We start from the raw sequence: 406,750 nt of genomic DNA, 5'->3' as shown, positions 1-406,750 counted from the left end.
CACGGCACGCCGGAGAAAGAACGTCGATCGGGCTCAGACGTCGGCGCCGCCGGGAGAACATAGCGCGGGGCGGCAAGGCCTCCGGCAGGGAGTCGGCGTCAGTGCGTGTGCTCGGCGGCTCGCCTCGGGCCGTAGCTCCGCAGGAAGATGAGGCCGACGAGGATGACCAGGGCGGCGATCCGGAGCGCAACCGGGATCTGCTGTACCCACTCCTCCTCATCGATCCCGGTCGTCGCGAGAACCAGACCGAGCAGGCCGCCCATGGCCTCGCCCGCTCGGCCCACGGACGTCGCGGGGCCGCTGGCGATCGCCTCGTGCGAGAGCGCGTGCAGGAGAAGGCCCGCCACCGCGGAGAGCACCCAGGGCTCGACCGCCTCGAAGCGCTCCGCGTCGACGAGGCGCGTCGCGAAGGCGCCGATCACCGTGGCGAGCGCGATGCCGGCGAGGGCCGCGCTCATGGCGCGCTTGCCGCCGGTCCCGGCCCTCACCTCGAGGACCTGGAGCGCCACCACCATCGCGAGCGGCACCGTGTGCGCCGCGAGCGCCAGCACGATGGGCAAGGAGAGCTGCCCGACCCGCGAGAGCGAGGCGACGGCCGCGCCCTCGCCGAACTGATGCGCGAGCACCGCGGCGTACCCCATCGCGAGCGCCGTCGTCGGCGTCCGGTGGACGCCGGCCTCTCCGAGCACGAGGCGCTCGAGCACCGCCGGCGCCAGGAAGCCAGCCGCCGCCGCGGCCAGCCCGAGCCAGCCGATCTCACCGAGCGCCTCCGGCAGCAGATGCAGCAGCGCGATCGACGCCGCTCCGACGAGCGCGAAGGTCCGAAGCGCCGACATCGCGCCCTCGTTCCGGTGACGGAACAACGCCGCGAGGCCGCCGAGCATGACGGCCAGCGCGAGCAACGAAACGCCGAGCGCCAGCGACACAGGCGCCCTCCTAGCACGAATTCACGAGAACCGGCGCTGCACCGAACGACCTGTGTGGCGAACTACGAATGGGGGAGGCTGTGCCGCCCGGCGCGGAGGATCAGATCGCCCACGAGCGCGGTCCAGCCGGTCTGGTGAGAAGCGCCGAGCCCCGCGCCGGTGTCGCCGTGGAAGTACTCGAAGAAGAACAGGCGATCTCGGAAGCCGGGATCGCGCTGGAAGACGGGGTGCTCGCCATAGACCGGGCGGTGACCGTCGCGGTCGCGCTCGAAGATCGCGATCAGCCGGCGCGCGAGCTCGTGCGCTCCGTCGCGGAGCGTGCGAGGGCCACGGCCGCCGACCGGCGGGATCGCGAGCACGTCGCCGAAGCCGTGATCGAGCCGCAGGAGCGAACGGTAGAGGAGGTATCCGAGCGGGAACCAGATCGGGCCGCGCCAGTTCGAGTTGCCGCCCTTCATGCGCGTGATCGACTCGCCGGGCTCGTAACCGACGGTGTACTGCGCATCGCAGCGCTCCAGCCCGAGCGAGACGGGTGAGGCCGCGTGCTCCTTCGAGAGCGAGCGCGGGCCGAAGGGCGAGAGGAACTTGTCCTCGTCGAAGAGGTGCGCGAGCACCCGCTCGAGGCGCCCGGGCGTCACCGCGGAGAGCACCTGCCGCCCGTCCGGACGCACCGTGATCGCCTCGGCCAGCGCCGGGTTCTTGCGGAGGAACCACTCGGTTCGGCGCCGGAAGTTCGCGAGCTTGCCGTAGATCTCCGGCGTGATCACGTGCACGGCGCAGAGCGGGATGAGGCCGACGGCCGAGCGGGTCTTCACGTGCCGCGGCTTCCCGCCCTCGATCAGGATGTCGAAGTAGAAGCCATCCTCCTCGGACCAGAGCGGTAGCCGACCGTCCGCGGTGTGGTGGAGCGCGTGCGCGATCCGCAGGAAGTGCTCGAAGAACTTGCTGGCGAGATCCTCGTACGCGGAGTTCTCGAGCGCGAGCTCCAGCGCGATGCGCATGAGGTCGAGGCAGTACATCGCCATCCACGCGGTGGCGTCCGCCTGCTCCAGCCGAACCCCGGGCGCGATCCGCTCGCTGCGGTCGAAGAGCGAGATGTTGTCGAGGCCGAGAAACCCGCCTTCGAAGACGTTGTGCCCCTCGGCGTCGCGCTTGTTGACCCACCAGGCGAAGTTGATGAGCAGCTTGTGGAACACCCGCTCGAGGAAGACCCGATCGCCCTCGCCCCGCTGCTTCCGCTCGATCTTGTAGATCTGGTACGTCGCCCAGGCGTGCACCGGAGGGTTCAGGTCCGAGAACTCCCACTCGTAGGCAGGGAGCTGCCCGTTCGGGTGCTGGTACCACTCCTTGACCATCATCTTGAGCTGGGCCTTCGCGAGATCGATGTCGAGCGGGGCCAGCGCGAGCGCATGGAAGGCGAGATCCCACGCCGCGAACCAGGGGTACTCCCACTTGTCGGGCATCGAGATGACGTCGGCGACCGAGACGTGTCGCCACTGGCTGTTGCGGCCCTTCTGGCGCTCCGGCGGCGGCGCCTGCGCGTCGCCGCGGAGCCAGGTGTCGACGTCGTAGTGGTAGAACTGCATCGTCCAGAACAACCCCGCCGCCGCTTGCCGCTGGATGGCGCGGCGATCGTCGGAGAGGTCAGGGCCCTGGACGGCGAGGTAGTACTCGTCCGCTTCCCTGCGCCGCGTCTGCAGGAGCTCGTCCGCGCCGTCAAAGGGCCTCTCCACCGGCTCCGGCGCGAGGCGGAGCAGGAGCCGCCGGCGCTCGCCGGCCGGCACCTCGAGGCGATGCCAGCTCGCGGCCTTGGTGCCGCGCAGCTCGGCGTTCACCCGCTCCTTGTCGCCGTGGATGACCCGGTGATGGAACGCGTCCTTGACGTACGGCGTCCGCGACGGGGTGCCATAGAGCCGCTCGCGGTTCGTCTCGTTGTTGGTGAAGAGCAGCTCCGGGCTGCCCTCGACGTACAGGTACTGCGCGCCGTGCTCGGGGTGCGCCGCGCGCAGCATCACGTGTCCGGCGCTGGGTTCCATGGCCCGGATCTCCGGGATCTCGCCGAGAGGCTCGCTCCAGGACCAGGTGTTGCGAAACCAGAGGTGCGGCAGCACGTGGATCGGCGCGGCCTCCGGGCCGCGGTTCACCACCGTGATCACCATGAGGATGTCGTTCGGGCTCCGCTTCGCGTACTCGACGAACACATCGAAGTAACGGTCGCCGTCGAAGGCGCCGAGATCGGGGAGATCCACCTCGCTGTCCGAGAGGCCGCCCCGGCGTCCGGCGGCGACGAGCTCCTCGTAAGGAAACGGCCGCTGCGGGTAGCGGTAGAGGTAACGCAGGTAGCTGGAGGTCGGCGTCGCGTCCTCGTAGTAGTAGATCTCCTTGACGTCCTCGCCGTGGTTGCCCTCCGGGCCGGTCAGGCCGAAGGCCCGCTCCTTCAGGATCGGATCCCGCTCGTTCCAGACGGCGACGGCGAGACACACGATCTGGTGTCGGTCGCAGATGCCGCCGAGCCCGTCCTCGTTCCATCGATAGGCGCGGCTCCGGGCGTGATCGTGGGGGAAGTGCGCCCAGGCATCCCCGCTCGCGCTGTAGTCCTCGCGCACCGTCCCCCAGGCCCGCTCCGAGAGGTAAGGGCCCCAGTGCTTCCAGCGGAGGAGGCGCTCGCGCTCCTCCTCGAGGCGGCGGTGCTCGGCGGTCTGCGCGGCGCGGGCGGTCCTCGTCATGCGCGAACGCTAGGCGACTCGGGCCGACGCGTCGAGCCCGCGGCCAGCGCGCGGCGGGCCGCGGCCGGCGCTACTCGGTGCGCTTGATGATGTGAAACCCGAACGGCGTCTCGACGATCTCGCTCACCTCGCCGACCTTCAGGGCGAAGGCGACGTCGGAGAAGCCCTTGACCATCACGCCGCGCTCGAACACCCCGAGGTCTCCGCCGCGCTCCGCGGCGCCCGGCTCGTCGCTGTACTCGGTGACCGCCTGCTCGAAGCTCGCCCCGCCGCGGATCTTGAGGAGCGCCTCCTGGGCCCGCGCGCGCGCCTGCTCGCGCGTGCGCTGGACGCCCTCGGGCCTGCTCTTCGAGCCGTCGTGCATGACGAGGATGTGCCGCGCGCCGATCTGCTTCGGCTGGCTCGCGACGAGCGCGCGCTCCCGCTCGAGCGCCGCGTCCTCCTCGGCCGCCCGGATCGGCGCGGCGACGGCGAGGCCGCCGCCGACCCAGGACGGCGAGGTGGCCAGCGTCCCGCAGGCGGTCGCGAAGAGGAGCGCGAGGGGAGAGCACGCCGAGAGCGCACGGACAAGCACGGCGCGAACGTCAGGGCTACGCATCGGCGCGGAGACTGCCGCGGGAGGAATGCGCCCGCAACCCCCCGCGCCCGCGGCGCTCAGCGGAGCACCATCACCGGGACGAACGCCCACCCGCCGGCGGCCACGCTCACCCGCGCGCGCCGCACCTCGCCCCGGGCGCCCACGACGACGTCGTGCGTGCCCGCGGGGACGCGGAGCCGCGCGATGGCGATGCGCGCGGGGAGCGTCGACCAGCCGCGCGTGTCCGGCGTGTCGAGCACGGTCAGCGTCGCGCTCGTGAGCAGGCCGACGAGCAAGCCCAGCGGCCCGGAGTCCTCCGCGGCGGCCTCCGTCGCGCCCTGCGCGGCCTCGCCCGCCGCGATGCGGGCGACGGTCCTCGTGATGGCCGACAGGATGAGCGTCCCCTCGTTCTTCTTCCAGGCCGAGCGCACCTGCGCCTCGACGTCGAGCGCCTGCTCCAGGGGCCGGACGCGCCCGTCGATCTTCAGGGTCGGGATCGAGTAGCCGCCCTTGCCGCGGGCGAGCGTCGGGTAGTTGACCCACGTCACGAGTCCCTTCGCCGCGAGCTCGTCGGCCCGCGCGCGATCCGTGGGGCTGATGTCGCTGGCCACGAGGGTCAGCGCGAGGCCGATCGGCAGGCGCTGCGGCACCTTTTGCGGCACGCGCCCGAACCCGACGACGACGACGAGCTCCGCCTCGCCGGCCTCGGCGAGGGGCGGCGGCGGCTCCACGCCCTCGAGCAGGGCGGCGATGCGGGGCGATCGCGGCTCGCCGCGCGTGAGCGCGCGGAGCGGGAGGCGGAGCGACGGATACGGGCCATAGCGGAGCGCGTCGTCGTAGTGGAGGAGCGCCTCCTCGGGCTGGCCGCTCTTCTCGAACGCGAAGCCGGCGAGGTAGCTCCCGAGGCCGAGGAGCGCCGTCTCGCCCTCGTGATCGCGCAGGTATTTCTGCATGACCGCGAGGCGTCGGGCCTCGACCTTGGCCCCGTCGAGATCGCGCTGGGCCAGGTAGTTCATCATGTTGACGGTGTTGATGAGCAGCTTCTCGTGAGCAGGGGCCTTGTACGGGCCCGCGTCGTCCGAGAAGAGGTACTTCCCGAGCTCGTCGGCGGCGCCGCGGGACATGTCGAGCAGGTCGATCGACTTGTCCGCGGTCCCGAGATCGCGCGCCGACAGCTTGTAGCGGTCCATGCTGAGGAGGACGTTGCCGCGGTCGAGCAGGAGGAGCGCGTTGTCGCCCTGGAGCGCCGGGAGCTCGTCCGCGGTCTCGACCTCGAGCTCGTCGTTCAGCGCGGCGACCGCCTCGGCGGGGGCTCCCCGATCGAGCGCGTCGAGCGCGGTGCGCACGCGATCCTCGTGGCCGCCGCAGGCCGCCTGTCCGAGGCCGAGCAGCACCGCGAGGGGCGCCAGGACCGCGCGCCCGCGCCCCCAGAGGCTCGCGTGCCGCGAGAGCATCACTCCTGGATGAGCGCCTTGGTGAAGGCGGCCCTGTTCTGCCAGACCACCGCGCTCGTCGCGACCTCGATGACCTGCATGAACATGAAGTACTGGACGCGGCGCTCGTCCTCGGTGCGCTCGTCGGAGGTGAAGACCTTGCCGGTGATGTAGTACTTCGCGCCGAGCTGGCGGTTGTACTCGGCGATGTGGTTCGGGTCGAAGCCGCCGCCGTGCTGCTTCTCGACCTCCGCGATCATCTGCTGCTGGCGCTCGACGCTCACCACGGTGACGAGGCCCGTGTTGACCATGTACGTCTCGATATCGGACAGGAGGGCCTGGAGCTGGCTATCGATGTGCTCGCTCGTCTGGTTCGACAGCGGGTAGATGGCGAGCGTGGGCCGAGAGCCGTCGTTCGCCCACGCCTTGGCGATCGGAGACGCCATGAGCGACTTCAGGTTCTCGTGAAGGAGCTGCTCGATGTCGCGCTTGTCGATCCCCGTGCTCATCGCCGCGTCGTCGAGCCCCTCGACCTGATTGCCGCGCACATAGGTCGGTCCGCAGCCGACGGACATCGATGCGAGCGCGAGCGCCGCGAGCAGCGCGGCCGGACGGATGGTGGGCGAACTGAACATGGACACTCCGCAGGGTCAGGACGGCCGCATCCTAGCAGGCGAGGTGTGCGCTGGAGCGGTGATCCGGCGGAAATCGTGCTCCGCCACGCGTGCTACGTGGGTGGCGTGGCCTTCCTGGCGCGCTTCAGCGCGAGCATCGCGAGCAGCGTGAGCAGCGCGGGAGCGGCCTCGACACCGCCCGTGATGGGGCCCTGCGCGCACGAGAGCCAGCGCTCGTCGAGCGGTCGTCGCGAAGGCAAGCGCTCCGCCGCGCCGGCGCCGGTGGCCCACCAGGGCGCATCGTAATCGCCGACCTCCGCGGCGCGCCTCGCCTCGGCGACGAGCCAGTCGCGATGGGCGATCAGCCCTCCGTAGATGGGGTCGGAGCAGCCGGCCGGCCCGCGCGACGTGACGCCGATGATCCGCCCCGCGACGTCGAGCGCGGGCCCGCCCGAGTCGCCGCTGCAGATGCCGCTCTCTCCGCGCCACTCGCTCCCCGTGACGCGCTCCTGCGTTCCGCACCCGTACCCCACGCACTCGACGTGGAGGCCATCGCGGCGCCGGCGGGCGCCGCCGTCGCGCGCTCGGCCCTCGGTGTCGCCGAAGCCCACCGCCGAGTAAACCTCGCCTTCCTCCGGCGGCCGGCCGAGGCGGGGCGCGAGGGGGGTGACCTCGCTGCCGCGGACCGGAGAGGAAAGAACCACCAGCGCGAGATCGCGCCCGCATACGGCGTTGCCGTCAGGCGGGCTGAGCAGCGCGCGGGCGGCGATCCACGGCGCATCCGCGGCCCACAGGGCGCTGCCGAGGGTGGCGAAGACCTGCGAGGCATCGACCGGCTCACCGAACGTCGCCGTCTTGCAGGCGATGAGCTTCGGGGCCTCAGCGATGCAGTGCTGCGCCGTGAGCACCAGGTTGGGCGCGATCAGCGTGCTCGAGCAGGTCCGCGAGACCCGCCCGCGTCGATCCGTGATGAGCAGCCCGGCGACCGCGCGATCTCCAGCGTCGGGGTACCCTCCCTTGATCTCCAGCGCGATCTCCGCCGCCTCTTCCTCGTCCAGACCAGGCTCCCACGCGTCCCCCGCGCAGCCGGCCAGCGCGGCGGCGGCGGCGAGGAGGCCTCCAGCTCGGATGCTCCGCGCGGTGTTGTTCCGGCACACCGCCAGCCGCCATTGCACGCCACCTGCCAGCCTGGGCTGTGCACTGCCGTGTTCCTCGAGGGGAGGAGAGAGCCGCTTCGGAGGAAGCTCACGCGCTCGCGGAGCAACGCCGCTGCGCTGCGGTGACGCATGCGGGCAGCGCGCCGGGCGGGCTCACGCGCACGGCGAGCGCCCGACCTCGGCGACCGCACGGCACAGCGCGCTCCTCGGTGAGGGGGCAGCGGGAGAGCGCGCCCTCGTCGCGCTCCGGGAGAAAGCCCCCGCGCCGCCTGTGCCGAGCATCCGCTCGGGACGTCGCCGCGCAGCGGATGCTCGTTGTCGCCCGGCGGCGCCGGAGCGTCGCCAGGGCGGTCAGCCGACCACGATGTTCACGATCTTCCCGGCGACGTAGATGAACTTCTTCACCTGCTTGCCCGCGGAGAAGGTGGCCACGCTCTCCAGGCCGAGCGCGGCGGCGCGGGCGTCCTCCTCCGATGCCGCCTTCGCCAGCATCACCCGGCCGCGGACCTTGCCGTTCACCTGCACCGGGATCTCCAGGACGTCATCGACGCAGAGCGCCTCGTCGTACGTGGGCCACGGCTCATGGCTCAGCGAACGCTCGTGGCCGGTGAGCCGCCACAGCTCCTCCGCGAGGTGCGGCGCGAAGGGCGACACGAGGAGGATCAGGCGGAGGACCGCCTCGCGCGGCGGCGAGGGCAGCGAGCTCAGGTGGTTCACGAAGACCATCATCGCGGAGATCGCGGTGTTGAACGCCATCGCCTCGATATCGCCGGTCACCTTCTTGATCGTCCGGTGGAGCTGCCGGCTCGTCGCGTCGTCCATCGCGTCCGAGAGCGGCCGCGTGCACGTCGCGAACACGCGATCCCGGAACCGGACCACCCCCTGGATCTGCCCTGATTGCCAGGGCTTCACCGCCTCGAGCGGGCCCATGAACATCTCGTACAGCCGCAGCACGTCGGCGCCGTAGGACCGCACGATGTCGTCGGGGTTGATCACGTTACCCCGCGACTTCGACATCTTCTCGTTGTCTTCGCCGAGGATCATCCCCTGATGCACGAGCTTCACGAACGGCTCGGGGTGCTTCACGCGGCCGAGATCGTAGAGCACCTTGTGCCAGAAGCGCGCGTAGAGGAGGTGCAGCACGGCGTGCTCCGCCCCGCCGACGTAGAGGTCGACGGGCATCCACGCGTCGTAGGAGGCCTCCGAGAACGGCTCGGCGTCGTTGTGCGGGTCGAGGAAGCGCAGGTAGTACCAGCACGAGCCCGCCCACTGCGGCATCGTGTTCGTCTCGCGCGCGTACCACGTGCCGTCCTTCTGGAAGAAGCGCCAGTCCACCGCGCGCGCCAGCGGGCCCGCCGGGTCGTCGCCGGGACGGAAGTCGGCGAGCGGCGGCAGATCGAGCGGCAGGTCGGCCTCGTCGACCGCGATCGGCTGATCGTAGCGGATGGTGTGCGCGTCGCCCTTCCTGGGGTCGCCGTCCGGAGCGGCGAGATCGACGGGGAAGTAGATGGGGATCGGCTCGCCCCAGTAGCGCTGGCGCGAGAAGACCCAGTCGCGCAGCTTGTAGTTCACCTCGCGCCGGCCGCGACCGAGCGCCTCGAGGCGGGCGATGACCGCGCGCTTGCAGTCCTCGGTCTTGAGCCCGTCGAACTCGCCGCTGCGGACCGCGACGCCCGGGTCGACGTGGGCGGCCTCGAGCTGGTCGCGCAGGGCGCCGTCGGGGCTCACGACCTCGACGATCGGCAGCCCGTAGGTCCTGGCGAAGGAGAAGTCGCGCTCGTCATGACCGGGCACCGCCATCACCGCGCCCGTGCCGTAGCCGCCGAGCACGTAGTCCGCGACCCAGACCGGCACCTCGGCGCCGGTGATCGGGTGGACGGCGACGAGGCCCGTGTCGACGCCGGTCTTCTCCTTCGCGGCCCCGGCGACCCGCTCGCGATCGCTCTTGCTCGCCGCGGCGGCGACGTAGGCGCGCACCGCCTCGCGGCGCGCCTCGGACGCGCCGCCCTCGGCGCCCATGAGCCAGGCAGTGAGCGGGTGCTCGGGCGCGAGCACGACGTAGGTGACGCCCATCAGCGTGTCGGGGCGGGTCGTGAACACGCTGAGCGACCCCTTGCTCCACCCCTTGACCTCGAACGTAATGAGCGCGCCCTCCGAGCGGCCGATCCAGGCGCGCTGCATGGCCAGCGTCCCTTCGGGCCAGTCGACGAGGCGGAGATCGTCCGCCAGGCGGTCGGCGTAGGCGGTGATGCGCAGCATCCACTGGCGGAGCGGCGTCCGGTAGACGGGGTGCGAGCCGCGCTCGCTCTTGCCGTCGATCACCTCCTCGTTCGCGAGGACGGTGCCGAGCGCCGGGCACCAGTTGACGCTCACCTCGTCCTGGTAAGCGAGGCCCTTCTTGAAGAGCTGGAGGAAGATCCACTGCGTCCAGCGCACGTAGCGCGGATCGGTCGTGGACAGCTCGCGAGACCAGTCGTAGCTGAAGCCCAGCATCTTGAGCTGGCGCTTGAAGGTCGCGATGTTCCGCGCCGTCGTGTCGGCCGGGTGCGTGCCGGTCTCGATGGCGTGCTGCTCCGCCGGCAGGCCGAAGGCGTCCCAGCCCATGACATGCAGCACGTCGATGCCGCGCATGCGGTGGTAGCGGGACACGATGTCGGTCGCCGTGTACCCCTCGGGGTGTCCGACGTGTAGCCCCGCCCCGGAGGGGTAGGGGAACATGTCGAGCACGTAACGCTTCCCGCGGGCGTTGCCCGCGCTGCGGACGGCGCGGAACGTCTCGCCCTGCTCCCAGGCGCGCTGCCAGCGCGGCTCGACCTCGGCGTGATCGTAGCGCGCGGGCTCGCGCGGCTCGTTGGAGGAAGGTTCGGTGGTACGGGGGCCCATCGTCTCGGCGGCCATATCGCGACGAGCCATAGCACTGTGCTGCCGCGGTCGACAGCCGCCCCGCGGCGGGAGGAGCCCGCGTCCCCGCGGGAGCGCCGTCGCCCGTCCACGGCGCGCGCCCTGGTCATGTCGAGAGTTCCCGGCAAGCGTGGACAGCGCCTCGGTGCGAGCTCTGCCGTCCGATGTTCCCGCGCGCGCTCACCCGCGGCGGCGCGCGCGCCGTCTCGCGCGTTCGCTGGCGGGCACTCGCGTGCCGTCTCGCGCGTTCGCTGGCCCGCGCGCGGCTCGCGCGTCGTCCACGCTCGCGCACGCCGCGGGGGACCGCGCGCGGCGCGGCGGCGGTCCGAGCTCGCGGCGCTGCGAGGCGAGCGCGGGGCTCGCTGCGCCTTCGTCCGCAACGGGCGGCTGGGTCGTCGCCGTGCTGAGCGCCCCGGCGCAGCGGAGCCTCACGGGGCGGGGCGACGCGTCAGAAGGATGGCCGGACACCAAGACTTGGAGGTAGATTGAAACCGCTGTTCCGCTTCAGTGTGAGGCAGGGGGTCCGCTGGGCGGTTCCTCCGAGGCGCGCGGATGACCGACAAACACGTTCCATGGGGAGCCCCGGAGAGTGAGATGGCGGCGCAGCCAGGCCGGCCGATCTTGTCCGCGCAAGGCGCGGGGATCCCGTTCCGGCCGCTGCCCGTACCGCCGCTCATGGCGCCCGGGGCCTTGCGCCCGCTCGCCGCGCAGTACGCGCTGAGCCCTCACGTTCAGCAGCACAGCCCGGCCGGATACTCCGCGCTGGCGCCGTCGGCGCCCGGTTTCGCCGGGGCGGCGCCGGGGTTCGCCGGGTCAGCCCCAACCGGGACGCCGCTTCCGGGGCCGGCGCCGCCAGCGCCGGCGTTCCCGGGAGCGGCGCCGTCAGCGCCGGCGTTCCCGGGAGCAGCGCCGTCAGCGCCGGCGTTCTCTGCGCCAGCGCCGTCCGGGACTGCTTTCCCCGCACACACGCAGCCGCCGACCGCGAACCTCTCCGCGCGCGGCGGGACCCTCCCGCCCGGGCTCGTCTCGCAGCAGGACGTGCTGTCTGCCAGCGGCGTCTTCTCTCCGAGCGCGCTCCCGTTCGTCTCGGCGCCGCCGCCGTCGGATCCTGCGCCCCCGAGCCAGATGTCCTTCATGCCGGCGCCGACCACGGAGCGGATGGGCGCGAACGCGGCGCAGCCGCCTCCACCGGCACCTCCGCCAGCGTTCGGAGGTCCCGGCTACGGCTCCGCTGGCGGTCCCCCTCTGTCAGAGCCTGCGCGTCCGCCCATGGCGTCGATGCACGCCGGCGTGCCGGAACAGGCAGGCCCGCCATCCGCCGTTGCGCCTGCGTCCACCATGGGCGCAGCGCCCAGCGCTGCGGCTCACAGCTCGCCGCAGATGGGTGGCAGGTGGGACAACGCTGCGGCGCCCGGCGCGCCGCAGGCGGGTGGCAGATGGGACGGCGCGGCGTCGCACAGCGCGCCCCAGGCGGCCGCCGGCGGATGGGACGGCGCGGCGTCGCACAGCGCGCCCCAGGCGGCTGCCGGCGGGTGGGACGGCGCAGCCATGGCCGCCGAGAGCCCCTGGGCCACCACGTCCGCGCGGCTCGAGATGCCGGTGCTCCCGTCGAACTTCGTACAGGAGCGCCCGGAGCCGCAGAAGCCCGCGGCCGTCACGGCGCCGCGGCGCGAGGGCGGCAGGACGCTCATCATCGCGCTCAGCGTGCTCCTGGCCGTCGCCCTGCTGGCGCTCGTCGGCATCACCCTGTGGCAGAGCATGGGCGGCGGAGGGCCGATCTCGATCGACTACACCGAGCCTCCTCCGTCGACCGCCGAGACGGCGTCCGCGCCGGTCGTGAGCGAGCCGGCAGCCCCCAGCGCGACCGCCGCGCCGCGCCCGGCCGCGCGCCCGCGGCCGAAGACCGAGGACATCTACGACGAGGTCGAGAAGGAGAAGCCGCGGCGCTGACAGCGCGCGCCGCAGGCGATTCGTTGGCCCTGCGCCCTGTTCCATGCTGGTGATCGCCCGCCATGGCGACGCCCATCCCGCAGAACCTCGCCCCCTTCACCCTCGACGAGCTGGCGCGCGCGACCGGCGGGCGCGTGCTGCGGGCCGGGCCGGACGCGCGGGGTATCTCGACCGACAGCCGCACGATCGCGCCCGGAGCCGCGTTCGTCGCGCTCGCCGGTGAGAGCTTCGACGGCCACCGGTTCCTCGACGTCGCGGCGCGGCGAGGGGCGGCTGCGTTCGTCGTCTCCCGCGAGGTGGACCTGCCGTCAGAAGGAGGCGTGGTGCTCGTGGAGGACGGGCTCGCTGCCCTCGGGGCGCTGGCCAGGGCGCACCGCGAGCGGTGGCGGAGGGGCGCCCACCCCGATGGGCCGCGCGCGGTCGTCGCGATCGGCGGCTCTGCCGGCAAGACGACCACGACGCGGGCCATCGCGGCGCTGCTCGCGGGCGTGGGCCGCGGCGACGTGCACGCGACCGCGGGCAACCTCAACAACGCCATCGGCCTGCCGATGACGTTGCTCGGGCTCGAGGAGCGCCACCGCTTCGGCGTCGTCGAGATCGGCACGAACCAGCGCGGCGAGGTCGCGGCCCTCGCGCGGATCGCGGGGCCGGACCTCGCCGTGCTCACGTCGATCGGCGTCGAGCACACCGAGGGGCTCGGCACCCTGGAGGACGTCGCTGCAGAGGAGGGCGATCTGCTCGCCGCCCTGCCGACCGAGGGGACCGCCCTCGGGAACGGCGACGACGCAATGGTGGTCGAGCAGCTCGCCCGCGCCGGCGCCGCGCGGCGGATCACCTACGGCTTCGGCGGGCGCGCGCAGATCCGGATCGCGGCGCGACGGCCGGTCGGGGTCCGTGGCACCGCGGTGAGGCTCGAGCGGGGAGGCGAGCCGCTGGAGATCGTCGTCCCGCTGCTCGGAGAGGCGGGCGCACTCGCCGCGGCGGCCGCGGTCGCCGCGGTGGAAGAGGCGCTCGGCGAGCGGCTCTCGACGGAGCGGGCGGCCCAGGCCGCCGCGGGGCTCATGCCGCCGGGGGACGGGCGCCTGTCCGTCCGCGAGCTGCCGGACGGCACCGTGATCATCGACGACAGCTACAACGCCAACCCGCTGTCGATGCGATCGTCGCTCAAGACAGCCGTGGAGCTGGCCGGCGCGCTCGGGAAGCGGCTGGTCCTGCTGCTCGGCGAGATGCGCGAGCTCGGCGCGCTCGCGGCGGCGGAGCACGACGCGCTCGGCGCGCAGGTCGGGGCCGCGCGCCCCGCCGCGCTGATCGCCGTCGGCGGCGAGGCGTCGCGGATCGCGCGCGCCGCAGAGGCGGCCGGCGTACCGGCGTGGTTCGCCGGCGACGCGGGCGCCGCCGCGGCCCGCGCGATCGAGGTCGTCGAGCGAGGCGATCTGGTGCTCGTGAAGGGCTCGCGCGGGATCAGGATGGAGCGGATCGTGGAAGCGCTCGCCGGGCGGGGCGCAGGCAGCGGCGGCTCGCCCGCTCCGTGAGCGCGCTTCCGCAGGTCGAGCGCGATCGCCCGTCGCCGCGCCGCGCCTCCGTCACGCGCCGAGCGCGGCCCGCACCGCGGCGACGGACTGGCTGAGCAGCGCCGGCGCCTCCTCGTTGCTGCAGAAGGAGCGCGCGATCATGCGATCGACGTACAGCGTGCCGCGGAGGTGATCCACCTCATGCTGGAGGATCCGGGCGGGCCAGCCGGTCGCCTCCCAGCGAACCTCCTTGCCCTCCTCGTCCACGCCGCTCACCTCGACCGAGAGATCGCGCTCGACCAGCGCCATGTAGCCGGGGACGCTGAGGCAGCCCTCGAAGAACGTCGCCCACCCCGCGCCGGCCGCGCCCGGGGGCGGCGGCGCGAGGACCTTCAGCGTCGGGTTGATGATCACCTTGAGCGGGAAGGGCACGCGGCCGCGCTCGGCGCGCTGGCCCGGCGTGAGGCGCGACATCAGCTCCTCGCTGTCCTCGAGCACGATGATCTGCTGGCCGACGCCGATCTGCGGCGCCGCGAGCCCCACGCCGGGCGCCTTGCGCATGACGGAGACCATCGTCGAGATGAGGTGCTTGAGCTGCCTCGTCCCGATCTCCTCGGGCGGGACGGGCGCGGCGGGCTTCCGCAGGACGGCTCTGCCTGCGAGGACGATCGGGGGGAGCTCCATGCCGCCGGGGATGAACCAGCGCCCCCGCGGGCGCAAGGGCGGCCGGCCCGGGACCGCGGCCCGCGTGGAGGCCCTCGCGGCGAGGCGGGGGTGAGGGTAGAGGTGCGGCGCCGGTCCCGCCCGGCCTCGCCATGGCAGCGCCCCCTCCGCCTCCGCCGGCCCGCGCAGACGCTCCGCGCCGGCCGCTCCGTCTCGTCGTCGCGCTCGCCCTCGCGGCGCTGACGATCGCCGCCTTCGCCGCCGTGACGCTGCGGCTGAAGCTCGAGCCGAACGTCGCCTCGCTGCTGCCCGAGCGCGGGGACGCCGCGGCGCTGCGCCGGTACGTGCGCGGGTTCGGGGGCGGCGACCTCGGCGTCGTGATGGTCAAGGGCGACGACCCCGACGAGAACGCCGCCGTGGCCGCGGAGATCGCGCGGGCCCTCGCGGCGCGCCCGACCGTGCAGCGCGCCGCTGACCGGATCGACGTCTCGCGCGCGCTCGATCCGTGGCTCGCCTTCCGGCACGCGGACGCGCGCGTGCGAGAGCGGCTCGCCGCGGCGCTCTCGCCCGAAGGCATGCGGGAGCGCCTCGCCGAGACGCGCGCGATGTTGCTCGCGCCGGGCGGCGGCGCCGCCGCCGAGACGATCGCGGCCGATCCGCTGCGGCTCTCACAGCTCGTCTTCGCGTCCGCGGACATCGGCTCCGGGGTGCGCACGCAGGCGGACGGCGCCTTCGCGACGGACGACGGCAAGGTGCACCTCGTCCTCGTGCAGCCGGCCGGGCAGGCGCTCCGCGGCGCCGACGCGCGCGCGTTCGTCGCCGACGCGAACGCCGCGCTCGCCCCCATCCGCGCGGCGCACCCGGGCATCACGCTCGGGCTCACCGGCGGGCACGCCATCGCCGCGGCCACCGAGGAGATGCTCACGCGCGACCTCGCCGTCTCGGGCTCGCTCTCGATGCTGCTCGCCTCCGTCGTGTTCGCGCTGCTCTTCCGCCGCCTGCGCGCGCTCGCCGCGGTGATGCCGCCGCTGGTGCTCGGCACCGTCTGGACCGCCGGGCTCGCGACGGCGCTCCCGGGCGGGCTCAGCGCGATCGCGGTCGCCTTCATGTCGGTGGTCGTCGGCGTCGGCGTCGACACCGGCGTCCATGTCTACGCCGCGCTGCTGGAGGCGCGGCGCGAGGGCCTCGATCCCGAGGCGGCCGCGCGCGCCGCGCGGGCGCGGACCTCGCGCGCGGTGCTCGTCGCCGCGGTCACCGCGGCCGCGGCGTTCGGCGCCCTCGCGCTGTCGGACATCAACGCGCTCCGGCAGCTCGGGCTCCTGTGCGCCGCGGGCGAGGTGCTCACGGCGATCGCGATCGTCCTCGTGACGCCCGCCGTCGGCGCCTGGCTCGAGCGGGGCGCGCCGCCGCCCGAGGCGCCGGCGCGCTGGCCCGACGGCCTCTACCGGCTCACCCGGACGCGGGGCCGCGCGCTCGCGGCCGCGGCGGTCGCGGCGCTCCCCGTCGCGGCCGTGGCGCTCGGCGCGGCGCCGCCGCTCGCCGAGGCGATCGTCGCGATCCGGCCCGCCGAGCTCGAGCCGCTCAAGGTCCAGCAGGCGATCTTCGACGCCTTCGGCGGGCGGCGCGGGCAATGGGTGGTGCTCCTCGCGGACGGCGAGCAGGAGCGCGCCCGCGCGAGGGCCGACCGGATCGCGGAGCGCCTCGCGTCGATGAAGGCCGACGTGGAGGCCGTCGACGCGCTCACCGCGCTCGCGCCCGCCGCCGCGACCCAGGCCGCGAGGTTCGCCGCGCGCGACGCGCTCGACCTGCCCGGGAAGGCCGACGAGCTCGCGCGGGCGCTCCGCGACACGGGCTTCGCCCCCGAGCGCTTCTCGGCGGTGCTCGACGGGATGCGCGCGCCGCCGCGGCAGGAGGTGACGCTCGCCGATCTCGAGCGCGGCCCCGCGTCCATCCTGCTCTCGCGCTACCTCGGGCAGGACGCGGGCGAGGCGCTCGTCGCGCTGTACGTTCGGCCGCGCGACACCGGGTCGGTCGAGCGGATCGAGCGCGCCATCCGCGAGGAGGATCCGAGGGCCATGCTCACCGGCTACACCCGGCTCGAGGCGTCGCTCCGCGAGACGCTCGCGCACGACCTGCCGCGGATCGCGATCGTCGCCGGTGGGCTCGTGCTGCTGGCGCTCTCGGCCTCGCTCCGGAGCGCGCGCGACATCGCGCTGGCCGCGCTCGTCGTCGCGTCCGAGATCTCCCTCGTCCTCCTGCTGATCCGGGCGCTCGGCATCCCCCTGCACGCGTACGACGCGCTCGTCATCCCGGTGCTGCTCGGGATCACCGTGGACGAGGGCATGTTCCTGCTCCACCGCGCCCGCGACATCGAGGCGGCGGGCGGCGGCGACGCGGTGATCCGCGAGACGCTGCGCCACGAGGGGCCGGCCATCGCCGCCACCGCCCTGACCACGGCCGCGGGCTTCTCCGCGCTCGCGTTCTGCAGGTTCGACGGCCTCCGCGATCTCGGCCGCGTCGGCGCGCTCGGCAGCGCGGTCGGCCTCGTGGTCGCGCTCCTCGTGGTGCCGGCGGGGCTGCGGCTCTGGCCTCGGGGCCACCGACGCGCGTAACATCACGGCGTTGTCGCCCCGGCGCATCCTCCTCCTCGCTCTCCTCGCGCTCGCGCGCCCGGCCGCGGCGCAGCCGTCGCCCGCCGCGCCGCAGCGCCCCGCGGCTGCGCAGGCGCGCCCTGCCGCGCCGCCGCGCCCGGCCGTCGCCCGCGTCGTGGACGCGCTCGCGCGCTCGCTCGGCCCCGTGTCCGGCCGCGCGCTCGTCGCCGCCGCGCCGCTCGTCTCCGACGCGCCGGCGCCGCGCGGCGCCCAGCTCGCGGCGTCGCTCGCCGCGCAGCTCGCGGGCAAGCTCGGCGAGGGCGCGCGGGCGCAGAAGGACCCGATCCCGCTGCCGCTCGCGCGCGAGGCCGCGCGCGACGGCGCGGCGCTCGTCCACCTCGCCGTCGAGATCGGGGCGGGGCGGCTGCGCGTCACCGCCGACGTGTACCCGGTGCCGCGCACCGTCTGGGCGCGCATCCGCGATCCGGAGCCGGGGCCCATCGCCCACGCCTACGCCGAGGCGCCCCTCGACGCGGAGATCCGCAGCTTCCTCGCGCCGGTCCCGCTCGTCGCCGCCAGGGTCGACCGCGCGAAGAACTTCGAGGGCGACGTGGTCGCGCTCGCGTGCGGCGATCTCGACGCCGACGGCTCGCTCGAGATCGTGAGCGTGAGCCGCCGGCGCGTGACGACGCTCCGCCTGCGCGGCGGCCGCGTCGTGCCGCTCTCGTCGCGCTCGTGGCCGGACGTCGTCGCCGTGCACCCGTCGCCGCTGCGCGAGCCGCTCGCGTTCGCCACGCTCGTCGAGCGCGAGCGCGACGGCGAGCTCCTGCCGCCGTTCGCCGACGTCGGGCTCACCGATCGCGCGCGCAGCGTCCGCTTCGACGGCAAGCTCCAGGCGGTCGCCGAGCTCCCCGGGCTCGCGGTCCCGGACGCGGGCGGCTCGGCCTGCACGACCACGTGGGGCCCGCTCCTCACCGGCCCGCTCGGGCCGTGCGCCCCGGCGGATCCGCCGCCGGCGACCTCGGCGCTCGAAGGCCGGTACGACGCGCTCGCGTCGGCGCGGCTGCTGTCCGCGCGGGGCGAGCCCTTCACGGTCTGGGCGACGCGCGAGCGCGGCGCGGTCGAGCTCCGGGACAGCGCGGGCCGCCGCAAGGTCGTGGGCAGCGCCGGGGCGCAGCTCGCGCTCGGCGATCTCGATCAGGACGGCGAGCCCGAGCTGCTCGCCGCCCTCGATGTGCTCGATCCGCTCGAGGACGCTGTCGTGGTCTGGTCGTGGCGGCGCCGCGAGGGCGGTCCGGATCGCGCGGCGCTCCAGGAGATCCTGCGCCTGCCGGCGCCGGCGGGGGTGCGCGCGCTCGCGGTGTGCCCGCCCGACGGCCCCGGGCGCGCCGCGTTCGCCGTCGCGACGGCCGACGAGATCTGGGTGGTGCGGTGAGCCGGTCGCTCCCGCGCCGCGCCTTCCTCGGCGGCGCCGGCGCGCTGCTGGGCGCGGCGGCCCTCCCGGACCGCGCCCTCGCCATGGGGCGCACGCCGCTCGGCGGCCGCATCTCGATGCACCTGCCGTGGCCGACGAGCTCGCTCGACCCGCACGACCTGAGCGACCCGGCCGCTGCGCTGTTCGCGTCGGCGATCGCCGACAGCCTCTACGGGGCCGACGCGTCCTGGAACCCGTACCCGACGCTCGCGTCCGCGCTGCCGTCCCGCGAGGGGGACGCCGCGATCGTGCGCCTGCGCGAGGGCCTGCGCACCGCGCGGCTGCTCAAGCTCGACGGCCGCGACATCGTGAGCTCCGTCGAGCGCGCCCGCGCTCGCGGCGCGGCCGCGGCGCTCGCCGACGTCCCGAGGCCCGAGCGCCACCCGAAAGACCCGCTCGCCGCCGTGTTCCCGCGCGCCGACCCCGGCCGCGTCGCCCGCGCGCTCGCGTCGCCGATGGTCGCGCTCCTGCCGCGCAGCTTCGACCCCGCGGCCCCGGACGGCACCGGCGCGTTCCGCGCCGACCTCGGCCCGCGGCAGATCACGCTCACGCGCAACGACGTCGCCGCGCGCGGCGCCGCCTTCCTCGACGCCATCGAGGTGATCCGCTCCGAGGATCTCACGACCTCGCTGCGCGCGTTCGAGGCCGAGCGCGACGACCTCGGCTGGCTCGGCGCCGGGCTTCACACGAACCGCCGCGGCGCCGTCCGCTTCGATCTGGGCGTCGCCGGGTGGATCGTGCTCACCACGGGCCCCGACGCCGGGCTCTTCGGCCAGCCCGGCGTCGCGCAGCGGCTCGTCGACGCGCTGCCGCCCGAGCGCCTCGCGCACCTCGGCCTGGTCGGCCTCCCGAAGGCGCACGGCGATCCCGCGTGGGGCGGTCCTCCGGCGGAGCTCCTCGTGGATGAGTCTGCCGCGCACCTCGTCGAGGTCGCCGAGGCGGTCGCGCCGATCCTCTCCCGGCCCGGGCATGAGGTCACGGCCGAGCCCGTCTCGCGGACGGAGCTCGGGCGCCGCCGCGCCCGGGGCAAGGCGACGCTCGCGATCGAGCTGGTGCGCCCGCTCGGCCCGGGTCCCCTCAACGCGCTGCTCGCGCTCGCGACCGCCGACAACCGTGGCCGCGCCCTCGACCTCGCCCGCCACCCGCCCCGGCTCGCGCCCAGCGCCGCGCCGCGCTCGCTCACCGCGACGCTTCGCCTCGGCGTGGTCGCCGAGGTCCGGATCGCGGGCGGCGTGATGCCGGAAATCGCGCTCGCGCGCGGCGTGAGCGGCGAGGGCTGGGATCTCGGCGCCACGTTCCGCCGCTCTCCCAGGCGCTGACGCGAGCCTACGTGGAACCCGGGGCGACGGACAGGGCGGACGCGGCGGCCATGACGGACGCGACCGCATCGCGCTGTTCCGGACGTCCGGGCGGGCGGCGCGACGATGGGGCCTGCTTCGAGCGCTTGCGCCGAGGGGACATTTGGTTACTATCGGCTGGTCACGAACGTCACTGGCACTCGACACGACGCTTCTCTTCTCGGGGATCGCGGATTGATCGCGGACTGGACGACGCAACGTGTGGCGCATCGGGGGCTCCTCCCCAGCGCCGCCCTCCCTCGATCCCCCACGGCTCCATCGGGGCGGCAGGGCAATTGTTCGGCACCGAAGCTGACATCTCGCAGAGCCGTGAAGTGAATCAGTGTCATGGGTACTCGCCTCTACGTTGGTAATCTCCCCTTCTCCGCCACCAAGGCCTCCGTGCAGGCTGCGTTCGCCCAGAGCGGCGAGGTGACGGACGTGCACATCGTGACCGACCGCGAGAGCGGGCAGTCGCGGGGTTTCGGGTTCGTCACGATGGGCACGCCTGAGCAGGCCCAGCAGGCGATCGAGCAGATGAACGGCGCCATGATGGACGGCCGTCCGCTTCGCGTGAACGAGGCGGAGGAGCGGGTCCAGCGCGGCGGCGGTGGTGGCGGCGGCGGTTACGGCGGCGGCGGCGGCGGCGGTTACGGCGGCGGCGGCGGCGGCGGTGGTCGCGGCGGCCGCGGCGGTGGCGGCGGCGGTTACGGCGGCGGCGGCGGCGGTGGTCGCGGCGGCGGCCGTGGCGGTCGCGGCGGCGATCGGTACTGAGCTCAGCCAGGTAGGTCGATGTTGATGCGGCGGCGCCTCTCCCCAGAGGCGCCGCCGTTTTCATTGGTGCGCCGCCGCTCCGCGGCGCGCTTCGCCGCGCGTCTCGTGGTCCTCCGTACCGGTTGACCCCTCCGCCCTGTCGGCCGTCGCCTTGATGCGACGATGATCCCGAGCGGCTTGCCGATCATCGGGCCGCGCCGCGCCTGCCCGAGCAGCGCGGGCGGCCCGGCTCCGTGAGCGGGGGAGCTTGCCTGTGCGTCGCGCGAGGGTCAGAGACCGTCACGCTGGCCGGACCTCGCGCTCGGGCCGCGTCAGCCCACCGCCGATGCCATCGTCTCTTCCTTTGCAGCTCAAACCATCTCCGCGGGCGATCTCGCTCTACTACTTCGGCATCTTTGCCGTCCTCGGCGTGTACCTGCCGCTCTTCCCGAGCTGGCTACAGGCGCAGGAGGTCCGGGGCCTCGCCATGGGGGCGATCGCGGCGACGCTCCCCGCGATGGGCCTCATCGCCCCGCCGGTGTTCGGCTTCATCGCCGACTCGCTCGGCGTGCGGGTATGGCTGATCCGCGCGGCCTGCGCCGGCGCTCTCGTCGCGTTCGCGCTGCTCGCCCTCTCGTCGGCGCTGGGCGTCGCGCTCGGCTTTGGCGGCCTCTTCGTCGCGGCGCTCGCGTTCGCGTTCTTCCGAGCGCCGATGTTCACGATGGCCGACGTGGTCGCCATCGAGACGTCGCTGAGCTCCGGGATCGCCTACGGCAGGCTCAGGCTCTGGGGGTCGATCAGCTTCGCGCTGATGGCGATCGTCGGCGGGGCGCTCATCGACACGGCGCGGCCGGCGGCGTTCCCCGCCACGATGACCGCCGCGCTGCTCGCCGCGTTCGCCGTCTCATGGACGCTGCCGGCGGGCGACGAGGCCCCCTTCCAGCGGCCCCGCCAGCAGCGCGGCGCGCGCGACGCCGCGGACGCGGCGAGCGCGCCGGCCGCTGAGGATTCCGTGCAGCAGCGCGCCCGCGCCCTCCTCCGGAGCCGCGACTTCCGCCTCTTCCTCGCGGCATCGTTCCTGGCCCAGAGCGCGAACTCTTCCTATGACCTCTGCTACACGCTGCACCTGCGCGACGTCGGCTTCCCCGAGTCCCTGGTGGGGGTCGCGTGGGCCGTGGGTGTCTCCGGCGAGATCGCGCTGATGGCGTTCTCCGGCCCCCTGCTCCGGCGCTTCGCGCCGCCGACGCTGCTCGCGGTCGCCTTCGCCGGCGCCGCGCTCCGGTGGGCGCTGCTCTCGAGTGTGCAGTGGTGGCCCGCTCTGCTCGCCATCCAGCCGCTCCACGCCATCTCGTTCGCGATGATGTGGGTCGCCTCGCTCGCGTACACGAGAGATCGCGCCCACCCGCAGATCCTCGCCACGGCGCAGGGGCTCTTCTCCGCGAGCGCCGGGGCGGGATCCGTCATCGGGATGCTCGTATGGGGCGAGCTCTACAAGCGCGGGGGCGGCTCCCTGACGTTCGGCGTCGCCTCGATCACGGCATCGAGCGCATTCGTCCTCGCTGTGACCTTCGCGCGGTCGACGCGACGTTCCTTGTCAGGGAGCTCAGTTTTTTCTGTCAGCTCTCGGTACCAGGAGTAACGTTAGCTGTTCCGCAGCACGCGGTGGCGCGCGCGGGCATTACCTGAACGAGGCGAGCATGTGCGGGATCGTCGGATACGTTGGGTCAAAAAAGGCGGCGCCGATCATCGTCGAAGGGCTGCGCAAGCTGGAGTACCGGGGCTACGACTCGGCCGGCATCGCCATTCATGACGGCAAGGGCATCGAGATCGTCCGGACGCTCGGCAAGCTGGTCAAGCTCAGCGAGGCGCTCGAGAAGCGGACGCTCGACGGCACCACCGGCATCGGCCACACGCGATGGGCGACGCACGGCCGCCCCAGCGAGGTGAACGCACACCCGCACTCCGCGGGCCCGGTGGCCGTCGTTCACAACGGCATCATCGAGAACCACGTCGCCATCCGGCAGCAGCTCGAGGGCCAAGGGGTCAAGTTCCTCTCCGACACGGACACCGAGATCGTCGCTCACCTCGTCCACCGCGAGCTCCAGAAGGGCGCGAAGTCGCTCTTCGAGGCGGTGCGCGGGTCGCTCCGGCAGGTCCACGGCGCCTACGCGATCGCGGTCGTCTCGCGCGACGAGCCCGGCGTCATCGTCGTCGCCCGCTACGGCTCGCCGCTCGTCGTCGGTACCGGCGAGGACGAGATGCTGTGCGGCAGCGACATCCCGGCGCTCCTCTCGCACACCCGCGACATGATCTTCCTCGAGGACGGCGACATCGCCGAGCTGCGCGCGAGCGGCGTCCGCATCGAGACCGTGGCCAGCAGCGACAAGGTCGAGCGGCGCGTGAAGCGCATCGACTGGAGCCCCGTCCAGGCGGAGCGCGGCGGTTACAAGCACTTCATGCTGAAGGAGATCCACGAGCAGCCTGACGTCGTCGAGGCGACGCTGCGCGGCAGGATCGATCTCGCCGCCGGCGACGTGCACGCGACCGAGATCGGGGTCACGCCCGAGTTCGCGAAGGAGCTGCGCCGCGTCTACATCGTCGCCTGCGGCACGAGCCACCACGCCGGGATCGCCGGGCGCTACTGGATCGAGCAGCTCTCCCGCGTCCCCACGGTGGTCGAGCTCGCGAGCGAGGTGCGCTACCGCGAGCCGATCTTCTTCCCCGACGACCTCGTGATCGCCATCAGCCAGTCGGGCGAGACCGCCGACACGATCGCGGCCCTCAAGGCGGCGAAGGCGCAGGGCGCCAAGGTGCTGGCGCTCTGCAACGTGCTCGACAGCGCGATCCCGCGCCTCTCCGACGGCGCCCTCTACACGCACGCGGGCCCCGAGATCGGCGTCGCCTCGACCAAGGCGTTCACCACGCAGCTCGCCGCGCTGCTCCTGCTCGCGGTCTACCTCGGCCGCCGCCGCGACGCGCTCTCGGCGGATCGCGGGCGCGAGATCCTCCAGGCCCTCTGGGAGATCCCGAGCCACATGCGCGAGGTGCTCGGCGACGCCGACTACGTGCACGCGATCGCGAAGCGCCTCGTGCACGCGAAGGACGTCCTCTTCCTCGGGCGCGGCCTCGGCTTCCCCATCGCGCTCGAGGGCGCGCTCAAGCTCAAGGAGATCTCGTACGCCCACGCCGAGGGCTACGCGGCCGGCGAGATGAAGCACGGGCCGATCGCCCTCATCGACGAGAACCTCCCCGTGATCGTCGTCTGCCCGCGCGACGCGCACTACGACAAGACCTTCTCCAACCTGCAGGAGGTCCGGGCGCGCGAGGGGCAGGTCGTCGCGATCGCCACGAAGGGCGACGAGTCGATCCTGGAGATCGCGCAGCACCACGTCTGGATCCCCAAGGTGCCGGACGAGGTGGGGCCGCTCCTCACGGTGCTCCCGCTCCAGCTCATCGCCTATTACGTCGCGAACCTGAAGGGCAACGACGTCGACCAGCCGCGCAACCTCGCGAAGACGGTCACGGTCGAGTAACGGCGCCTCCCGTGGGGGCTGCTCCGGCGTGGAGAGCGGCCCTCCTGACCTTCACGGGCGCGCCCGGATCCGCGGGCGAGCCCGCGCCGCGCGCCCGATCCGGGCCGCGGCTATGCTGCGCGCATGCGCATCCCCGGCAGAACAGAGCGGCGGGTCGTCGCGGCCATCCTCGTGACCGCGCTGATCCCGCTGGTCGCGAGCATCGTCGTCGCCAGGACGGTGATCGCGCGGGTGTCGGCGACCGCGTTCCAGCCCGAGTTCGGCGTCCACCTCGATCGGGCGCTCGGCGTGTACGCGGAGCTCGCCGCCGCCATCAAGCAGGGCATGCGCTTCGAGGCCGAGGCGATCGCCGCGGCGGACCCGCTGCGCCAGAGCGCCTTCGCCGGCGACCCGCTGCGCCTCGACGCCGAGCTCGCGCGCGTCGTCGCGGCCCACCCCGCGCTGGTCTCCCTGCGCGTCGAGCGCTGCGGGGGAGAGGTCGCCGGCGCGCGCGAGCGCGGCCGTCCGGTCGATCCGACGCGCGAGAAGACGCTCACGGTCCGCAAGCCGATCGAGCGCGCGCCCGGCGCCCCCGTCGCGCCCGCCGAGCCCGCGCCCGACGACGGCGCGTGCGACGGCGACGTCGACGCGCGTACCCTCGTCGCGACGTTCGCCACGCCGAGCGCCCGCTTCGACGAGCTCCAGGAGGCGCAGGCGTTCGCGCAGGCGTACCGCGCGATCGAGCGGGAGCACCGGAAGGAGTACCTGGACGAGAGCTACGGCGACGCCTTCGCCGCGCTGCTCGGCGCGACGATCGTCCTCGCCGTCCTCGCCGGCGTGCTCGTGGCCCGCCCCGTGGTCGATCGCATCGCGCGCCTCGCCGCGGCGACCCGGCCCGTCGCGGAGGGCGATCTCTCGGTGCGCGTGGCGCTGCAGGGCAACGACGAGGTAGCCGATCTCGGCCGCGCCTTCGATCGCATGCTCGAGGAGCTCGAGGGCAGCCGCGCGCGCATCGAGTTCCTCAAGCGGATGGGCGAGTGGCAGAAGATGGCGCGGCACCTCGCGCACGAGATCAAGAACCCGCTGACCCCCATCCAGCTCGCCGTCGAGGAGTGCCACCGCCGGTACTCGGGCAGCGACCCGGCCTACCAGCGCCTGCTCCAGACGACGCTCGAGGTCGTCGAGGAGGAGGTCGGCACGCTGCGCCGCCTCGTCGGCGAGTTCTCGAGCTTCGCGCGGCTGCCGCAGGCAGAGCTCGAGCCCTCGGATCTCGCGGAGTTCCTGCGCGAGCAGGGCGAGCGCTTCGCGGCGGTCGAGGAGGCGGGGCGCGAGCACGCGTCGGACGAGGCCCTGCTCGGCCGTGTCGATCTCGAGTTCGACGTGCCGGACGCCCCGATGCCGGCCGCGCTCGATCGGGAGATGCTCCGGCGCGCGCTCGGCAACATCGTGCGCAACGCGGCGCAGGCGCTGCGCGACGCGCAGCGGGCCGCGCCGGGCGGCGCAGCGGCGGAGCGCGCGGGCGCTGGCCTGTGGGGCAGGGTCCGCGTCTCGGCGCGGAGCGAGGGGCAGAGCTACCTCATCGCGGTCGACGACGACGGCCCCGGCATCGATCCCGCCGTGCGCGACTCGGTGTTCGATCCGTACGTCACGACGCGCTACGACGGCACCGGGCTCGGTCTGAGCATCGTGAAGAAGATCGTCGTCGACCACGGCGGCACCATCGACGTGCTCGAGTCGCCGCTCGGGGGCGCGCGCTTCGTCATCCGGCTCCCGCGCGCGGGCACGCCGGCGGCGCGCGCCGCGCTCACGGCCGAGGGCGAGGGCGCACCGCGCGAGCCCCCGCCCGCCGCGGGAGCGCCGGAAAGCCCGGCATCACGCGGGCGCGAGCCCCTCTCCGTCGCCGGTCGCGCCGATCGCGAGGCGGGGGCGGGGGAGGCCCCGACAGCGAAAGCGCACCTCCGGAGCGGTCGATGGTCAGGAGATGCTTGACCGACCGCCCCCACTTTGACATGTTCGCCCGCGGAGAGGTGACCGAGAGGCCGAAGGTGCCTGATTCGAAATCAGGTGTACCCGCAAGGGTACCGCGGGTTCGAATCCCGCTCTCTCCGCTACGCTTGGCTGCTTGCCCCAGGTGAACCCGATGGGCTCTGACCGCCCGCTCCCACGTGAGCGGCTCGGGTCCAGCAGAAGCGAGGCGCGCGTCGAAGAAGTATCGGGAGAGGTGACCGAGTGGTCGAAGGTGCACGACTGGAAATCGTGTGTACGGCAACGTACCGCGGGTTCGAATCCCGCCCTCTCCGCTGGACCGAAGAGTCCGTCGATTCCTGATCGTGAGCTCCTCGAGGGGAGCCCGCAGGACATCTTCGCTTGATGAGCCCGCCTGCCAGCGACGTTCGCGCCCTGCAGCAGGTGGCCCGGATCGATGCCGGACCTCTGGGAGCGTCGCTTCGGCCCGACGTCCACGCGAATCGCCCTTCCTCGGCCGGCGATGCGGCTGAGGCTGCGGTATGCCCCGAGCGGCGAGCAGAGCGGCACAGCGCTGCGAAACGACGCGAACCAAGCGAACGAGACCGGCGCCAGGTTGCGGACCGGCGCGCTTGACCAACCTCCCCGACGGGACGATGGTCCATCAGAAACCAGAGACGCTTGACAGGCGGAGGGCCGCCTTGTAGAAGTGGCGCCCCTTTTTGGCAGGCGCCCTTCCGGAGTTTTTCGCCCAATGAATCCTCAGCCCAAGTCCTTTTCCGCCAAGCCTGCGGAGGCCCGCAACGAGCGCACGTGGTGGGTGATCGACGCGGAAGGCAAGCCCCTCGGCCGCCTTGCCAGCCGCATCGCCATGGTGCTGCGCGGCAAGACCAAGCCCACGTTCACGCCGCACGTCGACACCGGCGACTTCGTGATCGTCGTGAACGCCAAGAAGGTCCTTCTGACGGGTCGCAAGCTCCAGCAGAAGAACTACGTGCGGCACAGCGGTGAGCCGGGCGGCTTCCGTTCCGAGTCGTACGGTCACCTGCTTGAGCGCAAGCCGGAGCTCCCCATCCAGAAGGCCGTGAAGGGCATGCTCCCGAAGAACGTGCTCGGGCGCGAGCTCCTCACCAAGCTCAAGGTCTACGCCGGTCCCGATCACCCCCACGCGGCGCAGAAGCCGCAGCCTCTTAGCTACAGCTGAGCAAAGCCATGACGGAAACGAGAACGTACGCCACTGGGAAGCGTAAGACCGCGGTCGCGCGCGTCTTCCTCTCGCCGGGCACCGGCAACATCAAGGTGAACAAGAGGCCCGCTGACGAGTACTTCGTCCGCGAGACCTCGCGGATGGTGATGAGGCAGTCGCTGGAGCTGCTCGAGCTGCTCGAGCAGTTCGACGTCAACGCGACCGTGGTCGGTGGCGGCCACAGCGCGCAGGCCGAGGCGATGCGGCACGGCATCGCGCGCGCCCTGTGCGAGCTCGATCCGGAGCGCAGGTCGTCGCTCAAGCGCGCTGGCTTCCTCACGCGCGACGCGCGCAAGAAGGAGCGCAAGAAGTACGGCCAGCCCGGCGCCCGCAAGCGCTTCCAGTACTCGAAGCGCTAGCCGTCGCGGCTGCTGCCCCCCGGGGCGGACGCCATGGCAAGGACACCGAGGACGCGAGGGGTCATCCCCTGGCGTCCTCGATGTTTTTGTTCCTCTGGTGTCTGCACACAGACCGGAGGCGCGAAGGCTGATGTCTCGACGCCTTCGACGTGCCTGGCGTCCGCAGGCAGGCCGGCGACGCAAAGGCTGGTGCCTCGGCGTTCTCGCGCCCCCGACTCCTTCGAGCGGACCTCGCGGACCGCTCGGTGTCACATCGTTTCCGGTGGGTTCTTGAGATCGGGGCCTTCGATGAGCTCGCCCTCATCGTCCCCGGCGCCCTGGGGCGGCTGCGCTTCGGGCTCGGTCGGTCCGCTCGGGCCGACCGAGGGCGCGGCAGACACCGTGGCGTCGCTGCCGGCGGCCGCGGGCGGCGGCGCGCTCGGCTCCGCGGCCTCGGGCTTCACCGGCTCGGGCGGCGGCTCGGGCAGCGGGATCGCGTCGAGCCGCTTGTCGAGCGCCTCCTTGGTCGCGGCGAACGCCGCGCGATCGACGCCGGGCATCACGCGCTCTCCGTCGAGCTGGAGCGTCTCGGCGTCGAAGTACTTGCCGTCCTTCTTCGCGCTGAAGTGAAGGTGCGGGCCCGTCGAGCGGCCTGTCGATCCCACGTAGCCGACGAGCTGGTGGGTGCCCACCTTCATGCCGGCCTTGATGCCGGGGGCATACCTCGACAGGTGGGCGTAGCCGGTGCTGATGCCGTTCGGGTGCAAGACCGTGACGAGGTTGCCGCTCGGACCCGCAGGGCCGACCCACTCGACCACCCCGCGGTACGCCGCGTACACCGGCGTCCCGGTCGGCGCGCCGAGGTCCGTCCCGTTGTGGGGCATCCTCTTCTTCAGCACCGGGTGCATCCGCTGCGGGTTGAACTTCGACGTCACGGGCGCGCCCGGGACCGGCGAGCGCCAGCCGCCCGCGTAGGGTTGCCGACCGCGCTCATCGAAGTAGCCGCGGGCCTCCTGCCCCTTGAAATCGTAGATGCGCACCGGCTTCTCGGCCGGATCCGCGGGCCGGTACTCGAGCGCGATGATCTTCTTGTACCGGGAGAACATCCCGAGCGCCGTCTCCTCCACGGCGATCAGCCGGACGGTGCTCCCTTCCTCGAACGTCTCTGTCGACATGCGCCCGCTGAGCGCCTCGTCAATCACGTCGAGCACGCCGGGCTCCAGGCCGCCGGCCTGGTACGCGCTGGTCAGGTCCTTGCCGACGTAGAAGGCCGCGACGACCTCCTCCTCGGCGATCTTCATGTCGAGCGTGGTGCCCGCGAGCAGCCCGGCCCCGTCCTCCCTCGCCTGATAGATCTCGCTCGCCGAGACCTCGTACTCGAAGGCGCGTACGCGGCGCGTGGAGCGGTCCATCGCCACCGTGTACCGGTCCTTGCGGCCGCACTTGTCGAACTTCCGCAGCCCGTCAAAGGCCTTCATGATCCGGTAGATCTGCGCCTTCGGGACGCCCTTGTCGGCGAGGGCCGTGATGAACGAGCGGCGGTCCATCACGTCGCTCGCCATGATCACGGACGGATCCTTCGCGAGCTCGGAGACGCGCCAAGGTCCAGGCACCGGGGTGCGCTTCTTGGCCTTCACCTCGGGCGACGAGGGGAGCTTTTCGGCCTCCTCGGCGGCCGAGCTCGCCGGGCTGGTCGCGACCAGCGCGCGCTCGTCGCGCACCGGGACGCCCTGGATCAGCAGGGCGATCAGCGAGGTGAGCGTCGCGAGGCCGAAGATGCCGCCGAAGACCGCGGTCATGCGCGGCGAGAGGTGCGGCCCCGCCGGGGGCCGGCCGAGGCCAGGGGGCAGGCGCGGACCGTCGACCGAGCCGGGGCCCGCGTAGGAACCATCGACGAGCGACGGCGTCCGCGGGGGCTGCGCGCGCGGATCGCCGCCGCGCAGCCAGGGCGCCGACGCGCGCCCGTGAGAAGAAGGAGGAGGGAGCTGCGCCCGGGTCAGCGCCGCGCGCCCGCGCGGATCGCCGCTCCGCGCCCAGGGGGCGGCCGGCGACCTCTCGCCGCGGCGAGGGCTCGGCACCGGCGCGGCGAGCGGCGGCGTGGCGGGACGGCTGGACGCGTCGGGCGCGTCGTCCGTCACGTCCTCGACGGCGTTGCTGCGCTCGATGTCCGCGCGCGGCGCGTCCTGCGAGGCGGCGGCGCCGGGCTCGGCCGCGCTCCTGTCGGCTCCGTCACGCTCCTCGGAGCGCTCCGCGGCGTCCGGTGCCCCGGATGCCTCGAGCGGGTTCTGGGGTACTGCACTCGGCACGCCGACGTGCGTACCAAGGCATCGTCGGGGTTGCAACCGCGCGAACCCGGAACCCCGCAAGAGTTGCGCGGAAGACGGACCGCGTCGTACGCCGGTCGCGTAAGCTGACGGTCCTCATGGACGACCGGCTGAAGCAGCTTCTGGTTCTCGGCAGGGAGCACTACGAACGGCGCGAGTACGATCTCGCCGAGCATGCTCTGCGGCAGATCCTCGAGAAGACCGACCGATTCGCCGACGTCTTTAACATGCTCGGTGTCGTCCTCCACGAGCGAGGGGACTTCCTCGCGGCCGAGGCCCACTTCGAACGCGCGGTGCAGTTGAACGAGCACTACACGGAAGCGCTGCTGAACCTCGCCGTCACCTACAACGACCTCGGTAAATACGAGGCCGCGCGACAGGTCTATTCCCGCATCCGCCGCGGGGAAGGGGAGGGCGGCGTCCTCGATCCATTCGCGCGCGGCAAGATCGCCAACATGCACGCCGACCTCGCCCAGGCCTATGCCGACGTGGGATGCGTGCAGGAGGCGATCGCCGAGCTCAAGCGGGCCGTGGCGCTGTGCCCGACGTTCACGGATCTCCAGCTGCGCCTCGGGACGATGTACCGCGACGCTGGCAATCTGGCGCTCGCCCGCGAGCACTACGTGGCGGCGCGCGACGCGAACCCGAAGTACGCGCCTGCCCGCGTGCTCCTCGGCGTCGCGCTGCACTCCCTCGGCGCGTCCGATCAGGCGATCGCCGAGTGGCGCGAGGCGCTCGCGATCGATCCCGACAACATGACGGCGAAGATGTACCTTCGCATGGTGGAGGCGCGGCGGAACGCGCGCGCCAAGGACGCCGCTCCGCGCGAGTCGACGCCGCCGTCCACGGAGAGGGGCGCGACATGGCAAGCGCTCGACGAGGCGACGCCCACGGAGGTGACCGACCTGCTGTCCACGACGACAGCCGACGCAGCCGATGATACGGAGCACGCTTCACGGGAAGGCAGATCCTGAACGTTGGCGAAATACTCTCCGCTCCGGGAGGAGGCGCGCCGCGCGTGGCGTGAGCTCCGTGGCAGCGAGCTGTCCGCCGGGCGGACGGCCGTGGCCGTGGCGATCGGGCTGTTCATCGGCTCGCAGCCGATCTTTGGTTGCCACACGCCGCTCGTGCTCCTCCTCTGCCTGTGGTTCCGTCTGGATGCAGCGATTGCCTGGGTCGCTGCGAACATCTCCAACCCCTTGTTCGCGCCAGCGCTGCTCACGGCCGAGGTCCAGGTCGGTGCGTACCTCCGCACGGGGAGCTGGCTGCGCCTCCACGAGAAGATGAGCTGGGCGCAAGCACTGTCCGATTTCCCCGAGTACATGTTCCTCGGCGCGCCCGTGGTCGGGCTCGCGCTCGCCGCGCTCGGCGGCGGCCTGATCTTCGCCGTGGTCGCGCTGAAGCGGCGCCGCGCCCCCTCGCTGCAGGGCAGCAAGATCGAGCCCTATCGGCTCCCCGAGAGCGCGCCGCCGTGGGTCCACGCGGTCGAGCGGGTCGCCGCGAGGTACAGCCCGCCTGACGCCGCCACGCCGGCGCAGCGCACCCGGTTTCACTATGTTCGCTTCAAGCTCCTCGGCGATCCGGTCGCGCGGCTGATTGCTGACATCGCCGGCGACCGCCCCCGCGCGCTGGGCGAGGTCCTCGACATCGGGACCGGGGCTGGCCAGCTCCCGATTCTCCTGCTCGAGCTGGACAGGGCCGCGCGCGTGCGCGGGTTCGACTGGGACCGAGCCAAGATAGAGGACGCCGTCCGCGCGAGCGGCGCAGCGCCGCCGCGGTCATCCGGCTCGCCCGACCACGCGCGCGCTGTCCACGCAGCGCCCGCGTTGCCCGCGGAGTTCTGGTGTGCCGACGCGCGCGACGCGGAGCTGGGAGAGGCAGACACGGTGCTGCTCATCGACCTGCTCCACTACTTCCGCGTGGAGGAGCAGGACGCGATCCTGCGGCGGGCGGCGATCGCGGTTCGCCCGGGAGGGCGCCTGCTCGTCCGCGAGGCGGACACCGAGCGCGGCTTGAGGAGCTCGATCACCCTCCTCGAGGAGCGCATCTTCACCGCGCTCCGGTTCAACCGGGGCGAGCGCGTGCGCTTCCGCCCTGCCCGGGAGATCGTGGCGCTCCTCGAGCAGCTCGGCTTCTCCTGCGAAACCAGGCCGGCCTGGGGGAAAACGCCGTTCTCGAATGTCCTCATCGTCGGGACCCGCGCCCAGCCCTGAACCCAAGTCGCGCTTCCTCGAGATCGGACCCTCCAGCGCGAAGCCCTCGGCGGCCGTCGTCCGGACCGCAAACCCAGCGTGCGGGCTCTACCGAGGGTGTTGCCCTGTCGGTCGAGCAGCACGGATGGTCAGAACCTGTCCAGCGCAGCAACGGTCCGGTCTCGCGGGGCCTCATGCGTCGACAAGCCGCGCTATCGGCGGAGCGAATCGATGATGGCATGCACCGTGCTTGGCCCACGGGGGCTCTGGCGACGGACCCGGCTGTCTGCGCTCCCCACTTCATGAAGAGGCTGAGTGCCCTCGAGGATCTCGTTGGAGACTCCCCTGGGGCACCTCGGAGATGTCCGGCTCGCCGACATTCAGACCAGCAATATCCGCCTGGGGCGGCCTGGCGCGATGTCCGCGGAGGTGCGTTGGACGCCAGGCCGGACTGAGCGCGCAGCCTCGAGCGCCCACTCGCTCTGAGGATACGCCGGGTGGACATGGCGCGAGCCAGGCGCTCACGGCAGCCACACTCGCTCAGCGTCGAACGTGCTCTGCCGAGTTGGCGTACCCGCCCCCGCCACGGCACGACGAGACTAGATGTGGTGGTTCCTGGACGTCAGCCCACGAGATGTTGGGGGCTATGGGGTACATGACGCCGCTCGTCCTGCCGATCCGAGGACGACAGGAGCACGGGCGAGCGGCTAGGTGAGGCAGCGTCCTGGGCGCCGGAGCAGACCTGTATGCCCAGAGACCCTCAGGAGCAGACGGCGCCCTGTCGTCGGGATCGAGTCGCTCAGCAGCGAACGGGAAGAGGCCAACGGGCCGCACGAGCTGATGTCTCCACCGCGTTACGCGGAGGAGACATTGCTGGAGAAGTCTGCCTGAGGGGTATCCTGAGGCGTGTACGGCAGCGGAGCTTGCTCCGCTCCGATGTGCGACGTATCCGCGCCTGCCTGGAAGGCGCCTGGCGCGCCTCGCTCTCCCCTGCTGGGCGGGAGGGGCTGGACGTCGACCTCGGTTGGCGCGGCCGCACCCGCCGGGGGGGAGACGGCGCCGGCTCTAGCGGGAAAAGTACTTGGTAGCCCGCTTCTCTCCTTTCGACGTGATCTTCTTCTCGACGAGCAGCTTCCGGATCGGGAGGGTCAGCTCCTTGGTGGTGGTGCCCAGATCCTTGGCGATCTGCTCCACGCCCTGGCCGCTGTTGGCCCGGATGTGCTCCAGGACCTTCTGCGTCATGGCGGCGAGCTCTTCCTTCGAGCGCTTCTCGCCCTTCTTGCGGGTCGGCTTCGCGGCGCGCGCAGGGCGACCCGCGGCCTTCTTGACCTCCACAGGCTGCTGAGGAGCCGCCTTGGCCCGACCTGCTTTGCGCGGCGCGGCAGCGGCGGCGGCCGGCTGGCCCTCCCCCCGCAGCGCGTCGGCGACAGCCTCGAGAGCCGCTTTGCGGACAAGTCCGCTCAGCTGGGAGACAAATGCATCAACGTGGCTTTTGATTTCTTGTTCGACGTTGCTCATTGGATCTCGCGTCCCATGAATAGCTAGAGTTGTCAACTGCTGATCAGCGTCTTGCTTGAAAATAATTCGAGAGGTGTCCTCTCACCATGCGTCGGGAACCCGCTCGTGAGCTCCCGTCGGGTCATGGTCTGCTGGGGCGACCGGTCGAGCCGGACTCGAGCCACCACGTGCCTGTGGCTCCGCTCCGCGAAGCCAGGCCCGCGGCCACACCCGGCCCAGCCAGGCGCGGTGGTTAAGCTCGGCGCCGTCAGGCCAGGTAGCTTCGCGCCGCGAAGCCAGGCTCTGCCCAACCCAGGAGGGGTGCGATGGACAGCGCCGTGCTCCGCTCTGCGCGGCTCTGCGGCCCCTTGATGCCGCGCGCCGCGGCCAGCCCCGTAACCGAGGGAAGCCAGCGACATTCCCACGAAGATTTGCTTTCCTGTGCTCCGGACACAAGCGCCGCAGCGCGCCCCGGCCGAGCCGCGCGCCTGACCCGGGGGCGCGTGGAGGAGCCTGGCTCCCCCGGCGAGTCGGCCCCCATGAGGAAAGGTGTCATGGCCGAGGTCGTCGTTCCGGTCCACCCCCCGTGGGCTGGGCCGGCGGCGCGAACCTTTCACTTCTGCATTCCGCCATGCCCCGGCGGTGTATCCGTATGCCCGAGCTTTCGTCTCCTGGCCGAGGTGCTCTCCGGGATCGACCGCAACGTGTCGGCCGCCGCTCCGCCCTCCGGCGCAGTTCGGATCATGAGGGCTGCCGCACCCACCTGCCAGGACATCCGCTTGGCTGATCGGCGCGACGGACCGAGGCGTCCGCGCGCAGTCCATCCGCGCGCAGTCCTTCCACGCCGAGACACATTGCACCCCGCAGGCCACATCGCCTTGGGCCTGGCTGCATCTTTTTGCGGCTGTGCTGGAGCTGCCCAGCCTCCGGGGGTGTCTCCCAAACCCTTCGTCGCGCCCGAGCTCCGGCCGCCGCCCTGCCAGGCCGGAAGCAGGCCGGGAGGTCGCGAGGCCGCCGTTCCTGCTCAGCCGCCGATCCTGATTCGGGCGGTGACACTCCTGCTGGGCACGAGGGTGACGCTCGTCCGCGGCTCGCACCCACGGGCGAAGCTCGCCGCGGCCGCCGGAGGCGACATCGATCCCCCGAGCGGGGCGGTGGTGGTGGACGCTGCTGGACAGTTCGTCACTCCTCGGCTGTTCGACGCGCACTCCCACCTCGGGGTCTACCCGACACCAGGCGCGGTGGCCCACCTGGACGGCAGCGAACGGCAGCGAACGGGAACCAGATACGGGGCCGGTGCGCCGCAGGCTCAGTTCGCCGATGCCTTCTGGCCACAGGACCCGGGTATCGAACGGGCAGTCGCTGGTGGTGTTACGACCATACAAGTCCTTTCGGGTTCAGGCAACCTGATTAGAGGGTGCGAGGTAACGATGGAGGTCCGGCCGGTTCCCAGCCAGATGCTCGTCACCGTGGCGCCCGGCGGGCTGAAAGTGGCTAGCGGGGAGAACCCGAACCGCAGCTACGGCGAGGACAAGCGGGGCACCGGCGGCCGGCATGGGCAGCGTCGCTCTCCAGCGGGCGACCTTTCTCATGGCCAAGAAGCTCCAGACGGACTGGGCGCGATGCCGCGACGAGGAGTCGGCGCCGGATTGCGACCGAGGCGAAGAAGCGGTCGCTCACGAGACCACGACGCGGGGCCGCGCGACACCGCAGCCCCGGTCTCGCTCCTCTCGGAGAAAACCGCGCTGCGCCTCGCGGGCGCGCGCGGCCAGTGGAGCTCGATGATCTCGGCGGCGCGCCCCTCGCGCTGCCCACCGCTGCTTCGGGCGCTCGCGCGCTCGCACGTTGACGCGTTGGCGCGTCCGCACCGTTCTCGCCACACCTCGATGTCGTGACGAGCGCTGGTCACGAGCGCAGCGCGGCTCACGAGCGCAGCGCCTCCGCGCTCCGCGTGGTGGGACGAGTCCAACCTGCGTCCGGTGATCGCCTCGGACGCCGCGGCGGCGGGCGAGCTCGCCAGGGGTGAGTCCCGCTCGTCGTGTCTCCGCGTCGGGCGACCTGCCCGAGATCTCGACCTGGGCGTTCCGCCCCTGCCCTGGCGGCGAGCGGCGCCGCCACATCCGTGAAGGAGCGCCGGCGCCGGCCGCGTCTGCCCTCTGCGTCGACGGGCCGTGATCGGGGCGCTTGCTGCCGGCGCGCGCGACTTCTAGATCGTTCCGGCCGTGGTCAACCCGAGCGCCAAGCAGGATCCCGAAGCCCTCGTCGCAGCCAAGCTCGCGTCGCTCCCGACGAAGCCGGGCTGCTACCTGTTCATCGACAAGACCGGCGCCGTCGTCTACGTCGGCAAGGCGAAGAGCCTGCGCTCCCGCGTCCGCAGCTACTTTCAGGAGAGCGGGAGCGACGCCCGCTACTTCATCCCGATACTCCGGAAAATCGTGGCCGATCTGGAGACGGTGGTGACGGCCACCGAGAAGGAAGCGGCCGTACTCGAGAACGAGCTCGTCAAGCAGCACAAGCCCCGCTTCAACGTCAAGCTGCGCGACGACAAGGACTTCCTCTGCCTCAAGCTCGACCCCCAGAAGGAGTGGCCGATGCTCGAGACGGTCCGCCGTCCCGCCCCGGACAAGGCCCGGTATTTCGGTCCGTACCACTCGGCGACGAGCGCGCGGCGGACGCTCCACCTGGTCAACAAGCACTTCCAGCTCCGCACCTGCTCCGATGCCGAGATGGCGTCGCGCCGTCGCCCCTGCCTGCAGTACCAGATCAAGCGTTGCCTCGCGCCCTGCGTGATGGATGTGGACCGGGAGCTCTATACGGAGATGGTCCGCTCGGTCGCGCTCTTCCTCGAAGGCCGCCACGACGAGCTCACGGGCGAGCTCACCGCGCGAATGCGGGACGCGTCGCGGGAGCTCGAGTTCGAGCGCGCCGCCATCTACCGCGATCAGCTCCGTGCAGTCGAGGCGGTGCGGGAGGCCCAGCGCGTCGTCTATGTGAAGGACGTCGATCAAGACGTCGTGGGCATCTACCGCGAGGGGACGCTGGTGGAGGTCGAGGTGATCCTCGTGCGCCAGGGGCGCGTGACAGACACGCTGTCCTTCTCGCTCCGCAACATGGAGCTGCCGGACGACGAGGTGCTCGGCGGTTTTCTGAACGAGTACTATGGCGTCGCGTCCACCACGATCCCCGATGAGGTCCTCGTGCCGGTGTTGCCCGACGGCGCAGAGGGCGTCGCGGAGTGGCTCAGCGATCGGCGCGGCCGCAAGGTGGCGCTCTTCGTGCCTCAGCGCGGGCCCCGCGTCGATCTGCTCAAGATGGCGAGCGAGAACGCAGCTCACGCGTTCCGGGAAAAGCAGAGGAGCTCCGACGATCTCGAGGCCCGTCTCGAGGAGCTCAGGGAGCGCCTCCGCCTCCCGACGCTCCCGCGTCGCATCGAGTGCTGCGACATCTCTCATCTCGGCGGGGGCGACACCGTGGGATCGATCGTGGCGCTCCTCGACGGCCAGCCGGACAAGAAGCGCTACCGCAGCTTCAACGTGAAGAGCGTGGCCGACGGCGACGACTACGCCGCCATGTACGAGGTGCTCGCGCGCCGGTTCCGCCGCGGCAAGGCCGCTCGGCCGGCGAGCCCGCAGCCCGCCGCAGACAGCGAGGCGGCCGCGCTCGGCACCTCCGAGGCGGCCGCGGGCGACGAGGGAGAGCGCGTGCAGGCAGAGCGCGGCGCGACAGAGAGTGACGCGGCAGAGCGCGACACGACAGCGCGCGAGGTGCCCGAGCTCGACGAGGCCGAGAGCGATCTCGCAGGGAGCGACGAGGCCGAGAGCGATCTCGCAGGGAGCGACGAGGCCGAGAGCGATCTCGCAGGGAGCGACGAGGCCGAGAGCGATCTCGCAGAGATCGACGAGGCCGAGAGCGACGTGGCTGACGAGGAAATTGGCCTGGTTGCTGCGAGCGACGCTCCGGTGGAGGCGGAGACTGCCGAGGTGCCCGCGACCGCGGAGCGGCAGGCCGCAGGCTCGGCAGAGGACGCGCCGAAGAGCGCGCAGTCCGGCGGAGCCGAGTGGGATCTGCCCGATCTGCTCGTGGTCGATGGCGGCCGCGGGCAGCTCCAGGTCGCGCTGTCGGCGGCGCGCGATCTCGGCCTCCACGGCCTCCCGATCGTGGGCCTCGCCAAGGAGCGGGAGACGCAGGCCGGCGAGAAGCTCGTCGACCGCGTCTATCTGCCTGGCCAGAAGAACGGTATCCCGCTCCGCTCCACGAGCTCCGCCCTCTTCTTCCTCGCGCGCGCCCGAGATGAAGCGCACCGCTTCGCAAACCACGCACGCAAGCGGCTCGGCAAGGCGCGGCGCCTTCGCTCCGAGATCGAGGACATCCCGGGCCTCGGCGGCGCCGTGAGGACGGCGCTCCTCCGGGAGCTCGGCTCGCTGGAGGCAGTGCGTCGCGCGACCGACGCGCAGATCCTGGCGGTGACAGGCGTCACCAAGCGCCACCTGTCCGCGCTGCGCAAGGTCATCCCGTCTCCCGAGGTCCCGCAGCCCGATGCGCCGGCCGAGGGAGGCGGCGCGCCCTCCAGGCCCCGGGGCTCGCGCGGTGAGCGCGAGCGGTCCCGCCGATCCGGGGCGGACCGGTGAATTATCACGCTCTTGCTGAATAACGTTCCCGGTTGAGCGCCAGGTCGTTCTCTGCGACGATCCGGAGAGCGGGCGCCCGGCCGCGAGCTTGGCGCCCGCTGTCGATCGTCGATCAAGAGCATCACCCGGCACACCGAGCGCTTCTTGCGGACCCGATCTCATGGAGGCCGCGCTCGGCGGGCCCGATTCCCGGGGGGGATTGCCGCCTTCGCCGGGGTTAGCGGCACGTGAGCACCATGGGAGAAGTACGCGCTGGCCACACGCTCGGTCGCTATGAGCTCCTCGTCCCGATCGCGCTCGGGGGCATGGCCTCGGTGTGGGCCGCTCGGACGAGCGGCCAGCTGCCGAGGATCGTCGCCGTCAAGCTGCTGCGCGCCGAGCTGAGCGACGACCCGGACTTCGAGGCGATGTTCCTGGATGAGGCCACCCTGGTCTCGCAGATCCACCACCCGAACGTCGCCGAGACCATCGATGTGGGCGAGGAGGACGGCGTCCTTTATCAGGTGATGGAGCTCATCGACGGTGAGCCGCTCAACCTGGTTCTGCGGGAGAGCAAGGCGCGCGGCGGCGTGCCGCTCCCCGTCGCGCTGCGCATCGTGGGCGAGGCGGCCCTCGGCCTGCACGCGGCGCACGAGCTGCGCGGCCGCGACGGCAAGCTCGTCGGCCTCGTCCACCGCGACGTCTCGCCGCAAAACATCCTGGTCGGCTACGACGGGACGGTGAAGATCCTCGACTTCGGCGTCGCCAAGGCCGCCTCGAACCTGCAGCGCACCCAGGTCGGGCAGGTGAAGGGCAAGTTCGCGTACATGTCGCCGGAGCAGGCGGGCAGCGAGCCGATCGATCGGCGCACCGACGTGTTCACGCTCGGGATCGTCTTCTACCAGCTCGTCACGGGCAAGCACCCCTTCCTCGCCGAGAACGAGCCCGCGACGGTGCGCCGCATCTGTGACAAGGCCGCGGCCGAGCCGGCGCGGACCCTCGTCCCCTCGCTCCCCGAGAGCGTCGACCGCATCATCATGAGGGCGCTCGCGAAGCCGAGGGACGAGCGCTTCGCCACGATGGCCGACCTGCGTCGCGCCATCGAGCAGGTGTCGCCGGCGACGCCGCTCGCCACGACCGATGAGCTCGCCACGCTGATGCAGCAGATGCTCGGCCCGCGCGGCGAGCGGCGGCGCGTCGCGATCCAGGAGGCCATGCAGATCGCGCGCGAGCGCTCGATCGACCACGACGAGCCGCCTCCCCAGCCGAGCTCGCCGCAGGCGGCCGCCCGTCCCGGGCGCGCGATCGTCGAGCGCGACGCGAGCCCGCCGCAGGTCTCGTCGCCGCCCGTGGGCCGGGCGCGGCGCTGGGTCGTCCCCGTCGCCGCGGTCTGCCTGGCGGTCCTCGCGGCGCTCGCGGGCGCGTACCTGCTCGGGTCGTCGGTGCGCCGGGGCGCGCCGCACCCGCGGGGCCCGGAGCTCGCGCCGAGGGCGGGCTCGATCAAGGAGCCGCTCCTCAGGGCCGCGCGCGCAGCGTCGGCCGCTGCGAAGGCGCCGCGCCGTCCCGGCAGCGCCGGCCCGTAGCCGCCTCGCGCGCTCGCAGCCGCTCGCCCGCGCCGCCCTCCGCGGCGGCGTTTGCTTGACGGTTCGGGGAAGGCTTTTCAAGATGGCCGCCCTCCCATGGATCTTCGCCGCTCGCCGGAGCTCTGGCGGTTCGCCGCGCTGGTGGCGATCTTCGTCACGAGCGGCCTGGTCATCACGTACCTCGTGCTGCCGCCGCCGCCGGACGACGGCCCCAAGCCGCCGCCGGTGCTCCGCGTGGCGCAGGTGCCGGTGCCGACGGGCGGCGACGTCGTGGCGAACGCGCTCGACCTCGTGCGCCGCTACGCTACCGGGGAGATCCGGATCGTGCTCCCCGACGGCTCTGCGCGCGCGCTCCGCCGCAACGACCTCGGCGTCGAGATCAACCGGGTCCGACTCGCCGAGTTCATCCGCGAGGCGCTCCGCCCCGAGAGCGCGCTCCGCCGCGCGCACGAGCGGAAGGACGAGGATGCCCCGCTCGACATCCCGATCCCGCTCCTGCTCGACTCCGAGCGGGCGATCAGCATGCTGCTCGATCTGAAGGTCGAGCTCGACGCGCCGGCGGTCGACGCCTATGTCGATCTCGAGGCGCGGCAGCTCAAGCCCGAGAAGATCGGGTATCGGCTGGACGTCTACGGCACGCTCGCGCGCATCGACGCTGCCCTGAGGGCCGGCGAGGACACGGCGCTGGCGAGCGTCGAGACGATCGCGCCGAAGCTCGTCGCCGAGCAGCTCGGCAACGTCAAGTTCGATCAGGTGCTCGGCTATTTCGAGACGCGCTACGCGACCGGGGCGAAGTCCAAGGAGAGGACGTACAACCTCAGGCTCGCCGCCTCGAAGCTCGACGGCGTCGTCGTCATGCCGGGGGAGATATTCGACTTCAACGAGACGGTCGGCCCGCGCGACGAGGCGCACGGGTACCGCGTCGCGCCCGTCATCGCGCAAGGAGAGCTCGTCGACGGGCTCGGCGGCGGGACGTGCCAGATCTCGGGCACGCTCCACGGCGCCGCGTTCTTCGCGGGGCTCGAGATCGTCGAGCGTTACCCGCACTCCCGCCCGAGCTACTACATCAAGCTCGGCCTCGACGCGACCGTCGTCTATCCGACGATCAACTACCGCTTCAGGAACCCGTTCGACTTCCCGATCGTGCTCCACGAGACGGTGTCGGGCGGCGTCGTGCGCGCCGAGATCCTCGGGCCCTCACGCAAGCTCACGGTCACGTACTTTCGCCGCGTCGACGCGGTCATCCCGTTCGAGGAGCTCGAGCGCCCGACGCCGAAGCTGCCTGACGGTACACGGGTGCTGGCTCAGCGCGGCATCCCCGGCTTCAGGACGACGAGCTCGCGGGTCGTGCGCGACGGCGCCTATGCGGTGCGGGAGAAGTGGAGCGACAGCTACCCGCCGACCACGCAGATCGTCCATGTCGGGAGCGGCCCGCGCGACCCGGAGTTCAAGGCGGCCGACGACAATCACCCCGAGTACGTGGCGGACGAGTACCTCGTCGTCACGCAGGGCCCGGACGTCCGCACGCCCGGCGCGACCGGCCCCGAGCCGGGCGGCGGCACGGTCGAGAGCCGGGAGCCGGGTCTCACCGGCGAGCGCGGCTGGACCGACCGCGCGGGGTTCGGCACCTTCCGCGCCAAGGACGAGAAGAAGGACGCGCGCGGGGAATCGGAGAGGGACAGGGAAGGCGGCCGCCCGCGCGGCGAGGACGCCCTGCCCGCCGAGGGCGCCGACATCGTGCAGCGCGCGAGCGAGCCTGCGCCCGACGGCAAGGCGCGGCGAGAGTCCCGTGGCCAGAAAGGCCCCGCGGCCGACGAGACGAAGGACGACGGCAAGAGCAAGAAGCGGCGCCGGAACAAGGGCGAGGACAAGGCCGAGGACGGCTGATGAGCGGGCGAAGATCGCCCGTCGCCGGTCCCTTCAGCGCGCCTCTGGCCGCCGTCTCCGCGCGTCAGCGCCGGAGGCGCCGCGCGAGCGGCGTTAGCTCTTCGCCCGCAGCGCCGTCCCGCGCGGCGCCCGGTAGGGGTTCCCGGCCCTCGGCGCGGCCGGCGCCGGCGCCCAGTAGGCGTCGCACTTGCGGCAGTGCCATCGCTTCTTCAGCACGAGGAGCGGCAACCCGAGCAGCGCGATGATGACGAGGACCTGGCCGGGCGTCCACTCGCGGTAAGCGTAGCGCGCCTCGCACGCCGGGCACTTCGGCCCGTCGAGCTCGGCCGCGTCGTCGTCGTCGAGCTCGCGATCGTCGTCGACGGCCGGCGGCCTCAGGATCTCGGCCGCCCGCTCCAGGTCCGCGCGCGGCACCTGGAGCCGGATCCCGAGGGAGCTGCCGATGTAATGAGGGGTCAGCGTCGCCACGTGCTCATCGGCGATGAAGGCGCGGACGCCGTGAGCGTTCAGCGCCGAGCGCCCCATCTGCGCCTCGACGGACTCGCTGTAGGTCGCCACGGTGACGAGCTGCTCGGAGCCCGCCTGGGAGCGGCCGCGAAGCCGATCGGAGGAGCGCACCTCCCGAGGCTAGCATCCGGCCGCGGCGCAGCGTGTACGGCTGCCCGTTTTCGTGCCAGGGTGGGCGCCGGATCCCCGACCCACGTTGGCTCCCGGATCCCCGACCCACGCTGGCTCCTGCGCCATGTCCGGCCGAACGCCGTCCTCTCCCGCGCCCTCTCCGGGCCGTGCGTCTCCCCCGAGCGCCCCCGCTCCGCCGGCCGCCGGCCGCGCCGCCGCAGGCGCGCGGCCGACCGTCGCGCTCGCCGTCTCCGGCAGCATCGCCGCCTACAAGGCCGCCGAGGTCGCCCGCCTCCTGATCCAGGGCGGCGCGCGCGTGCTGCCGCTCATGACCCGCGCCGCGCAGCAGTTCCTGGGGCCGATGACGCTGAGCGGGCTCTGCGGCGAGCCGGTGCGCGACACGATGTGGGACCCGGGCTTCGCGGGCGAGCTGCACGTCGCGCTCGCCGCCGAGGCGGATCTCGTGCTCCTCGTGCCCGCGACCGCCGACCTGCTCGCCCGCCTCGCCGCGGGGCGCGCCGACGACCTCGTGACGGCGGTCGCCCTGTGCGCGAAGGGGCCGGTGCTCGCCGCGCCGGCCATGCACCCCCGCATGTGGGCTCACCCCGCGACGGCGCGGAACGTCGCCGCGCTCGCGGCCGACGGCCGCGTCGAGCTCGTGGGCCCCGTCTTCGGCGAGGTCGCCTCCGGTGAGCGCGGCCTCGGTCGCATGGCCGATCCCGCGGCGATCGCGGCCGCGGCCTTCGCGCAGCTCGCCCCGCGCGATCTCGCGGGGCTCCGCGTCGTCGTCACCGCGGGCCCGACGCTCGAGGACCTCGATCCCGTGCGCTTCCTCGGCAACCGGTCGACCGGCAAGATGGGCTTCGCCGTCGCCGAGCGCGCCGCAGCCCGCGGCGCGGAGGTCACGCTCATCGCCGGCCCCGTGTCGCTCTCCACGCCGCCGGGCGCGCGGCGCGTCGACGTGCGCGGCGCGCTCTCGATGCGCGCCGCGCTCTGGGAGGCGCTCGGCGAGGATCTGCGCGGCGCGGACGCGCTGATCATGACGGCCGCGGTGTCCGACTACCGGCCCGCCGAGCAGCACGCGACCAAGCTGAAGCGCACCCCCGATCTCGCCGCGCTGCCGCTCGTGCCGAACCCCGATCTGCTCGCCGAGGTCGGCGCCGCGCGCGCCGGCCTCGCCGGCGCGGCGCCGCCCGACGGATCGCGGCCGCCGGTGCTCGTCGGGTTCGCCGTCGAGACCGCCGCGGACGAGGGGGTGATCGCCTATGCCCGGCACAAGCTCGCGAGCAAGCGCGTCGACATGATCGTCGCCAACCACGCGGCGGACTCGTTCGGCCGGGACGACAACCGCGCGACGCTCGTGACCCGCGACGCCGCCGACGCCCTCGGCGTCTTGCCCAAGCCCGTGCTCGCGGACCGCATCCTCGACCGCGTCTCCCGGATGTGCGCGCGATGATCCCCGTCGACGCCGCCGCCCCTCCCTCGGCCGCTCCTCCGTCCGCGGCCCCGCCGCCTGCCCCGGCCTCTTCGCAAGATCCGCGGTCGACCGATCCGCGCGAGCCGCCGCGCGCCTCGCGCCGCGAGGCCGCGCTCGTCGCCGCCACGGTCACCGCCGTCGTCGCGGTCGCCGTCTCGATCGCGTTCGACCCGGAGCGCGCGGGCGCGGCCAGCATGCTCGCGGCGGTCGGCGCGCCCTACGCTGTCCTCGGCGCGGCCACGGTGATGTGGCTCCGCCGCCGCGGCGAGCTCCGCGCCGCCCTCCGCCCGCTGTCGGGCGACCTCGCGCGCGGCGCGCTCGTCGCGGCGGTGCTCTACGGCGTCGCCATGGCGGTGCAGATGGCGATCTCCCCGCGGGGCTCGCCGCGTGAGGCGTGGCTCCTCCGCCTGTACCTCCAGCTCGGCGACCCGTCGGCCGACGCGCGCGTGTTCGTCGGCGCGCTGGTGTTCGTCGTGGCCGCGCTCGAGGAGCTCGTCTGGCGCGGCCTCGTGATGCGCGCGCTCGAGGGGCCGCTCGGCCAGGGGGCCGCCTGGCTGCTGTCGAGCGCGCTCTTCGCCGTCGCGCACCTCCCCACGCTCTTCCTGCTCGGCGATCCGGTCGCCGGGCCGAACCCGCTGCTCGTCGCGGCGGGCTTCGGCTGCTCGATCGTGTGGGGGCGCGTGGTGCACCGGACCGGGCGGCTGCCCCCGGCGCTCTTCGCCCACGCGTTCTTCTCGTGGGCGATCGTGAGCTTCCCGATCTGGCGCCCCTGACGGCGGCGCCGGGCGGCCTTCGGCGGCGACGCGCGGGGGCCTGCCCCGGCGCCGCGCGTCAGCCCTCGAGCTTCGCGAGCTCCTCGTCGGGGACGTCGAAGTCGGCGTAGACGTTCTGCACGTCGTCGTGGTCGTCGAGCGAGTCGACGAGGTTGAGGCAGACCTCGGCGTCGCGGCCCGCGACCTCTTTCTTGTTCTTGGGGACGTAGCCCGCGGAGTTCGACTTCACCGCGATCTTCGCGTCCTCGAGGGCCTTCACGACCGTGTCCATCACGTCGACGCTGGAGAGCACCTGCCAGTCCTCTCCCTGGTCGCTGTAGTCATCGGCGCCCGCGCCGACGGCGATGTCCATGAGCTGATCCTCGGTCGCCCCGTCCTTCGCGATGAGGATGATCCCCTTGCGCTCGAAGGCCCACTGCGCGGAGCCGCCGGCGCCGAGCTGCCCGTTGTTCTTCTCGAAGATCTTCCGGATCTCGGCGACGGTGCGGTTCCGGTTGTCGGTCATCGCCTCGCAGAGGAAGAGCGTGCCGCCGGGGCCCGTGCCTTCGTAGAGGATCTCCTCGTAGTTCGCGCCCTCGATCTCGCCGGTGCCGCGCTGGATGGCGCGCTTGATCGTGTCGGCGGGCATCGCCTGGCCCTTGGCGTCGTTGATCGCCTTGCGGAGGCGCGGGTTGCCGTTCGGGTCCCCGCCGCCCATGCGCGACGCGACGGTGATCTCCTTGATGAGCTTCGTGAAGAGCTTGCCGCGCTTCGCGTCGAGCGCGCCCTTCTTCCGCTTGATGGTGGCCCACTTAGAATGGCCGCTCATGCCTGTCTGCTCCGTGATGACGGGGCGCTCGCGCGCGGCGCGCGCCCAGGGGAAAGGTTCGGCGCAAGCTGGAGCACCGATCGGTTCGAAGAGAGAAACCGCCAGGACGCCGAGAGCGCCAAGAGATGTTCGACGTCTCTTGGCGCTTTTGGCGCCCTGGCGGTTCGAACCGTCTGTCGCTCTAGCGGTGCGCCCGGGTGGAGGCAACTACGACGGCGCCCCGGACCGCGCTTGCCCCTCCTGACCAGGAGGGCGAACGCGGCCGGAGCCCTGATCGACCTGGGGGATCCGGGGCTGCCCGCCGTGTCGCTACAGCGCGTAGCCGGTCTCGCCGTGCTCGGTGGCGTCGAGGCCCTCGCGCTCGTCGCTCTCGGCCACGCGGAGGCCGATCAGCTTGTCGACCAGCTTGAGGAGCAGGAAGGTCGCGATCGCGGCGTACAGCCCGACCGCGATGATGCCGGCGAGCTGCGGGACCATCTGGCCGGGGTTGCCGGCGATCACGCCGTCGCGGCCGCCCTCGTTCAGGGCCTTCTCGGCGAAGACGCCGGTGAGGACCGCGCCGAGGAGCCCGCCCACGCCGTGCACGCCGAACGCGTCGAGCGAGTCGTCGTAGCGGAGGCGCTCCTTCGAGACGACCGCGAAGTAGCAGACCACGCCCGCGAGCAGGCCGATCACGACGGCGGCCCACGGCGCCACGAACCCGGCCGCCGGCGTGATGCCGACGAGCCCGGCCACGATGCCGGAGGCGACGCCGAGCGCGGTCGGCTTGCCCCGCTGCGCCCACTCCACGAAGAGCCACGCCGCGCCGCCCGCCGCCGCCGCGAGGTGCGTGTCGAGCATCGCCAGCGCGGCGAGCCCGCCCGAGGTGAGCGCGCTGCCGGCGTTGAAGCCGAACCAGCCGAACCAGAGGATGCCCGTGCCCGTCAGGGTCATCGTCAGGTTGTGCGGCACGTGCCGCTCGTGCGGGTACCCCGAGCGCCGGCCCAGCACGACCGCGCACACGAGCGCCGAGATGCCCGCCGCGAGGTGCACCACGGTGCCGCCCGCGAAGTCGAGCGCCCCCATCTCGAAGAGCCAGCCCTTCTCGGCCCACACCCAGTGGGCGACAGGATCATAGACGAGCGTCGACCAGAGCAGGATGAAGACCAGGTACGCCGGGAACCGCATGCGCTCCGCGAACGCCCCCGCGATGAGCGCGGGCGTGATCACCGCGAACATCATCTGGAACGCCGCGAACGCGAGGTGCGGCACGGTGCCCCGCTCAACCCCCGCGAGCCCGCGCATGCCGACATAATCGAGCCCGCCGATGAGCCCGCCCTGCGACGTGCCGAACGCGAGCGAGTACCCGATCGCCACCCACTGCACCGAGATCACCGCGAGCGCGGCGAACGAGTGCATGAGCGTCGCGAGCACGTTCTTGCGGCGCACCATGCCGCCGTAGAACAGGGCAAGGCCCGGCGTCATGAAAAGGACGAGGGCTGTTGATGCGAGGAGCCAGGCCGTATCCCCAGTGTCGATCTTCATGGCACGGGGGTAACGTGCCCGAAGTTTCAACGAGGTTTCGTCTCCGCGGCTGGACGCATTTGGCAGCGGATCAGGAAATTTCCAGGGTATCCCAGGGAATTCCTGGTGATGCGGACAACGTGCCGGCGGCGCCGCGTCAGCCCTCGGGCTTCGGGCCGCGGACCGTCAGGACGGGGACGGTCGCCGCGCGCACCACCCGCTGCGCGACGCTGCCGATCAGGACCCGTGCGAAGGCCCCGCGCGCGTGCGTCCCGATCACGATCATCTCGGCGCCGATCTCGCCCGCGAGGCGGCAGATCTCCTCGTCGGGGACGCCGGCGCGGAGCACGCCCGAGATCTCGACGTCGGGCGTGGCGCGGCGGCGCTCGAGCACCTGATCGAGGCTCCGCTGCGCCGCCTCGGCGAGGCGCGCGGCGTCCTCCGCCGAGGGGATCAGCGACGAGCCTTCCGGGAAGCTGTAGACGGGCACGCTGTACACGTGCGCCACGACGACCTTCGCGGAGAGCTTGCGGGCGAGCTCGATCGCCGTGTCGAGGGCGAGCTCGGAGGTCTCGTCGAAGTCATGGGCCAGGAGGAGGGTCTTCATCTTGCTCCGCGGTGCTGGTGGTGCCGGGCGGCGGGCTGCCCGGCTTGTTCTTCAGCTTTCGTAGCTCCGGGCGCGGCTCGCGGGTAGTGGGCTCGTCGGGCTCTTCTGGCGACTGCGGCGGCTGCGGCGGCTCCTTCGTCGCCGGCTTCACGCGCTTGAACAGCGCCATCTTCTTCAGCCGGCCGAGCTCCATGAGCTCGCCGCGCTTCACCGCCGCGTTGTGGCGATCGAGGTCCTTGGCCTTGAGCTCCCCCTCGTCGAGCAGCACGTACTGGACGAGCGCGGCGCGGTCCCCTGGATAGAAATAGGCTTCCTTCCGGTTCGAGATGTGCGGCCCCATCTTGCTCGTCGCGCCGACGACCGCGCCGGGCGGGATCGCCTCGACCTGCTGCCGCACCCACGCGTAGGTCGCCTCCTGGTCGGGCGTCAACCTGCGCGCGACGCGGGAGAAGCCGCCCCGGAACGAGGCGTTCTCGACGAGGCCGCCGAACTTCCACGACACGAGCGCGCTCGCCACGAGCGTCGCCGCGAGCAGCGCGCGCGACAGGCGCCGCCCGTCGAGCCCGAAGTAGGCGGCCGGCGCGGAGTCCGCGGCCCGCTTGAGCCCGATCGGCGCCAGCGCGAAGGCGATCGGGAAGAGGACCGCCGAGTACTGGAAGTGGATCGAGAAGACCGCGTCGCGCGAGGCGAGGAGGCAGAACATGAGCCCGTAGGCGAGCATCCACCGCCCGGGCTTCGCGAGGAAGGGCAGGAAGCAGAGGGGGACGAAGAGCTGGAGCAGGAAGAGGATCTTCGGCTCCTCCAGCATGACCTTGAGGGCGAAGACGGGGTTCGTGAGGAGCGAGACGACGAGGCCGCCGAGCCCGCTCCGGTTCGGCATGAGCTCCTGGTAGTAGTAGGCGAACGAGTACGCGTCCTTGCCCGACATGATGATGCCGGCCGACGTCATGAAGAACAGCTTGACGACGACGAAGTAGACGAGGCTCGTCGCGATGGTCACCCAGCCGAGGCGCGTCCTGCCCGGGCGCCGGTCGAGGATGGCGTAGAGCCCGATGAAGCACATCAGGAGGGAGACGTCCTCCCGGCAGAGCAGCAGCGCGGCGAGGGCGACCCAGTACAGCCTGTCCCTGCCGGTCTCGTAGAAGTAGAGCAGCCAGACGACCAGCGGCGAGATCAGCGTGAGCGAGTGGAACTCGTACATGTTCGTGCCGTGCAGGGCCGGGTAGATGGCCCACACGGCGGCGAGCAGGATCGCCTTGCCGCGGTGCTCGAGCTTCTCGCGCGCGAGCAGGTACACGGGGATGACGCCGGCGCCGAGCCACACGGACTGGAGCACGAGGAGGAACTCCGCCCTCGGATAGATGAGGTAGAGCGGCGAGAGCAGGACGAGGATCGGGTCGAAGTGCGCAGAGCCGTGGTAGCCGGCCTTGATCCAGGAGCAGCCGAGCGGCCGGCCGTGGATCGACTGGTAGAAGATGTTGTCGTAGTACCCGAGGTCGGGCGTCCGCGTGTGCAGCGCGTGGTGGTTGGTGATCGCGAGCCGGGAGAAGAAGAAGGCGTAGCCCGCCCACAGCGCGGCCACGGCGAGCGGCGCGAGCCATCGCCCGGCCTTCGCGAGCGCGCCGGCGCGGTCGCCGTCGAGCTCGCGGTCGCCGTCGAGCTCGCGGGCGTCGCCGCGCGCGCCGCGGCCCCAGGCGTAGAGGCCCACGCCGACCGCCGCCGCGGCGAGGGCGGCGAAGAAGATCGCCGTCTTCGGGCTGTCCTTCTCGATGTTCGGGACCTTGAGCGCGGCGACGAACGGGAGCGCGAGCAGCGGGACCAGGGCCCGGTTGAGGCGGCCCACCGTGTTCACGAACGCCCACGAGGGGGTCAGCGCCCGCCGCGCCAGCATCACCAGGAAGTAGGCGAGCCCGACCCCGATGATCGCCACGACGGCGCCGCCGGCCATCCAGCGGCGCTCCAGCTCGGTCAGCTTGTTCGTGTCGAGCTGGGCCAGGCGGCTCGGGTGGGTGAGGACCCAGGCCGTCACGGCGATGCTCATGCCGTAGAGGATCGGCCACGGCGCCAGGGTCAAGGCGGCGCGCGCGAGCCGCGCGATGGCGCCGTCGAGCTTCGCGAGCGCGCTGTTCAGCCTGGTGCGGTGGTCGTCTAGCATGGATGAGGCGGTGTCTCGGCTACTTGACCCTACCCCCCGCTGTCAAGGAACGGCGCGGGGGGCGCGGGAAGGGCAGGGCGGAGCGCGCGGGGCGCGGTAGAATGGCGGCATGTCGCACTACCGGGATCATCTCGATGCGGCTCGCGCGCGCATCGAAACCCTCGAAGCCAAGCTGAAGGAGCGGGACGCGGCGCTGGCCGCCCGGGACGCGGAGATCGCCGAGATCCGCGCGGAGGTCGAGCGCCTGCGCGGCGGGCCGGGCGACGACGGCCCGCTCGACGGGCCGCACGGACGGAGCGGAGGGCAGCGCGCGCTCCTGGTGGCCCTCGCGGTGTGCGGCTTCGCCACCGCGACCGGCTACGCGATGGTGCGCCCCGCGCACTGCCCCAGCCGCAGCGCCTCGTACCCGGCCTTCGTCGAGGTGTCGTCGCTCTCCCACGACGGGATCGAGCCCGGGGGGAGCCGGCTCCTCTCGGAGCACCTCCGCCTGTCCACGGACGCGGCCGCGGCGCTCGAGCGCGGCGGCCGCCGCGCGCAGCGCTGCTGGCAGCCGGACGGCCCGACCGGCGAGGCGACCGTGACCGTGACCTTCCTGCGGAGCGGCAACGCCGCGGTGCAGCTGGACGGCGCGCCCTACGAGGGGACCGAGGTCGGCGCGTGCGTGGCCGACGCCTTCCGCGCGGCCGCCGCGCGGGTTCGTCCCTTCGAGCCCATGACGATGAAGACGCAGTTCTCGATGAGCGCCGGCCGGTGATCCGCGCGCGCGTCGGGGGGGCAGGGGGAGCACCCTAGGGCTGCGCGGTGCCCGCCGGCGCGGCCTCGGGGGCGCTCGGCGGGGGGGCGATCTGCCAGCTCACGAAGCCGAGCGCGACGACGACGAGGTAGACGACGGCGAAGACGAGCAGGCCGAAGCTCACGCCGTGCTCGGCGCTGAAGCCGAGCGAGGGGAACACGAGGGCGAAGAAGAACTCGCGCACGCCGACGCCGGCGATCGAGATCGGCAGGAGGCCGAGCAGGTTCGCGATGGCGAGCAGGCAGGTGACGTCGAACAGCGAGAGCGACAGCCCGAGCGCCCGCGCGATCAGGTAGCCCTGCAGGAAGTTGACGATGAACGTCGCCACCGTGACGGGCAGCGTGAAGAGGAGCCCCCGCCCGACGTGGGCCCGCAGCGCCACGAGGAAGCGGCTCGCCGCGCCCGGCTCCGCGCCCGCCGCCGGCGCCTTCGCGAGCTTGCGGGACAGCGCGAGCATCAGCCGCTCGGCGAGCCCGGGGATGAGCAGCACGAGCGGCGCGAAGACCGTGATTGCGATGCCGCCCCACGTCACCCAGGCCAGGCGGCCGGCGATGACCGCGCTGTAGTGCGCGACGCCGACGGCGACGAACGCGGCCAGCACGTAGAGGTCGCACAGCCGGTCCATCACGACGGAGGCCAGCCCCTCCGCGTAGGGCACGCCGAGATCGTGGCGCAGGTAGCGGATCCGCAGGAGGTCGCCGACGCGCCCCGGGGTCAGCATGCCGACGTAGAGCGACGTCATGAACGACGCCCACGCACGCCCGAGGGGGTAACGGATGCCCCGGGCGCGGAGCAGCGCGTCCCAGCGCACCACCTTGAGGTGGATGTTGAGGAGGTTCAGCGCCGCCGCGAGCGCGAGCGGGCCGGCCGACGCCGAGGCGAGCGCGGCGAGCACCGCGTCGCGGTCGTCGATGCGCAGGATCACGGCCGCGAGCAGGAGCGGCCCGACGAGGCGGACGATCGCGCGGACGACCGTGCGGCGCATGCTCAGCGCGGGGCTGCGAGGCAGAGGATCCAGGGGTAAGAGGTCGTCATCCGCAGGACGTCGAAGCGCGGCTCGATGAGCCGGCGGAACGACGCCGGGTTCCAGTGGTTGACGTGATCGCTGTCGTTGCCGAGGCGGAGCACGTTGTTCCCTGCGAGCAGGTTCGACAGCTTGAAGAACGGCTCGTGCGGCACGGAGAGGATGACGCGCCGGGGCGAGAGCCGCTGGATCTCGGCCAGCGCCCGGTCGGGCGTGTCGAGGTGCTCGAGCACCTCGGCGCAGATCACGAGATCGAAGCTGGGCGAGATCTCGCAGAGGTCGCCGAGATCGTAAGCGCTCCCGACGCGCGCCTGGATCCGGGGGAAGAGCCGCTGCAGCCGCTCGATATCGGCGGGGTTGAGGTCCACGCCGGTGAACTGCTTCTCGGGGAACTTCTCGGAGAGGTAGCCGGAGAGGAACCCCTCCCCGACGCCGACCTCGAGCACGCGCTCGACCGGATTCGCCTCGATGAAGAGATCGTGGATCGCGGACGCGAAGCGCTGGATGAGCTTCCGCTTCAGCGCCCCTGCTTTCCGGTATTTGACGGTCTCGAAGCGGCCGAAGTAAGCGTCAGATATCACTCGAACTCCTCGCGGACGGGCGGGTCGTCGGTCAGGTGTCGCTGCTGCATCTGGAAGGTGAGGAACTCGCCGATGAAGCCCATCGAGAAGAACTGGATGCCGAGGAGGATCATCAGCACGCCGAGGAGGAGCAGCGGGCGATCGCCGATCTTGTGCCCGAGGAACCAGAGCAGCGTCAGGTACGCGTTGATGGTCACCCCGATCGCCGCGAACACGAGGCCGATGAGGCCGAAGAGGTGCATCGGCTTCTTCGAGTAGCGGGTCAGGAACATGACGCTGAGGAGGTCGAAGAAGCCACGCAGGATGCGCTCCAGGCCGTAGCGGGAGCTGCCGTACTTGCGGGCGTGGTGGCGCACCGGGATCTCGGCGACGCGGAAGCCCTGCCACGCGGCGAGCGCTGGGATGAACCGGAAGAGATCGCCGTAGATCGGGATGGTGCGCAGCACCTCGCTCCGGTACGCCTTGAAGCCGCAGTTCATGTCGTGGAGCTTCACGCCCGTGACCCTGCGGACCGTCCCGTTGAAGATGCGGGACAGGACGAGGCGGTTCTTGGGGTCGAGCCGGTTGACCTTCCAGCCGACCACGACGTCGAGCCCCTCCTCGACCTTGGCGATGAAGCTCGGCAGATCGGCCGGATCGTCCTGGAGATCGGCGTCCATGGTGACGACCACGGCGCCCCTCGCCTTGCGGAAGCCGGCCGTCAGCGCCGTCGCCTTGCCGAAGTTCTTCCGCAGCTGGATGCCCTTCACGACCGGGTTCTCCGCGCGGATCCTGGAGATGACGTTCCAGGTGTCGTCGGTGCTCCCGTCGTCGACGAAGATGAGCTCGTAGGTGAAGCGCCCTTTCAGGGCCTGATCCACGCGCTGCGCGAGCTCGGCCAGGCTGTCTGCCTCGTTCAGCCCCGGGACGACCACGGAGACGTGCGGCGCCGGCTGGGGGGCCGGGGCGATGGAGGGCGCCATCAGGCTCGGGCGAGGCTCGAAGGCGGAGAGCCCGAACGTCACCCGGTCCTCCGGAGCCTCGTTGGGGGCAGGTGTGGGGGGCTGGTCCACAATCACGGCGGCGGAGGATAGCAGATCGTTCCGGGAGCGCGCGGTTCCGTGCCGTCGTTCGACGATCGCGCGGCGCGGGCGCGAGGTGACGGCGGATACGTGGAAGCGGAATCGCGCGATCCTCCAGGGATCGTCGCCGCTGCGGCAGACGGCTGTCGGCGCGCGCCGCGCTCCCGCGTCGTCGCGCCGCGCGAGGGCGCGGCGCTCCGCTACCGGGAGAGCCCGAGCATCCTCGTTTGCCAGGTCACCTGGGCCGCGAGCCCCTCGCGCAGCGGCACCCGGGGCGCGTACCCGAGCGCCGCGCGCGCCGCCGCGGTGTCGGCCAGGGTGTGCCGCACGTCCCCGGCCTGCGGCTCTCCCCGGTCCACGCGCACGGGCCCCGCGAGCTCCCCGAGGAGCCTGAGCGCGTCGTTGAGGCTCACCCGCGAGCCGCCGCCGATGTTGAACACGCCGACCGCGGTGCCCTCCATGGCCTCGACGTTGGCCTGCACCGCGTCGCCCACGTAGGTGAAATCGCGCGTCTGCTCGCCGTCGCCATGCACGCGGACCGGCTCGCCCTTCAGCACCGCCGAGATGAACCGGTGAAACGCCATGTCGGGGCGCTGCCTCGGGCCGTACACCGTGAAGTACCGGAGCGAGATCGTCGGCAGGCCGAAGTTGCGCCGGTACAGCTCGCAGAGCTGCTCGGCGGCGAGCTTGGTCACCCCGTAAGGCGAGTGCGGTGCAGTCCGGCTGGATTCGTGCATGGGTACATTCTCGGCGTCGCCGTAGACGGAGGAGGACGAGGCGTAGACGAGCTTGCGCACCTGGCCGTGCGTCCTCGCCGCCTCCAGCAGCCGCTGCGTCGCGAGCACGTTGTCGTGCAGGTAGCCCTCGAAGCTCTGCCCCCAGCTCGGGCGCACGCCGGCCTGCGCCGCCTGGTGGAAGATCACCTCGCGACCCGCGAGCAGCGGGCGCAGGTCGGCGGTCGCGAGATCGAGCGTCGCCAGCGAAAAGCGGGGCTCGCCGCGCAGCCGGCCCAGGTTCCCCTCCTTGATCTCGCGGGCGTAGTACTCGGTGAAGCGGTCCACCCCGAGCACCTCATGCCCGAGCTCGATCAGCCGCTCCGCGAGGTGCGAGCCGATGAACCCGGCCACCCCAGTCACCAGACAACGCATCCGCCTCCCGTCCTGGTCCCGCCGCGCCGCGGCCCGGCGCCCTCGTCCTGCCGCCCTGCGGCCTCCCGTCCCGGTCCCGCCGCGTCGCGGCGCGGCGATGCTAGCACCTCGAGCCGTCCATGGGTCGGGCAGCGGCCGGCGGCGCGAGGCGGGCGCTCGCCCTCGCGCCCGAGCGGAGGCGGACGATGAAGCGCGAGAAGCGCGCTTCTTGCAACTTGCAAATTGACCCACCTTTCCGATGTGTCTTTCTGAATCTGGTTGCGCCTCCCCGTCCGGCGGGCGACTCTGGGGCACGCTTGAGCGCCTTGGTTTCTTCTGTCCGGGGCGCGCGCGGGACGGGCAGAAGGCTAGCTGTCGCTTATGGGAATTGTTGTCCAGCAGCTCACGAAGCGGTTCGGTCCGAACAAGGTGGTCGACGACGTCTCGTTCGAGATCGAGAGCGGCGCCCTGGTTGCGCTGCTGGGGCCGAGCGGGGGCGGCAAGAGCACCGTCCTCCGGATCATCGCCGGGCTCGAGAGCCCCGACGCCGGCGACGTGATCTTGAACGGCAAGGTCTCGACGCACACGCGGGTGCAGGACCGGAACATCGGCTTCGTGTTCCAGAGCTACGCCCTGTTCAGGCACATGACCGTGCGCGACAACATCGGCTTCGGCCTCTCCATCCGGAAGCGGCCCCGGAAGGAGATCGCGGCCACCGTCGAGGAGCTCCTCAGCCTCGTGCAGCTCGACGGGCTCGGGGGCAGGTACCCGCACGAGCTGTCCGGCGGCCAGCGGCAGCGCGTCGCGCTGGCACGCGCGCTCGCCCCGGGCTCGTCGCTGCTGCTGCTCGACGAGCCGTTCGGGGCGCTCGACGCCAAGGTGCGCCTCGAGCTGCGCGAGTGGATCCGGCGGCTGCACAAGGAGCGGGGGATCACGAGCGTCTTCGTGACCCACGACCAGGAAGAGGCGATGGACCTCGCCGACCGGGTCATCGTGCTGCACAAGGGGCGGGTCGAGCAGATCGGCACGCCCGAGGAGATCTACGACCGGCCGGCGACCGAGTTCGTGGCGAGCTTCGTCGGGTCGATCAACGTGCTCAAGGGGGAGGTGCGCGACGGCCAGGCGGCGCTCGGGACGCTCGCGGTGCACGCGCCCCCCGGGACCGGCGACGGCGCGAGCGTGCGCGCCTTCGTGCGGCCGCACGACATCGAGCTCCACGCCCGGGTCGACTCGTCGGACCCCCCCGGATCGGACGACGCCAGCATGGCGCGCGTCGAGCGCCTGTCGCGGGTCGGGTGGATGGTGAAGGCGGAGCTCCGCCTCTCCGACGGCCAGCCGCTCTCCGTCGAGATGACCAAGGACCGCGTCGCCGAGCTCGGGCTGTCCGAGGGGGACAGGGTTCTTGTAAATCTGCGCGACGCGAAGATCTTCGTGCAAGACTACTCCATCTAGCCACCGGGCCGGCGCTCCGTCTGGCCGGGTGCCATCACGGAGGGCGGCCAGGTGGGTGCAATCTTCGACAACATCGCGGCGACGATCGGGCGCACGCCCCTCGTTCGCCTGAGCTCTGCGGGCAAGGGGCTGCGCGCCACGCTCCTCGGCAAGGTCGAGAGCCGGAACCCTGGCGGCAGCGTCAAGGATCGCATCGGCCTCGCGATGATCGAGGACGCCGAGCGGCGGGGGAAGCTGAGCCGCGGGAGCGTCCTCGTCGAGCCGACGAGCGGCAACACGGGCCTCGCGCTGGCGATGATCGCCGCGGCCAAGGGCTACCGGCTGATCCTCACGATGCCCGAGACGATGAGCCCCGAGCGGGTCGCGCTGCTCCGGGCGTTCGGGGTGGAGGTGCTGCAGACGCCCGGGTCGTTGATGGTGCAGGCGGTCGCGCGGGCGCGGCAGATCGTCGAGGAGACGCCCGGCGCGGTGATGCTGCAGCAGTTCGAGAACCCGGCGAACCCGGCCGCGCACCGCGCGACGACCGCGCGCGAGATCTGGGACGACACGGACGGCGCGGTCGACGTCGTGATCGCCGGCGTGGGGACGGGCGGGACGATCACCGGCGTGGGCGAGGTGCTCAAGGAGAAGAAGCCCGGCGTGAAGATGATCGCGGTCGAGCCGCGGAACGCCGCCGTGCTGAGCGGCGGGCGCGCTGGGGCGCACCTCATCCAGGGCATCGGCGCGGGCTTCGTCCCGAAGATCCTGCGGCGCGAGCTCATCGACGAGGTGGTGCCCGTGTCCGAGGACGAGTCGTTCGAGGCCGCGCGCCGGCTCGCGAAGGCCGAGGGGATCCTCGTCGGCATCTCCGGCGGCGCGGCCATGGCGGCGGCGCTCTCGGTCGCGGCGCGCGACGAGATGCAGGGCAAGAACATCGTGGTGATCCTGCCCGACGGCGGGGAGCGGTACGTCACCTCGCCGCTCTTCAAGGAGCTCGTCGGCTGCGCGCGGGGGCCCGCTTCCCGCTAGTCGTCAGGGCAGAGGAAGGGCGTCGCGGTGGTCAGGTCACTCGATGCTCACCGAGACGATGACCTTCATCCACACGCCTTCCGGCGGGATCGTCTTCGTCAGATCGATCTCGCCCTTCCAGTCGACGTGCACCGTGTAGCCGCCGTTCTCGTCGTCCTTGTAGAAGAATTTCCGGATGTCGTCGTGATAGACCCGATCCAGCGGGACGATGCGCTCCCCGGTGGGCATCTTCGCCTTCCTGGCGACCACGGTCGGGACGTCGTCGACCACGGCCGAGGCGGTGATGCTCTTGATGAACGTCAGGTCGGGCACGTTGTTGTCGCGCGCCTCGAGCCGGATGAACCTGAGCTTGGCCCCGTCGACGGAGTTCGGATCCTGCGAGACAGAGACCTCGCTCCATCCTGAAAAGGTCGACTGCGAGGTCGGCTTGACGAGGAACTTCGTCTCGGCCTCATGGTCGCCGACCACCGAGGCGCAGGCGCTCGCGCCGAGCGCGAGAGACGCGGTGAGCGCCGCACGGGCGTGCGCGGAAACGAGGAGCGAACCGAGCACGCTGCGACAGGTCCGGATAAGCACGTTCATCCGCGAAAGATAGCATGGTGATGTGCGCCGCCGAGCAGATTGGACGGGATGTCTCGCTGTGCGTCCGCGGTGTGTCCGGCGACGCGTCGGGATCCGGCGGCCCGTCGATCTCGAGTCTCGACTCGAGATGTCGAGTCCTCGCGGCGGCGCCGGCGCTGAAGGCCGCCGCGCCTCGCGGCGCGGGCGCGAACGACGCGCCGCGGCCGTGATCGACGCGCGGCGCGCGGCCGGCTATGGTCGTCGCCCGAGGGCGACCAGATGGCGGCGGAATCAGGCGCGGGTATTGACGGAGGCCAGGGCGATGCCCCTGCCTCCTTCGAGGCGAGGCTCGAGCTCGCGCAGCAGACGAGCGCTCGGCTGCGCGAGGCGATCGGGCAGGCCGTCGTCGGCCAAGGCGACGTCATCGAGCAGACGCTCTGGGGCATCATCGCCGGAGGGCACGTCCTGCTCGAGGGGGCGCCCGGGCTGGGCAAGACGCTCCTCGTCAGGACCATCGCGAGCTGCCTCGATCTCAGGTTCTCGCGCATCCAGTTCACCCCGGATCTCATGCCGAGCGACGTGACCGGGACCAACGTGCTCGTCTCGGCCGCGGACGGCTCGCGCCACTTCTCGCTGCACAGGGGGCCGATCTTCGGGCAGGTGATCCTGGCCGACGAGATCAACCGGGCGACGCCGAAGACGCAGAGCGCGCTGCTCGAGGCGATGCAGGAGCACGCGTGCACCATCGCGGGCACGCGGTACGCGATGGAGGAGCCGTTCTTCGTGCTGGCCACCGAGAACCCGATCGAGATGGAGGGGACCTACCCGCTGCCGGAGGCGCAGCTCGATCGGTTCCTGCTCAAGGTGCTCGTGCCGAGCCCGACCGAGGACGAGCTGACCGAGATCCTCGCGCGGACCACGGGCCACGATCGCGGGCCGCCGCCGCGGGTGCTCACCCGCGACGACGTGCTGTCGCTCCGCTCGCTCTGCCGCGACGTCGCGGTCGCCGAGCCGGTCATGCGGTACGCGTCGCGGCTCACGCGGGCGAGCGATCCTTCCGCCGAGGGGGCGCCCGAGATCGTGCGCAGGGCGCTCCGGTTCGGCGCCGGGGTGCGCGGCGCGCAGTCGCTGGTGCTGGCCGCGAAGGCCGTGGCGCTGCTCCAGGGCAGGGCGCACGTCGCCTTCGCCGACGTGCAGCGGGTCGCGAAGCCGGTGCTCCGCCATCGCATGATCCGTTCCTTCGAGGGCGAGGCGGAGGGGATCACGACCGATCAGGTGATCTCCGCGCTCCTCGCGGCGGTCGAGGCGCGGCCCGAGGCCGTGGCGCAGGCGATCCGCCGATGAGGCGCGGCGCTGACGCGCGGGGGAGGGCGCGCCGGGTCGCTCGCGCGGCGCGGACCGCGGCCGGCGCGGCGTGGCTCGCGGCGCTCTCGGCGGCGGGGCCCGCGCTCGCGCAGGCGCCGGCGCCGGGCGCGCCGGAGCTCGCCGTCGACGCCGCGCCCGTGTTCGGGACGAGCGGCGCGGTGCCCTGGGGGTGGAACCAGGTCGTCGTGCGCATCCAGAACAACGGCGGCAAGGCGGCTCGAGGGGACGTCGAGGTCTCGTCGACGCGCTACGGCGAGCACCGCGTCTTCGTCGCGACGGCGCCGTACACCGTGGCGGCGGGCGCGTCGGTCAACGTGCGCGTGCCGTTGCAGGTGTCGCCCTTCGCCGACGTGCAGGTGCGGGCGCTCGACGAGCGCGGCGCGCAGGTCTCGTCGCACGCGCTCTCGTCGACCATGCAGCACGGCGTGGTGCTGTTCGACGTCAGCGAGACGTCGCTCGTCCGGGGCGGCCTCCACGAGGCGCCGGTCGCGCCGCTGTACCTTCCGACCGGCCGCGGCTCCGGGTCGTCGAGCCCTGTCCTGTGGGTCGGGCAGCCGCGCTACGACAGCGCGACGGGCGATCCGCTGCTGCCCGACCGGGCGGCCCTGTACAGCGCGGCGGACGCCGTGCTCATGCGCACCGACACGCTCTCGAGGTTGCACGGCGCCGAGCTCGAGGCGCTCGCCGGCTACGTGCTCTCCGGCGGCACGCTGGCGCTGGCCGTGGCGCGCCCCGAGGATCTGCGGCACCCGACGCTCGCGGCGCTCGTCGGCGGCCAGGTGGCGAAGGCGGGCGTCGCGCCGCCCACGCTCGTGGAGCTCGCGCCGCCGGCCGCGCCGAGCGGCCTCGGCAAGCAGGGCAACGTGCTCCTGCCCGCGCCGAGCGCGAGCCCCGCGTTGACCGAGGCGCTCTCCGGCTGGTCGGGCGGCAACCTGCGCGCGAGCGCGTACGGCAGCTCGGCGTCCTACGGCCTCGGCGAGGTGCACCTGCTCGCGTTCGACCCGACGCGCCCGCCCGCGTCCAACGACCCGTGGGCGAAGATCCGGGTGGCCGATCTCGCGCGCCGCGCCCACGATCGTCGCTCCACGATCGCCTTCCGCCCGGGGGAGGAGGCGATGGGGCTCGATCTGGATCCGGTGCGGCGGGAGCTCGATCCGAACGAGAGCTCGCGCTGGGCGATCGGGGTCTCCGCGGTGCTGCTCTGCATCTACGCGGTGCTCGCCGGCCCGATCAACTTCGCGCGCGCCGCGCGGCAGGGGAGGCCGCTGCGCGCGCTCCGGCGCCTGCCCGTGTACGCGGCGGTCGCGTTCGCGACGATCGTCGGCGTGGGCCTGATCGCGAAGGGGGTGCGCGGCAGGGCGCGCCACCTCACGCTGATCGAGGCGGGGGCGGGCATCTCGAAGGGCGCGGTGCGGCGGTTCCGCGGCTTCTTCGTCCCGCGCGCGGAGGAGCTCACCGTCCGCACGACCGACGCGAGCGGCGTCATCAGCACGGCGGTGCTGGCCGAGCTCTCGGAGCGGCGCGATCGGCTCCTCGTGGACCGCGACGGGGCCCGTCTGACGAAGGTCGCTGCGCTCCCGTGGCAGACGGTGATCGTCCGCGAGGACGGCGTCGCGCCGCTCGGCGACGGCATCGCGATCGTCGAGGAGCCGAGCGGGGACGTCGTCGTGACCAACCGGAGCGGCCGCGATCTCCGCGGCGGCGTCCTGTGGATCTCGACGGGGGTGGCCCGCTACTTCGCCCGCATCCGGGACGGCGAGCAGGTCTCGTCGCGCGCCGGGCTCGACCTCGGGGCGCACAGCAAGGCGCAGTACTGGCTGTCGCACGTGAGCCTCGGGCGGCGGGTCGGCGGGCTGGATGTCCACGACCTCGGCGGCAGCCTGCTCGGCCCCCTCCTCGAGCCCGACGCCCCGGGGCTCGGCGCCGCGTGGCTGGCGGTCGAGGAGGCGGCCGGGACCGCCGTCGACTGGTTCCCGGCCGGCGTGCCCGTCCTGCTCGGCCAGCTCGACGGCGGCGAGGGGCGCGCGAGCGACTCGGGGCTGCGGATCGAGAGCGACCGCGTGCTCGTGCGGATCGTCGGCTACGGAGGTCGGCCGTGAGCGCCGCGCCGCCCCTCGCGCCGCGGATCGAGCGGCCCGCGCCGACGATCCGCGTCCGTCACCTCTCGCACCGCTTCGGCTCGCTCGACGTGCTCCGGGACGTCACCTTCGACGTGGGCCCCGGCGAGATCTTCGGCTTCATCGGGCCGAACGGCGCGGGCAAGACGACGACGATCCGGGTCATGGCGACCCTGCTCGAGCCGATGGCGGGGCGGGTCGAGATCGACGGCGTCGACGTCACGATCGACCCGGCGGCGGTCCGCCGCAGCATCGGGTACATGCCGGATCACGCCGGCGTCTACGACCGGATCACGGTGCGCGAGTACCTCGAGTTCTTCGCGGACGCGTTCCGGGTGCCGTCGCTCGAGGTGGTCGACGCCGTCCTGGAGCTGACCGATCTCGGCAAGATCCAGGACCGGATCGTCGCCACCATGTCGAAGGGGATGAAGCAGCGCCTCCAGCTCGGGAGGATCCTGCTGCACGACCCCAAGGTCCTCATCCTGGACGAGCCGGCGAGCGATCTCGATCCGCGCGCGCGCATCGAGATCCGCGACCTCTTGCTCGAGCTCCGGAGCCTGGGGAAGACGATCTTCCTCTCCTCGCATATCCTCACGGAGCTCTCCGACGTGTGCACGTCGATCGGGATCCTCGAGAAGGGCCGCCTCGTCGTCGCCGGTCCGATCGGGGAGATCGCGGCGCGCCTCGAGGCGCTGCGCGCCGCGCAGGCGCACGGGCACGCGCCGCCCCGCCACGCCGGCGCGCCCGCGGCGCACGCGTACCCCGCGCCGCCGCCGCCGTACGGCCTCGAGGCAGCTCCGCCTGCGGGCGCGCCGGGGGCTCCGGCCGCGGGCGATCTTGCGCCGGCGGCCGGTCCGCCGCCCGGGTACGGCCCGCACCCGCCCCACGGCGCGGCGCCGGGGGGCGCGGCGCAGGCGGCGGCGTACGCCGGGCTGTCGCCGCTGTCGCGGCGCAAGCTCAAGGTGCGCGTCCTCGGCGAGCCCGAGGCCGCGGCCTACCTGCTCCGGGGCGGGCCGGGGATCACCGACGTCGACATCATCGCGGGCGCCGTGCACGTCGGCTACGTGGGCAACGACGTGAAGATCGCCGAGATCGTGCACCACCTCGTCCGGAGCGGGATCGGCGTGATCGGGGTCGAGCCGGAGCGCAACGAGCTCGAGCGGATCTTCCTCGAGGTCACGCAAGGAGAGGTGCAGTGAGCGTGCAGACTGGCTCCGTGTCGCCCGGCGGTCCGGCGTCGCAGCGGCTCGTCGATCGGGCGAGGCACCGCGCCGCGCGCCTCGTCGGCGAGCCGAACCCGATCTGGATCCGCGAGCTCAAGCAGGCGGCGCGCCTCGCCCGCACGCCGGTGATCCTCCTCGTGTTCGCCGTGCTGATGACGCTGCTCATCGCGTCGATCGGCGGTATCGCCTCGAGGGACGTCGCGCCCGCGAAGACGGGGGTGATCCTGTTCCAGGTCTTCTTCTCGGTGGCGTACTTCGTGGTCGCGCTGGTTGGGCCGGCGGTCGCCGCGAACAGCATCGCCTCGGAGCGCGAGGGCCGCACCTGGGAGGCGGTGCTCCTGACGGGCATCCCGCCCGGCGAGATCGCGCGCGGCAAATTCCTCGCGGCCTACACGGCGATCTCGATGTACGTGGTGATGCTCGCGCCGGTCGGGGCGATGCCGTTCCTGTTCGGCGGGATCACCGCGACCGAGGTGGTGATCGCGTTCGCGTTCCTCTTCCTGCTCGCGCTGCTCAGCGTCGCGTTCGGGCTCGCGATCAGCTCGACCATGGCGAGCCTCCGCGCGGCGATCCTCGTCACGCTGCTGCTCGCGTTCCCCCTGTCGATCTGCCTGTTCATGGCGGGCGGCGCCGGGCTCTCGTACGCGGCGCACCTGGCCTGGCCGGAGGTGCCCGAGGGCCCTCCGATCTGGCTCCCCGTCGCCTACCAGCGCGCGCCCTTCGGCCTCGATTACGCGCTGTTCCTCGTCCTCCTGCCGGTCGCGGCGATCGCCGTCCCGGCCTGGTTCCTGTACCAGGTGACCGTCGCGAACCTCACGAGCGAGAGCGACGATCGCTCCTCCGGCCTGAAGACGTGGTTCGCGGTCTGCACGCCCGTGGTCGCCGCCGCCGCGTCGGTGCCAGCGTTCTCGGTGGATCCGACCGACCGCCTGCCCGCGATCATCGCGGGCATGTGCGCGATGTTCGCGCACCTGACGTTCTGCGTGTTCCTCTTCGCCGGCGAGCCGATCGGCCCGTCGCGCCGCGTCGAGGTGCACTGGGCCCGCAGCCGCGTAAGCCCGCTGCGCCGGTTCCTCGGCCCCGGCGTGGCGCGCTCGGCGTACCTCCTGCTCGCGGTGGGCGTCCCGGCGGTCGTCGCGCTCTGGGCCGTCGGCCACCGGCTCGTCGCCGGCGTGGCCATCGCGTCGCCGGAGATCCAGACGCGGCAGCTCGAGTACTTCGCCGTCTACGCGCTCGCCTTCTACGTGTTCCTCGTCGGGCTCGGCGCCTTCCTCCGCGCGCGGACCGCCTCGCCCATGATCGCGCGCGTGCTGCTGCTGACGCTGCTCTTCGCGATCGCGGTCGGCCCGTGGATCATCGCGGCCATCGCCGGCCTCGTCGCGGAGCTCAGCACCAGCGACAGGGCTCTCCTCGTCGCGGCGCCCTCGCCGTTCTACGCGTTCGCGATGATCTCCAAGGCCACCGAGGGCGATCCGGGGCCCGTCGTGATCGCCGGGTACGCGGCCTCCGTCGGCTGGGTCGCCGCCGGCCTCGGCCTGCTCGCCTCGGCGCGCTCGCGGTGCGCCGCCGTCATCGCGCGGCGCGAGGCAGCCTTCGCCGAGACGAGCGCGCTCCTCGCCCAGGAGGACGAGGCGGCCCTCGCGGCCGAGCAGGCGACTCTGGAGCGCGCCGCCGCGCAAGGGAGCGACGAACCCGCGAGCGCCGCGGGCACCGTCGCTTGAGCACCGGATCTCCCGCGCGCCGTGATTTGAAATCGGACGTGTTCGTGATGTTGTGTGGAAATTTGGATCTCGTCGCGGGAATGCTTCAGGATGCGCTCGCGCGCGGATCTGTCGAAATCTTGAGCGCTCCGGGAGGGCGTGTGAAAAGAGCGCTCGCGCGCTCGAGGTCCGGGAGCGAGAGGGGAATTCGATCCTCGCGTCGCGTCACGACGGCGGCACCACCTCGGCCCGCGGAGGATCGCCTTGCCTTCGCACGAAGACCGCCGATGCGTGGCGCCAGAGCTGAGCGATACCCTGCTGTACGGCACGCCGTACCGGCCTGTGCGCTGGCTCGGGCGAGGCGGGATGGGGGAGGTGATCGAGGCCGCGCACGTGGGCCTCGACAAGCCGGTGGTGGTGAAGCTGCTGCACCGCGATCTCAACCGCGAGCCGCGGCTGGTGGAGCGGATGCGCGTCGAGGCGCAGTCGCTGGCGCGGCTCGCTCACCCCAACCTGGTGACGGTCACCGATTTCGGGCGGACGGCCGAGGGGCGGACGTTCCTCGTCATGGAGCGGCTCCACGGCCGGACGATGCGCGAGGAACTGGGGGCGCGCGGCGCGCTGCCGGCGCTGGAGGCGCTCGACCTGGTGACGCAGACGCTCGCCGGCCTGGCCGCGGCGCATGGCGCGGGCATCGTGCACCGCGACGTGAAGCTCGAGAACCTGTTCGTGTGCGACGCGGACGCGCAGGGGCGGCGTGTGGTGAAGGTGCTCGATTTCGGCATCGCCAAGGTGGTGGCCCCGGGCGGCGACGGTCGCGCGCCGGCGCCGTCGCTCTACCAGACCGAGGAGGGGGTGCTCGTCGGTACGCCGCGCTACCTCTCGCCCGAGCAGGCCTGCGGGCTCGCCGTCGACGCCCGCACCGACGTGTATGCGGCGGGCGTGGTGCTCTACACGCTGCTCGCTGGCCGCGGGCCGTTCGAGCATGTGAGGCCCGTTCACGAGCTGGTGCGCGCGCACGCCAGCGAGGTCCCGGCGCCGCCGTCGTGCTACGCGCCGCGGCCGGTGCCGCCGGAGCTCGACCGCGCCGTGATGCGGGCGCTGGAGAAGCGCCCGGAGCTCCGCTTCCCGGATGCCCCGGCGTTCGCGGCGGAGCTGTCGCGCATCGCCGCGGCGCTGGGCAGCGGGGCGGGGATGGCGTCAGCGGTGGCGCCGGTCGTGCCACCGGGGTTGGGCTGGCAGAGCACGGCGCCGCTGACGGTGCCGCCGGTGCGCGCGGTCGTCGCACCGACGTTGAGCGCGACCGTGGAGGCGTTCGGCCTCACGGCGCCGGGTGGTACGGGGCAGCCCACAGCGCGACCTGCGCAGCTACAGCCCCTGGCGGCGTACGGGGCCGGGGCGAGGCGCGCGCGGCGGCGGGCGGAGCCGAGCCGCGCGGTCATGGCGATGCTGGTGGTGAGCGTGGTGCTGTTTGGCTTCGCCCTGGCGTTCCTGGTGAGCGTCCTGGGTTCACGGCGGCCTTGACGTCGCCGCCGCGTTCGCGGGGAATCTCACCGGGCGCGACGAAGTCGTTACCCTGCGGGCTGTGGGTGGACGGGCAGCGCTGGGTGGAGCGCTCAACCTGGGTGCTGGCGGCCCGGTGGGGTGGAGCGCTCAACCTGGGTGCTGGCGGCCCGGGGAGGTCCCCAACTTGGCGCGGACGGCGGCCGGCTCAACCTGGGTGCGGCGTGGCGCGGACGGCGGCCGGCTCAACCTGGGTCGGCGTGGCGCGGACGGCGGCCGGCTCAACCTGGGTGCGGGTACAGATGCAGGGCGGATGCAAAAGATCGCAACCGCTGCATCCATCCAGAGCCGACGGCGTAGCCATGGACATCACCCGCTTCTTCCAGGAACGCGGCACGATGGCGGGCAGGGTCGATTTCATGCCGGGTCGGCCCGCCGGGCCACGCCGCGCTCGCGGCCATGGTCCGGGCCGCCGGCGCGTGCAGGCATCGCCAGGTCCCGTCACGCCCCTGACGGCAGAGGGACCCGATGTCGGTGATTCCTGGCGCCCGCCGTTGTATCGCTGCGGAGGGGTCGTGATGCTTGGGTGCGTGGTGGCGACGGCTGGGTGGGGTATCTTCGGGGCTATGCCGTGGCCCCGCCCCCGAGTGAGCTCCGAGGTGCCGCGCGCCCGCCAGCGCGCCTTCAACGCTGGGCCGCGGCGCGCTCGCCGGAGCGCTGCCACGGCGTCCGCCGCGCCGTCTTCACAGCAGCGGTCGAGGCAGGTCGCCTCGGGAGCGCGCCCATGACAATGCGGAGCCTTGGACCGGGTGCTCGATGCGCTCCTGCCCACGCGGGGCAGCAGCGCGGCTTTTGCGCGTGGCGAGAGGGGCAGGCATGACCAACAGGAACGCGAACAAGAGCTCGCCAGGGCAGCCGGCGGGTCAGGGCGCTGCGGGCGACGCCGCTCCGCAGCAGCATCCGCCGCCGCTGCCGCAGCAGCCGTCGCGCGGGTACGACGCGCCGAACTTCGCACCGCAGGAGCACCCTCTGCTCGCGCAGCAACGCGCGCTCTCGCAGGATCCACGCCGCAGGCCTGACGAGGGGGTGCCTGGCCCCGCCGCAGCGCCGCCCGCCGAGCGAGCGATGCCGTGGGGCGATCCCAGGCCGCGTCGCCGGCAGGATCGCGAGGCGGGGCCGAGCGACAAGCAGGTGTACGTCCCTCCGGTCACCCTGCCCCCGAACCGAGAGCACCAGGCCATGGATCTGCAAAAGATCCAGGTGGCGCCGTCGCTGTTGAAGGGCGTTGACGAACGGAACCGCCCGACGATGCGCCGGATCCCGGTGCATGGCATGCCCCCCCCGCCCGGCGCTCCCGATGGGCAGGGCGGCGTGCGCCCCGGCGGCGTGCGCACGGCGCGCGTCGGCGTGGGTAGCGGCGTCTGGCCACCGCCCGAGGAGCCCCGGAAGCAGCGACCGCTCGCGGCGCCGGCCCCCCAGCCCGTCGCCGCCGCGCCTCGGCCGGGGGTGCCTCCGAACGCGGGGGTGCCTCCGAACGCCGCGCGGCCCGATCCCGCCACCGCTGCCGCCGCCGCTGCCCTCGCGGTGCGCCGCCGCGGCGCGCCGCTCGGCCTGTTCGCGCTGCTCGTGTTCCTGGGGAGCGCGACCGTCGCGGGCTTCTGGGTGCTGTGGCGCGCCGCCAATCCGCCGAGCGGCCAAGACGCGGCGCGGGTCGACGAGGTCCGCGGGCCGGCGCCCGAGCCAGGCGTCGCGACGCCCGCGCCGAGCGCGTTGCCCGAGCAGCAGCCGCCCGCGACGGCGCCGCCTCCGGTGGCGACCGTCGAGCAGCCGCCGCCGGTCGCGGAGCCGCCGCCTCCCGCCGCGACGGAGGCGCCATCGGCCGTGCCGTCGCCCAGCGCGTCGCCCGCGCCCCCCAGGCCGGTGGCCGCCGCCCGTCCGCCTTCGACGCGTCCCGCGGTGCAGGCGAAGCGCCCCCCCAAGGCTCCCCCGACGCCGGAAGACGTCTACGAACCGACCGTGAGCACGCCGAACCCACCACAGGCCCTGCCGTCCGCGCCCGCTGCGTTGCCCTCAGCGCCCCCGGGGACAACCGCTCCCCCGCGTCCATTCCCCTGAGGAATCGCCTCTCCGGATCGCAATCCCGCGGCAGCCATCATGCGAAAGTCATTCTTGAAATTCCCTCCTCTGTTCCTGATGTGCGCCGCGGTCCTCCTGGGGTCCAGCGCCGCGAGCGCGACCGGCAAGGTGCGGCTGATGCCCAGCTCTCCGACCGATGGCGTGCCTGCGACCTCGCCCGCGGGCGAGCGCGCCGCGCAGCTCTACCGGGAGGGGAACCAGTTCTACGACGAGGGGAGGTTCGCCGAGGCCGAGGCGCGGTATCAGGCGGCGTGGGATCTCCAGCAGAGCTTCGATGTCGCGGGCAATCTCGGGAACGTCGAGCTGGAGGTGAATCAGCCTCGCGAGGCGGCCGAGCACCTCCTGTACGCCCTCGACACGTTTCCGCTCGGCGAGAAGCTAGAGAAGAGGAGCTTTCTCCAGAAGCGGCTCGCCGAGGCCAAGTCGCAGGTCGGTACGCTCCGGATCAGCGTGAACGTCGATGACGCCGAGGTGCTCATCGACGGCAAGCTCATCGGGCACTCGCCCCTGGATACCCAGGTGTTCGTCGACCCTGGCAAGCGCACCCTCGAGGCGCGCCGCGCCGGCGCGAGGACGTCGACGTCGCTGTTCGTGGCGCGGGGCTCGGACCAGCGCATCGCGCTGAGCCTCGACACGGGCCCGAACATCCCGCTGGTGGTCGCGGGCGGAGCGGTCGGGCTGCTCGGGGTCGCCTCAGGCGTGACCTTCGCGATCCTCTCCACGGCGAAGGCCAGGTCCGCGGACGGGGAGCCATCCGGCAGCGCGAGTCGCCTCGACCTGCGCGACTCCCAGACCACGCTCGCCAACGTCTCCTTCTGGAGCTTCATCGGCGGCGGCGTGGTTCTCGCCGGGACCGCCGTGTACGCGCTCACCACCTCGAGCCGCACGGCGAGCCCGAACACGGGGCTCGCCCGCTTTCACGCCGCGCCCCTCGTGACCTCCGAGGCGAAGGGCTTGCTGCTCGGCGCGAGCTTCTAGACGGCGCCGCGCGCGCCGGAGATCGCGCTGACCTCCACGGCGCTGTCGGCTACAGCCCGGTCATCGGAGCGCGTGGCACGCTCCGCCACGCGCTTCCCGCTCGTCGCCTCACCGTGGTTGAAAGTAGCGTCCTACCTGCTCGCGGTACTCCTCGGGGACATCGCTTCGTTCGACACCGCCGATCTCCTGAGGACCCACGACGCCGAGCGCGCCCTCGCCCTGCACGTTGGCGGTGTCCCCGGCGCGCCCTGCGGTCCGGCCCATCACGATCCCCGGCATCGGTCGTCCCGGGTTGAGCCTCGCGCTGGCGCGTGAGCGCAGCTCGCCCCCGGCGATCGCGCCGGTCTGCCCGTCGTGGCTGCCCGGCCCACCCCCCTCCGAGTGGCCTGGCTGCGCGGGCCCTCGGTTGCCGGAGCCGCCAGCCGGCGAGCCCTGCTGCCCGCCCTGGCCGGGACCTCCGCTGCCGCGGCCCGAGGGGCTCGATCCGCCCGCGACCGGCATCGGAAGAGGCGTCCCCCCGAGCTGCCCCTCGGCCTCGTCCGCGCCGCGCTGCGCATCGTCGAGGGCGCGCTGGCGCTCCGACTCCTCGCTCCTCGGGCCTCCTTCCTGGGCCATCCGGCGCAGATGCTCCTCGAGCAGCCGCTGGCCCTCGGGCGTCGCGAGCTGCCGCGCGAGCTGGCGCATCTGCTCGTCCGACGTGGGCTCCCCCGGCGCGCCGTCAGGGGACCTCGCGATCTGCTGCTTCAAGCGGTCGGCGAGCTGCTTGCGCTCCTCGGGGCTCAGCTTCTCCAGCGCCTTCTCGAGGCTGTCTGCGAGCCGCCGCGCGTCCCTGTCGCTCCCGGTCCGGCCGAGGTCGCCGAGCGCCTCGCGCCCCTCGTCGCCGAGGGACTCGCCGAGCGCCTCGGCCAGCTCCCGCAGCTTGTCGGCCTGCTCCCCGCGCTGATCCAGCAGCTTGCGTTGCTCCTCGAGCGCCTTCGCCACGCCGGGGGCGCCGGCCCTCTTCGCGGCCTCGGCGGCCTCCTCGAGCGTCTTCCTGGCGCGCGCGCGGTCGTCTTTTTCGAGCCTGTTCGCGAGCCGCTCCATCTCCTCGTCGAACGCCACGAGGTCGCGGTCGCCGAGCGCCTTCGCGGCGCGCCTCAGCTCGGGATCCTCTCCGAGCTTGCCGAGCGCCGATTCCATTCCCTGGCGCTGCTCGCCCTCGCCGAGCGACAGGCGCTCGGCCGTGATCGCGTCGCGGAGCCTGCCGATGTCGGCCTGCGCCTCGCGGCGCTCGACGCCGCTCCGGAGCTTTTGCCGGAGCGCGTTCGCGTCCTCGGCGAGCTTCTTGAGCCGCTCGCGCTGCGCTGCGTCCCGGGCGTCGATCTCGGCGAGCTGGATCACCCGTTCCAGCCCGGCGATCTCGGCGAGGCGCACCTGCTCGGCCCCCGGAGGGGGCGCGGCTGCCGCTGGGGCAGGCGGCAGCGGCAGCCAGCTGAGGTAACCGATGACGGCCGCGGCGAGCGGCGCGCCGGCGTGCCAGGGGCGCCACAGGGGCGCGCGGACCTGCTGCGCGGTCGCGCCCTCGAGCGCCGCTGCGGCGTGGGCGAGCACGACCTCCTGCGCCGCCGAGGCGCTGCCCCGGGGCGCGCCAACCTGGGTGCGCTCCGCCGCCGCGCCCCGGGGCGCGCCAACCTGGGTGCGCTCCGCCGCCGTGAGCTCCACGGCCGTCGAGATCGACTCGGAGGAGCCGAGCTTGCCATCCAGGAACAACGCCACGTTCGGGTCAGACCACCGCCGCCGCCGCGCCGCTGCTGCGCCGGCCGCCGCACCGAGCAGCCCGCCCGCCGCCATCCAGGGGCGAAGCGCGCCGTGCCGCGCCTGCCACGCCGCCGCTGCCCCTGCCGCGCCGAGCACCATTCCGGCGGCGGCGCCGGTGAGGATCAGCTCCAGCGCGAGGCGCCGCCGGACGCGCCGAGACCAGCGAGCGAACGCGGCGCTGAACCTTCGCCGGGGAGACGTATCCGCCATGCTCTCGATGTGTACCCGTGGGCCGACGCGCCGGCCAGCGCCGCCTCGGGATCGATCCCCGCGTCGTCGTCGCGCCCAGGCCTGGCCCGGCGCCCGCAGTGAGCGCCTCGCGCCGTGGCGGGCAACCCGCGCGCGCGGGGCGGCGTCGCTCGGGCGAGCGGCGCCGCCCTGCCAGCGGAGCTCACCTCGCGCACATCGCGAGCGAGCCACTCACTGGACGAAGCACCATTTCAAGTGAAATGACGCGAGCTCGAGGCGCGCCGGGACAACGTCCTGGGCACTCCCGAGCAGATGCAATCCGCAGTCGGAGAAAGAGAAATCGCATTCGTGGGGCTCTTGCTGAGACGTCCGGAGCGTGGCCGGACAAGAGCCATAGAAAAGATCATCGTCGACGTACATTCGCATGTTCACGACAGCAGCGTCGCCGCCTTTGCGCTTGCTGCCGAGCAGGTGGAGATCGAGGTAGTAGAAGCCCCTCCTGCCCTTCGAGTGGTCGACCAGCTCCAGATTGGTTTCTCCATTGAGGAGAGAGCAGTCGACGTCCCAGCCGTCGTCGAATCTGGGCACAGGCTGCTTGCCGTCATCGCCCGTGTCAAGGACCAACGCCTCGCCGTCCACGGTCACGACCGCCTTGCCGTAGGCCTCGGGGAGCTTCGGGCTGGTGGAGCACCCGAACGGCGAGAGCGAGAGCACAAGGCCTTGGGCGAGGAGGGTTCGGTGCATGGAAGGTCTCCAGCAGCATGGCGGGCGAGAGCATCGCACGAGATCGACAACCATGAACGCGCGCAATGTGGTTGATCCATGTGCCGTGCCAGATGTCAACCGGAAACGGCGGGCCCACGGTGAGGGCCTTGTTGGACCTGACCCAGGTTGCCTGAAGACCTGACCTACGTTGCGTACAAATCGGTCGCTCCCGTGGGGACGCCACCGCCCTTCGCGGTGTCACTCGACCGGGGGAGACTGCCGTCCTGCCGTCCCGGTGCGCCTGCCTGCCCCACAACCCTTCTCAGCAGCGGGCGGCGAGCGCACCGTCGAGACGTTGCTCGCTCTCCACCCGCTCTGCGGGGGGGCTCACTGGCGGAAGTGGCGGAAAGGGGTGGCGGCCGCCAGATCCTCTCAGCGCCAACCATGCGAAATGATTCGCGCGAGACCCCGGCACGCCCTTGGCACTATGGGCGGCCATGAGCCAGCCTCGCCCTGTTGTCGCCGGTGCCACGTATCTCCTCACGCGACGCGCGCTGCGTCGGCATCTGCTCTTCCGACCTGACGCGGCGATGACTCAGTTGATCGTCTATGCGCTCGCGGTTTCGGCCAAGCGTTATGGCATTCGCGTGCACGCGTTATGCGCCATGTCCACGCACCTGCACATCGTCGTCACAGACGTAGATGGCGTGCTCCCGCGTTTCCTGCAGTTTTTTCACCGCCTCGTGGCGCTGGGAACCAAGGCGATCCGAGCATGGGAGGGCCCGGTATGGGGGCACGAAGCGACGAGCGCGGTCCGGCTTATAACACGAGCGGCCCTCGTGGAGAAGATCTCCTATACCCTGGCGAATCCGGTGGGGGCGGGACTCGTGCGACGTGCGCGGGAGTGGCCGGGGGCGAAGGTCCTCGTCGGCGAGCTCGGTCGCGGCGTGCTGCGGGCGAAGCGACCCGACGTCTACTTCGACCCGAGCAACCCAGCATGGCCCGAGGACGCTGCCATCGCGCTCACGCTTCCGCCTTCCGTAGCGGAGGATGACGCGGACGTCTTCCGCCGCGAGGTGGGTGCAGAGCTCGGGCGGCAGGAAGCGGAGGCACGCGCCGCGATGCACCGCAAGGGGCATCGATTCCTCGGACCGGACCGCGTATGCATGATCTCGCCTGACGATCGAGCTGCGTCCTTCGAGCCGTCACGCGGCTTCAATCCCACGTTCGCGGTGGGAAGAGGACATGCCGACGTACGAAGAATCGCGTCTGCTGCTGTACGAGCGTTTCGCACGGCGTATCGCGAAGCGCTCGAGCGATGGCGCGCCGGTCTGCGTGGCGCGGTATTCCCGGCAGAGACGTGGTGGATGCGCGTATTCCACGGCGCGACCGTCGGCGACGCCGTGCTTGTTCTCTAAATCGGTCGAGCTGGCACGCCGCGAGGCGAGCGAATGCCGATCTGAACACTGGAGCGCGATTCGAGTGCGAGCGTCGCGGCGCGCTGCGTTCGTGTGCACGGTTGTGACCTGAGAATGGCGTGCAGCCGCCTCGGTTGCGCGTCATGCAGCTGCCTGGCTGCGTGTGCGCGATGTGCCGGAGAATGAGCGTCGCCCTCCCGGCTCCTCGCGCGTCTCTGTTGTGCTCGATCAGGGCTTGAGCACGACCTTCACGCAACCTTCCTTCTTCGCATTGAAGAGGTCGTACCCCCGGGCTGCCTCCGCGAGCGGCAGCCGATGCGTTATGATGTTGTCGGCGCGGAGCTTGCCCTCCTTGATCCATCCGAGGAGCTTATCCACGTGCTTGTGGACAGGAGCCTGGCCGAAGCGCAGGGTCACGCCTTTGTCAAAGAGCTGCCCGCGTGGAAAGTTGTCATATGGCATGCCGTACACGCCGACGACGCTGACGATCCCGCCCCGGCGGACCGCGCTCACGGCCAGCTTGAGCGCGACAAATGAGCCGATCTGACCGTGAACGACGTTGGAGATCTTCTCGAGCGGCGTCCGGTGTGCCTCCATCGCCACAGCATCGATGCAGATGTCCGCGCCGCGACCGTTCGTCGCCGTCCGGATGAACTCGAGCGCGACGCGCGATTCCACGTTGACCGTCTGGGCCGAGGCGACGTCGCGCGCCTTCTCCAGCCCGTACTCCTCCCGATCGACACCGATCACGCGCGCCGCGCCGCGGAGCCAGGCGCACTTCATCGCCATGATGCCCGCCGGTCCGCAGCCGATCACGGCCACCGTCTCTCCGCCCTGCATTCCAGCCCAATCCACGGCCGTGTAGCCGGTAGGGAGGATATCGGTCAGGAACAGGACCTGCTCGTCCGTCACGTTGGCGTCGATCTTGCGCGGCCCCACGTCCGCGAACGGCACACGGACATACTCTGCCTGACCGCCGGCGTATCCGCCATAAAGCTCGGTATAGCCGAAGAGCCCGCCCCCTTTCGAGTCCTGCGGAAAGACCCCATTGTAATATGCAGATCCGAGCCGCAGATGGCCGTGCTCGTCACCCGCACGATCGCATCGGTCGCCCGCACGAGGACCGGGTTGTCGACGGTGTCCACGCTGACACGCTTCGGGCTGTGAAATACCAGCGCCTTCATTCGCCCTCCTGACCTACGCCGTGGGACCGGGGCGAGGTGTCTGCAACCGGTATGCCTCTATGCGGCATCGGCCCACGTAATCGCTCGCAACGCGCCGAGCCGCAGGACCTGGAAGCCCATAACCGGGGCGAACGCCTGGCTGACGGGGGAGCCTCGTGCTCGGTGCCGGGGCGCGTGCCCCGGTTCGGTGGATTCAGGAGAGGCCCGCGCGCGAGATGCGCCGCGCCGCCGAGCAGGGCTGCCCGCCGCAGCGGGCGGGCGCATTCACGGGAACAGCGGCGTGCAGAGCGGATAGAAGGCGGAGAAATCAGGCCGCTGCAGAAAGACCGTGACGACCTCGTCGTAGCGGGTCATCCCGGACTTGCCCGCCATGACGGTCGTCGGGGCCTGACAGCCCCCGTAACCCTCGAGGGAGACGTCCTTGCACACGCTGGTCTTCAAGTTCGTCAGGTCGCGACACGGGCCGAGGAAGCTGAGGCTGCAGTCGGCCTTCGACGCGCACGTCCGCTCCGGTGCGAAGGCGCTCGCGTCGTCAGCGCACGAAAGCTGGAGCAAGGAGCCGCCGCACGAATACATCCGCGAGCCGATGTCGCCAAGCTCGTCGCGCTTGCCGAGCGGCTGGAACACGTTGCCGAAGAAGGAGATCTCTTCCTGCTGATAGGCGCGCCGCTCCGCGCTGTCCGTGGCCAGCGCTGGATTCCTTCCGCGCAATGAGATGGCCACCTCGACGCCGTACCCGTTCACGTGCGCGAGCAGGCACGCCGTCACCCAGCGCTGCGCCTTCTCGGGGAGCGGGCCGCGCAACCAGTCGGGCGCGAGGCCGATCCTCCCGTCGAAACGATACGTCGTCGAGTTCACCGTGCCGACCAGCGACTGCCCCTCGGGAAGCGCGCAGCCGATGGTGTAGCGAAGGAGCTCACGACCATCCTCGTCCAGCAGCAGGTCTGTCGTGGCCAGCTTCCTGCCGTCGGCCGAGAGGCGGTTCATCGAGAGGCCGTTCATCGAGAGGCGGTTCATCGAGAGGCGGTTCATCGAGAGGCGGTTCGTCGAGACAATCGCCTCCTCCGAGGTGCCCACGGCCTCCTCGGAGCTTGGATCGGCGCTGGACGCACAGCCGAACAAGGCAAGGCAGGGAATCGCAAGGACAGCTCGTCGCGCGCTGAAGTTCATGGGGTCGCCTCTCTTTTCGAGTGCCGAGGGGTTTTCCGCGATTCCTGCAATCGTCGGGCCACGCCTGACGACGCCCGCCCCTTCCCACCCGACCGAGGTTGAACGCCGCCGGCCCAGAACTGCCGGTCCGCCGCCAGGCTCGGCGCACCCAGGTTGCGCCCGCTCCGCACCCAGGTTGCGCCCGCTGGACCGAGGCCGATCCGGGTACACCCAGGTTGAGCTCGGCAACCTCGGCAAGGCTGAGCTCGGTTCAGCGCCGCAGAGGCATCTCCCCCGCCCTCCTCCCCAGCATTGAGGCGAAATGCCTCAGCCTGAACGCCGGCCGATCCACCCCCCGTCCCATTGCGTGATTTCGCCGCGCATTCTCCCCCTGGATCACCCAAACGGAACTTTTACGCCGCGACACGCTCCCGCCACGCTGAGGCGATTTGCACCGTCCTCCAGACGCTCACCCGCGCGCAGCTTTCGTCACTCGCTCTGCGTCAGCGCGCCGTCCTGCGCATCGCCGTCCGCCGGCTCAGGCAATCGCGGCAGCAGCGCCGCCACCGCCTCGAAGCGCGGCTGCCACATGCGGCACGCGACCAGCACGGGCCTGGCCTTGCCGAGCGCCGCCGACGCCTCCTGGTGGCGCCCGGCCGAGGCGGCCGTGCGCGCGTGGAAGTACAGCACCTCGAGCAGCTCCTCCACCGGCAAGGTGCGCTCCGCGAAGCCCGTGAGCGCGTCCCAGCCGTCCTCCAGGTCCTCCTCCGCCACGCCCCAGCGCGCCTCCGCCGCGAGCACCAGCTTCAGCATGCGGAACAGCGCATACGGCGCCGGCGCCGACGCGTCGGGGCTGCACCGGTCGGCGACCCAGGCGACGAGGCGCGCCGCCTCCCCGAGCTCGCCGCGCGCCGCCTGGATGCGCGCGATGAGCAGCGCGTCGTCCGGGGCCGCGCGCTCCCCGAAGCGCTCGTCGAGCACGCGCGAGCGGCGCGCCAGCGCCAGCGCCTCGTCCTCGCGCCCGCACCAGTGCAGCAGCTCGGCGAGGTTGTGCGTCGCCACGTGCTCCGGCCCAGGGTTGCCGATCTCGCGCGCGAGCTCCACGGCGCGGCTCAGGTCCTGGAGCCCGCGCTCCGGCGCGCTCAGGGCGGCCCACAGGTACGCGCGGTTCGCGTACGCCGAGCAGAGGTGCAGCCGGTCCTTCATCTCCTTGGACAGCGCGATCACCTCGCAGAAGCGCGCCTCCGCGTCGCCGAGCCGGCCCGCGATCACCAGCGCCATCGCCAGCAGCAAGAGCGCGATGACCCGCGTCTCCTGGTCGCCCTCCGCCGCGGCCCCGGCCGAGGCGCGGTCCAGGAGCTCGATCGCCTCCGCCACCCGCTGCTGCCGCCAGCACGAGCGCCCGAGCGCCATGAGCAGGCGGTTCTCCAGCGTCCGATCGCCGAGGCGCTCGACGATCGCCTGGGCCTCCGACGCGCGCGCCGCCGACGTCGCGTAGTCGGTCGCGTGATCGAGCGCCGTCGCCTCCTCGAACAGGAGCTCCGCGGTGAGCCGCCCGTCGCCGAGCTCCCGCGCGAGCTCCCGCGCCAGCGCGAGATCCGCGAGCGCCTCGGGGATCCGGTGCAGGCAGTAGCGCGCCTTGCCGCGGCCGGCGAGCGCGTGCGCGCGCCGTCGCGCGTCGCCCTCCTCGAGCAGCGCGAGCGCGGCCGTGTAGCGCTGGTCGGCCTCGACGTTGTCGTGGCTCGCCGTCGCCCGATCGCCGAGCGCCAGGTGGGCCGCGGCCGCCGGCGCGCGCTCGCCGCACGCCGCCGCGTGCCGCGCCAGGTGCGCGAGCCCCCGCCGGTCCGGCGCGCGGGGATCCACGCGCGCCCGCCACCACGCGAACGCGTGCGCGTGGATCGCCTGGCGCTGCGCGGGCGCGAGCCCGTCGTAGACCGCATCCCGGAACGTCGCGCTCTCGAACGCGTGGATGCCGCGCTCGCCGCGCACGAGCAGGCCCAGCCCGCACAGCGCGCCCAGGCCGACCCCGGCGTCCATCGGCGTGCTCGCCCCGCCCGCCTGGTCGATCGCGTCCTGGATCTCCTCCACCTCCTCGCGCGTGAAGTCGGGCCCGAGCGCGGAGCAGAGCCGTACGCACGCCGAGAGCTCGGGCGAGAGCGCGTCGAGCCGGCGCGCGGCGAGCCACTGCCACACCGGCAGCGGCGGGAGCTGATCGAGCGCGGCGGTCGCCACGTAGAAGGCCCCGGTCGGGCGCTGCTGGACCACGCCCGCGCGCTTCAGCGCGCGGACGAGCTCCGTCAGGCTGGAGGGGTTGTACCCGGACCAGCGCGCGAGCTGCCGGAGCGCGGCCTCGGGCGGGTACTCGGCGGGCAAGAGGAGCGCGGCGGCGAGCCTCATCGCGTCCTGCTCCGAGAGCCGCCCGAGCGCCGCGCGATCGTGCCGCTCGGCGCGCGCGCCCCAGCTCCGGCGCATGTCCTCGAACCTCGGGTGCGCCGCCACGACCACCCAGAGAGGGCAGCCCGGCGCGTCGAGCGTCGCGAACTCGAGCGCGTCGAGCGCCGCGTCGTCGGCCCAGTGCGCGTCGTCGAGGAGGACCGCGACCGGCGCCTCGCGCGCGCGGCGCCGGAGCCCCTCGGCGATCGCCCGCATCGTGCTCTGCCGCAGCGACCAGGAGGACGCGCCGGTCTGCTCCGGCGGCATCCACCCGAGCGCCGCGGCCACCGCCTTCCACGCCTCCTCGGCGAGCTCCTCGCCGAGCCGCTCCGCGCAGAACGCCCGCGGATCCGCGGGCGGCGCGCCCACGTCCGCCTCGAGCACGCGGGCGAGCAGCTCGCTCGACGCGCGCACGCCCGCGAGCGGCTGCGCCGCGCGCAGCGCGATGACCTGCGCCCGCTCCTGCATGCGCAGGACGAGCAGCGCCGCCTCGTCCGTGAGGCGCGATTTGCCGAGGCCCGCCTCGCCGATCAGCGTGAACAGGCCAGGGCTCGCGCTGGACATGCTCGCCTCCATGCTCACCGCCAGCGCGCCGACGATCTCGTCGCGGCCGATGAGCGGCGCGGCGCTCGTCGGGGTCGGCGGGTGCTGCGACCGCGCGGCGAGCCGGTAAAACCCAGCGCCCGTCGCGTGCGAGAGCGCCGGGTCGCGCGAGGCGCCGCGGAGCTCGCCCTCGGGCAGCGCCCGCACGAGATCCGCGGTGAGCACGACACCGCCCCATCCGCCGGGAGGCATCCAGGCGTCCGGCTGCTCGACCGGCGCGCCGTAGACCGCCGGCGGCCCCTGCTCCTTGCGGCGCACGATCAGCCCGGCGATGTGCACGGCCGCGCGCCCCGCGTGCCGCTCCTCGATCTCACGGGCGACCGCGATCGCGGCGCTCACCGGATCGTCCGCGTCGACGCCCGAGAACACGCACACGAGCCGGCCCCCGCGCTGCCGCGCCACGAAGCCCTTGCGCGCCGCGACGGCGCCCATCACGACGGCGGACGCGCTCTTCGCCTCCGCCACGAGCACGACCGCGGGCTGCCGCCCCTCGGTGAGCAGCGCGCCGCGCGCGGGCGGCGCGTTCGGCGCGGGCTGCGCGTCGGCCGGGCAAGCCCGCGCGAGCGCGCCCCGCAGCGCGACGACGTCGCGCGGGCGGCGCTCGGGCTCCTTCGCGAGGCAGGAGAGGACGAGCCTCTCGAGCTCCTCGGGCACCGCCGCGAACTCGTGGGGGCGAGGGGGGCGCAGCGTGAGGTGCCCGTGCTCGATCTCGCCCCGGTCGCCGGCGAACGGGAGCCGCAGCGTCAGCAGCTCGTAGAGGATCACGCCGAACGCGTAGATGTCCGTGCGCTCGTCCTGGACCGGATCGCCGCGGATCTGCTCCGGGGCCATGTACTCCGGGGTGCCGACGATCGTCCCGCGGGCCGTGAGGCCGTCTTCACCGCGCGGCTCCTGCGCGCGCGCGTGCTTCGTCAGGCCGAAGTCGAGGAGCGCGAGGCGCCGTCCGCCCTCGGCGACGAGGAGGTTCTCCGGCTTCAGGTCGCGGTGGATCACGCTCTTCGCGTGCGCCGCCTCGAGCGCCTCGAGGATGGCCGCGGCCGTGGCCACGACGTCGGCGGCGGCCGGCGGGGCCTCGAGGTCCGCGAGCACGTCGGCGAGCGTCCTGCCGCGGACGAGCTCCATCGCGATGAACGGCCGCCCGTCGGCGAGCGCCCCGTGCTCGTGCATCCGGGGCACGTGCGGCGGCCCCACCCGCTCGAGCGCCTCGGCGTCCCGCCGGAACCGCTCCGCCATGGTCGGGCTTGCCCACCGCCCCACCTTGAGCGCCACCGGCTCGCCGCCGCCCGCCCGCGCCGCCTCCCACACCGTCGCGAAGCCGCCGGCGCCGAGGACCCTCAGCGGCGTCAGGCCGGGCAGCGACGGCGCGGGATCCTGCGCCGGGTCGGGGGTGCGGCTCGGCGGGAGCCAGGCGTCGCGCGGGCAGGGCTTCGCGCCGGCAACGCGGCGATGGCAGAGCGGACAGCGGGGCAAGCTGCCTCCTTGGGCAAGAGCTTACCCCGTCCGACGCGCTGGACGAGCACCTCATCCACCCGGACCACCTCGATGGAACGAGGTGTGCTTATTCCGCGAGGGTGTGGCAAGAGACCGTTCGCTCTTTGGTCCTGACGCAGGGCGGTGCGCCTCCGCAAGCCTCGTCGGACGGGAGCGCCGGGCTCAGCAGGGCGTGTGACGACACCGCCGGCGGGCCGTTGTTCTGCGTCGAGACCTGCGGAGCGCCCGCCTCGTCGGGGCGCCCGCAGATGCTCCCCCCCGGCAGCCGGGTAGGCGACTATCTCGTCGAGCAGAGCATCGCTCACGGCAGCTTCGGCGTCGTTTACCGGGCAGCGCACGCGGAGAGCGGCCAGCGCGCGGCGGTCAAGGTGCTCCACCCGGAGCTCGTGTTCACCCGCGAGGCGGTCATGCGCTTCGAGCGCGAGATCCAGGCGATCCGGCGCATCGATCATCCCAACGTGATCCGGATCCTCGATTGCGGCGAGCTCGACGGGGGCCGGCCGTTCTTCGCGATGGAGCTCCTCAGCGGGGTCGATCTCCAGTCGTACATCGTCTCTCGCGGGAGGCTCTCCCCGGAGGACGCTCTCGAGATCCTCGAGCCCGTCTGCGAGGCGCTGTCGGCGGTCCACAAGAGCGCGATCGTTCACCGCGATCTCAAGGCATCGAACGTCTTCATCGCCGAGGAAGGCGGGGCGCCTCGCGTGGTCCTGCTCGACTTCGGCGTGGCCAAGGTCCTCGACGACGCGGGGCCGGGCATCACGACGCCGACCCACCTGCTCGGCACGCCCGCGTGCATGGCGCCGGAGCAGATCCGGGGGCAGCTCGCGGATGCGAGGACGGACGTGTACGCGCTCGGCGCGCTCGCCTATTACATGCTGACAGGCAAGCTCCCGTTCCTCGACTCCACGCTCGCGACGCTCCTGCACATGCACCTCTGGGTGCACCCGCCGAGCCCGAGCCGCGAGGCGCCCGTGGGCCCCGAGCTCGACGCGGTGGTGCTCCGCGCGATGGCGAAGGATCCCGCCATGAGGTACCGGACAGCGGCGGAGTTCATCGAGGGGCTCCGCGACGCCGTGGCCGCGGGGCGGAAGAGCGTCCTGCCGCTGCCCGGGAGCCAGGAGGAGCGGCGGATCGGCGCGATCCACGTCGAGGTGTTCGCCGATCGCGGCGCGATGGAGGACCCCGACGACGCGCTGCTCGCCGACATGGATGACGTCCTGCCGCTCGCGTCGCGCTTCCTCTCCGCGAGGGGCTTTCATGCGGCGCTGGAGACGGGCAATACCCTGCTGTGCTTCCGGGAGCTTGACGCCCCGGAGCTCCCGGACCGGGCGTCGCGGCGGGAGATCGTCGAGGCCGCCTTGCTGCTGGAGCGCGAGCTCTGCCACCGCAAGGGGCGCGACGCGAGGGTGCACGTCAACCTCTGTCTGCACGCGGGCCAGGCGCTGATGCGCTCGTCGGAGGTCGTCGGCGGAGAGCTCATGGACGTCACGGCGTGGGCGCCGGAGAGCAAGCTGCCCGGCGTCACCGCGACGAACGCGATGCTCGATGGCCTGGAGCTCGACGCGGATCTGCTGGAGTGCACGCCGGCGCTCCGCCGCGTGACGCGCCGCGCGGACGCGTCGCGCGCGCGTTGAGGCGGCGCCGGGGCGCGATCGACGGAATCGCCAGGACGCCCGGGGCGATGAGCCAGGAGAGGCGGTTGGCGCTCCTCGCGCCCTGGCGGTCTCCTCGACGCGAGGCAGCGCTCGCCGCTACTCCGGCAAGGGGAGCGCGATATACGGCTCGGTGACCCTGCCGATGACGATATCGCGCACCTGCTTCGCGTAGTACGTCGAGCCCGATTGAGCGCTCCAGGAATATCCCACGATCGAGCCGTTGAGATTCGCATAGAGGCGCATGACGCCCCTCCCGACGCCAGCGTGCCAGGAGCCGTCGGCCTTTCGCCGGGTGTCCGTGAACCCGTGGCCCGTGGTGCTCGAGTCGAGGACGGCAAGATCGTGCTGGATCGTCCCGGCGATGAGCGGATAGGTCGCCGGGCGCGGCACCGCGGCGCCCGCCGCGATGGCGACGTGCCCGGTGGCCGAGCTCCCCGCCGGATATTCGATCGCGATGACATCGCCCGCCTCGATCTGGCCCACCGTCAGGACCTGCTCGAAGCCGACCTCCTCGATGATCCTGTCGTGGTACAGGATGGCGTTGGGGCTCATGCTGCCGAACCACGTATTGATCTGGTACGTGGAGAGCCCATAGGCCTGCCTGAGGACGTGCGTCACGAAGGACGCGCAGAGGCTGCGGCTCCGGTACGCCGTGGCTCCTCCGATGCCTGCCCAGCTCACGTACGTCGTGCCGCCTCCGTATTCGTTGTCCTCTGGTGCGATGTTGTCCACGAGCGTGTCGGCCCAGTAGAAATGGCTGGGCTCCTCGTACGACTGGCCCTGCGCCGGGCGCGGCGCGAGCAGGGCGAGCGCCGCCCCGATGACGGCCGGGAGCGCGTGAACAACGGATCGTGAGCTCATGCGCTTCATTGCATTCATGTTTTCCTCCCGTGTGGAGTCGATGGTTCCGCGAGGGATGGTCACACCGTCAGCCGATGGCTCCGCGGGCGTCGCGGCGGAGCTCCGGCGAAGCGAAGTCGCGCACCAAGCTGCCGAACATACGCCGGTCGTACGAGCTCTACAATCGCTCTCTGACAGCGATACTCGATTTTTACACGGCTCTATTCGAACATGATTCCCTCCATTTCCTCAGCCTGTCTCCTCCGGGCGACATGCGATCACGCCGTCATAGAGCCGCACGCCCGCGCCCACCGCGGGCGCATGGCCCGGCGGCGACCGAGGTGAGCTCGGACGGCGCGGCGGTGGGCGGGGCGGTGTGGTACGGTCGCCGGATGTCGGAAGAACGCGGTCGGCAAAAGCTCCAGGCGCTCGCGAAGACACTTCAGGAGAAGATCTCCCCCTCGGGGGAGGCGCTCTTGAACCGCCAGGGCCTGAAGATGGTCGAGCGGCTGGCCCGCGATCTCACCGGCGAGAACGCGATGCCCGGCCTCCGCGTGTGGCGCGACAGCGCCGGCAAGTTCCGTCTGCAGCGCCCGCCCCGCAACGCCGAGATCGCGGTCGAGTGGCAGCGCGATATCGGCGCGATGGTGATGACGGCAGAGAAGCACGGCCAGCCCCGCACGATCGTGCGCTACGTGTACGACCAGGCGGCAGAACACTTCCGGCGGATGGAGGGAGAGGGCGAGCTCTATGACGACCTCACAGAGGCCCTCGTCGAGCACCTCTACCCGGAGGGCAGGGGGTGAGGCTCGCGCGCGCCTGCCGCGCCGACCGGCGCCGGCTCGCCGGGGCGGAGCTCCGCCGTTTTGTTGACAGATCCGCGCAATTCGATTGGATGGCCGCGTGCCCCCCACGAAGCGCGCATCGACCGACCTCCACCCCGTCCTGACGCTCGGCGACTCGCTGGAGCACTATGCCTCCTGGCCGAGGCCCACGGTCATCGTCTCCGACGGCGCCTACGGCGTCTCCGGGTTTCCCGGCGATCCGCCGACGCACGAGGGGCTGGCCGCGTGGTACGCGCCCCACGTCGCCGCCTGGTCGGAGCGCGCCTTGCCGTCGGCCACCCTCTGGTTCTGGGGGACGGAGATCGGCTGGGCGACGGTGCACCCGCTGCTGGAACAGCACGGCTGGGACTACCGGAGCTGCCATGTCTGGGACAAGGGCATCGCCCACGTGGCGGGCAACGCGAACACGCGGACCCTGCGCAAGTTCCCGGTGGTGAGCGAGGTGTGCGTGCAGTACGTGCGCAAGGTCCTCCTGGAGTCCGGCGGCGCGCGGCTGCCCCTCAAGGCCTGGTTGCGGCGCGAGTGGGAGCGCTCGGGCCTCCCGCTGCGCCACACGAACGAGGCGTGCGGCGTGAAGAACGCCGCCACGAGGAAGTACTTCACGCAGTGCCACCTCTGGTATTACCCGCCGGCCTCGGCGTTCGAGGGGCTCGTCGCGTTCGCCAACGCGCACGGCCGCCCCGAGGGGCGACCCTACTTCTCGATCGACGGCAAGCGGCCGCTGACCGGCCATGAATGGGCGAGCTTGCGCGCGAAGTTCCATTGCGATGTCGGGGTGACCAACGTGTGGCACGAGCCGGCGGTCCGCGGGCCGGAGCGCTTCAAGGAAGAGACCCGATCGGTGCATGGCAACCAGAAGCCGCTCAAGCTGCTCGATCGCATCATCCGCGCGTCCTCCGATCCAGGCGACGTGGTCTGGGAGCCGTTCGGCGGGCTGTGCTCGGTCGCGGTGGCCGCCTTCGGCGCGGGGAGGCGCTGCTACAGCGCCGAGATCGCGCCCCGCTACCACGCGGTCGCGTCGAGCCGCCTCGCGAAGTGCGCGCCGCGCCCGCCTGCCGAGATCTCGGCCGCGTGACGGCCGGTGTCGGCGCCGCTGCTCCGCATGGTAGCCTGCTCCACCATGGCGACGCCGAAGATCGTGACCGTGGGAGGGGGGACGGGCCATTACACGCTCCTCACGGGCCTGCGCGACCTGAGCGCCCGGATCACCGCGATCGTGACCATGATGGACTCGGGCGGGAGCTCCGGCAGGCTCCGGGACGAGTACGGGCTGCTGCCCCCCGGTGACTTCACGCGTTGCCTCGTCGCCCTGTCCGAGCACCCGGACGCGCTGAAGGAGCTGCTCAGCCACCGCTTCCGCTCGGGGAGCCTCGGGGGGCACACGCTGCGGAACCTGATCTTCACCGCGGTGCAGGAGCTCACCGGCTCGCTCCCGCTCACCGTCGAGCGGCTGCACGAGATCTTCTCGGTCAAGAACCGCGTCCTCCCGGTCACGATGGACCAGGTCGATCTCGTGATGCACCTCGAGAACGACCGGACCATCCGCGGGGAAGCGTCGATTGACAACCTCTCCGACATGCTCGATGCGCCCGTGCTCTCGGTCTATCTGGATCCGGAGGCGGCGGCGTATCCAGCGGCGCTCGAGGCGATCGCGGACGCCGATCTCATCATCGTGGGGCCGGGCGATCTCTACACGAGCCTCGTGCCGAACCTCCTCGTCAAAGGGGTGCGCGAGGCGATCGCGGCGAGCCGCGCGCGCGCGCTGTACGTATGCAACCTGATGACGAAGGCCAACGAGACGCCCGGCTACACGGTCGAGGACTTCGTGGGGACGATCGCGATGTACCTCGGCGAGGCCCGCCTCGACGCGGTGCTGTTCAACGACGTCTGGCCCTCCGCGAGCCTCCGGGAGTACGCGTCGACCGGCTCCGAGCCGGTCGTGACCTCGCCGGACAGGCCGCTGCCGTCCGACCTCCTTGTCCCGGCCGATCTGCTGTCGGGCGGGAAGCTGATCCGCCACGATCCGCACAAGCTCTCGGCGGCGATCGTGTCGCTCGCCCGGGAAAGGTCGTGGTGGTGAGGCCCTGAGGGGGCAGGCGCTCGTGAACGAGCCCCGCATCTTCTTCCTCGACCGCGCGCGCCCCGACGCCGGGGAGAGCCCTCGCTACCCTGCTCGATGCTCAGGCCGCCTTCGGCGAATCGTCCAGATGGAAGGGGGTGTTGACGATCACGACACCTTTCCCGCCCCGGAACAGCAGTAGCCACTTGAGGATCGACGCCGTGTGGTTGTGGAGCAGGTAATGGTACCAGCGTGGCTCGACCACCTCCGGCACGACCACCGCCACCTGCCGGTCGGGGTGAGCGCGCGCGATGGTGGTGACGAAGCGGAGCAGCGGCCTGAAGAGCCGTCGGTAGCGGGATCGGACCACCACCAGCCGTGGCGCCGCGACTCCCTTCTTGGCGGCAGGCTCCTCCACGAGGTCGTGCCATTCGCCGCTCAGGTCCTCGATGCGAGGATCGTCGAGGAGCACCTGGAGCGCGTAGACCTCGGGCGAGAGCTGGAGCGCGAAGCGGAGACCCTTCTGCGAGACGAGGTCCCAGCGCCGGATCGGGACCACCACGATCGGCGGCGGAGGCGGGGTGAGGTCGATCGGCTCGTGGACGCCGACCGCCCGGTCGAGCTGCTCGTAGTGCCTCCGCACGCCGCGGAAGATGAGGAAGGCCGCGATCACGAGCAGGGCCGAGACCCACGCTCCCTCGGTGAACTTCGAGACGATGATGACGACGAGCGTGACGGCCGTGGCCGTGGCGCCCGTGGCGTTGACGGCGAGGTGGAGCCGGAAGTGCTTGCCGCGGACCCTGTACCAGTGCGCGATCATCCCCGACTGCGACATCGTGAAGGCGAGGAAGGCTCCGACCGCGAAGAGCGGGATGAGCGCGTCGGTGATCCCCTGGAAGACGACGAGCAGGATCGCCGAGAGCCCGGCGAGCACGCCGATGCCGTAGGAGAAGGCGAGGCGCCGGCCACGGTGGATGAAGGGCTCAGGCAGGAAGCGATCGATCGCGAGGAGCTGACACAAGCGGGGGAAGTCGGCGAAGCTCGTGTTCGCCGAGAGCATCAGCACCGCGACGACGGCCGTCAGGGTCACGTAGTAGAACGGGCCGCGCCCCACGACCGCGCCCACCACCTGCGAGAGGATGCTCTGATAGCCCGTCTTGCCGGGCTCGGTGGCGGTGATGCCATAGGCCTTCGCGAGGATCGCGATCCCGGCGAGCAGGATGCCGAGCGAGGCAACGATGTACGACAGCGTCCGGCGCGCTTGCGCGCTGCTCGGCTTGCGAAAGGCAGGGACGCCGTTGCTCACCGCCTCCACGCCGGTCATCGCGGTGCACCCACTCGCGAAGGCATGGCAGAGCAGCCCGAGGCTCGCGATGCCCAGCGAGTGCGGGAGCGAGGGCGGCGGGACCACGGGCGCCGGGTGACCTCCTTGCAAGATCGTCTTCCCGACGCCGATCGCGATCACCGCGAACAGGCAGCCGAGAAACGCGTACGTCGGCGCCATGAACACGAGGCCCGCGGTGCGGAGCCCGCGAAGGTTGGCCGCGGTGAGCAGGACGAGGACGCCGAGGCAGAGGCCCAGCGTATGGGGCAGGAGCGAGGGCACCGCGGAGACGAGCGCGCCCACGCCCGCGGAGATAGCGACCGCCACGTTGAGCACGTAATCGAGGAGCAGCGCCGCCGCCGCGACGAGGCCCGCGGTGGTGCCGAGGTTCTCCTTCGCGACGATGTACGAGCCGCCTCCGTTCGGGTACGCCTCGATCGTCTGGCGGTACGAGACGTAGACGATCACGAGCAGCGCGATGACGAGGGCGCTGAGCGGCACGATGTAGCGGAGGCCGAACGCGCCGAGCGGGAGAAGAACCGTCAGCGCGGCCTCGGGCCCGTACGACGCGGAGGCGAGCGCATCGAGGCCGAGGACCGGGATTCCGGAGAACGGTCCTATTTGTTCCTTCTCCTCCTCATCCGAAGCCAGCCGCCGACCGAACAGGATCGTCGTGAGGGACATGCGCCCCGCGGTTCAGCAATGCGTGTGCCGTGGCGAGCTCCCCTGCGTGCATGGAACGGAGGCACGGCATGCACACCGCGCCGGCATCGCGCGAGGAAATTTGTTCGACGTCGAAGCAAAGTGGATCGAGCAGCGCGCTACCGCAGGCGAGCGGGCGGCACCGACCGAAAGCGCGGCAACCCCGACGACAGCTTCTCCTGCGCTCCGAGGGGATCGATGCGCGTAGATCGCGCTCGTCCGCGCGTGCGGCGCGTGCACCAGCGCGATCCGCGCGCAGCACCGACACGCGCGGTCGTGCGCGCGGTGTCACGAGTCCACCGACGCGGGAGAGATTCGCTTGCAACCCTCGTCCACCTCGCGGCCTGTCCCTCTCGCCTCCTCGCCGACATCGCGCCCTGTCTCTCCGGCGCTGGCCGACCGCCACGTCCATCTCACGGACTCCGGTCTCCTCACTCTCACGGACGCGGCCTCCAGCTCTCGCGGACACCCGTGTCCACCTCTCACCGACTCCGGCGCCCCAGGAGTATCAAAATGTAATGTTAATTACGTTTTTTGTGTGCGTCCCTTGGGCGCGGCCGCGCCGTCTCAGGCTCCGCATTGTCCGCCCCCGCGCCCGCGGTGACGTCCCCTCCGTCGCCTGTCCGTTGTGCTCGTCGAGCGCAGCAAGGGCGGGCCGGGCGCCTTGAGGCGGGATCATTTGCCACGTATAACCAAGTTGCCCCATCGTCGATGTCGCGGCCGGGCACGCGGTTGCCCTGCTGTCGGAGCGAGCGGCGCGGGATGAGGCCGCTACCGGGCGCCAGCCGGTGCGATCTTCCAGATTGGTATGTGCTTCGCATGAGGCCGGGAGCTATCGCCATCTCAGAGGCCGATCACTTCAGGACGAGGTAGAGCGCTATGACCACCATCGGTAACGACCAGTACACTTCGGGCGAGTACAGGAACGGGATCTACGAGGGCGGCTCGCAGCCGTCCGGCTCGCAGGAGTCCGGCTCGCAGCAGGCGCAGGGCGGTGACGGCGGCATGAGCCTCGACTCGCTGCTCAAGTTCGCCAAGGACATCCAGGGCAAGGTCAAGGACGTCCCGTACATCGTCCCGATCGCGATCGGCGGAGCGGCGTTTGCGATCGGCGTGCTCGCGAGCTCGAGGATCCTGCGCCAGCTCACCCTCCTCGCCGGCGGCTACGTGGTCAAGTACGCGATCCAGAACGCGCCCAAGGATCAGATCATCGACTTCGCGAAGAAGGTCGTGACCGATTCGTTCCGGGCGTCGTCGAGGGCCTGAGCACGCGGGGAACGGCGCGCACGCAGGGTCGATTGCCGGGAGTCGAGGGGCTTCCGGCGGGGCAGCCTGACCCGACCATGCCCTGACCCGGCCTCCGCCGCGCCGACGGCGCACGCGTCTCCGTCCTCTGGTACAGAGACGGGGGTGCGCGCGCCGCCAGCGCACGGGTCAGGAGGGCGCCATGATCATCGGGGAAAGCATCGAAGTCCGCTGGTTCCTGCCCGCCGACGACGCGCGGGCGCAGCGGCTCACGTCGTGGTTCGCGCGCGCGTCCTCCGAGCCGCCGCGGACCGACCGCTACCTGCGCCTCCAGCGCGCCGACCTCGGGGTCAAGGAGCGCGGCGCCAGCGGGGCGACGAGCCTGGAGACCAAGTTCCGGGTGTGCGCCTTCGGCCCCGTCCACTTCTCTCCCACCATCCTCGGCGAGCTGGAGCGGTGGACGAAGGTGTCGCACGGGTCCACGGACGCCGACGACGGCGGGCGCGGGTGGACGCTCCTCAGGAAAGAGCGCCGGGTACGGGTGTTCGAGCTGTCCGGCGGCCGCGTCGCCGAGGTGACGCACGGGACGCGCGCCAGGGCCGGGTGTGCCGTGGAGCTGACCCGCGTCGAGGTCGTGGACGGCAACGGGCGCGCGGCGCCGGCCGCGTGGACGCTGGGGCTCGAGGCGTTCGGTCCGCCCGAGACGCTCCTCGAGGCGCTCTACGGCGTGGGCCGGGCGGTATTCGCGGAGCAGCCCGATCTCCGGCTGGAGGCCTCCATCTCGAAGGGATACCCGGCGTGGCTCGCCGAGCGGGCGGAGGCGGTGTGAGCGCCGCGCCGCAGCTCACCCGGCCGCCCCGGCAGAGACCGGCGCGGGGGTGAGCCGCCGGGCCGCCGCGCCCGCCGCCCACGAGGCCGCTGCGCAGGCCACCATGACGGCCGCCATCGGCCGCATGGTGCCGTCGTTCAGGAGGCCGACCAGCGACGACGCGCCGGCCGCGATCGCGAACTGGGTGGACCCGAGGGCCGCCGAGGCGAGCCCCGCCCGCGCGCCCTGGCCCTCCATCGCCAGCGCCGTCGCGTTGGAGCCGACGAACCCGAGGCTCGCGATGAACGCGAACAGCGACGCGATCACGGCCGCGAGCCCTCCCCAGCCGCTGACCGCGACCGCGAGGAGCACCGCGCCCACCGCGGTCGTCGCGGCCGTCGCCCGCGCGAGCAGCCACGCCGGCGACCAGCGCCCGAGCAGCCGGTGGTTCACCTGGGCGCCGGCGATGAGGCCGAACGCGTTCGCGCCGAAGATCCAGCCGTAGTGCTGCGGCGAGACGTGGAACAGCTCGATGAGCACGAACGGCGACCCCGAGATGTACGCGAACATGCCCGCCTGACCGAAGGCGCCGGCGAGCGTGTACGCGACGAAGCCGTGATCCCGCGCGAGCTCGCGCAGGTGCGCGCCGATCACCCGGAGCTCGAGTCGCGGCGTCCGCGCGACCGCCGTCTCGGGGAGCGCGACGGCCATGAGCGCCAGGCAGCCGAGGCCGAGCGCGGCGAGCAGCGCGAAGATGGCCCGCCAGCCCGCGACGAGGAGCATCCAGCCGCCGAGGGTCGGCGCCAGGATGGGCGCGGCCCCCATGACCAGCATGAGCAGCGACAGCAGCCGCGCGGCCGCGGCCCCGCCGTAGAGATCGCGGACCACGGCGCGCGTCACGACCTGCCCCGCGGCGCCGCCCACGGCCTGCAGGAAGCGAAGCGCGATGAGCGACTGCACGTCCGGCGCGAGCGCGCACCCGATCGACGCGACGACGTAGAGCGCGAGGCCGACGTACAGCGGGCGCTTGCGGCCGAACCGGTCGGTCAGCGGGCCGTAGGCGAGCTGCCCCAGACCGAGCCCCGCGAAGTAGACCGCGAGCGTGAGCTGCACCGCGGACGCGGTGGTGCCGAGCTCCCGCTGCAGCGTCGGCAGGCTCGGCAGGTACATGTCGATCGAGAGCGGGCCCAGCGCCGTGAGCGCGCCGAGGATGAGGGCGAGGAAACCGGGGCTCTTGCGCGTGGAGGGCGGGCTCAACGTCATGGTCGGAGCGGGTGATCTGGGGCCGGCAGCGTCCCTCGGCCAGTGACGCTTCGTCGAGCGCGCCGGCGCCTCACGACCTGCGCAGGAGGCGCCCCTGCCGCGTCCTGCTCGTCAGCGCCCCGTCCTGCGCCTCCACCTCGCCCGTGATCAGGACGGTGCGGATCCCCGAAGGCGGCGCGTCGGCGCGCCCGGGCGTGGTGTTGTCGGCGACCGTGGCCGGATCGAACACGACGAAATCTGCCCTCCAGCGCGCTCAGGAATTCGCCCATCGAGCGCCACGGATAGGCGAGATCTCCGTCCTTCAAGATCTCCGCGGCGTGCTCCACCAGCGGGATCGACGCGTCGGTGACCGGGGCAGGGGAGTGGCCGCAGTTGCCTGCCACGACGGTCGTGATGCCCTGCGCGACCATCGGCGCGAGGATGTCCTCGTGGTACGGCAAGGGAAGGTGCCAGTCGATGTGCGAATGAACATCGATGAAGCCGGGCGCGACGGCGAGCCCGCCGGCGTCGAGCGTCGGACGTCCCCTGAGCGCGCCTGGCCCTGCAATGGCCTCGACCTTGCCATTCTGGATTCCCAGGTCCGCCACGTAACGGGGTTGACCGCTGCCGTCGATAAACGTCCCGCGGGCAATGACGAGATCGAATTCTATCTGGCCCCTGCGGAGGAGAGGATCAAACCATCCTGGATGAGCGCGGGCGCACGGTGAGCGCGGGTACGGGCGCGCCAAGGCGGCTGTTCGCGCCGGAAACTCTGCCTTCGGCGGGTCGGCGGCGGCCTGACCGTCGTCGTTTCAAAATTTTTGCCACAGCGGCACCAGGCGGCGCACGGGCCGGGCGCGGCCTTCGTCATGCGAGGTCGTCCCCGCCGCAGAGCAGCGCGGCGATCTCGCCGGCCCGCTCCGGCGTCGCCAGGTCCTCGGCGGCGAGCGTGATCGCGCGGATCTCCCCCGCCCGCCAGCCGCGCTGGTCGCGCCCGCGCCCCGGGCCGGCCTCGATCCGGACGCGCAGGAGCTCCCCGGACGCGACGACGGCGAGCTCCACGCCACCGCCCGCGCCCCCCTCGCCGCGAGAGACGGGCACCACCACGGCGCCGCGCGCCTCGAGCGCCCGCGCGAGCCGCGCCTCCGGCGCCCCGGCCGCGCCGAGCGAGCCCGGCGCCGCGCCCGGTGTACCCGGCGCCCCGCCGTTCGGGTAGAGCGCCGTCGCGAGCTCCACCGACGCGACCGCCTCGGCGGCGCGCGTGCCGGCGCTGCGCACCGCGCGCCGCAGCCGATCGGCGCGCTCGCCGTCGCGGTCGAGCGCGGCGAGATCCGCCGGGTCGAGCCGCACCACGCAGCGGACCAGCGCGACCCCGCCGCTGCTCGGCACCTGCGCCGCCTCGAGCCGGCCGCGGCGGAGCATCGCCGCGCCGCGCGCGTCGCCCGAGGCCTCGACCAGCGCCGCCGCGCCGCCGAGGACCGCGTCGGGGTGCGGCCGCTCCGGCGCGGCCGGGAGCGCCGCCTCCCGGTACACCTGGTTCCACCCGCGCCCCGCGCCCGGCAGGCGCAGCAGCACCGTCAGATCGGCGAGCTCCGTGTCCGGCGTGCGCACCGCGCTCGCGAACGCCTCCCGCACCGCCGCGAGGCGGGCCGCGTCCGCCGTGAGCGCGGCGAACGCGGGGGCGTCGACGGCGAGCGAGAGGCGCGACGCGCTCACCTCGCGCGCCCCCAGGGTCCACCGCTCCGGCGGCCCCGCCAGCGCGAGCTCGGCGCCGCCGACCAGGGACGACAGCCCGCGCTCGCCGCGCGCCTCGAGCAGCGCCGCGACCGCCGCCTTCAGCGCGGTCAGCGCCGGGACCGGGATCACGCCCCGCCCATGCGCCCGCGCCGCGCGGTCCGCTGCTCCTCGAGCGCGGCGTCCGCCTCGAGCGCCGCCTCGGCCTCGCGCTGCGCCTCGGCGTCGACCGCGCGGTGCCCCTCCTGGACGCGCACTGGCTTCGCCTCGACGGTGGCGGCCGCCTCCGCCATCGCCGCCGCCGTGTGCCGCACGTCGTCGTAGGGCTTCGCGAGGTCGAAGATCACCTTGGTGTTGCCCTGGCTCAGGTTCGCCAGCGCCTCGAAGCGCCGGAGCTCCATCGCCCCGGGCGAGCGCGCGAGGATGCTGGCCGCCTCGGCGAAGTTCTTCGCGCTCTCCACGTCGGCCTCGCTCTTGATGACCACGTAGCGCCGGTCGCGCTCGGCGATCGCCCCCTTCGCGAGCACCTCCTGCATCTGCGGCGGCAGCGCGATGTCCTGGAGGCCGATCATCTCCACGTGCAGGCCCCACGCCGCCGCCACCGCCTCGACCTGCGCGCGCACCTTGGCGGCGACCTCCTCGCGATGCGACAGGAGCTCGTCGAGCCGCGTCTCGCCCACCACGTCGCGCAGCACCACCTTCGCGCGGTCCTTCATCGCCGTCTCGTAGTTCTCGACGGCCAGCGTGGCCTTCTCCGGATCGACGACGCGGTAGTAGACGACCGCGTCGACCATCGTGGTCACGTTGTCGCGCGTGATCACCATCTGCTGGAGCAGATCGCGGTTCTTCATCCGCGTGTCGATGCGCCGGAGCTCCTGGATCCCCGGCAGGTACATCGTCACGCCGGGGGACGCGCGGCCGGTCAGCTTGCCGAACGTGAAGCGCAGCGCGGCCTCCCACTGGTTGATCTGCCGGAGCCCCGACAGGAGGTAGGCGACAGCGAACACGGCGAGCAGGACGAGCACCAGGGACATGGCTGCGACTCTAGCAGAGCGCTTCACGGCGGCCGTGCGGCCGCGCGGGGGCCGTCCTCCGGCTTTGCGCTGGTGCCGCTTCCCGGGCGGTGTACCCTCGCTGCCGCCATGAGTGCCGAGCCGAGCCAGGCGTTGCGCGACGGGCGCTACGTGATCACGCGGGTCCTGGGCGAAGGGGCTCAGGGGCACACCCTCGAGGCCGTCGACAAGCGGGTTGGCAAGCTCGTCGCGATCAAGCGCTTCCAGATCCGCGGCGCCTCGAGCTGGAAGGGCGTGGAGCTCGCGGAGCGCGAGGCGCGGGTGCTCGCGTCGCTCTCGCACCCCAGCCTGCCAGCCTACATCGACCATTTCGAGGAGGACGGCGCGCTCTACCTCGTGATGGAAAAGATCGACGGCGAGAGCCTGGGCGCGGTGCGCCGCCGCCGCGCGGTGCTCGGCCGGGACGAGATCGTCCGTTTCCTGCGGGACGCCTCGGGCGTGCTCGATTACCTGCACGGCCGCGCGCCGCCGGTGATCCACCGCGACATCAAGCCGAACAACGTGATCCGCCGGCCCGACGGCTCGTTCGCGATCGTCGATTTCGGGGCCGTCCGCGATCGCCTGCGCCCCGAGGGCGGGAGCACCGTGGTCGGCACGTTCGGGTACATGGCGCCGGAGCAGTTCCAGGGCCGCGCGCTGCCCGCGTCGGACGTCTACGCCGTCGGCGCGACCGCGCTTTGCCTGCTGACCGGCGAGGAGCCGGAGAACCTGCCGCACCGGGGGCTCGCGATCGACGTGCCCGCGGCCCTAGGCGGCCGCGCGGACCCGCGGCTCGTGCGGGCCCTGTCCGCGATGCTGGAGCCCGATCCGGAGCGCCGCGCCGCGCGCATCGCGCCGCTCCTCGCAGAGCTCGACGCGGGCGGGGCGCCCCCCGAGCGCCCGCGGGCCGGCCATGCCGCCGCGGGCGCCACGGAGCGCGAGGCGCGCAAGGCGTACCGCGACGCGCGCCAGGTGTACCGCGACGCGCGCAAGGCCGAGCGGCGCGCGCGCAAGGAGGAGCAGCGCGCGCGCCGGCAGGAGGGGCGCTCGACGCCCTGGCGCGGCCTCGACGGGCTGCCGCTCGTGGGCGCGATGTTCGGGCTCACCGTCGCGCGCATCGCGGTCGGCCTCGCGCTCGGGGTGATCGTCCCGACGGTGCTCACGCTGCTCTCGCTGGTGTTCGGCCGGGTGCTGCGCGAGGAGGCCGCGCCGAACGTGCGCAGGGCCGGCCGCGTGGCCGAGCTCGCCCTGCTCCGGGCCATGCGCGCGGTCCGCGGGCGCCCCGCGCCGCCCGACGCCGCCGAGCAGGGCCACGGCGCCGGGGCGCGCGTGCGCGTCGACGAGCAGGAGCCCGCCGGGCGCTCGCGCTTCCACGACGACCTGGACGAGGAGTTCGACGAGCTCGACGACGTGCACGCCGACGAGCGGGCCCGGTCGGACGCCGCGTCGCGGCCGTCTCGCACGGCGAAGCGCTGAGCGCCGCCCGCGCCCGCCGCAGCCGTGCGGGGGCGCGAGCGCTCAGATGCGCCCGAGCGCGGCGTCGAGCCGCAGGCGGAAGACCTCGACGATCGCCTCGGCGAAGATCCGCCGGCTCATCTTGGAGTGGCCCGCGCGCCGGTCGACGAACACGATCGGCACCTCGACCACGCGGAGCCCCTTGCGGAGCGCGCGGTAGGTCGTCTCGATCTGGAAGGCGTAGCCGTTCGAGCGCACGCTCCCGAGATCGAGCGCGAGGAGCGCGCGCCGCGTGAACGCCTTGTAGCCGGTCGTGAGGTCGCGGACGCCGACGCCCAGGATCGTGCGCGCGTAGAGCGAGCCGCCCTTCGAGAGCACGTGCCGCCCGAGGCCCCAGCCCTCCACGCCGCCGCCCGGCATGTTGCGCGAGCCGAGGACCACGTCGGCGCCCCGGGCGATCGCGTCGAGGAAGGCGGGCAGGTGGCCCGGGTCGTGCGAGAGGTCGGCGTCCATCTCGAACGCGACGTCGTAGCCGCCGTCCAGCGCGCGCTGGAAGCCCTCCAGGTAGGCCGTGCCGAGGCCGAGCTTCGCCCGGCGGTGGAGCACGCGGACGCGCCCGTCGCGCGCGGCGAGCTCGTCGCCGAGCGCGCCCGTCCCGTCCGGCGACGCGTCGTCCACGACGAGCACGTGCGCGTCCGGGACCGCCGCGAGCACGGAGCTCACGAACTCGGCGAGGTTGTCTCGCTCGTTGTACGTCGGCGTGATGATGAGGGTTCGGGGGGCCATCGTGGCTCGGCGCGGCGCGGGCGGACGCTCGCGCGCGTGATCTACGCCTGGTTCTACGCCTCGTTGCGCCTCGCGCAGCGCCGCGGGCGTCCGTCTGCGCTCAGGCCTCCGCTTCGTCGGCCGGCATCGGCACCGGATCCATCGAGAGCACCGCCGGCACGTAGACCGTGACGGCGAGAGGCTCGCCGGGCGTGCGCGCCTGGCCGTCGGCGAGGCGGCGCGCCCGGTGGAGGAGGTACGGCCGCACGAGGCGCTGCTTCCTGGCGGGGAGGAGGCTCCCGAGCAAGTGGCCGTACAGGCGCGCCAGGTCGTCGAGGCCGCGCGGCGTGGTCGCGGCGAGGTGCATCCCGCCCTCGATGCGCGCGACCGTCACGTCGCCCTCCGAGCTGGCCGCGCCCCGGATCGGGAGCACGGCCTCGTAGGCCCACCGGTGCGGCGGATCCGCGCCGGGATCGCCCTTCAGGCCGAACAGCGGCTCCTCGACGACCGCGAGCCCCTGCCGCTCGGCCACCTCGGACAGCCGCGCGTGCGCGGCGCGCAGCGCGGAGAGCGTGAGGGCGCGATCGAGCGGCACGACGAGCGCTCTGCCCGTCTGCCGCCACGTCTCCTCGACGTCGTAGCCGTCGGTCATCGTCGTGGCCGCCGCCGCGGTAGCGCCGCGGGCCCGCGGGCGCCGGAGGTGCTTCGGGGTGGTCTCGTCCGACGACATCCGCGCCGGGCGATCATCTATCAGAGCGATCGCGCGGGCGGAAGGCTCCGCGCGGCGCGCATCCGGTCGCTTGCCGGAGGCAAGCGCGCCAGTTACTTTCCTTTCCCGACAGGGCGTTCGCTCTGCATCGGGCCGACTGGCTGGAGCAGCCTCGGTCGACGGTGGGGGGGCGGGTTGCGCGCCCGGCGCGCGAGCGCGCGGCCCCGAACCTGAACAGCGCGGCACTGACGGAGACAACCATGGCGAGCCAGAACGTCCACACCTTCACCTCGGAGAACTTCGAGTCCGAGGTCCTCCAATCCCCCATCCCCGTGCTCGTCGATTTCACGGCCACCTGGTGCGGACCCTGCAAGGCGCTCGCGCCGTTCGTCGAGAAGCTCGCGAACGAATTCCAGGGCAAGGTGAAGGTCGGCAAGCTCGACATCGACGCGGCGCCCAAGCTGGCTCAGGACTACGGCGTGCGCTCCGTCCCGACCTGCATCCTGTTCCAGGGCGGCAACAAGGTGAAGCAGCAGGTCGGGCTCACGACCTACGAGAAGCTCGCCCAGCTCGTGAGCGCTCAGTAGTCACGAAGCCGGGGCGCTGCCCCGCCCCGAGGCGCGCGACCATCCGCCAGCGCCTCCTTGCTCGGCCGCGCGCCGCACCCTACCGAACACCTGGCTCGACCGGACGCTTCGCCGCCCGATCGAGCGCCACGCCCAACCAGCCGAATCGCGATGCGCCGGCGCACGACGCCCCCGGCGAGAGGCCCCTCTCATCGCCCGCGGCGCGCGCGCTGAGGCTTTGCTTGACCGTCGCGCGCGAGGTGACTACGTATCGCGCCCGGCCACTTTCCCAGGAGTTCGTGATGGCGACGAAGATCGCAATTAACGGTTTTGGACGCATCGGACGCTGCATTGTCCGCGCGCTCGTCGAGCGCGGCGTGAAGGATCTCGAGCTGGTCGCCATCAACGACCTGACGGATCCGAAGACCCTCGCTCACCTCTTCCAGTACGACTCGATCCACCGCGAGTTCAAGGCGGCGAAGGTCGGCGCCGGCGACAAGTACATCAGCATCGGCGATCAGAAGATCGAGGTCCTCGCGCTGAAGGATCCGGCCGAGCTGCCGTGGAAGAGCCTCGGCGTCGACATCGTCCTCGAGTGCACGGGCCTCTTCACGGACAAGGCGAAGGCCGCCGGCCACCTGAACGCGGGCGCCAAGCGCGTGATCATCAGCGCGCCGGCCAAGGGCCACGACCTCACGGTCGTCATGGGCGTGAACGACGAGCTCTACGACGCGCAGAAGCACACGGTGATCTCGTGCGGCTCCTGCACGACGAACTGCCTCGCCCCCATCGCCAAGGTGATGCTCGACAACTTCGGCATCGTCCGCGGCCTGATGACGACGGTCCACTCGTACACGAACGACCAGCACCTGCTCGACATCCCGCACCGCAAGGGCGACCTGCGCCGCGCCCGCGCCGCCGCGGTCAACATGATCCCCTCGAGCACCGGCGCCGCGAAGGCGCTCTCCGAGGTCATCCCGGCCCTCAAGGGCAAGTTCGACGGGCTCGCGATCCGCGTCCCCACGGTCGACGTCTCGCTCGTGGACCTCACCCTCGAGACCGAGAAGCCGATCACGAAGGAGAGCATCCACGCCGCGATGAAGCAGGCCGCCGACCAGGGCCCGATGAAGGACGTCCTCAACTACACGGAGCGGGAGCTCGTCTCCGGCGACTTCATCGGCTCGCCCGCGTCCAGCACGTTCGACGCCACCATGACGTCGGTCCTGGGCGATCGCTTCGCGAAGATCTTCTCGTGGTACGACAACGAGTGGGGCTTCTCGAACCGCATGATCGACCTCGCGCAGCTCGTGGCGAAGAAGGGCGTGTAGCGCCGTGAAGCTCACCGGAATCCGCTCCGTCGAGGACCTTGCCCAGGCCGGCGACGCCGCCGGCCTCAGCGGCAAGCGCGTCTTCATCCGCGTCGACTTCAACGTCCCGCTCGACAAGAAGACGGGCAAGATCACGGACGACTCGCGCATCCGCGAGGCGATCCCGACGATCAAGCTCGTCATGGAAGCGGGCGCGAAGGTGATCCTCGCGTCGCACCTCGGCCGCCCGAAGCCGGGCAAGACCGAGGGGCTCTCGCTGGAGCCGTGCGGGGGGCGGCTCAGTGAGCTCACCGGCTACGAGGTCCACCTGCCGGACGACTGTGTCGGCGACTCGCCCAAGAAGGTCATCTACGACCTCCGGGCGGGCCAGATCTGCCTGCTCGAGAACCTCCGCTTCCACCCGGAGGAGGAGCAGGACGACGAGATCTTCGCGCGCCAGCTCGCCGAGCTCTGCGACGTCTACGTCGACGACGCCTTCGGCGCCGTGCACCGCGCCCACGCGTCGGTGCACGCGCTGCCGCGCCTCATGCGCGAGCGCGCCGCCGGCCTCCTCCTGCAGAAGGAGCTGAAGGCGCTGAGCCGGCTCGTCGATCGCCCGGAGAAGCCGTACGTCGCCGTCCTCGGCGGCGCCAAGGTCTCCGACAAGATCGACGTCGTTGAGGCGCTCCTCAACGTGGTCGACACCCTGTGCATCGGCGGCGCGATGGCGAACACCTTCCTCGCCGCGCAGGGCAAGAACGTGCAGAAGAGCCGCATCGAGGAGGACAAGCTCCCGCTCGCGCGCACGATCATGAGCAAGGCGCGCGACCGGGGCATCCAGCTCCTCCTGCCGGTCGACGTGGTCGTCGCCTCGGGCATCGACGCGACGCAGGGCGACTCCGCGTCGGTCGACGCGATCCCCGCGGGCACGATGGCGCTCGACATCGGGCCGCGCTCGGTCGAGCTCTTCGGCAAGGCGATCGAGAAGGCGAAGACGGTGTTCTGGAACGGCCCCATGGGCCTCTTCGAGACGCCGGCCTTCTCCAAGGGCACGTTCGACGTCGCGCGCATCATGAGCAACGCGCCCGGCTTCACCGTGGTCGGCGGCGGCGACAGCGCGGCGGCCGTCAAGGTGGCCGGCGAGGAGATCGCCCGCGGCTTCAACCACATCTCGACCGGCGGCGGCGCTTCGCTCGAGCTCATCGAGGGCAAGCGGCTGCCGGGTGTCGAGGCGCTCCGGTTGGCCGAGGTGAGCGAGTGAAGCCCGTGAACGACGGGGGCACGCCCGAAGACACGGGCGCCGCCCCGCGGGCGGCCTCGCGTCGTCCGCTCATCGCCGGCAACTGGAAGATGAACGCCGGGGGGCAGGACGCCTGTCCCCTGGCGGCGGCCGTCGCCAAGGCGACCCGCGAGCTCACCCGGGCCGAGGTGGTGGTCGCCCCGCCGTTCACGGCGATCGCCGCCGTGGCGCACGAGCTCGCGGAGGCGAAGAGCGAGGTCGGCATCGCGGCGCAGAACATGAGCCCGGAGCTCTCCGGGGCGTTCACCGGGGAGATCTCCTCGGGCATGCTCAAGGACGCCGGCGCGACCTGGGTCATCCTCGGCCACAGCGAGCGGCGGCAGCTCTTCGCCGAGACGGACGAGTCGGTCGCCCGGAAGGTCGCCTCGGCGATCGCCGCCGAGCTGCGGCCCATCGTCTGCGTCGGCGAGACGCTCGAGGAGCGCGAGGCGGGCGACACGCTCGCCGTGGTCGAGCGCCAGGTCCGCGCCTTCCTCGACGAGCTCGCGAAGCAGCCCGGCTTCGGCGTCATCGCCTACGAGCCGGTCTGGGCGATCGGCACGGGCAAGGTCGCGCGCGCCGAGGACGCCCAGGAGGTGCACGCGTTCATCCGCGGCCTCCTCGCGAAGGCCTCGGAGGACCTCGCTTCCGTCACGCGCATCCTCTACGGCGGCAGCGTCAAGGCCGACAACGCCGAGGGGCTGCTCGCCCAGGACGACATCGACGGCGCGCTCGTCGGCGGGGCCTCGCTCGACGCCGCCGGCTTCGCCAAGATCGTCGACGCTGCGCACCGACTGGCGGAGCGCGCGGAACAGGGGTAGATCGCGGGCCGCTCCCGCCTCACCGCGGGAGCGCCGGCCTGCTCTCCAGCCGAGGTTGCCCCCCGGGCCCGCCGCGCGGGCCGGAATTTCCCAGCAGAAAGACGCCGATGCTTCACACGCTCCTCAACATCGTGCACGTGTTCGTCTGCCTGTTCCTGATCCTCGTCGTGCTGCTCCAGCAAGGGCGCGGGGGCGGGATGGGCTCGGCCATGGGCGGCGCCACGGCGCAGGTGTTCGGCGGCCGCGGCGCGGGCAACTTCATGACCCGCCTCACGGCCGTCTGCGCCGCCGTCTTCATGGCGACGAGCGTGTCGCTCGCCTACCTCTCCTCGGCGGGCGATCGCGAGCTGCGCGAGTTCGAGCGATCCCAGGAGAAGTAGGCGCGCGTGCTACGGCCCGCTCCCGCGCCGGGGAGGGAAGCGGGCGGGGCGCGCGACGCGGGGTCGTCCATGGGGGGGGCACCGGCCTCCGCCGCCCCCTTCGCGCGCGACCTGGCCCTCGTCGTCCTCGCCAAGGCTGCTGTCTCCGCGCTGGTCCTCGCGCTCGGCTTCCGGGCCGTCAGCGACGACGACTTCGCGCGCGTGGTCCTCGCGCAGGCGTGGGCCCACGCGCCTCAGCTCGACCCGACCGGGACGAGCTGGCTCCCTGTCCCTTTCTGGCTCAACGGCGCGCTCTTCCTCCTCCTCGCGCCGACCCTGGACGTGGCCCGCGCCGTCGCGTTCGCGCTCGGCCTCGCGTCGGCCGCGCTCGTCTACGTCTCCGCGCGCTGGATCACCGGCGACCGCCGCGCCGCGCTCGCCGGCGCGCTGCTCGCCGGCGCGTTCCCCTGGAGCGCGTGCCTCGGCGTGGCGACGGTCCCCGAGCTGCCGGCCGCGGCCCTCTCGCTGTTCGCGGTGGCCTCGCTCGTCACGCCGCCGGCCGGGCCCGCGCCGCCGGCCGGGCGCGCCCTCCTCGGCGCGCTCGCGCTCGTGCTCGCCACGCTGTCCCGGTACGAGCCATGGCCCGTCGCCGTCGCCTTCGCGGCGCTGGCGCTGCTCGCGGCCGCCCGCCTCGGCCAGGGCCGCGCCGCGCAGGCGAAGCTCGCGCTCGCGGCGCTCGTCGCCCTCGCCGGGCCCGCGGCGTGGATCGCGTGGAACCGCGTCGCCCACGGCGAGGCGCTGCACTTCCTGGCCCGCGTCGCTGCCTACCGCAACGCGGTCAGCCCGGGCGGGGATGGCAGCCTGCTGCGGCTCTTCGCGTACCCCGCCGCGATGGTCCGCGAGGAGCCGGAGCTCTTCCTGAGCCCCATCGCCCTCGCCCTCGTCGCCTGGCGCGCCCGCCGCGGCGCCGCGCGCGGGGCGCGGGCGCCCCGCCCATGTCCGCCGCTCCTCCATGCGGCGCTCCCCTACGCGCTCCCCGGCGCGGTCGCCGCCTTCCAGATCGCGGCGCTCTCGCTCGCCCTCGTGCGCGACGGCGCCCCCACGCATCACCCCGAGCGCGCCACCCTCCTCGCGCTGCTCCTGCTCGCGCTCGCCGTCGGGGATCTCACCGCGCGCGCCTTCCGCGGCGCCTCGAGCGGGGCGCGGCGCGCGCTCGGCGGCGCGCTGCTGGTGGTGCTCTTCATCGGGGTCGTTTTCCGGCCCCACCTGCGGCGCGAGCATTTCAACCCGCGCGCCGACGAGGTCGCCATCGGCCGCGCCGCCGCGGAGCTCACGCCCCCCGCCGCGCCGGTCCTCGTCGAGGTCGTCGACTATGGCCACCTCGCCACGCTCGCCGCGCTGGGCCGCCCCGGGGGCGCGCACCCGGATCGCTCGGTCGACCCGCGCGATCCGCCGGTCCGTTCGAGCTTCGACGACCCCGCGTCGCTCGCGCGCCGCGCCGCCGACGTGGGCGCGGCCTACCTCATCGGGCGCGTCAGGCCGTCCGTGAGCGCGTTCGCCGGCCCGCCGCTCGAGACGCGCGGCGCCTGGGGGCTCTGGGCCGCGCCCGCGTCCCCGACGCGGGCCGCGCCGCCGGCCGGGCCGGGAGATGGCGCCCCGGGCCGCGCGCCGTCCGCGGAGGCGGCGCCATGAGCCAGCCCGGGAGGCCGTTCTTCGCGCACGCGTCGGCGTGCATCGACGAGCCGTGCGACATCGGCGAGGGGACGAAGATCTGGCACTTCTGCCATGTCTCCGCGGGCGCGCGGATCGGCCGTGCCTGCGTCCTCGGGCAGAACGTCTTTGTCGCGGGCAGCGCCGTCATCGGGGACGGCGTCCGGATCCAGAACAACGTGTCGGTCTACGATGGCACCCTCGTCGAGGACGATGTGTTCCTCGGCCCGTCCGCCGTGCTCACCAACGTCATCAACCCGCGCGCGCAGATCGACCGCCGTGCCTTCCTCGACACGACGCGCATCCGCCGCGGCGCCACGGTGGGCGCCAACGCCACCGTCGTCTGCGGCGTCACGATCGGGCGCCACGCCTTCATCGGCGCCGGCGCCGTGGTCACCCGCGACGTCCCCGATTACGCGCTCGTCTCCGGCGTACCGGCCCGGCGCACCGGGTGGATGAGCCGCCACGGCCACAAGCTCGTCGCCTCGAGCGACGGCCTGATGCGCTGCCCCGAGAGCGGCTACCGCTACGAGCGCCGCGGCGACGTCGTCCGCTGCCTCGACCTCGACGAGGACGCGCCGCTCCCGGCGCCGCGCGCCGCGGCTTCGCGTCGCTACCGCGACGTCCCCGCGGCGGAGGACATCGACGAATGACGCTGCCGCCCGTCCCCTTCTTCGACCGCGCCCGCGGCGATCTCGCCATGCAGGACGAGCTCTCCGCCGTGTTCCAGTCGGTCATCCGCAGCGGCCAGTACATCCTCGGGGCGGAGGTCGAGGCGTTCGAGTCGGCGTGCGCCGCGTACCTCGGCGTCCGGCACGCCATCGGCGTCTCGTCCGGCACCGACGCGCTGCTGGTCGCGCTGATGGCGCTCGGCATCGGAGCGGGCGACGAGGTGGTGTGCCCCGCGTACACGTTCTTCGCGACCGCGGGCGCCGTCCACCGCACCGGCGCGCGGCCGGTCTTCGCGGACGTGCTCCCCGGCTCGTTCAACGTGGATCCCGCCTCCGTGGCGCGCGCCCTGACCGAACGCACCCGGGCCGTCATCGCGGTCCACCTCTTCGGCGATTGCGCCCCGATGGACGAGCTCCTCGCGGTCGCGCGCGGCCGCGGGCTGCCGGTCATCGAGGACGCGGCCCAGGCCTTCGGCGCCGAGCGCGCGGGCCGCCGCGCGGGCGCGCTCGGGCTCATGGGGTGCTTCTCGTTCTTCCCGACCAAGAACCTCGGCGGCTTCGGCGACGGCGGGCTCGTGACCACCGACCGCGACGACCTGGCCGAGCGCGTCCGGTCGCTGCGCGCCCAGGGGGCTCCGAGGAAGCATCACCACACGCTGGTCGGCGGCAACTTCCGGCTCGACGCGCTCCAGGCGGCGCTCCTCCGGCGCAAGCTCCCGCGGCTCGGCGCGCTCCTCGGGCGGCGGCGCGGCCACGCCGCGCGGTACGCGGCGCTCCTCGGCGGGGCGGGCCTGCCCGTCGTGTTGCCCGGCGCCGGCTCCGCCCGGCACACGTTCAACCAGTACGTCATCCGCCTCGAGGACGGCTCCCGGCGCGACCCGCTGCGCAGCTTCCTCGCCGAGCGGGGCATCGGCGCCGAGGTCTACTACCCGGCGCCGCTGCACCTCCAGCCCTGCTTCGCGCCGCTCGGCCCCCCGGCCGGCTCGCTCCCGGTCGCCGAGGCCGCAGCGCGCGAGACGCTCGCGCTCCCCATCTTCCCCGAGCTCACGGACGAGGAGATCGGACGTGTGGCGGCCGCCGTCCGCTCGTTCTTCGGCTGACCGGCGGCGACTACGCGCGCTTCGGCGGGATGGGGTACAGCTCGGCGAGGTCGTCGTTGCGCCGGAACCCGAGCGCCTCCCGGTGCACGCGCAGCTCCCAGAGCGCCTGCTTCGCCGCCTCCCGCTGCCGGTTGAAGGCCGCGACCCGCGCCGCACGTTCTCCCGGGTCCGCGCCTTCGCTCCGGGCGAGCTCGTCGAGCGCCTTGCCCTGCAGCTCGAGCTCCAGCAGCGCGACGTTGATCTTGTCCTCGGATCTTCCGAGCGCCGAGGCCATCTCCCGGAGGATCTCGCCGGCGAGATCCGCGGGGCCGGAGGCGGGCAGGCGCTGCCGGAGGCGGTCGAGGTAAGGGCTCCTGTGCCCCTCGCTCTTGAGCTGGTCGACGAGCTTCTTCCACGTGGGCTCGGCCATGTACATCGCAAGCGTAGCAGCGCCTCCCGAACGCACAGCCCTCGCCCTCGACGCATCAGGCGCTGCCGGGCGCGATGGGAGGGCGCGGCCGGCGGCGCCTGATGCGCGCCCCCGCTTCGCGGACGCCGCCGCAGACCTCGCGGTCAGCCCCACCCCTCCAGCACGACCTTGCCCACCGCCTGCCCCGACTCGATGCGCGCGTGCGCGGCGCGCAGGTTCGCCGCGTTGATCGGGCCGAGGTGCTCGCGGCGCGTCGTGCGAAGCCGTCCCTCGTCCACCCAGGCGGCCACGCGCGCGAGGATCTCCCGCTGCGCGGCCATGTCCGGCGTCTCGTAGAGGGCTCGCGTGAACATCAGCTCCCACGCGAAGCTCGCGCTCTTCGACTTGAGCTTCCCGAGATCGAGCGGCCCGGACGTCTCGACGATCCCCACGATGCGCCCGAGCGGCGCCACGAGGTCCGCCATCGTGTCCCACCACGCCTCGGTGCTCTGCGTGTTGAAGATCAGCTCCACGTGCTGCAGCCCCGCGGCCTCGAGCTGCGGGCGGAGCGGCGCGCGGTGGTCGACGAGGAGGTCTGCGCCGAGGTCGCGCGCCCACGCCCGGCTCTCCTCGCGCGACGCGGTGGCGACGACGCGCAGCCCTGCGGCCTTCGCGAGCTGCACCACCATCGAGCCCACGCCGCCGGCGCCGCCGATGACGAGCACCGCGCGCCCTGCGTCGCGCCCGTCACGGTCGACGCCGAGGCGCTCGAAGAGCCCTTCCCATGCGGTCAGCGAGGTGAGGGGCAGCGCCGCCGCGTCGGCGAAGCCGAGGGATTGCGGCATCCGCGCCGCCAGCCGCTCGTCGACGAGGTGCACCTCGGCGTTGCTGCCCGGCCGCGCGATGCTCCCCGCGTAGAAGACCTGGTCCCCCGGTCGAAACGCGCTGACGTCCGCGCCCACCGCCTCGACGACGCCGGCGGCGTCCCAGCCGAGCACGCGCGGCGGGTCCTCGACCTTGGGTTTCGGGGCGCGGACCTTCACGTCCACCGGGTTCACGGCCACCGCGCGCACCCGCACGCGCAGGTCGCGCGGCCCCGGCGTCGGCTCCGGGAGCTCGAGGTCGAGCAGGCTCTCGGGGTGGTTGATCGGGAGATAACGGTGGAGTCCTACGGCACGCATGGCGTTCTCCTCTCCGGGACCGGCAGGAGGTCCCGTTGCGCGTCCAGAAGTGCATCCTGTCGTGGCTGGGCACAATCGACGCTGGAAGACGAGGATCTGTGAGTGGTGGTCATCAATTGACCCGACCGAGGTTGAGAGCCCAATCGACCCGACCGAGGTCGGCGGCACCCGACCGAGGTTGAGCTTGAGCTACCGGCGGCCCGACCCGCCGACCGAGGTTGAGCCCGGCACCCGACCGAGGTTGAGCCAGCCCGGCACCCGACCGAGGTTGAGCCAGCCCGGCAGCCCGGCACCCGACCGAGGTTGAGCCAGCCCGGCAGCCCGGCACCCGACCGAGGTTGAGCCAGCCAAGGAAGCCGACCGACGTTGCGCGTACGGGCGGTCGAGTGGCGTGAGCCACGTCCCAGATCGCCGCGCTCACGCCGCCGCGTCTGTCGGGGATGTCCTTAAGGCCGCTCTACCAGGGAGCCGGGCCGCGCGACCCGGCCTGTGCTAGACGTGCGCGCCATGAGCGTCGAGGTCGGCATCGTCGGACTGCCCAACGTGGGCAAGAGCACCCTGTTCAACGCGCTGACGGCCGCCAAGGCCGAGGCGCAGAACTACCCGTTCTGCACGATCGAGCCCAACGTCGGCGCCGTCCCTGTCCCCGACGACCGGCTCACCACGCTCGCGAAGTACATCAAGACCGAGAAGATCATCCCCGCCATGGTGCGGGTGGTCGACATCGCCGGGCTCGTCCGCGGCGCGAGCACGGGCGAGGGCTTGGGAAACAAATTCCTCAGTCATATCCGCGAGGTGGACGCGATTCTCCACGTGGTCCGCTGCTTCACGGTCGCCGACGTCGTGCACGTCGATGGCGGCGTCGACCCGCTTCGCGATATCGACACGATCGAGACCGAGCTCATGCTGGCCGACCTCGCTTCTCTCGAGGGGATGCTGGAGCGCACGCGGAAGCAAGCGAAGGGCGACAAGGAGCTCCTGCCCAAGATCGCGCTCATGGAGCGTTGCCTCGAGGCGCTCCAGGCCGGCAAGCCCGTCCGCGGGCTCTCCTTCGACGACGAGCAGCGGAAGGTCGTGAAGACGTTCGGCCTGATCACGGCGAAGAAGGTCCTCTACGTGGCGAACGTCGACGAGTCCGACGTCTCCGGCACGGGCCCGCTCGCGTCGAAGGTGCGCGAGCGCGCGGCCTCCGAGGGCAGCGGCGTCGTGCCGGTCTGCAGCAAGCTCGAGTCGGAGCTCAACGAGCTCGCGCCCGACGAGCGCAAGGAGATGCTCGAGAGCCTCGGCATGAAGGAGCCGGCGTTGGCGACGCTTGCGCGCGAGGCCTATCGGCTCCTCGGCCTCCAGAGCTACTACACGGCGGGTCCCAAGGAGATCCGCGCCTGGACGATCCCGGTGGGGTCCACGGCGCCGCAGGCGGCGGGGGTCATCCACAGCGACTTCGAGAAGGGCTTCATCCGGGCGGAGGTCTACAAGGTGGACGACCTCGTCGAGCACCGCACCGAGGCCGCCATCCGCGCTGCCGGCAAGCTGCGCGTCGAGGGCAAGACCTACGTCTTCCAGGACGGCGACGTCACGCACTTCCTCTTCAACGTCTGATCAGCCTCCGAGAGCCGGCCGTCCGAGCTGTCCGCCGGGGCGCCCCACCGCGCCGCAATTGCGCGGGCATGGCGGCATCGCGGTTGCTCCTCCCAGGCCGGCGCGCTGGCGATGACCGCCGGCGCCTAGTTACCGTGTGGACGGAGTGTTGCGGTGTCCAGGGCGAGCGGGGGCGCGCTGTCGGGGCTGGTTCTTTTCTGCGCGGTGCAGGTCGCGGCGGGCTGCGACGCGGCCCCGACCGACGTTGCGCCCGGGGAAGCCTCGTCCGCGCCGACCGACGTTGAGGCCAGGGAGGCCTCGTCCGCCCCGACCGACATTGAGGCCACGGAGGCCTCGTCCGCGCCGACCGACGTTGAGGCCACGGAGGCCTCCGACGTTGAGGCCACGGAGGCCTCCGCTCCGGACCCCGGCAGCGCCACGTCCAGACCGCGTCACGCCTTGCCCGCGCCGTGCGCGCTGCCGCGCGGGTTCTCGGCGGGCGCGCCCGCGCTCTTCCCCGTGACATCCAGCCCAGCCATCGGCCACAAGCTCTTCACGGCGTCCGACACCGACGCCTTCGGCCGCTTCTTGCGGTCCACCGTCATGTTCTGCGGGCCCGACGAGCACCCCTATTTCCTCCGCTACCGCTACTACCTCACGGGCCCGCTCTCGGGCCGCTGGCTACGTCCGCCCCTGGCCGAGCCGCTCTGACAGCCCGAACCCCGATCCCGATCGCGCCTCGCCGCGGCCTCTCCAAGGCCCTCCCGGAACCCCGGTCCGCTTTTTTTGACCCCCCGGATCCGCTCGGCTACCTCCGTGCCCTCACGAGACGAAAGGACGATCGTTTGGGCGCACTCAAAGGATCCATCTCATTCTCGAAGTTCTACGTCCGCGGCGACCTGCCGGACGGGTTCCGGGACAGGTTCGTCGAGCGCATCCAGCTCCGCGCGTTCCGGCCGCTCACGGTCGAGGAGGACGCCGAGCAGCGCGCCGGGTGGTGCTCCATCGAGAACCCGCTCGATTGCGAGCTCGATCACGGCAAGATCTTCTTCAACTCCTACCTGAACCTCGGCCTCAGGACCGATCGCTGGCAGGTGCCCTCGGCCCTCTTCAAGGCGCATTTCGCCGAGGCCGAGCGCGAGCACCTCGCCAAGCGCGGGCGCGAGAAGCTCGGGCGGCGCGAGAAGGAAGAGCTCCGCGCGGTCGTGTCGCGCAAGCTCCGCGCGCAGCTCATGCCGGTGATGAAGGTCGTCGACCTCTCCTGGAACCTCGAGGCCGGCGTCGTCCGGTTCTGGAACCAGTCGCCGCGCGCGCACGAGGGGCTCGCCGAGCTCTTCGAGGACACCTTCGAGCTCGATCTCGTACCCGAGAGCCCCTACACGGCCGCCCGGGAGCTCGGCCTCACGAGCGAGCAGCAGACCGCCTTCGAGCTCCTCAAGCCCACCGTCTTTCACGCAGATTCCACCGCTGGAGGTGCCCTGTGGGCCTCGCCGAGCTGATCGAGCAGCGCCGCTTCGTCGGCCGTGAATTCCTGGTCTGGCTCTGGTTCGAGAGCGAGCTCTTCGAGGGCCGCTTCTCCCTGGACGCCCTCGGCGCGTGCGAGCTCTGGCTCGAGGGTCAGATCACGCTCGTCCAGGAGAAGGAGCAGAGCCGGCTCAAGGGCGCGGCGCCGAGCAACGCCCCCGAGGCCCACGAGGCCCTGCGCCAGGGCAAGCTCCCCTCGCAGGCGCGCGTCCGCGTCACCCGCGGCGAGCTCGAGTATGCCTTCCTCTTCAACGCCGACGCGTTCGCGCTCTCCGGCGTCAAGATCCCGAGCGTCGTCAAGGACGCCGCCGACGAGCAGTTCTACGAGCGCATGTACCTCATCGAGGAGCTCGAGACGCTCTTCACCGCGCTGTATGGCGAGTTCCTCGCCCTGCGCCTCTCGACCTCGTGGGAGCCCGCGGTGGCGCCGTTCCTCCGCACCTGGGTCCGGGGCGAGCCGGTCGACGTCGCCGCCTACCAGAAGCTCAAGGCCAGGCTCGCGCCCGTCCGCGGCGCGGCGAGGTCGAGGACGACCCCGCCGCCCGCGGAGGCGCCCCAGCGCGCGGCGCGCGGCGTCGCCTGAGCCCGTCGGCGCCGCGCGCGGCGAAGCCGACGGGCGGCCGGCTCGCCGCGCGCCGCCGGCGCCCTCGCGCCGCTATTTCCCCTTCGCCTTGTCGTGGATCTGCCTCGCCTGCGCGAGGTGCTCCCGGAGCTTCGGGAGCGTCCCGGCGGCGAAGCTCTTCAGGTCGGCGTCCTTCGCCTCCTTCGACGCCTTCTCGAACGCCTTGATGTCATGCTCGTGGTCGTCGACCATCGCGCTCATGTACGCGCGGTCGAAATCGGCCCCTGCCTTCTTGGACAGCTCGTCGACCTTCTCGCGGTGCTTCTGATCGAGCTCCTTGGGCACGAGCACGCCCTTGCGCTGCGCGAGCTCCGCGAGCCGCTTGTTCACGGCCGAGTGGTCGTCGATCATCCGCTGTCCGAAGCTCTTCACGTCCGGGCTCGCGGCCCGCTGCTGCGCGAGCTGCCCGAGCCGCACCTCCACGAGCCCTCCCAGCGCCGCCTCCTCGACGAACTCCCGATCCGCCTTGCTGAGCGTGGCCTTGCCGGCCTGGGTGGTTTGCCCTCCCGTCGCGTCCTGCCCCTGCGCCGCCGTCGCGGCCGACAGGAACGCTGCGAGCATCGTCGTCAATAGAACAGGCTTGACCATGTCACTCCCCTCCTTGTCTCGAGCGGGCGATCACGCCGATCCTGCGGCGGAGTCGGGGCGATCGGCCTCTGCGGCCCGGCGCCTCCAGCCGAACCGCGCGCATCGTTTGTCGTGAGCCCCCGGCGCGCCGGCAAGGGGTGAAGAGCATGGGGCGGTCCGGCCGCGCAGGCGCGCTTGCGGTCCAGCGCGCGCGCTTGAATACCAAGAACTGGGCCCCGGCCGCGCGCACCCTCTACCCTCGGCGGCTGTGGTCGGCGATTTCTTCAAGCGCCTCACGAACGGCGTCGTGTTCCTCCTCGCCGCCCTGACCTTCTTCCTCGTCCCCATCGGCAGGAAGACGGCCGCGCAGCACCTCGTCGCGATCTTCTCGACGCCGCCGGCCAGGGAGGCCGCCTCCGCCTTCGCCCACATCGCCCGCCGCATCACCACGGAGGCGCGCTCCGAGCTCGACAAGCTCCGCAATCCGCCGCCCGCGCCGCGCGAGCCGAAGCCGCCGACGGCGAAGGTGAGGCCGCCGTCCTAGGCCGGCGCGCCCGGCCCGCTCGGCCGGGCGCGCGCACGGCTCAGGCCTTGCGCGGATCCTTCACGTTCGGGTGCTCGTTGTAGAACGCGTCGAGGCTCTCCCGCGAGATCTCCGCCTCGATGTCGCCGTCTCTCAGGATCTTCGCCTGACAGCCGAGGCGGCTGGTCGATCGCACGTCGAAGGCCTTGTCGAGGATGTCCTCCTCGTCCTCCTCGGCCTCGCTGAGGAGCTCGCGCCCCTTGGTGACGTAGACGTGGCACGTGGAGCACGCGCAGACGCCGCCGCACGCGTCGCCCTCGGGGGCGCCCACCGCCTTCGAGGCCTGGAGGACGGTCGAGCCCACCGGGACCTCGCTCTCCCACGCGCGGCCATGCGCCAGAAAACGGACCTTGGCCATCAGCTCCTCCTCGCCTCCACGCCCGCCGATGGCTGGCTCACGCCGCCCGCCTCGGCCGGCGCGCGGCTCGCGTCGTTCCCTGCGTGCTCGGCCAGGTGCGCGTCCACGCCCCTCGCCGCGGCGACCGTCGCCTCGACGTCCTCGACCTGCTTGCCCGCGATCGCCCGTGCCACGGCGCGGTCCATCCGCCGCCCCGCCCACGCGCGCGTCGCCTCGTCGAGCGCCTCCGTGCGCGCCTGGATCAGCCCCGGCCTGTCCCCGCGGATCGCCGCGTCGAGCGCGCTCAGCGCGCCCTCGATCGCCTCGCGCTCGCCCGGCCCGAGCAGGTCGGCGTCGGCGGAGAGCGCCTTGCGCGTCGCCATCGACACGCGCTCGCCCTCGACCCGCGCCTCGACGAGCCGCCGCTTGAGCAGGTCCTCCTCCCCGTGATCCAGCGCCGCGAGGAGCATGTTCTCCACCTCCTCGTCGGTCAGCCCGTAGCTCGGCTTGACCTCGACCTTCTGCTCGACCCCGGTCGTCAGCTCGCGCGCGGTCACCCCGAGCAGGCCGTCGGCGTCGACGCGGAACGTCACCTCGAGCCGCGCCATGCCCGCCGGCATCGGCGGGATCCCCTTCAGCACGAAGCGCGCGAGCGACCGGCAGTCGACGGCGAGCTCCCGCTCGCCCTGCACGATGTGCAGGTCGAACCCGGTCTGGTTGTCCGCGTAGGTCGTGAAGACCTGCCGCGCCCCCGCCGGGATCGTCGTGTTCCGCGGCAAGATCTTCTCGGCGACGCCGCCCATCGTCTCGATGCCGAGCGACAGCGGCAGCACGTCGAGCAGCAGCACCTCGTCCGCGCGCTCCATCGAGCCGGCCAGGATGTCGGCCTGGATGGCCGCGCCCAGCGCGACGACCTCCTCCGGATCGATGTCCTTGAGCGGCTCCTTGCCGAACAGCTTCGCCACGTACTCGCGCACGTACGGCACGCGCGTCGCGCCGCCCACGAGGATCACGCCGTCGACGTCCCGCGCCTCCACGCCCGCGTCGCGCAGCGCGCGGCGGCAGGCGACGCCGGTGCGCTCCAGGAGCGGCGCGATCAGCGCGTTGAGCTCGTCGCGCGTGACGGTGACGACCTTCGACGCCGCGCCGCCCGTCGCCCCGGCCTCGCCATCGCCGCCTGATTGCACCGGCAGCTCGATCTCCACCCGCTCCGCGTCGGTCAGCGCGTGCTTGATGCTGCGGGCCGTGTCGAGCGCGAGCCGCACCACCTCGGGCGTGCGCCGGGTCGCCCCCATCTCCGCGAGCAGCCGCTCCGCGAGCGCCCGGTCCATGTCGTCGCCGCCGAGCGCGCTGTCGCCCCCGGTCGACTTCACCTGGAACACCCCGTTGTCGAGCAGGAGGACGGTGATGTCGAACGTCCCGCCGCCGAGGTCGTACACCGTGAACAGCCCGTTCTGCTGCTTGTCGAGCCCGTACGCGAGCGCCGCGGCCGTCGGCTCGTTGAGCAGGCGCAGCACCTCCAGCCCGGCCAGCCGGCCGGCGTCCTTCGTCGCCTGCCGCTGCGCGTCGTCGAAGTAGGCCGGCACCGTGATCACCGCGCCGCCCACGGACCGGAGCTCGCGCTCGGCCGACGTCCGGAGCTCTCTCAAGATCTCCGCGGACACCTCGACGGGCGTCACGACCTGCTCGCGCACCTTGAAGCGCACGCTCTTCGCGTCCTCGGGGCCCTTCGGCTCCACGAACTCGTACGGCCCGAGCCGCCGCGTCTCCGGGTCGTTCGCGCCGCGGCCCATGAAGCGCTTCACGCTGACGATCGTCTCGCGGGGGTGGCCCTGCGCGAGCCGCCGCGCGCTGTGGCCCACGATGGCGTTGCCGCGCTCGTCGTAGTGCACCACCGAGGGCACGAGGCGCTCTCCGTTGCAGTCGTCGATGACCATCGGGCGGCCGTCACGCACGCGGGCGACGAGCGAGTTCGTCGTCCCGAGATCGATGCCGATCGGGCTTGGCCTGGCCTTGGGGTCGAAAATCTCGAGGAGGGTCATGTCTGAACCGTGAGTTCTTCTTCGATTGCGCTCACTTCGTCGAGGAAGCGCCGGATGTAGCGGAGCTCGCTCAGCGAGGCGAGCACGCCCTTCAGCTTGTCGGGATCGCCCCCTGCGGCCGCGAAGGCGCCCTGGATCGCGGCGAGGCTCGCCTGCTCGCGCGCCCGCATCGCCTCGCCGAGGCGCGCGATCCGCGCGCGGTCGCTCCCCTTCGCCGCCTCCGAGAGCTCCTCGCGCGACTCCATCATCTCCATGAGCAGGGCGGGGGAGGCCTTCTGCCCGGCCTCCTCGCCCCGCGCGAGCCCTGCGCGCTGGAGCAGCGCCTCGGCCCGGCGGATCGGATCCCTGAGCACGCGCAGCGCGTCGTTCGCCTCGATCGCGCGCCCCAGCGCGAGCCGCCGCTCGGCCGCGGGCGCGCCCGCGTAGCGATCCGGGTGGAGCGCGCGCGAGAGATCGCGGTGGCGCTGCTCCAGCGCGCGCAGGTCGAGGTCGAACCGAGGCTCGACGCCCAGGGTATCGAAGGGATCGGTCATGACGTGCTCGAAAGGAGGCGCCTCGGCGGCGGGGGCGGGCGCGAGCGGCGGCCGGCTCAGGCCACCGTGAACGAGTGCCCGCAGCCGCAGCGCGTCGCCTCTTGCGGGTTCTTGAACTTGAAGCCCTGGTACATGAGCGTCTTCTCCCAGTCGAGCACCGAGCCGCTCAGGTAGATGATGCTCTTCTTATCGCAGAGGACGCGCACCGTGGCCTTGCCCGGCTCCGCGAACTCCAGCACGAGGTCGCCGGACCGGGGCGGCCGGTCCTCGAACTCGATGACGTAGGAGAACCCGGAGCAGCCGCCGCCGCGGATGCCGACCCGGATGGCGCCCTCGGGCGTGCCGCGCTTGGCGAGCTGGGCCCGGATGGCCTCGACCGCGGCGTCGCTCACCGCGAGCGTCCGCTTCGCCTTGGCCTCTGCCCCGCCCGGCGCGCCGCCGTCGTGCGCGTGCCCGGCGTCCGCCGTCGCGACCGGCGCGGGGTAGCTCCCGCTGTCCGCCGCCGTGGTCGTGGTCGTCTCCTCGTTGCTCTGCATGGCGTTGCTCCTCTCCGGTGCCGTGGGCGGCCTCCGCCCGGAGGACCGGCGCTGTTACTCCGCGCTCGCCGTCGCGGCGCTCTCCGGGCTCCCCGTGGTCGCCGTCGCGCCGGAGATCGCCTTCTTCGCCTGCTGCTTGGCCCGGAAGTCGGCGATCGCGCTCTTGATGGCGTCCTCGGCGAGGACCGAGCAGTGGATCTTCACCGGCGGCAGGTGGAGCTCCTCGGCGATCATGCTGTTCTTGATCGTCTCCGCCTCATCGATCGTCTTGCCCTTCAGCCACTCCGTGGCGAGCGACGACGACGCGATGGCCGAGCCGCAGCCGAACGTCTTGAACTTCGCGTCCTCGATGACGCCGCCCTCGCCGACCTTGATCTGCAAGCGCATGACGTCGCCGCAGGCCGGAGCGCCGACGAGCCCGGTGCCGACGTGGTCGTCGTTCTTGTCGAGCGTCCCGACGTTCTGCGGGTTCTCGTAGTGCTCGATGACCTTGTTGCTGTATGCCATGGCTCTCTCCTCGACCGTTCCCTTCTTCTCTTGAAACCTTGACCTGACGGAGGGGCGCCTGCGCGCCGCTCGTCAGTGGGCCGCCCACTGCACGCTGTTGAGGTCGATCCCCTCTTTGTGCATCTCGTAGAGCGGCGACATGTCGCGCAGCTTGTTCACCTTCCGGATCACGAGGTCGGCGACGTAGTCGACCTCCTCCTCGGTGGTGAAGCGCCCGAGCCCGAAGCGGATGGAGGAGTGGGCGAGGTCGTCGCCGATCCCCATCGCATGGAGGACGTACGAGGGCTCCAGGCTGGCGCTCGTGCACGCCGAGCCGCTGGAGACCGCCACGTCCTTGATCGCCATCATCATGGCCTCGCCCTCGACGAAGCTGAAGGACACGTTGAGGTTGCCCGGCAGCCGTCGATCGGGCGAGCCGTTGAGCTGGATGGCGTCGAGCTCGCTCCAGAGCCGATTCCGGAGCCGCTCGCGCAGCGAGAGGATGCGCGCCGACTCGGCCTCGCCCTCCTGGAGGAGGATCTCGGCCGCCCTGGCGAACCCGACGATGCCGGGCACGTTGAGCGTCCCGGAGCGCATGCCGAACTCGTGTCCCCCGCCGTCCATCTGCGAGGTGATGCGGACGCGCGGCTTCGACCGGCGCACGTACAGGCAGCCGATGCCCTTCGGGCCGTAGATCTTGTGGGCCGTCACCGACGCGAGGTCGACCCCCATCTGCTCGACGTTGAACGGGATCTTGCCGACCCCCTGCACCGCGTCGCTGTGGAGGAGGATGCCCTTCGATTTCGTGATCTTGCCGATCTCCGCGATGGGCTGGATCGTGCCGACCTCGTTGTTGGCGAGCATGATCGAGACGAGGATCGTCTTGTCGGTGATCGCCCGGGCGACGTCGTCCGGATCGACCATCCCGTACTTGTCGACCTTGAGGTAGGTGATCTCGTAGCCCTGCTTCTCGAGCCGCTTGCAGGTGTCGAGCACCGCCTTGTGCTCGATGACGCTCGTGATGATGTGGTTGCCCTTGTCCTTGTAGAACTCGGCGACCCCCTTGATCGCGATGTTGTCGCTCTCGGTCGCGCCCGACGTGAAGATGATCTCCTTGGGGTTCGAGGCGCCGATGAACCTGGCGAGCGTCTCGCGCGCGTGGGTCACCGCCTCCTCGGCCGTCCACCCGAAGACGTGGCTCCGGCTCGCGGCGTTGCCGAACTTGCTGTTGAAGTACGGCAGCATGGCGTCGAGGACACGCGGATCGACCGGCGTCGTCGCGTGATAATCCATGTAGATCGGAAGTTGGATACCCATGGTGTTCTCGTTCAGCGGTGATTCGAGCCCTGGCGGCAATGCCCATTGCCGCCGCGGATCCCGGCGACGAGCTCAGGCTCGGCCTGGCTCTTGTCGTGGAGGTTACAGTGCGTGCAGGCGGCGACGAGCTCTGCCGGGTCGCACGTCTCGCAGGTGTCGAGGTAGGCCAGGCTCGCGATGAGCTCGTGCTCGAGGGTCTCGAGGTGCGCGATCTGCTCTCGCACCTCCTCGAGCTTCTGCTGGTAGACGTCCCGGATCCGCGACATCGCGCCGGGGGCTGACGAGGACGACTCCCACGTCGAGACGATCTGCTGGATCTGGCTCAGCGACAGGCCGAGGTCGTGGAGCTTGCCGATCCACCGGACCCGGGTGAGGGCCGCGTTGTCGTAGAGGCGGTAGCGCCCCTTGGAGCGGGCGTGCGGCCTGAGCAGCCCGACCTCCTCGTAGTGGTGGATGGCCCGCACCGTCTTCCCGGTCGCCTTCGCGATGTCCCCCACCTGGAGGAGGCGGTCCTCCTCTTCGGCGGGGTCGGGCGCCCCCAGCGGTGCGTCCGCTCGGGACGTGCTGGACGTGCTGGACGCGAAGGGCCCACCGATGCTTTGCTCGCGAGCCTCGTGGGCGACGGGGAGATGGTGCCGGATTGTCATCGCGGGGACCCTGACCCTTACGTATGCGTTAGGGTTGGGGACCTTGTAGGGCGCCGGGCCAAGCCTGTCAACCAGGTTGTACGGGGGCCTGCGTGACACAGCGGAAGGAGGCGGAATCGGACGCGGCTCGACATGCTGGAGGTTCGTCCCGCGACGAGCTCTGCAGTTATCGGGAGCGCTCCCTCCGTCGAGGTGTCATCCAGGTGTCGATGGCGCCGGCCGCGGGTTCCGCAAGCGCTCCGACGTCCGCGGCGACCGGTCGAGCTCGCGTGTCAAGGGCTCGCGTAGGAAGGGGCGCAGCGGTGGGCGCCGGGGGCCCAAGCTTGCTAAAGAGAACTGCGTACACGTATGTTATTGCTTGGAAATGACGGATAAGAAGCGAATCCTGTTCGTCGGCTCGTTCACCCCCCCGGCGGAGGGGAGGATCGGTGGGCAGCACGTGGCTTGTCGCTCTCTGATCGAGGGCGATCCGAGGCACGACTTCGACTTCCTGCCCGTCGACTCCTCGCTCCACGCTGTGGCTCCGGGAGTCCTCGCGCCGCTCGGTCGAGCGGGTGAAGCAGGCCAACCGGCGCTGGACGGCGCGATCACCAGGTTCAGACCGCTGCTGTCGATGCCATGAAGAACCCGTCTGTCTTGCTGTACCGGATCGGTAATTTCTTCTACCGGAACAAGCTGTCCTTCGTGGCCACGCTGATCACGTGGCTGAACCGCTTCCTGTTCTCGGTCTACATCCCGTCGTCGGCCACGATCGGGGCGAATTTCAGGCTGGGTTACTGGGGGCTGGGGGTGGTGATCCATGCCCGGGCGGTCATCGGCGACAACTGCCTCGTCGGACAGAACGTCACGATAGGCAGGAACTTTGGGAGCCGGGGTGTCCCGCGGCTGGGCAGCGACGTCTATGTGGGGGCGGGGAGCGCCGTCTTCGGCGACATCACCATCGGGGACAACGTGATCATCGGCGCGAACAGCGTCGTGAACAAGGACGTGCCCTCCAACACCGTGGTCGCAGGCAATCCGTTCAGGATCCTCGCATCCGGCAGGACGCAGAAGTACTACGAGCTGGATGACCCGACCGCCTGACCCGGACGCGGCCGCGCTCGCGCCGACCCGGCCCCCTCGCGCCCTCGGATCCCGCGCGCTGCCCCGTCCCACCCGAGATGCGCGCGGGCCGGTCCGCCCCCACTGCCTTGCTGTGGGTGCTCGACGCACGCGGTCTGGTCCCCGCGCCGAACCCGTCACGCCCCCCTACATCTTCTGCGTCGCCGAAACAATGGATGTCGCGGACTCGTCACACATGGAATCGACCGTCGGGGGATGTCGCGTCAGGAACAGCATGACTGCTTGAGGAAACTCACTACGTGCGCCACTCGAAGCGCCGGTAGTGACGCTCGGAGGACCGGCGAGGCAGGCCAGATCCCCATGGCTGAGCAGATGAAGCCCACGCCGGTCTCGCGATAGGCCCGCAGGTCCGGATCGGCGGAGTTTGGCAGCCAACGTCCTCGCGTCGGCTTACTGCACTCTCCTAGCAGTGTAATTCTTACAGCTGTGCTGTAAATTGATGGGGACGATGGCGCCGCGCGCGGGTTACAGAGCGGTTTTCCGGCCCGTCCTCAGGTTGTCCGGGGCGCTGACTTGGGGTAGTAGGGACGCACCAACGACGGGCTTGCCTGCATGTTGACGAGCTATGAATGTCGCGCGCCGCGCCGCATCTTAGCCAGGGTGCGGGAGTCCCCGAGGAGGACGAGGAACGAGCGATGGTAAGTACGCTCACGGCGGTAATTCTTGCGCTGGTGATTTCGTGGGCGGCGACGCCATTCGTGCGCCGTCTCGCGGTCACCATCGGCGCGGTCGACGAGCCGACCGCGCGGCGCGTGCACACCCGGCGCATCCCGCGCCTGGGCGGGCTCGCGATCGTGGTCGGCTTCATGCTGCCGCTGTTCATCCTGGTCGCGATGGGGACCCAGATCGGGCTGTTGTGGTTCTCGCAGCACGCGCTCGTGGTGGGGCTGCTCCTGGGCGGGCTGGTCATCGCGGCGGCGGGCGCCTGGGACGACACCCGGGGAATGCGCGCGCGACACAAGCTGCTTGCGCAGATCCTCGCCGCGTCGATCGCCTGGGGCTTCGGGCTTCGCCTCGAGTGCGTGACGCTGCCGTACTTCGGGCACGTGTCGTTCTGGCCGCTCTCGTTCCTGGTCACGATTCCGTGGTTCGTCGCGATCATCAACGCGGTCAACCTGATCGACGGCCTCGACGGGCTCGCCGCGGGCGTGGGCTTCTTCGCCTGCGTCGCCAACTTCATCACCGCGTACCTCGGCGGCTACCCCGGCAACCTGGTGATCTGCCTTCTCGCGGCGACGCTCGCGGGCGCCATCGTGGGGTTCCTGTTCCACAACTTCCACCCCGCGACGATCTTCATGGGCGACACCGGGAGCATGTTCCTCGGGTTCATGCTGGCCGCGATCCCGCTCTTCGGCGTGGGCACGCACAAGGGCGGCACCGCGCTCGCCGTCCTCGTGCCGCTGCTCGCGCTCGGCCTGCCGATCTTCGACATGATCTCGGCGATGGTCCGGCGCTACGTCGCTCGCCGGCCGATCTTCTCGGCCGATCGCTCGCACATCCATCACAAGCTGCTCGACAAGGGCCACTCGCATCGCAGCGCGGTGCTGATCCTGTACGGGCTCAGCCTCGTGTTCACCGTGGTCGCGCTGGTGGCCTATGTCGGCCGCTCGCACGAGATCGGCCTTGCGCTCGTGGCCTGCAGCCTGGTGCTGTTCATCGTGGTGCGCACGGCGGGCTCCTTCCCGTTCTTCGGGGCGCAGCGGAGCGACGCTCGTCGCGTGCGCGAGGCCACGGTGGAGGCGCTGCGCCGCGCCGTGCCGCGAGCGCTGCTCGAGCTCGAGACCGCGAGCGGGACGGAGAGGCTGCGCGTGGTCCTCGAGCGCTTCGCCGAGGAGGCGAAGCTCATCGCCCTCGAGGTGAGCTCCGCGGGCGCCAACGGCAGCGCGCGCGTGAAGCCCTGGAGCTGGATGCACGAGACGGCGACGCCGCAGCGGCTCCGCGAGTCGGTGATCGCGGTGTTCACGTTCCAGCAAGCGAGCGAGACGGTGGAGCTGCGCTTCCGGTGGGACAGCGAGGAGTGCGCGGTCAACCCGCAGGCGGAGATGCTGCTCCAGCTCATCGTGGACTCCGCCGAGCGCCTGCTGCTGCGCCGGCCGCCGGCGCTCACGCTCGAGCGGCGCTCGCAGAGTAGCCTCTCGGTGATGTGAGGCCCTCCTCCCGCCGCTGACGTTCTCGCGCCGCCGGGGGTCACCAAGGAGACATCGTGGGACTTGCCCGCCGGATCGTTGGCTTCAACAAGAAGACAAACGAGTTGTATTCCCGCTTCAGCGGCCACGCGCATTACTGGGAGATCTACCAGGGCATCGTGGACGAGGCGGTCACACCGGCGAAGGTCATCATCCACCTCGGCTGTGGGGCGCTGTGGTTCGGCCAGGTCGCGACGGTGTCGCTCGAGGGCAAGACCATCTACGCGGTGGATCCGGACGAGGAGGCGCTCTCGCGCAACCCGGCGCCGCACCGGCTCTGCGCGTATGGCGAGTCGATCCCGCTGCCGGACGGCTGCGCCGATGTGATCGTCGCGGACCATCTCTTCGAGCACCTGGAGAAGCCCGAGGCGCTGCTGCACGAGGCGCACCGGCTCCTGCGCCCGGGGGGGAGACTCGTGTTCACGTCGCTGAACCTCCTCTCGTATTCGGGGCTCGCGACGCACCTGACGCCCCGTTGGCTTCACACGTTCACCATGGGCCTGCTGCGCGCCTCGTCGGGTAGCAGCGACGCCAGGCCGTGCCCGATCTACTTCCGCATGAACACGCTGTGGACCGTGGAGCGCATCGCCAAGGAGACCGGCTTCCGCGTGGACAGGATCCACACCGGGATGGATCACCCGCGCTCGACGGCGCTCTTGCCGGGGTTGCACCAGGCGTTCATGGCGCTGCACCTGGTGCTCGAGAAGGTCGAGGCGCTCGCGCCCTTCCGCATCACGCTCACCGGCACCCTCGTGCGCGAGTGAGCCGGTCTGGCGAGCGCCGCGCGGGCCGACCGCGCCCGGCGCGGCGACCGGCTACCACCGCAGGCGAAAGCCGCCGCGCCAGCCGTCGCGCACCTCGCCGCGGCCCGAGAACACGACGGCCGCGCGCGGCTGCCGGAAGCAGGGGTGCCAACCGCCCGCGCTCCGCTCCGGCGCGAGCTGGATGCCGTCGATCGAGATCGACCGGCGCTGCGAGGCCGCCTCGTCGAGCCTGAGCCGCGAGCACGCGCTCGTCCTGCCGCCCACGATCTCGTCGCGGATCACGAGCTCCCGCTCGGAGAGCTCGAGCGACCGTCGATGGTGGGGGGCTCCCGGGAGAAAGCGGTATCCATCGTGCTCGGCCTCCACCGCGAGGTGCGAGGGAGCCCGGTCGAGCCGGCGCACCTGGGCGCGAGCTCGGCGGCCGACGCGGAAGGCGCTCCAGACCTCGCTGGAGTCCACGCCGCCGAGCTCGACCGTGTTGTGCGCGCGCGTGGCCCGCGTCTCCTCCCGGTCCCGGTCCGCGATGTAGCTGGATACGCCGTAATCGACGACAGCGCGCTCGCCCTCGATCCACAGCTCGAACGTGAGCGCGTCCGCGTGCACGTGCCCGGGCTGGTACGCGGCGCCGTCCATCCCCGCGTCGAACGCGAGCCACGCGCGCTCGCCGGATCGGAGGATCACCCAGCCGGTCGCGGCGAGGTGCAGGAGCGCCTGCGGGCCGTCCGGCGTCGATCCAGGCGTCTCGCCGGCGTCGTGGAGGCCGAGCGCGGCGCCGAGGGCGAGGACCTGATCGATCTCGGGCGCTGCGTCGAGGGCAGCATCGTTGAAGAGGGGATAGGTCCCGTCCGGCGCGCGGACGGCGGCGGCCCAGGCCAGCGCCTTCTGCGCCGTGACCCGCCAGAGCTCGGGCACCTCGCGCCCCGCCGCCTGCGCGAGCTCGATGGCCTCGAGCAGCCCGGCGGCGAGCGCGAGGTGGTACGAGGCGGAGAGCTCGAAGTGGCCGCCATCCTCGAGGAACTGCTCCGGGAGCTGCCATGACAGGAGCCTCGATCCGAGCCGCCACCAGGCCTCGGCCTCGAGCCCGCGCGCCACCGCGCCGCCGCACACGAGGCCGATCGCGTTCTCGAGCAGGTGGTTGCCGAGGAGGTGCAGCTCGAGCCCGAGCGCGATCGCCCGGCACGCGCGCGCCAGTTCGGCCGCGAGGGCCGGGCGGCCGAGCCGCGCCGCGACCGCGAGCCTGCGGGCGCGCACCGAGGCAGGAAACGGGTGCGACGCGACAGGGCCCTCCCACGCGCCCGGGACGGCGACGGTCGGATCGGCCCCGAGCTCGTAGCCATAGGCGCTCTCGTACGCGTGGAGCAGCGAGCCCTCGGGGATGGCGGCCAGGCGCGCGCGCCCGCGCGCCCGCTCGGCGTCGGCGAAGGCCACGAACGCCGCGCGCGGCGGGGCGAAGTCGGAGTGGACGCGCGGAGGCTGCGCCGCGGTCGGCCCCCGGCCGAGCGCGCGCCCCCCCAGCGCGATCGGCCGGGCGAGCACCTGCAGCGGGTGAAGCTGCGCCAGCGTGCGAGCGACCCGCGGCAGGTTCATCTCGCGCCCCCGCCGCCGTCCCCGCGGGGCGCCGCGCGGCGCAGCACGCGCTCCAGCACCTCGAGATACTCGTGCGCGAGCGTATCGCGGTCGAACGAGCGGATAGCATGGGCACGCCCCGCCTCCCCCATTCGCCTTCGCCTGTCCGGATCGGCGGCGAGATCGAGGATGGCCCGCGTCATGGACGGTACGTCCTCGGGGGGAGCGAACAGGCCGGCGTTCGCCTCCTCGACGATCGACCGCGCCTCGCCGTCGACCGAGATCACGATCGGCCGTTCCATGGCGAGGATCTCGAAGATCTTGGAGGGGATGACCGTCTGGAAGAGCTCTGTCTTGCGCAAGGGAACGAGGCAGATGTCGGCGGTGGCGTAGACCTCGTTCATCGCGTCGCGCGGGCGCGCGCCGAGGAACGTCACGTTGGACAGCCCGAGCTCCCGCGCGCGCGCCTCCAGGCTCGCCCGCTCGGCCCCCTCGCCGACGAACAGGAAGCGGATGTCGTCGCGAGAGAGGAGCCCATGCGCCACGTCGAGCACCGCGGAGAGGCCGTGCGCCATGCCGTGCGTGCCGACGTAGGCCACGACAAGGCGATCCCCGAAGCCGAGCTCCGCCCGCAGCGGCGTGTCGCGCGAGGACGGCTTGAAACGGCCGAGGTCGACGCCGTTGCGGATGACGTCGATCTTGCCTTCGGGCACGCCCCGCTCGACGAGCCGCTCGCGGAAGCTCCGCGTGACGACGACGATCTCGTCGGCCGCACGGTAGAGGTGCTCCTCGACGACCGTGAGCCCTCGTACGACCGCGTGCCCCTCGGGGAGGGCGCCCACCGCCACGATCGACTCGGGCCAGAGATCGCGCACCTCGAACACGAACGGCGTCCCGCGGAGCCTGGCGATGCCGTAGCCGGCGACCGCCGTGAGGAACTGGGGGCTCGTCGCGATGAGCACGTCGGCGGCCGGCAGATCGCGCTGCGCCAGCGTGAGCGCGGACAGGGCGAACGACCCGTACGCGAGCGAGCGGCGCACCTTGCCCCGGTTGGCGGCGGCGTAGATCCAGGTGCGTAGGACGCGCACGCCGTGAAAGTCCTCCTCGATGCGGAGCCGACCCCGGTATTCGGGCGGGATTACCCCCGTCGGGTGGTTCGGCATGCCCGTGAGGACCGTGACCTCGTGTCCGGCGCGCCGCCAGGCTCGGGCGAGCTCGGACACGCGCGCGGCCGGGGCCCCTGGCTCCGGCGGGAAATAAGGAGAGACGTAGAGGATGCGCATGGCCGCGTGGCTCGGGGGGAGTCGCTTGGGCCGGCACAATGGCTGGCTGGCGCGCGACGTCAACTCCTTTCGCCCACCGGGGATCATGGCATTCCCGTCAAGCACCATGCGCTTCCTGGCGAAACACGGGGCGTGTTGCTCCGGGAGCTCGCAGCGATAGGCAACGATCTGCGGGCCTGGGGGCTGCTCGTGCTCTGTGCGGCGCTGGTCCTGGAGCAGCCCCGTGTGTCAAAAGGCCTGCTCGTCGCGCTCACCGCGCTCCTCGAGTGCCTGGCCACCGCGCGGATCGCCTTTTCTTATGTGCCCCTGCTGATCGGCTTCAGCGTGCTCCTCGTGAAGCCGCGACGCGCCCTGGTCGTGGCCGTCGGAGGGACGGCGATGGCCTCGCTCCTTCATGCCGTCTTCTGGGGGATGAACCCGCCATGGTATCCGCCACTTCACCTGATGGGCCAGGCGCGGTGGCTGCTGTCCGGCTCGTCACCGGCCGACCGTGGTTGACCGGTGCTCGTGTGATGTAAGTGGCAAATAACAGCAGCACTGGATCCCGTCGCCGCGGCTCCGCCAGGCGAGCTCAGCCTCAGCGCGGGTGCTCGACCGTCCTCCCACCCCGTCCCGCCCCCGCGCGTGGACCGGTCATGCACGCCGGACGGGAACGACCGACGGTGCGCCGCGCCGGGTTCGGGCCCCGGTGGAGTGACGATCACGCGAGCGCCGCCAAGCGCTCTGCCTCATCATCGAGCGCGCCGCAGCGCAGTCTGGGCGAGGCGCCGGACCGCACGGGGAGGGATAGCTACCCAGCGCGGCGCGAGAGTGGTACGGTCGCCGCGCGCGGAAGTGGACAACATGGCGGAAAAGAAGCGAATTCTGTTCGTGGGCTCATTCAAGCCCCCGGCCGACGGGAGGATAGGCGGCCAGTACTTTGCCTGCCGCTCTCTGATCGACAGTGGCCTGGGAGATGAGTTCGACTTCCTGCTCGTCGACTCCACCATCGACTCGATCCGGGTCCGAACGGCGCTCCACAGGATGCACACCGCCGTGCCGAGGGTGCTCCGGTGCGTCAAGGACCTCCTGTTCTCGCGGGTAGATGCCGTCCTGCTGTTCTCGAGCTCCGGGATGAGCTTCGTGGAGAAGGGCTCGGTCGGGCTCCTGGGCAAGCTGCTCGGGAAGAAGGTCATCATCTTCCCGCGCTCGGGGCCCATCGTCGATAACGTGGCCAGGAACAAACTCTATCGAGAGTATCTGAGCCTCGTCGTCAGGTCCTGCGATGTGGTGATATGCCAGAGCGAGCACTGGCGGAGCTTCTTCTCGAGCTTCGTGCCCGAGGAGAGCGGCGTCGAGCTGCGCGTCATAGAGAACTGGCTGCCCGATTCGTATTTCGCCAGAGGTGCGGCGAAGAGCTATCCCCAGAACATGGATAGGCCCCTGAGGGTCCTCTACTACAACCGTATCGAGAGAGGAAAGGGCATCTATGATTTTCTGGAAGCCATGCTCCTCTTGCAGAGCGAGAATGCTTCGGTCGAGGCCAGGATCTACGGGGACGGGAGCGAGCTGGACAACGTCAAGGCGTTCATCCGTGAGCGCGGCCTCAGGAACACCGAGTACGCGGGCTGGCTCTCCACGGACAAGATAGATGTGATCCCTTCCTTTGACCTGTGCGTGTTCGCCTCCCACAGCGAAGGATTCCCGAACGCGCTGCTGGAGGTCATGGCGCTGGGCGTCCCTGCCGTGGCCAGCAGGGTTGGCGCCGTCAACGACCTGATCGCCTCCGGCGTCAACGGTATCCTGGTGGACGTCGGCCGCCCGGCACAGATCGCCGAGGCCGTCCGTACAGTGCTCCGCGAGCCAGCGTTGCTGGAGCAGTTCTCGCGTCGCTCGCTCGAACGGACCAGCCAGAACAGCGTCAACAATGCTGTGAGCAAATTCATGTCGATGCTGTCGGAGCTATGAAGAGCCCGCCCGTGCTGATGTACGGGATAGAAGGTTCTTCTTGGCGGCGGATTCAGCAGCTCAGGACGAGCGGTCGGATCTCCGTTCCACCATGGATGCTGTCGATGTGCCGGAAGCCGCTCTCCGTGCGCGCGAACAGCGAGGCTTTCTCGATGTCGCGGTTGTCGATCACGAGGAGCAGCCCGTCGGGCGCGAGGGCGCGCCAGAAGTTGCTGATGGCCTGGCGGAGCTGGTCGTCGGAGAAGTAGGCGCGATTCAGCAGGTTCGCCGCCTTGATGACCGTCGGAGCAGGGCCGTCCCATGGCTGGAAGATGTCGTGGGTCCTCAGGACCACGCGCGCGTCGCGGCGCGCGAGCTCCTGGAGGCGCGGCTGGACGAGGGACACCTCCGGGTACGCGGGGTCGTACGGCGGGATGCCGCTCTGCAGCCAGGGGGACGCCCAGCGCGGCAGCCTTCGCAGGCCTTCCGCTGCCGGATAGAACAGCAGTCGCGGGGTGGCCGCGAGGACGCAGGCGCCGTCGGCGTCGTAGAAGAAAGCGCGCCCGCGGTCGTCGGTGCGCACGCGGAGCGAGAGCGCCCTGTCGGTGACGAAGTAGGACGCGAAGGCGTCGCCGAGCGTGGTCAGGAGATCGAGCGCCGTGCTGCCGTCGGAGGCCCCGACGTCGAGGATGACGGGGCGCTGCTGCCCGAGCGCCTTCACGAGGAGAGCATCGCTCTGCCGGTGCCTGCCGGGCCGCGTCGTCTTGCGGGTGCCGCTGAGCAAGAGGATGGAGACCCGCTCCGAGAAGATCTCGGGCGCGGCGATCTGCTCGGGCCGGAGCAGGTCCCGCGGGTCCGGGAAGCAGATCCTGCGCGGCAGCCCCAGCGCGGGCCAGCCTGCTCGGTTCAGACGAAGGGGGATTCTCATGGTGAGGGGGGTCTAGCCTTTCCCGTGGTTGATGGCCTTTTAACGCCGCGCCGCGCCGCGCGGTACATCCTCGACGTCGCTCGGGGGGCTCGGGGCGCCCATCCTCGTGCTGGCGGCGGCGGATCTGCTCCAACGCGGGAGCCTGCCGCGCTGGAAGGGGGTGACGTACCTGGCGACGGGCCTGCCGGTCGTGGCGCATGCGCTCTGCTGGCCCGCATCCGGCGCGACGACCCACACGCAGCTACGGCCGGCGCGACGCCTGCAGGGCCGATCTCGCCGGCGGCCGGCCGAGATGCGCCGCGTGCAGGCTCCGGGCAGGCCGCCCCGGCGCTGGCTGCCGGGCGATGACCCACTGGCGGAGGAGCTTCACCACCGAGGTGAGCAGGACGATCCCGACCACGCCGATCCCCAGGGAGACCGCGATCTTGAGCAGCGCGGTGAGCTCGCCCCGAAACTGGTTGTAGGCAAATGCGGAGAGGGTCGCGCCGGACGCGCGGACGAGGGGGGTCGCGTCGCGCGCGCCCGCCACGAGGAGCGGCAGCATGAAGAAGAGCCCGCTCATGGCCCCGACCTGGATCGCCGCGCCGAGGAGGCCGAGGTTGGCGTAGCCCTCGGCTGCGGCGCTCATCGCGAAGCCGGCGCCGTGGCGCGCCAGATCGGGTGCCTGCCACCACACATACCGCTGTCCAAGGCTGAGCGGCCGCTCGTTCCAGAGCGGCTTGGGAATCAGGATGAGGAACGCGTTGATCCAGCTCTCTCCGGCGTAGCTGACGATGGGCGGCCGCTCGTTCACGACGCTGACGAGGTTGGAGTGAATCCTCCTGAGCTCGCCGATCTCCAGCGGGTTCTCGATCGTCTCGAGGTGGCTCATCGCCGACGTGATCTGCGCGTCGAACCCGCGGCCCTGGCGGGCCCGGGCACCCTCGACGGCGATGCCGTAGAAGAGAACGCACACCATGCCGGCAGCCAGCCACAGGCGCCGGATCTGGATCCCGTAGGCGTGCAGGGTGAGCCCGATGGCGAGGATGGTCCAGACGAGCGGCCCACGCCGCCCCATGACCGTGGTGAGGAGGAGGGTCGCGAGGAAGCATGACCCGGCGATGAGGAGCGTCTTCGGGACGGGAAGGCCTGCCTTGCGGACCGAAGCGAACCTGAGAAAGAGGTACGCGACCACGAGCTTGACCAGATACCACCCGGAGGTCAGCAGGCCCTTGCCGTCCTCCATGAGGTGGTTCGAGGCGTAGTCCATCGTGAAGAACTGCCCCACGCCGATCGAGGCGATCCACGCGATGACGAGCGCGAGCCCGAACAGCCCGACGAGGATCGCCGCCCAGTCCCGGTCCAGCATCGCCTTTGGCCGGTGCACCGGGACCACCCGCTCCACGTTCGGGCTCTCCGGCAGGCGGCTCATCGCGGTGCACACGATGGCGCAGCCGGTCGCGCCGGCATAGCCCACCTCCATGGCTGCCGCATCGTAGCTCGGCAGGTGGAACCCGTAGGACGTCAGCAGCTTCAGGATGGGCGTGTAGCCGACAGTGAGGAAGTAAGTCGCCGGGATGTAGGTCTCCGGATCCAGCGGATGGAAGCGGGGACCGCCGGCGCGCGCGAGCGACGGCGCGACGAGCAGCAGCAGGAGACCGATCGTCCACCCGCGCCCGTCGCCCATCGTGCTCTCCAGGATGGGGCCGACCGTGGCCAGCGTCGCGACGAGGAGCACCGCCACGAGCCGGCCCTGGGGCAACGCCTTCCTCCTCCACGGCGCCGGCTCGGCGGCGCGGCGGGCGCCGCTCGCGCGCGGGAATCTCGGGGACAGCAACGGCGGGGCTCCTCAGTTCGGCAGGGGAGGCGGTGGGGCGTCCGCGTCGTCGGGCGGCGCGACCTCGCTCGTCGCGCGGTAGTACCCGTCCGTCTTGTCGCCGTAATAGCGGTACGCGCCGTACTCACGGCGGTTCAGGTTGGCGGCGTTCAGCACGACGCCCACGGTCTTGCCGCCGACGTCGAGCAGCGCCCGGATCCCATGGCGCGCGAAGTCATGCGTCGTGGCCGAGGCGCGCACGACGAGCACGGTGCCGTCCACCAGCGTGGACAGCACGGCGCCGTCGGTGACGGCGCCGATGGGCGGGCTGTCGATGATCACCCGGTCGAATCGGCCCTGGAGCTTGCGGAGCAGCGCCTTGAAGCGATCGCTGTGCAAGAGCTCCGCCGGGTTCGGCGGGATGGGGCCGGCGGGGATGACATAGAGGTTCTCCACCTCGGTCTTCAGCGCGTTCTCGTCGTCGATCGCGGAGTCGTCGAGCAGCGCGCTCGTCACGCCGACCTCCGGTCCCTTGTCGAAGATGGCGTGGAGGCGCGGCCTGCGGAGGTCGCAATCGATGAGGACGACCCGCTGCCCGGCCTGCGCCATGGCGACGGCGATGCAGCAGCCCACGGTCGTCTTGCCCTCGGCGGGGCCGGCGCTCGCGATGAGGAGCGTCTTGTAGGGCTGGTCGGGCGACATGAAGAGCAGGTTCGTCCGGATCGCCCGGGCCGCCTCCGCGATCCCGCTCTTCGGCTGATCGTGGACGATGAGCTCGGGCCGGACCGACGAGGCCGCGAGCTTGCCCCGGTGGCGCGCCTTGCGCGGGAGGGCCTCGGCCCTCTCCTTCCGGTCGAACTCGGGGAGGAGGCCCAGGATGGGCAGGCCGAGCTCCCGCTCGACCTCGTCCGGCGTCCTCAGCGTGCGATCGAGCATCGCCCGCGCCATCGCCGCGCCGATCCCGAGGAGCAACCCGGCGAGGATGCCGATCGTGATGTTGACCGGGACGCGGGGTCGGATCGCCTCGATCGGGAGGTTCGGCCTGTCGAGGACACGGATGTTGTTCACCCGCATCATCCGCTGGAGATCGCTCTCCTTCGTGCGCTCCAGGACGATCTGATAGAGCTTCTCCGTGTTCTCTTTCGTCCTCCGGAGCCGATCGTACTCGATCTTGAGGGAGTTCAGCTCGAAGGCCTGCTTCTTGGCGCCCTCGAGCAGCCCCGCGAGGCCCGCCTCCTGGCGTCTCACGATGGCGAGATCGCGGTTCACGGCGCCCTGAACATTCTTGATCTCGGCGATCAGCGAGTTCCTGTTGGCGGCCACCCGCTCGGTCGCGGCGCGGACGTCGGGGTGGTTCTCCCCCTTGCCGGAGCCGATGAGCGCGTCGCGCTCACGGACGCACTCCTCATGGCGAGCGCGCAACGTCTGGAGCACCGGGCTCTGGATGAGCTCGGAGGCGGGGAGATCGAGCGGGTTGTTCGGATCGACCTTCGCCAGCTCCTGGCTGCGCGCGGCGAACTCCTCGCGCCGCGTGCGCACGGTGGTGAGGGCGTCGTTGATCTGCTTCATCTCCTCGCGGAGGAGGTTCGTCTTGTCCTCGAAATCGATGTCGAGGATGTTGTTGCTCTTCTTGTATTCGTGGAGCGACGTCTCGCTGGTCTCGAGATCGTTCTTCAGCTTGTCGAGCTGCGTCCGGAGCCAGTCGACGGCAGAGTTCGTCGAGGTGAGCGCGTCGTCGAGGTTCTGCTCGATGTAGACGTCCATCAGCATGGAGAGGACGCGCTGCGCCCGCTCGCGATCGGCGTCGTTGTAGCGGACGATGGCGAGGCGGCTGTCCTTCACCGGCTCGACCACGAGCCGCTCGCGGAGCTCCTCGGCGGCCTCCTCCGGGCTCACGCTCATCGGCGGGGGCGCGGCCGCGTCCCTCGGCAGATCCTTCAGAAAGTACGCGTCGTTATGGAGGTTGAGCTGGGCGACGACCGCCAGCGCCACCCGCATCGACCGCATGACCTTGTACTGGGTCTCGTAGTACTCGCGGTTGTTCCAGTACGAGCCGGCGCCCATGTCGACGACGGTGTCGACGCCGCGGCCGAGGGGCCGCGGGGGGTTCGGGTCGAACTGCAATGTCGACGTCGACTGGTAAATCTTCTTCTGCCCGAGCGTGTAGAACGTGACGCTGAGGGCGACGAAGATCATCGTCGTCAACGCGATGGCCCAGTGCTTGCTGACCGTTCGCCAGGCGGCGACGAGGTCGATGGTGCGCTCGCCAGGAGCGTCGGTGCGGGCGGCGGTCGTGGGAGGAGCTCTCAGTTCGTCAGCCATAAGTCATGCGCTCGAGGCGCTACCATCCAGATAGGGGTGCGGCGGAGGGCTAAGGTGCCCGCCGAGCCCCCAAAATTCAAGCTGCCCCGCCGAACGAGGCGACGGTGTGGTGCGGTGTGGGCTTGCGGTATGGCTGCTCACGGTCCAGGACGCGGTGCGGCCAGGTGCAGCGGGCTGTGCGCGATGCTACCTCGGTGGCGATCGCGTACGCTGCCGCCGAGCGGCTGACCGCGCGCGTCGAGGAGAGCAGCATGGAACGATCGTCCTCCGTAACGCGCCGTGCGGTAGCGAGCGCGGTTTGCTCCGCGCTCCTGCTCCACGGAACCCTGGCTGCCGGCGACTGGGCTTCTGCGCGCCACGATCCGCAGCGCACGGGCGCCACGCAGTCCACGAGCAATATCGTGAAGCCTGCGCCCTACTGGCGGGCATACCTCGGCGGCGTGCTCTCGCCGAACAAGATGCTCGCCGACGACGTGAACCAGGATGGCGAGCTCGACCTTCTCTTCGTGTCCGGCGGCCGCCTTGTGCTGTCCGATCCGCAGGATTTCATCCACTGGAGCACCCCTTCCCTGGGGTTCCAGACGCTGCACGCGCTCGATGATCTCGACGGCGACGGGCGGCTCGAGGCGGTCGTGCTCAGCGGGGCGGGAGCGGCCGTCGTGGCCGGCGACAGCGGGGCCGTCCTCTGGCGCGAGGAGGCCTCGGAGCTCGGGTCGCTCGGCTCCGCGCGCCTCGCCGATCTCGACGGCGACGGCCACCTCGATCTCTTCCTCGACGAGTGCGGCTGCTGCGGCGTGCGCACGGACAGCCCCGGCGTGGTCTACAGCTTCGCGCGCGGGTTCGACGCGGTGGAGAGGCTGCCCGCGCCCCCGCAGCGCTCCCACTGTGGCGCCACGGTCAACACGGTGGGCGACTGGGATGGCAACGGCATCGCGGACCTCATGGTCTCCTCGCACGATCGGCTGTTCTTCGTCTCGGGAACGGGGACCGTGTTCGCGGAGTCGGCGAGCATCGCCGCGCACATCGGCGGCGCGCTGTGCGAGGCGGTGAGCCTGGGCGACCCTTCCACACCCGGTCAGCACGCGCTCTGCTTCCAGAACCGCGTCATCTCCCAGCAGGGCGCGCGCGAGGTCACCCTGCTCGCGTACAGGCCGGGCGAGAGCCCCTCGCTCGCCGTCGTGTGGCGCAAGAGGCTCGCCCCCAACGAGGGCGGAGACGCCCGCGCCCCGACGCAGCTCGCGTGGGATCTCGACGGCGACGGCGCGCTCGAGGTGGTGGTGAGCAGCGGCGTCGGGGACACGTGGACGTCCTTCGTGCTCGACGCGGCCACGGGCGACGAGCTCGCCGTCATCCCCGGCGAGATCGCGCGGGGCGCGGTCGCGGGGAGCTCCGGCGCCGAGCGGTGGATCCTCACGTCGCGCGAGGAGCGCGTGTCGGCCTTCCGGTTCAGCCGCGAGGGCGGCGGAGGGGTCGAGCTGCTCTGGTCGCTCGACGGAGAGCGGATCCGCACGCGCACCGACTGGGCGAGGTCGCGCAGGACGGGCCTCATCTTCTCGCTGGTCACCCCGGATCTCACCGGGGACGGGCGCGACGATCTCGTGCTCGAGTCGACCTCGGAGCCCATGGCGGTCACCGCCTACGAGCTGTTCGAGGGGGGGCCGTCGTCGGCCGCCATCCATCCCATCGAGCGCGGCGTCGACATCGCGGCGTTCGATGTCCTGCCAGAGACGTCTCCGGGGTCGCCGCGGCTCGTCGTCTCCCGCGACGACGGGTTCGTCACGCTGCTCGACGCCTCGCTCGCGCCCACGAACCTCGTGCAGGAGGGGCGCGACATCCTGCCCGGGTTGCGGGTCGGCGGCTACAGCACCGGTCCGGGCGCTTACGTCGACTTCGGCCGGGCTCCGCTCGCGGCGAGGCTCGCCCCCGGCGACACGGCCGACAGCATCGTCGTGGTCGACAGCCGGGGTGACCTCATCCGGATCGACTCCGAGGGGGCGAGCAACGTCGCGCCCGCCAAGGCGGCCTGGCGCGTGATGGACGCGTTCGGCGCCTCCATCGCGCCCGCCGCGGGCGGCGCGCCGGCGACCCTCGCGTGCTTCAGGCGGCAGCACCCGATCACCGAGCCGGCGCGGTACTCGGTCGCGATGCTCGACGAGGGCGGCAGGCAGAGGCTCGAGGTCCCGCTGGGAAAGCCGCCGAAGTGGGACGTGCTGCACGGCGATCTCGACGGCGACGGCGCGCCCGAGCTCGTGGCGATGACGGTCGACCATGACATGCGCACCGACCTCCTCGCCATCGAGCGGAGCGGCGAGGTGCGCTGGACCCAGCGCATCGCCGCCAGGGATGGGACCCAGGCCGCCGCGATCGCGGACTGGAACGGCGACGGGGCGCAGGACGTGGCGCTGGCCATCAACACCGCCCGGGTCTTCTCGGGCCGGGACGGCAGCTCCCTCGGCGAGAACGCCGAGCGGATCTCCTACTTCATGCCGATCCTCGCCGACGTGTCGGGCGATCCGCAGCTCGAAATGACGCTGCAAGGCGGGTTCTACCCTGCGCGGACGTTATCGCACGACCTCCGTGCCCCGCTCTGGAAGGGGACGGAGGACAACCGCCCGTATCCGCACGGCGCGATCGCCGCCTGCGAGGGCCGGTCGATCCTCGTCGAGGGCTCGTTCGTGACGCCGGCCCGCCTCACGTTCACCGAGCTCGACGCCCCCCTGGCCGGGCGGACGACCTCGATCGTCCTCGCGGGCGATGCCGTCTTCGCGGACGAGCAGGCCGCGCGGCAGGCGGACGCCGTCATGGGCCAGCTCGGCGACGTGGCGGTCTCGCGGAGCATCACGGGCCTCCCGTCCGCCGGGAGCTCCGTCGTGGTCGGCTCCACCAACGGCTTCCTCTATGCCGTCGACACGTGCTCGCAACGCCTCCTCTGGTCCCATCATTTCGGCAGCCCCGTCGGCGCGCCGATCCTCGCGGACACGGACGGCGACGGGAACGACGACATCGTCGTGAGCGTCGCGGATGGCTACCTCTACAACCTGCGGCACGAGATCCTGCCGGCGCCCGAGTTCGTGTGGGATGCCGACCCGAGCAGCCCTGGCGCGGGCGAGGACGTCGACGAGATCATCACCAGAGACACGCTCCACGTGAGATGGTCGAAGGTGCCGTCGGCCACCTCGTATCAGGTGGCGGTCGTGGGCCAGGGGGATTACCTCGACTCGCCGGCATGGCGGGACGTCGGCGACGTCTCCGAGGCGTCGATCGGCGGGCTGCCGCTGCTCGACGGGGCGAAGTATCATGTCGGCATACGCGCGGTCTCGGCCGCCGGGCTCTCCCCGGATCGCGCGTCGGACGGCGTGATCGTGAGGATGCCGCAGGGCGAAGGGGGCGGCGGGGCCGGCGGAAGCGGCGGCGGGGCCGGCGGAAGCGGCGGCGGGGCCGGCGGAAGCGGCGGCGGGGCCGGCGGAAGCGGCGGCGGGGCCGGCGGAAGCGGCGGCGGGGCCGGTGGAAGCGGCGGCGGGGCCGGCGGAAGCGGCGGCGGCGCCGGTGGAAGCGGCGGTGGGGCCGGTGGAAGCGGCGGCGGCGCCGGCGATGGTGGAGCCGGCGGCGGATCTGCGCTGGACGACACGCTACTCTACGGCCGTGGCTGCGCTTGCTCCGAGGCACCGGGGCAGCTCGTCGGGGCCCCCTGGCAGGCCGGCCTCGGCGCCGTCGCCGCCGCGCTCCTCGCCCTCGCACGCGCCCGCGGCACCCCGGTCGCTCGGTCGAGCCGCCGGGCCGTGCTGCGCGGGCGCGGCGGGCAGAGCTAGAGGCCCACGCCGCGCCCCAGCGCCAACGTCAGGCACGAGGGGAGAAGGCTACCTAGGGGGCCAGCGGCGACCTAGGGGGCCAGCGGCGACGCCAGCGCCTTCGCCTTCTCGTCGACGACCCGCTTGCGCAGCTCGGGATCGGCGCCGCCGCGCCGCTGCAGGAGGCGCTCCAGCGCGTTCGACGCCTCGACATGCGCGCCCGCCTGGCTCGCGGTGTCGGCCAGCTTGAGGAGGCGCTCCTCGGTGGGCTCGTCCTGCGCCGCGCGGGCGTAGTAGGTCACGGCCGACTGGTAGTCCTTCCGCGCCACGAGCAGGTCGCCGGCCCACGTCGCCGTCGACGCGCACGCCGCGAGCGAGCCGCACGACGCGGAGAGCAGCTCGCGCGCCGCCGGGGGGAACCGCTCGGGAGAGGCCATCTGCGCCGCGGCCTGGACCCGCAGGCGGAGGCAGCCCACCCGGTTGTCCAGCCGCTCGCAGCGCTCCGCGAGGAACTGCTCCGCCTCGGCGATCTTCCCGTGCAGCAGGAGGAGCCGCGCCCGCAGCTGGACCGCGAAGAACGAGCTCTCCTGCTGCTGCTCGATCGCCGCGGCGTGCGCCTGGATCTGCCGCTCGCAGTCGGCGCGCTTCTCTTCGCCGCCCTCCGGGCCGCCGCAGCGCGGTGAGCTCGGATCCTCCAGCAGCGTGAGCAGCACGTCGCCCGCGGCCCAGCGGGCGGCGACGCGCTCGGGGGCGCGCGCGATCGCCTCCTCCGCGCAGCGCAGCCGCAGCTCGAGCGCGTCCCGGCGGTTGCCAGCGGTGGCCATCCGCTCGAGCATCTCGGCGCCGGCCTCGCCGTCCGGCACGGCGCGCGCGATCTCGTCGAAGCGGTCGGTCCACTGCCGCGCGAGGGTGGCCGCGGTGCCGGTGACGCCGCGGTCGTCCTCCACCGCGAGCCGGAGGCTCAGGAACGCCTGCTCCCTGGCGCCGCGCGACGCCAGCACCTCCGCGAGCAGCAGGTGGGCGCGGCCGTGGCGGCGCGAGCGCTCCAGCGTCCGCTGCAGCCACGGGATCGGGCTCTCGCTGCGGCCTTGCAGCGCCACGACCGCGCCGAGCAGCGGGAAATAGGGCTCTCCCGGGTGGCGGAGCATCGCCGCGCGGAGCTCTGCGCGGAAGCTCGGCCAGCCGGCGCCGGTCGCCGCGCCTGCCTCGCTCAGCGCGCGCAGCGACCGGCGGTCGTGATCGACGTCGCGCCAGCCGAAGCGCAGCATCAGGGCGACCAGCGCGAGCCCGGACGCCGCGGCGTACGCGGCGAGCCGCCACGCGCGGCGCCCCTCGGCGCTCGCGCCGTCCGCCGCGGCCTCGTGCAGCGGCCGCTCGTGGTAGGCCTCGCCCCAGAGCGCGCCGAGCGTCGCCGTGAGCGCGATCGCGACGCCGGGCACCTCGATCCCGAGGTCGAACAGGTTCTGGGCGAGGAGCACCACGCAGCCGACCCAGGCGCCGACCGCCACCGTGCTCCCCTTCAGGGCGATCTTGCCGGGCCGGAACGCGACGCCGAGCGCGATGAGCGCCGCCGCCGCCGCCGGGATGCCCCACTCGGCCGCCCACTGGATCACGAAGTTCTCCGCGTGCGTGAACACGATGTTCCCCGGCGACTGGCGGTATGCAGGGAACACCGTCTCGAACGCGCCGCGCCCGACGCCGAGCAGCCAGTGGTCCGCGAGCATCGGGAGCGTCGAGCGGAACAGCGACAGCTTGTCGAGGTTATCGTCCGCGATCTCCGTGAGCGTGCGGTTCGTGGCGGCGAGCGCGGCGAGGAGCGCGCCGCCGCCGATCGCGACCGTGAGCAGCCAGGCCGCCGGGCCCTGGCTGCGGCCGCCCGGGCGGTGCTTGCCGCGCCGCCACCGCGAGAGCAGCGCGAAGAGGGCGAGGCCGAGCGGCAGCACGAGCAGCCCTCCGCGGGACGACGAGATGATGCTGACGCCCACGATCGTGGCGAGCCCGACGCCGGTGACCCAGGACGGCAGGAGCGGCCTGCTCGTGAGCAGCAGACCGACGCCGGAGAGGACCCCGAGGTTCAGGTAGCCGGCGAGGTTGTTCGGGTTGAGCAGCGGCCCGACGTGCCAGGGCGCGACCGAGAACCGCGGCTGATACAGGCCGAAGACCTCCTTCGCGCCGAGCAGCCCGTGGGTGATCGTCGTGAGGGCGGCGAGGAACGCGCTGCTGAAGACGAGGGTGACGACGAGCCTCGCGCCGCGCCGCGCTCCGACGAAGGCGGCTGTGACGAACACGCCGGCATACGTGAGCCATTTCGTGGCCTCGACCAGCGTGGCCCCCGGATCGAGCGAGATGCTGGCGTAGCGCGGCGCCGCCTCGCCGAGCGGCATCAGCGCGCGCGACCAGACGTCGGCGCTCGCCGGCGAGAGGTGCTCGAGCCAGGAGAGCGGGAGCGGCGCGGCCTGCAGCAGCGTGTACGCGGTCAAGCCGAGCAGCGTGAGCATCGGGAGCGATCTCAGGTGAGACTCCCGATCCGCGAGCGCGCTCGCGCGGAGAGCGAGCGCGGCGGCGACCGCCGTGATCGACGACACGAGGGCCAGCGTGGGCGTATGGACCGCGCCGATCGCGAGCACGGACCCGGCGATCGCCGCCGCGAGCAGCCACGGGATCGCGCGCTCGGCGAGCGGCGCGGCCCGCGCTGGGCGGCTCCGCGCCGCGGCGCCCATCGAGCGACGGCGCTCACCCGGCGACCTCGGCTTCAGGCGTGTGTAGTCCCGCTCCACAGCCAGCCAGGGTAGTCGATCTTCGTCGCCCGGGGACGGGATAGCTCACGGCATCAGCGAATCGAGCTGCGCACTCCCGGCGTTGACAGGGGGAGTGTGGGAGGACAAACATCCGGCGATGAAAGCCGCTGCTCGCCGCTTTGCATTAACGGACCTTCCGTTGGTGATCCTCGCGGCGAGCGCGGCGTCGACATGCACGCTCGATCTGCACGGAACGGGCGAGCGGAGCCGCGAGGGCGGGACTCGGTCGGATGGCGATGGCGACGGCGGTTCCGGCGGCGAAGGGGGCGTCGACGGCCTGCCGAACGGGATGCTCACCAGGTGGGCCGCGGGCGCCCCGGCGCAGCCGGGGATCTACGAGCTTCCGCGCTGGCTGACGCTGGAGAGCCCCACGCCGGACAAGACCGTGCAGATCGGCGAGAGCGCCGTCGTGAGCGGGATACCGGCGGACGTTCCCCGGGCGCGCCGGACCGGCGACGACAGGCCCTGGGGGCTCAGCCTCGAGGGCGCGCGCGAGAACCGGATTCCGCTCTCGACGCCGGGGCAGCGGCCCTGGCGCGTGATCTACGACGCCAGCCTCGCAGCGGCGCGCGGGCCGGATGGCGAGATGTCCGCCGGGCGTGTCTCCGATGAAGACGCGGAGCAGGCGTCGGCGGCATATGTCCCGGTCGACCGCAGCGGCGGATCGACCTCGACCATCTCCGGGTGGGTGGGCGACATCGACGGAGAGAAGGGCGATTTCGCGTGGATACGGGCCTTTGCGTTCGACGATGCCGCGCAGGCCGACGCGCGCACCAAGGTGCTCGCGCCGGCGCGCGCGTGGCGCCGCATCGACTTCACCGGCGTCGAGACCGATCGCGCCGGGCAGATCTGGCTCTATCCCGCGGCGGGCGAGGCAGCGAGGCTGAGCGCGGCGAGCTTCGCGTTCCTGAACCTCGAGTCGGCGCGATACCCGTCGTCGGCCATCCCGACCACGGGTAGCGCGCGGCGGCGCGAGGCGGACGTGCTGTACGCGAACAACGCCGAATGGCTGATCTGGAAGGGGTGGTTCAAGGCGCTCATCGAGCTCGCGCCCAACTACGCCTCTGGCGAGCAGCTCGCCGATCACGACCTCCTCTACATCGATCCCGGAAACAGGGTGTTTCTGCGGGCCTCGGACGGCGCGCTCGTGATGACCGCGACGGGCCACCGCGGCGCCGCGACCCTGGCCACAGAGGGCCTCTCGTGGGAGCGCGAGCAGGCCCTCCTCGTCGAGATCTCGAGCTCGCCCGCCGGGCTGTCGCTGCAGGTCGCCATCGACGGGGAGCAGGAGACCTCGGTCGACGCACCGGCGGCCGTGGGCGCCATCTCCGTCCCCGGGTCGGGTCGCATCCACATCCTCGGAGACCCAGGCGGCAGCCAGGAGTGCGCGGATCTACGCCGCGTCGAGTTCTACGAGGTGCACTGACGCCGTCGCGCGGCCCCGCCGGTGGTGTAGAGTGCGCCGCGTGCTCACGATCTCGGCACATCCTCTGCTCGACGCCGCCGCCTTCGTCACCACCTTCCCCGCGCCGCTCGGCGAGCTGCCGGCGAGCGAGGCGCTGCGCGGCCTCCTGTCCGACAAGGCCGCGGCCCCGTTCCGCTCGGACGACGCCGTGCGCGCGGCCGTCCGCGACCTCCTCCGGCACGGCGGGTACAAGCCGACCGGCCGGGGCAAGCCGGCCTCCGAGTACCTCATCCGCGCCGCCGCGGACGGCTCGCTCGGGCCCATCAACGCGGCCGTGGACGCGTGCAACGCCGTGTCGCTGCACTCCGGGCTGCCCATCAGCGTCGTCGACCTCGACCGCGCGATCCCGCCGCTCCGCATCGGCGTGGCGCCCGCGGGCGCCCGCTACGTGTTCAACGCCTCGGGGCAGGAGATCGATCTCGAGGGGCTCCTCTGCGTCTTCGACGCGGAGGGCCCGTGCGCGAACGCCGTGAAGGACTCGCAGCGGACCAAGACGCACGCCGGGACGACGCGCACGCTCTCGGTGCTCTGGGGCAGCCGCGCGCTGCCGGGCCGCGCCGCCGAGGCGGCCGCCTGGTACAGGGAGCTGCTCGCCGGCGTCGGCGCGGCGACCTCGGACGCGCCGATCGCCCCCTGAGCCGCCCGACGCAGCGGCGGCGCGGGACGCCGCTGCGCGCCCGCCGCCGTGCGCCCCGAGCGCGCTGCCGGCGCGACGCGCGTCAGCGCCTCGTCAGAGCGCGGGCCGGTCCGCCACCGTCACGACGCGCACGTCCTCGTCGGTGAGCCACCGCCAGTTGTCGACGAGCCCTGTCGAGTCGAGCTCGTGATCTCCGGCGTCGTACGCTCCCCACCGGATCTTGATCTCCTGGTTCGGCTCCACGGGCGCCGAGGTGAGCAGCCAGCTCGTCCCGGCGCGGTTTTCGAACCCCGTCCCGAGCAGCTCCCGCGTCCCGCGGTCGCAGTCGTACTGCACGCCGTCGAGGTTGCAGGGCCGTTCGCCCTCGCAGGTACAGACGTCGATGAACGCGTTGTTGATGCTCATCGCGTTGTTCTGGGCGTCGAACAGGATGTGGCCATCGATGAGATCAGGCGGCCGCGGCGAGAGCAGGGCGATGAAGTAATCGTTGAAATCGGTGCACGCATACGGCCAGTCGAACGTGGCGTAATTGACGTGGAACGAGAAGCCGTGGACGTTCGACGGGACCCGGATCGTGATCTCGATCGCGGTCGGATCGGACGGCTTCGCGGGCACGAGATCGCCGCACTCCCGGGGGTGCTTCGGGAAGCCGGCGGGAAAGTCGCTCTCGTACTTCTTGTCGAAGCCTTGCGGGCTCTCGTACCCCTCGTCCTGCTGCTGCCGCGCCGCGCCGCTCGAGAGGGCGAGCAGGCGCGCGCCCCCCCTCGGCGTCACGTTGGGCCCGAACCCGGGCAGGAGGCCGTGCCCGCGGTGGAAGTTGGCGCGCAGCTCCTCGCCTTCCGGGGGCGGCGCGCCGTCGACCATGACCCACTTCGCGGAGACCACGCCCCAGTCGCCGGGCCCGGACGACATCTTGCACAGCTCGACCGCCTTGGCGGCGTTGTACGGATCGTCGTCGTCGATCGGGAGCCCGTCGTCGCACATCTCGGGCACGTAGTCGTCGGGGACGCCGTTGCAGTCGTCATCGACGGGCGCCGGATCGGCGCCCCCATCGCCGCTGACGGTCGGAGGGTCGATGGCATTCGGGTTGACCTGCGCGTTGCAGTCGTCGCAGTCGCCCTGGAGCTCCGAGAAGCCGTCGCCATCCGCGTCGTCGTCCGGCAAGCCGCTGCAGTCGACGCTCCCCGTCGCCGTGGACGTGCTGATGGTCGCGTCGGCTGTCGTGGGCGGCACCCCGCCGCCGCTGCCGACGCCGGAGCCGCCGTCCGTGCCGCCGCTTCCGGAATCCCCGCCGACGAGGTCGAGCACCGGTCCGATGTTCCCGGTGCAGGCCACGCCCAGACACCCGGCCGCTGCCATGACGCTCAAGAAATTCAACCAAGCTCTCATCGGTGCTCCTCGAGGTCGCATGGAACCAGGGAGGTTCAGATCGATCCGCGATACGGGAGTCGTCGATGATTTTATCAGCAGAAGCGGCGGCAACAGTCAGCCCATCCCGGCGAAGGGCGGTGCTTTTTTGTGAGTCAGGGGCCCACATCGTGCACCGGCTTCCCGCGCCAGGTCGGCGTCCGCGGCGTTCGAGGCGGGGCGCGCCGCGTCGACAAAGCGCCGAGCGCCGGCGCTTTCACAGCGCCGGCGCTCTCGCCCCCTCGCGGGGGTGCCTGGCTCCGCCCCGATCGCGTCGGGGCGTTCTGGACGATCAGGCCTCGGCGCCCACTTCCTTCTTGCCCTTGCGCTTCGGCTCCTTCTTGGCGGAGCCGTTCACCTTCGCGGGCACCGCGGAGAGCGTCGGGCGCAGCAGGTCCTCGGCCATCTTGGCCGCGCGGTTCGTCTTCTCCCAGCTGAACTCGTCGCGCCCGAAGTGGCCGTACGCGGCCGTCTTGCGGTAGATGGGCTTCAGCAGGTCGAGCTGCTCGATGATCGCCTTCGGCCGCATGTCGAAGTTCTGCATGATGTACTTCTCGAGCACCTCGTCGCCCACGCGGCCCGTGCCGAACGTGTTGACGTGCACGCCGACGGGCTGCGCGACGCCGATGGCGTACGCGATCTGCACCTCGCAGCGCGCGGCGAGCTTCGACGCGACGACGTTCTTCGCGACGTAGCGCGCGTAGTAGCAGGCGGAGCGATCGACCTTCGTCGGGTCCTTGCCGCTGAAGGCGCCGCCGCCGTGCCGGCCCATGCCGCCGTAGGTGTCGACGATGATCTTGCGGCCGGTGAGGCCGGCGTCGCCGAAGGGGCCGCCGACCACGAAGCGGCCGGTGGGGTTCACGTAGATCTTCGTGTTCCGGTCCATCAGCTTGGCCGGGACGCACTTCTCGATGATCATGCTCCGCACCGCGTCGACGATCGTCTTGTGCTTGACCTCGGGGCCGTGCTGCGTCGACACGACGACCGCGCTCACGCGCACGGGCGTGTGCTCCTCGTACTCGATCGTGACCTGGGTCTTGCCGTCGGGGCGCAGCCAATCGAGCTTCTTCGACTTGCGGAGATCGGCGAGCTTGCGCGCGAGGCGGTGGGCAAAGCTGATCGGGGCGGGCATCAGCTCGGGCGTCTCGTCCGTCGCGAAGCCGAACATGAGCCCCTGATCGCCGGCGCCCTGCTCCTTGAAGAGGCCCTCGCCCTCGGTGACGCCGCGGGAGATGTCGGGCGACTGCTTCTCGATCGCCGTGAGCACCGCGCACGTCTCGTAATCGAAGCCCATCGAGGCGTCGGTGTAGCCGATGTCCTTGATCGTGTTGCGCACCACGACCGGCATGTCCACCCATGCCGAGGTCGTGATCTCGCCGGCCACGACGGCCATGCCCGTCTTCACCAGGGTCTCGCAGGCGACGCGGGCCGTCGGGTCCTTCTCGATGATCCCATCGAGGATGGCGTCGGAGATCTGGTCGCACACCTTGTCGGGGTGTCCTTCGGTGACGGACTCGGAAGTGAACTGATAACGGCGCATGAATCGCTCCTTCGGCGGACTCGAAATACGGACCCGTACGCATAGTTCGAGCGCGAGGCACCGTCAACGCGAGCCGCGGCCTCGCGCGGACAAAAGCGCCGGCCGGACGAGCTGCTGTCAGGCCGGGTTCCGCCGCGTGTGTCTCCCTTCGGCGCGCGCGGTCGGCGTTCCTTCTTCCCGCGCTCTTCCCGCGCTTCCCGCGCGCGGGGCGCGACTTCCCGCGTTCCCGCGCGGCCTTCGCGCCTCGCCGCGGGCCGCCCGCCGGACCGGGCGAGCGCGGCGCGCGGTCCCGATCGGGCGCACTCCCGGAGGCGCCTCTTCAGCGGCTATGATGCCGCGCCATGACGTTCGACGAGATCAGGACCTGCCTCGAGCGCGAGGGCTGGGCTGTGGAGGTCGTGTCCAGCGACACGATGCGCAGCGACTTTCAGGGAGCCGAGCGCCTCTTCCCCTTGTTCGTGCGGCTCTCGCCCCCCTTCGTCGTGTTCGCGGTGATCCCGTTCGTGCGGCTCCCGATGGAGCTCGAGGAGGGCGAGGCGATCGTGCGGCGCCTCCTCCGGCTGAACCGCGAGATCAACATGGCCAAGCTCTCGGCCGACGAGGAGGGCGACGTCATCCTGAGTGTCGAGTACCGCCTTGAGGACCTCGACCCCAGCGAGGTGCGCGACGCCGTCGACGTGCTCTCGTTCTATGCGAACAAGCACTATGCCGAGCTGCAGGAGCTCGCCGCGCCGTGAGGCCCGCCTCACGACCGGCCATCAAGGCAGGATCCGCTCTTCTCTCGGCTTGATCCCCTCCTGCGCCTTCAGCGCGCCGCGCACGACCCGGACGCGCCGCACGTCGCGCCCGCGCACGACCGTGAGCTCGACGGCGCTGCCGACGTCCCCGCGGAGCCGATCGCGCACCTCGGCCGAGGAGAGATCGCGGACATAGACGCCATCGATCATGAGGATCTCGTCGCCCGGGATCAGCCCGGCGCGCTCGGCGGCGAGGCCCGGCGGCACGTCGCGCACATAGAGCGCCTCCGACTCGTTGTCTCTCCCCAGGACGGCCCCGATGGAGCCCACGCTCGCGCTGCAACCGGCGGCGATGAGCAGGAGCGCCGCGCTCCAGGACGTGCTTGCCACGGCGTCACCATAGCGCCCCGGGCGCCTGACAGGGGGCGAAGCGTCCTTCTCGGTATGGCGGCGCATTCGACCACGCGGTTCTTCGACGGCCCGCGGCGGACGTCTGCGCCCCGCACGGCGCCGCGCCGGCGGCCAGAGCTTGCATCACGACGGTGCGCCTCGGGAGGCCGCCCGCGCGCTCACGATCCAGTTGGTCTCCGGTGGGAGGCTGCTCTAGATTCCGGGCCGGAACCGCCGATGTCTGCACCGTGCGCTGCCACCGAGAGCTCGACGCCTGCCGCTCAGTCCGGCGGCGTGCCCGGAGGCTGGAAGATGCGCATGGAGGATCCGTTCAATCGCTATTACCGGTACCCGATCGCGCGCTGGATCGTGCGGGCGCTGATGAGGACGCCGGTCACCCCCAACCAGGTGACGCTGGTCCAACCGCTCTTCGCGGCGCTCGCCGGATACCTGGTGACGTTCGATGATCCGCGCGCCCTCGTCGCCGGCGCGCTCGCGTTCGAGCTCCGCTCCATCCTGGACTGCGTGGACGGCGCGCTGGCGCGGGCGAAGAGCATGGTGAGCCCGGCCGGGCACGCCATTGACGCCCTGGCGGACTGGCTCGGTGTGACCTTCCTTTACGCGGGCATCTTCTGGCACTTTCACCTTCACCCGCCGCCTGGGGGCCCGTGGAGCGCCGTCCTGTCCACGAACGCGATCCTGCTGCTCGCGATGCTCCAGGCGGCGCTGCGCTCCTTCGCCGCGGACTACTTCAGGCTCAAGTACTGCTCGATCTTCGAGCGGGGCACCGACGAGACGGTGGAGGCGCTGCGCCGCAAGATCCAGGCGCTCGGCCCCTCGTCCTCGTTCTTCGCCCATGTCGACGTCTTCATCGGGCGGATGGGTCACCTCGCCTTCGCGCGCGCGCGGTTCGACCCCGAGCGGAGCCGGTCGTCGACGAGCGCGGCTCAGGTAAAGCTGTTGATCCGGGAGGAGTCGTCGCCGCTCACGCGCCTCATCGGCGCGCTCTGGGCGATATCGAACGGGGACGCGTTCCTGTCGATGGTGGTGCTGACGCTGCTCGTCGATCAGCTCTGGCTGGGTCAGGTCTTCTTCGCGACGGGCGGGGTCGTCTGGATCGTCGCTGTCATCTTGCTGAACGGCTGGTTCATCCGCAGCGCGTCCCGGCGCGCGAAGCTCGCCGCGGCCTGAGCCCAGCCGCGACGCGGAGGTCAGGCCCGGGTGGGCGTATGGCGATGTGTGTGGAAGTGTGTGCTGGATGAAAGGGTATCAGAGCGAGCTCGCGAGCCGGCGGGCCTTCTCCACGTCTTCCTCGAAGTCGATCTCGGTCCAGGGCAGGTCGTCGACGCGCTCGACGCCGAACGGAACCTCCTGGAAGGCGCGGTCCATCGCGGCCTCGTACTCCTGATCGAGGCGGCCGGCGGAGACCTCTTCCTCGAGGAGGCGCTGCATTACGCGGCCGCCCTGCGCGCCGACCTTGGCGAAGCCGACGCTCTCGCCCGCGACGTCCCAGCCCTTGCCCACGCGGCGCGCGATCTTGACCACGCGGCCGGCGCGGACGCCGACCATCATCTCCTCGCCGGTCTCCTCGGAGCTCGCGTCGACGAGCAGGCAGTTCTCGTGGGGCGAGGTCACGAGGCGCCGCAGCAACGCGGCGGGGTACAGCACGTCGGCGTCCATCCACAGCCCGCCGCCCGACAGCCGTTCGGCCGCGGCGTGGAGCGAGACGATGCTGCCGTGCACGAACCGCGGGTTGTCGATGAGCTCGACCCTCAGCGAGGGGCGGAGCGACGCGAGGGCGTCCTCGATCATCTCGCGCCGGAAGCCGACCACGATCGTGAGATCGGTGACGCCGCTCTCGGCGAGGTTCACGAGGTGCCGCTCGAGCAGCGTCCTGCCCTCGATGGAGATGAGGCACTTGGGCGCGTCCCGGCCGATGCGCCGGCCGCGGCCCGCGGCGAGCAGGATCGCCCTCATCGGCGCGCCTCCGCCGCGAAGCGGGCGGCGAGCTCCGGCGGGGTCTCGGCGACGCGGCCGATGCCCTTCACGGTGCCGCCGTCGACGAGGGCGAGGACCATGACCGGGCCGGGCTGCACGAGCGCGGCGCGCAGCGACGCGTCGAACGCGTCGACGGCGTCGGCGCGGTGCGTGGCGCGGTAGCCGACCGCGCTCGCCACCGACTCGAGCTTCACGTCGCCCGAGATCGTCCGCTGCCCGCCCGTCGAGGCGTGGGACCGGTTGTCGAGGACGACGTGCACGAGGTTCACCGGCCGCTCGCTCCCGACGCTGGCGAGGGCGTTCATGCCCATGAGGACGTTGCCGTCGCCGTCGAGCACGAAGACCCGCTTGCGCGGCTGCGCGAGCGCGAGGCCGAGGCCGATCGACAGGCCGAGCCCCATCGAGCCGATCATGTAGAAGTTCGAGGGCCGGTCCTGCGTCGTGTAGAGCTCGCGGCCGATCATGCCGTTGCAGCAGACCACGAGGTCGCTCTTCCCGACCGCCGCCGTGAACACCTTGAGCGCTTCGAGCTTGTTCATTCGAGCACCCCCGCGGGCACGATGAGCGCCGCCGGCTGCCTTGTGGAGAGCATGACGTCCTTCGCCCAGCCCACCTGCGGCTCCATCGCCTCGCCGGCGCGGAGGACGCGGTGGGGGATCTTCATGAGGTCGAGGAGGGGGATCATGATCTCGCCCATCATGAGGTGCTCCGGGGCGTCGTTGCCGCCCTCGCCGCGCCACGAGATGACGAGCAGCGTGGGCACCTCGTACATCGTGCTCAGCGAGGCCAGCGCGTTGACGGAGACGCCGAGCCCGGAGTTCTGCATCAGCACCATCGGCAGCTTGCCGCCGAGCCAGGCGCCGACGGCCATCCCGATCGCGCTGTCCTCGCGCGTCGCCGAGATGTAGCGGGCGCCCTTGTCGCTCTCGAGCTGCGCGACGAGGCCCTTCAAGAGAGAGCAGGGGACGCCGGCGAAGAAGTCGAACCCCGCGTCCTTGAGCGCGGCGACGAACTCGGGCGCGTACGATTTGCCTGAACCGTGGGACATCGGCTCACTCCTTGATCAGCGCCCAGGCGCGACGGTAGTCCTCGAACGTGTCGATCTCGAGCCAACCCTTGTAGACGTCGATCGCCTGCACGTCCGCGCCGCGATCGATGAGCTCCTGGAGCAGGTCGGTGAACGTCGCGCTGCGGAGCGACTCGGCCTCGTGGAAGCCGCCCTTGGCGCGGGTCTCCTGGAGCTGGTGGTAGCAGTCGGTGAGCAGGCGCGCGCCCCTCGCGGTGAACATGGCCATGCCGGTGAACTCGCCGTGCGCGTCGCGCTCGGCGATCGCGCGGCCGACGCGCGCCACCCGGTGCGGCGCCTCGGCGCCCACGAAGCGGTAACCGGCCTCCTGGGCGTCCTTCAGCACCACGAGGTCGGGCACGCCGCGCGCGTCCTTGGGCCGCTGGCCCTCGGCGTAGGCGCGGTCGACGACGATCGAGACGTCGGCCGGGCTCTTGAGGAGCTTCTCGAGGTGCCCGCGCTCGAACACGATGTCGCCGTAGAGGAAGACGAACGGCCCGTTCAGCTCCTTGGAGGCGCGGAAGAGCGAGACGACCTCGTTCGTCGTCGCGTACTCATCGTTGTCGTAGGTGCGGACGTTCGGGAGCTTGACCGCCTCCTTCTTGTACCCGCGCACGACGGCGACGTCCTTCACGCCGCAGGCGTTGAGCACGTCGATCTGCCGCTCGAGGATGCTCTTGCCCTTCAGGTCGAGCATCGGCTTCGGCAGCTCCTCCGTGAGCGGCAGGAGCCCCTGGCTCTGGCCGGCGGCGAGGATGACCGCGGTCACGCCCGGGCTGCCGGAGGGCAGGAAGCGCGACTCCTCCTGCTTCATCTTGTCGACGCCCACGAGCTCATAGACGCGCTCGAGCGGCACGACCTTGTCGTCGACGCTGCCGGTGTACATCTCGCGCTTCAGCGTCTGGAGCGTCTCCGTCATCGCCTTGATGGAGGATCGGATCGCGTGGTTGGCGAAGATGATCAGCTTGAAGCCGGCCTCGTGCAGCGCGTCGACGCTGGTCGTGCGGTAGATCGTCGGCACGCAGACGAGCGGCGTGCGCGGGCGATCCCACGCGCGGGCGAAGGAGAGCACCTCGTCCGGGTCCTTGCTCTTCGAGTGGATGAGCACCATGTCGGCGCCCGCATCCGCGTAGGCGCGGCCGCGGCGGAGCGCCTCCTCCATGCCCCAGCCGGCGATGAGCGCCTCGGTCCGCGCGATGACGACGAAGTCGCTGTCCTTCTGCGCCGCCTTGGCCGCGCGCACCTTGAGCGCGTGCTCCTCGATCTCGGCGAGCTCGCGCTTCACGCCCGCGTAGAAGCTGCAGCGCTTCGGGAAGATGTTGTCTTCCATGCAGATGGCCGCGATGCCGGCGGCCTCGTACTCCTCGACGCAGCGGACGACGTTGACGGCGTTGCCGTAGCCGTTGTCGCAGTCCGCGACGACGGGGAGCGACGTGTTGTTCATCATCCGGGCGGCCTGGAGGTTCTCCGCCATCGTGAGGATGTTGGCGTCCGGCACCGCGTAGCTCGCGGAGATCTCGAAGCCGGAGGCCCAGAGCCCGTCGAACCCTGCCTCTTCACCGATCTTCGCGGAGAGCCCGTTGTGCGCGCCGATGAGGACGATCGGGCCGGGGCGGGCCATGAGCTCGCGCAGCTTCCTGGCTTTGGTCACGTCTCCCTCCACTCCCCCGCGCGGTCCGGACGCCCTTGCCCGGCGAGGCGCCGCGCGCGCAGCGGAGCGCGGCCTGGCGATGGGCGCCCCGCCGTCGCCGCGCGCGGGCAGCTCCGGGGGGCGCCGGATCTCGCTCTCACCGAAGGAGCCGGGCCTCAGGGCGTGGCGAGCCTTAACACCGTTCTCCAGTGCCGCCAATGACGCCTCGCAGCCGGATCAGCCCGGGGCCGGCGCGGAGCACAGCCTTGCACGCGAGGCGGAGCCGCGGCGGGGCGCCGAAGCGATCGAGCAGATCGAGCTCGTCGCGCGTGGGCGGCTCGAGGAGCTGCTCGCCCTCGAAGACCTCGACGCGGCAGGTGGCGCAGCGCGCGTCGCGGCACGAGAACGCGACCGGCGCGCGCGCGTCGTCGCAGACATCGATGAGCCTGCCAGCCCCGGCCTCCGCGGTGACGGCGGGGCCGAGCGCGCTGGCATCGAACACGACCGTGGGCATCGCCGCTTCCTCCTGGAGCGCATTTTCTCGGGCGTCCTCACGCACTATACGACGGGCTCATGACGGATCGCTGGGACGCAATCATCCTCGGCGGAGGGCCGGGGGGATCCACGCTCGCCGCCTCGCTGGCGAGGCTCGGCCGCAGGGCGCTCGTGCTCGAGCGCGAGACGTTCCCTCGCTTTCACATCGGGGAGTCGCTGCTGCCTCACTCCCGCGAGGTGTTCGCGCGGCTCGGGCTCGAGGAGAAGCTGGACGCGCGCTTCCTTCGCAAATACGGCGCCCGGTTCCTGTGCTCGTCGACGGGGCGGACGCGGACGTACAGCTTCGCCGACGCGTTCGATCCGAGGTTCGAGTTCGCCTACCAGGTGCAGCGCGACGCCTTCGACGAGCTGCTGCTCCGGCACGCGGCGGAGCTCGGCGCGGAGGTGCGCGAGTCGTGGGAGGCCGTCGAGGTGGTGTTCGAGGGCTCCCGCGCGGTCGGGGTGCGCGCGCGGCCTCGCGCGCGGTCCGGCGACGCCGCGCCGGGGGAGGCCGCGCGCGCCGACGGGGGCGACGTCGTCGAGCTCCGCGCGCCGGTGATCGTGGACGCGACGGGGCGGGACACGCTGCTCGCGTCGAGGATGCGGCGCAAGGCGCACCTCGCCGAGCTCGACAAGACCGCGCTCTTCGCCCACTACGAGGGCGTGGTGCGCGAGGAGGGGATCCTCGAGGGCAACATCCAGCTCGTGATCTTCGAGCACGGCTGGTTCTGGTTCATCCCGTTCCGCGGCGCGCTGACGAGCGTCGGGGCGGTGGTCTCCTCGAGCTGGATCCGGGGCCGCAGGAAGGGGGAGAGCCTGGACGAGCTCTTCGATCGCACGGTCGCGCAGAGCGGCTGGGCGCGGGAGTTCCTCGCGAACGCGCGGCGCACCAGGCCCGTGGGGGCGCTCGCCGACTTCTCGTACCGCATCGATCAGCTCGCCGGAGACGGCTGGCTCTTCGTGGGGGACTCCGGCGGCTTCCTCGACCCGCTCTTCTCGACCGGCGCGCACCTCGCCGTCAAGGGCGCCGACCTCGCGGCCACGGCGATCCACCGCGCGCTCGAGTCCGGGGACACCTCGCGCGCCGCGTTCGCGGGCTACGAGGCGGAGGTCCGCTACGCGGTCGACCTGTTCCTCGGCGTCGTGCAGGGCTTCTACAAGGGCCACTTCCGCGAGATCCTCTTCGAACAGAACCAGCGGCCCACGATGCGCAAGCTCATCACGAGCATGCTCGCGGGCGACGTGTTCCATTCCGAGCGGCGGCCGCAGTGGGCGTCGTTCCTGCGGCAGCAGTACCCGCCGGACCTGCCCGACTTCGCGTGACGCGCGCTGCGCGCCCTGGTCGATCCGCCGATCCTCAGCCGCCGCACGGGGCGCGGTCCAGGACCGCGTCCCGCATCTGCTTGCAGGCGGCCTCGAGGGCGCCGCGCGCCTCCGTCCGCGCGTCGCCCTCGAGCGCGTCGTCGTCGGCCTCCGCCCTGGCGGCGAGCGCGTCGCGCGCGATCGAGATGGCGGCATCCTGGCTCTCCCGGGTCCCGGCCGGCAGCTTGCCGGCGCAGGCGACCATAGCGGCCAGGTAGCCGTCACACGCGTCGATCCCTGTGCTCTCGAGGCCAGCTCTCCCTGCTCCGCCGCCGGCCTTGCCGCAGCCGAGCACGGACGAGCCGCACAGCAGCGCGCACAGCAGGAGACGTGGAAGGAGAGCTCTCGCCATTCGTCGTGCGCCCGGGGCGTCGCCGGCGGCCACTGCCGGCCGCCGCGCGCGCCTTGAACGACGTCGTCGACCCTGCCACAGGCCGGCGTCGCAGGGCAATTTTCGGCGGGTCAGCCGCGGATCAGCAGGATGGCGTGCTCGTGGCGCGGGCGGCGCTGGAAGGCGCGCGCGGTGGGGCGGTGGAAGTGGGGGCGCGGCTGCGATGCGACCGCGCGGACCGTGAAGCGCGCGCCGGGCGCGCCGGACGCCGCCGCCCGGACCACGTCGACCGCGTAGACCGGCGCGCCGGCCACCACGCTGTCGGCGATGAGCAGCACGAGCGGCGCGCCGCTGCGGAGGACGCGCGCGAGCGAGCCGAGCACGCCGCCGAGCTCCTCGCGCCAGCGCGCGCGGCCGGCCTCGGGGCCGAGCGGATCGAGGTGCCGGCGGGCGCCGATCTCGTCCTGCTCGAAGCGCGCGCTGCGGAGCCGGAGCCAGCGCAGCCTCGCCTCGTGGTGGGCGAGGTAGTCGTAGACACCCGGGTAGGGCGGCGACGTGACCGCGAGGTGGACCGAGCCGGGCTCGACGCCGCGGAGCACGCGCGCGTCGCCCTCCTCGACGATCGCCGGCGGGCTCGCGGCGAGCGGCGCCGCGACGTCGGCGAGGCGCTGGGCGAGCTCCTCGGCCTTGCGGACGAAGAGCCGCGCCGGGTAGCCGGCGGCGATGCGCCGCGGCAGCTCGTGCTCCGACGTGTCGGACGCGCGGCGGCTGAGCTTCGTGAGGATCGCCGAGAGGACGAGCTCGAGGTCCTCGCGCAGCGCCTCGGCGCCGTGGCCGGTGAGGCGATCGAGACCGACGCGGAGCCCGTCGAGCTCGAGCAGCACGTGCGGCTCGAACAGGGCGACGTCCTCGGGCCCGTACCGGCGGCTCGGACCGGCGCGCGCCTTGCGGCGCTCGTCGGCCGCGGCCGCGACCTCGCGGGCGGCGGCGACGAGCCGCTCGCGCTCGCCCGGGCTGCTGCCCTGCACCTTGAGCCGGGCCAGGCGCACGGCGAGCGGGTTCGCGTCGACGCCGATCGCCGCCCGGCCAGCGAGGCGGGCCTCGACGAGGACGGTGCCGCTGCCGCAGAACGGGTCGAGCACGCGCTCGCCCGGGCGCGAGAGCCCCTCGATGAGACGGCGGGCCGTGTCCGGGTGCATCCGGGCCGGGTAGCTGTGGAACCCGTGCACGTGGGCGCGGGCCGCTTCTTCCGCCGTGCTCGAGCTGGCCACGTCGAGCGCGTGGGCGAGCATCGCGGCGTCGGCCGGATCGCCCTCGAGCACCGTCGCGCCGCCGACGTTGGTCAGGGCGCGGCGCTCCGGTGGAGCGGCCGCGGCGCGGCGCTCCGGCGGCGCAGGCCGGACCGCGTCCGCCTTGTGCCGCGGCCCCTGCTGCGGCGGACCTTGCCGCGGCGGACCCTGCCGCGAGGGGCCCGGCTTCCGCTTGGGATCAGCGCTTCGTGGGGTCGACATGGGCGGTCCGTTGCGCCAGCGGCTCGGCGGCCTGTCCGGCGGCGAAGGCTTCCTCCTCGGCGAGCGCGTGCGCCGCGGCCTCGGTCTCGCCCGCCGGCGCCGCGCCGACGCGCAGCTTCGGCGCGTAGCCGAACTCGCCCGCGGGGCTCACCGCGCCGCGCACGACGTCGTTGACCTCGAGCAGCGCGAGCAGCTCCTCGGCCTGCGACTCGCCGATGCGGAGCGTCGAGGCGAGCCCGCCGGCGGTGAGCGGGCGCTCGGTCTGCCGGGCGACGTCGGACGCGACGGAGACCCAGGCGGCGTCGAGCGCGGGCGCGACGTCCTGGCCCCGCGACTTCGCTCGCCGGAACGCCCAGAGCGCGAAGACGGCGACGGGCGCCATGGTGAGCAGGCCCGCGGTGAACAGCCCCACGCTCGCGCTCAGGATGAGCAGCAGCACGGCGAACAGGAGCAGCTCGAAGCCGAAGAGCGCGCTGGCCGCGATCCCCGCCGCGCGCCAGACCGAGCGCGCCGAGGCCGCCGCGCGCGCCTTCTGGAGCAGCGGCACCTCGCGGCCCGACCGCTTGACGCGCGCGTCGGCGACGGGGACGCGCGGGCCGCCGCAGACGTCGCACCGGAAGCGCAGCTCCGGGTGCGCGGAGACGCCGGCCACGCCGCCGCAGTGCGGGCACGCCTCGGCGCGCTGGTCCGCGCCGCACTGCGGGCAGCGATCGCCCCCCGGCGCGAGCGCCGCGGCGCACACGCGGCAGCGGGCGGCGCCGGACGACGTCTCGCTCACGGCGCGCTCGCGGCGGCGGACGCGGCGCGGGAGCCGCTCACGCTGCGCAGCACGGCGTCGAACAGGGCGCGCCCGTCGGCGCAGCCCTGGAAGGCCTCGCTCATCCGCTCGGGGTGCGGCATCAGCCCGAGCACGTTGCGCCGGGGCCCGCCGTAGATGCCGGCGATGTCCATGGCCGAACCGTTGGGGTTCGCGCCCCCGCCGACCAGCCCCTCCCGGTCGCAGTACTGGAAGGCGATGGCGCGCTCCTCGACGAGCTTCTTGAGCGTCTCCGGATCGGCCTGATACCGCCCCTCGGCGTGGGCGATCGGCAGGCGGAGCACCCGGGGCAGGCCGCTCGTGAACGGCCCGTCCGCGCGCGGCGTCACGAAGATGTCGCGGCACTCGAAGCGGAGGTGCGCGTTGCGGGTGAGGGCGCCGGGCAGGAGCCCCGCCTCGGTGAGGATCTGGAACCCGTTGCAGACGCCGAGCACCAGCCCGCCGCGCTCCGCGTGTCGTCGGATGGCGGGGACGATCTGGCTCGTGCGCGCGATCGCGCCGCAGCGCAGGTAGTCGCCGTAGGAGAACCCGCCGGGGATCGCGACGAGGTCGGTGCCTGCGGGGAGCTCGGCGTCGCGGTGCCAGGCGGTCGACGTGCGCACCTGCAGCACGTCGCGGAGGGTATGGATCATTTCGGCATCGGCGTTGGAGCCCGGGAAGATGACCACGGTCGCGTGCATGGCCGTCCACGTAGTCTGGTTGCCGGCGGTCGGCCAGGGGTCCTGAGGCCGCGCGCCGCTTCACCGGCTTCCGGCGGCGTGCCATCATGGGGCATGGCTTCGCGATGGGCGCGGACCGGCCGAACCGACGCGACGTTGCGGGTCGCGTCCGGCTACCTCGTCCTCGCGGCGCTGGCGACCGCGCTGGCCGTGGGCCTGCAGGATGGATGGCCCTGGATCCACCCGAGCCCCTGGCTCTCCCTGCGCCCGCCGGCCGCGCTGCTGGTGAGCGCCGCGCTCGGCCTGACGCTGGCGGCCGGCGTCGTCGTGATGACGCGCGTCGCCGTGGCCCGGTTCGTCTGGGCGCGCCGCCTGCACGCCGATCTCCGCCCGGTCGCGCGGGAGCTCTCGCTCGGCCAGATCCTGCTCCTCGCCGGCCTCTCGAGCCTCGGCGAGGAGCTGCTCTTCCGCGGGCTGCTGACGCCGCTCCTCGGCGTGGCGCTGAGCGCGCTCGTCTTCGGCCTGGTGCACCAGATGCGCGGCCCGAGCCGCTGGGTGTGGGTGGGCTGGGCCGTGGCCGTCGGCGCGGGCCTCGGCGCCATCTTTGCCGCGACGGGCTCGCTCGTCGGGCCGCTCCTCTCGCACGCCCTCGTGAACGCCGTGAACATGAGCTACCTGCGCGACCACGATCCGGACCACGTGGAAGCCTGATCGCGCGCCGGGCGCCGGCTGTCGGCGCGGCGATCGGCGGCTCGCGCGCCTGCCGCTCAGCGCTTCTTCGTCTCCGGCCGTGGCGGCCTGGGCGGTACCGGCCGTGGCGGCTGCGGGGCGGCGCTCGTCCGCTGCCCGGCGTCCGGGCTCGCCGGCCGGGTCGCCGGGGGGGCGAGGGTCCCCCGGGAGGGCGCTTCCGTCTGGGCCATCTCCGGCTGGCCCCCGCGGCCGGGCGAGGGCGGCGGCGCGGTCGCCCGGCCGGACGGGGGTGGTGAGGGGGAGGCGGAGGTCTGGCCCTGACCGCGTGGCATCGTGGGCGGCTCGCTCTCCGGCCCGCGCCGGCTCGACGGCGGCTTGGCCATGCGGGCCAGCGAGCGCAGCGTGGGCGGCGTCACCGGCGGCGCCGCCTCGAGCTCGAAGCTCAGATCGAGCGACGGCGGCCCGTGCGGCCCGTGCGGCCCGTGCGGCCCGTCAGCGATCGCCACCGCGCCCTCGGACGCCCGCCGCGAAGCGACGCCCGGCCCGAAGCGCAGGCGCTCCTCGAGCGGCGCGCGCGACGACGGTGGCGCCACGTCGTCCAGGATGGACGACGGCCCGCCGAGCGCCGTCGTCCCGATCCGGGGCTCCGTGCGGCGCCGCGACGGCGGGAGCTCCAGCTCGACGCGGGTGCTCTCGTCTTCCAGCCGGGTCGCCTCGAGCAGGTAGGCGGCGATCGATTTTCGCTCCGACGGCACGGGGCGGCTGCCCGGGATGAACGCGAACCGCCCGACCTTCCAGCTCAGCATCGTGCGGAGCGCGGCGAGCGCCGAGACGCGCGTGCCCCCCACGGTCCCCTGGACGATGCACCCCTCGGCGATGTCGAGCTGCGCGCGCCGCTTCTTGCTGGTCACCTCGAACACGCCCGACCGCCGCTCCATCTCCAGGACGGTGAGGACGGTCGCGATCGACATCTGGCTGAGGTCGCCCTCGATCGCGGTCTGGTCGACGGAGGCCGGGATGGACATGAGGCTGTCCCGCCGCTGGCGCAGGCGCGAGGCCATCTGCACGAGCGCGCCGATCTGGGCGACGACCTCGCTGACCCGGAACGGCTTGGTCATGTAGACGTCGGCGCCCACGTGGAAGCCTTCGAGGCGGGACTGCTGGTCGTCGAGCGCGGAGAGGAACAGGAACGGGGTCACCGACACCCGCGACGGCTGGGTGCGCACGTTGCGCGCGACCCAGTAGCCGTCGTGGTCGGGCAGGCCGATGTCGCAGACGATGCACTCGGGCTCCAGGGTGCAGGCGGTCGAGAGCCCGGCCTCCGCGGTGGAGCAGAAGATGACCTCGTAACCCGCCTCGCGGATCGCGGTGGCGAGCAGGTCCGCGACATACTCTTCGTCCTCGATCACGAGCACGACCCCGCTCGGCATCTGGCAGACGGTACACGCGCGCCGCGGGGGTGGCCAAGGGTGAATGGCGGAGAGCCGGTCTGATCATCAGAGCCTGCTTTGCCTCCCGCGCGGCCCCGCCCGCGCTTTCGCCCGCGGCGCCCGACCGCGGCGGGGGATTCACGCTATAAGAACGGAAATGGCAAGTCCTGTCCGAGAGGCCGACGGCATGGTGCGGCCCGGCGAGCGGGCCTCCCCGGGGGCTCGCGTCTTCATCGCGATGAGCGGCGGAGTCGACTCCTCCGTCGCCGCGGCGCGCCTCTGCGACGCTGGCTACGAGGTCGTCGGCGTGACGCTGCACCTCTGGGACTACCCCGACGACGGCAGCGTCAAGAGCCGCTGCTGCGCGCCCGAGGATCAGCACGACGCGCGCAGGGTCGCCGACCACCTCGGGATTCCGCACTACACGTTCGACCGCCGCGCCCTGTTCCGCGAGCACGTCGTCGATCCGTTCGTCGACGCCTACCTCGCGGGCGAGACCCCGAGCCCGTGCGTCGCCTGCAACCGCTCGGTCAAGCTCCGGGAGCTGTTCCCGCTGGCGGAGCGGCTGGGCGTCTCGTGGGTCGCGACGGGCCACTACGCGCGGGTCGTCGTGGAGGAGGGCGACGCCCGCCTCTACCGCGGCCGCGACCGGCACAAGGATCAGAGCTATTTCCTCCACATGCTCCGGTCGGACGAGCTGTCGCGCCTCCTCTTCCCGCTGGGCGACTCGACCAAGGACGAGGTGCGCGCCGAGGCGATCGCCCGCGGGCTCCCGGGCGCCGAGAAGGGGGAGAGCCAGGAGCTCTGCTTCATCCCCTCCGGCCGGTATGCGCCCTTCGTGGCCGAGCGCGCCGCGGACCGGCTCCGGCCCGGCCCCATCGTCGATCGGGACGGCCGCGTCGTCGGCTCGCACGGCGGCGTGCACGGCTTCACGGTGGGCCAGCGCAAGGGCATCGGCGTCTCGCTCGGCCGCCCCGCGTTCGTCGTGGGCCTCGACGCGGCGTCGGGCGCGGTGCGCCTCGGCGACGAGGGCGATCTCTACGCCGCGGGCGCCGAGATCGCCGACGCGGTGTGGTGCGACGACGCGGTCTTCCCGCTGGAGGCCGAGGTCCGGGTGCGCGCGCGGCACGAGGCGGCGCCCGGCGTCATCGAGCGGCGGCGCGACCCTGCGACGGGCGCGGAGCGCTTCGTGGCGCGGTTCGCCAGCCCCGTGCGCGCCGTCTCCCCCGGCCAGATGGCGGTCGTCTACCGGGGCGACCGCGTGCTCGGCGGCGGCCGCATCACGGCCGCCCTTCGCCCGGAGGCGCTGTCGTGAGGGCCCGCGCGCTGGCGCCGCTCGCGTGCGCCGTCACGCTGGGCTGCTCGCTCGGGCAGGGCGAGGGCGAGGTCTACAGCTCGCGGCTGCGCGCGGCGAACTGCTGGGACGACAGCTACGACATGCGCCCCGACTTCTTCGCTGCGGTCCCCTACCGCTCCACGCTCCAGATCCGGGTGCAGCGGGGCAGCGATCTGCAGGAGGTCTCCGACGGCCTCACGGTCCTGATCGACGACGTCAACGCCATCCGCGGCGACGGGGACGTGAACAAGCTCGACGTCGATCTGAGCGTCGGGCTCCCGCCCGGCGTCGAGCTGCCCGGCTCGCCGCCCCCGACGCCGAAGCCGGCGGGGCTCGCGCCGCTCGTGCACATGGCGCTTTACCTCCAGCGGTCCTGCCACAACCAGAATGTCGTGCTCTACGCCGTGGACGGGACCATCAAGTTCCAGGCTCTGTTCAGCGGCGATCCGAACGAGACGGACGCGGCCGACAAGTACACGGACGCGACGTTCGACGTCTGGGTCGGCGATCCGCGCGACGCCGGGCTCGGCAATCCAGCGGACGCCATCCCACAGGAGCTCCTCTCGCGAGTCACCGGGGCTTTCCGCTTCTACTTCGAGCGGGGTCAACCCGGTCAACCGTTCCCTTGAGCTCGCCGCGACTCCGTCCTGGGTCTCTGGTGGTGTCCCACCTGTCAGGACAACAACCTTCAGCGCCCCTGTGGATTGAAGCTGACCATCTGCCCGGTCTCTCGACCGAGACGACATGGCAAAGCGCCGCGAACTCGCGGTAAAGTAGTGACCGCTCATGCCCCAACCGCCGCCTCGACCCGCATCACGAATGGGCGGACCTCCAAGCCCCGGGTCGACCAATTCATCGCCTGACGCACGCGCGAAGGAGCCCGAGAAGCAGCAGGGGACCTACTTCCTGGGCCGTTACCGCGTGGTCGACGAGATCGGGGTGGGCGGAATGGCGAGCGTCCACCTCGCTCGCATGGATGGCCCGGGCGGCTTTCAAAAGTGGGTCGCGATCAAGCGGATCCACCCTCATCTGGTCGAGGACGATCAGTTCGTCGACATGTTCCTCGACGAGGCGCGTATCGCGGCTGGCATCAACCACGCCAACGTCGCGCAGGTGTTCGATCTCGGGAAGGACGACAACACTTACTGGATCGCCATGGAGTACCTCCACGGCGAGCCGCTCCGGGAGGTGATGCGCCGCGCAGAGGAGCGCCGGCTGCGCATCTCGCCCGAGCTCGCTGCGCGCATCTGCTCCGATGCCGCAGAGGGCCTCCACGCTGCCCACGAGCTGCGTGGGAAGAACGGCCAGCTGCTGGGTCTGGTGCACCGCGACGTGACCCCGCACAACCTGTTCCTGACCTACGACGGATACACGAAGGTCGTCGATTTCGGCATCGCCAAGGTGGCCGATCGGCTGTCGTCGACCCGGGCGGGAACGCTGAAAGGCAAGTTGGCCTACATGTCTCCCGAGCAGGTCCGCGGCAACGATGTCGATCGCACGACCGACGTGTTCGCGCTCGGGGTCGTCCTCTGGGAGCTCACGACGAACCAGCGTCTCTTCCGGATGGATACGGATCTCGACACCCTCGAGAAGGTGCAGGCCTGCGTCGTCCCGCCGCCGTCCACGATCGTGCCCGACTATCCGATCGAGCTGGAGAGCGTCGTCATGAAGGCGCTCGCCAAGCACAGGCACGATCGCTTCCAGACAGCGCGCGAGTTCTCCCGGGCGCTGCAGAGCTTCCTGATGAGGAGCGGCGTGTTCGTCGGCTCCGAGGAGGTCGCTCAGTTCGTTCAGCAGGTGTTTGCCGACCGCATCCAGAAGCGCGAGGCCCACCTCGCGTGGGCGGCGGAGGTGACGTCCACCATCAACGTCGAGCAGGTGCGCGGGCGCATGTCGACGACGGCCACGGACAGCGTCGGGCTCCGCAGCCGCGGCCGGGACCCCGAGCCGCAGCGGCTCACGCCGCCGCAGCTCCTGCGGCACCACGCCGCGCCGGCGAGCGGGATCGCGCCGGTCGGGCGCGCCGTGCCGAGGGACGCCGCCGACAAGCAGATGGTGGCCACGTCGCTGATGGACGACGACGAGGACGTCCCGACGACGGTCGCGACGCGCGAGCACGCCGAGCCGGTGCGGCCTCCTTTGCACGAACGCCCGACGGTGCGTCCGGCGGCCGGCATGACGCCCGCGCCGGCGGCCGTGACGCCCCCTCCTCTCGCCGTCCAGCCCGCCCCGGTGGCGCGGCCCGATGCTCCGCCGCCTTACCAGCAGGTCCCGGCGCGCGCGCAGGGCGGTCACAGCCCTCGCGCGCAGGGCGGTCACAGCCCGCCCTCGCTGCCGCAGCCGTCGACCCCGTTCCCGCCTCCGCTCGATCTCGACGCGGGCGAGCGCGCGCCGCTCCCCCCGCGGGGGCTCCTCGACAGGGGGATGGACAGCCCGCTCGCGTCCACGCTCGCGCTGCCGCCGCAGGCCTCGCCCCCGGCCGCTCCGGTCTCCAAGGCGGTGAGCGAGGCTTCGCGTCACGCGCACGCGAACAGGGCGCTCGCCTACGGCGCATCGCCGCACGGGCACGGCGCCGCGCCGTCGTACGCGCTCCCGCGGAACGGCCAGGGTTATGCGCCGGCGCCTCCGCTGCCAGGCCCCCCGCCGGCGCCGGCGTTCCCGCCGCCGCCCTCGACGACCCTGGCGCAGGCTCAGCCGTTCGCGCCCGCCGCGTCGGCGCAGCCACCCCAGTCGCAGATCGAGACAGCGCTCTCGCTGCCGCGCCCCGACCCAGCGGCGATCTGGGCCGCCACGCAGGACGCGGCGTCCAAGGGCAACGGCAGGAACACGCTCGTCCTGGTTGCCGTCATCGCCCTCACCGCGCTGTGCGTCATCGGCATCGGCGCGCTGATCTACATGAAGACGAGGACCGTGCTGCCCTTCCCGGCCCACGGGGGCGACGTGCTCCCCGCGCCGGCCCCGGCGACCGGCGCGGCGACCACGGGCGAGCTGCATTCCGGCGTGCGCACGTGGACCGCGGGACCGCCCCGGCCAGACGAGCCTGCGCGCGTTACGATGTGGGGATGAAGGCTGTTCACCGCCGCTCGAGCGGCCCCAGGGCGCGGCCCCGGGCCGGCGAGCGAGCTCAGCTACGTATCGACGCGCTGGCCGCAGGCGGCGCGGGGGTCGGCAGGATCGCGGGCGAGGTCGTCTTCGTGCCCGCGACGGCGCCGGGAGACCTCGTCGAGGTCGAGCTCGACCGGAGCGCGCGCCCGGCGAGGGGCAGGCTCCTCCGGGTCGTCGAGCCGAGCGCCGACCGCGTCGCTCCGCCCTGCCGCTTCGCGGACACCTGCGGCGGCTGCGACTGGATGCACGTCCGCCTCGAGGCCCAGCAGGCCGCGCACGAGCAGATCCTCCGGCAAGCGATCGCGCGGGCGACCTCGCTCGCCGAGGCCGATCTGCCGCCGATCCGCGTCCATCCGGCGCCCCTGTCGCTCGGCTACCGATCTCGGGCGCGGCTGTTCGCGCGCGCCGAGCGCGGCGAGGTGCGCGTGGGCTACCGCGCGCCGAGGACGCACGCCGTCGTGGCGGTCGATCGCTGCCTCGTGCTGGGCGACGCGATCGCGCCGCTCTCCGGCGAGCTGCCCGGCGTGCTCCGCGGGGCCGTGGGGGAGGGCGATGTCCTGATCTCGCACGGCGCCTCGGGCCGCCCGGTCGTCGAGATCCAGTGGCGCGGCCAGCTCCCGCCGGCCGCATGGAAGCTGCTCGACGAGCGCACGGCGCGCGGCGCGTGGGCCGGCGCCCGGGTCACGCTCGACGGCGCCCGCGAGGCCGCCTCGTTCGGGGATCCGCGGACGACGATCCTGGGCGCGGACGGCGTGCCCCTGCTCCTGCCGCCGGGCGGCTTCGGGCAGCCGTCCGAGGAGGGCGCCGCCGTCCTCGCCCGCCGCGCTGCCGAGCTCGCGCACCTCGACTCCACCCGGCCGCCGCACCTCGTCGAGCTGTTTGCCGGGAGCGGGACGCTCTCGGTGCTCCTCGCGCGCGGCGCGCCGCGCTCTGCCGCGGGGGCCAGCCCCGTCGAGGCCGCCGCCTCGGGGCTCGCGTCGTTCACGGCCGTCGAGCTCTCGCCCGAGGCGGTCGCCTGCCTGCGCCAGAACCTCGCCGCGCGCGGCCTCGCCGGCAAGGTCATCGAGGCGGACGCCGATCAGCACCCGCTCCCGGCGCGCGCCGACGTCGTGGTGCTGGACCCTCCGCGCGGCGGGGCGCCCGGCGCGGCGCGCGCGATCGCGGCCTCGGGCGCGCGCGTGGTCGTCTACGTCTCGTGCGACCCGGCCACGCTGGCGCGCGACCTCGGCGTCATCCTCCGTGGCGGCTTCGAGATCACGGACATCGAGGCGGTCGAGCTCTTCCCTCAGACGAGCCATATCGAGTCGGTCGTCCGCCTCTCGCGCGCCCGGCGGCCTTCGCGCTGAGCGGCCCCGGGCGCGGCCGGAGGACCGCGCGCGCCGTGCGGGATCTCCGCCCGGCGGCTTGCGCTACGCTGCCGCGGATGATTCACCCCCTCGACGATCGTCTCCGCGACGAGGCGCGGCGTTATCGTCTCATGTTCGCCTGCCCCGACTGTGCCTCGTTCGATCCGGCGGACGCGGACGAGGGCTGTGAACGCGACGAGCGCGACGCTCGCGGCGCCGCGCCCCCCGGCCGCGCGCCGCGCTGCTCGCTCGGCTACCCGGTCGCGCCGCACGTGAGCCGGTCCCTCGACGATCGCGACGAGGTCACCTTCTGCAAGGCGTTCGAGCTCCGATGAGCCCTCCCCCCGGGCCCCTCCCGCCGCCCCGGCGGGGCCGGTCGCACCCCCCGTCGCTGATCCGCCTGGCCGAGCGGCTGATCCGGGACGAGCGGCTGCTCTCTCGCGGCGACGTGGTCCTGTGCGCCTGCTCTGGCGGCCCCGACTCGACCGCGCTGCTGCACGTCCTCGCGCTGCTCCGGCGCCGCATCGGCCACGAGGTCGTCGCGCACGGCGTCGATCACGGCCTCCGCGCCGCAGCAGCGGCCGAGCTCTCGCTGGCGCGCGATCTGGCCGAGCGGCTCGGCGTCCCGTTCTCGACGACCCGAGTGGACGTCGCGCCCGGCGCGAACCTCCAGGCGAGGGCGCGCGCCGCCCGGTTCGCCGCGCTGGCGGCGGCCTCGGCGGCGCACGGCGCCCGCGCGATCGCGACCGGCCACACTGCGGACGACCGGGCCGAGACGCTGCTCCTGCGCTTGCTGCGGGGCGCCGGGCCGCGGGGCCTGGCCGTCCTGCCGCCGCGCGCGCCGCTCCCGCGCGCGGCCGCCGCCGCCACGCGCGGCGGAGACGCGCCGGGCCCGGCAGCGCAGATCGAGCTCCTCCGCCCGCTGCTCCTGGCCCGCCGCGTCGACGTCCTGGCCCACCTCGACCGACACCGGCTGGCGTTCGCGGAAGACCCCAGCAACACCGACCCACGCTTCACCCGCGTCCGCGTCCGCCGCGAGCTGCTCCCGCTGCTCGAGGACCTGTCACCGGCGATCGTCGAGCACCTCTGCGCGCTCTCGGACATGCTCGTCGCCGGCCGAGAGCGCCCCTCGGACGACGATCCGGCCGTCCTCGACGGCGACGATGCGCTGTCGATTCCGCTCGGTCGGGCGCAGCGCTTCGCGATCGAGCGGGCTCGCAAGCTCGGGCGTCCGCTGCGCGTCCGCGTTCGCGGCGGCGGGGAGATCGCCCTGGGCTTTCCAGAGGAGTCCAGCGTGCTTATCGAGGACAGGTCCACGCGTCGCGGGGCCTGACCGCATGCACCCCCACCCGCGGCCCCTGTCGAGATCCCCTTTTTTCGCTGTGTCACCGCGGGGAGTACCCGCGGTCGACGACCGAGCTGACGGGTGGCATGCTGACCGGAACACGCGTACAATTTCGGTACACGCCGGCTCGCCGCGCGAGCCTAGAGGGTCCTCGTGAAGCAATCGCACAAGACGCTGCTGCTCTGGGTTCTGCTGATCATGATGTTCTTGGCGATCTGGCAGTTCTTGAGCCCGGATCGCCCGCCCGCCACGCCTGTCGCGTTCAGCGAGTTCATGGCCCAGGTCCAGGTCGAGGCCAAGGACAAGGATCCGCACGTCGAGTCGGTCACGATCAAGGACCGCGAGTACACCTTCTGGGTCAAGGACCCGAAGAGCGGAGCCAAGACCAAGAAGGTCACGATCGGGCCTGACAACGCCGACGAGATCACGAAGACGATCGTCGACAACAAGGTCGCCGTGTACTTCGAGAAGGAGGAGGCGTCGCCCTTCTGGCCGGGGGCGATCATGTACCTCCTGCCGACGATCTTCCTGCTCGTGATGTTCTATCTGTTCATGCGCCAGCTCCAGGCCGGCGGCGGCAAGGCGATGAGCTTCGGCAAGTCGCGCGCCCGGCTGCTCAGCGAGGCGCAGAACAAGGTGACGTTCGCCGACGTCGCGGGCATCGACGAGGCGAAGGACGAGCTCGAGGAGATCATCGCGTTCCTCAAGGACCCGAAGAAGTTCCAGAAGCTCGGCGGCCGGATCCCGAAGGGCGTGCTCATGATGGGCCCCCCCGGGACGGGCAAGACGCTCCTCGCGCGCGCGATCGCCGGCGAGGCGGGCGTGCCGTTCTTCTCGATCTCCGGCTCGGATTTCGTCGAGATGTTCGTCGGCGTCGGCGCGAGCCGGGTGCGCGACCTGTTCGAGCAGGGCAAGAAGCACGCGCCGTGCATCATCTTCATCGATGAGATCGATGCGGTCGGCCGCCACCGCGGCGCGGGCCTCGGCGGTGGTCACGACGAGCGCGAGCAGACGCTGAACCAGCTCCTCGTCGAGATGGACGGCTTCGAGTCGAACGAGGGCGTGATCATCGTCGCCGCGACGAACCGCCCCGACGTCCTCGACCCCGCGATCCTGCGGCCTGGCCGCTTCGACCGCCGCATCGTCGTGAACCGCCCCGACGTGCGCGGCCGCGAGGGCATCCTCCGGGTGCATACGAAGAAGGTCCCGCTCGGCCCCGACGTTGACATGGAGATCCTGGCGCGCGGCACGCCTGGCTTCGTGGGCGCCGACATCGAGAACCTCGTCAACGAGGCGGCCCTGCTCGCGGCGCGTCAGGACAAGGACGTCGTCACGATGGTCGACTTCGAGATGGCCAAGGACAAGGTGCTGATGGGCGCCGAGCGCCGCAGCATGGTCATCAGCGACGAGGAGAAGCGGACCACGGCCTACCACGAGGCCGGGCACGCGCTGGTTGCGAAGCTGCTCGAGAAGTTCTCGGATCCGGTCCACAAGGTGACGATCATCCCGCGCGGGCCGGCGCTGGGCCTCACGCAGCAGCTCCCGAAGGAGGACCGGCTCAGCATGTCGCGCGACTTCGCCAAGGCGCGGCTGTCGGTCCTGATGGGCGGCCGCGTGGCGGAGGAGATCGTGTTCGGCCAGTTCACGACGGGCGCGGGCAACGACATCAAGCAGGCGTCGAACCTGGCGCGGCGCATGGTGACCGAGTTCGGCATGAGCGACGTCATCGGGCCGATCTCGTACGGCGCGGACGAGGAGAGCGTCTTCCTCGGGCGCGACTTCACGAGCCGGCGCCGCGACTATTCGGAGACGATCGCCAACCAGATCGACGACGAGGTGCGGCGGTTCATCCTCGACGCCCACGCCGAGGCGCGGCGGCTCCTCACGGACAACCGCGAGATCCTCGAGCGGCTCGCCACGGCGCTCCTGGAGCGCGAGACGCTGGACGCCGAGGAGGTCGACGCCATCGTCTCCGGCCGCGAGCTGCCGCAGCGCCAGCGCGTCGTGATCCCGAGCTACAGCGATCGCGATCGGGCCGCCAAGGAGAAGCGCCGCGCGGCGAGCATCTTCGGCACCCCGAAGCCCGCCCCGAGCACCTGAGCCCGGGAAGCGCGGGGGCAGCGCCCGGCCTCGGGCAAAGCCCCCGCGCCGCCAGCGCCGCGCGCACAGCGCGGCGCACGAGACGCCTCGAACCCCCATCCCATCAGAGCAGCGACGCGCGCGGCCGGCGCGCCCCCGGTTCGTCTCAGGGGGCGCGCAGGGTCGCCTGCAGGAACGCCCAGTGCTGCAGGTCGGCTGGGCGGCCGTCCTCGTGGGCGCGGTTCGCGCTCCTGAAGATCGCCTGGGCGCCGTCGCCGAAGAGGAACAGGCCGTAGCCGAGCGTGAAGCGCGCCGGCTCCCACGGCTGGAGCGAGAGCGAGACGTCGATCTCGTGGCCCAGCGTCTGGCTCTCGTTGTCCTCGGCGGCGCCGACGGGGAGGAGGCGCGAGGTCACCCACCTGCCCCCCGGCGAGGCGAGGCCGACGAACGCATATCCGGCGGCGACGGTCATCGTGTCGAACGGGGCGGCGCGGACGCCGCCGCCCGCCTCGATCACGTTCGACCATGCGTAGAGCCCCATCGGGCCGTGGTTGTCCTGCGCGTCGGGCAGGATCGGATCGAAGCGGCGCTGCGTCTCGCCCACCTCGAGCGCGCCATCGTCGCCCGTGGCGTAGGCGCCGCGAGCGTTGAAGGTGAGGTGGGCGGGGAGGGCCGTCTCGAGCTCGGCGCGCGCAGCGGCCGCGAACCCGCCGAGCGGGCGGTCGGCCGAGAACGTGGAGACGCGGCCGAGCTCGTAGGCCCCTTCGACCGCGTAGCGAAAACCCCGGCGGTCGCCGGAGACGCGCGCGTCGAGGACGACGGTATCTCCGGGCGTGAGCCAGCTCGGGCGCGGCTCCCGCGCGATGCGCGCGAGCGCCGTGGCCTCGAGGTGGAGCAGGGGAGCGACGTGCCAGATCGCGTTCAGGCCGTAGAGCTGGGTCCCCGTCCCGGCGGAGATGGGCTTGCGCGTCCCGCCCACCTCGGGCGGGGCGCCGCCCGGCGCGGCCAGGAGCACGGCGATCGCCTCGAGGTCGACGTTGCCGAGCTGCACCCCCGCGCGCACCCCGTCGAGCGAGCGCGCGGCGAGGGTCTCGTCGTTCGCCCCGATCAGCCGACCATCGCCCCACTCGATTCGCTGCCGGCCCAGCCGCACGAAGGCGCGGCGTCCGGAGCGCGTGTGCAGATCGATGTAGGCCTCGTAGGGCGCCGTCTCCGGGAGCGCCGGCTCGCCCGCCCCGACGAAGATCGCGTCGTCGCTCCCCCAGAGCCGCGCGTCCTGCAGCGTGAGGACGCCCGTGACGGGCCCGTGATCGACGGCCAGCCCGAGGCGCGCGCGCTGGGCGACGAACCACTGGGTTTTGACGACGTTGCCGGTGTCGAGGAGCGGCGGCATCGCGCCCCCGAAGCCCTCGGCGAGCACCGCGTTCGAGCTGTAGATGTCGCCGCCCGTGTCCACCGGGTACCGGCGGAACTCGCTGCGCAGCCGGAGCTCCACCGACGGACGGAGCGTGAACGCGCCGAGGGGCATGCCCTCCGACTGCGGCGACGCCTGGGCCGCCGCGGTCCGGGGCGCGAGGAGCGCCGATCCCAGAGCGATGGAGGCGAACGGCAGGGATCGGATCATCAGCAGGGAGGGCCGGAGCGCGGGGTCGTCGAACGGCAGGTGTGCGGTCTGGCGCGCGGTGTTCAGGCGCGTCGCGCTCCTGGGTGCGCTCGCGGAGGATAGGCGTCCGGGCGCTCGTCGGACAAGTGGGGAAGCGGCGCTGGTCCTGTCCGACGGCGCCTGATCCTGACGGGGCGACCCTTGCGCCGCGCCGGCGTCAGGGATCGAAATCGTCCCCGCCGTGCGAGGGTGGGGGCGGCGGACTCGGTGGCCTGGGCGCATCCCTGCCGCCGCTCCCGCGCAGCGGCGGCGCCTTCGCGCTGCCGGCGGGCTGCCTCGGCGGTGGTCGGCTGGTCGAGCCGCGCCGCGCGGGCGCGGCGCCCGCGTCGATCGCGAGCACCAGGTCGAGCGCGAGCTTCGACGCCCTGCCGGCGTGCCGCTCTGCGACGGCGCTCGCCTCGGCGAGCACGCGCTCGGCCGCCTCGAGCTCGCGCTTCACCTCGCGGCGCCGCGGGTCGCCCGCGAGCGCCTCGGCCGACCCGGCCGCGAGCGACGCCCGCTTCTTCTCGAGCTCCGCGGCGCGCCTCGACAGCTCGCCGAGCTGCTTCGACGTCGCGACGGAGCTCTTCAAGGAGGCCTCGACGGCCTCGATGAGCTTCCTGTCGTCCGCGTCGAGCGAGCGTCCGCCGCGGGCGCTCACGAGCCGCGCCTCTGGCGCGAGCTCGACCCGGAACAGTACGCCCGACGCGCGGAGCTCGGCGGCGCGCGCGCGCGCCGCTTCGAGCACCGCGTCGTCCGTCGACCTCGGATCGAGCCCCACCGCGCGCGCGAGGTCGGCGCGCGCCGCGCGCGCGAGCTCCTCGGCCTTCAGCGACTCCTCGCGGACCTCGCGCGTGGCCTCGAAGAGCTCGTCATAGGGCTGCTTGCCCGTGCGGAGGGCGCGCCCTTGCTCGATCTGCGACGGCTGCGCGGCGCACGCGGCGAGCAGGGGCGCGTGCGCCGCGACGAGCAGCAGCGCGAGCGCGGCCGCGCGGAGCCGGCCCGCGCGATCCGGGGTCCTCGTCATCCACATTGGAGGATGACCCCCCAGAGCTCGTAGCTCGCGGCGGGCTTCGAGAGGAACACCACGCCCACGTAGCCCGATCGCGGCGCGACGCCGAGCACGCCCTGCCCGAAGTTCCCGGCCGGGGGAGAGAGCGCGATCGGATCCCCGATCGGGGCGAGGCTGGAGGAGAGCGTCTGCGCGCGCATGGCGCGGCTCCCCGGTGGGCCTTCGGTCCACACGAGGAGCCAGCGCCCGTCGCTGAGCCCCGCGATGTCCGGCGCGAACGCGTCGCCCCCGGGGCCCCCGGAGGGCAGCGGGATCACCTGGGTCGACGTGGGGATGGTGCCCGCGGGGGCCTGACCGGCGCGGATCTCCCATCGCCCGTCGGCCGGTCGGTCCGCGAACACGACGGCGAGATCGCGCTCGTTCCAGCCGAGCGACGGCTTGCCGACCGACCCTCCGGAGCCCGCCACCCGGCTGAGCTCACCGACGGGCTTGCGCTCGGCGTCGAGCCAGCCTGCCCACACGGCCTTCTCGCGGCGGAACGCGACCGCGTGACCGCGCGATCCGGCCGCGATCGCGCGCGGCGCCTCGAGCGGCTCGTCGCCCTGCACCGGCCACAGCGTGAGGGGCGCGGCGGCGGGGTTGTCGGCGGCCACGACGGCGCCATCCGCCAGGCCGACGACGAACGGACTTGGCCCCGGGACGTTGACCGGAGAGCGGATGGCCTGCTGCGCTGCCGTGAGCACGGTGAAGCTGTCCTCGACGGGCGAGATGCTCACGATGTCGGCGGCCTCTCGGTTCGAGAAGCGCTCGTTCCGCTCTCCGGTCGTGGGATCGATCTCGAGGCCGACGGCCTCCAGGGAGCTCTTGGCGTAGCCCACCACGAGCTTGCCGCCCTTCGTCGCCGTGACCTCGAACGGGATGCTCTTCGCCACGAGCGGCGCCCATTGCTGCGGCTGGCGCGCCACCCAGCAGGGCTTCGGCGGGGCGGGGATCGCGGCGCGCGCGACGTCCTGCGCGGCCCCGAGCGCGGCGCGCGCGGTGCCGACCGGCGCGCTCCGGGTGGAGGCGACGGAGTGGCGGCCCGCGAAGAAGGCGACGATGCTCATGAGCAACGCGACCCCGCCGAGGCCGACAAGCGAGGAGACCGGCACGGGTACCGCCGCGGAGAACGGCTTGCCGTTGCCCTGCGCGAGCGAGCCCGGACCGCCAGTGCGCGCGGGCTGAGCGCGCCGCGCCGCGAGCGCGCGGGGGTCGAGCGCTCGCGGGCCGTTGCTCGATCCCGTGCCGGAGCTGCGATCGTCTCGCTGGCCCGGCGTCGGGGGGGCATCGGCGCCTGCCGCGCTGCGCTGCGGGCCCTGGAGCCCGGGCAGCGTGCCCGGCCACGATCGCGCCGCCGGGCGCGGCTGCGGTGCGCCTGCGCCGATGCCGGCCGACGGGATGGTCGCGTACTCGCGGCGCCCCTCGGCGCTCTCCGCGGTCACGGGGGCGCCGGGCAGCGGGGAGCGCTTCGTCTCGTCGGGCGCGGGCGCCGCGGGGCGCTCCCTGGTCTCGCCGTGCTGCACCGTGGTCGACGCCGGGCCCGCGCCGAGCGCACGGCTCGCCGACGGATCCCGGCCGTCGTTCGCCGTCGTGTCCTCCGCGCTGCGGGGCAGGGGACCGTCGGCGGGCGGCGCGGGGCTCGCGGGTCGAGGTCCAGGGGACGCGACCGCTGTGGCAGCGGCGCTCGAGGTGTGTGCTGAATCGGAGGGGGGCGCTGGGGCGGCCAGGGGAGGCGCCGGGGCGGGCTGCGGCGTCGTGCGGGGAGCCTCTGCAGGGGGGCGCGGCGGCGGCGCCGGCAGAGCCCCGAGGCGGACGAGGGCCTTTGCGCCGGCCGCCGTCTGTGCCGGGGCTTCGGGCGCGCGCGCGACCGCCGGCTTCTTCGCCGCCACCGCGGGGAACCGGACCGGAACAGGAGGCGGCGGTACCGAGCGCCCCGCCGCGGGCGCGGGTCGTCTCGTGGCCCCGCTGGAGCTGGACGGCGGCGTCGGGAGGGGCTTGCCGGCGCCCTGCTCCGCGCCGCCCGCCGCGCTGTCGCGCCCGAGGTTGCTCGGCGCCGCGCCGGCGGGCGCCGCATCGCGACCGGGGGGGAGGGGCGGGGGCTTCGGTGGTCTCGCCGCGGCGCGCGACGCCAGGCTGCCGGCGGCCCTCGGCGGCGCGCCCGGCCTGCTGGGCGCGGCTGCGCCTGGAGCCCGCGCCGGCGCAGGTCCGTCGTCTGCCGTCGCGCGGGCGCCGCCCGCGGCGATGCCGGTGTCCGCGGCTGGACGATCACCGGCCGAGGTCTCCTCGCGTTCTTCTGACTCCGAGGGGAGCCTCGGCGCGCGGGGGATCACGGGGGCCCCCTGGTCGCCCGCCGAGGTGCTGTCGTAGCGGGGGAGCTGCGTGATCGCGCGGGCGACCCCCGCGTCGAACGTCCCGCCGGCCGACGGCACGACGATCGGCGCGCTCGGTCCGCTGGCCGGCGCGTCGGCCGGCGCATCGACACCCGTGAGCGTCCTCATGGACTCGCGCTTGCGCGGCGGTGGGGGCGGCGGGTGAGGTCGCGACGTTGCCCGGCCCGGCCGCGTCGGCGGCTTCCGCTCGTTCGCGGGCCTGTCCGCGGGGGCTGGGCCGACGCTCGGAGCACCGCGGGCCGGCGCCGGACCCAGGTCCTCGACGAGATCGAGATCCAGCTCCACGCCGCTCTCGCGAGCGGCCTCTCTCAGGGCGGCCGGCTTCTCAGGGGCAGCGGCGGCCGCCTCGGGTCTGCGCCGGAGCTGCGCGGCGTCGGCGAGCTCCGGCTGCCTGGACGCAGGCGCCCACGCTTCCATGCCCTGGCGCCACACCAGCGTGGAGCCCGGGATGACCCCGGCAGCCAGCGCGCTGCGCAGCTCAGCGGTGCTCACGAGCCGCTGGACGCCGCGCTCGTCCGTCCACCTCCACGCGCTCAACGGGGGCCCCTCCTCCAACGGCGGGAGCGCCGGAATTCCAAGACGTGATCCACGACGCGACGATCGTACCGCGCGTCGTTTGCAAAGAGATCTTCTTTCGTCCGCTCACGCAACTGTGCCCCCGCGTCCGACGAAGATCGCGCTTGTAGCCCATGAGCCCCGCCCGCGTCGTCGTCGCCGCAGCCCGCGCCTTGGCCGCCGTCGCTGCGCGCGCGCTCAGCCCGTCGTCCTGCGCTGGTTGTGACGCCCCTGTCGCGGATGCCGCGGTGTTTTGCTCTGACTGCGCGCGTACCGCCGTGCCTTACGCGGAGCGCCCGCCACAGCGGGCGGTGGGCTCTGGCGCCGCCGACGGCCCTCTCATCGCGTTCGCCCCGTTCCGCGGGGCGCTGGCGGACGGAATCCGGCGTTTCAAGTACGGTGATCGCCCGGATCTCGCGCGTCCGTTCGGTCGGCTGTTGCTCTGCGCGGCGCGCGATGCAGGGCTGCGCGCGGATCTCGTGGTCCCGGTCCCGCTTCATCCGCGCCGTCAGGCCGAGCGCGGCTACAATCAGGCTGCATTGCTGGCCGCGCATGTGGCTGACGGACTCACGGCTTCGTTTGCTCCGCGGGCTCTCTGTCGTATCCGATCCACGGCGCAGCAGGCGCAGCTCCCGCGCGACCGTCGCCTGGAGAACGTGGCGGGGGCGTTCCGCGCTCGCGCGCCGGAGCGCGTCCGCCGGCGGAGCGTCGCGCTCATCGACGACGTGGCCACGACGGGCGCCACGCTCGCGGCGTGCCGTGACGCGCTTCTCGGCGCGGGAGCTGCTTCGGTGACCTACCTCGTCTTGGCTGCGGCCGAGAGCGGTGCGGACGAACTCAGAAGCTTTCCTCCGTCAGCGCGCCGCACTTGACGCGCACGCTCCTGCCCTCGACGAGCCACCGCGTGCCGTTGGGCGTCGGCTCGCCGACGCGTACGAAAAAACGTCCGCAGCGCACCTCGATGGGCTGGTTGGTGGGGCCTACCGCAACGCCCATGACATAGACGGTCGCATTTCGAGTGAAGTTGAGCTTGAGAAGGCCGCGTCCGCTCCGCGGGGACGGGGGAGCGGGGGCCGCAGCTTGGGCGACGGGCTGCGGTTGCGGGGGCGGCGGAGCCTCGGCGGGTGGCTGCGCGGGAGGGGGAGCAGCCTCGGCGGGCGGCTGCGCGGGAGGGGGAGCAGCCTCGGCGGGCGGCTGAGCTGGAGGGGGAGCAGCCTCGGGGCCTGACAGCGGGGGGGCGCCTTGCGTCGGTTGCGTTCCGTCCGGGGCCGCACTCGCCGGGGGCGGGGTTGCTGTCTGCACAGAAACGGCCCTTTGCCTCGACATCGCCGCGGCGGTGCTCGTAGGTCCACTGGTCGCCGAAGTCGCTGGCAGAGCCAGTCGGCCGGATGCCGCCAGTCCGGGCAGGGCTGTCTCGACTGTGCGGATCCCCAGTGAAAACACGACGATGGCCGTCGTGAGCGCAATCCCGATGGTGCTCAGCGGCGAGAGCGGCTTCGAAGGAGGGCCCTGCGCCGACCCAGGTTGAGGCGCGGCCGCCGACCCGAGTTGAGGCTCGGGCGGCACCGACCCGGGTTGAGGCTCGGGCGGCACCGACCCGGGTTGAGGCTCGGACGGCACCGACCCGGGTTGAGGCTCGGGCGGCACCGACCCGGGTTGGGGCTCGGGCGGCACCGACCCGGGTTGAGACTCGGGCGGCACCGACCCAGGTTGGGGCTCGGGCGGCACCGACCCAGGTTGAGGCGCGGCCGCCGACCCGGGTTGGGGCGCCGCCGCCGACCCAGGTTGGGGCGGCGCCAACCCAGGTTGAGGCGCGTCCGCGTCCGTCGAGAACATCGGCCGTCAGTCTAGCGGCATCGTCACCCTACTGAAGCGGGCTCTCCCGCTCGGCAGCCCACCAGAGCGTTCCTGCCGGATCCGCGCTCGAAGCAAGCGCAAACGACATCTGTGTGCTGGAATACATTCGTGTACGTCGTCGCACATCCACTGACGTGGATTCGCCGCAGATCGCCGCTCGGTCGTCGTGCGTTGGCCGCCGCCGTGCTCGACACCCTCGGGCTCCTGGACCGGTTCCTGTGGCTGCGCGCGAAGCTCCGGCTGCCCGTGCTCTCGGTGTTCACCTACCACCGCATCGCGGAGCCCTCGGATGTCGCCGAGCTCGATCCCGGCGTCGCCGAGGTGAGCGCCCGCGAGTTCGAGGAGCAACTCGCGGTCATCAAGACGCACTGCACCGTGGTTTCGCTCCGGGACGTGCGCCTCCTCGCCAAGGGCCGCAAGCCCCCGCCGAACCCCGTCATGGTCGCGTTCGACGACGGTTACCGGGACAACCACGACGTCGCGCTGCCCCTGCTGAAGCGCGCAGGCGTCACGGCCACCTTCTTCATCGCCACCGACTACCCCGACAACGGCCGCCTCTACTGGTGGGATCGCGTCGCCCTCCTCATGCACCGGTGCCGGCGCCCGCGCGTCGACATCGCCTACCCCGCGACGCTCCTGCTCGAGCCCGTGCGCGACCCCATCGGCGCGGCGACGCGGGTCTGCCAGGCCATCAAGCGCACCTCCGGCCTCGACCTCGAGCGCCTGTGGGATGAGCTCGAGCGCGCCACCGGGGTGTCGATCGACCTCTGCGAGGAGCGCGCGCTCGCGGCCAGGACGATCATGGACTGGAAGCAGATCGCCGCGCTGCGGCGGGCCGGCATGGACGTGCAGTCGCACTCGCACAGGCACCGTGTCCTTCAGACGCTGTCGCCCGAGGAGGCCACGCGCGATCTCGCGCGCTCCCGCCGCGTGCTCTCCGAAGCCCTGAACGAGGCCGTACACGCGGTTGCGTACCCCGTCGGATACAGCCTGTGCGGCGCGTTCCATCGCGCCGTGAGGGAGGCGGGCTTCGAGCTCGGCTTCACCAACAACTCCGGCCTTTGCATGCTCTCGTCCTTCGACCCCCTGAATTTCCCGCGCGTCGCGATGGACCGCGGGCAGATCGGCGCGCTCTTCAAGCTGAAGCTGCTCATCGGCCAGCGGCCCGGCTCACGGGCCGCCCGCTGACCGAGCAGCGCCCGCGCAGCGCCTGGCGCCGCGCTCGCCGAGCGGCGCCGCTCGCTCGCGGCTGCCCCGCCCGACGCGCGCGTGGCCTGGGCTGTGCACGTGCACCGTCGCTGGGCCGGCTCTGCACGCGCATGGCGTCGATGGGCCCGGAAAACCTGCTCCGCAGCCTGTTCGACGAAGGGAGGCTCTCGTGAAACGCACGATCCGTGGTCCCAGCTTCCGCGCCGCCGCCTCCAGGCTCGGCGTGGCCTCGCTGATCGCCGCCGCCCTCGCCTCCGGATGCGGCGGCTCGCCGCCGCCTGCGGCCTCCGCGAAGGCGCCCGCGCGGCCCGCCCCGGCGGCGCGCGACGGGCAGGGGGCGCGGACGGTGGCCGTCGAGCAGCGCGAGCAACGCGAGGCGCAGCGCGCCTGGTGCGTGTACCTCGAGGAGCTCTACGAGCGGGCCTCCGAGCAGGCGAACGGCTGGCCGAAGTTCGAGGAATGCACCCAGCGGACGACGATGGCCTCGCCGAGGATGCTCCGCGCCACCTCGGAGTGCTCGCTGGCAGCGCTGCGGCGGTTCGAGGGCGATCCCTTCACCCCGGCCTACGCGGAGGAGGTGAGCCGCTGCGGCGCCGAGGCGATGACGGCCACCACGCTCCCCCGCTCCGATCTCGCGCCGTACATGGCCGTCCTCTGCGGCCGCCTCGCCGGCTGCGGAGACCTCGACTACGCCACGTGCCGGCAGAGCCTCGAGGACGGGCTCGGCCCGCAGCTCGAGCGGGCGATCGGCGCGATGAACAGCCGCGGCCGGCAAGAGGTGCGCGCCTGCTTCGGCAAGCTCGAGTGCGGCGGCGACCTCGGGCCTCAGATCTCCGCGTGCCTCGAGCCCATCATGGACGACCTCCTCTGGCTGCCGGGGTGAGCGGCCCGCCCCGCCCCGCGCGGCGATAGACCCGGACGCGGCGCCCAGCCGAGCGCGGCGGGCGACTCGAACGCGGCGTCAGCCCGAGCTGCCCGGCAGGCGGCAGCGCGCGATCAAGGGGACGTGATCCGACAGCCCGGCGAAATCGCCCTTGTGCCCGAACGGGTGCGTGCCCGTGAAGTCGAGCCACTGGAGCCGCTCGGACGAGTACACGTGGTCGAGGTGCATGCGGAGGTTCATGAAGCCGGCCGTCGGGAAGGAGCGCGCCTCGCTCTCGGAGAGGCAGCGCACCTTGGCGAACGCGTCCACGAAGCCGATCTCCTCGCGCAGGAAGCGGTCGACCGGCGAGCCCGGCAGCGAGTTGAAATCGCCGACCACGACGAAGTTGTCGCTCCGCCGCTCGCGGCGCACGAAGTCGGCGAGCACCCTGGCCTCCTCGAGCTGGTTCGGCCCGAACCCCATCCGCGCCTCGCCGGTCCAGAACTCGCGCGAGAACACGCTCGGCAGGCTGAGGTGCGTGTTGAACACATCGAAGCTCTGCCCGCTCTCGTGCTCGAACGACACGTGCGCGCAGATGCGCGTCTGCTTCAGGCTCTTGACCCTCCGCCGGTGGGTGATGTCCTGCGGGCGCTCCGCGTTGTGGTGCCCGATGCGGAACGTGTCGCGCGCGATCACCGCGAGCCCGGTCGTGTAGATGTTCGTCCGCGAGGTGAGCCGGTACGTGTGCGCGGGGAAGTAGTAGGCGACGTAGCGCTCGCGCCGCTCTCGCTGCGCCAGGGCCGCGTGCAGCTCGGTCATCAGGCGATCGAGCTGCGTCTCCTCGGGGTGCCACCGCCGGTTCATCGTCGAGGAGCGCAGCGACTGCGTCTCCACCTCCTGGAGGCACACGAGATCGGGCAGCGGCGACAGCCGCGCCAGCGTCGTCGCGATCCGCGTGATCGCGGCGCTGGTCGACGCGATGCCCCGCGTGCCGTGCCCGAAGTAGCGGACGTTATAGGTGATGATCCGGAGCGGCGTGGCGACGCCGTCCGGCGGCTCCGCGCTCTGGCGAGCGCCCGGCGCCGCGCTCGTGGAGGCGCGTCCGGGCGTCAGATCCTCGGGTGTTGGGCCGTTCGAACCAGGTGGGAGGCGCCGCTCGGTCATGTATCCTCTCGCCCATGGGCAAGAACATCATCGTTTCCGAGGATACCATTCGTGACCTGCTGGAAGCGCATGCCTCCCTCTCCGCCTGGTACTACGAGCTCTGGTCGGCGCTGCGCGTCGCGAAGGCCTCGGCGACCGCCCCGGATGATGCGGCCCGTGCAGCGTTTGTCGAGCGGATGGCCACGAGCTTCCCGGAGGTCGCCTCGATCGCCCGCTCCATCCGCGTACCACGGATGTTCGTCCCACCCCCGCCCGCGGTGAGCGTCCCCCCCGTCGCGACAGCAGAGGCCCTGGAAGAGGCCCCCACAGCGGTCGAGCCCGCTCCCGCCCGCCTCCGGGAGCTCCAGGCGCCCAGGAGCCAGCCGGGCGCGGACCTCGCCGACGAGCCCCCTCCCGCGCCCTCGCAGCCGGCGATCGTTCCTCCACCTCTGGTGGTCCCATCGACGGTGAAATACGACACCTAGCCTGCATCGAGCCGACTCGCGAGCTCAGCAATGAGCTGTATCGCGAGCCGCTCCCCGCGACGCTGGGACGCTGGTCAGCGAGCCGAGCCGAGAGGGCGCTTGCGCCGCGTCAGGAGCTGCTCGGCCTCGGCGGCTCCTGTCATGTCGAACCTGGGGTTCAGCTCCAGCGCGGCCCGCACGAGCCGCTCACCTTCCTTCAGGTCCCCGAGGGCGATGCGGATGGCCCCTGCGTGGTAGAGCAGGCGCGCATCGCGGGTGCCGAGCGCCAGCGCCCTGTCGCTCGCGGCGCGCGCGTCCTTCAGCTTGCCGGCGCGGTACAGGGCCCAGGCGTGCGCGTCCTCGGTGTAGATGTCGGCGCGCAGCGCGCGCTCCTCGGCGGCCAGCCGCAGCGCTTCCTCGCGCTCCAGGCCCTTGGTCGCGTAGAACAGCGCGAGCGTTCCGCGGTCCGACCGGCGCCCCGCGTCGACCACGCCGGCGTACGCCTGCGCCGCGCCGGCGTGATCGCCTGCGGCCTTCCTGGCGTCGCCGAGCAGCCACGCGGTCGTCGGCTCCGGGCTCTGCCGGTGGGCCCGCTCGAGGAGCTCGATCGCGCGCCCCCACGCGCCGCGGGCCAGCGCGACGCGCGCCCTGCCGGCGAGCGCAGGCGGATACTCGCCCACCGCGGCGAGCGCCCGCTCGAAGCCCCGGTCCGCGGCCTCGTGGTTGCCCTCGTGCCAGCGCATCGTGGCCGCCTGCGTCAGCGTCCACGCGAGCGCCTCGGGCTCGCGCGGGTCGCCCGCGCCGATCGCGAGGCCGACGAACCGCTGCGCGGTCGCCGCGTCGCCCTGGAGCCAGCGCAGGTGCGCGGCCCGCGCGTAGGACGGGAGGCCGGGCCGCAGATCGACCATCCGCTGCGCGGCCGCGGCCGCGGCCCGGAAGAGGCCGAGCTCCAGCGCGGCGTCGCTGAGGGTCCCGAGCGCGAGCGGGTCGGCCTCGTCCCGCGCGAGGAGCTGCGCGGCGAGGTCGCGCGCCTCGGCGAACCTGCGATCGTGGAGCAGCACGAGGCCGCGCAGGTTGAGCGACGCGCGATCGCCCTCCGCCAGCGCGAGCGCGATGTCCGCGCACGCGCCCGCGCGGCCGTGGAGCGACGGGTCGCCCGAGGCGCGCGCCTTTCTGATCCACGCGTAGCCCAGCGCGCTCCACAGGTCGGCGCCCCCGGGCGCCTCCTCGATCCGCCGCGACAGCGCCGCGATCTCGCGGTCCACGGCGCCTGCGCCCGCCGGGGCCGCGAGCGCGAGCCGGCGCGCGGCGTCGAGGCTCGACGGCCACGGCGCGGCGGTGGCGCGCGCGGTCGGCGACGGCGCGTTCGGCGACGGCGCGGCGGTGGCGCGCGCGGTCGGCGCGGGCGCGGCCGGGTCGGTCTCGGCGCGCGAGCGCTCCGTGCAGCCGGGGCTTCCGCTCAGGGCAGCGCAGGCGAAGAGACAACCCGTTCGTCGCAGCATCGGAGCGATGACCTCGTGGCGCGCTGGATCTCCGCCCGGGGCGCGCCGCGCTCCTCGCCGAGGCGTCGCGTGCGCGATCCGAGCGCGAAAGAGCTTGCCGCGTCGGTCTGCGCCGGCAAGCTCGCCGCACCAGCGCATCGCTCGAAGAACAGCAGCGCGCAGCGCGGAGGGGATCGCATTGCCTGTCTCGACGGATGGCGACCGCCTGCGGCGGCTCTGCGCCGCGGCGCTGGTGCTGCAGCTCGTCGCCGCGTGCGCGCGCGCGGAGCGAAGCTCGTCGGACGCCGGCGCGGCCGCGGCGTCCGGCGAGGATGCCGGCGCGACCGCGGCGGACGCCGGCGCCACCGTGGCATCCTCCCCGGCATCTGCCGGCGACGGCCGGGCCGGCGACGCGATCGCCCCCGTCTACCCGAAGGCCGACGGCGCCCCGGAGCCGCTCGCGGCGCGGCTGTGCGACGCGCTGCACGCGCTGCCCGCGCGGCGTAAGGCGGCGTGCTGCGGCGGCCGCGCGGGCTTCCACGCCGCGGCGGAGTGCGCGCGCGCGCTGAGCGCCGCGGCGCGCGCGAAGGCGGTGACGCTCGCGCCCGACGACGTCGGCCGCTGCGTCGAGGCCATGGAGCGATCGCTCGAGGGGTGCGACTGGGTCGCTCCGCTCGCCGCCCCGGTCCCGCCCGCGTGCGAGGGGATCGTGCGGGGCGCGCTCGGCGAGGGGGCGCGGTGCCGGTCGTCGCTCGAGTGCGTGGACGGGCTGCGCTGCGACGGCGCCGGCCCCACCGACGCGGGCATCTGCCGCGCGCCGCGCGCCGCGGGCCCCTGCGGCCACTCCGTCGACGCGCTGGCCGCGGTCACCCGCCAGACGCGCCACGCCGACGCGCACCCCGAGTGCCGCGGCCACTGCGCCGGGCGCGCGTGCGCAGATGACGTCCCGCTCGGCGGTCGCTGCGAGGCCCACGCCGCCTGCGGGCGGGACCGCCGCTGCGTCGACGGGCGCTGCAGCGATGCGCCGCTCCCTCCGGCCGGCGCCGCCTGCCTCGGCGGGCTCTGCGCGCCCGGCGCGCGCTGCGTGGACGGGCGCTGCGCGGCCCCGAAGGCCGAGGGCGAGGCCTGCGCGCGCGACGGCGAGTGCCGCGCAGCGTGCGTTCGTCCTGACGGGCGCGCGGTGGCCGCCGGCGGCGCGCCCGGCGTGTGCGGGAAGCGGTGCGCGGCGCCGTGACCGGCGGAGGGCGCGCCGCGCCCCCGCCGCGCCGCGCCCATCCAGCGCCTCAGGGCTTGAAATGGCCCTGCGTCGCGCCCTCCCAGGCCGTCGCCAGGTAGGGAAAGGCCGGGAGGAACCGCGCGTCGTTCGCGGCGACTCCGTCGCCCGCCGTCGCGCCGGCCGCGCCGGTCAGGATCAGCGTCAGCAGGGCATCCGTGACGTCGGTCTGCTCGTGATCCGCGCCGGCGACGAGCGCGCGTCCGTTCGGAAAGCCCGACGGCATGCCCAGATCGATCCGGAGCACGTCGCCCACGGTCTCGAGGTTGTGCCCCCCGAGGCTCGATGGCTTCAGGTTGAACGTGTCGATGAGGTCGGTCCGGCTCTGCTTCAGCGCCTCCGGATCGAAGGCGGCGAGCGGCTGGCCGGCCCGGTAGAGGCCCGCGAACTCGGCGTCGCGCACCAGGATCGGGTTCAGGAAGTAGGCCCCGAAGTTGGCGAGATCGTCGCGCGGGTGCGCGCGGTTGTACTTGTCCTTGTCCTGCAGGCCGATGATCCAGGTGTTGATGAGCGGCAGGCCGACCCGCGACACCTGGACCCAGGGACCGAGGCCGTCCTCCTTGCCGTTCGCGCGCAGGATCCGCACCTTGCGGCGGCTCGCCGAGGCCCAGATGCCGAGCGTCTGCTGGTCGCTCGGCCCCGGCGTCGGCTCCGACCCGCCGTTGACCACGGCGAGCGGGATCTCGAGCGCGAGCGTGTGGACGTTGTAGCCGGCGAGGTTGTCGCGCGCGACGCACGACGGGTTGGGCGCGGAGAGGAGCGGGCACAGCCCCGCGAGATCGAACCCGTGGCCGAGGTCCGCATAGAAGCCGTCGTCGCGCGGCCCGGCCCAGGCGCGCCCCTCGCCGCCGGCCATCTGCTTGAGGAACTTGGAGGACGTCGCGAAGGCCGGGTAGCCGCCGCCGGAGATCTGGTACGCGAGCTGGTTCGTCCTCCTCCCGATGTTCGGCGGCGCGACCGGCGCGTCGGTCAGGATGACGGTCGACGCGCCGCCCTCGACCTTCGTGATCGTGTACGTCTGCTCCGCGCCCGCGAGCTGCGAGAAGAACTCGTTGCCGCCGCTCGGCGCCGGCGTGAGCCCCGCCGGATCCGCCGCCCGGTACGGCGTCGTCGAGAACCGGAACTGGTACGTCAGCGCGTCCTCGAGGCTGGACGGCCCGCGCGCGATGTGCACCTCGTAGAGCACGTCGTCCGAGAAGCCGTGGAAGTTCGGCCCGCCGGCGGGCTCCTCGAGCGGGATGTAGCTCGCGAGGATGACGAGGCTCCCGCCTTGCACCCACGCGTACAGGTCGGTGTTGTCGGCGGCCGGGTCTCTCGCGATGGCCGGCGCCTCGCGGTGGCTCGACGCAGCAGCGAGGCCGGATGCGCTGAGCGCGACGCACGCCGCGAAGGCGGCGGCGGCGCGCGACGGTCGGTGGATCATGCGTGCGGGTCCTCCCATCGCTCCTCTGCGGCTCACTGGCTGAGCAGGAACACCGAGCCCTGCTCCTGGGCTCCGTCATCGACGAACGCATCGACGAACGCGAAGACGTCGGCCGCCTTCGCCCGGTGCAGCCCGCCGGGCTCGCCGTGGCGCGCCGCGCCGGTCGCCACCGTCGAGCGCGCCCCGGTCGCCACCTCGATCCGCACGACCTCCGCCGCGCCCCGGGTCGGGTCGCGCGTGAGCACGAGCAGCGTCGCGTCGTCGCGCGTGAGCGAAAGGCCGCACGGATAGCCGGCGCGGAGCCCGGTCGCGAACGGGCTCACGAAGCCGTCCTCGATCCTGAAGATGGTCGCCGCGCCGTCGGGGCTCGCGAGGGTGTCGCACACGAAGACGTCGCCCCCGCCGGCGACCGCGACGCCGCTCGGATCGACGAGCGGGCTCCCCTTTGCGATCGCGGAGGCCTCGCCGCCGCGCGACGGCAGGGCGAACACGCCGGGCTGGCCGTCCTCGCGATCGCGCCCGGAGAACACGAGCCGCTCCTCGCCGTCCGCGTCGCGGACCACCTCGAGGCCCCGCGCGTGGAGCCCTTCGCCGCCGCGGACCGGCGCGACGGCGCCGCCGGGCAGGTCGATCGCGAAGAGGGCGCCGGCGTCGTCGAGCGCCGAGCTGCCCGCGCCCGGATCGGCCACGAAGACGCGGCCGCCGTCCGCGCTCGCCGCGATCCCGAGCGGCGCGACCAGCGGCGGGCCGCCCGCGATCTCGGCCGCGCTCGCGCCGCCGCGCGCGCTGACCCGGAAGACGCCGGCCCTGCCGCCCGCGTCGACGCCGGTGAAGTACACGTACGCCGCGCCCGCGTCCGGCGTCGCGTCGAGCGCGATCGCCGGGGCGAGGGGCGTGATCGCATAGGAAGCGTCGCCCCCCGCGCCGCCCCCGCCGCCCGTCGTCCCGCCCGCCGCGGTGGCGCCGCCCGTACCGCTGGCGGAGGTCGCGGTCACGGTCTGTCCAGGCGCTTCCTTCGCGCGGCTGCAACCCGGGTTGCCCGCGGCGGCCGCGAGCGACGCGACAGCGCACAGCACACCGGCGCTTCGCCGGAAGTCGCCCCTGGCTTCCGTCATGCCTGCTCCTCCCCGGCGGCGCTCGCGCGGCCCGCGCGGCTCGCTCGCTGGCCGCGCCGGATGAGCCGAGCGCGCGCGCTGCGCCGGACGCGACCCGTTGTGCCATGGCCCTCCCGGATCGAGTAGGTCGCGGCCGCGCCTCGCGCGAAGAAAGCCGCGCGCATCCTGCCTCCCGTGTCCGGCGGAGCCCGCCGGCGCTCGGGCCCTGGAGCAGCGCCGCACGGCAGGGCCGGAAGACCTTCCCCCGTCGACCCGCCGACAGCCCCGTTTTATAAAGACATCCATGTTCGATGTCGCTCGGTCACTGTACGCACGGGCGCTGGAGGACATCCGCGCGGCGGGTCTCTACAAGGAAGAGCGGATCCTCGCGACGCCGCAGGGGCCCGCGATCCGCACCGAGGGCGGCGCCGAGGTCCTCAACTTCTGCGCGAACAACTACCTCGGCCTCTCGTCCAACCTGGCCGTCATCGCCGCCGCGAAGGAGGCGATCGACTCGCACGGCTTCGGCCTCTCGAGCGTCCGGTTCATCTGCGGCACGCAGGACCTACACCGGCGGCTGGAGTCCAGGATCGCCCGCTTCTTCGGTACCGAGGACGCGATCCTCTACTCGTCCTGCTTCGACGCGAACGGCGGTCTGTTCGAGACGCTCCTCGGCGAGGAGGACGCCGTCATCTCGGACGCGCTCAACCACGCCTCGATCATCGACGGCATCCGCCTGTGCAAGGCCGAGCGGCACCGTTACCCGAACGGGGACATGGCCGCGCTCGAGGACATCCTCCGCAAGACGTCCGGCAAGCGGCTCCGGCTCATCGCCACCGACGGCGTGTTCTCGATGGATGGATACCTGGCGAAGCTCGACACCATCTGCGATCTCGCCGACAAGTACCGCGCGATGGTGATGGTCGACGACTCGCACGCGACCGGGTTCATCGGCCCGACGGGGCGCGGGACCGCGGAGCTCTGCGGGGTCATGCACCGCGTCGACGTGATCACCTCCACCCTCGGCAAGGCCCTCGGCGGGGCGAGCGGCGGCTTCACGACCGGCCGGCAGGAGATCGTCGACCTGCTCCGGCAGCGATCGAGGCCGTACCTGTTCTCCAACACCCTCGCCCCCGCGATCGCCGGCGCCTCGATCGCCGTGTTCGACCTCATCGACGCGGAGCCCTCGCTGCGCGAGCGGGTGATGGAGAACGCGCGCCGGTTCCGGCAGGGGATGACGCAGGCCGGGTTCACCATCAAGCCGGGCGTCCACCCGATCGTGCCCATCATGCTGGGCGAGGCGCGGCTCGCGGGCGAGATGGCGAAGGCGCTGCTCGCCGAGGGCATCTACGTCATCGGCTTCTCGTACCCCGTCGTGCCGAAGGGCGAGGCCCGCATCCGGGTCCAGCTCTCCGCCGCGCACGAGCCCGCGCACGTCGATCAGGCGATCGACGCCTTCCGCAAGGTCGGCCGGCAGCTCGGCGTCGTCGGCTGATCGGATCAGTACCGGATGATCACCTTCGGGTGGCTCGAGATCGCCTCCTGGAAGGTCGCCGGATCGTAGTCCTCGAAGTCGAACACCGTCCCCTGGCCCCGGTTCAGGATGACCTCCCAGATGAGGTCGTGGATGTTCGGGTCGCGCGACTCGAGCAGGTGGCGCGTGATGTGCCACGTCTCGAAGATGCGGCGGCCGATCACGCTGTGCAGGCTGATGCCGTCCACGATGAGGCGATCGAAGTTCTCGATCACCGCGTCGCCGCTCTTCAGGCCGAAGAGGATGACGTCGCCCCCGCGCCGCGCCGCGTGGATCGCGTTGTTGACGCTGCTGTTCACGCCGCTCATCTCGAGCACCACGTCGACGCCGACGCCGTCGGTCAGCTTCCGCACGCGCTCCGTCAGCTCGGGATCGCTCGCGTGGGGACGCTCGGGGCTCGTCTGGTGCGGGCGCAGGACGACGTCGGCGCCCAGGCGGCGGGCCATCTCGGCATTCCGTTCCGCCGGCTCGACGCCGATGATGTAGATGGCCCCCATCGCGCGCGCGATCGCGACCGCGAACAGGCCGATGGTGCCGCAGCCGAAGATGGCCACGCGCTTGCCGCGGAGGTTCACCTTGGTGCACGCGTGCACGGCGTTGCCGAACGGCTCCTGCACCGCGGCGACCTCGGGCCGGATCCGGGCGATGTCGGTGCGCCACAGGTTCTTCGCGGGCAGCTTCACGAGCTCGGCGAAGCAGCCGTCCTCGCTGATCCCGATGATCTTGTCGTCGGCGCACACGTGGGTGTCGCCGATGCGGCACTGGTAGCAGGCGCCGCAGGCGATGTGGCTCTCGGTCGAGACGATGTCGCCGATCTCCAGCCCGAAGGTCCGGCGCGCGTCGGTCCCGAGGTCGACGACGCGGCCGAGCAGCTCGTGGCCGATCGTGCGCGTCACCTTCCGGTCGCGATCGAGCGACTTGAAGATCATGTCCTTGAACGCGCTGCGGAACCAGATGCCGCGATCGGAGCCGCAGAACCCCGTCATGATCGGCTTGATGAGGACGCTCGCGCGGTCGTGGTAGTCCTTGGCCTCGTCGATGGCCGGGCGCTCGACCTCATCCTTGGACAGCCCGACGGTGGACTCCCACGGTTGCTTCTCGCGGTTGTACGTCAGCGCCCACATCGCGTCGCTCATGCACCTGGCTCCTGTTCGGGGTTCGAGGCGCACCGAGCTGCCGCACGGGCGCCTCAGGCGCGTGTAGCGTGGCGCGTGAACGGGCGAGCGCCCATCAGAAAATTGCGCTCTCGCTGCTCACTTCTTCTCCAGCAGCTTCTTCAGCTCGATCTTGCGCCGCCCCGTGCCGCCGTCCGCCGCGCCCGCGTCGGCGCCTGCGCCCGTGCCGGTCGTCCCGGCATCGGCGCCTGCGCCCGTGCCGGTCGTCCCCGCGTCAGCGCCCGCGCCCGTGCCGGTCGTCCCGGCGTCGGCGCCTGCGCCCGTGCCGGTCGTTCCCGCGTCAGCGCCGGTCGCGGCCGGGGCGCCCGCGTCGCCGGCCTTGGGTGCAGGGGTCGCCTGACGCGCCTCGGCGTCGGTCGCGAGCGTCGCGCGGCTGTCGTTGGTCTTGAGCTCGATCCACCCCAGCGTGGGCTGGCCTCCGCTCTGGAAGGCGACGAGCATCCAGTCCTGGTAGCTCGCCTTGAGGTCGACGATCGCGCCGTTGTCGAGCCGCGCGAGCTCCTTCGATTTTGCGTCCGCCGCCTGGTAGACGGCGAACTGCTGCAGCAGGCGGCGGCGCCCCGGCTGGGGCTCCATGGTCGGGTACGTGGCCACGTACCCCGCGAGATCCTGCGTGGCCGGCTCCACCGGCGGGGGCGCCGAGGCCGAAGCCGAAGCCGCTGCGTTCGTCGTCGAGGCTTCCTCCCTGCTGCACCCCGCTCCGGCGAGCAAGCTGCCCGCGAGCACCAGGCTCCACATCTCGACCGTACGTGCCATCGTCTCCTCCGTCGCCTCGGGCCGGGGGACTCGCTACGTCGACCGCGAGGCGAGGGCACCGTACACGAGCACCACGGGGAGCGCACCCCGCGTGCGTGCTGGCCAACACAGGCTGCAGCGCAGCCGGTCCGCGCATGGCGAGCTGATCAGCTCATGGCGCGCCGGTCAGCTCATGGCGCGCCGGTCAGCGCGGGGCCCGCCGGTCAGCGCTTCGACGACGCGCGCGCGGGCGCCGGCGGCGGGGTCGTCTCGGAGACGGGCGGCCGCTCGCGCAGGCACTTGTCGAGGCCTTCCTGCAGGGCCGCCTCGTGGGCACCGGGGAGCTTCGGGCGGCCCATCACGTTCACGAAGAGCCGATCGTGCGCGAAGCCGCCGCCCGGCCCGAGGCTCATCCACACGAACATCGCGCGCCCCTTGATGTTCTCGAAGGGCACGCCGGCGCCGAGCTTGCCGCGCCACTCGCGCGAGTCGTGGCTGTTGTCGCGGTTGTCGCCCATCACCCACACCTCGTCGTTGGCCACCTTGAAGGGGCCGCGAGGCACGCCGCACACGCCGCCGCGACAGCTCAGGCCCGGCGTGCAGTCCTCGCTGTCGACGCACATCGTCTTGTCGGGGTTCGCGTCGTAGAGCGTGAAGTACGACCTGTCCCCGAGGTACTCGAGGAACAGCTCCGCCTGGCGCCCCTCGTAGCGGTACGGGCCGACGTGACAGTGGGGGACGAGCCAGCCGTTGAGGATCGGCCTGCCGTTGATCACCTCCAGCGTGTCGCCCGGGACGGCGATCACCCGCTTGATGAAGTCCTGCTCCTTGTTCTCGGGGAACTTGAACACCATCACGTCGCCGCGCGCCGGCGGCAGGCGGGAGAAGAGGCGCTGGTCGGTCCACGGGATGAGCGGGCCGTAGGTGAACTTGCTGACGAAGATGTGGTCGCCGACCATGAGGGTCGGGATCATCGAGCCGCTCGGGATCTTGAACGCCTCGACGACGAAGGCGCGCAGGATGAGCGCCACCGCGACGGCGATGCCGATCGACTCCGCGTACTCGCGCATCTCGCCCTTGCGCCAGCGGCCGAGGTGCTCGCCGACCACGCGATCGGCGCGGCTGTGGGCGGCGTCGAACTCGTCGGCGTCGAACGTCTCCGCGCTCATCGCGCGCTCGAGCGCCGCGATCGCCTGCGTCACCTGCTCGCGCTCGCCGCTCGTCAGCTCGCGCTCGACCTCGCGCTTGCGGCCGCGCAGGATCCGGTGGGCCTCCTCGAGGAGCGCGGCGGCGTCCTCGAAGCGGGCGCGCGCCTTCGGCGGGATGTCCCGGCGGCCGCCGACGCCGATCGCCGACGCGAACGGCAGATCGTGGCGGAACCGCCAGAGGATCATCGCGAAGATCGTGAAGAGCACGATGCCCGCCGGGATCTGCTGCTCGCCGACGAAGACGCGGAGCGGCTGGGTGCTGTCGCCCGGGGACGCCGGCGTGAGCAGCCAGACGTTCAGGACCGCGAGCGCGAACGGCACGAGGCAGATCCACACGAGGTGGAACAGGAAGCGCAGCAGCCGACCGTCCCTGCCTCCCGGCGGAGGAGCGCTGCCGGCCGAGCGCGGGTCCGCGCCGCCGGCCGGCTTGGCCGCGCTGACGCGGGGCTCCGGGTTCGCGCTCCCCCTCATCGAGGATCTGAACTCCGAGCTCGAGGGCCGATTGGCCGCGACCGACGGTACGCTCTGGGGTTGATCATCGGGGCGCGGCGGCAAGAGAGAGCTTATGTATACGTCGACCCCCGCCGCGGCAAGTGCGCAGGCGCGGGGGCCGATTCGCCGTCCGTCGCCGGCATCTACATTGTCCGCGCCGTCCGCGCGGCGTCGTCACGGCGCGTCCCCGATCTCGACCGCGTAGCTCACGAGGGCTGCCCGGTCGTCGCGGGCGTATGTCGTCGGCTGCGTCCGCCCAGCGGCGCTCGTGTTGTCGATGACCAGGTAGTACTGCCCCTCGGGCAGCGGCACCGTCCGCCGCCACGGGGCGCCCGAGTACACCGGCTCGTCCAGGAGCGGCGCCGCCACGAGCGGCGCCGGCGCGGGCTGCGTCAGGTACGCCTGGAGCCACTGCTCCCCGCTGCCTCGCGGCACGAGGATCACGTCCACGCCCGGCGCTCCATCGACGGCGATCGTGAGCGTCATCGCCTCGCCGCTGCCCGTGATCTCCAGCGGGCCGATGTAGTCGCGCTGGTCCTGGTGCACCTCGGTCCGCTCGTTCGCCAGGAGCAGCTTGCCGTTGTCGCGGCGCTGGTACGGGGCGCGGGGCCGCTGGCCCTTCTCGACGATGCCGAGCCCGAACTGCGCCGCGCCGTCGTCGTCGCGGATCACCGTGAAGCCGCGGGCGAGCTCGGTCTTCACGAGCTGCGCGCCGAGCGCGTTCGCGTACGCGCTGCCCTGCGCGAGCGACACCCCGCCGAGCGAGATCGCGGCGGGCTGCTCGATGAGCCTGGTCGTGAAGCTCGCGGCCGTGGTCGAGCGCTGACGGAAGTACACGTACATCGTGTCTCCATCCATCAGGAAGTCGTGCTCGTACTCGACCGCGGCGCTCGCGTCGAAGCTCATGCGCTTCGTCAGGTTCGTCCAGATGACGCCGCTCCCTCCGAACTGGAGGAAGAGGTTCCCGTTCGCGAGCTCCTGGGCGACGCACGAGCCCGGGTAGAACCGACCCGTCACCGGGTCGTCGTCGCGGAGGCGCAGCGGCACGCTCCGCTTCCGCATCTCGCTGCAGAGCTGGCTCGTCGCGAAGGACAGGATGGCCCTGCGGAGGGACAGGTTGCCCGGATCGTTGACGACGCCCGGCATGACGCCGAGCGCGCCCTGGCCGCACGCGCCGCACACCGTCCCGAGCAGGGAGAGGCCGAGCGCGAGGCCGAGCGCGCGCAGCGCGACGGTGCGGAAGAGCATGGGCGCAGCATAATCGAAACACCGGCGGATCGAGCGGCGCGCCGCGTCGCGCCGCGCGGGGCACGTCGCTTTCGGTCCGGCGCGCCGGTGGTGGTAGGGTCGCCGCCATGGCGAACGTCGCGGTGATCGGGGCCGGCGCGTGGGGCACGGCGCTGGCGAAGCTGCTGGCGGACAAGGGAAACCCCACCGCGCTGTGGGCGCACCAGGGGGAGCTCGCGGACCGGATCGGCGCCGAGCGGCAGAACCACCGGTACCTGCCGGGCGTCGAGCTGCCCGCGAGCCTGCGCGCGACGAGCGATCTCGAGGACGCGCTCCGCGGCGCGGAGCTCGCGCTCGTGGTCGTGCCGTCGCACGCGCTGCGCGAGGTGGTCCGCGAGGCCGGCCCCCACATCCCGCGCGGCGCGCTCGTCTGCAGCGCGACGAAGGGGATCGAGAACGACTCGCTGATGCTGATGAGCGAGGTGCTCGTCGACGAGCTCGGGCGCGACGCCGAGCCGCGGCTCACGTACCTGTCGGGCCCGAGCTTCGCGCGGGAGGTCGCGGCCGGCCAGCCGACCACGGTCGTGGTGGCGGGCAGGAGCGAGCGGGAGACGCACGCGGTGCAGCGGATGCTCGCGACCGATCGCTTCCGGGTCTACTCGTCCGACGACGTCGTGGGCGTGGAGGTGGGCGGCGCCCTCAAGAACGTCGTCGCCATCGCGGCCGGCATCTGCGACGGCCTCGGCCTTGGCCACAACGCGCGCGCCGGGCTCATCACGCGGGGCCTCGCGGAGATGGCCCGCATGGCGGCGGCCAAGGGCGCGAACCTGCTCACGCTGGCGGGGCTCTCCGGCATGGGCGACCTCGTGCTCACGTGCACGGGCGAGCTGTCGCGCAACCGCACCGTCGGGATCGAGATGGGCAGGGGACGGAAGCTCGACGAGATCCTCGCGGGCCTCGGCCACGTCGCCGAGGGGGTGAAGACGGCGAAGAGCGCGTACGAGCTCGCGAACAAGCTGGGCGTGAGCGCGCCGATCGCGGTCGAGGTGTACCGGATGCTCTACGAGGGAAAGCCGCCGCAGCAGGCCGTGGTCGACCTGATGACCCGCGCCCTGACGAAAGAGTGAGGCGCGGAGCCCGCTCGCGGGAAGGCGCTTTCTCGCGCGGCGCGCGCGCCGCGACTTTCGCGAGCGTGTAAAGTGGCGGCGCGATGAACACACGACCTCTCGTGAGTCTCCTCTCCGCGTTCCTCGTGTCGAGCGTCGGCTGGACAGCCTCGGCCCAGTACGGCGCGCCGCCCTATGGCGGCTCGTACGGGGGCCAGTACGGCGGCGCGTACGGCCAGCCCCCCGCGCCGTACGGCGGCTACGCGTACCCGCCGAGGAAGACCGAGCCGAAGTCGACGCCGCTCGAGGTCGGCTACCTCTACGCCACGTCCGTGGCCTACGGCGTCGGGACCGGCATCTGGTTCGACGCGCTCGTCGGCATCGACGACCCCGGCGTGCAGTTCATCGCGCCGGCGCTCCTCGGCGTCGCGGCGCCCGTGGGCGTCTATTTCCTCGACTCGCCGCCGATGCCGCGCGGCATGCCCTCCGCGATCGCCACGGGCATGGTGATCGGCGCGGGCGAGGGGCTCGGCATCGCCTCTTACCAGTACGTCTCCGCGCGGGAGGGCAAGGAGTGGGGCTTCCTCGGGCTCGCGACCGCCGAGGTGATCGGCTCCACCGTCGGCGGCGCGGCGGGCTGGGGGTTTTACTACCTGCTCCGGCCGAAGCCGCAGACCAACATGCTCCTCGCCTCGGCCGCGGTGTGGGGCTCGCTCATCGGCAGCGAGTTCGGGGCCGCCGCCAGCAATGGAAGCTGGAGCGAGTCGAACGACGCCATCTCGCTCGGCGGCCTGATCGGGTTCAACGTCGCGACCGCGGGCGCGGTCGGCCTGTCCATCGCCTGGACGCCCTCGTGGAACCAGCTCGCGTGGATGTGGGGCGGCCTCGGCATCGGCACGGTCGTGTCGTTGCCCATCTACCTCGCGTACATCGGCAGCGATCACGACCCGCGCCGCGGCCTCATCGCCCAGGGCGCGGCGGGCACCCTCGGCCTCGTGGCGGGCGCCCTGTTCCTCGGCTCACCGGACCGCAGCGGCGAGCTCGCCGCGGACGAGGAAGACCGCGGCCGCCCCGCGTTCGCGCGCGTGCTCGGCGGCAGCCTCGTACCCTACCGCGGCGGCATGGGCGCGGTCGTCCTCGGAGAGCTCTGGTAGCCGCGGCGCGCCGGGCAACACGGCTGCGTGGGGCCGCGGCGCGCCTGCTATGCTCCTCTCGATGCCGACCCTGAAGTATTTTGTCTCCGAGGGCGCGCCACGCCTGTACAGCGTCCACAAGCCCGTCACGACGATCGGCAAGGCGCTCGGAAACGACGTCGCGGTCACGGGGGCCGGGGTGCTGGAGCATCACGCGCAGATCGTGTTCGACGGTCGCGATTTCGTGCTCGAGGAGTGCGAGCGCGACGGCGAGATCGCGATCAACGGCAAGAAGAAGCGGCGCGCCCGCCTGGTGCACGGCGACCGGCTCCAGCTCGGCGCGGTCGAGATCGGGTTCTCGATGTTCGCCGAGGCGCCGACCGCCCAGGAGCGGCTGCCGGCGGGCGACGACGGGGCGGAGCGGCCCGCGTCGCCGCAGGTCTCCTCGGAGCTCGCCGGCGTCCGCAAGCTGTTCGCCTTCAGCGAGAAGCTCATCAACCGGCGCAGCGTCGACGAGCTCCTCGAGGCGATGCTCGACGACGTCATCGAGCTGACCCACGCCGACAAGGGGTTCCTGCTGCTCCTGGAGGGCGCGGAGGCGGCGGCCGACACGGCGGTGCGCGGCGGCGCGCCGGCCGCGCCGACGGCGGGCGGCGACCGCAAGCTCGCGGTGCGCGCGTCGCGCAACGTCCGCAAGGAGGCGATCACCGACGCGGCCGGGGGCATCTCGGACAGCATCGTGCGGCAGGTGATCGCCTCGGGCCGCCCCGTCATCGTCTCCGACGCGCTCGCCGACACGCTGTTCGGCCGGAGCGACAGCGTCATCGCGATGAAGCTCTCCAGCGTGATGTGCGCGCCGCTGCTGTCGCAGGGCCAGATCATCGGCGCGCTCTACGTCGGCAACGACAAGATCAAGCACCTCTTCGACCGCGCCCAGCTCGATCTGCTCAGCATCTTCGCGTCGCAGGCCTCGCTCATCCTCCAGAACGCGATGCTCCTGAACGCCCTCCGGGCCGACAAGGCGAAGCTCGTCGCCGAGCTGCACGACAAGAAATTCGGCGAGATCATCGGCGCCTGCCCGTCGATGGTCGAGGTGTTCCGCAAGCTCCAGAAGGTCGCGGCGACCGACATCAGCGTGCTCATCACCGGCGAGACGGGCACCGGCAAGGAGCTCATCGCGCGGGAGCTGCACCGGCGCAGCCAGCGCGAGGGCGGCCCGTTCATCACCATCAACTGCGGCGCGATCCCCGAGAACCTCATCGAGAGCGAGCTCTTCGGCCACGTGAAGGGCGCCTTCACCGGCGCCATCGCGAGCCGCCCGGGCAAGTTCCAGATCGCCGACAAGGGCACGCTGTTCCTCGACGAGATCGGCGAGCTCCCGCTGAACCTGCAGGTGAAGCTCCTCCGCGCCCTCCAGGAGCGCGTCGTCTTCCGCGTCGGCGACTCGAAGCCCGAGAAGGTCGACATCCGCATCGTCGCGGCCACGAACCGGAACCTCGAGGAGGAGATCCGCACCGGCAATTTCCGGGAGGACCTCTACTACCGCCTCAACGTCGTGAACCTGTGGCTCCCGCCGCTCCGCGACCGGGGCGACGACGTGCTGATCATCGCCAAGGTGCTGCTCTCGAAGTACGCGGATGAGCTCGGCAGCCCCGTGCGCGGCTTCAGCCCGGCCGCGCTCGCCGCCATCAAGAAGTACTCCTGGCCGGGCAACATCCGGCAGCTCGAGAACCGCATCAAGAAGGCGCTGGTCCTCTGCGATCAGGCGCTCCTCGCCGCGGAGGACCTCGACCTCGGCCCCGGCGCCGAGACGGCCATCATGCCGCTCGAGAAGGCGAAGGAGGAGTTCCAGCGGCGTTACGTGCTCGAGGCGCTCGAGCGCAACAACGGTAACCGCACGCAGACCGCCCGCGACCTCGGCGTCGACCCGCGCACCATCTTCCGCTACCTCGAGAAGGAGCAGAACCCGATGCCGAGCGGGGCCGGCGGCGTGGCCCGCGATCCGACCGAAGCGTGATGGAATACAACCCCCAAGGGCCCTTCGCAGACCCCTGTCCGACCAAGACCCGCGCCGATCTGGAGTGGGACCGCATCCTCGAGGCGCTCGCCGAGCGCTGCGCGTCGCGCGCCGGCAAGCGGCTCGCCCGGGCCCTGCCGTTCGCGTCCACGCGCGCCGAGGCGCTCACCATGCTCGCGGAGGTGCGCGAGGCGTTCGAGCTCGCCCGGGCCGGGGAGCCGCTGCCGTCGCGCGACGTCGCCGAGCTCGAGGACGCGCTCGACCGGGCGCGCATCGGCGCCTCGCTCGCGAACGAGGAGCTCCGCGCCGTGCTCGGCCTGCTCGAGGCCGCGCGCACCTCGCGCCAGTACCTGCAGAGCCGGCGGCAGATCGCGCCCACGCTCTTCGCCGCGTGCGCCACCAACCCGGAGCTCGACGCCGTCGCGCGCGAGCTCGCGGCGGCCTTCGATCCGGACGGCTCGCTCTCGGATCGCGCCTCGCCCCGCCTCGAGGCGCTCCGCGCCGAGCGGCGCGCCGTGCGCGATCGGCTCGTCCGCCGCCTCGAGGACCTGATCCAGAAGCACGAGGACATCCTCCAGGACCGCTACTGGACCGAGCGCGACGGGCGCTACGTGCTCCCGGTGCGCTCCGACGCGCACGAGCGCTTCCCCGGCATCGTCCACGCGACCAGCGCGAGCGGCGCCACCGTGTTCGTCGAGCCCCGGGTGCTCGTCGAGACGGGCAACCGGATGAAGATGGTCGACGCTGAGGTCGCGCGCGAGGAGCAGGCCATCTACGCGGCGCTCACCGCCCGCGTCGCCGAGGACATCGAGAGCGTCGCGGCCGCCGCCCGCGCGCTGGCCCACGCCGACGTGCGGGCCGCCGCAGCGCGCCTCGCGCGGGACCTCGACCTCACCTTCCCGGACGTCCCCGAGGACGCGTTCGCCGATCGCGGCGCCTCGGACGGCGCGCCGCGGCCGACCTCGATCGTCCTCAACGGCGGTCGCCACCCGCTCCTCGCGCTCGACGGCGTGAAGGTGGTCCCGAGCGATCTCGCGATGAGCGCGGGCCGCGCGATGATCGTCTCCGGCCCGAACGCCGGCGGCAAGACGGTGGCCCTGAAGACGCTCGGCCTCGCGGCGCTGATGGTCCGCGCCGGCCTGCCGATCGCCGCGCGCGAGGGCTCGCGCGTCGCGCTCTTCGACGTCGTGCTGACCGACGTCGGCGACGAGCAGAACCTCCACAAGAACCTGTCGACCTTCAGCGCCCACGTGCAGAACCTGGGGCAGATCCTCGGCGAGACGCGCCCCGGCGCCCTCGTCCTGCTCGACGAGCTCGCCGGCGGCACCGACCCGCGCGAGGGCGAGGCGCTCGCCGCGGCCGTGCTCGACTCGCTCTGCGCGCGCGGCGGCACCGTCGTCTGCACCACGCACTACGAGGGCCTCAAGGCGCTCGCGCTCGGCGACCCGCGCTTCGAGAACGCCTCGGTCGGCTTCGATCTCGCCACCATGGCCCCGACCTTCCGGCTCGTGATCGGCGTGCCCGGCGCCTCGAGCGCGCTCGCCGTCGCGCGGCGGTTCGGCATCCCCGGCGCCGTGCTCGAGCGGGCCGAGCGCTTCCTCACGAAGGAGGCGGTCACCTTCGAGCAGATGGTCGAGAAGCTCTCCGCCGAGCGCCGCGCGCTCGAGCTCGCGCGCGAGGACGCCGAGCGCGAAGCGGCCGCCGCCCGCGCGAAGCGGCGGGAGCTCGACAGTGAGATCGGGCGGCTCCGGGAGAAGGAGCGCGGCGTGATCACGCGCGAGGGCGAGGCGCTGCTCGCGAGCCTCCGGCGCGCGCGCGAGGACCTCAAGGCGGCGCAGTCGCGCCTGCGCGGCAAGCCCAGCGAGGAGGACGTGCGGGCGGCCGCGCGCGTCATGGACGCGGTGGGGCAGAAGACGTCGATCGGCGGCGAGCTCGAGCTGCGCCCGAAGGACGAGCCGCCGGCGCGCCCGGCCGTCGATCCGGCCGCGATCCGCGTCGGCAGCCGCGTCTACGTGCCCCGCCTGCGGGCCGAGGCCGAGGTGGTCGAGGTCCTCTCAGGCGGCCAGCTCCGGGTCGCCGCCGGCGCGCTCAAGCTCACGACCTCGATCGCCGAGCTGCGCGGCACCGGCGCGCCGCCGCCCGCCGCGGCGCCGCCGCAGCGCCGCGTCGACCTCGACGCCGCGGCCGATCCGGACGTCCCGATCCAGACGGCGGACAACACCGTCGATCTCCGCGGCCTGCGCGCACACGAGGCGGTCGCGATGGCCGAGCAGTTCCTCGACCGCTCGCTCGGCGCGGGCCGCAGGGTCACGTTCTTCGTCCACGGGCACGGCACGGGCGCACTGCGCGACGCCGTCCGCGAGGCGCTACGCGCGAGCCCCTACGTGGCGCGCCTCCGCCCGGGCGGCCCCAGCGAGGGCGGCGACGGCGTCACGGTCGCGTGGCTGAAGTGGTGAGCGCGCGCGCTGCGCGCGCCGACGCTCAGCGCGCTCAGCGATCCCGATCGACGCGGCCGAGGTTCTCGGCGACCCGGTCGAGCACGCCGTTCACGAAGGCGCCGCTCTCCTCGCTGCCGTAGCGCTTGGCGAGCTCCACCGCCTCATCGAGGATGACCGCGCGCGGCACCTCCGGGTGGTTCATGAGCTCCCACGCGCCGAGCCGGAGGACGTTCCGGTCGACGCGCGCCATCCGCTCGAGGCGCCAGTTCGTGCTCGCCTTGCGGATCGCCTCGTCCACGGCCGCGAGGTCCTTCGCGACGCCGAGCACCACCTCGTCCGCGTAGGCGCGCCCCTCCGGATCACCCGGCGTCTCGCGCCAGAACGTCGCGACCACGCGCGGCGCCGAGTTCCCGCCAGCTTCCACCGCGAACAGCATCTGCAAGGCCGCTTCGCGGCCGGTCGAGCGCGCACCCATCTCTCACAACCTTCGTCTACAGGCCAGCAGCGTCCAGCGACGCACCGAGCGCGAGCATCTCGATCGCGCTGACGGCGGCCTCCCACCCCTTATTGCCATGCTTCGTGCCCGCCCGCTCGACCGCCTGCTCGATCGAGTCGGTCGTCAGCACCCCGAACGTGACCGGCACCCCGGTCTGGAGCGACACGGTCGCGATCCCCTTCGTGACCTCGGCCGCCACGTAGTCGAAATGAGGCGTCGAGCCCCGGATCACGGCGCCCAGCGTGATGATCGCGTCGACGCTCTTCTTGTGCGCGATCCTCCCAACGATGGTGGGCATCTCCCACGCGCCCGGGACGCGCACGATCGACGTCCGCTCCAGCGCGCCGCCGTGCCGCGCGATGGCGTCGAGCGCGCCCTCGACCAGGCGGTCGACGATGAAGTGGTTGAAGCGGCTCGCCACGACCGCGAAGCGCGCCCCCGGCGGGACCACCAGGTTGCCCTCGATCACCCTCGCCTGTGCCTGCCCGACCGCCTGCTCTGCCATCCGCCGTTCCTCTCTCCTGCCGCGCGGGGTGCGCGGTCGCTGCGCCCGCGATCGCGTGCGAGCGTATTTTTACATGCGCACGCGCGCGTCTGCGCGCCCGCGCGTCAGGCTTCGCCCTTCATCGACACGAGCGGCACCCGCTCGGCGACGGTGAGCCCGAACCCGGTGATCCCCGCGATCTTCGGCTGGCTGTTCGTGAGCAGCCGGATCTGGTGCACGCCGAGGTCCGCCAGGACCTGCGCGCCGAGGCCGAACTCCCGCAGCGTCCACGGCTGCTGCGTCTTCACCACGGGGCTGCTGTCGTCGGCGCCTGGGCCCTTCAGCAGCTCCAGCTCGCGGCTCAGGTCCCCTCGCGAGGGGATGTACACGACCACGCCGACGCCGGCGCTCTCGATCGCGAGGAGCGCCTCGCGCAGGTTCGTGCCGCCGTCGAAGGGCGTCGAGCTGAAGAGATCCGCGATCGTCGAGCCCGAGTGCACGCGGCAGAGGATGGGATCCTGCGTCGCGACGGCGCCCCTCGTCAGCGCGAGGAACTGCCTCGGCTCGTTGATGACCTCGTAGACATAGGCGGTCCACTCCGTGCCCGTGAGGTCGAGGCGCAGCGACCGCTCGCTCACGCGGCGGACCAGCCGCTCGGTCTGGAGCCGGTACTGGATGAGGTCCGCGACCGTCACGATCAGCAGGCCGTGCTTCGCGGCGAACACCTCGAGGTCCGGCATGCGGGCCATGCTGCCGTCGTCGTTCATGATCTCGCAGATCACGCCCGCGGGCCGCAGCCCGGCGAGCCGCGCGAGGTCCACGGACCCCTCGGTCTGCCCCGTCCGCACGAGCACGCCCCCGCGGCGCGCTTTCAGCGGGAAGACGTGCCCCGGCGTGACGAGATCCTCGGGCCTGGCGTCGCGCGCGCTCGCGACCCGGATCGTGTGCGCCCGATCGGCGGCGCTGATCCCGGTCGTCACCCCGGCGCGCGCCTCGATGCTCACGGTGAAGGCGGTGCCGAGCGGCGGCCCGTTCCGGCCCGGCGCCGACATCATCGGCAGCTCGAGGCGCGCGACCTGCTCCTCGTCGAGGGCGAGGCAGATGAGGCCGCGCCCGTGCATCGCCATGAAGTTGATCGCCTCGGGGGTCACCGCCTCCGCCGCCATGCAGAGGTCGCCCTCGTTCTCGCGATCCTCGTCGTCGACCAGGATCACCATCTTGCCCGCGCGGATGTGGTCCAGCGCGGTGTTGACCCGGTCGAGCACCGCCTTGTCGATGGTCAGCCGGTGAGGCATCGGACCCCCGGAGATCATGTCCTGGTCGAGCTTGCCGCTCGAGGCTGACAGAGCCTCACCAGAATCCCCCCGCGCGCAGCTTTGCGAGGAGTCGTTCGTCGTGATCCGCATTCTCTCCCGTATTTCCACGCTCGCCGTCGCGCTGGACCGGAGCGTCGCCGTCGCGCGTCTCCGTGCTGGAGAGGCTCCGCAGGCCAGCGAGCGACGCGACCTCGAGCGTTCGCGCCACGTAGCGCGCGAGCACGTCAACTTCAAGGTTGACGGTCGCGCCCGGACGCAGCTCGCCGAGGAGCGTCCGCTCGATGGTGTGCGGGACCAGCATCACCTCGAACCACGTCTCCGCAGAGCTCGCCGCGGACACGGCGTTGAGCGTGAGGCTCGCGCCGTCGATGGCGATCGAGCCCTTCGGAGCCAGGAACCGCGCGAGCTCGGCCGGCGCGCTCACCGCGAGGCGGATCGCGTCGCCCGATCGCGCCTGCTCCTTCACGCGGCCGAGCCCGTCGACGTGCCCCAGGACCACGTGCCCGCCCATGCGCGCGCCGAGCGGCGTCGCCCGCTCGAGGTGGACGCGCGCGCCGACCTGCAGCGCGCCGAGCGTGGTGCGGCCGAGGGTCTCCGAGGACATGTCGCACTCGAAGCCGCCGGGCGCGATGCGGTCGACGGTGAGGCAGGCGCCGTTGACGCTCACGGACTCGCCGAGCGTCAGCGGCCCGAGGCTCGCCTCGATGAGCGCGCGGGCCACGGGGCCGCCGCTGCGGCGGCGGAGGACCCCGATCGTCTCGACAAGCCCGGTGAACATCGCCGAAGCCCCTCTGCCTAGTCCTTCGGGGCGCGGTGACCCTGGCTGGTCAGGAGCTTGTCGATGAGCCCTTGCGAGTAGCTCGACAGCTCGGTGAACACGACCCCCATCCCCTGCGGATCGTCGTGCACGCGCACGACCTCGCCGACGCCCTCGATCGTCTCGATGTCATCCATGATCACGGTGAACCGGAGGTTCACCTTCGTCCCGACGGCGAGCGGCGTCTTCGACCGCACGAACACGCCGGTCCGCGAGATGTTCGTCACGTACTCGTTGATGAACGCGTCATACGACTCGAACTCCTTGTTGATGGTGACGCGCTCTTCCCTGCGTCCCGTCTTCAACGACTCGCCCTCGCTGCTCTCCGGAGAACCCTGATCGTCCGCCATGGCGCCTTACCTGCCTTGCAGATCGAACTGCTCGAGGTGGTACTCCTTCCGGGGTACGAGATCGATCCGGCGCTGGAACAGCCGCTCCGCCTCTTGCACGGCGATGCGCTCGTCGTTCTTCAGGAGGTCGATCACCGCCGGATGCGCGTTCACCACGACCGAGTAGCCGGGCAGGTTCATCCGCTCGCGCCGTATCTGCCTCAGGATCTCGTAGGCGACGGTCTGCTTCGACTGTAGCTGGCCCGTCCCGTCGCAGTAGAAGCACGGCTCGAGGATCGTGCGCCCGAGGCTCTCGCGCGTGCGCTTCCGGGTCATCTCGATCAGGCCCAGATCGGAGATCCGGTTCAACGTGGTCTTCGCCTTGTCCCTGCCGAGCAGCTCCTCGAGGCGGCGCCGCACCTTCTCCCGGTTCTGGGCGCGCTCCATGTCGATGAGGTCGAGGATGATCAGCCCGCCGATGTTGCGGAAGCGGAGCTGATAGGCGATCTCCTCGACCGCCTCCAGGTTCGTGGTCAGGATCGTCTCCTCGAGATCCTTCGAGCCCTTGCCGACGAACCGCCCCGTGTTCACGTCGATCGCGGTGAGCGCCTCGGCCTGATCGATGATCAGGTGGCCGCCCGACGGGAGCGGCACCTTCCGCGACAGCGCGCGCTGGATCTCGTCCTCGATCCCGTACGCGTCGAAGATCGGCTCCGTCCCCTCGTAGAGCTCCACCGCGTCGGCGCGCTCGGGCATGAACATCTCGACGAAGCGCCGCAGGCGGATGTACTCCTCGCGGTCGTCGATCACGATCTTCTCGATGTCGTCGGTGAAGAGGTCGCGCGCGGTCTTCAGCACGAGATCGAGCTCGGTGTAGAGCACCGCCGGCGCCCTCACGCCGCTCTCGCGCTTCTTCGCCACCTCGCCCCAGAGGCGCACGAGGTAGCCGACGTCGGCCTTGAGCTGCTTCTTCGTGAGGCCCTCGGCGAGGGTGCGCACGATGAGCCCGCCCTGGGGGGGCTTCATCGCCTCGATCGCGTCCCGCAGCCGGGAGCGCTCCTTCTCCGAGCCGATGCGCTTGGAGATCCCGATGTGATCGACCGTCGGGAGGTACACGACGTAGCGGCCGGGCAGCGAGATGTGGCTCGTGACCCGGGCGCCCTTGGTCCCGATCGGCTCCTTCGAGATCTGGACGATGACCTCCTGCCCTTCGCGGACGACCTCACGGATCGGGGTCGACTTGGAGATGCGCGGCGGCTCGTTCTGCCAGTTGCGCGAGCCCTGCTGGCCGCGCGCGGCGCCCTTGCCCTTGCCTTCCCGCGGCTGCTCGCGCCCGCGCTCTCGCGCCCGCTGGTCGCGCCCGCCCCGGTCGCGCCCCTCGCGCCCGCCCTGCTGCCCTCGTCCGCCCCGGTCGCGGCCCTCGCGCCCTTCGCGCGGCGCCTCGCGGCCCTCGCGCGGCGTCTCGCGGGCTTCACGCCCTTCGCGCGGCGTCTCGCGGCCCTCGCGCGGCTCGCGGCCTTGGCGCGGCTCGCGGCCCTCGCGCGGCGTCTCGCGTGCTTCCGCGGGAGCCGCCCCCTCGGGCGCGGCGCTGCCGTCCTCCAGGTTGGCGCGCCGATCGCGCGTCCGCCCCGACCGGCGCACCCGCGCGTCCCGCCGCCCGCGCGTGCGCCCGCTGCGCGCCCGCGCCGCCGGCGGCACCTCGTCGCCCGCCGTCGCCGCCGCGGCGGCGCCCTCGGCGGCGACGGCATGCGCGGCAGGCTCGTCCGGCGTGCTTCCCGCCTGCGTCGCCTCCGTCGCGTCGCTGGCCGCGGCGTCGCTCGGCGTCTCCGGGCGCTCTGCGGCGGCGCTCCACACGTCGGCCGCTTCTTCCGGCTGCGGGGAGGCAGGCTCGACGTCGTAGGCGGGCGCGTCGAGCTCGTCGTCCTCCTCGGAGCTCGCTTCGTCCGCCCCCGCCTCGTCGGCGCTCGCCTCGTCGACGTCGCTGCCTCCGCCGGGCGCGACGAGCTCCTCGTCGTCGTCGTCCTCTGCGCTGTCCTGCTCGGGCTCGCCGTCGATCTCCGGCTCCGGGGTGTCGTCGGCCTCATCGAGCGTCACCATCGAGCCCACGCCGGTGAACGCCTGCCCGGAGGGGCTCTCGAGCACGTCGAGCGCCGTGGGCAGGTCGATGGGGACGTCGCTGGTCTCTTCGAGCGAGCCGTCCGCCCCGAGCGCGCCCTCGGCCTCGAGCCCTTCCTCGGCGCCGAAGTCGGCGCCCTCGTGCGCCTCGTGGTGCTCGGCGGCCGCGCCGGGGCTCTCGGGCGCGGCCTCCGCGCCGGCGAGCTCGTGCACCTCGCTTTCTTCGGGTCCTGGCGCCTCGCTGGCGCGCGCGGCGCGACCTCGCGAGGAGGCGCGTTCCTCCTCCGCGGGGCGGCGGTGCCCGGCCAGGTACGCCTCGAAGTCGTCGGGCCGGATGAGATCCTCGACGTGCAGGAAGGCTGCTCGCTCGAGCCCCACGTCGATGAACGCGGCCTGCATCCCGGGCAAAACGCGGCTGACCTTGCCGAGGTAGATGTTTCCGAGCGTCCCCTTGGAGCTCTCCCGCTCGAGATGCAGCTCAGCGATGATCCCGTTTTCGATCAGCGCGACGCGTGTCTCGCGGATGTCCACATTGATGACGAGAAGGTTCTTTCCCATGTCGGATGCCGCACATCGGCGGCGCCGCCAAGCGTTACCACGGGTTGCCCGGGCCATGAAGGCGCAACGCGGCGCGCGCTGCGCGATTGAGGGTGCGGGGCCGGAGGTCGACGAGCCGGGCTGGCCGGCACCTCGTGAGCTACCTCGCGCGTTCGCCGCGCCGCCCCGAGGAACGGCCGCGCCTGCGCCGGGCCGCCCCGGTAGCGGCCCGAGCCGCCGCAGGGCAGGGCGGGGCAGGGACGAGGCGCCTCCGTGGCGCCCCAGGAGCTCGCCGCGGAGCCCCCGGCAGCTCGCCGCGGAGCCCCCGGCGGCGCCCAGCGACCTGCACGGGCACCGCCGAGAGCGCGCCCGCCGAGTGCAGCCACAGCAGATCCCGCGGGGGTGGCGGAGCCCGGACGATAGCCGTCCTGGCAAGGAGCGCACAAAGCGCCGGAGGGGGCGACGCTCCGTCGCCCCCTCCGGGCATGACCCGCGGTGGGCTCAGCGCCTCACTGCTGGCAGAGCGGCTCTTCGGCTGCACCGCAGTTCTCGGGGCACTCCTGGCAAATAGTGCACTTGGCCATCGCGTCGTGGGCCTCCACCACGTCCGCGTTCGCCGTGCGGCACTCCTCGGCGCACGCGGCCGGATCTTCCTGCTCGGAGCAGCGGTCGAGACATCTCACCAGCGCGAAACAGGCGGTGTCCTTCACGCAGGCATCGATGATGTCGTTGCAAGGCCCGTCGGCGGCGCACTTGTAGCAGCCCGTATTCGTGTCGCGGCCGCAGGTATCCTCGGTGTCATCACAGGTCGGGGTCCCGGTCGAGGAAGAGCTCGTGGTGCTCGCGCCACCTTCGCCGCCGTTGCCGCCGTTGCCGCCGTTGCCGCCGTTGCCGCCGCCGTTGCCGCCGTCGCCGCCGGAGCTGCTGCTCCCGCTGGTGGTCGTGGAGCCGTTGCTCGGCGGGTCGGTGCTGTTGTCACCGCATGCCACGAGGGCGCAACCGGAAATCAAAAACGCAGCGAATACCCAAGATTTCATGCTCAATACCTCCACAGAACCCAACCGACCCTTCATTCGTCTACTCGGCGCCCCCCAACGCTCGGCATGCCCGCCAAACCACCCGCTTTCCTGCGCCGGCCCCCGGGTGCACCTGTGCAGATCGTTGGTCAGAGAGAAGCATCGCGCGCGGAGAGAAGAGAGAAAAACAGCCGCGCAAGTGGTTTCTACACGCTTGGGATCGGCCGCGCAACGGCGTCGCTCGCCCCGGCACGCTCCTGCGCACGCGCTCTAAGCCGGTTCGCTGGCCGATCTCTCGCTACGCACGATTCACGCGGGCGTCGCGCCGTCCCAAAATTCTGCTAAAGCGGGATGTTTCCGTGTTTCTTCGGCGGGTTCTTGTCCCGTTTGTCGCGCAGGAGGTCGAGCGCCTGTGCCAGCCGACTGCGGAGCATGCGAGGGTAGATCACCTCGTCAATGAAGCCGAGCCCGGCCGCCTTGTACGGGTTGGCGAATTTCGCCTTGTAGTCCTCGACGAAGCGTGCGCGGGCGGCGGCCGGGTCGGCCGCTTGCTGGATCTCCCGGCGGTACACGATATTCACCGCGCCCTCCGGCGCCATGACGGCGATCTCGGCGGTCGGGAACGCGAGGTTGTAATCGGCGCGGATGTGCTTGGACGCCATGACGTCGTAGGCGCCGCCGTAGGCCTTGCGGGTGATCACCGTCACCTTGGGCACCGTGGCCTCGGCGAAGGCATAGAGGAGCTTCGCGCCGTGAGCGATGATCCCGCCGTATTCTTGGTCGATCCCGGGGAGGAAGCCGGGCACGTCTACGAACGTGACGAGCGGGATATTGAAGCAGTCGCAAAAGCGGACGAACCGCGCCGCCTTGATGCTCGCCTTGATGTCCAGGCAGCCGGCGAGCACCTGAGGCTGGTTCGCGACCACCCCGATGGGCGCGCCCCCGATCCGGGCGAACCCGACCACGATGTTCTGCGCAAAGCGCTCGTGGATCTCGAAGAGATGGCCGTCGTCGACCACGGCGCGCACGACCTGCTTGACGTCGTACGGCTCCGACGACTCCGCGGGGACCATAGCGTCGAGCTCGGGAACTTCGCGGTCCTCGGGATCGGTCGCGGGGCGACGCGGCGGATCCTCGGTGTTGTTCGAGGGCAGGAACGAGAGCAGATCGCGGAGCTGCGCGATCGACGCCCGGTCGTCAGGTGCGATGAGGTGGCATACGCCGCTCCTGGAGGCGTGAGTGCCGGCGCCGCCGAGGTCCTCCTTGGTGACGTCGTCGTCGGTGACCGCCTTGATGACCTCCGGGCCGGTGATGAACATGTAGCTCGTCCGCTCGGTCATCAGGACGAAGTCGGTGATGGCGGGCGAGTAGACGGCCCCGCCCGTGCACGGACCGAGGATCGCGCTGATCTGGGGGACGACGCCGCTCGCGAGCGTGTTGCGGAGGAAGATGTCGGCGTAGCCGGCGAGCGACTCGACCCCCTCCTGGATCCGGGCGCCGCCCGAGTCGTTCAGCCCGATGACCGGGGCGCCGATCTTCATCGCGAGATCCATCACCTTGCAGATCTTCGAGGCGTACGCGCCGGAGAGCGAGCCGCCGATGACGGTGAAGTCCTGCGCGAACACCGCGACCTTGCGCCCGTCGATGAGCCCCCAGCCGGTCACGACGCCGTCGCCGAGGACCTTCTGCTTGTCCATGCCGAAGTCGGCGCACCGGTGGACGATGAACCGGTCGATCTCGACGAACGACCCCGGGTCGAGGAGCAGGTCGATGCGCTCCCGCGCGGAGAGCTTGCCAGCCTCGTGCTGCCTGGCGAGGCGGTCTTTTCCGCCCCCATCGAGCGCGCGGCCGTTCATGGCGTCGAGGCGGGCGAGCGCTGAACGTCTCGGGGCCGTCGGATCCGCCATGCCCGCGCCCTACCACGGACCCCCCCGGGGATCGAAACCCCGCCGCGCGCGGCGCCGCGAGCCCGAGGCCGGCCGATGTCGCGGCCAGCGGGGCGGGCCAGCGACGACAGCGGGGCGCGGTCAGCGGAAACGTGCGAGGCGCGAGGGCGGCGCGAGGCGCGCCAGCGCGCGAAGGGCGCGCGCACGCCCGGGGGCGCGACGAAAAATGACCGCGCTCCGGGGCGGCCTCCACCCTACTCTCTTGCACACGCGAGGGGACACCACGTACCCTGATCGGCGCTCATTGCCGCTAGTAAATGCAGGAATTTCCGACACGTAGACCCTCTGAAGACGGGGACGCCGGGGCTGCCTCCGCCGCTCGGGCCCTGCCGCGCCGCGGCTCCGGCGCGGGCAGCCCGAGCCGGTGTGGCAGCAGCGCGGTCGCCAGCCACGGCACCTGACGTGTGGCGTCTCGTGAGATGCGCAAGGAGCAGCGTCACCGGCAGCCCTGGAGCGCTCGCGGGAGCGTGCTGCCCCTCCGCCTCGCGGCGCCCTGGGGTCGGCGGCCCCAGCGCGGCCTTCCGCCTCGCATCGCAGGGTGAGATCGTTTCGGACGAGAGGTCGCTCGGGTGAAGCTCGCTCAGACGCGTGAGGCTCGTGCCCTGGCCGTCGCCGCCGTGGCGCGAGGGATCATCGAGCCCAACGCTCTTTGGGACATGGCCTGCCGATGGACCCTCGGCGGCGCCTCGACGCCCCAGGAGCTGTTCGAGGGGATCCTCACGCCGGAGCAGCTCGCCGCGCTGCCGGAGCTGCTCGCGCAGGAGGCGCGCCCCCCGCACGTCGCGCGCGCCCTCTCGCCGCAGATCGAGGATCCGGACGCGCTGCGCTTCGACACGCAGCGGGAGATCGACCTGCCCGAAGAGGACGCCGTGGCCGATTTCCCCACGCTCGCGACCTCCGCCACGCGCGCCGTGAACACCGGCGGCAGCCGCTACGAGGTCGGCGAGGCGCTCGGCGCGGGGGGCGCTGGCAAGGTGGTGAAGGCGCGCGACCGGGAGATCGGGCGCGTGGTGGCGCTGAAGACGCTGAAGCCGGGGGCCGAGGCGGACTCCGCGGTCGGCAACCGCTTCCTGACGGAGGCGCGCATCACGGCGCAGCTCGAGCACCCGAACATCATCCCGGTCTACGACCTGGGCACGCTGCCGAACGGGCAGCCCTACTACTCGATGCGGGTCGTCAAGCGGCAGAGCCTGCAGAACGTGCTGACGAACCCCGAGCTCCGCAGGCAGTGGCCCCTCGTCCGGCTCATCGGCGCGTTCGTGCAGATCTCGCGGGCGCTGGCTTACGCGCACCGGCGCGGCGTCGTGCACCGCGACATCAAGCCGGAGAACGTGCTGCTCGGTGACTACGGCGAGGTGTACCTGGGCGACTGGGGCAACGCGAAGCTGCTCTCGAGGACGGAGGTGAGCGAGCCGATCTCCATCGATCCGAGCGGGCAGGACTTCGGCCGGAAGCGGCACGAGGCGCTCGCGAGCGCGCTGTCGGGCACGCCCGGTTACATCGCGCCGGAGCAGATCCGGGGGGATCACAAGCGGATCGATCACCGCGCGGACATCTTCGCGCTCGGCGTGGTGCTCTACGAGATCCTCACCGGCGAGCACCCGTTCGACGCGCCGACGGTGCTCGCCGTGATCCTCGCGACGCAGACGCGCGACCCCAAGCCGCCGCGCTCGATCGCGCCGAGCTGCCCGCTGCTGCTCGAGGATCTCTGCCTGGCGATGCTCGCGAAGGATCCGGACCAGCGGCCGCCGACCGCCGACCGCGTCGCGGCGGAGGCCGAGGCGTTCCTCGAGGGCGCCAAGGAGCGGATGCGCCGGCGCGAGGAGGCGATCAAGCTCTGCGAGCTCGCCAAGGCCCCGCTCGAGCGCGATCGGCGGCTCGACAGCGAGCGCGAGCGGCTCGTCGAGGAGGCGCGCCGGCTGCTCAAGGACGTCAAGGAGTACGAGCCGATCGAGCGCAAGCGCGCGGGCTGGCAGCTCGAGGACAGGGCCGCCGGGGTGGAGCGCGAGCAGGCGCGCGCCGCGGCCGAGGCGATCGATCTCTACACGAAGGCGCTCGCGTACGATCCGGATCTGGTCGAGGCGCGCTCCGGGCTCGCGGATCTCTACTGGTCGCGCGCGGTGCGGGCGGACCAGGAGCACCAGCACGCGGCGCGCATCTACCACGAGGCGCTCGTGGCGGAGTTCGACGTGGGGCGCTACGCCGCGCTGCTCACCGCCGATTCGGTCCTCTCGATCGACTCATCGCCGCCCGGCGCGAGCGTCGTCGCGTACCGCTACGTCGAGAAGGATCGCATCCTCGTGGCCAGCGAGGAGCGCTCGCTCGGCCGCACGCCGCTGCGCGAGGTGCACCTCAAGCCGGGCAGCTACCTCTTCGTCCTGAAGCGCGCCGGCTACCGGGACGTGCGGTACCCGCTGCTGCTCAAGCGGGGCACCCACCACCGCGCCGAGGTGAACCTCTACACCGACGCGGAGATCGGCGAGGGGTTCGTCTACATCCCTGGGGGCTCCTTCATCGCGGGCGGCGACGCGCAGGCCTACGATCCGCTCCGGCGCGCCGAGCTCCACGTCCCCGACTTCGCGATCGCGAAGTTCCCGGTCTCCTTCCGCGAGTACTGCGAGTTCCTGAACGAGCTCGAGGCGCACGATCTCGATCTCGCGCTGAAGCGCGCCCCGCACGGGACGCGCGGCTCCGAGGGCTACGTCGCGCGGCCCGCCAGCAGCGGCGGCTGGGAGCCCTTGCCCACCGTGGTCGAGGGCGACGCGCTGAAGCGGTTCCCGGTGGAGGAGGGGCACCTCTGGAACCTCCCCGTCATCCTCATCGACTGGTTCGACGCCGTGGCCTACTGCCGTTTCCGGAGCGAGCGCGACGGCCTTGATGTCCGCCTCCCCACCGAGCTGGAGTGGGAGAAGGCGGCGCGCGGGACCGACGGCCGGTTCTACCCGTGGGGGGATCATTTCGACCCGACGTTCTGCCTGATGCGCTCGTCGCGCCCCTTCCTGGCGCAGCCGGAGCCGGTGGGGACCTTCCCCATCGACACCTCGCCCTATGGCGTGCGCGACATGGCGGGCGGCGTGCGCGAGTGGGTCGCCGACGTGAGCGGCGAGCGCTCGTGGGCGGAGACGTCGCGCGAGATCGAGTCGGCGGTCGACGCAGGCGGGGACGCGCCGCCGTGGCGCATCGCCCGCTCGGGGAGCTGGTCCGCGGACTCGCAGCAGTGCAGGAGCGCCTCGCGCACCCGCTTCTTCGGGATCACGCGGGCCCTGAACCTGTCGTTCCGGATCGCGAAGCCGCTCTCGCGCGGCCCGGCTCGCTGAGCCGGAAGCTCAGCCGCCGGGCGGCGACGGGGGGTCGACGTACTCGACCTCGACGCCGCGGTGGGTCCGGAGGACGGTCCGCCCTGGCCGGCGATCGACGATGTACTCGGGGCCGACGGGCACCTTGCCCATCCCTCCGGGCGTATCCACGATCAGCTTCGGCAGGGCGATGCCGGTGAGCCGGCCCTGGAGCTGCTCCATGAGCGAGACGCCGGTCGCGAGCGGCGTGCGCAGGTGCGCGGTGCCGCGCACCGGGTCCATCTGGAGCAGGTAGTACGGGCGCACGCGCCAGCGCACGAGCCCCCGGAAGAGCGTCGCCAGCGTCGCGGCGTCGTCGTTGATGCCGCGCAGCAGCACCGTCTGGTTCATCACGGGGAAGCCGTGGTCCACGAGCCGCTTGCACGCGCGCTCGGCGGCGGGCGTGAGCTCCTTCGGGTGGTTGAAGTGCGTCATCACCCAGAGCGGGTGGTGCGGCTTCAGCGCGCGCACGAGCTCCGTGGTGATCCGCTGCGGCAGCGTGACGGGTACGCGCGTGGCGATGCGGATCGTCTCGACGCTCGGCACCTGCCGCAGCCGGGCGATGAGCCGCACGATGCGGTCCGTCGAGACGGCCAGCGGATCGCCGCCGCTCACGATGACGTCGCGCACCTCTGGGTGCGCCTCGAGGTAGGCCATGGCGGGCGCGAGCCGATCGAGCGCCACCGCGCCGCCGCCGTCGCCGACCATGCGCGAGCGGGTGCAGAAGCGGCAGTAGACGGCGCAGCGGTCGGTCGCGAGCAGCAGCGCGCGATCCGGGTAGCGCTGCACCAGGTGCGGCGCGACCTCGTGCGCGACCTCGCCGAGCGGGTCGACCAGATCGCCGGGCACCTCGGCGGCCTCGTCGGCGAGCGGCACGCACTGCCGTCGGATCGGGCATGCCGGATCGCCCTTGTCGCAGAGGCTCAGGTAGTAGGGGGTGACGCGGATGGGCAGCCCGGCCTTCTCGGCGCGCCGCGCGCCTGCGAGCTCCTCCGGCGTCAGCGACAGCGCCCGGTGGAGGTCGTCGGCGCTCGAGAGCGCGCGGCGAAGCTGCCACGTCCAGTCGCGCTTCCGCGTCCTCGCGCGATCCGGCCGCGCCTCCTGCTGCGCGCTCGCTGCGAGCGGCGCCGGGGGCTCCGGCGGCGCGACGGCGCGGACCTCCGCGCCCTCCTTGCCGGGCCGGCGGGCGAGCTGCGCGGCGGCGACGAGCTCGCTACTTGCCCGCATCGCTCGCCGGTGCCGCGACATCTCCAGACTTCTCCGGCCGCGGCGCGCTGGGCTTCGTGGGATCGGGCTGCGGCGCGCTCGCGGGCGCCGCGAGCTGCTCCGGCAGCTTCACCGAGGCGAGCGCCGCGTCGTTGATCTCGACGGGGAACTTCTTTCGCAGCTCCTCCTCGAGGGCGCGCTCCTGGTCCTGCAGTTTCTGCTGGAGGATCGCGACGCGGATGGATCGCTCGGCCTCGGCGAGCTCGCGCCGGTGTCCGCCTGTCAGCCCGCTCAGGCGGACGATGTAGAACCGGCCGTCCGCCTCGACGAGCGTGTCGCTGACGGCGCCGACGCTGCCGATCTGGAACGCGGCTGCGCGGACGGGCTCTGGCACCTGGGGGTGAGCGCCACGCGGATCGCCGGGAGGGCTGACGATCCCGAGCTCCCCCGCGAGGTCGAGCGGCGGGCTCGCGCTCTTGTCCCTGGGCGCCGTGAGCGAGTGCTTGAGGAAGAGCTCTCCCCATGCGCTGCTGCTCCCGGCCTTCTGTGCCTCCTTGAGGACCTTCTCGCCGAGCGCCCTGTCGCCGACCACGATGGCGGCGACGCGCCTCCGCTCGGGCTCGCTGAACTTGTCGGCGTTCGCCTCGTAGTACGCGCGCACCTCGGACGCGGGGATGTCGGCGGGCGCGGGCAGGCCTTTCCGCGCCTGCCCGATCATCGCCTCGCGGAGGAGCTGCCGGATCGCGTCCTCGACCGCGGAGTCGTTGTCGAGGCCCCGGCGCCTGGCCTCCAGCGCGAGCAGCTCCGCGTCGATGATCTCGCTGAGCAGCTCGCGGCGCCGCTCCTTCGTCTGGTACCGGAGCCGATCGAACTGATCCATCCGCTCCAGCGTCCTGCCGAAGTCGCCGAGCGTGATCACCCGGTCGCCGACCTTCGCGAGCACGCGCGCCGACTGCTCGGCGGTCAGCCCGAACACCGGGTCGCCCGCGTCGGCCGGGACCTGGAGGGCGGGTTCATCGCAGCCTGCGACGAGCGCGGCGAGCGAGATGGCGAGCAGGGGTCGGCGCACCGGAGCTCGGGTCATTGCTGGCTCGGGGTGTAGCACGGTTTCCTCGCGGCTCGAGGGCGCGCCGGCCGCGTTCCGGTCGGCGCGCCGGCGGGTGCCCCACCGCGCCGAGCGCACCAGCGCGCTCGCGCTCAGTCGACGATCGTGCCGATCTCCTCGCCCCTGCAGACGCGGAGGATGTTGCCGCGGGTCGTGAGCTTGAACACCCGGATCGGCATCTTGTTCTCGCGGCAGAGCGTGACCGCCGTGGAGTCCATGACGCCGATCCGGTCCGCGAGGAAGCGGTCGTAGCTCAGGTGCGCGAACATCTGCGCGCCCTCGTGGCGCACCGGATCGCGGTCGTAGATGCCCTCGACCTTGGTCGCCTTGAACAGCGCCTGCGCCTGGATCTCCATGGCCCGCAGCGCCGCTGCCGTGTCGGTCGAGAAGAACGGGTTGCCGGTGCCCGCGGCGAAGATGACGATGCTGCCCTTCTCGAGGTGGCGCATCGCCCGGCGGCGGATGTACGGCTCGGCGACCTGCCGGATCTCGATCGCGGTCATCACGCGCGTCGGCACGCCGGTCTTCTCGAGCGCGTCCTGCAGGGCCAGCGCGTTGATCACCGTGGCGAGCATGCCCATGTAGTCGCTCTGGGAGCGGTCCATCCCCGCGCTCGCGCCCTTCAGCCCGCGGAAGATGTTGCCGCCGCCCACGACGATCGCGATCTGCACTCCCATGCGCTGGAGCTCGGCGATCTCGGCGGCCACGTGGTGGAGCGTCTCGGGACGTATGCCGAACCCGCCCTCTTCGCCGCAGAGCGCCTCACCGCTCAGCTTCAGCACGATGCGGCGGTACTTCAGCCCGGGGGCCGGGCGGGGGGGAGGGGGTAGAAGGGAGTCCTGCTCAGCGGCCACGGTCGCATCTCGTAGTCGGGACGTGCGCGGAGGGCAATGTGCAACGCGTCATGTCGACCGGATGAAGCCGCAGCGCCACGCCCCGACGGAACACGCCCAGCCGACGGCAGACCAGCCGACCCGACCGCCGGGCGGCATGCGCCTTGCGGTCTCTGGACGAGGGCGCTACTCTCGGCGCCCCTATGGCACGTGTAACTGTGGAAGACTGCCTCGAGCGCGAGGAAAATCGGTTCGCTCTCGTCGTGCTCGCGGCCAACCGGACGCGGCAGCTCATGAAGGGCGCGGACACCCTCGTGAAGACGAAGAACAAGCCTGCCGTGACGAGCCTTCGAGAGATCGCGGCGGGCAAGGTCCACTTCCACCGGAGCTCCCACGAGGTCGTGTCCGAGTGGCTCCAGCAGATGAACGCTGGCGGCCAGCGTTGATGGCGGATGGCGCGCCGGACGAGCGTGCCCCGGTGATGCACGCGCTCCGTGAGCGCCCCACCCCAGAGCTCGCGCTCGTCGTCGTGCCAGCGCTGAGCTTGAGCCGTCGCTTCGCATGAAAGGGGCAGCCCCGACGAGGTCACGGCGCGCTTCGAGCTCCGTCCAGCGTCGCGATCCGGAGCTCGAGGCGGGGACGTCGGCCCACTACGAGGACCCGGCGTACTACGCGAAGACCTACGCGCGGCGTACGGACGACGTACGTTACTACGTCGACCTGGCCGTGGCGTCCGCGGGGCCGGTGCTCGAGTACGGCTGTGGCAACGGGCGCATCACGCTACCCGTCGCGAGGACGGGGGTCCGGATCACGGGCGTGGATCTGTCGGCGCCGATGCTCGGCGATCTGCGCGCGCAGCTCGGGCGAGAGGCGCGCGACGTTGCCTCCCGCGTGAGCCTCCGGCGCGGCGACATGCGGTCGCTGCGGCTGGGGCGCCGCTTTCCGCTCGTGATCTGCCCGTTCAACGCCTTCCTGCACCTCTACACGCGCGCGGACGTGGAGCGCTTCCTTGCGCGAGCCCGCGAGCACCTGACGCCGCGGGGCGAGCTCGTCTTCGACGTCTCCATGCCCGAGCCGGCCGAGCTCGCGCGCGACCCGGATCGCGCCTACGCCACGCCGCGCTTCCGGTATCCCACGAACGACGGCCCAGGCGAGGTCGTCCGGTACACGGAGCGGTTCGACTACGACAAGGTCCGGCAGATCCTGTTCGTTTCCATGGAGTTCTCGCCCGTCGCCGGAGGCGAGCGCTGGATGACGCCGCTCGCGCACCGGCAGTTCTACCCGCAGGAGCTCGAAGCCTTGCTCCACTACAACGGCTTCGAGCTCACGGAGCTCCGCAGCGATTTTTCCGCAGCGCCGCCTGACAACCAGACGAGCATGCTGCTGTACCACTGCCGCCCGCGGCGAACAGCGCGCGCTGGCCGCCGCCAGGGCTGACCGCACGGCGCGCTGCCGGCTTCCGGGAGCCGCGCAACGAACGCAGGGCTCCGGGCGAAGCTCTGGCGAGCCACACCCGGTCAGCAGCCGAAAAGCCGGCGCGGGATCGTCGCCGAAGCCGCGGCGGAACGAGCCGACCAAGCGCCGCGCTGAGCGCGGCTGCGACGTGGAGGCTCAGACCCCGATGTAGAGCCGGTGGGCGAAGTTGCGCTCGAGCTTGGCGCGCAGCACCTTCTCCGCCGCCGTCTCGATGTCGTACTCGACGCGCTTGAATTCGAAGCGCTTCGTGTCGCTGTCGTAGATCGTGTAGCTCGCGCGGTTGTCGTAGTCCCGCGGCTGTCCCACCGACCCGACGCTCACGATGTACTTGCGGCCCTGCTCGAGCTGGAAGTCCACCGCGGGGAGCTCCTCGACGCTGGTCGGCGTCAGGGCGAACACCTTGCAGAGGTGGGAGTGGCCGATCAGCGTGATGTGACCGAGCTCGTTCCACATGGGGAGGCACTCGCGCGCCTGCTCGGGGGCGAAGATGTACTCGAACTCCTCGAGGCGGACGGGCGAGCCGTGGCAGAGGTCGACGTTGATGTCCGTCAACTTCTCCTGGTACGTCAGGCTCCGAAGCCAGGCTGCGTTCTCCGAGGAGAGCATCGCAGCGTGCGTGTCAAGCGCCTGCCGAGCGGCCTCGTAGTAGTACGAGTAGTCCATCCGCCCTGCGACCGCTGCGTCATGGTTGCCGAGGATCGTCTTCTTGGCGACCTTGCGGACGAGATCGGCGCACTCGTTTGGCGAACCGCCGTAGCCGACCGTGTCCCCGAGGCAGTAGTACACGTCGATGCGTTCGTGGCGGTACGACTCGAGCACAGCGCTAAGCGCCTCGTAGTTGGCGTGGGTATCGCTGAAGATCCCGAGTCTCATTTCGACGCGAGGGCGGAGCTTAGCACGAAGGCCTCGACTTCCGTTAGGAATTCAAATCCGAATCCACAGCCGGGCCGGTCGGGCCGGAGCTGGGAGCTTGTGATCCCGGTTCCCCGGATCCCCGCTCCTCGGAGAACGTCCGGTGGCCCATACTTCCGCTGCACCCGGGACCTCGTTGAGGCCCCGAGCCCGGCCGCTCGTCTTGGCGATCTCGTCGATCTCGTCGATTTCGTCGACCTTGTCGCGCTGGTCGATGTCGCCGAGCTTGCGGAGACGCTCCCAGCACCATCGCGATGATGACGAGCGGCCACCCGCACCGGAGAAGGATAGCGTGGAGCCCATGAATACCAAACAGAACGGTGCAGGTTCCTCTCCGATTTCTGCGGAGCGGTCGGCCACGTCTGCTCTGTCCGCCGCGGCTGTCGCGCCGCCGCCGCCCGTCGTGGAGGATCTCGCCGAGGGGTGCGTGCGGTTTGTGGAGCGCGCGCTGGGCGTACGGCTTGACTATCGGCCGGAGACCTTGCCCGTGCTCGACCACTACCTCGAGCAGGCGCGTAGGGCGACGTCGGAAAAGGTCGAGGCGTTGCCGGTGGTCGCGCACATGGCGGGCGTCTATTTCGGCGAGGTCATCCGACGCCGGTACCCGTCGTGGTGGCGGATGGACGGCGAAGACCCGACGTACTGGCAGGTCGAGTTCGGGTCGGTGTACCTCGCGTTCAGCCCCGTGCTCTTCGTCCGCGAGGCGCTCACGCGGGAGCCTGGCGCCGAGGCCGCGCGGGATCCGGCGGAAGACCCCCTGAGCGGCGATCCTGCGGCGCTCGAGCTGGAGGACGACGACCGCGAGGCGGTCGCGGCCAGGCTGGCCGAGCTGCCGCCGGTCTCGGAGGACGAGTACTACGCGCCGTCGACGCGGCTCGAGGTGATCGACATCGCCGTCGACGCGATCCGCTCGCGCCGGCTCGCCGCCGGGGATGAGACCGACGCCGCGCTCGAGCCGGGCGACTACGAGCGCGACCGCGACTGAGCGGGGGGCCGCTGCGCGCAAGCGCACCGCGCGCTCCGCGGCGCCGCGCGCCACGCACCAGATCGCCGCGCCGCGCGTGGACGTGCTCCGGCGGAGTCGACCGGTGATATCGTCGCCGGCGTGTTGTGGGTCTTCTTCGGGCTACTGCTCCTCATCTCGTGGGCGGCGTACTTCACGTTCGAGCTGTCCACCGCGATCCCGATCGCGGCGACCGTCGTCATCGCGCTCGCCGCGGTCGCGCTCTTCGTGTTCCGCCGCGTCAAGGCGGGCCGCGCCGCGTCTGCGCTCGAGCGGGCGATCGTCCAGCAGGGCGTGCAGCAGGCGCTCAACGCGCGGCCGGAGCGCCGCGCCGAGATCCAGGAGCTTCAGCGGCAGGTCCAGGGCGGCATCAGCGCGCTGAAGACCTCGAAGCTCGGCAAGGGGAAGAAGCACGGCAGCGCGGCGCTCTACTCGCTGCCCTGGTACGTCATCATCGGCCCGCCCGGGGCGGGGAAGACGACCGCGCTGAAGCACTCGGGCCTGGTCTTCCCGTATGCGCACCCGAGCAACGGCGGCGGCGTGCGCGGCGTCGGCGGCACGCGGAACTGCGACTGGTGGTTCACGAACGAGGCGATCCTCCTCGACACCGCGGGGCGCTACACGACCGAGCAGGACGACCACGACGAGTGGATCGCGTTCCTGCAGATGCTCCTCAGGCATCGCGCCCGGCGCCCGCTCAACGGCATCCTCGTCGCCGTGAGCGTGGCGGATCTCATCGACGCGAGCGAGCAGCAGGTCGAGCAGATGGGGAAGAAGCTCCGGGCGCGCATCGACGAGGTGATGACGCAGCTCCACATGGTGCTGCCGGTCTACCTCCTGTTCACGAAGTGCGATCTCATCGCGGGCTTCTCGGAGTTCTTCGGCGACATGCGCCGGAGCGACCGCGCCCAGGCGTGGGGCGCGACGTTCAAGCTGAGCGCAGACAAGACCGATCCGGGCAGGCTGTTCGACGCCGAGTTCGACGCCCTGGCAAAGCAGATCCACGGCCGCGCGCTGAAGCGGCTCGTGATGGAGCGCAGCCGGGAGGTGCGCGAGCGCGTCTACCAGTTCCCGCTCGAGTTCTCGGGCATCCGTCGGAACCTGTCCGATCTCGTCTCGACCGTCTTCATGGTGAACGCGTTCCAGGGGACGCCCATCTTCCGGGGCTTTTACTTCACGAGCGGCACGCAGGAGGGCAGGCCGCTCGACCGTGTCCTCCAGCGCATGGGCCACGCGATGGGGATCCGCACGCACGAGGCGGTGGCTCAGCAGAACGTCGAGTCGAAGAGCTATTTCCTCCACGACGTGTTCATGAACGTCGTCTTCCCTGACGGGGACATCGCCGCGAGGAGCGCGAGCGAGATCCGGCGCCAGCGGATCATGCGCGGCGCGATCAGCGCAGCGGCGGCGACGCTCGGGGTCATCCTTGCGATCCCGAGCTTCGTGTCGTTCAGCAACAACCGCGAGTTCCTCCGCGACGCCGAGGCAGACGCGCGCGCCGTCAGCGCGATCCGATGGGAAGACACGCGACCCGTCTCGGACAAGCTCGCGGCGCTGCGGCCTGCGCTGGGCCGGCTCCTCGAGATCGACAAGGCGCGCGAGGACGGACCGCCGGACGGGATGGGCTGGACGATGTTCCAGGGAGAGACGGTCTACCCTCCGCTGGTGCACGTCTACGTCGCGAGCCTCCAGAACGGCTTCGTGATCCCGTGCAAACAGCGGCTCGAGGATCGCCTCAAGCTCGCGAAGGGAGAGCACTACCTGCGCGAGCGGAACGAGCTCAAGCTGTACTTGATGCTGAGCGACGTCGAGCACCTCGACGTCGACTGGGCCACGGACAGGTTCACCTCGCTCTGGGCCGAGGTGCTCCGGCCGACGTCGAACCTCGGCGAGAGCGAGCTGACGAAGCAGCTCGAGCCGCACGTCGCGTACTACCTGTCGCTCATCAAGCAGAAGCGGGTCACGCCGGTCGGGCGTAAGGAGGACCTGGTCACGACCGTGCGCGCGACGCTCCAGGCGGTGCCGGTGCGAAAGCGCTATTACGACTTCTTCGTCAACTCGATCGTCGAGGAGAAGTACGACCCGACGGGCGACAACAGCCGCGCGAACCGCAAGTATCCTCCGCTCACGCTGGGCGACATGTTCGCCGACCGCCCCGACGTGCTGAAGGTGATCGGCAGCAAGCTGTACGCGAAGGAGAAGCGCTGGAAGGAGGTCGACGGCCCGTACACCGAGAAGGGGCACCTCGCCGTGCTCGAGAAGCTCGAGGAGGGCGCGGAGAGCTTGCTGGCGGAGCGCTGGGTCGTCGATCTAGCGGCCGGCGAGGAGACCTCGATCAACAAGAACCTGGACGGCCTCGCAGCCGATTACGACGCCCGCTACATCGCGCAGTGGACCGACTGGATGGCGGATCTCACCGTGCGGACCCCGGCCAACCTGAAGGAGGCGAAGGAGATCTACATGGAGCTCGCCAAGCCGGACTACCCGTACCTCCGCATCATCCGCGCCCTCGAGGACAACACGCAGTGGAAGCGGGATCGCAGCGCGCTCGAGGACTCGGGCCTGATGAAGCGCGGGAAGGAGCACCTCGAGCGGAAGATCGAGCAGAAGACGAGGTTGAAGATCCCCCTCAACGTGAAGCTCATCAGAAACCGGCCGAGCTCGGTCCCGGACGAGTTCAAGCGGACCGTCGAGTTCGGAGTCCCCGCCGCGCCGAGCGGCTCGGCGCCGGTCACGGACACGCCCCTGGCGAGGTACATCTCGCTGCTCAGCTCCCTGCGCGACGAGATCCAGCGGCTCGAGGACCTGAACCCGAATGTCGACGCGCGCCTCATGGCCGAGCGGCTGATCGAGGCGACACGGCAGGCCGACGCGCTCCTCCAGCCCTTCGACGAGCGAGCCAAGACGCTGCTCCGGCCGCTCTTGCTGACCCCCCTGCAGGTCGTGGCGGCGCGGCTCCCGCCGCTCGCGGCGGTCTCCCGCTTTCCCTCCGCGGCCGCCGCCGGCCCGCGCTGAGCAGCGCGGCGCGGTCAGACCTCGATGCGGATCTCGTCGCGGCCTGGCTGCACCGCGCCCGTCGTCGGATCGAGCGTGAGCACCATCTCCACCGCATCCTCGCCGTTGTCGCTGTAGTACCGGGGGCGTACGCCCATCGCCGTGAAGCCGAGCTTCCGATAGAGCCGGATCGCTGCCCGGTTCGAGCGGCGCACCTCGAGCAGGAGCAGCCGCACCTGCTGTTGCTGCGCGTACTCGAGCGAGCGGCGCATCAGCGCCGTCGCGAGCCCGCGCCGACGCGCGGTTGGGCAGGTGGCGATGTTGAGCACGTGCAGCTCGTCGGCCACGTGCCACGCGATGAGGAAGGCGAGCGCCTGCCGTCCCTCGCGCGCGACCCAGCAGCGCGTCCAGGGGCGGTGCAGCTCTTCTCGCGCGGAGAACTGCGGTACGTCGAAGGCCGCCGCCGCGACTGCGTCGACCTCGTCGAGCGCCGCGTCGTCCGCGGCGTCGGCCGTGAGCTGGATCAGCGAGACCGAGCCCGTCGTCCCTTCTCGCTTCACCGCGCCACCTCCGTGGGGCAGCCGGACACGATCTGGACCTGACCTACCCGCCCGCTCTTCAGCTTCTGGCACGCCTCTCCGAGGAGCTCGACGACGGCGGGAGACTTCCAGCGCCAGCCGTTCTCCGGGTCGTACGGGACCAGCTCCTCATCCAGGTAGACGTTGGTCTGCCCGTCCTCCGGAGGCGGGTCGGCGAGATCGAACTCGCACGAGACGACGATGCTGGCGATCCTCGAGAGCACGTTCCCCAGCGTGTCGAGGTTGTCCACCTTGAAGTAGAAGGGGCTCACGAACTGCGCTGCGCCGCCGGCGAGCGCCATCTGGTCGAGGACATCGCCGTAGAACTCGCTCCCGGGGATGCCGACGACATAGACATCGATGCCGCTCGCCGCGAGCCGCGCGATCGCGGTGACCGTGTCGTCGCGGTCGAGGCACCCACCCGGCCCCGAGGCCCCGGAAGGCGCGCAGCAGTTCTCTTCGGGGCATTGTTGCTCGATGTTGGCGATGCACTCCTCGGCGCTGCACGTCGCGGCGCTGTTGCAGTTTGGACCGCCGTCGGTCGCGAGCACGACGATCGTCTTGCCCGGGAGCTCCACGAGCCTCGGCGTGAGCGCGGTGAGCGTCGCAGCGGTCGGCGTCCCGCCGAGCGGCACCACGCGCGTCGCCGAGCGGAACCTCGAGGTGGTCGGGCGCCCTTCCTGGCCGTCCGAGAAGGGATCTCCCGGCGTGACAGGGAACACCTCGCCGCCGGGCCGGCACGGCGCATCGGCGGTCGCGTCGAGCGGAAACACGGCGGCTCCGACGTTGATCAGAGGACCCAGGTTGCGCACGAGATCGACTGCGGCCTCGTGCACTCGGTCGTAGCGGGTCGCGCTCGAAGACGCGGCGCTGAGCATGCTGCCCGACGCGTCGAGGACGAAGTAGAGGTTCGGCGCCTCGGCGATCTCTACCTGATGGATCTGGTTGCCGCAGAGCCCACCCGCGTCCACGGGCGGTGGTCCGCTCGAGCCTCCGGGCCCCGGGTTGAACCCGTCCTCGGGCTCCTGCGCCCCCTGGCCGACGCCGCTTCGTGGACGCTGCTTCGTGTCGTCGTCCGCGCACGCGGACAGCGCCGCCCCGAGCGCGAGCGCGGCACCGAGGCAGTGAATCATGCCGCAGACGCCGTCCCGCTGCTTCACGGCCGTCTTCATGACGAGCAGCGTACCACGCTCGTTCGCACCGGCGGTCCAGGCGCTGCCGGCGAGCGCCGCCCGCGCGAGCTCAGGGTTCGCGGTAGAACCTGGGCACGCGGCGCGAGATGCTCGTCAGCACTTCCCAGGCGATCGTCCCCGTGAGCCCGGCGATCTCCTCGGCGCTGATCGTCGCGCGCCCGAGCGGCCCGTCCTGTGTTCCAAGGAACACGACCTCGTCGCCCACGCGCGCCCCCGGGATGTCCGTCACGTCGAGCATCGTGAGATCCATCGACACGGCGCCGGCGATCGGCGCCCGCTGGCCGCGCACGAGTCCGGCCCCGCGGTTCGACAGCTGGCGGCTCAGGCCGTCGGCGTACCCCATCGGCACGGTGGCCACGACGCTCTCCCGCGAGGCCTGCCAGGTGTGGCCGTAGCCGATCCTGTCGCCCTTCGCGATCGTGCGCAGCGCGACGATCTCGCTGCGCACGCGGATGACCGGCTTGAGATCGGGCGCGAGCCCTGCGCACGGCGAGATGCCGAAGAGCGCGACCCCGGGTCGAACGACGTCGAGCCACGCGGCCGGCAGGCGCAGCATGGCCGCGCTGTTCGAGGCGTGCCGCACCCGCGGCGTGAGGCCGAAGCGCTTCGCCCGCTGCTCGATCTCCTCGAAGCGCTGCATCTGCTCGATCGTCACGCCGAGATCGTCGGCGTCGGCGCAGGCGAGGTGCGTCATGAGCCCGTCGAGCCTCACCTCCGGGTGCCTGGCGAGCGCCGCGAACACCGCCTCGAGCTCGGAGCTCGCGGCGCCGAGCCGTCCCATGCCGGTGTCGACCTTGAGATGGACGCCGACGCGACCGCGCTGCTCGAGCCGCACCACGGTCGCGAGGCGCTCGATCTGTCCAGCGTCGTAGACGACGGGCACGAGATCGCGCGCGATGATCTCCTCGAACCCCTCGCGGCGCGGGCCGTAGTAGCCGCCCATGACGAGGATGGGCAGGCGGATGCCGGCGTCCCGCAGCTCGATCGCCTCCTCGAGCAGCGCGACGCACAGCCCGGGGATGCCGGTCCGCTCGAGCGTCCGCGCGACCGCCGGCGCGCCGTGCCCGTACGCATCGGCCTTGAGCACGCCCCAGATCTGCGGCCTCTGGGCGCCGGTCATCGCTCGCTCGAGGACGCGCAGGTTGTGCCGCAGGTGCGCGAGGTTCACCTCCGCGCGGGTCGGGCGAACTGCGTCCGCCGGCGCCGCGCGCCGTGGCCGCAGCACCCGCACCGGGCCAGCGCTCGATCCGAGCCCTTCGACGGTCGACGCCGTGCCGTTGCGATCCGAGACCGTGGTGCTGAGCTCAGTGGGCGCGTGCGAGGCGGACATCGTGTACGCGGATAGCCCTACGCTCGATCGCGGGTCAAGATTCCGGGCCATGTTGGTGCGACAAGGTGAGGCATGTCCGCAGCGCGCGGACGTCGGTCAGAAGCAGCGACGCATGCACCGCGTATACTTGTCGGAGCACCCTTTTTCGCACACGGCGGACTTGCAGTCCTGCCGGCACTCGTTCCAGCTCGTCTGGCACGACGCGCTGCACTCCGAGCCCGGCGGTGTCGCGTCCTCGACGTCGTTCAGCGGCGCGTCGGGGGCCCCCGCGTCCGCCTCTCCGGCGGTCGCAGGCGCGTCGGCGTTCAGGAGCATGGGCGGCGGCGCGAGCGCGCTCGTCGGCTCCGGAACGGCAGGCGCTCGGATGCTGGGCGGGCTCCACTCGCCTTCGTCGAAGTCGCTCGCGCGGCTGAGCTGCCTCTCCCGGAGCGTCGCGTACTCCACGCGGTCACGCGTCTGGCCGAACGTGTAGAACTGGAGCCACTCGTCCCAGCACGCGCGCCGCAGCGTCGGCTTGATCTCGGGCATCGAGTCGAGCGCCATGCAGTGCTCGAAGCGTACGTCCCCCTCGTACACCGCGTTGATGCTCGCGCCACATGCGGTCGCGGTCACCGAGGCGGCGGCCAGGAAGAGGAGGGGTCTGAACCGCACGAGATTCCAACACCGATAGCAGAAAAGCTCGACCCTGGTGCCGTACCCGGCTCATCGCCGCGGGAACCTGCCCGAGCGTCCGGTCGAGATGCTCTCCGGTTGAATTTTGCCCTGCGATGCCGTAGGTTGCCGCCCCTTCGCACCGACAGCGGCGGCACGACGCCACCGCGTCGGGCGCCTCAACGGAGCCTGTCCATGTTCCTCATGCTGTCGAAAGGTCCTCGAAAGACCACGCGCTCCAAGTCGAAGCGCCACCGGTCCAAGCTGAAGGCGAAGAACCGGAACCGGCGGAACCGCATCTACCAGCGCACCTGATCGCGGCGGCGGGCGCGAGCGGGTCCTCGGTCCCGCTCGCCGCGCCGCCCTTCGTTCCCGGGCTGCCCCTCGATGCTAGGGGCCGCCCTTCTTCAGCTCGGTCAGCACCAGCTTGGCGACCGCCTTCAGCGTGTCGAACACCCCGACGCCGGTCCGCGCGACGCCCTCGAAATCGGGGACGTTCGTCGGGTTGAGCAGCGACCGGAGCTCCTCGACCGTGCCGATCTCCGGCAGATCCCGCTTATTGTACTGGATGACGTACGGGATCTTGTCGAGCGAGTAGCCCTGCTCGGCCAGGTTCGTGCGGAGGTTCTCCACCGACTCCTGGTTCGCCTCGATGCGGCCGAGCTGTGAGTCCGCCACGAAGACGACGCCGTCGACGCCCTTCAGGATGAGCTTGCGGCTCGCGTCATAGAAGACCTGCCCCGGCACCGTGTACAGGTGGAACCGCGTCTTGAAGCCGCGGATCTCGCCCAGCGCGAGCGGGAGGAAGTCGAAGAAGAGTGTCCGGTCGGTCTCCGTGGCGAGGGAGATCATCTTCCCCTTCGCGTCCGGATTGGTGCGCTCATAGATGTACTGCAGGTTCGTCGTCTTCCCGCAGAGACCCGGGCCGTAATAGACGATCTTGCAGTTGATCTCGCGCGCCATGTAATTGATGAAGCTCATCGACCGCGCTCCTAGTCGTTGAAGAGGTTGTCGATGTCCTCGTCGGTGATCTCGGCGAACGGCGAGTCGGCGCCCGGCTCCTGCACCTTCTTGAGCAGCGCCTCGAAGATGTGGTTGAGCTCCTCGCTCGCCTTTCGCACCCGGAGCCTCACCAACCCGAGGCTCGACTTTGAGTCGAAGATCACCACGAGGATGACGCGGTTCCCGACCAGCTGGATGTGGATGTTCGCCTTCTCACCCTCGTGGAACTGAGTGGCGAACTCGTTCTCCTTGAGGAGCTTCGCCATCCCGCCCGTGGCGGCGATGTTCCCCGCCGTCAGCGAGGCGAGCGAGGTGGTGTCGAGGTTGTCGACGTCTCCGCTCGCGGCGATCAACTGCCCGTTCTTGTCAACGATGAAGACGACCTTCGCATTGGCGTCCTTGACGAGGCGATCCACCACGCTCTGGATCTGGTTGAATTCCTCCTCGTACATCACCATCTGAGGGTTGACCATCGTTCCTCCGCCAGCGCTCTCGCGATGGGGCCCTGGGCATTGCGGGCTCTGTAGCCCTTGTCATCACCGGGCGCCGCACGTGCGGTCCCCGACCATCATCCAACCGGCTCCCCGCTGGTGCGGGCATGCCTTACCACCGGTACCACACGTTCGCGGCGCCACGCTCGCTGCCTGGGGACTTGCATGACCGGTTCGCGGCGCGCAGTGCGACTGCTCCTCGACCGTGCGCCCGTACATCTTGGGACGTTTCTATCCGAAGCAGGTGCGGCGGAGCAAGGCGGCCCTTTCTGGAAGTTGGAGGATCGCGCAGCCGGGGCCCCTCCGACCCCTGCCTGAGCTCGACCGAGGTCGCTCCCACCCCCGACCCCATCGGCCTGGCCCCGGCGCTCCCCAGGCACCGCTCCGCGCCTGTCGGTGAACTGGGTCGTTTCCGTAAGCATCTGTATTTGTTCATAAATTTTGGCTGTTGTTCGTGCCGGCACGCTCAGGCTGGGCCTCCTCGGGGCGCGCAGCTCGGGGAACGCGGCGGGGGCAGCGCCGCTGTGTGCCGGGCAGAAGCTCGACGAGCGCCTGGGCGCATCGCGGGCGACGCGGCGGTCTCATGCGGGACCTGCTCGACGGGCGAGGCCCGGCACCGTCTCTGTGATGCGCGTTTCACCGGCGCCGTGGTGTCACCGCTTGACCTGAGCCGCTGCGTTGATCTTGCGCGCGTGGCTTGCGCTTGACCGAGCGCTTCGGTCACGGGATAGCGCCTTGGATGCATGACGTGCTCAACCGGATCGAGCCCCGTGAGATCGAGCTCAACCCGGGGACGATGAGGAAGCGCTTCGACTGCGTGATCGCCGCGGCGGCTGCGGCGTTCGTGTGCGCCACGTCGATCGCTTCGGATGCCGGCGCCGAGCTCGGCGCGGTTCACCCCGAGGTGCTCTCCGCGCACGCGGCGGTCCGTGCGGCGAGAGGTCCGGAGGTCTACGGCGCGCTGCGAGAGCTCTGGCGCACGTGGGACCGCGCGGATCCGGCGCAGGTCGAGGCGGCGATCGCGGCGGTCGCCGAGGGCGGTGCGGCCAGCGCGCCAGCGCGGGTCTATGCGGAGCTTCTCTCGGCGTACGCGCGCAGGCGGCGAGGCGATCTCGACGGAGCGGTAGCGAAGATCCAGAAGCTCGGGTTCATCGGTCGCTGGGCCACGATCGGGCCGTTCGACAACGAGAACAAGGGGGGCTTCGATCGCGCGTTTGGGCCCGAGGAGGAGCTCGACCAGCCGATCACAGCGGGCAGGACGTACGACGGTAAAGCGCGGGCGGTCCGCTGGCGCGTGCCGCCCGAGGCGCCGCAGTACGGGTGGTTCGATTTCGGCGACTTCATCCGCCCGGTCGAGGGCGTCTGCGGCTACGCGACGACGTTCGTCCGGGCGAAGGCCGGGACGCGCGCGCCTCGGCCGATCTCGCTCTGGGTCGGGGCGGACGGCGCGTTCAAGCTGTTCTGGAACGGCGAGAAGGTCCTGGCCGATCCGGGGTATCGCGAGCTCGACATCGATCGGTTCGCCGCGGCCGTGTCGCTGAAGCCCGGCTACAACCGGCTGACGATCAAGGTCTGCGGCGGTGCATCGGCGCCCAAGTTCGCGCTGCGCATCGGCAACGAGAAGGGGGCTCCGGATCTCGATCTGGACGTGACCTCCGACATCGGCACGCAGGTGACGGCGCCGCAGGGTGAGCCCGCCGGCGCGAAGCGGGCGGGTGAGGCGCGGGCGCAGGCCGGGGGGCCACGCGCAGCCGTGAAGGTCGCCGCGCGCGCGGGAGCCATCGAGGGGCCGATGCAGGCGTTCGAGCGCGCTGCGAGCGCCGAGCGGCCATCTCCAGCCGTCCTGGAGGCGTTCGCGCGCTACCTCGTGCTCACCGGAGGCGATGCGGAGGGCGAGCACAGAGCGCGCGATCTCGCGCGTCGCTCCGCGGAGGCCGAGCCGAGCGTGCGTCGCTACGTGCTCGCCGGCCAGCTCTCCGAGGACAGAAACCAGCAGCGCGGGTGGATCGAGCGCGCCGCTGCGCTCGTAGGCCGTGGCCGCGAGGACATCGACGTGCTGCTCGCCCAGGCGCGGCTCGCGCAGACGAGCCCGAACTGGCGGGAAGCTGCCCCGATCTACGAGCGCATCCTGGCCGCCGACCCCGATCACGTCATCGCTATCCTGGGGCTCGTCGACCTCTACGTCGAGGCGGGGCTGAAGCGCACCGCCCTCGCCACGTTGGAGCGCGCGCTCTCGAGGCAGCCGAACAGCGTCTCGCTGCTCCGCGCTTCAGCGTCGCAGCTCCGCGCCCTTGGCCGCGACACCGAGGCCGCCGAGATGGAGGCGCGGTACGCGGCGCTGCGCTTCGACGACTCGAGCTTCTTGCACCAGCAGGTCGACCTCGCGGTGGCGCGCCGCGACCCTGCCGGCGCCGAGCGCTGGCTCGATCGCTTCCTCCGCAGCGAGCCTGACTCCGTCTGGGCCCGCTCCGTCGCGGCGCGCACGTACCGCGCGCTCGGCCACGGCGATCGCGCCCTCGCGGCGCATCAGCGCGCGCTCGCCATGGCGCCCGAGGACATCGGCACGCTGCGCGCCCTCTCCGATCTCTACGGCGAGGAGGGCAACCGAGAGGCGCAGCTCGAGATGCTGCAGCAGATCCTGGCGATCAGCCCCCAGGTGAAGGACGTGCGCGAGTACATCGAGCACATCGAGCCGCCGAAGCCGCGCGCGGACGAGGCCTACGCCTGGGCGCCCGACCGCTTCCTCCCGATGCGGCGCAGCGCTGACCGACAGTATCCCAAGCGCACGCTCCGCAGCCTGACGGTCACCACCGTGTTCCCGAACGGCCTCGCGAGCCGATTCCGGCAGGTCGTCTTCCAGCCGCTCACGGACGAGGCCGCGGCGAGCGCCCGGCAGTACGCCTTCGAGTACCAGGCCGATCGCCAGACCGTGAGCCTCCGGGCCGCGAAGGTCTACCGGGCAGACGGCAAGGTCGACGGGGCGATCGAGAGCGGGGAAGCGGGGGCGAACAACCCAGCGCTCGCGATGTACACCTCCGGGCGCACGTTCTACGTCAGCTTCCCGCGGCTCAACGCCGGCGACATCGTCGAGCTGCGGTACCGCGTCGACGACGTCAGCCCGCGCAACGAGATCGCCGATCACTTCGGCGAGATCGAGTACCTCCAGGGGGATGAGCCGATCGCCAGCAGCGAGTACGTGCTGATCACCCCCAAGGCGAAGCAGTTCCACATCTTCGCGTCCAATCTGCCTGGCCTCGTGCGCGAGGCGAAGGAGGACGGCGACCGGCGCATCTACCGCTTCGCCGCCGCCTCGGTCCCCCCCGTGGCGCCCGAGCCGGCGATGCCGCCGTGGTCCGAGATCCTGGCGCATGTCCACGTCTCGACCTTCAAGAGCTGGGACGAGGTTGGCTCCTGGTACTGGGGCCTCGCGCGAGAGCAGTTCGATGTCGATGATGAGGTGCGCAAGCGAGTGCGCGAGATCACGAAGAACCTCTCCGACGATCTGAGCAAGGTCCGCGCGATCTACAAGTACGCGACCGAGACGCGCTACGTGGCGCTCGAGTTCGGCATCGAGGGGATCCGCCCGAGGAGGTGCGCCCAGACGCTCGCTCGCGGCTGGGGCGACTGCAAGGACAAGGCGACGCTGATCGTCACGATGCTCCGCGAGCTAGGCATCCCATCGACGATCGTGCTCGTGCGCACCCGCATGCGCGGCGGCATCGAACCGGAGCCCGCGAGCCTCGCGCCGTTCGACCACGCGATCGCGTACGTGCCTTCGCTCGACCTCTACCTCGACGGAACGGCAGAACACTCGGGCTCGACCGAGCTACCCATCATGGATCGCGGCGCGATGGCGCTTCAGATCAACGAGGGCAAGCCGAAGCTGGTTCGCCTCCCCGAGCCCTCGCCGGACGCTTCCATCATGCATCGCACCGTCGACATCGCGCTGAGCGCGGATGGATCAGCTCAGCTCGGGGTCGACATCCAGGTGGCCGGCGCGTTCGCTCCGGAGTGGCGCACCCGCTACATGGCAGAGGGGACGCGCCGGGACCGAGCGGGTCGGGATCTCGCCGCGGACTTCGGCACGGTCGAGCTGGCTGCCGGCAGGGCGGGCGTCGAAGTGAACGACCTCGAGGACCTCGAGCAACCGGTGAAGCTGCGGGCTCGAGGGAAGGCCGTCGCGCTCGCGCGCAAGGAGGGCGAGAGCCTCTCGATCCCCGCGGTGCCCACGCAGCGCCTCGCGACCGACTTCGCCTCCCTCTCGACGCGCACGCGCGACGTGATCATCCCCGCGCTCACGACGCGCCGGGATGAGTGGTCCATCCGCGTCCCGCAGGGGTGGCGCGTGACGAGGGCGCCGCTTCCGCAGGATCTGGACACCCCGTTCGGCAAGTTCTCCATCTCGGTCGAGCAGTCCGCCGGGAAGGTGGTCGTCCGCAGCCAGATCGCGCTCACGAAGTCCCGGATCAAGCCGTCCGAGTACATGGCCTTCAGAACGTTCTGCGAGACGGCGGACCGCGCTTTCGGTCAGCGGGTCGTGCTCGGCAAGTGAGCGAGGGCCTGGGCCCTGGTCCATCCGACCCGTCTCCGACCTTGACAACCCTGCGCCGGCTCGCCATAAAGCGCCCCCTCTACGCATCCCTGCGGCGTGGAACAGCCTCTCCGGTGGTTCGGAGGGTGGCCGCCGGGAGCGTAGGCACCCGGATCGAGGGCGTCATGCCGAAGATGAAAACCAACCGCGCCGCCGCCAAGCGGTTCAAGGTGACCGGTTCCGGCCGGATTCGCCGCAGCAAGAGCGGGCTCAACCACTGCATGCAGGAGAAGAGCAAGAAGCGCCTGCGTCGTCTCCGCAAGAACGACATGGTCGACTCGGCGATGGAGAAGCGGGTCAAGCTGCTTCTTCCTTACGGCTGACCCTGGAACCGGTGAGGTAAAGCTCCGATGCCGCGTGTAAAAAGAGGGTTCAAGGCTCGCCGCCGCCGCAACCGCGTCCTCAACCAGACCGAGGGCTACTTCCTCGGCCGAAAGAATCGCTTCCGCCAGGCGGTCGAGGTTCTGCGCCACGCGTGGGAGTACGGCTACATCAGCCGTAAGCTCAAGAAGCGGGATTTCCGTCGTCTCTGGATTACCCGGATCAACGCTGCCGCGCGCCTCAACGGGACGACGTACTCCCGTCTGGTCAGCGGGCTCAAGAAGGCCGGCGTCGCGCTCGACCGGAAGATCCTCTCCGAGATCGCCATCCACGACCCCGCATCCTTCGGCGCCGTGGCGAAGCTCGTCTCCTCCCCCGCCGTAGCGAAGTGACCGCTCCGGGCGGTCATCACGACCGCTCGGTCATCAGCTCCCTGGCGCGACGAAGTCTGCCGGGACCGCCCGGTACGTATCACCTGGCGAACGATGATCTTCGTTCGAACCCGCCCGCTCTGCGCGTACTAGAGCATGCGTGCGCATGCCAAGCTCCGGACGCGTACGTCCGGGTATGTCGCTGTGAGTCATGGAGGCTGCTCCTCCATCGCTCACCAGGTGCAGCACGACCGATGTGCCCGGTGAGGCGAACGGGTACCAAACAAATGCACAGTGTGCACTTCCTGCACGCTCGGAGCCGCATCTTTGATGGCACCCTATGACCCTGGTGCCAGGGTGAGTTCCGACCCAGCCTGAAGAGCTCGACCGCTCTGCCACCTGGATGCGCCTCCGTTGTGAGACACGAGCGCACATCCGAGGCCTGGCGAGCGTAGGGCCGTTCCTGGTCGGTCTCCACGGAAGCGTCCCCTGCCGCAGCTTCTGTCGAGCCTGAGTTAACGGCTGGAAATACTAAATTTCCAGGCCGATCTCTCGCGAAAAATAACCTTCTCCGCCTTTGGCCGTCGGGTGAGGGCTCGACATCGCCGTCGGGAGGCCCAGGTTCAGGAAACATCGAAGGTCACTGAGAGAGCGACCTCAGCAGTCAGGTTCAGCACCCTACACGCTGGAAAGTATTACGAATTCCCTTGCCCGCGCTGCGAGGGCGGTTCCACCGAGCCGTGGGTGCTGGCGGAATCGAGGTGCTCCCATGGAGGATAGGTTGCCGATGTTGTTGCGTCCACGAAAGCGTACCCAGCCAAGCAGTTCGGCTCGGTCGCAGCGAAGCAGTTCGCTCGACATGACGCGGACCGCGCCTCCTGGTCTACATACCGCACCCAGGTCGAGCTCTCAAACGGGAGAAGCCGGAACGCACGCCAAAAAGGGCACTGTTTTTGCTTCAAGAATCGAGCTGCCACCGGGAGCTGGCTCGAGAACGTTGTTCTGCAAGAGCAAGCCCGCCTCTGGCGGGAAGAGTTCGACCGGAATCAAAAGAAAGCACCAGCGGTTGCCAGTTTCAACAGGAGCTCCTTCGGTCAGCTCCAGCTCCCTGTTTGGCACGAAATCGCCTCGCCTGCCGTCAAAAGATGGCGAGGCATTTCAATCTCGCAAGGTCAGCCGTTTAGAAGTGAACGCCGACACAAAGACCAAGATGAGCACGTCGACCGCCCGCCGTCCAGAAACTGCGCGGAGAAACGCCAAAGCCTCCGCTGTAGGTACCTCTGCGCGGCTCGCGGCATCCAAGAGCTCGCAGGGAGTCGAGACAGCATCGGCTTCCCGGCGGGCGGCATCGCAGACCACCGATTCGGGGGTCTCCGAGGTCGAAGAATTCGGGGACAGCCAGTCGCCGCGCTCGCACTTTCAAGGAGCTACCACCGTGGAGGGAGCCGCCATGAGGTCGACCAAGAGCAACGCCACTGTAGTGAAGGGCGACCCGCTCGCTCAGGGTGGGACGGCCACGCCGGAAATTGCAGCCCTCGGCCTTCTGGAAGACGACCAGGCGGAGGAGACCGTCGTGCGACCCCGCCCGGCGGAGATCCTCGATGAGGATCGAGCCGCTGACTTCATCGATCTGGACCTCGGACCGCTGGAGCGGCTGCCGCAGCCCGAGCGGGCGAGGAGCCAGGATCGGGAGCTGAAGGACGTCGAGGACGGTGGCGGCGACTCGATGCTCGCCCGTTACTTCCGTGACATGGCGCTGCATCCCGTGATGGGGCCCGACGAGGAGCTCGACACCGCTCGGGCGGTCGAACGCACCGAGGTGGAGCACTGGGTGGCCTTGCTCTCGTACCTGCCTGCGGCCGAGCACATCCTCACCGCGCTCGAGGAGGATGTCGCCAAGGCTGGCGAGGATGAGGTGAAGGCTCCGCAGCTCGCGGAGCTGCAGAAGCTCGTCCGCGCAGCGAAGAAGCAGAAGGGGAAGCTTCTGCCCGAGCAGGAAAAGCCGTGGACCCAGCTCTCCGAGGAGCTCGCCGCGGCGGTCCGCCTGCCGGACTCGGATCGCCTCTGGATGGCGCGCGCCTTCACCATCGCGCGCGATCTCGTGCGCGAGCCGGACTTCGAAGACGACGTGAGCGATCCCGAGGAGACCCGCCCCACGCGGCCGAGGCTCCCCATGTCCAGCTCGTACCGCCGCTACCTCGATCGGGTGGAGCGGACCTTCCAGGCGCAGCACGACGCGAAGAACCGCTTCGTGAAGGCCAACCTGCGGCTCGTCGTCTCGATCGCGCGCCGCTACAACCGCGGGCGCCTGCCGCTGATCGACCTGATCCAGGAAGGCAACATCGGGCTGATGAAGGCGGTCGAGCGCTTCGACCACAGCCGTGGCTACCGCTTCTCGACGTACGCGTCCTGGTGGATCAGGCATGCGATCAGCCGCGCCCTGGCGGACAAGGGGCGGGCGGTTCGCATCCCGGTCCACATGCTCGACACGTACAACCGCGTGGCGCGGGCGACGCAGGCGATCATCGCGCGCACGGGGCACGAGCCGACGATCGAGGAGCTCGAGAAGGAGACGGGCGTCCCGCGCGAGAAGCTCGACAAGGTGAAGGACTTCTACGCGGAGACGCCGTTCTCCCTCGATCGGCCGGTCGGTGACGAGGACGGGCGCAAGTTCATCGACTTCCTCCAGGAGGAGAACGCGCTGTCGCCGTTCGATCACCTGGCGAACAGGAAGTGGAGCGACGAGGTCCGCCGGCTTCTGACCACCCTCACGCCGATCGAGTCGCGGATCATCCGCTGGCGCTTCGGCCTCGACGATGAGGACGAGCTCACGCTGAAGGAGATCGGCGACAAGTACAACCTGTCGCGCGAGCGCATCCGTCAGCTCCAGGAGCAGGCGCTCGGCAAGATCCGCAAGCAGATGCGCGACTACTGAGCGACCGACGCAACAGGCGCGATGACGCGGCCGCGCGGCGTAACGCCGCGCGGCCGTGTTGCTTTCTCCTCGTGCGCAATCTCCCGCGGGGCACGAGCAGGAGGATGCTCATCGCGGGCCAGGGCCGTCGCCCCGGGCCGCTCGTGCCCTCAAGGCGAGCGCGCTCCCTTCCAGAGCTCATCAGCGAGCGCACCGACGAAGTCGTCGATGGCCCTTCGTACCGGCTCGACCTTTCCGGGGACGTCGGAGGCCAGCACTGCGAAGGCGATCGGGGACCGGCCGGGCGGCGGGAGGATGTAGCCGGAGAGGGCGGCGACGGAGGCGAGTGTTCCTGTTTTGGCGCGGATGGCGCGCTCCTTCGACCAGCCGCGGAAGCGGCCGCGCAAGGTCCCGTCCACGCCGCCGATCGCGAGTTGCGCGGTGAAATCAGTGCCGAGCGCGGGATCGAGGAGCGCGGCACGGAGCAGCCGGACGATGGCCTCCGGCGATGCGCGAGCCGCGTCGAACAGGCCGGAGCCGTTCCGCAGGACGACGCCCTCCTGGGCGGCGCCGAGCTCGCGGATGGTCTCGCCGACCAGCTCCGCCGCAGCCTCGGCCGTGCCGGGGCGACCGCGCCTCTCTGCGGCGAGCGTCTTGAAGATCGTCTCTGCGTAAAAGTTGTCGCTGTCCTTCCCGAGCGCAGGGAGCAACTCGCCGAGAGGCGCCGAGCGGTGGGCCACGAGCAACCGCTTCTGGTGCTCGCCGCCAAGCCGCACCTCACCGGAGATCTCGACGCCGACCTGCTGAAGCATCTCCCTGAGCGCATATGCAGCGACGAGGCGAGGATCATCGACGCGCCTCGCCAGGCTCACTGCGCGGCCGCCCTCCGGGATGCTGCCGCTGAGGTGCACGACGAGGCGCTGGCCGTTTGGCTCGAGTCGGATCCCGATCTTCTCCGGTGTGCCGCGCTTCGCGGTGACCACCTTCCCACGGAGCACCGTCAAGCCAGGCGGATCGATCGCCACGGATGCGGCCTCGCCCGCCTTCGACGGCCGCACCGTGAGGAGCACCGCGTTCGCGTTCAGCGACGCCGCCGCGACCGGGGCGCGGAAGGCCGCCCACTCCTCCGGCTGCTGCTCGAAGGCTGGAGGCACGTAGCGCGCATCGAAGTAGCCCTGGTCGACCGCGATCGCTGCGACCTTGCGGACGCCACTCGCGCGCAGATCGCGCGCCATCTCCCAGAGATCGCGCGTCCTGAGCGACGGGTCGCCCGAGCCCCGGAGCACGAGCTCGGCGACGGCTCCGTTCGATGCCTCCCCGTAAAGCCCAGTCAGGTACCGGTAGCTCGGCCCGAGCAGGCGCAGCGCGGCCGCGGCCGTGAACAGCTTCGCGTTCGATGCGGGATTGTACAGGCCGCGCTCATCGAAGGCGGCGAGCGTCGCTCCGCTGCCGACATCGAGCGCGAGCACGCCGACCCGCCCTCCCCAGCGATGCACGTCGGCGGTGAGCTTCTCGAGCTGCTCCCGCGCGCGGCCCGGGACGACGCGATGATGTCCGGGAGCGGCGACGGTCGACGGGGGCGCGCTCGCGCCTCCGGGCGATTCCTGCGTCGGTTTCGCGGCGCCGGTCCGCTCCGCGCCACGCGCGTCGCCGTCGCTCGGCTGTGAGCCGCCCGGGCGGGCGAGGGTCGACGAGAGCACAAGCGCGACCACGGAGACGGTCCAGCGGGAGCTGCGGGGCATAACTGCTCTCCGGCTGTACAACGTCTCCGCCGCCGGCGCCTCATCCGGTAGACCGCTCGGCGCCGCTCGCCAGCGCTCCCGGGACGCGCGCTCGGGGTTGTCCTCGCAAAGGAGAGCTTGCTAGGGTGCGCGCAGACACTTTTCACGCTCTGTTCGAAGGGAGGACACCGTGTCCCAGCAGCACTCGACCCGCGCGCTCTTGCCGCTCATCATCCTCGCGGCGGCAGCATGCTCGGGCGCCAAGCCCAAGCAGGCAGGTGAAGACTACAACTTCGAGCAGGCATACTCCGACGAGGCGGCGCCAGCGCCCGCCGAGGCGGACAGCTCCGAAGCGGAGGCGAGCGCGTCGCAGGACAGCGGCGGCGGTCTCAACGCCGATCAGAAGAAGCAGATGGAGATCGCGCTGCGGCGCGGGGGGGACAAGGCGTCGAACTGCGCCGAGGTCGTGCCCAACGCGCCGACCGGCGAGGGAGAGGTCAAGGTCGTCTTCGACGGCCAGAAGGGGCGCGTGACCGACGTGCTGGTGGGATCGCCATTCGCAGGGACGCCCGCCGAGGCCTGCGTCAAGCGCGCCTTCATCGGGGAGATCGTGCTGCCGTTCGACGGCGATCCCCTCGAGGTCCCCTACACCGTGAAGCTGCCGGCCAAGAAGGCCGGCTCCGCGTCGTCCAGCACGAAGAAGCCATGAAGAGCCCGGCTTTCGCTCTCGCCGCTGCGCTTGCGTTGACCGCTGCTTCCGCCGGCGCGGAGGAGCCGCCGGCGCCTCCGCGGTACCCGCCGTCGTCGGTGCGCCCGAAGCTCATCGTCGGCGGGGTGGCCGTGACGGCGCTCGCTTACGGTGCAGGGTTCCTCGCCGCGACCTCGTGGCCTGACGTGCCCGGGTCGAGCGAGCTGAAGATCCCGATCGCGGGCCCCTGGATGGCGCTCGCCAAGAACGGCTGCGCCGCGGATGATCCGGACTGTGGAGCGAAGCTGTACGTGCGCGGAGCGCTCACCGTCGTGGGTGGGCTCGCGCAGCTCGCTGGCCTCGCGCTCGTCGGTGAGGGCATCTTCATGACCACGGAGGGGCGCCCGCCGCAGCCTCCGAGCACGTCGGCGCTGACGGTGCTGGTGGCTCCGGTCATCACCGCGACGGGCACGGGCATCGGCGTCGTCGGCACCTTCTGAGCCGCCGAGGACCACGCGCCCGGGCTCACGCTCACGGTCGGCGCCACGGCAACGAGGCGGGGCCGCGGACCGGTTTGCCTGTCAGGCGCCCGACGCGCTCGATCATCAGCTCCACGCTGGCGCCGTACGGCACGCGCCGGCCAGCGCTCCCGCCGAAGACCCGGCCCGCTCCCACGACGTCGCCTGCGCGCAGCTCGACCTGGTTGCTGATGTACGCGACGGATTCCGGCAGCGAGAAGGTCCACTCGCCGATGCGCGAGCAGGAGCGCGTCTCGGCGTCGACACGGACCTGGGTCCGCAGCACCTCGACGGGGCCGAGCTCGTCAGGCGTGACGAGCACCGGGCCTAGCTGTGTCGCGAAGTCCTTCGCCTCGGAAGGTGGCAGCCCGCGCGCCAGCGACCGCGCCTCCAGGCCGCGCGCCGTCCAGTCGTTCAGCACGGTGTAGCCTGCGATCGATCGCTCCACTTCCTCCGGGGGGGCGCGCCGCAGATCCTCGCAAAGGAGCGCCGCCAGGTTCAGCTCGTAGTCGGGCTCGTCCTCGAGCGCAGGGAAGGGGATCGCTGCGGCGTGTCCGAGCAGCGCGCGGCAGTTGCCGAACCGGTACCACGGGAGCGCTGCGTCGCGCGCGTAGGGGCCGAGCTGGATGTACGCTGCGCGGTCGGTGGCGCAGGGCGGTAGCCACAGGATGGCGTCCAGGTGAAGCTGCGCGGCGGCGGGCCGATCTCCGCTGAGCAGCCGGTCGTCCAGCGCGTGAAGACCGGCACAGCGAAGCGCCACCACGCGCGTGTGAAAGTCCGACACGCCGGGGAGGCCAGCGAGCTTCGTTCCGAACTGGCGTTCGAGCTCCGCGACATCGTACAGCGCGCCGTCGCGTTCCAGCGCGACGATCGGGGTGGACGTCGCGAGCTGAAGAACGTGGGCGATTCTCATGGTGTCGCTGAGCGCTAGCGGAGCGTACCACCCCGGTCCGCCGAAGCTCCCGAGGGGTACGGGAAGGCCCGCGGCGCTCTGCCGCGGCAGCGGTCCGCGGCCAGCGCCCGCTCCCGGACGCCGCCCGGGCTCCCGCGGGACTCGGCCCGGTGCGAGATCGGATTGTCCTTTGCATTGACGCGCCGGGAGAGCGGCCTAGAATGCCGGCGGATTCAGAGCGGCATCACGTCGCGCAGGCTTGCCGTGGGCCCATCCGGTTGCAGACGGGCTCGTACGGCAGGTCAGGTTCTGTTGCCGGTGCGGGACCCCTCCTCGCGGGGGGTCCTCCGGCTTCGGTCCTGTTGACGGGGCCGTGCGGCTTGTAAGCCGGGCAAGGTATTTGCCGTGGACAGCCGAACCTCGGCGGCCTCACCTCTTGAGCGCCGGTCGGGGAACTGGTTACAGGCGCGCACACGGCGCAGCGGAGCGATGGGTCATGAGCAAGCGGACCAAATTCGTCTTCGTCACAGGCGGAGTCGTATCGTCGATCGGCAAGGGACTGGCCGCAGCCTCGATCGGGGCGTTGATGGAGTCCCGTGGGTTGAAGGTCACCCACCTCAAGCTGGACCCGTACATCAATGTCGATCCCGGCACGATGTCCCCGTACCAGCACGGCGAGGTCTTCGTCACCGACGACGGCGCGGAGACCGATCTGGATCTCGGGCACTACGAGCGCTTCACGCTCGCCCGGATGACGAGGCAGAACAACTTCACGACCGGCCGCGTCTACGAGGCGGTCATCTCCAAGGAGCGCCGCGGCGAGTACCTCGGGGCGACGGTGCAGGTGATCCCGCACGTCACGGACGAGATCAAGCTGCGCATCCGCTCTGCCGCGGACGGGGCCGACGTGGCGATCGTCGAGGTCGGCGGCACCGTGGGTGACATCGAGTCGCTCCCGTTCATCGAGGCGATCCGCCAGCTGAAGGTGGAGTCCGGCGCGCAGAACGCGATCTCGGTGCACGTCACGCTCGTGCCGTTCATCGCGACGGCGGGCGAGCTGAAGACGAAGCCCACCCAGCACTCGGTGAAGGAGATGCGCGAGATCGGCATCCAGCCGGACATCCTCCTCTGCCGATGCGATCGGCCGCTCCCGCGCAGCATGAAGGAGAAGATCTCCCTGTTCTCGAACGTCGCCGTCGACTGCGTGATCGCGGCCGTCGACGTCGACTGCATCTACGACCTCCCGCTGGTCCTCCACGCAGAGGGCATCGACGAGAAGATCACGGAGCTGCTCAACATCTGGGCGAGGCAGCCGGACCTGTCGCCCTGGCAACGTATCGTCGAGCGGTTCAAGAAGCCGTCCCGCGGCATCGTGAAGATCGGCGTCGTCGGCAAGTACGTGCACCTGCGCGACTCGTACAAGTCGCTCCATGAGGCGCTCGTCCACGGCGGGCTCCACAACGACGTGCGGGTCGAGCTCGAGTACATCGACTCCGAGCAGATCGAGGCGCGAGGTGCGCCCGAGCTGCTGGCGAACCTCGACGCGATCCTGGTGCCCGGCGGCTTCGGCGATCGTGGGACCGAGGGGAAGATCGAGGCCATCCGCTACGCGCGCGAGGAGAAGATCCCGTTCTTCGGGATCTGCCTGGGCATGCAGCTCGCGGTCGTCGAGTTCGCGCGGCACGTCTGCGGCATGGCGGGGGCGAACTCGGTGGAGTTCGACCGCAACGCCGCCTACCCGGTGATCGATCTGATGCCCGACCAGAAGGGCGTCGTCGAGAAGGGTGGAACGATGCGCCTCGGCGCCTACCCGTGCGTGCTGGAGAAGGGGTCGATCGCCGCCGAGGCGTACGGGCAGACGAGCATCAGCGAGCGTCACCGGCACCGGTACGAGGTGGCGAACAAGTACCGCGAGGCGATGACGCAGAAGGGGCTCGTGCTGTCCGGGACGTCGCCGGATCAGCGGCTCGTCGAGATGATCGAGCTGCGCGAGCATCCGTACTTCGTGGGCTGTCAGTTCCACCCCGAGTTCAAGAGCCGGCCCCATAACGCGCACCCGCTCTTCGCGCGCTTCGTGCGCGCCGGTTTGGAGCGCCAGCGCGAGCGCAACAAGGCCGAGAAGCCGAAGCCCGGCGACTCCGCGGCCGCTCACAGCCAGCAAGCCGCCTCGTCGGTCAACTAGCGTCGCGCGCCAGGCATCCTCAGGGATGCCTGGCTGCCGCCTCGGCGGCGAGACGTGCGCGGGGTTGTCGCCGGTCGTGGAGCTTGCCTGCTGCAAGCGCCTACGGACGAGAGCTGCCCTGCAGCTTCCGTCCGTGGATCATCGCGGTTGAATGCTGCGGGGTCAGACGTCGCCGAGGCTCGGCCGGCCCAGCGGCGGGGCGTCGAGGGGCTCGGCGGGCGCGGCTTGAGGCGCGAGGAGCGGCGAACGCTCGCCGACCTCCTTCAGCAGATTTCGCTGGAGGACGTGCGCCGGTGCAGTCCGAAGGTCCCAGATCAGACCGAGCTTCTCCATGCCGCGCAGGATGTAGAAGCTGACGTCGATCTCCCACCAGAAGAAGCCCTGGTTCGCGCTGCTCATGTAGTGGTGGTGGTTGTTGTGCCAGCCCTCGCCGAGCGTGATCAGCGCCAGCCAGAAATTGTTGCGGCTCGTGTCGGTCGTCGCGTAACGCCGCGAACCAAACACGTGCGCGAGGGAGTTGATCGTGAACGTGCCGTGCATGAGCGCGCACGTCGACACGACGTAGCCCCAGAGGAACGCGTCGTAGCCGCCCAACGCGAAGAGCAGCGCGATCATGCCGAGCGGCCCGATCACGTGGTAGCGGTCCAGCCAGCGGAGCTCGGGGAACCCGGCGAAGTCAGGGATGCGCTTCAGGTCGAGCTCCTCATGCTCGCGGCCGAGCCACCAGCCCATGTGCGCGTACCAGAACCCCTTGCGCAGCGGGCTGTGAACGTCGCGCTCCGTGTCCGAGTACTTGTGATGGACGCGGTGCGTGCCCCCCCACCACAGCGGGCCCTTCTGCGTCGCCGTCGTCCCGAGCAACGCGAGCAGGAACTGAAGGCCGCGGCTCGTCTTGTAGCTCCGGTGCGAGAAGTACCGGTGGTAGACCGCCGTGATCGCGAACATCCGGATGAAGTACGTGGCCGCAGCGAGCGCGGCGAGCTTCCAGGTGGCTCCCCGGAGGAAAGCGACCACCGTACCCACGTGGATGGCGGTGATGCCCAGCACGTTGAAGAGCTGACCCCAGCCCGGGCCAGGCTTCGGTACGACGACTCGTGTAGGACTCGATGGACGGGCTTGCGTCATGGTTTCCAAGGTGGATGGAGCATCGAGCATGCCCGTCACTGGGGTTCACGACGGCCGTCACGATTCGGTCATCCAGCGCAGCGACGTCTCAGGCGCGCGTGACGGACGAGCGCGCGACGTCAGGAGCGCAGGGACAGGACGTCGATGGGAGGCCCGGCGGAGATCCGGATCTCGCTCGCCCGGAGGGGATCTCCGTCGAGGATATAGGGGCCCTCGCCGGGCGAGGTCGCGCTGGCTTCGGCGCCGAATCGGACGGTGAAGTCGCGGACGAGGTCGTCGAAGTGGGCCTCGCCTCCGATCCGGCGGCCCGCGAGGACGAGTGGGGCACGCGGCCCCAGGGATCGCGGCGGCAGGGCGCTCGCGACCAGGTGCGGGCGGTCGAGGTCCTCGCCGGCACGGTAGGCGACCTGCATGTGGAGACCGAGGTCGCGCACCGCGGACGAGCAAATCAGCGACCAGGCGCGAGGAGCGAGCTGCCGCCCCTCTACCTCGATCGTGCACGGTAGCGGGTCGAGGACGCGGCGCGCGCAGGCGCCGCCGTAAAAGGACTCGACGAACACCCGCGCCACGATGCGCGCCGCGGCGCCGTATCCGTCGCCTCCGCGCTCGTAGTAGACATCGAAGAAGCTGGCCACGAGCCCGGTGCCGAAGATGAAGCCGATGCGCTCCTCGACGCCGGTGCGCGTCGTCGCGCGAGCGCGCAAGGTGGGCCGACGGACCGTTCCACGGATGGCGGCGCCGCCGCGGAGATCACGGTTCTCGCCGACGATCCGCGCGAGGAGCACCGCGGGATCGCCGAGCATGCCCCAGTTGCGCGCGACGGTCGCCACGGTTCCGCCTGGCAACAGGGCAAGCGGCGGCAATGAGCCCTCGCCGAACGCGCGGGCGAGGGCGGTGACGCCCGCCATGAAGCTGCCGTCTCCGCCGGAGAGCGCGACGAGCTCCGTGCCCCGCTGCGCGATCCGATCACAGACCTCGGCGAGCTCCGCGACGCTCGTGGTGGGGTGGAGCTCCGCGGCGCCGGCGCAGGCGGCCGCCATGCGATCGATGAGCGAGGGCCTCGCCCGGTACCGGCGCGCTGTGGTGTTGACGATGACGTCGATACGCATGGTGCCGGAACGCGAGCGCGCCGTATAAACCGGATTCCCCGGGTGGTCGAGCTGAAGGGGCTTCGAGCGCGAACATCGGCGCGCTAAGAGGCGCCTCATGTACCGTGTGCTCTCCGGGGCGATCCTCGCCGGCCTCCTCTTGCTCGCCGCGGTCACGGGCTGCGCGAGCTCGGCGTCGGTGCGCGCAGCCGAGGCGGGCAGGTTCGACGAGCTGCGCCGCTCCATGATCGACGAGCTGCGCCGCGGCGCGCTGGACAGCGACGACGCGCGCGCGATCGCCCGCGCCGTCGCCGAGGGGGAGATCGCCCGCGCGACGCCGCCGTCCGGGGTCGATCGGGTGCGCGAGCTCCGGACATGCGCGCGACCGCTGGAAGATGCCCTCGATGAGCGCGCTGCAGGCTCGGATGCCGTCGCGACGGCCGCAGCGATGATCCTCCTCGAGGCAGGGCTCACGGATCCGGAGAGCGCGAAGCGGTACGCGCGCGAGGCCGGGCCGGGGAGAGACCCCGCAAGGAGCGCAGCGCTCCGCGCGGTAGAGACGCGGGCGCTCGTCGCGGCCGAGGATGGCGCGCTACGCCGCGCTCGGATGCTGGATGGTGATCAGGAAGTGCGCCTGGCGGCGCTCCGCGCTGCCATCGCGGCAGCAGACCCGAACGACCGGAGCGCGCTGCTCGAGGCGGCGCGGCTCGACCCGTACCCGCTCGCGCGGACGATCGCGGTCCGCGCCGCCGGCGCGCTCGGCGGGCGAGAGGTCGTGCTGGCCTTGTGGGATCTCTGGGTCCTCTCGGATGAACCGGGGCGCGAAGCGATCGCAGAGGCGTGGGCGGCCCCGCGCGCGATCGACGCCGGGGGCCGTGCGCAGCTCCTCTGGGCGATCTCCACCCAGCGCGGCGCGCCCGCGATCGCCGCCGCGCGGGCCCTGGTGCGCGCCGCAGGCGAGGGGGCCGGGGAAGCGGTCTCCGTCCTCCTCGACGCCATCCGCACCAGCCAGAGCAGGGATCGCGTCTACGCCATCCGCTCCGCGCCGCTCGAGGACCCAGCGGTGCGGACCGCGCTCATCGAGGCGCAGGGTGATCCCGACGAGGCCGTGGTCTTCGCCGTCCATGCCCGCCACCTCGATGCCTCTCCGGGCATCGTCGCGGCGCGCGAGCGCGCCGCCGCGGTCGCATGGCTGATGAAGCTCGCCTCAGGGACCTCGACGCGCGCGGTGCTCGCGCGGGGAGCCCTCGCCCGTGCAGGCGTCCGTGCGGCGGCGGCGCTCCTCGAGCGCGATCTCCGGTCCCACGAGATCCCGGTGCGCGAAGCGGCCGGGACAGGCCTGGTCGAGCTCGGTGATCTCCCTCGCGCCGCCTTGCTCCTCGCCGACGTCGATCCCCAGGTCAGGACCTCGGTGGCCTGCGCCATCCTCGGCGCCTCGTGATCGCAGCCGGTGCCCCGGTCAAGTCGAGGGCGCCAGGTCGATCAGAACCGTGAGACGAGCTCGAGCCGCGCGCCTTCGAACTGCGGGAAGGTGCGGCACACGCCGGAGACGCACCGTAGGCCCCCGCGCCGCTGGCCGACGAAGAGGTTCACCGTGTCGACGACCTGGTCGAGCGTCGTCCTCCTCGACCCGGATTTCCACTGCAACCCGCCGTTGAAGAAGTGGCAAAACTCGCGGTCCTTGCCGGGCCCACATCCGGGCACGGACGTGTATTCGTAGCCGAAAATTGCAGCAAGATGAGGCGACCACTGGAGCGCGAGGTAGTTGTCCCCTTCGAGCCAGGATGATTCGAAGTTTTCCGGCCTGTAGCGGCGACGGCTGTTGCCCTGCACCTGGAGCGAGAACGCGCCCGTGAGGTGCTTCACGACGTCGTAGCGGACGTAGCCTTCGCTGTAGAAGACGTCGCCGGAGTCGGCCTCATCGGATTGTCGGACTCCAGCCCACGCGCGCACGTGCGATCGGCGACCGTCGAAATCGATCTCGGTGCCTGCCGCGGCGTCCCATGTGTCGGTCCGGTACGCTTCATCCGTGTTGCATTCGGGGTTCGCCTGGTGCTCAGAGAAGCTCACATAGTGACCGAGCCAGGCGTAGATGGCCGCGCCCCGGTTGAAGCGGTAGTCGGCCCGCCCGCGCCCCCCTGTCACACAGACGTTGGGGGCTCCGATCGGCTCCACATAGACGGGCTCTGCCGTAGGAGGTTGGTTGTACGCCACCCCTTCGAACTCCGGCGCGTTGAACCCGGGGTTCGACAGCACCGAGACGTCGATGTTGGCCGACAGGGGGAAGAATCGCCGGTAGTGCTTGCCTTCGAGGGAGACCGCGAGCGGCCCGCTGCGTCCGTTCGCTGCCACGTAGACCGCATAGCCGGACAGGTCCTTTGCGGGCACGTTGTCCCGGCTGAGGTGACCGCCGCGGAGCTGCTGGCCGGCGACCTCGACGTACAGGTCACCGCGCTGGGCGATGGACGGCACGCTCACCGAGCCGCTGAACGTCCGGATCGTGTCGTGCTGCCGCGCAGGCGGCGCGCTGACGACGTTGAACTCGGGGAACTGACCGCCGCACAGCCGCGGCGCGGCCTGCGGATCCGCGCCGCCCTCGCTCAAGCACCGGTTGAACTCCTCGGTGTACGACTTGCGCAGCAGCAGCGCGCCGTTCGCCGCGAGCTCGACGCCCTCCACGCCTGCCTCCAGGCGCCCGCCGAGCACGGTGTCCTCCAGGTAGTTCGGACGTGCCGCTTCGACCACATCGCGGGAGCGGGGATTTCCCTCCGCATCCAGCGTCGTTTCTTTCGTGACCAGGTCGTCGGCGCCAGGGAAGCCGAAGAAGAGCGGCGACCCGTCTCCATGAAGCCGCCGGCCGCTCGCGTCGTCCACGCGCAGCGGGTTCATCTGCCCGGCAATGGCGGTGGCCTCGAGCCTGAGCGACCCGAAATCCTTGTCGAGCACGAGCCTGCCGCCCCTCAGGGTCGTGTCGATGGCCAGCTCGTCCATCTTGCGCACGCTGAAGACGAGGCCGCGTCCGAGCTGGGCGTAGAAGTCGCCCACCGTGGCCTCGACACCCGGATAGGTGTAGGTCAGCCAGAGCTTCGCCGGATAGACCGTCGTCCGATACCGCGTGTGGAGCTCCCGTCTGGCGTCGTCCAGCGAGAACGAGACCTCGTCGTTCAGGACCTTTTGTTGCAGGTCGAGGCTCGTCGCCGACGGCCTGGCCACGTAAAAAGAAGCATTGAGCCGCGTGCCGAGCTGCAGGCGCCACCAGTTGATCTGAGCGTCCAGTCGATCGAGGATCTCTCCGTAGTTGTCGTCGAGGTATCGGGAAGGATAACGGGAGTCGTCGTTGCGGTTGTCGAAGTGGTAGGTGGCGGCCGCGGTGTTCACGACGTCGAGCGAGACCGGCTCGCCCCCGATGTTCGGGAGCTCGACCGCCCCTGCCGGGTAGGCCGCGAGGACGAGCGTCGCTATCAGGCAAGGACGGACGACGTGGAGCTGGCTGCGCACCGTCAGGTTCCTACCACGGAGCTCTGGGCCGTGGAGCAGCGATCAAGCAGCCCGTCGATGCGCGAACGCGCGCCGGGCGGTCACCCCGGCGCGACGGCCCGGCGTCACTGGACGAGCGCCTTCTCGACCTGCTCGGTCAGGACGGCCTCGTCGCCGGGCTGGTACCCGCCGCGCTTGTGGAGGATCGAGCCGTCTCGGCCGATGAGCACGGAGAACGGGAGCTCGCGCTTCGGGTTGTACTTGGCGGCCACGGTGGTCTCCTCGTCGAGCAGCACCGGGAAGATCATCTCCCGATCGTGGACCGTGCTGCTCACCTGCGCGCGGGACTCCGGCCCATCGAGCGACACGGCGAGCACGACGAAGCCTTTGTCCTTGTGCTTCTTGTAGAGCTCGACGAGGTGGGGCATCTCCGCCAGGCACGGATCGCAGGTGGTCGACCAGAAATCGATCAAGACGACGCTCTTGCCGGCATAATCCGAGAGCCTGACCGTCTTGCCGTCGAGGGCGGGGAGCGCGAAGTCTGGCGCCGGGCTCGCCGATGAGCCGCCGGAGGCTGCTCCGCACGAGGTGGCCGCGAGGCCGAGGACAGTGAACGCGAGCGAGAGCGCGCAGCGGGTGGTTCGGTTCATCGGGGCTTTCCTGGCGAATGGGCCGGCCTGAGCGGCCGACGGATACGAGGCTCAACGTCGCGGGCGCCTGTCGCGGCGCCCTGACAGGGGTTCCACTCGGCGCGTCGTCCGGCGGCTCGACGACGCGCGCACGGCGATCCGTTCAGATCTCGCCGTTCATGATCTTCTCGAAGGTTCGCCAGAAATTGCTGTCCTCCGCGGGCACGCCGGCGACGACCTCGATGATGGTCATGTCCTGGGTCCTGACGAGCATGTTCGCCGGGAACGCGTCAGCCTGGAAGAGCGCCCCGAGCTTGTATGAGGGGTCGATCGCCGACGGGTACTTCACTTCGTACTGGGTCGTCCAGCGGCGCAGGTCGAGCGCCACCGCCGGCTCGCCCGGATTCCTCCCGTCCGCGAGCTGCATCAGGAACTCGCCGCCCAGCGGCTGATACTTCTCGTAGAGCCCGGGCAGGACTGACTCCGCCTCGATCTTGCAGGGGCCGCACCATACGGACGAGACGTCGATCAGCAGCACCTTCGGCTTCGGCTCGCCAGCGCCGTACTGCGAGCCCTCGGGAAATACCTCCGTCCCGGTCGGGTTGTAGAAGTCGGCGAGCTGAATCGGCTGCATCGTGTCGTTGTTTGCGTCGGCGTTGGCGTACCCGACGAACTGATAGTTCGCGATCACCCGGCCAGGGTTGACCCCGTAGGGACCCGCCGGGTAGCGAGCAGCGTTGGCCGCAGGCTGTCCCGTCCCCTCAGGAAAATCAGGAGCCGGTATGGGATCCTCTTCTCCCGCGCAGCCGACGAGCCCCAGGGCCGCCACGGCGCCAAGGGCCATCCCACCGAGAACTGCGTCCATTCGCATGATGCCACCGCCTGAAGTATGGTGTAGGAGTGCTCATTCTTCTGGGCGGCACGGGGGGCGTCAAGGGCAACCTTGTCGCGCCCGTTCGGCTCGGGGGGGTGCTTTCCGCAATCTCCGGCCAGGCCCGCCGTGCCTGCCCCATCCGCGGGCATTTCCCGCGTTGAGGTCCTATGCAGCAGGTTGTCGCCTCTCAGAGCGCCCATCGGCCCCGCTTCCGTCGTATCCACGCGTTCCTGATGCTCGGCTGCCTGGCGATGGGGGCTGCCAGCGCGAGCGGCGCCTGCTCCTCGTCGAGCACTCCGCGGGATGAATGTTTCGGCGGGGTCGTCGTGAACGGCATCTGCGAGGGCAAGTGCGAGCCCGAGCTCTGCCTGGAGGGCAACACCTGCGTGGGCAACCGCTGCGTGCTCAAGTGCAGCAGCCACCTCGAATGCGTCCCTGGTCTCCAGGACTGTATGCCGGCCGAGGAAGACGACACGAACGCCAAGATTTCCGTTTGTCGGTCGAACGGGAAACTGGTGGGCTTCGGAGCGCCCTGTCCGTTCGGCTCCGAGTGCGGCCAGTTCGGGCGTTGTCCAGACGACTCGCCGTGCAACCCGATGCAGTGCAACGGCAACCCCGGCGAGTGCCAGCGCGACACGGCGGCATGCGGCGACGACCCCGGCTGCAACGCCGGGAAGTGCGCCGACGGCAGCGACTGCTTCATTCCGACGTGCGCTCCCGCCGAGTGCACCTCCCTCGGCCTGGAGTGCCTGGGCAAGGGGGAGGGAGACGCGGAGGCCTACTGCACGCAGCCGCATTGCGCGGGCGACGCGGACTGCCCCGGCGGCTACGAGTGCGCGGTGACCCGCGACCCTCACGCGATCTGCGGCACGGACAAGGGGGATAACAGCTTCTGCGGCGAGACGACCGAGGAGTGCATCGACCCCGCCACGTTCGGCGACGGCAACTCCTATGTCGAGGGGTCCTTGTGCCTGCTGCGCACGAACTGCGTCAAGCGCTCCCAGTGCGCGCCGTGCAGCTCCGATCTCGACTGCTCGCTCGTCCCAGGGCAGCGCTGCGTCACGATCGGCGGCGAGAGCCGGTGCGCCCGGGCGTGCAGCGAGGACTCCGACTGCGACCTCGACTACCAGTGCGAGGGCGAGGTGTGCACGCCGCGGTTCGGCGCCTGCGTCGGGGAGGGCAACTTCTGCGAGCCGTGCCGCAACGACACGGACTGCGGCGACGCAGGCTCCACCATGGAGTGCGCCACCACGTTGCGCGGCCAGCGCGCGTGCCTGGATGCGGCGTTGCCCGTCCGGTGCACCATGGACGACCCGACCACGCCGCTGAACGAGAGCAACGCAGAGGACGTCTGCCCGAAGTCGCCCGGCGGGCTCGCCGGGGAGTGCGTGTGCGTCGAGACGAACGCGAGCAGGGAATGCGTGGACTCGCGCTGCTACCTGCCGTCGCGTCGGCTCGACCCCACGGACAAGGACTCCAAGGTCGCCACCTGCTGGTGACGAGGCCGGCCGGACGCAGGGCAGGGCGCGGTGACGCGCAGGACGACCGCTGTCACCCTGCGCCCGGCCGCCCGAAGAAGCGAGCGGCCGCGAGCCCGCTGCGCTCGCCGGTTGACGGGAATCCGGAGCAGTCCTAACTCCTCCGACCCATGGCCATCACGAAGGACGCCGCGCTCGGTGCGCTGGCAAAGGTCGTCGCTCCGGACCTCCAGCGCCCGCTCACGGAGCTCGATCGCGTCCGGGATCTCTCGGTCGAGAACGGCGCGGTGTCGCTCACCGTCGAGCTGACCAGCTACTTCAAGCAGCGGCTCGCGGCGGACATCGAGGCCGCCCTCAAGGGCGCCGGCGCGAAGGACGTCCGGATCGCCTGGGAGGTCAGCATCCCGACGCGCACCATCCTTCCGGACGATCCGTCGCCGCGCGTGAAGAACATCGTCCTCGTGATGAGCGGCAAGGGCGGCGTCGGCAAGAGCACGGTCGCCGCCAACCTGACCCTGGCGCTCAGCCGCGAGGGGGCGAAGGTCGGCCTGCTCGACGCGGACATGTACGGGCCGAGCGTGCCGACCATGCTCGGCGTGATGGGGCGCCCGACGTCCGCCGACGGACAGAAGTTCCTGCCGCTCGAGCGCTTCGGCGTGAAGCTCATGTCCATCGGCTTCCTGCTGGAAGATCCGAGGTCGGCGGTCGTCTGGCGCGGACCGATGCTCCAGAACGCCCTCATCCAGTTCATGCGCGATGTGGAATGGGGTGAGCTCGACTACCTCGTGCTGGACCTGCCGCCGGGGACCGGGGACATCGCGCTGACGATCTCCCAGAAGATGAGGACCACGGGGGCGATCGTCGTGACGACGCCGCAGGAGGTGGCCCTCCAGGACGTGTACAAATCGGTCTCGATGGCCCAGAAAGTCGGGATCGCCCTGCTCGGCGTGGTCGAGAACGAGAGCTACTTCGTGTGCGACGGGTGCAGCAAGCGGCACGAGCTCTTCGGTGCCGGCGGCGGGCAGAAGATCGCCGAGTTCGCCGAGGCGCCGCTGCTCGGCCAGATCCCCATGGACGCCGCCATCCGGGAGTGGGGCGACGCCGGCACCCCGGTCGTTCAGGCTGCCCCGGGCAGCCCGATCTCGCGGGCCTTCGTGGATGTGGCGGAGCGGCTGGCCGCCCAGGTCAGCGCCCACGACCTCGCGAGCGGGGGCGGCCTGCGCATCGACCGGAGCGGCGGGACGAACAAGCACCTGCCCATCATGCGGTAGGCTCTCGCGTAAACGTCCCGGGTACGATATGGTTCCGGCCCCTTCCCCCCCAATCAAACCGAGGGGGCCGCTGGAGAGAACGCGAGCACGTTTCGCCCCCATCGGCATGCGTTGTCGCGCGAGGCGCGGATGAATACCCACGAAAATACCACCACGCCGGCGGACGCGCCGGCAGCTCCGGCCGACCAGGGCGGCCCGCTCGAGTCGTCGAACGCTGCGCCCGAGCAGGCAGCCCAAGCTCACGAGGCGGGGTCCACCTCCCCGCCGGAAGCGAGCGGCGAATCTGGCGGAGAAACATCGCCGCAGGCGAGCTCGACCCAGTCCGAGGCAACCCCCGCCGCAGCGGCAGCCGCCGCCCAGGCGAGCTCTGCCGACGACGACGACTGGGAAGAGCAGCCGGGCGACAACATCGGCAACCGCGTTCCGGGTCTACCGCGGGATGACATCGGCAACCGCAGGCCGGGTGCTCCTCCGGGCAGGCGGAGCCCTCCGGCGGCCGCGAAGCCCGCGCAAGCCGGGAAGCCTGCGCAGGCCGCGAAGCCGGCGCCGGCCGGCGAGGCTGGCGCGGCCGCGCCGGCGGAGGGGGGCGCTGGAAAGAAGCGCCGCCGTCGCCGCCGTCGCAAGGGCGGGGAGGAGGCGGGCCAACCCGGGGCCGAGGCGGCCGAGGCGGCCGGAGCCGCGGCCGAGGCGGGCGACGCGGAGGCGTCCGACGCTGCAGAGGACGAGGGCGAGGAGGAGCTGGCGGCCGACGAGGCAGGGGGACAGCCCCAGCCCGGAGGCGAGAAACGCAAGCGGCGCAAGGGTCAAGGTGCGCCGCCGCCGCGCGAGCGCCCGGCCTTCAGCATCGGCGAGGAAGTGTTCGGCAAGGTCAGCAAGATCACTGACCATGCCATCTGGATCGACATCGCTGGCAAGGCCACGGGGCTGTTCGACCGGCGCGAGATCCTCGATGAGGAGCCGCCGGTCGATGGCGACCAGTTCATCGCGACGGTGGCGAGCACCGGGGTGCGCGGGGGCATGCTCCTCCTGTCGAGGGCGCCGGTGCAGCTCGACCAGGCGCGCGCGCGCGCCGAGGCGGCGCTCCAGAGCGGCGAGGCGATCGAGGGGTTCGTGACCGGAGCGGTCAAGGGCGGGCTCGAGGTCGACCTCGGCGGCCTCCGCGCGTTCGCGCCGGCGTCGCACGTCGACCTGCGCCACGGGGCGGACCTCAACTACCTCGTGGGCCAGCGGCTCGACTTCATCGTGACGCAGTTCGCGAAGAAGGGGCGCGACATCGTCGTGTCCCGCCGCAAGATGCTCGAGGAGGAGAGCCGGAAGGCGCGGACCGAGGCGCTCACGTCGATCGAGCCCGGCTCGCTGCACAAGGGCGTCGTGCGCAAGGTCGTCGCCTGGGGCGTCTTCGTCGCGCTCCCCGACGCCGGCGGCGTCGAGGGGCTGGTCCACATGAGCGAGGCGAGCCACGACCGCGGCGCCAAGCTGGCCGACCTGTTCAAGCCGGGCGCCGAGATCGACGTGAAGGTCCTGCGCGTCGACGACAAGGGCAAGCTCTGGCTGAGCCGCAAGGCCGCCACGGTCGACCCGTGGGACGCGGTGAAGGACAAGTACGCGGTCGGGACGCGCCACAAGGGCAAGGTCGCTCGTCTGCAGCCGTTCGGCGCTTTCGTCGAGCTCGAGCCGGGCATCGATGGGCTCATCCACACGGCCGACCTGTCGATGAAGCCGATCCAGCACCCGAACGAGGTGGTGAAGGTCGGCGACGACATCGATGTGGTGGTCGCGAGCTGCGACGCCGCGGCTCGGCGGATCGGGCTTCACCCCGCCCCGCCCGAGGGCGAGGAGAGCGAGCCGCGCCAGCGCGTGCAGCAGGGCAGGGCCGTGAAGGTCGCCGTCACGCAGGTGACGGAAGGGGGGCTCGTCGTCCGGGTGCTCGGCGCCACGGGGCGGGCGGCCCGCGGCTTCATCCCGGCCGGCCACACGGGCACGCAGCGCGGCACCGACCTCCGCAAGGAGTTCCCCATCGGGACCCAGCTCGACGCGAAGATCATCGAGGTGGATCCGCGCCGGGGAGAGGCGAAGCTGTCGATCCGCGCCCTCAAGGAGGACGCCGAGAAGCAGGCGTACCAGCAGTACCGCGCCGGCGTCGCGCGCGAAGCCAAGTTCGGCACGTTCGCCGACCTGATGAAGAAGAGCTGAGCGTGGAGATGGAGGCGCGCGCCGCCCGCGCGGCCGCGGCTCCGCCTCCCCGGGTCGCCGCGGCGGCCCGGGGGAACGCGCGCTACTCGCGTCCGAGAGCGTTCACCGGATCCATGCGCGCGGCGCGACGCGCCGGGAAGAACCCGAAGACGATCCCGATCGCCGTGCTCACCCCGAGCGCGACGCCGAGCGCCACGGGCTCGAGCTTCATCGGCCAGCCGAGGGCGCTCGAGAAGCCGAGGATGACGCCGTAGCCGAGCGCGCTGCCGACCAGGCCGCCCAGCGTGGCGAGCACGAGCGCCTCGAGCAGGAACTGCAGCAGGATGTCGATCTCCCGGGCGCCGATGGCCATCCGGATGCCGATCTCCCGGGTGCGCTCCGTGACCGACACGAGCATGATGTTCATGACGCCGATGCCGCCGACGACGAGCGACACCGCCGCGATGCTGACGAGCAACGCGGAGAGCGCCGCGAAGATCGCGTCCTGCATGGCCTGGAACTCCGCCTGGCTCCGGACGGCGAAGTCGTCCTCGTCACCCTCGCCGATGCGGTGCCGCTGCCGGAGGATCGCCTCGGCCTGCTGCCTGGCGCGCTCGGATGTCTCTGCCGACGTCGAGCTCAGCAAGATCGCGTGCACCTCGCCCGGCCGGGTGGCGACGACGTGCGACCGCATCGTGGTGATGGGCATCAGCACGATGTCGTCCTGGCTCTGCCCGAAGGGCGACGCCCCCTTCTCCTCGAGCACGCCGAGCACGCGGTAGGCCTGTCGGCCGACCCGCACCATGCGGCCGATCGGGTCGAGCGATCCGAACAGATCCCGCGCGGTCTGCGCGCCGATCACGACGACCTTCTCGGAGAGGTTCTCCGAGGCGGGGCTCCACGCCTCTCCCTGGGCCACCTTCCAGCTCCGGATCTCGAAGTAGCTGAGGCGCGTGCCGACGAGCGTCGGGCTCGAGTTCTGGCCCTCGTAGATGACCTGGGCGCTCGACCTGAGGAAAGGCGCCGCGAGCCGGATGCTCGTCGACTCGCGCAGGAGCGCCTGGCCGTCGAGCTCCGAGAGCTTCGCGCCCGTGGTGCTGCGGACGCCCGAGGCGCGGGCGGAGCGCGCGAAGACGATGAGCGAGTTGGAGCCGAGGTTCGAGATCTGCGCGTTGACGTTGGCGCGCGCGCCGCTCGCCAGCGCGGTGACGGTGACCACGGCCGCGACGCCGATGGTGATCCCGAGGATCGTGAGCCCCGCGCGGAGCTTGTTCCGGCGGACGGCGCGCAGCGCGATCACGACCGCGGAGAAGACGCGGGTGAGCGCCGCGATCATTCGTGCCTCAGGGCGGTGATGGGATCCTGACGCGCGGCGCGGCGCGCCGGGAAGAACCCGAAGACGACGCCGATCGTGGCGCTCGTCCCCACCGCGACGACGACCGCGCTGACCGGCAACGTCATGCTCCAGCCGAGCGCCGCGGCGAAGATCTGGATGAGGCCGAGCCCGGCGCCGAGCCCCATCAGGCCGCCGATGAGCGACAGGGTGATCGCCTCGACCAGGAACTGGACGAGGATGTCGCCCTCCGAGGCGCCGATCGCCATGCGGATTCCGATCTCGCGCGTCCGCTCGGTGACGCTGACCAGCATGATGTTCATGACGCCGATCCCGCCGACGAGGAGCGAGACCGCTGCGATCGAGGACAGGAGCATCGTCAAGGTGTCGATGATCCGCTCCTGGGAGGCCCGGAACTCCGCCTGCGTGCGGATCACGAAATCCGGTTCGTCGTCGGGCGCGATCTCGCGGCGCTGCCGGAGGATGCGGTCGATCTGCTCCACCGCGCGGTCGACGGTCCGCTCGCTGGTCGCGGCCGCGATGAGCATCTGCACCCTGCCCGGCGCGCTCGGCACGACGCGCGACCGGAAGCTGCCGATCGGCATGAGCAGCCGATCGTCCTGGTCCTCCCCGAACGGGGATTGCCCCTTCTTCGCGAGCACCCCGATCACCCGGAACGGGTGCTTGCCGATCCGGATGTACTGCCCCACCGCCTCGCCCGAGCCGAACAGGTTCTCGCGGACGGTCTCGCCGATGACGCAGACCTTCGTCTTGAGCTGCTCGTCTGCCTCGGTCCAGCCGTCGCCCTCGTCGACGCGGTACGACAGGATCTCGAGGTAGCTCCGGGTAACGCCCATGATCTGCGTCGCGACGTTGGCCTCTCCGGCCACGATCTGCATCGAGGTCGAGCTGAACGGGCTCAGCGCGGCCACGCTGATCGACTCCTTCAGGATCGCGGCGCCGTCCGCCTCCGACATCCGCACGCTGTCGCGGCGCTTCAGCCCCGACGCCTGCGTCGACTGCGGGAAGATGTAGATCGAGCTCGCGCCCAGGCCCGAGATCTCGCCCAGGATGCGGTTGCGCACGCCCGTCCCGAGCGCCACGACGACCACCACGGCCGCGACCCCGATGAGGATGCCGAGCACCGTCAGGGCGGCGCGGAGCTTCGAGCGGACGATGGCGCGCAGCGCAATCCGGATGGCAGCGAAGTACCCCCTCACGGCGCCTGCTCGTGGGCCTCCGCCTCGGGGCGCGGCAGCGCGGCCAGCGCCTCGGCCGCGTCGACGGGGCGGTCGTTCCTGAGATCGCTGCGGACCTCGCCGTCGCGCATCGTGATCACGCGGCTCGCGCAGGCGGCGATGTCCGGCTCGTGCGTGACGAGGACGATGGTGATCCCGTCCAGGTTGAGCCGCTGCAGGAGCCCGAGCACCTCGTAGCTCGTGCGGGTGTCGAGGTTGCCCGTGGGCTCATCGGCGAGGAGCAGCGGCGGCGAGGTGACGAGCGCCCTCGCGATGGCGACGCGCTGCTGCTGGCCGCCCGAGAGCTGGTTCGGCGTGTGGTGCAGGCGCTCGGCCAGCCCCACCGCGCCGAGCGCGTCGAGCGCCCGCTTGCGCCGCTCCGCGGCGCCGATGCCCCGGTAGACGAGCGGCAGCTCCACGTTCTCGAGCGCCGTGGTCCGCGGCAGCAGGTTGAACCCCTGGAAGACGAACCCGATAAGTCGGTTCCTTACGATGGCGCGCGCGTCGTTGCTGCGCCGGGTGACGTCGAGCCCGTCGAGCCGGTACGTGCCCCGCGTCGGCCGGTCCAGGCACCCGATGATGTTCATCAAGGTGCTCTTGCCCGAGCCGCTCTGCCCGACGATCGCGACGAAATCGCCGTGCTGGATCGTCAGATCCACGTGGCGAAGCGCCCTCACGACGACGGCCTCCGTCGTGTAGTCCTTGCCGACGCTCGAGAGCTCGATGAGCGGCTCGTCTCGGAGCACCGCGGCGACGCCCTGGCTCTGCGGCAGCATCGCGCCTCAGAACAGCCGGGGGCCGCGCCCCCTGCCGCCCGACGACGGACCATCGTTCTCGTCGGTGACGACCTTGACTGGCCCGAGATCGGTCGCGAGCGCGGTGAAGATGCCGTCGGTGATCCCGACATCGACGACGCGCGGCTCGATCTTCTCCGCGCCCGGCGTCGCGTCGGTCAGCACGTAGACGCGGCCCTTCTTCGGCGGGAGCGGCTCGAGGGGCGGCCCCTTGATCTCCTTGCCGTCCTTGTCCCGCTCCGGCGCCGGCTTGAACCGGAGCGCCGCGTTCGGCAGCCGCCGCACCCCCCTGGCCTCGGCGGACCGGATGCTCACCGTCGCCGTCATCCCCGGCCGCAGCTTGACGTCGGGGTTGTCGACCTCGACGACCGCCGCGTACGTCACCACGCCGGACTGGTTCAGGGGGCTGTAGCGCACCTGGCTCACCGTCCCCCGGAACGTCTCGCCCGGGAACGCGTCGACGCTGACGTCGGCTTCCATGGCCTCGCGGAGCCGCCCGACGTCCGCCTCGTCGATGTCGGCGAGCACGCGCATCTTGCGGAGATCCTGGGCGATCACGAAGAGCGTGGGCGCCTGGAAGCTCGCCGCCACCGTCTGCCCGGGATCGATCGCGCGGCTGATGACGACGCCGTCGATGGGCGAGAAGATGCGCGTGTACTGGAGGTTCGTCGTGGAGGAGCGGAGCACCGCCCTGAGCTGGGCCACCTGCGCCTTCGAGGCCGCGAGATCGGCGAGCGCCACGTCGTAGGCGCCCTGCGCCGTGTCCAGGTCGGCCTGCGAGCCGACCCCCTCCGTGACCATCTTCTTCGCGCGTTCGAGCCGCTGCTTGGTCGTCCCGAGCGACGCCTCGGCGCGCACGACGCTCGCGTTCGCCGCCTCGAGCTGCGCCTGGTTCGAGTCGATCTGCGCCCCGAACAGCGTCGGATCGATCTCGGCGAGCACGTCACCGGCCTTCACGATGCTGTTGAAGTCCACGTAAACCTTGGTGATTCGCCCGGAGACCTGCGCGCCGACCTGCACCTCGGTGAGCGGCTTCACCTGCCCCGTCGACTGCACCACCTCGACCACGTCGCCCGTGGTGACGTCGCCCGTGACGTAGCGCGGCGGCGGCGGCGGCCTCGTCCGGATGCGCCACACCACGACCGCCGCGACGATCGCGGCGATCGCCGCGAGGACGCCCAGCCGTCCGAGCCAGCGCTTCGTGCCCACCCGGGAGAGCTCCTGCTCCAGGCTCTCTCGCCCGCGTGGTAGGGGCGGCGCCCCCGCGTGCGGGCCCCGGGGCGACGCGCCGCCGTGGGACCCGTGAGGCGCAGGGGCGGCCGAGGTCGGTCGCGCCGTACCCGGCGGTGCATCGCTGGGCCGAGCGCGCTTCGCTTCCGGACCGACCTGCGCGGCCGGGTCCGACGCGTCGAGAGGGTCGCGGCCGGTCGCCCGAGCCATGGAATCGGCCATCGGACGTCCTCATAGCACGCCGTCCGGGCCGGCGCGGCTCGCTTGAAACCGCGGAACCGCCGTGGCACACCAACGCCGCCTATGGAGTCGCTGCCCATCGCAACGGACACGGTCGTCACGCTGTCCTACGTCCTCTTCAACGAGAAAGGCGAGGCGGTCGACCAGGCGCCCGCCGCGGAGCCGCTCATCTACGTGCACGGATACGCTCAGATCGTGCCCGGTCTGGAGCGCGCCCTCGAAGGGCTGCGCGCCGGCGAGCAGCGCGAGATCACCGTCGAGCCTGAAGACGCCTTCGGCGAGCGCGAGGACTCCGGCGTCTTCGAGGTCGACAAGGCCGATTTCCCGGACGCGGGTGAGGTCGAGGTCGGCGACGAGTTCGTCGCCCAGGGGCCGGACGGAGAGCCGGTCGCGCTCCGGGTCGTCGACATCCTCCCCGATGGCTTCCGGGTCGACACGAACCACCCCCTGGCGGGCCAGAAGGTGCGCTTTCAGGTCCAGGTCAGCGACGTGCGCGCCGCCAGCGAGGAGGAGATCGCGCAGGCTCAGGCCGAGCTCGAGGAGCGCATCGAGGAGTCCGAGAGCGGCGGGTGCTGCGGTCACGACCACGATCACGACCATGACCACGGGCACAGCCACGATCACGAGCACGGGGAACCGCTCGTGACGCTCTCGAAGAAGTCGTCATAAGCCCGCCGCGAACTGGCGGGTCTGTCCGAGGAGATCACAACATGACCGTGGGTGAGAAGGGCAAGCTGACGGAGCTGCACCTCGATCGCCGGGTGCGCGAGCGCCTGCTGGCGAGCGGGACGCTCAGCGCCGCGACCATCGAGTCGCACCTCGCGAGCTTGCCGGATATGGAGGAGGAATCCGAGATGATCGCCGTCGATCAGCCGGCGCTCGGCGCGTCATCGCATGGACCGCGGGTCGAGCCTGAGCTCGACGACGAAGGGTCAGAGTGAGCGACGCGACGGATCAGGAGGACCTCCCTCCGCCCGGGAATCCCCCGGAGCTGCCGACGCTCGACTTCTCGACGTTCGTGCTGTCGATCATCGGCTCCGCCTACGTGCACCTGGGCGACGCGCCCAACCCTGAGGGCAACGAAGAGCGGAACCTGGTCCTCGCGCACCAGGACATCGACCTGCTCACCCTGCTCCAGGAGAAGACCAAGGGGAACCTCACGGGCGACGAGGAACGGCTGCTCGAAACGGCGCTCTACGATCTGCGGATGCGCTACCTCGAGGTCTCGAAGCGGTCGTGACCGCCGGCGCCAGGGCTCTCCCGTGGGTCCTGCTCGCCGGGCTGGTCGCCGCGTGCAGCAAGGCCGCCCCTGGCCACACCTCGAGCGCCAGCAGCTCCTCGGTCCCCTCGGGCGCCTTGCCCGTGGTGGCCACCCCGCCGCCACCCCCCGCCCCCCCGTCTCCTCCCATCGTCCGCTCCGAGGGCATGCCGGGCTCCTTCGCGCCGCTCGCGCGCCGGGCCGATCCGGCGGTCGCGACGGTCAAGGCCCGCGTCGAGCGGCAGCAGCCGGGCGGCCGTCGCCGCACGGTCGCCGAGGGCCTCGGGACCGCCTTCGTCTACGACCCCGAGGGCTACCTGCTGACGAACAACCACGTGATCGAGGGCGCGACCGACATCCTCGTGAGCTTCGTCGATGGCCGCGACATCAAGGCCACCGTCGTCGGCCGCGACAAGCACACGGACGTCGCCGTGCTGAAGGTCGATGAAAAGGGGCTTCCGTCGCTTCCTCTGGGCGACTCGGACTTCATCGAGGTCGGCGACTGGGTCGTGGCGATCGGCAATCCCTTCGGCCTCTCCCACACGGTCTCGGCGGGCATCCTCTCCGCCAAGGGCCGCACCCGGGACGACGTGAAGGGGCTCGATCCGAGCGGCTATTTCAATTTCCTCCAGACGGACGCGAGCATCAACCCGGGCAACTCCGGCGGCCCGCTCCTGAACCTCAAGGGCGAGGTGGTCGGCATCAACGCGGCCGTGCGCGCCAACGCGAACAACATCGGCTTCGCGATCCCGATCAACATGGTGCGGCAGCTCCTGCCGATGCTGCTGCGCGACGGGAAGATCCGGCGGAGCCAGGTCGGGGTGATCGTCGACGTCCTCAACTCGATCGAGGCGGGGCGGCTCAAGCGTCCCGATCGCAAGGGGGCCTGGGTGAAGACGGTGGTGGCGGGGGGGCCCGCGGAGCGGGCCGGGATCGCGCCGGACGACGTGATCATCGCCTTCGAGGGCAAGGCGATTTCCGACCCGAACGAGCTGCGGTGGATGGCGAGCATCGCGGGCGTGAACAAGACCGTTACGCTCCGCGTCGCCCGGCTCGAGCGGCTCTTCGATGTGCGCCTCACGCTCGGCGAGCTCCCCGAGATCAACGAAGAGCCCGATGAGCCGTGAGCCGGGCGGTCCCTGTCTCCTGTCGGGCGCGCCCGCCGGCCGCCGCAGGTCCCACGAGGCAACCTGCGTCGCGGTGTTCCTTGTCCCCCGGCCTCCTCAGGTAAGCTGACCCCGTGGCCTCTGCACCTGCCCCCCCGGACGAGATTGAGCGGGTCGCGCTCCCCGGCGACCCCGGCGAAGAGCCGGGAGAACCGGAAGGCGACGACCCGTCCGCGGACGGCGACCGTCGTGACGCAAAGCAGCTTCACGCGCGCCTGAATAGCGCTTCGGCCCGTGCGTCCAATCGCGAGGCACGACGGCGAGAGGCGGAGGAGGATCGTGAGCTCATCGAGCGGGCGCAGCAGGGGGACCAGGCGGCATTCCGCTCGCTCGTGGAACGGCACCAGCGCAGAGCCTTCGCGATCGCCATGGGGCTCGTGCGCGACGAGAACGACGCACGCGAGCTGGTGCAGGACGCCTTTCTCCGGGTCTACAAGGGCCTCGGCTCCTTTCAGGGCGGCTCGTCGTTCTTCACCTGGCTCTACCGGATTGTCACGAACCTGGCGATCGACCTCATGCGGAAGCCGGGGCGCCGCGACCTCGAGCTCCAGGAAAACCAGGCAGCCGAAGAGCAGTCCGATTTCCCGCTCGTCGCTCGGATCGACGGCGCCGACCCCCTCAACGTCGTCCGGCGCCGGGAGATCGCCGGGCGCATTCAGGCCGCGCTCGACGCGCTGCCGCCTTACCACCGGGGGGTCATCCTGATGCGCGAGGTCGAGGGGATGTCCTACGAGGAGATGGCTCAGGCCATGGGGGTCTCGAAGGGGACGATCATGAGCCGCCTGTTCCATGCTCGTCAGAAGCTTCAGCGTGCCCTCGCTGACTGTTACGCGGAGGAAGAGGGCAAGGGCCCCGCAGCGGACCCGGAGGAGATCGCGTGAGTACCGCCAACAGCAGCAAGGCGAACCACGGGGAGGCGAGCGCCCCGCCGACGGACCTGGAGCTGATGCTCTACGTCGACGGTGAGCTCGATGAAGCGAGGCACCGGCAGGTGGAGGACTACGTGCTCCACGACCCGCGCTGCCGCGCGAAGGTCGCAGGGCTCGTCACCGCGTCCGACATGATCCGGGACAGCGCGCTGGCCTCCGGCGCGGCGGACAGCATCGCCGATGCGGTGATGGCGAAGATCGGCGAGGGATCGGGCGCGGCCGCGAAGAACGACGGCGGCGCCGCCGCGCGGCCTCTCGCCGTGTCGCCGTCGGGCGAGCCACCTCGCGGCCCGGCGCGCCTCCGCGGATCGCCGGCCAACGACAACGCGCGCGGGATCTTCGCGCTGACGGCGCTCGCGGTGGCCGCGGCCGCCGCGCTGATGGTCTGGGGCCGGATGGACGTCGAGGCGCCCACCGCGGCGCTGCCGGCGCGGACGGTTCCCGAGGCGCTCGCCCCTGCGCCCGCGGCGCCGCCGAGCGAGCCCGCCGCCGCGCCGAGCGCCGAGGGCGAGATCGAGCCCGGCGTCGAGATCGCCGCGGTCGACTTCGGGGCGCGCATGGGCAGCATCTTCTACGTTCCGCGGGAGGCCGTGGCTTCAGGCCCGACGACCACGGTGGTTTGGCTCTCCGATGACGGTCCGGGAGGACAGTGATGAGATTTCATGCGAGTGCGATCACCGCGATGATGGTCCTGGCGCTCGGCGCGAGCCCTTCCCTTGCCGTCGCGCAAGAGAAGGCGCCGGCCCCCGCTCCGGCGGCGCCGTCCGAGGCCGCGGTGACGTCCGAGGTCGTGGTCCTCCACGCGACGAACGACGGGACCGGCATCGATCCGAAGATCGGCAAGATGCCCGAGCTCGGGAAGCCGCCGTTCTCGGCGTACAACAGCTACAAGCTCCTCGATCGGCTGAAGATCAGCCTGCAGAAGGGCAAGCCGACGACCACCAAGCTGCCGAACGGCAGCGTCCTCATGGTGTCGCTGAAGGACGTCGTGGCCGCGAAGAAGCAGGACGAGCCGAAGCGCTTCGTCATCAGCGCGAGCATCCAGAAGCCCGGCGGCAACACGTTCCTGCCGCTGCTCGAGGTGAACGCCAAGGCCGGAGAGAACTTCTTCGTGGCGGGTCAGCAGCACCTGGGCGGCGTGCTCGTGCTCGGCGTCAAGGTCGCGCCCTGAGCGCGATCTGAGCCCTCGGGGCGCACGGCGCTCAGCGGCGCCCCGAGGACGGCAGCGCGATCGGCAGGTCCAGGTAGAAGACGGTGCCGCGCGGCGCGCGCGGTGCCGCGCGGATGGCGCCGCCGTGCGAGGCGACGATGTTCCGCACGATGCTCAGGCCGAGCCCGGTGCCGGTGCCGTCGGTCTTGGTCGTGAAGAACGGGTCGAAGATCCTCGGCAGGTGCTCGGCCTCGATCCCGTGCCCTTCGTCCTGGATGGTCACCGTGATGTGGCCGTCGTTCGGTGACATCGCGGTCGCGATGTCAAGGCAGCCGCCGCGCTCGTGCATCGCGTGCGCCGCGTTCGTGAACAGGTTCACGAACACCTGCGTCAGCGGGTCGATGACGCCGTGCACGGGCGGTATCTCGCCGAAGCACTTCTCCACGGTGACGCCCGTCTGATCGAGGAGGTGCTCGCAGAAAACGAGCGCGCGCTCGATGATGTCGTGAAGGGAGACGGCGCCCGGCTTCTCCGTGGACGGCCGCGAGTAGGCGATCAGATCGCGCGTGAAGCGGCGGATGCGATCCGCGGCCTCGTTGATCCTCGCGAGCCGCTCGATGTCCGAGGGGTCGAAGCCGCTGCGCTCGCCCTTGCGGCGCAGGTACTCGGAGTAGGCGAGGATCGAGGTGAGCGGGTTGTTGAGCTCGTGCACGACGCCGGCGGCCATCTTCCCGAGGGAGGCCAGCTTCTCGGCCTGGATGATCTGATCGCGCAGCGACTGCTGCGCGCGCGCCTCGCGGATCGTGATCCGCAGGGCGAGCGCGAGCCGGTCGATCAGCGCTCCGATCGGCGCGCTGTCGAGGTACCCGGCGTCGTCGGCCGCGATGTGCACGCTCGAGCGACCCTCGGGCTCGATCGACGCGACGCGCTCGAACGCGAACTCGGGCAGGAGCCGCGCCGGATCGCGGGTGTCGTCGCGGCGCGCGCGCGGCGACACCCGGACGACCACCTGCGCGCCGGCCGCGCCGGGGATGCAGACGCCGAGCCCGCAGCCCGCGAGCGCCCTCTCGGCCGCGCCGAGCAGCGCCGAAGCGCGCTGCTCGACGGAGGCGGAAGGATCGAGCTCGCTGGCCGCGAGCAGCAGGCTGTCGATCCACTCGAGCGGGATGTCTCGGGTGAGCGGCTTCCGGAGCGTGACGGGAGCGTCGGACGACGGCTGCTCCCCCAGGTGCTCCGCGGTCCTTCCGCTCACCCGATCACCCTGCTCGGATCGTCGCCGCTCGACCGATCGAGATCGATGATCTTCGCGGCGCCGACGTAGGACTTCGTCTCGTAGCGGGTGATCTTGCCGATCTTGCGGACGATCTCCGCCATCCGCTCGGCCTCGCTGCGGATCGTCGCCGCCGCGCCCTTGATGGGGGACGCGTCGTCGATCCGACGGCAGATCAGCTCGGCGTAGCCGAGCACGCTGGTGAGCGGCTGGTTCAGCTCGTGCGCGGCGGCGCCCGCCAGCTCGGCGATGAGGGCCTGCTTCTCGCGGGCGCGCAGCTCCTCCTGCGCCTCGGTGAGGCGGGCTTCCATCCGCATCCGCTCGCGCAGGTCCGTGAAGATGCCGACGGAGCCGACGGGCACGCCGTTCTCGAAGATGAGCGCCGCGGAGAGGTGCACCGGGATGCGCGACCCGTCCTTGGCCAGGACCTCGGTCCGGTAGCCCTCGAGCCGGCCGGGGCCGCCGTGCTCCTTCGCGTGGATGAGCCTCATGATCTGCTCGGCGTTGTGGTCGGGGTACAGCGCGCGGACGTTCATCGCGCCGACGACCTCCTTCGCGTCGTAGCCGTAGATCCGCTCGGCGGCGCGGTTGAAGAGCAGGACGACCCCCTCCATGTTGGCCGAGACGATCGCGTCGACGGAGCTCTCGATGACCCGCTCGAGGAACTCTTTCGTCTTGGTGAGCTCCGCCTCGGTGGCGCGCTCCGTGGTGACGTCGCGGAAGCTGACCAGGACGGCGCCGCTCTCCTCTCGGAGGACGCTGCTGAAGCTGAAGCTCAGGATGAGCTTCTCCTGCTCGGGCTCGCCGCGCCGCACGGTGAAGTCCACCATGTGCGGGAACGACCCCTTCGCGAAGCCAGCCCGGATCTCCTCGAGGAGCGGGAGCTCGCGCGCGTCGACGAGGTCGGCGAGGTTGGCCTTCTCGAGGTCCTCGGCGGTGCGCCCGGTGATCGCCTGCGCGCGCGGGTTGGAGAAGAGGATGTGGCCGTCGGGATCGACGACGATGATGCCGTCCGCCGTCGAGTGGAAGAAATCGGCGTAGCGCTGGAGCGCCTTCAGGCGGCGCTCCGCCTCGAACCGGGCGAAGGTGCTCTGCTGCGTCTGATCGCGCAGCGACTGCAGGATGCGCGCGTTGCGCAGGGCGATCGCGGTGGCGCTCGCGACGGTGCGGGCGAGCGAGAGCTCGTGCGCGTGGGGGGCCACCGGCTGCCGGCCGCGCAGGAAGAGCACCCCGAGCGGCTTGTCCTCGAACAGGATGGGCAGGAGCGCGAGCGAGCGGAACGCGTTCTCCGGGAGCTCCGCGCGCACGATGTCGAAGAGCGGGTGCGCCTTCGCGTCGTCGATCACGAGCACGTCGCCCGTGCGCATGACCCGCTGGATCTCCGGGTATTTCCCGAGGTCGATCGGCAGATCCCGGAGCTCCTTGTCGTCGCTCGCGGCGACCACGTAGCCGACGTCGCCCTGATCGCGCACGAGCACGATGCTGCAGCGGTCGACGCGGGCCACCTCGGCGATGCGCCGCACGACCGTGAAGAGGATGTTCCGGAAGTCGAGCGTCGACGAGAGCGCCTGCGTGAGCTCGAGGACCACCTTCGCGTCGTGCTCTTTGCGCGCGAGCGCGTCGACGTAGTCGCGGATCCGGAGCTGCCCGCGGATGCGGGCGATGAGCTCCGCCGGGCGGAACGGCTTGCGGATGAAGTCGTCCGCGCCGAGCTCGAAGGCGCGGGCGACCTCCTCGTCGGCGTCGAGCGCCGTCAGCACGACGACGGGGACGTCCTTCGTCCGGGGGTCGTCCCGCACGGCGCTGAGGACGACGTACCCGTCCGGGGGCGGCATCACGAGGTCGAGCAGCACGAGCGCGGGGACGCTCGCCTTCAGCCAGACGAGCGCCTCCGCGCCGGAGGTGACGGCGATGGTCTCGATGCCCGCGTCGGCCAGCGCGCGCAGCAACATCTGCCGGCTGACGGCATCGTCATCGACGACGAGCACAGGATCGCGGCGAGACACACCGCAAGCTTATCGATTCCGCGCTGCGACGATGAGAGAATTTCCCAGGAGGGCGCGATCGCAGCGCAGACGCTCGACCCCGGCGCATCGACGCCGCGCAGGGCTACGAGAAGAGATCCCCCTGCTTCGCCGCCGGCGCGTCGAGCCCCAGGTGCTCGTACGCGCGGCGGGTCGCGATCCTGCCCCGCGGCGTGCGGCCGAGGAAGCCCTGCTGCAGCAGGAACGGCTCGTAGACGTCCTCGATGGTGTCGCGCGGCTCACTGAGCGCCGCCGCGAGCGTGTCGACGCCCACCGGGCCGCCGTCGTAGTGGTCGATGATGACGCGCAGCAGCCTGCGGTCCATTTCATCGAGGCCGGCCGGGTCGATCTCGAGCCGCTCCGCGGTCTTGCGCGCGATCGCCATCGTGATCGCGCCGTCGCCGAGCACCTCGGCGAAGTCGCGGACTCGGCGCAGGAGGCGGTTGGCGACGCGCGGCGTGCCCCGCGCGCGCGCCGCGATCTCGCGCGCCCCGCCGGCGTCGATCGGCACCTCGAGCAGACCGGCGCTGCGCTGCACGATGCGCTGGAGCTCCTCGACCGGGTAGAAGTCGAGGCGGACGACGTGGCCGAAGCGCGACAGCAGCGGCGCGGTGAGCAGCCCGGTGCGGGTCGTCGCGCCGACGAGCGTGAACGGCTTGAGCGCGAGCTGGATCGTGGTCGCGTACGGGCCGTCGCCGGTCATGATGTCGATCTTGAACGACTCGATCGCGGGGTAGAGGCTCTCCTCGACCGCCGGCGTGAGCCGGTGGATCTCGTCGATGAACAGGACGTCGTTGCGCTCCAGCTTCGTCAGCAGCCCGGCCAGCGCGCCCTTGTGCTCGATCGCCGGCCCGCTCGTGACGTGGAGGGTCACGCCCATCTCGCGGGCGAGGATGTGGGCGAGCGTGGTCTTGCCGAGCCCGGGCGGGCCGCAGAAGAGCATGTGATCCAGCGGCTCGCGCCGCCGGCGCGCGGCCTCCACGAAGACCTTGAGGTTCTCCGTGTGCTTGTCCTGGCCGACGTACTCGGCGAGCGAGGCAGGCCGGAAGAGGCGATCGAAGCGATCGTCGTCGCCTGTCTCGGCAGGAGAGAGCGCCCGTTCAGGCATGCCACGGGAGTACCGCGGGAAGACGGGGAAGGGAAGCGATGGGAGCCGATCCGCGCGGCGGCAGCGCGCCGTTCGCGCGGCCGCGGGCGGGGTCAGCCGAGCGCGGGGACCGACGACAGGCGGGGGCGCCGCGGCGGCGGGACGCGCGGCAGGCGGGCGCGGCAGAGCGGGCGGCCGTCGGGGGCGCCGTCCACCTCGAGCGAGCCGCCGTGGAGCTCGATCACCGAGCGCGCGTGGCTGAGGCCGAGCGTCAGGCCGCGCCCGCGCGCGGTGGTCTGCCGGCTGAACAGGGCCTCCAGCTCCTCCGGCGGCACGTCGCGGCTGCCGTACTCGATGTCGATGCGGACCTCGCTGTTGAACTCACCGGCCATCGTCGCGGTGAGGCGCACGAGGCGCGCGGACGGGTCGGCCGCGCCGGTCCTGAGCGCGTGCGCCACGATGACCGCGAGCGCCCGCGTCGCGTACGCCTGATCGACCGGGATCAGCGGCAGGGTGTCGCCGACCTCCACGACGACCTCTCCGTCGGCGTCGCTCGCGAGCTCGCGCGCCTTGCGGATCGCGCCCGCGATGAGCGAGCCGACGGACGTCGGCTGCGGCTCGAGCGTGAGCTGCCCGGCCTCGACGCGGGCGGCGTCGAGGATCGACTCGATGAGGCCAAGGAGCTCCCGGCCGCGCGTCGAGATGAGCTCGAGGCTCTCGCGCTGCGCGTCGGTCAGGTCCTCCTGGCCCACGAGATCGGCGAACCCGAGGATCGCGTTCAGCGGGCTCTTGAGGTCGTGGCTCACGCTCGCGAACAGGAGGCCGCGCATGCGCTGCGCGGCCTCGCGGGCCTCGAGCGCGCGCTCCTGGGCCGCGGCGAAGACGCGGAAGCGCTCGGCGAGATCCTCGATCGCGTGCCCGAGCCGGGCGACGACGGCGAACCGGGCGGGGCGCGCGATCTGCGTGGCGCCGCGGAGCACGCTGTCCGTCCCGAGCAGGCGCACCTGCTTCGTGGCGTGCACGAGATCCGCCGCGAGCACGCGCCCGAAGAGGTTTCCGAGCGCGCCGGCGACGAGCACCGCGAGCAGCGCGACGAGCGCGCCCCAGATCGCGGCGGAGGGCTCGAGGTCCGCGGAGAACCGGATGTTGACGCACCCCCCCTTGTCGAGCGGCGTGATCACCGCGATCTGCCCGTCGGCCTCGCGGCCAAAGGAGGGCTCTGCGTCCACGCAGTCCTGCTCCACGCGCGCGAGGAACCCGAACTCCGCGGCGGCGGCCACGACGTCGTTACGTTCGGCCTCCTCGATCGCCCTGAGCGCCGGGTCGAGCGCCGTGCGCGCGACGATCGCCGCGGTGGCGCGGCGGCTCCGCTCGATGAACGTCTGGAGGTGCGCGTTCGCGATGAGCACCGCCCCGACGCCGACGAGCAGCACCGGCGCGGCGACGGACAGGAGCAGCTTGTAGGTGACCCGCCGGCGCGGCGTCTGGTACAGCTCGGCCGTCTCCAGCAGGGCGCCGATCGCCTCGGCCGGGCTGATCTCGAAGAGGCTGAACGTCGTGGCGCGCGTCAGCACGTAGTGCGGGATCGCGGACGCGCTGAGGATCGTGATCGCGAGGATGAGCAGGCTCACCGCGCGGCCGTCGTCGAGCTTCTCCGGCCTGATCCCCGGGATCATCATGAGGCTCGAGATCGTCGAGCTCGCCAGCACGAAGCGCACCGCCAGCGACGGCGGCAGCTCGGCGAAGCGCTCGAGCTCCTCGTGATCGATGTCGCGCGCGCCGATCATGAGCGAGCGCAGCAGGTCCCGGTGGGTGCGCAGCCGGAGCAGGGTCAGCAAGGTGGTCGCGCCGATCGCGGCGAGGGCGATCTTCGCGCCGACGGAGAGCACGCTCGTCGCGACGCCCTGCTCCAGGATGAGCAGCTTCGGCGCGAGCGCCGCGATCGCACCGAAGGCGGCTACGCCGACCAGCGCCTGGCGGACGAGCACGCGCCGCGCGAAGTGGATCGCGTCGTTCCTGATGCGCTCCTCCGTCACGCGATCCTCCCCCCTGTACGGCCGCCGCCGGCCTCGCCCGGCGGCGGCGACGCGTCGGGCGCGGGCTGGGCCAGCGAGGGCGCGCGGTTGGGATCCAGCCAGATCGGCAGCGTGATCGTGAAGGTCGAGCCCCGCCCGAGCTCGCTCTCGAGCTGGATCGTCCCGCCGTGCATCAGCACGAGGCGCCGCGCGATCGAGAGCCCGAGCCCCGTCCCGGCCCGGCGCGAGCGCACGTCGCCGGTCTGCCGGTACTCCTCGAAGACCGCCGACGTCTCCTCCGGCGGGATGCCGGGGCCGGTGTCCTGGACGACGATCGCCGCGTAGCGGCCGCGCCCCGCGATGTGGACCGTCACCGAGCCGCGCGCCGTGAACTTGACGGCGTTCGAGACGAGGTTCGTCAGGATCTGCCGCACCCTGCGCGGATCGGCGTGCGCGAGCAGGCCGTGATCGCCGGTGACGCGGAGCTGGACGGGCTTGTCGCGGGCCGCCGCCGACGCCTCCCGCATCACCTGATCGACGAGGGCGCGCAGGTTCACGGCGCGGCGGGAGAGCTGCAGCTTGCCCGTCTCGAGCGCCGAGAGATCGAGGATGTCGTCGATGAGCGTGCGCAGGTGCTCGCCGCTCTGCCGGATGACGGAGAGCGCCTCGCGCGCGTCCTGGCTGAGCGGCCCGTCGACCTCGCTCTCGAGGACGTGCGCGAACCCGAGGATGGCGTTGAGGGGCGTGCGCAGCTCGTGGCTGAGCCCCGCGAGGAACGCCGAGCGCTCGCGGTCCATCGCGGACGCCTGCTGGAGATCCGCCCGGTAGGTGCGCTCCGCCGCGGCGAAGCGGGTGATCAGCAGGTTGAACGCCGCCGTCAGCAGGCCGACCTGATCGAGCGACCTGATCGGCACGGGCTCGACCGGGATCACGTCCGCGTTCGACGCGCCCGGGCCATGACCGCGCGCCATCGCCGTGATGCGCTCGCGCAGGTAGTCGACGTCGTCGCGCGCCGCCTTGGTGAAGGAGAGCGCGACCGCGACCGCCACGCCGAGCAGCAGCGTCGTGAGCGCCGCGACGGCGTTGCCGAGGGCGATCGAGTGGGGCGGCGGGCTCGGCGCCGAGACGAACGTGATCACCGTCAGGTTGGAGAGCGGCGGGTGCAGCGGGCGCGCCGCGAACCGCACGCGGCCGAGCGAGGTCGTCGCCTCGCCCTTGCCCTGGGTGAGCATCTGGAAGATGTCGGCCTTGGCCGGGGCGCCGAAGCTCTCGTTGACCAGCACCTGCCCGCTCTGCTCGACGAGCAGGATCTCCGCCGTCGCCCGCCGCGCCGCCATCCCCAGGAACTCCGCCCGCTCGCCCTCCGGCGTCCCGCGGAGCCGCGCGACGAGCGTCGCAGACAGCACCTCCGCGCGCAGGCTCGCGGCCTGATCGCTCATGCTCGCGAGCTGGCGGATGCCGATCACCGCGATCGCCACCGCTGTGGCGATCCCCACGGCGATCACGATCGCGGGCGCGAGCGGCACCAGCGGCATCGTGCCGCGGGGCCAGCGGAGGAGGCGACGACGGGCCACGGCGAAGGGTGCGATGCTAGCGCGCTTCGGCGGGTGCACGTGCGGCATCCCGCGCCCCGCGCGCGCCGCTCACCTGGGATCGGTCGCCAGGAGCGCGAAGACGGAGTGGTCGAGCCAGCGGCCGTCGCACCACTCGGCCTGCCGGGCGATGCCCTCGAAGCGGAAGCCGAGCCGGCCGATGACCGCGAGCGAGGCGTGGTTGTCCGTCGCGGCCGCAACCCGGACCCGGTGTGCGCCCATGTGGTTGAACGCGAACCCGAGCGCCGCCTTCGCCGCCTCGGTCATGAGCCCGCGTCCGGTCGCCTCCTTGCGCAGCCAGTACCCGAGCTCGCAGGAGCGGTGCAGGTGCACGCACGCCTCGAGCCCGACCACGCCGGCGAGCGAGCGGTGCGCGCGCTCGCGGATGACGAAGCGCAGCGCCCTGCCGTGATCCCAGTCGGCGGCGCACGCCTCGGCGAAGCGGACGCTCGCGGCCGGGTCGGTGTGGAACTGCACCCACGGCAGCCAGCGCTGGAGGGTCGGGCGTGAGCCGCTGACCGCGAGCCAGAGCTCGGGGCCGTCGGACGGGTCGATCGGCACGAGGATCAGCCGCTCGGTCTCGATCGGACGGGCGCGGACCTCGCTTCGAGGTGGGAGGATGAGCATGGGGTCACCGGCACTGGATGCGAGCGGCGTACGGCTCGAGATGACCCGCCTCGTAGTCAAGCCAGGCAATATACCATTCGCCGGGCCTCGCGCCGGGGCTGATCGAGGGCGCCGGCTGGTCGCCGCTGACGCGGGCGAATTTCGTGGGGGCGCCGATGCCGTCACGGTTCATCGACGCGGTGAGGAGGCGGCCCTGCTCGAACCAGACGAGCTGAGCCTGGCCCGTCGGCGCGATCGCGACCGCCGGGCGACCGCCGGTCTTCGAGAACCGCTTGCGCCAGAGCGGCTGGCCCTTGGCGGGGTCGATGTAGGCGGCGGAGGCGCCCCCGATGGGCGGCTCGCCGTGCCAGACGACGAAGCAGCTCCCCGCGCCGCACGCGAGCGACGGGCTGTCGCTGCGCGCACGGTCGCTGTTCACGAGCGACAGCTCGCCGAGCGCGCGGTCGGCGCGCTTGCCAGGGCTGGCCGGCGGGAGCCCCTTGTCCACGCTCGCGAGCGGGAGGCGCATGTACTGGATGATGCGCGTCGGCTCGCGATCGAAGCGGAAGGCGAGGTGCATCACGTCGCTCATCACCGCCACGGACGGGAAGCGGACGCGCGGCTTCGAGGGGCCCGTCGGGGTGACGTCCGTCAGCCGGATGATCTCGCCGACCGGATCGAGGTTCGGCGAGAGGCGGCGCATGAAGAGGTCCTCGGAGGAGGCGTTGTCGCCGTCATCCGACCACGTGATGACGAACCCCTCGGCGGTGCGCGCGAGCGAGGGCCACGAGTTCCCGCCGCGGGGGAAGCGGGAGACCATCATCGCGGGGCCGTCGATCCGGCCGTCGCCGTCGAGCCAGCGCACCTGCACGCCGGCCTCCGGCCCCTTGCCGTCCCAGTACGTGAGCACCAGCCGCTCGCCGGCGGCGGTGAGCTCGGGGCGCCCGATGGCGCGGCCCTCGGGCGTCACGTCGAGCGCCGGCGACGACGGGCGCATCGCGCTGTCGAGCGCCGCCGTGTAGGCGTGCTCGGTGCCCTCGTGCGAGTCGGTCCAGGTGACGACCGCGCCGCGCGGCCCGAGCGCGATCGAGGGACGGCTGGCCCCGATGGCGCGGCCGCCCTCGCGCACGAGATCGTGCGTGCGCGGCCTGGCGAGGCCGGTGAGCTGGCAAGGCGCCTTGCCGCTCGCGTCCTTCAGGGCGACCTGCACGTGCTCGATCAGCGTGCGCGGCACGGGGTGGTTGCCCTTCTCCTGAGCGTCCCTCAGCAGCCTGATCGCGGCCTTGAGATCGCCCGCGGCGATCGACTCCTGCGCCTGCGCGACGAGCGGCGGCCAGGGCAGGCCGGGCTGCTCGACAGGGGCCTCGGCGCGCGCCGGCACGTTGGGGACCGCGGAGGACGACGGCGCGCTGGGCGACGGCGGCCCCGCGGAGCTCGACGAGACGGGCGGCAGGGCCGTCGGCTTGAGGAACTGGCGGTAGCCGGCGTACGCGCCGCCCGCGGCGAGCGCGAGCACGCCGAAGAGGACGAGCGCGCGGCCGGCGCCGCCGCGCCTCGGCGCCGGCCGCTGCGCGAGCGCGTCGGGGAGCGACGCGTCGCCCGAGCCGCCGGAGAACGTGATCTGCTGCCCGATGCCCTGGCTCATGCGCCCGGCCATCGCCGCGCCCGGCGCGCCGGAGAGATCGAGCGCGCCGAGCGGATCTCCCCCGCGCTCCGCCGGGCCCGAGGGCACGGTCCGCCGCGCCTCGTTGGGGGTCACACGGACGACGCCCGGTGGGTCGAACGTCACGTCGGGCGGCGGGTCGCTGTTCATGGGGAGGAGCCCCGCCTGCGACGGCTCCGCGCCGCGCGGCTGCGCGACGCCGAGCGCGACCGAGAGCTCGTCGGCGAACTCCTTCGCGGTCTGGAAGCGCCGGTCGATCGCCCGGTCGAGCGCCTTCTCGAACCACGTGGTGAAGCTCGGCGGCAGGTCGGGACGGAGCGCCGCGGGCTGCGGCAGCGGCGCGTTCGCGATCTGCGCGAACGTCATCGCGACGCCCTGCTCCGTCTGCCAGACGGTGCGGCCGGTGAGGCACTCGTAGGTGATGCAGCCGAGCGCCCAGAGATCCGCGCGGTGATCGACCGCGCCCTGGCCGCGCACCTGCTCCGGGCTCATGTACGCCGGCGTCCCGAAGACCGCGCCCTCGCGCGTGAGGCGCGCCTGCGCGTCGCCGCCGTCGACCGGCGCGTAGAACTTCGCGAGGCCGAAATCGAGGATCTTCGCGCAGAGCCGGCCCTCCTCGTCCTTCGTGAGGAAGATGTTCTCCGGCTTGAGGTCGCGGTGGACGATCGAGGCCGCGTGCGCCTTGGTGAGCCCTCGGCAGACCTGCGACATCACCGCGACGGTGGTCTCGGGGTCGAGGTACCTGACCACCGTCATGCGCTCGTACAGCGACTCGCCTTCGAGGAGCTCGAGCACCAGGAAGGGCCGCCCGTCGTCGAGCTTGCCGGAGTCGTAGACGTCGCAGATGAACGGGCTGCGGATCGACGCCGCGGCCCGGGCCTCGCGGAGGAAGCGCTCGACCACGACCGCCGAGGTCGTCAGCTCCTGGGCGAGCACCTTGATCGCCACCCGCTTGCCGATGTCGATGTGCTCGGCCTCGTACACGGCAGCCATGCCGCCGCGTCCGATCTCGCGTGTGATGCGGTATTTTCCGGCGAGGACCGTGCCTACCGGGATCTTCGCTTTGTTCGGCAAAGCCATCAGGCAGGGCTGTCCCGCGACTGGATTCGCCAGCGCAGACTATTCGAGCCGCGTCACCAGGACAAGGCGAGCGCGCCGTGGTCGTCAGCTTGGGCGGCGCGACCCCCCTCGAAGGCCGGGAAACGGGCTCTTCCGTGCGGGGAGAAACCGGCAGGGCGGGCCCATCCACGGGGGCCCGCGCGCAGGGGGACCTGGTCAAAGCAAGCCCCACCCCCCGGCGGCTCCGGGGAGCGCGGGCTCCACCCCCGGGTCCGGCACCCTGAAAAAAGTAAGCTGGCTCCGATTTTCAGACGCCGGATCCACTTTTCTCACGCACGTACGGTGCGCGAAACATTCCGGAAACATGAGCTTGGGTACACCAGCGTGGACCTCCGGACGCTGCGCCAGCGGCCGGGGCGAGGGGTCGCCGATCCGGCTCTGTCGGACGGGTCCCTGAGTCATTGACAGCGGCGGGGCAATGCCCGGTGGACCGGGCGGACCCCGTCACGGATCGGAGCCGGGCGGCGCCCGGCACATCGACGGGAGGCCGCCGGCGGAGGCGTCCACCCTTTACCGGCTCTGCTCCGGCGGGGCTTTTCGGGTGAGCGTGCGGGTTTTTTACCCCGGCGGTCACCCGGTCACCACAGGCGTGCGCAATGAAAAAGGTCGAGGCGATCATCAAGCCGTTCAAGCTCGACGAGGTCAAGGACGCCCTCGCCGAGGTCGGGATTCAGGGCATGACGGTGACCGAGGTAAAGGGCTTCGGTCGGACCGGCGGCAAGAAGGAAGTCTATCGGGGGTCGGCGTATGTCGTCGACTTCGTCCCGAAGGTGAAGGTCGACATCGTCGTGCCGGACAGCATGGTGAGCGACGTGATCGACGCCATCGAGAAGAGCGCCAAGACGGGCCGGATCGGCGACGGAAAGATCTTCGTCGTCCCCGTCGAGGAAGCCGTGCGGATCCGCACGGGGGAGCGCGGCGAGGACGCCATCTAGGCGAGCCGCGGGCAGAGCGTCACAGGGCATCGCGACGGGTCACAGGCTCGAGAGCCGAGCAAGCAGAAGCGAGAGAGCAGCAGCGAGCACGATCCCGCGCGTCTTCGAATCACATCCAGCGAGAGCAGCGAGTCAGCGAGGTAGAGGAAGAATCATGAAGCCGAAAGATGTCGTCGCGTTTGCGAAGGAAAACGACGTTAAATTTGTCGATCTCAAGTTCATCGACCTGCCCGGCATCTGGCAGCACACGACGATCCCGGCGTCCCGCCTGAACGAGGACATCTTCGAGGAGGGGATCGGCTTCGACGGCTCGTCGGTGCGCGGATGGCAGCCGATCAACGCGAGCGACATGCTGATGACGCCCGACGCGTCGACGGCGAAGCTCGATCCCTTCCACGCCCAGAAGACGCTCAGCATGGTCTGCAAGATCAGCGACCCGGTGACCGGCCAGCCGTACGGCCGCGACCCGCGCTACATCGCGCAGAAGGCCGAGAACCACCTGCGCGCGAGCGGCATCGCGGACACGACCTACTTCGGGCCCGAGGCCGAGTTCTTCGTCTTCGACTCGGTCCGGTACGAGAGCTCCCCGCGCGGCGCTTTCTACGAGATCGACAGCGAGGAGGCGTCCTGGAACTCCGGCAAGGCCGGCGTGAACCTCGGGCACAAGATCCGGCAGAAGGAGGGGTACTTCCCCGTCGCGCCGACCGACACGCTCGGCGACCTGCGCGCGGACATGATGTCGACGCTCATCGAGACCGGCATCGCGGTCGAGGTCGGTCACCACGAGGTGGCGTCGGCCGGCCAGTGTGAGATCGGCATCAAGTTCTCGACGCTGACGTCGATGGCCGACAACCTGATGTGGTTCAAGTACGTCATCAAGAACGTCGGCCGCAAGCACGGCAAGTCGGTGACGTTCATGCCGAAGCCGGTCTTCGGCGACAACGGCAGCGGCATGCACTGCCACCAGTCGCTCTGGAAGGAGGGCAAGCCGCTCTTCGCCGGCGACGGCTACGCGGGCCTCTCCGACACGGGCCTCTGGTACATCGGCGGCATCCTGAAGCACGCGAAGGCGCTCGCCGCGCTCACCAACCCGACGACGAACAGCTACCGCCGGCTCGTCCCGGGCTACGAGGCGCCCGTGAACCTCGCGTACTCGAGCCGCAACCGCTCGGCGTCGATCCGCATCCCGCTGGCCCCAGGCAACAGCCCGAAGGGCCGCCGCATCGAGGTCCGCTTCCCGGACGCGAGCTGCAACCCGTACCTCGCCTTCGCCGCCATGATGATGGCCGGCCTCGACGGCGTCCAGAACCGGATCGACCCGGGCGACCCGCTCGACAAGGACATCTACGCGCTCTCGCCCGAGGAGCTGAAGGAAGTGCCGCACATGCCGGGCTCGCTCGACGAGGCGCTCACCGCCCTCGAGCGCGACCACGAGTTCCTGCTCCGCGGCGACGTCTTCACCCGCGACATCCTCAAGACCTGGATCGACTACAAGCGCGAGCGCGAGGTCGACGCGATCCGGCTCCGCCCGGTCCCGCACGAGTTCTTCCTCTACTACGACGTCTGATCGACCCCACCCGAGCGGCACAGGGTCCAGCGCACGAGAAAATTGCGCTGTGACCCTCGTGCCGCCTTTCCTTCACCCCTCGCTGTCGAGCGCGTGAAGCGCGCGTGGCGCCGGGCGGCGCTGTCGCGCCATGAACTGCTCCACGGCTGGCTTCGCGTTCGCGCCGGCGGCACGGAGGAGGGGAGGCGCGCTGTCGCCGCCCCGGCTCGCGAACTTTTGCTTGCTGCTGGAGATGACGCCGCGCGGTACCGCTCGCCGGTGCGCCGGGTTATCCTCCGCCCCGTCGCAGACGTGGGGCGGGGGTAAGGCATCCTCTTCCCCGCTCCCCCAGAGACACCTCGGCGCAGCAGTGAACCCCGGCGATCTCATCCAGTCTCGCTACCGGCTCGTGAAGCTCCTGGGCCGAGGCGCCAGCGGGTCGGTGTGGGCCGCGAAGAACGAGCTCATCGATCGCGACGTGGCGCTCAAGGTGATGCGCCCCGAGGTGGCCGAGGACGCCGTCGCGCTCCAGCGCTTCTTCAACGAGGCGAAGGCGAGCGGGCGCGTGCGCAGCCCCAGCATCGTCGAGATCCTCGATCTCGGTCAGGCCGAGGACGGCTCGCCGTTCCTCGTGTTCGAGCTGCTCGTCGGCGAGGGGCTCGACGAGTGGCTGCGGCGCGAGGGCACCATCGAGCCGGAGACGCTGGTCGAGATCTTCACCGGCCTCGCGCGGGCGCTCGACATGGCCCATCAGCAGGGGATCATCCACCGCGACCTGAAGCCCGCCAACATCTACGTGCATCGCAACCACCTGGGCGAGCTCGTGGGGAAGATCCTCGATTTCGGGATCAGCAAGGTGCTCGAGAAGGAGCACAACTTCGCGCTGACCCACACGGGTTGCGTCGTCGGATCGCCAGCGTACATGTCGCCGGAGCAGGCCGCGGGGCGCGAGGATCTCGACGGTCGCGCCGACCTCTGGTCGCTGGGCGTCGTCATGTACGAGGCGCTGACCGGGACGCTGCCGCACCAGGCGCCGAACTACAACGCGCTGATGGTCCGCATCCTGAGCAAGGATTGCGATCCGATCGCCTCGCGCCGGCCGGGGTTGCCGCCGCGCCTCTGCCACATCGTCGACGCCTGTCTTCAGCGCGAGCCCGACGCCCGGATCGCATCGGCGGGCCTGCTCGCGAAGGAGCTCGAGGCCGTGCTGCGGGAGCTGCGCGCGGCGCGATTCAGAGGGCAGAAGGGGCGGCGCGCCTCGGACGTCGGCCTCGGCGACAAGCTCCGCCTCGCGCCGGAGAGCGCCGGGCTGCGCGGCGGATCGGTCGGCGCGCTCGGCCGCCTCGTGCAGCACGGGAGGCGGCAGCCGCCGGCCATGCTCGTCGCGGCGGGGCTCGCGGTGGTGTTCTGGGCGATGGTGCTCGTGCTGCTCGGCAGGTACTGGATCCGCTGAGCGACGGTCGCTGCGGGGCGCGCGGCGGCCGCCGCGACGAGCCTCCGAGGCCTGCTGCGTCAGGCGCGCGGCGCGCTGGCGTACGGGACGGGGGTGCGGCCGACGTGATCGATCGGCGCGCCGAGCGGGCGCGCGTGCGCGGCGCACGAAGGCGCGTGCGGCGCCGCCTCCGCCGAGGCGGGGGCGGCGCCATGGCCGCCCATGTGGCCGAACCACGCGCGCGGGCCGAGCCTCATGAAGCTCGCGAGCAGGAGCGCGCCGAGCGCCGCCGCGCAGACCCACTCGACGACCGCGTGCTCGTGCGCCGCGAGCGCGTGGAGCTCCGGGATCGACGCGCCGGGGACGAGGGCGTTCGCGGCGAGGCCGACCGCGACGGCGAGAGCGACGCTGGAGATCGCGAGCGCGGCGGCGGCGCGCCCGCCGAGCGAGCGCTTCAGCACGGCGAGCACCGCGACGTTGGTCGCGGGCCCCGCCAGGAGGAACGCGAGCGCCGCGCCGATCGAGAACCCTTTGTGGATCATCACCGCGGCGAGCGCCGTCGCGCCCTGCGCGCACACGTGGACGGCCACGGCGGCGAGCGCGCTCACCGCGACGTCGGCCGGCGCGCCGATCGCGCGCGCCGCGGCCGGATCGATCGTCGCCTCGAGGACGGCGGCGAGCACGAGGCCCACGAGGTACCAGGCGGCCACCTGGTCGAGCGCCGGCCCGACGGCCTCGGCGACGGCGGCGCGGAGCCGCGTCGCCGGCGGCGCGGCGGCCCCGGCGCCGGCAGGCGGCTCGCTGGATCGCGGCGATGCACCCGAGGCCGGCGCGCTGGCCGTCCCGGCGGCGGATCCGGGCGAGCCAGAGGCCCCGGCAACGGAGCCCGAGGCGCCGACTACCCTGGCGACGACGAGCGCGACCAGCACGGCGAGGAGCGCGCTGCCCGCGAAGCGCGCGGCGGTGAGCGGCAGGCCGAGCAGCCGCAGCGAGAGCAGCGCGCTGCCCACGTCGAGCGCTGACGCGCCGAGGAGGACGGCGACGACCGCGGCGACCGGAGCGCCCGCGCGCAGGAGCCGCCGCAGCAGCGCCGAGACGCCGGCCGAGCCGGCGGGGAGCGGCAGCCCGAGCGCCGCGCCGCGGGCGGCCTGAGAAAGCGCGGCGCCGCCGCGCGGCGATCCTGTGAACCCGGCGAGGTGACGGGGGAGGTACGCGCGCACGAGCCCCGCCGCGGCGAGCCCGGCGAGCACGGCGGGCGCGGTCTCGACGAACAGCGGGCCGATCGACTCGGCGATCGACAGCTCGGTCGGGTGGGCGTGCGAGAAGAAGCTCTCCGGGCTGGGGAGCGCGAGCGCGACGCAGAGCCCGGAGGCGAAGGCGACGGCGCTCGCCGTCCGCGCCGCCCGGCTCCGCGGCGGGGCGTCGTGCGTGTGGACCACGATCCGGAGGAGGACGCCGAGGCCGAAGGCGATGAACACCTCGAACGACTCGTGCGGGAGGCTCTCCATGAGGCGCTGGCCGAGCAGCGCGCCCAGCAGCGTGAGCAACCCGAGGAGCCCGAGGCGCGCGGCGAGCTGCCGCCACCCCCAGGCGGGCAGGAAGCGCGCGGCGAGCGACAGCCCCTCCGGGAGGCGGTGCACGAGGACGGCGACCGCGAAGAGCGCGCCGTCCGCGCTGCCGTCAGCGGCGGCCGCGGCCAGCGCGAGCCCGGCGCCGTCGAGCAGCCCGTGCACGGCGAGCGCCGAGAACGCGACCTCCCGCCCCACCACCTCGCCCGCGCCGCGCCGCCGGTGCTCGGTGAGCCAGAGCGCCGCGTAGCCGAGCGCCGCCCAGAGGACCGCCTGCGCGCCGATCTCCTCGACCGCGTGCGGCAGGTGACGCGAGAGGACCAGGGCGGGGACGAGGCCGAGCGTCAGCCCGTCGAGCGCGGACGTCGGCAGGGTCCGGCGCCGGCCGAGCGCCACGAGGAGCGGCCCGGCGGCGAGACCGGCGAGCGACAGGGCGACGACGAGCGCGAGCATGGGCGCGGGAGGCTATGCCCGAGCGTCCGACCACGATCAACACCAAGTTGAAGCTGCAATCGAGATGCAGGGACGGCCGTGCCTCTCACCCGACGGCGCTTTTTTACACGCGGCTCCAGGCTGGCCGGCGGCGCAACGTCACGGCGGCTCCCGCTGCCTTGTGGCTCAGGGCTGCCCCGTGGCTCAGGGCTGCCCCGTGGCTCAGGGCTGCCCCGTGGCTCAGGGCTGCCCCGTGGCTCAGGGCTGCCCCGTGGCTCAGGGCTGCACGCAGCGGTCGCAGCGGCCCTTGATCTGGATCTGCAGGCCCTTGCGCCGCAGGGCGCGGGGCGCGCCGCGCGCCGGCCTGATCTCGATGCTCTCGTCGGGGAGGCAGAGCACATCACCGCACGTGTCGCACATGAAGTGCGGGTGTTCGTCCGTCGCGTGCTCGCCGGTGCCCTCGCGCAGCTCGAACCGCCAGAGGTGGTCGCCCATGTCGGTGCGGCGCACGAGCCCCGCGTTGGTCAGATCGATGAGGTTCCGGTAGATGGTGGCGCGATCCCAGCCCTTCGGAGCGAGCTCGGCCGCGAGCTCCGCGTGGCTGACGGGCGTCCGCGAGCGGCCGAGGCTCTGCAGCACGGCGATCCGCGGCGAGGTGGCTCGCAGGCCGGCCGCCCTGATCTGCTCGCGGAGCTGCTCCGCGGACTGACCCGCTTTCGAACGCGCCATGCGAGACATCTACCGTCGCCCGGACGGTACTGCAATCAGGATGCACGGAGCTCGCCGGACGCGCGGCGCAGCGCGGTTGCTGGACGCGCCGCGCGCCGGCGTGAGTGAGATCGCTCGAGCGCCGCCGTGCTCGCCGTGCTCGCCATGCTCGCCGCCCGCGGCGGGAACGCCGCCGCGCGGTTGCCGGGCGGGCGCGATGTCGATCTCGCGCGGACGCGGGGCCCGCTTGCGCGGCGCGGCCCCGCGCGACCCGAGGAGAAAGGAGCAGGGCCCACACTCGGAAGGTGGCAGATGGCGAGTCGGGCAACCGAGTGCGCCCTTATTCAAGCGTGGCTCGAACTCCACAAACCAGGCGGATGCGTTCCGCACGGACTCATCAGGAATGGTCCCAGAAACCTGGAGGAGCTCCAGGGGGAGCGTCGGGGATGAGACGCTGAAACATGGAGCCGGCCGAACGGTCGACCCGCGATCGCCGCGTGGATTCGAGTCGAGGGTCGCCCGATAAAAAGCCGAGGCGCGCGTGCTCCATAATGGAGCGATCGCTCCAAGTTGGAGCAGCAAGCGTCTCCGCTTCGCGCACGTCATTGCGCCGCGTCATCGCGCCCGCCGATCCAGCCGGAGGTCGACCGAAAGGCGCAAGACGACCAAGACGTGGAATCTTACCTTGTCGCCTCGAGCGGAATCGGTCTTTTGGAATTGAACCAATTGTCACGGTGGATATATATTCCTGCTTCCTTTGCGGGGCCTGAACCAAGGAGAATGTCCATGCGAGCTCGGACGTGTGCGGAGGTACTTGCCTTAGTCGTGATCGCTGGCTTGAGCGCCGCGTGCAACAGCGACCCCTCGACCCCCGCGGAGGAAGCGCCGGCCGTGGCCGATGTCGATCCCGAGCAGGTGGAGGCGGCCCCAGCTCCCCTGCGGCGCAGCTGCGGGACCCCCGAGCTGAGCGACACGGAGAGGGAGGAGGTCGAGCTGTTTGTCCGCAGCCGGGTGCCGGCCGGGTTCACCGCGGGCACGTCGGTCGTGATCCCCGTGCGCTTCCACGTCATCAACAAGGGATCGGGTCTCTCGAACGGCGACGTGACTGACGAGATGATCACGAAGCAGATCGAGGTGCTCAACGCCGCTTACGCGAGCACCCGCTTCAGCTTCGAACTGGTCTCGGTCGACCGGACCACGAACGCGACCTGGTACACGATGGGGCAGAGCTCCACGGCCGAGCGGAACGCCAAGAATGCGCTCCGCCAGGGTGGTCCCGACCACCTCAATCTCTACACGGCCAACCCGGGCGGCGGTCTACTCGGCTGGGCCACGTTCCCCTCGGACTATGCGAGGAGCCCGAAAATGGACGGGGTCGTGGTGCTCCAATCCTCGCTGCCCGGCGGCAGCGCGGCGCCGTACAACGAAGGGGATACGGCGACGCACGAGGTCGGTCACTGGCTCGGCCTCTACCACACGTTCCAGGGCGGCTGCGTGAAGGACGGGAAGCGCGGGGATGAGGTCGCCGACACGGCGGCCGAGAAGAGCGCCGCGTACGGCTGCCCGGCCAGCCGGGACTCCTGCAAGGGAAATGGGTACAGTGGGGTCGACCCGATCCAGAACTACATGGATTACACCGACGATTACTGCATGGATGAGTTCACTGCAGGGCAGGCCGATCGCATGTCGGCGATGTGGGACTCGTACCGTTGAGGGGCGGCTGACGGAGAGGGGCGGCTGACCGGAGCTCGCTGCCGGCCGGCGGGCGGCGGCGACTCCGCCGCTCGCCAGCGGGCGAGTGCGTCAGTTGTCGACCACGTCGACGATCACGTCGACTTGACCTGCGCGCGGCGCTCGAAGCTCTGGCTCGAGCCGAGGATGCGGGACACGGGCTTGGCCGGGGCCGCCGGGGCATCGCCCGCGTCCCCGTCGCCCTGCGCGAGGCGCTGCTGGCGGCGGGTGCCGGCCTGCACGCCGAAATACACGCCGAGGAATGTCACGAGGCCCCATCCGAGCAGGCCGAGGGCGACGAGGCCGGTCTGGCGCGAGGCGTCGCCCCCGAGCCGGCTCACCTCCTCCATCGGCGCCGACAGCTTGCTCACCTCCTGCATCGGCTCGCGCAGCGTCGCGACCTGCTCCATCGGCTGCTTCAGCCCGGCCACGTCGCGCATCGGGGCGTTCAGGGCGGCCACGTCGCGCATCGGAGCGTTCAGGGCGGCCACGTCGGCGAGCGGACCCCGGATGCCCGCGAGGCTCTCGTTCATCGCGGCGATCGTCGCCTTCATCTCGCTCAGCCGATCCATCGACTGCTCGAGGCTCGCGGTCTCGCGCAGGCTCTGCTGCATCGCGTCCATCGACCCCTTGAGCTCGGCGAGCCGATCCATCGCCTCCTGCATCTCGGCGAGCTTCTCCATCGGCTGCCGCAGCTCGGCGAGGCGCTCGATGCCCCGCTGCGATTCCCGCAGCGTCGCATTCGACTCCTCGATCATCGCGCGCATGCGCCGCATCTCCTCCGTGGTCGCCTGGATGGAGCGCGTGTTCGTGTCCACCATCGTCGCCATGCCGCAGCCCGTCGAGGTGACGACGAGCAGCGCCACCGGCGCAATCTGACGGATCATTTCCCAATGCATGCCCGATCGTTGATGCCTCGAAGGCAATGCGTCAACGTGCATTTGACGCGGTGCGCTGGAATATGACATAGCCGTGTCCGGGGGGTGAGGCGCTGTGGGACGTTTGGGCGCGTCGCACCGCGATCTGCGCGGTGGAGCCCCTGTTCGCACGGCGCTGTGAAATGCCGGTGTCGAACCGGAGGACGTTGACGCGCCGCCCGCGAAATCGAGGCGTCGAATCGGACGCAATGGCCGACGCGATGAACACGGCATCTCCCGGGGCCGCGGCCCGCTCTGTCCACGCGAGGCTGCCGCGCCTGGCGATGACGCGAGGTTCACCGGACGCCGGGGCGGCGGGGGAGGTGGGGGAAGGTGAGGGAGGCGCGGGGCGGCCGCGCGCGGGCGGCGACGCTCAGCGCGCGGGTCGATCGGGACGCGGCGCGCCGGCGCGGAGGACGAGCGCGGCGAGGATCGCGAGCGCCGCGGCGGCGAGCCAGGCCGGCGGGCCGAAGGCGCGGGTGCCGGCGGCGAGCGCGCCGTCGACCCACGTGACGTCGAGCAGGGAGCCGCGCAGGCCCGCGCCCGTGAGCGCGGTGAAGCTCGCGTGGGCGGCGACCGCGGCGAACGCGCCGCGGCCGTGGCGGAACAGCGCCGCGGTGAGCGCGCCGAGCGCGGCGGCGAGGGCGAAGCTCGACGCTGTCGCGCCCGGGGCGAGCCCGAGCGCAGCGCCGTGGGCGAGGACGGAGAAGGCCACCGCCCAGCGGCTCGAGAGCCCGGCGCGCGCCGCGGTGGCGAGCGGGATGCCCGAGAGCAGGAGCTCGTCGCGGACGGCGAGGGCGACCGCGCGCGCCAGGGCGAAGGCGAAGCTCAACGACGGCGCGCCGGCCTCGACGGTCGCCCAGCCGAGGGCCAGGGAGGCGCCGAGCGCGAGCGCCACGGCGAGCGCGCCGAGCGCGGCGCCGAGGCCGACGCGACGGGCCAGGCGCGTGCGGTGGCCCGGGGCCTCCCGCTCCAGCGGATCGGTCCACTGCACGCCGGCCCGTACCGCGACGAGGTCGGCGACGACGGCGCCGGCGAGCGCCGCGGCGAGCGGGCTCGACCCGAGGAGCGCGGAGAGGATCTGCAAGGCCGCGGCGAGGCCGACGAGCCAGGCGGCGCCGAGCGCGAGATCGGTGAGGCGGCGCTGCTGCCGCGCGCGATCGGGCACGGGACCGCCGCCCTCGGCCGCGTTCAGTGGAGCGTGTGCCACTGGCCGTTGTGCTCCACCTTCGGGATGCCCGTGTCGCCGTCCGCCTCGCCGCGGTGGCGCGCGCCCAGGGTGGCCACGAGCTGGGCCGTGGACGCGCGCGCGGGCCGGTGGCGCGTCTCCGGCGCCGCGCGGAGCCGCCGGTGCGGCGCGGGAGGCGCCGTCGGCTTGCGGGCGCGGAGCCGCCGCACGCCGAGCGCGCCCGCGACGATCAGCCCGAACAAGAGCAGCGAGCCGACCAGCACCGGGAGGAAGCCGTAGCGGCGCGCGACGTCGTCGCGCCAGGCGAGCTCGAGGTCGTGGCGGTTCGAGGCGTAGGCGGCGTCGAGCGCGTCCGCGAGGGGCGCGCCGGCGCGCACCGCGTCGAGGGCGAGCGTGAAGCTCTGCCGCCGCTCGCCCTCGATGAGGAAGCGGAGGACGTCGGCCGACTGCGCGTGGGCCACCGACGCGGCTGGATCCGCGGCGCCCGCGAGGCTCGCCTCGAGGTCGTCGAGCGGGAGGAGGTGCCCGCGGAGCGCGGCGACGGAGAGCCGCTGCGCGCGGCGCGCGGCGCGCTCGCCCGCCGCATGGACGGCGAACCCCTCGTGGAACCAGCGCGGGAGCGGGGCGCCGCCCGTGGCCTCGTCGAGCGCGAGGTGCGCGAGCTCGTGGCGGAAGGCGCTCTCGAGATCGGGCGCGTCGACGCCCGGCCGCGGGGAGGCGCTCAGGACAGCGAGCCGCAGCGCGCCGAACGACGCGGCGGTCGTCGGGCCCGCGAGCTCCCCGGGGACGAGGTTGTCGAGCTCGGCGGGGACCGCGGCGATCCGGACCTTCACGGGGGCGACCAGCGCCGGGCGGCCGAGCAGGGCGCTGAGCTCGGCGCGGATGGCGCCGGCATGGACGATCAGGGGGCGGACGCGATCGCGGGTCGACGGGCGGTAGGCGAACTCGATCCAGCCGAGGTCCTCGGTGTGGTACTCCGGCGGGGGCGGCGGGACGGCGAGCGCGGCCTTGCCGTCGAGCGGCGCGGCGGGCGCGTCGTAGATGCGGGGCGCGGCGCCGGCCGGCCCGGGCGCGGCGGCGATCGCGAGGCACAGGAGCGCCGCGAGCCTGTGGCCCAACGCCGCCGGGCCGCGCCGGGTGGGCCGCGTCATGGCGCGATCCGACCGCGAAGGTGAACCGTGCCGCCGTCGTCGCCCCCCGTCTGGGCGAGCACCAGCACCGCGATGCCCGTCACGGCGACGCCCGCGAGCGGCCCCCAGAACCAGGGCGAGCTCCACACCGAGCGCCGCCCGGACGAGCCCTGGTCGCCCTGCGCGGCCTTCGAGGTCAGATCGACGCCCGCGCGCGCGTCGCCGCGGAGGGGCCCGCTGCGCGCCGCTGCGCGCGCGGGCGGCGCCGCCGGGCGAGCCGCGGCGCCTTCGTCTCGCGCGTCGCCGGCGAGCAGCGCGCGGACGGCCGCGGCCGCGCCCGGCCAGTCGAAGGTCGCAGCGGCGGTCGCGCCCTCCTCGGCCCGCTGGATCGTCGCGCCGAGCTCGAGCGGCGCGTAGCTCGCGCCGGCGACGCGGAGCACGCGCGCCACGGGGTGGCCCTGCGCCGTGGTCACCGCCACGACGAGCGCCGCGCCGGCGTCCGCGCCGAGCGACGCGAGCAGCCGGCGCGCGACCGGCTCGGACTCGGCGCGCCCGGCCGAGCGACGCACCACCGCGAGCTCCTTCACGGCGGCCGGCGCGTCCGGCGCCGGGGGCTCGCCGGTGAGCGCCTGCGCCGACGCCTCGTCGATGGGCGGGCGAAGCGCGGGGTCGCGGTAGATCGAGCGGGCGAGCGAGCGAGCCGCCTCGACGCTCGCGTCGTCCACCGCCACCACGACGGCGCCGCGCAGCGCCGATCGGGGCGCGTCGCCGCCCGCGCGCGGGGCGCCTGCCGCGGCGTCGCCGCCCGCGCGTGGGACGTCCGCCGCGGCGTCGCCGTCTGCGCGCGGGGCGTCCGTCGCGGCGGCGTCGCCGCGGGACGGCGCGTCGGCCTGCGCGGGCGCGGACGTCAAGCCGAGCGCTGCCGCAACGAGGGCCGGAGCTGCCGACGTACAGCGGGACATGCGGTTACGGTACGGAGCCCGCGGGCGAGCGTCAAACGGCGCGGCGCCACGCGCGCCACGTCAGAGCCAGCCGTGCTCGCGGTACCAGGCGACCGCGCGGCGCGTCCCCTCGGCCCAGCTCACCTGGGGCTCCCAGCCGAGCTCCCGGCGCGCCTCGCCGGAGTCGCACACCCAGTGCGACGCGGAGAGCTCGTTCAGCTTGTCGCGCGTCAGCATCACGGGCTTGCCGGTGAGGCGGCTCATCCCCTCGCTCGCGAGCGCGGCGCCGCGCACGAGGGAGAAGGGCACGCCGACCCGGACGAACGCCCGCGCGCCGATCGCCGACTCGACGTCCGCCAGCATGTCGCGCCACACGTACACGCGGCCGTCGTCGATGAAATACGCCCGGCCGCTCGGCACGTCGCTCTCGAGCGCCCGGATGCACGCGGCGGCGGCGTCGGAGGCGTAGATGACGCTCAGCGTGTTCTTGCCGTCGCCGAGCATCGGGAGAAAGCGGCGCGCGACGCTCTGGAAGAACGCGAACGACTCCTGATCGCGCGGGCCGTAGATCATCGGGGGGCGCACGACGACCACGGGCAGCGCGTCCTTCTCGGCGAGGACCAGCCGCTCCGCCTCGAGCTTCGAGCGCCCGTAGCGCGTCACCGGGGCCGGGCGCGCGTCGGGCGCGACGGGGCGGCCGTCGAGGCTCGGGCCGATGGCGGCGAGGCTCGAGACGAACACGAAGCGCTTCATGGAAGGCGCCGCCTTCGCCGCGTCGAGCATGTTCCGCGTGCCGCCGACGTTGACCCGGAAGAACTCCGCCTCGTCGCGCGCCTTGACCAGCCCGGCCGAGTGCACGATCGCGTCGACGCCCGCGTCGACCACCGCGCGGCGGACGCTCTCCGCGTCCTCGATGGCGCCGTACGCGAGCTCGACGCCGCGCAGCGACGACAGGAACTTCGTGCTCGACGAGCGCCGCACCAGGGCGACGACGCCGTGCCCCTTCTGCACGAGCTGCTCGGCGACGTGCGAGCCGAGGAACCCGCTCGCGCCCGTGACCAGCACCTTCATTGATCCGCTCCTTCCTCCTGCTCCCCGCCGCGCCGCCCGCGCCCGCTGGCGCCGCCGCCCTCGAGCTTCGCGCGCGCGTCCACGTCGGCCTTCACGTCGGCGCTCACGTCGATCAGAGCGCCCGCTCGTAGACCCGGTACTTCTTGTAGATCCGGCCGCCCATCAGCCGGATGCCCGCGTTGATGGCGGCGTTGTCCTCCAGCGTCCACCCGAGCTCGCCGCCCTTCATGCCGAGCAGGTGCGCCGCCCGGTTCATCTCGACGTAGAGGAACGCGCTGAGCCCGGCGTAGCGCCGCACGTGACGCCACTTCTTGCGGATGCCGAGCACGACGAGGCGCCCGCTCTTCGGGCCGCGCACGCGCAGCCGCCACAGCAGCTTGAGGACGCCGGTCGGGAGGAGCTTGCCGTGCAGGCCCCGGATCAGCTCGTTGAGATCGGGCAGCCCGAGCGACACGGCGGCCGGCTCGCCGTCGATGAACGTGAGCTTCGTCAGCTCGGGCATGAGGATGAGCCGCACGTCCTTCGCCCACTTGACGAGCTCCTTCTCGGTCATCGGGACGAAGCCCCAGTTGTCGCTCCAGGCGTCGTTGAAGACGTCCATGAGGATGCGGATGTCGCGGAGCAGGTTCTTCGGGTCGCCGCAGCGCGTGTGCACCTCCGGCATCGCCAGGATCTCGGCGTGCGCCTTCTGCGCCCGCACGGGGACGTCGCCGACCTCGTAGCGCCACCCGTAGAGGTCCTTCACCTTCTCGAGCCCCGCCTGCTCGATGAGCCGGCCCTGGTGCGGCCGGTGGTAGGGCATCATGATCACCGGCGGGTGATCGAAGCCCTCGACGAGACAGCCCATCTCCTCGTTGATCGAGAGCGAGTAAGGGCCCCGCATGCGCTTCATCCCGCGCGCGCGCAGCCAGCCCGCGGCCTCCGCGAGCAGCGCCTGCGCCGTCTCGGCGTCGTCGATCGTGTCGAGGAAGCCGAACAAGCCTGTCTCGTCGCGGTGGTGTCTCAGGTGCTCGTGATCGACCTGCGCCGTGATCCGACCCGCCGGCCGGCCGTCCTTGTACGCCACCCACGCCGTCCCCTCGGCGTGCTCGAAGAACGGGTTCTTCTTCTTGTCGAGCCGATCGGCGATGTCCAGGTCGAGCGGGCGGATATAGTTGGGCTCACCCTCGTAGATCGTGTCGACCACGTTCACGAAGTCTTTGAAGACCTTCCTGTCGCCGTTCCTAAGCTCGCGGAGCTCGATAGCCATAGGGGGCAAGCCCGTACCTTCCGGGACGCGGCGCCGCAAGGGGCTCGCGCGGCGCGTGGCCCGGCGCTGATCGGGAAACGCGGCGCCCGTGGAGCCGGTAAGCTCTCGCCGAGGGCGGCTGTCCGGCCCCCGGCAAATCAGGTGGACGCAGCATGATGACCCCGAAGGAGTTCCAGAGGCAGTTCAAGCGGCTGCTGATGAGCCGCGTCGATGGCATGGACTGGGAGGACAAGCTCGCCCGGGTCCGCCAGTACCTGCGCCAGCTCGAGCAGCGCCAGAGCCCGGAGGAAGAGTCGGCCGAGCTCTCGCCGTCGCTGGAGCTCATCCCGTTCGAGCCCGGCAAGCGGCCCGTCGACGAGGCGCTCTACCCTGGGCACGGGTGCAGCGAGCGCGTCGGCTGCATCAACACGTCGGGCGACCCGGCGGAGCTCGGCGACGAGGTGTGGCTGCTCTACCGGCTGCGCGACCTCTACGCGTTCGTCGCGCCGTTCGAGCGGCCGTTCGAGGTGACCCTGTCGGCGTGGTTCCTCCCCGCGAGCCCCGGCGACGGCGAGCCGTGCCCGGTGCCCGGCATCCTCGACCTGCCGCTCAGCCCCCAGATCGTCTCGACGTCGTCCTACCCCGTCCCGATGCTCGAGCCCGCCCCGTGGAACTCGTTCCACCAGACGGTCTACGTCGCCACCATCGCGCCGGCGAAGCAGCTCATGCCGCACCCGCCCGGCGAGGAGACCGGCGGCGGCTACCACTGGCTCGACCTGCCCGCGTCGTTCCGCGAGCGCATCCCGGACGGCGCCGATCCCTTCACGTTCGCGAGCCTGTTCCGGCAGCAGCTCCGGATCGAGATCCGGCTCAGCGAGGCGGGCAGGACGGTCTGCTCCGAGTCGACGGACGTCGAGATCTTCGACACCGGCCGCTTCGGCTCGCTCTATACGCGCCTGCTCGACCGGCTCGTCAAGGCGGACACGGAGGTCCAGCAGCGCGCGCTCGGGATCGACGAGCTCCACGTCGGCTACCACCCGTGGTTCCCGGTGCTGACGATCGGCATGGACAAGGCCCTGCTGTACCTCCGCGCCATCCACCAGGACCTCGAGCAGCACCGGCGCAACCTGCCCGATCCCCGCTGGCTGCTCCGGGTGGGGCTCTACCTCGAGCTCCTCACGTGCCTCGGCATCTTCGAGGCCGTGAAGCACGAGTACCCGGACATGCTCTCGCCGGAGGAGCGGGAGGCGTTCGAGGAGGGCGCGTCGTTCGCGCCCATCCGCGCGGCGCTCGACGTCGCGGCGTGGCGCCAGGTCTGGGACATGCGGCACATCGCGCCGCGGGCGGCCGGCTTCTTCGCGGCGGGGCCCGTGAGCCTGACGAACCTGATGCGCAAACAGAAGGCCACGCTCGCGTTCCTGCACGCCCACCACGCGGACCTCCAGCGGGCGATCGAGCTCGCCGGGCCCAACCTGTGGAACGCGCAGGAGACGTGGCACCGGGTGTTCCGCGACGCGGAGCGCGCGGTGCTCAAGAACAGCGCGCTCGCGTTCCCGGAGCTCGCGCACCTCGACCCGCGCTGGCGCGAGTTCGCGCTCTGGCACCAGCGCGGCGACGTGCGCTTCTTCGGGCTGAACCTCATGCCCGAGGCGCTGACGGCGCTGTTCGGCGACCAGGACGGCATCTTCCCCGCGGCGTGCCGGCAGTACCGGAAGTCGATGAACGACGTCGCGCGGTGGGCGTCCGAGCGGCAGCTCATGGACTACACGGGCGACGAGTGCATCCCGCGGAACGCGAGCCTGCTCGAGGCGTACATGGAGAAGAACGCGCAGCTGCTCGCCGCGCTGCAGCGGCGCGACGGCTACGGGGCCGCGCAGTCGATCGATCTCGACGAGCCGAGCAAGGCGCCGCGGGAGGCGAGCGCCGAGGACCTCGTGACGCTGCTCCGGCGGACGCCGGTGTTCAAGCCGCTGCTCGATCGCGAGCTCCGCAAGCTCGCCACGAAGGCGCGCCGGGTCGAGTACGGCCCGCTCGACCGGATCGTGCTGCAGGGGCAGCGGGACTCGTCGATGTTCCTGGTCGCCTCCGGCGCCGTCGAGGTCCTGGTGCGGCACCCCGACGGGCAGGACTCGACGGTCGCCGCGCTCGAGAAGGGCGCCGTCTTCGGCGAGTTCGCGCTGCTCACGGGCGAGGAGCGCACCGCGACGGTGCGCGCCGTCGACGAGGTGGTGCTCTACGAGATCACGAAGGAGGCGCTGCAGCCGATCATCGAGGCGCGCCCGCAGCTCGTGATCGAGCTCAGCCTGCTGATGGCCTCGCGCCAGGCCCACCTGCGCGACGCGGCCGAGCGCTACAACGAGGCCGAGGAGAAGGTGCGGAGCCTCGCCGGGCGCATCCGCCGGTTCGTGCTCGGCTGAGCGCGCCGCGCCCCCCGCGCCCCCCGCGCCCCCCGCGCGCGGCCGCGCTCCCGGGGCGCGGCGGGCGCGCTCAGCCCTTCAGGAGCCACGCGATCGCGTCGGCCTCCGACGTGAAGAACGAGTACTCGGGCAGCCCCATGGCGGCCGACAGGCGCGAGATCTGCATCTTCGACAGCGCGCTGTGCACGAGGTTCGCCGCCCTGCGCATGTCGTGCTCGACAGCGTAGGCCATGGTCTGCCCGACATAGGGGCTCACGTCCGGCTTCTGCGGCGGGAAATCAGCGATGTCCGCGAGCACGTACCAGGGCCTGCCGAGGTGGAGCAGCGCCGAGGCCTTCTGGCGGAAATCATCGAGGTACGCCTTGGCCTCCTCGACGTCCCAGAACCCCCAGACCTTCACGTGGAGGATCCCCGTCGCCAGGTCGGCCCTGATCTGGAACCGCCGCTGCGAGGCGCGCTCGCGCCGCGACGTGGGATCGGTCCTCCTCGACGGCTCGCCCGTGGAGGAGGTCGTCCGGCTGGACGTCTCGAGCGACGACGGCCGGGGCCGCGTCTCCGGGGGCTTCGATGTCGGCGGCAGCGACTCCGGGGAGCGGCGCGACGACGTGGGCGTCTTGCCCAGCTCGGGAGGCGTCCTGCCCGGCTCGGAGGGCGTCCTGCCCGGCTCGGAGGGCGTCCTGCCCGGCTCGGAGGGCGTCCTGCCCGGCTCGGACGTCCTGGCCAGCTCGGGCACGGTGACGGTCGGGATGTCGGCGAAGCCCGGCGACACGCCGGGCCGCGAGGGCTGCGTCGGATCGGTCGGGCTCGGGCTGGGAGGGCCGGGCGGCGACGGGTCCGGCAGCAGCACGACGCGCGACGCCCGCGGCAGCAGGACCCCGAGCGCGTCCGCGAGCGCGCTCACCGCGACGGACGCGCGCTCGAAGCGGTCCTCGGCCTTGAGCGCCGTCGCCTTGAAGAACCACCCGTCGAACGCGTCCGGCAGCGAGGCGGAGCGCCGCCGCGCCGCGCGGGCGCTGGGCGCCTCCGTCGCGCCGCGCAGGAGCTCCGACGCAAGCAGGTAAGGCGACGGGATGACCTCGGCCTCCTGGGACCAGTACGTCTCGCCGACGAGGAGCGCGTACGCGACCTGCCCGAGGGCGTAGATGTCGACGCGCGGGCCGATGTTGCGCTCGGCCCGGATCTGCTCGGGCGCCATGTACACGGGCGTGCCGAGCATCTGCCGCGTCAGCGTCGAGGCGTGGTGCTGCTCGATGACCTTGGCGATGCCGAAGTCGAGGATCTTCACGCACGGCGAGCCGTCGTCGCGGACGGTGACGAACAGGTTGTCCGGCTTGAGGTCGCGGTGGACGATGCCCGCGGCGTGCGTCTTGTCGAGCGCGAGCGCCGCCTGGAACAGGTAGATCGCGACGTCCTCGGCGGGCAGGGCGCCGCGCTTCTTGATGAGGCTGCCGAGCTCCTCGCCGCGGAGCAGCTCCATGACGATGAACGGCGTGCCGGTCTCGTCGTCGACGCCGGCGTCCGAGGTCCTGACGATGTGGTCGCTCTCGATGATGCCGGTGATGCGGGCCTCGAGGGCGAAGCGGGCGCGCAGCTCCTCGCTGTCGAGGAGGCTGGGCAGCATCACCTTGAGCGCGCGGCGCGTCGCGGTGACGTCGTCCATCACCTCGTAGACGGCGCCCATGCCGCCCGCCTTGATGACGCGCAGGACCTGATAGCGGTCGCGGAACCGCGTATTCGGCTGCAGCAGGCCGGGCGAGGTGCTCATCCAGCGGCCCTCGATTCAGACATGGTCCGGAACACGCTATCTCAGCGGCTTCCCGCGTCGCAAGGCGCTCGGGTGGGGGAACGTGCTCAGGGCTGGACTGTGTCGCTCCCGGCGGCGCTTTCGCCCTCGTCTCGTCCTCATCGTCATCATCATCCTACCTACCCGCGCGCGGAGAGGAGCGGCTCCAGCGCGGCCCAGAGCGCGCGGACGTCCTGGAAGCGCTCCTCGGGGGTGACGGCGAGCGCCCGGGCCAACCAGGCGTCCACCTCGGGCGGCAGGTCGGGGCGGAAGGCGTGCAGGCTCGGCCGGGGGCCGCGGGCGGCGGCGATCAGGATGTCGACCCGGCTCGCGCCGGTGAACGGCACGCGCCCCGCGAGCACGCGGAAGAGCACCGCGCCGAGCGAGTAGATGTCGATCCGGTGGTCGATCTCCTGGGGCCGGCCCTTCCAGACCTCGGGCGCGATATAGCTGGGCGACCCGGGGATCGCGCCCTCGCGGGTGAGGGGGTCGGCCTGCATGACCTTGACAAGCCCGAAGTCGAGCAACCGCACGCCGCCGCGCGGCGCGGCGCCGGACGGCGCGCCGGCGTCCGCGAGGCGCGCCGGCTCGCCCGCGGGGCGGGCGCGATCGGCGGGGGCCTGGGGTGGATCATCGCCCGGGTGAGCCGGGGAGGACGGATCCTTCGCGTCGTCCTCGAGGACGAAGATGTTGGCGGGCTTCAGGTCGCGGTGGACGATGCCGCGCGCGTGCGCGGCGTCGAGGGTGTCGATGATCGGACGGAACAGCTCCTGGAGTCGGTCGATCGGGAGCCGCTGGTTCCGCGCCTCCAGGCGGCGCAGCGTCGTCTCGAGATCGCTGCCCTTCAGGAACTCCATCACGATGTAGAGCGTGCCGTCGCGCGCCTCGCTGAAGGCGAAGACCTGCGTCGCGCTGGTGCCGGCCAGCGCGCCCATGGCGCCGGCCTCGCGCCGCATGCGCGCCTTCAAGCCGGCGTCGCTGGCGAACTCGGGGTGGAGGCACTTGACGGCGACGTGGGCGCCGGTCTGCTGGTCGAGGGCGCGGAAGACGCTGCCGTGCCCTCCCCGACCGACCACCTCGAGCAGCGTGTACCGGCCGTCGATCACGTCGTCGATGTCGTGGGCCATCGGCAAGTCCTCGCTGTCCCGAGCGCGCTGCGGCGGCCAGCCCGCGCGAGACGCGCCCTGGTTGTAGCCGCTCCGCCGCCCCGGCGGTAGGGACGGGTGGAGGCTGCGCCGGGCAGGCGGCCGGCCGCGCGGCAAGTCAGAGAGCGAGCCTGCTGCCGGGGGCGAGCGCGGGAGGGAACGGCGAGCTCGCCAGGAGGGCCAGCGCGGGAGAGGGGGAGACGCTGCGGGAGACACCCAGCGCCGGGCTCAGGCGTCATCCTAGGAGTGACGGAAATTACCTGATGATTGCTTACATTTGTTACATCGAGGTGGCGAATTTGGCTGTGTTGCCGGCCTCGTGATCCAGTGTAGAGTGCCGCCCACCTCCCATGAGATCGGTTCGCCAGAACAGCGACCTTCCCGCTGCGAGCAGCACAGTGCCGATAGCGCTCAACGTGCAACAGGCCAGGCCCGTGGGGCAGGCGCAGGAGGTGGATGAGGACGAGGCGTGGACGTACGAGGTCGCTCACCCCGACGCGCCATCGGATCTCACGGCGGTCGTCGGGGAGAACCTCCGGCGGCTCCGCACGCGGCGCGGGCTCTCGCTGGAGCGGCTCTCGAAGGTCTCCGGCGTCAGCCGCGCCATGCTCGGACAGATCGAGCTCGGCCGTAGCGCGCCCACGATCAACGTTGTGTGGAAGATCGCCCGCGCGCTCGACGTGCCGTTCTCGGCGCTCGTCAGCAATCGCGCTTCCGGCGGGCCGATGCTGCTGCGCGGCGACCGCGCGAAGCGGCTGACCTCTCATGACGGAAAGTTCACGTCGCGCGCCCTCTTCCCGTTCGATTCGCCAAGAACGGTCGAGTTCTACGAGCTGCACCTGGCGCCGCTCGGCATCGAGAACGCGGACCCGCATCCGCCCGGCACGTCCGAGAACATCGTGGTGAGCCAGGGGACGGTCGAGATCAGCGTCGACGGACAGCGCTTCCTGCTGGCCACGGGCGACGCGCTCGTGTTTCAGGCGGATGTCCCCCACGTCTACCGCAATCCGGCGAACGTCGACTCGCTGATGTACCTCGTGATGACCTACTCGCTGTCGGCGCCCTGAGGAGGGGCGCGCTCTCCGCGGGGAGCAGGGACAGCGAACCTGGAGGCGAAATGCAAGAACGCCGGCGTTCGCCGGCGTTCTGTCACTCCAAGAAGGCTCTGGGGCGGGCTACTTGGTCATCGTGGACATGCCCATCATCATGGGCATACCGCCGCACATCATCATCATCGGCATCCCGGACGCCATCATCTTCGTCATCATGTCGCAGCGCTCCTTGAGCATGTCCATCGACATGCCCTCGGGCGGCATCATCTTGCAGGTCATCCCGTCCTTGGTCATCTCACAGGACATCTTGCACATCATCGGCATGCCCATGTTCATCATGCTGGGCATCATGCTCATCATGTTCATCATGTTGGGCATCATGCCCATCATGGCGGGCATCATCGGCATGCCCATGCCCATCATGTTGGGCATCATGCCCATGCCCATCATGCCGGGCATCATCGGCATGCCCATGCCCATGCCCATCATGTTGGGCATCATGCCCATCATACCGGGCATCATCGGCATGCCCATGCCCATCATGCCGGGCATCATGCCCATGCCCATGCCGGGCATCATTGATCCGCCGGCGGCCATCTCCGGCGTCATGGTGTTCATCGTCTGCGGCATCATGGGCATCTGCATCGCGGTGGTCATGGGGGGCCTTCCTGTCTTCGGCGCTCGTCGCGTCCGAGAGCGGTTGTAGCCGGTCGGCGCGCGCCAGCAACGCGTTCAGACGGGCGCCTAGCGCTTTGCTCCAGTCTAGCGGAGGCGCCTCCACGCGCTTGGACACGCCGGCGTCCCGAGCGGACGAACGTCCAGCATGGCGACGGCCGCTGCGCAGGGGCGCGCGCTCCCGCGCGGTGTCCAGGCGAGATCGCGACCGTGCAGCGGTCATGGATGCGCGACCGTCGCTGAGCTCGACGACCCCGGGGTCGACCTGTCGGGTCATGGGATCCGGATCAGAGGTGCAGGGGAGCTCCTGAGGAATTCCCAAGATTCTTCGAAAATTCACAGGGAGGCGGGGAGGAAAGTCTTCAAGATACTCCCTGTCTCCCCGCCTCCCTGTTCAATTTCCCGCTGAAAAGGGCGGCTCAATGAGGGGACTCCTCAGGGGGAGCTCTGCACGTCGCGACCAGGTGCGCCCTCGAACGCGTCGTGAGACAGCGCCTCGACCCGCGCGGTGATGGTCAGTTGATCTGCAGGTTCGCCCGGGCCGAGCCGTTCTGCCCGGCGCCGGCGGCGCCGCCGGTGGAGTTCGTGCCGCCCGGGCCGCCGAAGCCGGGCGTGCCGGTCGTGCAGCTGTTCTCCGCGAACGTGAAAACGACGCTCCCGGAACGCGCCAGGCACGCGCTCGGGCCACCCCCGCCGCCCGCGCCGGGGCCGCCGGCACCGCCGTCGCCGCCCTTGCCGCCGGTGCCGCCGCCGCCGGAGTCCTCCCGGCCCACGCCGCCGATGCCCCCGTTCCCTCCGAACTGGCCGACTCCGCCGTTCCCGCCTCGACCGCCGGCGCCGCCCGCGCTCGTCGTGATGGTGTTGCCGGAGACGACCACCCTTCCGGCGGCGGCGAACACGCCGAAGCTCCCGCCGCCGCCGCGGCCGCCCTGCCCGCCGCGACCGCCGATTCCGCCGCACCCGCCGCTGCCGCCGCCGCCGCCGCGATCTTCGTAGCAGAAGCATCCGGTTCCACACGAGCCGCCGCCGCCACCGCCGCCACCGCCGCCGCCGCGGCCGGTCGACCCGGTCTGTCCGTTGGTGCCGCTCGCCGGCTGGTAGCCGCCTGACGCGATGGTGCCCAGGCTCGCTCCCCCCGCGCCGGGCGTCCCCTGCAGCCCGGGCGCGCCCGCCATGCCGGCGCCGCCTGGCGCGCTATCCGGACCGCAGCTCCCTGCCGAAGCGCCTCCCGGTCCGCCGGTCGCCCCGCCGCTGCCCGGTGAGCCCGCGAGGCCGGAGTAGTTATTGTATCCACCCCTGCCGCCCGCGCCGCCGAACTCGGTGCACGTGGTCTGCGCGCCGCCGTATCCCCTGCCGCTGCACGCGTCGCAGCCCTCTTCGCCGGCATTCCCCGCCGCCGCCGTCCCCGTCGAGGGCGCCGCCCCGTGGGTGCCGTCGGCGCCTTTCTGGCCGTCGGCCACGTCGATCTGATTGTACCGCACGAAGAGCTGCGCGAGCCCGCCGCCAAGGCGCACTCCATAGGTGCTCGCCCCCGGCGACGGCGACCGCAGCGCCTCGATCGTGATGCCCTCGATGTGCGTCGGCTGCTCGATCGAGGGCGCGTGGAACACCGTGCCTGTGGCGCGAACGGTGGTGGTCACCGACGGAGTCCTCCGGAACTTGAAGTCAGGGTCATTCTCATCGAACCCGCCATAGATGCTGATGCCGGACACGACAGTGACCGCCTCCTCGTACAGCTCGCCGGAGAGGCACACAGCCGGGACCGCGCCATCCCGCGCCACCTGGATGGCCGTCGCGATCGTCTGCACCGGGGCGTTGCGCGTCCCGGGGTTCGCGTCGTCCCCCGTGGCCGCGGAGACGTACACGCACTGCTCCACGAGCCCGTCGCCGCCATCGCAGTTGTCGTCGACGAAGTCGCCGTCGATCGGATCCTCGCTCGCCGAGGTCGGCGTACACGCGTACTCACAGCCGCACTCGCCCGTGAGCGGGTTGCCATCGACGTCGTGCGTGCCCGGGAGACACCCCATCGCGCAGGGATCGACGACGACCTCGCCGCCGCTGCCGCCCTCCCCGCTGCCTCCTTCGCCCGCGCCCCCCTCGCCGCTGCCCCCGTCTCCACCCGAGCCGCCGTCGCCCCCGGCCGCGCTGCTCGAGCCGCTCGCGCCGGCCCCGCTGCCGCTCGATGACGTCGTCGTGGCGCTGCTCGCGGAGGGCGCGCCGCCCGCTCCGGAGCCTCCTCCCGTGCCCGACACCGGCCCGATGGGGCCGTCGATCGAGCTGCTCTCGGCGCAGCCGAGCGCGGAGAGCATCGCAAACAGAGAAGCCGTTCCGAGGAGCAATCGCACGCGCATGATCAGAATTCTGCACCTTCGCGCGTTCTGCGGAAAGACTTTGTCACGCTGCACGTAATCGTCTCGCACGGCACGCCGCGCCGCCGCATACGACGCGATGATGACGCCGTGCCGCGCTGCGCCGCGCATTCGCGAGCCAGCTCACGCTTCATCGATTCGCCCCTCGCGCCTGCCACCGACTCCGGTAGTCTTCCTCTGCACCCCTTCCCGGCAGCCGCGCCGCCCAGCTGCCCGCCCGTACGTCCATGCGCCTTGACCCGCTCCGCCGCTTCTCGCTCGCCACCCTGCTCGGGCTCGCCGCCGCCGCCGGCTTCCACGGCGCCTGTGCCCCGGATTCGGGGTTCGGCTCCCTTTCGTCCTCATCGGAAGGAGCCTCGGAGGGAGCGGGCTCAGGCGGGAGCTTCGAGCCGGATGGTGGGCTGTTGGGCGACGCGCCCATCGATATTCCCCCCGACCCGGACGCCGCGTGCGGGCTCGTCACGGAGGAGGCGGTCGTCGTCCCGCTCAATCTCTACATCATGATGGATAAATCGTCCTCGATGGCGGGAGACGACCCGACGGTGGAGAGCAAGTGGGAGAGCGCGAAGGCCGGCCTGACGGCGTTCGTCAACAGCGCGCGGTTCGCCGGCGTGCGCGTGGCGCTGCGCTTCTTCCCTCGCGAGGCGGACGGCGTGCCGGCGTGCGACCAGAACGCCTACAAGACGCCGCTCGTCCCGTTCGGCCCGCTCCCGGGGAACGCGGGGGCGATCGTCGAGGCCATCGAGGCCGAGCGGCCGGACGGCCCGAGCACGCCCATCTATCCGGCGTTGGGCGGCGCGCTCCTTCAGGGCATCGAGACGGCGCAGAACCACCCCGGCGAGGCGTCCGCGGTGCTGCTCGTCACCGACGGCAAGCCGCAGGGGCCCGCGGCGCAGTGCGGCGGCGCCAACCCGGAGGACCCGGCGGCCATCGCGGCGCTCGCGGCGGCGGGCGCGCGCTACCGCCCTCCGGTGCGCACCTTCGTCATCGGGCTGCCGGGGGTCGACCAGAGCATCGCCAACCAGATCGCGGCCGCGGGCGGCACGGACGCCGCGGTCCTGGTCGCGTCGACCAACATCGCCCGCGAGTTCGAGCGCGCGCTCGCGAAGGTGACGGGTGAGGCGCTCCCGTGCGAGGTCGAGGTCCCGGCCCAGGTGACCGGCGGGCAGGTCGCGTTCAACGACGTCAACGTCCTGTTCGGGCTCGACGGCGCGCCGCAGGACATCCTGCCGCAGAGCCCCGGCTGCGACGGGCCGGGCTGGCGCTACGACGACCCGAGCGCCCCGAAGGCGCTCGTGCTGTGCCCCGACACCTGCAACGCGGCGAGGGACGCGTCCGTGGCGAAGATCCAGATCCTCCTCGGCTGCGAGACCGTGATCCGCTGATCGCCCCGCGCCCGGCCCGGCCTCGGGCCCACCGTCGCGCGGCTCGGGTCGCGGCTCGCCGGGTCGCGGCTCGCCGGAGCGCGGCTCGCCGGGTCGCGGCGCGCCGGAGCGCGGCGCGCCGGAGCGCGGCGCGCCGGAGCGCGGCTCGCCGGGTCGCGGCGCGCCGGGGCGCGGCTCGCGGGGGTCACGCTGGTGTGCTGGATCTCACGTCGCGAGCGACGAAGGGCATCCTGGCGGGAGACGCAGAGCGTCATCGGCGCGGGACGGGGGCCCGGCGCGGCGGGTGCAGCCTTGCAACTCTGCACTGCGCTTTGTGGACTCCCGGGCCCTCGCGCCGTAAGAGGACGGAACCATGACGACGGAGTCCTCCCTCGCCGCCGCCGGCTCGCCGCGGCACGCCGCCCCCGCCGCGCTGCACCCTGCCCTGGTGCTGAGCGCCTACCTCGAGCCGCTCGTGCGCGGCCGGCGGGTCGCGGTCCTGGGTGACGCCACGATCGGCCTCGCCGACCGGCTGCTCCAGCGCGGAGCCCGCCTCGTCCACGCCTACGACCCCGACGCCGCGCGCGTCGCGGAGATGCTCGCGCGGTCGGCGGCCACGCGGCAGCCGCACCCGAGCTTCGCCGTGTTCGACGGCGACCTCGGCGTGCGCGACGGCGCCTTCGACACCCTCGTCATCCCCGACCTCTCGATCTTCAGCGAGCCGGCCGAGATCCTCCGGCGCGCCCGCCGCCTCACGGCCGCGAGCGGCGCCGCCGTCATCGCGTCGCCGAACCCCGACGTCGGCCGGGGCCTGCTGCCGGCGGGCGCGCGGCGCGGCGGGGCGCCCGGCTACTACGCGCTCTACGACCTCGTCGCGCTTCAGTTCAAGCAGGTGCGGATGATCGGCCAGGCGCCGTTCGTCGGCTACACAGTCGCGGAGTTCGCGCCGAAGGGCGAGCCCGACGTCAGCGTCGACACGTCGATCCTGGACGGCTCCGAGGAGCCGGAGTGGTTCATCGCGGTGGCCGGCGAGCGGCTGCCGCGGCTCGACGCGTTCGCCGTGATCGAGCTGCCGTTCGCCGGCTTCCCGGTCGCGAGCGCGGGCCCGTCGCCCGAGGCGCTCAGCGAGGCCGAGGGCCGCGCCACGCGGCTCGGGGGCGAGCTCGCGGAGCTGCGCACCCGGCACCAGCGCGACCGCGAGGACGCCGGGGCCCGCGCCGAGAGCGCGGTCGCCACGGCCGCGCGCCTCGCCGAGGTCGAGGGCGAGCTCGAGGCGAGGGCGGCGCGCCTCCGCGAGGTCGAGGCCCGGGCGGGCGACACCCACGTCCGCGCCGAGCGCCTGGCGCACCAGATCCGCGACATGGAGGAGGAGCTCCGCAGCCAGCGCGATCGCGCGACCCGGCTCGCGAAGCAGCTCGACGACGAGAAGCGGCTGCGGACCAAGGTCGAGCTCGAGCTCGGCATGATCCGCAACCGGCCGGAGATCGCCGGCGCCCGCGACCGCCTCGACGCCGCGACGGCCGAGCTCGATGCTGCGCGCGCGAGGATCGCCGAGCTCGAGGCGCGGCCCGCGGCGGCGGCGCCCGATCCGGCGCTCGCGGCGCGCGTGGAGGAGCTCGAGGCCGCCGCCGCGGCGACGCGGCGGGAGCTGGCGAAGGCGACGGCGGATCGGGACACGGCGCGGCGGCGCGCGCAGGAGGGCGAGCGCGCGCTGGAGGAGGCGCAGCGCGCGCGGCGCGAGGCGGCGGCGAAGCTCGACGAGCTCGCGCGGGAGCGCGATCGGCTGGAGGAGCGGGCGAGCCGGCTCGATCGGGAGAACCGTGGGCTGGAGGAGGAGCGGAGCGCGCTCGACGCGCGCAGGCTGCTGCTCGAGGCGCGGATCGTGGAGCTCGAGGAGCGCGTCGCCGCGCAGGAGCAGCGGATCGCCGAGCTCGAGAAGCGCGACCTGGGCGAGGCGACGGCCGCGGAGATCGCGGGCCTGGAGGAGGCGCTCCGCGACCGGGGCCACGTCATCGCGGCGCTCAAGGCGCAGCTCCGCGAGAGCGAGCGCGTGGGCAAGGAGCTCGTCGACGAGCTCGGGACGGTCTTCGAGGCGTCGGCCGCCGGGCGCGGCGGTCCGGGCGACGCGGCGGGTGGCGGCGGGCCGGGCGGGGTGCTCCCGGGGTCTGGCGGCCAGGGCGACGCCGCGGAGGCGCTGCGGCAGCAGCTCGACGCGCTGGCGCGGAGCGCCGCCTCGAGCGAGGCCGACGTGCGCGCGGCGGGCTGGAAGATCGCGCAGCTCGAGCGCGAGCTCGCCGAGGCGCGCGCCACGGCTGGATCTCCGCAGGCGCTCCACGACGAGCTCGAACAGGCGCTGATCGCCGCGCAGGCGGAGATCGCGGCGCTGCGCCGGGCGGCGGAGCGCGACGAGGCGCGCGCGCAGCGCGAGGACGCGGGCGCCGAGGGCGAGCAGGTGAGCGCCGAGGGCGAGCAGGTGAGCGCCGAGGGCGAGCAGGTGAGCGCCGAGGGCGAGCAGGTGAGCGCCGAGGGCGAGCAGGTGAGCGCCGAGGGCGAGCAGGTGAGCGCCGAGGGCGAGCAGGTGAGCGCCGAGCGCGAGCACGTCGTCGGTGCGGTTGGCGAGGACGTGGCGGCGGCGCGCGAGGATGTGAGCGCGGCGCGTGACGATCTCGGTGTGCCGCCCGAGGTGATCGAGCAGGCGGTGCTCCTCCAGCAGGTCGCCAGCGCAGTCGAGGTCGGCGTCTGAGCCGTGACCCGGGACCGGGGCCGGCCGGCCCCGGCTCAGGGGGCGATCCGCGAGCGTGAGAGGCCGCGTCATGGCGTCCGGTGGAGGCCGGAGGGCTCTGGTCGCGCGCGCGAAGGGGGCGGTTGCCGGAGAAAGGCTTCCGTTGCCGTCTCCAAGGCTTCCGCCGCTGGCGTGAGGGCTTCCGCCGCCGGCGCGAAGGCTTCCGCCGCCCGCGTGAAGGCTTCCGTCGCGCGCCGGAAGCTTCCGTCGCGGAGCGGGATGCGAAATTTGCCGGGAAATTCGCCCCCCGCCGCGCGTCGGACAGCGCCGGCGGGGCGGGCGACGCCGCCAAGTGCGCGAAATCACGTGCTCCGGCGCGCGCCGGAGGGCTTCGTTTCCGCGACGGAAGCTTCCGGAGCGCGTCGGAAGGTCTCGGGCACCCGCCGGAAGCCGTGCTGTGTGGGCTGGGCTACTCCGCGACGGTGGCGTCGATGTCGTCGACCGGCTCGGTGGGGGTGGCGGGCGCGGACGGAGCCTTGCGCTGGGGCGCCTTGCGGTTCGCGAGGCCGAGGCGGATGAGGTAGCCCCGCTTCTTGACGACCGCGCGCGCAGTGGTCGACCACTCGTCGAACCAGCCGCGCAGCCGGGAGAGCGCCTCGCGCCGGCGCGAGGCCTCCGGGAGCTCGGTCGCCGCGGGCAGGACGGACGTCGGTCCGAGCGCCACGTCGACGAGCCCCTTGAGGCGCTTGCGCTCGGTCTTGTCGAGTCCGCGGGTCGCGAGGAAGGCGACCGCCTTTTTGTCGCTCTGCTTGGTCCCGGCGCGGTCCGGATCGGCGCCGCTCTCGAGGGCGTCGAGCCGCGCGAGGAAGGTGGCCACTCCCTGGACAGCGGCAGTGCCGGTCGAGGGCGAGAGGTCCTTGAAGACGTATGCATGCACGTCGGGGAAACGCCGGCGGAGCGAGGCGCCATGACGGGCGAAGTTGGGTTCATCCCACTGATCGAGCTCCGTGGTCGCGGCGCGCTGCGCCCGCGCGTCGTCGGTATCTGGCGCTGCGCCGATCTTCCGGGGAGCGGCGAGGACGTCGAGGAGGAGCGTGCGGCCCTCCAGGATATCGTCATCGGTCATCCCCGCGTCGGCCATCAACGTGCGAATCGCGGCGACTGCGCCCATCCCCGTGAGGAACTTGGTGGCGCGCTCCGGCGTGGTCTCGAGGACCTCATTCGAATAATCCATCGCTGATCTCCTCCCTGCCGACCGGCAAAGCCGGACGGCGGCAATGAGGCGGGAAGATACAACGGGAGTCGGTGCCGTTGAAAAGGGCTCTCTCGCTGCGGTCGCCGTCGGGTTTTTGCTGCCTCGACCTGGGCGAGACCCATGTTGGGGGCTGGCGTCAGGGGAACCTGTTTCCACCTCCCCCGTCTCCCGTCTCCCGTCTCCGGTCTTGTTCTTCCGTCTGACCTCTTCGTGCGCGTTCCCATGCATCCCTCCGATGCGGCCCCCATTGTCTCTCCTCCAAGAATGGAGCGAAGAGGGCTCGCGGCGTGCTCCTCGGCTGCGCGATGTCCTCGGTGATCGCGGCGCCAGGCGGGCCTCAGCGGCGAGCGCCCGTGGGCCCTGGCTCACGTCGGCATCCAATATTCAATGCTGTGCGCGGCATCCGACGAGGGATGCTGAGCTGACCCCTGCCTCCAGCCGGGGGAGCGGGGGGGACCCCAGCGACCCAAGGAAAACCGCGGCCTCCTGCGCGCTGGGTCGAACCGGAGGGACGCGCGCGCCACCTGTGCGCACGCGGTCGGCCGCGCTAAGGACCGAGCCGATGCGCGCTCCTCGACCCCTCTCGGCGCTCCTCCGGCTCGCCGGCGCCGCCACCCTGGCCCTCGCGCTCGGCGCGTGCAGCGCGGTCACCGCGCAACGCGCGCCCGACCCGATCGCCTCGCTCCGCGACGCCGGCGCGCACTCGACCGACGGCGAGGTGGTCGGCCGATGGCTGCTGGGAGAGCTCCTCGTGCCGGGCGGCACGCCGGCGGGGGTCAAGGCGGCGCGCAAACGCCTCGACGGGCTCGGCGCAAAGTCGATGCTCGCGTCGCTCGGGCGCGCGATCGACGACGAGGAGCACGGCCGCAACGCGCGCGCGGCGGCGGCCTACCTCGAGGCGGTGGACGCCGCGCGCGTGAGCACGCACCCGGACGCGCCGCTCGTGGGCTGGCTCGCCGCGAACCGGCTGCTCGGGCTGCGATCCAGCGTCGCCGGCCTCTGGAAGAAGTCCCGCGAGGTCGTCCTGCGCGCGATCGACCACCCCGGCAACCTCGGGTGGCGCGCGCGCGGCGAGCTCGTCGAGTGGTGGAGCATCGAGGGACTCCCGGACGAGGCCGCCGCCGCGGCGCGCGCCGCCGGGACCGGCAGCGCCGCCAGCGGCCATGCCGGGAGCAGCGCCTCCGGGGCCGCGCCGGCCGTGCCGATCGTCGACCTCGCGGCGCGCCGGTACGGGTGCATCGAGAACGCGCGCTTCGCCGGGCCTTTCGGGCACAACGCGGAGAGCGACCACCGCGTGCGGTACGAGGCGGAGCGCGCCGGGCCGTGGCCGCCCGTGTTCCCGCGCGACCCGCGGCGCGCCGACCCGCCGCGCGTGCTCGGCGCCGAGCGCCGCGGGTGCCAGCTCTCCGCCGTCGCGCCGGAAGGCGCGCCGGGCGCCACGGCGCGGGGGGGCATCTTCTACGTCGAGACGTTCGTCGACCTGCCGGCCGAACGGGAGATGATCGTCGCCGTCCAGGGCGCGTTCGCCATCCTCGTCGACGACGTCGAGGTGCTGACCCGCGACACGAAGCAGTGGGGCATCTGGCCGCGCTTCGGCGCGCGCCTGCGCCTCGGACCCGGCCGGCACCGCATCCTCGCCCGCGTCGGCAGCGGCGACACATCCATCCGGCTGCTCGCGCCGAACGGCACCCCCCTCGGCCTGACCACGTCCGCCGACCCGACGCCGCCGTACGCGCTCTTCCCGCCCGAGGTCCTTCCCGACCCGAACCCGATCGAGCCGTTCCTCAACGCCCTCGGCGTGCCGCCGCAGCCCGCGCCCAGGGTGGCCCGCGCGCGCGGGCTGCGCGGCGCGCCGCAGCCCGAGCGCGACGTGAACGACCCGATCGCCAGGTTCCTCGCCGCCCACATCGCCCACCTCGAGGGGCAGGACGACGTGAGCGCGGTGCTGATCGAGCCGCTCGTGGCCGACCCGGCCCGCGCCACCGGGCCCGCGCTCGCGGCGCAGGCGGTCTTCCTCGAGAAAGACCCGATCTTCCCGGCGTCCGACGGGCGCGACCTCGTGAAGGACGTGCGCGCGCGCGCCGCAGAGAAGGACCCGGAGCTCTGGTACCCTCGCTTCTGGCTCGCCCTCGAGGAGGCCGACAAGGCCGGCCTGCCCGAGGTCACCCGCACGATCGAGGCGCTCGCCGACAGGTTCCGGGAGGTGCCCGACATCCTGAAGACGCTCGCGGCCATGTACTCGCGGCTCGGCTGGCGCGTCGAGCACGTCCGCACCGTGAAGGAGGCCGCCGCGCGCTTCCCGGACGACGTCGAGGTGCTCGGCGCGCTCCTCCGCATCCACGACAGCGACGGGCACATCGCCGAGGCCGACCGGATCGCCGCCCGCATCCGGGAGATCGAGCCCGACGCGGAGATCGAGCTGGAGCGGGCCATCGACCGGCGCGACTACGCGGCGGCCATCAAGGAGCTCGGGCGCATCGGCGCGGTGCGCAGGGACCGCAAGGACATCGCGCTGCGCATCGCCGACCTGCTGACCCGCGCCGGCAAGCGCGCCGAGTCGCTCGAGCAGCTCGAGCGCGCCCTCGCCAAGGCGCCGGACGACGCGGACGCGCGCCTCGCGCTCGCCGACGCGCGCTTCGCGCGGGGGGAGCGCGACGCGCTCCAGAAGGCGCTCATCGAGGCGATCCGCACCGGCGCCGACACCTCGGAGCTGCGCGACGCGATCGAGCTGCTCGACGGGACGACGGAGCTCAGCCCGTACCGGCAGGACTCGAAGAAGGTGATCGCCGAGCACGAGGCGTCGGGCGAGGCCATGCCCGGCACGGCGGCGCGCGTGCTCGACTACGCCGCCCTGTGGGTCCACGAGGACGGCTCGGCGCGGATGCTCCAGCACGAGATCATCCGGATCCAGTCGCGCGAGGCGATCCAGGAGCACGCCGAGCAGCGCGTGCCCGAGGGGCTCGTGCTGAAGCTCCGCACCGTCAAGCGCGACGGGTCGATCCACGAGCCGGAGTTCATCGAGGACAAGCCGACCGTGACGATGCCGCACCTCGAGGTGGGCGACTACATCGAGGTCGAGAACCTGTTCATCCTGCGCGGCGACGGCCAGGGCGGCCTCACGTTCCAGGGGCCGCGCTGGTTCTTCCGCGAGGAGAAGGTCCCCTACTGGCGCAGCGAGTTCATCATCGTCTCGCCGAAGAGCCGCCCGCTCGACGTGGAGACCTCCGGCCCGGTCCCCGCGCCGGAGATCACCGAGTCCGGCGCGCTCGTCACCCGCCGCTACCGCGTCGACAAGAGCCCGGCGCTGCCGGAGGAGCCGGCCAGCGCGCCCGCGGCGGAGTTCCTGCCGAACGTCCGCATCGGCTGGGGCATCCGCCTGGAGAGCACGATCGCGCGCATGGTCGACGCGGCCGCCGACGAGACGCCGCGCGACCCGCGGCTCGTGCGCATCGCGCGGGCGATCGCGCTGAAGCCGGCGCCGGGCGCCGCGGCCGCGGGCGCCGGCAAGGGCGGCGCGGACGGCGACGCGGCCGCGAGCGCCGGCAAGGGGGCGCGCCCCGCGGCGGGCGCGGGCGGCGAGGGCGGCGAGGCGGCGCCGTCGAAGGACGAGCAGGCGCGCCGGATCTACCGGTGGGTGCTCGCCAACGTGGAGGAGGGGCGCGAGAGCGACGGCCGCCGCGTCGTCATCGGCAAGAGCGGCAACCGGACGGAGGCGTTCCTCTACCTGTGCCGCCTGCTCGGGATCGACGCCGGCTACGGCGTGGTGAGCGACCGGCTCACCGCGCCGCCGCGCGGGCCGATGAGCGAGGCGGAGACGTTCAACGCGATCGCCCTGCGCCTCGACACGGGCGACAAGCCCGGCGCGGGCGCGGTGCGCTGGATGTTCGTGCGCGACAAGTTCGCGCCGTACGGCTACCTGCCGAGCTCGCTGCGCGGGCAGCCGGCGATCGTGCTGCGGCCCGGGGCGCCGCGCGAGGTGACGCCCTCGTCCGGCGCGCACGACGGCGTGGTCACCGAGGGCGTCGCCGAGGTGGCCAGGGACGGCTCGGCCTCGCTCGTCATCGAGCAGCGCTACGAGGGCAAGCTCGCCATCGCCCTGCGCTCGGCGCTGGAGTCGCTGCCCGACGCGCAGCTGAGGGACGCCGTCGAGTCGCGCCTGCTGCCGCAGATGGTGCCGGGGGCGCGGCTGCAGGAGATCCAGGTCAAGGAGATGACCGAGATCGACCGGCCGCTCACCCTGAAGATGAAGATCGCGGTCGCGAGCTTCGCGCGCGCGCAGGGGCCGGAGCTCGTGCTGTCGCCGCCCTTCGGCGTGCGCGTGGCGAGCCTCGCGAGCCTGCCGGTCCGGGAGACGCCGCTCTACCTGTCGGAGCAGATCGCGACCCGCTCGGAGGTGCGCCTCCGGATCAAGCTCCCCCAGGGCGCGCGCGTGACAACGAGGCTCGATCCATTCAAGGCGGAGAATGATGGACGCACCGTGCGGGTGAGCGATCGCGTCGACGGGGGCGCGCTGCTCCTCGATCGCTTCCTCGACCTGCCCGCGGGCCGCGTGCAGCCCGACGCCTACCCGCGCTTCCAGCAGTTCGCGCGGGCGGCGGACGGCGCGCTCGACCGGGACATCGTCGTGGCGCTCGATCGCGGCGGGCGCTGATCGCGGCGCCCGGCCGCCCCCCCGGCGCAGGGGCGGTAAGGGTGTTCGTGTGTGCCAACCTACGCAAGATGGATTACGCTCCCGCTCCCTACCGTGAGCGACCTGGACTCGCAGTACGCGCCGGATGCCGGGCGCCCGGCGGCTGATCCCGCGAAGGCGCGGGTGGCGCGCGCCTTCCGGCTCTCCTCGCTGTTCGCGCAGGCGGACCGCCCGGTGCGGGAGGCGGTCACCGAGGCGGCCGTGCTCGAGGTGGTGGCGTCCGACACGGCGATCTTCGAGCAGGGCGCGCCCGCGGACTCGCTCGTGGTGCTCGGCCGGGGGCGGGCGCGCGTCGAGCGGGTGAACGCGGCGGGGGCCTCGTTCCCGCTCAGCTACCGCGGCACGGGCGACGTGCTCGGCGAGTCGTGCCTCGGCGGGCTGGAGACGCGGACCGAGCGCGCTGTCGCGATGGACGAGGCCGAGGTGGTCCGGGTGCCGCTCGCGCTCGTCCGCGAGCTCTGCGCCCAGCACCCGGGGTTCGGGGCCGCGGTGTTCGCGCTGCTCGTCGCGCGGCAGCGGGAGACCGAGGACCGGATCGAGTCGATGCTGTTCAAGAACGTGGGAGGACGGCTGGCCGAGTTCCTCCTGCACGCGGCGGAGCGGTGGGGCGTGCCGACGCCGCGCGGGACGCTGATCTCGGCGCCGATCACGCACGCGGAGATCGCGCAGGTGATCGGCTCGACCCGGGAGACGGTGACGCTGACGCTCGGGGCCTTCCGGAAAGAGGGCCTGCTCGACGCGGCGGGCCGGCGGCTCATCGTGAAGGACCGCGAGGCGCTCGGACGCAAGCGGTAGGAGCCCGCGCGCCGTTCCCTGTTGACGTGACGCACGGAGCGCCGATACGCCTTTCGCGGGTCGACCCGCAGGAAAGGACCGCTCATGCCGAAGCTCAGCTCCGGAACAGCCATCGCCGTCGCGTTTCTCTTCGGTTGCTCCGCGTCGTACGTCGCGCCGCGCTTCCTGGTGCCGCCGGTGCACGCGGGGACCGATCCGCCCCGCTGGGAGGTGCGGTGCGTGGACGCCGAGACGGCGCGCGTGGGCGACAGCCAGGCGCTCGAGGTGACCAACGCCACCGGGTGGAACCCGGTGCTCAAGCGCTTCGGACAGGAAGGGTGGGAGCCGGTGCAGTTCCTGCGCAGCGAGATGACCGCGAAGATCGACGCGGTGTGCTTCAAGCGGCCCCTCCTCTGAGGCGGCGCGCGCGCGGCCGCCGCGGCCGGCGCGCCGGGGAGCGCCGCCGCGAGCGGGCGAGCTGACCAGGCCACCTCCTTGCGGCGGATGCCGGCCGGAAGGCGTGCTACGGGGGCGGCGATGGAGTCTGTGATCCAGAGTTACCGGATCCGCCTCGACGGCATCCGCTTTCGCGCCAAGCACGGCGTTTCCCGCGCCGAGCGCGACCTGCCCCAGGACTTCGTCGTGTGCCTGGAGGTGGAGCTCCCGATCGCCCTGCTGCCCCGCACCGACACGCGGGCGCGGGTGTTCGACTACGACCGGCTCGCGAGCCTCGTGGTCGAGGCGGGCACGAGCGCCTCGTACAAGCTGCTCGAGACGCTCGCCGAGCGGATCATCGGGCGCGTCCTCGAGGACACGCCGGCCCTCTGCGTCACGGTCCAGGTGAAGAAGTTCGGGCCGCCGACCTCGGTGTCGGTGGACGCGGCGTCGGTCGAGCTCTCGGGCAAGAAGCGCGGGTGAGCCCGGGCTTGCAGGCGCGGGGGGCCGCCGCCATGGTCACGCCATGGCCGACGACGGGAGCGTGAAGCGGACCGAGGCCTACGCGAGGGAGCACCTGGCCAACGAGCGGACGCACCTCGCCTACGTGCGCACGGCGATCGCGCTGCTCAGCTTCGGCATCACGCTCAATCGGTTCAGCCTGTACTTCCTCGAGGCGGAGCCCGGGGCCGCGCAGGTCGGGCCGCGGTCGCTGCTGCGCGAGGTCGTGGGCCTGGGCGCGGGGATGGTCCTGCTCGGGATGGCGATGATCGCGTGGGCCGCGGTGCGGTACCTGCGCGCGTACAGCGATATCGAGCGGGGGGCTTACCGGCCCGACCGGACGGCGATCCTGGTGTTCACGGCGGCGCTCTTCGTGTTCGGCGCGGCGAGCATCGCCTGGCTGTTCGCGTCGTGAGCAGAGCTCGACGCAAGGGGGCGCAAGCGCGCCTTCACCGCAGCCGGTGCTCGCGGAGGACCTCGGCCGGCACCGCCTCCCGCGCGAGCTCGCAGAGGCGCGCGTGGTGCGTGAAGAACAGGACCTGCGTCGTCGCCGTCAGCTCGCCGAGCACCGCGAGGGCAGCCCGGGCGCGGTCGTCGTCGAAGTGGATCAGGAGGTCGTCCAGGATGAGCGGCATCGGCTCGCCCGTCCGGGCGTGGTGCTCGAGGCTCGCGAGCCGCAGCGCGAGGTAGAGCTGGTCGCGCGTGCCGTCGCTCAGGCCGCTCACCTCCACCTCGCGCAGCACGGGGGCCTTCGCGGGCTCCGCCGCGGCGCCGTCGTCCGCGGGCGACGGCGCCGCGGCGGAGCCCGCGCCCGCGGCCGGGGGGGCCGCGCGGACGCAGCGGAGGACCGCCTGCTCGCTCTCGTCGTAGCCCACCCGCAGGCCCGCGAAGGCGCCCAGCGTCAGGCGGTGGAAGAGCGCGCTCGCGCGCGCGAGGATCGGGCCCTGGTTGCGCTCGCGGTACCGCTCGATCTCCCGCTCGAGCAGCACCGCGGCGAGGCGCGCCCGCGCGTAGCGGCGCACCTCGCCGCGCAGGTGCGACAGGCAGATCTGCGCCTCGACGGCGGCCTCCGCGGCGCCCACCGTCGCCCGGAGGTGCTCGCGCTCCTGCTCGAGGCTCCCGAGCGCCCGGTCGATCCGGCGTCGCTCGTCCTCGAGCGCCGCGAGGCGCTCCTCCGTGCGGTCGAGCTCCAGCGCGAGCGCGTCCCGCTCCACCCCCGCGGTCTCCTGCTCCAGCGCGGCGACGCCGGCGCCCTCGCCCGCCTCGAGGAGCTTGCCCTCGTTCTCGACGAGCTCGCGATCGAGGCGGCGCGCCTCGCGCGAGCGCTCCTCCGCCACGGAGAGCGCGGCGAGATCGGCCGCGGCGTCGCCGGTGCGGGCGACGGCCGCCGCCTCGAGGAGCTTCGCGAGGCGCGCCTCGGCGGCCGCGCGGCGCGCCTCCTGCTGGTCGAGCTCGCGGCGCTTGTCGGCGAGGCTGCGCGCGATCTCGCCGCGCTCACGGAGGTCGGCGCGCGCCTTGTGGTGGCGCTTGACGAGCTGATCGGCGGCCTGATCGGCCGGCAGCGCGGCGAGGTCCGTCGCGTGCCGGGACGCGAGCTCCGCCACGTCGGCGGCGAACGCGAGGGCGTCGCGCTCCATGCCGCGCACGCGCCGGCGCTCGTGGGCCGCGCTGTCGGCCTTGCGGAACAGCGCGCCGAGCTCGTCGAGGATCGCCGTGGCCTCGTCCGTGGCCGCGTCGCCGGGCAGGCCGAGCAGCCGCACGCTGTCCTCCCACTCGGCCCGCCACGCCTCGAGCGCGCGCGCGTGCTCCGCCCGCTCGCGCTCGAGGTCCTCGAGCTCGCGCTCGAGCTCCTTGCGCTCCCGGAGCAGCTCGCGGCGCTCGCGGGCGGCGAGCTCGATCGCCGCGAGCTCCTGCTCAGCGGCCTCGACGAGCGCCGGGAGGCGCGCGGCCGCGTCGTCCGGCGCGCCGGTCAGGGGCAGGCCGGCGCGCGCGCCCTGGATCGCGGCGTGGAGCTCGGCCGCGTGCGCCTGCATCCGGGCCCGCAGCGCCTCGGCCTCCGCCTCCGCGGCGCGCAGGCGGTCGACCGTGGCGGTCAGGCCCGCGTAGCGGCCGAGCCAGCCGCGCATCTCCTCGGGCGAGCGCGGCGCGACCCCCGCGGGCCGCCACAGCTCGACCCACGCGGCCTCGGCCTCCTCGGCGCGGCGCGCGAGGGCGGCGCGCTCGGCGGCGAGCTGCGCCTGATCGGCCTCGGCCCGCGCCTTGTCCGCGAGCAGCCGCGCGAGGCGCGCGACCCGGTCGGCCTCGCGGCGCAGCCGGTCGGCGAGGGTGTCGGCGACGCGCACCAGCTCGGCGTACTCGTCGGCCTTGCCGCGCGCGGCCGCCGCGGACGGCTCGCCCGGCGCGGCGAGCGGCGGCCGCCGCCCGGCGCCGGGCGAGGCGGGCGCATCCTTGCCGAGGTCGAAGAGCGAGGCGGTGTGGATGGCCGCCGACGCGGCGCGGGCGCTCCCCTTCGACTGGAGGGCGCGCAGCAGCGCCTTGAAGACGGCGTCCCGGCGCTCGCGCGCCTCGGTGAGGTCGGCCTCGGTGGGCACGGCGCCGGCGCGCTGGAGGGCGTCGATCTCGCGCGCGCTCTCGCGCAGGCGCGCCTCGATCTCCGCGGCGCGCTCGCCGAGCCGCTCGCGCTCGCGCTCGCGGGCGCCCCACTGCGCCGCCGCCTGGTCGACGGTCTCGGGCAGCGGGACGGGCAGGGCGCTCGCCTCGGCGGCGGACAGCGGCCGCTGCGCGGGGGAGCCGGCGGCGTCTCCGGCGTCGAGGTGCGCCCGCGGGGCGGCCTCGCCGGCGGCGCCGAGGCCGAGCCGGTCGCGCTGCGCGTCGGCCTCGCGGGCGAGCCGCGCCGCGGCGGCGGTGGCGTCGCGCAGGCGCTGCTCGAGGTCGCCCTGCTTCTGCGCGCGCGAGAGCGCGCCGCGGAGCGGGGCCGGGTCCTCGCCCGGCGGCAGCTCGGCCAGCCGGCGCGCGCAGGCGTCGCGCCGGGCGCGGTGCGCGGCGAGCAGCCGCTCGACCTCGCGCGGCTTGGCCTCGACGGCGCCGCGCTCGCGGGCGAGCCTCTTGATGCGCGCCTCGGTCGCGACGTCGACGCGCATCGCCTCGAGCCGCGCGGGCTCGGCGCCGTCGACGAGCGAGGCGTCGCGCCCGAGCCGGCGGAGGATCGCGCGCGCCTCGTCCTCCAGGCCGTGGAGCTCCGCCCGGACGCGCGGCAGGTCGACGGCGGCCTTGCGGTGGCTCCCGAGCCGGGTGACGAGGCCGTCGATCACGCCCGGATCGAGCTCGGCGAGCGATTCGGGGACGTGCAGCGCGGCGTGGCGGGCCTCGAGCTCCTCGATGTCGGCGCGGAGCCGCTCGGCCTGGGCGGCCGCGTCGGCGGCGCGGTCCTGCGCGTCCTCGCGGTCGCGCTGCGCGCCCTCGGGCAGGAGCACGACGTCGCCGAGCGCGGCGCGCCGGCCGAGGGTCGCGCGCCGCGCCTCCAGCAGCGGGAGCACGCGGAGCGCGCGCCGCAGCCGCTTGTCGGCCGCGCGGAGGGCGCGCAGCTCGGCGTCGACGCGCTCCTGCTCGGCCCGGGCCTCGTCGATCTCCTGCCGCTTGCGCGTCCAGTCCGCGGGCGGCCGCGCGGCGCTCTTCGCCTTGTTGCGCGCCTCCTCGAACGCCTTGATCGCCTCGTTGAGCGGGCGGGTCCTCGCCTGGGGCGTGAAGATCTCGTCCGCCTCCTGGCGCAGCGTGGTGAGGAGCTGCTGGAGCCCCGGCCCGCCGAGGCCGGCGCCGAACAGGCTCTGGCCGACGTCGCCCTTGCCCTGGAGCAGCGCCTCGGCGCCCTGCCGGAGCGTGTCGTGATCCAGGCCGAAGGAGGTGCGGAACAGCTCCTCGGTGACGCCGCCGAGCACCGGCGCGAGCGCGGCGTCGTCGAGGGGGTTGTCGTCCGGATCGCGGAGCGTCTTCACGCGGCCCTTGCGCCGGACGAGCGCGAGCGCCGTGTCGCCCCTGCCCGCGAGCCGGCCGCCGACGCGCAGATCGGTGTTGTGGTGGACGTGGGCGTCCGGGGTGATGTGCGGGATGCCGTAGAGCAGGCCGCGGATCGCCCGCAGCGCGGTGCTCTTCCCGGCCTCGTTGGGGCCGTAGATGAGGTGGAGGCCCGGCGACGGGGCGGAGAAGTCGAGCCGGAGATCCGTGAAGGGACCGAACGCGAGGAGGTGGAGCTCTAGGATCTTCACGAGGTCGCCGGCCGGGCGCAGGGGCGGTGCTCTCCCCTGAACGGATAGCAAGTGCGAAACCTCCGCGCGTTGTCAAGGCGCTCTTCGCAGCGCTGACGCTGTCCGTTCGCTCGAGATGGCAGGCGGGCCGTGCCGGAGACGGCAGGCAGGCCGACGGTGCGTCGGCCTCAGCGGCGCGGCGTCGCCGCGGGGTGCAGGAAGGCGCTCCACGAGCCGCGGCGCGGCGCCTTGCCGAGCAGCACCTCGGCGATCGCTTCGCTGATCGGGAGCCCGGGGGTCCTCTCCAGCCAGAAGAACTCGCCGGAAGGATTGACCTCGAGGAAGACGTGCCGTCCGTCCGGCGTGCGGAGGATGTCGATGGCGCCGTAGTTGAGGCCGAGCTGATCCATGAGCCGGAGCACCCCGGCCTCGACGTCGGGCGGGAGCGCGTCTTTCCGCCACGTGTCGATGAGCTCGATCCCCTGCCGCCGCCAGTCGACCTCGGCGCCGGGCGCCGCCTGCGAGTCGACCGAGGCCGCGAAGACGCGCTCGCCGACGACCGTCACCCGCAGCTCGCGCGCCTTCGGGATCTTCTCCTGGAACGTCATCGGGCAGAGCGAGAGCCCCCGCATGTCCGCGAGGTCCTCGGCCCCGAGGGCGTTCGTGAAGACCACGTGCTCCTCGCCGCCGCGGTAGACGGCGAACGACGAGAGCATCTTGGCGATCACCCCGCCCGGACAGGCGGCGGCGAAGGCCCGCGCCGCGCCTTCGTCGTTGGTGGTGAGCGTGCGCGGCGTGTCGAGCCCGACCTCGCGCGCGATGTCGAGCTGCACCTGCTTGTTCGACGCGAAGCGCACCGCCGGCAGGGGGTCGACCTGCGGGACGCGGAGCGCCGCCAGCATGCCCTCCACGGTCTGCTTCGCCTCCTGGATCGACGCGCTCCGGAGCTGCGGGTCCATCGACGTGGGCAGCCCGCCGCCGTGAGCGACCCGGCGATACCAGACCGCGGTCACGTCGCCGAGATCGAGCTCGCCCGCCCCGGCGCCCGGCGCGCGCAGCGTGGAGCGGCCGGCGCCGGGCCCCGAGGCCAGCGCGAGCCGCGCCCCCTGCGGGAAAGCGTCGGTGTCGAAGCGGAAGGCCCGGCCGCCCAGCTCGGCGATCGCGGCGGCGACGCGGTCGACGCACTCGTTATCCTGGCTGTGCGTGATGATGAGGACCGTCACGGGTTCTCCTTCGGAGCGAGCAGCGCCTCCGCCAGCGCATCGGCGATCGGCAGGCCGAGATCCCGCTCCAGCATGCCCCACTCGCCGGCGGGGTTGACCTCGAGAAAGACGTGCTCCCCGTCCGGCGTCCGGATGAGGTCGACGGCACCGAAGACCAGGCCGAGCGCGCGCAGGAGCGCGCCGAGCTGCGCCTCGACGTCGGGCGGGAGAGCGTCCTGCTCCCACCCGATGCCGGCCTCGCTGACGGAGGGGTGGCGCCAGTCGACCGCGATCGACTCGTAGCGGGAGGCGTCGAGCGCGCCGGGGAAGCACCGGCCGTCGACCCAGACGACGCGCAGCTCGCGCGCCTTGGGGATGCGCTCCTGGAAGACCATGGGGCTCTGGCGCAGGCCCGAGAGGGCGTCGAGATCGGCCGCCGAGACGGCGTGCGTGAACACGAAGGGCGCGCCGCCCGCGAGGCTCATCGAGAACGGCGTGAGCATCTTGGCGACGACGCTCCCGCCGAGGCGCGCGAAGAAGGCGCGGACCTCGGCCGCGTCGTTCGTCACGAGCGTCTCGGGGATGCGCAGGCCGACCGACGCGGCCGCCGCGAGCTGGCGCAGCTTGTCCTGGGCGCGCTCCTCGGCCGCCGGCTCGTTGATCCATCGCCGCGCGGGCAGCCCGCGCAGCCAGCCGATCAGCGCCGCCATCGACTCGCGCACGCAGGCGGCGCGGTACTCCTCGGGGATGCCCTCGCCGAGGCTCGGCGCCCAGAGGCGCCGGAGCCAGACGGCGGAGATCTCGTCTCCACCGACCGCGGCCCCGGCGTCCTCCAGGCGGCGGCGCACGCCGCCTGCCCCGAGCGCCGTCGAGAGGGTGAGGTCGCGAGGGAACCGGTCGACGTTCAGGCGGACGGGGCGAGCGCCGCGCCGTCGCAGCGCGTCCGCCACGCGCCCGATCCCGAAGTCGTCCTGGGAATGCGAGACCAGGAGGACGCTTGCGCCCGCGGTCGTCACGTCAGGATGCCTCTCTCGCAAGGGCGCGGGCGGCTCATGCGACGCTCAGATCTCGTCGCTGTCCGACGGGTACTTCATCGTGGTGGCGATGGGGTCTCCTCCCCCGCCGCCGTCCTCGTTGTCGGAGGGGTACTTCATCGTCTGGGCGGGCTTGCCGGCCTTGACGCCGGTCCGCACGCGCTTCTGATCTTCGAGGAAGCGAGCGAAGAAGGGCACCTCCTCGGCATTCTCTCCCTGCTCCTGCTGCTCGGGTTCACGGCGAACGACATCAGCCATAAGAAACCTCCAGATTGCTTCGGCGGACCTGCCGAAGAGAAGAGATCCTATTTAAATGGCAGCCACGCCACGCGCAAGTCCACGGACACCCTGGGTGCGATCGCGGCGGTATGATTCCGCTGCTGCGGCTGTCTTTCACGACCGTGCACGATCGCGGGGGCCCGCTGTGCTCTTGTTAAGTAGTGTTGAGTAGTGTTGCGCCTGGTCGCGTGTGGGCGAGTGTCGTTTCGTGGGGGCGCGCAGCGTTGCGCGCCGCGCCGATCGCGTGATCCGCGGCGCGCTGCTCGCGGCTCACTTCACGTTCACGTCTTCGTCGCTGTCGGAGGGGTACTTGAGCGTGACGTGACCGCCGTTGCCATCCTCGTTGTCCGAGGGGTACTTCATCGTCACGGGGTCCCCGCCGGCTTTGACGCCGGTCCGGACGCGCTTCTGATCTTCCAGGAAGCGAGCGAAGAAGGGGACCTGCTCGGCTTGTTCGGTCTGCTCGGGATCACGATCGATATCGGACATGGAAACCTCCAGATGAATGGATTGCAATGCGGCGGAGCCGCCGAGGAAGGATTCATCGAGGTGACCCGCATTGCACGTTAAGTTTTGCTATGTTCGATGACGTCACCCGGGCGAGGGGCGTGACTTCCTGAGCCTGCTTCGCCCGTGGTACTTTGCGAGACCACCCATGCCCGCCGGGTTCTCACGCTCGATCCACGCGATCGCAACCGACGGCCACCGCGGCTCGATCGCCGGCGCCGCGCTCGGGGCGCTCCTGCTCGGAGCCTGGCTCGCGTGGTTCTTCCTCGCCCGCGTCGGGCGGTACGAGGCGAGCGTGAGCGCGCGCCTCGAGGTGGGGCAGGCGGCGCACCGGGTCGAGGCGCCGCTCGACGGGAGGGTCGCCGCGGTCCACCTCGACCTCGGGGCCGAGATCGCCGCGGGCGACGTCCTGATCGAGCTCGACGTGGAGCCGCTCCGCCGCGAGATCGACGACAAGCAGGCCCGGCTCGAGGCGATCGCCGGGCAGGTGGGGCCGCTCCGGGCCGAGATCGCGGCGCGGGCGCGGGCGCTGCGCGACGGGGCAGAGGCGGCGCGCGCGCACGTCGACGAGGCGAAGGCGCGGATCCGGGAGGCCGAGGCGGGCGCGCGCTTCCAGGAGCTCGAGGCGGAGCGGGCCGTGCGCCTGCGGCAGGACGGGCTCGTGTCGGAGGCCGACGCGGCGCGGCTCGCGGCCGAGGCGCTGTCGAGGCGCTCGGCGACCGAGGCGCTGGACCGCGCCGCCGCGCGGGCCTACGTCGAGCGGCGCGCCGGGCAAGGCGAGCAGGAGGCCGAGCTCGCGCGGCTCGACCGCGAGGCCGCGTCGCTCGAGGGCGAGCGGCTCGTGCTGGAGGCGGCGATCAAGGGGCTGCTCGCCGAGATCGAGCGGCGCAAGATCCGCTCGCCGATCGCCGGCCGCGTCGGCGAGATCACGGTGCTGCGGGCCGGCTCCTACGTGCGCGAAGGAGACGTCGTGGCCGCCGTCGTGCCGCCCGGCGAGCTCCGGGTGATCGCGGAGTTCCCGCCCTCGTCCGTCGGCCGGATCAGCGCGGGGCAGGAGGGACGCCTGCGCCTCGATGCGTTCCCGTGGACCGAGTACGGCACCCTGTCGACCACGGTCGAGCGCGTCGCCAGCGAGACGCAGGAGGGCCGCATCCGCGTGGAGCTCGGCGTGCGCCCCGATCCGGCGTCGCCGATCCCGATGCAGCACGGGCTCCCCGGCAGCGTCGTCATCGAGACGGAGCGCGTCTCGCCGGCCTCGCTCGTGCTGCGGGCCGCAGGGCAGATCGTGAGGGTCCGCGGCGGAGCGGGCGGGTGAAGGGAGGGACGACGGGCGCCGATCCCCGATCCGCGCCGGCCCAGTCCGCGTCGGAGGCCGCGTCGGAGGCCGCGCCGGAGCGAGCGGCGCGCGCCGAGCCCCATCGCCGAGCGTCGGGCCCGCAGCGGAGGCTCCTCGCGCCGGAGGTCGTGCAGACGTCGGCGATGGATTGCGGGCCGGCCGCGCTCAAGTGCGTGCTCGAGGGCTTCGGCATCGGCGTGAGCTACGGGCGCCTGCGCGAGGCCTGCCAGACGGACGTCGACGGCACATCCATCGACACGCTGGAGGACCTCGCGGAGCAGCTCGGGCTCGTGGCCCAGCAGATCCTCGTCCCGATCGAGCACGTGCTGCTCGACGAGGCCCAGGCGCTGCCGGCGCTGGCGATCGTGCGGCAGTCGACCGGGCCGCTGCACATCGTCGTGATCTGGCGCCGGCACGGCGGCCTGGTGCAGGTCATGGACCCGGGCACGGGGCGGCGCTGGCTCACGCGACGGCAGCTCGAGGGCGAGCTCTACCAGCACGAGCTGCCCATGCCCGCGGCGGACTTCCGCGCCTGGGCGGCGAGCGACGGGTTCACGCGGCCGCTCGGGCGCCGGCTCGCCTGGCTCGGCGCGGGGACGCGGCCGCTCGAGGCGGCGCTCTCGGACCCGGGGTGGCGCGCGATCGCGGCGCTCGACGCCGGCGCGCGCCTGGTGACGTCGCTCGTGCGCTCCGGCGGCCTCGGCCGCGGTCGCGAGGCCGCGCGCGTGCTGGGCGCGCTGCTCGAGCAGGGGCCCGAGGCCGCAGGGGAGGAGAGGATCCCGCCCGCCTTCTGGACGGCGCGCCAAGGGCCGGCCGGCCCGCGCGGAGAGGAGCTCGTCGTCGCGCGGGGCGCCGTGCTCGTGCGGATCCGCGGGCGGCGCCCGGCCATCCACGCCAGCGCCCCGGCAGGGCGCGGCGGCGCGCCGCGGGCCGCCGCCCCCGCGCCGCCGCCCCCCGACGGGGCGACCGCTCACGCCGGCGTGCGCCTCTCCCCCGACCTCGCCGCCGCCCTCGCGGAGCGAAAGGCCAGGCCCGGGCGCGAGCTCCTCCGGATGATCCGCGAGGACGGGCTGCTGACGCCCGCGGTGCTCGCCGGCGCGCTCGCGCTCAGCGTCGCGACGGTGGTGCTGGAGAGCCTCCTCTTCCGTGGGTTGCTCCAGATCTCCAATGATCTCGCGCTGTTCGAGCAGCGCCTCGCCGCCCTCGGCGCCCTCGCCATGTTCCTCGCGGTGGAGCTCGCCATCGATCTCTCGCTGACCACGGGGGTGATCCGGCTCGGGCGCCACCTCGAGGTCCGGCTGCGGATGGCGTTCCTCGCGAAGATCCCGCGCATCGGCGATCGCTACTTCCACAGCCGTCCGGCCTCGGACATGGCGCAGCGCGGTCACAGCCTGCACGTGCTCCGCGGCCTGCCGGCGTTCGGCGGCCAGCTCGCGCGCTCGGCGCTCGATCTCGCGGTCACCACGGCGGCGATCGCCTGGATCGATCCCGCGAGCGCGCGCCTCGCCGTGCCGTGCGCCGCGCTGGCGCTGGCGCTGCCGCTCGCGGGGAGCCGCGTGCTCGTCGAGCGCGACCTGCGCGTCCGCACCCACGCCGGCGCGCTCACGAGCTTCTACCTCGACGCGCTCCTCGGCCTCGTGCCGATCCGGGCGCACGCGGCGGAGCGGGCCGTGCGGCGCCAGCACGCGGGCCTGCTCGGGGAGTGGGCGCTCGCCGGCCGCGCGCTGCTCCGCGCGGCCCTCGCCGTCGACGGGGCGCAGGCGCTGCTCGGCTTCGCGCTCGCCGCGTGGATCCTCGGCGACTTCCTCGCCCGCGGGGGCGCGCTCTCGCGGGCGCTCCTGCTCTTCTACTGGGCCCTCGCGCTGCCGGCCATCGGGCAGGCGCTCGCGAGCACGCTGCTCCAGTACCCGGCGCACCGCAACACGGCGCTGCGCCTGCTCGAGCCGCTCGGCGCGCCGGAGGAGTCGCGCGCGGGCGACGCGCCCGGCGCGGCGCCGCCAGCGCAGGCCGGCGCCGGGGGCGCGGGCTGCGCGATCGCCTTCGAGCGCGTGCGCATCCAGGCCGCCGGGCACGTGATCCTCGACGGGGTGGATCTCGAGATCGCGGCGGGCAGCCACGTGGCGATCGTGGGGGCGTCGGGCGCGGGGAAGTCGAGCCTCGTCGGGGTGCTGCTCGGGTGGCACCGGGCGAGCGAGGGGCGGGTGCTCGTCGACGGCCGCCCGCTCGACGGCGAGCGGCTGCGCGCGCTGCGCGAGGAGACCGCGTGGGTCGATCCGGCGGTCCAGATCTGGAACCGGTCGTTCCTCGACAACCTTCGCTACGGCGCGCCCGACGACGCGGCCGACTTCGGCCCTGTCGTCGAGGAGGCCGAGCTGCGCGAGGTGCTGGAGCGGCTGCCGGAAGGGCAGAAGACCCTGCTCGGCGAGGGCGGAGGGCTCGTCTCCGGCGGCGAGGGGCAGCGCGTGCGCTTCGGTCGGGCGATGATGCGGAGCGAGGCGCGGCTCGCGATCCTCGACGAGCCGTTCCGCGGCCTCGACCGGGAGCGCCGCCGGGCGCTGCTCGCCCGGGCGCGGCGGCGCTTTCGTCGCGCGACGCTCCTGTGCGTCACCCACGACGTCGGCGAGACACGCGCGTTCGAGCGCGTGCTGGTCGTGGACGGCGGGCGCGTCGTCGAGGACGGGGCGCCCGCCGAGCTCGCGGCGCGCCCCGGCTCACGCTACCGGGCGCTGCTGGACGCCGAGGCGGCCGTGCAACGAGGGCTCTGGTCGAGCGGCGGGTGGCGCAGGCTGAAGGTCGTGCGCGGGCGGATCGCCGAGGGGGCGGCGTCGTCGGCCGAGGGCGAGCGGGGATGACGGCGGAGGCGCTGCGCGGGTGGGGCGATCGGCCGGACGAGGCGGTCGACGCGCTCGGCGCGATCGAGTGGCCGGCCGAGCGCCTCGGCGACGCGCTCGAGGCGCTCGCGCTGCAGGGCGGCCTCCGCCCACGCGCCGTCGCGGCGCCCGTCCCGACCGCCGGACACCTCCGCAGCGCGGACGCGCTCGGGGCGTGGATCGAGCAGGCCGCGGGCTACCTCGGCGTCGAGGCGGAGCCGATCGCGGCGCGCTACGACGAGATCGACGCCGCGCTCCTCGGCGTCGCGCCCGCGCTCGTGTGGCTGCGCGGCGGCGAGGCGCCCCGCTTCCTCGCCGTCGCGGGGCGCAGGGGGCGGGACGTCCTGGTGCTCCGGGCCGACCGCTCCACGGCGCGCGTGCCCGTTGCGGCGATCGCCGGCCACGTCTCCCGCCCGCTCGAGGCGCAGGTGCTCCCGGAGATCGATCGCGTCCTCGCGCGCGCCGGCGTGCGGCCGCGCCGGCTCGGGCGCGCGCGGCGGGCCCTGCTCCGCGAGCGCCTCGGGCCGGTGATCCTCGACGGCATCTGGAGCCTGCGCCTGCCGCCGGGCGCGTCGTTCCGGCGGCAGGTCGCGGCCGCGCGGATCCCGCGCCGCCTGCTCGGCCTGCTCGTCGCCCACGGCGCGGCCTACACGCTCTGGATCCTCGTGTGGACGACCGTGGGGCGCAGCATCCTCGACGACCACCTCGACGAGGGGTGGCTCGTCGCCGGCGCGCTGCTGCTCGCGACCGTGGTCCCGCTGCGCCAGCTCATGGCGTGGCTGTCCGGCCTGGCCGCGATCGACTCGAGCGCGCTGATCAAGCAGCGCCTGCTCGCGGGCGCGCTCGCGCTCGACGCCGAGGAGGTGCGCAGCGAGGGCGCAGGCCGCTTCCTCGGCCGCGTGATCGAGTCCGAGGCGATCGAGGCGCTCGCGATGGGCGGCGGCGTCGCGGCCGTCGCCTCGGCGTTCGAGCTCGCCGCGGCGGCGGTCGTGCTCGCCCAGGGGGCGGCCGGCGCGACCCACGCGCTCCTGCTCGTCGCCTGGGCGGCGCTGGTGCTCGCGCTCTGCGTGCGGTTCTACCGGCGGCGCGCGCGCTGGACCGCCGCGCGGCTCGCGATGACCCACGACCTCATCGAGCGCCTTGTCGGCCACCGGACCCGCCTCGCCCAGGAGCGCCACGGCCGCTGGCACCACGGCGAGGACGAGGCGCTCGCGCAGTACCTGCTGCGATCGCGCGAGCTCGACAGGAGCCAGATCGAGATCGGCGCGCTGATGCCGCGGGGCTGGCTCATGGCGGGCATCGTCGGCCTGTTGCCGCCGTTCCTCGCGGGCTCCGGCTCCACCGCGGCGTACGCGGTGGCGCTGGGGGGCGTCCTGCTCGCGAGCCGCTCGCTCCAGGGCCTGTCGGCCGGCCTGTCGAGCCTCGCCAGCGCGGCGATCGCGTGGGAGCAGGTCTCCACGCTCTTCCATGCCGCCTCCCGCGGCGCGGCGCCGCCGCCGCCCCTGCCGCCCGACGCGGGGCGGTCGCCAGCCCGCGCGGCGGAGGTCGCGGCCGGCCCGGACAGCGCGGGAGACGCGGAGGTCCGCGCGCCGGTCCTGGAGGCGCACGAGCTGTCGTTCCGGCACAAGGGCAGGGCGCGCCCCGCCGTGACGGACGTCTCGCTGCGGATCGCGGCGGGCGATCGCGTCTTGCTCGAGGGGCCCTCGGGGGGAGGGAAGTCGACGCTGAGCGCCCTGCTCTCGGGGCTGCGCGCGCCCGACGCGGGGCTGCTCCTGCTGAACGGGCTCGACCGCCACATGCTGGGCGCCGCCGCGTGGCGCCGCCGCGTGGCGGCGGCGCCGCAGTTCCACGAGAACCACGTCCTCGCCGGGACGTTCGCGTACAACCTGCTGATGGGCAGGCGCTGGCCGCCCAGGCCCGTCGACCTCGCGGAGGCGGAGGAGATCTGCCACGAGCTCGGCCTCGGCGAGCTGCTCGAGCGGATGCCGGGAGGGCTGGAGCAGCTCGTCGGCGAGACGGGCTGGCAGCTCTCGCACGGCGAGCGGAGCCGGCTCTACATCGCGCGCGCGCTGCTCCAGGGCGCGGAGGTCGTCGTGCTCGACGAGAGCTTCGCGGCGCTCGACCCCGAGACGCTGGAGCGCGCGCTGCGCTGCGTGCTCCGGCGCGCGCGCACGCTCGTGGTCATCGCCCACCCGTAGCGCGAGCTGGTCGAAGAGGATGCGAAGCCAGCGCGCCTGGCGCGATCGCTACCCGCCTCGCGGCCACCATCCGTTGGGGCAGTCCTCCTCGGCGTCGGCGGCCTTCAATCGCAGAACACACCCGCACGTCGAGCGCCCCTGCTCCCTGTGGATCTCGAGCAGCTTGCCGCACGTGTAGACGTCGTCCCCGCGCATGACCACGAGGCCGCCGGGGCACCTGCGACATACATCCAGCCTGGCCTCGACCGCCCGACGCGGCAAGAGGCCCACTCCGAGAGACGTCCTGAGCGCGGACAGGGCCCCATGCGCCGTGGCCCGACCGCGCTCGATGGCCCGCGCGAACCGGCTCACCTCGACGTCCGTGTCCCACGGGATGCCGTGCGGGCACTCGAATTCGGCGGTGCCTCCCGGCACCTCGAAGTCCTGCAGGACAGCCAGCCGGAACCCGCGCCCCTTCTCCGGATCGCGGCAGAGGCGGCAGTGCCCTCCAGATTGGCATGCTTCGGTATCAGCGTATCTCATGGGCCGTCCTCCGCGTTGGGTTCATGGTGGTGCGAAGGACGAGGACGCGGGGCGTCGTCACGCTCCGGTCCTCGTCCTCCGCGCTGGCGCCGCCGTGCTCCTCGGAAGAAGCGTCAGACGTTGTCCCTGAGACCGACCGAGATCGTGTCCTGGGTCCCGGGCAAGAAGGTCAGATCGACCTTGACCGCCCCCTGGCTTTTCTGGTCGCCCTGGAAGTGATCGTGCGGGATCGCGATCGTCGCGCTGGACGGCCTGTACCGCGGATCCGGCGCGTCGCCTCTCATGACCGTGAACGAGAGCTCGACGTACCCCGTATCGGTGGCGCACAGGTCGCCGCCGGTCGACGTGTTCTTGTTTTCGATGTACCCGGCGCGGGTCTCGCCTTGCGGGAGCCTGACGTTGAAGGCGTCGATCCCCGGCGCGCCGGCGCCACCGGGGCTCTGCGGGTAGATGCAGTGCTTCCGCACCACCTCCACCTGGATGTCGTACTGTGAGAAGTTGTTGATTGTCATGTTGGCGCCATGTCCCATGGTGATCTCCTCGTGGTGAGCAACCGCTCGTGATTGGTCGATCCTCGCTCGTCGCGCGTCGACTCGCGCTGAGGATCGACTTTCGCTGAGAGTCGACTCGCGTTGAGCGTCGACTCGCGCCGAGAGCTGATTGCAGCGGGCGTGCCAGCGCCCTTTCGCGTGCGGCGGAGCCCCGCGTTTCATTTCCTCTCCGCGGCCGCCGCCAGCCCGCTGCTGTGTGCGCCGCACGCGTCACAAAGAGCGCGCTGTGCGCCACAGCGGCCGCACAGTGTGCGCCACAGGGGCCGCACGCTGTGCGCCACAGCGATCTGCTCACGCGATCCTCGCGCCGGACGAGGAACAACAGATGCGAGCGCGGTGTATCCCCTCCTTTCGCGCCGCCTGCTCCGGTGCGCGGCCGCGAACGGCCCCGACTCGGTGCGGCGCTCCCTGGCGCCGAACCAGACGGGATGCTGTCTGCGCCGGTCGTCGGCGCCCCGCTTCCACATCGGTGCACTCCTGATTGTGTTCGGGTCTTCCCGTAAGGCACGTGGCGGTCGACAACCGTGCACCAGCAGCCGTAGTGTGCCGACCCGGCGCTGGGCACTGGACGTCACCTGCGTTGGATCTAGAATTCATCCCAATGCGGGAAATCAAGACAGAGAGGCGGTTGCCTGTGGGCGCGGAGGTGGTCGCCGGCAAAGGGGTGCACTTCCGGGTCTGGGCCCCCGCCCGGCGCAAGGTCGAGGTCGTCCTCGAGGCAGGGCCTGGGAGCGGCGGGGCCGCCGCGCTGCGGGCCGAGGAGGGCGGTTACTTCTCGGGGCTGGTCCCCGCCGCCGCGAGCGGCACCCGCTACCGCTTCCGGCTCGACGACGACGAGAAGCTCTATCCCGACCCCGCGTCGCGCTCTCAGCCGGAAGGGCCGCACGGGCCCTCCGAGGTGGTCGACCCGGGCGTGTTCGCCTGGAGCGACGCCGGCTTCCGGGGCGCCCCGCTGAAGGGGCAAGTCGTCTACGAGATGCACATCGGCACCTTCACCCGGGAGGGCACCTGGGAAGCCGCCACGCGCGAGCTGCCCGAGCTCGCCAGGATCGGCATCTCGTTGATCGAGGTGCTGCCGGTCAACGAGGTCCCCGGCCGATTCAACTGGGGTTACGACGGGGTGAACCTCTTCGCGCCGACGCGCCTCTACGGCAGCCCCGACGACTTCCGCCGCTTCGTCGACGCGGCGCACCGCGCCGGGATCGCCGTGATCCTCGATGTCGTCTACAACCACCTCGGCCCGGACGGCAATTACCTCGGTGAGTTCTCCAAGGATTACTTCAGCGATCGGCACAAGACGGACTGGGGCGCCGCCATCAACTTCGACGGCCCGCGATCCGAGGCGGTGAGGGAGTACTTCGTCGCCAACGCCGGCTACTGGATCGACGAGTTCCACCTCGACGGGCTCCGGATCGACGCGACGCAGAACATCTACGACGGCTCGAAGGACCACATCCTCGCCGCGATCTCCCGCCGCGTCCGGGAGGCCGCGCGGGGCAAGGCGACGTTCATCGTGGCCGAGAACGAGTCGCAGGAAGAGTGGCTGATCCGGGCCGCCGAGCGGGGCGGCTACGGGCTCGACGCCATGTGGAACGACGACTTCCACCACAGCGCCAAGGTGGCGCTCACCGGCCACAACGAGGCTTACTACACGGATCACCAGGGCTCGCCCCAGGAGTTCATCTCCGCCCTGAAATACGGGTTCCTCTTCCAGGGACAGCGCTATGAATGGCAGAAGCAGCGGCGGGGCACGCCGGCGCTCGGCGTGGATCCGGCCCGCTTCGTCCTCTTCCTGGAGAACCACGATCAGGTCGCCAACACCGCGAAGGGGGAGCGGCTCTACCACCTCACGGGAGCGGGCAAATTCCGGGCGATGTCGGCGCTCCTGCTCCTCGCCCCCGGGACGCCCATGCTCTTTCAAGGGCAGGAGTTCGGGTCGTCGGCGCCGTTCCTCTTCTTCGCGGATCACAACAAGGAGCTCGCGCCGCTCGTGCGCAAGGGCAGGGCGGAGTTCCTGGCGCAGTTTCCGTCATGCGCCGCGCCCGAGGTGCGCGCGCGCCTCGACGACCCGGCCGACCCGGCGACGTTCGAGCGCTGCAAGCTCGATTTCTCCGAGCGCGAGCGCAACGCCGGCCTCTATGCCCTCCACGCGGACCTCATCGCGCTGCGCCGGCGCGATCCCGTGATCTCGGCCCAGCGCCCGCGCGGCGTGGACGGGGCGGTGCTCTCCGACCAGGCCTTCCTCCTCCGCTACTTCGGCGACGACGGCGACGACCGCCTGCTCCTCGTCAACCTCGGGCGGGACATCCATCGAGGGTCCTTGCCGGAGCCGCTCTTCGCCCCGCCGCCGGGGCGCCGCTGGGAGACGTTGTGGTCCAGCGAATCCCCCCGTTACGGGGGGCAAGGCAGTCCACCTGTCATCACCGAGGATGGCGTCCACATCCCGGGGGACGCGGCGATCCTCCTCCACCCCGTGGTCGGGAAGCCGGTGCCCGAGAAGACGAGCGCCAACCCTCGCCCTGAGGAGCCCAAGAAGAATGTACGCTGACGAGATCTGCCGGATGATGGTCTGGTCCCGGGGCACCGCCCCCGCCACGCACGACGACGCGGAGCACGGCTCGGACCCGCTCACGCGGGAGTGGCTCGTCACGAACGGCCTCGGCGGTTATGCGTCGGGCACCATCTCCGGCGCGGTGACCCGTCGGTTCCATGGACTGCTGATCTCCGCGCTGCCCGCGCCGCTCGGCCGCACCATGATGCTCAGCGATCTGAGCATCCGCGTCGTCACCTCGGACGGCAAGGTGTACCAGGTGGGCGGGCAGGAGCCGTGGCTCGACGCGACCTCGGCGGAGGTGATCGATCTCGCGGAGTTCCGCCTCGAGGCCGGCCTGCCGGTGTGGCGCTACGAGGGCGCGGGGATGGCCTTCGAGCGGCGGCTGCTCCTGCCCCACGGGCAGAACACGGTCCACGTCACGTACACGCTCCTCAAGGGGGCAGGGCCGGTGCGGATCGAGCTCCAGCCGTGGGTGAACTTCCGCCCGCACGAGGGCGCGCTCGATCGACCGGTGGCGGGGCCCTATGCGCTGACCGTGGTGGAGGACCGCTACGAGCTCGCCTCGCCGAGCGACCTCCCGCCGCTCCGGCTCCAGGTCCAGGGCGCGCGCGCCGAGTTCAGGATCGAGAGCGCCCGGCTGCGCAACGTGCGCTACCGGATCGAGCAGAGCCGCGGGTACGACGCGGTCGGCGAGTTCTACAGCCCGGGTCGATTCAGCCTCGAGCTCCCGGTCTCGGGCAGCGTGACCCTGGTCGCCTCCACCGAGGCGTGGGAGACGATCAACGCCCTCTCCACGGAGGAGGTGCAGCGCGCCGAGCGCAAGCGCCGGACCCGGCTCCTGCTCGCCGCGGCGCCCGAGGTCCGCTCCGGACCGCCGGCGGAGCTCATCTTCGGTGCCGACCAGTTCCTCATCACGCCCGCCGGCCGCGTCGAGGACGCCGCCCGCGCCCGGGCCGGCGGCGACGAGGTGCGCACCGTCATCGCGGGCTACCACTGGTTCACCGACTGGGGCCGCGACACGATGATCAGCCTGGAGGGGCTGACGCTCGTCACCGGGCGTCACACCGAGGCGGGCTATATCCTGCGCACGTTCGCCCATTACGTGAAGCACGGGCTCATCCCCAACATGTTCCCGGAGGGCAAGAACGACGGGCTCTATCACACCGCCGACGCGACCCTCTGGTTCTTCCACGCGCTCGATCGCTACCTGACGTACACCGGCGATCGCGAGACGCTCCGGCTCATCCTCCCCACGCTGACCGATATCGTCGAGCACCACACCCGCGGGACGCGCTTCGGGATCGGCGTCGACCCGAAGGACGGCCTCGTCCGCCAGGGCGAGGAGGGCTACCAGCTCACCTGGATGGACGCGAAGGTCGGCGATTACGTGGTCACGCCCCGCCGGGGAAAGGCGGTGGAGATCAACGCGCTCTGGTACAACGCCCTCCGCCTGATGGAGCGCTGGGTGCGCGAGTCGGAGGATGAGGGCGCGTCGCAGCGCTACAGCGCGGCGGCCGACAGGGCCAAGGAGTCGTTCAACCGGCGCTTCTGGAACGAGGAGAAGGGGTATCTCTACGATCTGATCGACGGTGAGCAGGGCACGGACGACGCTTTCCGGCCGAACCAGATCTTCTCGATCTCGCTGCCGAACCCGGTGCTCGATCCCGCCCGCTGGAGGGGGATCGTCGACCAGGTCAAGGAGCGGCTGTGGACGCCGGTCGGCCTCAGGTCGCTCGCCCCGGGGCACCCGGATTACAAGCCCAAGTATTTCGGCGACCTCCGCGCGCGGGACCTGGCCTATCACCAGGGCACCGTGTGGGGGTGGCTCATGGGGCCGTTCGTCGACGCCTGGCTGAAGGTGTACCCCGCCGATCTCGCGGGGGCGCGGAGCCTGCTCGCGGGGTTCCCGCCGCACCTCGACGAGGCCTGCGCCGGGTCGATCAGCGAGATCTTCGACGCGGAGCCGCCGTTCACGCCCCGCGGGTGCGTCGCCCAGGCGTGGAGCGTGGCCGAGGTGCTGCGCGCCTACGCCCGGACGGCCCGCTCGGCGGGCTGAGCGGGGTCCCCGCCCGCCGGGCGCTCAGGGCGACTCGCCGGCGCCGAGCAGCCGCGAGATCAGCGTGTGCTCCACGTCGTCGAGCGCCTCCCGCAGGAACGCGGGGTCGTCGAGGCGGATCGCGTCGTCGCCCTCGCGCGCCTCGGCGGGGAGCTTGTTCTTGAGGCTCGCGAACTCGCGCAGCAGCGAGGAGAGGCTCGCCTCGTCCTCGCGCAGCGCGCGCAGCGACCGCGTGAGCTGGCCGATGGCGTCGTCCCGCTCCTCGAGCGCGCCCACCTCGAGCGGGGCGAGCGTCCGGGAGAGCACGCGCTCGATCCAGAGCCCGCCGCCGAGGTCGTTGGCGATCGCGCGGATCTGCCCCGTCCAGCGCTCGAAATCGGCGCGCAGCGCGGCATGGGCGGGGGTCGCGCCGCACAGGATCACCCGCGCGGCGAGCGTGCGCCCGTCCGCCTCGGCGAGGCGCTGCTCGAGCTGCTCCCGCGTCAGATCCACGATGTCGTCGGCGCTCGCGGCCGGGGAGAGATCGACCTCGCAGGCGCACCAGCGCACGACGTCGAGGGCGCGGTGCTCGACGGAGGTGATGCGGCCCTCGTCCGTCGTGACGAGGAGGGCGCCCTTCTCGCCGGTCTCGCGGGCGTGGCGGCCCTGGAGGTTGCCGGGAAAGGCGATGTACGGGTCCTCGGAGAGCACCTCTCGGGTGTGCACGTGGCCGAGCGCCCAGTAGTCGTATCGCTTGCCGACCAGGGTGTTCAGGCTGCAAGGAGCGTAGTTGTCGTGGCCCTCGCGGCCGCCCAGGCAGGTGTGGAGCATGCCGATGTTGAAGAGCCCGGTGTGCGCGTCCGGGTAGCCCGCCGCGAGATCGTCGGTGACGGCCTTGGTCGCGAAGCTCTGGCCGTGGACGGCGACGCCGAGCCGGTCGAACACGACCGACTCGGGGCGGCGGGGGTCGAGCCGGCGGGCGTTCTCGGGGAGCTCCAGGTGACGGGTGATGTTGCTCTCGGCGTCGTGGTTGCCGTAGAGGAGCACGACCTCCACCCGGGCGGCGCGCAGGCGGGAGAGCTGCGAGGCGAAGAACAGGCCCGTGCTGTAGTCCTTCCAGTCTCCGTCGTAGATGTCGCCCGCGAGGAGCAGGAGGTCGACCTCCTCGGTGAGGCAGAGGCTCACGAGGTTCTCGAGCGCGCGGCGCGTCGCCCCGCGGATCTGCTCGACGGGAGCGCCCGGATAACGGTCGAGCCCGCGGAGCGGGCTGTCGATGTGGAGGTCGGCGGCGTGGACGAACTTCATGGGCTGGCGCGGCCCGAGCTTAGCCGCTTCTCGCCGGGAGCGCTGCTCATCCGATGAGTATCGCGATCGATGTCCCGCCGGCCGTCGCCGGGCTCGACCGCGCGAGGACAGCTCCGCACAGCGCCACCCGAGCTCGTCCCGCCGGAGGGCGAGCGTCGTGTCGAGCCGCCCGCGCTCTCCCCGGCTCCCGCCGGCGGCGGTCGTCTTGACATGCGCGGCGCGCTGTCATGCAGTGTTCGGCCGATGCCGCGCCCGCCGCCTCGCCTCACGGAGCCCGCCCCGCGCGGCCTCGCCCCGGGAAGAGCGGTATCCCGTTGAGCTCGGCGACCGCGCTGCTCCGGCGGATCTGCGAGGTGAAGGACGGCGAGGCCGCAGCGCTGCTGTGGAGCTTCGCTTACTTCTTCTGTCTCCTGTTCAGCTACTACGTGATGCGCCCCGTGCGCGAGGAGATGGGCATCTCCGGCGGGATGGACAGGCTGCCCTGGCTGTTCACCGCCGTCTTCGCGACGATGCTCGCGGCCGTGCCCGCGTTCTCCGCGCTCGTGGCGCGCTTGCCGCGGCGGCGGTTCATCCCGATCGTCTATCACTTCTTCGCGTCGAACCTGCTCGTCTTCTTCGGGCTGCTCTCGCTCGGCGCGCCGCGCGCGGAGGTGGGCAAGGTCTTCTATGTCTGGCTGAGCGTCTTCAACCTGTTCGCCGTGTCCGTGTTCTGGGGGTTCATGGCGGACCTCTGGCGCAGCGAGCAGGGCAAGCGCCTCTTCGGCTTCATCGCGGCCGGCGGCAGCGCCGGCGCGCTCGCCGGCTCGTTCATCACGGCCGCGCAGGCCAGGCAGATCGGGACAGCGAACCTCCTCCTGCTGTCGGCGGCGCTGCTCGAGCTCGCCGCGCTCTGCGTGGGGCGGCTGAACCGCCTCGCCGGTCAGCTCGGCGACGGCGCGCCGGGGCCCGGCGGGAGCGCGGCGGAGGATCGCATCGGCGGGGGCGCGCTCCGCGGGGTGACGCTCGTCCTGCGGTCGCCGTACCTGCTCGGGATCTGCGCGCAGACGCTCTTCCTGTCCGTGACCGCGACGGTGCTCTACTTCGAGCAGGCGCGGATCGTCTCCGCGCAATCGATGGATCCCGCGCGGCGGACCGCGATGTTCGCGTCGATCGATCTCACCGTGAACGTGATCACGATCCTCGTGCAGGTGCTCGTGACCGGGAGGCTCATGACGCGGGTAGGCCTCGGTGTCGCGCTCGCTGTCGTCCCGGTGGTCACGGGCGTCGGGTTCGCGGCGCTCGCGGCGCAGCCCACGATCTGGATGATCGCCGCGTTCCAGGGGCTCCGGCGGGCGATCCACTACGCGGTGGACCGGCCGGCGCGGGAGATCCTGTTCACGGTGGTCGCGCGCGAGGAGAAGTACAAGGCGAAGAGCTTCATCGACACCGTGGCGTTCCGCGGCGGGGACGCCGCGAGCGCGTGGGTGCTCTCGGGGCTGTCGGCGCTCGGGGTGAAGGCGGCGGGGCTGTCGCTGATGATGCTGCCGGTCGCGGGCGGGTGGGTCCTGCTGAGCCGCTACCTGGCGAGGCGGCAGGCGGAGCGCGCCCGCGGCGACGAGGGCTGACGCGGGCTGACGCGGGCCGGGGCGGCTGCGAAGCGGACGCGGGGTTCGGGGCGGAGCCCCGAGGGAGCTAGCGGACGCACGTGCAGGCGGAGTGCTCGTCGTCGGGCCCGTCTTTGCCCTGCTCGCCCCTGTCGACCACCTTCGCGTCCATGCCGAGCTGCTGCAGGAGCTCGGTGACGAGCGCGATGGCCTCCCGCTTGTCCGCCTGCGTGCGCGGAGAGGACCAGGCGCCGCTCTTCTCGACCAGCGTCCGCACCAGGGCGTCGATCGGCGGGGGGATGGGGGCGTTGCCGTCGAGGGTAGCCGGCGCGTCGGTCAATTGCGCGGGCGCCTCGCGGGGCGTTTCGCCCGTCGCTACCGGCGTCGTGGCCTGTGCTGGCGTCGTGGCGAACCAGCTCCGGGTGGGGGCCGCATCGCTCACCTCGTCCATCAGCGAGCGCGTGCGGAGCTCCCAGAGCTGGCCCTGGATCTGGTTCATGAAGTCGGCATCCCGGACGCCGTCGCTGTAGAGCTGACGGACGATGTCCACGAGCTTCTCGACCGTGCTCGGGTCGCGCGGCATCGTGTAGTCGGCGATCTTGGTCGGGCTGACGATCTCCAGATCGTTCTTCAACGAAGCCAGCGTCTCCCGGTCGCGCGCCGAGAGCTGAGCGCCGGCCAACGCCTCGGTGTGCTCCAGGATCATCAGCCCGAAGCGCTTCGCGTCCTCGTTGATGCGCTGCTGGGCCCCGTCGATGCGCTTGCTCAGCCCGAAATCGGAGACGAGGTATTTCCCGTCCTTGACCAGGACGTTATCGGCCTTGATGTCCTTGTGCAGGATGCCCACCCTGTGCATCTCTGCATAGCTCCCCGCCAGGTCGTGGAAGATGCTGATGAGCTGCGTCCGGCTCGGCGGATTCTTCTGCAGGTGGCTCTCCAGAGACCCCTCGGCGGGATCGAGCACGATGTAGATCGAATCCCTGGCGACGAGCGCCTTCTGGAGCTTGACGACCACCGGCTCGGAGTCTTGATCCATGAGGTACATCTGGATCGCCGACTCGCGGAGGATGTTGTCGACCTGCTCTCTCTCCTTGCCCGGCTCCAGCTTGATCTTCTTGACGACGACCTTCTGCGTCCGTCCCTGGCTCTGGTGCTCGGCCAGCGCGACGTTGCCGGAGATGCCTTTTCCGATGACCTTCTGCAGCGTGTAGTTCTCGAGCGGCAGCTTGCCCGCCTTGACCGGCCTCACGCCGCCGTCGGAGATGCGCACGGGGCCGGACTGCGCCGCATCGGCCACCCGGGACGTTATGCCGCCTTCCTGCAGGCGAGCCTGTTGTGTCCCATCGATGAACTCGTCGATGAAGGCTTGCCTCGTGCTGATAGGCTGGTCGTCTTCCGCTTCCGCTTCCGCGCTGTGCACGGGGGTGGCGGCCGACAGCGCGCCCATGGCCCTGGCCTTGATCGCGGCCGGGGCACGGTCCGATTGCTCGGCGTGCTGCAGGAGCTCCACCTGCATCGGGCTCAACGCGCTCAGCGTGCGCTCGTCACCGAGCCCGCTCTCCACGAGCTGATAAGAGAGGTCCTTGACCTGCTCGAACAGCGCAGCGTAGCCCGGCGGCGCCATCGGTCCAGGCTCCGGCATGGGGCCCACGAAGAACCCGTGCGCCAGCGCTGTCTGCGCGTCCGGCGCCAGCTCCGCTGTGCTGCCTCCCGTCGGCGCGAGCAGCTGCTGCGCCAGCTCCATCGCCCTCGGGATGTCTCTGCCCTTCAGCGCGAGCACGAGCGGCGACGGCTGTGACGCTGCGGGCTGCTGCTGCTCGCCGTGGGGCTGCGGAAGCGCCGGCAACGCCCCCGCGTTGATCCCTTCGCGCAGGGCCCGGCTTCTCGCCTCGATGGCGCTCGCGTCATCATGATGAGCGTAGGCGTCCTTCACCGAAACGGTGTCGTTCTCTGCTGACCGGACCTCCACCTTGGTACCGGGCGCCTGATGCACCCATTGCGAGCCGTCCTTGACGAGCGTCCGCCCGTCCTTGGTGATGGTCACGAGATCGTTACGCCCCGTGATTCGCTCGACGATGATCCCCTGCTTCTGGAGCTCTCCCATCAGGTCGCGCGCGAAGTCCGCGCTCTCGCACCCTTTGAGGCTCAGCGTCCCGAGCGCCTTCGTCCCGCTTTCCTTGAGGTGCGTCGCGAGCTCTGCCGGCGTCATGCCGCCGAAGCGGCCGGTGCTGCCGTGTGCGACGATGGTGAGCTTGTCGTTCGCGCCGAGCTCTCGCAGCTGGTCGCTCGACACCGGCCTGTGCCCATCTTTGCCGGCCAGGTTCCTGGCGTTGTCCAGGACCGCCTTGTCCGAGCCGAGCGCGTAGACGCCGCCCACGTTATCGCCCGTCTCGGCCGACGTCGTGGCCCGCGCCTGCTTTCCGGTGAACCAGCTCCGGGTGGGTGCCGAGTCGCTCAGCTCGTCCAACAGCGAGCGTGTGCGGACGTCCCAGAGCTGGTCCTGGATGCCCTTCATGAAGCTGGCATCCTTGGGAGCCGCCGGGTCATCGCTGTAGAGCTGACGAACGATGTCCACGAACTGGTCGACCGTGCTCGGGTTGCGCGGCATCGTGTAGGCGGCGATCTTGGTCGGGCTGAAGAACCCCATGTCGCTCTTCAACGAATCCAGCGTCTTCAGGTCGCGCGGCGAGAACTCTCGCGCCTTCGGGTCGCGCGCCGAGAGCTGACCGCGCGCCAGCGCCTCGGTGTGCTCCAGGATCATCAGCCCGAAGCGCTTCGCGTCCTCGTTGATGCGCTGCTGGACGCCGTCGATGCGCTTGCTCAGCCCGAAATCGGAGATGAGGTATTTGCCGTCCTTGACCAGGACGTTGTCGGCCTTGATGTCCTTGTGCAGGATGCCCGCCTTGTGCATCTCTGCATAGCTTCCTGCCAGATCATGGAAGATGCTGGCGAGCTGTGTTCGGCTCGGCGGGTCCTTCTGCAGGTGGCTCTCCAGAGAGCCATCGGCAGGCTCGAGCACGATGTAGATGGAGTCCTTCGCGACGAGCGCCTTCTGGAGCTTGACGACCACGGGCTCGTCGCCCTGGTCCATGAGGTACATCTGGATGGCGGACTCGCGGAGGATGTTGTCGACCTGCTCTCTCTCCTTGCCCGGCTCCAGCTTGATCTTCTTGACGACGACCTTCTTCGTCTCTCCCTGGCTCTGGTGTTCGGCCAGCGCGACGTTGCCGGAGACGCCCTTTCCGATGATCTTCTGCAGCGTGTAGTTCTCGAGCGGCAGCTTGCCCGCCTTGACCGGCCTCACGCCGCTGTCGGAGATGCGCACGGGGCCGGACTGCGCTGCATCGGACACCCGGGACGTCATGCCGCCTTCCTGCAGGCGAGCCTGTTGCGTCCCATCGATGAACTCGTCGATGAAGGCCTGCCTCGTGCTGATGGGCTGGTCGTCTTCCGCTTCCGTGCTTTGCACGGGGGTGGCGGCCGACAGCGCGCCCATGGCCCTGGCCTTGACCTCCGCCGGGGCAAGGTCCGACTGCTCGGCGTGCTGCAGGAGCTCGATCTCCACCGGGCTCAACGCCCTCTGCGTGCGCTCGTCGCCGAGCCCGCTCTGCACGAGCTCATAGGAGAGATTCTTCACCTGCTCGAACAGCGCGTCGTAGCCCGGCGGCGCCGTCGGCCCAGGCTCCGGCATGGGGCCCACGAAGAACGCGTGCGCCAGCTGTGTCTGCGCGTCCGGCGCCAGCTCCGCTGTGCCGTCTTCCGCCGACGCGAGCAGCTGCTGCGCCAGCTCCATCGCCCTCGGGATGTCTCTGCCCTTCAGGGCGAGCACGAGCGGAGAGGGCTGTGACGCTGCGGGCTGCTGCTGCTCGCCGTGGGGCTGCGGAAGCGCCGGCAACGCCCCCGCGTTGATCCCTTCGCGCAGGGCCCGGCTTCTCGCCTCGATAGCGCTCGCGTCATCATGATGAGCGTAGGCGTCCTTCACCGAAACAGTGTCGTTCTCTCCTGACCGGACCTCCACCTTGGTACCGGGCGCCTGATGCACCCATTGCGAGCCATCCTTGACGAGCGTCCGCCCGTCCTTGGTGATGGTCACGAGATCGTTGCGCCCCGTGATTCGCTCGACGGAGATCCCCTGCTTCTGGAGCTCTCCCATCAGGTCGCGCGCGAAGTCCGCGCTCTCGCACCCTTTGAGGCTCAGCGTCCCGAGCGCCTTCGCGCCGTTTTCCTTGAGGTGCGCCGCGAGCTCTGCCGGCGTCATGCCGCCGAAGCGGCCGGGGCTGCCGTGTGCCACGATGGTGAGCTTGTCGTTCGCGCCGAGCTCTCGCAGCTGGTCGCTCGACACCGGTCTGTGCCCATCTTTGCCGGCCAGGTTCTTGGCGTTGTCCAGGACCGCCTTGTCCGAGCCGAGCGCGTAGACGCCGCCCGGGCGATCGCCCGTCTCGGTCGACGTTGTGGCTCGCGCTTGCTTTCCGGTGAACCAGCTCCGGGTGGGTGCCGAGTCGCTCAGCTCGTCCATGAGCGAGCGTGTGCGGACGTCCCAGAGCTGCTCCTGGATGCGGTCCATGAAGCCGGCATCCTTGGGGGCCGTCGGGTCCTTGCTGTAGAGTTGACGAACGATGTCCACGAGCTGGTCGACCGTGCTCGGGTTGCGCGGCATCGTGTAGGCGTCGATCTTGGTCAGGCTGAAGAACCCCATGTCGCTCTTCAACGACTCCAGCGTCTTCCGGTCCCGCGCCGAGAGCTGACCGGGCGGCAGCGCCTCGGTGTGCTCCAGGATCATCTGTCCGAAGCGCCTCGTGTCCTCGTCGATGCGCTGGCCATCGCCGTCGATGCGCTTGCTCAATCCGAAATCGGAGACGAGGTATTTCCCGTCCTTCACCAGTACATTGTCGGCCTTGATGTCCTTGTGCAGGATACCTGCCTTGTGCATCTCTGCATAGCTTCCCGCCAGGTCGTGGAAGATGCTGATGAGCTGCGTGCGGCTCGGCGGGTCTTTCTGCAGGTGGCTCTCAAGAGACCCATCGGCAGGCTCGAGCACGATGTAGATGGAGTCCTTCGCGACGAGCGCCTTCTGGAGCTTGACGACCACGGGCTCGTCGCCCCGGTCCATGAGGTACATCTGGATGGCGGACTCGCGGAGGATGTTGTCGACCTGCTCTCTCTCCTTGCCCGGCTCCAGCTTGATCTTCTTGACGACGACCTTTTTATTCTCTCCTTGGCTCTGGTGCTCGGCCAGCGCGACGTTGCCCGAGATGCCCTTTCCGATGATCTTCTGTAGCGTGTAGTTCTCGAGCGGCAGCTTGCCCGCCTTGACCGGCCTCACGCCGCTGTCAGAGATGCGCACAGGGCCGGACTGCGCCGCATCGGCCACCTGGGACGTTATCCCTCCGTCCTGCAGGCGAGCCTGTTGCGTCCCATCGATGAACTCGTCGATGAAGACCTGCCTCGTGCTGATGGGCTGGTCGTCTTCTCCCGCTTCCGCGCTCTGCACGGGGGTGGCGGCCGACAGCGCGCCCATGGCCCTGGCCTTGACCTCCGCCGGGGCAAGGTCCGACTGCTCGGCGTGCTGCAGGAGCTCGATCTCCACCGGGCTCAACGCTCTCTGCGTGCGCTCGTCGCCGAGCCCGCTCTGCACGAGCTCATAGGAGAGATTCTTCACCTGCTCGAACAGCGCCTCGTAGCCCGCTGGCGCCGACGGCCCCGGCGTCGGCATGGGGCCCACGAAGAACCCGTGCGCCAGCTGTATCTGCGCGTCTGAAGCCTGCTCCGCTGTGCCGTCTTCCGCCGACGCGAGCAGCTGCTGCGCCAGCTCCATCGCCCTCGGGACGTCTCTGCCCTTCAGGGCGAGCACGAGGGGAGAGGGCGGTGGCGCTGCGGGCTGCTCGCCGCTGGACGCGCGGGCGTGCTGTCCGCCTTCAAGCGGCGAAGCCGGCAACGACCCCGCGTTGATCCCTTCGCGAAGGGCCCGGCTTCTCGCCTCGATGGCGCTCGCGTCATCATGATGAGCGTAGGCGTCCTTCACCGAAACGGTGTCGTTCTCTCCTGGCCGGACCTCCACCTTGGTACCGGGCGCCTGATGCACCCATTGCGAGCCGTCTTTGACGAGCGTCCGCCCGTCCTTGGTGATGGTCACGAGATCGTTGCGCCCCGTGATTCGCTCGACGAAGATCCCCTGCTTCTGGAGCTCTCCCATGAGCTCGCGCGCGAAGTCCGCGCTCTCGCACCCTTTGAGGCTCAGCGTTCCGAGCGCCTTCGCGCCGTTTTCCTTGAGGTGCTCCGCGAGCTCTGCCGGCGTCATGCCCCCGAAGCGGCCGGTGCTGCCGTGTGCCACGATGGTGAGCTTGTCGTTCGCGTCGAGCTCTCGCAGCTGGTCGCTCGACACCGGCCTGTGCCCATCTTTGCCGGCCAGGTTCCTGGCGTTGTCCAGGACCGCGTTGTCCGAGCCGAGCGCGTAGACGCCGCCCGGGCGATCGCCCGTCTCGGTCGACGTTGTGGCTCGCGCTTGCTTTCCGGTGAACCAGCTCCGGGTGGGTGCCGAGTCGCTCAGCTCGTCCATGAGCGAGCGTGTGCGGACGTCCCAGAGCTGCTCCTGGATGCGGTCCATGAAGCCGGCATCCTTGGGGGCCGTCGGGTCCTTGCTGTAGAGTTGACGAACGATGTCCACGAGCTGGTCGACCGTGCTCGGGTTGCGCGGCATCGTGTAGGCGTCGATCTTGGTCAGGCTGAAGAACCCCATGTCGCTCTTCAACGACTCCAGCGTCTTCCGGTCCCGCGCCGAGAGCTGACCGGGCGGCAGCGCCTCGGTGTGCTCCAGGATCATCTGTCCGAAGCGCCTCGTGTCCTCGTCGATGCGCTGGCCATCGCCGTCGATGCGCTTGCTCAATCCGAAATCGGAGACGAGGTATTTCCCGTCCTTCACCAGTACATTGTCGGCCTTGATGTCCTTGTGCAGGATACCTGCCTTGTGCATCTCTGCATAGCTTCCCGCCAGGTCGTGGAAGATGCTGATGAGCTGCGTGCGGCTCGGCGGGTCTTTCTGCAGGTGGCTCTCAAGAGACCCATCGGCAGGCTCGAGCACGATGTAGATGGAGTCCTTCGCGACGAGCGCCTTCTGGAGCTTGACGACCACGGGCTCGTCGCCCCGGTCCATGAGGTACATCTGGATGGCGGACTCGCGGAGGATGTTGTCGACCTGCTCTCTCTCCTTGCCCGGCTCCAGCTTGATCTTCTTGACGACGACCTTTTTATTCTCTCCTTGGCTCTGGTGCTCGGCCAGCGCGACGTTGCCCGAGATGCCCTTTCCGATGATCTTCTGTAGCGTGTAGTTCTCGAGCGGCAGCTTGCCCGCCTTGACCGGCCTCACGCCGCTGTCAGAGATGCGCACAGGGCCGGACTGCGCCGCATCGGCCACCTGGGACGTTATCCCTCCGTCCTGCAGGCGAGCCTGTTGCGTCCCATCGATGAACTCGTCGATGAAGACCTGCCTCGTGCTGATGGGCTGGTCGTCTTCTCCCGCTTCCGCGCTCTGCACGGGGGTGGCGGCCGACAGCGCGCCCATGGCCCTGGCCTTGACCTCCGCCGGGGCAAGGTCCGACTGCTCGGCGTGCTGCAGGAGCTCGATCTCCACCGGGCTCAACGCTCTCTGCGTGCGCTCGTCGCCGAGCCCGCTCTGCACGAGCTCATAGGAGAGATTCTTCACCTGCTCGAACAGCGCCTCGTAGCCCGCTGGCGCCGACGGCCCCGGCGTCGGCATGGGGCCCACGAAGAACCCGTGCGCCAGCTGTATCTGCGCGTCTGAAGCCTGCTCCGCTGTGCCGTCTTCCGCCGACGCGAGCAGCTGCTGCGCCAGCTCCATCGCCCTCGGGACGTCTCTGCCCTTCAGGGCGAGCACGAGGGGAGAGGGCGGTGGCGCTGCGGGCTGCTCGCCGCTGGACGCGCGGGCGTGCTGTCCGCCTTCAAGCGGCGAAGCCGGCAACGACCCCGCGTTGATCCCTTCGCGAAGGGCCCGGCTTCTCGCCTCGATGGCGCTCGCGTCATCATGATGAGCGTAGGCGTCCTTCACCGAAACGGTGTCGTTCTCTCCTGGCCGGACCTCCACCTTGGTACCGGGCGCCTGATGCACCCATTGCGAGCCGTCTTTGACGAGCGTCCGCCCGTCCTTGGTGATGGTCACGAGATCGTTGCGCCCCGTGATTCGCTCGACGAAGATCCCCTGCTTCTGGAGCTCTCCCATGAGCTCGCGCGCGAAGTCCGCGCTCTCGCACCCTTTGAGGCTCAGCGTTCCGAGCGCCTTCGCGCCGTTTTCCTTGAGGTGCTCCGCGAGCTCTGCCGGCGTCATGCCCCCGAAGCGGCCGGTGCTGCCGTGTGCCACGATGGTGAGCTTGTCGTTCGCGTCGAGCTCTCGCAGCTGGTCGCTCGACACCGGCCTGTGCCCATCTTTGCCGGCCAGGTTCCTGGCGTTGTCCAGGACCGCGTTGTCCGAGCCGAGCGCGTAGACGCCGCCCGGGCGATCGCCCGTCTCGGTCGACGTCGTGGCTCGCGCCTGCTTTCCGGTGAACCAGCTCCGGGTGGGTGCCGAGTCGCTCAGCTCGTCCATGAGCGAGCGTGTGCGGACGTCCCAGAGCTGGTCCTGGATGCGGTCCATGAAGCCGGCATCCTTGGGGGCTGCCGGATCCTTGCTGTAGAGCTGACGAACGATGTCCACGAGCTGGTCGACCGTGCTCGGGTTGCGCGGCATCGTGTAGGCGTCGATCTTGGTCAGGCTGAAGAACCCCATGTCGCTCTTCAACGACTCCAGCGTCTTCCGGTCCCGCGCCGAGAGCTGACCGGGCGGCAGCGCCTCGGTGTGCTCCAGGATCATTTGCCCGAAGCGCCTCGTGTCCTCGTCGATGCGCTGGCCATCGCCGTCGATGCGCTTGCTCAATCCGAAGTCCGAGATGAGGTACTTTTTGTCCTTCACCAGGACGTTGTCCGCCTTGATGTCCTTGTGCAGGATGCCTGCTCTGTGCATCTCTGCATAGCTTCCCGCCAGGTCGTGGAAGATGCTGATGAGCTGCGTGCGGCTCGGCGGATCCTTCTGCAGGTGGCTCTCGAGAGAGCCGTCGGCAGGCTCGAGCACGATGTAGATGGAGTCCTTGGCGACGAGCGCCTTCTGGAGCTTGACGACCACGGGCTCGTCGCCCCGGTCCATGAGGTACATCTGGATGGCGGACTCGCGGAGGATGTTGTCGACCTGCTCTCTCTCCTTGCCCGGCTCCAGCTTGATCTTCTTGACGACGACCTTCTTCGTCTCTCCTTGGCTCTGGTGCTCGGCCAGCGCGACGTTGCCCGAGATGCCTTTTCCGATGACCTTCTTCAGCGTGTAGTTCTCGAGCGGCAGCTTGCCCGCCTTGACCGGCCTCACGCCGCCGTCGGAGATGCGCACGGGGCCGGACTGCGCCGCATCGGCCACCTGGGACGTTATCCCTCCGTCCTGCAGGCGAGCCTGTTGCGTCCCATCGATGAACTCGTCGATGAAGGCCTGCCTCGTGCTGATGGGCTGGTCGTCTTCCGCTTCCGTGCTTTGCACGGGGGTGGCGGCCGACAGCGCGCCCATGGCCCTGGCCTTGATCTCCGCCGGCGCACGGTCCGATTGCTCGGCGTGCTGCAGGAGCTCCACCTGCATCGGGCTCAACGCGCTCGGCGTGCGCTCGTCACCGAGCCCGCTCTCCACGAGTTGATAAGAGAGGTTCTTGACCTGCTCGAACAGCGCCTCGTAGCCCGCTGGCGCCGTCGGCCCAGGCTCCGGCATGGGGCCCACGAAGAACCCGTGCGCCAGCTGTATCTGCGCGTCCGGCGCCAGCTCCGCTGTGCTGCCTCCCGTCGGCGCGAGCAGCTGCTGCGCCAGCTCCATCGCCCTCGGGATGTCTCTGCCCTTCAGCGCGAGCACGAGCGGCGACGGCTGTGACGCTGCGGGCTGCTGCTGCTCGCCGTGGGGCTGCGGAAGCGCCGGCAACGCCCCCGCGTTGATCCCTTCGCGCAGGGCCCGGCTTCTCGCCTCGATGGCGCTCGCGTCATCATGATGAGCGTAGGCGTCCTTCACCGAAACGGTGTCGTTCTCTGCTGACCGGACCTCCACCTTGGTACCGGGCGCCTGATGCACCCATTGCGAGCCGTCCTTGACGAGCGTCCGCCCGTCCTTGGTGATGGTCACGAGATCGTTACGCCCCGTGATTCGCTCGACGATGATCCCCTGCTTCTGGAGCTCTCCCATCAGGTCGCGCGCGAAGTCCGCGCTCTCGCACCCTTTGAGGCTCAGCGTCCCGAGCGCCTTCGTCCCGCTTTCCTTGAGGTGCGTCGCGAGCTCTGCCGGCGTCATGCCGCCGAAGCGGCCGGTGCTGCCGTGTGCGACGATGGTGAGCTTGTCGTTCGCGCCGAGCTCGCCCAGCTGGTCGCTCGACACCGGTCTGTGCCCATCTTTGCCGGCCAGGTTCTTGGCGTTGTCCAGGACCGCCTTGTCCGAGCCGAGCGCGTAGACGCCGCCCGGGCGATCGCCCGTCTCGGTCGACGTTGTGGCTCGCGCTTGCTTTCCGGTGAACCAGCTCCGGGTGGGTGCCGAGTCGCTCAGCTCGTCCATGAGCGAGCGTGTGCGGACGTCCCAGAGCTGCTCCTGGATGCGGTCCATGAAGCCGGCATCCTTGGGGGCCGTCGGGTCCTTGCTGTAGAGTTGACGAACGATGTCCACGAGCTGGTCGACCGTGCTCGGGTTGCGCGGCATCGTGTAGGCGTCGATCTTGGTCAGGCTGAAGAACCCCATGTCGCTCTTCAACGAATCCAGCGTCTTCAGGTCGCGCGGCGAGAACTCTCGCGCCTTCGGGTCGCGCGCCGAGAGCTGACCGCGCGCCAGCGCCTCGGTGTGCTCCAGGATCATCAGCCCGAAGCGCTTCGCGTCCTCGTTGATGCGCTGCTGGACCCCGTCGATGCGCTTGCTCAGCCCGAAATCGGAGATGAGGTATTTGCCGTCCTTGACCAGGACGTTGTCGGCCTTGATGTCCTTGTGCAGGATGCCCGCCTTGTGCATCTCTGCATAGCTTCCTGCCAGATCATGGAAGATGCTGGCGAGCTGTGTTCGGCTCGGCGGGTCCTTCTGCAGGTGGCTCTCCAGAGACCCATCGGCAGGCTCGAGCACGATGTAGATGGAGTCCTTGGCGACGAGCGCCTTCTGGAGCTTGACGACCACGGGCTCGTCGCCCCGGTCCATGAGGTACATCTGGATGGCGGACTCGCGGAGGATGTTGTCGACCTGCTCTCTCTCCTTGCCCGGCTCCAGCTTGATCTTCTTGACGACGACCTTCTTCGTCTCTCCCTGGCTCTGGTGTTCGGCCAGCGCGACGTTGCCCGACACGCCCTTTCCGATGATCTTCTGCAGCGTGTAGTTCTCGAGCGGCAGCTTGCCCGCCTTGACCGGCCTCACGCCGCTGTCGGAGATGCGCACGGGGCCGGACTGCGCTGCATCGGACACCCGGGACGTCATGCCGCCTTCCTGCAGGCGAGCCTCTTGCGTCCCATCGATGAACTCGTCGATGAAGGCCTGCCTCGTGCTGATGGGCTGGTCGTCTTCCGCTTCCGTGCTTTGCACGGGGGTGGCGGCCGACAGCGCGCCCATGGCCCTGGCCTTGACCTCCGCCGGGGCAAGGTCCGACTGCTCGGCGTGCTGCAGGAGCTCGATCTCCACCGGGCTCAACGCCCTCTGCGTGCGCTCGTCGCCGAGCCCGCTCTGCACGAGCTCATAGGAGAGATTCTTCACCTGCTCGAACAGCGCGTCGTAGCCCGGCGGCGCCGTCGGCCCAGGCTCCGGCATGGGGCCCACGAAGAACGCGTGCGCCAGCTGTGTCTGCGCGTCCGGCGCCAGCTCCGCTGTGCCGTCTTCCGCCGACGCGAGCAGCTGCTGCGCCAGCTCCATCGCCCTCGGGATGTCTCTGCCCTTCAGGGCGAGCACGAGCGGAGAGGGCTGTGACGCTGCGGGCTGACGCTGATCGCCGCTGGGCGCGCGGCCTCGCTGTCCGCCGTCAGACGCCGACAGCGTGAGGGCCTCCCCGAACTGAGCGCTCTCGTCCGTCGCATCGTGCGAGACCGCGGACGCCTCGGCCCGCGTTTCGCCCGTCGCTGCCGGCGCCGTGGTGAACCAGCTTCGGGTGGATGCCGCATCGCTCAGCTCGTCCATCAGCGATCGCGTGCGGACGTCCCAGAGCTGGTCCTGAATGGCGTCCATGAAGCCGGCATCCTTGGGGGCCGCCGGGTCATCGCTGTAGAGCTGACGAACGATGTCCACCAGCTGGTCGACCGTGCTCGGGTCCTCCGGCTTCTTGTAGGCGGCGACCTTGGTCGGGCTGAAGAACCCCATGTCGCTCTTCAACGAATCCAGCGTCTTCAGGTCGCGCGCCGAGAGCTGACCGCGCGCCAGCGCCTCGGTGTGCTCCAGGATCATCTGCCCGAAGCGCTTCGTGTCCTCGATGATGCGCTGCTGGACCCCGTCGATGCGCTTGCTCAGCCCGAAATCCGAGATGAGGGACTTCCCGTCCTTGACCAGGACGTTGTCGGCCTTGATGTCCTTGTGCAGGATGCCCGCCTTGTGCATCACTGCATAGCTCCCCGCCAGGTCGTGGAAGATGCTGATGAGCTGCGTGCGGCTCGGCGGATTCTTCTGCAGGTTGCTCTCCAGCGACCCATCGGCAGGCTCGAGCACGATGTAGATGGAGTCCTTGGCGACGAGCGCCTTCTGGAGCTTGACGACCACGGGCTCGTCGCCCTGGTCCATGAGGTACATCTGAATGGCGGACTCCCGGAGGATGTTGTCGAGCTGCTCTCTCTCCTTGCCCGGCTCCAGCTTGATCTTCTTGACGACGGCCTTCTTGGTCTCTCCCTGGCTCTGGTGCTCGGCCAGCGCCACGTTGCCGGAGACGCCTTTCCCGATGATCTTCTGTAGCGTGTAGTTCTCGAGCGGCAGCTTGCCCGCCCTGACCGGCCTCACGCCGCTGTCGGAGATGCGCACGGGCCCGGACTGCGCCGCGTCCGCCACCCGGGACGTCATGCCGTCGTCCTGCAGGCGAGCCTCTTGCGTCCCATCGATGAACTCGTCGATGAAGGCCTGCCTCGTGCTGATGGGCTGGTCGTCTTCCGCTTCCGTGCTTTGCACGGGGGTGGCGGCCGACAGCGCGCCCATGGCCCTGGCCTTGATTTCCGCCGGGGCAAGGTCCGACTGCTCGGCGTGCTGCAGGAGCTCCATCTCCACGGGGCTCAACGTTCTCCGCGTGCGCTCGTCGCCGAGCCCGCTCTGCACGAGCTCATAGGAGAGGTTCTTGACCTGCTCGAACAGCGCGTCGTAGCCCCGTGGCGCCGACGGCCCCGGCGCCGGCATGGGACCCACGAAGAACGCGTGCGCCAGCTGTGTCTGCGCGTCCGGAGCCAGCTCCGCTGTGCCGCCTCCCGTCGGCGCGAGCAGCTGCTGTGCCAGCTGCATGGCTCTCGGGATGTCTTTGCGCTTCAGTGCGAGCACGAGCGGCGGCGCCTCGGTCTGAGGACCGATGGCGCTCGCGTCGCCAGTTCCGGTTCCGTCGCTCGCGGGCGCGGCGACAATGAACCCGCTCTTGCCCGCCGTGGGCGCCTGGCTCGTGGGAGCGACCTGCGAGGGCGACTCCACGGCTGGAGACGTCGGCGGCCGGTGCCAGTTGCCGGTGAGGATGTACGGGAAGTACTCGCCCATCCTATCTTTGGGCACCGGGAGCCGGATGACCTTCCCGTAGGTCGAGAGCGGAACGACGTAGCCGTCCGCTCCGTCGGGGGTCCTGATCGTCTCGATAGGACCGGCGATCCTGACCTGGTGCAGCCCGCCGTCGCCCTTGGACGGGTCCCATGTGCCCCCGTTCGCGGCGGCGTTCACCGGCCCGGCGAGGACGATGCCGTGCACGAACGGCGCGCTGGCGTCGTCGTTGAGCAGGGCGTTGATCGCGTCGATGTCATGGCCGCCTTTCGGAGCGGACATGACGTTGACCGCCGACGCGTCGAAGACATCCTCGAGGATGCCGGTATAGGCCTCCTCGCTCATCGGGAAGTCGCCGCGCTTCAGGCGCGCGCCGGCTCCCTGGAGCTGGTCTCTCCCCTGGGCGAAACCCTTGTCGAACTTCCGCTCGACGTCCTCCCGCCAGGCGTCGTACTTGTCGTTCGATCGGCTCTTCCAGAGCTTCGGCAGGGCACGGGCGAGCATGATATCGAGCCGCTTGTCGCCGTAGTCCTTGCCCGTGTGCCTGGACATGCTCTCGATCTGCTTGATCCTGCCGCCGAGCAGCACGTTGCGCTTCGGGTCCTTGCCTCGGGCCACCTCCTCCGCGCTGGGCGTGACGCCGATGGCTCCGCCGGACTCCAGCGGGAAGGGCGTCGCGTCGAACAGCGATCTGAAGACGTCGATCGCCTTCATGGGGTTGTTGTGGAGGGCCGCCTCGGCGATGGCCGTGAGCCCGCAGAAGGCGAAGTTCTGCTGCTCGATCCGCTCGGGGTGCTCGATCAGCTCCTTGGCCCTCTCCTTGAACTCGGAGGGCATCCCCTTGATGTCGTCCACCAGCGATGTGAGGTAGCTGTTCGGGTCCGGATCGCCGGTCGCGAGCGCGTGGCGCGTGTAGTCGTCGAGGGCGCTCCCCCGCAGCCCGCGCTTCATTCCCCTGTCGGTCAGCTCGGCGAGCGACGGGGCCGGCGCCGCGGCGTCGGTCGGCGCGGACTGGGCGGCGGCGGTGTCTCCGGGCTGGGCGACGATGCCGTCCTTGCCGGGCGCGGGGGATTGAGCCCCGGTGGACGCACCGGCCTCCGGCGCGGTCCACATGCCCCCGTCGTTGGCGGGCGGCGGGGGAGGAGCCTTCTCGACCCGGAGGAGCTCGGTGAAGGCGATCTTCACCTGATCCTTGGTCGCGGACCGCGCCTTGAGCGCATCGAAGTACTTGCTCAGGTTCGAGTCGGGCTTCTGTGTGTCGTTGAGGTATTGCCCGATGAGCCGGTCGGGATCCCTCTCCTGGAGCTTGTTCGAGATGTGCTCCTTGTTCTTCTCGTAGAGCTGGTTGAGCTCGGTCCGCGTGTAAGGCTTGCTTCGGCCCGTGGCCTTGAGCTTGCGTTCGCCCTCGCCCGTCACGATGTCGCCGACGACCTTGAGCGCGACCTTGCGTCCGTCCTCCCTCGGCGACTCCAGCGTGCGGCCCGACTCCAGCTCCGATATCGCCTGGAAGATCGTCAGCCTGTTGTCGTGGTTATAGCTCAGCTTCCAGTTCTCGAGCCCTGCGCGCCCCTGGAGCTGCTGCCCGACGAGCTTGGCCTGCTCCGCCGCCTGGTCCGCTCCGGCCATTCCGTCGAGCTCGTCTGCCCCCGGGAACTTGTTGCTGATATCCTTTCCTACATGGAAATAGGGCTTGTTCTGCCGCTCCTTGTCCATGCCGTTCACGCTCTCGAAGCCGTTGGGCAAGGAGGTCCTGGAGCGGAGGTACTCGAAGACGGGCATCGGGAGGCGGCCCGGCGAGAACTCGACGACGAGCACCTCGTGGGGCCCGACGTTGGCCATGCGGTCGGGCGCGTCCTCGTCCTCGATGTTGATCACCGTCGCGCGCGGCTTGCCGTCCTTGAGGAGCCGTTGATTGAGGCGATCCACGAGCGCTTCCCAGTCGGCTTTCCCGACAGAGTCGTCCTTGTCGACGATGAGCCGGAGCCCCCCCTCCCATGCCCCGCTCAGCATCCTGTCGAGCGTGGCGATCTCCTCCTTGTCCGTCCAGCCCGCCGCGCCGACGATGGCGCCCTTGTCCTTGAGATCTGTTCCGGCGCTCTCATCATCCTGCGCGTACAGGACCCCTGTGATGAGGTTGAACAGCTCGAAGATGGCCGCCTTCGGCTCCATCCCCGTACCGAGCCCGTAGACGACCATGGTGTGGGTCCTGGGGCTCTCGTCCTTGTTCTTCGGGGTCTCGTCCAGGAAGGCGAGCACGCCCGGTGTCTTGCCCGCGGCGCCGCTCTTCTCGAGCTCGTTCACGATCATGGCCTTCGGATCATCAGGCACCGTCGTGTCGTAGATGTAGCCGAGCCCGGCGAGCGCCTCGACCTCGTGGAACTGCTCTTCGCCTTGGCTGTCGCGGTAGGTGACGCCCCGCCTTCCGCTCTCGCTGTTCCAGCCCATGGGCTGGAGCTGGACGAAGGAGCTCACCTTGAGCTCGTTCAATATCTCCTTCGGCTTCTCGTGGTTGTCGACGGCGCCAGTGAGCCCGTACTTGGCCGGCTTCGGGTCGCTCTGGGCCTTGAACGTCTTGAGGCCCATGACGTTGACCTTGAGCCCGCCGGTCTCGAGGCGCTGGATGGGATCGCCGTTCGCCTTGAAACCCGGCAAGAGGCTCTCGAGCTTCGGCCGGTTGAGGCCGTATTTCTTGTCGCCCTCCCCGACATTCTCCTTCGTGGGATCGCCGTCGCTCTCGTTGGAGTCGTCGTAGACGACGTCGAACTCGCCGGAGAAGCCGAGATGGACGAGCCGCTTCATGAGCTGCACCGAGGCGCCCTGATGGCCGTTGCCGGGCGCCCGCGGAATGAAGATCCGGAGCGTCTCCTGCTCCTTCAGCACCTCCATGGCCTCGGCCTCGAGATCCGTGGTGCTCGCGTCGCCGGTCCCGGTGGGATCTGTCTTGGGCGCGGTGGCGAAGAATCCGCTCTTCTTCTCCGCCGGGGGCGCGGTCGTGCCGGTGTCCTGCGCCGGGCCAGCCCCGGGGTCTCCAGGCGGGTCGCGGCGGTCGTCGTCCCGGGGATCCCGCTCGGATCCTCCAGCCCGCTGCTGGGCGTCCTGGAGCTCTTGCGGCGGCTGGGTGCGCGGGCCGAGGAGCTCGGTGAGCGCGTCTTTGCCTCGTTGCTTCAGCTCTTGCTCGAACCTGTCGGCGCGGTCCTTGAGGGTCTTGGCCCAGTTGCTCCCGAGCTTTCCGAGGTCGACGGTGCGGGCGTTCTTGGTGCTCTCGTCGCCGATCTTGTCCTGCTTGAGACCACCGACGCTGGAGATGGGGTTGGCTGTCTTCTCGGTGGAGCGCCAGTTGTGGGGATAGGCAACGGTGCTGGGCGCCCCAGGGCCGGTGGTCTCCATGCCGATCTGGAGCGCGCCGGGCCTACCCGGCTTGGGCGGGCGGTAGCCGATGAACATGTGACCGTGGGCGCCGTCGGGCAGGATCACATCGCCGTTGAAGTCCTTGAGGCCGAGCCCGCCGACGGCGAGGTTGATGCCGTAGAGCTCGGTGTCGTCGAACTTGGCCTTGAGGGCGGCGAGCTGGCCGCCCTGCTCCTTGAACTTGCCATCTGCGAACGAGACGTGGTGGGTGCCGATGAGGCGCTTGAACACGCCGGGCATGGGATTGCCCTTGCTGTCGGTGATGCCGAGGTGCTCGGTGAGCGCGTACGGAGCGGTGCCGGCGGGGATCTGGACGTTGACGCGGCCGCCGTGGGACAGGAGCTTGGCGACGGGCACGTCCTGCAGCGGGACATGGCTCTTGGCGGCGCCGTCGTAGATCTCGGCGCCTTCCTGGAGCAGGTGGAAGATGTTCTTGAGCACCGTGAGCGACTGCCCGTGCCGCTTGACGACCTCGTCCTTCGAGAGCCTCTTGCCGTTGGTGAAGGTCAGCGAATTCAGGAGCGTCTTCGGCGCGAGCACGGCGCCCTTGTTGATGGCCGTGGTCGCCGCGTCGTTGGGCTCGGTGTACTCGAGGGTCTTCGACCATTCCTCGACGATACCCTGGTCGATGAGCCTCTTGAGCTCATCTCGCCTGGCCGGATCGGTGGTGTGCCTGGCCTCCATGGACAGCGCCAACGCCGCGGGCGGGGTGCCCTCGAAGCGCTTGCCGGCTTCGCCGCCCTTCATCTGCCGCGAGACGTAGCTGGCGAGGATGACCTTGCTCGCATTGTGGAGCTTGTGGAAGCCGCGGAACTGCTCGGGGTTGATGCTTCGGTCGTCCGACAGGTACTTCTCGACCTGCTCGTGGGTGAGCATGCCGGAGGCGTTGAGCCAGCTCTGCCCCTGGGGGGTGGACGAGAGCTGCTCGAAGGCGCTCCACTCGGCGTCGCTGAGCAGCGGTCCCCTGGGGAAGCGTCCGTCGAGCTGTTCCTTGGCGGTCGTGGGGTCGGGGGGGAAGCCGCTGGCGCGCAGCGGGCCCTGGATCGCGGAGAGGCCGTGCTTGGCCCTGTCGCGGCTGAGGGGGCCGGTGTCGGTGCGCCAGATGGTGTTCTTGACGGCCTTGTCGACGATCCAGGTCACCTCCTCGACGGGGGTAGACGTCGCCGGGTCCGGCGCTCTCTCCGACGGCGGCTCCGGCTCTTCCTGGATCTCGTCGGCTTGCGCTTGCGGGTCGGCCGCCTCACCCCTGCTGTCCGACGCGGGGTTGTTCCCGGCCAGCCGCTCCGCCGGGTTGTAGCCGCTGGTGACGGCGCTCGCTGCGCTCCCTGTCGGCGGGCGTGTCCCGGCGCTCTGCTCGGCGTTCCGGGTGTTCTCGTTGATGCGTTGCCATCTCTCCCGCCCGCTGGTGACCAGGTCCGGGAGCTCGTTCTCGAAGAAGTCGCGCACCGCCTGGGTCAGTCGCGCCTTCGGGGCGGGGTCGGGGTCGTAGTAGGACGCGTAGGTCTCGGCGAACCACTCCGCGGGCGTGGAGAACTGGTAGTTGGAGACGGCGTTGTTGCGAGCGTCCTGGCGGTAGCTGACCCAGTTGTCGTACTGGTCGACGTGGTAGATACGGCCGTCGACTTCCAGCTCCGACGCGCCGCCGTCGACCAGCGTCCAGGGCTGGGCCATGGCGATCTTGACGGCGCGGACGGCCTTCTCGAGCTTGTCCTTCAGGTCCGGGTTCTCGGAGGCGGCGTCGGCGGGAAACTCCTCCAGGGGAGTCATGTCCTCACGCCGCGAGGGCGCATGGAGGAAGGAGGCGAAGGTCTGGATCAGGGAGACGCCGCCGGTCTCGCTGTTCGCCTCGTCGTCGGTGATGCCCGCCTTGGCGAGGATGGCGCGGGCGACGTCCTCGAAATCGCGCGTGTCGGAGTGCACCCTCCAGCCGCCGAACCGGTCTTCCCCGGCGAGGCTCCTCCAGTCGACCAGCTTGTCGATGGAGTGGGCGACCTCGTGGCGCATCGTCCACTTGACCAGGTTGCCATGGGCGAGCACGTCGGACACGCCGCCCATGACCTTGCGGCGTCCCGTGATACCGAGCGCCTTGTCCTGCTCCTTGCTGATGCCGTCGTAGTCCGCCTTGGCGCCGCGATCCATGAGGTATCGCTGCCAGCTCACGCCCCGGTTGAGCCGGCTGTACAGCCAGCTGGGGACCTCGATGTTCTTGAGCTTGGGATTGACGATGTTGATGGTGTCGGTGAGCTCGTCGTACTCGCTCGCCGATCGCTCCGAGGAGATGTCGCGGATGATGGCCCGCAGCGTCGGATTGCCGGTGACGTGGTCCGACGGCAGCTCACCGAGCACCTTCTCGATGCGGTCGAGCATCTTGTGCGAGAAGTGCTTGCCGCCGCTGTCGTCGCTCGGTCCGACCTGCAGCTCGTACTGGTCCGCCAGCGCCTGCTCGCGCTCGGCGGCGCCCTTGTTGGCGAACAGCCCGCCGAGCCCGTGTCCCCCGGTGCCGAGCGCGTCCTCGCCCCCCGTGGTGAGCTGGGTCAACGCATTGTCCTTCGGCGGCTGGCTCCGGGCGGGGCCGTTCGCCGCCGGCGCTTGCGACGGGAGATAGGTGCCGAAGGTGAAGACCGGCAAGAGCGACGGCAGCAGGTCCTTCTTCACCTTGATGGAGAAGCTCTGCTGCCAGGTGTGCAACGGGACGACATAATGCTCGCCGTCCTCGGTGATCTCGCCATTGATGACGACCTGGTGCGCGCTGGACGTGTCGCTCGTGGCCGCCGTGTCGAACGGCCTGGCGGTGGTGGGATCCTTCGCGAACTCCGCCGCGCGCTCGACGAGCCCCTTGCCGTCGAGGAACGTACCCAGGGCGAAGGGCGCCTGCTCGGGCCTCGCGAGCGCGTCGTTGATGCGGTCGACGTCATGCTTGTCGCCGACGACCATGGTCTGGGCGTGGCCGCCGAGGATGTCGGTGAAGAGCGTCACCAGCGAATTGGCCGAGACCAGCAGATCACCGTGCTTCTTGGACGGGCCGGTCGCGCCCTTCGCCCTCGGGGCCCTCTTGTCGACGTAGCCGGGGACGACGCCGGTGGTGTACTCGACGTCGGCCTTGTACTGCTCGGGGGCGAGCTTGCTCAGCATCTTGCCGAGGCCCCGGGCGAGCAGGTAATCGAGGACGTGCTTGTCGGACCACGCGCGCCCCTTGTTTTCGAGGTCGGCGCGCCTGGCCCCGGCCTTCTTGACGCCGTTCTGGAGCAGCTTGTTGCCGATGGGGGCGTCTGTGAGCGGGAGCTCGCCGCGGATGACGCTCTGGATGGGATCGTCGATCGCCTGGGTGCTCGTCGTCGCGCGACGTTCGCCCTGGTTGTCGAGCGAGAAGTCGGCGATCTGCTTGCCATCGCGATCGAAGAGCTTGCCGGTGAACTCGGCCGCGACCACGCGCGCGAACCCGGACAGGTCGGACGTGAGCTGCGTGCGGAGCACGCTTTGCAGCGCGCAGATGGCGAACTCGTGCTGGGAGAGGGAGTCGGGGTCGTCGATGATCTCCGCGAGCCTGTCGACGAGCGACCTGTCCACGCCCTGGGAACGCAGGATGTCGCCGAGGAGGTTCTTGGCGTCCCGCTTGTTCGTGGGCGAGGCCGGATGAGACCAGCTCTTGCTGGCGTCGATGAGCGCCTGCAAGGCGGCCTGGGTGTTGCCCAGGCTCTCGTGGGTGCCGCCGGTCTCCTGGGGAGCGCCGTCCTGCGGGGCGCGCGTCGCCTCGCGCGGCGGGCTCTGCTGGGGATCACCGTTCGCGTCGCGAGGCGGGCTCGCCGAGCGCGAACCGCTGGGGCGATCTCCGGACGTGAGGTCCGGGGAAAAGCCCACGGTGACCGCGCTGGAGCTCGCTGCGCCGGGGTTCGCTGAGCTCCCCGCGGGCGGCTGGGTCCCGGTGCCCAGCTCGGCATTCCGGGTGTTCTCGTTGATGCGTTGCCACCGCTCCCGCCCCTGGTTGACCAGGTCCGCGAGCTCGTTCTCGAAGAAGTCGCGCACCGCCTGGGTCAGTCGCGCCTTCGGCGCGGGGTTGGGGTCGTAGTAGGACGCGTAGGTCTCGGCGAACCACTCCGCGGGCGTGGAGAACTGGTAGTTGGAGACGGCGTTGTTGCGGGCGTCCTGGCGGTAGCTGACCCAGTTGTTGTCCTGGTCGACGTGGTAGATACGGCCGTCGACTTCCAGCTCCGACGCGCCCCCGTCGTCCAGCGTCCAGGGCTGGGCCATGGCGATCTTGACGGTGCGGACGGCCTTTTCGAGCTTGTCCTTCAGGTCTGGGTTCCCGGAGGCGGCGTCGGCGGGATACTTCTCCAGGGGCTTCATGTCCGCGCGCCGAGAGGGCGCATGGAGGAAGGAGGCGAAGGTCTGGATCAGGGAGACGCCGTCGGTCTCGCTGTTCGCCTCGTCGTCGGTGATGCCCGCCTTGGCGAAGATGGCGCGAGTGACATCCTCGAGATCCCGCGTGTCGGAGTGCACCTTCCAGCCGCCGAACCGGTCTTCCCCGGCGAGGCTCCTCCAGTCGACCAGCTTGTCGATGGAGTGGGCGACCTCGTGGCGCATCGTCCACTTGACCAGGTTGCCATTGGCGAGCACGTCGGACACGCCGCCCATGACGTGGCGCTTTTCGGTGATGCCGAGCGCCCTGTCCTGCTCCTTGTCGACGCCCTTGTAGTCCCGCATGGCGCCGCGATCCATCTGCTTTCGCTGGATGTTCCAGCGCCGGTTGAGGCGGCTGTAGATGAAGGTGGGTACCTTCGGGGGATTGACGATATTGATGGTGTCGGTGAGCTCGTCGTACGCGCTCGCCGCTTCCTCCGAGGAGATGTCGCGGATGATCGCCCGCAGCGTCGGGCTGCCAGTGATGTGCTCGGGCGGCAGATCACCGAGGGCCTTCTCGATATGATCGAGCATCTTGTGCGAGAAGTGCGTGTCGTCGGCGCCGTCGTCGTCCGGTCCGATCTGCAGCTCGTACTGGTCCGCCAGCGCCTGCTCGCGGTCGGCGGCGCCCTTGTTGGAGACCATCCCGGCGAACCCGTGTCCACCGGTGCCGAGCTTCTTGCCGAGCCACCCCGGTCTGGTGGGCGCGGGCGGCGCGACCGGCGCCTGCATTCCCGTGGTGATGGCCGTCGCCGGGGTCGTGGAGCGCTGCGCGGGCGACTGCGAGGTCGTCTCCGGCCGGGGCTGGCCAGGTCTCTCCGGCGCCTTGCCTGGAGCGCTTTGCGTCGTCCCAGCTTCCGGGCCAGGACTCGAGGCCTCTGGCGTCCTGGCCGTCATCTGCTGCGGCGCTTCACCGAGCGTCTCGCTGGGCTCGTTGCCCTTGGGGGCTTGCTCGGCCCCTCGCGTCCGCTGATCCGAGCCCTGCCCGGGATCCTTGGCGCCTCGCTTCGGGTCGGACGCGGTGTCACCCGGCGGATCGCGGCGATCCCCGCGCCGCGAACCTCGCTCGGACCGATCCGACGCGTCGTCCGACTCGTCGGACGACCCATCGGACGATCCATCGGACGACCCATCGGACGGCTCGTCGGCGGCGAGCGGCGCGGTATCCACGGTGTCCTGCGGCGGAATTTCGCGCGGGCCGACGAGGTTCTTGATCGCCTCTGTCGGGTTTTCCTTGACGTCGTGCGCGAACTGGTCCGCTCGGTCCTCGAGGGGTCCTTTCCAGTCGTCCCCGAACTTGCGCAGGTCGACGGTGCGGGCGTTCTTGCCCTTCTCATCGCCGATCTTGTCCTGCTTGAGGCCGCCGACGCTGGAGATGGGGTTGGCTGTCTTCTCGGTGGAGCGCCAGTTGTGGACGTAGCCGACGGTGCTGGGCGCGCCTGGTCCGGTGGTCTCGATGCCGATCTGGAGCGCGCCGTGCCTGTCCGGCCTGGGCGGGCGGTAGCCGATGAAGATGTGCCCGTGGGCGCCGTCGTTCAGGATGATGTCGCCGTTGAAGTCCTTGAGGCCGAAGCCGCCGATGGCGAGGTTGATGCCGTAGAGCTCCGTGTCGTCCAGCTTGGACCTGATCGCGGCGTACTGCCCGCCCTGCTCCTTGAACTTCCCCTTGCTGAGCGACATGTGGTGCGTCCCGAAGTCGCGCTTGAACACGCCGGCCCTGGGTTTACCGTTGCTGTCGGTGATGCCGAGGAACTCTGTCAGCGCGTAGGGCAGCTTGCTCTGGGGGACCCGGATGTTGACGCGGCCGCCGTGCGACAGGAGCTTGGCGACCGGCACGCCCTCGAGCGGGACATGGGTCTTCGAGCCGGCGTCGTAGATCTCGGCGCCGGCCTGGAGCAGGTGGAAGATGTTCTTGAGCACCTCGATCGACTGCCGGTGCCGTTCGAGGGCCTCGTCCCTCGTGAGCGGCCTGGGCTCTGTGAACGTCAAGCTGTCCTTGAGCGTCTTCGGCGCCAGCACGGCGCCGTGGTTCATGGCCGTGTCCGCGTCGTCGTTGGGCTCGGTGTACTCGAGCGTCTTGGCCCATTCGTTGGCGATGAGCTGGTCGATCTGCTTCTTGAGCTCGTCCCTCCTCGCCGGGTCGGTCGTGTGTCTCGCCTCCATGGACAGGGCCACCGCCAAAGGAGGCGTGCCCTCGAAGCGCTTGCCGTCATCGCCGCCTTGCATCTGGCGCGAGACGTAGCTCGCCAGGACGACCTTGCTCGGCTTGTGGAGCAGGTGGAAGCCGCGGAACTTCTCGGCGTTGTCGTTCGAGAGGTACTGCTCGATCTGGTCGTGCGTGAGCATGCCCGAGGCGTTGAGCCAGGTCTGTCCCTCGGGGGTCGAGGAGAGCTCCTTGAAGGCGTTCCACTCGGCATCGCTGAACAGCTCTCCCTTGGGGAAGCGCTTCCCGATCTGCTTCTTCGCGTCCACGGGGTGGGTGGGGAAGCCGCCTTGTGTCAGCGGACCGGCGAGCTTCGGGATGGCTCGCTTCGCCCTTTTGCGCATTCCTCTGCCCGTGGAAGTCCGCCAGTCGCTCTTCTTGACGGCCTTGTCCGCGATCCACGTCACCTCGCCGTCCTGCGGTGGTGCAGTCGTGGACGAGCTTCCCGGCTGCCGTCCCGGGCCTCCACGCCCCGGCTGCTGGGAGCCTTGCCCCGCGGGCGATGACTTCGAGTCCGAGGGGCTGGTGGGCGTGCCCTGCGCGGCGGAGGCGGGCTTTTGCGTGGGGGTGCTCTTCCCGCCGGTGTCGCCGGTCTTGGGGGAGGTCTGAGCGGAGGAGCCATCCTTGGGGGCGGCCTCCTTCGGAGGGGCCTTGGGTGACGTCTCGGCGGGCTTGGGGGAGGTCTGAGCTGAGGAGCCGTCCTTGGCGGCGGCGGCCTCTTTCGGAGGGGCCTTGGGTGACGTCTCTCCGGGCTTGGGGGAGGTCTGAGCCGAGGAGCCGTCCTTGGCGGCCTCCTTGGGAGGGGCCTTGGGTGACGTCTCTCCGGCCTTGGGTGAGGTCTGAGGCGAGGAGCCGTCCTTGGGGGCGGCTTCCTTCGGAGGGGCCTTGGGTGACGCCTCTCCGGGCTTGGGTGAGGTCTGAGCCGAGGAGCCGTCCTTGAGGGCGGCTTCCTTCGGAGGGGCCTTGGGTGACGCCTCTCCGGGCTTGGGTGAGGTCTGAGGCGAGGAGCCGTCCTTGGGGGCGGCTTCCTTCGGAGGGGCCTTGGGTGACGCCTCTCCGGGCTTGGGTGAGGTCTGAGGCGAGGAGCCGTCCTTGGGGGCGGCCTCCTTCGGAGGGGCCTTGGGCGATGTCTCGCCGGACTTGGGTGAGGTCTGAGCTGAAGAGCCGTCCTTGGCGGCAGCCTCCTTCGGAGGAGCCTTGGGTGATGTCTCTCCGGGCTTGGGGGAGGTCTGAGCCGAGGAGCCGTCCTTGGGGGCGGCCTCCTTCGGAGGGGCCTTGGGTGATGTCTCGCCGGACTTGGGTGAGGTCTGAGCTGAGGAGCCGTCCTTGGGGGCGGCCTCCTTGGGAGGTGCCTTGGGTGATGTCTCGGCAGGCTTGGGTGAGGTCTGAGCCGAGGAGCCGTCCTTGGGGGCGGCCTCCTTGGGAGGGGCCTTGGGTGACGTCTCTCCGGCCTTGGGGAGCGTGCTTCCCTGCGAGGTCGCGCTGGTGTTCCCCTGGGAACCATTGCCCGGGAGCTGTGATGATGGGGTTGCGGTCGGCGTGGAGCCCCGGGGAACGCCGCTATTGTTGGAGGGAGCGGACTGAGGCCTGGCCGGGGTCTGGGTGGCCTGAGGCTGGGTGGTAGCATTGCCGAGGGGCTGAGGCGCCGGGTTGGGCCGTGGCGTGGAGCCCTGGGGAATGCCGCTGTTGTTGGAGGGAGCGGATCGAGGCCTGACCGGGGTCTGGGTGGCCTGAGGCTGGGTGGCCGTATTGCCGAGGGTCTGAGGCGCCGGGTCGGGCCGTGGCGTGGGTCCCTGGGGAAGGCCGCCGCCGGAAGGCGCGGACCGAGGCCTGGGCGGGGTCTGCTGGGTCCCAGCGCTGACAGGGGGCGTTCTGGAGCCGGGGAGCCCGGGGGACTGCGACCCGCCGTTGCCCGCTGCCACGTTCTGGTTCGGGGGGACGTTGACCGGAGAGGCCGGCGGCCTGGGCGCCACGGTGGGCGAGCTCGGCGCGGTGGTGGGCGCCTGGCCGACATTGGGGCTGCTGTTGCCGGTCGTCGCGCTGCCGAGTTGACTTCCCGAAGGCGCCGTCGTCGTGGTCGTCGGGCCGGGCGAGCTCGGTCGGCTCACGCTCTTCCGCGTCACGGGATCCCAATCGGAGAAGGCGCTCGGCTTCGGGGTCGGGCTCGGGGCCGCGGCCTGGTTCATGGCGCCGGGCGCGGTCGTGCTGCCGGACGGGCTGCTGGTGCCGGGCGAGGGATGCGCGAAATTGCCCGCGCTCTTTGACTGGGCGCGCAGGTCCGCACGAATCGATCTGGATGGCGACGACGAACGGCTCCGCGACGACCTCATGAACCATGATTGACGCGAAACTCGTGCGTTGCCAAGCGCCTCGCCCGCGCGCCTCGCGGCCGCAACTCCGGTCCCGTGGCGTCCTGCTCCGCCCGCTGCGCACCGCTTCGGAGCCGCCTCTGGACCGGCGATCCCCGCACCTCGGATCCGCGACGGCTCGCCCCATTGCGGCGCTCGCCCGTCGAGACGCCGCCGCGAATCCGAGCATGCGTTCAGCGCGACGCGCGACAGGCGCCGCGATCGCGGCCAACCCACCGCGCAGGTAGCCTATCCCTCGAATGCACGTGCCGGTGCGCCAGTCGTGCTGTAATATTCTCGTGATAATGAATTTTCTTGCCTTTCTCTCACGCGCTGATCGCACGGTCGTGCGTCGGCGCCCTCGGCGGGAATCGACGGCTGCCGGCGCGAATCGAAGGCTGAGCCGGCTCGCTGTGCACCGCCGCCGAGGCGAGTTGTCTCGCGCACCGCTCTTGTGTACGAGGTTGGAGCGGGCAGCGCTGGCCCATCGAGCCGTCGCGCGGGGCCAGGAGAGCGAGGATCCATGAGCGTCACGACCATCGCCGTTACCGACTCCGAGCCTGCGACGGCGCCGCTGCCCGCGTTCGACGAGGAAGCGACGGTGCAGAGCCTGCTCGTCTCCTCCGTCGAGGCGGCCTACCGCCATCGCCTGCCCCTCGTCGGGCGCACGGATGTGCACCCGCTCGTCCAGGGGGCCACCATGGCCTTCACCCAGCGGTATCCCCTCGTCCTCTCGCCCGACGTGCTCTGGTTCTGCCTGGCCCGGGGGTTCACGCTTCACGTCGCCGCGAGCGAGGAGCAGCGGCGCCAGATCCTCCTCGACGACAGCGACTTCGAGCTGACGATCGATCGGCCCGACTTCACGCTGGGCGAGGTGAACCCGTGGCCGGTCGCATTCTCGGATTTCTCCGCCCAGGTCGCCGCGCGGGTCGGCAAGCTGCGGGAGCTCGTGACAGCCGGCTTCTCGACCACGGGACCTGTCGAGCGCGTCGCGTCGGAGCTCACGGTGATGACGCCGTTCGTGCCGCACTTCGAGTGGCAGCCGCCCTTCCTGGCGGACATGAGCTTTCCGAACCCCGGAATCCCGCGCATCTACCTGCTCGGCACGCCGGACGACTGGCGCTGGGTGCGCCACCGCGCGGCGGCGTTCGGCCCGTTCGGAGCGGAGCGCTGGACTCACGCTCTCCTGCCGGTGCTCGACCAGATCGTGGTTTCAGCCGAGGGCCGCCCCGATCCAGCGTTCTGGCGCGCCTTCTTCCGGTACGAGAACGCCGCGGACGAGCTCACCGGGTGGATCCACGTGCTCTTTCCGTACCTGCGCGCCTGGCCTGCCGACCATTTCATTCCGAATGCGTACCTCGACGGCTGGCTCGACCGCTGGAAGGCCGCGGAGGCCCGGCGCAACCCGCTCTCCGCGCTGGCCGAGCCGGAGGGGCCCGGGCTCGCCCGGCTCCCGCCCGGGCTGACCAGCGCGCCCTTGCGGTTCACCGACGCGCAGCGCCGGGACCACGCCATGGAGTTCATCAGCGGTCTCATCGGCGTCACGCAGGACCAGCACTCGCTCGCGCTCATCCCGGAGTTCGTGTGGGCCGTCGTGCACGGGGAGCCCGGATCGGCGGCCGAGCAGCCCGCCGAGGCGCGCTGAGCGGAGCGCCCCTCCGACGGCGCGGCCGAGCTACCCGAACCGCACCTCGATCCCCGCGCCCCCGCCCGCCACCACGACCTCTCGATCCCTGCACCCGGGATCCTCCGCCATCCGCGCCGCGATCGGCGTGATCACCCGCTCCTCGATCACCCGCTTCAGCGGCCGCGCCCCCCGCCTCGGATCGAACCCCGCCTCGGCCAGCCACGCCCGCGCCTCGGGCAGCACCCGGAGCCGCAGGTTGCGCCGCACGAGCCCGGTGCGCGCCTCCGCCTTCGCGAGCTCGAGATCCACGATCCTGAGCACGCTGTCCCGCCCGAGGCTCCGGAACTGCACCACGTGGTCGATGCGGTTCACGAACTCCGGCCGGAAGTGCTCGCGCACGCCCGCCGGCGCCGCGCGTCGGGCGTTGTGCGCGCCCTCCGCGTCCAGCGCGCCCGCCGCGCCGGCCTCGCCGTCGCGCCCGCCGCCGAACCCGACCGGCGGCCGATCGGCGACGCCGAGGTTCGAGGTCATCACGATCAGCACCATCCGGAAGTCGACGTGGCGCCCGTCCTCGTCCGTCAGCCGGCCCTCGCCGAGGATCCCGAGCAGCAGGTCGAACACCTCGCGGTGGGCCTTCTCGATCTCGTCGAGCAGCACCAGCGACAGCGGCTCCTGCCGCACGCGCTGCGCGAGCGTCGTCGCGCCGGGCCCCGCCTCGAGCAGCCGCGCCGACGAGCCGGGGAGCCGGTACTCGCTCATGTCGAGCCGGATCATCCGCCCCTCGTCGCCGAACATGAACCGCGTGAGCTCCTTCGCGAGCTCCGTCTTGCCCACGCCGGTCGGGCCGGCGAACAGCAGCGTGCCGCACGGGCGCTCCGGATCGTTCATCCCGGCCTTGAAGCGCGCGAGCACGCGCGCCGCGGTGTCGCACGCCTCGTCCTGCCCGATCACGCGCCGCTTCAGCCCGCGCGCGATCGTCCCGGCGCTCGCCGGGACCTCGTCGGCGATCAGCTCGATCGGCAGCCCCGAGTGGCGCGCGTAGGCCTCGGAGACGTCCCGCGGATACAGCTCGCGCGCCGCCGCCGCCCCCGCCGCCGGCCGCGCCTCCGCGCCGGCCCGATTGGCGGCCTCCTGCGCGAGCCAGTCGAAGAAGCGGAACGCCTTGCCCGGGAAGAGCACGTCGCGCCGGAACATCGCGAGGTGCTGCACCAGCCGCTTCTTGCCGGCCGGGTGCAGCCGGACGCGCGCGTCCTTCCGCGCCTCGTACTCCGCGAGCAGCGCCGGGACGGCGGCCGCGTCGGGCTCGCGCAGCCGCACGATCTGGAAGCACGCCACCAGCGAGGGCGCGCGCCGCTGGCACGCCTCGAGCTCCGCCTCGGTGCACTCCGCGATGAGGCTCACCTCGCCGCTGCGCAGCGCGGGCAGGAGCACGTCGCCGATCGACGCGCCGTCCGGCTGCGGCCGCAAGAGCGGCAGCAGCGCGCCGACGTGGAGCAGATCCCCCTCGTGCGACAGCTCGCTCACCAGCTTCAAGCACCTCGCCTGCCACATGCCGAGGTACGTCATCCCGGCGAGGAGCCGGTCGGCCGAGGTGCTGAACAGGCCCGGCGACCGCGCGCGCGCCTTGTCCCTCCGCCACGCCGCGAACCGCCGCGCGAGCCGGTGGACCCAGGTCGTCTTGCCCACGCCCGGGCCGCCCACCAGCAGGATCGACGGCAGCGGCGCGCCCGGCGCGAGCTCCGCCACGTCGAACAGCGGCAGCGCCTGCTCCAGCTCCTCCGACTCGCCCACCGCGAGCGGCAGCCGCTGACGCGCGGCCTTCTCGACCAGGTCCTCGGCGACGGCGCCGAGCGTGGGGCGCTCGTCGCCCGCGCGCCGGGCGGAGCGCTCGGCGCGCGCCGCGAGGCGCGGTGACCACGGGCGCACGTGCTCGTCTCCCTCCCGCCGGAAATCGAACAGCGATCGCGGGGACTCGCCCATCAGCGCGCTCGTGACGAGCTGGCGCAGCACCTCGGGCGCGATCGAGAGATCCTCCAGGATCACCGACCAGCCGAAGCGGGGGAGCATCACGCGATAACCCCCCTCCGCGAGCTTGCTCGCGAGGTACGTGAGCCGCAGCGGGATCCGGCCCTGACCGACCACGGCTGTCCGCTTGACCGTGGTCTGCGGGTGAACGTCCACCGCCAGCGTGCGCACCTCGAACGACTCGTCCCAGAGATAACGGTCGAGATCGTCCTCGCCCGTCGCCAGGCGCGCGTGGAGCTCGAGCTCGATCTTGCGCAGCACGTCCTCCTCGGAGGCGCCATAGGCCGACGGCGCCGGCCGGTCGAAGAGGAATGCCCACGTGCGGAGGAGGATGCCGGTGACGCGGCCGTCGTGGTGGGCGATGAGATAGACGCGGAGCGATTTCTTGGTCATACGGCGGCGGTGGCCGGCCGCAGCCGGAGCGCGTCAGCCTACCACACCCCGGCCCCGCGCCCGCGCGCCGGGGAAACGTCGCTCCGACTCCGCCTCAACGGCCCCGCGCCGTGGATAGCAAGAGCATTAACAAAGCCTCTCCCCGCTCACCCCGGCGCGTCGTTGAACCGCCCGCGACGGCCAGCGCAACTCCATGCGCCGTGGTGACAGCATGCGTCAAATCAGGCGCGCGCGACGACGCACAAGCAACCCTGCTGCACAATTACGGCGCTGCGGAGCGCTGGAATCTTATACACCGTGAGCTCGTCGGCAGGTGTAGAGTGGCGGGCATGCCGCAAACGCCTTTCTTCATCATGCCTCGCCGCCGCGCGACGCGAGCCGCGCTCTCTTTGTTCCTCTCCCTCGCGCCGCTCGCGGGGGCCGCGCCCGCCAGCGCTGCGGTCGAGCAGCTCGACGGCACGCGGCTGCCCACGCCGGTGGGAGACGCCGAGCTCGGCCTCGTGACGAGCCGCGGGTTCCCGGAGGACGCCGTCACGCTCGATGGGCTCTTCATGTACCGCGGGGAGGACATCGATCCGGTGGCGGACGCGAGCACGGAGCCAGGCGTCTTCTCGCCGCTCTGCGGGTTCACGGGAGAGCTCGTGCTGCGCGGGGGCGGGTGCAAGGTCGCGTTCGGCTGGTACAACGCGACCGCGAGCGGCATGCGCCCGCCGGACAACCAGATCTACGAGCTGATCCCCGCGGACACGTCGACGGCGTTCAACTGCGACGACAACGACTTCTGCCCGCTGGCCACGATGATGACGACGCAGGCGGGGCAGCACGACTGGACGCCGCGGCAGTTCTCGGCGTCGGACATCCGCAACGATCCGCGGTACCAGGGCGGCCTCGTCGGCTTCGCGCTGATCGGCAAGGCGGGCACCTACTGTACCCAGACGAAGTTCTCGCAGCGCGAGCTGAACACCGTCTGCACGAACTGCACGCCGAACGCGCCGTGGGTGACCACGCTCATCTACACGTCGACCGCCTCGCCCGACGCGTTCTATGTCGCCTTCGAGGACCTGCCCGTGACAGCGACGAGCTGGAAGGGGAACCAGGGCGGGTACACGAACGACGGCGATTTCAACGACTTCGTCTACTACATCACCGGCGTGACCTGTAAGGGCGGCGGCCAGGTCTGTGACACGGGCGAGACAGGCGCGTGCGCCGTGGGCAGGACGGGCTGCGCGACCGACGGCGTGACCGAGTGCCTGCCCGTCCTCGAGCCCGGCGAGCAGAGCGAGCGCTGCGACAACATCGACAACGACTGCAACGGCGAGGTCGACGACGGCGAGGGGCTCTGCGAGGAAGGCCTCGTGTGCAACCGCGGGGCGTGCGTGCCGTACTGCGGCCGCGGCGAGGTCGTCTGCGATCTCGGCTTCGTCTGCGAGGAGGGCCTCTGCGTCGAGCAGGCGTGCGTGGGCGTCGCGTGCGAGGGCGGCCAGGTCTGCGTGGGCGGGACGTGCGTGGGCGGCTGCGACGGCGTCGTCTGCCCCGCGAACCAGGAGTGTCAGCTCGGCCGGTGCGTGGATCTCTGCGCCACCATCGACTGCGGCGAGGACACCGTGTGCGAGCGCGGCATCTGCCAGTCGAACTGCGGTTGCCGCACCTGCCCTGACGGCAAGACGTGCGGGGCCGACGGCCGCTGCGTCGACACCGGCTGCGAGGGCAAGACCTGCGCTCCCGGGCAGGTCTGCGTCGGCGGGAGCTGCGCCGACGCGTGCGCGGGCGTCGTCTGCCCGGGCGGCGCGCCGTGCACGAACGGGTCCTGCGGCGAGCCGCCTGTCGGCGGCCCCACCGCGACGAGCAGCGGGACAGACGGAGGCGGCCTGTTCCTGGATGAGCCGCCGCCGGATCTCACGGCCACCGTCGGGGCCGGCGGCGCCGCGGGCAGCGGCGGGAACGGCGGCGGCATCGGCAAGCCCGACTCGTCCTGCGCCTGCCGCGCCGGCGCTACGTCGGAGGGCTCGCCGGCCAGGCTCGGCGCGCTCGGCCTCGGCCTGCTGCTGCTCGCCGGCCGCAGGCGCCGCGCCCGCGCTGCGCGGTAGTCCTCCCCATCACGCCTCACCACGCGGCGCGCGCCATCACGCCTCACCACGCGGCGCGCGCCGCCATGGCGGCCACGAGGCCCGCCACGACGGCCGCCAGGAACCACGCGAGCTGCGCGCCGGGCGGCTCGCGCGCCGCGGCCGCGCCGGGCAGCGGGAACACGACGGAATGCACCCGCCGCGCCTCCGCGTCGACCAGCAGCACCCCGTCGACGTCGAACGCGAGCCGGTACTCGAGCAGCTGCCGCCGCGTCGCGGGCGTGTCGATGCGCGGCGCGAGCCGGCCTGTCTTCACCTCGGCGACATACCGCCTCGGCCCGTGCGCCACGAGGTAGTCGGCGCGGAGGCCGACCGTCATCGGCTCACCGTCGATCTGGACTCCATACGAGACCGCGACCTGCCGGCCGAGGATCGTGTACCCGAGCTCGCGGAGGAGCGCCTCGGCCCGCGCCTCCCCGGCGGCGCCCTGCTCCCGGATGCGCTCGATCCGGCGTCGCTGCCGGGCGCTCCGCCACGCGAGCCGGACCGTCTGGACGAGCCCGAAGAAGAGCGCCGCGCCGGCCACGGCCAGGAGGAGCTCGGGCGGTGCGTCGCGGAAATCCACGCAGCGCGTGTTTGCGCAAATTTCCGGAGATCGGGCCAAGTTTTCTGCGAGAGGCCGCCCGCGGCGCGGCTGGCGGGCGTGTCCGCGGGCCCTTAGGACACGCTGCACAGCTCCGCATCAGGCATCCCGCGCGCCCGTTCTCCGGGTCGGCGGCGCCGCCGCGCTCCCCGTGCGCGCTCGGCGCTCCCGGTCGGGGAGCATCCTCCGTGGTTCGCTGGCAATCCCTCATTTATGTGCCGAGGCCCGTCGGTCTGTGTTTGATCCCGAGAGGAGACGTTTCCGGAAAATACGCGCGTTGACCGAGGTCGGGCGCGCCCTCGCGCGGGCGTGCTCCGCGTGCGCGATCCACGAGGCCGTCGTCGCCGCGGCGACGGAGCTGAGCGACGCGGACAGGGCCGTGCTGCTCGTGAACGACGAGCAGGAGCGGCCGGTCGTGCGGTCCGCGCAGGGCCTCGACCCGGCGCTGCTCGCCGAGCTCCGGGGCGTCGCTCAGCCGAGCTTCGACGAGGGGATCGCGCGCGCGCTGCGCGGGTCGGCTCATGTCGCCACCGCGCCCTTGATCGTCGAGTACCGCGTCTCCGGCGTGCTCGCGGTCGCGCGCTCGGCCGAGGCCACGGACGACGAGGCCTGCCTGCTGTCGGCGCTCGCCGACCAGGCGGCGGTCGCGCTCGCCGCCGTCGCCCGGAGGGCGCTCCCGGAGGCACCGGCGTCGGAGCGGGGCGCGACAGCGCAGCCGGGCGGGGAGGCCGCGCCCGGGAGCGTCGACGAGCAGGCGGCGCGCCTGCGCCTTGCGGCCGACGTGGAGCGCGAGCGGTACCGCCTCCTCGCGCGCGCCACGAAAGACTCGATCTGGGACTGGGACATCCGGACCGATCACGTCGAGCGCAACGAGAGCTTTCACGAGCTGTTTCGCTACGCTCCCGACCAGACGGATCCCTCTGGTTGGTGGTGGCTCGGGCGCATCGTCCCCGAGGATCGCGACCGCGTGGCGCGCGGCCTGGAGCAGTTCCTCCGTGGCGACGGCGATTGCTGGTCGGCGGAGTACCGCGTGGTTTGCGGGGACGGGTCGATCGCCCGCGTGCTCGATCGCGCCTACGCGCTCCGCGACGCCGCCGGCGAGGCGATCCGCATGGTCGGCTCGGCGGTCGACATGACCGAGCGGTTCCGGATCGAGAGCGCGCTCCGCGACCGGGAGGATCGGCTGCGGCTCGCCACGTGGGCGGCGGACGTGGGCACGTGGCGCATCGACCTGGCGACGTGGTCCGACACGAGGGACGCGAGCCTGAACCGCATCCTGGGCCTCGAGGAGCGCGAGACGACGCAGGCCGTCGACGACTGGATGAGCCGCGTCTACCCGGAGGACCTCGACGCCGTGCGCGCCATGACCGAGCGGTGCGTCCGTGAGCATTGCGTGTACGACATCGTGCATCGCATGGTCCGCGCCGACGGGGCGATCCGGTGGGTGCACGACCGCGGGCGCATCCTTTACGACGAGGCGCGCGCCACGATGTTCCTGACCGGCGCCGTCGTCGACATCACCGGGCTGAAGCTGCTCGAGGAGGAGCGCGCGGATCTGCTCCGCCGCGAGCAGCAGGCGCTCGCCCAGTCGGAGAAGGATCGCCTCCGGGCCGAGGACGCGAACCGCATGAAGGACGAGTTCCTCGCGACCGTCTCTCATGAGCTGCGGACGCCGCTCACCGCGATCCTGGGCTGGGCGCGGCTGATCAAGGAGAAGGAGCTCGCCCCGGAGCGCGTCAAGCAGGGGATCGCGTCCATCGAGCGGAACGCCCACGCGCAGTCGCAGATCGTCGACGACATCCTCACGGTCTCGCGCATCATCACGGGCAAGCTGCGGTTGAACCCGGTCACCGTGGACCTCGCCGGCGTCATCGAGGCCGCCGTGGACACCCTCGCGCCGACCGCGCGGGCGAAGGACATCGAGATCTGCGTCGAGCTCGGCGAGGCGCTGGGCCACCTGAGCGGCGACCCGGATCGCCTCCAGCAGGTCATGTGGAACCTGCTCTCGAACGCGGTGAAGTTCACGCCGAAGCGCGGCCGGGTCACGGTCCGGGCGGCGCGGAGCGAGGCCCAGGTCGTGATCGCGGTCACGGACAACGGCAAGGGCATCGCCCGGGCGTTTCTGCCGTACGTCTTCGAGCGCTTCCGCCAGGGCGACTCGTCGCCGACGCGCGCGTACGGCGGGCTCGGGCTGGGCCTCGCGATCGTCCGCCACCTGGTCGAGCTGCACGGGGGCACGGTGGAGGCGGACAGCCCGGGGGAGGGGTGGGGCGCCACGTTCACGGTGACGCTCCCCGCGCAGGACGCGCCCATCAGCGCGCGCGGCGGGGCGCCGCCTGCGCCGCGGCCCGCCGCGCTCGAGGACGACGGCTCGACGCCGCTGAGCGGGATCCACGTGCTCCTCGTCGAGGACGAGCCGGACGCCCGGGAGATGATCGCGTTCGTGCTGGAGGCGACGGGCGCGCAGGTCACCGCGGCCGGCTCGACGGGCGAGGCCATGGGCCTGCTGGAGCGGCTGAGCCCCGATGTGCTGGTCAGCGACATCGGCATGCCGGGGGAGAGCGGTTACGCGCTGATCAAGCAGGTGCGCGCGACGGGGAGGGACGAGATCCGGGGGATCCCCGCGGTGGCGCTGACGGCCTATGCCCGGATCGAGGACCGGAGGCGGGCGCTCATGGCCGGCTTTCAGAAGCACGTACCGAAGCCGATCGACCCGCCCTGCCTGGTGAAGGTGATCGCGGATCTCGCGGGCCGGCCGTGAGCCGGCGAGGGCTCAGCGGTGGGCGACGTCGTTCGCCATCGGGCGAGACGCGCCTTGCTGCGCGCCCGTCGAGGCCGTCGCGCCGGTTGTCGTGGTCGAGCCGGTGGTCGAGGTCGTCTCGGTGAGTCGTTTGACGCGGATCTGGTTGTGGACGTCCTCGACCCCGCGGACGTTCTCGGTGATCTGCTCGATGAGGCGCCGGTGGTACCGCTCGTTGACGGTGCCTTCCAGCGTGACCTCGCCGTTCTGCACGCGGACGGTCACCTCGCGGACGTCGATGTCGTCGCGGTCCGAGAGCATCTCGCACACGTCCTCGCGGATGCGGTCGTCGGAGCGCTTGTAGCCCTTGGGCCCGCGGCCGAGCGCGCTGCGCACGCGCTCTCCGAGGTGGTTCAGGGCGCCGCTGACGTTCTGCATCGCGGAGCGCCCCGCGTCGCGGACGGTGCGGACGAAGTCATGGCCAGCATCGTGGCCCTGGTCGCGCCCGAAGTCACGGTCCTGCTCGCGTCCCCAACCGCGGCCCTCGTCGCGGCCGTACTGGCCGCCGAAGCTGCGGTCGTAGTCGCCGCTGAAGCCGCGGTTGTAGCCGCGGTAGTCGCCGCCGAAGTCGCGGTTGTAGCCGCGGTAGTCGCCACCGAAGTCGCGGTTGTAGCCGCGGTAGTCGCCGCCGAAGTCGCGGTTGTAGTCGCCGCCGAAGCCGCGGTAGTCGCCGCTGAAGCCGCGGTTGTAGCCGCGGTAGTCGCCGCCGAAGTCGCGGTCGTAGTCGCCGCCGAAGCTGCGGTTGTAGCCGCGGTAATCGCGGTTGTAGTCGCCGCCGAAGCTGCGGTTGTAGTCGCCGAAGTTGCGGTTGTAATCGCGATCGAACCCGCCGGCGAAGCGGCCCTGGTCGAACGTGTGCTCACCGCCGTAGCCGCGCTGCGCCGTGTACCCGTAGTCGCGGTCCTGGTCGTAGCCCGAGGTGCGCTGCTCCTCGCGCCCCCAGCTCCGCTCGGGGAGGTAGCTCCGGGACTGCCCGTAGCGCTCGTCCCAGCGTCCGCCGCTCTGCCCCTGGCGCTCGTCCCAGCTACCGGCTTGTCCCTGGCGCTCGTCCCAGCGTCCGCCGCTCTGCCCCTGGCGCTCGTCCCAGCCGCGCTCGTCGCGCCCGTACTCGGTGTTCCTGTCGAACCTATTTCGCATGGTGGTAACTCCTTCGTCTCGTTGTGAAACAACGTCCCGTGTGTCTCGACCACGCGTCCCGGAGCTTCGCGCCAGCGCTCGACATCCAGCTCGCGTCCAGCTCATTGCGCGGGGTCGTAACAGTGCGGCTCATCGTCCTCACTCGCAATCGGGGAGAACCCTTCGTTACTCCCCGGGACGATCCCGAACGAGAGCTCGGATCATCAGAACCACTCAACCAACTGAAATTGTTCGGGAAAAACCACAGGGAGGCGGGGAGGAAAATCCTCAAAATACTCCCCGCCTCCCCGCCTCCCTGTTCAATTTTCTCCGCTGAAAATGCCTGCAAGAGGAGGGAGTTCCTCCGTCCTCAATCCCCATGAGCTCGCTGCGATCTCACGCAGATCTCGGCCGATCGCACGGTCGTTGCAAACCAGACTCTGGTGGTACGTTCACCAGGAACGCACCACCGGATGCTCTCGAGGTGTGCTGTCGAACAACCAGCCGGCGCCGCCTCACTCCGGATCGCGGGCGCGGAACAGCTCCGGAGCAGCGGGCGGACTCGAGCGCGCGCCCCGGGAGCGCACATCGATGCACGCACGCGCCGCCCGCCGCGTCGGTCTGCTCAGGACCTCTCTCAGGCCGTTGTCATGCCGTCGTCACGCTGCTCTGCTGCACCGCGCGATCCGCAGCGCAAGAGCTCGTCTCGTCTCCTCGAGACGTCCGTCCCAAGGCAGTTCGTGGAGCAGACCGCCGCCGCCGACGGCAGACTCATGAGCCTCGGCGGCGTGGGAGCTACCTGACGAGAGGGCCCGCCCGCCTCAGGCCAGCTCGACGCCGAGCAGCCACAGCATCAGCGCCTTTTGCACGTGCAGCCGGTTCTCGGCCTGGTCCCAGACCCGCGAGCGCGGCCCCTCGAGCGTCTCGTCGTCGATCTCCTCGCCCCGGTGCGCCGGCAGGCAGTGCAGCACGATCGCGTGCGACGCGGCCTTCTCCATCACGCCCGCGTTCACCGTCCAGCCGGCGAACGCGGCGCGGCGCCGCTCCGCCTCGTCCTCCTGGCCCATGCTCGCCCACACGTCGGTGTTCACCACGTCCGCGCCCGCCGCGCCCTCGCGCGGGTCGCTCGTGAGCGTCACGTGGCCTGTCGCCCGCGCCCGCTCGACCTCGTCCGCGGGCGGCATGTACCCCTCGGGCCCCGCGAGCACGAGGTGGAAGTCGAAGAGCGGCGCCGCCTCGAGCCACGAGCGCGCCATGTTGCTCGAGCAGTCGCCGAGGAACGCGACCCGCCGCCCCGCGATCCCGCTCCTGTCCCCGGCCGCCGCGAGCGCCTCCTGGATCGTGAAGATGTCGCTGAGCACTTGCACCGGGTGGCCGTCGTCCGAGAGCGCGTTGATCACCGGCACGGTCGCCTGGGCCATCTCCAGCAGCCGCGCGCTCGACGACGTGCGGAACACGATCGCGTCGCAGTAGCGGGCGAGCACGCGCGCCGTGTCCCGGATCGGCTCGCCGCGCGCGAGCTGGCTGCCCTGGGTGCTGAGCACGACCGGCTGGGCGCCGAATTGCGCGATGCCGACCTCGAACGACACGCGCGTGCGCGTGCTCGCCTTCTCCAGGACGACCGCGATCGAGTGGCCGGCGAGCAGCGTGGCGCGCCGCCCCTTCGGCTCCTCCTTGAGGCGCGTGGCGAGCCTGAGCACGCGGTGCGCCTCGGCCAGCGTCATGTCGGTCATCTTGAGGTAATCGCGCTTCGCCATGGTCCCGCCTTCCGCGCCGCTCCGTCCGGATGCTCGCTGTCGCGCCGCGGTCGTGAGCAGCCGCGACGGTCGGGCGCGCCGTGCGCCCGCCGTGATGTGGCACGACCGGGACGCCGCCGTCAATCCGCCGTCGAGCCCCTCTCGGCACACCGCGCTTGCCCTCTGCAAGGGCCCTCCGAAGACGACCCGAGCAGCTTGACTTGTGCTGCTCATGGTCATCGAATCGTGGTTTGAACGACGCTCCAGCTCCCCCTGGGGTCATCATGGCGGAAACCCCTGCCAGCGCGCTGCGCATTTATCTCATCCACGATCACCCGATCGTTCGCGAAGGCTTCGCTCGAGCGCTCTCGGACGAGCCCGACATCGTCGTCGTGGGCCAGGCCGGGACGGCGGCCGACGCCTTGCGCGAGACGGCGAGCTGCACGCCCGACGTCGTGCTCGTCGACCTCGACATTCCGGACCGGGACGGCATCGAGCTCCTCGGAGCGCTGAGGGCGCAGTTGCCGCAGGCGACGCTCCTCGTGCTGAGCGGCTATGGCGACGAGTCCCGCGTCGCCCAGGCGCTCCGCGCGGGGGCGCGGGGGCATCTCGTCAAGACCTCGAAGCTCGAGGAGGTCATCGACGGCATCCGCCGGATCGCGACGGGCGGCGCGCCGCTGTCCACGAGCATCGCGGCGGCCGCCGTGCGCGCGATGCGCAAGCGCGGCGGCAAGCCCGGTTGACAAGGAAGCCTCTGTCCCGAGCGAGCTTCGGGGCTTCAGGTGCACGCCGCGATCTCTGCCGTCGTGGATCTCGCGGTCGCTGATCGCGATCCTGCCCGTCTGCATGGCGCCGGGACAGGGCACGTCGCGCCGCGGCGACTCACGCGTTCTGTCGAGCCGTCCCGCGCTCAGCGCTCGATCTCGATGTGCCACGCCGCTTCCGAGACCTGCTCGACCGAGGCGCGGATCCCGAGGAGGTCCCGGAGCAATTGCAGGTGGGTCGTCGTGTGCGACGACGGGCGCACGGTCCGGAAGGCGCCGCGCCCCGCGAGGGCGATCGGCAGGAGGAGCTGATCGGCCAGGTATTCGCCCACCGGGACGCCCGCCGCGATGTAGTCGCGCGCCTCCTCGGCGACCTTCGTGGCGACCGTCTCCGCGCGCACGCCCTTCTCGCCGAAGCCGGTGAATACCTCGGTCACGTGCTCGCTCTCGACGGCGATCGTGAGCACGTTCCCCGGCCCGTGCCCGCCCGTCAGCACGCGCGGCTTGAAGCACGCCGGCTCCCAGCCGAGCACCCCCGCCGCCGCCTCGAGCTCGCGCATCGCCACGGAGCTCGGGAGGTTCGACACGGTGGCCACGGCCTTTCGGCCGCGGATCTCTCCGCGCGAGAGCAGCGAGAGCGGCGCGAGCGACGGCGCGGGCGCGACCGAGACCCGGGCCAGCCCGCCGCCGGCCGGGTAGAAGCCGGGCGTCACGAGCGTGGCGGTGATGTCCGGCCCCATCCTGCGCACGAGCGGCAGATAGGCGAGCTCCAGGAAGTCGAACGGCGGCGCCATCGGGTTGTGGGTGCCGCCCTCGAGCGTGAGCGTCGACGGCGCGGGCGCGCGGAGCAGCGCGGGGAGGACTGTCTGCAGCACGAGCATCGTGCTCCCCGCGCTGCCGACCCGGAACGTGTGCTCGCCGGGCGCGATCGCGCTCGGCCGGAACACGATCTCCTGCGACCCGATCGCGGCGCCCGACACCTCGGCGCGGCCGATCTGGGCGGCGGCCTGCACCGAGGTGAGGTGCTGCCGCATCAGGCCGGGGCGCGCGCGGCCCTTGCGGATCGAGGTGATCCGGACGGGCGTCTGCGTGATCAGCGAGAGGCTGAGCGTCGTGCGGAGGATCTGGCCTCCTCCCTCTCCGACGGATCCATCGATGGTCAGCATGGCAGTCGACTCTCCCTCGATGAGCGATACCACGACCGCGGGCCGCGGCTCACCCCTTCACGCAGACGACCTGTCGCAGGGTGTGGACGATCTCCACGAGGTCCTTCTGCGCCCGCATCACGTCGTCGATCGGCTTGTAGGCGGCGGGCGTCTCGTCGATCACATCCTCGTCCTTGCGGCACTCGACGCCCGAGGTCGCGGCCTCGTGCTCCGCGACGGTGAAGCGGCGCCGCGCCTCGGTGCGCGACATGACGCGCCCCGCGCCGTGGCTCGAGCTGCAGAAGCTCTCCGCGTTGCCGAGCCCGCGGACGATGAACGAGCGCGCGCCCATGCTGCCCGGGATGATCCCGAGGTCGCCTGCCCGCGCGCGGACGGCGCCCTTGCGCGTCACGAGGACGTCCTTCCCGTAGTGGTGCTCGCGCGCCACGTAGTTGTGGTGGCAGTTCACCGCCTCCACGGCCGCGTCGAAGGGGGGCAGCTCACCGGACTCGCGGAGCGCCCGCACGACCTGCGCCATCATCAGCTCCCGGTTCACGGCCGCGAAGTCCTGCGCCCACGACACGGCCTGCATGTAGTCGTGGAAGTGCCTCGTCCCGTCGGGCAGGTACGCGAGGTTCGCGTCGGGCAGGTTGACGAAGAAGCGCCGCATCTCCTCCTTGGCGAGCTCGATGAAGTAGCTCCCGACGCGGTTCCCGACGCCGCGCGACCCGCTGTGCAGCATCACCCAGACGCGCTCTTCCTCGTCGAGGCAGAGCTCGATGAAGTGGTTCCCGGTCCCGAGCGTGCCGAGGTGCTCGATGGCCGAGCCGCGTCCGAGGCGCGGGTGCTTCTCGACGATCTGCTTGTACCGCGGCTCGAGCGCGGCCCACGCGTCGAGCTGGGCCTGGGGCGGCGTGCGCCACGCGCCGCGGTCGTTCTTCCCGCCGTTGTCGGTGCGGCCGTGCGGCACCGCGCCCTCGATGGCCGTGCGGAGCCCGCGCAGCGAGTCCGGGAGCTCGGACGCGCGGAGGCTCGTGCGCGCGGCCATCATCCCGCAGCCGATGTCGACGCCGACGGCCGCCGGGATGACAGCGCCGTGGGTCGCGACGACGCTCCCCACGGTCGCGCCGATGCCCTGGTGCGCGTCGGGCATCACGGCGATCCACTTGTGGACGAACGGCAGCGACGCGAGGTTCTTGAGCTGCTTCTCCGCGGCGGCCTCGAACGGCACGCCGACCGTCCACGCCTTGATGGGAACGCCCGAGTCCGTGGGAATGACGTTGTAGCTTCGCTCCATGGCCGGTTCTCCGAGGGGGGGCGAGCCGTCGGGCTCGCGCGCGGTGGTTGCGCTGGTTGCGTTGTGCTTCGGTGTGCCGGGGCGTATCGCACGGCGCGTGCCACCTGGAATCGCGGCGATCTCGGCCGGGTTTTGGCCGGGTCTCGGCGGGGTGGCCATGGGTCTTATCTTCCTGTATAAAGCACCTAGAGAACCATCTATGACCCGCAAACCCACGGTGATCCTCGGCATGCTCGGCCCCACGCTGGACACCGGCAAGACGACGGAGCGCTGGTCGCGCTGGCGTCCGAGCGTGGCGCTCTGCCAGCACGAGGACCTGCTCGTCGACCGGTTCGAGCTGCTCTACCAGCGCCGGTTCGAGCACCTGGCCGAGACGGTGATGAGGGACGTGCGGCACGTGTCGCCGGAGACGGAGATCCGCGGTCATGTCGTCGATGTGGACGATCCGTGGGATTTCGAGGCGGTGTACGGGGCGCTCCACGATTTCGCGAAGGCGTACCCGTTCGCGCCCGACCGGGAGGATTACCTCCTCCACATCACGACGGGCACGCACGTCGCGCAGATCTGCCTGTTCCTGCTCACGGAGTCGCGTTATTTCCCGGGGCGGCTCATCCAGACGTCACCGCCGAAGCGCGACAGGGCGGAGCTCGCGGCCGGGTCGTTCACGATCATCGATCTCGACCTCTCGAAGTACGACCGCATCGCCTCGCGCTTCCAGAAGGAGCAGCGCGAGGGGGTGTCGTTCCTGAAGAGCGGTATCGAGACGCGCAACGCGGCGTACAACAAGCTGATCGAGCGGATCGAGCACGTGGCGATCGCGTCGCGGGCGCCGATCCTGCTCATGGGTCCGACGGGCGCCGGGAAGTCGCAGCTCGCGCGGAAGATCTACGACCTCAAGAAGGGGCGCCGGCAGGTGAGCGGCGACTTCGTGGACCTGAACTGCGCGACGATCCGCGGCGATGGCGCGATGTCGGCGCTGTTCGGCCACGAGAGGGGCTCGTTCACGGGCGCGCTGAAGGACCGCCCTGGGCTGCTCCGCAAGGCGCACGAGGGCGTGCTGTTCCTCGACGAGATCGGCGAGCTCGGCGCGGACGAGCAGGCGATGCTGCTGCGGGCGATCGAGGAGAAGGCGTTTCTGCCGGTCGGTTCGGATCGGGAGGTACGTAGCGAGTTCCTGCTCCTCGCCGGCACGAACCGGGACCTGTCGCTGGAGGTCGCGGCGGGGCGCTTCCGGGAAGACCTGCTGGCGAGGATCAACCTGTGGACCTTCCGGCTGCCGGGGTTGCGCGAGCGGGTCGAGGACATCGAGCCGAACCTCGAGTACGAGCTCGACGCCTCGGCGCGGCTGCTCGGCGTGCGGATCACGATGAGCCGCGACGCGCGTGCGCGGTTCCTCCGGTTCGCGACGTCGCGGGAGGCGGTGTGGCCGGGCAATTTCAGAGACTTCAACGCGGCGGTGACGCGGATGGCGACGCTCGCGCCGGGGGGGCGCATCGGGGTGGAGATCGTGGAGGAGGAGATCGAGCGGCTGAGCGAGGCGTGGCGGCGGGGGCCGGCGGGGGGCGGAGCCGGGGGCGCGGCGGGCGCGGCGGGCGCGGTGGGGGCAGCGGGGGAGGGGAGCGACGGGGAGGATGTCGTCGTCGCCGCGCTCGGCGCGCGGAGGGCCGCGACGCTCGACCAGTTCGACAGGGCGCAGCTCGCCGAGGTGCTGCGGGTGCTGAAGAGCGCGCGGTCGCTGTCGGAGGCGGGAAGGGTGCTGTTCGCGGCGTCGCGGGCGAAGAAGAAGAGCGTCAATGACGCGGACAGGCTGCGGAAGTACCTGGCGCGGTTCGATATCGACTGGAGCGCACTGGTGGGGGAGGGCGGGTAGGCGGGGAGGAAGGGAAGGGGCGCCGAGCTGCCCGGCCGCGGAGAGGGGGTTCATCGCGCGGGGTGGGGGAGCGGGATGACACGATCGGGCGGAGTTCCGTAGGTTTCGAGCAAGTCAAGCCTGACGTGAACCTGCCGATCGTGGGCGCTAACCCCGCGATCTCTGGTCGGCCGGACGATTCGGTGACGCTTCCGGCGGTGCCCTCGGCGCCCACGTATGAGGCAGCGCCGGCGACCTCTCCCCGACCCGAAGCAGCCCTGACCACGCCCCCGGCGACCAGCCCGCGCCAGGTGCTCGTCGCGACCCTCACGCAGACCATCGCCGCTGCCCACGCGGCAGGCGACCTCGCGACCGCGCAGATCGCCGCTCGTACCCTCACAGAGCTCCTCGGCGCCCCGCGCGCGCCCGCGGTGTGCGCGGCTGCGGTGTGCGCGGCTCACGAGGCGCTGGGCCCGGCTCCGCGCCCGGCCTTCCCGCCGTCTGAGCTCCCGCGGTCGCGGCGGTGGACTTGGCCGCCGAGCGGGCGACTTGGCCGCCGAGCGGGCGCGGGAGGGGCGCCGCGTGCCGCTGCGGCGGGAGGCGGTCCGCCCGACCGCTGGACACCGACCAGTCGCTGGGTCGGGCGCTTGACGATCGGGCGCCCCCATGTCAAGCCCCGCCCCTCGTCGAAGGGGCCACCCATGCAGGTCTTTCGCCTAGTCAGCTCCAAATACGATCCAGTTGCCGTGGGGGAACGGCTCACGCGGTTGAGTAATCAAAGCATGCAGAAGCTGGGCCGTGGCATGTACTTCGCTCTCTCGGCCGCCGATGCGCTCGCGTTCGCGCAGAACCGTATTTACGAGTACGACTACATTCTCACATGTGAGTTGCCGTTCGCGGAGAGGGACTTCTACGATCTCCGCGACGACGCGAACGCGGTGAACAAATGGACCACAGCCGAGTTGCAAGCCGGCCGGCTCACGCAGGACGCCTTGAACAAGATGCGTGTGCACGATCGACATATCGCGTTCTGCACCGCCCACAGCACGAAGGGGCTGATCTGGCAGGCGACCGGGCAGTACAAGTGGGCCGAACTGGTGGTGCTGGAGCCGTTCGTTGGCGATGGCGCCTTAATCCTTAGCGCGCAGCAGTTGCCCCCAAGAGCCGCGAACCCCGCAGGCGGCACCGCGCCACCGAGCACCTAGCTCGCGCCAATTGCGTCGAGGTTCACGGGCTCGGCAGCCTTCTGAACGACGGGGGGCCGGTCTGCGACGCAGGCGAAGGCCGCCTCGCCGGGCATCATCCCAGGTCCCCGTACCCTCCTCGTGCCGTGGACCGACGCCGTTCCGCGCCCAGCATGGTCGACCCTGGCGAGAGCCGCAAGGGGCCCTGCCCATGGCGTTGGCTGGACGGTTACCGACCGCCGGCGACGCCGACGCGACCTGACCAACGCGAACCTCGGTCTGCGACGCGGAGGAGACCGCCTCGCCGGGCACCTTCCAGAGCCCACCCGTGCCGGCCCCGAGCCGTGGGCCGACACCGCCCCCGCGCCCAGCATCGTCGACCCCGGCGAGAGCCGCAAGAGGGCATGCCCATGGCGATGGCCGGGCGGTTACTCACAGACGGAGCGCCGTGACCTGGCGTCGGGGCACACCGAAGTTACACGGCTAAGCGTCCGTCAATCCGTTTACTTTCCGGATATATTCGGTGACCTTCATCAGTCTCGCAGCCATATCAAGCGTGCTCTCTAGTTCGTGCTTGGTTATCAGCGGCGTTATGGCCTCCGCGAACATTACCTTCTTCCTGTCAAAAATGGGACCTAGCTCGTGGTTGAGGCTGGACAGGTAATCACCGATCTTCTCATGTTGCTCCAGTGGGCAAGCATCTGGCCTATCAATGAATTTTCTTAGAGAATCTGTGGGAATGTAGTTTTCAACTTCCCTACCGGCGGTCACCCAGCAGTACCCTCCCACGCTGCAAATTTCTTGTTCCAGCCTCTGCTTGCTCGCGTTGATAGTGTCTCCAGCCTCCTTGCGATCGCTGTCCATCAACAGAACTGCATGTCTGTTTACGTGTAGAATTTTTATTCCAGAACATTCTTCATGATCTGGTGATGTGCCAGAAAGATGTGAAAGCAGTCTGCCGCCGTAGAATATGCACTGGTAGTGCAATCCTTCAGATAGTTCTCCATTTGTCCATAGCTCAATCCATCGATTGAAGTATATCCTGTCCGTTGGTCCCTCTACCCACACAACGCAATTCGATTGGAGCAGATCGCTGGCCCTGATGTCGAGATCGTCTAGTATTCCTTGTCTCTCGATGTAGGTTGCAACTCGGCGAGATGTCGCTGTGGTTCGGTTATGCGTGACATGAACTATCTGCGCCTCTGAATCATGTCCGAAATAATCGATTATAGCGCTGGAGTGTGTCGTAATGAAAAAGTAGCACTCATGTTTCAAGGCTATGGTTCGCAGGTAGCGCATGAGGCGCCGCTGCATGGCTGGGTGCAGATTGTTCTCGGGTTCCTCTAAAATGAGCGTGTATTGTGACAGTTTGTGGTTTTTGATTTCTGGTACCAGATGGATGAGCGCTAACGATAGTATTATTGTTTTCAGCCCGCTCCCGGAGTTTGATAGCGATATCCGGCCTTTCCCTTCCTCGTCGAGGAAAATTTCCCAACTTCCTTCGTCGGGTCGACGTGTTGTGATTCGCTCAAACGCTGAGTCCGGATGAAAGATCTTGTTTAAGTCATCGAGTAGCGTCTTCTCCACTAAATCGCCGTTTAGTAGAGAATTTGTGATGAAGTTTGTAATAAGTCCTGTCGCTCCCGCGCCGTTGCGTTCAATGTTTCGGCTTAGCTGCGGCTCTGGTTGTATATCGCGGTCTGCGAGTAGACGAAGAAGTTGCTTTCCGTGTAGCGGGTTCTTTGTTTGTTCGCACAGCCGACGCATATGTTCGTCGGAATCTCGGTGTTTGAAAGGCGGCTCTAGTCGTATTGGTGTATGCTTGTGTTCCATCTCTATCTTCCATTCGAACTTTTTGCCAATCCAAAACCTGCCATAGTCCCAGTGGCTTCCGTGGCTAGGGATTGAGCCTCCGCGAACGTTTTCTGGGAATACAGCGCTAATATCTGTTTCGGTGAGTGGCTTTGATATATACAGCGCTGGCGGGGAGCCCTGGCGGTGTGCATGTCTGCTGATTTTGTTGATGTTCTTCGTGTTGGTTGCCAGTTCGATAAGGTCGAGTAGTGACGATTTGCCCGCATTGTTCCGCCCGATGATGATGTTTATTGGTGATATCTGTTCAAATCCTTGGGGCTCGTTTCCAAAGCATTTGTAATTTGATATTTTAACAGATGAATTGCGGATGGTCATGTTGATTGCTTAGATGGTTCGTGTGCGGTACTGTGGGGTTGCTGTCGGTGGTGAAGCATACCAGGTACACGGAGTGTTCGTCTACACCCGGTGCCGGCGCCAGCCGATTAGTTCGACCGTGCAACCCGCTGCTCGCATCGGTACCCTCGACATCGAGCCGTTGTGGAGCACATTACTTTGGATCCAGCGATCATGAGGGGCGTGGATACGATGATGATCAGAGCGCCCGGCCTCGGCTCCGGCCAGCGCCGCCTCACCGGAAGCGCTGGGGTCGCCGGGTCCTCGGGCGGCGTCGACAAGGCTCCGCCGGCTGCTCCTCCTCCGCGTCGGGCTCGGGGGGCCTCGTCGTCCTGGTCCCTCGCTGTAGAATTTGTCTTGCCTTCGACTATATGGTGCGCCGGGCGCCCGCTGCACCCAGCCCGCGGAGTTCAATCACAGCCGTTGCTGTCGAGCCACGACACGCCGCGGTTCTTCTAGCTCGTGCCGCTGGAGCCTCGGATCTCCCAGGACCATGCTAGATCACGGTGCGCGCTTAACCACTGCATACTGGCGAATGCCCCACTCGTACTCAAGAATGTTGCCGAAGATGCGCAGGCTGGGAATGGGGCCAAGATGCATGTTTATTAGTGCTAACGTTGGGTTCGACGGAATTTTGTAATCGGGTCCAAGGACCTGCTCGAAGCCCCGAGATACCACCTCTCGGAGCGCGCGGGATTGCTTGGCGAGACCTAACACTTCGGGGAGTCTTGGAACGACCTCCTCCGCAGCCTGTTGCGGGGACCGCATACGAGATCCACGTTCCTGAGGTCCTTCAGTTCCGAGGCGCTGCAGGAGTTCAGTAAGGGTCATAATCCGGGGATCTTGTAGTGGCTCTGGATCACTGTGAAAACACACATCGCCTGGAGAGGTGTAGGAGTATTTGTGGTTGGCGTTTGTTACGGGCTTATGCGGTGGGATCGTGATCAGTCTGTGGAACAGCCGTACGCGGCTAATGTCGATCGTGGAGAGCGAATCTGTGATTGAAACGGGTCCGTACGACCAGGCCCATAGGGCATAGTCATTGGGGATGTTCTCGAGCGCCTGCCGACGAAAGAACAGTGGTGCTAAATACGCAGCAGCTTCAGATTGTGCCAGCCGGTGTAGAGCGTTATGTTGGAGTTCTTTTGCGTGCTTCGATGTGCGATGGAGTTTGAAGAAGTATACCCCCTGATCCGTTGGCAGTTTGAGCTTTGTGCGTTCCGTGAGGATTGTGCTGGCGCTACTAGGTGTGTAAAAGTAGGAGCGCTTGAGCTGAACAAAGAATGGGCAGATGGACGTGATGCATGCATCGTATCCAGCGCCATTCTCCTCGGCTTGTGAGATCTGGCAGACTTGGACATCGGGGCGAGATATACGGCACCGTTCTAGAAGGCGAGTGAGGTACGTAGCAAGGTCGGCTTCCAAGAATTCGGGGTCACGGTGTTGGCTCATATGCGATGCCCTCTTGTGTTTCATGGTGCCTGTTGAGATGGGGCGGCGTGGCTAATTCCGTTTTAAATCTTGCATAGCCATCCCAGTTTGTGAGGCCAGCGGAGATGCCGTGCCGTGTCAAGAGGACGTGCCTCCGGCAGGGTGCCGCAGCCAGGAGATGGCCAGGCCCCGCAGCGCAGGGCCCCCACCGCCGCCTACATCTCCACGCGGCCGTGTCTGCTCGCTGGGTCTCGCTGGCGAGCCCCGGGCGTCGCGGACTCAGACCCGGGATCCGCCCCGCCGGCCGGGTGCCCGCCGTGGAGTTCCGTGGAACCCCGTACCCTGGCGTCACCGGCCGCGCTCGCTCCCGGTGGTTCCACCTACATCCGGCCGCGCATCGATCCGTCCCTACTGAAATTTATCAGGTCACACGCCAAAAAAATGACACGGCTCTCGCCGTGTCTTCGTGATGGAGGCACCGGGAATCGAACCCGGTGTTGAGTTGAGGACCCGTACTGACGAGAGCTGAGTTCGACCCTTGATCGCACGGTCGGCGTGTAGCCCGCTAGCCCGCCGCTCGGCTCCGGGACGGCGGACGATGGTAGCCGAGCCAGGACGAGGGGCGCCCGCGAGCAGCAGTAGAAAATGATGAACCGTCCTCGAAAGAGCGTTGGCGAGCAGCCCAGGGGCGGCGTCCTCCCTCTCCTCCGAGAACCTAGGCAGCTAGGTTGTGCGAGCACATCAGAGTGTCGGGTTGTCCTCGTCGCTTGCTGGGCTCACGACCAGCGAGGAATTCGTGTGCAACATGCACGGACAGGCTGGCTCGCCCAGTGACGAAGTCGCTGCACTGCTGCTTCGGCTTGCAGCGGAAGAGCTGCATACAAACTTGCCGGCGGCCACCGTGGACAACTTGACTGCGTTTTGGGAGTCTTCGGCGACCGGCCTCGTTCTCACCTCCGGCATCGTTGCCGAGTTGAGCAAGATTCCTGAGGATATCTCAAATGCATCGGTGAGCTGGGCGAGACCACCAGCGCTCGGCTTCACGCTGCAGGCCTTCAGCGAAACACAGACTATCGTCTGTTAATTCGGCCAGAGCGAGCCGCTAGACGTCGTTCGAACTTCGCGGAACGAGGTCCGACATGGCGAAGCTGCGTCCGTGGCCCGAAAAAGGCCAACAGATCGATCCGTCCATCGACAGCCAAACCCCTCACCCCGATCGCCTTCTTCACCGCTGCTCACAGCGGTACAGCACCGATCGCCCCCGCAGCACGCGGGCCGACCAGCCGCATCTCCCGCCGCCGCATCCCGCAGCCCACCCGACCATCCAGGCGATCCTGGCCGAGCGATCGCTCATCCTCGCCGTGCTCATCTCCAGCGGCGTCCCGGCGCGGGACCGCCCCGACGTGGAGCAGCAGGTGCTCCTCGGCGCATGGCGCTCCGTCGAGCGCGGCATGTACCGGCCCGACCCCTCGGACGAGCCTCGGCGGGCGCTCCGCGCGTGGATCCACGGCGTCGCCTGGAGGAAGGTGTCGCACTACGTCAACAGCGCCTACGTGCGTCACGTGGTCCTCCACGCGCAGCCGCTCGGCGTGCTGCGCGAGCCCGCCGGACCGAGCCTCGAAGCGCAGATCGAGGCGCGCGCCGATCTGGAGGCGCTCGCCCAGCTCACGCCGTGGCAGCGCGAGATGTTGCTCACCGTCGACCGCCCGGAGTCGCTCGTCGCGTTCGCGAAGGCGCGCGGCATGAACCCGTACACCGCAGCGAGCCGGCTCCGCATCGCCCGTGAAGCGCTCGCGCTGAAGCTCCGGAGGCGCCGATGAACCTCGGAAGGCGCGCTGACGTCGGGGAACACGGAAGGCACCAGGCGTGACGACTCCACGAGGCGGCCCGGAATTTCAGGGTGGGAGGCGGCTGCGCGGCCCGTGCGAGAGCCACTGCACGAGCCAGGCACGTCGCCAGGAAATCCAGCATGACTGTACCTGCCAGAGAGACTACCCGATGCCCTCAGTGACCCATGAAGCCCTGGTGGAGCTGTTCAAGAACCGGCCGACGCTGGCCGCCGAGATGCTGCACGACGCGCTCGGCCACCCGGTCCCGGCCTTCACGGAGGCGCGCGTCGATGCCTCCGACCTGACCGAGATCGTGCCCTCGAACCGCCGCGCCGATGTGATCGTTGTGCTGCTCGTGGGCGAGCAGCAGCGGCCCGCGATGGCCATCGTGGTCGAGGTCCAGCTCGGCGTGGACCCGGACAAGCCGTACGTCTGGCCGGTGTACGTCACCCAGACAAGGGCCCGGCACCGCTGTCCGACGTGGCTGCTGGCCGTGACGGTGGACGCGGAGATCGCCCGGTGGTGCGCGCGGTCGATCGACATGGGCCACCCCGGCTTGACGCTGACGCCGCTGGTGCTCGGTCCCGAGGGCGTCCCGGTCGTCACCGACGCCGAGCAGGCGAAGGCGGCGCCCGAGGTGGTCGTGCTCTCGGCCATGGCGCACGGGCAGAGCGAGGCGGCGGAAGGGATCGGCGTGGCGTTCCTGGCGGCGGTCGCCGGGCTCGATGAGGAGCGCCGCACCCTGTACTGGGACCTGGTGCTATCCTCGCTGAACGAAGCGGCGAGGCGGACGTTGGAGGCGATGATGAAGAGCGGGTACGAGTATCAGAGTGAATTCGCGCGCAGCTACGTGGCCAAGGGCATGGAGAAGGGCATCGAGAAGGGCCGGCAGCTGGGGCTCCTCGAAGCCAAGGCGCACGACGTGCTCGCCTTCCTCGAGGCGCGCGGGATGGACATCCCCGCCGAGGTGCGCGAGCGCGTGCTCGCCAGCACCGACATCGCCGAGCTGGACGGCTGGGTCCGCCGGGCCGCGGTCATCAGCGACGCCAGGGAGTTGCTCGTTCTAACCGGCTCCTGAGCAAACGCTTCAGGTTTTCAGTCGTCCAGCGCCGCCCTGGAGGGCGGTGGTTGGCCAGCACGCTCCGCATGCCTGCCGGTACGAACCGTAATTCCCGGTAAAGCGCAACCGGCCGAAGCGCTCGCGGTGCAACGGGTGTTGTCAAGGCGGCCGAGCCCTCTCTCTGACTACCGCTCTCTATCCGGTCTGTCGTGGTCCGTCACGCAGGTCACGCGCCCGCCGGCCTGGTGAGGCCATCAAGGCCATCGCCAGGAACGTCGGTCCCGTCACCCTTCATCTGCTGGCCGCCGAGATGCTGCACGACGCGCTCGGCCACCCGGTCCCGGCGTTCACGGAGGCGCGCGTCGAAGCCTCCGACCTCACCGAGATCGTGCCCTCGACCTGTTGCGCCGATGGGATCGTCGTGCTGCTCGTGGGCGAGCAGCAGCGGCCCGCGATGGCCATCGTGGTCGAGGTCCAGCTCGGCGTGGACCTGGACAAGCCGTATGCCTGGCCGGTGTACGTGACCCAGACGAGGGCCCGGCACCGCTGCCCGACCCGGCTGCTGGTCGTGACGACCGAGCCGGCGATGGTGAGGTGGTGCTCGCGCCCGCTCGACACGGGCCACTCTGGCTGGACGCTGACGCCGCTGGGGCTCGGTCCCGAAGGCGTCCCGGTCGTCACCGACGCCGAGCAGGCGAGGGCAGCGCCCGAGGGGGTCGTGCTCTCGGCCATGGCGCATGGGCAGAGCGACGCGGCGGAGGCGATCGGCGTGGCGTTCCTGGCAGCGGCTGCCGGGCTCGATGAGGAGCGCCGCGCCCTGTACGGGGACCTGGTCCTCTCCTCGATGAACGAAGCGGCGAGACGGACATTGGAGGCGATGATGAAGAGCGGATACGAGTTCCAGAGTGATTTCGCGCGCACCTACGTGGCCCATGGCCGGCGGGAAGGCCGGGAGGAAGGGCTGCGGGCGGGCTATCCCGGAACGCGGGGCTCACGCAGCGGATAGGACGTCACGACGTTCAAACCGCGACGACGTTCAAACCGCGACGACGTTCAAACCGCGACGACCCCGCCGTCCACGAACAGCTCGGCGCCCGCGACGTAGCTGCTGTCGTCCGACGCCAGGTAGAGCACGGCCTTGGCGACCTCCTCCGCGCCCCCGAACCGCCCGAGCGGCACGGACTGACTGAGGCCCGCGATCTGCGCCTCTGCAGCCTCTGTGTGGCCGCCGACGAAGCGGCGCATGCCCGGCGTGTCGATGGCCCCCGCCGAGACCACGTTCACGCGGATGCCGGAGCCTCTCAGGTCGGTCGTCCAGGTCCGCGCGAACGAGCGCACGGCGGCCTTGGTGGCGTTGTAGACCGACTGATTCGGGAAGCCTTTGCTCCCGCTCATCGAGCCGTTGAGGACGACGACGCCTCCGCTCTTCATGAGAGGCAGGGCCTTCTGCACCGTGAAGAGCAGCCCTTTGACGTTCGCGCCGAAAATGCGGTCGAAGTGGTCTTCGTCGATCGCGCCCATCGCCGCGACCCCGGAGATGCCGGCGTTGGCGAACACGACGTCGAGTTTGCCCTGCTCTCGCCCGATCCGCGCGAAGAGCCGGTCGAGGTCGGCCAGGTTGGCGACGTCGCCCTGGACGCCGAAGGCGCCGCCTCCGATCTCCTCGACCGCTTCGTCGAGCCTCTCTTGCCTCCGACCCGTGACGTAGACCGTGGCTCCCTCCGCGACGAAGAGCTTCGCCGTCGCGAGCCCGATGCCGTCGCTCCCACCCGTCACCACCGCGACCTTCCCGTTCAGTTTCGCCATTGGACGCTCGCTCCTTGTGGATGCGCACCCCGGATGTTCACAGAGTGAACATAGGCGCCAGAGTTCACAGTGTCAACATCGCGTCGCACGAGCGCGCGAACGGCGCGGTTCGGGCCGCTCGTCAGGACGCGAGGGTCACGGGCGCCGCCGCTGTCGCCGAGGCCCCTTCGCGCCGGCCTGGCTCGCGCCGAGCCCTCGAAGCGCGAAGTCCAGGAGGCCCTCGAGCACCTCCGCGCGCGAAGCGACCGTGGCGAAGGCGCCGTCGAGCACCAGCGAAGCGAAGCCGTGGACCACGGTCCAGGCGCGGATCTCGCCGTCGATGCGGCTCTCGGGCGGGATCACCCCGCCGCTCACCAGACGGTCGAGCGCCTCACCGAGGATCCGATCCGCCGTGGGATGGTCCGCGGCGTCCGCACGTGGCTCGCGCCTCATCTGACACAGGCCGCTCGGCCCGTGCATGAGACGAAAGAGCTCCGGTTCCTCGGTCGCGGAGGCGACGTACGCGCGACCGATCGCCTTGAAACACTCGATCGCGACCTCCGCGTCGTCTCGTCCATCGAGGGCTCGCTCGGCGTCGGCCATCTTGCGTCGCATCCGCCGCGCGAGCTTGTCCGCTTCCGCGCTCGCGACCGCCGTGAGCAGCGCGGACTTGCTGTCGAAGTGCCGGTAGGTCGCGTTCGCCGAGACCCCGAGCGTCCGGGCGGCGTCGCGGAGGCTGAAGCCCTCCGCGCCGGAGGTGCGCACGAGCTCGGTCGCGGTCTCCACCAGCGCATTGCGCAGATCTCCGTGGTGATAGGCGGCCTTGGCGTCCGTCATCCAGCGGAGGGTGACACCGTGAACCTCGCGCGTAAAGCGCCCCGTGGCTCGCTGACTACGTGCAGGTGGAGGCGTCGAGCAGCCAGCGCGTCGTGCCGGTCGCGTCGTCGTTGCAGCGTTCGGTCACCACGATGTCGACTCGACCGTTGCCGTTCAGGTCCATCAGCATGAACTCGGGACGATCCGCGTCGACGCTGCACGCGAGCGTGCCGCGCGCGCTCCAAGCTGCGCCGCGCCCGCAAGCACTGACCTCCCCGCGTCGTCCTCACCGGGGAAGTTCACCGGCACGAGTCGCGCTTTTCACCGGCGCTCGGCGCGTCTTCATCGGCATCGCCGTGCGTTCTTCACCAGTGAACTTCACCGAACTCCCGCGGGCTCACGCGATCATCAACACCTCGAACTTGCTGCGATCGTGTCGACCCGTCCAGCACGTCCGCAGGCTCGCGCGCCAGCGTACCCATGCCTGTTGCGGCGCCTCGCTCGCCTGGATCGTCGCCGCGTCCGTCGCCATCGTCCCCTCCTCACCACACGCGTCCCACACGGACGAAAGCACGCAGCAGCCGTGCTCAGGCCTCGATCATGCGTTGAGGGAGAAGACGTCGATGAACGCTCCGAAAGGCGTGGGGCGTTTGGTGCCAGGCATCCTCAAGCGGCGGTTGCGACACGGACGGAGCAGCGCTGGCAGCGTTCCACTGGAGCGCGTGACAAAGGTGTTGCTGCGAGGAACTTCCACTCGCACCCCTTGTTGCTATGCTCCGGTCATGGCTGCGCCTGGTCCTCTCGATGTATTCATCTCCTATGCCGAGGCCGACGAGGCGCACCAACACGTGCTCAGGAAGCACCTTGCGCTGCTCAAGCGCGAAGGGAAGATCCGCACACTTCACGCGGGACGTATAGCTGCGGGAGAACACCGCAACGCATCGCTCGTCGCACAGATCGAGGCCGCGCACATCATCATTCTCCTTATCAGTGCCGATTATCTCGCCGCTGACACGCAGTGGCACGAGATGGAGCAAGCCCTGCGTCGACACAAGCTGGGGCAGACACGGGTCACGCCAATTCTACTGGATGACTGTGATTGGAGCTCGGCTCCGTTCTCGCACTTGAAGATGCTGCCGTCGGACGGCCTGCCGGTGCTGAAATGGGAGCGGCAGAACGAAGCTTGGGCGGCCATTGCACGAGGGATAAGACAGTCGATTCGCCAGCAGACAGTGATCATGGAATCGCACGATGGTGCGCCGCGGCAGGCAACCGCGAGGTCGTCTTCCGCGCCAGAGCTTGGATCCACATGCTCCCCTGGTCCAGGTCTCGGCAGGCAAGCTCGCATTGGTGCACGCGGACTGGGCGATTCGCCTTCGGGTGTCCTCGCGGCATTCAAGATCGTCAGCACATTGATAGTCGCCATCATGGCCTCGGTCATCGCCTTCCCGCTGCTGAGCCTGATCGACTTTCGCTGGCCGTCCTCGTGCGGATCGTCGCCCCAGGATGCGGGCAAGGCTCCGATATCCGTCGTCCCCTCTCAACAGCCGGTCGTGCAGCAACCGGCCTTGCAGCGGCCACCTCTGGTATCTGTAGCCGAAGACCCAGTGCCTCCGTCGTCATCTCAAGAACCGGCGAGGCAACCCCCGGAATCCAAGTGCAAACCCTTCGTTTGCGCGCTCCAAGGAGTCCCGCATGCTGCGCTGCCTCCTGAGCCCGATACCGCGTGTCTTTATTTGGCGCAGCGCAATGTCATGGCGTCGTGTGATAATAACAAATCGGCCATCGTTGACGTGCATCCAGATATCAAGCTTGGGCTCGTCGAGTATCTGATCGCCAAGCGCGACGGGTACGGCGCCCATGGTCATCCGATCAAGGCGACAGTAAAGAAACGATCGGATTCGGATCTGTTCTTTCTCGCGTCGTGGGAGCCGTTGCCTCAAGATTCTGATCTGGAGAACGTCCCGGTGGGCGATGTTCTTTGCAGAAGAATCGTGGTGTATAACGCGCAGTATATCCACACGCGGCAAACCTTGAGCGCAATTCTGTCGCTCGGTCCAGGTCGGTTGCCGTCTCGGGATTCTCGTTATGAGTTCGGTGCAAAATGTGGAGATGTGACGTTCACGGTTGAGGCAAAGTCGGGGTTTTCTGAGCTGGCAAAGTTATTGTCCGATGGCGCTGTTCGTCATGTTCGCTTTTCTGCAACGGTAAAAAGTCCCAGTGTTCTGACGTTGGTGTCTCATGAGCCAGTTGGGCAGCCGTGATCGTTGTTCGTTGGCTGAGTCGCTCGGAGAGTGCCAACCGGTCAGAGATAGGCCGGACGAGAATCCTGTGAGTGGATCGCGCTGAGGGGGCGTCCTGGCCCCTGGCGCACGGGCGGTGGATCGCTCGTCATGGATGCAGGACGCATCAGTACAGGACACCCCGCGCATCGCGCGCCTGGATGCTCCAGGTGCCCTCGACGATCTTCACGAGGTTGCCGAGCTTGCGCACATCCGCCCGGACCATCCTCTTGAACCCGTCGTCGTCGCGCGAGCCCTCGAAGTCCTTGACGGCGTAGAGCTTGTGTCCTTCGATGTGGAACGAGCACGGCCCGAAGCAGCCGGACCCTTCCGGGTAGATGATGAGGCGCCTCCGCGGGGGACGGGACTCCTCCCGGAGCGCAACGACGCAGTGAAGCGAGGGATCAGTCGGCTGCGGCGGCGCCGGCTCCCCCATCGACGTCGGGATCGCCGGCAGCCGCTGGCAGCCGAGCCGGACGAGCCGTTCCAGCAGCTCCTCGAGCGCGACGGGCTCGATGGCAACTTCGCCCTCGTACATGTACCGCTCCGGCAGGGCGTCGAGCCCGCTCACCGGCGCTGCGCCTTGCCCTCCACAGCCCACGGCACCGCATCCGGTGAGCAGCGCCGCCGTGACCGCGAATCGCGTCCATCGTGCGAGCATTTCTCGAACTCCCCTGCGAACTCCCGTGCGAACATCGCGCGAGTTCCGAGGTCGAACGCGGGTGCCCCGGTCCACCTTACACCTGGGCACGCGCGACGGCCGCGCCCCCGTAACCGCCCGACCATCGCCATGGGCATGCGTGGCGCGTCGCCGCGGTGATCAGCCCATCCCACCACGCCCGGGGTGCCGCCTGAGCAACTGCTCTGTAATTTTGCCGTGTTGCGCGACAAATCCCCCGCGGCGCAGCGCTCCCCCAGCCTCGCCCTCGCCCCGCCGCGTCCTCAACTTTACCGGTTCACATCGTGGCCCCGATGTCCCAGAGTGCCTCCCCTGGAGGTCAACTGAGATGGCTTTGGGCTCACTTCTTCGAACCGGTTCACTCGTTCTTGCGCTGGGGACGCTCGCTCTCCTCTCCGCCTGCTCCGACGACGGCGACTCCTCTGTCGGCGCCAGCGGCACGGGCGGCGGCTCGTCCGCGAGCAGCGGGAGCGGCTCTCAGGGCTCGGGCGGCAACACGGGCGGCACCGGCGGCGCGGGCGGCGGTACCGGCGGCGCGGGCGGCGACGCCACCGGCACGGGCGGCAGCGGCGCGGGCGGCACCGGCGGCGGTCCCGATGCGCAGGGCATCACGCCCAACCCCATCATCTCCCGCGGCAAGCCCGCCTTCGCCTCGTCGGGGACGGCGTCGGTGATCAACGACGGCAAGTACAGGTCGGCAGGCACCTGGATCGCCGGCAAGCCGACCGCCGCGGCGCCCGCCTGGGTCGCGATCCAGGTCGGCACCGGGTACGAGCGGCTGCTCCTGAGCTGGACGGCCTCGTACAACTACAACTACACGGACGTGCAATACGGGGCGCCGGGCGCTTACCACGTGGAGACGTCGAGCGACTCCACGAACGGCCAGGACGGCACCTGGAAGAGCGTCGCCGAGGTGACCGACAACCCGGTCCGCACGCGCGCCCACAGCTTCGATTTCAGCGGCCAGAGCTGGGTGCGGTTCGTCGTGACCGCGGCCCCGGCGACGACCGCGGACGCCGGCGTCCAGCTCGACGAGATCGACGTGCACGACATCTCGAACGGCGCGGAGGACACGTGGTTCTTCCTCGGCGACAGCATCACCGCGTTCGCCTACGACCGCGACACCCCGGCCACGCAGCCGAGCTTCGCCGAGAACATCCACGCGGCGCACGAGGCCAACTACCCCGCGATGATCAACGGCGGCATCGGCGGCGAGCTCACGAAGACCACGGACGACCGCCCCAGCGCGCTCGATCGCCTCGATGACGTCCTGGAGATGAACCCCGACTTCCACTTCTTCGCCATCGGTTACGGCACCAACGACTCCTGGGACCAGACCGACCCGAGCACCTTCAGGTCGAACCTGCAGGAGCTCATCGACAGGATCCAGGAAGCGGGCCGCGTCCCGGTGCTCGCGCGCATCCCTTTCTCGCCCGACGGCCACCACGACACGCTCGACGTGTTCAACCAGGCGATCGACGAGCTCACGCAGGAGAACGGCCTCGTCCCCGGGCCGGATCTGTATGCGTATTTCGAGGACCACCCCGAGCAGCTCGACGATCAGGTGCACCCCGGTCCCGCCGGGCGGGTCGCCATGAACAAGCTCTGGGCCGAGGCCGTGGACGTCCTCTACACAGGCCAGCCGTAGCGCGCGCCCCCGCGAGGCTGCGCCGCCGGCCGGCGCGCGCGGCCTTGCGCGGTCTTGCCACGCTCCGCGGGAAGCGACACCATGCGCCTCGCGACCGGGTCGAGCGCCACGTGACGCGGCGGCACGCGGGCGCCGGAGCGGAGCCGTGATGGACGACGATCGCGAAGACGAGGACACGAGGAGGGACATCGCTCCCTACGTGCCGCGCCGGCCCGTGATGGCGGTGGTCGGCAACGGCCTCGCGCTGGACGCGGCGACCGAGGCCGTGTGCGTCGAGCTCGGGCGGCGCGCGGTCGAGGCGGGGTTCCGGCTCGTCACCGGCGGGCTCGGGGGCGTCATGGCCGCCGTCTCGCGCGGCGGGCGCGAGGCGGCGACGTGGCGCGACGGCGATATCCTCGGGATCCTGCCGGGGTACGAGGCGTCCGCGGCCAACCCGTACGTGGACATCGTCGTCCCGACCGGCCTGCAGATCGGGCGCAACATCCTCGTCGTCGCGGCGGCCGACGTCGTCGTGGCCGTCGGCGGGGGCGCGGGGACGCTGACCGAGATCGCCGTCGCCTGGCAGCTCGGCAAGCCGCTGCTCGCGCTCGCGCCGACCGGTGGCTGGGCAAGGCAGCTCGCCGGAGGGCGCGTGGACGACAGGCGCTCGGATCGCATCGCGTCCGTCGAGAGCGCGGAAGAGGCCGTCGCGATGGCGTGGGACCTCGCGGGCCGCGGCCGCGCCGGGAGCGGCCGGGTCTGAACGGCGATGCGGGAGAGATCAGGGCCCCGTGAAGAGCGAGGAGACCTGGATCTTCACCAGCGGATCGGTCGCCTCGGTGTAGACGACCTCGCTGGCCCCGCCGATGTGCCGGCGCACGATGACGTCCTCGAGCACGCCAGTACCGCCCCCGAACTGCAGCAAGGCGCCGCACCCGTCGAGCTTCGATGTGTACGCGCTGACCTGCACCGCGCCCGCCGGCAGCGGGGGAAAGGCGCCGAGCCGGGTCGCCGCGCCGTCGCCGTCGACCTGCCAGAGCTCCTGGCTGCTGCCGTCGTCGGTCGGCCGCTCCGACTCGAGCACCAGCAGGAAGCTGTCCGGCGCCCTGGCGCGCACGGTGTGGAGCAGCCGGTCCCCCGGAAGGCCGGTGATCGGCAGCGACGTCGACGTGGCGAGGTGAACCACGCTCCGCGCGGCCAGCGCGAGATCGCCGTGGCCCAGGTGCAGCAGCGGGTCCTCCGGATCGGCGTAGGCGACGCGGCCGCTCTCGTCGTACCACGTCGCGTCGTCCGAGCGGCAGCGGTACAGGACGGCGCCCGTCGGCGAGACGAGGAACCCGGTGACCGGCGCGAGCCCGTCGGAGCACGGCGGCGTGAGCAGGACAGGATCGTTGTCGAGCGGCGCCTCTGGATAGTCGTTGCCGCGAAAGGAGCAGTCGTCGCAGCGGAACTCGCGGAGCAGGTCCTCGAAGACGTTGGTGTAGAGAAGGCGCCCGTCGGAGGGGCGGATCCACGCGCTCCGCTCGTCGACGTGGCAGTCGAACCCCACGACGGCCGACTCCGGCGAGCTCCAGTGCGCCACCGCGTCCCGGCCGCAGCTCCCCTCGGACAGCGTGCCAGCAAGGTAGACTTGGTCGGGGTCGAGCACGTCGCCGGTGACCGCCGCGGACGCTCCGCTGCAGTCCGGCGCGCCGCCTCCAGCGTCACCGCCGCCATCGCCGCCCGCCTCCGCGCCGACTTCCGCGACTCCGCTGCTGTCGCCACCGCCGTCTGCCTCCCCGTCGCCGCCCGCACCTGCGTTGCTGTCGTCGCCGTCGATGAGTGCGCCCACGACGCTGTACTCACCCCCGGCGTCGTCCGCGCCCCCGGAGCTCCCGGGCCCCGCGCTCCCCGTGCCACCCGCCGTCTCGCTTCCCGTGCCGCCGCCGCCCGCGCCGGGGGCGTGCGCGTCGCCGCCGCCGCTCCCGGCGCCGTCGTTCCCGAGCATGGCTTCCCCCGAAGCGCACGCAGATAGCAGGAGGAAGACCGATGCTCTGGCGACAGTGCGCATGACGTGACCTTCTTGAGCAGCGCGACACGCCTCTCATGACATGACGAGAGTTGAAGAGCGGAGATGGCCAGTGGCGATGGCCATCATGGCGTGAGCCGTCGAGCGCGTCGACCTCCACCCATCGATACCGCGGCTCTACTTCGCCGATGAAGCGCGCGAATCTGCCGTGCCCGCAGCGCCGGCGGCGCGCGGCCCTGCGCGCGGGGCGGACCGGCGCGCGCGCAGCGCACCCTCGATGTGCCGTGTCACGGCGCGATGTCCGGCGGGCGCGCGGCGCCGCCCTTGCGCGATCCGACCGGCTGGCACGCCGTGCTAGGCTCCGCGCCGATGTCGGGAGCGGAAGACGAAGAGACGCAGCGGCTCAGGGCCCGTGTCGGGACGACCGTGCGCGGGAAATGGCGCCTCGACGCGCTGATCGGGGCGGGGGGAATGGCGGCCGTGTACGCGGCCACCCATCACGTGGGGCACCGCGTGGCCATCAAGATCCTGCACCCGGAGGGCGCCGTGTCCCGCGACCACCGCGCCCGCTTCGAGCAGGAGGCGCTCGCCGCCGCGCGGCTCGGGCATCCGGCCGCGGTCCAGGTCCTCGACATCGACGTGACCGAGCACGGCGAGCCGTTCCTCGTGATGGAGCTGCTCGACGGCGAGAGCCTCCGCGAGCGCGCGCTGCGGCTCGGGGGGATCGCCTTGCCCGAGCTCCTCGCCCACGTGGACACGCTGGTCGAGGTGCTCCGGGCCGCGCACGACGCCGGCATCGTCCACCGGGACATCAAGCCCGACAACCTCTTCGTGACCCGCGACGGGCGCCTCAAGGTGCTCGATTTCGGGATCGCGCGCATGAAGCAGGGCGGCGCCGGGCTGAAGACGCGCACGGGCGCGGTGCTCGGCACGACGAGCTACATGGCGCCGGAGCAGATCCTGGGCCGGGACGTGGACGGCCGGGCCGACCTGTACGCGGTGGGTGCGACGATGTTCACCCTCCTGACGAGCCGTCGACTCCACGACGCGCTCACCGAGGGAGAGCTCCTCGTGAAGATGAGCACGACGCCGGCCCCGCCGCTCGCGGCCGTCGCGCCCGGCGTGGATCCGCGCGTCGCGCGCGTCGTGGACCGCGCGCTCGCCTTCGCGATCGAGCAGCGGTATCCGGACGCGCAAACGATGCTCGCCGACGTGCACGCCGTGCGCCGCGGCGAGGAGCCCCCCTTCGCGACGGCGGCGATGGCCGGCGGCGACGAGCGCACGCGCCTGCACGGCCGGTCGATCCCCGACGGACCGCCCATCGTGGCGCCCCTGTCCGGCGCGAACCCGCCGGCCATGGCGATGCCGGCCGCGCCCATCGCCGCATCGGCCGTCGCGCCTGCCGTCCCGGCAGCGGCGCCCCCGGGCGCGTTTCACGCGGGCGCGCGCGCCGCGCCGGGGCCGCGCGCGCCGGGGTCGCCGCCGCAGCTCGCCATCGTCGCCGGGGCGGCGGTGCTCCTCTTCTGTGTCGGCCTCGGGGCGGCGCTGCTGCTCTGGCGCTCCCGCGATCAGGGCGACGGCGACGCTCCCGGGGGCGCCGCGGCGACGCCGGTGTCCCTCAAGGACGTCCCCCGCGCCGCGAGCTCCCTGGCGCCCGCGACCGACGCCGGCGGCTGCCGGCCGGGCGTGCCGTGCACCTGCGCGCCCGGCACGCCGGGCAACGTGCCGACGAGCTGCCAGCTCACCTGCGGCGAGGCGCCCGGCTGCAGGCCGAGCTGCTCCGATCGCGACGTCTGCGAGAGCCGCTGCGCCGGCGGCTGCCGGTCCTCCTGCGATCACAGCAAGGCGTGCGACACGCGGTGTACGGACAGCTGCGTTGTCGACTGCCGCCACGTCGAGACGTGCCAGGCGACCTGCGGCGCGGGGTGCAAGTATACCTGCGAGCACGCGGGCAAGTGCGTCCCCGTCGTCGGCGAGGGGAGCGTCGTGACATGCAATCAGGTCGGGCTCTGCGAGGTGACCTGCACGGGCTCGTGCGCGGTGAAGTGCTCCGCCACCGGGCAAGGGTGCCCGATCACGTGTCAGGGCCAGGGGCCGGCGAAGCGGTGCGCCGACGGCCGTAAAGCGTGCGGAGACGGCTGCTCGCTGCCGCAGTGAGGCGAACCCTCTCCGCGCCTCAGAGCCGCGCCTTGCGCAGCGCGAGCAGCCAGTCGTTGAGCTCGTCCTGGTTGCGCGGCTCCTCCGGCAGCACGGCCCGATCGTGGGCCGCCTCGAGGGCCGTGAAGGCCCGGGAGATCTGCTCGGTCCAGCGCGCGGAGGCCTCGGGGGAGAGCGCCGACTTCTCGCCGGCCCGCTTGGCCTCGATCAGCTCGCGCGCGGCGCTGAAGCCGTAGAGATCGAGCAGCGCGGTCACGTCGGTGACGATCTCGCCTGTCCGGAGCGCGTGGGCGCCGGTCAGCGTCGTCCTGAGCACGTAGAGGAGCTTCTTCGCCGACGTGCGCCCGCCCGTCTCCCAGGCGCGGAGCTGGCTCGTGGCGAAGCCGACGTAGTGGCGGAAGATCCGGCGCGAGAGGGCCTCGGCGACGAGCGGGCGGAGCGAGGCGAGATCGGGATCGATGTGGAGCTGCAGGGGGCCGAGGATCCGCTCGATGTAGTTGCCGTTGCCCTGGAGGACGCCGAGGAGGACGGGGTGGATCTCGTTCGAGGTGTAGTCGATCTCGACGCCGTCGATGACCTCCATGCGCGTCGGGCTCGCGCCGCTGCGGAGCAGGCCGAGCAGCTTCTCGGTCGGCTCGACGTGCACCGCCTTGAGGTCGAGATCGCTGTCCGGGGAGGGGAAGCCGTACGCGTGCGCGCCGCTGAGGGTGACGACGAGGTGCGGGCGCTTCGCCTCTTCCTCGGCGATGACGCGGGCCGCGACCTCCTGCTGATGTGCCTCGAGCACCTGGGTGTTCATGCCTCGTCCTTTCTCTCGTCGTCGCCGGCGGCGCGGCCGCGCGCCGGGCCCGCGTCCCCGTCGTCCCAGACGGCGACGGGCGCGGGGGGAGCGTCCTTGCCGAGCGGCCCCGGCGCCGCGGCGACGTGCCGCCGGGCGACCTCCTCGCGGATGCGCCGGAGGAGCGCGTCGGCGCGGGGCACGTCGGGGTGGGGCGGCAGCTTCGTCGCGAGCCGCGCGGCCTCGAGCTCGGGCGTCATCGCCTCGGCGAGCTCGATCGTCCGGTCGAGCGGCCAGGCGCCGGACTTGATGGCGAGGAGCGTCTCGCGCAGCTCGCCCTGCACGACGAGGTCGACCTCGCCGTCGCGCAGCCAGCGGATGGCGGTCGCGATGAGGCGCACGAGGTTGTAGGCGTTCTTGGGGCGGAGGTCGCGGGCGGTGTCGAGCGACGTCCTGCCCTCACGCGCGAAGGCGGCGAGCGAGGCGAAGTCGCGCGCGGGCAGGAGGCCCTGGTCGTGGAGCGAGCGGTAGAGCTGCTTGATGTACTCCTTCGCCTGGAGCTCCCGGTCGGCCTCGGTCGGCGCGGCGCGCGGGCTGATGGCGGCGAGCTTCCGGGCGATGTCGTCGAGCGAGAGCGCGGGGTCGTCCGCGAGCCAGTCGAGCACGCGCTCCCGGTGCTCGGCGAGCCGGTGCGCCTGCGAGAGCCGCTTGAGCTGCGAGAGCGCGTAGCGGCCGAAGCTGCCGTAGATGGCCGACGAGACGAACGCGTCGCGCGCCTCGAGGATCCAGGCGCCGATCTCGTCGCGCGGCTCGGCGGTGTGGACGAAGAGCAGCTCGAGGGTGTTCGGGTCGGCGCGCAGGGCCTGTCGGAGGGCCTTCTCGACCTCCCAGTACGAGGCGCTGCCGTCGGCGCTCACGAGGTCCCGCGGCGGCTCGGCGAGGCCCGTGGTCCACGGGAAGGGGAGGGCGAAGACGCCGCGCCTGTCGGTGTCGGACCCCTCGTGCGCGAGGCCCCACGCGCGCGACCCCACGACGGCCTCGAGGACGACGGCGGGCAGGAGCGCGTCCCAGGCGGCGCTGCGCCGCTCCGCGTGCCGCACCTGTCCGGTCTTGCGCGGGACGAGCTCGTCGCGGCGGTAGCGGACGACGCCGACGCCGACGAGCATGACGTCGAGCTCCGCGCCCGCCGAGCCGACGACGCGCCCGACGGCGCCCTGCGGGACGCGGCGCTCGCCGAGGACGCGGTCGACCCGGGTGGTCACCTCGGTGCCGTGGGGCAGCGGGACGGCGAGCGGATCGAGGTGGGTGAGGCCGCGCAGGCGGAGCTCCATGCGAGGACGCTACCATGCGGGGCGGCGTGCCGAACGGGCGCGTGCGGGACGTACGGTGGGGCTTCGCTTGATTGGCGGAGGTCGCTCGAGAGGGCTCGGGCGTGGTGGGGCGAGGCCGTGGCGCGCGGCGGGTCCTGCTGGGGGCCGGTGCGCCGGGGGGTCGGCTGCGGTACGGTGGCCGACGATGATCACGCGGATCGAGGTCGATGGGTTCAAGTCGCTCCGCGGCTTCGCGCTGGACCTGGAGCCGCTGACGGCGATCGTGGGCGCCAACGGCGCGGGCAAGTCGAACCTGCTCGACGCGCTGCACCTCCTGTCGCGGCTCGCGCAGACCAGCGTCACCGAGGCGCTGAAGGGGGGGCGCGGCGCGATCCGGGATCAGTTCTCGCGGCTGCGGGATGGAGCGGCGGGGAGGATCAGGATAGGTGTGGAGATGCTCCTCGTCGCCGACAGGGATGCTTCACAAGATCAGCTCGCGACGCGGTATTGGTACACGGCGGAAATCGAGCGTGTCGCCCTCTCCTCTGGAATCGAGGACATCACGCTCGAGGAACACAGCGACGTCATCGATGACCCGGCCGCGCCGGACACGTGGATGGCCCGGCATCCGGCGCTGGCACGTCATGGCGACCCGGCCGGTAAGGTCAAGGATCGAGCGCTGAAACTCCGCAGGATTGAGCATGAGCTCAGCGCCATCCGTGTCGTTCAATTCGAGCCTTCCAGGCTTCGCCTCCCCAGCGAGCGCGCTGCAGGCGCGGCCCTCGCAGCGGACGGCTCCAACCTGCCGACGGCGCTCGCTGCGCTTGCTCCCGCGGCGCGCGCGCAGATCCGGGCCGATCTCGCGGAGCTCATCCCGGGTTTTCGCTCGTTCGAGGTGGTGCCAATCGATGAAGAGCTCCGGCTGGAAGTGGAGTTCACGGACGGCGCCCGCGTGCCCGCCCGCGTCCTCTCGGACGGCACGCTGCGCCTCATCGCGTTGCTCACGGTCCTGCGCGGCGCGCCGCCCGGCGCGATGATCGCCGTCGAGGAGCCGGAGAACGGCATCTATCCCGGCCGGCTGCGCGCGCTCATCGACAAGCTCGTCGACGCGACCACGCCCAAGGGCGACGTGCTCCCGCCGCAGGTGCTGCTCACGAGCCACTCGCCGGCGATCCTCGCCGCGCTCCACGGAAGGCCCGAGTCGCTCGTCTTCGCGGATCTCGTCCGGCGGGGCGACGATCTCCGCTCCACGCGCATGCGCCACGTGCGCGCGGGCGACGGCCCGGAGCGCGACCCGAGCACCGTCTCCCGGCGGGAGATCGAGCGAATCCTGGACGCCGCGCGTCCGGAGGACGAGGCGTGAACTGGCTATGTGCAGGGGTTTACGCCGAGGGCCCCACCGATGATCGGTTCCTCTGCAATCTGCTCAACCGGATCTTGCCGCCTCTCGCCGCCGAGATCTGCAAGAGCGTCCCCTATATAGATGACGCCCGGCGCATCAGTGAACCGCGACGATCGCGAGGCGCGAGCCGGGAAGAGCGGATCGCCGCGGCGATCGAGGAGAGCTGGAGCGAGTGCAACCTGTTCGTCGTACACAGCGACGGCGAGGGCGCGCCCGATGAGGTGCGGCGCGAGCGGATCGAGCCGGGCCTCGCTCGCGCGCGGCGCGCGTGCCCCGATCTCGCCGCGGCCGCCTGCGTCCCCGTGCGGGAGACGGAGGCGTGGATGCTGGCCGACCCCGAGGCGTTCTGCAGGATCTTCGAGACCAACCGGACGCCGCCGCTGCCCTCCAACCCAGAAGCGGAGTCCGATCCGAAAAAGGTCCTGGAGACGGCGCTTTGTGCCCTGGGCGCGCGGATGGGTCGAGGCGTGGAGGATTACTATGCCCTGCTCGGGGTCGAGGTGCGCCTCGATTCCCTGCGACGCCTTCCGGCGTTCCAGCAGTTCGAAGAGGAGCTGCGGAAGGCGATCGCCGCCATCGCGGCCCCGTCCGGCGCATGAGCTGATCGCCGGCCGCACACGAACTTCGAGGCACCGCGAGCCGGGTCAGGGTCGCGGCGTCAGGTCGCGACGAGCGTGGCCTTGTGCCGCGCCAGGAAGCTCCGCACGTCCTCGGCGGGCTTGCCGGTGAGCTCCTCCACCGCCTTCGTGGCCACATCCAGCGTGCCGCGCGCGATCGCCGCGTCGAAAGAGGCGAGCAGGGTGGCTGTCGCGGCGGGCATGCCGGCCTGCTGCATGCCCTGCTCCAGCGCCTCGCGCGGGACGGGGACGTAGGCGAGCGGCCTGCCCGTGAGATCCGAGGCGATCCGGGCGATCTCGCCCTGAGAGACGGCGGTCGGGCCGGTGATGTCGAGCACGCGCTTGCCGTCGAAATCGGCCGACAGCGCCGCGGCGGCTGCGCGGGCGCAGTCCTCGCGCGTGACGTAGCCGGCCTTGCCGTCGCCGGCCGCGGCGACGAGCTGGCCCGTCGAGAGCGCGCGCCGCAGCGAGGCCACGAGGAAATCGGCGTAGAGGTTGTTGCGCAGCACGGTGGCGCCGAGCCCGCTCTCGGCGAGCGCGTCCTCGGTGGCCTGGTGGTCGGGCGCGATCGTGATCGGCGACTCCGGCCCGGGGTTGGTCAACGACGTGTAGACCACGTGCCGCACGCCCGCCTTCACCGCGGCCTCGATCGCGCCCCGGTGCTGCGCGACGCGCCGGCCCGGGCGGTCCAGCGCGTCGGTGCTGATGAGCAGCAGCCGCGCCGCGCCGGCGAACGCCTCCGCGAGCGACGCGGGAGCATCGAAGTCGGCGCGCCGCACCTCGACGCCGCGGGCGCGGAGCTCTCCGAGCCTCTCCGGGTGACGGGTCGTGACGATGAGGGGGCCCGCGCCCTGCGCGAGCAGGAGATCGACGACGCGCCGCCCGAGCTGGCCGCCGGCGCCGGTGACGAGGAGAGGCTGAGACATGGTGAGAGCTCCTTGTGACGAGGTTGAATCGATATTGGGTATGTCTCGATCGTGGTTCAATGCGCGAAAATTGGTTACTCTGTTCCGAAATGGGAACAATGGACCTGAACCACCTCGCCGTGTTCGCGGCCGTCGCCGAGACGGCGAGCTTCACGGCGGCGGCGCGCCGGCTCGGGGTGCCCAAGTCGACGGTCAGCCGGGGCATCGCGTCGCTGGAGGCGTCGCTGGGCGTGCGCCTCTTGCAGCGGACGACGCGCAGCGTGGCGCTCACGACGGCGGGGCAGGCGCTCGTCGATCGCCTCGGCTCACGGCTCAGGGCGCTGACGGAGGCGATCGAGGGGCTCCCGGAGCTCGGGGACGAGCCGTCGGGCTCGCTTCGCCTCACCGCGACGGCGGACTTCGGGACCGAGGTGCTGGCGGAGATCCTCGCCGGCTTCTGCCGTCGCTACCCGCGCATCGCGGTGGAGATGCACCTGTCGAGCCGGCCCGTGGATCTGGTGAAGGAGGGGTACGACGCTGCCTTCCGGTTCCTCGGGAAGAAGCCCCGGGACTCGTCGCTTGTCGCGCGCAAGGTGGGCGATCTGGACATGCAGCTCTACGCCTCGCCCGCGTACCTGGCCGCGCGGGGGACGCCGAGGACGCTGGACGACCTCGCGGAGCACGACTGCGTGGCGCTCACGGGGACGAGCCCGTTCGCGCGGGACGAGGCGTCGCGCGCCCGCGCGCGGCTCCGCGTCCGGCTGCTCGCGGACGACGGGTTCTTCGCGCGCGAGGCGGTGCGCCACGGCGTCGGGATCGGCATGTTCCCTGCGTTCCTGGCGCAGCAGGACGTGCTCGCCGGGGCGCTCGTCCGCGTGCTCCCGCGCTGGGCGATGCCGATGGGCGGCGTGTTCCTGGTGTTCCCGAGCGGCCAGCACCTGCCGAAGAAGACCGTCGCCCTGCGGGATCACGTGGTGGAGGCGCTGCGCGTCCGGCTCAAGGCACGTGGGGGGCGCGCGGGCGAGAGCTAGCGCCTCAGTCTCCCGCCAGGGCTGTGCCTCGAGAGCGGAGAAAGAGATTTAACGCAAAGGCGCAAAGGCGCAAAGACGCAAAATACATTAATTCTTGTGTTTTTTGCGCCTTTGCGCCTTTGCGCCTTTGCGCCTTTGCGTTGATCTCTCTCTCCGGATCCCTGGTGCGAGGAACGCGCTGGCGTTGTGAGCCGACCCAGGCTGGGTTGGCGGTTCGCGCCACGTGGCATCGGTCTCGCATGCTGGCATACGCCCAGCGCACGATCCCGCCTGGAAGGAGGCCCCCCCATGGATCACGACCGCTTCGTCGAGGAAGTGCAGCGCCGCGCCGGCTTCGAGACCCGCGACGACGCCGAGCGCGCCATCGCCGTGACCGCGCGGACGCTCGGCGAGCGGCTGCTCGAGGACGAGGCCGCCTCCATCGCGACCGAGCTGCCCGAGCCGGTCGCCGCCGCGCTGCGCGGCGCGACCTACCAGGGCGACTTCGATCGCGACGAGCTCTACGACCGCATCGCCCGCCGCGAGGGCGCGCCGCGCGGCTTCGGCATGGAGCACGCCCAGGCCGTGTGCGCCGTCCTCGGCGAGGCGCTGCCCCAGGCCGCGCGCCTGCGGCTCCAGCGGCACCTGCCGGACTGGGCGGACCTCTTCGCGCCGCGCGCCGCCGGTGCGCCCCCTCCGCGGCCGGTCCACGCGCCGGCGCCGCCCGACCCCGGCCACGGCTCGTCGCTCGCCACCGGGCGGCCCGGCAGCCGCCACCCGCTCAGCGAGGCGCACCCCGAGACGGCGCACGCGCAGTCGGTCGCCCGGGCGGACGACCCGCACGCGGAAACGAGGCTATCGAGCAGCCCGGGGCTGACGCAGGAGCGCCTCCGCGACACCCTGGCCGAGGGGCGCCCCGGCCCCGAGCGCCCCATCAGCGAGACGCAGCGCTGAGCGGCGCGCTCAGGTCCGCGGTAAAATTGCGGCTACGCTGTAATATCAACAATCGACACCGACCCGTGCCCGAACCAGGCCCCTCGCGTTCTATCTAGTCGAAGGGGCCGGCAACGGCGGTTTCTTCCCGGGCGCCGCGCGCCGCGCTGCGAAACGGCGGGCGCCTCGCCATCCATCCAGGAGAGCTCCGGCGACGACGACGACCGCCCCACGGCGGCGACGGCAGCGCTGCGCGCATCGCCCTCCCCCGGATGACTCGCCCGCTCATTCACCATCTCATCATCCGTCAAACATCGTTGTTTGCTTTTCAAGGAGGAATGTCATGCAGCTTCGTTCGATCTTCTCGCTCGCTCTCCCGGTCCTGCTCGCCGCGTGCGGCGACTCCCAGGTGGGCTCCGACTATGAGGGCGAGTCTCTCCTGACGGTCAAGGGCACCATCGTCAATGAGCTCGACGAGGCGCCCGAGGGGCCGGTCGACGCCGTGCTGGTCTGGAACAGCGTGACGACCGACACGGAAAACGAGAACTTCCCCGTCCGCACGACGGTGACCGGGAGCTTTCCCGCGGCCTTCTCGCTGTCGATTCACGAGCCCCCGCCCGAGGAGTCGCTCAACGATCTCACCGAGGTCGGTCTCGTCGACGCCAGGGTCGGCATCGCCACCATCGAAGCGGCGTTGAACGAGGAGTCCGCCGGGGAGGGGCGCGGGCTCGGCGTCGACGAGCACCATGTGATCGTGTACGTGGAGAGCGAGATGGACGAAGACGGCTTCTGGTCGAATTTCTTCGGCGGGCCGCTCGCCCCCGGATTCCATGTCATGGATGTGCTCTCCCAGGAAGGTGAGGTGGACGCAGAGCAGCAGGCGGCCTTCGACGCCTGCAACGCCGCGGCGACCACGGAAGCGGAGCACAACGCCTGCTACGGGTATGACGCGAAGATCAAGATCCGCCCCTCCGCAGGCGGGCCGAGCACGTCGCTCACCGTCCGGATGGCGCCTTCCGAGGATTTGACATACCCGGACTGGCACTGATCGTGGTACACGCTCCGACGTGGATGATCGGCTGGCGCGTGTGGCCCTGATCGAGGCGGCTTACCGCCAGCACGGGCACATCGTGCTGCGACGGGCGCGGCGGCTCCTCGGCAACGAGCAGGAGGCGCGGGAGATCCTTCAGGATGTCTTCGCCTCCCTGCTCGGCGAGCCCGGGCAGCTCGACGGGAAGGGCCCGATGGTGGGCTGGCTCTACGGCGCCACGACGCACGCCTGCCTGAACCGCATCCGCGATCGGAAGAACCGGCTGCGCCTCCTCGACACCCACGTTGCGCCCATGCAAGAGGAGAGCGTGGCGCCGCGCGCCGAGGCGGCGCTCCTGACACGGGAGCTCCTCGCGCAGCTCCCGGGCGACCTCGCGCAGGTCGCCGTCCACTACTTCTCCGACGAGATGACCCACGAGGAGATCGCGCGCGTGATGGGCTGTTCTCGCCGGCACGTCGGCGACCTGCTGGAGCGGTTCAAGGCTGCGGTCTCCGAGCAGACGAGAGAAGGGATTGCGAGTCCATGACGCAAGCGCGACCCGAAGGGTGCCTCTCGGAGCTGAGGCTCGATGAGCTCACGGCGGGCCAGCTCGACCCCGCCGCCGCGCAGGAGGCGCGCGCGCACGTGGCCGGCTGCGCGCGGTGCGCGGCGCGGCTGTCCGAGATCGAGGCGGCGCGGGACGCGTTCGCGGCGTCGGCGCCGCCCCTGCGGCTCGATAGCGGCGCCCCGCCGGACCGCGCCGCGAGCGCCGCGAGCGCCACGACGAAGAAGCGCCCGCCGCGGCGATGGCTGGCGCCCGCCGCAGCCAGCGCGCTCGCGGCCGCGGCGGCCGCGCTGCTCTTGTTCCGCGCGGCGCCGGATCCGGCGGGAGGACCGGCGGAGAGCCCCGGTGAGCGCATCAAGGGAGCGAACCGCATCGGCTTCTATGTGAAGCGCGGCGGGGCCGTCCAGCCCGGCGGGGCAGGCGAGCGGCTCCATCCCGGCGACGCGATCCAGTTCACGTACTCCGCCACGGAGGCGCGGTATCTCGTGATCCTGAGCGTCGACGGGGCGTCGCAGGCCAGCGTCTATTACCCGAGCGGCCCGGTCGCCGCGCGCATCGAGCCCGGCCGGAACGTCCTCCTCCCGCAGAGCACGGTGCTGGACGACACGCTCGGCGCCGAGCGGATCTACGGGCTGTTCTGCGCCGACGCCGTCGCGGTCGAGCCGCTCCGGGCCGCGCTCGCGGCCCACCCCGACGCGCCTCCGGCCCCGCCGGGCTGCGACGTCGACGCGCTCACGGCGGAGAAGGTCGCGGGCTCGCCGTGATCCTCGGCCGCCCCGCCGCGCTCGCCGCGCTCGCCGCGCTCGCGTGCGCCTGGGTCCTCGCCTGGGCGGCGCCGGCCGAGGCCCGGATCGAGCGCTTCGCGGTGCTCATCGGCAACAACGCCGGTGAGCGGGGCGAGGTGGAGCTCCGCTATGCGGAGGACGACGCGGCCAAGATGTACGACGTCCTCAAGGACCTCGGGGGCTTTCCCCCGGCCAACCTGGTGCTCCTGCGGGGCGAGGGCGCGGAGACGGTCCGGCGCACGCTCATCACCATGAACGACCGTGTCCGCGCGGCCGTGTCGAGCCCGGACACCGACGTCCTCTATCTCGTCTACTACTCCGGTCACGCCGACGCGAACGCCCTCCACCTCGGGCCGGCGCCGCTCTCGCTGACGGAGTTCGAGCAGCTCGTCCGCGGCTCGGCGGCCTCGGCGCGGCTCCTGATCGTCGACTCGTGCCGATCCGGGGCGCTGACGCGCGTCAAGGGCGGCACGAGCGCGCCGCCGTTCGTCATCAAGCTCGATCAGCGGCTCGCCGGGCAAGGCATGGTGACGCTCACGTCGAGCTCCGGGAACGAGGACGCCCAGGAGTCCGATGAGCTCAAAGGATCGTTCTTCACCCACGCCCTCGTCTCGGGGCTGCTCGGGACGGCCGACGCCGATCGCGACGGCGCCGTCTCCCTCGAGGAGGCCTATCGCCATGCCTACGAGAGCACCCTGCGCGCCACGAGCCGCACGTGGGCCGGCGCGCAACACCCCACCTTCCGTTACGATCTTCGCGGCCAGGGCAAGCTCATCCTGACGGAGCTACCGGTGCACGCGTCGCTGCGGGGCGTGCTCCGGTTCCCGCTCGGCAGGTCCTACCTGGTGATGCGGGACTCGAGCGAGGGCCCGGTGGCGGCCGAGGTGGGGGCGAGCGACGCGACGCGGACGCTCAGCCTGCGCCCCGGCCGCTACTTCGTGCGCGGCCGAGGCCCCGATTTCCTCCTGGAAGGGACCGTGGAGGCCGAGGCCGGGCAGGCGATCGACGTGGGCGACGAGCGGCTGAGCCGCGTCACGTTCGCGCGGCTGGTGCGCAAGGGCGGCGGCGTCCGCGAGATCGCGCATGGGCCGGTGGCGGGCTATCAGTTCAGGACGCCGATCCTCCAGGGGGGCTCGTCGTGTCACGGAGGCTTCGTCGGGTACGCGGTCGAGCTCCAGCACCTCGGCGTCGCGACCCGGCTCAGCGCGTGTCACAGCGCCTTCCAGAACGAGCACCTGACCGCGAGCAACGATGACCTCGGCCTGGACGTACGCCTGTCCCACGCCTGGGATCTGCCCGTGGTCACCCTCGGCGTCGGCGTGGACCTCGGCCTCGCCGTGATGAGGCAGCGGTTCGAGACGTCCGGCCACGCGCCCGACCGCCACGGTCTGGCAGGGGCGTTCGGCGCCGGCGCCGGGGCGAACGTCGATCTCGTGGGAGGGTTCTACCTCGGCGTCGAGGCTGCCGCACAGACATACGTGTTCAAGCAGCAACGCGCGGGCGGCGAGGAGGGCGAGATTGCCCCGTCCCTGGCGGCACGGCTCCGGGTGGGTGTCGGCATGAGCCTTTGACGTGCGCTGCCTCGGGCAGGGGCCGCGCCGTCATCGCGTGCAGTCGGCCGTCTTCGGGGCGCGATCCGCGATGGCCGCGGCCACGCGCCGCCTCGACGGCCGGGCTTTCGGGCCGTGCCCCAGGGCGATGGCCGCCCGTTCATGCACCGCGCGTGCGTGCCGTGTCCGCTTGACGGTGTTACAACCCGACCGGCGCCGGCGCAGGCGCATGGGAGCGACGATGAAGGCATTCTACATGACGCGATTCGGCGGCCCCGAGGTCATGGAGTACGGCGATCTCCCGGAGCCGACGCCCGGCAAGGGCGAGGTGCTGGTCGACGTCAAGGCATCTTCCATCAACCCGGTGGACTGGAAGCTCAGGAGCGGGATGATGAAATTCATCGGCGGCCGCGGCTTGCCGAAGCCGCTCGGCTCCGATTTCTCGGGCATCGTACGGGCGCTGGGCCCAGGCGTCACCGGCTTTGCCCCCGGCGACAGGGTCTATGGCGCCGTGATCACCATGTTCGGCAAGCCGGGCGCGCACGCGGAGCGCGTCGTCGCGCGCGCCAAGGACACCCGCAGGATGCCCGAGGGGTGGACGTTCGAGCAAGGCGCCGCGCTCCCCGTGGCCGCCCTGACGGCGACCGCCGGTCTGAGGAAGTGCGGCGATATCGCTGGAAAGACGGTGCTCGTCAACGGCGCCACCGGCGGCGTGGGGCACATGGCGTTGCAGATCGCCAAGGCCAAGGGCGCCAGGGTGGTCGCCGTCTGCAGCGCCAGGAACGCCGATCTGGCGCGATCGCTCGGCGCCGACGAGGTGCTCGACTACAACGCGGTGGACGCGACCGCGCCCGACCACACATGGGACGTCTTCTTCGACGCCTTCGGCCAGGTCGGCTTCTCCAGGGCAAGTCGGGCGCTCGCGGCGAGCGGCGTCTATGTCACCACGCTGCCCCGCCCGGACACGGTGCTCCGGTCCGCGCTCGGCGGGCTGCTTGGGGGCAAGCGGGTCGGGCTCGCCAACATGCGGAGCAAGCCCGAGGACCACGCCGAGCTGGAGCGGCTCATCCAGGGTGGCGTCAAGGTCGTGCTGGAGACGTTCCCGCTGGAGCGCGCTGCGGAGGCCTTCGCTGTGTGCGAGGGCGGCAAGGTGCGGGGGAAGGTGGTGCTGACGGTCCCGTGAGCGCGCGCGCCCATCGAGGTGGGCGGGGTCGCCATGTCCAGCCTGGCCTGCCGCTTGCTAACCACCCCGCGCGTACGCTCGGCGCGGCCGCGCACCGCAGGCCTGACAGGTGACGCAGAGGACCCACGTCTCCCGCACAGGGACGCGTCCGATCGTCGCGGCGAGCTCGCGTTCGCATTCGGAGGAAGACCATGACTGATCTGCCCACTCGCTTGCTTGGACGCACCGGCGTCCGCGTCACCACGCTCGGCTTCGGCGCCATGGAGCTGCGGGGCGCCCCGCGCGGCCCGGAGATCTCGGATCAGGAGGCGGAGCGCATCCTGAACGACGTGCTGGACGCCGGGATCAACTTCATCGACACCTCCATCGACTACGGTCGCAGCGAGGAGCGGATCGGGCAGTTCATCTCGCACCGCCGTGGCGAATACTTCCTGGCCTCGAAGTGCGGCTGTGTCGTCGGCGGGGCTCAGGGCGAGCACGTGCACACGGCGCAGAACATCCGGCACGGCGTGGAGAACAGCTTGCGCCTGCTGAAGACGGACCACCTCGATCTGGTGCAGTTCCACCGGAGCCTCACCCGGCAGGAGTTCGAGCAGGACGGCGCGCTCCAGGAGGCGCTGAAGCTCAAGAGCGAGGGCAAGGTGCGCTTCCTCGGCGTCTCGGGCACGCTGCCCAACCTGGTGGAGCAGATCGAGATGGGCGTCTTCGATGCCTTCCAGATCCCGTACTCCGCGCTCCAGCGCGAGCACGAGGACGTGATCACCAGGGCCGCCGAGGCCGGCGCGGGCACCATCATCCGTGGCGGCGTGGCGCGCGGCGCGCCCACCGACTGGCAGCGCACGAACTACATGCTGCCGGGCACCACCATGCAAGACCGCTGGGAGCGCGCCAGGCTCGACGAGCTGCTCGACGGCCTGAGCCGGATCGAGTTCACCCTGCGCTTCACGCTCTCGCACCCGGGCCTGAGCACCACGATCGTCGGGACCCGGAACCCGAAGCACCTCCGCGACAACCTGGAGTTCGCGAGGAAGGGTCCCCTGCCGAGCGACGTGGTCGCCGAGGCGAAGCGGCGTTTGAGCCAGGCGGGCTCGATCCCGGAGCCCCTGCCCACCGCGGACGCGCGCCCGCGCGGCGCGGCGCAGGCGGCGGCGCCTGCCGGCGGCGCGCTCTGAGGAGCCGCTCCGGACAGCGACCTCCTCCGCGCGGCGTGTGCCGCACGGGGAGCGCGCGTGGCCGGGGCGTCTGGCGTCAGGTCCCCCGCGCAGCAGCTCGTGCGACGGGGCCTGTTTCCGCCTTCCAGGAGTCCGGCCATGGCTCCGGAGAGATTTCAACGCAAAGGCGCAAAGACGCCAAGACGCAAAATAATAACAATTGCCATGCCTTTGCGCCTTTGCGCCTTTGCGTTGAATCTCTCCTCTCGCGAGGCAGATCCCTGGCAGGGTTTCTGACCCTGTAGAAACAACTCCCATGCCGCTGCTCCGCCCGCCGGATGGCGTCGCGCCGCGCGTGGGGCTCACGCCCGGCATCGGGATCTCCGCGGTCGCCGTGGGCTGGGTTCTGCCTCCCGCGTTGCTGCTCTGGCAACAGTCGGTGGTGATCTGCTGCTCCTCCACGGGCACGAACGCCCGGCGGGCATCGCCGCTTGACAGCGGCCCCGAGCCAACGAATCCTTCGACGCGCGGGCTGTTCCCGAGCCCGGCCCCTCGCGCCGCCGCCGGCACGGCGCGCGCCAGGGCGAAGAGGGCGCTGCCCTTCGGCGGTCCTGGATCGTGATGCTGCCCCTCTTCCGTCGGTGCCGGCCGGCAAGGATCGAGCTCGGCAGATCACGACGAAAGGGCCGATGACCGGCCATCGGTGATCGTCGCGAGCTCGAGCGCCGCGAGGTCATGATGAGCAATTCAAGTCCAGCGAAAGTCCGGATGGACGCCTTCCGCGCGCACGGCTTCTTCGTCGTGCGCGCTTTCCTCGATGTCGCCGAGCGCGACGAGCTCCGCCGCGCGTGCGACGCCGCGCTCCTCCACGCACGAGCGCGCTCCCTGGAGACGGGTCACTCGACGCCCAGGATCTCGCTCCTCACGGACGGCGCGACCTGCGTGCAGGAACACCCTGGCGCGCTCGAGCGCATCGCCGTGTTCGTCGGCTCCGGGCGCGTCTGCGAGCTCCTCGCCGGCCTCTCCCGCCCGCGAGAAGAGGAGACGCCGCGCCTGAAGGACGCGCACTATTACCACGAGCAGACCCGGCGTGACTGGGATGGGGACTGGCATCGAGACAGCCAGTTCGGCCAGCCCGACCCGCAGATCGAGCGCGCGGTCGTCGCGACGACGACGGCGGTGCACTTCCGGGTGGCGCTGGAGGACGACGACCGCCTCGAGATCGTCCCCGGATCCCACGCTCGCTGGGACACCCCGGACGAGCTCCGGATCCGAAGGGGCGCCGACAGGACCACGCCGGACATGCCGAACGCCGCGCGCGTCGCCTTGCGCGCCGGAGATGCGTGTGTCTTCCACGCGTGGTCCATTCACCGCGCGACCTACCGCAGGGCGCCGCTGCGTCGCACGGTCGACGCCCTCTACGCCTTCGCCCGCCCGGCCGCACGCCGGTGGCCGTCACAGCCGACGTGAGCCTGGTCGGGCAGGCCGGGAGGCTCCAGCCCCCGGCCTGCCGACCGACAGGGCGCGCCCCGTCAGTACTCGGTGTTGTTGGACGTCGTGATCCGCGACGAGGACAGGCCGATGAAGAGCGAGTCGCCGATGTCGCTGTAGCGGGTGTTCGTCATCGTGACGGTGCTGGTGCTGCTGTCCGTCCTGAAGATCGCCTCATCCATGCGCGAGATGTCGCAACGGTCGATGAAGACGTCGACCTTGAACGTGGTCCCGCCGTTCTGCCGGATGAACTTGCCGGCGTTGGACGCCCGGAAGTTGGAGACCCGGAAGGTGCTGGCGGCGTTGATCTGGAACACCTTGTCCTCGCCGTTCACCGCCGAGCCGCCGTTGAGGACGACCGTGCCGGACTCCTTGACCGTCAGCGCGTCCTCGCCGATGTCCTCCCAGACGATGTTCTCCAGCGTGACGTTGCCGTACGTGTGGATGCCGTCCGCGGCCGGCGCGCCGAGGACCACGTTCCTCAGCACCGCGCCGTTCTCGAGCTTGAACACCGGCTTCTGGCTCTCGGACTGGCTGCCGTCGCCGAGCGCGCTGCCGGCGATGAACCGCCTGCCGCCGCCGTCATAGGTCTGGCCGGATCGCACGACGATCGTCGCGTCCACGACCCCGCCGCTCCCGGTGACCGTGCCGCCCCCGCCGCCGCCCGAGCCGCCGCTGCCGCCGCTCCCGCCCGAGCCGCTGGACGAGGAGCTCGACGTCGCGCCGCCGCCGCTGCTCGAGCTGCTCCCCGTCGGCACGAGCTCGATGTAGTCGACCTTGATGTCGTGGTCCGTCGCCGAGGCGCTCTTGCCGGTGCAGACCAGCTTGAACTCGACGCTGCCCGAGAGGCTCCTCGTGCCGAGCGTCACCGTCCTCCAGCTGTCGCCCGTGGACGACGCATAGCCGTCGAGGTTCCCCACGGAGGCGCCGTTCAGCTGGAGCTGGTAGTTCCCGTAGGCGTTCCGCTGGGCATAACGCACGACGACCCGGTACTCACCCGCTGCGACCGATTTCGAGAACTTGAAGTTGTCGCCGCTCGCGTTGGCCTTGAGCCGCACGGTGCTCGAGCTCGCGTCGTACCCGTCCCCCGACGAGTGAGACCAGGACTGCGACTCGGCCTCGAGCCGCGTGGCGCTCACCGCCTCGCTGACGCCATCCATCTCCATGAGGGCTTCCTCCTCCGAGAGGCAGCCGGTCGCGATGAACCCCACGGCGCCGATCGCCAGCAGCACATGACGAGCAAAGGTCGAATGAAGCTTCATGATTCCAGTCCTTGTTCAAGTAAGTTGTCGTACCGTAAAGTCGCCTCGCGAGCGCTCCGACCCGGAGCGTGCAGCGCTGTCGTCAGCCCTGCGCGCACGGCCGAGGTGCTCTGCGCTGCGCTGAACGCAGAGACCCTATCAGCAACACGCGGGCCACACGCGGGCTCGCCCTGAAGCGCAGTAAACGTGCGTTACTGCTGGATATTTCCTCGGAGAACAACGGCCCATGCCCCCTCGGACCCCGGGCGCGTCCGGCGCTGTCACGCAGGGCTGTACACCGTGTTAACCCGGAGTTGACAGGGCAGGCCTGCACAGCAACACCCTGCCGTGCGCGGACGGCCGGCGCACAGGAGTGACAGCCACATCGGGTGTGGGAGAACGAGCATGTTGCGCGACACGGCGCGAGGCGCCCCGCCTCGGCGACCCGTACGTCACCCTCGATCTGTCTGACATGGCGGGCGGGTCGGTGTGGCGTCGCGCCGCGTGGCGCGCGTCTTGATAGCGAGGTCGAAACGGTGAACATGAACAGCAAGTCACGTCGGATCCGCTCGCTGCCTCTCGCCCTCCTCGCGTTCGCCCTCGCCGCGTGCGGCGGCGACGACGCGAGCGACGGAGGCCCGACCGGTGCGTCTTCCTCGAGCGGTGAATCCACCGCGCCGGACGCCTCCAGCGGCTCGACCACCGGGGGAACCTCCGGCTCCGGCGGCTCGCCGTCAGGCGAGGGCGCTGGCACCGCGAGCAGCTCCACGGGCGAGAGCTCGGGATCGGGCGGCTCCGGCGCCGGCGGCTCCGGCGCCGGCGGCTCCGGCACCGGCGGCTCCGGCACCGGAGCCGCCGGCGAGGGGGGCTCGGGTACGGGCGGCTCCGGGCCGGACGGGTCCACCACGGGGACCGAGGCGCGCCCGCAGCTCACGGGCGCGCAGGCGGCCCACCACACCGTCCTGAAGCACCTCGAGAAGGCGGGCGAGCTCGCGTCCGGTCTCGTGACGGACGCGTGGGATCCCACCGCCGGGGCAGGCGACGTCGGCGGATTCACGCCCACGTACACGGTCGCAGCGAGCGGCGGCACCCACAGGACGGTGCAGTCCGCGATCGACGCCGCGGTGGCCGCCGGCGGGGCGCGCCGGGTCTATATCGAGGTCGCGTCGGGCGCTTACCGCGAGGTGGTCTGCGTGCCGTCGTCGGCCCCGCCGATCACGCTCTACAGCAAGAGCCCCGACGCCAGCCGGACGGTCATCGCGTACAACAACTACAACGGCAAGACCAAGGAGACAGGCAAGCCCGCCAATCCCTGCAACCCGAACCTGAGCGGGACCACGTACGGGACCAGCGGCAGCGCGACGTTCGCCGCGTACGCCGACGATTTCCACGCCAAGAACCTCACGATCGCGAACGACACCGACGAGCGCGCCGTGTCCGGCGGGAAGCAGGCCGTCGCGCTGATGACGCAGGCCGACCGGCTGATCTTCGAGAACGTGCGCTTGCTCGGCAACCAGGACACGCTCTATGTGAAGACGCCGAACGCAGGGACTGTGTCGCGCGCGTACTTCAAGGGGTGCCACGTGGAGGGCGACGTGGACTTCATCTTCGGTCGCGGCACCTTCGTGCTCGACGGCTGCACGATCCGGTACCTGACCGCGCGACAGGGCGCCACGGGTGGGTACATCGTCGCCCCCAGCACCGACGCGCGCAACGATCACGGCATCCTCATCATCGACAGCGAGCTCACCGCCGAGGCCGGGACGCCGGACGGGCTCGTCTACCTCGGCCGGGCCTGGGACGAGGGCCAGAACGACCTGGCGACGTACGCCACGAGCGTCGCGAGCGGCGCCTACCCGAACGGTCAAGCGATCATCCGGAACTCCACGCTGGGCCCGCACATTCGCGCGCTGGACCCGTGGCACGCCTCCACCGTCAGCCGCCCCTACAGCTCCACGGCGGGCACGTACCCCGCGAACCGCCTCCACGAGCACGCGAACACAGGGCCGGGCAGCGCGCGGCCCTGAGCGGGCGCCGGTCGCCACCCGCGTCGCCCGCGCCTTATTGCCTGCCCGCAGACGGCGGCGCGCTCTGTCGCCTATCCTCGCCCCCCATGGCGCCGCGCCCGTCCCTGCTCCTCCGCCTCGCCGGCGGGCTGGAGACCCGCCCCGTCAAGCTCGCGCTCTCGCTCCTCATCCTCGTCTCGGTCCTCCCCATCCAGGGCCTCGAGGACGAGCTCCGCCCGTACTTCCTGGGCATCTTCGGCGTCGAGCTCCTCCTCCGGGCCGCCCTCCTCCGCGAGCGCGGGCGCGATCGCTCGCGCCTCGACGTCGTCCTCTTCGCCTTCGACGTCATCGCCTGGCTCAGCTTCCTGCCGCTCGAGCGCATCCTCGACGCGCACGCCGCCCACGCCCTCCCCCTGCTGCGGCTCTCGCGGCTCTTCCTGCTCCTGCGCTTCACGCGCG

General features: G+C 71.5%; 297 protein-coding genes, 2 tRNA genes and 3 pseudogenes (1 of these 302 cut by a window edge). 154 read left to right on the top strand and 148 right to left on the bottom strand.

The window, feature by feature from the left end; genetic code table 11:
• Positions 1-98 precede the first annotated feature (98 nt).
• From WME96_RS38410 to leuS, 7 genes are all read right to left on the bottom strand, one after another.
• On the bottom strand, positions 99-926 hold the full coding sequence (locus WME96_RS38410) for a hypothetical protein (protein WP_437286527.1): 828 nt from the start codon (positions 924-926) through the stop codon (positions 99-101).
• Between the two features lie 62 nt (positions 927-988).
• Positions 989-3,652 (bottom strand): MGH1-like glycoside hydrolase domain-containing protein, encoded by a 2,664-nt coding sequence (locus tag WME96_RS38405; protein ID WP_437286526.1) that lies wholly within the window; start codon positions 3,650-3,652, stop codon positions 989-991.
• 70 nt (positions 3,653-3,722) lie between these two features.
• The gene (locus WME96_RS38400; protein ID WP_437286525.1) at positions 3,723-4,226 is read right to left on the bottom strand and encodes a peptidylprolyl isomerase; all 504 of its coding nucleotides are present in this window, start codon (positions 4,224-4,226) and stop codon (positions 3,723-3,725) included.
• 80 nt (positions 4,227-4,306) lie between these two features.
• On the bottom strand, positions 4,307-5,683 hold the full coding sequence (locus WME96_RS38395; protein ID WP_437286524.1) for a hypothetical protein: 1,377 nt from the start codon (positions 5,681-5,683) through the stop codon (positions 4,307-4,309).
• Complete coding sequence (locus WME96_RS38390; RefSeq protein ID WP_437286523.1) at positions 5,683-6,297, bottom strand: penicillin-binding protein activator LpoB; 615 nt, start codon at positions 6,295-6,297, stop codon at positions 5,683-5,685. The genes WME96_RS38395 and WME96_RS38390 overlap by 1 nt, the downstream gene beginning before the upstream one ends.
• 92 nt (positions 6,298-6,389) lie before the next feature.
• Positions 6,390-7,451 carry a trypsin-like serine protease gene (locus tag WME96_RS38385; protein WP_437286522.1) on the bottom strand — a complete coding sequence of 354 codons (1,062 nt, stop codon included), beginning with the start codon at positions 7,449-7,451 and terminating at the stop codon, positions 6,390-6,392.
• Between the two features lie 333 nt (positions 7,452-7,784).
• On the bottom strand, positions 7,785-10,316 hold the full coding sequence (gene leuS, locus WME96_RS38380) for a leucine--tRNA ligase (protein WP_437286521.1): 2,532 nt from the start codon (positions 10,314-10,316) through the stop codon (positions 7,785-7,787).
• A 1,398-nt stretch (positions 10,317-11,714) separates the two neighbouring features.
• Between leuS and WME96_RS38375 the strand changes: the two genes are divergently transcribed.
• Both WME96_RS38375 and WME96_RS38370 read left to right on the top strand, forming a co-directional pair.
• Positions 11,715-12,284, top strand: a complete 570-nt coding sequence (locus WME96_RS38375; protein ID WP_437286520.1) for a hypothetical protein — start codon at positions 11,715-11,717, stop codon at positions 12,282-12,284.
• A gap of 62 nt (positions 12,285-12,346) precedes the next feature.
• Positions 12,347-13,816, top strand: a complete 1,470-nt coding sequence (locus WME96_RS38370; RefSeq protein WP_437286519.1) for a UDP-N-acetylmuramoyl-tripeptide--D-alanyl-D-alanine ligase — start codon at positions 12,347-12,349, stop codon at positions 13,814-13,816.
• A gap of 51 nt (positions 13,817-13,867) precedes the next feature.
• Here the strand turns inward: WME96_RS38370 and WME96_RS38365 are convergent, their stop codons facing one another.
• Positions 13,868-14,479, bottom strand: a complete 612-nt coding sequence (locus WME96_RS38365; RefSeq protein WP_437286518.1) for a peptide deformylase — start codon at positions 14,477-14,479, stop codon at positions 13,868-13,870.
• Between the two features lie 131 nt (positions 14,480-14,610).
• Here WME96_RS38365 and WME96_RS38360 point away from each other — a divergent pair, with 131 nt between their 5' ends.
• From WME96_RS38360 to rpsI, 11 genes are all read left to right on the top strand, one after another.
• A complete protein-coding gene (locus WME96_RS38360; RefSeq protein WP_437286517.1) occupies positions 14,611-17,070 on the top strand; it encodes an MMPL family transporter in 2,460 nt (819 codons plus the stop codon).
• Positions 17,071-17,080: 10 nt separating this feature from the next.
• A complete protein-coding gene (locus tag WME96_RS38355) occupies positions 17,081-18,484 on the top strand; it encodes a hypothetical protein (RefSeq protein ID WP_437286516.1) in 1,404 nt (467 codons plus the stop codon).
• On the top strand, positions 18,481-19,842 hold the full coding sequence (locus tag WME96_RS38350; protein WP_437286515.1) for a hypothetical protein: 1,362 nt from the start codon (positions 18,481-18,483) through the stop codon (positions 19,840-19,842). The genes WME96_RS38355 and WME96_RS38350 overlap by 4 nt, the downstream gene beginning before the upstream one ends.
• Positions 19,843-20,208: 366 nt before the next feature.
• Positions 20,209-20,634, top strand: a complete 426-nt coding sequence (locus WME96_RS38345) for an RNA recognition motif domain-containing protein (RefSeq protein WP_437286514.1) — start codon at positions 20,209-20,211, stop codon at positions 20,632-20,634.
• A 343-nt stretch (positions 20,635-20,977) separates the two neighbouring features.
• A complete protein-coding gene (locus tag WME96_RS38340) occupies positions 20,978-22,252 on the top strand; it encodes an MFS transporter (protein WP_437286513.1) in 1,275 nt (424 codons plus the stop codon).
• A 58-nt stretch (positions 22,253-22,310) separates the two neighbouring features.
• On the top strand, positions 22,311-24,146 hold the full coding sequence (gene glmS, locus WME96_RS38335; protein WP_437286512.1) for a glutamine--fructose-6-phosphate transaminase (isomerizing): 1,836 nt from the start codon (positions 22,311-22,313) through the stop codon (positions 24,144-24,146).
• Positions 24,147-24,269: 123 nt separating this feature from the next.
• Entirely contained in the window at positions 24,270-26,114 is a 1,845-nt protein-coding gene (locus tag WME96_RS38330; protein ID WP_437286511.1) for a sensor histidine kinase, read from the top strand.
• A gap of 32 nt (positions 26,115-26,146) precedes the next feature.
• Positions 26,147-26,233 (top strand) — tRNA-Ser (locus WME96_RS38325).
• Positions 26,234-26,340: 107 nt separating this feature from the next.
• Positions 26,341-26,425 (top strand) — tRNA-Ser (locus WME96_RS38320).
• 419 nt (positions 26,426-26,844) lie between these two features.
• Positions 26,845-27,294 carry a 50S ribosomal protein L13 gene (gene rplM, locus WME96_RS38315; protein WP_061610066.1) on the top strand — a complete coding sequence of 150 codons (450 nt, stop codon included), beginning with the start codon at positions 26,845-26,847 and terminating at the stop codon, positions 27,292-27,294.
• Between the two features lie 8 nt (positions 27,295-27,302).
• Complete coding sequence (rpsI, locus tag WME96_RS38310) at positions 27,303-27,695, top strand: 30S ribosomal protein S9 (protein WP_020740460.1); 393 nt, start codon at positions 27,303-27,305, stop codon at positions 27,693-27,695.
• A gap of 248 nt (positions 27,696-27,943) precedes the next feature.
• Here the strand turns inward: rpsI and WME96_RS38305 are convergent, their stop codons facing one another.
• Positions 27,944-29,980 (bottom strand): peptidoglycan DD-metalloendopeptidase family protein, encoded by a 2,037-nt coding sequence (locus WME96_RS38305; protein ID WP_437286510.1) that lies wholly within the window; start codon positions 29,978-29,980, stop codon positions 27,944-27,946.
• Positions 29,981-30,096: 116 nt separating this feature from the next.
• Here WME96_RS38305 and WME96_RS38300 point away from each other — a divergent pair, with 116 nt between their 5' ends.
• Complete coding sequence (locus WME96_RS38300) at positions 30,097-30,972, top strand: tetratricopeptide repeat protein (RefSeq protein WP_437286509.1); 876 nt, start codon at positions 30,097-30,099, stop codon at positions 30,970-30,972.
• Positions 30,973-30,975: 3 nt separating this feature from the next.
• The gene (locus tag WME96_RS38295) at positions 30,976-32,211 is read left to right on the top strand and encodes a DUF2062 domain-containing protein (protein ID WP_437286508.1); all 1,236 of its coding nucleotides are present in this window, start codon (positions 30,976-30,978) and stop codon (positions 32,209-32,211) included.
• A 1,044-nt stretch (positions 32,212-33,255) separates the two neighbouring features.
• On the opposite strand, the gene WME96_RS38290 is transcribed toward WME96_RS38295, so the two are convergent.
• On the bottom strand, positions 33,256-33,708 hold the full coding sequence (locus WME96_RS38290) for a hypothetical protein (RefSeq protein ID WP_061610070.1): 453 nt from the start codon (positions 33,706-33,708) through the stop codon (positions 33,256-33,258).
• A 2,201-nt stretch (positions 33,709-35,909) separates the two neighbouring features.
• Here WME96_RS38290 and uvrC point away from each other — a divergent pair.
• The 3 genes from uvrC to WME96_RS38275 all read left to right on the top strand — a co-directional run bounded on the left by uvrC (position 35,910) and on the right by WME96_RS38275 (position 41,764).
• Positions 35,910-38,315, top strand: coding sequence for an excinuclease ABC subunit UvrC (uvrC, locus tag WME96_RS38285; protein ID WP_437286507.1), 2,406 nt, complete (start codon positions 35,910-35,912; stop codon positions 38,313-38,315).
• A gap of 236 nt (positions 38,316-38,551) precedes the next feature.
• Positions 38,552-39,877 carry a serine/threonine-protein kinase gene (locus tag WME96_RS38280; protein WP_437286506.1) on the top strand — a complete coding sequence of 442 codons (1,326 nt, stop codon included), beginning with the start codon at positions 38,552-38,554 and terminating at the stop codon, positions 39,875-39,877.
• 96 nt (positions 39,878-39,973) lie between these two features.
• Positions 39,974-41,764 (top strand): VanW family protein, encoded by a 1,791-nt coding sequence (locus WME96_RS38275; protein WP_437286505.1) that lies wholly within the window; start codon positions 39,974-39,976, stop codon positions 41,762-41,764.
• A gap of 93 nt (positions 41,765-41,857) precedes the next feature.
• Here the strand turns inward: WME96_RS38275 and WME96_RS38270 are convergent, their stop codons facing one another.
• Entirely contained in the window at positions 41,858-42,382 is a 525-nt protein-coding gene (locus WME96_RS38270; protein WP_437286504.1) for a putative signal transducing protein, read from the bottom strand.
• Between the two features lie 124 nt (positions 42,383-42,506).
• Here WME96_RS38270 and coaBC point away from each other — a divergent pair, with 124 nt between their 5' ends.
• Both coaBC and WME96_RS38260 read left to right on the top strand, forming a co-directional pair.
• Positions 42,507-43,838, top strand: a complete 1,332-nt coding sequence (gene coaBC, locus WME96_RS38265; RefSeq protein ID WP_437286503.1) for a bifunctional phosphopantothenoylcysteine decarboxylase/phosphopantothenate--cysteine ligase CoaBC — start codon at positions 42,507-42,509, stop codon at positions 43,836-43,838.
• Entirely contained in the window at positions 43,835-44,632 is a 798-nt protein-coding gene (locus tag WME96_RS38260; protein WP_437286502.1) for a CPBP family intramembrane glutamic endopeptidase, read from the top strand. Before coaBC ends, WME96_RS38260 begins: the two co-directional genes overlap by 4 nt.
• A gap of 58 nt (positions 44,633-44,690) precedes the next feature.
• Here the strand turns inward: WME96_RS38260 and WME96_RS38255 are convergent, their stop codons facing one another.
• The 4 genes from WME96_RS38255 to WME96_RS38240 form a co-directional block, all read right to left on the bottom strand.
• On the bottom strand, positions 44,691-45,440 hold the full coding sequence (locus WME96_RS38255; protein ID WP_437286501.1) for a YebC/PmpR family DNA-binding transcriptional regulator: 750 nt from the start codon (positions 45,438-45,440) through the stop codon (positions 44,691-44,693).
• A 309-nt stretch (positions 45,441-45,749) separates the two neighbouring features.
• Positions 45,750-46,964, bottom strand: a complete 1,215-nt coding sequence (locus tag WME96_RS38250) for an ammonium transporter (RefSeq protein ID WP_437286500.1) — start codon at positions 46,962-46,964, stop codon at positions 45,750-45,752.
• A 136-nt stretch (positions 46,965-47,100) separates the two neighbouring features.
• The gene (locus WME96_RS38245) at positions 47,101-47,550 is read right to left on the bottom strand and encodes a universal stress protein (RefSeq protein WP_437286499.1); all 450 of its coding nucleotides are present in this window, start codon (positions 47,548-47,550) and stop codon (positions 47,101-47,103) included.
• Entirely contained in the window at positions 47,525-49,705 is a 2,181-nt protein-coding gene (locus WME96_RS38240) for a DUF2079 domain-containing protein (RefSeq protein WP_437286498.1), read from the bottom strand. The genes WME96_RS38245 and WME96_RS38240 overlap by 26 nt, the downstream gene beginning before the upstream one ends.
• 109 nt (positions 49,706-49,814) lie before the next feature.
• On the opposite strand from WME96_RS38240, the gene WME96_RS38235 reads away from it, so the two are divergent.
• Positions 49,815-50,459 carry a hypothetical protein gene (locus WME96_RS38235; protein ID WP_437286497.1) on the top strand — a complete coding sequence of 215 codons (645 nt, stop codon included), beginning with the start codon at positions 49,815-49,817 and terminating at the stop codon, positions 50,457-50,459.
• Between the two features lie 34 nt (positions 50,460-50,493).
• Here WME96_RS38235 and WME96_RS38230 read toward each other — a convergent pair whose 3' ends face one another.
• The 4 genes from WME96_RS38230 to WME96_RS38215 form a co-directional block, all read right to left on the bottom strand.
• Positions 50,494-51,483, bottom strand: a complete 990-nt coding sequence (locus tag WME96_RS38230) for a lysylphosphatidylglycerol synthase transmembrane domain-containing protein (RefSeq protein ID WP_437286496.1) — start codon at positions 51,481-51,483, stop codon at positions 50,494-50,496.
• Between the two features lie 2 nt (positions 51,484-51,485).
• Positions 51,486-52,103 (bottom strand): class I SAM-dependent methyltransferase, encoded by a 618-nt coding sequence (locus WME96_RS38225; RefSeq protein ID WP_437286495.1) that lies wholly within the window; start codon positions 52,101-52,103, stop codon positions 51,486-51,488.
• Complete coding sequence (locus WME96_RS38220; protein ID WP_437286494.1) at positions 52,100-53,161, bottom strand: glycosyltransferase family 2 protein; 1,062 nt, start codon at positions 53,159-53,161, stop codon at positions 52,100-52,102. Before WME96_RS38220 ends, WME96_RS38225 begins: the two co-directional genes overlap by 4 nt.
• Positions 53,162-53,364: 203 nt before the next feature.
• The gene (locus tag WME96_RS38215) at positions 53,365-54,312 is read right to left on the bottom strand and encodes an NAD-dependent epimerase/dehydratase family protein (RefSeq protein ID WP_437286493.1); all 948 of its coding nucleotides are present in this window, start codon (positions 54,310-54,312) and stop codon (positions 53,365-53,367) included.
• A gap of 360 nt (positions 54,313-54,672) precedes the next feature.
• Here WME96_RS38215 and WME96_RS38210 point away from each other — a divergent pair, with 360 nt between their 5' ends.
• Together WME96_RS38210 and cysK are read left to right on the top strand one after the other, a co-directional pair.
• Positions 54,673-55,743, top strand: a complete 1,071-nt coding sequence (locus WME96_RS38210; RefSeq protein ID WP_437286492.1) for a sulfate/molybdate ABC transporter ATP-binding protein — start codon at positions 54,673-54,675, stop codon at positions 55,741-55,743.
• A 51-nt stretch (positions 55,744-55,794) separates the two neighbouring features.
• Positions 55,795-56,751, top strand: a complete 957-nt coding sequence (gene cysK / locus WME96_RS38205; protein ID WP_061620496.1) for a cysteine synthase A — start codon at positions 55,795-55,797, stop codon at positions 56,749-56,751.
• A gap of 36 nt (positions 56,752-56,787) precedes the next feature.
• Here the strand turns inward: cysK and WME96_RS38200 are convergent, their stop codons facing one another.
• Complete coding sequence (locus WME96_RS38200) at positions 56,788-57,333, bottom strand: hypothetical protein (RefSeq protein WP_437286491.1); 546 nt, start codon at positions 57,331-57,333, stop codon at positions 56,788-56,790.
• 258 nt (positions 57,334-57,591) lie between these two features.
• On the opposite strand from WME96_RS38200, the gene WME96_RS38195 reads away from it, so the two are divergent.
• From WME96_RS38195 to WME96_RS38165, 7 genes are all read left to right on the top strand, one after another.
• Positions 57,592-58,656: an AAA family ATPase gene (locus WME96_RS38195; RefSeq protein ID WP_437286490.1), complete on the top strand. Its 1,065-nt coding sequence runs from the start codon at positions 57,592-57,594 to the stop codon at positions 58,654-58,656.
• Positions 58,653-60,776 carry a hypothetical protein gene (locus WME96_RS38190; protein WP_437286489.1) on the top strand — a complete coding sequence of 708 codons (2,124 nt, stop codon included), beginning with the start codon at positions 58,653-58,655 and terminating at the stop codon, positions 60,774-60,776. Before WME96_RS38195 ends, WME96_RS38190 begins: the two co-directional genes overlap by 4 nt.
• Entirely contained in the window at positions 60,773-61,993 is a 1,221-nt protein-coding gene (locus WME96_RS38185) for an ABC transporter ATP-binding protein (RefSeq protein WP_437286488.1), read from the top strand. Before WME96_RS38190 ends, WME96_RS38185 begins: the two co-directional genes overlap by 4 nt.
• A complete protein-coding gene (locus WME96_RS38180; protein ID WP_437286487.1) occupies positions 61,990-63,738 on the top strand; it encodes an ABC transporter permease in 1,749 nt (582 codons plus the stop codon). The genes WME96_RS38185 and WME96_RS38180 overlap by 4 nt, the downstream gene beginning before the upstream one ends.
• Positions 63,739-64,008: 270 nt before the next feature.
• Positions 64,009-65,241 (top strand): serine/threonine-protein kinase, encoded by a 1,233-nt coding sequence (locus WME96_RS38175; protein WP_437286486.1) that lies wholly within the window; start codon positions 64,009-64,011, stop codon positions 65,239-65,241.
• 855 nt (positions 65,242-66,096) lie between these two features.
• Positions 66,097-67,335 carry a hypothetical protein gene (locus tag WME96_RS38170; RefSeq protein ID WP_437286485.1) on the top strand — a complete coding sequence of 413 codons (1,239 nt, stop codon included), beginning with the start codon at positions 66,097-66,099 and terminating at the stop codon, positions 67,333-67,335.
• 54 nt (positions 67,336-67,389) lie between these two features.
• A complete protein-coding gene (locus WME96_RS38165; RefSeq protein WP_437286484.1) occupies positions 67,390-68,334 on the top strand; it encodes a hypothetical protein in 945 nt (314 codons plus the stop codon).
• A gap of 108 nt (positions 68,335-68,442) precedes the next feature.
• Here the strand turns inward: WME96_RS38165 and WME96_RS38160 are convergent, their stop codons facing one another.
• Complete coding sequence (locus tag WME96_RS38160) at positions 68,443-70,341, bottom strand: hypothetical protein (RefSeq protein ID WP_437286483.1); 1,899 nt, start codon at positions 70,339-70,341, stop codon at positions 68,443-68,445.
• Positions 70,342-70,551: 210 nt separating this feature from the next.
• The gene (locus WME96_RS38155; protein WP_437286482.1) at positions 70,552-71,064 is read right to left on the bottom strand and encodes a hypothetical protein; all 513 of its coding nucleotides are present in this window, start codon (positions 71,062-71,064) and stop codon (positions 70,552-70,554) included.
• 458 nt (positions 71,065-71,522) lie between these two features.
• On the opposite strand from WME96_RS38155, the gene WME96_RS38150 reads away from it, so the two are divergent.
• Complete coding sequence (locus WME96_RS38150) at positions 71,523-72,443, top strand: transposase (RefSeq protein ID WP_437286481.1); 921 nt, start codon at positions 71,523-71,525, stop codon at positions 72,441-72,443.
• 228 nt (positions 72,444-72,671) lie between these two features.
• Here the strand turns inward: WME96_RS38150 and WME96_RS38145 are convergent.
• From WME96_RS38145 to WME96_RS38135, 3 genes and pseudogenes are all read right to left on the bottom strand, one after another.
• Positions 72,672-73,627: pseudogene (locus WME96_RS38145) on the bottom strand (zinc-binding dehydrogenase).
• Between the two features lie 264 nt (positions 73,628-73,891).
• Positions 73,892-74,704: a hypothetical protein gene (locus tag WME96_RS38140; RefSeq protein ID WP_437286480.1), complete on the bottom strand. Its 813-nt coding sequence runs from the start codon at positions 74,702-74,704 to the stop codon at positions 73,892-73,894.
• 561 nt (positions 74,705-75,265) lie between these two features.
• Entirely contained in the window at positions 75,266-79,282 is a 4,017-nt protein-coding gene (locus tag WME96_RS38135; RefSeq protein ID WP_437286479.1) for a protein kinase domain-containing protein, read from the bottom strand.
• Positions 79,283-79,551: 269 nt separating this feature from the next.
• Between WME96_RS38135 and WME96_RS38130 the strand changes: the two genes are divergently transcribed.
• Positions 79,552-80,937, top strand: coding sequence for a serine/threonine-protein kinase (locus WME96_RS38130; protein WP_437286478.1), 1,386 nt, complete (start codon positions 79,552-79,554; stop codon positions 80,935-80,937).
• A gap of 117 nt (positions 80,938-81,054) precedes the next feature.
• Here WME96_RS38130 and WME96_RS38125 read toward each other — a convergent pair whose 3' ends face one another.
• A complete protein-coding gene (locus WME96_RS38125) occupies positions 81,055-81,819 on the bottom strand; it encodes a hypothetical protein (RefSeq protein WP_437286477.1) in 765 nt (254 codons plus the stop codon).
• A gap of 371 nt (positions 81,820-82,190) precedes the next feature.
• Here WME96_RS38125 and WME96_RS38120 point away from each other — a divergent pair, with 371 nt between their 5' ends.
• From WME96_RS38120 to WME96_RS38110, 3 genes are all read left to right on the top strand, one after another.
• Complete coding sequence (locus WME96_RS38120) at positions 82,191-82,604, top strand: hypothetical protein (protein WP_437286476.1); 414 nt, start codon at positions 82,191-82,193, stop codon at positions 82,602-82,604.
• A 97-nt stretch (positions 82,605-82,701) separates the two neighbouring features.
• Positions 82,702-83,718, top strand: coding sequence for a DNA methyltransferase (locus WME96_RS38115; RefSeq protein WP_437286475.1), 1,017 nt, complete (start codon positions 82,702-82,704; stop codon positions 83,716-83,718).
• A 45-nt stretch (positions 83,719-83,763) separates the two neighbouring features.
• Positions 83,764-84,723: a gluconeogenesis factor YvcK family protein gene (locus WME96_RS38110; protein WP_437286474.1), complete on the top strand. Its 960-nt coding sequence runs from the start codon at positions 83,764-83,766 to the stop codon at positions 84,721-84,723.
• 100 nt (positions 84,724-84,823) lie between these two features.
• Here the strand turns inward: WME96_RS38110 and WME96_RS38105 are convergent, their stop codons facing one another.
• Complete coding sequence (locus WME96_RS38105; RefSeq protein ID WP_437286473.1) at positions 84,824-86,710, bottom strand: APC family permease; 1,887 nt, start codon at positions 86,708-86,710, stop codon at positions 84,824-84,826.
• Positions 86,711-87,607: 897 nt separating this feature from the next.
• Between WME96_RS38105 and WME96_RS38100 the strand changes: the two genes are divergently transcribed.
• Both WME96_RS38100 and WME96_RS38095 read left to right on the top strand, forming a co-directional pair.
• Positions 87,608-87,994, top strand: a complete 387-nt coding sequence (locus tag WME96_RS38100) for a hypothetical protein (protein ID WP_437286472.1) — start codon at positions 87,608-87,610, stop codon at positions 87,992-87,994.
• A 181-nt stretch (positions 87,995-88,175) separates the two neighbouring features.
• Positions 88,176-88,802 carry a hypothetical protein gene (locus WME96_RS38095; protein WP_437286471.1) on the top strand — a complete coding sequence of 209 codons (627 nt, stop codon included), beginning with the start codon at positions 88,176-88,178 and terminating at the stop codon, positions 88,800-88,802.
• Between the two features lie 15 nt (positions 88,803-88,817).
• Here the strand turns inward: WME96_RS38095 and WME96_RS38090 are convergent, their stop codons facing one another.
• Together WME96_RS38090 and WME96_RS38085 are read right to left on the bottom strand one after the other, a co-directional pair.
• Positions 88,818-90,044: a multidrug effflux MFS transporter gene (locus WME96_RS38090; protein WP_437286470.1), complete on the bottom strand. Its 1,227-nt coding sequence runs from the start codon at positions 90,042-90,044 to the stop codon at positions 88,818-88,820.
• Positions 90,041-90,502 (bottom strand): hypothetical protein, encoded by a 462-nt coding sequence (locus WME96_RS38085; protein ID WP_437292397.1) that lies wholly within the window; start codon positions 90,500-90,502, stop codon positions 90,041-90,043. The genes WME96_RS38090 and WME96_RS38085 overlap by 4 nt, the downstream gene beginning before the upstream one ends.
• A gap of 6 nt (positions 90,503-90,508) precedes the next feature.
• On the opposite strand from WME96_RS38085, the gene WME96_RS38080 reads away from it, so the two are divergent.
• A complete protein-coding gene (locus WME96_RS38080) occupies positions 90,509-90,751 on the top strand; it encodes a hypothetical protein (protein WP_437292445.1) in 243 nt (80 codons plus the stop codon).
• Between the two features lie 139 nt (positions 90,752-90,890).
• Here WME96_RS38080 and WME96_RS38075 read toward each other — a convergent pair whose 3' ends face one another.
• On the bottom strand, positions 90,891-91,889 hold the full coding sequence (locus WME96_RS38075) for a hypothetical protein (RefSeq protein WP_437286469.1): 999 nt from the start codon (positions 91,887-91,889) through the stop codon (positions 90,891-90,893).
• Complete coding sequence (locus WME96_RS38070; RefSeq protein ID WP_437286468.1) at positions 91,886-92,791, bottom strand: SPFH domain-containing protein; 906 nt, start codon at positions 92,789-92,791, stop codon at positions 91,886-91,888. Before WME96_RS38070 ends, WME96_RS38075 begins: the two co-directional genes overlap by 4 nt.
• A gap of 108 nt (positions 92,792-92,899) precedes the next feature.
• Between WME96_RS38070 and WME96_RS38065 the strand changes: the two genes are divergently transcribed.
• A complete protein-coding gene (locus WME96_RS38065) occupies positions 92,900-94,285 on the top strand; it encodes a serine/threonine protein kinase (protein ID WP_437286467.1) in 1,386 nt (461 codons plus the stop codon).
• A gap of 42 nt (positions 94,286-94,327) precedes the next feature.
• On the opposite strand, the gene WME96_RS38060 is transcribed toward WME96_RS38065, so the two are convergent.
• Together WME96_RS38060 and WME96_RS38055 are read right to left on the bottom strand one after the other, a co-directional pair.
• The gene (locus WME96_RS38060; protein WP_437286466.1) at positions 94,328-95,050 is read right to left on the bottom strand and encodes a polyprenol monophosphomannose synthase; all 723 of its coding nucleotides are present in this window, start codon (positions 95,048-95,050) and stop codon (positions 94,328-94,330) included.
• Between the two features lie 100 nt (positions 95,051-95,150).
• Complete coding sequence (locus WME96_RS38055) at positions 95,151-95,759, bottom strand: hypothetical protein (protein WP_437286465.1); 609 nt, start codon at positions 95,757-95,759, stop codon at positions 95,151-95,153.
• Between the two features lie 239 nt (positions 95,760-95,998).
• On the opposite strand from WME96_RS38055, the gene trxA reads away from it, so the two are divergent.
• From trxA to WME96_RS38015, 8 genes are all read left to right on the top strand, one after another.
• Entirely contained in the window at positions 95,999-96,325 is a 327-nt protein-coding gene (gene trxA, locus WME96_RS38050; RefSeq protein ID WP_437286464.1) for a thioredoxin, read from the top strand.
• Between the two features lie 281 nt (positions 96,326-96,606).
• A complete protein-coding gene (gap, locus tag WME96_RS38045; protein ID WP_437286463.1) occupies positions 96,607-97,632 on the top strand; it encodes a type I glyceraldehyde-3-phosphate dehydrogenase in 1,026 nt (341 codons plus the stop codon).
• 4 nt (positions 97,633-97,636) lie between these two features.
• Positions 97,637-98,872 (top strand): phosphoglycerate kinase, encoded by a 1,236-nt coding sequence (locus WME96_RS38040; protein ID WP_437286462.1) that lies wholly within the window; start codon positions 97,637-97,639, stop codon positions 98,870-98,872.
• Between the two features lie 5 nt (positions 98,873-98,877).
• Positions 98,878-99,711: a triose-phosphate isomerase gene (gene tpiA / locus WME96_RS38035; RefSeq protein WP_433937838.1), complete on the top strand. Its 834-nt coding sequence runs from the start codon at positions 98,878-98,880 to the stop codon at positions 99,709-99,711.
• A 107-nt stretch (positions 99,712-99,818) separates the two neighbouring features.
• Positions 99,819-100,091: a preprotein translocase subunit SecG gene (gene secG / locus WME96_RS38030; protein ID WP_437286461.1), complete on the top strand. Its 273-nt coding sequence runs from the start codon at positions 99,819-99,821 to the stop codon at positions 100,089-100,091.
• Positions 100,092-100,160: 69 nt separating this feature from the next.
• On the top strand, positions 100,161-101,762 hold the full coding sequence (locus WME96_RS38025) for a hypothetical protein (protein WP_437286460.1): 1,602 nt from the start codon (positions 100,161-100,163) through the stop codon (positions 101,760-101,762).
• Positions 101,759-102,433, top strand: coding sequence for an acyltransferase (locus tag WME96_RS38020; RefSeq protein ID WP_437286459.1), 675 nt, complete (start codon positions 101,759-101,761; stop codon positions 102,431-102,433). The genes WME96_RS38025 and WME96_RS38020 overlap by 4 nt, the downstream gene beginning before the upstream one ends.
• Positions 102,430-103,551: a DegT/DnrJ/EryC1/StrS family aminotransferase gene (locus tag WME96_RS38015; RefSeq protein ID WP_437286458.1), complete on the top strand. Its 1,122-nt coding sequence runs from the start codon at positions 102,430-102,432 to the stop codon at positions 103,549-103,551. The genes WME96_RS38020 and WME96_RS38015 overlap by 4 nt, the downstream gene beginning before the upstream one ends.
• A 10-nt stretch (positions 103,552-103,561) precedes the next feature.
• Here WME96_RS38015 and WME96_RS38010 read toward each other — a convergent pair whose 3' ends face one another.
• Positions 103,562-103,960, bottom strand: coding sequence for a hypothetical protein (locus tag WME96_RS38010; RefSeq protein ID WP_437286457.1), 399 nt, complete (start codon positions 103,958-103,960; stop codon positions 103,562-103,564).
• Positions 103,961-104,103: 143 nt separating this feature from the next.
• Positions 104,104-105,120 carry a zinc-binding alcohol dehydrogenase family protein gene (locus WME96_RS38005; protein WP_437286456.1) on the bottom strand — a complete coding sequence of 339 codons (1,017 nt, stop codon included), beginning with the start codon at positions 105,118-105,120 and terminating at the stop codon, positions 104,104-104,106.
• A 507-nt stretch (positions 105,121-105,627) separates the two neighbouring features.
• Between WME96_RS38005 and ychF the strand changes: the two genes are divergently transcribed.
• From ychF to WME96_RS37985, 4 genes are all read left to right on the top strand, one after another.
• Positions 105,628-106,719: a redox-regulated ATPase YchF gene (gene ychF / locus WME96_RS38000; RefSeq protein WP_437286455.1), complete on the top strand. Its 1,092-nt coding sequence runs from the start codon at positions 105,628-105,630 to the stop codon at positions 106,717-106,719.
• A gap of 153 nt (positions 106,720-106,872) precedes the next feature.
• Complete coding sequence (locus tag WME96_RS37995) at positions 106,873-107,409, top strand: hypothetical protein (RefSeq protein ID WP_437286454.1); 537 nt, start codon at positions 106,873-106,875, stop codon at positions 107,407-107,409.
• Between the two features lie 134 nt (positions 107,410-107,543).
• Positions 107,544-108,197, top strand: coding sequence for a hypothetical protein (locus WME96_RS37990; RefSeq protein ID WP_437286453.1), 654 nt, complete (start codon positions 107,544-107,546; stop codon positions 108,195-108,197).
• The gene (locus WME96_RS37985) at positions 108,179-108,805 is read left to right on the top strand and encodes a hypothetical protein (protein WP_437286452.1); all 627 of its coding nucleotides are present in this window, start codon (positions 108,179-108,181) and stop codon (positions 108,803-108,805) included. The genes WME96_RS37990 and WME96_RS37985 overlap by 19 nt, the downstream gene beginning before the upstream one ends.
• Before the next feature lie 72 nt (positions 108,806-108,877).
• Here the strand turns inward: WME96_RS37985 and WME96_RS37980 are convergent, their stop codons facing one another.
• Positions 108,878-109,432 (bottom strand): DUF4142 domain-containing protein, encoded by a 555-nt coding sequence (locus tag WME96_RS37980; RefSeq protein ID WP_437286451.1) that lies wholly within the window; start codon positions 109,430-109,432, stop codon positions 108,878-108,880.
• Positions 109,433-109,679: 247 nt separating this feature from the next.
• On the opposite strand from WME96_RS37980, the gene WME96_RS37975 reads away from it, so the two are divergent.
• Positions 109,680-109,955: a hypothetical protein gene (locus WME96_RS37975; RefSeq protein WP_061610705.1), complete on the top strand. Its 276-nt coding sequence runs from the start codon at positions 109,680-109,682 to the stop codon at positions 109,953-109,955.
• A gap of 40 nt (positions 109,956-109,995) precedes the next feature.
• On the opposite strand, the gene WME96_RS37970 is transcribed toward WME96_RS37975, so the two are convergent.
• From WME96_RS37970 to WME96_RS37940, 7 genes and pseudogenes are all read right to left on the bottom strand, one after another.
• Positions 109,996-110,352 (bottom strand): 2Fe-2S iron-sulfur cluster-binding protein, encoded by a 357-nt coding sequence (locus tag WME96_RS37970; RefSeq protein ID WP_437286450.1) that lies wholly within the window; start codon positions 110,350-110,352, stop codon positions 109,996-109,998.
• Positions 110,352-112,373 carry a Fe-S protein assembly chaperone HscA gene (gene hscA, locus WME96_RS37965; RefSeq protein ID WP_437286449.1) on the bottom strand — a complete coding sequence of 674 codons (2,022 nt, stop codon included), beginning with the start codon at positions 112,371-112,373 and terminating at the stop codon, positions 110,352-110,354. The genes WME96_RS37970 and hscA overlap by 1 nt, the downstream gene beginning before the upstream one ends.
• Entirely contained in the window at positions 112,370-112,906 is a 537-nt protein-coding gene (gene hscB, locus WME96_RS37960; RefSeq protein ID WP_437286448.1) for a Fe-S protein assembly co-chaperone HscB, read from the bottom strand. Before hscB ends, hscA begins: the two co-directional genes overlap by 4 nt.
• A gap of 56 nt (positions 112,907-112,962) precedes the next feature.
• A complete protein-coding gene (locus WME96_RS37955) occupies positions 112,963-113,442 on the bottom strand; it encodes a HesB/IscA family protein (protein ID WP_437286447.1) in 480 nt (159 codons plus the stop codon).
• A gap of 123 nt (positions 113,443-113,565) precedes the next feature.
• A pseudogene (gene iscU / locus WME96_RS37950) lies at positions 113,566-113,949 on the bottom strand (Fe-S cluster assembly scaffold IscU); the annotation flags it as partial.
• A 72-nt stretch (positions 113,950-114,021) separates the two neighbouring features.
• A complete protein-coding gene (locus tag WME96_RS37945; protein WP_437292396.1) occupies positions 114,022-115,239 on the bottom strand; it encodes an IscS subfamily cysteine desulfurase in 1,218 nt (405 codons plus the stop codon).
• 17 nt (positions 115,240-115,256) lie between these two features.
• Positions 115,257-115,892, bottom strand: coding sequence for a MerR family transcriptional regulator (locus WME96_RS37940; protein ID WP_437286446.1), 636 nt, complete (start codon positions 115,890-115,892; stop codon positions 115,257-115,259).
• Between the two features lie 364 nt (positions 115,893-116,256).
• On the opposite strand from WME96_RS37940, the gene WME96_RS37935 reads away from it, so the two are divergent.
• From WME96_RS37935 to WME96_RS37920, 4 genes are all read left to right on the top strand, one after another.
• Positions 116,257-116,514: a hypothetical protein gene (locus tag WME96_RS37935; RefSeq protein WP_437286445.1), complete on the top strand. Its 258-nt coding sequence runs from the start codon at positions 116,257-116,259 to the stop codon at positions 116,512-116,514.
• Positions 116,511-116,975: a serine O-acetyltransferase gene (locus WME96_RS37930; RefSeq protein ID WP_437286444.1), complete on the top strand. Its 465-nt coding sequence runs from the start codon at positions 116,511-116,513 to the stop codon at positions 116,973-116,975. Before WME96_RS37935 ends, WME96_RS37930 begins: the two co-directional genes overlap by 4 nt.
• A gap of 608 nt (positions 116,976-117,583) precedes the next feature.
• A complete protein-coding gene (locus WME96_RS37925; RefSeq protein WP_437286443.1) occupies positions 117,584-119,161 on the top strand; it encodes a glycosyltransferase family 4 protein in 1,578 nt (525 codons plus the stop codon).
• 56 nt (positions 119,162-119,217) lie between these two features.
• Entirely contained in the window at positions 119,218-119,964 is a 747-nt protein-coding gene (locus tag WME96_RS37920; protein WP_437286442.1) for a class I SAM-dependent methyltransferase, read from the top strand.
• A gap of 51 nt (positions 119,965-120,015) precedes the next feature.
• On the opposite strand, the gene WME96_RS37915 is transcribed toward WME96_RS37920, so the two are convergent.
• Entirely contained in the window at positions 120,016-121,551 is a 1,536-nt protein-coding gene (locus tag WME96_RS37915) for a heparinase II/III domain-containing protein (protein WP_437286441.1), read from the bottom strand.
• The gene (locus tag WME96_RS37910) at positions 121,548-122,813 is read right to left on the bottom strand and encodes a glycosyltransferase family 4 protein (RefSeq protein ID WP_437286440.1); all 1,266 of its coding nucleotides are present in this window, start codon (positions 122,811-122,813) and stop codon (positions 121,548-121,550) included. The genes WME96_RS37915 and WME96_RS37910 overlap by 4 nt, the downstream gene beginning before the upstream one ends.
• A gap of 132 nt (positions 122,814-122,945) precedes the next feature.
• Here WME96_RS37910 and WME96_RS37905 point away from each other — a divergent pair, with 132 nt between their 5' ends.
• Together WME96_RS37905 and WME96_RS37900 are read left to right on the top strand one after the other, a co-directional pair.
• Positions 122,946-123,311, top strand: a complete 366-nt coding sequence (locus WME96_RS37905) for a hypothetical protein (protein WP_437286439.1) — start codon at positions 122,946-122,948, stop codon at positions 123,309-123,311.
• Positions 123,312-123,656: 345 nt separating this feature from the next.
• The gene (locus WME96_RS37900; protein WP_437286438.1) at positions 123,657-124,760 is read left to right on the top strand and encodes a glycosyltransferase family 4 protein; all 1,104 of its coding nucleotides are present in this window, start codon (positions 123,657-123,659) and stop codon (positions 124,758-124,760) included.
• A gap of 52 nt (positions 124,761-124,812) precedes the next feature.
• Here WME96_RS37900 and WME96_RS37895 read toward each other — a convergent pair whose 3' ends face one another.
• The 3 genes from WME96_RS37895 to WME96_RS37885 form a co-directional block, all read right to left on the bottom strand.
• Positions 124,813-125,667: a hypothetical protein gene (locus tag WME96_RS37895; protein WP_437286437.1), complete on the bottom strand. Its 855-nt coding sequence runs from the start codon at positions 125,665-125,667 to the stop codon at positions 124,813-124,815.
• A gap of 241 nt (positions 125,668-125,908) precedes the next feature.
• A complete protein-coding gene (locus WME96_RS37890; RefSeq protein ID WP_437286436.1) occupies positions 125,909-127,483 on the bottom strand; it encodes a hypothetical protein in 1,575 nt (524 codons plus the stop codon).
• A 12-nt stretch (positions 127,484-127,495) separates the two neighbouring features.
• Positions 127,496-129,784, bottom strand: a complete 2,289-nt coding sequence (locus WME96_RS37885; protein WP_437286435.1) for a GumC family protein — start codon at positions 129,782-129,784, stop codon at positions 127,496-127,498.
• Positions 129,785-130,185: 401 nt separating this feature from the next.
• Between WME96_RS37885 and WME96_RS37880 the strand changes: the two genes are divergently transcribed.
• A complete protein-coding gene (locus tag WME96_RS37880) occupies positions 130,186-133,593 on the top strand; it encodes an FG-GAP-like repeat-containing protein (RefSeq protein ID WP_437286434.1) in 3,408 nt (1,135 codons plus the stop codon).
• Positions 133,594-133,664: 71 nt separating this feature from the next.
• On the opposite strand, the gene WME96_RS37875 is transcribed toward WME96_RS37880, so the two are convergent.
• Positions 133,665-136,292 carry an O-antigen ligase family protein gene (locus WME96_RS37875; RefSeq protein ID WP_437286433.1) on the bottom strand — a complete coding sequence of 876 codons (2,628 nt, stop codon included), beginning with the start codon at positions 136,290-136,292 and terminating at the stop codon, positions 133,665-133,667.
• 175 nt (positions 136,293-136,467) lie between these two features.
• On the opposite strand from WME96_RS37875, the gene WME96_RS37870 reads away from it, so the two are divergent.
• Positions 136,468-137,796 (top strand): phage head spike fiber domain-containing protein, encoded by a 1,329-nt coding sequence (locus WME96_RS37870; protein ID WP_437286432.1) that lies wholly within the window; start codon positions 136,468-136,470, stop codon positions 137,794-137,796.
• Between the two features lie 40 nt (positions 137,797-137,836).
• Positions 137,837-138,472 (top strand): phenylalanine--tRNA ligase beta subunit-related protein, encoded by a 636-nt coding sequence (locus WME96_RS37865; protein WP_437286431.1) that lies wholly within the window; start codon positions 137,837-137,839, stop codon positions 138,470-138,472.
• A gap of 93 nt (positions 138,473-138,565) precedes the next feature.
• Here the strand turns inward: WME96_RS37865 and WME96_RS37860 are convergent, their stop codons facing one another.
• The gene (locus WME96_RS37860; RefSeq protein WP_437292395.1) at positions 138,566-139,831 is read right to left on the bottom strand and encodes a hypothetical protein; all 1,266 of its coding nucleotides are present in this window, start codon (positions 139,829-139,831) and stop codon (positions 138,566-138,568) included.
• Between WME96_RS37860 and WME96_RS37855 the strand changes: the two genes are divergently transcribed.
• On the top strand, positions 139,830-139,994 hold the full coding sequence (locus WME96_RS37855) for a hypothetical protein (protein WP_437286430.1): 165 nt from the start codon (positions 139,830-139,832) through the stop codon (positions 139,992-139,994). The two genes, WME96_RS37860 and WME96_RS37855, sit on opposite strands and share 2 nt — an antisense overlap.
• Before the next feature lie 177 nt (positions 139,995-140,171).
• On the opposite strand, the gene metK is transcribed toward WME96_RS37855, so the two are convergent.
• Positions 140,172-141,419, bottom strand: a complete 1,248-nt coding sequence (metK, locus tag WME96_RS37850) for a methionine adenosyltransferase (protein WP_433929678.1) — start codon at positions 141,417-141,419, stop codon at positions 140,172-140,174.
• 341 nt (positions 141,420-141,760) lie between these two features.
• Between metK and WME96_RS37845 the strand changes: the two genes are divergently transcribed.
• The gene (locus WME96_RS37845) at positions 141,761-142,156 is read left to right on the top strand and encodes a YbjN domain-containing protein (protein WP_437286429.1); all 396 of its coding nucleotides are present in this window, start codon (positions 141,761-141,763) and stop codon (positions 142,154-142,156) included.
• 21 nt (positions 142,157-142,177) lie between these two features.
• Here the strand turns inward: WME96_RS37845 and WME96_RS37840 are convergent, their stop codons facing one another.
• Complete coding sequence (locus tag WME96_RS37840) at positions 142,178-142,546, bottom strand: PDZ domain-containing protein (protein WP_437286428.1); 369 nt, start codon at positions 142,544-142,546, stop codon at positions 142,178-142,180.
• A gap of 318 nt (positions 142,547-142,864) precedes the next feature.
• Between WME96_RS37840 and WME96_RS37835 the strand changes: the two genes are divergently transcribed.
• Positions 142,865-143,737 carry a CDP-alcohol phosphatidyltransferase family protein gene (locus WME96_RS37835; protein ID WP_437286427.1) on the top strand — a complete coding sequence of 291 codons (873 nt, stop codon included), beginning with the start codon at positions 142,865-142,867 and terminating at the stop codon, positions 143,735-143,737.
• A gap of 78 nt (positions 143,738-143,815) precedes the next feature.
• On the opposite strand, the gene WME96_RS37830 is transcribed toward WME96_RS37835, so the two are convergent.
• The 5 genes from WME96_RS37830 to WME96_RS37810 form a co-directional block, all read right to left on the bottom strand.
• Complete coding sequence (locus WME96_RS37830) at positions 143,816-144,523, bottom strand: NTP transferase domain-containing protein (RefSeq protein ID WP_437286426.1); 708 nt, start codon at positions 144,521-144,523, stop codon at positions 143,816-143,818.
• The gene (locus WME96_RS37825; RefSeq protein WP_433929672.1) at positions 144,520-145,083 is read right to left on the bottom strand and encodes a thiamine pyrophosphate-dependent enzyme; all 564 of its coding nucleotides are present in this window, start codon (positions 145,081-145,083) and stop codon (positions 144,520-144,522) included. The genes WME96_RS37830 and WME96_RS37825 overlap by 4 nt, the downstream gene beginning before the upstream one ends.
• Positions 145,080-145,592, bottom strand: coding sequence for a thiamine pyrophosphate-binding protein (locus WME96_RS37820; protein WP_437286425.1), 513 nt, complete (start codon positions 145,590-145,592; stop codon positions 145,080-145,082). Before WME96_RS37820 ends, WME96_RS37825 begins: the two co-directional genes overlap by 4 nt.
• A 4-nt stretch (positions 145,593-145,596) precedes the next feature.
• Positions 145,597-147,261 (bottom strand): isocitrate lyase/phosphoenolpyruvate mutase family protein, encoded by a 1,665-nt coding sequence (locus WME96_RS37815; protein WP_437286424.1) that lies wholly within the window; start codon positions 147,259-147,261, stop codon positions 145,597-145,599.
• A gap of 172 nt (positions 147,262-147,433) precedes the next feature.
• Positions 147,434-147,754, bottom strand: coding sequence for a 2Fe-2S iron-sulfur cluster-binding protein (locus WME96_RS37810; protein ID WP_437286423.1), 321 nt, complete (start codon positions 147,752-147,754; stop codon positions 147,434-147,436).
• A 59-nt stretch (positions 147,755-147,813) separates the two neighbouring features.
• Here WME96_RS37810 and WME96_RS37805 point away from each other — a divergent pair, with 59 nt between their 5' ends.
• Positions 147,814-149,097, top strand: coding sequence for an NAD(P)/FAD-dependent oxidoreductase (locus tag WME96_RS37805; protein ID WP_437286422.1), 1,284 nt, complete (start codon positions 147,814-147,816; stop codon positions 149,095-149,097).
• Positions 149,098-149,131: 34 nt separating this feature from the next.
• On the opposite strand, the gene WME96_RS37800 is transcribed toward WME96_RS37805, so the two are convergent.
• The 4 genes from WME96_RS37800 to purQ all read right to left on the bottom strand — a co-directional run bounded on the left by WME96_RS37800 (position 149,132) and on the right by purQ (position 152,475).
• Positions 149,132-149,488 carry a hypothetical protein gene (locus WME96_RS37800; RefSeq protein ID WP_437286421.1) on the bottom strand — a complete coding sequence of 119 codons (357 nt, stop codon included), beginning with the start codon at positions 149,486-149,488 and terminating at the stop codon, positions 149,132-149,134.
• A 110-nt stretch (positions 149,489-149,598) separates the two neighbouring features.
• Positions 149,599-150,978: a DNA methyltransferase gene (locus WME96_RS37795; RefSeq protein WP_437286420.1), complete on the bottom strand. Its 1,380-nt coding sequence runs from the start codon at positions 150,976-150,978 to the stop codon at positions 149,599-149,601.
• On the bottom strand, positions 150,956-151,756 hold the full coding sequence (locus tag WME96_RS37790) for a zinc ribbon domain-containing protein (RefSeq protein ID WP_437286419.1): 801 nt from the start codon (positions 151,754-151,756) through the stop codon (positions 150,956-150,958). Before WME96_RS37790 ends, WME96_RS37795 begins: the two co-directional genes overlap by 23 nt.
• The gene (gene purQ, locus WME96_RS37785; protein WP_433929660.1) at positions 151,753-152,475 is read right to left on the bottom strand and encodes a phosphoribosylformylglycinamidine synthase subunit PurQ; all 723 of its coding nucleotides are present in this window, start codon (positions 152,473-152,475) and stop codon (positions 151,753-151,755) included. The genes WME96_RS37790 and purQ overlap by 4 nt, the downstream gene beginning before the upstream one ends.
• A 93-nt stretch (positions 152,476-152,568) precedes the next feature.
• Between purQ and WME96_RS37780 the strand changes: the two genes are divergently transcribed.
• Complete coding sequence (locus WME96_RS37780) at positions 152,569-153,165, top strand: CPBP family intramembrane glutamic endopeptidase (protein WP_437286418.1); 597 nt, start codon at positions 152,569-152,571, stop codon at positions 153,163-153,165.
• A gap of 56 nt (positions 153,166-153,221) precedes the next feature.
• On the opposite strand, the gene WME96_RS37775 is transcribed toward WME96_RS37780, so the two are convergent.
• Entirely contained in the window at positions 153,222-154,574 is a 1,353-nt protein-coding gene (locus WME96_RS37775) for a response regulator (protein ID WP_437286417.1), read from the bottom strand.
• A 187-nt stretch (positions 154,575-154,761) separates the two neighbouring features.
• Here WME96_RS37775 and mnmA point away from each other — a divergent pair, with 187 nt between their 5' ends.
• The 7 genes from mnmA (at position 154,762) to ftsH (ending at position 163,806) form a co-directional block, all read left to right on the top strand.
• Positions 154,762-155,889 carry a tRNA 2-thiouridine(34) synthase MnmA gene (gene mnmA / locus WME96_RS37770; RefSeq protein ID WP_437292394.1) on the top strand — a complete coding sequence of 376 codons (1,128 nt, stop codon included), beginning with the start codon at positions 154,762-154,764 and terminating at the stop codon, positions 155,887-155,889.
• Positions 155,886-156,539: a hypothetical protein gene (locus WME96_RS37765; RefSeq protein WP_061617875.1), complete on the top strand. Its 654-nt coding sequence runs from the start codon at positions 155,886-155,888 to the stop codon at positions 156,537-156,539. The genes mnmA and WME96_RS37765 overlap by 4 nt, the downstream gene beginning before the upstream one ends.
• Positions 156,540-156,729: 190 nt before the next feature.
• The gene (locus WME96_RS37760) at positions 156,730-158,976 is read left to right on the top strand and encodes a protein kinase domain-containing protein (RefSeq protein WP_437286416.1); all 2,247 of its coding nucleotides are present in this window, start codon (positions 156,730-156,732) and stop codon (positions 158,974-158,976) included.
• On the top strand, positions 158,973-160,361 hold the full coding sequence (locus WME96_RS37755) for a class I SAM-dependent RNA methyltransferase (protein ID WP_437286415.1): 1,389 nt from the start codon (positions 158,973-158,975) through the stop codon (positions 160,359-160,361). The genes WME96_RS37760 and WME96_RS37755 overlap by 4 nt, the downstream gene beginning before the upstream one ends.
• 77 nt (positions 160,362-160,438) lie before the next feature.
• The gene (locus tag WME96_RS37750) at positions 160,439-160,696 is read left to right on the top strand and encodes a hypothetical protein (protein ID WP_437286414.1); all 258 of its coding nucleotides are present in this window, start codon (positions 160,439-160,441) and stop codon (positions 160,694-160,696) included.
• Positions 160,693-161,694: a tRNA lysidine(34) synthetase TilS gene (tilS, locus tag WME96_RS37745; protein WP_437286413.1), complete on the top strand. Its 1,002-nt coding sequence runs from the start codon at positions 160,693-160,695 to the stop codon at positions 161,692-161,694. The genes WME96_RS37750 and tilS overlap by 4 nt, the downstream gene beginning before the upstream one ends.
• Positions 161,695-161,859: 165 nt before the next feature.
• Entirely contained in the window at positions 161,860-163,806 is a 1,947-nt protein-coding gene (gene ftsH / locus WME96_RS37740) for an ATP-dependent zinc metalloprotease FtsH (protein ID WP_433929649.1), read from the top strand.
• A gap of 145 nt (positions 163,807-163,951) precedes the next feature.
• Here the strand turns inward: ftsH and WME96_RS37735 are convergent, their stop codons facing one another.
• The 3 genes from WME96_RS37735 to WME96_RS37725 all read right to left on the bottom strand — a co-directional run bounded on the left by WME96_RS37735 (position 163,952) and on the right by WME96_RS37725 (position 169,405).
• Positions 163,952-165,409, bottom strand: coding sequence for an alginate export family protein (locus tag WME96_RS37735; RefSeq protein ID WP_437286412.1), 1,458 nt, complete (start codon positions 165,407-165,409; stop codon positions 163,952-163,954).
• Between the two features lie 196 nt (positions 165,410-165,605).
• Positions 165,606-166,454, bottom strand: a complete 849-nt coding sequence (locus WME96_RS37730) for a hypothetical protein (protein ID WP_437286411.1) — start codon at positions 166,452-166,454, stop codon at positions 165,606-165,608.
• The gene (locus tag WME96_RS37725) at positions 166,451-169,405 is read right to left on the bottom strand and encodes a GYF domain-containing protein (RefSeq protein WP_437286410.1); all 2,955 of its coding nucleotides are present in this window, start codon (positions 169,403-169,405) and stop codon (positions 166,451-166,453) included. The genes WME96_RS37730 and WME96_RS37725 overlap by 4 nt, the downstream gene beginning before the upstream one ends.
• Before the next feature lie 152 nt (positions 169,406-169,557).
• Here WME96_RS37725 and WME96_RS37720 point away from each other — a divergent pair, with 152 nt between their 5' ends.
• The 3 genes from WME96_RS37720 to WME96_RS37710 all read left to right on the top strand — a co-directional run bounded on the left by WME96_RS37720 (position 169,558) and on the right by WME96_RS37710 (position 173,372).
• The gene (locus WME96_RS37720; protein WP_437286409.1) at positions 169,558-170,295 is read left to right on the top strand and encodes a ComF family protein; all 738 of its coding nucleotides are present in this window, start codon (positions 169,558-169,560) and stop codon (positions 170,293-170,295) included.
• Between the two features lie 1,168 nt (positions 170,296-171,463).
• Positions 171,464-172,468: a polysaccharide deacetylase family protein gene (locus WME96_RS37715; protein WP_437286408.1), complete on the top strand. Its 1,005-nt coding sequence runs from the start codon at positions 171,464-171,466 to the stop codon at positions 172,466-172,468.
• Between the two features lie 190 nt (positions 172,469-172,658).
• The gene (locus WME96_RS37710; protein ID WP_437286407.1) at positions 172,659-173,372 is read left to right on the top strand and encodes a hypothetical protein; all 714 of its coding nucleotides are present in this window, start codon (positions 172,659-172,661) and stop codon (positions 173,370-173,372) included.
• A gap of 78 nt (positions 173,373-173,450) precedes the next feature.
• On the opposite strand, the gene WME96_RS37705 is transcribed toward WME96_RS37710, so the two are convergent.
• Positions 173,451-174,515, bottom strand: a complete 1,065-nt coding sequence (locus WME96_RS37705) for an endonuclease/exonuclease/phosphatase family protein (protein WP_437286406.1) — start codon at positions 174,513-174,515, stop codon at positions 173,451-173,453.
• A 14-nt stretch (positions 174,516-174,529) separates the two neighbouring features.
• Here WME96_RS37705 and WME96_RS37700 point away from each other — a divergent pair, with 14 nt between their 5' ends.
• Complete coding sequence (locus WME96_RS37700; protein ID WP_437286405.1) at positions 174,530-174,979, top strand: hypothetical protein; 450 nt, start codon at positions 174,530-174,532, stop codon at positions 174,977-174,979.
• A 74-nt stretch (positions 174,980-175,053) separates the two neighbouring features.
• On the opposite strand, the gene WME96_RS37695 is transcribed toward WME96_RS37700, so the two are convergent.
• Entirely contained in the window at positions 175,054-176,460 is a 1,407-nt protein-coding gene (locus WME96_RS37695) for a hypothetical protein (RefSeq protein ID WP_437286404.1), read from the bottom strand.
• Between the two features lie 178 nt (positions 176,461-176,638).
• Here WME96_RS37695 and WME96_RS37690 point away from each other — a divergent pair, with 178 nt between their 5' ends.
• Positions 176,639-177,673: a hypothetical protein gene (locus tag WME96_RS37690; RefSeq protein ID WP_437286403.1), complete on the top strand. Its 1,035-nt coding sequence runs from the start codon at positions 176,639-176,641 to the stop codon at positions 177,671-177,673.
• A gap of 49 nt (positions 177,674-177,722) precedes the next feature.
• Here WME96_RS37690 and WME96_RS37685 read toward each other — a convergent pair whose 3' ends face one another.
• Entirely contained in the window at positions 177,723-179,135 is a 1,413-nt protein-coding gene (locus tag WME96_RS37685) for a DUF4331 domain-containing protein (protein WP_437286402.1), read from the bottom strand.
• A gap of 32 nt (positions 179,136-179,167) precedes the next feature.
• On the bottom strand, positions 179,168-180,250 hold the full coding sequence (locus WME96_RS37680) for a hypothetical protein (protein ID WP_437286401.1): 1,083 nt from the start codon (positions 180,248-180,250) through the stop codon (positions 179,168-179,170).
• 283 nt (positions 180,251-180,533) lie between these two features.
• Here WME96_RS37680 and kbl point away from each other — a divergent pair, with 283 nt between their 5' ends.
• Positions 180,534-181,724 carry a glycine C-acetyltransferase gene (gene kbl / locus WME96_RS37675; protein WP_437286400.1) on the top strand — a complete coding sequence of 397 codons (1,191 nt, stop codon included), beginning with the start codon at positions 180,534-180,536 and terminating at the stop codon, positions 181,722-181,724.
• Between the two features lie 5 nt (positions 181,725-181,729).
• On the opposite strand, the gene WME96_RS37670 is transcribed toward kbl, so the two are convergent.
• The 4 genes from WME96_RS37670 to WME96_RS37655 form a co-directional block, all read right to left on the bottom strand.
• Positions 181,730-182,899 carry a zinc-binding dehydrogenase gene (locus WME96_RS37670; RefSeq protein WP_437286399.1) on the bottom strand — a complete coding sequence of 390 codons (1,170 nt, stop codon included), beginning with the start codon at positions 182,897-182,899 and terminating at the stop codon, positions 181,730-181,732.
• Between the two features lie 117 nt (positions 182,900-183,016).
• Entirely contained in the window at positions 183,017-183,694 is a 678-nt protein-coding gene (locus tag WME96_RS37665) for a hypothetical protein (RefSeq protein WP_437286398.1), read from the bottom strand.
• Between the two features lie 203 nt (positions 183,695-183,897).
• Positions 183,898-185,352 carry a signal peptidase I gene (gene lepB / locus WME96_RS37660; RefSeq protein ID WP_437286397.1) on the bottom strand — a complete coding sequence of 485 codons (1,455 nt, stop codon included), beginning with the start codon at positions 185,350-185,352 and terminating at the stop codon, positions 183,898-183,900.
• A gap of 195 nt (positions 185,353-185,547) precedes the next feature.
• Entirely contained in the window at positions 185,548-186,621 is a 1,074-nt protein-coding gene (locus tag WME96_RS37655; protein ID WP_437286396.1) for a hypothetical protein, read from the bottom strand.
• Positions 186,622-186,728: 107 nt separating this feature from the next.
• Between WME96_RS37655 and WME96_RS37650 the strand changes: the two genes are divergently transcribed.
• The 4 genes from WME96_RS37650 (at position 186,729) to WME96_RS37635 (ending at position 193,312) form a co-directional block, all read left to right on the top strand.
• Positions 186,729-187,727: an NAD(P)H-dependent glycerol-3-phosphate dehydrogenase gene (locus WME96_RS37650; protein ID WP_433929623.1), complete on the top strand. Its 999-nt coding sequence runs from the start codon at positions 186,729-186,731 to the stop codon at positions 187,725-187,727.
• Positions 187,728-187,810: 83 nt separating this feature from the next.
• Positions 187,811-188,860: a hypothetical protein gene (locus WME96_RS37645; RefSeq protein WP_437286395.1), complete on the top strand. Its 1,050-nt coding sequence runs from the start codon at positions 187,811-187,813 to the stop codon at positions 188,858-188,860.
• A gap of 49 nt (positions 188,861-188,909) precedes the next feature.
• Positions 188,910-190,856: a sigma 54-interacting transcriptional regulator gene (locus tag WME96_RS37640; RefSeq protein WP_437286394.1), complete on the top strand. Its 1,947-nt coding sequence runs from the start codon at positions 188,910-188,912 to the stop codon at positions 190,854-190,856.
• A complete protein-coding gene (locus WME96_RS37635; protein WP_437286393.1) occupies positions 190,856-193,312 on the top strand; it encodes an endonuclease MutS2 in 2,457 nt (818 codons plus the stop codon). Before WME96_RS37640 ends, WME96_RS37635 begins: the two co-directional genes overlap by 1 nt.
• A 34-nt stretch (positions 193,313-193,346) precedes the next feature.
• Here WME96_RS37635 and nusB read toward each other — a convergent pair whose 3' ends face one another.
• The 8 genes from nusB to WME96_RS37595 all read right to left on the bottom strand — a co-directional run bounded on the left by nusB (position 193,347) and on the right by WME96_RS37595 (position 202,311).
• Positions 193,347-193,769, bottom strand: a complete 423-nt coding sequence (gene nusB / locus WME96_RS37630) for a transcription antitermination factor NusB (protein ID WP_061608535.1) — start codon at positions 193,767-193,769, stop codon at positions 193,347-193,349.
• A 16-nt stretch (positions 193,770-193,785) separates the two neighbouring features.
• Positions 193,786-194,295 carry a 6,7-dimethyl-8-ribityllumazine synthase gene (gene ribH / locus WME96_RS37625; RefSeq protein WP_437286392.1) on the bottom strand — a complete coding sequence of 170 codons (510 nt, stop codon included), beginning with the start codon at positions 194,293-194,295 and terminating at the stop codon, positions 193,786-193,788.
• 104 nt (positions 194,296-194,399) lie between these two features.
• Positions 194,400-195,587, bottom strand: coding sequence for a 3,4-dihydroxy-2-butanone-4-phosphate synthase (ribB, locus tag WME96_RS37620; RefSeq protein WP_437286391.1), 1,188 nt, complete (start codon positions 195,585-195,587; stop codon positions 194,400-194,402).
• A 37-nt stretch (positions 195,588-195,624) separates the two neighbouring features.
• Positions 195,625-196,368 (bottom strand): riboflavin synthase, encoded by a 744-nt coding sequence (locus tag WME96_RS37615; RefSeq protein WP_437286390.1) that lies wholly within the window; start codon positions 196,366-196,368, stop codon positions 195,625-195,627.
• 17 nt (positions 196,369-196,385) lie between these two features.
• Positions 196,386-196,757, bottom strand: coding sequence for a PilZ domain-containing protein (locus WME96_RS37610; RefSeq protein ID WP_437286389.1), 372 nt, complete (start codon positions 196,755-196,757; stop codon positions 196,386-196,388).
• A gap of 6 nt (positions 196,758-196,763) precedes the next feature.
• Positions 196,764-199,409 (bottom strand): Rne/Rng family ribonuclease, encoded by a 2,646-nt coding sequence (locus tag WME96_RS37605; protein WP_437286388.1) that lies wholly within the window; start codon positions 199,407-199,409, stop codon positions 196,764-196,766.
• Between the two features lie 488 nt (positions 199,410-199,897).
• Positions 199,898-200,425, bottom strand: coding sequence for a hypothetical protein (locus WME96_RS37600; protein ID WP_437286387.1), 528 nt, complete (start codon positions 200,423-200,425; stop codon positions 199,898-199,900).
• Between the two features lie 320 nt (positions 200,426-200,745).
• Positions 200,746-202,311, bottom strand: a complete 1,566-nt coding sequence (locus tag WME96_RS37595; protein ID WP_437286386.1) for an acyl-CoA carboxylase subunit beta — start codon at positions 202,309-202,311, stop codon at positions 200,746-200,748.
• A 695-nt stretch (positions 202,312-203,006) separates the two neighbouring features.
• Between WME96_RS37595 and WME96_RS37590 the strand changes: the two genes are divergently transcribed.
• On the top strand, positions 203,007-205,667 hold the full coding sequence (locus WME96_RS37590; RefSeq protein WP_437286385.1) for a protein kinase domain-containing protein: 2,661 nt from the start codon (positions 203,007-203,009) through the stop codon (positions 205,665-205,667).
• A 9-nt stretch (positions 205,668-205,676) separates the two neighbouring features.
• On the opposite strand, the gene WME96_RS37585 is transcribed toward WME96_RS37590, so the two are convergent.
• The 3 genes from WME96_RS37585 to pyrH all read right to left on the bottom strand — a co-directional run bounded on the left by WME96_RS37585 (position 205,677) and on the right by pyrH (position 208,850).
• On the bottom strand, positions 205,677-206,912 hold the full coding sequence (locus tag WME96_RS37585) for a KamA family radical SAM protein (RefSeq protein ID WP_437286384.1): 1,236 nt from the start codon (positions 206,910-206,912) through the stop codon (positions 205,677-205,679).
• The gene (locus tag WME96_RS37580; protein ID WP_437286383.1) at positions 206,899-207,975 is read right to left on the bottom strand and encodes a peptidylprolyl isomerase; all 1,077 of its coding nucleotides are present in this window, start codon (positions 207,973-207,975) and stop codon (positions 206,899-206,901) included. Before WME96_RS37580 ends, WME96_RS37585 begins: the two co-directional genes overlap by 14 nt.
• 113 nt (positions 207,976-208,088) lie before the next feature.
• Positions 208,089-208,850: a UMP kinase gene (gene pyrH / locus WME96_RS37575; protein WP_437286382.1), complete on the bottom strand. Its 762-nt coding sequence runs from the start codon at positions 208,848-208,850 to the stop codon at positions 208,089-208,091.
• A gap of 182 nt (positions 208,851-209,032) precedes the next feature.
• Here pyrH and rpoZ point away from each other — a divergent pair, with 182 nt between their 5' ends.
• Together rpoZ and WME96_RS37565 are read left to right on the top strand one after the other, a co-directional pair.
• Positions 209,033-209,275, top strand: a complete 243-nt coding sequence (gene rpoZ, locus WME96_RS37570) for a DNA-directed RNA polymerase subunit omega (protein ID WP_061611097.1) — start codon at positions 209,033-209,035, stop codon at positions 209,273-209,275.
• Positions 209,276-209,390: 115 nt separating this feature from the next.
• Complete coding sequence (locus tag WME96_RS37565) at positions 209,391-210,266, top strand: class I SAM-dependent methyltransferase (protein ID WP_437286381.1); 876 nt, start codon at positions 209,391-209,393, stop codon at positions 210,264-210,266.
• A 174-nt stretch (positions 210,267-210,440) separates the two neighbouring features.
• Here WME96_RS37565 and WME96_RS37560 read toward each other — a convergent pair whose 3' ends face one another.
• Positions 210,441-211,178, bottom strand: a complete 738-nt coding sequence (locus WME96_RS37560) for a metallophosphoesterase family protein (RefSeq protein ID WP_061611099.1) — start codon at positions 211,176-211,178, stop codon at positions 210,441-210,443.
• Positions 211,179-211,518: 340 nt separating this feature from the next.
• Between WME96_RS37560 and WME96_RS37555 the strand changes: the two genes are divergently transcribed.
• Positions 211,519-212,202: a hypothetical protein gene (locus WME96_RS37555; protein WP_437286380.1), complete on the top strand. Its 684-nt coding sequence runs from the start codon at positions 211,519-211,521 to the stop codon at positions 212,200-212,202.
• A 120-nt stretch (positions 212,203-212,322) separates the two neighbouring features.
• Entirely contained in the window at positions 212,323-215,235 is a 2,913-nt protein-coding gene (gene tssM, locus WME96_RS37550) for a type VI secretion system membrane subunit TssM (RefSeq protein ID WP_437286379.1), read from the top strand.
• 14 nt (positions 215,236-215,249) lie between these two features.
• On the opposite strand, the gene rimI is transcribed toward tssM, so the two are convergent.
• From rimI to WME96_RS37520, 6 genes are all read right to left on the bottom strand, one after another.
• The gene (gene rimI, locus WME96_RS37545) at positions 215,250-215,774 is read right to left on the bottom strand and encodes a ribosomal protein S18-alanine N-acetyltransferase (protein WP_437286378.1); all 525 of its coding nucleotides are present in this window, start codon (positions 215,772-215,774) and stop codon (positions 215,250-215,252) included.
• Complete coding sequence (locus tag WME96_RS37540; RefSeq protein WP_437286377.1) at positions 215,771-216,964, bottom strand: vWA domain-containing protein; 1,194 nt, start codon at positions 216,962-216,964, stop codon at positions 215,771-215,773. Before WME96_RS37540 ends, rimI begins: the two co-directional genes overlap by 4 nt.
• 70 nt (positions 216,965-217,034) lie before the next feature.
• Positions 217,035-218,315, bottom strand: coding sequence for an alanine racemase (gene alr, locus WME96_RS37535; protein ID WP_437286376.1), 1,281 nt, complete (start codon positions 218,313-218,315; stop codon positions 217,035-217,037).
• Positions 218,316-218,411: 96 nt separating this feature from the next.
• Positions 218,412-218,966, bottom strand: coding sequence for a hypothetical protein (locus tag WME96_RS37530; RefSeq protein ID WP_437286375.1), 555 nt, complete (start codon positions 218,964-218,966; stop codon positions 218,412-218,414).
• Positions 218,967-219,356: 390 nt separating this feature from the next.
• Entirely contained in the window at positions 219,357-219,947 is a 591-nt protein-coding gene (locus WME96_RS37525; protein WP_012239857.1) for a GTP-binding protein, read from the bottom strand.
• An 11-nt stretch (positions 219,948-219,958) separates the two neighbouring features.
• Positions 219,959-220,441 (bottom strand): roadblock/LC7 domain-containing protein, encoded by a 483-nt coding sequence (locus tag WME96_RS37520; RefSeq protein WP_012239856.1) that lies wholly within the window; start codon positions 220,439-220,441, stop codon positions 219,959-219,961.
• Between the two features lie 757 nt (positions 220,442-221,198).
• Here WME96_RS37520 and WME96_RS37515 point away from each other — a divergent pair.
• The 4 genes from WME96_RS37515 (at position 221,199) to WME96_RS37500 (ending at position 228,677) form a co-directional block, all read left to right on the top strand.
• A complete protein-coding gene (locus WME96_RS37515) occupies positions 221,199-225,011 on the top strand; it encodes a DUF3857 domain-containing protein (RefSeq protein WP_437286374.1) in 3,813 nt (1,270 codons plus the stop codon).
• Between the two features lie 164 nt (positions 225,012-225,175).
• On the top strand, positions 225,176-225,373 hold the full coding sequence (gene rpmI / locus WME96_RS37510; RefSeq protein WP_020740309.1) for a 50S ribosomal protein L35: 198 nt from the start codon (positions 225,176-225,178) through the stop codon (positions 225,371-225,373).
• Positions 225,374-225,400: 27 nt separating this feature from the next.
• The gene (gene rplT, locus WME96_RS37505) at positions 225,401-225,763 is read left to right on the top strand and encodes a 50S ribosomal protein L20 (protein ID WP_437286373.1); all 363 of its coding nucleotides are present in this window, start codon (positions 225,401-225,403) and stop codon (positions 225,761-225,763) included.
• A 1,429-nt stretch (positions 225,764-227,192) separates the two neighbouring features.
• On the top strand, positions 227,193-228,677 hold the full coding sequence (locus tag WME96_RS37500) for a sigma-70 family RNA polymerase sigma factor (protein ID WP_437286372.1): 1,485 nt from the start codon (positions 227,193-227,195) through the stop codon (positions 228,675-228,677).
• Between the two features lie 149 nt (positions 228,678-228,826).
• Here WME96_RS37500 and dacB read toward each other — a convergent pair whose 3' ends face one another.
• Positions 228,827-230,419, bottom strand: a complete 1,593-nt coding sequence (gene dacB / locus WME96_RS37495) for a D-alanyl-D-alanine carboxypeptidase/D-alanyl-D-alanine endopeptidase (protein ID WP_437286371.1) — start codon at positions 230,417-230,419, stop codon at positions 228,827-228,829.
• Positions 230,420-230,567: 148 nt separating this feature from the next.
• On the opposite strand from dacB, the gene WME96_RS37490 reads away from it, so the two are divergent.
• Entirely contained in the window at positions 230,568-231,086 is a 519-nt protein-coding gene (locus WME96_RS37490) for a hypothetical protein (RefSeq protein WP_437286370.1), read from the top strand.
• A gap of 35 nt (positions 231,087-231,121) precedes the next feature.
• On the top strand, positions 231,122-231,565 hold the full coding sequence (locus tag WME96_RS37485) for a hypothetical protein (RefSeq protein WP_437286369.1): 444 nt from the start codon (positions 231,122-231,124) through the stop codon (positions 231,563-231,565).
• A gap of 31 nt (positions 231,566-231,596) precedes the next feature.
• Here the strand turns inward: WME96_RS37485 and WME96_RS37480 are convergent, their stop codons facing one another.
• Positions 231,597-232,496 (bottom strand): fumarylacetoacetate hydrolase family protein, encoded by a 900-nt coding sequence (locus WME96_RS37480; RefSeq protein WP_437286368.1) that lies wholly within the window; start codon positions 232,494-232,496, stop codon positions 231,597-231,599.
• 475 nt (positions 232,497-232,971) lie between these two features.
• Here WME96_RS37480 and WME96_RS37475 point away from each other — a divergent pair, with 475 nt between their 5' ends.
• Positions 232,972-234,657, top strand: coding sequence for a CTP synthase (locus WME96_RS37475; RefSeq protein ID WP_437286367.1), 1,686 nt, complete (start codon positions 232,972-232,974; stop codon positions 234,655-234,657).
• Positions 234,658-234,819: 162 nt separating this feature from the next.
• On the opposite strand, the gene WME96_RS37470 is transcribed toward WME96_RS37475, so the two are convergent.
• Both WME96_RS37470 and WME96_RS37465 read right to left on the bottom strand, forming a co-directional pair.
• On the bottom strand, positions 234,820-235,782 hold the full coding sequence (locus tag WME96_RS37470) for an acyl-CoA desaturase (protein ID WP_437286366.1): 963 nt from the start codon (positions 235,780-235,782) through the stop codon (positions 234,820-234,822).
• A gap of 119 nt (positions 235,783-235,901) precedes the next feature.
• Complete coding sequence (locus WME96_RS37465) at positions 235,902-236,891, bottom strand: diacylglycerol/lipid kinase family protein (RefSeq protein WP_437286365.1); 990 nt, start codon at positions 236,889-236,891, stop codon at positions 235,902-235,904.
• Positions 236,892-236,988: 97 nt separating this feature from the next.
• On the opposite strand from WME96_RS37465, the gene WME96_RS37460 reads away from it, so the two are divergent.
• Complete coding sequence (locus WME96_RS37460) at positions 236,989-238,311, top strand: hypothetical protein (RefSeq protein WP_437286364.1); 1,323 nt, start codon at positions 236,989-236,991, stop codon at positions 238,309-238,311.
• Positions 238,312-238,352: 41 nt separating this feature from the next.
• Here WME96_RS37460 and WME96_RS37455 read toward each other — a convergent pair whose 3' ends face one another.
• From WME96_RS37455 to WME96_RS37445, 3 genes are all read right to left on the bottom strand, one after another.
• On the bottom strand, positions 238,353-240,368 hold the full coding sequence (locus WME96_RS37455) for a DUF6029 family protein (protein ID WP_437286363.1): 2,016 nt from the start codon (positions 240,366-240,368) through the stop codon (positions 238,353-238,355).
• Positions 240,369-240,472: 104 nt separating this feature from the next.
• On the bottom strand, positions 240,473-240,997 hold the full coding sequence (locus WME96_RS37450) for a TlpA disulfide reductase family protein (protein WP_061617698.1): 525 nt from the start codon (positions 240,995-240,997) through the stop codon (positions 240,473-240,475).
• Between the two features lie 142 nt (positions 240,998-241,139).
• Entirely contained in the window at positions 241,140-241,667 is a 528-nt protein-coding gene (locus WME96_RS37445; RefSeq protein WP_437286362.1) for a TlpA family protein disulfide reductase, read from the bottom strand.
• A gap of 350 nt (positions 241,668-242,017) precedes the next feature.
• Between WME96_RS37445 and WME96_RS37440 the strand changes: the two genes are divergently transcribed.
• The 3 genes from WME96_RS37440 to WME96_RS37430 all read left to right on the top strand — a co-directional run bounded on the left by WME96_RS37440 (position 242,018) and on the right by WME96_RS37430 (position 246,792).
• The gene (locus tag WME96_RS37440; RefSeq protein ID WP_437286361.1) at positions 242,018-243,349 is read left to right on the top strand and encodes a hypothetical protein; all 1,332 of its coding nucleotides are present in this window, start codon (positions 242,018-242,020) and stop codon (positions 243,347-243,349) included.
• A 149-nt stretch (positions 243,350-243,498) separates the two neighbouring features.
• Positions 243,499-244,599 carry an Mrp/NBP35 family ATP-binding protein gene (locus WME96_RS37435; RefSeq protein WP_433929573.1) on the top strand — a complete coding sequence of 367 codons (1,101 nt, stop codon included), beginning with the start codon at positions 243,499-243,501 and terminating at the stop codon, positions 244,597-244,599.
• Between the two features lie 129 nt (positions 244,600-244,728).
• The gene (locus WME96_RS37430) at positions 244,729-246,792 is read left to right on the top strand and encodes a S1 RNA-binding domain-containing protein (RefSeq protein ID WP_437286360.1); all 2,064 of its coding nucleotides are present in this window, start codon (positions 244,729-244,731) and stop codon (positions 246,790-246,792) included.
• An 82-nt stretch (positions 246,793-246,874) separates the two neighbouring features.
• On the opposite strand, the gene WME96_RS37425 is transcribed toward WME96_RS37430, so the two are convergent.
• From WME96_RS37425 to WME96_RS37410, 4 genes are read right to left on the bottom strand one after another with little or no spacing between them, the layout of a single operon-like run.
• On the bottom strand, positions 246,875-248,107 hold the full coding sequence (locus WME96_RS37425) for an ABC transporter permease (RefSeq protein WP_061620998.1): 1,233 nt from the start codon (positions 248,105-248,107) through the stop codon (positions 246,875-246,877).
• The gene (locus WME96_RS37420) at positions 248,104-249,324 is read right to left on the bottom strand and encodes an ABC transporter permease (RefSeq protein WP_437286359.1); all 1,221 of its coding nucleotides are present in this window, start codon (positions 249,322-249,324) and stop codon (positions 248,104-248,106) included. The genes WME96_RS37425 and WME96_RS37420 overlap by 4 nt, the downstream gene beginning before the upstream one ends.
• Positions 249,321-250,118: an ABC transporter ATP-binding protein gene (locus tag WME96_RS37415; protein ID WP_437286358.1), complete on the bottom strand. Its 798-nt coding sequence runs from the start codon at positions 250,116-250,118 to the stop codon at positions 249,321-249,323. The genes WME96_RS37420 and WME96_RS37415 overlap by 4 nt, the downstream gene beginning before the upstream one ends.
• A gap of 6 nt (positions 250,119-250,124) precedes the next feature.
• Positions 250,125-251,345, bottom strand: coding sequence for an efflux RND transporter periplasmic adaptor subunit (locus WME96_RS37410; protein WP_437286357.1), 1,221 nt, complete (start codon positions 251,343-251,345; stop codon positions 250,125-250,127).
• Positions 251,346-251,669: 324 nt separating this feature from the next.
• Between WME96_RS37410 and WME96_RS37405 the strand changes: the two genes are divergently transcribed.
• The 7 genes from WME96_RS37405 to WME96_RS37375 all read left to right on the top strand — a co-directional run bounded on the left by WME96_RS37405 (position 251,670) and on the right by WME96_RS37375 (position 256,130).
• On the top strand, positions 251,670-252,275 hold the full coding sequence (locus WME96_RS37405; protein WP_437286356.1) for an FKBP-type peptidyl-prolyl cis-trans isomerase: 606 nt from the start codon (positions 251,670-251,672) through the stop codon (positions 252,273-252,275).
• 41 nt (positions 252,276-252,316) lie between these two features.
• Positions 252,317-252,547 (top strand): hypothetical protein, encoded by a 231-nt coding sequence (locus WME96_RS37400; RefSeq protein ID WP_437286355.1) that lies wholly within the window; start codon positions 252,317-252,319, stop codon positions 252,545-252,547.
• On the top strand, positions 252,544-252,846 hold the full coding sequence (locus tag WME96_RS37395) for a DUF1844 domain-containing protein (protein ID WP_061621004.1): 303 nt from the start codon (positions 252,544-252,546) through the stop codon (positions 252,844-252,846). The genes WME96_RS37400 and WME96_RS37395 overlap by 4 nt, the downstream gene beginning before the upstream one ends.
• Positions 252,843-253,991, top strand: coding sequence for a S1C family serine protease (locus tag WME96_RS37390; RefSeq protein ID WP_437286354.1), 1,149 nt, complete (start codon positions 252,843-252,845; stop codon positions 253,989-253,991). The genes WME96_RS37395 and WME96_RS37390 overlap by 4 nt, the downstream gene beginning before the upstream one ends.
• 113 nt (positions 253,992-254,104) lie before the next feature.
• Positions 254,105-254,911, top strand: coding sequence for a sigma-70 family RNA polymerase sigma factor (locus WME96_RS37385; protein WP_437286353.1), 807 nt, complete (start codon positions 254,105-254,107; stop codon positions 254,909-254,911).
• The gene (locus tag WME96_RS37380; RefSeq protein WP_437286352.1) at positions 254,908-255,612 is read left to right on the top strand and encodes an anti-sigma factor family protein; all 705 of its coding nucleotides are present in this window, start codon (positions 254,908-254,910) and stop codon (positions 255,610-255,612) included. The genes WME96_RS37385 and WME96_RS37380 overlap by 4 nt, the downstream gene beginning before the upstream one ends.
• Positions 255,612-256,130, top strand: coding sequence for a hypothetical protein (locus tag WME96_RS37375; protein ID WP_437286351.1), 519 nt, complete (start codon positions 255,612-255,614; stop codon positions 256,128-256,130). Before WME96_RS37380 ends, WME96_RS37375 begins: the two co-directional genes overlap by 1 nt.
• 31 nt (positions 256,131-256,161) lie before the next feature.
• Here the strand turns inward: WME96_RS37375 and WME96_RS37370 are convergent, their stop codons facing one another.
• The 7 genes from WME96_RS37370 to WME96_RS37340 all read right to left on the bottom strand — a co-directional run bounded on the left by WME96_RS37370 (position 256,162) and on the right by WME96_RS37340 (position 267,446).
• Positions 256,162-257,361 carry a sensor histidine kinase gene (locus WME96_RS37370; RefSeq protein WP_437286350.1) on the bottom strand — a complete coding sequence of 400 codons (1,200 nt, stop codon included), beginning with the start codon at positions 257,359-257,361 and terminating at the stop codon, positions 256,162-256,164.
• The gene (locus tag WME96_RS37365) at positions 257,358-259,385 is read right to left on the bottom strand and encodes a PAS domain S-box protein (protein WP_437286349.1); all 2,028 of its coding nucleotides are present in this window, start codon (positions 259,383-259,385) and stop codon (positions 257,358-257,360) included. The genes WME96_RS37370 and WME96_RS37365 overlap by 4 nt, the downstream gene beginning before the upstream one ends.
• A gap of 103 nt (positions 259,386-259,488) precedes the next feature.
• On the bottom strand, positions 259,489-260,511 hold the full coding sequence (ruvB, locus tag WME96_RS37360; RefSeq protein ID WP_061618851.1) for a Holliday junction branch migration DNA helicase RuvB: 1,023 nt from the start codon (positions 260,509-260,511) through the stop codon (positions 259,489-259,491).
• Between the two features lie 92 nt (positions 260,512-260,603).
• A complete protein-coding gene (locus WME96_RS37355; protein ID WP_437286348.1) occupies positions 260,604-262,526 on the bottom strand; it encodes a sensor histidine kinase in 1,923 nt (640 codons plus the stop codon).
• On the bottom strand, positions 262,523-264,079 hold the full coding sequence (locus tag WME96_RS37350; protein ID WP_437286347.1) for a sensor histidine kinase: 1,557 nt from the start codon (positions 264,077-264,079) through the stop codon (positions 262,523-262,525). Before WME96_RS37350 ends, WME96_RS37355 begins: the two co-directional genes overlap by 4 nt.
• A 69-nt stretch (positions 264,080-264,148) precedes the next feature.
• Positions 264,149-264,724: a GNAT family N-acetyltransferase gene (locus WME96_RS37345; RefSeq protein ID WP_437286346.1), complete on the bottom strand. Its 576-nt coding sequence runs from the start codon at positions 264,722-264,724 to the stop codon at positions 264,149-264,151.
• 4 nt (positions 264,725-264,728) lie between these two features.
• Positions 264,729-267,446, bottom strand: a complete 2,718-nt coding sequence (locus WME96_RS37340) for a serine/threonine-protein kinase (RefSeq protein ID WP_437286345.1) — start codon at positions 267,444-267,446, stop codon at positions 264,729-264,731.
• 635 nt (positions 267,447-268,081) lie between these two features.
• On the opposite strand from WME96_RS37340, the gene WME96_RS37335 reads away from it, so the two are divergent.
• The 3 genes from WME96_RS37335 (at position 268,082) to WME96_RS37325 (ending at position 271,419) form a co-directional block, all read left to right on the top strand.
• Positions 268,082-268,420 carry a P-II family nitrogen regulator gene (locus WME96_RS37335; RefSeq protein WP_012239819.1) on the top strand — a complete coding sequence of 113 codons (339 nt, stop codon included), beginning with the start codon at positions 268,082-268,084 and terminating at the stop codon, positions 268,418-268,420.
• Between the two features lie 154 nt (positions 268,421-268,574).
• Positions 268,575-269,987, top strand: a complete 1,413-nt coding sequence (gene glnA, locus WME96_RS37330; protein ID WP_061616406.1) for a type I glutamate--ammonia ligase — start codon at positions 268,575-268,577, stop codon at positions 269,985-269,987.
• 349 nt (positions 269,988-270,336) lie between these two features.
• Complete coding sequence (locus WME96_RS37325) at positions 270,337-271,419, top strand: serine/threonine-protein kinase (RefSeq protein WP_437286344.1); 1,083 nt, start codon at positions 270,337-270,339, stop codon at positions 271,417-271,419.
• Positions 271,420-271,478: 59 nt separating this feature from the next.
• On the opposite strand, the gene WME96_RS37320 is transcribed toward WME96_RS37325, so the two are convergent.
• Together WME96_RS37320 and WME96_RS37315 are read right to left on the bottom strand one after the other, a co-directional pair.
• Positions 271,479-273,419: a permease gene (locus WME96_RS37320; RefSeq protein ID WP_437286343.1), complete on the bottom strand. Its 1,941-nt coding sequence runs from the start codon at positions 273,417-273,419 to the stop codon at positions 271,479-271,481.
• A gap of 255 nt (positions 273,420-273,674) precedes the next feature.
• A complete protein-coding gene (locus WME96_RS37315) occupies positions 273,675-274,127 on the bottom strand; it encodes a Fur family transcriptional regulator (protein WP_437286342.1) in 453 nt (150 codons plus the stop codon).
• 765 nt (positions 274,128-274,892) lie between these two features.
• Between WME96_RS37315 and WME96_RS37310 the strand changes: the two genes are divergently transcribed.
• Complete coding sequence (locus WME96_RS37310) at positions 274,893-275,819, top strand: zinc metalloprotease (protein ID WP_437286341.1); 927 nt, start codon at positions 274,893-274,895, stop codon at positions 275,817-275,819.
• 113 nt (positions 275,820-275,932) lie between these two features.
• Here the strand turns inward: WME96_RS37310 and WME96_RS37305 are convergent, their stop codons facing one another.
• The 6 genes from WME96_RS37305 to WME96_RS37280 form a co-directional block, all read right to left on the bottom strand.
• Positions 275,933-276,724 (bottom strand): hypothetical protein, encoded by a 792-nt coding sequence (locus WME96_RS37305; protein WP_437286340.1) that lies wholly within the window; start codon positions 276,722-276,724, stop codon positions 275,933-275,935.
• Between the two features lie 403 nt (positions 276,725-277,127).
• Positions 277,128-277,964 (bottom strand): type II CAAX prenyl endopeptidase Rce1 family protein, encoded by an 837-nt coding sequence (locus WME96_RS37300; protein WP_437286339.1) that lies wholly within the window; start codon positions 277,962-277,964, stop codon positions 277,128-277,130.
• Entirely contained in the window at positions 277,946-279,094 is a 1,149-nt protein-coding gene (locus tag WME96_RS37295) for a peptidase MA family metallohydrolase (RefSeq protein WP_437286338.1), read from the bottom strand. Before WME96_RS37295 ends, WME96_RS37300 begins: the two co-directional genes overlap by 19 nt.
• Positions 279,091-280,035, bottom strand: coding sequence for a hypothetical protein (locus WME96_RS37290; protein WP_437286337.1), 945 nt, complete (start codon positions 280,033-280,035; stop codon positions 279,091-279,093). Before WME96_RS37290 ends, WME96_RS37295 begins: the two co-directional genes overlap by 4 nt.
• 60 nt (positions 280,036-280,095) lie before the next feature.
• Entirely contained in the window at positions 280,096-281,085 is a 990-nt protein-coding gene (locus WME96_RS37285) for an NAD-dependent epimerase/dehydratase family protein (RefSeq protein WP_437286336.1), read from the bottom strand.
• A 112-nt stretch (positions 281,086-281,197) separates the two neighbouring features.
• On the bottom strand, positions 281,198-282,334 hold the full coding sequence (locus tag WME96_RS37280; protein WP_437286335.1) for a hypothetical protein: 1,137 nt from the start codon (positions 282,332-282,334) through the stop codon (positions 281,198-281,200).
• Positions 282,335-282,486: 152 nt separating this feature from the next.
• Between WME96_RS37280 and WME96_RS37275 the strand changes: the two genes are divergently transcribed.
• Positions 282,487-284,730: a cyclic nucleotide-binding domain-containing protein gene (locus tag WME96_RS37275; RefSeq protein WP_437286334.1), complete on the top strand. Its 2,244-nt coding sequence runs from the start codon at positions 282,487-282,489 to the stop codon at positions 284,728-284,730.
• A 70-nt stretch (positions 284,731-284,800) separates the two neighbouring features.
• Here WME96_RS37275 and WME96_RS37270 read toward each other — a convergent pair whose 3' ends face one another.
• Positions 284,801-286,495: a serine/threonine protein kinase gene (locus WME96_RS37270; protein ID WP_437286333.1), complete on the bottom strand. Its 1,695-nt coding sequence runs from the start codon at positions 286,493-286,495 to the stop codon at positions 284,801-284,803.
• 158 nt (positions 286,496-286,653) lie between these two features.
• On the bottom strand, positions 286,654-287,640 hold the full coding sequence (locus WME96_RS37265; RefSeq protein ID WP_437286332.1) for a serine/threonine-protein kinase: 987 nt from the start codon (positions 287,638-287,640) through the stop codon (positions 286,654-286,656).
• 368 nt (positions 287,641-288,008) lie between these two features.
• Here WME96_RS37265 and WME96_RS37260 point away from each other — a divergent pair, with 368 nt between their 5' ends.
• The gene (locus WME96_RS37260; RefSeq protein ID WP_433929520.1) at positions 288,009-288,725 is read left to right on the top strand and encodes a helix-turn-helix domain-containing protein; all 717 of its coding nucleotides are present in this window, start codon (positions 288,009-288,011) and stop codon (positions 288,723-288,725) included.
• Positions 288,726-288,833: 108 nt separating this feature from the next.
• On the opposite strand, the gene WME96_RS37255 is transcribed toward WME96_RS37260, so the two are convergent.
• Together WME96_RS37255 and WME96_RS37250 are read right to left on the bottom strand one after the other, a co-directional pair.
• A complete protein-coding gene (locus WME96_RS37255; RefSeq protein WP_437286331.1) occupies positions 288,834-289,367 on the bottom strand; it encodes a hypothetical protein in 534 nt (177 codons plus the stop codon).
• 533 nt (positions 289,368-289,900) lie between these two features.
• A complete protein-coding gene (locus WME96_RS37250) occupies positions 289,901-291,736 on the bottom strand; it encodes a PE-PGRS family protein (protein ID WP_437286330.1) in 1,836 nt (611 codons plus the stop codon).
• A 245-nt stretch (positions 291,737-291,981) separates the two neighbouring features.
• Between WME96_RS37250 and WME96_RS37245 the strand changes: the two genes are divergently transcribed.
• Both WME96_RS37245 and WME96_RS37240 read left to right on the top strand, forming a co-directional pair.
• On the top strand, positions 291,982-293,139 hold the full coding sequence (locus tag WME96_RS37245) for a vWA domain-containing protein (protein WP_437286329.1): 1,158 nt from the start codon (positions 291,982-291,984) through the stop codon (positions 293,137-293,139).
• A gap of 352 nt (positions 293,140-293,491) precedes the next feature.
• Positions 293,492-295,861 carry a hypothetical protein gene (locus WME96_RS37240; protein ID WP_437286328.1) on the top strand — a complete coding sequence of 790 codons (2,370 nt, stop codon included), beginning with the start codon at positions 293,492-293,494 and terminating at the stop codon, positions 295,859-295,861.
• A 448-nt stretch (positions 295,862-296,309) separates the two neighbouring features.
• Here WME96_RS37240 and WME96_RS37235 read toward each other — a convergent pair whose 3' ends face one another.
• Positions 296,310-297,074 (bottom strand): hypothetical protein, encoded by a 765-nt coding sequence (locus WME96_RS37235; protein WP_437286327.1) that lies wholly within the window; start codon positions 297,072-297,074, stop codon positions 296,310-296,312.
• Positions 297,075-297,657: 583 nt separating this feature from the next.
• Between WME96_RS37235 and WME96_RS37230 the strand changes: the two genes are divergently transcribed.
• The 5 genes from WME96_RS37230 to WME96_RS37210 all read left to right on the top strand — a co-directional run bounded on the left by WME96_RS37230 (position 297,658) and on the right by WME96_RS37210 (position 303,910).
• Positions 297,658-301,746, top strand: coding sequence for a hypothetical protein (locus tag WME96_RS37230; RefSeq protein WP_437286326.1), 4,089 nt, complete (start codon positions 297,658-297,660; stop codon positions 301,744-301,746).
• Between the two features lie 93 nt (positions 301,747-301,839).
• A complete protein-coding gene (locus WME96_RS37225) occupies positions 301,840-302,580 on the top strand; it encodes a Crp/Fnr family transcriptional regulator (RefSeq protein WP_437286325.1) in 741 nt (246 codons plus the stop codon).
• 84 nt (positions 302,581-302,664) lie between these two features.
• Positions 302,665-302,976 (top strand): hypothetical protein, encoded by a 312-nt coding sequence (locus WME96_RS37220; RefSeq protein ID WP_061618613.1) that lies wholly within the window; start codon positions 302,665-302,667, stop codon positions 302,974-302,976.
• Between the two features lie 120 nt (positions 302,977-303,096).
• Positions 303,097-303,477, top strand: coding sequence for a dihydroneopterin aldolase (locus WME96_RS37215; protein ID WP_061618612.1), 381 nt, complete (start codon positions 303,097-303,099; stop codon positions 303,475-303,477).
• 43 nt (positions 303,478-303,520) lie between these two features.
• A complete protein-coding gene (locus WME96_RS37210; protein WP_437286324.1) occupies positions 303,521-303,910 on the top strand; it encodes a YidH family protein in 390 nt (129 codons plus the stop codon).
• A 34-nt stretch (positions 303,911-303,944) separates the two neighbouring features.
• Here the strand turns inward: WME96_RS37210 and WME96_RS37205 are convergent, their stop codons facing one another.
• The 5 genes from WME96_RS37205 to WME96_RS37185 form a co-directional block, all read right to left on the bottom strand.
• A complete protein-coding gene (locus WME96_RS37205; protein ID WP_437286323.1) occupies positions 303,945-307,757 on the bottom strand; it encodes an AAA family ATPase in 3,813 nt (1,270 codons plus the stop codon).
• 167 nt (positions 307,758-307,924) lie between these two features.
• Positions 307,925-308,959 (bottom strand): MvdD family ATP-grasp ribosomal peptide maturase, encoded by a 1,035-nt coding sequence (locus WME96_RS37200; RefSeq protein WP_437286322.1) that lies wholly within the window; start codon positions 308,957-308,959, stop codon positions 307,925-307,927.
• Positions 308,956-309,954 (bottom strand): MvdC family ATP-grasp ribosomal peptide maturase, encoded by a 999-nt coding sequence (locus WME96_RS37195; RefSeq protein ID WP_437286321.1) that lies wholly within the window; start codon positions 309,952-309,954, stop codon positions 308,956-308,958. The genes WME96_RS37200 and WME96_RS37195 overlap by 4 nt, the downstream gene beginning before the upstream one ends.
• A 45-nt stretch (positions 309,955-309,999) precedes the next feature.
• The gene (locus WME96_RS37190) at positions 310,000-310,230 is read right to left on the bottom strand and encodes a microviridin/marinostatin family tricyclic proteinase inhibitor (RefSeq protein ID WP_437286320.1); all 231 of its coding nucleotides are present in this window, start codon (positions 310,228-310,230) and stop codon (positions 310,000-310,002) included.
• Positions 310,231-310,521: 291 nt separating this feature from the next.
• Positions 310,522-310,740, bottom strand: a complete 219-nt coding sequence (locus tag WME96_RS37185; protein ID WP_437286319.1) for a microviridin/marinostatin family tricyclic proteinase inhibitor — start codon at positions 310,738-310,740, stop codon at positions 310,522-310,524.
• A gap of 166 nt (positions 310,741-310,906) precedes the next feature.
• Here WME96_RS37185 and WME96_RS37180 point away from each other — a divergent pair, with 166 nt between their 5' ends.
• From WME96_RS37180 to WME96_RS37170, 3 genes are read left to right on the top strand one after another with little or no spacing between them, the layout of a single operon-like run.
• Entirely contained in the window at positions 310,907-312,073 is a 1,167-nt protein-coding gene (locus tag WME96_RS37180) for an HlyD family secretion protein (protein WP_437286318.1), read from the top strand.
• Positions 312,070-314,946 (top strand): ATP-binding cassette domain-containing protein, encoded by a 2,877-nt coding sequence (locus tag WME96_RS37175; protein ID WP_437286317.1) that lies wholly within the window; start codon positions 312,070-312,072, stop codon positions 314,944-314,946. The genes WME96_RS37180 and WME96_RS37175 overlap by 4 nt, the downstream gene beginning before the upstream one ends.
• A complete protein-coding gene (locus WME96_RS37170; RefSeq protein WP_437286316.1) occupies positions 314,943-317,162 on the top strand; it encodes an ATP-binding cassette domain-containing protein in 2,220 nt (739 codons plus the stop codon). Before WME96_RS37175 ends, WME96_RS37170 begins: the two co-directional genes overlap by 4 nt.
• 48 nt (positions 317,163-317,210) lie before the next feature.
• Here WME96_RS37170 and WME96_RS37165 read toward each other — a convergent pair whose 3' ends face one another.
• Positions 317,211-317,684, bottom strand: coding sequence for a hypothetical protein (locus WME96_RS37165; RefSeq protein WP_437286315.1), 474 nt, complete (start codon positions 317,682-317,684; stop codon positions 317,211-317,213).
• Positions 317,685-317,797: 113 nt separating this feature from the next.
• Positions 317,798-318,214 (bottom strand): hypothetical protein, encoded by a 417-nt coding sequence (locus WME96_RS37160; protein ID WP_437286314.1) that lies wholly within the window; start codon positions 318,212-318,214, stop codon positions 317,798-317,800.
• Between the two features lie 622 nt (positions 318,215-318,836).
• Between WME96_RS37160 and treZ the strand changes: the two genes are divergently transcribed.
• Both treZ and WME96_RS37150 read left to right on the top strand, forming a co-directional pair.
• Complete coding sequence (gene treZ / locus WME96_RS37155; protein WP_437286313.1) at positions 318,837-320,783, top strand: malto-oligosyltrehalose trehalohydrolase; 1,947 nt, start codon at positions 318,837-318,839, stop codon at positions 320,781-320,783.
• Positions 320,773-322,845: an amylo-alpha-1,6-glucosidase gene (locus WME96_RS37150; RefSeq protein ID WP_437286312.1), complete on the top strand. Its 2,073-nt coding sequence runs from the start codon at positions 320,773-320,775 to the stop codon at positions 322,843-322,845. The genes treZ and WME96_RS37150 overlap by 11 nt, the downstream gene beginning before the upstream one ends.
• 24 nt (positions 322,846-322,869) lie before the next feature.
• Here WME96_RS37150 and WME96_RS37145 read toward each other — a convergent pair whose 3' ends face one another.
• On the bottom strand, positions 322,870-324,129 hold the full coding sequence (locus WME96_RS37145) for a metallophosphoesterase family protein (RefSeq protein ID WP_433929482.1): 1,260 nt from the start codon (positions 324,127-324,129) through the stop codon (positions 322,870-322,872).
• 314 nt (positions 324,130-324,443) lie between these two features.
• Here WME96_RS37145 and WME96_RS37140 point away from each other — a divergent pair, with 314 nt between their 5' ends.
• A complete protein-coding gene (locus WME96_RS37140) occupies positions 324,444-325,733 on the top strand; it encodes an NTP/NDP exchange transporter (RefSeq protein ID WP_437286311.1) in 1,290 nt (429 codons plus the stop codon).
• 67 nt (positions 325,734-325,800) lie between these two features.
• On the opposite strand, the gene WME96_RS37135 is transcribed toward WME96_RS37140, so the two are convergent.
• Positions 325,801-349,866 (bottom strand): protein kinase domain-containing protein, encoded by a 24,066-nt coding sequence (locus tag WME96_RS37135; protein WP_437286310.1) that lies wholly within the window; start codon positions 349,864-349,866, stop codon positions 325,801-325,803.
• A gap of 1,666 nt (positions 349,867-351,532) precedes the next feature.
• Here WME96_RS37135 and WME96_RS37130 point away from each other — a divergent pair.
• Together WME96_RS37130 and WME96_RS37125 are read left to right on the top strand one after the other, a co-directional pair.
• Complete coding sequence (locus WME96_RS37130) at positions 351,533-351,802, top strand: hypothetical protein (protein WP_437286309.1); 270 nt, start codon at positions 351,533-351,535, stop codon at positions 351,800-351,802.
• A gap of 528 nt (positions 351,803-352,330) precedes the next feature.
• Positions 352,331-353,452, top strand: a complete 1,122-nt coding sequence (locus tag WME96_RS37125; RefSeq protein WP_437286308.1) for a DUF4419 domain-containing protein — start codon at positions 352,331-352,333, stop codon at positions 353,450-353,452.
• Between the two features lie 30 nt (positions 353,453-353,482).
• On the opposite strand, the gene WME96_RS37120 is transcribed toward WME96_RS37125, so the two are convergent.
• Positions 353,483-355,852 (bottom strand): AAA family ATPase, encoded by a 2,370-nt coding sequence (locus WME96_RS37120; protein WP_437286307.1) that lies wholly within the window; start codon positions 355,850-355,852, stop codon positions 353,483-353,485.
• A 329-nt stretch (positions 355,853-356,181) separates the two neighbouring features.
• On the opposite strand from WME96_RS37120, the gene WME96_RS37115 reads away from it, so the two are divergent.
• Positions 356,182-357,939, top strand: a complete 1,758-nt coding sequence (locus tag WME96_RS37115) for a hypothetical protein (RefSeq protein WP_437286306.1) — start codon at positions 356,182-356,184, stop codon at positions 357,937-357,939.
• A gap of 43 nt (positions 357,940-357,982) precedes the next feature.
• Here WME96_RS37115 and WME96_RS37110 read toward each other — a convergent pair whose 3' ends face one another.
• Positions 357,983-358,543, bottom strand: coding sequence for a hypothetical protein (locus WME96_RS37110; RefSeq protein WP_433929472.1), 561 nt, complete (start codon positions 358,541-358,543; stop codon positions 357,983-357,985).
• A 295-nt stretch (positions 358,544-358,838) separates the two neighbouring features.
• On the opposite strand from WME96_RS37110, the gene WME96_RS37105 reads away from it, so the two are divergent.
• Positions 358,839-361,322, top strand: coding sequence for a hybrid sensor histidine kinase/response regulator (locus WME96_RS37105; RefSeq protein ID WP_437286305.1), 2,484 nt, complete (start codon positions 358,839-358,841; stop codon positions 361,320-361,322).
• A gap of 12 nt (positions 361,323-361,334) precedes the next feature.
• On the opposite strand, the gene WME96_RS37100 is transcribed toward WME96_RS37105, so the two are convergent.
• Both WME96_RS37100 and argF read right to left on the bottom strand, forming a co-directional pair.
• A complete protein-coding gene (locus tag WME96_RS37100; RefSeq protein ID WP_437286304.1) occupies positions 361,335-362,498 on the bottom strand; it encodes a BON domain-containing protein in 1,164 nt (387 codons plus the stop codon).
• A gap of 800 nt (positions 362,499-363,298) precedes the next feature.
• Positions 363,299-364,234: an ornithine carbamoyltransferase gene (gene argF, locus WME96_RS37095; protein WP_437286303.1), complete on the bottom strand. Its 936-nt coding sequence runs from the start codon at positions 364,232-364,234 to the stop codon at positions 363,299-363,301.
• Between the two features lie 263 nt (positions 364,235-364,497).
• Here argF and WME96_RS37090 point away from each other — a divergent pair, with 263 nt between their 5' ends.
• Positions 364,498-364,956 (top strand): response regulator, encoded by a 459-nt coding sequence (locus WME96_RS37090; protein ID WP_437286302.1) that lies wholly within the window; start codon positions 364,498-364,500, stop codon positions 364,954-364,956.
• 167 nt (positions 364,957-365,123) lie between these two features.
• Here WME96_RS37090 and rtcA read toward each other — a convergent pair whose 3' ends face one another.
• Together rtcA and WME96_RS37080 are read right to left on the bottom strand one after the other, a co-directional pair.
• Positions 365,124-366,143: an RNA 3'-terminal phosphate cyclase gene (gene rtcA / locus WME96_RS37085; protein WP_437286301.1), complete on the bottom strand. Its 1,020-nt coding sequence runs from the start codon at positions 366,141-366,143 to the stop codon at positions 365,124-365,126.
• A gap of 49 nt (positions 366,144-366,192) precedes the next feature.
• The gene (locus tag WME96_RS37080) at positions 366,193-367,419 is read right to left on the bottom strand and encodes an RtcB family protein (protein WP_437286300.1); all 1,227 of its coding nucleotides are present in this window, start codon (positions 367,417-367,419) and stop codon (positions 366,193-366,195) included.
• 199 nt (positions 367,420-367,618) lie between these two features.
• On the opposite strand from WME96_RS37080, the gene rtcR reads away from it, so the two are divergent.
• Complete coding sequence (rtcR, locus tag WME96_RS37075; RefSeq protein ID WP_437286299.1) at positions 367,619-369,289, top strand: RNA repair transcriptional activator RtcR; 1,671 nt, start codon at positions 367,619-367,621, stop codon at positions 369,287-369,289.
• A 761-nt stretch (positions 369,290-370,050) separates the two neighbouring features.
• The gene (locus WME96_RS37070; protein ID WP_437286298.1) at positions 370,051-370,473 is read left to right on the top strand and encodes a hypothetical protein; all 423 of its coding nucleotides are present in this window, start codon (positions 370,051-370,053) and stop codon (positions 370,471-370,473) included.
• A 462-nt stretch (positions 370,474-370,935) separates the two neighbouring features.
• Here the strand turns inward: WME96_RS37070 and WME96_RS37065 are convergent, their stop codons facing one another.
• Together WME96_RS37065 and WME96_RS37060 are read right to left on the bottom strand one after the other, a co-directional pair.
• Positions 370,936-372,642, bottom strand: a complete 1,707-nt coding sequence (locus WME96_RS37065; protein ID WP_437286297.1) for an ATP-dependent nuclease — start codon at positions 372,640-372,642, stop codon at positions 370,936-370,938.
• A gap of 519 nt (positions 372,643-373,161) precedes the next feature.
• On the bottom strand, positions 373,162-374,112 hold the full coding sequence (locus WME96_RS37060) for a hypothetical protein (RefSeq protein ID WP_437286296.1): 951 nt from the start codon (positions 374,110-374,112) through the stop codon (positions 373,162-373,164).
• A gap of 775 nt (positions 374,113-374,887) precedes the next feature.
• Between WME96_RS37060 and WME96_RS37055 the strand changes: the two genes are divergently transcribed.
• The 4 genes from WME96_RS37055 (at position 374,888) to WME96_RS37040 (ending at position 377,986) form a co-directional block, all read left to right on the top strand.
• Entirely contained in the window at positions 374,888-375,175 is a 288-nt protein-coding gene (locus tag WME96_RS37055) for a hypothetical protein (protein ID WP_437286295.1), read from the top strand.
• Between the two features lie 55 nt (positions 375,176-375,230).
• Positions 375,231-375,911, top strand: a complete 681-nt coding sequence (locus tag WME96_RS37050; protein ID WP_437286294.1) for a sigma-70 family RNA polymerase sigma factor — start codon at positions 375,231-375,233, stop codon at positions 375,909-375,911.
• Between the two features lie 178 nt (positions 375,912-376,089).
• Positions 376,090-376,998 carry a hypothetical protein gene (locus WME96_RS37045; RefSeq protein ID WP_437286293.1) on the top strand — a complete coding sequence of 303 codons (909 nt, stop codon included), beginning with the start codon at positions 376,090-376,092 and terminating at the stop codon, positions 376,996-376,998.
• A 292-nt stretch (positions 376,999-377,290) separates the two neighbouring features.
• Entirely contained in the window at positions 377,291-377,986 is a 696-nt protein-coding gene (locus WME96_RS37040; RefSeq protein WP_437286292.1) for a hypothetical protein, read from the top strand.
• Between the two features lie 47 nt (positions 377,987-378,033).
• Here the strand turns inward: WME96_RS37040 and WME96_RS37035 are convergent, their stop codons facing one another.
• The 3 genes from WME96_RS37035 to WME96_RS37025 form a co-directional block, all read right to left on the bottom strand.
• Positions 378,034-378,786, bottom strand: a complete 753-nt coding sequence (locus WME96_RS37035) for an SDR family oxidoreductase (protein WP_437286291.1) — start codon at positions 378,784-378,786, stop codon at positions 378,034-378,036.
• Positions 378,787-378,921: 135 nt separating this feature from the next.
• A complete protein-coding gene (locus WME96_RS37030) occupies positions 378,922-379,602 on the bottom strand; it encodes a TetR/AcrR family transcriptional regulator (RefSeq protein ID WP_437286290.1) in 681 nt (226 codons plus the stop codon).
• A 376-nt stretch (positions 379,603-379,978) separates the two neighbouring features.
• On the bottom strand, positions 379,979-380,113 hold the full coding sequence (locus WME96_RS37025; RefSeq protein WP_437286289.1) for a hypothetical protein: 135 nt from the start codon (positions 380,111-380,113) through the stop codon (positions 379,979-379,981).
• A gap of 250 nt (positions 380,114-380,363) precedes the next feature.
• On the opposite strand from WME96_RS37025, the gene WME96_RS37020 reads away from it, so the two are divergent.
• Positions 380,364-381,845 carry a TIR domain-containing protein gene (locus WME96_RS37020; protein ID WP_437286288.1) on the top strand — a complete coding sequence of 494 codons (1,482 nt, stop codon included), beginning with the start codon at positions 380,364-380,366 and terminating at the stop codon, positions 381,843-381,845.
• 145 nt (positions 381,846-381,990) lie between these two features.
• Here WME96_RS37020 and WME96_RS37015 read toward each other — a convergent pair whose 3' ends face one another.
• Positions 381,991-382,524, bottom strand: coding sequence for a hypothetical protein (locus tag WME96_RS37015; protein WP_437286287.1), 534 nt, complete (start codon positions 382,522-382,524; stop codon positions 381,991-381,993).
• A 346-nt stretch (positions 382,525-382,870) separates the two neighbouring features.
• Between WME96_RS37015 and WME96_RS37010 the strand changes: the two genes are divergently transcribed.
• Both WME96_RS37010 and WME96_RS37005 read left to right on the top strand, forming a co-directional pair.
• Complete coding sequence (locus WME96_RS37010) at positions 382,871-384,190, top strand: SGNH/GDSL hydrolase family protein (RefSeq protein ID WP_437286286.1); 1,320 nt, start codon at positions 382,871-382,873, stop codon at positions 384,188-384,190.
• Positions 384,191-384,338: 148 nt separating this feature from the next.
• Entirely contained in the window at positions 384,339-384,932 is a 594-nt protein-coding gene (locus tag WME96_RS37005; RefSeq protein WP_437286285.1) for a TIGR00725 family protein, read from the top strand.
• Positions 384,933-384,950: 18 nt separating this feature from the next.
• Here WME96_RS37005 and WME96_RS37000 read toward each other — a convergent pair whose 3' ends face one another.
• Positions 384,951-386,156, bottom strand: a complete 1,206-nt coding sequence (locus tag WME96_RS37000) for a hypothetical protein (protein ID WP_437286284.1) — start codon at positions 386,154-386,156, stop codon at positions 384,951-384,953.
• A 390-nt stretch (positions 386,157-386,546) separates the two neighbouring features.
• Between WME96_RS37000 and WME96_RS36995 the strand changes: the two genes are divergently transcribed.
• Positions 386,547-388,334, top strand: coding sequence for a protein kinase domain-containing protein (locus WME96_RS36995; RefSeq protein WP_437286283.1), 1,788 nt, complete (start codon positions 386,547-386,549; stop codon positions 388,332-388,334).
• Positions 388,335-388,353: 19 nt separating this feature from the next.
• On the opposite strand, the gene WME96_RS36990 is transcribed toward WME96_RS36995, so the two are convergent.
• Positions 388,354-389,133 carry a nucleotidyltransferase domain-containing protein gene (locus tag WME96_RS36990; RefSeq protein WP_437286282.1) on the bottom strand — a complete coding sequence of 260 codons (780 nt, stop codon included), beginning with the start codon at positions 389,131-389,133 and terminating at the stop codon, positions 388,354-388,356.
• Complete coding sequence (locus tag WME96_RS36985) at positions 389,130-390,443, bottom strand: DNA polymerase beta superfamily protein (protein ID WP_437286281.1); 1,314 nt, start codon at positions 390,441-390,443, stop codon at positions 389,130-389,132. The genes WME96_RS36990 and WME96_RS36985 overlap by 4 nt, the downstream gene beginning before the upstream one ends.
• Positions 390,444-390,627: 184 nt before the next feature.
• Here WME96_RS36985 and WME96_RS36980 point away from each other — a divergent pair, with 184 nt between their 5' ends.
• Positions 390,628-391,785 carry an AAA family ATPase gene (locus WME96_RS36980; RefSeq protein ID WP_437286280.1) on the top strand — a complete coding sequence of 386 codons (1,158 nt, stop codon included), beginning with the start codon at positions 390,628-390,630 and terminating at the stop codon, positions 391,783-391,785.
• Entirely contained in the window at positions 391,782-392,423 is a 642-nt protein-coding gene (locus WME96_RS36975) for a DUF4276 family protein (protein WP_437286279.1), read from the top strand. Before WME96_RS36980 ends, WME96_RS36975 begins: the two co-directional genes overlap by 4 nt.
• Positions 392,424-392,482: 59 nt before the next feature.
• Here WME96_RS36975 and WME96_RS36970 read toward each other — a convergent pair whose 3' ends face one another.
• Positions 392,483-393,367 (bottom strand): SDR family oxidoreductase, encoded by an 885-nt coding sequence (locus WME96_RS36970; protein WP_437286278.1) that lies wholly within the window; start codon positions 393,365-393,367, stop codon positions 392,483-392,485.
• Between the two features lie 89 nt (positions 393,368-393,456).
• On the opposite strand from WME96_RS36970, the gene WME96_RS36965 reads away from it, so the two are divergent.
• From WME96_RS36965 to WME96_RS36920, 10 genes are all read left to right on the top strand, one after another.
• Positions 393,457-394,377 carry a LysR substrate-binding domain-containing protein gene (locus tag WME96_RS36965; RefSeq protein WP_437286277.1) on the top strand — a complete coding sequence of 307 codons (921 nt, stop codon included), beginning with the start codon at positions 393,457-393,459 and terminating at the stop codon, positions 394,375-394,377.
• Positions 394,378-394,665: 288 nt separating this feature from the next.
• Entirely contained in the window at positions 394,666-395,310 is a 645-nt protein-coding gene (locus tag WME96_RS36960) for a DUF2267 domain-containing protein (RefSeq protein WP_437286276.1), read from the top strand.
• Positions 395,311-395,632: 322 nt separating this feature from the next.
• A complete protein-coding gene (locus tag WME96_RS36955) occupies positions 395,633-396,337 on the top strand; it encodes a hypothetical protein (protein WP_437286275.1) in 705 nt (234 codons plus the stop codon).
• A gap of 19 nt (positions 396,338-396,356) precedes the next feature.
• Positions 396,357-396,866 (top strand): RNA polymerase sigma factor, encoded by a 510-nt coding sequence (locus WME96_RS36950; RefSeq protein WP_437286274.1) that lies wholly within the window; start codon positions 396,357-396,359, stop codon positions 396,864-396,866.
• Positions 396,863-397,648 (top strand): DUF4384 domain-containing protein, encoded by a 786-nt coding sequence (locus WME96_RS36945; RefSeq protein ID WP_437286273.1) that lies wholly within the window; start codon positions 396,863-396,865, stop codon positions 397,646-397,648. Before WME96_RS36950 ends, WME96_RS36945 begins: the two co-directional genes overlap by 4 nt.
• Complete coding sequence (locus tag WME96_RS36940) at positions 397,645-399,240, top strand: caspase family protein (protein ID WP_437286272.1); 1,596 nt, start codon at positions 397,645-397,647, stop codon at positions 399,238-399,240. Before WME96_RS36945 ends, WME96_RS36940 begins: the two co-directional genes overlap by 4 nt.
• A 220-nt stretch (positions 399,241-399,460) precedes the next feature.
• Positions 399,461-400,402, top strand: a complete 942-nt coding sequence (locus WME96_RS36935; RefSeq protein WP_437286271.1) for an NAD(P)-dependent alcohol dehydrogenase — start codon at positions 399,461-399,463, stop codon at positions 400,400-400,402.
• Positions 400,403-400,593: 191 nt separating this feature from the next.
• Positions 400,594-401,574 (top strand): aldo/keto reductase, encoded by a 981-nt coding sequence (locus WME96_RS36930; RefSeq protein ID WP_437286270.1) that lies wholly within the window; start codon positions 400,594-400,596, stop codon positions 401,572-401,574.
• Positions 401,575-401,869: 295 nt separating this feature from the next.
• Positions 401,870-402,175, top strand: coding sequence for a hypothetical protein (locus tag WME96_RS36925; RefSeq protein ID WP_437286269.1), 306 nt, complete (start codon positions 401,870-401,872; stop codon positions 402,173-402,175).
• Between the two features lie 146 nt (positions 402,176-402,321).
• The gene (locus WME96_RS36920; RefSeq protein WP_437286268.1) at positions 402,322-403,023 is read left to right on the top strand and encodes a phytanoyl-CoA dioxygenase family protein; all 702 of its coding nucleotides are present in this window, start codon (positions 402,322-402,324) and stop codon (positions 403,021-403,023) included.
• Between the two features lie 62 nt (positions 403,024-403,085).
• On the opposite strand, the pseudogene WME96_RS36915 reads toward WME96_RS36920, so the two are convergent.
• Positions 403,086-403,691 (bottom strand): annotated as a pseudogene (locus WME96_RS36915) (pectate lyase); the annotation flags it as partial.
• A 1,136-nt stretch (positions 403,692-404,827) separates the two neighbouring features.
• Between WME96_RS36915 and WME96_RS36910 the strand changes: the two are divergent.
• Together WME96_RS36910 and WME96_RS36905 are read left to right on the top strand one after the other, a co-directional pair.
• A complete protein-coding gene (locus WME96_RS36910) occupies positions 404,828-406,312 on the top strand; it encodes a pectinesterase family protein (RefSeq protein WP_437286267.1) in 1,485 nt (494 codons plus the stop codon).
• Between the two features lie 86 nt (positions 406,313-406,398).
• A protein-coding gene (locus tag WME96_RS36905; protein ID WP_437286266.1) for a hypothetical protein crosses the window boundary here: on the top strand, positions 406,399-406,750 show its start. Its footprint extends 2,339 nt past the window's final position; 352 of the gene's 2,691 nt are visible here — the first part of the coding sequence; it begins with the start codon at positions 406,399-406,401; its stop codon lies beyond the right edge, outside the window.

This window comes from Sorangium sp. So ce406, assembly GCF_051474675.1.
GTDB lineage: Bacteria > Myxococcota_A > Polyangia > Polyangiales > Polyangiaceae > Sorangium > Sorangium cellulosum_G.
This window is presented reverse-complemented; position numbering and strand designations above follow the sequence as displayed.

Coding starts and splice junctions, on each gene's coding strand:
- hscA (WP_437286449.1), bottom strand. CDS start 112,373: ATGACCCTCCTCGAGATTTTCGACCCCAAGGCCAGGCCAAGCCCGATC.
- lepB (WP_437286397.1), bottom strand. CDS start 185,352: ATGAGGGGGAGCGCGAACCCGGAGCCCCGCGTCAGCGCGGCCAAGCCG.
- WME96_RS37730 (WP_437286411.1), bottom strand. CDS start 166,454: ATGACGAGGACCCCGGATCGCGCGGGCCGGCTCCGCGCGGCCGCGCTC.
- WME96_RS37780 (WP_437286418.1), top strand. CDS start 152,569: ATGGCTTCGCGATGGGCGCGGACCGGCCGAACCGACGCGACGTTGCGG.
- rplM (WP_061610066.1), top strand. CDS start 26,845: ATGAATCCTCAGCCCAAGTCCTTTTCCGCCAAGCCTGCGGAGGCCCGC.
- WME96_RS38365 (WP_437286518.1), bottom strand. CDS start 14,479: ATGGAGCTCCCCCCGATCGTCCTCGCAGGCAGAGCCGTCCTGCGGAAG.
- WME96_RS37240 (WP_437286328.1), top strand. CDS start 293,492: ATGACGACGGAGTCCTCCCTCGCCGCCGCCGGCTCGCCGCGGCACGCC.
- WME96_RS37080 (WP_437286300.1), bottom strand. CDS start 367,419: ATGGAGCGAAGCTACAACGTCATTCCCACGGACTCGGGCGTTCCCATC.
- WME96_RS36980 (WP_437286280.1), top strand. CDS start 390,628: ATGATCACGCGGATCGAGGTCGATGGGTTCAAGTCGCTCCGCGGCTTC.
- WME96_RS37935 (WP_437286445.1), top strand. CDS start 116,257: ATGACGGATAAGAAGCGAATCCTGTTCGTCGGCTCGTTCACCCCCCCG.
- WME96_RS38190 (WP_437286489.1), top strand. CDS start 58,653: ATGAGGCGCGGCGCTGACGCGCGGGGGAGGGCGCGCCGGGTCGCTCGC.
- WME96_RS37585 (WP_437286384.1), bottom strand. CDS start 206,912: ATGCGGGCAAGTAGCGAGCTCGTCGCCGCCGCGCAGCTCGCCCGCCGG.
- WME96_RS37190 (WP_437286320.1), bottom strand. CDS start 310,230: ATGGCTGATGTCGTTCGCCGTGAACCCGAGCAGCAGGAGCAGGGAGAG.
- WME96_RS38060 (WP_437286466.1), bottom strand. CDS start 95,050: ATGGCCCCCCGAACCCTCATCATCACGCCGACGTACAACGAGCGAGAC.
- WME96_RS36935 (WP_437286271.1), top strand. CDS start 399,461: ATGAAGGCATTCTACATGACGCGATTCGGCGGCCCCGAGGTCATGGAG.
- WME96_RS37345 (WP_437286346.1), bottom strand. CDS start 264,724: ATGCTCATCCTCCCACCTCGAAGCGAGGTCCGCGCCCGTCCGATCGAG.
- WME96_RS37940 (WP_437286446.1), bottom strand. CDS start 115,892: ATGACAATCCGGCACCATCTCCCCGTCGCCCACGAGGCTCGCGAGCAA.
- WME96_RS37035 (WP_437286291.1), bottom strand. CDS start 378,786: ATGGCGAAACTGAACGGGAAGGTCGCGGTGGTGACGGGTGGGAGCGAC.
- WME96_RS37735 (WP_437286412.1), bottom strand. CDS start 165,409: ATGATCCGATCCCTGCCGTTCGCCTCCATCGCTCTGGGATCGGCGCTC.
- WME96_RS37695 (WP_437286404.1), bottom strand. CDS start 176,460: ATGCTGCGACGAACGGGTTGTCTCTTCGCCTGCGCTGCCCTGAGCGGA.
- WME96_RS38020 (WP_437286459.1), top strand. CDS start 101,759: ATGAGCCAGCCCGGGAGGCCGTTCTTCGCGCACGCGTCGGCGTGCATC.
- WME96_RS37635 (WP_437286393.1), top strand. CDS start 190,856: ATGGAATACAACCCCCAAGGGCCCTTCGCAGACCCCTGTCCGACCAAG.
- WME96_RS38290 (WP_061610070.1), bottom strand. CDS start 33,708: ATGAGCAACGTCGAACAAGAAATCAAAAGCCACGTTGATGCATTTGTC.
- WME96_RS38280 (WP_437286506.1), top strand. CDS start 38,552: ATGGGAGAAGTACGCGCTGGCCACACGCTCGGTCGCTATGAGCTCCTC.
- WME96_RS38260 (WP_437286502.1), top strand. CDS start 43,835: ATGATCCCCGTCGACGCCGCCGCCCCTCCCTCGGCCGCTCCTCCGTCC.
- WME96_RS38070 (WP_437286468.1), bottom strand. CDS start 92,791: ATGTCCCTGGTGCTCGTCCTGCTCGCCGTGTTCGCTGTCGCCTACCTC.
- WME96_RS37915 (WP_437286441.1), bottom strand. CDS start 121,551: ATGAACCTGCCGCGGGTCGCTCGCACGCTGGCGCAGCTTCACCCGCTG.
- WME96_RS37970 (WP_437286450.1), bottom strand. CDS start 110,352: ATGGCCAAGGTCCGTTTTCTGGCGCATGGCCGCGCGTGGGAGAGCGAG.
- WME96_RS37015 (WP_437286287.1), bottom strand. CDS start 382,524: ATGCTCGCACGATGGACGCGATTCGCGGTCACGGCGGCGCTGCTCACC.
- WME96_RS36955 (WP_437286275.1), top strand. CDS start 395,633: ATGCAGCTTCGTTCGATCTTCTCGCTCGCTCTCCCGGTCCTGCTCGCC.
- WME96_RS37795 (WP_437286420.1), bottom strand. CDS start 150,978: ATGTCGACCCCACGAAGCGCTGATCCCAAGCGGAAGCCGGGCCCCTCG.
- WME96_RS38200 (WP_437286491.1), bottom strand. CDS start 57,333: ATGAACGTGCTTATCCGGACCTGTCGCAGCGTGCTCGGTTCGCTCCTC.
- WME96_RS37870 (WP_437286432.1), top strand. CDS start 136,468: ATGAAAGCCGCTGCTCGCCGCTTTGCATTAACGGACCTTCCGTTGGTG.
- WME96_RS36990 (WP_437286282.1), bottom strand. CDS start 389,133: ATGAACACCCAGGTGCTCGAGGCACATCAGCAGGAGGTCGCGGCCCGC.
- WME96_RS37230 (WP_437286326.1), top strand. CDS start 297,658: ATGCGCGCTCCTCGACCCCTCTCGGCGCTCCTCCGGCTCGCCGGCGCC.
- WME96_RS38330 (WP_437286511.1), top strand. CDS start 24,270: ATGCGCATCCCCGGCAGAACAGAGCGGCGGGTCGTCGCGGCCATCCTC.
- WME96_RS38375 (WP_437286520.1), top strand. CDS start 11,715: ATGGGTGGCAGGTGGGACAACGCTGCGGCGCCCGGCGCGCCGCAGGCG.
- coaBC (WP_437286503.1), top strand. CDS start 42,507: ATGTCCGGCCGAACGCCGTCCTCTCCCGCGCCCTCTCCGGGCCGTGCG.
- WME96_RS37120 (WP_437286307.1), bottom strand. CDS start 355,852: ATGACCAAGAAATCGCTCCGCGTCTATCTCATCGCCCACCACGACGGC.
- secG (WP_437286461.1), top strand. CDS start 99,819: ATGCTTCACACGCTCCTCAACATCGTGCACGTGTTCGTCTGCCTGTTC.
- gap (WP_437286463.1), top strand. CDS start 96,607: ATGGCGACGAAGATCGCAATTAACGGTTTTGGACGCATCGGACGCTGC.
- WME96_RS37860 (WP_437292395.1), bottom strand. CDS start 139,831: ATGGCAGCGGCCGGGTGTCTGGGCGTGGCCTGCACCGGGAACATCGGA.
- WME96_RS37050 (WP_437286294.1), top strand. CDS start 375,231: ATGGCGAAGCTGCGTCCGTGGCCCGAAAAAGGCCAACAGATCGATCCG.
- WME96_RS37925 (WP_437286443.1), top strand. CDS start 117,584: ATGTCGCGCGCCGCGCCGCATCTTAGCCAGGGTGCGGGAGTCCCCGAG.
- WME96_RS37470 (WP_437286366.1), bottom strand. CDS start 235,782: ATGACGCAAGCCCGTCCATCGAGTCCTACACGAGTCGTCGTACCGAAG.
- WME96_RS37525 (WP_012239857.1), bottom strand. CDS start 219,947: ATGAGCTTCATCAATTACATGGCGCGCGAGATCAACTGCAAGATCGTC.
- WME96_RS38065 (WP_437286467.1), top strand. CDS start 92,900: ATGAGTGCCGAGCCGAGCCAGGCGTTGCGCGACGGGCGCTACGTGATC.
- WME96_RS38105 (WP_437286473.1), bottom strand. CDS start 86,710: ATGTCCCTCACGACGATCCTGTTCGGTCGGCGGCTGGCTTCGGATGAG.
- WME96_RS37980 (WP_437286451.1), bottom strand. CDS start 109,432: ATGGTCAAGCCTGTTCTATTGACGACGATGCTCGCAGCGTTCCTGTCG.
- WME96_RS37775 (WP_437286417.1), bottom strand. CDS start 154,574: ATGCCGAGCGGGGTCGTGCTCGTGATCGAGGACGAAGAGTATGTCGCG.
- WME96_RS37590 (WP_437286385.1), top strand. CDS start 203,007: ATGGCCTGCCGATGGACCCTCGGCGGCGCCTCGACGCCCCAGGAGCTG.
- WME96_RS38130 (WP_437286478.1), top strand. CDS start 79,552: ATGCTCCCCCCCGGCAGCCGGGTAGGCGACTATCTCGTCGAGCAGAGC.
- trxA (WP_437286464.1), top strand. CDS start 95,999: ATGGCGAGCCAGAACGTCCACACCTTCACCTCGGAGAACTTCGAGTCC.
- WME96_RS37830 (WP_437286426.1), bottom strand. CDS start 144,523: ATGAGGGCGATCCTGCTCGCCGCGGGCCGCGGCCGGCGCATCGGCCGG.
- WME96_RS37435 (WP_433929573.1), top strand. CDS start 243,499: ATGGCCATCACGAAGGACGCCGCGCTCGGTGCGCTGGCAAAGGTCGTC.
- WME96_RS37560 (WP_061611099.1), bottom strand. CDS start 211,178: ATGAGACTCGGGATCTTCAGCGATACCCACGCCAACTACGAGGCGCTT.
- WME96_RS36960 (WP_437286276.1), top strand. CDS start 394,666: ATGGATCACGACCGCTTCGTCGAGGAAGTGCAGCGCCGCGCCGGCTTC.
- WME96_RS36985 (WP_437286281.1), bottom strand. CDS start 390,443: ATGGAGCTCCGCCTGCGCGGCCTCACCCACCTCGATCCGCTCGCCGTC.
- WME96_RS38150 (WP_437286481.1), top strand. CDS start 71,523: ATGAGCCAGCCTCGCCCTGTTGTCGCCGGTGCCACGTATCTCCTCACG.
- WME96_RS37025 (WP_437286289.1), bottom strand. CDS start 380,113: ATGGCGACGGACGCGGCGACGATCCAGGCGAGCGAGGCGCCGCAACAG.
- rpsI (WP_020740460.1), top strand. CDS start 27,303: ATGACGGAAACGAGAACGTACGCCACTGGGAAGCGTAAGACCGCGGTC.
- WME96_RS38390 (WP_437286523.1), bottom strand. CDS start 6,297: ATGTTCAGTTCGCCCACCATCCGTCCGGCCGCGCTGCTCGCGGCGCTC.
- WME96_RS37145 (WP_433929482.1), bottom strand. CDS start 324,129: ATGAAGTTCGTCCACGCCGCCGACCTCCACATCGACAGCCCGCTCCGC.
- WME96_RS37005 (WP_437286285.1), top strand. CDS start 384,339: ATGGACGACGATCGCGAAGACGAGGACACGAGGAGGGACATCGCTCCC.
- WME96_RS37090 (WP_437286302.1), top strand. CDS start 364,498: ATGGCGGAAACCCCTGCCAGCGCGCTGCGCATTTATCTCATCCACGAT.
- WME96_RS37565 (WP_437286381.1), top strand. CDS start 209,391: ATGAAAGGGGCAGCCCCGACGAGGTCACGGCGCGCTTCGAGCTCCGTC.
- WME96_RS37930 (WP_437286444.1), top strand. CDS start 116,511: ATGAAGAACCCGTCTGTCTTGCTGTACCGGATCGGTAATTTCTTCTAC.
- rplT (WP_437286373.1), top strand. CDS start 225,401: ATGCCGCGTGTAAAAAGAGGGTTCAAGGCTCGCCGCCGCCGCAACCGC.
- kbl (WP_437286400.1), top strand. CDS start 180,534: ATGTTCGATGTCGCTCGGTCACTGTACGCACGGGCGCTGGAGGACATC.
- WME96_RS37450 (WP_061617698.1), bottom strand. CDS start 240,997: ATGAACCGAACCACCCGCTGCGCGCTCTCGCTCGCGTTCACTGTCCTC.
- WME96_RS37900 (WP_437286438.1), top strand. CDS start 123,657: ATGGCGGAAAAGAAGCGAATTCTGTTCGTGGGCTCATTCAAGCCCCCG.
- tilS (WP_437286413.1), top strand. CDS start 160,693: ATGAGCCCTCCCCCCGGGCCCCTCCCGCCGCCCCGGCGGGGCCGGTCG.
- WME96_RS37180 (WP_437286318.1), top strand. CDS start 310,907: ATGCCCGCCGGGTTCTCACGCTCGATCCACGCGATCGCAACCGACGGC.
- WME96_RS37415 (WP_437286358.1), bottom strand. CDS start 250,118: ATGCTGCCGCAGAGCCAGGGCGTCGCCGCGGTGCTCCGAGACGAGCCG.
- WME96_RS37650 (WP_433929623.1), top strand. CDS start 186,729: ATGGCGAACGTCGCGGTGATCGGGGCCGGCGCGTGGGGCACGGCGCTG.
- WME96_RS37375 (WP_437286351.1), top strand. CDS start 255,612: ATGAGATTTCATGCGAGTGCGATCACCGCGATGATGGTCCTGGCGCTC.
- WME96_RS37220 (WP_061618613.1), top strand. CDS start 302,665: ATGCCGAAGCTCAGCTCCGGAACAGCCATCGCCGTCGCGTTTCTCTTC.
- WME96_RS37720 (WP_437286409.1), top strand. CDS start 169,558: ATGAGCCCCGCCCGCGTCGTCGTCGCCGCAGCCCGCGCCTTGGCCGCC.
- WME96_RS37280 (WP_437286335.1), bottom strand. CDS start 282,334: ATGGCTATCGAGCTCCGCGAGCTTAGGAACGGCGACAGGAAGGTCTTC.
- WME96_RS37265 (WP_437286332.1), bottom strand. CDS start 287,640: ATGGCCCACGACATCGACGACGTGATCGACGGCCGGTACACGCTGCTC.
- WME96_RS37060 (WP_437286296.1), bottom strand. CDS start 374,112: ATGAGCCAACACCGTGACCCCGAATTCTTGGAAGCCGACCTTGCTACG.
- WME96_RS37480 (WP_437286368.1), bottom strand. CDS start 232,496: ATGAGAATCGCCCACGTTCTTCAGCTCGCGACGTCCACCCCGATCGTC.
- WME96_RS38195 (WP_437286490.1), top strand. CDS start 57,592: ATGGCGGCGGAATCAGGCGCGGGTATTGACGGAGGCCAGGGCGATGCC.
- WME96_RS37030 (WP_437286290.1), bottom strand. CDS start 379,602: ATGACGGACGCCAAGGCCGCCTATCACCACGGAGATCTGCGCAATGCG.
- WME96_RS37270 (WP_437286333.1), bottom strand. CDS start 286,495: ATGAGCACCTCGCCCGGCCTGCTGCAGCCGAATACGCGGTTCCGCGAC.
- WME96_RS37170 (WP_437286316.1), top strand. CDS start 314,943: ATGACGGCGGAGGCGCTGCGCGGGTGGGGCGATCGGCCGGACGAGGCG.
- WME96_RS37540 (WP_437286377.1), bottom strand. CDS start 216,964: ATGAAGACGGCCGTGAAGCAGCGGGACGGCGTCTGCGGCATGATTCAC.
- argF (WP_437286303.1), bottom strand. CDS start 364,234: ATGGCGAAGCGCGATTACCTCAAGATGACCGACATGACGCTGGCCGAG.
- ribH (WP_437286392.1), bottom strand. CDS start 194,295: ATGGCAGAGCAGGCGGTCGGGCAGGCACAGGCGAGGGTGATCGAGGGC.
- WME96_RS37665 (WP_437286398.1), bottom strand. CDS start 183,694: ATGGCACGTACGGTCGAGATGTGGAGCCTGGTGCTCGCGGGCAGCTTG.
- WME96_RS37875 (WP_437286433.1), bottom strand. CDS start 136,292: ATGGGCGCCGCGGCGCGGAGCCGCCCAGCGCGGGCCGCGCCGCTCGCC.
- WME96_RS38005 (WP_437286456.1), bottom strand. CDS start 105,120: ATGCGTGCCGTAGGACTCCACCGTTATCTCCCGATCAACCACCCCGAG.
- WME96_RS37910 (WP_437286440.1), bottom strand. CDS start 122,813: ATGCGCATCCTCTACGTCTCTCCTTATTTCCCGCCGGAGCCAGGGGCC.
- WME96_RS37600 (WP_437286387.1), bottom strand. CDS start 200,425: ATGAAATCTTGGGTATTCGCTGCGTTTTTGATTTCCGGTTGCGCCCTC.
- WME96_RS36920 (WP_437286268.1), top strand. CDS start 402,322: ATGGACGCCTTCCGCGCGCACGGCTTCTTCGTCGTGCGCGCTTTCCTC.
- WME96_RS37245 (WP_437286329.1), top strand. CDS start 291,982: ATGCGCCTTGACCCGCTCCGCCGCTTCTCGCTCGCCACCCTGCTCGGG.
- WME96_RS37040 (WP_437286292.1), top strand. CDS start 377,291: ATGCTGCACGACGCGCTCGGCCACCCGGTCCCGGCGTTCACGGAGGCG.
- WME96_RS37000 (WP_437286284.1), bottom strand. CDS start 386,156: ATGCTCGGGAACGACGGCGCCGGGAGCGGCGGCGGCGACGCGCACGCC.
- WME96_RS37465 (WP_437286365.1), bottom strand. CDS start 236,891: ATGCGTATCGACGTCATCGTCAACACCACAGCGCGCCGGTACCGGGCG.
- WME96_RS37215 (WP_061618612.1), top strand. CDS start 303,097: ATGGAGTCTGTGATCCAGAGTTACCGGATCCGCCTCGACGGCATCCGC.
- glmS (WP_437286512.1), top strand. CDS start 22,311: ATGTGCGGGATCGTCGGATACGTTGGGTCAAAAAAGGCGGCGCCGATC.
- WME96_RS38015 (WP_437286458.1), top strand. CDS start 102,430: ATGACGCTGCCGCCCGTCCCCTTCTTCGACCGCGCCCGCGGCGATCTC.
- WME96_RS37755 (WP_437286415.1), top strand. CDS start 158,973: ATGAAGGCTGTTCACCGCCGCTCGAGCGGCCCCAGGGCGCGGCCCCGG.
- WME96_RS37705 (WP_437286406.1), bottom strand. CDS start 174,515: ATGACCGAGCGGCGCCTCCCACCTGGTTCGAACGGCCCAACACCCGAG.
- WME96_RS38160 (WP_437286483.1), bottom strand. CDS start 70,341: ATGGCGGATACGTCTCCCCGGCGAAGGTTCAGCGCCGCGTTCGCTCGC.
- WME96_RS37750 (WP_437286414.1), top strand. CDS start 160,439: ATGATTCACCCCCTCGACGATCGTCTCCGCGACGAGGCGCGGCGTTAT.
- WME96_RS37855 (WP_437286430.1), top strand. CDS start 139,830: ATGACGCTCAAGAAATTCAACCAAGCTCTCATCGGTGCTCCTCGAGGT.
- WME96_RS38090 (WP_437286470.1), bottom strand. CDS start 90,044: ATGACGTTGAGCCCGCCCTCCACGCGCAAGAGCCCCGGTTTCCTCGCC.
- mnmA (WP_437292394.1), top strand. CDS start 154,762: ATGGTGCGGCCCGGCGAGCGGGCCTCCCCGGGGGCTCGCGTCTTCATC.
- WME96_RS38100 (WP_437286472.1), top strand. CDS start 87,608: ATGACCACCATCGGTAACGACCAGTACACTTCGGGCGAGTACAGGAAC.
- WME96_RS37285 (WP_437286336.1), bottom strand. CDS start 281,085: ATGAAGGTGCTGGTCACGGGCGCGAGCGGGTTCCTCGGCTCGCACGTC.
- WME96_RS37010 (WP_437286286.1), top strand. CDS start 382,871: ATGGCTTTGGGCTCACTTCTTCGAACCGGTTCACTCGTTCTTGCGCTG.
- rtcR (WP_437286299.1), top strand. CDS start 367,619: ATGACCCGCAAACCCACGGTGATCCTCGGCATGCTCGGCCCCACGCTG.
- WME96_RS38055 (WP_437286465.1), bottom strand. CDS start 95,759: ATGTCGTCGGACGAGACCACCCCGAAGCACCTCCGGCGCCCGCGGGCC.
- WME96_RS37335 (WP_012239819.1), top strand. CDS start 268,082: ATGAAAAAGGTCGAGGCGATCATCAAGCCGTTCAAGCTCGACGAGGTC.
- WME96_RS37430 (WP_437286360.1), top strand. CDS start 244,729: ATGAATACCCACGAAAATACCACCACGCCGGCGGACGCGCCGGCAGCT.
- WME96_RS38405 (WP_437286526.1), bottom strand. CDS start 3,652: ATGACGAGGACCGCCCGCGCCGCGCAGACCGCCGAGCACCGCCGCCTC.
- WME96_RS38370 (WP_437286519.1), top strand. CDS start 12,347: ATGGCGACGCCCATCCCGCAGAACCTCGCCCCCTTCACCCTCGACGAG.
- ruvB (WP_061618851.1), bottom strand. CDS start 260,511: ATGCCTGAACGGGCGCTCTCTCCTGCCGAGACAGGCGACGACGATCGC.
- treZ (WP_437286313.1), top strand. CDS start 318,837: ATGCGGGAAATCAAGACAGAGAGGCGGTTGCCTGTGGGCGCGGAGGTG.
- WME96_RS37235 (WP_437286327.1), bottom strand. CDS start 297,074: ATGGATTATTCGAATGAGGTCCTCGAGACCACGCCGGAGCGCGCCACC.
- WME96_RS38360 (WP_437286517.1), top strand. CDS start 14,611: ATGGCAGCGCCCCCTCCGCCTCCGCCGGCCCGCGCAGACGCTCCGCGC.
- WME96_RS37150 (WP_437286312.1), top strand. CDS start 320,773: ATGTACGCTGACGAGATCTGCCGGATGATGGTCTGGTCCCGGGGCACC.
- WME96_RS37100 (WP_437286304.1), bottom strand. CDS start 362,498: ATGCGAAATAGGTTCGACAGGAACACCGAGTACGGGCGCGACGAGCGC.
- WME96_RS37760 (WP_437286416.1), top strand. CDS start 156,730: ATGGGCGGACCTCCAAGCCCCGGGTCGACCAATTCATCGCCTGACGCA.
- WME96_RS37185 (WP_437286319.1), bottom strand. CDS start 310,740: ATGTCCGATATCGATCGTGATCCCGAGCAGACCGAACAAGCCGAGCAG.
- WME96_RS38010 (WP_437286457.1), bottom strand. CDS start 103,960: ATGGCCGAGCCCACGTGGAAGAAGCTCGTCGACCAGCTCAAGAGCGAG.
- WME96_RS37500 (WP_437286372.1), top strand. CDS start 227,193: ATGAGGTCGACCAAGAGCAACGCCACTGTAGTGAAGGGCGACCCGCTC.
- leuS (WP_437286521.1), bottom strand. CDS start 10,316: ATGGGCCCCCGTACCACCGAACCTTCCTCCAACGAGCCGCGCGAGCCC.
- WME96_RS38230 (WP_437286496.1), bottom strand. CDS start 51,483: ATGCGCCGCACGGTCGTCCGCGCGATCGTCCGCCTCGTCGGGCCGCTC.
- WME96_RS37555 (WP_437286380.1), top strand. CDS start 211,519: ATGAATACCAAACAGAACGGTGCAGGTTCCTCTCCGATTTCTGCGGAG.
- WME96_RS37295 (WP_437286338.1), bottom strand. CDS start 279,094: ATGACGCGGCCCACCCGGCGCGGCCCGGCGGCGTTGGGCCACAGGCTC.
- WME96_RS37115 (WP_437286306.1), top strand. CDS start 356,182: ATGCCGCAAACGCCTTTCTTCATCATGCCTCGCCGCCGCGCGACGCGA.
- WME96_RS38110 (WP_437286474.1), top strand. CDS start 83,764: ATGGCGACGCCGAAGATCGTGACCGTGGGAGGGGGGACGGGCCATTAC.
- WME96_RS36930 (WP_437286270.1), top strand. CDS start 400,594: ATGACTGATCTGCCCACTCGCTTGCTTGGACGCACCGGCGTCCGCGTC.
- nusB (WP_061608535.1), bottom strand. CDS start 193,769: ATGGGTGCGCGCTCGACCGGCCGCGAAGCGGCCTTGCAGATGCTGTTC.
- WME96_RS37520 (WP_012239856.1), bottom strand. CDS start 220,441: ATGGTCAACCCTCAGATGGTGATGTACGAGGAGGAATTCAACCAGATC.
- WME96_RS38275 (WP_437286505.1), top strand. CDS start 39,974: ATGGATCTTCGCCGCTCGCCGGAGCTCTGGCGGTTCGCCGCGCTGGTG.
- WME96_RS38255 (WP_437286501.1), bottom strand. CDS start 45,440: ATGAGCGGCCATTCTAAGTGGGCCACCATCAAGCGGAAGAAGGGCGCG.
- WME96_RS38120 (WP_437286476.1), top strand. CDS start 82,191: ATGTCGGAAGAACGCGGTCGGCAAAAGCTCCAGGCGCTCGCGAAGACA.
- WME96_RS36965 (WP_437286277.1), top strand. CDS start 393,457: ATGGGAACAATGGACCTGAACCACCTCGCCGTGTTCGCGGCCGTCGCC.
- WME96_RS37260 (WP_433929520.1), top strand. CDS start 288,009: ATGAGATCGGTTCGCCAGAACAGCGACCTTCCCGCTGCGAGCAGCACA.
- WME96_RS37020 (WP_437286288.1), top strand. CDS start 380,364: ATGGCTGCGCCTGGTCCTCTCGATGTATTCATCTCCTATGCCGAGGCC.
- WME96_RS36910 (WP_437286267.1), top strand. CDS start 404,828: ATGAACAGCAAGTCACGTCGGATCCGCTCGCTGCCTCTCGCCCTCCTC.
- WME96_RS37290 (WP_437286337.1), bottom strand. CDS start 280,035: ATGTCCCGCTGTACGTCGGCAGCTCCGGCCCTCGTTGCGGCAGCGCTC.
- ribB (WP_437286391.1), bottom strand. CDS start 195,587: ATGATCTCCGGGGGTCCGATGCCTCACCGGCTGACCATCGACAAGGCG.
- rpmI (WP_020740309.1), top strand. CDS start 225,176: ATGCCGAAGATGAAAACCAACCGCGCCGCCGCCAAGCGGTTCAAGGTG.
- WME96_RS37700 (WP_437286405.1), top strand. CDS start 174,530: ATGGGCAAGAACATCATCGTTTCCGAGGATACCATTCGTGACCTGCTG.
- WME96_RS37685 (WP_437286402.1), bottom strand. CDS start 179,135: ATGATCCACCGACCGTCGCGCGCCGCCGCCGCCTTCGCGGCGTGCGTC.
- WME96_RS37165 (WP_437286315.1), bottom strand. CDS start 317,684: ATGAGATACGCTGATACCGAAGCATGCCAATCTGGAGGGCACTGCCGC.
- WME96_RS37315 (WP_437286342.1), bottom strand. CDS start 274,127: ATGGCGCGTTCGAAAGCGGGTCAGTCCGCGGAGCAGCTCCGCGAGCAG.
- rtcA (WP_437286301.1), bottom strand. CDS start 366,143: ATGCTGACCATCGATGGATCCGTCGGAGAGGGAGGAGGCCAGATCCTC.
- WME96_RS37825 (WP_433929672.1), bottom strand. CDS start 145,083: ATGAACAAGCTCGAAGCGCTCAAGGTGTTCACGGCGGCGGTCGGGAAG.
- WME96_RS36995 (WP_437286283.1), top strand. CDS start 386,547: ATGTCGGGAGCGGAAGACGAAGAGACGCAGCGGCTCAGGGCCCGTGTC.
- WME96_RS38080 (WP_437292445.1), top strand. CDS start 90,509: ATGAACATCGATGAAGCCGGGCGCGACGGCGAGCCCGCCGGCGTCGAG.
- WME96_RS37645 (WP_437286395.1), top strand. CDS start 187,811: ATGAACACACGACCTCTCGTGAGTCTCCTCTCCGCGTTCCTCGTGTCG.
- WME96_RS37255 (WP_437286331.1), bottom strand. CDS start 289,367: ATGACCACCGCGATGCAGATGCCCATGATGCCGCAGACGATGAACACC.
- WME96_RS38345 (WP_437286514.1), top strand. CDS start 20,209: ATGGGTACTCGCCTCTACGTTGGTAATCTCCCCTTCTCCGCCACCAAG.
- hscB (WP_437286448.1), bottom strand. CDS start 112,906: ATGACCGATCCCTTCGATACCCTGGGCGTCGAGCCTCGGTTCGACCTC.
- WME96_RS36970 (WP_437286278.1), bottom strand. CDS start 393,367: ATGTCTCAGCCTCTCCTCGTCACCGGCGCCGGCGGCCAGCTCGGGCGG.
- WME96_RS37305 (WP_437286340.1), bottom strand. CDS start 276,724: ATGATCCGTCAGATTGCGCCGGTGGCGCTGCTCGTCGTCACCTCGACG.
- alr (WP_437286376.1), bottom strand. CDS start 218,315: ATGTCCGCCTCGCACGCGCCCACTGAGCTCAGCACCACGGTCTCGGAT.
- WME96_RS37250 (WP_437286330.1), bottom strand. CDS start 291,736: ATGCGCGTGCGATTGCTCCTCGGAACGGCTTCTCTGTTTGCGATGCTC.
- WME96_RS37885 (WP_437286435.1), bottom strand. CDS start 129,784: ATGGCTGACGAACTGAGAGCTCCTCCCACGACCGCCGCCCGCACCGAC.
- WME96_RS38125 (WP_437286477.1), bottom strand. CDS start 81,819: ATGAGCTCACGATCCGTTGTTCACGCGCTCCCGGCCGTCATCGGGGCG.
- WME96_RS38210 (WP_437286492.1), top strand. CDS start 54,673: ATGGGAATTGTTGTCCAGCAGCTCACGAAGCGGTTCGGTCCGAACAAG.
- WME96_RS38170 (WP_437286485.1), top strand. CDS start 66,097: ATGACCAACAGGAACGCGAACAAGAGCTCGCCAGGGCAGCCGGCGGGT.
- WME96_RS37340 (WP_437286345.1), bottom strand. CDS start 267,446: ATGGCTTTGCCGAACAAAGCGAAGATCCCGGTAGGCACGGTCCTCGCC.
- WME96_RS38215 (WP_437286493.1), bottom strand. CDS start 54,312: ATGCGTTGTCTGGTGACTGGGGTGGCCGGGTTCATCGGCTCGCACCTC.
- WME96_RS37610 (WP_437286389.1), bottom strand. CDS start 196,757: ATGGCGGACGATCAGGGTTCTCCGGAGAGCAGCGAGGGCGAGTCGTTG.
- WME96_RS37800 (WP_437286421.1), bottom strand. CDS start 149,488: ATGGCGAGAGCTCTCCTTCCACGTCTCCTGCTGTGCGCGCTGCTGTGC.
- WME96_RS37275 (WP_437286334.1), top strand. CDS start 282,487: ATGATGACCCCGAAGGAGTTCCAGAGGCAGTTCAAGCGGCTGCTGATG.
- glnA (WP_061616406.1), top strand. CDS start 268,575: ATGAAGCCGAAAGATGTCGTCGCGTTTGCGAAGGAAAACGACGTTAAA.
- WME96_RS37320 (WP_437286343.1), bottom strand. CDS start 273,419: ATGCTCGCGCTCGTCGTCGCCCTGTCGCTCGCCGGTCTCGCCGCCGGG.
- WME96_RS37835 (WP_437286427.1), top strand. CDS start 142,865: ATGGAGGATCCGTTCAATCGCTATTACCGGTACCCGATCGCGCGCTGG.
- WME96_RS37405 (WP_437286356.1), top strand. CDS start 251,670: ATGGAGTCGCTGCCCATCGCAACGGACACGGTCGTCACGCTGTCCTAC.
- WME96_RS37475 (WP_437286367.1), top strand. CDS start 232,972: ATGAGCAAGCGGACCAAATTCGTCTTCGTCACAGGCGGAGTCGTATCG.
- WME96_RS37670 (WP_437286399.1), bottom strand. CDS start 182,899: ATGAGCGACGCGATGTGGGCGCTGACGTACAACCGCGAGAAGCAACCG.
- WME96_RS37895 (WP_437286437.1), bottom strand. CDS start 125,667: ATGAGAATCCCCCTTCGTCTGAACCGAGCAGGCTGGCCCGCGCTGGGG.
- WME96_RS37460 (WP_437286364.1), top strand. CDS start 236,989: ATGTACCGTGTGCTCTCCGGGGCGATCCTCGCCGGCCTCCTCTTGCTC.
- WME96_RS38300 (WP_437286509.1), top strand. CDS start 30,097: ATGGACGACCGGCTGAAGCAGCTTCTGGTTCTCGGCAGGGAGCACTAC.
- WME96_RS37125 (WP_437286308.1), top strand. CDS start 352,331: ATGAGCGTCACGACCATCGCCGTTACCGACTCCGAGCCTGCGACGGCG.
- WME96_RS38395 (WP_437286524.1), bottom strand. CDS start 5,683: ATGCTCTCGCGGCACGCGAGCCTCTGGGGGCGCGGGCGCGCGGTCCTG.
- WME96_RS37440 (WP_437286361.1), top strand. CDS start 242,018: ATGCAGCAGGTTGTCGCCTCTCAGAGCGCCCATCGGCCCCGCTTCCGT.
- WME96_RS37580 (WP_437286383.1), bottom strand. CDS start 207,975: ATGACCCGAGCTCCGGTGCGCCGACCCCTGCTCGCCATCTCGCTCGCC.
- WME96_RS37515 (WP_437286374.1), top strand. CDS start 221,199: ATGCATGACGTGCTCAACCGGATCGAGCCCCGTGAGATCGAGCTCAAC.
- WME96_RS37655 (WP_437286396.1), bottom strand. CDS start 186,621: ATGCTCTTCCGCACCGTCGCGCTGCGCGCGCTCGGCCTCGCGCTCGGC.
- WME96_RS36945 (WP_437286273.1), top strand. CDS start 396,863: ATGACGCAAGCGCGACCCGAAGGGTGCCTCTCGGAGCTGAGGCTCGAT.
- WME96_RS37805 (WP_437286422.1), top strand. CDS start 147,814: ATGACGGATCGCTGGGACGCAATCATCCTCGGCGGAGGGCCGGGGGGA.
- purQ (WP_433929660.1), bottom strand. CDS start 152,475: ATGCACGCGACCGTGGTCATCTTCCCGGGCTCCAACGCCGATGCCGAA.
- WME96_RS37640 (WP_437286394.1), top strand. CDS start 188,910: ATGCTCCTCTCGATGCCGACCCTGAAGTATTTTGTCTCCGAGGGCGCG.
- WME96_RS38155 (WP_437286482.1), bottom strand. CDS start 71,064: ATGCACCGAACCCTCCTCGCCCAAGGCCTTGTGCTCTCGCTCTCGCCG.
- WME96_RS37160 (WP_437286314.1), bottom strand. CDS start 318,214: ATGGGACATGGCGCCAACATGACAATCAACAACTTCTCACAGTACGAC.
- rpoZ (WP_061611097.1), top strand. CDS start 209,033: ATGGCACGTGTAACTGTGGAAGACTGCCTCGAGCGCGAGGAAAATCGG.
- WME96_RS37615 (WP_437286390.1), bottom strand. CDS start 196,368: ATGTTCACCGGGCTTGTCGAGACGATCGGGGTCCTCCGCCGCCGCAGC.
- WME96_RS37605 (WP_437286388.1), bottom strand. CDS start 199,409: ATGGGAAAGAACCTTCTCGTCATCAATGTGGACATCCGCGAGACACGC.
- WME96_RS37070 (WP_437286298.1), top strand. CDS start 370,051: ATGCAGAAGCTGGGCCGTGGCATGTACTTCGCTCTCTCGGCCGCCGAT.
- WME96_RS37595 (WP_437286386.1), bottom strand. CDS start 202,311: ATGGCGGATCCGACGGCCCCGAGACGTTCAGCGCTCGCCCGCCTCGAC.
- WME96_RS37310 (WP_437286341.1), top strand. CDS start 274,893: ATGCGAGCTCGGACGTGTGCGGAGGTACTTGCCTTAGTCGTGATCGCT.
- WME96_RS37680 (WP_437286401.1), bottom strand. CDS start 180,250: ATGACGGAAGCCAGGGGCGACTTCCGGCGAAGCGCCGGTGTGCTGTGC.
- WME96_RS37425 (WP_061620998.1), bottom strand. CDS start 248,107: ATGATCGCGGCGCTCACCCGCGTCTTCTCCGCGGTCGTGATCGCGCTG.
- WME96_RS37400 (WP_437286355.1), top strand. CDS start 252,317: ATGACCGTGGGTGAGAAGGGCAAGCTGACGGAGCTGCACCTCGATCGC.
- ychF (WP_437286455.1), top strand. CDS start 105,628: ATGAGCGTCGAGGTCGGCATCGTCGGACTGCCCAACGTGGGCAAGAGC.
- WME96_RS37210 (WP_437286324.1), top strand. CDS start 303,521: ATGGCCGACGACGGGAGCGTGAAGCGGACCGAGGCCTACGCGAGGGAG.
- WME96_RS37810 (WP_437286423.1), bottom strand. CDS start 147,754: ATGCCCACGGTCGTGTTCGATGCCAGCGCGCTCGGCCCCGCCGTCACC.
- WME96_RS37045 (WP_437286293.1), top strand. CDS start 376,090: ATGCCCTCAGTGACCCATGAAGCCCTGGTGGAGCTGTTCAAGAACCGG.
- WME96_RS37065 (WP_437286297.1), bottom strand. CDS start 372,642: ATGACCATCCGCAATTCATCTGTTAAAATATCAAATTACAAATGCTTT.
- WME96_RS38025 (WP_437286460.1), top strand. CDS start 100,161: ATGGGGGGGGCACCGGCCTCCGCCGCCCCCTTCGCGCGCGACCTGGCC.
- WME96_RS38240 (WP_437286498.1), bottom strand. CDS start 49,705: ATGCTAGACGACCACCGCACCAGGCTGAACAGCGCGCTCGCGAAGCTC.
- WME96_RS37955 (WP_437286447.1), bottom strand. CDS start 113,442: ATGCAGAGCAACGAGGAGACGACCACGACCACGGCGGCGGACAGCGGG.
- metK (WP_433929678.1), bottom strand. CDS start 141,419: ATGCGCCGTTATCAGTTCACTTCCGAGTCCGTCACCGAAGGACACCCC.
- WME96_RS36925 (WP_437286269.1), top strand. CDS start 401,870: ATGCCGCTGCTCCGCCCGCCGGATGGCGTCGCGCCGCGCGTGGGGCTC.
- WME96_RS38095 (WP_437286471.1), top strand. CDS start 88,176: ATGATCATCGGGGAAAGCATCGAAGTCCGCTGGTTCCTGCCCGCCGAC.
- WME96_RS37845 (WP_437286429.1), top strand. CDS start 141,761: ATGACGTTCGACGAGATCAGGACCTGCCTCGAGCGCGAGGGCTGGGCT.
- WME96_RS38245 (WP_437286499.1), bottom strand. CDS start 47,550: ATGAAGACCCTCCTCCTGGCCCATGACTTCGACGAGACCTCCGAGCTC.
- WME96_RS37820 (WP_437286425.1), bottom strand. CDS start 145,592: ATGTCCCACGGTTCAGGCAAATCGTACGCGCCCGAGTTCGTCGCCGCG.
- WME96_RS38250 (WP_437286500.1), bottom strand. CDS start 46,964: ATGAAGATCGACACTGGGGATACGGCCTGGCTCCTCGCATCAACAGCC.
- WME96_RS38235 (WP_437286497.1), top strand. CDS start 49,815: ATGTCGCACTACCGGGATCATCTCGATGCGGCTCGCGCGCGCATCGAA.